At 52.7% G+C, this 460,208-nt stretch carries 445 protein-coding genes, 11 tRNA genes and 4 pseudogenes (2 of these 460 running past the window's edge); 281 read left to right on the top strand and 179 right to left on the bottom strand.

All coding sequences use genetic code 11. From position 1 onward, the window contains the following. Positions 1 to 910 carry the 3' portion of a PQQ-dependent sugar dehydrogenase gene (locus ACI2J2_RS09845; protein WP_404759977.1) on the top strand. 188 nt of this gene lie to the left of the window's left edge, so 910 of the gene's 1,098 nt are visible here — the last part of the coding sequence; its start codon lies beyond the left edge, outside the window; its stop codon occupies positions 908 to 910. Positions 911 to 950: 40 nt separating this feature from the next. On the opposite strand, the gene ACI2J2_RS09840 is transcribed toward ACI2J2_RS09845, so the two are convergent. After that, complete coding sequence (locus ACI2J2_RS09840; RefSeq protein WP_209632495.1) at positions 951 to 1,571, bottom strand: glutathione S-transferase family protein; 621 nt, start codon at positions 1,569 to 1,571, stop codon at positions 951 to 953. A gap of 106 nt (positions 1,572 to 1,677) precedes the next feature. Next, positions 1,678 to 2,334 (bottom strand): HAD family phosphatase, encoded by a 657-nt coding sequence (locus ACI2J2_RS09835; protein WP_209632496.1) that lies wholly within the window; start codon positions 2,332 to 2,334, stop codon positions 1,678 to 1,680. Positions 2,335 to 2,627: 293 nt separating this feature from the next. Between ACI2J2_RS09835 and ACI2J2_RS09830 the strand changes: the two genes are divergently transcribed. Next, the gene (locus tag ACI2J2_RS09830) at positions 2,628 to 3,650 is read left to right on the top strand and encodes an isopenicillin N synthase family dioxygenase (RefSeq protein ID WP_404759976.1); all 1,023 of its coding nucleotides are present in this window, start codon (positions 2,628 to 2,630) and stop codon (positions 3,648 to 3,650) included. A gap of 85 nt (positions 3,651 to 3,735) precedes the next feature. On the opposite strand, the gene ACI2J2_RS09825 is transcribed toward ACI2J2_RS09830, so the two are convergent. Continuing rightward, positions 3,736 to 4,881 (bottom strand): trans-sulfuration enzyme family protein, encoded by a 1,146-nt coding sequence (locus ACI2J2_RS09825; RefSeq protein ID WP_404759975.1) that lies wholly within the window; start codon positions 4,879 to 4,881, stop codon positions 3,736 to 3,738. Between the two features lie 13 nt (positions 4,882 to 4,894). Next, a complete protein-coding gene (locus ACI2J2_RS09820; protein ID WP_404759974.1) occupies positions 4,895 to 6,262 on the bottom strand; it encodes a pyridoxal-phosphate dependent enzyme in 1,368 nt (455 codons plus the stop codon). Between the two features lie 463 nt (positions 6,263 to 6,725). On the opposite strand from ACI2J2_RS09820, the gene ACI2J2_RS09815 reads away from it, so the two are divergent. Beyond that, on the top strand, positions 6,726 to 7,931 hold the full coding sequence (locus tag ACI2J2_RS09815) for a serine hydrolase (protein ID WP_209632500.1): 1,206 nt from the start codon (positions 6,726 to 6,728) through the stop codon (positions 7,929 to 7,931). A gap of 42 nt (positions 7,932 to 7,973) precedes the next feature. Here ACI2J2_RS09815 and ACI2J2_RS09810 read toward each other — a convergent pair whose 3' ends face one another. The 4 genes from ACI2J2_RS09810 to deoC all read right to left on the bottom strand — a co-directional run bounded on the left by ACI2J2_RS09810 (position 7,974) and on the right by deoC (position 13,436). After that, positions 7,974 to 9,341 (bottom strand): L-serine ammonia-lyase, encoded by a 1,368-nt coding sequence (locus tag ACI2J2_RS09810; protein ID WP_265555244.1) that lies wholly within the window; start codon positions 9,339 to 9,341, stop codon positions 7,974 to 7,976. A 90-nt stretch (positions 9,342 to 9,431) separates the two neighbouring features. Then, a complete protein-coding gene (locus ACI2J2_RS09805) occupies positions 9,432 to 10,733 on the bottom strand; it encodes an HAAAP family serine/threonine permease (RefSeq protein ID WP_404759973.1) in 1,302 nt (433 codons plus the stop codon). Positions 10,734 to 11,702: 969 nt separating this feature from the next. Next, the gene (gene deoR / locus ACI2J2_RS09800) at positions 11,703 to 12,467 is read right to left on the bottom strand and encodes a DNA-binding transcriptional repressor DeoR (RefSeq protein ID WP_209632503.1); all 765 of its coding nucleotides are present in this window, start codon (positions 12,465 to 12,467) and stop codon (positions 11,703 to 11,705) included. Positions 12,468 to 12,755: 288 nt separating this feature from the next. Further along, positions 12,756 to 13,436 carry a deoxyribose-phosphate aldolase gene (deoC, locus tag ACI2J2_RS09795; RefSeq protein ID WP_209632504.1) on the bottom strand — a complete coding sequence of 227 codons (681 nt, stop codon included), beginning with the start codon at positions 13,434 to 13,436 and terminating at the stop codon, positions 12,756 to 12,758. Positions 13,437 to 13,659: 223 nt separating this feature from the next. Between deoC and ACI2J2_RS09790 the strand changes: the two genes are divergently transcribed. After that, positions 13,660 to 14,493 carry a hypothetical protein gene (locus tag ACI2J2_RS09790; RefSeq protein ID WP_265555355.1) on the top strand — a complete coding sequence of 278 codons (834 nt, stop codon included), beginning with the start codon at positions 13,660 to 13,662 and terminating at the stop codon, positions 14,491 to 14,493. Positions 14,494 to 14,533: 40 nt separating this feature from the next. On the opposite strand, the gene ybjG is transcribed toward ACI2J2_RS09790, so the two are convergent. Next, complete coding sequence (ybjG, locus tag ACI2J2_RS09785; protein WP_209632505.1) at positions 14,534 to 15,139, bottom strand: undecaprenyl-diphosphate phosphatase; 606 nt, start codon at positions 15,137 to 15,139, stop codon at positions 14,534 to 14,536. Positions 15,140 to 15,144: 5 nt separating this feature from the next. Next, positions 15,145 to 15,897 (bottom strand): phosphatase PAP2 family protein, encoded by a 753-nt coding sequence (locus ACI2J2_RS09780; RefSeq protein ID WP_404759972.1) that lies wholly within the window; start codon positions 15,895 to 15,897, stop codon positions 15,145 to 15,147. 138 nt (positions 15,898 to 16,035) lie between these two features. Here ACI2J2_RS09780 and ACI2J2_RS09775 point away from each other — a divergent pair, with 138 nt between their 5' ends. The 3 genes from ACI2J2_RS09775 (at position 16,036) to ACI2J2_RS09765 (ending at position 18,767) form a co-directional block, all read left to right on the top strand. After that, positions 16,036 to 16,884: a 5'-methylthioadenosine/S-adenosylhomocysteine nucleosidase gene (locus ACI2J2_RS09775; protein WP_404759971.1), complete on the top strand. Its 849-nt coding sequence runs from the start codon at positions 16,036 to 16,038 to the stop codon at positions 16,882 to 16,884. A gap of 140 nt (positions 16,885 to 17,024) precedes the next feature. Next, positions 17,025 to 17,537 carry a serine protease inhibitor ecotin gene (gene eco / locus ACI2J2_RS09770; RefSeq protein ID WP_404759970.1) on the top strand — a complete coding sequence of 171 codons (513 nt, stop codon included), beginning with the start codon at positions 17,025 to 17,027 and terminating at the stop codon, positions 17,535 to 17,537. 261 nt (positions 17,538 to 17,798) lie between these two features. After that, positions 17,799 to 18,767, top strand: a complete 969-nt coding sequence (locus ACI2J2_RS09765) for a threonine/serine dehydratase (RefSeq protein ID WP_404759969.1) — start codon at positions 17,799 to 17,801, stop codon at positions 18,765 to 18,767. 228 nt (positions 18,768 to 18,995) lie between these two features. Here the strand turns inward: ACI2J2_RS09765 and ACI2J2_RS09760 are convergent, their stop codons facing one another. Continuing rightward, positions 18,996 to 20,684: an aspartate:alanine antiporter gene (locus ACI2J2_RS09760; protein WP_209632510.1), complete on the bottom strand. Its 1,689-nt coding sequence runs from the start codon at positions 20,682 to 20,684 to the stop codon at positions 18,996 to 18,998. Between the two features lie 314 nt (positions 20,685 to 20,998). Between ACI2J2_RS09760 and ACI2J2_RS09755 the strand changes: the two genes are divergently transcribed. After that, on the top strand, positions 20,999 to 21,388 hold the full coding sequence (locus ACI2J2_RS09755) for an inner membrane protein YbjM (protein WP_404759968.1): 390 nt from the start codon (positions 20,999 to 21,001) through the stop codon (positions 21,386 to 21,388). Positions 21,389 to 21,430: 42 nt separating this feature from the next. On the opposite strand, the gene ACI2J2_RS09750 is transcribed toward ACI2J2_RS09755, so the two are convergent. Continuing rightward, positions 21,431 to 21,694, bottom strand: coding sequence for a GrxA family glutaredoxin (locus tag ACI2J2_RS09750; protein WP_012006074.1), 264 nt, complete (start codon positions 21,692 to 21,694; stop codon positions 21,431 to 21,433). 241 nt (positions 21,695 to 21,935) lie between these two features. On the opposite strand from ACI2J2_RS09750, the gene ACI2J2_RS09745 reads away from it, so the two are divergent. The 9 genes from ACI2J2_RS09745 (at position 21,936) to rlmC (ending at position 30,354) form a co-directional block, all read left to right on the top strand. Further along, positions 21,936 to 22,250 (top strand): YbjC family protein, encoded by a 315-nt coding sequence (locus tag ACI2J2_RS09745; RefSeq protein ID WP_404759967.1) that lies wholly within the window; start codon positions 21,936 to 21,938, stop codon positions 22,248 to 22,250. 57 nt (positions 22,251 to 22,307) lie between these two features. Next, positions 22,308 to 23,210, top strand: a complete 903-nt coding sequence (gene rimK / locus ACI2J2_RS09740) for a 30S ribosomal protein S6--L-glutamate ligase (RefSeq protein WP_404759966.1) — start codon at positions 22,308 to 22,310, stop codon at positions 23,208 to 23,210. A gap of 160 nt (positions 23,211 to 23,370) precedes the next feature. After that, positions 23,371 to 23,850, top strand: a complete 480-nt coding sequence (locus ACI2J2_RS09735; protein ID WP_209632514.1) for a YbjN domain-containing protein — start codon at positions 23,371 to 23,373, stop codon at positions 23,848 to 23,850. A 407-nt stretch (positions 23,851 to 24,257) separates the two neighbouring features. After that, positions 24,258 to 25,367, top strand: a complete 1,110-nt coding sequence (gene potF / locus ACI2J2_RS09730; RefSeq protein WP_209632515.1) for a spermidine/putrescine ABC transporter substrate-binding protein PotF — start codon at positions 24,258 to 24,260, stop codon at positions 25,365 to 25,367. A gap of 138 nt (positions 25,368 to 25,505) precedes the next feature. Then, on the top strand, positions 25,506 to 26,639 hold the full coding sequence (gene potG / locus ACI2J2_RS09725; protein WP_209632516.1) for a putrescine ABC transporter ATP-binding subunit PotG: 1,134 nt from the start codon (positions 25,506 to 25,508) through the stop codon (positions 26,637 to 26,639). A 19-nt stretch (positions 26,640 to 26,658) separates the two neighbouring features. Next, the gene (potH, locus tag ACI2J2_RS09720) at positions 26,659 to 27,624 is read left to right on the top strand and encodes a putrescine ABC transporter permease PotH (RefSeq protein WP_209632517.1); all 966 of its coding nucleotides are present in this window, start codon (positions 26,659 to 26,661) and stop codon (positions 27,622 to 27,624) included. Further along, positions 27,621 to 28,466 carry a putrescine ABC transporter permease PotI gene (gene potI / locus ACI2J2_RS09715; RefSeq protein WP_209632518.1) on the top strand — a complete coding sequence of 282 codons (846 nt, stop codon included), beginning with the start codon at positions 27,621 to 27,623 and terminating at the stop codon, positions 28,464 to 28,466. The genes potH and potI overlap by 4 nt, the downstream gene beginning before the upstream one ends. Before the next feature lie 153 nt (positions 28,467 to 28,619). Further along, on the top strand, positions 28,620 to 29,099 hold the full coding sequence (locus tag ACI2J2_RS09710) for a YbjO family protein (RefSeq protein WP_209632519.1): 480 nt from the start codon (positions 28,620 to 28,622) through the stop codon (positions 29,097 to 29,099). Between the two features lie 127 nt (positions 29,100 to 29,226). Beyond that, positions 29,227 to 30,354 (top strand): 23S rRNA (uracil(747)-C(5))-methyltransferase RlmC, encoded by a 1,128-nt coding sequence (gene rlmC / locus ACI2J2_RS09705; protein ID WP_404759965.1) that lies wholly within the window; start codon positions 29,227 to 29,229, stop codon positions 30,352 to 30,354. Positions 30,355 to 30,401: 47 nt separating this feature from the next. Here rlmC and artJ (ACI2J2_RS09700) read toward each other — a convergent pair whose 3' ends face one another. The 6 genes from artJ (ACI2J2_RS09700) to ACI2J2_RS09675 all read right to left on the bottom strand — a co-directional run bounded on the left by artJ (ACI2J2_RS09700) (position 30,402) and on the right by ACI2J2_RS09675 (position 35,042). After that, positions 30,402 to 31,136, bottom strand: coding sequence for an arginine ABC transporter substrate-binding protein (artJ, locus tag ACI2J2_RS09700; protein WP_209632521.1), 735 nt, complete (start codon positions 31,134 to 31,136; stop codon positions 30,402 to 30,404). A gap of 209 nt (positions 31,137 to 31,345) precedes the next feature. Beyond that, complete coding sequence (gene artM / locus ACI2J2_RS09695; RefSeq protein ID WP_209632522.1) at positions 31,346 to 32,014, bottom strand: arginine ABC transporter permease ArtM; 669 nt, start codon at positions 32,012 to 32,014, stop codon at positions 31,346 to 31,348. Beyond that, positions 32,014 to 32,730: an arginine ABC transporter permease ArtQ gene (gene artQ / locus ACI2J2_RS09690; protein ID WP_209632523.1), complete on the bottom strand. Its 717-nt coding sequence runs from the start codon at positions 32,728 to 32,730 to the stop codon at positions 32,014 to 32,016. Before artQ ends, artM begins: the two co-directional genes overlap by 1 nt. 9 nt (positions 32,731 to 32,739) lie before the next feature. Continuing rightward, positions 32,740 to 33,471: an arginine ABC transporter substrate-binding protein gene (artJ, locus tag ACI2J2_RS09685; protein ID WP_209632524.1), complete on the bottom strand. Its 732-nt coding sequence runs from the start codon at positions 33,469 to 33,471 to the stop codon at positions 32,740 to 32,742. 33 nt (positions 33,472 to 33,504) lie between these two features. After that, positions 33,505 to 34,233 carry an arginine ABC transporter ATP-binding protein ArtP gene (artP, locus tag ACI2J2_RS09680; RefSeq protein WP_209632525.1) on the bottom strand — a complete coding sequence of 243 codons (729 nt, stop codon included), beginning with the start codon at positions 34,231 to 34,233 and terminating at the stop codon, positions 33,505 to 33,507. A 260-nt stretch (positions 34,234 to 34,493) separates the two neighbouring features. Beyond that, positions 34,494 to 35,042, bottom strand: a complete 549-nt coding sequence (locus ACI2J2_RS09675; RefSeq protein ID WP_404759964.1) for a lipoprotein — start codon at positions 35,040 to 35,042, stop codon at positions 34,494 to 34,496. A 161-nt stretch (positions 35,043 to 35,203) separates the two neighbouring features. On the opposite strand from ACI2J2_RS09675, the gene ACI2J2_RS09670 reads away from it, so the two are divergent. Further along, a complete protein-coding gene (locus tag ACI2J2_RS09670; RefSeq protein WP_209632527.1) occupies positions 35,204 to 35,527 on the top strand; it encodes a heavy metal-binding domain-containing protein in 324 nt (107 codons plus the stop codon). Between the two features lie 43 nt (positions 35,528 to 35,570). Here ACI2J2_RS09670 and ACI2J2_RS09665 read toward each other — a convergent pair whose 3' ends face one another. Beyond that, positions 35,571 to 37,106, bottom strand: a complete 1,536-nt coding sequence (locus tag ACI2J2_RS09665; protein WP_404759963.1) for a DUF3300 domain-containing protein — start codon at positions 37,104 to 37,106, stop codon at positions 35,571 to 35,573. Between the two features lie 180 nt (positions 37,107 to 37,286). Between ACI2J2_RS09665 and ACI2J2_RS09660 the strand changes: the two genes are divergently transcribed. After that, positions 37,287 to 38,123, top strand: a complete 837-nt coding sequence (locus ACI2J2_RS09660; protein WP_404759962.1) for an N-acetylmuramoyl-L-alanine amidase — start codon at positions 37,287 to 37,289, stop codon at positions 38,121 to 38,123. Here ACI2J2_RS09660 and ACI2J2_RS09655 read toward each other — a convergent pair whose 3' ends face one another. After that, complete coding sequence (locus ACI2J2_RS09655) at positions 38,124 to 39,134, bottom strand: NAD(P)-dependent oxidoreductase (protein WP_209632530.1); 1,011 nt, start codon at positions 39,132 to 39,134, stop codon at positions 38,124 to 38,126. It abuts the gene before it with no gap. Between the two features lie 153 nt (positions 39,135 to 39,287). Beyond that, positions 39,288 to 40,718, bottom strand: coding sequence for a DUF2867 domain-containing protein (locus ACI2J2_RS09650; protein WP_404759961.1), 1,431 nt, complete (start codon positions 40,716 to 40,718; stop codon positions 39,288 to 39,290). Positions 40,719 to 40,863: 145 nt separating this feature from the next. Between ACI2J2_RS09650 and ACI2J2_RS09645 the strand changes: the two genes are divergently transcribed. After that, the gene (locus ACI2J2_RS09645) at positions 40,864 to 41,211 is read left to right on the top strand and encodes a DUF1294 domain-containing protein (RefSeq protein ID WP_209634149.1); all 348 of its coding nucleotides are present in this window, start codon (positions 40,864 to 40,866) and stop codon (positions 41,209 to 41,211) included. Positions 41,212 to 41,245: 34 nt separating this feature from the next. Here the strand turns inward: ACI2J2_RS09645 and ltaE are convergent, their stop codons facing one another. The 5 genes from ltaE to ACI2J2_RS09620 all read right to left on the bottom strand — a co-directional run bounded on the left by ltaE (position 41,246) and on the right by ACI2J2_RS09620 (position 48,053). Beyond that, a complete protein-coding gene (gene ltaE, locus ACI2J2_RS09640) occupies positions 41,246 to 42,262 on the bottom strand; it encodes a low-specificity L-threonine aldolase (protein WP_404759960.1) in 1,017 nt (338 codons plus the stop codon). A gap of 117 nt (positions 42,263 to 42,379) precedes the next feature. Then, the gene (gene poxB / locus ACI2J2_RS09635) at positions 42,380 to 44,101 is read right to left on the bottom strand and encodes a ubiquinone-dependent pyruvate dehydrogenase (protein ID WP_404759959.1); all 1,722 of its coding nucleotides are present in this window, start codon (positions 44,099 to 44,101) and stop codon (positions 42,380 to 42,382) included. Between the two features lie 178 nt (positions 44,102 to 44,279). Continuing rightward, positions 44,280 to 45,284: an NADH oxidoreductase gene (gene hcr / locus ACI2J2_RS09630; protein WP_404759958.1), complete on the bottom strand. Its 1,005-nt coding sequence runs from the start codon at positions 45,282 to 45,284 to the stop codon at positions 44,280 to 44,282. Between the two features lie 50 nt (positions 45,285 to 45,334). Continuing rightward, the gene (gene hcp, locus ACI2J2_RS09625; protein ID WP_209632535.1) at positions 45,335 to 46,984 is read right to left on the bottom strand and encodes a hydroxylamine reductase; all 1,650 of its coding nucleotides are present in this window, start codon (positions 46,982 to 46,984) and stop codon (positions 45,335 to 45,337) included. A gap of 172 nt (positions 46,985 to 47,156) precedes the next feature. Next, positions 47,157 to 48,053 carry a lysine exporter LysO family protein gene (locus ACI2J2_RS09620; protein WP_209632536.1) on the bottom strand — a complete coding sequence of 299 codons (897 nt, stop codon included), beginning with the start codon at positions 48,051 to 48,053 and terminating at the stop codon, positions 47,157 to 47,159. Between the two features lie 191 nt (positions 48,054 to 48,244). Between ACI2J2_RS09620 and ACI2J2_RS09615 the strand changes: the two genes are divergently transcribed. Further along, complete coding sequence (locus ACI2J2_RS09615) at positions 48,245 to 49,909, top strand: ATP-dependent endonuclease (RefSeq protein WP_209632537.1); 1,665 nt, start codon at positions 48,245 to 48,247, stop codon at positions 49,907 to 49,909. On the opposite strand, the gene ACI2J2_RS09610 is transcribed toward ACI2J2_RS09615, so the two are convergent. Continuing rightward, positions 49,906 to 50,874 (bottom strand): VirK/YbjX family protein, encoded by a 969-nt coding sequence (locus ACI2J2_RS09610; protein ID WP_404759957.1) that lies wholly within the window; start codon positions 50,872 to 50,874, stop codon positions 49,906 to 49,908. The genes ACI2J2_RS09615 and ACI2J2_RS09610 overlap by 4 nt on opposite strands. A gap of 191 nt (positions 50,875 to 51,065) precedes the next feature. Here ACI2J2_RS09610 and macA point away from each other — a divergent pair, with 191 nt between their 5' ends. Both macA and macB read left to right on the top strand, forming a co-directional pair. Further along, complete coding sequence (gene macA / locus ACI2J2_RS09605) at positions 51,066 to 52,181, top strand: macrolide transporter subunit MacA (protein WP_404759956.1); 1,116 nt, start codon at positions 51,066 to 51,068, stop codon at positions 52,179 to 52,181. Further along, entirely contained in the window at positions 52,181 to 54,127 is a 1,947-nt protein-coding gene (gene macB / locus ACI2J2_RS09600) for a macrolide ABC transporter ATP-binding protein/permease MacB (RefSeq protein WP_404759955.1), read from the top strand. Before macA ends, macB begins: the two co-directional genes overlap by 1 nt. A 77-nt stretch (positions 54,128 to 54,204) precedes the next feature. On the opposite strand, the gene cspD is transcribed toward macB, so the two are convergent. Then, positions 54,205 to 54,426, bottom strand: a complete 222-nt coding sequence (cspD, locus tag ACI2J2_RS09595) for a cold shock-like protein CspD (RefSeq protein ID WP_004942590.1) — start codon at positions 54,424 to 54,426, stop codon at positions 54,205 to 54,207. Positions 54,427 to 54,785: 359 nt separating this feature from the next. On the opposite strand from cspD, the gene clpS reads away from it, so the two are divergent. Both clpS and clpA read left to right on the top strand, forming a co-directional pair. Beyond that, positions 54,786 to 55,106, top strand: coding sequence for an ATP-dependent Clp protease adapter ClpS (gene clpS, locus ACI2J2_RS09590; protein ID WP_004928347.1), 321 nt, complete (start codon positions 54,786 to 54,788; stop codon positions 55,104 to 55,106). 27 nt (positions 55,107 to 55,133) lie between these two features. Beyond that, positions 55,134 to 57,413, top strand: coding sequence for an ATP-dependent Clp protease ATP-binding subunit ClpA (gene clpA, locus ACI2J2_RS09585; protein ID WP_209632541.1), 2,280 nt, complete (start codon positions 55,134 to 55,136; stop codon positions 57,411 to 57,413). Between the two features lie 204 nt (positions 57,414 to 57,617). Here clpA and infA read toward each other — a convergent pair whose 3' ends face one another. From infA to trxB, 7 genes are all read right to left on the bottom strand, one after another. Next, on the bottom strand, positions 57,618 to 57,836 hold the full coding sequence (gene infA / locus ACI2J2_RS09580; RefSeq protein ID WP_002211347.1) for a translation initiation factor IF-1: 219 nt from the start codon (positions 57,834 to 57,836) through the stop codon (positions 57,618 to 57,620). A 106-nt stretch (positions 57,837 to 57,942) separates the two neighbouring features. Continuing rightward, on the bottom strand, positions 57,943 to 58,668 hold the full coding sequence (gene aat, locus ACI2J2_RS09575) for a leucyl/phenylalanyl-tRNA--protein transferase (RefSeq protein WP_404759954.1): 726 nt from the start codon (positions 58,666 to 58,668) through the stop codon (positions 57,943 to 57,945). 30 nt (positions 58,669 to 58,698) lie between these two features. Further along, on the bottom strand, positions 58,699 to 60,435 hold the full coding sequence (gene cydC / locus ACI2J2_RS09570) for a cysteine/glutathione ABC transporter ATP-binding protein/permease CydC (protein WP_404759953.1): 1,737 nt from the start codon (positions 60,433 to 60,435) through the stop codon (positions 58,699 to 58,701). Positions 60,436 to 60,437: 2 nt separating this feature from the next. Further along, on the bottom strand, positions 60,438 to 62,204 hold the full coding sequence (cydD, locus tag ACI2J2_RS09565) for a cysteine/glutathione ABC transporter permease/ATP-binding protein CydD (RefSeq protein ID WP_404759952.1): 1,767 nt from the start codon (positions 62,202 to 62,204) through the stop codon (positions 60,438 to 60,440). Positions 62,205 to 62,380: 176 nt separating this feature from the next. After that, the gene (gene gstA, locus ACI2J2_RS09560; RefSeq protein ID WP_404759951.1) at positions 62,381 to 62,998 is read right to left on the bottom strand and encodes a glutathione transferase GstA; all 618 of its coding nucleotides are present in this window, start codon (positions 62,996 to 62,998) and stop codon (positions 62,381 to 62,383) included. A 98-nt stretch (positions 62,999 to 63,096) separates the two neighbouring features. After that, positions 63,097 to 63,984 carry a LysR family transcriptional regulator gene (locus ACI2J2_RS09555; RefSeq protein ID WP_404759950.1) on the bottom strand — a complete coding sequence of 296 codons (888 nt, stop codon included), beginning with the start codon at positions 63,982 to 63,984 and terminating at the stop codon, positions 63,097 to 63,099. 78 nt (positions 63,985 to 64,062) lie between these two features. Then, a complete protein-coding gene (gene trxB, locus ACI2J2_RS09550) occupies positions 64,063 to 65,034 on the bottom strand; it encodes a thioredoxin-disulfide reductase (protein ID WP_209632547.1) in 972 nt (323 codons plus the stop codon). A gap of 672 nt (positions 65,035 to 65,706) precedes the next feature. On the opposite strand from trxB, the gene lrp reads away from it, so the two are divergent. The 9 genes from lrp to dmsD all read left to right on the top strand — a co-directional run bounded on the left by lrp (position 65,707) and on the right by dmsD (position 78,351). After that, positions 65,707 to 66,201 (top strand): leucine-responsive transcriptional regulator Lrp, encoded by a 495-nt coding sequence (gene lrp, locus ACI2J2_RS09545; RefSeq protein WP_004928318.1) that lies wholly within the window; start codon positions 65,707 to 65,709, stop codon positions 66,199 to 66,201. A 120-nt stretch (positions 66,202 to 66,321) separates the two neighbouring features. Then, on the top strand, positions 66,322 to 69,909 hold the full coding sequence (locus tag ACI2J2_RS09540) for a DNA translocase FtsK 4TM domain-containing protein (protein ID WP_404759949.1): 3,588 nt from the start codon (positions 66,322 to 66,324) through the stop codon (positions 69,907 to 69,909). Between the two features lie 197 nt (positions 69,910 to 70,106). Beyond that, on the top strand, positions 70,107 to 70,718 hold the full coding sequence (gene lolA / locus ACI2J2_RS09535) for an outer membrane lipoprotein chaperone LolA (protein WP_209632549.1): 612 nt from the start codon (positions 70,107 to 70,109) through the stop codon (positions 70,716 to 70,718). Between the two features lie 7 nt (positions 70,719 to 70,725). Beyond that, entirely contained in the window at positions 70,726 to 72,069 is a 1,344-nt protein-coding gene (locus tag ACI2J2_RS09530) for a replication-associated recombination protein A (protein ID WP_209632550.1), read from the top strand. Between the two features lie 109 nt (positions 72,070 to 72,178). Continuing rightward, entirely contained in the window at positions 72,179 to 73,471 is a 1,293-nt protein-coding gene (gene serS / locus ACI2J2_RS09525; RefSeq protein WP_209632551.1) for a serine--tRNA ligase, read from the top strand. A gap of 269 nt (positions 73,472 to 73,740) precedes the next feature. After that, positions 73,741 to 76,194 carry a selenate/tellurate reductase subunit YnfE gene (gene ynfE, locus ACI2J2_RS09520; RefSeq protein ID WP_404759948.1) on the top strand — a complete coding sequence of 818 codons (2,454 nt, stop codon included), beginning with the start codon at positions 73,741 to 73,743 and terminating at the stop codon, positions 76,192 to 76,194. A gap of 10 nt (positions 76,195 to 76,204) precedes the next feature. Beyond that, a complete protein-coding gene (locus ACI2J2_RS09515; RefSeq protein ID WP_404759947.1) occupies positions 76,205 to 76,822 on the top strand; it encodes a DMSO/selenate family reductase complex B subunit in 618 nt (205 codons plus the stop codon). Position 76,823: 1 nt separating this feature from the next. Then, positions 76,824 to 77,684: a DmsC/YnfH family molybdoenzyme membrane anchor subunit gene (locus ACI2J2_RS09510; RefSeq protein ID WP_404759946.1), complete on the top strand. Its 861-nt coding sequence runs from the start codon at positions 76,824 to 76,826 to the stop codon at positions 77,682 to 77,684. A gap of 49 nt (positions 77,685 to 77,733) precedes the next feature. Next, positions 77,734 to 78,351 (top strand): Tat proofreading chaperone DmsD, encoded by a 618-nt coding sequence (gene dmsD / locus ACI2J2_RS09505; RefSeq protein WP_209632556.1) that lies wholly within the window; start codon positions 77,734 to 77,736, stop codon positions 78,349 to 78,351. A gap of 72 nt (positions 78,352 to 78,423) precedes the next feature. Here dmsD and ACI2J2_RS09500 read toward each other — a convergent pair whose 3' ends face one another. After that, positions 78,424 to 78,792 (bottom strand): DUF1801 domain-containing protein, encoded by a 369-nt coding sequence (locus ACI2J2_RS09500; protein WP_209634151.1) that lies wholly within the window; start codon positions 78,790 to 78,792, stop codon positions 78,424 to 78,426. Between the two features lie 179 nt (positions 78,793 to 78,971). Here ACI2J2_RS09500 and ACI2J2_RS09495 point away from each other — a divergent pair, with 179 nt between their 5' ends. Next, entirely contained in the window at positions 78,972 to 80,123 is a 1,152-nt protein-coding gene (locus ACI2J2_RS09495; RefSeq protein WP_209632557.1) for an MFS transporter, read from the top strand. Positions 80,124 to 80,171: 48 nt separating this feature from the next. Here ACI2J2_RS09495 and pflA read toward each other — a convergent pair whose 3' ends face one another. From pflA to ycaO, 4 genes are all read right to left on the bottom strand, one after another. After that, positions 80,172 to 80,912 (bottom strand): pyruvate formate lyase 1-activating protein, encoded by a 741-nt coding sequence (pflA, locus tag ACI2J2_RS09490; RefSeq protein WP_209632558.1) that lies wholly within the window; start codon positions 80,910 to 80,912, stop codon positions 80,172 to 80,174. A 295-nt stretch (positions 80,913 to 81,207) separates the two neighbouring features. Next, a complete protein-coding gene (gene pflB, locus ACI2J2_RS09485; RefSeq protein ID WP_209632559.1) occupies positions 81,208 to 83,490 on the bottom strand; it encodes a formate C-acetyltransferase in 2,283 nt (760 codons plus the stop codon). A 54-nt stretch (positions 83,491 to 83,544) separates the two neighbouring features. Beyond that, complete coding sequence (gene focA / locus ACI2J2_RS09480; protein WP_209632560.1) at positions 83,545 to 84,405, bottom strand: formate transporter FocA; 861 nt, start codon at positions 84,403 to 84,405, stop codon at positions 83,545 to 83,547. Between the two features lie 483 nt (positions 84,406 to 84,888). Further along, positions 84,889 to 86,652 carry a 30S ribosomal protein S12 methylthiotransferase accessory factor YcaO gene (gene ycaO, locus ACI2J2_RS09475; protein WP_404759945.1) on the bottom strand — a complete coding sequence of 588 codons (1,764 nt, stop codon included), beginning with the start codon at positions 86,650 to 86,652 and terminating at the stop codon, positions 84,889 to 84,891. A 148-nt stretch (positions 86,653 to 86,800) separates the two neighbouring features. Between ycaO and ansB the strand changes: the two genes are divergently transcribed. The 9 genes from ansB (at position 86,801) to lpxK (ending at position 99,109) form a co-directional block, all read left to right on the top strand. Further along, positions 86,801 to 87,847 (top strand): L-asparaginase 2, encoded by a 1,047-nt coding sequence (ansB, locus tag ACI2J2_RS09470; RefSeq protein WP_404759944.1) that lies wholly within the window; start codon positions 86,801 to 86,803, stop codon positions 87,845 to 87,847. A 287-nt stretch (positions 87,848 to 88,134) separates the two neighbouring features. Then, positions 88,135 to 89,223 (top strand): 3-phosphoserine/phosphohydroxythreonine transaminase, encoded by a 1,089-nt coding sequence (serC, locus tag ACI2J2_RS09465; protein ID WP_209632563.1) that lies wholly within the window; start codon positions 88,135 to 88,137, stop codon positions 89,221 to 89,223. A gap of 115 nt (positions 89,224 to 89,338) precedes the next feature. Next, entirely contained in the window at positions 89,339 to 90,625 is a 1,287-nt protein-coding gene (gene aroA, locus ACI2J2_RS09460) for a 3-phosphoshikimate 1-carboxyvinyltransferase (protein ID WP_404759943.1), read from the top strand. 278 nt (positions 90,626 to 90,903) lie between these two features. After that, entirely contained in the window at positions 90,904 to 91,593 is a 690-nt protein-coding gene (cmk, locus tag ACI2J2_RS09455; RefSeq protein WP_209632565.1) for a (d)CMP kinase, read from the top strand. Between the two features lie 181 nt (positions 91,594 to 91,774). Beyond that, positions 91,775 to 93,448: a 30S ribosomal protein S1 gene (gene rpsA / locus ACI2J2_RS09450; RefSeq protein ID WP_020826130.1), complete on the top strand. Its 1,674-nt coding sequence runs from the start codon at positions 91,775 to 91,777 to the stop codon at positions 93,446 to 93,448. Between the two features lie 63 nt (positions 93,449 to 93,511). Continuing rightward, positions 93,512 to 93,796, top strand: coding sequence for an integration host factor subunit beta (gene ihfB / locus ACI2J2_RS09445; protein ID WP_004942652.1), 285 nt, complete (start codon positions 93,512 to 93,514; stop codon positions 93,794 to 93,796). A gap of 254 nt (positions 93,797 to 94,050) precedes the next feature. Then, positions 94,051 to 96,345, top strand: coding sequence for a ComEC family protein (locus ACI2J2_RS09440; RefSeq protein WP_404760287.1), 2,295 nt, complete (start codon positions 94,051 to 94,053; stop codon positions 96,343 to 96,345). Between the two features lie 35 nt (positions 96,346 to 96,380). Then, the gene (gene msbA / locus ACI2J2_RS09435) at positions 96,381 to 98,129 is read left to right on the top strand and encodes a lipid A ABC transporter ATP-binding protein/permease MsbA (protein WP_209632566.1); all 1,749 of its coding nucleotides are present in this window, start codon (positions 96,381 to 96,383) and stop codon (positions 98,127 to 98,129) included. Continuing rightward, positions 98,129 to 99,109, top strand: coding sequence for a tetraacyldisaccharide 4'-kinase (gene lpxK / locus ACI2J2_RS09430; RefSeq protein ID WP_404759942.1), 981 nt, complete (start codon positions 98,129 to 98,131; stop codon positions 99,107 to 99,109). Before msbA ends, lpxK begins: the two co-directional genes overlap by 1 nt. A gap of 1 nt (position 99,110) precedes the next feature. Here lpxK and ACI2J2_RS09425 read toward each other — a convergent pair whose 3' ends face one another. Then, positions 99,111 to 100,517, bottom strand: coding sequence for a VOC family protein (locus ACI2J2_RS09425; RefSeq protein ID WP_404759941.1), 1,407 nt, complete (start codon positions 100,515 to 100,517; stop codon positions 99,111 to 99,113). 526 nt (positions 100,518 to 101,043) lie between these two features. Here ACI2J2_RS09425 and ACI2J2_RS09420 point away from each other — a divergent pair. The 6 genes from ACI2J2_RS09420 to ACI2J2_RS09395 all read left to right on the top strand — a co-directional run bounded on the left by ACI2J2_RS09420 (position 101,044) and on the right by ACI2J2_RS09395 (position 105,294). Further along, the gene (locus ACI2J2_RS09420) at positions 101,044 to 101,253 is read left to right on the top strand and encodes a cold-shock protein (protein WP_404759940.1); all 210 of its coding nucleotides are present in this window, start codon (positions 101,044 to 101,046) and stop codon (positions 101,251 to 101,253) included. Between the two features lie 220 nt (positions 101,254 to 101,473). Continuing rightward, a complete protein-coding gene (locus ACI2J2_RS09415) occupies positions 101,474 to 101,695 on the top strand; it encodes a cold-shock protein (RefSeq protein ID WP_006320799.1) in 222 nt (73 codons plus the stop codon). Between the two features lie 110 nt (positions 101,696 to 101,805). Beyond that, complete coding sequence (locus ACI2J2_RS09410; RefSeq protein ID WP_404759939.1) at positions 101,806 to 103,032, top strand: winged helix-turn-helix domain-containing protein; 1,227 nt, start codon at positions 101,806 to 101,808, stop codon at positions 103,030 to 103,032. A gap of 289 nt (positions 103,033 to 103,321) precedes the next feature. Continuing rightward, positions 103,322 to 103,504 (top strand): Trm112 family protein, encoded by a 183-nt coding sequence (locus ACI2J2_RS09405; RefSeq protein WP_006320791.1) that lies wholly within the window; start codon positions 103,322 to 103,324, stop codon positions 103,502 to 103,504. Further along, positions 103,501 to 104,250: a 3-deoxy-manno-octulosonate cytidylyltransferase gene (gene kdsB, locus ACI2J2_RS09400; RefSeq protein WP_209632572.1), complete on the top strand. Its 750-nt coding sequence runs from the start codon at positions 103,501 to 103,503 to the stop codon at positions 104,248 to 104,250. The genes ACI2J2_RS09405 and kdsB overlap by 4 nt, the downstream gene beginning before the upstream one ends. Positions 104,251 to 104,397: 147 nt before the next feature. Beyond that, positions 104,398 to 105,294, top strand: coding sequence for a YcbJ family phosphotransferase (locus ACI2J2_RS09395; RefSeq protein WP_265555154.1), 897 nt, complete (start codon positions 104,398 to 104,400; stop codon positions 105,292 to 105,294). Positions 105,295 to 105,300: 6 nt separating this feature from the next. Here ACI2J2_RS09395 and elyC read toward each other — a convergent pair whose 3' ends face one another. After that, the gene (gene elyC / locus ACI2J2_RS09390) at positions 105,301 to 106,074 is read right to left on the bottom strand and encodes an envelope biogenesis factor ElyC (RefSeq protein WP_209634155.1); all 774 of its coding nucleotides are present in this window, start codon (positions 106,072 to 106,074) and stop codon (positions 105,301 to 105,303) included. A gap of 151 nt (positions 106,075 to 106,225) precedes the next feature. On the opposite strand from elyC, the gene cmoM reads away from it, so the two are divergent. The 7 genes from cmoM to ACI2J2_RS09355 all read left to right on the top strand — a co-directional run bounded on the left by cmoM (position 106,226) and on the right by ACI2J2_RS09355 (position 117,001). Beyond that, on the top strand, positions 106,226 to 107,011 hold the full coding sequence (gene cmoM / locus ACI2J2_RS09385) for a tRNA uridine 5-oxyacetic acid(34) methyltransferase CmoM (RefSeq protein WP_037421971.1): 786 nt from the start codon (positions 106,226 to 106,228) through the stop codon (positions 107,009 to 107,011). Continuing rightward, positions 107,008 to 108,330, top strand: a complete 1,323-nt coding sequence (gene mukF / locus ACI2J2_RS09380; protein ID WP_265555151.1) for a chromosome partition protein MukF — start codon at positions 107,008 to 107,010, stop codon at positions 108,328 to 108,330. Before cmoM ends, mukF begins: the two co-directional genes overlap by 4 nt. Beyond that, positions 108,311 to 109,039, top strand: a complete 729-nt coding sequence (mukE, locus tag ACI2J2_RS09375) for a chromosome partition protein MukE (protein WP_404759938.1) — start codon at positions 108,311 to 108,313, stop codon at positions 109,037 to 109,039. The genes mukF and mukE overlap by 20 nt, the downstream gene beginning before the upstream one ends. Continuing rightward, entirely contained in the window at positions 109,036 to 113,484 is a 4,449-nt protein-coding gene (mukB, locus tag ACI2J2_RS09370; protein WP_404759937.1) for a chromosome partition protein MukB, read from the top strand. Before mukE ends, mukB begins: the two co-directional genes overlap by 4 nt. Positions 113,485 to 113,707: 223 nt before the next feature. Continuing rightward, a complete protein-coding gene (gene ldtD, locus ACI2J2_RS09365) occupies positions 113,708 to 115,555 on the top strand; it encodes a L,D-transpeptidase (protein WP_404759936.1) in 1,848 nt (615 codons plus the stop codon). Positions 115,556 to 115,736: 181 nt separating this feature from the next. Continuing rightward, entirely contained in the window at positions 115,737 to 116,285 is a 549-nt protein-coding gene (locus ACI2J2_RS09360) for a YcbK family protein (protein WP_020826147.1), read from the top strand. 68 nt (positions 116,286 to 116,353) lie between these two features. After that, entirely contained in the window at positions 116,354 to 117,001 is a 648-nt protein-coding gene (locus ACI2J2_RS09355; protein WP_265555148.1) for an MBL fold metallo-hydrolase, read from the top strand. A gap of 70 nt (positions 117,002 to 117,071) precedes the next feature. On the opposite strand, the gene ACI2J2_RS09350 is transcribed toward ACI2J2_RS09355, so the two are convergent. From ACI2J2_RS09350 to ACI2J2_RS09330, 5 genes are all read right to left on the bottom strand, one after another. Continuing rightward, entirely contained in the window at positions 117,072 to 118,262 is a 1,191-nt protein-coding gene (locus tag ACI2J2_RS09350) for an amino acid aminotransferase (RefSeq protein ID WP_209632580.1), read from the bottom strand. A 247-nt stretch (positions 118,263 to 118,509) separates the two neighbouring features. Further along, a complete protein-coding gene (gene ompC / locus ACI2J2_RS09345) occupies positions 118,510 to 119,634 on the bottom strand; it encodes a porin OmpC (RefSeq protein ID WP_404759935.1) in 1,125 nt (374 codons plus the stop codon). A gap of 302 nt (positions 119,635 to 119,936) precedes the next feature. Continuing rightward, a complete protein-coding gene (gene asnS / locus ACI2J2_RS09340) occupies positions 119,937 to 121,337 on the bottom strand; it encodes an asparagine--tRNA ligase (RefSeq protein WP_209632581.1) in 1,401 nt (466 codons plus the stop codon). Positions 121,338 to 121,561: 224 nt separating this feature from the next. Beyond that, a complete protein-coding gene (gene pncB, locus ACI2J2_RS09335) occupies positions 121,562 to 122,767 on the bottom strand; it encodes a nicotinate phosphoribosyltransferase (protein ID WP_209632582.1) in 1,206 nt (401 codons plus the stop codon). A 255-nt stretch (positions 122,768 to 123,022) separates the two neighbouring features. After that, positions 123,023 to 124,723: a diguanylate cyclase domain-containing protein gene (locus ACI2J2_RS09330; protein ID WP_404759934.1), complete on the bottom strand. Its 1,701-nt coding sequence runs from the start codon at positions 124,721 to 124,723 to the stop codon at positions 123,023 to 123,025. Positions 124,724 to 125,168: 445 nt separating this feature from the next. On the opposite strand from ACI2J2_RS09330, the gene pepN reads away from it, so the two are divergent. After that, a complete protein-coding gene (gene pepN / locus ACI2J2_RS09325) occupies positions 125,169 to 127,784 on the top strand; it encodes an aminopeptidase N (protein ID WP_209632584.1) in 2,616 nt (871 codons plus the stop codon). 45 nt (positions 127,785 to 127,829) lie between these two features. Here pepN and ssuB read toward each other — a convergent pair whose 3' ends face one another. Genes ssuB through ssuE form a run of 5 tightly spaced genes read right to left on the bottom strand, consistent with a single transcriptional unit; the run spans position 127,830 to position 132,143 of the window. Beyond that, a complete protein-coding gene (gene ssuB, locus ACI2J2_RS09320; protein WP_404759933.1) occupies positions 127,830 to 128,606 on the bottom strand; it encodes an aliphatic sulfonates ABC transporter ATP-binding protein in 777 nt (258 codons plus the stop codon). Beyond that, on the bottom strand, positions 128,603 to 129,397 hold the full coding sequence (ssuC, locus tag ACI2J2_RS09315) for an aliphatic sulfonate ABC transporter permease SsuC (protein ID WP_404759932.1): 795 nt from the start codon (positions 129,395 to 129,397) through the stop codon (positions 128,603 to 128,605). The genes ssuB and ssuC overlap by 4 nt, the downstream gene beginning before the upstream one ends. Positions 129,398 to 129,408: 11 nt before the next feature. Further along, positions 129,409 to 130,557, bottom strand: a complete 1,149-nt coding sequence (ssuD, locus tag ACI2J2_RS09310; protein ID WP_404759931.1) for an FMNH2-dependent alkanesulfonate monooxygenase — start codon at positions 130,555 to 130,557, stop codon at positions 129,409 to 129,411. Positions 130,558 to 130,573: 16 nt separating this feature from the next. Continuing rightward, entirely contained in the window at positions 130,574 to 131,539 is a 966-nt protein-coding gene (locus ACI2J2_RS09305; protein WP_404759930.1) for a sulfonate ABC transporter substrate-binding protein, read from the bottom strand. Positions 131,540 to 131,564: 25 nt separating this feature from the next. Further along, on the bottom strand, positions 131,565 to 132,143 hold the full coding sequence (gene ssuE, locus ACI2J2_RS09300; RefSeq protein ID WP_404759929.1) for an NADPH-dependent FMN reductase: 579 nt from the start codon (positions 132,141 to 132,143) through the stop codon (positions 131,565 to 131,567). 259 nt (positions 132,144 to 132,402) lie between these two features. On the opposite strand from ssuE, the gene pyrD reads away from it, so the two are divergent. Both pyrD and ACI2J2_RS09290 read left to right on the top strand, forming a co-directional pair. Next, the gene (pyrD, locus tag ACI2J2_RS09295; RefSeq protein WP_404760286.1) at positions 132,403 to 133,413 is read left to right on the top strand and encodes a quinone-dependent dihydroorotate dehydrogenase; all 1,011 of its coding nucleotides are present in this window, start codon (positions 132,403 to 132,405) and stop codon (positions 133,411 to 133,413) included. Positions 133,414 to 133,586: 173 nt separating this feature from the next. Continuing rightward, complete coding sequence (locus ACI2J2_RS09290; RefSeq protein WP_044549587.1) at positions 133,587 to 134,135, top strand: cell division protein ZapC; 549 nt, start codon at positions 133,587 to 133,589, stop codon at positions 134,133 to 134,135. A 6-nt stretch (positions 134,136 to 134,141) separates the two neighbouring features. Here the strand turns inward: ACI2J2_RS09290 and ACI2J2_RS09285 are convergent, their stop codons facing one another. After that, positions 134,142 to 135,245 (bottom strand): YcbX family protein, encoded by a 1,104-nt coding sequence (locus tag ACI2J2_RS09285; protein ID WP_209632591.1) that lies wholly within the window; start codon positions 135,243 to 135,245, stop codon positions 134,142 to 134,144. A gap of 103 nt (positions 135,246 to 135,348) precedes the next feature. Here ACI2J2_RS09285 and rlmKL point away from each other — a divergent pair, with 103 nt between their 5' ends. The 6 genes from rlmKL (at position 135,349) to rmf (ending at position 143,399) form a co-directional block, all read left to right on the top strand. Continuing rightward, positions 135,349 to 137,469, top strand: a complete 2,121-nt coding sequence (rlmKL, locus tag ACI2J2_RS09280) for a bifunctional 23S rRNA (guanine(2069)-N(7))-methyltransferase RlmK/23S rRNA (guanine(2445)-N(2))-methyltransferase RlmL (protein WP_404760285.1) — start codon at positions 135,349 to 135,351, stop codon at positions 137,467 to 137,469. Positions 137,470 to 137,474: 5 nt separating this feature from the next. After that, positions 137,475 to 139,379, top strand: a complete 1,905-nt coding sequence (locus tag ACI2J2_RS09275; protein WP_209632592.1) for an ABC transporter ATP-binding protein — start codon at positions 137,475 to 137,477, stop codon at positions 139,377 to 139,379. A 74-nt stretch (positions 139,380 to 139,453) separates the two neighbouring features. Continuing rightward, positions 139,454 to 140,770 carry a membrane integrity-associated transporter subunit PqiA gene (gene pqiA / locus ACI2J2_RS09270; protein WP_404759928.1) on the top strand — a complete coding sequence of 439 codons (1,317 nt, stop codon included), beginning with the start codon at positions 139,454 to 139,456 and terminating at the stop codon, positions 140,768 to 140,770. Continuing rightward, positions 140,757 to 142,403, top strand: a complete 1,647-nt coding sequence (gene pqiB / locus ACI2J2_RS09265) for an intermembrane transport protein PqiB (RefSeq protein WP_209632594.1) — start codon at positions 140,757 to 140,759, stop codon at positions 142,401 to 142,403. Before pqiA ends, pqiB begins: the two co-directional genes overlap by 14 nt. Then, positions 142,400 to 142,957 carry a membrane integrity-associated transporter subunit PqiC gene (gene pqiC, locus ACI2J2_RS09260; protein ID WP_265555132.1) on the top strand — a complete coding sequence of 186 codons (558 nt, stop codon included), beginning with the start codon at positions 142,400 to 142,402 and terminating at the stop codon, positions 142,955 to 142,957. The genes pqiB and pqiC overlap by 4 nt, the downstream gene beginning before the upstream one ends. A gap of 271 nt (positions 142,958 to 143,228) precedes the next feature. Then, positions 143,229 to 143,399, top strand: a complete 171-nt coding sequence (gene rmf, locus ACI2J2_RS09255; RefSeq protein WP_071827009.1) for a ribosome modulation factor — start codon at positions 143,229 to 143,231, stop codon at positions 143,397 to 143,399. Between the two features lie 64 nt (positions 143,400 to 143,463). Here rmf and fabF (ACI2J2_RS09250) read toward each other — a convergent pair whose 3' ends face one another. From fabF (ACI2J2_RS09250) to ACI2J2_RS09235, 4 genes are all read right to left on the bottom strand, one after another. Next, entirely contained in the window at positions 143,464 to 144,738 is a 1,275-nt protein-coding gene (gene fabF / locus ACI2J2_RS09250) for a beta-ketoacyl-ACP synthase II (RefSeq protein WP_265555130.1), read from the bottom strand. After that, a complete protein-coding gene (locus tag ACI2J2_RS09245) occupies positions 144,735 to 145,262 on the bottom strand; it encodes a helix-turn-helix domain-containing protein (RefSeq protein ID WP_209632597.1) in 528 nt (175 codons plus the stop codon). Before ACI2J2_RS09245 ends, fabF (ACI2J2_RS09250) begins: the two co-directional genes overlap by 4 nt. A gap of 128 nt (positions 145,263 to 145,390) precedes the next feature. Next, positions 145,391 to 145,909, bottom strand: coding sequence for a bifunctional 3-hydroxydecanoyl-ACP dehydratase/trans-2-decenoyl-ACP isomerase (gene fabA / locus ACI2J2_RS09240; RefSeq protein WP_012006178.1), 519 nt, complete (start codon positions 145,907 to 145,909; stop codon positions 145,391 to 145,393). Between the two features lie 68 nt (positions 145,910 to 145,977). Continuing rightward, a complete protein-coding gene (locus ACI2J2_RS09235; RefSeq protein ID WP_404759927.1) occupies positions 145,978 to 147,729 on the bottom strand; it encodes an AAA family ATPase in 1,752 nt (583 codons plus the stop codon). A gap of 209 nt (positions 147,730 to 147,938) precedes the next feature. On the opposite strand from ACI2J2_RS09235, the gene matP reads away from it, so the two are divergent. Further along, complete coding sequence (matP, locus tag ACI2J2_RS09230) at positions 147,939 to 148,397, top strand: macrodomain Ter protein MatP (RefSeq protein WP_209632599.1); 459 nt, start codon at positions 147,939 to 147,941, stop codon at positions 148,395 to 148,397. 95 nt (positions 148,398 to 148,492) lie between these two features. Here the strand turns inward: matP and ompA are convergent, their stop codons facing one another. Both ompA and sulA read right to left on the bottom strand, forming a co-directional pair. Then, entirely contained in the window at positions 148,493 to 149,575 is a 1,083-nt protein-coding gene (ompA, locus tag ACI2J2_RS09225; protein ID WP_061807249.1) for a porin OmpA, read from the bottom strand. Between the two features lie 358 nt (positions 149,576 to 149,933). Continuing rightward, complete coding sequence (gene sulA, locus ACI2J2_RS09220; RefSeq protein ID WP_209632601.1) at positions 149,934 to 150,440, bottom strand: SOS-induced cell division inhibitor SulA; 507 nt, start codon at positions 150,438 to 150,440, stop codon at positions 149,934 to 149,936. A 232-nt stretch (positions 150,441 to 150,672) separates the two neighbouring features. Here sulA and ACI2J2_RS09215 point away from each other — a divergent pair, with 232 nt between their 5' ends. Then, positions 150,673 to 151,332 (top strand): TfoX/Sxy family DNA transformation protein, encoded by a 660-nt coding sequence (locus tag ACI2J2_RS09215; RefSeq protein WP_265555126.1) that lies wholly within the window; start codon positions 150,673 to 150,675, stop codon positions 151,330 to 151,332. On the opposite strand, the gene yccS is transcribed toward ACI2J2_RS09215, so the two are convergent. Then, complete coding sequence (gene yccS / locus ACI2J2_RS09210; RefSeq protein ID WP_209632603.1) at positions 151,333 to 153,468, bottom strand: YccS family putative transporter; 2,136 nt, start codon at positions 153,466 to 153,468, stop codon at positions 151,333 to 151,335. A gap of 26 nt (positions 153,469 to 153,494) precedes the next feature. Next, positions 153,495 to 153,947: a YccF domain-containing protein gene (locus tag ACI2J2_RS09205; RefSeq protein WP_404759926.1), complete on the bottom strand. Its 453-nt coding sequence runs from the start codon at positions 153,945 to 153,947 to the stop codon at positions 153,495 to 153,497. A gap of 166 nt (positions 153,948 to 154,113) precedes the next feature. Between ACI2J2_RS09205 and helD the strand changes: the two genes are divergently transcribed. Further along, positions 154,114 to 156,168, top strand: coding sequence for a DNA helicase IV (gene helD / locus ACI2J2_RS09200; protein ID WP_404759925.1), 2,055 nt, complete (start codon positions 154,114 to 154,116; stop codon positions 156,166 to 156,168). A 33-nt stretch (positions 156,169 to 156,201) separates the two neighbouring features. On the opposite strand, the gene ACI2J2_RS09195 is transcribed toward helD, so the two are convergent. Both ACI2J2_RS09195 and ACI2J2_RS09190 read right to left on the bottom strand, forming a co-directional pair. After that, positions 156,202 to 156,660, bottom strand: a complete 459-nt coding sequence (locus ACI2J2_RS09195; protein ID WP_209632606.1) for a methylglyoxal synthase — start codon at positions 156,658 to 156,660, stop codon at positions 156,202 to 156,204. Between the two features lie 120 nt (positions 156,661 to 156,780). After that, positions 156,781 to 157,452 carry a DUF2057 family protein gene (locus tag ACI2J2_RS09190; RefSeq protein ID WP_209632607.1) on the bottom strand — a complete coding sequence of 224 codons (672 nt, stop codon included), beginning with the start codon at positions 157,450 to 157,452 and terminating at the stop codon, positions 156,781 to 156,783. Between the two features lie 261 nt (positions 157,453 to 157,713). On the opposite strand from ACI2J2_RS09190, the gene ACI2J2_RS09185 reads away from it, so the two are divergent. Beyond that, positions 157,714 to 158,127, top strand: a complete 414-nt coding sequence (locus tag ACI2J2_RS09185) for a CoA-binding protein (RefSeq protein WP_209632608.1) — start codon at positions 157,714 to 157,716, stop codon at positions 158,125 to 158,127. A gap of 60 nt (positions 158,128 to 158,187) precedes the next feature. Here the strand turns inward: ACI2J2_RS09185 and hspQ are convergent, their stop codons facing one another. From hspQ to ACI2J2_RS09170, 3 genes are all read right to left on the bottom strand, one after another. After that, complete coding sequence (hspQ, locus tag ACI2J2_RS09180) at positions 158,188 to 158,505, bottom strand: heat shock protein HspQ (protein ID WP_020826181.1); 318 nt, start codon at positions 158,503 to 158,505, stop codon at positions 158,188 to 158,190. Between the two features lie 61 nt (positions 158,506 to 158,566). Then, positions 158,567 to 159,751, bottom strand: a complete 1,185-nt coding sequence (rlmI, locus tag ACI2J2_RS09175; protein WP_209632609.1) for a 23S rRNA (cytosine(1962)-C(5))-methyltransferase RlmI — start codon at positions 159,749 to 159,751, stop codon at positions 158,567 to 158,569. A gap of 386 nt (positions 159,752 to 160,137) precedes the next feature. Then, a complete protein-coding gene (locus ACI2J2_RS09170; RefSeq protein ID WP_404759924.1) occupies positions 160,138 to 161,148 on the bottom strand; it encodes an acyltransferase family protein in 1,011 nt (336 codons plus the stop codon). Between the two features lie 556 nt (positions 161,149 to 161,704). Between ACI2J2_RS09170 and yccX the strand changes: the two genes are divergently transcribed. Then, positions 161,705 to 161,983 (top strand): acylphosphatase, encoded by a 279-nt coding sequence (gene yccX, locus ACI2J2_RS09165; protein ID WP_209632621.1) that lies wholly within the window; start codon positions 161,705 to 161,707, stop codon positions 161,981 to 161,983. Positions 161,984 to 161,987: 4 nt separating this feature from the next. On the opposite strand, the gene tusE is transcribed toward yccX, so the two are convergent. Together tusE and yccA are read right to left on the bottom strand one after the other, a co-directional pair. After that, a complete protein-coding gene (tusE, locus tag ACI2J2_RS09160; protein ID WP_037419323.1) occupies positions 161,988 to 162,317 on the bottom strand; it encodes a sulfurtransferase TusE in 330 nt (109 codons plus the stop codon). A 110-nt stretch (positions 162,318 to 162,427) separates the two neighbouring features. Further along, the gene (gene yccA, locus ACI2J2_RS09155) at positions 162,428 to 163,087 is read right to left on the bottom strand and encodes an FtsH protease modulator YccA (protein WP_004942825.1); all 660 of its coding nucleotides are present in this window, start codon (positions 163,085 to 163,087) and stop codon (positions 162,428 to 162,430) included. Between the two features lie 228 nt (positions 163,088 to 163,315). Here yccA and ACI2J2_RS09150 point away from each other — a divergent pair. After that, positions 163,316 to 163,403, top strand: a tRNA-Ser gene (locus ACI2J2_RS09150). A gap of 140 nt (positions 163,404 to 163,543) precedes the next feature. Here the strand turns inward: ACI2J2_RS09150 and ACI2J2_RS09145 are convergent. Next, positions 163,544 to 164,006 (bottom strand): annotated as a pseudogene (locus ACI2J2_RS09145) (DUF4942 domain-containing protein); the annotation flags it as partial. Positions 164,007 to 164,883: 877 nt separating this feature from the next. Between ACI2J2_RS09145 and tssB the strand changes: the two are divergent. The 28 genes from tssB (at position 164,884) to ACI2J2_RS09005 (ending at position 199,166) form a co-directional block, all read left to right on the top strand. Continuing rightward, the gene (tssB, locus tag ACI2J2_RS09140) at positions 164,884 to 165,381 is read left to right on the top strand and encodes a type VI secretion system contractile sheath small subunit (protein ID WP_209632622.1); all 498 of its coding nucleotides are present in this window, start codon (positions 164,884 to 164,886) and stop codon (positions 165,379 to 165,381) included. A gap of 34 nt (positions 165,382 to 165,415) precedes the next feature. Then, a complete protein-coding gene (gene tssC, locus ACI2J2_RS09135) occupies positions 165,416 to 166,963 on the top strand; it encodes a type VI secretion system contractile sheath large subunit (protein ID WP_209632623.1) in 1,548 nt (515 codons plus the stop codon). 17 nt (positions 166,964 to 166,980) lie between these two features. Continuing rightward, positions 166,981 to 168,321, top strand: coding sequence for a type VI secretion system baseplate subunit TssK (gene tssK / locus ACI2J2_RS09130; RefSeq protein WP_404759923.1), 1,341 nt, complete (start codon positions 166,981 to 166,983; stop codon positions 168,319 to 168,321). Further along, a complete protein-coding gene (gene tssL / locus ACI2J2_RS09125; RefSeq protein WP_265555107.1) occupies positions 168,318 to 169,007 on the top strand; it encodes a type VI secretion system protein TssL, short form in 690 nt (229 codons plus the stop codon). The genes tssK and tssL overlap by 4 nt, the downstream gene beginning before the upstream one ends. Continuing rightward, a complete protein-coding gene (locus ACI2J2_RS09120) occupies positions 169,004 to 170,716 on the top strand; it encodes an OmpA family protein (RefSeq protein WP_404759922.1) in 1,713 nt (570 codons plus the stop codon). The genes tssL and ACI2J2_RS09120 overlap by 4 nt, the downstream gene beginning before the upstream one ends. Positions 170,717 to 170,720: 4 nt before the next feature. After that, positions 170,721 to 171,212 carry a type VI secretion system effector Hcp gene (gene hcp / locus ACI2J2_RS09115; RefSeq protein WP_404759921.1) on the top strand — a complete coding sequence of 164 codons (492 nt, stop codon included), beginning with the start codon at positions 170,721 to 170,723 and terminating at the stop codon, positions 171,210 to 171,212. Between the two features lie 300 nt (positions 171,213 to 171,512). Beyond that, positions 171,513 to 174,167 carry a type VI secretion system ATPase TssH gene (tssH, locus tag ACI2J2_RS09110; RefSeq protein WP_404759920.1) on the top strand — a complete coding sequence of 885 codons (2,655 nt, stop codon included), beginning with the start codon at positions 171,513 to 171,515 and terminating at the stop codon, positions 174,165 to 174,167. A 519-nt stretch (positions 174,168 to 174,686) separates the two neighbouring features. Next, a complete protein-coding gene (locus ACI2J2_RS09105) occupies positions 174,687 to 177,065 on the top strand; it encodes a type VI secretion system Vgr family protein (RefSeq protein ID WP_404759919.1) in 2,379 nt (792 codons plus the stop codon). A gap of 6 nt (positions 177,066 to 177,071) precedes the next feature. Continuing rightward, positions 177,072 to 177,851: a DUF4123 domain-containing protein gene (locus tag ACI2J2_RS09100; protein WP_404760284.1), complete on the top strand. Its 780-nt coding sequence runs from the start codon at positions 177,072 to 177,074 to the stop codon at positions 177,849 to 177,851. 111 nt (positions 177,852 to 177,962) lie between these two features. Continuing rightward, a complete protein-coding gene (locus ACI2J2_RS09095; RefSeq protein ID WP_404759918.1) occupies positions 177,963 to 178,475 on the top strand; it encodes a DUF3304 domain-containing protein in 513 nt (170 codons plus the stop codon). A gap of 109 nt (positions 178,476 to 178,584) precedes the next feature. Next, on the top strand, positions 178,585 to 179,124 hold the full coding sequence (locus ACI2J2_RS09090; protein WP_404759917.1) for a DUF3304 domain-containing protein: 540 nt from the start codon (positions 178,585 to 178,587) through the stop codon (positions 179,122 to 179,124). Between the two features lie 90 nt (positions 179,125 to 179,214). Continuing rightward, positions 179,215 to 179,748, top strand: coding sequence for a DUF3304 domain-containing protein (locus tag ACI2J2_RS09085; protein ID WP_404759916.1), 534 nt, complete (start codon positions 179,215 to 179,217; stop codon positions 179,746 to 179,748). A gap of 118 nt (positions 179,749 to 179,866) precedes the next feature. After that, a complete protein-coding gene (locus ACI2J2_RS09080; protein WP_404759915.1) occupies positions 179,867 to 180,379 on the top strand; it encodes a DUF3304 domain-containing protein in 513 nt (170 codons plus the stop codon). After that, entirely contained in the window at positions 180,367 to 182,814 is a 2,448-nt protein-coding gene (locus tag ACI2J2_RS09075; protein WP_404759914.1) for a T6SS phospholipase effector Tle1-like catalytic domain-containing protein, read from the top strand. The genes ACI2J2_RS09080 and ACI2J2_RS09075 overlap by 13 nt, the downstream gene beginning before the upstream one ends. An 18-nt stretch (positions 182,815 to 182,832) precedes the next feature. Then, positions 182,833 to 183,090: a PAAR domain-containing protein gene (locus ACI2J2_RS09070; RefSeq protein ID WP_212559276.1), complete on the top strand. Its 258-nt coding sequence runs from the start codon at positions 182,833 to 182,835 to the stop codon at positions 183,088 to 183,090. After that, entirely contained in the window at positions 183,087 to 184,226 is a 1,140-nt protein-coding gene (locus ACI2J2_RS09065) for a hypothetical protein (RefSeq protein WP_404759913.1), read from the top strand. Before ACI2J2_RS09070 ends, ACI2J2_RS09065 begins: the two co-directional genes overlap by 4 nt. Then, a complete protein-coding gene (locus tag ACI2J2_RS09060) occupies positions 184,210 to 187,644 on the top strand; it encodes an ImcF-related family protein (protein ID WP_404759912.1) in 3,435 nt (1,144 codons plus the stop codon). The genes ACI2J2_RS09065 and ACI2J2_RS09060 overlap by 17 nt, the downstream gene beginning before the upstream one ends. A 214-nt stretch (positions 187,645 to 187,858) precedes the next feature. Continuing rightward, on the top strand, positions 187,859 to 188,455 hold the full coding sequence (locus ACI2J2_RS09055; RefSeq protein ID WP_404759911.1) for a DUF3304 domain-containing protein: 597 nt from the start codon (positions 187,859 to 187,861) through the stop codon (positions 188,453 to 188,455). A gap of 57 nt (positions 188,456 to 188,512) precedes the next feature. Continuing rightward, entirely contained in the window at positions 188,513 to 189,046 is a 534-nt protein-coding gene (locus ACI2J2_RS09050; protein ID WP_404759910.1) for a DUF3304 domain-containing protein, read from the top strand. Positions 189,047 to 189,102: 56 nt separating this feature from the next. Beyond that, positions 189,103 to 189,630 carry a T6SS immunity phospholipase A1-binding lipoprotein Tli1-KP gene (tli1, locus tag ACI2J2_RS09045; RefSeq protein ID WP_404759909.1) on the top strand — a complete coding sequence of 176 codons (528 nt, stop codon included), beginning with the start codon at positions 189,103 to 189,105 and terminating at the stop codon, positions 189,628 to 189,630. Continuing rightward, the gene (locus ACI2J2_RS09040; RefSeq protein WP_404759908.1) at positions 189,618 to 192,053 is read left to right on the top strand and encodes a T6SS phospholipase effector Tle1-like catalytic domain-containing protein; all 2,436 of its coding nucleotides are present in this window, start codon (positions 189,618 to 189,620) and stop codon (positions 192,051 to 192,053) included. The genes tli1 and ACI2J2_RS09040 overlap by 13 nt, the downstream gene beginning before the upstream one ends. 19 nt (positions 192,054 to 192,072) lie before the next feature. Further along, positions 192,073 to 192,228 carry a hypothetical protein gene (locus ACI2J2_RS09035; protein WP_404759907.1) on the top strand — a complete coding sequence of 52 codons (156 nt, stop codon included), beginning with the start codon at positions 192,073 to 192,075 and terminating at the stop codon, positions 192,226 to 192,228. Continuing rightward, positions 192,228 to 193,832, top strand: a complete 1,605-nt coding sequence (gene tssA, locus ACI2J2_RS09030; RefSeq protein ID WP_404759906.1) for a type VI secretion system protein TssA — start codon at positions 192,228 to 192,230, stop codon at positions 193,830 to 193,832. The genes ACI2J2_RS09035 and tssA overlap by 1 nt, the downstream gene beginning before the upstream one ends. 38 nt (positions 193,833 to 193,870) lie before the next feature. Continuing rightward, a complete protein-coding gene (tssF, locus tag ACI2J2_RS09025; protein WP_404759905.1) occupies positions 193,871 to 195,625 on the top strand; it encodes a type VI secretion system baseplate subunit TssF in 1,755 nt (584 codons plus the stop codon). Then, complete coding sequence (gene tssG / locus ACI2J2_RS09020; protein WP_404759904.1) at positions 195,589 to 196,674, top strand: type VI secretion system baseplate subunit TssG; 1,086 nt, start codon at positions 195,589 to 195,591, stop codon at positions 196,672 to 196,674. The genes tssF and tssG overlap by 37 nt, the downstream gene beginning before the upstream one ends. Continuing rightward, a complete protein-coding gene (gene tssJ / locus ACI2J2_RS09015; protein WP_404759903.1) occupies positions 196,652 to 197,197 on the top strand; it encodes a type VI secretion system lipoprotein TssJ in 546 nt (181 codons plus the stop codon). The genes tssG and tssJ overlap by 23 nt, the downstream gene beginning before the upstream one ends. Continuing rightward, a complete protein-coding gene (gene tssE / locus ACI2J2_RS09010; protein WP_209632641.1) occupies positions 197,197 to 197,646 on the top strand; it encodes a type VI secretion system baseplate subunit TssE in 450 nt (149 codons plus the stop codon). The genes tssJ and tssE overlap by 1 nt, the downstream gene beginning before the upstream one ends. A gap of 128 nt (positions 197,647 to 197,774) precedes the next feature. Continuing rightward, positions 197,775 to 199,166 carry a VasL domain-containing protein gene (locus ACI2J2_RS09005; RefSeq protein ID WP_404759902.1) on the top strand — a complete coding sequence of 464 codons (1,392 nt, stop codon included), beginning with the start codon at positions 197,775 to 197,777 and terminating at the stop codon, positions 199,164 to 199,166. Between the two features lie 170 nt (positions 199,167 to 199,336). Here ACI2J2_RS09005 and ACI2J2_RS09000 read toward each other — a convergent pair whose 3' ends face one another. Beyond that, on the bottom strand, positions 199,337 to 201,331 hold the full coding sequence (locus ACI2J2_RS09000; RefSeq protein WP_404759901.1) for a BCCT family transporter: 1,995 nt from the start codon (positions 201,329 to 201,331) through the stop codon (positions 199,337 to 199,339). Between the two features lie 468 nt (positions 201,332 to 201,799). Between ACI2J2_RS09000 and ACI2J2_RS08995 the strand changes: the two genes are divergently transcribed. Further along, entirely contained in the window at positions 201,800 to 202,015 is a 216-nt protein-coding gene (locus ACI2J2_RS08995; protein WP_037419327.1) for a hypothetical protein, read from the top strand. A gap of 105 nt (positions 202,016 to 202,120) precedes the next feature. Here the strand turns inward: ACI2J2_RS08995 and ACI2J2_RS08990 are convergent, their stop codons facing one another. The 8 genes from ACI2J2_RS08990 to ACI2J2_RS08955 form a co-directional block, all read right to left on the bottom strand. Next, a complete protein-coding gene (locus tag ACI2J2_RS08990; RefSeq protein ID WP_404759900.1) occupies positions 202,121 to 203,530 on the bottom strand; it encodes a c-type cytochrome in 1,410 nt (469 codons plus the stop codon). Next, positions 203,527 to 205,182, bottom strand: a complete 1,656-nt coding sequence (locus ACI2J2_RS08985; RefSeq protein ID WP_265555073.1) for a GMC family oxidoreductase — start codon at positions 205,180 to 205,182, stop codon at positions 203,527 to 203,529. Before ACI2J2_RS08985 ends, ACI2J2_RS08990 begins: the two co-directional genes overlap by 4 nt. Positions 205,183 to 205,197: 15 nt before the next feature. Next, positions 205,198 to 205,758, bottom strand: coding sequence for a sorbitol dehydrogenase family protein (locus ACI2J2_RS08980; protein WP_404759899.1), 561 nt, complete (start codon positions 205,756 to 205,758; stop codon positions 205,198 to 205,200). 409 nt (positions 205,759 to 206,167) lie between these two features. Then, complete coding sequence (locus ACI2J2_RS08975) at positions 206,168 to 206,965, bottom strand: DNA/RNA non-specific endonuclease (protein ID WP_209632647.1); 798 nt, start codon at positions 206,963 to 206,965, stop codon at positions 206,168 to 206,170. A 170-nt stretch (positions 206,966 to 207,135) separates the two neighbouring features. Then, complete coding sequence (locus tag ACI2J2_RS08970; protein WP_265555069.1) at positions 207,136 to 208,596, bottom strand: TrkH family potassium uptake protein; 1,461 nt, start codon at positions 208,594 to 208,596, stop codon at positions 207,136 to 207,138. A gap of 137 nt (positions 208,597 to 208,733) precedes the next feature. Further along, positions 208,734 to 209,045: a hypothetical protein gene (locus ACI2J2_RS08965; protein WP_037419344.1), complete on the bottom strand. Its 312-nt coding sequence runs from the start codon at positions 209,043 to 209,045 to the stop codon at positions 208,734 to 208,736. A gap of 239 nt (positions 209,046 to 209,284) precedes the next feature. Further along, positions 209,285 to 209,884 carry an NAD(P)H:quinone oxidoreductase gene (gene wrbA, locus ACI2J2_RS08960; protein ID WP_209632649.1) on the bottom strand — a complete coding sequence of 200 codons (600 nt, stop codon included), beginning with the start codon at positions 209,882 to 209,884 and terminating at the stop codon, positions 209,285 to 209,287. Between the two features lie 78 nt (positions 209,885 to 209,962). Further along, the gene (locus ACI2J2_RS08955) at positions 209,963 to 210,580 is read right to left on the bottom strand and encodes a LysE family transporter (protein WP_209632650.1); all 618 of its coding nucleotides are present in this window, start codon (positions 210,578 to 210,580) and stop codon (positions 209,963 to 209,965) included. Positions 210,581 to 210,648: 68 nt separating this feature from the next. On the opposite strand from ACI2J2_RS08955, the gene ACI2J2_RS08950 reads away from it, so the two are divergent. Continuing rightward, positions 210,649 to 211,572: a LysR family transcriptional regulator gene (locus ACI2J2_RS08950; protein ID WP_404759898.1), complete on the top strand. Its 924-nt coding sequence runs from the start codon at positions 210,649 to 210,651 to the stop codon at positions 211,570 to 211,572. Here the strand turns inward: ACI2J2_RS08950 and ACI2J2_RS08945 are convergent. Then, the gene (locus ACI2J2_RS08945) at positions 211,556 to 212,026 is read right to left on the bottom strand and encodes a helix-turn-helix domain-containing protein (RefSeq protein ID WP_265555061.1); all 471 of its coding nucleotides are present in this window, start codon (positions 212,024 to 212,026) and stop codon (positions 211,556 to 211,558) included. The genes ACI2J2_RS08950 and ACI2J2_RS08945 overlap by 17 nt on opposite strands. Before the next feature lie 130 nt (positions 212,027 to 212,156). Further along, positions 212,157 to 212,732, bottom strand: a complete 576-nt coding sequence (locus ACI2J2_RS08940) for a helix-turn-helix domain-containing protein (RefSeq protein ID WP_265555059.1) — start codon at positions 212,730 to 212,732, stop codon at positions 212,157 to 212,159. A gap of 67 nt (positions 212,733 to 212,799) precedes the next feature. Between ACI2J2_RS08940 and ACI2J2_RS08935 the strand changes: the two genes are divergently transcribed. Further along, positions 212,800 to 213,717: a DMT family transporter gene (locus ACI2J2_RS08935; protein WP_265555057.1), complete on the top strand. Its 918-nt coding sequence runs from the start codon at positions 212,800 to 212,802 to the stop codon at positions 213,715 to 213,717. A gap of 28 nt (positions 213,718 to 213,745) precedes the next feature. Here the strand turns inward: ACI2J2_RS08935 and rutG are convergent, their stop codons facing one another. From rutG to rutA, 6 genes are all read right to left on the bottom strand, one after another. After that, positions 213,746 to 215,065 carry a pyrimidine utilization transport protein G gene (gene rutG, locus ACI2J2_RS08930; RefSeq protein WP_404759897.1) on the bottom strand — a complete coding sequence of 440 codons (1,320 nt, stop codon included), beginning with the start codon at positions 215,063 to 215,065 and terminating at the stop codon, positions 213,746 to 213,748. 70 nt (positions 215,066 to 215,135) lie between these two features. Continuing rightward, entirely contained in the window at positions 215,136 to 215,663 is a 528-nt protein-coding gene (rutF, locus tag ACI2J2_RS08925; protein ID WP_404759896.1) for an NADH-dependent FMN reductase RutF, read from the bottom strand. Positions 215,664 to 215,678: 15 nt separating this feature from the next. Continuing rightward, entirely contained in the window at positions 215,679 to 216,482 is an 804-nt protein-coding gene (gene rutD / locus ACI2J2_RS08920) for a pyrimidine utilization protein D (protein WP_265555052.1), read from the bottom strand. Between the two features lie 24 nt (positions 216,483 to 216,506). Beyond that, on the bottom strand, positions 216,507 to 216,893 hold the full coding sequence (gene rutC, locus ACI2J2_RS08915) for a pyrimidine utilization protein C (RefSeq protein WP_209632658.1): 387 nt from the start codon (positions 216,891 to 216,893) through the stop codon (positions 216,507 to 216,509). A gap of 48 nt (positions 216,894 to 216,941) precedes the next feature. Beyond that, complete coding sequence (gene rutB, locus ACI2J2_RS08910) at positions 216,942 to 217,688, bottom strand: pyrimidine utilization protein B (protein ID WP_209634163.1); 747 nt, start codon at positions 217,686 to 217,688, stop codon at positions 216,942 to 216,944. Next, positions 217,688 to 218,788 carry a pyrimidine utilization protein A gene (gene rutA, locus ACI2J2_RS08905; RefSeq protein ID WP_404759895.1) on the bottom strand — a complete coding sequence of 367 codons (1,101 nt, stop codon included), beginning with the start codon at positions 218,786 to 218,788 and terminating at the stop codon, positions 217,688 to 217,690. The genes rutB and rutA overlap by 1 nt, the downstream gene beginning before the upstream one ends. Positions 218,789 to 219,115: 327 nt before the next feature. On the opposite strand from rutA, the gene rutR reads away from it, so the two are divergent. Next, positions 219,116 to 219,754: an HTH-type transcriptional regulator RutR gene (gene rutR, locus ACI2J2_RS08900; RefSeq protein WP_404759894.1), complete on the top strand. Its 639-nt coding sequence runs from the start codon at positions 219,116 to 219,118 to the stop codon at positions 219,752 to 219,754. 51 nt (positions 219,755 to 219,805) lie between these two features. Here rutR and cycA read toward each other — a convergent pair whose 3' ends face one another. Continuing rightward, on the bottom strand, positions 219,806 to 221,206 hold the full coding sequence (gene cycA / locus ACI2J2_RS08895) for a D-serine/D-alanine/glycine transporter (protein ID WP_209632661.1): 1,401 nt from the start codon (positions 221,204 to 221,206) through the stop codon (positions 219,806 to 219,808). Positions 221,207 to 221,555: 349 nt separating this feature from the next. Between cycA and ACI2J2_RS08890 the strand changes: the two genes are divergently transcribed. After that, a tRNA-Lys gene (locus ACI2J2_RS08890) sits at positions 221,556 to 221,631 on the top strand. Positions 221,632 to 221,884: 253 nt separating this feature from the next. On the opposite strand, the gene ACI2J2_RS08885 is transcribed toward ACI2J2_RS08890, so the two are convergent. Continuing rightward, the gene (locus ACI2J2_RS08885; RefSeq protein ID WP_209632662.1) at positions 221,885 to 222,709 is read right to left on the bottom strand and encodes an endonuclease; all 825 of its coding nucleotides are present in this window, start codon (positions 222,707 to 222,709) and stop codon (positions 221,885 to 221,887) included. A gap of 329 nt (positions 222,710 to 223,038) precedes the next feature. Between ACI2J2_RS08885 and ACI2J2_RS08880 the strand changes: the two genes are divergently transcribed. After that, positions 223,039 to 223,239: a hypothetical protein gene (locus ACI2J2_RS08880; RefSeq protein ID WP_404759893.1), complete on the top strand. Its 201-nt coding sequence runs from the start codon at positions 223,039 to 223,041 to the stop codon at positions 223,237 to 223,239. Positions 223,240 to 223,259: 20 nt separating this feature from the next. After that, positions 223,260 to 223,817, top strand: coding sequence for a cell envelope integrity protein TolA (tolA, locus tag ACI2J2_RS08875; RefSeq protein WP_404759892.1), 558 nt, complete (start codon positions 223,260 to 223,262; stop codon positions 223,815 to 223,817). A gap of 136 nt (positions 223,818 to 223,953) precedes the next feature. On the opposite strand, the gene ACI2J2_RS08870 is transcribed toward tolA, so the two are convergent. Beyond that, positions 223,954 to 224,448 (bottom strand): DedA family protein, encoded by a 495-nt coding sequence (locus ACI2J2_RS08870; RefSeq protein WP_265555046.1) that lies wholly within the window; start codon positions 224,446 to 224,448, stop codon positions 223,954 to 223,956. A gap of 86 nt (positions 224,449 to 224,534) precedes the next feature. Beyond that, positions 224,535 to 225,773 carry an MFS transporter gene (locus tag ACI2J2_RS08865; protein WP_404760283.1) on the bottom strand — a complete coding sequence of 413 codons (1,239 nt, stop codon included), beginning with the start codon at positions 225,771 to 225,773 and terminating at the stop codon, positions 224,535 to 224,537. A gap of 465 nt (positions 225,774 to 226,238) precedes the next feature. Here ACI2J2_RS08865 and ACI2J2_RS08860 point away from each other — a divergent pair, with 465 nt between their 5' ends. Next, positions 226,239 to 226,538, top strand: a complete 300-nt coding sequence (locus tag ACI2J2_RS08860) for a putative quinol monooxygenase (protein WP_265555043.1) — start codon at positions 226,239 to 226,241, stop codon at positions 226,536 to 226,538. A 139-nt stretch (positions 226,539 to 226,677) separates the two neighbouring features. Here the strand turns inward: ACI2J2_RS08860 and ACI2J2_RS08855 are convergent, their stop codons facing one another. Next, positions 226,678 to 227,859: an MFS transporter gene (locus ACI2J2_RS08855; protein WP_404759891.1), complete on the bottom strand. Its 1,182-nt coding sequence runs from the start codon at positions 227,857 to 227,859 to the stop codon at positions 226,678 to 226,680. A gap of 450 nt (positions 227,860 to 228,309) precedes the next feature. On the opposite strand from ACI2J2_RS08855, the gene ACI2J2_RS08850 reads away from it, so the two are divergent. Next, positions 228,310 to 229,026, top strand: coding sequence for a LuxR family transcriptional regulator (locus ACI2J2_RS08850; protein WP_404759890.1), 717 nt, complete (start codon positions 228,310 to 228,312; stop codon positions 229,024 to 229,026). A 177-nt stretch (positions 229,027 to 229,203) separates the two neighbouring features. Then, on the top strand, positions 229,204 to 229,632 hold the full coding sequence (locus tag ACI2J2_RS08845) for a universal stress protein (protein ID WP_209632669.1): 429 nt from the start codon (positions 229,204 to 229,206) through the stop codon (positions 229,630 to 229,632). Between the two features lie 45 nt (positions 229,633 to 229,677). Here ACI2J2_RS08845 and ACI2J2_RS08840 read toward each other — a convergent pair whose 3' ends face one another. From ACI2J2_RS08840 to ACI2J2_RS08820, 5 genes are all read right to left on the bottom strand, one after another. Further along, positions 229,678 to 230,691 carry an Ldh family oxidoreductase gene (locus tag ACI2J2_RS08840; protein WP_404759889.1) on the bottom strand — a complete coding sequence of 338 codons (1,014 nt, stop codon included), beginning with the start codon at positions 230,689 to 230,691 and terminating at the stop codon, positions 229,678 to 229,680. An 18-nt stretch (positions 230,692 to 230,709) separates the two neighbouring features. Next, positions 230,710 to 232,275, bottom strand: a complete 1,566-nt coding sequence (locus tag ACI2J2_RS08835) for an APC family permease (protein WP_265555035.1) — start codon at positions 232,273 to 232,275, stop codon at positions 230,710 to 230,712. A gap of 44 nt (positions 232,276 to 232,319) precedes the next feature. Further along, positions 232,320 to 233,930, bottom strand: coding sequence for an aldehyde dehydrogenase (NADP(+)) (locus tag ACI2J2_RS08830; protein ID WP_404759888.1), 1,611 nt, complete (start codon positions 233,928 to 233,930; stop codon positions 232,320 to 232,322). A 62-nt stretch (positions 233,931 to 233,992) separates the two neighbouring features. Further along, complete coding sequence (locus ACI2J2_RS08825) at positions 233,993 to 234,913, bottom strand: dihydrodipicolinate synthase family protein (protein WP_404759887.1); 921 nt, start codon at positions 234,911 to 234,913, stop codon at positions 233,993 to 233,995. Between the two features lie 208 nt (positions 234,914 to 235,121). After that, a complete protein-coding gene (locus ACI2J2_RS08820) occupies positions 235,122 to 235,967 on the bottom strand; it encodes an AraC family transcriptional regulator (protein WP_265555028.1) in 846 nt (281 codons plus the stop codon). Positions 235,968 to 236,251: 284 nt separating this feature from the next. On the opposite strand from ACI2J2_RS08820, the gene ACI2J2_RS08815 reads away from it, so the two are divergent. Genes ACI2J2_RS08815 through ACI2J2_RS08795 form a run of 5 tightly spaced genes read left to right on the top strand, consistent with a single transcriptional unit; the run spans position 236,252 to position 240,039 of the window. Further along, entirely contained in the window at positions 236,252 to 237,199 is a 948-nt protein-coding gene (locus tag ACI2J2_RS08815; protein WP_404759886.1) for a 4-hydroxyproline epimerase, read from the top strand. After that, complete coding sequence (locus tag ACI2J2_RS08810; protein WP_404759885.1) at positions 237,199 to 238,323, top strand: NAD(P)/FAD-dependent oxidoreductase; 1,125 nt, start codon at positions 237,199 to 237,201, stop codon at positions 238,321 to 238,323. The genes ACI2J2_RS08815 and ACI2J2_RS08810 overlap by 1 nt, the downstream gene beginning before the upstream one ends. Further along, the gene (locus ACI2J2_RS08805; protein WP_404759884.1) at positions 238,320 to 238,580 is read left to right on the top strand and encodes a (2Fe-2S)-binding protein; all 261 of its coding nucleotides are present in this window, start codon (positions 238,320 to 238,322) and stop codon (positions 238,578 to 238,580) included. Before ACI2J2_RS08810 ends, ACI2J2_RS08805 begins: the two co-directional genes overlap by 4 nt. Continuing rightward, the gene (locus ACI2J2_RS08800; RefSeq protein WP_404759883.1) at positions 238,573 to 239,835 is read left to right on the top strand and encodes an FAD-dependent oxidoreductase; all 1,263 of its coding nucleotides are present in this window, start codon (positions 238,573 to 238,575) and stop codon (positions 239,833 to 239,835) included. The genes ACI2J2_RS08805 and ACI2J2_RS08800 overlap by 8 nt, the downstream gene beginning before the upstream one ends. Before the next feature lie 48 nt (positions 239,836 to 239,883). Further along, the gene (locus ACI2J2_RS08795) at positions 239,884 to 240,039 is read left to right on the top strand and encodes a hypothetical protein (RefSeq protein WP_209632679.1); all 156 of its coding nucleotides are present in this window, start codon (positions 239,884 to 239,886) and stop codon (positions 240,037 to 240,039) included. A gap of 57 nt (positions 240,040 to 240,096) precedes the next feature. On the opposite strand, the gene ACI2J2_RS08790 is transcribed toward ACI2J2_RS08795, so the two are convergent. Further along, positions 240,097 to 240,456, bottom strand: a complete 360-nt coding sequence (locus ACI2J2_RS08790; RefSeq protein WP_209632680.1) for a hypothetical protein — start codon at positions 240,454 to 240,456, stop codon at positions 240,097 to 240,099. Positions 240,457 to 240,920: 464 nt separating this feature from the next. On the opposite strand from ACI2J2_RS08790, the gene ACI2J2_RS08785 reads away from it, so the two are divergent. Both ACI2J2_RS08785 and ACI2J2_RS08780 read left to right on the top strand, forming a co-directional pair. Beyond that, positions 240,921 to 241,235: a hypothetical protein gene (locus ACI2J2_RS08785; protein ID WP_209634229.1), complete on the top strand. Its 315-nt coding sequence runs from the start codon at positions 240,921 to 240,923 to the stop codon at positions 241,233 to 241,235. A 224-nt stretch (positions 241,236 to 241,459) separates the two neighbouring features. Then, positions 241,460 to 241,891, top strand: a complete 432-nt coding sequence (locus ACI2J2_RS08780) for a hypothetical protein (RefSeq protein WP_209632682.1) — start codon at positions 241,460 to 241,462, stop codon at positions 241,889 to 241,891. Between the two features lie 15 nt (positions 241,892 to 241,906). Here ACI2J2_RS08780 and ACI2J2_RS08775 read toward each other — a convergent pair whose 3' ends face one another. Continuing rightward, on the bottom strand, positions 241,907 to 242,248 hold the full coding sequence (locus ACI2J2_RS08775; RefSeq protein ID WP_209632683.1) for a GlpM family protein: 342 nt from the start codon (positions 242,246 to 242,248) through the stop codon (positions 241,907 to 241,909). A 114-nt stretch (positions 242,249 to 242,362) separates the two neighbouring features. After that, positions 242,363 to 242,587: a DUF2594 family protein gene (locus tag ACI2J2_RS08770; protein ID WP_020826235.1), complete on the bottom strand. Its 225-nt coding sequence runs from the start codon at positions 242,585 to 242,587 to the stop codon at positions 242,363 to 242,365. A gap of 784 nt (positions 242,588 to 243,371) precedes the next feature. Here ACI2J2_RS08770 and uvrY point away from each other — a divergent pair. The 6 genes from uvrY to ACI2J2_RS08740 all read left to right on the top strand — a co-directional run bounded on the left by uvrY (position 243,372) and on the right by ACI2J2_RS08740 (position 246,908). Next, complete coding sequence (gene uvrY, locus ACI2J2_RS08765; protein WP_012006273.1) at positions 243,372 to 244,028, top strand: UvrY/SirA/GacA family response regulator transcription factor; 657 nt, start codon at positions 243,372 to 243,374, stop codon at positions 244,026 to 244,028. After that, positions 244,021 to 245,853, top strand: coding sequence for an excinuclease ABC subunit UvrC (uvrC, locus tag ACI2J2_RS08760; protein WP_209632684.1), 1,833 nt, complete (start codon positions 244,021 to 244,023; stop codon positions 245,851 to 245,853). Before uvrY ends, uvrC begins: the two co-directional genes overlap by 8 nt. Positions 245,854 to 245,911: 58 nt before the next feature. Further along, positions 245,912 to 246,460: a CDP-diacylglycerol--glycerol-3-phosphate 3-phosphatidyltransferase gene (pgsA, locus tag ACI2J2_RS08755; RefSeq protein ID WP_209632685.1), complete on the top strand. Its 549-nt coding sequence runs from the start codon at positions 245,912 to 245,914 to the stop codon at positions 246,458 to 246,460. A 145-nt stretch (positions 246,461 to 246,605) separates the two neighbouring features. Beyond that, positions 246,606 to 246,681 (top strand) — tRNA-Gly (locus ACI2J2_RS08750). Between the two features lie 57 nt (positions 246,682 to 246,738). After that, positions 246,739 to 246,812 (top strand) — tRNA-Cys (locus tag ACI2J2_RS08745). A gap of 10 nt (positions 246,813 to 246,822) precedes the next feature. Next, positions 246,823 to 246,908 (top strand) — tRNA-Leu (locus ACI2J2_RS08740). A gap of 143 nt (positions 246,909 to 247,051) precedes the next feature. Here ACI2J2_RS08740 and ACI2J2_RS08735 read toward each other — a convergent pair. The 6 genes from ACI2J2_RS08735 to ACI2J2_RS08710 all read right to left on the bottom strand — a co-directional run bounded on the left by ACI2J2_RS08735 (position 247,052) and on the right by ACI2J2_RS08710 (position 251,701). Further along, a complete protein-coding gene (locus ACI2J2_RS08735; RefSeq protein ID WP_404759882.1) occupies positions 247,052 to 248,068 on the bottom strand; it encodes a phage integrase central domain-containing protein in 1,017 nt (338 codons plus the stop codon). Beyond that, positions 248,069 to 248,293: a DUF4224 domain-containing protein gene (locus tag ACI2J2_RS08730; RefSeq protein WP_122078423.1), complete on the bottom strand. Its 225-nt coding sequence runs from the start codon at positions 248,291 to 248,293 to the stop codon at positions 248,069 to 248,071. A gap of 216 nt (positions 248,294 to 248,509) precedes the next feature. After that, a complete protein-coding gene (locus ACI2J2_RS08725; RefSeq protein ID WP_201895455.1) occupies positions 248,510 to 248,683 on the bottom strand; it encodes a hypothetical protein in 174 nt (57 codons plus the stop codon). Positions 248,684 to 248,687: 4 nt separating this feature from the next. Next, positions 248,688 to 249,188, bottom strand: a complete 501-nt coding sequence (locus tag ACI2J2_RS08720) for a siphovirus Gp157 family protein (RefSeq protein WP_122078427.1) — start codon at positions 249,186 to 249,188, stop codon at positions 248,688 to 248,690. After that, the gene (locus ACI2J2_RS08715; protein WP_404759881.1) at positions 249,185 to 251,344 is read right to left on the bottom strand and encodes a hypothetical protein; all 2,160 of its coding nucleotides are present in this window, start codon (positions 251,342 to 251,344) and stop codon (positions 249,185 to 249,187) included. Before ACI2J2_RS08715 ends, ACI2J2_RS08720 begins: the two co-directional genes overlap by 4 nt. A gap of 39 nt (positions 251,345 to 251,383) precedes the next feature. After that, positions 251,384 to 251,701, bottom strand: a complete 318-nt coding sequence (locus tag ACI2J2_RS08710) for a hypothetical protein (protein ID WP_404759880.1) — start codon at positions 251,699 to 251,701, stop codon at positions 251,384 to 251,386. A gap of 393 nt (positions 251,702 to 252,094) precedes the next feature. On the opposite strand from ACI2J2_RS08710, the gene ACI2J2_RS08705 reads away from it, so the two are divergent. After that, positions 252,095 to 252,331 (top strand): hypothetical protein, encoded by a 237-nt coding sequence (locus ACI2J2_RS08705; protein WP_404759879.1) that lies wholly within the window; start codon positions 252,095 to 252,097, stop codon positions 252,329 to 252,331. Here the strand turns inward: ACI2J2_RS08705 and ACI2J2_RS08700 are convergent. Both ACI2J2_RS08700 and ACI2J2_RS08695 read right to left on the bottom strand, forming a co-directional pair. Then, a complete protein-coding gene (locus tag ACI2J2_RS08700) occupies positions 252,294 to 252,506 on the bottom strand; it encodes a hypothetical protein (protein ID WP_404759878.1) in 213 nt (70 codons plus the stop codon). The genes ACI2J2_RS08705 and ACI2J2_RS08700 overlap by 38 nt on opposite strands. Before the next feature lie 181 nt (positions 252,507 to 252,687). After that, positions 252,688 to 253,095, bottom strand: coding sequence for a helix-turn-helix domain-containing protein (locus ACI2J2_RS08695; RefSeq protein ID WP_404759877.1), 408 nt, complete (start codon positions 253,093 to 253,095; stop codon positions 252,688 to 252,690). 82 nt (positions 253,096 to 253,177) lie between these two features. Here ACI2J2_RS08695 and ACI2J2_RS08690 point away from each other — a divergent pair, with 82 nt between their 5' ends. The 47 genes from ACI2J2_RS08690 to ACI2J2_RS08460 all read left to right on the top strand — a co-directional run bounded on the left by ACI2J2_RS08690 (position 253,178) and on the right by ACI2J2_RS08460 (position 288,756). Continuing rightward, positions 253,178 to 253,381, top strand: a complete 204-nt coding sequence (locus tag ACI2J2_RS08690; RefSeq protein ID WP_404759876.1) for a Cro/CI family transcriptional regulator — start codon at positions 253,178 to 253,180, stop codon at positions 253,379 to 253,381. A gap of 61 nt (positions 253,382 to 253,442) precedes the next feature. After that, positions 253,443 to 253,895, top strand: a complete 453-nt coding sequence (locus ACI2J2_RS08685) for a toxin YdaT family protein (protein WP_404760282.1) — start codon at positions 253,443 to 253,445, stop codon at positions 253,893 to 253,895. Positions 253,896 to 253,920: 25 nt separating this feature from the next. Continuing rightward, on the top strand, positions 253,921 to 254,139 hold the full coding sequence (locus ACI2J2_RS08680) for a hypothetical protein (RefSeq protein WP_201895448.1): 219 nt from the start codon (positions 253,921 to 253,923) through the stop codon (positions 254,137 to 254,139). Positions 254,140 to 254,186: 47 nt separating this feature from the next. Beyond that, complete coding sequence (locus tag ACI2J2_RS08675; protein ID WP_404759875.1) at positions 254,187 to 254,987, top strand: hypothetical protein; 801 nt, start codon at positions 254,187 to 254,189, stop codon at positions 254,985 to 254,987. After that, positions 254,984 to 255,589: an ATP-binding protein gene (locus ACI2J2_RS08670; protein ID WP_201895446.1), complete on the top strand. Its 606-nt coding sequence runs from the start codon at positions 254,984 to 254,986 to the stop codon at positions 255,587 to 255,589. Before ACI2J2_RS08675 ends, ACI2J2_RS08670 begins: the two co-directional genes overlap by 4 nt. Beyond that, positions 255,589 to 257,004, top strand: coding sequence for a DnaB-like helicase C-terminal domain-containing protein (locus ACI2J2_RS08665; RefSeq protein WP_404759874.1), 1,416 nt, complete (start codon positions 255,589 to 255,591; stop codon positions 257,002 to 257,004). Before ACI2J2_RS08670 ends, ACI2J2_RS08665 begins: the two co-directional genes overlap by 1 nt. A gap of 43 nt (positions 257,005 to 257,047) precedes the next feature. Continuing rightward, entirely contained in the window at positions 257,048 to 257,539 is a 492-nt protein-coding gene (locus ACI2J2_RS08660; RefSeq protein ID WP_404759873.1) for a hypothetical protein, read from the top strand. Between the two features lie 3 nt (positions 257,540 to 257,542). Next, positions 257,543 to 257,788 carry a hypothetical protein gene (locus tag ACI2J2_RS08655; protein WP_201895443.1) on the top strand — a complete coding sequence of 82 codons (246 nt, stop codon included), beginning with the start codon at positions 257,543 to 257,545 and terminating at the stop codon, positions 257,786 to 257,788. Beyond that, a complete protein-coding gene (locus ACI2J2_RS08650; RefSeq protein WP_404759872.1) occupies positions 257,785 to 260,079 on the top strand; it encodes a DNA cytosine methyltransferase in 2,295 nt (764 codons plus the stop codon). Before ACI2J2_RS08655 ends, ACI2J2_RS08650 begins: the two co-directional genes overlap by 4 nt. Positions 260,080 to 260,321: 242 nt before the next feature. Next, positions 260,322 to 260,513 (top strand): hypothetical protein, encoded by a 192-nt coding sequence (locus tag ACI2J2_RS08645; RefSeq protein WP_404759871.1) that lies wholly within the window; start codon positions 260,322 to 260,324, stop codon positions 260,511 to 260,513. 68 nt (positions 260,514 to 260,581) lie between these two features. Beyond that, on the top strand, positions 260,582 to 261,175 hold the full coding sequence (locus ACI2J2_RS08640) for a DUF1367 family protein (RefSeq protein WP_404759870.1): 594 nt from the start codon (positions 260,582 to 260,584) through the stop codon (positions 261,173 to 261,175). Further along, entirely contained in the window at positions 261,172 to 261,459 is a 288-nt protein-coding gene (locus tag ACI2J2_RS08635; protein WP_153857220.1) for a DUF1364 domain-containing protein, read from the top strand. Before ACI2J2_RS08640 ends, ACI2J2_RS08635 begins: the two co-directional genes overlap by 4 nt. Next, on the top strand, positions 261,456 to 262,022 hold the full coding sequence (locus ACI2J2_RS08630) for an antiterminator Q family protein (RefSeq protein WP_404759869.1): 567 nt from the start codon (positions 261,456 to 261,458) through the stop codon (positions 262,020 to 262,022). Before ACI2J2_RS08635 ends, ACI2J2_RS08630 begins: the two co-directional genes overlap by 4 nt. 95 nt (positions 262,023 to 262,117) lie before the next feature. Beyond that, a tRNA-Ile gene (locus ACI2J2_RS08625) sits at positions 262,118 to 262,194 on the top strand. Positions 262,195 to 262,196: 2 nt separating this feature from the next. Beyond that, positions 262,197 to 262,271 (top strand) — tRNA-OTHER (locus ACI2J2_RS08620). A gap of 2 nt (positions 262,272 to 262,273) precedes the next feature. Further along, a tRNA-Gly gene (locus tag ACI2J2_RS08615) sits at positions 262,274 to 262,348 on the top strand. 385 nt (positions 262,349 to 262,733) lie between these two features. Continuing rightward, complete coding sequence (locus ACI2J2_RS08610) at positions 262,734 to 263,345, top strand: hypothetical protein (RefSeq protein ID WP_404759868.1); 612 nt, start codon at positions 262,734 to 262,736, stop codon at positions 263,343 to 263,345. After that, positions 263,326 to 264,441 (top strand): ImmA/IrrE family metallo-endopeptidase, encoded by a 1,116-nt coding sequence (locus ACI2J2_RS08605; RefSeq protein ID WP_122078468.1) that lies wholly within the window; start codon positions 263,326 to 263,328, stop codon positions 264,439 to 264,441. Before ACI2J2_RS08610 ends, ACI2J2_RS08605 begins: the two co-directional genes overlap by 20 nt. 187 nt (positions 264,442 to 264,628) lie before the next feature. Next, on the top strand, positions 264,629 to 264,883 hold the full coding sequence (locus tag ACI2J2_RS08600) for a phage holin (protein ID WP_404759867.1): 255 nt from the start codon (positions 264,629 to 264,631) through the stop codon (positions 264,881 to 264,883). Next, positions 264,883 to 265,413: a lysozyme gene (locus ACI2J2_RS08595; protein ID WP_404759866.1), complete on the top strand. Its 531-nt coding sequence runs from the start codon at positions 264,883 to 264,885 to the stop codon at positions 265,411 to 265,413. Before ACI2J2_RS08600 ends, ACI2J2_RS08595 begins: the two co-directional genes overlap by 1 nt. Next, complete coding sequence (locus ACI2J2_RS08590; RefSeq protein ID WP_404760281.1) at positions 265,410 to 265,796, top strand: DUF2570 family protein; 387 nt, start codon at positions 265,410 to 265,412, stop codon at positions 265,794 to 265,796. Before ACI2J2_RS08595 ends, ACI2J2_RS08590 begins: the two co-directional genes overlap by 4 nt. Beyond that, entirely contained in the window at positions 265,684 to 265,965 is a 282-nt protein-coding gene (lysC, locus tag ACI2J2_RS08585) for an Rz1-like lysis system protein LysC (protein WP_404759865.1), read from the top strand. Before ACI2J2_RS08590 ends, lysC begins: the two co-directional genes overlap by 113 nt. 12 nt (positions 265,966 to 265,977) lie before the next feature. Then, the gene (locus ACI2J2_RS08580; RefSeq protein ID WP_404759864.1) at positions 265,978 to 266,217 is read left to right on the top strand and encodes a hypothetical protein; all 240 of its coding nucleotides are present in this window, start codon (positions 265,978 to 265,980) and stop codon (positions 266,215 to 266,217) included. 323 nt (positions 266,218 to 266,540) lie between these two features. Then, positions 266,541 to 267,551 carry a terminase small subunit gene (locus ACI2J2_RS08575; RefSeq protein ID WP_404759863.1) on the top strand — a complete coding sequence of 337 codons (1,011 nt, stop codon included), beginning with the start codon at positions 266,541 to 266,543 and terminating at the stop codon, positions 267,549 to 267,551. Continuing rightward, on the top strand, positions 267,541 to 268,812 hold the full coding sequence (locus ACI2J2_RS08570; protein ID WP_404759862.1) for a hypothetical protein: 1,272 nt from the start codon (positions 267,541 to 267,543) through the stop codon (positions 268,810 to 268,812). Before ACI2J2_RS08575 ends, ACI2J2_RS08570 begins: the two co-directional genes overlap by 11 nt. Before the next feature lie 11 nt (positions 268,813 to 268,823). After that, on the top strand, positions 268,824 to 270,245 hold the full coding sequence (locus ACI2J2_RS08565) for an anti-CBASS protein Acb1 family protein (protein ID WP_404759861.1): 1,422 nt from the start codon (positions 268,824 to 268,826) through the stop codon (positions 270,243 to 270,245). Then, positions 270,242 to 271,063, top strand: a complete 822-nt coding sequence (locus ACI2J2_RS08560; RefSeq protein ID WP_404759860.1) for a hypothetical protein — start codon at positions 270,242 to 270,244, stop codon at positions 271,061 to 271,063. Before ACI2J2_RS08565 ends, ACI2J2_RS08560 begins: the two co-directional genes overlap by 4 nt. A gap of 12 nt (positions 271,064 to 271,075) precedes the next feature. Further along, positions 271,076 to 272,695, top strand: a complete 1,620-nt coding sequence (locus ACI2J2_RS08555) for an NUDIX hydrolase (RefSeq protein ID WP_404759859.1) — start codon at positions 271,076 to 271,078, stop codon at positions 272,693 to 272,695. 15 nt (positions 272,696 to 272,710) lie between these two features. Then, complete coding sequence (locus ACI2J2_RS08550) at positions 272,711 to 273,571, top strand: hypothetical protein (RefSeq protein WP_404759858.1); 861 nt, start codon at positions 272,711 to 272,713, stop codon at positions 273,569 to 273,571. A gap of 16 nt (positions 273,572 to 273,587) precedes the next feature. Beyond that, positions 273,588 to 274,619, top strand: a complete 1,032-nt coding sequence (locus ACI2J2_RS08545) for a DUF2184 domain-containing protein (protein WP_404759857.1) — start codon at positions 273,588 to 273,590, stop codon at positions 274,617 to 274,619. Positions 274,620 to 274,685: 66 nt separating this feature from the next. Next, positions 274,686 to 275,168: a hypothetical protein gene (locus ACI2J2_RS08540; protein WP_209632907.1), complete on the top strand. Its 483-nt coding sequence runs from the start codon at positions 274,686 to 274,688 to the stop codon at positions 275,166 to 275,168. Continuing rightward, positions 275,165 to 275,593, top strand: a complete 429-nt coding sequence (locus ACI2J2_RS08535; RefSeq protein ID WP_201895424.1) for a hypothetical protein — start codon at positions 275,165 to 275,167, stop codon at positions 275,591 to 275,593. Before ACI2J2_RS08540 ends, ACI2J2_RS08535 begins: the two co-directional genes overlap by 4 nt. Next, entirely contained in the window at positions 275,590 to 276,024 is a 435-nt protein-coding gene (locus tag ACI2J2_RS08530) for a hypothetical protein (protein WP_201895423.1), read from the top strand. The genes ACI2J2_RS08535 and ACI2J2_RS08530 overlap by 4 nt, the downstream gene beginning before the upstream one ends. Continuing rightward, on the top strand, positions 276,008 to 276,949 hold the full coding sequence (locus ACI2J2_RS08525) for a hypothetical protein (RefSeq protein WP_404759856.1): 942 nt from the start codon (positions 276,008 to 276,010) through the stop codon (positions 276,947 to 276,949). Before ACI2J2_RS08530 ends, ACI2J2_RS08525 begins: the two co-directional genes overlap by 17 nt. A 4-nt stretch (positions 276,950 to 276,953) precedes the next feature. Next, positions 276,954 to 278,348 carry a hypothetical protein gene (locus ACI2J2_RS08520; RefSeq protein WP_404759855.1) on the top strand — a complete coding sequence of 465 codons (1,395 nt, stop codon included), beginning with the start codon at positions 276,954 to 276,956 and terminating at the stop codon, positions 278,346 to 278,348. 3 nt (positions 278,349 to 278,351) lie between these two features. Beyond that, entirely contained in the window at positions 278,352 to 278,789 is a 438-nt protein-coding gene (locus tag ACI2J2_RS08515; protein WP_201895420.1) for a hypothetical protein, read from the top strand. Beyond that, entirely contained in the window at positions 278,789 to 279,376 is a 588-nt protein-coding gene (locus ACI2J2_RS08510) for a hypothetical protein (protein WP_404759854.1), read from the top strand. Before ACI2J2_RS08515 ends, ACI2J2_RS08510 begins: the two co-directional genes overlap by 1 nt. 123 nt (positions 279,377 to 279,499) lie before the next feature. Further along, on the top strand, positions 279,500 to 281,521 hold the full coding sequence (locus tag ACI2J2_RS08505; RefSeq protein ID WP_201895418.1) for a lytic transglycosylase domain-containing protein: 2,022 nt from the start codon (positions 279,500 to 279,502) through the stop codon (positions 281,519 to 281,521). Further along, the gene (locus tag ACI2J2_RS08500) at positions 281,521 to 282,237 is read left to right on the top strand and encodes a hypothetical protein (RefSeq protein WP_201895417.1); all 717 of its coding nucleotides are present in this window, start codon (positions 281,521 to 281,523) and stop codon (positions 282,235 to 282,237) included. The genes ACI2J2_RS08505 and ACI2J2_RS08500 overlap by 1 nt, the downstream gene beginning before the upstream one ends. After that, positions 282,234 to 282,509 (top strand): hypothetical protein, encoded by a 276-nt coding sequence (locus ACI2J2_RS08495; RefSeq protein ID WP_209632911.1) that lies wholly within the window; start codon positions 282,234 to 282,236, stop codon positions 282,507 to 282,509. The genes ACI2J2_RS08500 and ACI2J2_RS08495 overlap by 4 nt, the downstream gene beginning before the upstream one ends. After that, on the top strand, positions 282,509 to 283,552 hold the full coding sequence (locus ACI2J2_RS08490; protein WP_209632912.1) for a hypothetical protein: 1,044 nt from the start codon (positions 282,509 to 282,511) through the stop codon (positions 283,550 to 283,552). Before ACI2J2_RS08495 ends, ACI2J2_RS08490 begins: the two co-directional genes overlap by 1 nt. Then, positions 283,549 to 284,265, top strand: coding sequence for a hypothetical protein (locus ACI2J2_RS08485; RefSeq protein WP_404759853.1), 717 nt, complete (start codon positions 283,549 to 283,551; stop codon positions 284,263 to 284,265). The genes ACI2J2_RS08490 and ACI2J2_RS08485 overlap by 4 nt, the downstream gene beginning before the upstream one ends. After that, positions 284,262 to 284,594 (top strand): hypothetical protein, encoded by a 333-nt coding sequence (locus tag ACI2J2_RS08480; RefSeq protein WP_404759852.1) that lies wholly within the window; start codon positions 284,262 to 284,264, stop codon positions 284,592 to 284,594. Before ACI2J2_RS08485 ends, ACI2J2_RS08480 begins: the two co-directional genes overlap by 4 nt. Beyond that, positions 284,591 to 285,817, top strand: a complete 1,227-nt coding sequence (locus tag ACI2J2_RS08475) for a baseplate J/gp47 family protein (protein ID WP_201895412.1) — start codon at positions 284,591 to 284,593, stop codon at positions 285,815 to 285,817. Before ACI2J2_RS08480 ends, ACI2J2_RS08475 begins: the two co-directional genes overlap by 4 nt. Then, a complete protein-coding gene (locus tag ACI2J2_RS08470; RefSeq protein WP_201895411.1) occupies positions 285,801 to 286,427 on the top strand; it encodes a hypothetical protein in 627 nt (208 codons plus the stop codon). The genes ACI2J2_RS08475 and ACI2J2_RS08470 overlap by 17 nt, the downstream gene beginning before the upstream one ends. Beyond that, the gene (locus ACI2J2_RS08465; RefSeq protein WP_245209697.1) at positions 286,424 to 288,202 is read left to right on the top strand and encodes a pyocin knob domain-containing protein; all 1,779 of its coding nucleotides are present in this window, start codon (positions 286,424 to 286,426) and stop codon (positions 288,200 to 288,202) included. Before ACI2J2_RS08470 ends, ACI2J2_RS08465 begins: the two co-directional genes overlap by 4 nt. 2 nt (positions 288,203 to 288,204) lie before the next feature. After that, positions 288,205 to 288,756 carry a tail fiber assembly protein gene (locus tag ACI2J2_RS08460; protein ID WP_209632915.1) on the top strand — a complete coding sequence of 184 codons (552 nt, stop codon included), beginning with the start codon at positions 288,205 to 288,207 and terminating at the stop codon, positions 288,754 to 288,756. Positions 288,757 to 288,785: 29 nt separating this feature from the next. Here the strand turns inward: ACI2J2_RS08460 and ACI2J2_RS08455 are convergent, their stop codons facing one another. Further along, positions 288,786 to 289,706, bottom strand: a complete 921-nt coding sequence (locus ACI2J2_RS08455; protein WP_404759851.1) for a GNAT family N-acetyltransferase — start codon at positions 289,704 to 289,706, stop codon at positions 288,786 to 288,788. 123 nt (positions 289,707 to 289,829) lie between these two features. Here ACI2J2_RS08455 and ACI2J2_RS08450 point away from each other — a divergent pair, with 123 nt between their 5' ends. After that, entirely contained in the window at positions 289,830 to 289,925 is a 96-nt protein-coding gene (locus ACI2J2_RS08450; protein WP_404759850.1) for a tail fiber assembly protein, read from the top strand. Positions 289,926 to 290,011: 86 nt separating this feature from the next. Further along, positions 290,012 to 290,707, top strand: coding sequence for a lysozyme inhibitor LprI family protein (locus tag ACI2J2_RS08445; protein ID WP_404759849.1), 696 nt, complete (start codon positions 290,012 to 290,014; stop codon positions 290,705 to 290,707). A gap of 103 nt (positions 290,708 to 290,810) precedes the next feature. Here ACI2J2_RS08445 and ACI2J2_RS08440 read toward each other — a convergent pair whose 3' ends face one another. The 3 genes from ACI2J2_RS08440 to ACI2J2_RS08430 all read right to left on the bottom strand — a co-directional run bounded on the left by ACI2J2_RS08440 (position 290,811) and on the right by ACI2J2_RS08430 (position 293,990). Beyond that, positions 290,811 to 291,254: a hypothetical protein gene (locus ACI2J2_RS08440; protein ID WP_404759848.1), complete on the bottom strand. Its 444-nt coding sequence runs from the start codon at positions 291,252 to 291,254 to the stop codon at positions 290,811 to 290,813. 1,120 nt (positions 291,255 to 292,374) lie between these two features. Continuing rightward, positions 292,375 to 292,605, bottom strand: a complete 231-nt coding sequence (locus tag ACI2J2_RS08435) for a hypothetical protein (RefSeq protein ID WP_209632686.1) — start codon at positions 292,603 to 292,605, stop codon at positions 292,375 to 292,377. Between the two features lie 242 nt (positions 292,606 to 292,847). Further along, on the bottom strand, positions 292,848 to 293,990 hold the full coding sequence (locus ACI2J2_RS08430; RefSeq protein WP_404759847.1) for an SIS domain-containing protein: 1,143 nt from the start codon (positions 293,988 to 293,990) through the stop codon (positions 292,848 to 292,850). A 407-nt stretch (positions 293,991 to 294,397) separates the two neighbouring features. On the opposite strand from ACI2J2_RS08430, the gene ACI2J2_RS08425 reads away from it, so the two are divergent. The 4 genes from ACI2J2_RS08425 (at position 294,398) to celB (ending at position 297,854) form a co-directional block, all read left to right on the top strand. After that, on the top strand, positions 294,398 to 294,703 hold the full coding sequence (locus ACI2J2_RS08425) for a PTS sugar transporter subunit IIB (RefSeq protein WP_209632688.1): 306 nt from the start codon (positions 294,398 to 294,400) through the stop codon (positions 294,701 to 294,703). Positions 294,704 to 294,814: 111 nt separating this feature from the next. Beyond that, positions 294,815 to 295,141 (top strand): PTS lactose/cellobiose transporter subunit IIA, encoded by a 327-nt coding sequence (locus ACI2J2_RS08420; protein WP_209632689.1) that lies wholly within the window; start codon positions 294,815 to 294,817, stop codon positions 295,139 to 295,141. Beyond that, entirely contained in the window at positions 295,134 to 296,435 is a 1,302-nt protein-coding gene (locus tag ACI2J2_RS08415) for a 6-phospho-beta-glucosidase (RefSeq protein ID WP_404759846.1), read from the top strand. The genes ACI2J2_RS08420 and ACI2J2_RS08415 overlap by 8 nt, the downstream gene beginning before the upstream one ends. Positions 296,436 to 296,492: 57 nt before the next feature. Beyond that, positions 296,493 to 297,854, top strand: a complete 1,362-nt coding sequence (gene celB, locus ACI2J2_RS08410; RefSeq protein ID WP_404759845.1) for a PTS cellobiose transporter subunit IIC — start codon at positions 296,493 to 296,495, stop codon at positions 297,852 to 297,854. A 121-nt stretch (positions 297,855 to 297,975) separates the two neighbouring features. Here celB and ACI2J2_RS08405 read toward each other — a convergent pair whose 3' ends face one another. After that, a complete protein-coding gene (locus ACI2J2_RS08405; protein WP_265555009.1) occupies positions 297,976 to 298,110 on the bottom strand; it encodes a hypothetical protein in 135 nt (44 codons plus the stop codon). Between the two features lie 163 nt (positions 298,111 to 298,273). Here ACI2J2_RS08405 and ACI2J2_RS08400 point away from each other — a divergent pair, with 163 nt between their 5' ends. Beyond that, on the top strand, positions 298,274 to 298,831 hold the full coding sequence (locus tag ACI2J2_RS08400) for a GNAT family N-acetyltransferase (protein ID WP_404759844.1): 558 nt from the start codon (positions 298,274 to 298,276) through the stop codon (positions 298,829 to 298,831). Positions 298,832 to 298,890: 59 nt separating this feature from the next. Here ACI2J2_RS08400 and proP read toward each other — a convergent pair whose 3' ends face one another. From proP to ACI2J2_RS08380, 4 genes are all read right to left on the bottom strand, one after another. Continuing rightward, positions 298,891 to 300,393 carry a glycine betaine/L-proline transporter ProP gene (gene proP, locus ACI2J2_RS08395; protein ID WP_209632692.1) on the bottom strand — a complete coding sequence of 501 codons (1,503 nt, stop codon included), beginning with the start codon at positions 300,391 to 300,393 and terminating at the stop codon, positions 298,891 to 298,893. Positions 300,394 to 300,796: 403 nt separating this feature from the next. Continuing rightward, on the bottom strand, positions 300,797 to 302,161 hold the full coding sequence (locus ACI2J2_RS08390) for a TolC family protein (RefSeq protein WP_404759843.1): 1,365 nt from the start codon (positions 302,159 to 302,161) through the stop codon (positions 300,797 to 300,799). Positions 302,162 to 302,164: 3 nt separating this feature from the next. After that, the gene (locus ACI2J2_RS08385) at positions 302,165 to 304,105 is read right to left on the bottom strand and encodes a MacB family efflux pump subunit (protein WP_404759842.1); all 1,941 of its coding nucleotides are present in this window, start codon (positions 304,103 to 304,105) and stop codon (positions 302,165 to 302,167) included. Further along, entirely contained in the window at positions 304,102 to 305,286 is a 1,185-nt protein-coding gene (locus tag ACI2J2_RS08380; RefSeq protein ID WP_404759841.1) for an efflux RND transporter periplasmic adaptor subunit, read from the bottom strand. The genes ACI2J2_RS08385 and ACI2J2_RS08380 overlap by 4 nt, the downstream gene beginning before the upstream one ends. Before the next feature lie 257 nt (positions 305,287 to 305,543). Here ACI2J2_RS08380 and ACI2J2_RS08375 point away from each other — a divergent pair. From ACI2J2_RS08375 to ACI2J2_RS08360, 4 genes are all read left to right on the top strand, one after another. After that, positions 305,544 to 305,638 (top strand) — tRNA-OTHER (locus ACI2J2_RS08375). A gap of 188 nt (positions 305,639 to 305,826) precedes the next feature. Next, positions 305,827 to 306,126 carry a sigma-S stabilization anti-adapter protein IraP gene (locus ACI2J2_RS08370; RefSeq protein WP_209632696.1) on the top strand — a complete coding sequence of 100 codons (300 nt, stop codon included), beginning with the start codon at positions 305,827 to 305,829 and terminating at the stop codon, positions 306,124 to 306,126. 127 nt (positions 306,127 to 306,253) lie between these two features. Continuing rightward, the gene (locus ACI2J2_RS08365; protein ID WP_037419616.1) at positions 306,254 to 306,757 is read left to right on the top strand and encodes a YlaC family protein; all 504 of its coding nucleotides are present in this window, start codon (positions 306,254 to 306,256) and stop codon (positions 306,755 to 306,757) included. 69 nt (positions 306,758 to 306,826) lie between these two features. Further along, positions 306,827 to 306,958: a hypothetical protein gene (locus ACI2J2_RS08360; protein ID WP_017892391.1), complete on the top strand. Its 132-nt coding sequence runs from the start codon at positions 306,827 to 306,829 to the stop codon at positions 306,956 to 306,958. 634 nt (positions 306,959 to 307,592) lie between these two features. On the opposite strand, the gene ACI2J2_RS08355 is transcribed toward ACI2J2_RS08360, so the two are convergent. The 3 genes from ACI2J2_RS08355 to mdoC all read right to left on the bottom strand — a co-directional run bounded on the left by ACI2J2_RS08355 (position 307,593) and on the right by mdoC (position 311,300). Then, positions 307,593 to 309,314, bottom strand: a complete 1,722-nt coding sequence (locus ACI2J2_RS08355) for a potassium/proton antiporter (RefSeq protein WP_404759840.1) — start codon at positions 309,312 to 309,314, stop codon at positions 307,593 to 307,595. A 302-nt stretch (positions 309,315 to 309,616) separates the two neighbouring features. Further along, positions 309,617 to 309,844 (bottom strand): hypothetical protein, encoded by a 228-nt coding sequence (locus ACI2J2_RS08350; RefSeq protein ID WP_209632698.1) that lies wholly within the window; start codon positions 309,842 to 309,844, stop codon positions 309,617 to 309,619. A 325-nt stretch (positions 309,845 to 310,169) separates the two neighbouring features. Beyond that, complete coding sequence (gene mdoC / locus ACI2J2_RS08345; protein WP_209632699.1) at positions 310,170 to 311,300, bottom strand: glucans biosynthesis protein MdoC; 1,131 nt, start codon at positions 311,298 to 311,300, stop codon at positions 310,170 to 310,172. A 259-nt stretch (positions 311,301 to 311,559) separates the two neighbouring features. Between mdoC and mdoG the strand changes: the two genes are divergently transcribed. From mdoG to ACI2J2_RS08330, 3 genes are all read left to right on the top strand, one after another. Next, positions 311,560 to 313,128: a glucans biosynthesis protein MdoG gene (mdoG, locus tag ACI2J2_RS08340; RefSeq protein WP_209632700.1), complete on the top strand. Its 1,569-nt coding sequence runs from the start codon at positions 311,560 to 311,562 to the stop codon at positions 313,126 to 313,128. Next, entirely contained in the window at positions 313,121 to 315,682 is a 2,562-nt protein-coding gene (gene mdoH / locus ACI2J2_RS08335) for a glucans biosynthesis glucosyltransferase MdoH (protein WP_209632701.1), read from the top strand. The genes mdoG and mdoH overlap by 8 nt, the downstream gene beginning before the upstream one ends. A gap of 162 nt (positions 315,683 to 315,844) precedes the next feature. Further along, on the top strand, positions 315,845 to 316,090 hold the full coding sequence (locus tag ACI2J2_RS08330; protein WP_265554997.1) for a YceK/YidQ family lipoprotein: 246 nt from the start codon (positions 315,845 to 315,847) through the stop codon (positions 316,088 to 316,090). A gap of 2 nt (positions 316,091 to 316,092) precedes the next feature. Here the strand turns inward: ACI2J2_RS08330 and ACI2J2_RS08325 are convergent, their stop codons facing one another. Further along, positions 316,093 to 316,641: a GNAT family N-acetyltransferase gene (locus tag ACI2J2_RS08325; protein ID WP_209632703.1), complete on the bottom strand. Its 549-nt coding sequence runs from the start codon at positions 316,639 to 316,641 to the stop codon at positions 316,093 to 316,095. 62 nt (positions 316,642 to 316,703) lie between these two features. Beyond that, positions 316,704 to 317,081 (bottom strand): MysB family protein, encoded by a 378-nt coding sequence (locus ACI2J2_RS08320; protein WP_209632704.1) that lies wholly within the window; start codon positions 317,079 to 317,081, stop codon positions 316,704 to 316,706. A 207-nt stretch (positions 317,082 to 317,288) separates the two neighbouring features. Between ACI2J2_RS08320 and leuA the strand changes: the two genes are divergently transcribed. Next, complete coding sequence (leuA, locus tag ACI2J2_RS08315) at positions 317,289 to 318,959, top strand: 2-isopropylmalate synthase (protein ID WP_209632705.1); 1,671 nt, start codon at positions 317,289 to 317,291, stop codon at positions 318,957 to 318,959. Here leuA and ACI2J2_RS08310 read toward each other — a convergent pair. After that, the gene (locus ACI2J2_RS08310) at positions 318,944 to 319,705 is read right to left on the bottom strand and encodes an AraC family transcriptional regulator (protein WP_404759839.1); all 762 of its coding nucleotides are present in this window, start codon (positions 319,703 to 319,705) and stop codon (positions 318,944 to 318,946) included. The genes leuA and ACI2J2_RS08310 overlap by 16 nt on opposite strands. 141 nt (positions 319,706 to 319,846) lie before the next feature. On the opposite strand from ACI2J2_RS08310, the gene ACI2J2_RS08305 reads away from it, so the two are divergent. From ACI2J2_RS08305 to ACI2J2_RS08290, 4 genes are read left to right on the top strand one after another with little or no spacing between them, the layout of a single operon-like run. Further along, positions 319,847 to 320,158 carry a helix-turn-helix transcriptional regulator gene (locus ACI2J2_RS08305; RefSeq protein ID WP_209632707.1) on the top strand — a complete coding sequence of 104 codons (312 nt, stop codon included), beginning with the start codon at positions 319,847 to 319,849 and terminating at the stop codon, positions 320,156 to 320,158. Continuing rightward, a complete protein-coding gene (locus tag ACI2J2_RS08300; protein ID WP_209632708.1) occupies positions 320,155 to 320,589 on the top strand; it encodes a YeeE/YedE family protein in 435 nt (144 codons plus the stop codon). Before ACI2J2_RS08305 ends, ACI2J2_RS08300 begins: the two co-directional genes overlap by 4 nt. Before the next feature lie 4 nt (positions 320,590 to 320,593). After that, a complete protein-coding gene (locus ACI2J2_RS08295) occupies positions 320,594 to 321,013 on the top strand; it encodes a YeeE/YedE family protein (protein ID WP_209632709.1) in 420 nt (139 codons plus the stop codon). After that, positions 321,013 to 321,411, top strand: a complete 399-nt coding sequence (locus tag ACI2J2_RS08290; RefSeq protein WP_265554987.1) for a VOC family protein — start codon at positions 321,013 to 321,015, stop codon at positions 321,409 to 321,411. The genes ACI2J2_RS08295 and ACI2J2_RS08290 overlap by 1 nt, the downstream gene beginning before the upstream one ends. Positions 321,412 to 321,460: 49 nt before the next feature. On the opposite strand, the gene ACI2J2_RS08285 is transcribed toward ACI2J2_RS08290, so the two are convergent. The 4 genes from ACI2J2_RS08285 to ACI2J2_RS08270 all read right to left on the bottom strand — a co-directional run bounded on the left by ACI2J2_RS08285 (position 321,461) and on the right by ACI2J2_RS08270 (position 326,226). Next, a complete protein-coding gene (locus ACI2J2_RS08285; RefSeq protein ID WP_265554985.1) occupies positions 321,461 to 323,014 on the bottom strand; it encodes a peptide MFS transporter in 1,554 nt (517 codons plus the stop codon). A gap of 473 nt (positions 323,015 to 323,487) precedes the next feature. Continuing rightward, positions 323,488 to 324,726 carry a multidrug efflux MFS transporter MdtG gene (gene mdtG, locus ACI2J2_RS08280; protein ID WP_209632712.1) on the bottom strand — a complete coding sequence of 413 codons (1,239 nt, stop codon included), beginning with the start codon at positions 324,724 to 324,726 and terminating at the stop codon, positions 323,488 to 323,490. 195 nt (positions 324,727 to 324,921) lie between these two features. Further along, positions 324,922 to 325,206 (bottom strand): YciI family protein, encoded by a 285-nt coding sequence (locus ACI2J2_RS08275; protein ID WP_209632713.1) that lies wholly within the window; start codon positions 325,204 to 325,206, stop codon positions 324,922 to 324,924. A 99-nt stretch (positions 325,207 to 325,305) separates the two neighbouring features. Further along, entirely contained in the window at positions 325,306 to 326,226 is a 921-nt protein-coding gene (locus ACI2J2_RS08270) for a Kdo(2)-lipid IV(A) acyltransferase (protein WP_037423910.1), read from the bottom strand. A gap of 275 nt (positions 326,227 to 326,501) precedes the next feature. On the opposite strand from ACI2J2_RS08270, the gene ACI2J2_RS08265 reads away from it, so the two are divergent. Then, complete coding sequence (locus tag ACI2J2_RS08265; RefSeq protein ID WP_209632714.1) at positions 326,502 to 326,663, top strand: histidine kinase; 162 nt, start codon at positions 326,502 to 326,504, stop codon at positions 326,661 to 326,663. A gap of 18 nt (positions 326,664 to 326,681) precedes the next feature. On the opposite strand, the gene ACI2J2_RS08260 is transcribed toward ACI2J2_RS08265, so the two are convergent. Then, positions 326,682 to 327,779: an NADH:flavin oxidoreductase/NADH oxidase gene (locus ACI2J2_RS08260; protein WP_265554980.1), complete on the bottom strand. Its 1,098-nt coding sequence runs from the start codon at positions 327,777 to 327,779 to the stop codon at positions 326,682 to 326,684. A 209-nt stretch (positions 327,780 to 327,988) separates the two neighbouring features. Between ACI2J2_RS08260 and ACI2J2_RS08255 the strand changes: the two genes are divergently transcribed. Continuing rightward, entirely contained in the window at positions 327,989 to 329,059 is a 1,071-nt protein-coding gene (locus ACI2J2_RS08255) for a rhodanese-related sulfurtransferase (protein WP_209632716.1), read from the top strand. 37 nt (positions 329,060 to 329,096) lie between these two features. Here the strand turns inward: ACI2J2_RS08255 and ACI2J2_RS08250 are convergent, their stop codons facing one another. Both ACI2J2_RS08250 and ACI2J2_RS08245 read right to left on the bottom strand, forming a co-directional pair. Then, positions 329,097 to 329,675 carry a YceI family protein gene (locus ACI2J2_RS08250; protein ID WP_265554978.1) on the bottom strand — a complete coding sequence of 193 codons (579 nt, stop codon included), beginning with the start codon at positions 329,673 to 329,675 and terminating at the stop codon, positions 329,097 to 329,099. Between the two features lie 23 nt (positions 329,676 to 329,698). Next, positions 329,699 to 330,253 carry a cytochrome b gene (locus ACI2J2_RS08245; RefSeq protein WP_404759838.1) on the bottom strand — a complete coding sequence of 185 codons (555 nt, stop codon included), beginning with the start codon at positions 330,251 to 330,253 and terminating at the stop codon, positions 329,699 to 329,701. Positions 330,254 to 330,678: 425 nt separating this feature from the next. Between ACI2J2_RS08245 and ACI2J2_RS08240 the strand changes: the two genes are divergently transcribed. Next, the gene (locus ACI2J2_RS08240) at positions 330,679 to 331,731 is read left to right on the top strand and encodes an AI-2E family transporter (RefSeq protein ID WP_209632719.1); all 1,053 of its coding nucleotides are present in this window, start codon (positions 330,679 to 330,681) and stop codon (positions 331,729 to 331,731) included. On the opposite strand, the gene ACI2J2_RS08235 is transcribed toward ACI2J2_RS08240, so the two are convergent. From ACI2J2_RS08235 to pyrC, 8 genes are all read right to left on the bottom strand, one after another. Further along, positions 331,718 to 332,695, bottom strand: a complete 978-nt coding sequence (locus tag ACI2J2_RS08235) for a zinc-dependent alcohol dehydrogenase family protein (protein ID WP_404759837.1) — start codon at positions 332,693 to 332,695, stop codon at positions 331,718 to 331,720. The genes ACI2J2_RS08240 and ACI2J2_RS08235 overlap by 14 nt on opposite strands. Positions 332,696 to 332,699: 4 nt before the next feature. Further along, positions 332,700 to 332,816: a DUF2770 family protein gene (locus ACI2J2_RS08230; protein WP_209632721.1), complete on the bottom strand. Its 117-nt coding sequence runs from the start codon at positions 332,814 to 332,816 to the stop codon at positions 332,700 to 332,702. Positions 332,817 to 332,948: 132 nt separating this feature from the next. Further along, entirely contained in the window at positions 332,949 to 333,575 is a 627-nt protein-coding gene (locus tag ACI2J2_RS08225; RefSeq protein WP_209632722.1) for a LuxR C-terminal-related transcriptional regulator, read from the bottom strand. 224 nt (positions 333,576 to 333,799) lie between these two features. Beyond that, positions 333,800 to 334,915, bottom strand: a complete 1,116-nt coding sequence (gene solA / locus ACI2J2_RS08220; RefSeq protein ID WP_404759836.1) for an N-methyl-L-tryptophan oxidase — start codon at positions 334,913 to 334,915, stop codon at positions 333,800 to 333,802. 143 nt (positions 334,916 to 335,058) lie between these two features. Continuing rightward, a complete protein-coding gene (gene bssS, locus ACI2J2_RS08215) occupies positions 335,059 to 335,313 on the bottom strand; it encodes a biofilm formation regulator BssS (protein ID WP_037423884.1) in 255 nt (84 codons plus the stop codon). 191 nt (positions 335,314 to 335,504) lie between these two features. Then, positions 335,505 to 335,783, bottom strand: coding sequence for a hypothetical protein (locus tag ACI2J2_RS08210; RefSeq protein ID WP_404759835.1), 279 nt, complete (start codon positions 335,781 to 335,783; stop codon positions 335,505 to 335,507). A 136-nt stretch (positions 335,784 to 335,919) separates the two neighbouring features. Further along, the gene (dinI, locus tag ACI2J2_RS08205; RefSeq protein WP_037423878.1) at positions 335,920 to 336,159 is read right to left on the bottom strand and encodes a DNA damage-inducible protein I; all 240 of its coding nucleotides are present in this window, start codon (positions 336,157 to 336,159) and stop codon (positions 335,920 to 335,922) included. A gap of 80 nt (positions 336,160 to 336,239) precedes the next feature. Next, positions 336,240 to 337,286: a dihydroorotase gene (gene pyrC, locus ACI2J2_RS08200; protein WP_209632725.1), complete on the bottom strand. Its 1,047-nt coding sequence runs from the start codon at positions 337,284 to 337,286 to the stop codon at positions 336,240 to 336,242. A 224-nt stretch (positions 337,287 to 337,510) separates the two neighbouring features. On the opposite strand from pyrC, the gene ACI2J2_RS08195 reads away from it, so the two are divergent. Beyond that, positions 337,511 to 337,798, top strand: coding sequence for a putative quinol monooxygenase (locus ACI2J2_RS08195; RefSeq protein WP_209634167.1), 288 nt, complete (start codon positions 337,511 to 337,513; stop codon positions 337,796 to 337,798). Positions 337,799 to 337,861: 63 nt separating this feature from the next. Here the strand turns inward: ACI2J2_RS08195 and rne are convergent, their stop codons facing one another. Then, on the bottom strand, positions 337,862 to 341,233 hold the full coding sequence (gene rne, locus ACI2J2_RS08190) for a ribonuclease E (protein ID WP_404759834.1): 3,372 nt from the start codon (positions 341,231 to 341,233) through the stop codon (positions 337,862 to 337,864). A gap of 552 nt (positions 341,234 to 341,785) precedes the next feature. Here rne and rluC point away from each other — a divergent pair. Further along, positions 341,786 to 342,748: a 23S rRNA pseudouridine(955/2504/2580) synthase RluC gene (gene rluC / locus ACI2J2_RS08185; RefSeq protein WP_209632727.1), complete on the top strand. Its 963-nt coding sequence runs from the start codon at positions 341,786 to 341,788 to the stop codon at positions 342,746 to 342,748. 8 nt (positions 342,749 to 342,756) lie between these two features. Here rluC and ACI2J2_RS08180 read toward each other — a convergent pair whose 3' ends face one another. After that, on the bottom strand, positions 342,757 to 343,338 hold the full coding sequence (locus ACI2J2_RS08180) for a Maf family protein (protein ID WP_404759833.1): 582 nt from the start codon (positions 343,336 to 343,338) through the stop codon (positions 342,757 to 342,759). A gap of 141 nt (positions 343,339 to 343,479) precedes the next feature. On the opposite strand from ACI2J2_RS08180, the gene yceD reads away from it, so the two are divergent. The 14 genes from yceD (at position 343,480) to ptsG (ending at position 355,809) form a co-directional block, all read left to right on the top strand. Continuing rightward, positions 343,480 to 344,001 carry a 23S rRNA accumulation protein YceD gene (gene yceD / locus ACI2J2_RS08175; protein WP_037423869.1) on the top strand — a complete coding sequence of 174 codons (522 nt, stop codon included), beginning with the start codon at positions 343,480 to 343,482 and terminating at the stop codon, positions 343,999 to 344,001. Positions 344,002 to 344,017: 16 nt separating this feature from the next. After that, positions 344,018 to 344,185, top strand: a complete 168-nt coding sequence (rpmF, locus tag ACI2J2_RS08170) for a 50S ribosomal protein L32 (protein WP_004943042.1) — start codon at positions 344,018 to 344,020, stop codon at positions 344,183 to 344,185. 11 nt (positions 344,186 to 344,196) lie between these two features. Then, positions 344,197 to 345,231: a phosphate acyltransferase PlsX gene (gene plsX / locus ACI2J2_RS08165; RefSeq protein ID WP_209632729.1), complete on the top strand. Its 1,035-nt coding sequence runs from the start codon at positions 344,197 to 344,199 to the stop codon at positions 345,229 to 345,231. Positions 345,232 to 345,237: 6 nt separating this feature from the next. After that, the gene (locus ACI2J2_RS08160) at positions 345,238 to 346,191 is read left to right on the top strand and encodes a beta-ketoacyl-ACP synthase III (RefSeq protein WP_037423865.1); all 954 of its coding nucleotides are present in this window, start codon (positions 345,238 to 345,240) and stop codon (positions 346,189 to 346,191) included. 16 nt (positions 346,192 to 346,207) lie between these two features. Continuing rightward, positions 346,208 to 347,137, top strand: coding sequence for an ACP S-malonyltransferase (fabD, locus tag ACI2J2_RS08155; RefSeq protein ID WP_404759832.1), 930 nt, complete (start codon positions 346,208 to 346,210; stop codon positions 347,135 to 347,137). Positions 347,138 to 347,148: 11 nt separating this feature from the next. Then, positions 347,149 to 347,883: a 3-oxoacyl-ACP reductase FabG gene (gene fabG, locus ACI2J2_RS08150; protein WP_020826338.1), complete on the top strand. Its 735-nt coding sequence runs from the start codon at positions 347,149 to 347,151 to the stop codon at positions 347,881 to 347,883. Between the two features lie 154 nt (positions 347,884 to 348,037). Then, positions 348,038 to 348,274 (top strand): acyl carrier protein, encoded by a 237-nt coding sequence (acpP, locus tag ACI2J2_RS08145; RefSeq protein WP_004719003.1) that lies wholly within the window; start codon positions 348,038 to 348,040, stop codon positions 348,272 to 348,274. An 81-nt stretch (positions 348,275 to 348,355) separates the two neighbouring features. After that, a complete protein-coding gene (gene fabF / locus ACI2J2_RS08140) occupies positions 348,356 to 349,597 on the top strand; it encodes a beta-ketoacyl-ACP synthase II (RefSeq protein WP_209632731.1) in 1,242 nt (413 codons plus the stop codon). Positions 349,598 to 349,774: 177 nt separating this feature from the next. Continuing rightward, positions 349,775 to 350,572: an aminodeoxychorismate lyase gene (gene pabC / locus ACI2J2_RS08135; RefSeq protein WP_265554952.1), complete on the top strand. Its 798-nt coding sequence runs from the start codon at positions 349,775 to 349,777 to the stop codon at positions 350,570 to 350,572. A gap of 13 nt (positions 350,573 to 350,585) precedes the next feature. Continuing rightward, positions 350,586 to 351,611: an endolytic transglycosylase MltG gene (gene mltG / locus ACI2J2_RS08130; RefSeq protein WP_265554950.1), complete on the top strand. Its 1,026-nt coding sequence runs from the start codon at positions 350,586 to 350,588 to the stop codon at positions 351,609 to 351,611. Beyond that, complete coding sequence (gene tmk / locus ACI2J2_RS08125) at positions 351,601 to 352,239, top strand: dTMP kinase (protein ID WP_209632734.1); 639 nt, start codon at positions 351,601 to 351,603, stop codon at positions 352,237 to 352,239. Before mltG ends, tmk begins: the two co-directional genes overlap by 11 nt. Then, on the top strand, positions 352,239 to 353,246 hold the full coding sequence (gene holB, locus ACI2J2_RS08120; protein ID WP_209632735.1) for a DNA polymerase III subunit delta': 1,008 nt from the start codon (positions 352,239 to 352,241) through the stop codon (positions 353,244 to 353,246). Before tmk ends, holB begins: the two co-directional genes overlap by 1 nt. Positions 353,247 to 353,261: 15 nt before the next feature. After that, positions 353,262 to 354,038 (top strand): metal-dependent hydrolase, encoded by a 777-nt coding sequence (locus ACI2J2_RS08115; protein WP_265554947.1) that lies wholly within the window; start codon positions 353,262 to 353,264, stop codon positions 354,036 to 354,038. A gap of 337 nt (positions 354,039 to 354,375) precedes the next feature. Next, positions 354,376 to 355,809 carry a PTS glucose transporter subunit IIBC gene (ptsG, locus tag ACI2J2_RS08110; RefSeq protein ID WP_209632737.1) on the top strand — a complete coding sequence of 478 codons (1,434 nt, stop codon included), beginning with the start codon at positions 354,376 to 354,378 and terminating at the stop codon, positions 355,807 to 355,809. A 56-nt stretch (positions 355,810 to 355,865) separates the two neighbouring features. Here the strand turns inward: ptsG and mntR are convergent, their stop codons facing one another. Further along, positions 355,866 to 356,336 (bottom strand): manganese-binding transcriptional regulator MntR, encoded by a 471-nt coding sequence (gene mntR, locus ACI2J2_RS08105; RefSeq protein WP_209632774.1) that lies wholly within the window; start codon positions 356,334 to 356,336, stop codon positions 355,866 to 355,868. A 229-nt stretch (positions 356,337 to 356,565) separates the two neighbouring features. On the opposite strand from mntR, the gene ACI2J2_RS08100 reads away from it, so the two are divergent. Beyond that, the gene (locus tag ACI2J2_RS08100) at positions 356,566 to 357,870 is read left to right on the top strand and encodes an Nramp family divalent metal transporter (RefSeq protein WP_404759831.1); all 1,305 of its coding nucleotides are present in this window, start codon (positions 356,566 to 356,568) and stop codon (positions 357,868 to 357,870) included. Between the two features lie 71 nt (positions 357,871 to 357,941). Here the strand turns inward: ACI2J2_RS08100 and ACI2J2_RS08095 are convergent, their stop codons facing one another. Continuing rightward, positions 357,942 to 358,208 carry a hypothetical protein gene (locus ACI2J2_RS08095; protein ID WP_209632776.1) on the bottom strand — a complete coding sequence of 89 codons (267 nt, stop codon included), beginning with the start codon at positions 358,206 to 358,208 and terminating at the stop codon, positions 357,942 to 357,944. Positions 358,209 to 358,504: 296 nt separating this feature from the next. Further along, positions 358,505 to 359,251 (bottom strand): SDR family oxidoreductase, encoded by a 747-nt coding sequence (locus ACI2J2_RS08090; protein ID WP_404759830.1) that lies wholly within the window; start codon positions 359,249 to 359,251, stop codon positions 358,505 to 358,507. Between the two features lie 99 nt (positions 359,252 to 359,350). Here ACI2J2_RS08090 and ACI2J2_RS08085 point away from each other — a divergent pair, with 99 nt between their 5' ends. Further along, positions 359,351 to 359,728, top strand: a complete 378-nt coding sequence (locus ACI2J2_RS08085; RefSeq protein WP_404759829.1) for a winged helix-turn-helix transcriptional regulator — start codon at positions 359,351 to 359,353, stop codon at positions 359,726 to 359,728. Here ACI2J2_RS08085 and ACI2J2_RS08080 read toward each other — a convergent pair. Then, entirely contained in the window at positions 359,725 to 360,630 is a 906-nt protein-coding gene (locus ACI2J2_RS08080) for an ABC transporter substrate-binding protein (RefSeq protein WP_404759828.1), read from the bottom strand. The genes ACI2J2_RS08085 and ACI2J2_RS08080 overlap by 4 nt on opposite strands. A 254-nt stretch (positions 360,631 to 360,884) precedes the next feature. Between ACI2J2_RS08080 and hinT the strand changes: the two genes are divergently transcribed. The 9 genes from hinT to ACI2J2_RS08035 all read left to right on the top strand — a co-directional run bounded on the left by hinT (position 360,885) and on the right by ACI2J2_RS08035 (position 368,198). Next, a complete protein-coding gene (hinT, locus tag ACI2J2_RS08075) occupies positions 360,885 to 361,235 on the top strand; it encodes a purine nucleoside phosphoramidase (RefSeq protein WP_037423826.1) in 351 nt (116 codons plus the stop codon). Positions 361,236 to 361,247: 12 nt separating this feature from the next. Beyond that, positions 361,248 to 361,634, top strand: a complete 387-nt coding sequence (locus ACI2J2_RS08070) for a YcfL family protein (RefSeq protein WP_130380234.1) — start codon at positions 361,248 to 361,250, stop codon at positions 361,632 to 361,634. Positions 361,635 to 361,659: 25 nt separating this feature from the next. Beyond that, entirely contained in the window at positions 361,660 to 362,244 is a 585-nt protein-coding gene (gene lpoB, locus ACI2J2_RS08065; RefSeq protein WP_037423820.1) for a penicillin-binding protein activator LpoB, read from the top strand. After that, a complete protein-coding gene (thiK, locus tag ACI2J2_RS08060) occupies positions 362,225 to 363,100 on the top strand; it encodes a thiamine kinase (RefSeq protein WP_404759827.1) in 876 nt (291 codons plus the stop codon). Before lpoB ends, thiK begins: the two co-directional genes overlap by 20 nt. A gap of 149 nt (positions 363,101 to 363,249) precedes the next feature. Beyond that, a complete protein-coding gene (gene nagZ, locus ACI2J2_RS08055; protein ID WP_404759826.1) occupies positions 363,250 to 364,269 on the top strand; it encodes a beta-N-acetylhexosaminidase in 1,020 nt (339 codons plus the stop codon). Positions 364,270 to 364,341: 72 nt separating this feature from the next. Further along, on the top strand, positions 364,342 to 364,884 hold the full coding sequence (gene ycfP / locus ACI2J2_RS08050; protein ID WP_265554929.1) for an alpha/beta hydrolase YcfP: 543 nt from the start codon (positions 364,342 to 364,344) through the stop codon (positions 364,882 to 364,884). A 332-nt stretch (positions 364,885 to 365,216) separates the two neighbouring features. Continuing rightward, positions 365,217 to 366,521, top strand: coding sequence for an NAD(P)/FAD-dependent oxidoreductase (locus ACI2J2_RS08045; RefSeq protein ID WP_265554928.1), 1,305 nt, complete (start codon positions 365,217 to 365,219; stop codon positions 366,519 to 366,521). Between the two features lie 363 nt (positions 366,522 to 366,884). Then, positions 366,885 to 367,421 carry a glycine zipper 2TM domain-containing protein gene (locus ACI2J2_RS08040; RefSeq protein ID WP_209632784.1) on the top strand — a complete coding sequence of 179 codons (537 nt, stop codon included), beginning with the start codon at positions 366,885 to 366,887 and terminating at the stop codon, positions 367,419 to 367,421. A 291-nt stretch (positions 367,422 to 367,712) separates the two neighbouring features. Continuing rightward, the gene (locus ACI2J2_RS08035; protein ID WP_265554925.1) at positions 367,713 to 368,198 is read left to right on the top strand and encodes an Rrf2 family transcriptional regulator; all 486 of its coding nucleotides are present in this window, start codon (positions 367,713 to 367,715) and stop codon (positions 368,196 to 368,198) included. 84 nt (positions 368,199 to 368,282) lie between these two features. Here the strand turns inward: ACI2J2_RS08035 and sdeB are convergent, their stop codons facing one another. Further along, positions 368,283 to 371,429, bottom strand: coding sequence for a multidrug efflux RND transporter permease subunit SdeB (sdeB, locus tag ACI2J2_RS08030; protein WP_404759825.1), 3,147 nt, complete (start codon positions 371,427 to 371,429; stop codon positions 368,283 to 368,285). Positions 371,430 to 371,453: 24 nt separating this feature from the next. Continuing rightward, the gene (locus tag ACI2J2_RS08025) at positions 371,454 to 372,635 is read right to left on the bottom strand and encodes an efflux RND transporter periplasmic adaptor subunit (protein ID WP_404759824.1); all 1,182 of its coding nucleotides are present in this window, start codon (positions 372,633 to 372,635) and stop codon (positions 371,454 to 371,456) included. Positions 372,636 to 372,930: 295 nt separating this feature from the next. Between ACI2J2_RS08025 and ACI2J2_RS08020 the strand changes: the two genes are divergently transcribed. Next, complete coding sequence (locus ACI2J2_RS08020; protein WP_037423795.1) at positions 372,931 to 373,287, top strand: helix-turn-helix domain-containing protein; 357 nt, start codon at positions 372,931 to 372,933, stop codon at positions 373,285 to 373,287. Positions 373,288 to 373,508: 221 nt separating this feature from the next. On the opposite strand, the gene ACI2J2_RS08015 is transcribed toward ACI2J2_RS08020, so the two are convergent. Both ACI2J2_RS08015 and ACI2J2_RS08010 read right to left on the bottom strand, forming a co-directional pair. Continuing rightward, positions 373,509 to 373,598, bottom strand: a tRNA-Ser gene (locus ACI2J2_RS08015). Positions 373,599 to 373,988: 390 nt separating this feature from the next. Next, positions 373,989 to 374,078 (bottom strand) — tRNA-Ser (locus tag ACI2J2_RS08010). A gap of 411 nt (positions 374,079 to 374,489) precedes the next feature. Between ACI2J2_RS08010 and ACI2J2_RS08005 the strand changes: the two genes are divergently transcribed. From ACI2J2_RS08005 to ACI2J2_RS07980, 6 genes are all read left to right on the top strand, one after another. Next, complete coding sequence (locus ACI2J2_RS08005; protein WP_404759823.1) at positions 374,490 to 375,992, top strand: peptide MFS transporter; 1,503 nt, start codon at positions 374,490 to 374,492, stop codon at positions 375,990 to 375,992. Between the two features lie 129 nt (positions 375,993 to 376,121). Then, positions 376,122 to 377,063, top strand: coding sequence for a glyoxylate/hydroxypyruvate reductase GhrA (gene ghrA, locus ACI2J2_RS08000; protein WP_404759822.1), 942 nt, complete (start codon positions 376,122 to 376,124; stop codon positions 377,061 to 377,063). A gap of 86 nt (positions 377,064 to 377,149) precedes the next feature. Continuing rightward, the gene (locus tag ACI2J2_RS07995) at positions 377,150 to 377,887 is read left to right on the top strand and encodes a phosphatase (RefSeq protein ID WP_020826369.1); all 738 of its coding nucleotides are present in this window, start codon (positions 377,150 to 377,152) and stop codon (positions 377,885 to 377,887) included. 42 nt (positions 377,888 to 377,929) lie between these two features. After that, on the top strand, positions 377,930 to 378,517 hold the full coding sequence (locus ACI2J2_RS07990) for a molecular chaperone (protein ID WP_404759821.1): 588 nt from the start codon (positions 377,930 to 377,932) through the stop codon (positions 378,515 to 378,517). A gap of 178 nt (positions 378,518 to 378,695) precedes the next feature. Then, positions 378,696 to 379,349 carry a tellurite resistance TerB family protein gene (locus ACI2J2_RS07985; protein WP_209632791.1) on the top strand — a complete coding sequence of 218 codons (654 nt, stop codon included), beginning with the start codon at positions 378,696 to 378,698 and terminating at the stop codon, positions 379,347 to 379,349. Between the two features lie 68 nt (positions 379,350 to 379,417). Continuing rightward, positions 379,418 to 381,451: a S9 family peptidase gene (locus ACI2J2_RS07980; protein WP_265554911.1), complete on the top strand. Its 2,034-nt coding sequence runs from the start codon at positions 379,418 to 379,420 to the stop codon at positions 381,449 to 381,451. A 33-nt stretch (positions 381,452 to 381,484) separates the two neighbouring features. Here ACI2J2_RS07980 and exoX read toward each other — a convergent pair whose 3' ends face one another. Next, entirely contained in the window at positions 381,485 to 382,153 is a 669-nt protein-coding gene (gene exoX / locus ACI2J2_RS07975; RefSeq protein WP_404759820.1) for an exodeoxyribonuclease X, read from the bottom strand. A 432-nt stretch (positions 382,154 to 382,585) separates the two neighbouring features. Here exoX and ACI2J2_RS07970 point away from each other — a divergent pair, with 432 nt between their 5' ends. After that, positions 382,586 to 383,011 (top strand): TraR/DksA C4-type zinc finger protein, encoded by a 426-nt coding sequence (locus ACI2J2_RS07970; RefSeq protein ID WP_404759819.1) that lies wholly within the window; start codon positions 382,586 to 382,588, stop codon positions 383,009 to 383,011. A 172-nt stretch (positions 383,012 to 383,183) separates the two neighbouring features. Next, on the top strand, positions 383,184 to 384,137 hold the full coding sequence (pip, locus tag ACI2J2_RS07965) for a prolyl aminopeptidase (RefSeq protein ID WP_209632795.1): 954 nt from the start codon (positions 383,184 to 383,186) through the stop codon (positions 384,135 to 384,137). A 29-nt stretch (positions 384,138 to 384,166) separates the two neighbouring features. On the opposite strand, the gene ACI2J2_RS07960 is transcribed toward pip, so the two are convergent. After that, the gene (locus ACI2J2_RS07960) at positions 384,167 to 384,397 is read right to left on the bottom strand and encodes a DNA polymerase III subunit theta (protein WP_037420309.1); all 231 of its coding nucleotides are present in this window, start codon (positions 384,395 to 384,397) and stop codon (positions 384,167 to 384,169) included. A gap of 373 nt (positions 384,398 to 384,770) precedes the next feature. On the opposite strand from ACI2J2_RS07960, the gene ftnA reads away from it, so the two are divergent. The 4 genes from ftnA (at position 384,771) to ACI2J2_RS07940 (ending at position 387,293) form a co-directional block, all read left to right on the top strand. After that, positions 384,771 to 385,289, top strand: a complete 519-nt coding sequence (gene ftnA, locus ACI2J2_RS07955) for a non-heme ferritin (RefSeq protein WP_209632796.1) — start codon at positions 384,771 to 384,773, stop codon at positions 385,287 to 385,289. A gap of 324 nt (positions 385,290 to 385,613) precedes the next feature. Next, a complete protein-coding gene (yobA, locus tag ACI2J2_RS07950) occupies positions 385,614 to 385,997 on the top strand; it encodes a CopC domain-containing protein YobA (protein ID WP_404759818.1) in 384 nt (127 codons plus the stop codon). 3 nt (positions 385,998 to 386,000) lie between these two features. Beyond that, positions 386,001 to 386,882 carry a copper homeostasis membrane protein CopD gene (gene copD / locus ACI2J2_RS07945; RefSeq protein WP_404759817.1) on the top strand — a complete coding sequence of 294 codons (882 nt, stop codon included), beginning with the start codon at positions 386,001 to 386,003 and terminating at the stop codon, positions 386,880 to 386,882. Positions 386,883 to 386,951: 69 nt separating this feature from the next. Further along, a complete protein-coding gene (locus ACI2J2_RS07940) occupies positions 386,952 to 387,293 on the top strand; it encodes a YebY family protein (protein WP_037420318.1) in 342 nt (113 codons plus the stop codon). Positions 387,294 to 387,609: 316 nt separating this feature from the next. Here ACI2J2_RS07940 and ACI2J2_RS07935 read toward each other — a convergent pair whose 3' ends face one another. Continuing rightward, positions 387,610 to 388,695: a tyrosine-type recombinase/integrase gene (locus ACI2J2_RS07935; protein WP_404759816.1), complete on the bottom strand. Its 1,086-nt coding sequence runs from the start codon at positions 388,693 to 388,695 to the stop codon at positions 387,610 to 387,612. After that, positions 388,664 to 388,939, bottom strand: a complete 276-nt coding sequence (locus ACI2J2_RS07930) for an excisionase (RefSeq protein ID WP_404759815.1) — start codon at positions 388,937 to 388,939, stop codon at positions 388,664 to 388,666. Before ACI2J2_RS07930 ends, ACI2J2_RS07935 begins: the two co-directional genes overlap by 32 nt. A 132-nt stretch (positions 388,940 to 389,071) precedes the next feature. Here ACI2J2_RS07930 and ACI2J2_RS07925 point away from each other — a divergent pair. Further along, positions 389,072 to 389,200: pseudogene (locus ACI2J2_RS07925) on the top strand (hypothetical protein); the annotation flags it as partial. 50 nt (positions 389,201 to 389,250) lie between these two features. Here the strand turns inward: ACI2J2_RS07925 and ACI2J2_RS07920 are convergent. Continuing rightward, positions 389,251 to 389,316 (bottom strand): annotated as a pseudogene (locus ACI2J2_RS07920) (DUF4113 domain-containing protein); the annotation flags it as partial. 157 nt (positions 389,317 to 389,473) lie between these two features. On the opposite strand from ACI2J2_RS07920, the gene ACI2J2_RS07915 reads away from it, so the two are divergent. Further along, positions 389,474 to 391,090 (top strand): AAA family ATPase, encoded by a 1,617-nt coding sequence (locus tag ACI2J2_RS07915; protein ID WP_404759814.1) that lies wholly within the window; start codon positions 389,474 to 389,476, stop codon positions 391,088 to 391,090. Between the two features lie 191 nt (positions 391,091 to 391,281). Here ACI2J2_RS07915 and umuD read toward each other — a convergent pair whose 3' ends face one another. The 5 genes from umuD to ACI2J2_RS07890 all read right to left on the bottom strand — a co-directional run bounded on the left by umuD (position 391,282) and on the right by ACI2J2_RS07890 (position 394,508). Continuing rightward, positions 391,282 to 391,704 (bottom strand): translesion error-prone DNA polymerase V autoproteolytic subunit, encoded by a 423-nt coding sequence (gene umuD, locus ACI2J2_RS07910; protein WP_404760280.1) that lies wholly within the window; start codon positions 391,702 to 391,704, stop codon positions 391,282 to 391,284. A 174-nt stretch (positions 391,705 to 391,878) separates the two neighbouring features. Next, positions 391,879 to 392,370 carry a hypothetical protein gene (locus ACI2J2_RS07905; RefSeq protein ID WP_404759813.1) on the bottom strand — a complete coding sequence of 164 codons (492 nt, stop codon included), beginning with the start codon at positions 392,368 to 392,370 and terminating at the stop codon, positions 391,879 to 391,881. A gap of 146 nt (positions 392,371 to 392,516) precedes the next feature. Next, positions 392,517 to 393,083, bottom strand: coding sequence for a hypothetical protein (locus ACI2J2_RS07900; RefSeq protein ID WP_404759812.1), 567 nt, complete (start codon positions 393,081 to 393,083; stop codon positions 392,517 to 392,519). A gap of 554 nt (positions 393,084 to 393,637) precedes the next feature. Then, entirely contained in the window at positions 393,638 to 394,060 is a 423-nt protein-coding gene (locus ACI2J2_RS07895) for a hypothetical protein (protein ID WP_404759811.1), read from the bottom strand. Between the two features lies 1 nt (position 394,061). Then, positions 394,062 to 394,508, bottom strand: coding sequence for a hypothetical protein (locus ACI2J2_RS07890; RefSeq protein WP_404759810.1), 447 nt, complete (start codon positions 394,506 to 394,508; stop codon positions 394,062 to 394,064). Between the two features lie 30 nt (positions 394,509 to 394,538). On the opposite strand from ACI2J2_RS07890, the pseudogene ACI2J2_RS07885 reads away from it, so the two are divergent. The 7 genes and pseudogenes from ACI2J2_RS07885 to ACI2J2_RS07855 form a co-directional block, all read left to right on the top strand. Beyond that, positions 394,539 to 394,691, top strand: a pseudogene (locus tag ACI2J2_RS07885) (hypothetical protein); the annotation flags it as partial. Between the two features lie 144 nt (positions 394,692 to 394,835). Further along, positions 394,836 to 395,765: an HNH endonuclease gene (locus ACI2J2_RS07880; protein WP_404759809.1), complete on the top strand. Its 930-nt coding sequence runs from the start codon at positions 394,836 to 394,838 to the stop codon at positions 395,763 to 395,765. A gap of 13 nt (positions 395,766 to 395,778) precedes the next feature. Further along, positions 395,779 to 396,417 (top strand): nucleotidyltransferase domain-containing protein, encoded by a 639-nt coding sequence (locus tag ACI2J2_RS07875; protein ID WP_404759808.1) that lies wholly within the window; start codon positions 395,779 to 395,781, stop codon positions 396,415 to 396,417. Continuing rightward, on the top strand, positions 396,410 to 396,838 hold the full coding sequence (locus ACI2J2_RS07870; protein ID WP_404759807.1) for a hypothetical protein: 429 nt from the start codon (positions 396,410 to 396,412) through the stop codon (positions 396,836 to 396,838). The genes ACI2J2_RS07875 and ACI2J2_RS07870 overlap by 8 nt, the downstream gene beginning before the upstream one ends. Beyond that, complete coding sequence (locus ACI2J2_RS07865) at positions 396,828 to 397,283, top strand: hypothetical protein (RefSeq protein WP_404759806.1); 456 nt, start codon at positions 396,828 to 396,830, stop codon at positions 397,281 to 397,283. Before ACI2J2_RS07870 ends, ACI2J2_RS07865 begins: the two co-directional genes overlap by 11 nt. Before the next feature lie 189 nt (positions 397,284 to 397,472). After that, a complete protein-coding gene (locus tag ACI2J2_RS07860; RefSeq protein ID WP_404759805.1) occupies positions 397,473 to 398,141 on the top strand; it encodes a hypothetical protein in 669 nt (222 codons plus the stop codon). Positions 398,142 to 398,456: 315 nt separating this feature from the next. Continuing rightward, on the top strand, positions 398,457 to 398,792 hold the full coding sequence (locus ACI2J2_RS07855) for a hypothetical protein (protein WP_404759804.1): 336 nt from the start codon (positions 398,457 to 398,459) through the stop codon (positions 398,790 to 398,792). 182 nt (positions 398,793 to 398,974) lie between these two features. On the opposite strand, the gene ACI2J2_RS07850 is transcribed toward ACI2J2_RS07855, so the two are convergent. Next, on the bottom strand, positions 398,975 to 399,109 hold the full coding sequence (locus tag ACI2J2_RS07850; protein WP_404759803.1) for a hypothetical protein: 135 nt from the start codon (positions 399,107 to 399,109) through the stop codon (positions 398,975 to 398,977). A gap of 238 nt (positions 399,110 to 399,347) precedes the next feature. Next, positions 399,348 to 399,992, bottom strand: a complete 645-nt coding sequence (locus tag ACI2J2_RS07845; protein WP_404759802.1) for a DUF6338 family protein — start codon at positions 399,990 to 399,992, stop codon at positions 399,348 to 399,350. A gap of 132 nt (positions 399,993 to 400,124) precedes the next feature. On the opposite strand from ACI2J2_RS07845, the gene ACI2J2_RS07840 reads away from it, so the two are divergent. Then, positions 400,125 to 400,349, top strand: a complete 225-nt coding sequence (locus ACI2J2_RS07840; RefSeq protein WP_404759801.1) for a hypothetical protein — start codon at positions 400,125 to 400,127, stop codon at positions 400,347 to 400,349. A gap of 285 nt (positions 400,350 to 400,634) precedes the next feature. After that, the gene (locus tag ACI2J2_RS07835; protein ID WP_404759800.1) at positions 400,635 to 401,963 is read left to right on the top strand and encodes an LPD38 domain-containing protein; all 1,329 of its coding nucleotides are present in this window, start codon (positions 400,635 to 400,637) and stop codon (positions 401,961 to 401,963) included. 539 nt (positions 401,964 to 402,502) lie between these two features. On the opposite strand, the gene ACI2J2_RS07830 is transcribed toward ACI2J2_RS07835, so the two are convergent. From ACI2J2_RS07830 to ACI2J2_RS07815, 4 genes are all read right to left on the bottom strand, one after another. After that, complete coding sequence (locus ACI2J2_RS07830; RefSeq protein WP_404759799.1) at positions 402,503 to 403,135, bottom strand: hypothetical protein; 633 nt, start codon at positions 403,133 to 403,135, stop codon at positions 402,503 to 402,505. Then, entirely contained in the window at positions 403,132 to 403,608 is a 477-nt protein-coding gene (locus tag ACI2J2_RS07825; protein WP_404759798.1) for an SLATT domain-containing protein, read from the bottom strand. Before ACI2J2_RS07825 ends, ACI2J2_RS07830 begins: the two co-directional genes overlap by 4 nt. A gap of 304 nt (positions 403,609 to 403,912) precedes the next feature. Beyond that, positions 403,913 to 404,119 carry a hypothetical protein gene (locus ACI2J2_RS07820; protein ID WP_404759797.1) on the bottom strand — a complete coding sequence of 69 codons (207 nt, stop codon included), beginning with the start codon at positions 404,117 to 404,119 and terminating at the stop codon, positions 403,913 to 403,915. Between the two features lie 500 nt (positions 404,120 to 404,619). Further along, positions 404,620 to 405,156 carry a DUF4136 domain-containing protein gene (locus ACI2J2_RS07815; protein WP_404759796.1) on the bottom strand — a complete coding sequence of 179 codons (537 nt, stop codon included), beginning with the start codon at positions 405,154 to 405,156 and terminating at the stop codon, positions 404,620 to 404,622. A 245-nt stretch (positions 405,157 to 405,401) separates the two neighbouring features. Between ACI2J2_RS07815 and ACI2J2_RS07810 the strand changes: the two genes are divergently transcribed. From ACI2J2_RS07810 to ACI2J2_RS07790, 5 genes are all read left to right on the top strand, one after another. Continuing rightward, positions 405,402 to 405,752: a DUF4377 domain-containing protein gene (locus tag ACI2J2_RS07810; protein ID WP_404759795.1), complete on the top strand. Its 351-nt coding sequence runs from the start codon at positions 405,402 to 405,404 to the stop codon at positions 405,750 to 405,752. A gap of 219 nt (positions 405,753 to 405,971) precedes the next feature. Then, positions 405,972 to 407,171 carry an enoyl-ACP reductase FabV gene (fabV, locus tag ACI2J2_RS07805; protein ID WP_209632817.1) on the top strand — a complete coding sequence of 400 codons (1,200 nt, stop codon included), beginning with the start codon at positions 405,972 to 405,974 and terminating at the stop codon, positions 407,169 to 407,171. 277 nt (positions 407,172 to 407,448) lie between these two features. Next, positions 407,449 to 407,667, top strand: a complete 219-nt coding sequence (locus ACI2J2_RS07800) for a hypothetical protein (protein ID WP_404759794.1) — start codon at positions 407,449 to 407,451, stop codon at positions 407,665 to 407,667. 174 nt (positions 407,668 to 407,841) lie between these two features. Further along, positions 407,842 to 408,159 carry a hypothetical protein gene (locus ACI2J2_RS07795; RefSeq protein WP_265557011.1) on the top strand — a complete coding sequence of 106 codons (318 nt, stop codon included), beginning with the start codon at positions 407,842 to 407,844 and terminating at the stop codon, positions 408,157 to 408,159. A gap of 17 nt (positions 408,160 to 408,176) precedes the next feature. After that, the gene (locus ACI2J2_RS07790) at positions 408,177 to 408,530 is read left to right on the top strand and encodes a hypothetical protein (RefSeq protein WP_209632820.1); all 354 of its coding nucleotides are present in this window, start codon (positions 408,177 to 408,179) and stop codon (positions 408,528 to 408,530) included. A 73-nt stretch (positions 408,531 to 408,603) separates the two neighbouring features. Here ACI2J2_RS07790 and dcuR read toward each other — a convergent pair whose 3' ends face one another. The 3 genes from dcuR to ACI2J2_RS07775 form a co-directional block, all read right to left on the bottom strand. Next, the gene (gene dcuR / locus ACI2J2_RS07785) at positions 408,604 to 409,317 is read right to left on the bottom strand and encodes a two-component system response regulator DcuR (protein ID WP_404759793.1); all 714 of its coding nucleotides are present in this window, start codon (positions 409,315 to 409,317) and stop codon (positions 408,604 to 408,606) included. Between the two features lie 3 nt (positions 409,318 to 409,320). After that, positions 409,321 to 410,922 carry a sensor histidine kinase gene (locus ACI2J2_RS07780; RefSeq protein ID WP_404759792.1) on the bottom strand — a complete coding sequence of 534 codons (1,602 nt, stop codon included), beginning with the start codon at positions 410,920 to 410,922 and terminating at the stop codon, positions 409,321 to 409,323. A 123-nt stretch (positions 410,923 to 411,045) separates the two neighbouring features. Then, positions 411,046 to 411,888, bottom strand: coding sequence for a class I fructose-bisphosphate aldolase (locus ACI2J2_RS07775; protein ID WP_209632823.1), 843 nt, complete (start codon positions 411,886 to 411,888; stop codon positions 411,046 to 411,048). A gap of 533 nt (positions 411,889 to 412,421) precedes the next feature. Here ACI2J2_RS07775 and ACI2J2_RS07770 point away from each other — a divergent pair. From ACI2J2_RS07770 to ACI2J2_RS07750, 5 genes are all read left to right on the top strand, one after another. After that, positions 412,422 to 413,351 carry a sugar ABC transporter substrate-binding protein gene (locus ACI2J2_RS07770; RefSeq protein ID WP_404759791.1) on the top strand — a complete coding sequence of 310 codons (930 nt, stop codon included), beginning with the start codon at positions 412,422 to 412,424 and terminating at the stop codon, positions 413,349 to 413,351. A gap of 174 nt (positions 413,352 to 413,525) precedes the next feature. Next, on the top strand, positions 413,526 to 415,010 hold the full coding sequence (locus ACI2J2_RS07765; protein WP_209632824.1) for a sugar ABC transporter ATP-binding protein: 1,485 nt from the start codon (positions 413,526 to 413,528) through the stop codon (positions 415,008 to 415,010). 17 nt (positions 415,011 to 415,027) lie between these two features. Further along, positions 415,028 to 416,056: an ABC transporter permease gene (locus ACI2J2_RS07760; RefSeq protein WP_209632825.1), complete on the top strand. Its 1,029-nt coding sequence runs from the start codon at positions 415,028 to 415,030 to the stop codon at positions 416,054 to 416,056. 63 nt (positions 416,057 to 416,119) lie between these two features. Beyond that, the gene (locus ACI2J2_RS07755) at positions 416,120 to 417,037 is read left to right on the top strand and encodes a sugar ABC transporter substrate-binding protein (protein WP_404759790.1); all 918 of its coding nucleotides are present in this window, start codon (positions 416,120 to 416,122) and stop codon (positions 417,035 to 417,037) included. Between the two features lie 131 nt (positions 417,038 to 417,168). Beyond that, the gene (locus ACI2J2_RS07750) at positions 417,169 to 417,942 is read left to right on the top strand and encodes an SDR family oxidoreductase (RefSeq protein ID WP_404759789.1); all 774 of its coding nucleotides are present in this window, start codon (positions 417,169 to 417,171) and stop codon (positions 417,940 to 417,942) included. A gap of 61 nt (positions 417,943 to 418,003) precedes the next feature. On the opposite strand, the gene metQ is transcribed toward ACI2J2_RS07750, so the two are convergent. Further along, complete coding sequence (gene metQ, locus ACI2J2_RS07745) at positions 418,004 to 418,819, bottom strand: methionine ABC transporter substrate-binding lipoprotein MetQ (protein ID WP_209632828.1); 816 nt, start codon at positions 418,817 to 418,819, stop codon at positions 418,004 to 418,006. 282 nt (positions 418,820 to 419,101) lie between these two features. On the opposite strand from metQ, the gene ACI2J2_RS07740 reads away from it, so the two are divergent. The 8 genes from ACI2J2_RS07740 to ACI2J2_RS07705 all read left to right on the top strand — a co-directional run bounded on the left by ACI2J2_RS07740 (position 419,102) and on the right by ACI2J2_RS07705 (position 425,587). Then, entirely contained in the window at positions 419,102 to 419,620 is a 519-nt protein-coding gene (locus tag ACI2J2_RS07740) for a hypothetical protein (protein WP_209632829.1), read from the top strand. Between the two features lie 145 nt (positions 419,621 to 419,765). Next, positions 419,766 to 420,191: a universal stress protein gene (locus ACI2J2_RS07735; protein ID WP_404759788.1), complete on the top strand. Its 426-nt coding sequence runs from the start codon at positions 419,766 to 419,768 to the stop codon at positions 420,189 to 420,191. Positions 420,192 to 420,752: 561 nt separating this feature from the next. Then, on the top strand, positions 420,753 to 421,871 hold the full coding sequence (locus ACI2J2_RS07730) for a PfkB family carbohydrate kinase (protein ID WP_209632831.1): 1,119 nt from the start codon (positions 420,753 to 420,755) through the stop codon (positions 421,869 to 421,871). Next, complete coding sequence (locus tag ACI2J2_RS07725) at positions 421,868 to 422,806, top strand: pseudouridine-5'-phosphate glycosidase (RefSeq protein WP_265557003.1); 939 nt, start codon at positions 421,868 to 421,870, stop codon at positions 422,804 to 422,806. Before ACI2J2_RS07730 ends, ACI2J2_RS07725 begins: the two co-directional genes overlap by 4 nt. A 142-nt stretch (positions 422,807 to 422,948) precedes the next feature. Continuing rightward, complete coding sequence (locus tag ACI2J2_RS07720) at positions 422,949 to 424,220, top strand: NupC/NupG family nucleoside CNT transporter (protein ID WP_404759787.1); 1,272 nt, start codon at positions 422,949 to 422,951, stop codon at positions 424,218 to 424,220. 79 nt (positions 424,221 to 424,299) lie between these two features. Then, positions 424,300 to 424,614, top strand: coding sequence for a helix-turn-helix transcriptional regulator (locus ACI2J2_RS07715; protein WP_209632834.1), 315 nt, complete (start codon positions 424,300 to 424,302; stop codon positions 424,612 to 424,614). Next, positions 424,611 to 424,949: an SRPBCC domain-containing protein gene (locus tag ACI2J2_RS07710; protein ID WP_404759786.1), complete on the top strand. Its 339-nt coding sequence runs from the start codon at positions 424,611 to 424,613 to the stop codon at positions 424,947 to 424,949. The genes ACI2J2_RS07715 and ACI2J2_RS07710 overlap by 4 nt, the downstream gene beginning before the upstream one ends. Before the next feature lie 41 nt (positions 424,950 to 424,990). Continuing rightward, positions 424,991 to 425,587: an ATP-dependent Clp protease proteolytic subunit gene (locus ACI2J2_RS07705; RefSeq protein WP_404759785.1), complete on the top strand. Its 597-nt coding sequence runs from the start codon at positions 424,991 to 424,993 to the stop codon at positions 425,585 to 425,587. On the opposite strand, the gene ACI2J2_RS07700 is transcribed toward ACI2J2_RS07705, so the two are convergent. Together ACI2J2_RS07700 and ACI2J2_RS07695 are read right to left on the bottom strand one after the other, a co-directional pair. Continuing rightward, positions 425,570 to 426,133 carry a TetR/AcrR family transcriptional regulator gene (locus ACI2J2_RS07700; protein ID WP_404759784.1) on the bottom strand — a complete coding sequence of 188 codons (564 nt, stop codon included), beginning with the start codon at positions 426,131 to 426,133 and terminating at the stop codon, positions 425,570 to 425,572. The two genes, ACI2J2_RS07705 and ACI2J2_RS07700, sit on opposite strands and share 18 nt — an antisense overlap. Further along, a complete protein-coding gene (locus ACI2J2_RS07695) occupies positions 426,130 to 426,669 on the bottom strand; it encodes a dihydrofolate reductase family protein (protein WP_404759783.1) in 540 nt (179 codons plus the stop codon). The genes ACI2J2_RS07700 and ACI2J2_RS07695 overlap by 4 nt, the downstream gene beginning before the upstream one ends. A 344-nt stretch (positions 426,670 to 427,013) precedes the next feature. Here ACI2J2_RS07695 and ACI2J2_RS07690 point away from each other — a divergent pair, with 344 nt between their 5' ends. Together ACI2J2_RS07690 and ACI2J2_RS07685 are read left to right on the top strand one after the other, a co-directional pair. Next, the gene (locus tag ACI2J2_RS07690) at positions 427,014 to 427,763 is read left to right on the top strand and encodes an SDR family NAD(P)-dependent oxidoreductase (RefSeq protein ID WP_404759782.1); all 750 of its coding nucleotides are present in this window, start codon (positions 427,014 to 427,016) and stop codon (positions 427,761 to 427,763) included. A gap of 17 nt (positions 427,764 to 427,780) precedes the next feature. Continuing rightward, entirely contained in the window at positions 427,781 to 429,250 is a 1,470-nt protein-coding gene (locus tag ACI2J2_RS07685; protein ID WP_404759781.1) for an aldehyde dehydrogenase family protein, read from the top strand. Between the two features lie 40 nt (positions 429,251 to 429,290). On the opposite strand, the gene ACI2J2_RS07680 is transcribed toward ACI2J2_RS07685, so the two are convergent. Continuing rightward, a complete protein-coding gene (locus tag ACI2J2_RS07680; protein ID WP_404759780.1) occupies positions 429,291 to 430,208 on the bottom strand; it encodes an AraC family transcriptional regulator in 918 nt (305 codons plus the stop codon). Positions 430,209 to 430,349: 141 nt separating this feature from the next. On the opposite strand from ACI2J2_RS07680, the gene ACI2J2_RS07675 reads away from it, so the two are divergent. Continuing rightward, positions 430,350 to 431,636: an MFS transporter gene (locus ACI2J2_RS07675; protein ID WP_404759779.1), complete on the top strand. Its 1,287-nt coding sequence runs from the start codon at positions 430,350 to 430,352 to the stop codon at positions 431,634 to 431,636. Between the two features lie 113 nt (positions 431,637 to 431,749). Here ACI2J2_RS07675 and ychF read toward each other — a convergent pair whose 3' ends face one another. Next, entirely contained in the window at positions 431,750 to 432,841 is a 1,092-nt protein-coding gene (gene ychF / locus ACI2J2_RS07670; protein ID WP_209632842.1) for a redox-regulated ATPase YchF, read from the bottom strand. Between the two features lie 988 nt (positions 432,842 to 433,829). Here ychF and ACI2J2_RS07665 point away from each other — a divergent pair. Further along, complete coding sequence (locus ACI2J2_RS07665) at positions 433,830 to 435,359, top strand: SulP family inorganic anion transporter (protein WP_404759778.1); 1,530 nt, start codon at positions 433,830 to 433,832, stop codon at positions 435,357 to 435,359. 43 nt (positions 435,360 to 435,402) lie between these two features. On the opposite strand, the gene pth is transcribed toward ACI2J2_RS07665, so the two are convergent. Then, positions 435,403 to 435,993 carry an aminoacyl-tRNA hydrolase gene (gene pth, locus ACI2J2_RS07660; protein ID WP_061807756.1) on the bottom strand — a complete coding sequence of 197 codons (591 nt, stop codon included), beginning with the start codon at positions 435,991 to 435,993 and terminating at the stop codon, positions 435,403 to 435,405. 312 nt (positions 435,994 to 436,305) lie between these two features. Between pth and ychH the strand changes: the two genes are divergently transcribed. Beyond that, positions 436,306 to 436,584 (top strand): stress-induced protein YchH, encoded by a 279-nt coding sequence (gene ychH / locus ACI2J2_RS07655; RefSeq protein ID WP_037420452.1) that lies wholly within the window; start codon positions 436,306 to 436,308, stop codon positions 436,582 to 436,584. Between the two features lie 184 nt (positions 436,585 to 436,768). Here ychH and prs read toward each other — a convergent pair whose 3' ends face one another. The 3 genes from prs to lolB form a co-directional block, all read right to left on the bottom strand. Beyond that, complete coding sequence (gene prs / locus ACI2J2_RS07650) at positions 436,769 to 437,716, bottom strand: ribose-phosphate diphosphokinase (RefSeq protein WP_041414469.1); 948 nt, start codon at positions 437,714 to 437,716, stop codon at positions 436,769 to 436,771. A 172-nt stretch (positions 437,717 to 437,888) separates the two neighbouring features. Further along, complete coding sequence (gene ispE / locus ACI2J2_RS07645; RefSeq protein ID WP_209632844.1) at positions 437,889 to 438,755, bottom strand: 4-(cytidine 5'-diphospho)-2-C-methyl-D-erythritol kinase; 867 nt, start codon at positions 438,753 to 438,755, stop codon at positions 437,889 to 437,891. Then, complete coding sequence (gene lolB / locus ACI2J2_RS07640; protein WP_209632845.1) at positions 438,752 to 439,375, bottom strand: lipoprotein insertase outer membrane protein LolB; 624 nt, start codon at positions 439,373 to 439,375, stop codon at positions 438,752 to 438,754. Before lolB ends, ispE begins: the two co-directional genes overlap by 4 nt. 713 nt (positions 439,376 to 440,088) lie before the next feature. On the opposite strand from lolB, the gene hemA reads away from it, so the two are divergent. The 6 genes from hemA to kdsA all read left to right on the top strand — a co-directional run bounded on the left by hemA (position 440,089) and on the right by kdsA (position 445,580). Then, a complete protein-coding gene (hemA, locus tag ACI2J2_RS07635; RefSeq protein ID WP_209632846.1) occupies positions 440,089 to 441,351 on the top strand; it encodes a glutamyl-tRNA reductase in 1,263 nt (420 codons plus the stop codon). A gap of 31 nt (positions 441,352 to 441,382) precedes the next feature. Then, on the top strand, positions 441,383 to 442,468 hold the full coding sequence (prfA, locus tag ACI2J2_RS07630) for a peptide chain release factor 1 (protein ID WP_037420465.1): 1,086 nt from the start codon (positions 441,383 to 441,385) through the stop codon (positions 442,466 to 442,468). Continuing rightward, positions 442,468 to 443,304 (top strand): peptide chain release factor N(5)-glutamine methyltransferase, encoded by an 837-nt coding sequence (prmC, locus tag ACI2J2_RS07625; protein WP_404759777.1) that lies wholly within the window; start codon positions 442,468 to 442,470, stop codon positions 443,302 to 443,304. The genes prfA and prmC overlap by 1 nt, the downstream gene beginning before the upstream one ends. A gap of 183 nt (positions 443,305 to 443,487) precedes the next feature. Then, complete coding sequence (locus tag ACI2J2_RS07620) at positions 443,488 to 443,886, top strand: SirB2 family protein (RefSeq protein ID WP_209632849.1); 399 nt, start codon at positions 443,488 to 443,490, stop codon at positions 443,884 to 443,886. Further along, on the top strand, positions 443,883 to 444,692 hold the full coding sequence (sirB1, locus tag ACI2J2_RS07615; protein WP_209632850.1) for an invasion regulator SirB1: 810 nt from the start codon (positions 443,883 to 443,885) through the stop codon (positions 444,690 to 444,692). The genes ACI2J2_RS07620 and sirB1 overlap by 4 nt, the downstream gene beginning before the upstream one ends. A gap of 33 nt (positions 444,693 to 444,725) precedes the next feature. Next, a complete protein-coding gene (gene kdsA / locus ACI2J2_RS07610) occupies positions 444,726 to 445,580 on the top strand; it encodes a 3-deoxy-8-phosphooctulonate synthase (protein ID WP_265556988.1) in 855 nt (284 codons plus the stop codon). 74 nt (positions 445,581 to 445,654) lie between these two features. Here kdsA and dauA read toward each other — a convergent pair whose 3' ends face one another. Both dauA and ACI2J2_RS07600 read right to left on the bottom strand, forming a co-directional pair. Beyond that, a complete protein-coding gene (dauA, locus tag ACI2J2_RS07605) occupies positions 445,655 to 447,343 on the bottom strand; it encodes a C4-dicarboxylic acid transporter DauA (RefSeq protein ID WP_404759776.1) in 1,689 nt (562 codons plus the stop codon). A 230-nt stretch (positions 447,344 to 447,573) separates the two neighbouring features. Next, on the bottom strand, positions 447,574 to 448,059 hold the full coding sequence (locus ACI2J2_RS07600; RefSeq protein ID WP_209632853.1) for a heme-degrading domain-containing protein: 486 nt from the start codon (positions 448,057 to 448,059) through the stop codon (positions 447,574 to 447,576). A 202-nt stretch (positions 448,060 to 448,261) separates the two neighbouring features. Here ACI2J2_RS07600 and ACI2J2_RS07595 point away from each other — a divergent pair, with 202 nt between their 5' ends. Continuing rightward, positions 448,262 to 449,362 carry a GGDEF domain-containing protein gene (locus ACI2J2_RS07595; RefSeq protein WP_265556985.1) on the top strand — a complete coding sequence of 367 codons (1,101 nt, stop codon included), beginning with the start codon at positions 448,262 to 448,264 and terminating at the stop codon, positions 449,360 to 449,362. 32 nt (positions 449,363 to 449,394) lie between these two features. On the opposite strand, the gene mfd is transcribed toward ACI2J2_RS07595, so the two are convergent. Both mfd and ACI2J2_RS07585 read right to left on the bottom strand, forming a co-directional pair. Next, positions 449,395 to 452,874 (bottom strand): transcription-repair coupling factor, encoded by a 3,480-nt coding sequence (gene mfd, locus ACI2J2_RS07590; RefSeq protein WP_209632855.1) that lies wholly within the window; start codon positions 452,872 to 452,874, stop codon positions 449,395 to 449,397. Positions 452,875 to 453,025: 151 nt separating this feature from the next. Continuing rightward, positions 453,026 to 454,009 carry a threo-3-hydroxy-L-aspartate ammonia-lyase gene (locus tag ACI2J2_RS07585; protein ID WP_404759775.1) on the bottom strand — a complete coding sequence of 328 codons (984 nt, stop codon included), beginning with the start codon at positions 454,007 to 454,009 and terminating at the stop codon, positions 453,026 to 453,028. Between the two features lie 86 nt (positions 454,010 to 454,095). Here ACI2J2_RS07585 and ACI2J2_RS07580 point away from each other — a divergent pair, with 86 nt between their 5' ends. The 7 genes from ACI2J2_RS07580 to pepT form a co-directional block, all read left to right on the top strand. Continuing rightward, positions 454,096 to 454,737 (top strand): transcriptional regulator, encoded by a 642-nt coding sequence (locus tag ACI2J2_RS07580; RefSeq protein WP_209632857.1) that lies wholly within the window; start codon positions 454,096 to 454,098, stop codon positions 454,735 to 454,737. Positions 454,738 to 454,854: 117 nt separating this feature from the next. Further along, on the top strand, positions 454,855 to 456,057 hold the full coding sequence (gene lolC / locus ACI2J2_RS07575) for a lipoprotein-releasing ABC transporter permease subunit LolC (RefSeq protein ID WP_265556979.1): 1,203 nt from the start codon (positions 454,855 to 454,857) through the stop codon (positions 456,055 to 456,057). Continuing rightward, positions 456,050 to 456,754 carry a lipoprotein-releasing ABC transporter ATP-binding protein LolD gene (gene lolD, locus ACI2J2_RS07570; protein WP_404759774.1) on the top strand — a complete coding sequence of 235 codons (705 nt, stop codon included), beginning with the start codon at positions 456,050 to 456,052 and terminating at the stop codon, positions 456,752 to 456,754. Before lolC ends, lolD begins: the two co-directional genes overlap by 8 nt. Further along, positions 456,754 to 458,001, top strand: coding sequence for a lipoprotein-releasing ABC transporter permease subunit LolE (gene lolE, locus ACI2J2_RS07565; protein WP_209632860.1), 1,248 nt, complete (start codon positions 456,754 to 456,756; stop codon positions 457,999 to 458,001). Before lolD ends, lolE begins: the two co-directional genes overlap by 1 nt. Before the next feature lie 55 nt (positions 458,002 to 458,056). Further along, on the top strand, positions 458,057 to 458,977 hold the full coding sequence (gene nagK, locus ACI2J2_RS07560; RefSeq protein WP_209632861.1) for an N-acetylglucosamine kinase: 921 nt from the start codon (positions 458,057 to 458,059) through the stop codon (positions 458,975 to 458,977). Positions 458,978 to 458,988: 11 nt separating this feature from the next. Then, on the top strand, positions 458,989 to 459,825 hold the full coding sequence (cobB, locus tag ACI2J2_RS07555; protein WP_209632862.1) for a Sir2 family NAD+-dependent deacetylase: 837 nt from the start codon (positions 458,989 to 458,991) through the stop codon (positions 459,823 to 459,825). 257 nt (positions 459,826 to 460,082) lie between these two features. Continuing rightward, positions 460,083 to 460,208, top strand: the start of a protein-coding gene (gene pepT, locus ACI2J2_RS07550) for a peptidase T (RefSeq protein ID WP_404759773.1). The gene runs 1,104 nt beyond the window's last position; the window shows 126 of its 1,230 coding nt (coding positions 1-126); its start codon is at positions 460,083 to 460,085; the stop codon falls past the right edge of the window.

Genomic DNA, 460,208 nt, shown 5'->3' with positions numbered 1-460,208 from the left:
GTCCGCGCCAATTACCGGTGTGCCTCAGGTGTATGCCGAAGGCCAGGGTGGGCTGCTGGAAGTGCTGTTAGCGCCTGATTTTGCCGATAGCAGACGAATCTACCTCAGCTTTGCCGAAGTGGGTGAAGACGGTAAGGCAGGGACCGCGGTGGGTTATGGGCAGTTAAGCATCGATCGCCAACGATTGGAGAACTTCACGGTGATTTTCCGCCAGCAACCTAAATTGTCGATCGGTAATCACTTTGGCGGCAAGTTGGCATTTGATCGCCAGGGCTATCTGTTTATTGCGTTGGGTGAGAATAATCAGCGGCCGACGGCACAGGATTTGGACAAGCTACAGGGCAAGGTGGTGCGGTTAACTGCCGACGGGGCTGTACCGCCAGATAATCCGTTTGTTGGTCAGGTGGGCAAACGGCCGGAAATCTGGTCCTATGGCCACCGTAATCCGCAGGGGCTGGCGTTGAATCCATGGAGCGGGGTGATGTGGGAGAGTGAACACGGCCCACGGGGTGGCGATGAGATCAATATTCCGCAGGCGGGGAAAAACTACGGCTGGCCGATAGCCACCTATGGCATCAATTACTCTGGGTTGGCTATCCCAGAGGCTAAAGGACAGAAGATCGCGGGTACTGAACAGCCCTTGCATTACTGGCGGGTGTCGCCGGGCGTCAGCGGCATGGCATTCTACGACTCACCTCGTTTCCCTGCCTGGCAGCATTCGCTGTTCATGGGTGCGCTGGCTCAGAATGCCCTGATCAGGCTGACGCTACAGGGGGACAACGTGATCGCTGAAGAAAGGTTGCTGGAGGATCGCGGCGAGCGCATTCGTGAGGTGCGGGTTGGGCCTGACGGCGACCTTTACCTGCTAACCGATTCGAGCGACGGCAAGTTGTTGCGGGTCGGGCTGTAGGCGTAATGATGGCGCCCTGCAGTTGCAGGGCGGGGGAAACTCAGGTTAACTCGCTCATGACACCGCGCTGATAGGCCGGGCGTTCTGTGAGTTGCTGATACCAGCGCTCCATGTTTGGACGAGATTGTCGCTTAATCGGCATGGAGAACCAGGCGTAAGCAAAGCTACCCAGCGGGATGTCGCCGATGCCGAAGGACTCACCGGAAAGGTAAGGCTGGCGACCAAGGGTTTCTTCCACAATGTCGAAATGCTTTTCCAATGTGGCGATTGCCGCTTCTATCTTCGCCATGTCACGCAGTTCCGCCTTGGTGCGAACCATTCCCCAGAACACAACGCTAAAGTGGCTGACAATGGTGGCTGTGGTCCAGTCCATCCATTTTTCTGCACTGGCGCGCGCTTGCAGATCCTGCGGGTAAAAAGGTTCATTGCCAAACTTCGCTGCCAGATAGCGAACGATGGTGTTGGATTCCCACAGCACGAAGTCATCGTCCTGCAGCAGCGGCACCAGGCCATTCGGGTTCAATGAACGGTAGAGTTCATCGTTTACCTTACCGAATGCGCCGCCGGCATTGATATGGCTGTAATTCAGCTCCAGCTCTGCGGCGCACCACAGCACTTTCCTGACGTTATTTGAATTTTCACGACCCCAAATGGTCAGCATAGAACGCCTCTTTTACGTGGGTTAATCAACCTAAGTAGCTATTCGTACGCCACAATTCAGCGTTTGTCACACCAGAAGGCATTTTTTGCCGGCGTGGTCGACACATTCAGCGCTCCCAGCGACAAACTTCCCAGCCATGCTCCAGCGCCAGTGCGTTGAGCTCACTGTCCGGGTTGATCACCGTAGCACTGTCGACATATTGCAACATGGCTTTGTCGTTAAGTGAGTCGCTGTAACCGTGGCTGTGCTCAAAGATCAATTCCGGGTGTTCTGCCAGCCACTGTTTCAAACGGGTCACTTTGCCCTGTTGGTAAGTCATGGTGCCGTAGGTGTTGCCGGTGAAGCGGTCGTCTTGCACTTCGACACCAATCGCCAGTGCGCCATCAGCACCGAGCTGTGCGGCAATCGGTGCCACCAGATGTTCACCGGTGGCGGAAATGACCAGAATGCAGTCACCGCGTTCACGGTGCCACAACATCCGTTCACGGGCTGCTGGATAGACGCGAGGCAGAATATCGCGACGGATATAACGCTGTACCCAACCGGCTACCGTTTGGGTACTCAGGCCGGTCAGTGGTGCCAGGGTGGCTTGCATGTAGTCCTCCATGGACAGTTTTCCCTGGTAATAGAGCTGCATGAGCTGCTGTTCCTGCTGTTCCAGTTCTGCCGGCGCAAACCCCTCGGCGACCAGCCAGCGGATCCACAGGCTGGCGCTGTCATCATCAATCAGGGTTTCGTCCAGGTCGAATAAGGCTAAATCCATCAGTATTTCTCCGGCAGGCAGGGAGGGAAAGAGGTGTATACAGAATAGCGGATACCGTTGGCCGCCAGCCAGTGGCGACAATGAAATTGCGCAGAGCATAAGAAACATTGATGACGGTTTTGCGACACTTTGTTGAACGTTTGCATAACTTAGAACGCAACAATATTGGCTCGCATCTTTGGCCGGGTGGTAACTATAGGGTAATGCACTGGCCATCCAGGAGTTAAAGATGCTGATAATTCGCCTTTATACCGGCCCGATCTTTGTCGGGAACGATGATGAGGAACAAGATAATGATACGACCACCACTGACGTTGAAGACGCTGCCGCTGCTGGATCTTTCGCAGCTTGACGGTGATGCGCGTCAGCGGCAGGCATTTCTTGACAATCTGCGTGTTGCGGCACGCGACGTAGGTTTTTTTTATCTGCGTGGGCATGGCATTGATAGCGCGCTAAATGCGCAGCTGCAACAGCGTGCCAGGCAGTTTTTTGCCTTGCCGGACGACGACAAATTGGCGGTTCAGATGGTGCGTTCGCCGCACTTTCGCGGCTATAACCGCGCTGCGGACGAACTGACGCGGGGGCAACCGGATTGGCGCGAACAGTTCGACATCGGTGCGGAGCGTCCTGCGCTGGAATTGGCGTATGAAACGCCGCGTTGGGCGCGTTTACAAGGGCCGAATCAATGGCCTGAAGCCTTGCCTGAACTGAAGCCGTTACTGTTGCAATGGCAGCAGGTGATGACGGTAATGTCGCTGCGATTATTGCGCGCCTTCGCGTTAGCCCTGTCGTTACCGGAGCACGCATTTGATTCGCTTTACGGCGACAAACCCAACGAACATATCAAATTGATACGGTATCCGGGGCGTGAGGCCACCACCAGCGGGCAGGGAGTCGGTGCCCATAAGGACTCTGGCTTTTTGAGTTTTTTACTGCAGGACCGGCAGAAAGGCCTGCAGGTTGAAATTGAAGAAGGGCGCTGGGTGGACGCGGAACCGCGTGAAGACACCTTTGTGGTCAACATCGGCGAACTGTTGGAGCTGGCGACCAATGGTTATCTACGCGCCACGGTACATCGCGTGGAAACGCCGCCGGCGGGGAGCGATCGTCTGTCGATCGCTTTCTTCCTGGGGGCGCGACTTGACGCTGTGGTGCCACTGTATCAACTGCCTGCGCATCTGGCCGCCGAGGCACGCGGCCCGGTCAGCGATCCGCATAATCCGCTATTGCGCGATGTGGGGTTTAACTACCTGAAGGGACGAATTCGCTCTCACCCCGATGTAGCGCAGCGCTATTATCAGGACGTTGTAACCTAGTAGTCGGTGGGCCACATGCTGCGCCCAACGGATTAAAGGGGGGCGAACAGGTGTTCGCCCCCCTATGACGTGTATGGAACGGAGATTACTCGGCCAGAGCCTGTTTCAGGTCGACAATCAGATCTTCCGCATCTTCAATCCCTACCGACAGGCGCAACAACTGCGGGGTGATGCCCGTTTTCAGCCGCTGTTCCAACGGAATCGACGCGTGGGTCATGCTGAATGGTTGACTGATCAGGCTTTCCACGCCGCCCAGGCTTTCTGCCAGCGTGAACAGATGTGAGCGTTTGATCACCCGGCGCGCATAGGCGTCGTCGCCTTTCAACCGTACTGAAATCATGCCGCCAAAGCTGTTCATCTGCTTTGTCGCCAGTGCGTGCTGCGGGTGGCTCGGCAGACCCGGATAGTAAACGTCTTCTACCTGGGGCTGGCTTTCCAGCCACTGGGCGATGCGTAAGGCGCTATTGCTGTGGCGCTCCATGCGCAGTGCCAGCGTACGGATGCCGCGCAACGTCAGGAAACTGCTGAACGGATCGAGAATACCGCCCACCGCGTTTTGCAGGAATCCGAGCTGTTCGGCCAGCTCAGGATTGTTCCCCACTGCAGCGACCCCGGCTACCACATCGGAGTGGCCGTTGAGGTATTTGGTGGCGGAATGCACGACGACATCAAAGCCAAGATCCAGCGGACGCTGAATGTAAGGTGAGGCAAAGGTGTTGTCCGCCACGCTGATCAAACCGTGTTTTTTAGCGATCGTGGCGATGGCGCTCAGATCGGCCAGCTTCAGCAGAGGGTTAGTCGGCGTTTCTACCCAGATCATTTTGGTATCCGGTTCGATTGCCTGCTCCAACGCGGAAAGATCCGCCGGGGAAACATAGGTGACGCGCAGGCCGGCTGTCCGGCTACGCACTTTCTCCAGTAAGCGGTAGGTACCGCCATATAAGTCGTCAACCGCCACCAAATGGCTACCCTGATCGAGCAATTCCAACACCGTCGAGCAGGCTGTCAGGCCAGAAGCAAAGGCATAACCGCGGCTGCCGCCTTCCAGTTCAGCAATGGCGTTCTCCAATGCGGTACGCGTTGGGTTGGCGCTGCGTGAATATTCATAACCTGTATGCTCGCCCGGTGCTGGCTGGGCATAGGTTGACGTGGCATAAATGGCAGGCATTACTGCACCGGTAGCGTCCGGCGTGTAGCCGGCATGAACGGTCAACGTATCAAACTTGGCCATACAATCATCCTTATTAACGTAATTTTTGGCGCCAGGCGTTAAGTACGTCTGTGCGGGTAATCAAACCGAGGAAGCGCTCACCATCAAGCACCACAGCCACGTGCCCGTGATTGAACGTGGCGAGTAAATCCTGATAACTGGCTTCTTTTTGCAACGTCTTGACGGAATGAGTCATGGCGCGGGTGGCGGGGAGGCTAAAGTGGTTAGCATCCGCCTGTACGGTATTAAGCAGGTCCCATTCGTCGATGAGACCCACAACGCGATCGCCTTCCAGCACGGGTAACTGTGAGATATCATACAGACGCATACGGGCATGAACGATCGCCAGAGTGTCTTCGGGGGCTACCGATACCGCAGCCCCTTCGTCATGACGATAGGCGATCAGATCGCGCAGATCGCCATGCTGTGGTTTGCTTAACAGACCTTGTTCCAGCATCCAATGGTCGTTATACATTTTAGACAGGTATTTATTACCGCTGTCGCAGACGAACGTGACCACGCGTTTGGGTTCGGTCTGCGCCTGGCAATAGCGCAATGCGGCTGCCAGCAGCGTGCCGGTGGAAGAACCTGCCAGTACACCCTCTTTGCGTAGCAGGTCGCGTGCTGTAGTAAATGCCTCGGCGTCTCCGATACGGTAGGCGTTACGTACTTGATTGAAGTCGCTGAGTGGCGGGACGAAATCTTCGCCGATGCCTTCAACCAGCCAACTGCCCGCCTCACCGATCTGGCCGTTATCGAGATAGTCCGCCAGGATTGAACCTGCCGGGTCCGCCAACACGAACTCGGTTTGCGGTGATACCTCGGCGAAATAGTGGCTCAGCCCACCCAGCGTGCCGCCGGAACCGACACCGACGACGATGGCATCGACCTGGTGGTCCATCTGCTGCCAAAGCTCCGGTGCGGTGGTATGGGTATGAGCCGCCGGATTGGCTGGGTTATTAAACTGATCGATATATAACGCCCCGGGGATCTCGCTCGCTAGGCGTTTTGCGTAATCCTGATAGTAAGCCGGATGGCCTTTACCTACATCGGAGCGGGTTAACACGACGTCCACACCCAGTGCACGCAGATGGAAAATCTTCTCCCGGCTCATTTTGTCCGGCACAACCAACACCAGCTTATACCCCTTCAGTGCTGCCACCAGGGCCAGCCCCAAACCTGTATTTCCCGCAGTGGCTTCAATGATGGTGCCGCCGGGTTGTAGGCTTCCATCACGTTCTGCCTGTTCGATCATCGATAAGGCAACGCGGTCTTTGATTGAGCCACCTGGGTTTTGGTTCTCCAGCTTGATGAAAAGCCGACAGGGGCCGGTATCGAACTGGGTCAGTTCCAACATTGGGGTGTTGCCGATCATGTCGATGACGGAGTGGGGTATTGCCATGGGATCTCCAGAATAATTCGGTTTAATGGCCGTTATTTGGATGATAGCGCTGCAAATAAGCGTATTAAAAAGAACAAATAACCACTCAATATGCTTTTTTGGAATATATTAATTCAATTTGGACGTGTGGAGGCATAGATGTGCAGCGGTGCAGATGTTCAGCCGTGTGGCCGTGAGTTGTTTAAAAAAACGGCGCACAGCAGGCTTTTCATCCAATTTACGCGTAACAGCGTACAGTTATGTAAAAATGCTGAAAATTCACGCTAAACCCTGCAAAAATAAGATGAATCTAATAAACTCACAGCAAGGGCATTTTTGGTGCGCCGTTCACCCGTCATGGGGCCGCAGGGAGTCTGCGGTTGGCAAACGCGTGCCGGGCTACTCTCGCTGGTTGGCTGAAAACGTGAATATGTTTGAAAGTTAACGCTATTTCAATGATTTGAATGGACACTCTGGCGACGTCATGATGAAAAGAAACTTATCCACCACCCTGAAGAAATTAACGTTTAGCGTCAGCATACTGTTGTTGGCGGCTCCTGTTGTACAGGCGGCCGACGCGCCGGCTGCCCCGCAGATTGATGCCAAGGCCTATGTGCTGATGGATTACAACAGCGGCAAAATCCTGACGGAGGGCAACGCCGATACCCGCTTGGATCCCGCCAGTCTGACCAAGATCATGTCCAGCTATGTGATCGGGCAGGCGATCAAGGCCGGCAAGATCAAGCCGGAAGATATGGTGACCGTAGGCAAAGACGCATGGGCAACCGGTAACCCGGCACTGCGTGGGTCTTCACTGATGTTTATCAAACCGGGCGATCAGGTACCGGTGATGGAGCTGAACAAGGGCATTGTCATTCAGTCGGGTAACGACGCCAGTATTGCGTTGGCCGATTATGTCGCAGGCAGTCAGGATTCGTTTGTTGGGTTAATGAACAACTACGCCAAATCTCTGGGCCTGCAGAATACCCATTTCCTGACGGTACATGGCCTGGATGCGGAAGGTCAGTACAGCACAGCACGCGATATGGCATTGCTGAGCCAGGCGCTGATCCGCGATGTGCCTGATGAGTACGCGCTGCATAAAGAAAAAGAATTCACCTTCAACAAGATCCGCCAGATTAACCGCAACCGCCTGCTGTGGAGCTCGAATCTGAACGTGGATGGCATCAAAACCGGTTATACCGGCGGTGCGGGTCATAACCTGGTCGCATCGGCCACTGACGGTCCTATGCGTCTGATCTCGGTAGTGCTGGGCGCGCCGAGCGATCGTATCCGCTTTAGCGAAAGTGAAAAATTGCTGACCTGGGGTTTCCGCTTCTACGAAACTGCCACACCGATCAAAACCGACAAACCCTTTGTTACTCAGAAAGTGTGGTTTGGTGACGTCAATGAAGTACCGTTGGGCGTAGCGAAAGATGCAGCCGTGACTATCCCGAAAGGGCAAATGAAAAACCTGAAGGCCAGTTACAAACTGAATCAGGCGACGCTGGAAGCGCCATTGGCGAAAAATCAGGTCGTCGGCACCATTGATTTCCAGCTCGACGGCAAAACCATTGAGCAATACCCGTTGGTGGCGATGCAGGAAGTGAAAGAAGGTAACTTCTTCAGCCGTATCTGGGACATGGTGATGATGAAGCTGACCCAGTGGTTCGGCAGCGTATTCGGTTAACCATAAAAGGGCGCAATGATAAATTGCGCCCTTATTTTTTTATCAGTTACAGGCGACCACTTTGATCGCCAATCCGCCCTGCGACGTCTCGCGGTATTTGGCGTTCATGTCTTTACCCGTTTCATACATGGTCTCTATGACCTTATCCAGGCACACCCGCGGCTCACTGGTGCGACGTAGCGCCATACGTGCGGCATTGACCGCTTTCACCGCGGAAATCGCGTTACGTTCGATACAAGGCACCTGAACCTGACCGGCCAGTGGGTCACACGTCAACCCCAGGTGGTGCTCCATGGCGATCTCCGCCGCGATGCAAACCTGTGCCGGGCTACCGCCCATCAATTCTGCCAATCCCGCAGCCGCCATTGAACAGGCAACGCCCACTTCCCCCTGGCAGCCCACTTCGGCCCCGGAAATAGACGCGTTCATTTTGTACAACGCGCCGATCACACCGGATGTCAGGAAGTAACGGCTGTAGGAATTTGGATTAACCGGGCGAATAAATTGGTCGTAATAGGCCAGCACCGCCGGGATGATGCCACAGGCACCGTTGGTCGGGGCCGTCACCACGCGGCCACCGGCGGCGTTTTCTTCGTTGACGGCAAAGGCGAACATATTGATCCAATCAACCACGTTCATCGGATCGATATTGTTTTTGTCGCCGGTGACCAGCATGCGGCGCAAAGCGGCGGCGCGGCGCTGGACCTTCATCGGGCCAGGCAATAGGCCTTCGGTGTTCATGCCACGTTCGATACCGTCGCGCATCACCTGCCAGACGTCGGCGAAATGCGCGTCAATCTCGGCCTTGCTGTGCAATGCCAATTCGTTTTGCATCACCAGGCCGGACAGCGACAGGCCGGCGTCTTTGCAGTGTTGTTGCAAGTCTCGTGCGGAGGCGAACGGGAAGGGCACCTGTATCGGGTTTGCCGCGGCCAGGCCGAAATGCTCTTCATCGACGATAAACCCCCCGCCGGTCGAGTAATAGGTTTTGCTGTGCAGCAACTGCTCATTGGCGAACGCGCGGATACGCATGCCGTTTTCATGCAGCGGCAAATTGTCTCCGTGGAAGTTCATGCTGGTTTGCAGCGGGAAATCCACTTCGTGATGGCCATTGGCCAGCAACAGGCGACCGCGTTGCCCAACGTCGTGGATAAAACCGGCAATACCGTCGATATCCACGTCGTGCGGCAAATTGCCCGCCAGTCCCATGATGATGGCAATATCGGTGTGATGACCTTTACCGGTCAGAGATAACGAACCATAGACGTCGACCACTACACGGGTGGTATCCATCAACTGCTGGCTGGCAATCAACTCATCGGTGAACAGCTTGCCGGCTTTCATCGGGCCGACGGTGTGGGAGCTGGATGGACCAATACCAATTTTGAAAATATCGAAAACGCTGACCATGGTTTCGCCTCCTTCTTCAGGTGTTAGGCGTTAGTACAGGAAAGGGGGCCGTGCAGAGAAGCCGGCGCAGGGAGCGCCGGCTGGGCGTGATTAGCCGATCAGGCTAAACGTGATGGCGGAGATGGCAATCAGGCCCATCACTACCACAAACACGTTGCTGATGTGGCCGCTGTACTTGCGCATGGCCGGTACTTTACGGATGGCATACATTGGCATCAGGAACAGCAGCATGGCGATGATTGGGCCACCCAGAGTTTCGATCATGCCCAGGATGCTTGGGTTCAGGGTCGCAACAATCCAGGTGGTTACCAGCATAAAGATAGCGGTGATACGGTTCAGCTTGTTGGTGCTGATGGTTTTACCGCGGCTCTTCATCGATTTGGCAATCAGGCCATTAAAGCCTTCACGTGCGCCCAGATAGTGCCCCAGGAACGACTTGGTGATGGCGATAAAGGCGATAACTGGCGCGATGTAAGCGATCATCGGGTTGTTAAAGTGGTTAGCCAGGTAAGACAGGATAGAGATGTTCTGTGCCTTGGCTTCTGCCAGGTTTTCCGGTGTCAGGCTCAGCACGCAGCTGAACACGAAGAACATCACGGTTAGTACCATCATGATGTGGGCATAACCCAGAATGCGGGAGCATTTCTTCTCTGCTTCTTCCTGACCGTATTCTTCACGCTTGGCTACGGCGAAAGCGGAGATAATAGGTGAATGGTTGAAGGAGAACACCATCACAGGAATGGCCAGCCACAGGGTCATGATCAGACCGTGGCTCATATCAGTACCGGCACCGGACAGTGACACATTGTCGAAAATGGCGGTAGTCCAGTTAGGGATCAGGTACAGAGCCAGCAACATCAGCACGCCAACAAACGGGAATACCAGGATACTCATGGTCTTCACGATAGCTTGCTCACCGAAACGCACAATGGTCATCAGGCCGACAATCAGGATCAGAGACAGGATGGCACGTGGCGGCGAGGCCATACCCAATTGGTGAGTAATGAAGCTGTCAACGGTGTTAGTGATGGCGACGCTATAAACCAACAGGATTGGATAAATTGCAAAGAAGTAAAGCAGGGTGATCAGCTTACCGGCGCTAATCCCGAAGTGTTCTTCAACCACTTCGGTGATGTCTTCACCGGCATTTTTGCCAGAGAGAACGAAACGGCACAGGCCACGGTGGGCGAAGAAGGTCATCGGGAAAGCGATGATGGCCATGATGATCAGGGGAATCAGCCCACCGATACCGGCGTTGATTGGCAGGAACAATACGCCCGCGCCGATCGCGGTGCCGTACAGGCCCAACATCCACATGGTGTCGGTTTTACGCCAGGTACTGGTAGAGCCAGAAGCCGCAGAGGCAATGGTGCCGGTCTGTGTAGTGTCCATAAATATCTCCGAAGTGAACACGATAATTTAAAATTAAAGGCAAAACTTAAGGTTAAGACCGAATGACGCAATATGAGATCGCGGCATCGGTAAGAATCAGGTGCTGCTTGCGGGGATAGCTGGCCTCCCCCTGGTTGTTTATTATGCTAATTACCGTGGGCACGTATGCCGGATAACTAATCAAAGGATATTTAGCCTGTTGAAGGCATCATATCGGTACCGCTGCCGGGAGGTCATTGCCTGCCGATTTTCGTTGGCGGCAAGATAACGATTTACAGTAGAAACAACCGTGATCATGCTCTCAAATGCGTAATGTGTGCGGCTAACTGCTTTTTTATTGGTTTTTCATGCATATGTTGCGCGCTTGTGTAAGGTTTCATGCTGAGAACGCTCTCATAAATCTTTCAGGGTTTATCGGGTATCGCTAATCTGTAACCAGATAAAACACTGCCGTTGTCAGCAAGCCGAGCAATATATTTTAAGCGTGGGTTTGGATCTAGCTAAAAACCCGGATTAAGCGGTTTTAGTGACGTAGATCACATTGCTATTCTAAGTGGAATTTCAATTAACGCGTTGTTATATAATGATTAATTTTCAATATCCAGCTAATAACGCAGGTAAACTAATTGATCGATTAACGGGACTAAATGCTTAACCATTCATCATATAAATAAAACAACTTGGTTATATTTAAAGCGACAAGGTTACGAAATTGTTGATATTTATCTTGTGGAAGTTATCGCTATTTATCATATAAAAGGGTTGTTAGACGTAGAGAGAAAGTATTATCACTTCAGATTCTTTCCTGTTAGAGGAATAAGTCTGACAAACTGTTGCAATTTATTAACCTGACATTGGGTGCGGATAAAGAAATTAGCGAATCAATTGCACGTTATTTGTTCGTCTTTGAAGGATGATAAAGAGCAGAATGAAGCCTACCGTCGGCAAATACCGACGGTGAAGTGCAGATTAAAAACGAATGGCTATCGCATTTTCGGTGAAAAATTCCGCAAACTGTGGGTCAGGCTGGCGATCGGTGATCACGCGGTCGAAATGGGTCAGTGGACCGATACAGGCAGGTTTGGTTTTGCCGAATTTGCTGTGATCTGCCACCAGGATCTTTTGTTGCGACATCTTAAGGGCCCGGTGCTTCATTTCTAACTCATCAAAGTTAAAACAGGTTGCGCCATGCTGCAGGCTCAGTCCGGCGGCGGAAATGAAGGCGATATTAGGGCAGATATGATCCAGCTCGTTGTGGCGGCCAACCGCCGTGAAAATGTAGTTGTTCGGTCGGAATTCACCACCGCACAAAATCACTTTACAGTTGGGTTTGTCCTGCAAGGCTAGGAAGGTGTTGAGCGAGTGGCACACTGCGGTAAAGACCAATTCATCAGCGATGGCATCTATGATCGCCGGGGTGGTGGTGCCGCAATCGAAGAATACCGTGTCATTTTCGCCGATCAGCGCTGCAGCGAGCAAACCGATACGGCGTTTTTCGGTGACTTGCTTGGCTTTTTGATCGGATACAAAGTAGTTGGTCACGCCGTTACTGCGTGGATCTGCCACAACATAACCACCCAGTAATACCACGGCAGCGGGTTCCGCGCTGAGATCGCGGCGGATGGTCATTTCAGAAACGCCCAGCAGCACGGCGGCTTCTTTTAAATGGATCTTGTCAGAGCGCTTTAACGCTTGCACTAACCGGTTGATACGTTCTTCGCGCCGTGTTTCCATCTGTCTGTCTTCCCGCAGGGTTAAGAGCCAATATAGTAGGCCGTGTCCCATCATTGCCCGCAACGCGAAGGCGTTGACCCTTTGAAGGCACGTTTACGTTTCGAGCGGCTTTATGTTTCACGCGTTACTCTACGATCAGTGCCCACATGCAGTGACGGGGTACAGCCTCGGTTTTCTCTAGGGCCAAACACACAAATGCGGGGTAATAAGTGGCCAGCTATTGGCTGGACATATTACCCCGCATCAGATTATCACGGCGCGCGCCCGATATTGGGGCGCCTCAGGTTATCAGTAGCTGCCTGCGGCAGCCTGATCACCGGAAACGATTGCTACGCCAGAGCTGGTGCCGATACGAGTAGCGCCTGCTTTAATCATCTTCTCGGCGGTTGCGCGATCGCGCACGGCGCCGGATGCTTTAACACCCATCTCACTGCCTACTGTGGCACGCATCAATTTGACATGCTCTTCACGAGCACCACCGGTGCTGAAGCCAGTAGAGGTTTTAACGAAAGCCACATCGAGTTCGCGACACATTTCACAAACCTGAACGATCTGTTCATCGCTGAGCAGGCAGGTTTCCAATATTACCTTCAACGGGATCGCCGCGCAAACCTCGCGCACTGCGGCGATGTCAGCTTTGACTTCTTCCAGCAGGCCGCTTTTCAACCAACCCACGTTGATCACCATGTCAATTTCTTGCGCGCCAGCGGCAATAGCCGCTTTGGCTTCGAAGGCTTTGGCTACGGTCAGGCCGGCACCCAGAGGGAAGCCAATGACAGAGCAAATTTTCACTTGGCTTTCTTGCAGCAGATGTGCAGCCAACGGCACATAGCCTGAGTTTACGCAGACGGCGTAGAAATTGTGCTGTTGTGCTTCTTCACACAATTTGGCGATTTGCGCTTCAGTGGCATCCATTGCCAGCAAGGTATGGTCGACATAACGGGCGTAATCGATGTTTTCGGTAGTCATCTTGATTCCTTATTGACGTTTAAACAAAGCATGATGTGAGTAATGTTAGAATAATAACATTGCAATGCCGTTAAACATAGTGGTGTTTTAAAAATGAAGCACAGATCATCGTTTTTAGGCTGTTTGGTGTGTAACATACGGGGTGTTTAATGTTACTTAAATAACATTTAATATTGAGTACAGGGTTACCCACGTGAAAAACCAGGGGGAAAGAATGAATATAATGATAAATCTGGCGCCAGAGCAGTTTAGGGCACAACCGGATGAGATTTTCCGCAATACGGATTTTGTTGTTACAGCGTTCAGCACCGAAGAAACAGGGGAAGTGCTGATGCTGGCAAACAGCCGTGGTGTGTTAAGCGTGCTTCCTTTCCGTGATCTGACGATTTGGGATGCCGATTTTGATGGCTACTCATTAAAGTCAGGTCGCCGTAGCACCAGATTTGTCAGGAGAAAACTGGAGGGCAGTTCTGCTTTTCATTCACCCTGGCCGTATCAGGAAGGTTCAGTAGTAAGTAAACAGAAGGTGTGGCTGCAGATAGACGGCCAGACTCTGTCGCTTTATGCGTCGGGAGAACCCGCAGATCAGCGATATCGGCTGCGCCCGGCCGTGCGGTTGGCGGCTGACAGCGCACAGTTCACCCTTGAAATGCATATCACCAACCTTGCGGATGAACCCTTGCCGATCCGTTACGTATGCCAGCTTAACTATGGCTGTATTCCTACTGCGATTTTTCGGCAGAATTTGCCTGTGCTGGCCCTGGCACCACCGGGCCATATTGCTGAACAAGGGGTCTTGTGTTCAGACGATCTGTCACTGTATGTCGATCAGGCCGAGTTCTTTATGTTGGCTTCAAAAGGCCGGCGTTATGTCACGCGCTTTTCCACAGCGCAGTTCAACTATGGTTTACGCCCTGTAACGCAACAGGGGGGCCTTCACGCATTCAGGTTTATTCAACCTGCGACGTGCCGCCCGCACGGAAAGAGTCAATTGCCGGGGATGATGTTAGCCGTGGGAAAAACGCGAGAGTTTTGTGTGACGACCGGGGTGGTGTGAGAGCAGGGGCTACGTTGCCCCTGCCGGAATGCGCAAGGGCTTATTCTTTCACCCAGCCCTTACGGATAGGGAAGGCAAACAGGAAACGGTACAGGCGTGCCAGTTTGGTGGCGATGATGTCACCAAACAGGTTCCATACCAGCTGGGCAAACAAGCAACCGACCAGGCCAAGCAGGAAGCCGCCTACCATGTCCAGCGGCCAGTGCACGCCAAGATAAACCCGGGACCATGCAATACCCCCTGCGACGATCAGCAACAAAATACCTGACCAGACCCGATGCCAGAACAAGAAGGCCAGGGCGAAGGTAAAGATAGCGGTTCCGTGATCGCTGGGGAATGAACTGTCCGGGGCATGCGCCAGGAAGGTGTAGCCGACACCTGCAACAAAGGGTCGTTCATGTGGCAGCAGCATGCCGATAGTGGCGGCGGCAAGCATGGCAAATAACAGAGCTATCGTCGTTTTTGCAACCACTTCACGCTGTGATACCAGCTGGCTCTGCGGCCCCCACAGCCATAACCCAATGATCAGCGCTGGCACGATAATGATCAGATCGCGCGCCAAAAAGGTGGCAACATCAATTAACCACTCGGGGGACGCCGGGGTCGCATTGATCCAGGCGAAAAGTAGATGATTCAACTGCTCCATAATATTTACCTCGTCTTGCGGCGGATAAAACCGCTTACCGTCCAATAAACAGCCAATTGGCTGAACCAAACCCACCAACCTGCCCATAGGTTATGGGTAAGAAAATGTGCACCGCGCATCACCTGACCAAAACCCATCAGCATGCCGAGCGTAATACCGCCAAACCAGCACCAGTAAGCCAGGCGCGGGCGTTGTGGATAAAACAGGAAAAACAGTGCCATTACGGCAAAGCCACTGGAGGCGTGACCACCGGGGAAGCAGCGTCCCGGTCCAGGTTCTGCAGGTACCGTGCCGAAGAGTGGGAAGGACATTGCTTTGCCACCGTACTCGATCAAATCCCACGGGCAGGAATGCGCGCTGGTGGCTTTCAGGATCCCAACGACCAATGGCCCTATACCGATCAACACCATAGTGACGATCATGCGCGGGTTACGGCGGTAGATTCCCCAAAATAGCGCCAATACTGCACCGGTAATGACACTGATTTTCAGCAAGCGGTGGTTAATCAAATCCAGCCAGTGATTGTTCTGCCAAGGGAAATGCCCACTGGCAGGATCGAACCAGTCATTGCTGATTGCCCAGTCAAGTTGCTCGTTGCGTGAAAGCCACAGGAACAACAAACCACTGACGATCAATCCCAAAACCTGCCAACGGTAAAAGGATGCTGGCAGTGAGTAAAGGGCGTTAGTCTTAATTTGGGATGTTGTTGAGGATTGATTTAATGAAGGTTTTGGGTTCACACGCTGACTCAGTGACATCAATAGATAGTCGTACTGTAATAATTCTGTCTTAAGAAAACCTTAAATGCAGCAGAGAGTTGGCGTCAGAAAGCGGTAGGCGAGAGCACCGCTTTCGGCTAAGGTAATCGTTTGCTTTTTTATTGGGATGATGTGGTGATGACTAGAAAATTAAATCTTGCGCTGTTGGTTGCGTGTAACACGTTTTTTTCACCGTTGGCTATGGCGCAGCAGAGCGTTGCTGCTGCGCCTATTGTCGTGCAGGGCGCAATGCCAGTGGAGGCGGAGCGTTTTGCCCAGCGTCTGGACAACCCGCGTGAAGAGCAGATTGGCGGCTGGCGTTTTTGGCAGGGTACGGTAGACGGCTATCCCGTGGTGGTGTCGGAAACCCTGAAAGGCATGTCTAATGCCGCGGCGGCTACAGCGATTGCAGCGACTCATTTTCATCCGGTGGCGATCATCAATCAGGGGACCGCGGGGGGGCACGACCCGGCACTGAAGGTGTATGACATTGTGTTGGGTAAGTATTCGGTCAGCCTGGGTGCGTTTAAGACCCCGAAGAAAGCGGCCGGCGAAGGCAGCGACTCACGACAGTGGCAGCCGATGGATCTGTTGGCGTCAAAAGGCAGTGCGGGTGAAGATAAAAATGCCCACACGATCCGTCAATTCCCGGCAGATGGCAAACTGTTGGCTGTCGCTGAGGGAGTTAAAGACAGCTACACCCAAGGCAAGGTGGTTGAAGGCGTGATTGGGTCCGCCGATGTCTGGAACAGCGAGCTGGACCGCATCAGTTTTTTCCACGCCAATTATCATACCTCGGTTGAAGAGATGGAAACGGCCTCAGCCGCACAGATTGCTGCCGCCTTTAACATTCCGTTTATTGGTATTCGCGTACTGTCGAACAATATCACTAATCAGGGTAAATACGACCCACAGACGGGCCTTGCGTGCCAGGATTATGTCTATCAGGTCGTTAAGGCTTATATAGCCAAAAACGCACCTCAATAATGATTTATCCCAGATAATGGTTATTGTCGGGTTTTTGTCACTGACCATTACACATTGTAAAGAAGATTAAACTACTGGCGGGCTTGTCGGTAGTGTATTAGTTTATGAGCGGTGAGCTTAATAAACTGTAGGGATAAAACATGAACAAGGTATCTGTCGTATTTTCCGGCCTGCTGATGGCCGTTTCTGCCAGCGCCATTGCTGCCACCTCTGCCGAAGACACCGATATCAGCAAACAGCCGCTCGAGAAGGTCGCGCCATATCCGAAGGCTGAGAAAGGCATGAACCGTCAGGTCATTTACCTGCCGAAGCAGGAACATGAAGAAAATTTCAAAGTGGAACTGCTGATCGGCAAAACGCTGGAAGTGGACTGTAACCACCACATGATCGGCGGCACGCTGGAAAGCAAAACGCTTTCTGGTTGGGGCTACGACTACCTGGTATTGGAAAAACTGTCTGAGCCAGCGTCAACCATGATGGCTTGCCCAGATAATACCAAGCAGCAGAAATTTATCGCCGCCAACCTTGGTGACGCTGCCATGCAACGCTACAACAGCCGCTTGCCAATCGTGGTCTACGTACCGAAAGATGTGGAAGTGAAATACCGCGTATGGAAAGCGGAAGACACCGTGAGCAAAGCAGAGCAGAAGTAATATCGATACGAGCTAATCATTAGCTCAGCTAAGTAATTTCCAGAAAAAGGCCCGTCTTGGGAGTGCATTGTGCCGTTGGCAATGGCCCCCTTGGCGGGCTTTTTTTTGCTTATCGCACCCTGGTGCGAAGCCATAGAAAACGGCAGTAAAAGCCTGTAGTTTGGTGTCGATAAAAAAGGCAGGAGTCTACCGTAAGGCACAGAAAAACACGGTTAGCTTTATGCCTACTTACAACAGTAACATCCACCTGACTGGGCAAACATGACAAAATTAATTGAATTTAACGCCATCGTTGAAGCAGCAGAACGTTTATCTGGGAAGATTATTCGGACGCCAGCCATACCCGGTTCGAAACTGGCCGAAAAAATTCAAAGGCCAGTTTTTCTGAAACTGGAAAACACCCAGCTTGGTGGCTCTTTTAAGGCGCGGGGGGTGCTAAATAAGTTTTTGAAGCTGGCAGACAATTTCGAAAATAACCGGTTTGTTGCCGTGAGTGGCGGTAATTTTGGTATCGCGATAGCCGAGGCAGCGAAAATTTTTGCCGCTGACGTTACTATCATTATGCCGCCAAGCGCCCCTGCAACGGCTATCGACAGGGTTCGTGAGCTGGGCAGCGTCGTCATTATAGAAACCGATGTTCAGGCTGCGTTTGAGCGGGCTAAAGCATTGGCCAATGAAGGATATGTCGTCATCGATGATTGTAACGATTCGTTGATAGCTGAAGGGCATGGAACGCTCGCGCTTGAATTTATTGCCGATTGTCCTGAGTTGACCGATGTTTTTATTGCCGTTGGTGGTGGTGGCATGCTGGCGGGAGCGGCCACGGTTTTGAAAGCGATTAAGCCCGATATCCGAATTTGGGGTGTTGAAACGTCCGGCGCCAGTTCAATGCATCAGGCACTTCGCGCGGGTAAGCCTGTTAACGTTGAGATTACGTCGATTATTTCTACTCTCGGTGTACCCGTCATTGACGAAATGATGCTTGCCCATGCTCACGCTTATGTTGAGGACATCATTGTGGTATCGGATAAGGCCGCCGTGGAAGGTATGGTTGCGTTTGGCGAAGAGGCGAAGTTATGGGTTGAACTGGCATCTGGAACGCTCATACCTGCCGCTATGTCAATTGCCCCCACGCTGCCCGATAATGCCGTGATTGGGCTTGTCGTATGCGGTGGAAATATATCCCATCAAGATATGAGTAAATGGGTGAGCTACTCGCAAAGTCTCTGATTGATCGCATAAGCGTTTGGGCGATTATTTCAGCCGGTGATTTTCTACAGGCAACAAAAAACCCGATAGTCTTGAACCTAAAAAGGCGGGACTAACGGGCTCCACAAAATGGGGACATCAAAGAAAAGCAGTGGCACTAATTCAGACTACCCCCGGAAAGGAAAGTTCTCACCGGGGATAAAAATTTCAAAATATTTTTGCCACTGATTCATCTTCGTTGCTTATCAGTTAGCCGAAGATCCCCGGCCACAACACCACGATCAGCGAGCCTGCAAGGGTTAACAATACGTTAGCGATAGCGTAGGTCCCTGCATAGCCCAGCGCCGGGATATTGCTGCGCGCGGTGTCGCTGATGATTTCCATTGCCGGTGCGCAGGTACGGGCACCCATAATCGCACCGAACAGCAGGGCGCGGTTCATGCGCAGTACATAGGCACCGAACAGGAAACAGATCACCACGGGCACCAAACTGACGATGAGCCCTGCGATCAGCATCTGGCCACCTACCGCGCCCAGGCTATGGCCGATACCCGCGCCGGCGCTCAGGCCTACGCCGGCCATAAACACCATCAGGCCAAACTCTTTCACCATGTTCAGCGCACCCTGTGGGATATAGCCAAAGGTTGGGTGGTTGGCTCGCAGGAACCCGAGCATGATGCCGGACATCAGCAGGCCGGCAGCATTGCCGATGCCGAATGAGAAGTTGCTGAACTGAATGGTAATCTGGCCAATCAAGAGACCAATGATAAAGAACGCGCAGAATGCCAAAAGGTCGGTCACCTGGCTGTGGATGGAGATAAAGCCAATCTTCTCCGCCACGCTTTTCACCCGGCGTGCGTCGCCGCTGACTTGCAGCACGTCACCTTTATTGAGCACGATGCTGTCATCAATAGGCATTTCAATCTGGCTGCGGATCACTCGGTTAAGGAAGCAGCCGTGATCGGTCAGTTTCAACTGGCTCAGGCGCTTATTTACCGCATTGCTGTTCTTGACCACGATCTCTTCGGTGACGATACGCATGTCCAGCAAATCCCGGTCGAAGACCTCTTTGCCGTTGCGGAAGCTAGGATCCAGCCGTGCATGTGCGTCAGGATAGCCGACCAGCGAAATCTCATCGCCGACTTGAAGCACTGCGTCGCCATCGGGGTTAGCCAAAATGCCGTTACGGCGAATACGTTCGATATAGCAACCGGTCTGGCGATAGATACCCAGCTCGCGCAGGTTTTTGCCATCGGCCCAGGCGACTAATTCCGGCCCAACGCGGTAAGCGCGGATGACCGGCAGGTACACCTTACGTTGGCTGTCCGTGTCCAGGCCGCGTTCACGGGCAATCTGCTGAGCGGAGGTGGAGAGGTCTTGATGTTGTAGCTTGGGCAGGTAACGCGCGCCGAAAATCAGGCTGACCAGACCAATCAGGTAGGTCAGGGCGTAACCGAGGCTCAGATGATCTTGCGCCGCCAGAAGTGCCGGGCCGTTGGTAATGGTATTGCGTAGCGTATCGCCCGCACCCACCAGTACCGGGGTTGAGGTCATAGAACCGGCTAACATACCGGCGGTCAGGCCAATATCCCAATGGAACAGTTTGCCAAGACCAATGGCGATCACCATTGCCGAACCGACCATCACCAGTGCCAACATCAGGTAATTTTTGCCGTCACGGAAAAAAATTGAGAAAAAGTTCGGCCCGGCTTCCACGCCAACACAGAAAATAAACAGCATAAAGCCGAGGTTGAGTGCTTCTGTGTTAATGGCGAAGTGTTGTTGCCCAAGCAGTAACGAAACCACTAAAACGCCAATGGAATTACCGAGTTGAACGGAGCCCAAACGGACTTTACCGAGGCACAGCCCCAGTGCGAGTACCACGAACAGTAACAGGATGTAGTTACCGTTTAACAAACTAGCGACGTTTATGTTCACGTAGGATAACTTATTGTTTACCAGTAAGTGCTTGATATAAATAACTATAAGATATAAATTCAGTCAAAAAGCGACGTCATAAATAACTAACCAGCGGAAGGCGATTCGAACCATCGATCGGCGGCGTTTATTCTAGTCGCAATGGCGCGTGACAGCCAGCATAAAGCTGACTTCCTGCGCCGCCGTACGCATTTAACCCTCTTTAAGCCAAGGAAAAAGTTCAGTTCAGCGTTGCCGGTTTACGGCAAGGCGTCACGGGTTTTGTGGCACTGTTGATTTTTACGGCGTGGTAACGAGGTTAAACGGGAGGCGATGTGGCGAGTGAACGGTATTGGTGGGGGATTTTAAGCTGTTTTCTGCTGTTCAGCCTGGTGTATCTCGGCCAGCAGAGCGGGGCATTCGGCAGTACGGATCATGAACACCAGGGCGAAACGGGCCTGCTGCTGTTCGTGATACCCGGCGTTATCGCCAGCTATTTGTCGAGTAAAAAACGTATTCTCTGCCCGCTGCTGGGAGCGCTATATGCGTTGCCGCTGTGTCTCATCATCCGTCATCTTTGGCTAACGCCGTCCTCTTCGTTCTGGCAGGAACTGGCTTATGCCACCAGCGCGGTATTCTGGTGCGTATTCGGTGCGCTGCTGGCTTTGTTTGTACGCAGTTTGTTGCAAGCCTATCGGCACTGTCATTCCCGTGAACGGCAATAAAAAAAGGCGCTATCCGCGCCTTTTTATCGTTCTGTCTGAAGCTTACTGGAACAGATTCAGGTTTTCTTTAGCGTAGGCCTCGAAATCGGTGCAGCCGCCGATGTGTTTCTCATCGAGGAAGATCTGCGGTACGGTTTCTACTGGCTTGCCAACGGTTTTTTCCAGATCGGCCTTGGTGATGCCTTCAGCGTGGATATCAACATAACGGAAGTTGAAATCGTCACGTTCTTCAGTCAGTTTTTCCGCCAACTCTTTCGCACGGACACAATAAGGACAGCCTGGGCGCCCGAAGATAACTGCAAACATGCAACACTCCTTAGATTGATATTTAAATATGTAATCGCAACTGCAATGACATTCTGTCAGTCCAAAAAGACCAAAGCCAAGCATTACCCGCGTTAATGACGGTTACTATGCCCGTTGAGACGGCGAAAAAAAAGCAGGAATTACCTGTTAATCCAATTCATGTAACCGATTAAGCTGTCGGGGCTGTCGCCGCTGGTTGGAATTCACTACACTGGAGGCAGAGCTTTGGGAGAAGAAAAATATGCGTTCATTCGGTGACTTACCGCGTCCCGTGCTGGTGTTGGAAGGCCTGGGGATGCTGTTGTTGGTGCTGGCTTATCTGAGCATTCACAATCATGTCCAACTTCCGGGGTGGTTGGCGTCGCCACAGGCGGCGGTAGGCATGATCTTTCTCGGTATAGCGCTGATGGTACCTGCCGCCGCATTTCTGGTTTGGCGCGTGGTGCAAGGCTTTGGCCCATTGATGCGCGGTGGCGAACCACCGCAAAACGATCGCCGCAAACCCGAAGTGAAACCTATGCCAGATGATAAAAACGATCGTGAGCCGCGTGTCTGAGTGACCGCCGTCGGTGATATGCCTGTCTGACAGGTGATTGTCTTTTTGGGGTGACGAGTGAAAATTGCCATTCTTTCGCGCGATGGAACGCTGTATTCGTGCAAGCGCTTGGTGGAGGCGGCTGAACAGCGCGGCCACTGCATTGATATTATCGATCCGCTCTCCTGTTACATGAACATTAATCCGGCTGCGCCCACTATCCATTATCGTGGTCGTCAGTTAGAGCGTTATGACGCCGTCATCCCCCGCATCGGATCCGCCATGACCTTTTACGGCACTGCGGTACTACGTCAGTTTGAACTGTTGGGCAGCTACCCGCTGAATGAGTCGGTGGCCATTACCCGTGCGCGCGACAAGCTGCGTTCTTTGCAATTGCTGGCACGCCAAGGCATAGACCTGCCGATCACCGGTTTTGCGCATTCGCCGGACGATACCGGTGATTTGATTGAACTGGTCGGCGGCGGCCCGTTAGTGGTCAAACTGGTAGAAGGTACGCAGGGTATCGGTGTGGTGCTGGCGGAAACACGCCAAGCCGCGGAAAGCGTTATTGATGCATTCCGCGGCCTTAACGCTCATATCCTGGTGCAAGAATATATCCGCGAAGCGCAGGGCTGCGACGTGCGCTGTTTGGTCGTCGGCGGCAAGGTGGTAGCCGCCATCGAACGGCAGGCAAAGCCCGGCGAGTTCCGTTCTAATCTGCATCGCGGCGGCACGGCCCGCAAAGTGGTTATCACCGCCAAAGAGAGGGCGATGGCGGTGAAGGCGGCCACCACGCTGGGATTGGATGTTGCCGGGGTTGATATCTTGCGCGCGGACCGTGGCCCATTGGTAATGGAGGTCAACGCTTCACCGGGTCTGGAAGGGGTTGAAAGCACGACGGGGTTGGATATTGCAGGCATGATGATCGAGTATATCGAACAGCGTGGCAGACCGGGTTTCCGCCTGAAGTCGGGGGGGTAGGACACCGAACAGAATAGGCTTCTCTGCACGCGGTAACACGCCTTTTTCTCTGCCATATTTGCCCTAATAGCGAATTAAGCCGCATTGATCGTGGCATAGCGGGGCAATATTCCGTAAGCTATGCGCCTTTTCGTGTTTTGAATATTGTGAGGCTGGTATTATGGATTCACTCATTGTCCCTGATTTGGCGTTGTTGCGACGCTGGCTGGATCAATCGGGCATTTCATTCTTTGAGTGCGATTCTTGCCAGGCGCTGCACCTGCCGCACATGCAAAACTTCGACGGCGTTTTCGACGCCAAACTCGATCTGGTTGATAACGTGCTCCTGTTCTCCGCGCTGGCCGAAGTAAAGCCGACGGCGCTGATCCCGTTGGTGGCGGATCTGAGCCAAATCAACGCCAGTTCGCTGACCATCAAAGCTTTTGTTGATATCCAGGATGATAACCTGCCGAAGCTGATCGTTTGTCAGGCGCTGAGCATCGCCGTTGGCGTCACGCTGGAACAGTTCACCCACTTTATGCAGCAGGGTGAAGAACAAATCTCAATGGTCATCCTCGAAGCGCGGGCGAACGATCTGCTGTTTATGGGTGACGAAGAAGAGAACCCGGCTGCGGCTGACCGCCACCCAATGCTGCACTGATCTCCACTGTACATTATGTGTGCCGCCTCTCTGGCGGCATGCTGCCGTTATTCCCTCCTGCAATAATATATTCTGCGTTTCACCCTCTGTTGCCAGATATTCCTCGCCGTTTATGCCATTAATGGCGTATCACATAGAGAGAAACTGCATAAAAAATCGATAAAAACCGGTTTTAACCCCGGAGGCTGGTGCGTTTTGGCAACAGGGGTTATGCTGCTGATTCTGCTAAGGGCTTGCGATTCTCCAGGTGACCATGCGGGCGGGGCAGTTGAAAAAGGTACATGCAATCAACTGCATAGCCATTCAATCCGCGGTTGCAACTATTGCGCTCGATCAGGAAAGGTTTTGTATCGATTCCGATACAAGTTCAATTCTATGATTCACCCCTGTTTTGGAGGTAGTTACGGATGGTCACCCAACGTAAAAAGTGGTTATCGGGTGTTGTTGCTGGCCTGCTGATGGCCGCGTCCGTCACAGCGTCAGCCGAGGAAAAAACGCTGCACGTCTATAACTGGTCCGACTATATTGCGCCGGACACCTTAGCTAAATTCCAAAAAGAAACCGGTATTAAGGTCGTGTATGACGTCTTTGACTCCAACGAAGTGTTGGAAGGCAAGCTGATGGCAGGCAGCACCGGTTATGATTTGGTCGTACCTTCATCCAATTTCCTCGAACGTCAGTCGCAAGCAGGCATTTTTGAGCCGCTCGACAAGAGCAAAATACCGAACTACAAAAACCTTGATCCAGAGATGCTGAAGCTGGTGGCTCATAACGACAAGGATAACAAGTACGGCATCCCTTACATGATGGTGACCACCGGTATCGGCTATAACGTTGATAAGGTCAAAGCGGTGTTGGGCAAAGATGCACCGGTCAACAGTTGGGATCTGATCCTTAAACCGGAAAATCTCGAGAAGCTAAAAAGTTGTGGGGTTTCCTTCCTGGATGCGCCAAGCGAAGTTTACGCTACCGTACTGCATTATCTGGGCAAAGATCCTAACAGCACCAACGCTGCGGATTACACCGGTGCGGCAAACGATCTGCTGCTCAAGCTGCGCCCGAACATCCGCTATTTCCATTCTTCCCAGTACATCAACGATCTGGCGAACGGGGATATCTGTGTCGCGATCGGCTGGTCCGGTGACGTCATGCAAGCCGCCAACCGTGCCAAAGAGGCGAAGAACGGCGTGAACATTGCTTACGCCATTCCGAAAGAAGGCGCGCTGACTTACTTTGATATGTTTGCCATGCCGGCAGATGCCAAAAGTAAAGATGCTGCTTATCAGTTCCTGAATTTCTTGCTGAAACCGGACATCATGGCGGATATCAGCAACCACGTTTACTACGCCAATGCGGTCAAGGACTCTACGCCGCTGGTGAACGCCGAGGTGCGTGATAACCCGAACGTGTATCCGCCAGCGGATATTCGCGCCAAGCTGTTCACGTTGAACGTACAGTCGCCGAAACTGGACCGCGTCATTACCCGTGCCTGGACTAAAGTTAAAAGCGGGAAGTAATACTCAGGGCCCAGTATATCGGGCCCGGTTTTCCCTGTTGTTTTGACCAGCAGGCGGGTGTTTCCCGCTTCGTTGCCATTTTGGGCCATGGCAATCGCCGTGGTTTTTTGTCCTGTTTTGCACCGGAGAGCACCCCGATTGAACGACGTCATCCCTCGTCCTCAAGCCAAGTCGCAGAAGGTTTTCACCCCTCTGCTGGAAATCCGTAACCTCACCAAAACCTTTGATGGCCAAAACGCGGTCGAAGACGTCAGCCTGACCATCTATAAAGGCGAAATATTTGCATTATTGGGCCCTTCGGGCTGCGGCAAGTCGACGCTGCTACGTATGCTGGCCGGCTTTGAACAGCCGACGGAAGGGCAAATAGTGCTCGATGGGCAGGATATGTCGCACGTGCCACCTTACCAGCGGCCGATCAACATGATGTTCCAGTCCTACGCGCTGTTCCCGCACATGACGGTAGAGCAAAACATCGCCTTTGGCCTGAAGCAGGACAAAATGCCTCGTGCGGAAATTGCCGGCCGGGTCGCCGAAATGTTGTCGTTGGTGCATATGCAGGAGTTCGCCAAACGTAAGCCTCACCAACTCTCCGGTGGTCAACGTCAACGCGTGGCCCTGGCACGTAGCCTGGCGAAACGACCAAAGCTGCTGCTACTCGACGAACCTATGGGGGCGCTGGATAAAAAGCTGCGCGATCGGATGCAGCTGGAAGTGACGGACATTCTTGAGCGTGTCGGAGTGACCTGCGTAATGGTGACGCACGATCAAGAAGAAGCCATGACCATGGCAGGCCGTATAGCCATTATGAACCGCGGTAAATTTGTGCAGATTGGCGAGCCGGAAGAGATCTACGAGCACCCGAACAGCCGCTTTAGCGCGGAGTTCATCGGCTCGGTCAACGTATTTGACTGTGTGCTGCAAGAGCGCCATGACGATGCCTTGATCCTGCAAAGCCCCGGCTTGCGTCACGCGATCAAGGTTGACTCTGATGCCTCGGTGGTAGACGGCGTACCGATCCAGGTCGCGCTGAGACCAGAAAAAATTATGCTGTGCGAAGACGTACCGCAAGATGGCTGCAACTTTGCCGTAGGTGAGGTTGTGCACATCGCCTATCTCGGTGATTTGTCTATCTATCACGTGAAATTACTCAGCGGCCAGATGATCAGCGCCCAGTTGCAGAACGGCCATCGTTTCCGCAAAGGGATGCCGACCTGGGGTGATGAAGTGCGTCTGTGCTGGGAAGCCGACAGCTGTGTCGTGTTGACGGTGTAGAAGGTGGGGAATAATCATTATGACAATGCTTGCTGAACGCACGCCGCCGGAACCGCCGGCGAAAACGCCCGGTCCATTGAAAGCGCTGTTCCAGCGCCTGCAGATGGCCCACGGCCGCAAGCTGGTAATTGCGGTGCCGCTGCTGTGGCTGACGTTATTATTCCTGCTGCCGTTCCTGATTGTGTTCAAGATAAGCCTGGCAGAACTGGCGCTTGCCGTTCCACCCTATACTGACTTGATGAGTTGGGCAGAGGGTAAGCTGGATATTGCACTCAACTTTGCCAATTACCTGCAACTGACCGACGACCCGCTGTATGTGGATGCTTATTTGCAATCGTTGCAGGTAGCGGCGGTGTCGACCCTGTGCTGCTTAATCATCGGCTATCCGTTGGCGTGGGCAGTGGCACACAGCAAATCGTCAACCCGCAATATATTGCTGCTGCTGGTGATCTTGCCGTCGTGGACCTCGTTTTTAATCCGGGTTTATGCCTGGATGGGCATCTTGAAAAACAACGGTATTCTTAACAACTTCCTGTTGTGGTTGGGTGTCATTGATCATCCACTGGTGATTTTGCACACCAATTTGGCGGTGTATATCGGCGTTGTGTATTCGTATCTGCCGTTTATGGTGTTGCCGATTTATACCGCGCTGACAAGGTTGGATTACTCGTTGGTGGAGGCTTCCCTCGATCTGGGGGCCAAACCGTTGAAAACCTTTTTCAGCGTGATTATGCCGTTGACGCGTGGCGGCATTATTGCCGGTTCGATGCTGGTGTTTATCCCTGCGGTCGGCGAATTTGTCATTCCTGAACTGCTGGGCGGACCCGACAGTATTATGATTGGCCGGGTACTGTGGCAGGAGTTCTTTAATAACCGCGACTGGCCGGTGGCCTCGGCGGTTGCTACCGTTATGCTGCTGCTGTTGATCGTGCCAATTCTCTGGTTCCACAAGCACCAGAACAAGGAAATGGGGGGGCAGGGATGAACAATTTGCCGGTAGTTCGTTCACCATGGCGCATTGCTATTTTGGTCATTGGTTTTACATTTTTGTATGCACCGATGCTGATGCTGGTGGTTTACTCGTTCAACAGTTCCAAGCTGGTGACGGTGTGGGCAGGCTGGTCGACGCGGTGGTATGTTGAGCTGTTCCATGATTCAGCGATGATCAGTGCCGTCGGGCTAAGCTTGACGATTGCTGCTGCCTCGGCGACCGCCGCCGTGGTGCTTGGCGCTCTGGCGGCCGTGGTTATGGTGCGTTTTGGCCGTTTCCGCGGTTCAACCGGTTTTGCCTTTATGCTGACAGCCCCTTTGGTTATGCCGGACGTGATCACCGGCCTGTCGTTACTGCTGCTGTTTGTGGCGATGGGGCATGCGTTTGGCTGGCCGTCGGAGCGGGGCATGTTTACCATTTGGCTGGCCCATGTCACTTTCTGTACTGCTTATGTATCCGTGGTGATCAGTTCGCGCCTGCGTGAGTTGGATCGCTCTATCGAAGAAGCCGCCATGGATTTGGGCGCGACGCCGCTGAAAGTGTTCTTTGTGATCACCTTGCCGATGATTGCCCCTGCACTGATCGCCGGTTGGATGTTGGCTTTCACCCTGTCATTGGACGATCTGGTTATCGCCAGCTTTGTCGCCGGGCCGGGTGCCACCACCTTGCCGATGTTGGTGTTCTCCAGCGTACGCATGGGCGTTAACCCAGAAATTAACGCGTTGGCAAGTTTGATTCTGCTGGTGGTTGGGGTTATTGGCTTGATTGCATGGTGGTTTATGGCGCGCTCGGAAAAACAGCGATCGCGCGAATTACAAAAGGCTGCCCGTAGCTGAGTCTGAGCAAACCTGCTATTTTTGCAATAATTGGTATTGCAATTGATTACCTGACTTTATATACGCCGTTTGAATAGCCCCAATCAAGGTTAATTGCCGCGTTATGAGCGGCAGTTTGAAAGGGGCAGTGGCGTTTCGTTACGGAACATGGACATGTCAGACATGCTGAACAGCAGGCAGGGAATGGGAACGACTTCAGATGCGCCAGTACCGGTGATGGTTGCAGGTACCGCGATGGTCGCTATCAAATGCGTCAGCGTGCTGTTGCTGTTAGGTGAGCTCGGCGTCGACGGCGCGCAGGAGTTTGTCAGCACCAGTGCGCAGGCCTGGGATTCCACCTTGATCTTTCTGGCGGGTTTGTTGCTGCTGTGTCTGCAAATCAGTTGTGGTTTCGCAGTGATGCGTGGCCGCAATTGGGGACGTTGGATCTATGTCATCTGTCAGTGTGTTGTGGTTGGCTATTTGCTGCTCGCCACCATTGGCAGCTTTCTGCCGGAAGTATTTACCGTTGAGGGTGAAAGCAGTGGGCAGATCCTGCACGAACTGATCCTGCAAAAAATCCCTGATGTTGTCATTCTGGCATTGCTGTTTATCCCTGCGGCCAGCCGCCGGTTTTTCGCTGCACGTCATTGAGGTTTCATACCCGGCGCTTTCCAAACCGTCACGTTGCTGGCGGCAACTTGAAAGCTATAGGGTATAGCGGCGCAGAGTGCTAAACTCTGCGCCCTTAATTCTTGATCCTGAACCTAGAGTACTTTTCATGCATTGCGCTTTGTATACGGCGGGCACTTGCCGTTCCTGTCAGTGGCTGGAAAAGCCTTACCCGCAGCAACTGACAGACAAACAGCACCATCTGCAATCACTGCTGACTGGCCGTGATGTCGCACAGTGGCTGGAGCCGATTGCCGGCAAGCAGAGCGCATTTCGCAACAAAGCCAAAATGGTGGTCAGTGGCAGCGTAGAACGCCCGTTGCTCGGCATGTTGCATCGTGATGGCACTCCGGTTGATCTCAGCGCTTGTCCGCTTTACCCCGCCAGTTTTGCCCCGATGTTTGACGTGCTGAAAAGCTTTATCGCTCGGGCCGGTCTGACGCCTTACAACGTGGCGCTTAAGCGCGGCGAGCTAAAATATCTGTTGTTAACTGAAAGCACCCATAGCGGAGGCGTGATGCTGCGTTTTGTGCTGCGTTCAGAGACGAAACTGGCGCAGTTACGTGCTGCCCTGCCGTGGTTAAGGCAACAGCTGCCGCAGCTCAGGGTGATCTCTGCCAATATTCAGCCGGTGCATATGGCGATTATGGAGGGGGAGCGTGAAATCCCGCTGACAGAGTTGCAGGCGTTGGAAGAGCAGTTTAATCAGGTGCCGTTGTATATTCGCCCGCAAAGTTTCTTCCAGACCAATCCGCAGGTGGCTGCCGACCTGTATGCCACAGCCCGCGACTGGGTGCGCGCATTAGGCATCAACAGCATGTGGGATCTGTTCTGCGGTGTGGGGGGCTTTGGTCTGCACTGCGCGCAGCCGGAAACACGTTTGACGGGGATCGAGATCAGCGCAGAAGCGATTGCCTGTGCGCGCCAGTCGGCGAACGCCCTGGGTTTGCAACATGTTGATTTTCAGGCACTGGATTCAACGCAGTTCGCCACCGCTGAAGGCCGTGTACCGCAACTGGTGTTGGTCAATCCGCCGCGACGTGGCATTGGCAAGGCATTGTGTGACTATTTAAACCTGATGGCGCCGGGCTATATTTTGTATTCGAGCTGCAACGCCGAGACGATGGCGAAAGACATTGAGATGTTGCCGGATTACCGCATTGAACGCGTGCAACTGTTCGATATGTTCCCCCATACCGCCCATTACGAAGTGCTGACGCTGCTGGTACGCCATTAAAGAACGTTGTGGGGACAGGGCGTGGTATGCCACGCCCTGGAAAGATTTTACTGCGGGAACCACTTGTCGTTGATGGCTTTGTAAGTGCCGTCGGCCTTGATGGCGTCCAGTGCGGCATTCAGCTTGGCCAACAACGCCTGGTTGTCCGGGCGTACGGCAATGCCCAGACCGGTACCGAAGTATTGTGCATCGGTAACGTGCTCACCGACCGGTGCCAATTGCGGGCTGTTCTTCAACCATTCATTCACTACCGCAGTATCACCAAATACGCCGTCGATACGGCCGTTTTTGAGTTCGAGAATGGCATTCTGGTAGCTGTCGTAAGAGACGGTGTTAATCTCTGGGTGCTTATCCTGCATGTATTTCTGATGGGTAGTGCCGTTCTCCATGCCGATCTTTTTGCCTTTCAAATCTGCCAGCGAGCTGAATTTGCCTTTTTGGGCAATCACAATTGCTGAGTTGGCATAATAGGGTTGAGTGAAGGCAACTTGCTTGCTGCGTTCTGGCGTGATGTCCATACCGGAGATCACCGCATCGTATTTTTTGAATTTCAGCGCAGCGATCAGGCTATCGAACGCCTGGTTGGTGAAGGTGCATTCAGCCTTCATTTGTTTGCATAATGCGTTAGCCAGGTCGATATCAAAACCCACAATTTTGTTGCTGGCATCCAGCGATTCGAACGGGGGATAGGTGGCTGAAGAGGCAAAGCGAATGGTCTCTGCGGCACTGGCGTTAAAGGCAATACCAGCGAGTACTGTGGCGGCCAGTAATAGTTTTTTCATGCGTAAAGCTCCTGTCTGTAAGCCTGCGTTTTTTTATGTCGTCGCCGCTTGATTTTACTGACAATAACCCAAAGGTTTTGGCGGCTGTTGGTTGGCATTTACCCTGCCATTTTATGAATTAATATGCAATATAAATGATTAAAAAATTATCGAGAGGCATAAAAAAGCCCTGCGCAATGGCAGGGCGTTGAGACGGCCTTTCAGCATGCTCAGTTGCGGCGCTCAAAGGCCAGCGCCCGGCGCTCGACCAAACGCATCAGTAACGTCAACAGACCATTAACGCACAGATACACCAGCCCGGCAGCACCAAACACCATCACATCGTAGGTACGGCCATACATCAGTTGGCTGTAGCCCATCACTTCCATCAGGGTGATGGTATAGGCCAGTGAGGTACTCTTGAATACCAGCACGACTTCGTTGGAATAAGAGGACAACGCACGTTTAAAGGCAAATGGCAGCAGGATACGCAGCGACTGCGTACGCGACATGCCAAGCGCTTCACAGGATTGCCATTGACCGGCAGGGATTGCGCGTACTGCCCCGTAAAACAGCTGCGTGGTGTAAGCCGCGCTGTTCAACGCCAGCGCGACCATCGCACAGAGCCACGGTTGTGACAGTAAGTCCCACAACCAGGGATATTCGCGGATAGCCGGGAACTGCCCTGGGCCGTAGTAGATCAGAAATATCTGCACCAGCAATGGTGTGCCAGTAAACAGCGTGATGTAGATCTTTACCAATGGCGTCAGGATCGGTGTTTTCAGCGTCAGGATCACCGTCAGTAACAGTGACAAAATAAGCGCCACGATCAGTGCAGTGATAGTCAATGTCAGACTGGTGTGCAGCCCTTTGATTATTTCTGGTAAGAACTCAAACATCAGGCTGGCCCCCGCTCAAAACGCGTGGTGCGCAGTTCGATGCGTTTGATGATGTACTGGCTTAACAGGGTAACCACCAAATAGATTGCCGCTGCAATGACGTACCAGGTGAAAGGTTCCTGTGTGCGCGTGGCGATGCTTTTAGTTTGCAGCATTAGATCGTTAACGCTGATCAACGATACCAATGCCGTATCTTTCAGCAACACCAGCCATTGGTTGCCCAAGCCCGGCAACGCGTGGCGCCACATCTGCGGCATGATCAAGCGAAAGAAAATCGCTGTGGTGCTCATCCCCAATGCCTGACCGGATTCCCATTGCCCTTGTGGTACGGCTTTCAGCGCTCCACGCAACGTTTGCGATGCATAGGCGGAATAGAGCAGGGCGAGTGCAATCACACCACACAGGAACGGGCTGACTTCGAAGTTATCAATCGCCAGTTGGACGGGCAGTTGGAACAGGCCAAAATTCAGGGTGAAGCCATCGGACAGCATCAAGAGCAGCTGCGATGAACCGAAATAGATGAACAGCACCACCAGAATTTCCGGCAGGCCGCGCAGCAGGGTGACCCAGGCAGTGCCGAGCCAGCTAACCACTTTCCAGCGTGATGACTCCCAGACGGCAAACAGCATCGCCAGGATCAGCCCAAGGATAAGGGCACAAACGGCAAGGCCGACGGTCATACCGGCGGCGCTTGCTAAAGGTTGAATTTCATTCATCGGGGTTGATTACTGCTGGAACCATTTTTTGTAGATGGTTTCGTAAGTCCCATCCTGTTTGATCTTGTCCAGAGCAGCGTTGAATTTGCCCTGAAGATCGGTGTTTTTCTGGCGAACGGCAATGCCCAGACCGGTGCCGAAGTAATCTTTGTCGGTCACTTTATCGCCCACTGCGCCCAGCGCCGCATTTTGCTTCAGCCATTCATTGACGACGGCAGTATCACCGAATACCGCATCAACGCGGCCGTTTTTCAGATCCAGAATGGCGTTCTGATAGCTGTCATAAGGCACGGTGGTGATTTCCGGGTGTTTGTCGGTCAGGTATTTCTGGTGAGTGGTGCCATTCTGCACGCCCACTTTTTTACCTTTCAGTGCAGCCACGTCGGCAACTTTGCCTTTCTGGGCGACAAACAGCGCAGAGTTATCGTAATAGGGTTTGGTAAACAGGACCTGTTTTTCACGTTCTGGCGTGATGTCCATACCGGCCATGACTGCGTCAAAACGCTTGAATTTCAGGCTTGGGATCAGGCTGTCAAAGGCTTGATTCGTGAAGGTACACTCAGCCTGGATCTCTTTACACAATGCATTGGCCAGGTCGACGTCAAAACCCTGGATTTTGTTGCCGGCGTCAATAAATTCAAATGGAGGATAAGACGCTTCGGTAGCGAAACGGATCGTTTCGGCTGCAGAGGCGGAAACGCTGATGCCAGCCAATACGGCGGCGATTATTAGTTTTTTCATCGCAAACTCCCCAAATTACAGCAAGTAAAATTGTTAGTGTGATAAGTAATTAGCAAACTCGGTGGTCTGTGGCTGCGTGAAGTGACTGGCATCGCCTTGTTCCACCACGTGGCCGTTTTCCATGTAAACCACGCGGCTGGCGGTTTTACGCGCCACTTCGACTTCATGGGTAACGATCACCTGGGTGATACCGGTGCCGGCCAATTCACGAATGATGCTGACGATCTGGGCGGTAATTTCAGGATCCAGCGCGGCAGTCGGTTCATCAAACAGCAGCACCTGTGGTTCCATCATCAGCGCACGGGCGATCGCTACACGCTGCTGTTGGCCACCGGAAAGGTGCAGTGGGAAACGATCGGCAAAGTCGGTCAGGCGCAAGCGTTTCAGCAGTTTTTCGGCACGTTCCATCGCCTGAGCTTTGGTCAGACCCAGCACGCGGCACGGCGCTTCGATCAAGTTTTGCACTACGGTTAGGTGAGGCCAGAGATTATATTGCTGGAAAACCATACCGACGTTCTGACGTAGCTCGCGAATGGCTTTTTCACCAGGAGCCTGTTTGAAGTCGAATTGATTACCGGCGATCTGCAATTGGCCTGAGCGTGGCATTTCCAACAGGTTCAACACCCGTAATAACGAGCTTTTCCCTGCGCCGCTTGGACCAAGCAGCACTAAGGTTTCCCCTGCTGGGCAATCCAGCGTGATGTCAAACAGCGCCTGATGTGCGCCGTAATAGCAGTTGATACCGTTAAGTTGAATGCTCATGCGCCAGAATTGAATAGATATTGATGCCGCAAATGTTAACTTCCACAGAATACTTATGCAATCTTTGTGCGTTAAAATTTATTACTGCGCGGCAGGATAGTGAAAGAATAGCACAAGATACCGCGTGTCAGGTTCGAAGGGGGGATTTGTCGTGCATGCTGTGAGGTAGGTAGCGAAATTTCTCAAACTGAGCAAATATTGAGCGCAATCAAGGCATTTTTCTGACGACCGGCCCGGAGAGGGCCGGTAAGCGAGTGAGGTTACTGGTTTTCCAGCACTTGGCGCAGCGTACCGCTGGTGGCATGCGGTGGCACATTCAGATAGCGGATGTCATCCACGACCCAACAAGTGCCTTCACGCACCATCAACACTTCATCCTGCCAGTTGATCGTATTGCTGCCCTCTTTTTGGCGGCTGAGCTGAACGCGTAGCGGGATATTCTTGGCATCCGTATTTGGAATGGTCGAGGCGCTGGCGACGGTTGCACTGGTCGGCCCCTGAGCATTGCCGGTAAACAGATCGCCTGTGATCTGATATTTACCCGGGTTCTGGTTGGCGCTTACCAGGTCCTGATACAGCACCTTACTCAGGTAAGGCTGCAACTGCGCCAGACGGTTGCTGTCCGGCAATGTGTTGCTGGTGCCCTGTTGCAGGCGCAGATCGTAAAATTTCTGTGCGACCGTATCCGGGCCGCCTTCCACACAACCGCCAGTACGGGTACCGATATCCTTGAATGCCGGTTCGACGGTGGTACAGGCACTCAGTAACAGCGCTAAGGGAAAAACAGCCGCAATCGTTTTTGTTTTCATCTCATTACCTTATGTGAAAGTCTCTACCATGAAGACCATTAGCCTACAGTATAAATGCGATTTCAGGCCTTGCATTCGTACTGCGTGCCATTTCATAACAGAACATAATTCCAAATTGATGGTCAGATAAATGCGATGAATCAATCAAGCTAGGAGTTTTGATGCAGCTTTCCACTACCCCGACCCTGGAAGGGTTTACCATTACCGAATATTGCGGTGTTGTCACCGGCGAGGCCATTTTGGGGGCCAATATTTTCCGCGATTTCTTCGCTGGCGTGCGTGACATCGTAGGCGGGCGTTCCGGTGCCTATGAGAAAGAGCTGCGCAAAGCGCGGTTGATTGCCTTCAAGGAGCTGGAAGAACAAGCGCAAGAGTTGGGCGCAAATGCGGTTGTCGGTATCGATATTGATTACGAGACTGTGGGTAAAGACAGCAGCATGCTGATGGTCACCGTCAGCGGCACAGCAGTGAAAATCAGTCGTTAATCCTTTTCTCTGACGCCCCGGCCTTCGCCGGGGCGTCCTCGTATTATCCGGCTTTACGTTCTTCAATTTTGACTGGACGGTGTTCCTGCGGTTTGGCTTCCGCGGCAGGGCGATGTTGCACCTGTTGAACTTGCTGTGGGTGGAACGGCTGCGGCGCGTTATGCGGCGTCGGGATATTTGGCCGTTGTTGAACCTGCTGTGGGCGGAAAACGTTGGCCTCAGGTGCCGTATGGACGACCGGTTTAGCCGCCGGTATATGGACGGCCTGCTGTACGGCCGGCGGTGCCACTGTACGCTGTTCCGGCTGGCGCATTGGCCGACTATCAGTCTGATGAACGGGAACGGGCGCTGCTTGTACTCTTGGCGGTTGTTTCACTGCTGCAGGCGCCGTATGGTTGAAATTCGGCATGGTCATCGGTTGCTGACCCTGTGCTGAACGTACCGTTACATGCGGTGCAGTGACAGTCCCTGTATGAGTAAAGTTCGGGGCTGCCATGGGCTGACGACCGGCTGCTGCCACCGGTGCCTGTGGGGCAAAGTGAGGTTGTTGCACAGGAGCAACGTTAATTGCCGGATGAGCCGTTGGTGCGGCAAAACGCGGCGCCGGATTCACCGGTGTATTGTTGAAGTTGTTTACAGTGCTGCTGCGGTTCACATTATTGTATTGGTTAATATTGGTTACACGGTTAATCACCGTAGTGGAATGCGAAATATAGGGAGCATTGTTGTAGACCACCGGTTGCCGCCGATTATTCCAGTGAACATCCCAGCTATGCCAGCCGTCATGATGATTCTGATTAATCAATGCCCCGACCACGATACCTACGCCAAAACTGATCACACCGGTTGCCAGCATATCGCCGCTGCTATAGCTGGAGGCGTTTTGATAACTGTAATTGGGGTAGGCGGGGATGGGCTGGCCATAGGCTACCCAAGGGTCGTATCGCGGCACATAAACCACATCCGGCTGGCTGGGTTCAATAACAATGGTCTGGGCAGGGGCAGCCACTATGCTTTGTGCATAAGGTTGTTGCTCAACATACTGCGTAGTCGGTGCCACAATCACTCTTTGCTGGGGGGATGTTTTGAGCGTACCTTTAGCCGACGCACGTTGACGGAGCACCTGAATGGCATTCATCACATCAGTGGGATCGTTGAGATAAGCACTGCCCAACGCAGTAGTCCAGGGGATATTTTTCGCCATCTGGTCTAACACATCAGGAAATTGAACCAAACTACGTACGCTAGGATCCCAAGGCTGGCTGTCTGCGGCCGTCGTGAGTGCAGCCGGTAGCAGGCCGCGGTTTTGCCCCAGCCAGTTATCGGCTGCGCTGATTTGATCAGGATAACCCGCACCGGCGAGGACCTGAGCCAGCAGCTTGTCAGGGAAAAGTGCCACCGGACTCACTAATTGATACAGTTGGTCGGCACTCAAGGGCGTATAGGCCGGCGCGGGGGCCGGGGAGGCTGCGGTTGGAGAACCGCCCCCCATGGTATTGGCTATTGTTTTTTGATCGCATCCACTGAGCGGCAGCATGGCGATACACATCAGCCATGTTAAATAGCTTGGCTTGAACATGAGCGACTCACTTTTATCAGCGCAGGTAATAGTATGAGCTTAACAGCTGCACTGCACTCTGTTAGCCAGGTGTAACACTCGCTTGCACATCTGGCTGCTCTGTCATCATTACGTGATTATTGGATACAGGTTAATCAATCTGAGTTACAAATTCGGGCATCGAAAACGCAGGAGGGAGTCTTGAAAATTTGGCCTGGGATATGCGTTGCGGTCCTGCTCGCAGGTTGCCAAAGTGAACAGCAGCGTACGACTGTTGATCGCGGCGATTACCAGCTTGAAACTCGGCATCAGGCGCAGGGCGCGGACCAACGTATTCGTTTTTTGGTGATGCATTACACTGCGGAGGATTTCCATTCCTCGTTAAAAACCCTGACGGACGAACACGTCAGTGCGCATTATCTGTTGCCCGCGCATCCGCCGTTGGTGGAGGGCAAGCCGGTTGCTTTCCAACTGGTGCCGGAAGCTCTGCGTGCCTGGCATGCGGGGGCCAGCAGTTGGCGTGGCAGAACCAACCTGAATGACACCTCGATCGGCATCGAAATAGTCAATCGCGGGTTCAACCGCACGCTGCTGTTTACTCATTGGCAGCCCTATACGCCGCAGCAAATTGCGCTGTTAGTCTCACTGAGCCGCGATATTATACAGCGTTACGGTATTCAACCGATGGACGTGGTAGGGCACAGCGATATCGCGCCGCAGCGCAAGCAGGATCCTGGTCCGTTATTCCCCTGGCAACAACTTGCACAGGCGGGGATTGGCGCCTGGCCGGATCCGGCGAAGGTGCAGGCGTTGTTGGCGGGGCGTGATAAACATGCCGCTGTGCCGTTGGCGCCGTTAATGGAAAAGCTGGCGCGCTACGGTTATGGCATTGATGCGAAGTGGGACGTCAGGCAGCAAAAAAATGTGTTGGCAGCGTTTCAAATGCATTTCCGGCCCAGCGATTATCGCGGTGAGCCGGATGTCGAGAGTGAGGCCATCATCGACGCGCTGCTGTTGAAGTACGGCGCAGCGCGTTAATTACAGACCGTGCAGTTTGCCGTGCTCTTTTAGCCAGCGGGCGGTGCGGTAAATGCCTTCATCCAACGAAACAACGGGGTGATAGTCTAGCTCTTGCTGGGCGCGTGTGATGTCCAGCGTCAGATCGAAATTCAGTTTGGCGACGCCATAATGGGTTAGCACTGGCTCTTTTTCGCTTTTGCTGCCGAGTTTTTCCATTCCGCGGGCCATCATATCGAGCATCGGATAGGGCACAGAACGGATCCGGCATTTCATGCCCAGTTCGTCGATCAACTGTTGCACTACGCTACGTAGCTGGCGTGGTTGTTCGTTGGTGATGTTATAAGCGCGCCCGGAGGGGGTATTCTCTTTCTGGGTTGCCAGCCACATGGCATGGACCGCATTCTCCAGGTAAGTCATGTCCACCAGCGCCGCGCCGCCGCGCGGCAACAGCAAATTGCCATAGCGTTTGATCATCTGCAGCAGACGCGGCAGCATCACTTTATCGTGTGGCCCAAATAACCCCTGAGGGCGCAGGATAGTAAAGTGCGTTTGCGGGTTGGACAACGCCAACTGCTGGATCACGTGCTCACCGGCAGCCTTGCTGCGAGCGAACTCGTTAGCATAACGTACGGGGCGGAAGTCTTCAGTGATGTTGCGGTGGTGGTGGTAATCGAAGTAAACCGCCGGCGAGGAGATATGGATAAACTGCGACACCCCGTAGGCCGCCGCCCATTCGCCTAAGCGACGGGTCGCACGCACATTGGCCAGTTCAAAGGCTTCTTCAGTGCCCCAAGGGGACGTAAAGCTTGAGCAGTGCCACAGAACGTCCACGTCGGCCAGCATAGCTTTGGCCTGCGATGAGATCAGGTTGGTGAGATCGGCATGAATGAATTCTGCGCCCATTTTTTCCAGCAAACTGCCCATGGCCTGGTTGCGGCCGGTGGCGCGCACTTTTATGCCCTGACGACGGAGATATTCAACGGCGTTACGGCCTAATCCACTGGTTGCACCGGTGACCAATACCTTCATAACGAACTCTATTCTCACCAAAAATCAGAATGCTGACGGCCTTCAGCGGCGCTACAGCAAATAAGATGCCATTCTTCCGTTATTTCGTGCTCTATGCAATCGGAAAGGGCCTAACCGCAGCAGCAAACTGTGCGGTTGATCGACAATTAAGCATTAACGCTTATCCTCTTCGGCCAGTCTGGCAATTCGGCGCGCCATGCCGCGAAAAATAAACAGATGAGCAGGCATCATGGCGAACCAATACAGCAATCCACTGAACCCTGCCGGGTGCCACCAGGCGCGCACATCCAGAGTACGATGGTCACCGTGGTCTTTGATCGTGAAGGCCAGGCGGCCCAACCCTGGGGCTTTCATGCCGAACAATAACGCCAGTAATCGCTGTGGCTTGATGGTGATGACTTTCCAGCCGTCGACCAGATCGCCAACGGCCAGCGTGTCACGCTCCGGTCGGCCATAAACCACGCGGTTGCCGATCATATCGTCCATGCGGGCGCGGATCTGCCAAAGGATGTTGGCATAGAAATAGCCTTCTTTACCGCCCAGCTGTTGCACCGTATGCCACAGTGCCTGGCTAGATGCCGAGGTTTTCAGCGAATAACCCGCTTGCTTCGGGTAGAAACCATAGCCCGGTCGCCAACGTGCTCGCGCTTCGGGATCGTAGCCCCAATCGGCGGAATCAACCACCTCTTCCTCTCGCTTCAGCGTCGCGGTCACAGCCTGATCAAAGGTTTGCAGCGTTTGCGGTATCAGCGCCTGCAAGGGTTTACCGTCGGCGGGCAGATCGTGGTTCAATCCCTGAATGAGTGCGCGGGCAATAGAGGTCGGCACCGAGGTAATCATGCTGATGAACCACACCGAGATAAAGCGCGTCGGCAGCGGGATAGGGATCAGCCAGCGTTTTTTGCCGCTGATGGTGATGAAGCGCTCAAACAGGGTTTGATAGCTGATGTACTCCGGGCCGGCGACGTCAAAAATACGGTTTTCTTCTGCCGGATGCTCCAGCAGATCGGCCAGATATACCAGCAGGTTTTCTAACGCGACCGGCGACGATTTGGACCGCACCCAGCGCGGTGGCGTCAGTATTGGCAGGTTGTAGACCATGTCACGCATGATTTCGAAGGCGGCGGAGCCGGGGCCGACGATGATACTGGCGCGCAGTTCGGTAATAGGGATGCCACTTTGGCGCAAGATCTCGCCGGTCAGCTTGCGCGCGACCAAGTGCGGTGAGCTGTCACCGTCCGGTTGCAGCGCGCCAAGAAAAATAACCTGTTTAACGCTGGAGCTGCGCAACGCATCACGCAGGTTTTCCGCTGCCTGACGCTCTTTTTCAATAAAGTCATCGCCGTCACCCATACCGTGGATCAGGTAATAAACGGCATCGATGTCCCACAGTGCGGCGGCCAGCGTTTCTGGCTGGTAGACGTCGACATACTGGCAGTTAACCTGCGGCCAGTTTTGTTCTTGCAGCCATTCGATACGGCGCGCGGCGGCGGTAATGTTATGCCCCTGTTCAATCAGGTGGGGAATCAGGTTTTGGCCGATGTAGCCGCTGGCTCCAAGAACCAGAATGCGTTGAGGTGTCATTAGCGCCGCCTTATGCGGTGAAGTTCATTGTCACAGGATGCCAAATCCACCGTTTAAATGCACTTTTTGTGTGGTTATGAGGGCGTTGCATCCGTCGTCGAGCGGCGTCACACTACGCACCGTTTGTCTGAGCTAAGCCGGAATGATGAAACTTAATGCCGTTTGTTATGCCCTGTTGGGACTGGCGCTGATCGCCAGTGTGTTTTTCCTGCATCCTGTCTGGATGTGGTGGTTGTTGGTTAACCTGCTGACGTTAGTGGTATACGGTGCGGATAAGCTTGCTGCGCGCAAAGGGTGGCAACGGGTGCCGGAAAGCACGCTGCTGGTATTCGGTTTGGTGGGGGGCTGGATTGGGGCAATCGTGGCCCAGCAGTGGTTTCGCCACAAAACCCAGAAGCAGCCTTTCAAGAGCGGGTTTATCGTCAGTGTGATTCTGAATGTGGTAGCGACCCTGGCGATTTGGTATTGGGTTTATGGCCGCTGGATATTATGAAGACGGGGCGTTGTCGCCCCGTCCAGGTAAAGGCTTAGGCATGCTGTTTGAGGAATTGTTGCCACAAGTCGACTACGCGCTGCAAATCCTGACGGTTGACGTCGAGGTGCGTCAGAATACGCGTTAGCGGCCCGCTGCTGATCAATACGCCATGCTCGCGCATCCAGGGGCCCAGCTTGGCGGCCAGCTCTGGCGATTGACGTAGGTACAGCACGTTGGTTTGTGCCCCCGGCTCTGCTATCTCCACGCCAATCTCTTGCAGCTGTTGTTCCAGCCATTTGGCGTTGTCATGATCTTCACGCAGCCGTTCAACATTGTGCTCCAGTGCATATAACCCGGCCGCGGCCAAAATACCGGCCTGGCGCAGGCCACCGCCGGTCATTTTACGCCAGCGCAAGGCGTGTTGGATAAACGCCTTGCTGCCGCACAGCAGCGAACCCACCGGAGCACCCAGCCCTTTCGACAGGCAAATGGTAAAGGTATCGCAGTACTGCACAATGTCTTTCAATGACACATTCAGTGCGACGGCGGCGTTAAAGATACGTGCGCCGTCAATGTGCAATGCCAGTTGATGTTCACGGCTGAACTGCCAGGCTTGTTGCAGGTATGCTAGCGGTAATACACGGCCGCTGATGGTGTTTTCCAGGCTCAGCAAACGCGTTTTGGCGAAATGAATGTCATCGGGTTTGATCGCTGCGGCGACCTTATCGAGCGGCAAAGTACCGTCTGGGTTTGCTTCGATAGGCTGTGGCTGGATGCTACCGAGGACTGCCGCGCCGCCGGCTTCATATTTATAGTTATGCGCCTGCTGGCCGACAATGTACTCGTCACCGCGCTGGCAATGGCTGAGTAGCGCCACCAGATTGGCCTGAGTGCCGCTTGGCAAGAATAGCGCCGCTTCTTTACCGGACAGGCGGACCGCTTCCGCCTCAAGTGCGTTAACCGTGGGGTCATCGCCGTAAACGTCATCACCAACTTCGGCACGGGCCATGGCCTCGCGCATGGCGGCACTTGGACGGGTCACGGTGTCACTGCGTAAATCAATAAGCATAGTTAACCTTGGGGATGGCTGATGGGAAAGGAAATATGACCTCCATCATAGCGGGATTCTTTTATGACAAAAGAGAAAAATACCGGGAACAGCAACCGCTGAACCCGGGAGGTATTCTTAACGTAACCAGTTGGTTTTTGCCAGCTCGACCACTTCGTCACCGCGGCCGTTGATAATGGCGCGCAGCATGTACAGGCTAAAGCCCTTGGCCTGTTCGAATTTGATCTGCGGCGGCATCGCCAACTCTTGTTTTGCGGTGACAACGTCCAACAACGCCGGGCCGGGATGCGCCAACATTTCCTGCAGTGCGGCGTCCAGTTCCGACGCTTTTTCCACGCGAATGCCTTTCACACCCGCGGCGTTGGCAATCGCTGCGAAATCGGGGTTGTGCAGATCGGTCCCATCGGTCAGATAGCCGCCGGCTTTCATTTCCATCGCCACAAATCCCAGTACGCTGTTGTTGAATATCACAATCTTGACCGGCAGTTTCAACTGGGCCAATGAAAGGAAATCCCCCATCAGCATGGTGAAGCCGCCGTCGCCGCACATGGCGATCACCTGTTTGTTCGGTTCGGTGGCCTGTGCGCCAATCGCCTGTGGCATGGCGTTAGCCATCGAGCCATGGTTGAACGAACCGAGCAGGCGACGTTTGCCGTTCATCTTCACATAGCGTGCAGCCCACACTGTGGGCGTACCAACGTCACAGGTGAAAATGGCATCGTCGCTGGCGTATTGGCTGAGCTGTTGCGCCAGATACTGCGGGTGAATCGGCTGATCGTCGTTGGCCGTCGCCAGCCCGTCGAGATCCTTGCGTGCAGTGCGATAGTGCTCCAGCGCCTTGTCGAGAAATGCGTGGTCACTCTTGGGCTCCAACTGCGGCAGCAGGGCAGTGAGGGTGGTATGAATATCACCCACCAATGCCATATTGACCGGGCAGTGTGCGCCGATACTGCCGGGGTTGATATCGATCTGAATGATATTGGCATTGGTTGGGTAGAAGGCGCGGTACGGGAACTGGGTGCCAAGCAACACCAGCGTATCGGCGTTCATCATCGCGTGGTAGCCGGAGGAAAAACCGATCAAACCGGTCATGCCGACGCTGTAAGGGTTATCCCACTCGATATGTTCTTTGCCACGCAGTGCATGTACAACCGGGGCTTGCAGCAATTCTGCCAGTTTAACCACTTCGTCATGCGAACCGGCGCAGCCGCTGCCGCACATTAACGTAATGTTTTTCGCCTTGTTCAGGGTCTCCGCCAGCTTGTTCAATTCGCTCATTGGCGGTTGTACCAGTGGCAGTGCCGGGGTATGCCACACCATGCTGGCATCTTCGGGGGCCATACGCAGCGCCACGTCGCCCGGGAGTACGATCACTGACACACCGCGATTGAGGATCGCCTTGCGCATGGCGATTTCCAGTACCCGCGGTAGCTGTTCCGGGTTGGAAACGAGTTCACAGTAATGGCTGCATTCGCGGAACAGTTCTTGTGGATGAGTTTCTTGAAAATAACCACTGCCGATTTCGCTGGAGGGAATGTGCGCGGCAATCGCCAATACGGGAACGTGGTTACGGTGGCAATCGAACAGACCATTAATCAGATGCAGGTTACCGGGGCCGCAGGAGCCGGCGCAGACCGCCAATTCACCGGTAAGTTGGGCTTCCGCACCGGCAGCGAAGGCGGCGACCTCTTCGTGGCGCGTGCCCAGCCAGTCGATGGTACCCATGCGATGCAGGCTGTCGCTCAGACCGTTGAGCGAATCGCCGGTAACGCCCCAAATACGTTTCACACCTGCCTGTTCCAGTGTTTTGGCGATCAGTGTGGCTACGGTTTGCTTCATAGTTCCCCCAAATATGATAAAAACACCAAAATTTCAATGTATTGAAATTTCCAAGTGTGACTTATTGGATATTGAGCAGATGAACCTGATAAAAGCGCAGAACGGAGAAAGTGTAGAAGGGGAAGGTAAAGCATGCTTGCCGATAAATGCCCCATCGTGCTCGACGGGGCAGCAAGCGTCATGCCAGGACAACGTCACCTTGTAGTTGGCAACTGCAGGCCAGCACGTAACCCTGGGCGATTTCCTCAGGGGTCAGCGTCATATTACTGCTGGTGGTGTAGTTGCCTTCGAGGATACGGGTTTTGCACGAACCGCACACGCCAGCCCGGCAGGCGGCATTGACCGGTAATGCGTTGGCTTCCATCGCGGCCAGCAGCGTACTGCCGACCGGGACGCGGAATTCGCGCAGTGGTCTGGCGGCGCGCAGCGTTAATCCTTCACCTTGCCCAGTATCGGCTTCTGTCGGCGTATGGAACTGCTCTTTATGGAAACGGGCTGCTGAAACGCCAAGTTGCAGACACAGTTGTTCCACTTGGGTCATATAAGGGGCGGGACCGCAGGTCATCACCGTGCGATCGATGAGGTCAGGCACGGTTTGGCGCAGTACTTCAGCATTAATTCGTCCGCTCAGATAACCGGGTTGAACATCCTGTTCAGCCATCAGCGTTAACCGCAACTGCGGATGCTTGGCGCACAACGCGTGCCATTGTTTGGCGAAAAGGGTGTCGGCCGGAGTACGCACGTTAAAGATCACTGCGATATCACAGGTTGGGCGGTTTGCCACCAGCCAACGGCACATGGAGATGATTGGCGTGACGCCGCAGCCAGCCGCCAACATCAGATAACGATCGGACGGGTGTTGTTCACAACTGAATTCACCCTGGGCATCGGACAGCCACAGCGTATTGCCGGGTTTGACCTCGCGCGTTAACCAGCGGGAACCGATGCCGTCCGGCAGACAGCGCACGCTGATGCTGAGAAAACGGCTCTGACCGGGCGAAGAAGATAACGTATAGGCACGCAGCGTATCTTCACTATTGCGTATGCTGACCAGCGCAAACTGGCCGGGTTGATAAGGGTAAAAAACGTCGCAGATCAGGTTTAACGTCCAGACGTCGGCGGTTTCTTGCTGGATCGAATGTACCTGCATACGGTTGGGGCAAAGCGGGCTGGGTTGGGTCATAGGGCACCTCAAAAGCAAAGGGGCCAGCATGTGTGGCCCCAAAAAGGGTATTAACCAAGCAAGGCGTTCAGATCCTGCTCAACGGTGGTGATCGGGCGCATGCCGAACTTATCGTTGAGGATCGCCATCAGGTTGTCAGTCAAGAAGCCGGGTGCGGTTGGCCCAGTGACAATGTTTTTGACACCCAGTGACAGCAGCGTCAGCAGGATAACGATCGCCTTTTGCTCAAACCACGACAGTACCAGGCTGAGTGGCAACGCGTTGACCGAGCAGCCGAGGGTATCAGCCAGTTTGACTGCCAGCATAATGGCCGAATAGGCATCGTTACATTGACCGACATCCAGCAGACGTGGCAGCCCTTCAAGGGTGCCGAAATCCAGCTTGTTGAAGCGATATTTGCCACAGGCTAACGTCATAATCAGGCAGTCTTGCGGAACGCTGCGCGCAAAGTCGGTGAAGTAGCTGCGTTCGTCGCGGCTACCGTCACAGCCGCCAACCAGAAATACGTGGCGCAATTTCTTTTGTGCGACTAAATCAATCACCGTATCAGCGGCGTTGAGCAGCGTCTGACGGCCAAAACCGACGGTGATCATATGTTCGATTTCGGTATACGGGAAACCATTCATCCCCTGTGCCTGCGCGATCACTTGGGTGAAGTCGTCCCCTTCCAAATGATTAACGCCCGGCCAGCCGACGATGCTACGCGTCCAAATACGATCGCCGTAGTGACCAACGTTGGGATCGATAATACAGTTAGAGGTCATCACTATCGGACCCGGGAATTTGGCGAACTCGATCTGCTGGTTTTGCCAACCGCTGCCGTAATTGCCCACCAGATGTTTGAATTTTTTCAGTTCCGGGTAACCGTGTGCCGGCAGCATTTCGCCGTGGGTATAGACGTTCACGCCCTGGCCTTCGGTTTGTTCCAGCAGCATGCGCAGATCTTTCAGATCGTGGCCGGAGATCAGAATGGCTTTCCCGGCCACCGGACGAACGTTTACCGCGCTAGGCAGAGGATCGCCGTAGGCTTGCGTTTCGCCGTGATCGAGGATCGCCATCACATTGAAATTCATTTTGCCAATGCCCATGGCGTTGTTCAGCAGGGTATCGACGTCGCGCGGCTGGGTGCCGAGCCAGGCCATAAAAGCGTGGTAATCGGCGTAGATCTGCTCGTCGAACTGACCCAGTACGTGAGCGTGTTCCATATAGGCTGCAGCACCTTTCAGGCCATACAGGCACAGCATTCGCAGGCCGTGCACGTCGTCACCGACCTCAGCCTTGTCGGTATTCAAGGCAAACTGAGCGGCTTGTTGCAACAGTGTCGCGATGTCGTCACCGGCCAATTGCAGCGTAGCCAGCGGATGGTCGACACGGACGTCAGCGTCCAGTAACCGGCAACGAGTGGCCAGCGATTCGCGCAGGGCAATGGTTTCCCGTGCGTAACCGATGATGCGCTCTGAATCGAAGTTGACATTGGTCAGGGTAGAGAAGAAGGCGCGTGGGGCAAAACTGTCGATATCGTGATCGACGATACCAAGTGCTCTGGCCTGCAACGCCCAGGCGGATAGGCCTTGTAATGCCGCGACCAACAGGTCTTGCAGATCGGAGGTTTCTGCCGTTTTGCCGCACATACCTTGGGCATAGGAGCAGCCGTTGCCCGCAGGGGTACGGATGGTTTGTTCACATTGCACACAGAACATAATCGCTTCCTTTTTAAAGTTGCATTTTTAATGCTTGTTTAAAAGCATAGATCGGCAACCGGGGCTTAAAAAGGCTTTTGTTATGCAACCACGGACAACTTTGATTTAGCGCAATTTTGCTGTGAGGATGGGAATTATTCCGATTTCCGGGGGCGGTGCCCCCGGAGAGATCTCAAGAGAACAGGGCGATAAGTACCGGTGCCAGCAGGCTCAACAGGAAGCCATGCACGATGGCCGGCGGCACTATCTCCAGTCCGCCGCTGCGTTGCAGCACCGGTAGGGTGAAGTCCATCGAGGTTGCGCCACACAGGCCCAGGGCGGAGGAGCGGCTGCGGCGTACCAGCGTTGGGATCAGCATGATGGCTATCAGCTCGCGAGCCAGATCGTTAAAGAAGGCCGCGCTGCCCAGTACTGGACCGTAAGCGTCAGTGATCAAGATACCGGAGAGCGAATACCAGCCAAAACCGGATGCCATGGCTAACCCCGCTTTGATCGGCAGCCCCAGCAGTTGTGCGGCCAATGCGCCGCCCGCCAGTGCGCTAACCACGACAACGACTGCGACTATCATGCCGCGTCGGTTAAGCACGATTTGGCGTAACGTCATGCCGCTGTTACGCAGTTGGATGCCGACCAGCAGCAGCAAGAAAATCAATGCGTATTCGCTGCCTTTATTGGCGAACTGCAACCACTGCCACTGCGTCAGACCAAGCAGGAAACCGCCGAGCACTACGCCACACAGCTTGAGTGATTCCAGCGCCATGTGCAGACGTGAGGGCAGTTTTTCCTGTTTATGGGTGTTGCGCCACGGCATTTTGCGTTCCAACAACGCCAGCATCAGCAAGCTGATGGCGAGAATGCACAGGAAAAAGACGGCAGCATACTGGAATATCAGCACCAAATTGCTGCTCAGATCCTCCAGGAAGGCCAGGCTGATGCCCATGAAAAACAGGATCACGTACACCATCCAGCTCAGCAGACGGTTGATGGTTTGCAGTAGCGTTCGACTGCGCAACGGAACGAGGTAACCGGCAATCAGCGGTAACAGAATAATCAGCAGTCCTGAATACATGGTGAAGCTTGCGTCCTTTGTTCGGAGGGGGCGCCTGGATGAACGGCGAGGCACCACACGCTAACCAAAACAGCGGCTAGAGTAAAGCGGCAGATTTGACGTTGTCCGCTTGACCTGAAAGGGGTTTTTTGACCATGCTCTGAAGAGGTCACCCCATTAAGGACGGTGGCAGTGCGCACGGGAGGCGACAGATGTTCTTAGAGCGTATCGAGATTGTAGGTTTCCGCGGCATTAACCGGCTGTCATTGATGCTGGACGACAACACGCTGCTGATCGGCGAAAATGCCTGGGGCAAATCCAGTCTGCTGGACGCACTGACGCTGCTGCTGGCACCGGAGCCAAAGTTGTACCGTTTTGAAGCGCATGATTTTCACTTTCCGCCTGGAGAAGAAGATGCCAAAGATCGGCATTTACAGGTGGTATTTACCTTCTGTGAAAAAGACATCGGCCATGCGCATTTGCCCCGTTACCGCCATCTGTCACCGCTATGGGTCAAGGGTGACGATAACCTCAACCGCATTTATTACCGTTGCGAAGGCGAACTGGCCGACGACGACACGGTGTGTACCTGGCGTTGTTTTCTGGATGCCGACGGCAACGCGATGCCGTTACATCATATTGAGCAATTGGCTCATGCCATTATTCGTATCCATCCCGTGTTACGCCTGCGGGATGCGCGGTTTATCCGCCGCCTGCGGCCCAGCACGCTCAATGATGAGCATCCGGCCGACAACCAGGCGCTGGCTCAGCAATTGGATCAACTGACGCGTGAGCTGGTGCGTAACCCACAAAAATTAACGAATGCCGAACTGCGTCAAGGGCTGGCTGCAATGCAACAGCTGTTGGAACACTACTTTGCCGAACAGGGCTCGCAGGTGACGCGACCGCGCAGACAGCGACCAGGGCAAGATCAGGATCAACAGGCATGGCGCTCGCTGGACAGCATCAACCGCATGGTCGCTGAGCCAAACAGCCGCAGTATGCGGCTTATTCTTCTGGGGATGTTTTCTACGTTGCTGCAGGCCAAAGGCAGCATCAAGCTGGATCCGCACGCTCGACCGCTATTGTTGGTTGAGGATCCGGAAACCCGCTTGCATCCGATCATGTTGTCGGTCGCCTGGGGTTTGCTTAACCAACTGCCGCTGCAACGCATCACCACCACCAATTCCAGCGAATTGGTGTCGTTGGTCCCGGTAGAGCACGTTTGCCGGTTGGTGCGTGAATCTGGGAGAGTTGCCACTTACCGCCTTGGGCCGCGCGGGCTGGGCCCGGAGGACGGGCGACGTATTTCTTTCCATATTCGTTTTAACCGGCCCTCATCACTGTTTGCCCGCTGCTGGTTGTTGGTGGAGGGGGAAACGGAAGTGTGGTTGCTGAACGAATTGGCGCGTCAGTGCGGTTACCATTTCGAGGCGGAAGGGGTGCGCGTGATTGAGTTCGCCCAGTGCGGTCTGAAGCCACTGTTGAGGTTTGCCCGACGTATGGGCATTGAGTGGCATGCATTGGTGGACGGTGATGAAGCGGGGCGAAAATACGCCGCCACCGTACGCGGCATGCTGGATAACCATGAAGACAACGAGCGTGATCGGCTCACCGCGTTGCCTGCGCCGGATATGGAACATTTCATGTTCCGCGAGGGCTTCAGTGCAGTTTATTATCGAGTGGCGTCGGTGCCGAGCAATGCCCAAATGCCAATACGCAAGGTGATTCTGAAGGCAGTACATCATTCATCAAAACCGGATTTGGCGATCGAGGTTGCGATGCAAGCCGGTGAGCGCGGCACCGATTCGGTGCCGCCATTGCTCAAGAAAATGTTCTCACGCGTGATTTGGCTGGCGCGCGGCCGGGCCGATTAGACCCCAGCAAAGCGGGATGGGGGGCTGAAGTGTTCCGCCATTCCCTGTTCCAGTTCGTCTAAAAGTTGATAGCGTCGGCGGTATTCGGCGCGCTTTTTGCTGACCACTTCATCGATCGGTTTACGGGCGATGTGTTCCGGCAGCAGGAAATAGCCGCTTTCAAGCATTTTACCGCCCATTGATGTCCAGAATTGATCGTAATCGGCATGGAGCTTATCTTTCTTTTTACTGCGATAGCGCCAGTTTTGGTAGATATGCGTAGCATTGCCAACCGCGACAATTTGCTGAATACCCAGATGGCGTGCCAAAGTACAAAGGCCTTCCAGTACCAGCCGTTTTGGGAACAATCCGTGACACTCTTTGGTGGTCAACTGGATTTCAGCGTGTGGTACCTGATGATTGGCCCCCTGCAACCCACCGATAAAGAGCGTGGGCTGTTGCTGGTAGTGCATCAGTGCAAAGGTGATCTCCGCCAGCATAATGCCGCTGGCATTACGCAGCAGCAGGGTCGTTTCCCCTTCCTTATTCAGATTATCGATGGCAGCCAACTCCAATGAAACGGCTGTACCGCTCTTGCCGGTGGCACTGGCCAGTACAAAAGGCTTGTTCAGATGACCGAGCAGCATTTTCCGTGGCATGCGTTGCAGGCTGAGATCGTAGTGATCGCGCAGGGCGAACAGGCATTCGATTTTGCTCATGTTCGCCGCCAGATACGGTCGATGCAATTTGCACGGTAGATTGGGCTGCGCGTTCAGAATCTCATTGAGCAGCGGGTTTGATGCCAGCGTGCTGAGCAAACCGCTGGTGGTTCGCCAGCAAAATAAAGAACGGGCGATAAACTTCAGGCGGAATGATGTTTTTTTCCACGCTTTGCTCGGCGCCTTGTCGCCATTGGCCAGCGCCGTCATCAATTGCAAGCCATTAAGCGGGCGTGCAGATGCGAGTGGATAGCTGAGCTGAGACATGATGAAATCCTTGGCTGTATTGAATAACGCTATTTCACCAAGCCTTCACTAAACGGGAGTTCAATGCTGAATGTAACAAAGGATGTCTCCACATTGTGTTGAGCTAAGGTTTAGTTATTCATTACTGTGCGTGATAATTTAGCCTCGCTGCCGCTATTGGCAGTCTGAATTTCAACAGGCAGGAACCTATTTTGACGTGGTTTAAAGGACATAAGCGACGGTTGGTCATGGTGCTGATTGTGGTGGTAGCGATCGCCGCAATGCTGGCCTGGCACTTTGGTCATCCGGCGCCAACGCCGTTTAAAACGGTTAAGGTCGTCAAGGGCGACCTGCAACAAAACGTGCTCGCGACCGGGCAACTTGATGCGGTGCGTAAGGTTGACGTTGGTGCGCAGGTTAGCGGGCAATTAGAAAGCCTCTTTGTCGAAATTGGCGACCGGGTGAAAAAAGGCCAGTTACTGGGCGTGATTGATCCGCAACAAGCGCAGAACAGCATCCGCGAGGGTGAGGCGACCCTGCGAGATTTGCATGCCCAGTTACAGCAGGCACAGGCGGAGCAAAAGTTGGCTGCGGTCACGCTGCAGCGCAATCAGGCGTTGGCGAAGTTGCAAGCGGTTTCACGCCAGGACTTGGATCAGGCCGCCACGCAGTTGGCGGTGAAGAAAGCGCAGGTAGGTACTATCCATGCGCAAATCGCCAAGAATCAGGCAAGCCTGGACACCGCAAAAATTAATCTGGCATTTACCCGTATTGAAGCACCGATGGACGGTGATGTGGTACAGATCACCACGCTACAGGGCCAGACGGTGATTGCCGCTCAGCAGGCACCGAACATTCTGACCCTGGCGGATCTCAGCACTATGCTGGTAAAGGCGCAGGTGTCGGAGGCGGATATAATCAGCCTCAAGCCAGGCCAAAAAGCCTGGTTTACCGTACTGGGCGATCCTAACCGGCGCTTTGACGGCGTGCTGAAAGACATTCAGCCCACTCCAGAGAAGGTCAATAACGCCATTTTCTATTATGCGCGTTTTGAAGTGCCGAACCCTGAGGGGCTGTTGCGGCTGCAAATGACTGCCCAGGTACATATTCAACTGGCGGGCGTTAGCCAGGCTCTGGTGATCCCGTTGGCGGCGTTGGGCGATCAAATTGCCGATAATCGCTACCACGTTTCGATCATGAAGCAGGGCAAGGAAGAAAAGCGCGAGGTTGCCATTGGCCTGCGTAATAACATTGACGTACAAATTCTTAGTGGGCTGGATATCGGCGATGAAGTGATTGTCAGCCGTGGCGGCGTGGAGGCCATCTGATGGCGGCGCTGTTGGAGCTGAGCGGCATTTGCCGCAGCTATCAGTCGGGCGATCAGACGGTAGCCGTACTGAAGAACGTGAGCCTTAGCATTGACGCCGGTGAAATGGTGGCCATCATGGGCGCTTCCGGCTCCGGTAAATCAACCCTGATGAATATTCTCGGTTGCCTGGATAAACCCAGTGCTGGCGTGTATCGCGTGGCTGGACAAGACGTGGCGACGCTCAATGGTGATGCGCTGGCTCGACTCAGGCGTGAGCATTTTGGCTTTATCTTTCAACGTTATCATCTATTACCCCATTTGAGCGCAGCGCACAACGTCGAGGTGCCGGCGGTGTACGCAGGGTTGGGTAAGGCCGCGCGGCGTGAGAGAGCCGTGGCATTACTGCAACGTCTTGGGCTGAGTGAACGTGTGGGTTATCGACCAAGCCAGCTTTCAGGCGGTCAGCAACAGCGTGTCAGTATCGCTCGAGCGTTGATGAACGGTGGTCAGGTGATCTTGGCGGATGAACCGACCGGTGCCCTTGATAGCCATTCCGGTGAAGAGGTGATGACGATCCTCAAGCAACTGCGCGAGCAGGGGCACACGGTGATTATCGTCACCCACGATCCGGCGGTGGCTCAGCAGGCAGAACGGGTCATTGAAATCCGGGACGGGGAGATCATTGCTGATTCACGTCCGGATCAGCGAGGCAATCCGAACGCCAAGGCATTGGAAATGGTGGCGTCTGAGCCGTCCTGGCGGCAAACGGCGGGTCGTTTCCGTGAGGCATTGGTGATGGCCTGGCGAGCGATGGCGGCGAGTAAAATGCGTACGGCGTTGACCATGCTGGGCATTATTATCGGTATTGCTTCTGTAGTATCGATTTTGGTGATCGGCGACGCCGCCAAACAGATGGTACTGGCGGATATCAAATCGATCGGCACCAATACGATCGATATCTATCCCGGCAAGGATTTTGGGGATGACGACCCGACCTTCCGCCAGGCACTTAAGTACGATGACCTTGCTGCACTGCGTGAGCAACCCTACATCAGTGCGCTATCGCCCACCATTGCCAGCAGTATGCGGCTGCGGTTAGGCAACGTCGACGTGGCAGCCAATGTCACCGGGGTCAGTGAACAGTTTTTCCGCGTGTATGGCATGACCTTTACCCAAGGTTCCGGTATTGATCAACTGCAGGTGCAATCGCAGTCTCAGACGGTAGTGATTGATGCCAATACCCAGCGCCGGTTGTTCCCGCACCAGAAGGATGTCGTAGGGAAGGTGATTTTGGTCGGTAATATGCCGGCGACGGTAGTCGGGGTGGCGAAAGAAAAGCAGTCAATGTTTGGTAGCAGCAAGACGCTCAATGTCTGGGTACCTTATAGCACCATGGCAAACCGGTTAATGGGCAATGCCTATTTTGATTCGATCACGGTGCGTATCCGCGAAGGCTACAACAGTCAGGAGGCGGAGCAGCAGCTTACCCGTTTGTTAACGCTGCGCCACGGCAAGAAAGACATCTTCACCTATAACATGGACAGTTTGGTGCAGACGGCAGAGAAAACCACACGTACGTTACAGTTGTTCCTGACGTTAGTGGCGGTAATTTCACTGGTGGTCGGTGGGATCGGCGTGATGAATATCATGCTGGTGTCAGTGACGGAGCGCACGCGTGAAATCGGGATTCGTATGGCCGTGGGGGCGCGTTCCGGCGATGTGTTACAGCAATTCTTGATTGAGGCTGTGCTGGTGTGTTTGGTTGGCGGTGCGCTGGGGATCACGCTGTCCTTCGCCATCGGTTTGCTGGTTCAGGTGGTACTGCCGGGGTGGCAAATCAGTTTCCCACCGGCGGCGTTGCTCAGTGCGTTTGTGTGTTCCACCGCAATTGGCGTGGTATTCGGTTATCTGCCTGCACGCAGCGCTGCGCGGCTTAACCCGATTGACGCGCTGGCCCGCGAATAGCATGATAATAAAAAATGCCAGTCATACGGCGGCTGGCATTTTTAGCGGAGTATTTCGGTCTGACTCTGGGGGCGCGTTTAGGCCAGCGCCTCGCTTTCCAATGGCACAATGAGACTCGCATGGTTCCCTTTTGGCCCTTGGTGCACGTCAAAGCTGACCTGCTGGCCAGCCTTCAGCGTCCGGTACCCATCCATTTTAATCGTAGAATAATGGGCGAAAATGTCTTCGCCGCCGCCTTCAGGACAGATAAACCCAAACCCTTTGGCGTTGTTGAACCATTTAACAGTACCCGTCTCCATGCTTTTACATCCCTCGCAACGCTATTTTTAGGTGAGATGAATAACTGAATTCGTACCCGCCAGCAGCAGGTAGCAGATGAGCCTGAAAGTGGTTAAAACACCACCAGGTCACGAATTTACACTCTAGAGCAAATGATCATCACGTCAAGGGATCGGCTTTTGTCGGCAAGGGGCAGTTCATCAAAGTTTGAAGCAGGTAACGATATTGACATTGTTTGGTAACAATTTGTCAGAGATTTTTGCGCACGTTCCAGTGCGGCGGGATGATAACGAAGATGGTAAAATAGTCACGATACCCCACTTTGAATAACCGGAACCTGTCCCCATATTAAAGGACAGAGCAGAGAAGATGAGCAGCGATGGGCAATAACAATGATTGGCTAAATTTTGAACACTTGGCCGAAGAAAAACAAATCGATGCGGTAAAACCGCCGTCTATGTATAAAGTTATACTTAACAACGACGATTACACACCGATGGAATTTGTGATTGACGTTCTGCAAAAGTTCTTTTCTTATGATATTGAACGCGCAACGCAACTGATGCTCACGGTCCACTATCAAGGCAAGGCGATTTGTGGTGTTTTTACCGCCGAGGTGGCGGAAACCAAAGTCGTACATGTGAACCGTTATGCAAGGGAGAACGAGCATCCGTTGCTTTGTACGCTGGAAAAAGCCTGATTAAGGCAATCTATTGGGGAGGTGCTTATGCTCAATCAAGAACTGGAACTCAGTCTCAACATGGCTTTCGCCAGAGCGCGTGAGCACAGACACGAGTTTATGACCGTGGAGCACCTGTTGCTGGCGTTACTCAGCAACCCTGCCGCGCGGGAAGCGCTTGAGGCATGCACAGTGGACCTGGCAGCACTACGCCAGGAACTGGAAGCCTTTATCGAACAAACCACGCCGACGTTACCTGCCAGTGAAGAAGAGCGCGACACACAGCCGACGCTCAGCTTCCAGCGCGTGTTACAGCGTGCGGTATTCCATGTGCAATCTTCCGGCCGCAGCGAAGTCAGCGGCGCCAACGTGCTGGTGGCAATTTTCAGCGAGCAGGAGTCGCAGGCGGCTTACCTGCTGCGCAAACACGACGTCAGTCGTCTTGACGTAGTGAATTTCATTTCACATGGCACACGTAAAGACGAGCCGGGCCAAGCGCCGAATGCGGAAAACCCGGTGAATGAAGAGCAGTCCGGAGGGGAAGACCGTATGGAAAACTTCACCACCAACCTCAATCAACTGGCCCGGGTGGGCGGCATTGATCCATTGATTGGCCGTGATCCTGAGCTGGAGCGTGCTATTCAGGTGCTGTGCCGTCGTCGCAAGAACAACCCGCTGTTGGTAGGGGAGTCTGGCGTTGGCAAAACCGCGATCGCTGAAGGGCTGGCTTGGCGCATTGTGCAGGGCGACGTCCCGGAAGTGATGGCGGACTGCACGTTGTATTCGCTGGACATCGGTTCGCTGCTGGCGGGTACGAAATACCGCGGCGACTTTGAGAAACGTTTTAAAGCGTTACTGAAGCAATTGGAGCAGGACAAGAACAGCATCCTGTTTATCGATGAGATCCACACCATCATCGGTGCCGGCGCGGCGTCCGGTGGGCAAGTCGATGCCGCCAACCTGATCAAACCGCTGTTGTCCAGCGGCAAGATCCGTGTTATCGGTTCGACCACTTACCAGGAATTCAGCAATATCTTTGAAAAAGATCGTGCCTTGGCCCGTCGCTTCCAGAAAATCGACATTACTGAACCGACGCCGGAAGAAACCATTCAGATCATCAATGGCCTGAAGACCAAGTACGAAGCGCACCACGATGTGCGTTATACCGCCAAAGCGGTGCGTGCTGCGGTTGAGCTGTCGGTAAAATACATCAACGACCGCCATTTGCCGGATAAGGCCATTGACGTGATCGACGAGGCGGGGGCTCGCAGCCGCTTATTGCCGATCAGCAAGCGTAAGAAAACCGTCAACGTTGCTGATATTGAATCGGTGGTAGCACGTATTGCGCGCATCCCGGAAAAAACCGTATCGGCGAGCGATCGTGATGTATTGAGAAGCCTGGGTGATCGTCTGAAAATGCTGGTGTTCGGGCAGGATCAGGCCATTGAAGCCCTGACCGAAGCGATCAAAATGAGTCGTGCAGGGCTGGGCCACGATCGCAAGCCTGTCGGTTCATTCCTGTTTGCCGGGCCAACCGGCGTCGGGAAAACCGAGGTAACGGTGCAGTTGGCGAAGGCGATGGATATCAAGCTGTTGCGTTTTGATATGTCCGAGTATATGGAACGCCATACGGTGAGCCGCCTGATTGGTGCGCCTCCGGGCTATGTCGGTTACGATCAGGGTGGTTTGCTGACTGATGCGGTGCTCAAGCATCCTCACTCAGTGGTGCTGCTGGATGAAATCGAGAAGGCCCATCCGGATGTCTTCAACCTGCTGTTGCAGGTGATGGACAACGGGACGCTGACCGACAATAACGGCCGTAAGGCGGATTTCCGCAACGTGATCCTGGTGATGACCACCAATGCCGGGGTGCGTGAAACAGAGCGTAAATCGATTGGTCTGGTTCAGCAGGACAACAGCACCGACGCGATGGAAGAGATCAAAAAAGTGTTCACGCCGGAATTCCGTAACCGTCTGGACAACATTCTTTGGTTTAACCATCTGTCGACCGAGGTGATTCAGCAGGTTGTCGACAAGTTTATCGTCGAACTGCAAGCGCAACTGGATGCGAAGGGTGTGTCGCTGGAAGTGAGCGACGAAGCGCGTGACTGGTTGTCAGTGAAAGGCTACGACCGTGCGATGGGCGCGCGTCCGATGGCGCGTGTCATGCAGGAAAACCTGAAGAAACCGCTGGCTAACGAACTGCTGTTCGGTTCGCTGGTGGACGGTGGTTCGGTCAAGGTTGAGCTGGACAAGGATAACCAGAAACTGACTTACCACTTCCTCAGCGCATCAATGCGTAAAGCGGATGAAGGTGCAGTGCACTAAGCCTGAGTCAAATAACGAAAAAGCGATGCTTCGGCATCGCTTTTTTTATGGGTGCAATCATCACCACAACAGAAATGATTGAGCCCTCTCAGTTTACCTGCGCTCCTGCAACTCGATGTTGAACGTTGCTACGGGGGTAAACGGAAAGGGCTCCGGAGGCATTACATCCTCGGTGCCGCCATCGGCTGGCGACGAGTGAGCCGATTAACGGCTACGGAAGACAATGCGGCCTTTGCTCAGGTCGTACGGGGTCAGCTCTACAGTGACTTTGTCGCCCGTCAGGATGCGGATGTAGTTCTTACGCATTTTACCGGAGATATGTGCGGTTACCACGTGCCCGTTTTCTAATTCAACGCGGAACATGGTGTTCGGCAGCGTATCAAGAACGGTGCCCTGCATTTCAATATTGTCTTCTTTGGCCATCGAATCCTCTAGGTCTAACTACCTTAGTTTTTAACCGGCAAGATAATGCCGAAAAACCCACATTATGTAAAGAAGTGTCGGTGAACATTGCACCGTTTCCGCAAAATTAGTTTGTTGGGGAGGGTGGTTCAACCTGCTGTGGGGGTAATACTTGCGGTGCCCAGCACTCTGGCGCTAACGGCTTGCGCTGAAGTTGACTGAGCTGCTGCAAAAATTGTCGTCGGGGGATCTCTCTCGCTCCCAGCGTGGCAGTGTGAGCGTTAAGCACCTGACAGTCAATCAATTCTCCGCCATAAGCGGCAAAATGCTGACAAAAAGCCATCAGTGCACACTTGGACGCGTTGGTTGTACGGCTGAACATCGATTCACCGCAAAACAGTGCGCCCTGAGCCACGCCGTACATGCCGCCTACCAGTGCGTCATCCTGCCACACTTCGATCGAATGAGCTAAACCGAGGCGATGCAGGTGCAGATAAGCGCGCTGAACCTCAGGGCCAATCCAGGTGCCTTCCTGCGGACGATCGGCGCAGGCGGCGATGACCGCCGCGAAGTCGTGATTCAGCGTAACGAGGAAAGGATTGCTGCGCAGAAAGCGTTTCAAACTCCGGCTGATATGGCGTTCGGCAGGGAACAACACGGCTCGCGGGTCAGGTGACCACCACAAAATGGCTTCCCCCGGCGAAAACCAGGGGAAGATGCCGCGTTCATAGGCGGCCAGCAAACGCGGTGCGGTCAGATCGCCGCCAATGGCCAGCAGGCCATTAGGATCGCGCAGAGCGCCCTCAGGAGAGGGAAATGCCAGTGACTGCGGTGACAGCTTAACAATGCGCATATAAGTTCTCAGCGTGCTCTACAGGCCATTTTACAGAGGTATATCACTGATACGTTGGCGAAAGCGAGCATAACGCCCCTGCAAGCCCATCAACATGGCATGATCGCCTTGCTCGACAATTCTGCCGCCGTCCATCACGCAGATGCGGTCAAGGTGTTCTAAGCCGTAGAGACGGTGAGTAACCAGAATCAGCGTTTTACCCTGACAGTGTTGGCGCAGCAACGCCAGGATCTGCTGTTCGGTCTCTGCGTCCAGGCCTTCGGTAGGTTCATCGAGCAACAGGAGAGGAGCTTGGTGTAACAATGCACGGGCAATGCCCAGGCGGCGCTGTTCACCGCCAGAAAGTTGGCGACCGCCATCCCCAAGCCAGGCATTCAGCCCCTCGTTCTCCAGCAACTTATCCAGACCCACCTGCTGTAGCACTTCGCGCAACTGTTCATCAGCTGCTGCGGGCGCAGCAATGCGCAGGTTTTCACGCAGCGTATCGCTGAAGATATGAACGCGCTGGCTGACGACGGTTGTCATCTGGCGTAGCGTCGCCTCATCGTAAGAGCCCAATGGGTGTCCATTGAGCAGCACCTGACCGCTATTGGCATTCCAGGCGCGTGTCAGCAATTGCAGCAAGGTCGATTTACCGCATCCGGTACGCCCAAGTAGCGCAATGTGCTCACCGGCGGCAATCTCCAGCGTGACGTCCTGCAACACCGGTAACGGTTGGTCGGGGTAGGTAAACGTAAGCTGCTGTAAGTTCAAGGTCGCGCCGCTTTCGGCCGCCGGGCCGTGGGCTGGGAATGTGACTTCGGGTTTTCGGTCGATCACTTGCTTTACGCGTGTGGCGGAAGCGATCACCTGCCCCAGATGCTGGAAGGCCCCCGCGACCGGCATCAGTGCTTCAAACGAGGCCAGTGCGGCAAAAACAAACAGCGCAATCAAGGCTCCGGGTTGGCTGTCACCACCGACGCCTGCGGCTGTAAGCCACAGCAACAGCGTGACTGTTAAACCGCTGGCCAGGATCATCAACGCCTGTGCCATACCGCCGAGCGAAGCCTGTTGCCATTGGCGACGCTGCCAGTGTTGTTCTGTGGTATCCAGGGCTGTACGGAAGCTATCAACTGCGCCGAACACCACCAGTTCAGCCTGGCCTTGCAGCCACGCGGTCAGATCGGTGCGGTATTGACCACGCAAAGCGGTTAACTGACCGCCAATGGGTTTACCAGCACGGTAAAATACCGGGGGCACCAGTAACAGCAGCAGCAGCAGAATACCGCCCAGCGTCAGCGCCAGGGACGTATCTAACCAGCTCAGGCCGTATGTAACGACGGCAATCACCACGGCGGCACTGACCAGCGGCGAGATGACCCGCAGATATAAATGGTCCAGCGTATCGACATCGGCGACCAACCGGTTAAGCAGATCGGCCTGACGGAAGCGGGCAATGCCGCCCGGTGACAGCGGCAGGATCTTTTCAAAGGTAAACACCCGCAGATGGGACAACACGCGGAAGGTCGCGTCATGGCTGACAACACGTTCGGCATAGCGCCCGGCCGTGCGGAAAATTGCGGCACCACGTACGCCGGCAGCCGGCAGCATGTAGTTGAAGGTGAATAGACCCGCCAACCCAGCCAAGGCTGACGCCGCGAGGAACCAGCCCGATAGCGCCAATAGACCGATGCTGGCCAATAGGGTGACGATGGCTAAAACAATGCCCAGGCAGATCAATAGGCTGTGACGACGGTACAGTGCCAGGAACGGCAGCAAAACACGCATGATTAGAGATCCCCGCGGCGGTGTGCGATCAGGTTGGCAAACAGGCCCGGCTGTGCGCTCAGCGTGGCGTAATCGCCTTGCTGGACAATTTGCCCGCCTTCCATGACCCAAATCTGGTCGTAATCTTCGGTATCTTCCAACTGGTGCGTAACCAGCAGGGTGGTTTGCTGATGCGAAGCGGCATTCAGAGCCTGCATGACTCGACGCTCGCTGTGAGCATCAAGGCTGGCAGCCGGTTCATCCAGCAGCAGCAAACGACGAGGGCTGATGAGCGCCCGGGCCACCGCGACGCGTTGAGCCTGGCCGACGGAAAGACGTGCCGCGTTATCGCCGACTTCGGTATCTAATCCCTGTGGCAGATGCGGCAGAATTTCGCCGACGTAGGCTTGCTCTACCGCTTGCTGCAATTGCGCCTCGCTAGCCTGCGGATTCCCTAGCAGGATATTGGCCCGCAGTGTCAGTGCCGGAAGGTGTGGGTTCTGTCCTACCCAGCCAAGCTGCTGGCGCCAGCTTTCGGCGGCCAGGTCGCGCAATTCAATACCGTTGACTGTCAGCGAGCCGCGATAGGGCAGGAAGCCGAGCAGCAGATTCAACAACGAACTTTTACCGGCACCGCTCAACCCTACCAACGCAATGCGCTGGTGTGGAGCAAGCGTAAAGCTCAGTGGGCCAGCCAGCAGGACGCCATTCGGCGACAGGATCTCCAGACTCTGGGCGTGCAGTTCCAGTGGCGCATCGGCGTTTAGCGTTTGCGTACCCTTGCCCATTTGTTCGCCTTCTGCACTGAGGAAGGTTTCAAGGGCTTCAGCAGCGCCCACGGCTTGCGCCTTGGCATGGTAAAAGGCGCCGAGGTCACGCAGCGGTTGGAAAAACTCCGGCGCAAGGATCAGCACCAGGAAGCCTGCAAACAAGGTGACACCGGTGCCGTAACTGCCGAAGTTAAGTTCACCAAGGAACGAAAAACCAAAATACACTGCGACCACCGCGATGGAGATGGAGGCAAAGAACTCCAGCACGGCTGAAGACAGGAACGCCAACCGCAGCACTTCCATGGTGCGGCTACGGAAATCTTCGGACGATTTGGCGATGTGTGCAGTTTCCGCTTCAGCGCGGTTAAATAAACGTAGCGTGTCCAAACCCCGCAGGCGATCAAGGAAATTGCCGCTCAGCCGTGCCAGCGCGACAAAATTGCGGCGATTGGCGTCAGCGGCGCCCATACCGACCAGCGCCATAAACATGGGGATCAGCGGGGCGGTGGTCAGTAGGATCAGGCCCGCGGCCCAGTTAATCGGGAATACGGTAATCAGAATCAGCAATGGGATAAACACCGCCAGATACATCTGCGGCAGATAGCGAGAGTAATAATCCTGCATGTCCTCAATCTGTTCGACGATGATGCTGGCCCAGCTACCTGCAGGTTTGCCCTGGACCCAGGCAGGGCCGAGTTGTTGCAGTTTATCCAGTACCTGAAGACGCATCCGCTGGCGGATCACTTGTCCGCAGATAAAACCAACGCGCTCTCGCAGCCAGCTTAATATCGCCCGCAACGCGAAGGTGGCGGCAAGCCAAATAAACGAAGGGATCAACTGTTCACGCGGGGTGTGTTCGATAATCAGTGCGTGGAGCAGGGCGGCTAAGAGCCATGCTTGCGCGACAATCAGCATGCCGCTTATCAGCCCTAATACCATGGAAAGGCGCAGCCAACGCTGCGCCAGGGTGCTCTGCGTTTTGAGCCAACGGGTTAACTGTTGCTGTCTGGTTTTTTTCATCAGATAAGAGTCTGCGTCGCCGGCGCCTGTTGTTACAGACAAGGTTAACGTACTGTTAAAAAAAGTGTTTGCCCCAACCTGAAGCGAACAAGTGAGGGGCAATGTTACCTCTTCACCCGGCAGACTGAAAATAATAAAGCGGTCAAATATCGGTATAACAGACGACAACAGCAGGATTATGCCACCGCTTGACTGGCCGCCTCCGCCGCCAGGGCGGTTTGCACGGATCTGCGCTGGCTAATCAGCGACATATAACGGGTTATCGATGGCCAGTATTTGAGGTCGATGGAAAACTGATCCATCCAGCGCAGCACGGTGAACAGATAGGCATCCGCAACGCTGAAAGCTTCTCCCAGTAGAAAAGCCTGTTCGTCCAGCGTCTGAGCAACAAAATCGAGGCGGCGTCGCAGCGTGTCGCGAAACCGTGTTTTAACCTCTTCCGGCAGGGTTGAGTTGAACAGCGGACTTGATCCTGCGTGGATCTCGCTGGTAATGAAGTTCAGCCACTCCTGCAAACGTACCCGTTCGAAGGTCGCGTTTGGCGGGGCCAGCGCGGCCTCAGGGCGCAAATCCGCCAGGTACTGCACGATGGCAGCGCCTTCGGTGATCACCTTTCCGTCGTCCAGCATCAATGCAGCGACGTAACCTTTGGGATTAACCCGATAAAAATCTCCGCCGTCGGCGCTGCGTTTGGTGCGGTTATTAACGCGGATGAGCTCGAACGGCAAATCTAATTCCCGCAGAACGATATGGGGCGAGAGGGAACAGGCATCGGGCGCAAAATAGAGTTTCATGGGGATATTCCTGAGGCAAAAAGCGACATCGTTTGTCCGTCAGAATGCCGTCGGCGCTGTCGACAGAAAAATTAGAATCTCAGAAACCCGATATCAGCTCAGCTACTGACGGGCAGTGGCAGATGATCTTGTAGATAGTGCAACAAGGTTTGCACTGGCGCAGAGCTTGCGCCGGTGAATGAGCAAACCAGGCCAAAATGGCGATAAAGTGGCGCGCTAAGCGGCAGGGCGCAAATGCCTGGCGTATCGGCAGGTATTACCGATGCCGGCACCAGCGATATGCCAATTCCTTCACGCACCAGCGTCAGTGCCGTGTTCCAGTCACTGACGGTGACGCGAACATCCGTCAGGGCCAAACCTGCCTGCTGCGCCAGCAACTGGGCATTGAGCTGGCAACCGCCGGTGGCTAATACAAACGGCTGTTTGACCAGTTCGCTGAAATCTACTGGCTGGCGGCTTCTGGCCAGCGGATGAGCCGTGGCCGTCACGGCAAGCCATAGGTCTTTTCCCAGCGGAAAGCTTAGCCGTTCCGTTTTCGGATTCAACACGACGCCAATATCGGCAGCTTCCAACGCCAGCCAATTTTCGACTTCCAGATCTGTGCCTTCCAACTGAATCAGTTCAATGGCGGGAAAGCGGCGGTTAAATTTGCGCAGCAGCGGGGGTAACAACAGAGCAAATGCTGAAGGGAAACTGGCCAGGCGTATTTTGCCGGCGTACGCACTTTGCGCCTGCAGTGCGTAGTGCTGGATAGCAGTGAGTTCGGCCAGCATGGCGCGGGCATGGCTGACGATTTGCTCACCGCTTTGCGTTAGCGTAACGCTATGCGGTAGTCGGACCAACAACGGAGTATTCAACGCCTCTTCCAACTGAGCGATGGCCTGGCTGGCACCGGACTGAGTCATGCCACATTGATTTGCCGCCAAGGTGATTTTGCCGCTATCGGCCACGGCGACCAACAGACGCCAGTGGAGAAGATTTTGCATCGAACACCCGCCTGATTTTGTTTTAAATACAAAAAAAGCGGCTAAGGTAGCCGCTTTTCAAGCTGACACGCTGTGCCGTTACAGCACTTCTGCGTTGGCGATGCCGTCCAGATAACGCTCAGCATCCAATGCCGCCATACAACCGGTACCGGCGGAAGTGATCGCCTGGCGGTAGATGTGGTCCATCACGTCGCCAGCGGCGAATACGCCAGGAATGGTTGTCTGGGTAGCATTGCCGTGAATACCGGACTGCACTTTGATATACCCGTTCTCCAATTCCAGCTGACCACCGAAAATGCTGGTGTTCGGGCTGTGACCGATGGCGATAAACACGCCGGCCAACGCCAGTTCCCGTGTTTCGTTCTCTTCTTTGGTGCTGCGGATACGTACACCGGTAACGCCCATTTCATCGCCCAGCACTTCGTCCAGAGTATGGTCGGTATGCAGTACGATATTGCCGCTTTTCACCTTTTCCATCAGTCGGTTGATCAGGATCTTCTCTGAACGGAAGCTGTCACGACGGTGAATCAGGTGAACTTCGGCTGCAATGTTGGACAGATACAGCGCTTCTTCAACGGCGGTGTTACCGCCGCCGACGACCGCGACTTTTTGATTGCGGTAGAAGAAACCGTCGCAGGTTGCGCAGGCGGAAACGCCTTTGCCTTTAAAGGCCTCTTCAGTCGGCAGGCCAAGGTAACGGGCCGATGCGCCAGTGGCGATGATCAGTGCATCACAGGTGTATTCAGCACTGTCACCAAACAGACGGAACGGACGGTTTTGTAGATCAACGCTGTTGATGTGGTCAAACACAATCTCGGTCTGGAATTTTTCTGCATGCTCGCGCATACGCTCCATGAGCGCAGGGCCAGTCAGACCTTCGGCATCACCTGGCCAGTTTTCCACTTCAGTAGTGGTGGTCAGTTGACCGCCTTGTTCCATACCGGTAATCAGTACCGGGCTCAGGTTGGCGCGCGCTGCATAAACTGCGGCGGTGTAGCCAGCCGGGCCGGAGCCCAGAATCAATAATTTGCTGTGTTTAGCCGTGCCCATGAATAACCTCTTTTCCCACAATGGCGGACAATGGATCCGATTGTAGGGAAAATGCCGCATTAAAAAAAGCGTCAGGGGATGTTGTTAACGATTTGTTTGATAGTCATTGCCTATTAATTATTGTTTTGCTGCTAAATCGAGCGTAAAACGCAGCAATTTAACTTATGGAAAGGGCTTACTGCGATATTGGGTGCACATAACGGGAAACAGCACGTTAAGCGGGTTTAGGTGCCTTCTCTGTGGGGTTTTTAAGCCAGCGATTCATAACTAAAAACGGGGTGCTAACTTTTCATGACGGTACGTTCTTCTGATTTTGCTTCTTTTACTTTGACAATCCGCTGCGCATTTGCGAAAACATCATAGGAAGAAGAAATTATCCCCACACCTGCAGTAAATCGTACGTATTTACGGCGTTGGCGCAGAGTTTTGCGCCGTAGCTGAAACCTTGTACAGCAGGTGAGAGGATATCGCGCAGGCGAATTGCAAATTTCTTCTTGCGATTAACGTCATTTAAACACCCTGTGCAGGGTTTGACAGACAGACTGCACAACGGTGGATGATGGTAGTGAAGCATATGACAGGCATCGGGTCTTCGCTTGGAACGAACCCTTACACATTGACGTTGGCTAGGGTGTGGCAAGTGCAGGGAAGAAAATAAGAGAGACAATAATAATGGCAGACAATAAGAAACGCCCGGGTAAAGATCTCGACCGTATCGACCGCAATATCCTGAACGAGCTGCAGAAGGATGGGCGTATTTCGAACGTTGAGCTTTCGAAGCGCGTGGGGTTATCTCCAACACCATGTTTAGAACGCGTGCGCCGCCTCGAGCGCCAGGGTTTTATTCATGGCTATACCGCTTTGCTCAACCCGCATTATCTGGATGCGTCACTGTTGGTCTTCGTGGAAATCACGTTGAACCGCGGCGCGCCAGATGTGTTTGAGCAATTCAACTCAGCAGTGCAGAAGCTTGAAGAAATTCAGGAGTGTCATCTGGTGTCTGGTGATTTCGACTATCTGTTGAAAACCCGTGTACCGGATATGTCTGCTTACCGTAAATTGCTCGGTGAAACCTTGCTGCGTTTGCCGGGGGTTAACGACACCCGTACCTACGTAGTCATGGAAGAAGTGAAACAGAGTAACCGTCTGGTTATCAAAACACGGTAGGGTGCAGGTGCAAAACCTGATTAAATTGGTTACACTCCTGTTTATTCATACAGTTTCGGCGCCGGGGAAGCTTCTCGGCGCTGTTGCTATGTCAGCTAACAGGAACCTGGAGAGCCTTTCTTGAGCCAGGAATATACAGAAGATAAAGAAGTTACCTTGAGAAAACTCAGCAGCGGTCGCCGTTTGCTCGAAGCTGTGTTGATCGTGGTGGCCATTTTTGCCATTTACCTCATGGCTGCCTTGGTCAGTTTTAATCCATCTGACCCAAGCTGGTCGCAGACCGCGTGGCATGAGCCGATTCATAACCTGGGCGGTGGCGTCGGGGCCTGGATGGCCGACACGCTGTTCTTCACCTTCGGGGTACTCGCCTATGCGATACCACCGATCATGCTCATGTTGTGCTGGGCGGCTTACCGTCAGCGCGGCAACGGCGAATACATCGACTATTTTGCGCTTTCATTGCGCCTGATCGGCACGTTGGCGCTGGTGCTCACCTCGTGTGGCCTGGCGGCATTGAATGTCGACGATCTCTATTACTTCGCTTCCGGCGGCGTTATCGGCAGTTTGCTGAGCAATGCCATGCTGCCGTGGTTCAACGGCATCGGTGCAACCTTAGGGCTGCTGTGCGTCTGGGCTGCGGGGCTTACGTTGTTTACCGGTTGGTCTTGGCTGGTGATCGCCGAAAGAATCGGCGGCGCGGTGCTGGGTACGGCGACCTTTATGACTAACCGATCACGCCGTGAAGACCGTTATCACGACGACGATGATCGTTATGTCGAAGAACATGCCGAACCTGCACAGAAAGAAGCCGCGCTTGCTGTGGGCGCGACTGCGGCGGCGGCCAATGCGGCGGAAGACGACGTGTTGTTCTCTGCGCCTTCCGTAGCGGAAACCGCCAAGTTGGCGGCAGAAGCAGAAGATGCACAGGATCCCTTACTCAGCGGCTTGCGGGCTAATGATGACGATCCTGCTGATGCCGTACCCGTTGCACCAGCGGTAGCCAGTACGCCGGTTACTGCGGCTCCTGTCGTAGCACAGGCACCGTCGGTTACCGTGGCACCGGCTGCACCCGCATCGGTGAATCAACACCCAATGAGCAGGGTAGAGGAAAACGCGCCACCGCCATTGTATTCGTTCGAGATCCCTGAAGAGACACCGGCGCCGACGTTGACGCGTTCGGCGGATCCTTACCAGGACGAGGATAATGAACCGCGCTTGGGCAACTGGGATGTTCCGGCTGCATCACCGGCGCACGAACGTTCCCCGTTCGATTTTTCTGCCGCCCAGCGTGATAGCGCAGACATCAGTGCTCCGGCTGGTTTCAGTGCCGTTGAACCTGCCGTTACGCCGTTTGGTAGCGTGAAACCTCAGGCTCCTGTCGCTGCAACTGCGGTAGCGGGTGCTGTCGCCGCCAATACGTTTATGCCGGCATTTACCGCTACCAGTGAGGCTAACTCGCAGGTGAAACAAGGCCTTGGCCCTGAATTGCCACGCCCGAACCCTGTACGCATTCCTACCCGGCGTGAACTGGCCTCTTACGGTATCAAGCTGCCTTCACAGCGCATTGCCGAACAGGAACAGCGTAGCCGAGGGGATGACGAGCCATTGCCGAACGCCGAGAGTCTTGCGCCAGAGCAGGATGATGAAGCCTTGCAGGAAGCCGCGTTGCGCCAGGCGTTTGCCGAACAGCAAAATCAGCGTTATGGCGAGGAATACGCGCAAGATAACCAGGACGATGAGGCGGCTCTGCAGGAGGCCGCACTGCGTCAGGCCTTTGCTGAACAGCAAAGCCAGCGCTATGGGCAACAAGAAGCTACACCGTCAGCACAGGCAACCACGCCGGTAGACACGCGCAATGCGTTTGGTTTCTCGCCGATGGATGATTTGGTTGATGATGGCCCCGTTGAACCCTTGTTCACCTTGTCGCCACAGCTTGAAGACCGTATTGAGCAGCAAAGCGAACGTGAAGATGATGTGCCGTTCGGCCAGTTTGAGCCTGCAGCGCCGGTTTATCAGCCGCAAGCTCAGCCGCAGACACCGCCGGTACAACCGTACCAACAGGCTTACCAACAACCGCAGCAGCAATCGGCCACTCAGCAACAGCAACCGGCTTATCAGCAACCTGTCGCGCAACCGGCACCAGCCGCACCGCAGCAGCCAGCGATGGATAGCCTGATCCACCCGTTCCTGATGCGTAATGATATGCCGCTGCAAAAACCAACCACGCCGTTGCCGACGTTGGATCTGCTGACGGAAGCCCCGAAAGAGGTTGAGCCGGTAGATACCTTTGCGTTGGAACAAAAAGCGCGCTTGGTCGAAGCCAGCCTCGCCGATTACCGTGTGAAGGCCGACGTGGTTGATATCCTGCCAGGGCCGGTCATTACACGCTTTGAGTTGGATCTGGCTCCGGGTGTCAAGGCTGCACGTATTTCAAATCTGTCTCGCGATTTGGCGCGTTCATTGTCGACCTCAGCGGTGCGTGTGGTTGAGGTGATCCCCGGTAAACCTTACGTTGGGTTGGAACTGCCTAACGTCAAACGCCAAACCGTCTATCTGCGTGAAGTGCTGGATTGCCCCGCGTTCCGTGATAATCCATCGCCGTTGGCCATCGTATTGGGTAAAGACATTTCCGGTGAACCTGTGGTGGCAGATCTTGCGAAAATGCCACACTTACTGGTCGCAGGGACGACGGGTTCCGGTAAATCGGTAGGGGTCAATGCCATGATCCTGAGCATCTTGTATAAAGCCACGCCGAAAGAAGTGCGCTTTATCATGATCGACCCGAAAATGCTGGAACTGTCAGTCTATGAAGGTATTCCACACCTGCTGACAGACGTGGTAACCGACATGAAAGACGCTGCCAACGCATTGCGTTGGTGCGTCGCGGAGATGGAACGCCGTTACAAGCTGATGTCTGCGCTCGGCGTGCGTAATTTGGCCGGTTATAACGAACGTGTCGACCAGGCAGAGGCGATGGGACGCCCAATCCCAGATCCGTTCTGGAAACCAACAGACAGCATGGACATCACCCCACCGGTATTGGAAAAAGAGCCTTATATCGTAGTGATGGTGGACGAGTTTGCTGACTTGATCATGACGGTCGGTAAAAAGGTTGAGGAGTTGATTGCTCGTCTGGCGCAAAAAGCGCGAGCTGCGGGGATCCACTTGGTGCTGGCAACTCAGCGTCCGTCGGTGGATGTGATCACTGGTCTGATCAAGGCCAACATCCCAACCCGTATCGCCTTTACCGTGTCCAGCAAGATTGACTCGCGTACCATCCTCGATCAGGGCGGTGCTGAATCATTGCTGGGTATGGGTGACATGCTCTATCTGGCGCCTAACTCGTCTATTCCTGTCCGTGTACACGGTGCATTTGTGCGCGATCAGGAAGTTCATGCCGTGGTTAAGGATTGGAAAGCGCGTGAGCGACCTCAATATAAAGAGGGTATTCTTAGCAGCAGTGACGACGGTGAGGGCGGTGCTGGTGGCGGTCTGGACGGTGATGAGGAGTTGGATCCGTTGTTTGATCAGGCGGTAGAGTTTGTGGTGGATAAACGCCGCGCTTCTATTTCCGGTGTACAGCGCCAGTTCCGTATCGGCTATAACCGCGCCGCGCGCATTATCGAACAGATGGAAGCGCAGGGCATCGTCAGTGAGCAAGGGCACAATGGCAACCGCGAGGTGCTGGCACCGCCACGGCATGACTGATGACGCTTTAATCGTTGTTATTAAATAATAAAGGGCCGCTTAGCGGCCCTTGTGCAAAGAAGCGTAAACCCCTGGCTTCTCGGAACATTGGCCTATCTGCCTGCCGATAGCTTCGGGTAGAGTAAAGGGGTTAAGGGTTAATTTGACCCGCACGGCAACGCCTTGCGGTTAACGCATTTCATAAGGTATCTGGAATAATGAAAAAACTGTTAGTTGCCTGTTGTCTGCTTTCGGGATTCGCTTCCACCTCTGTGTTGGCCGACGCCGCGCAGGATCTGCAAAGTCGCCTGGCGAAAGTGAACAGTTTCCACGCTAGCTTCTCCCAAACTGTGACCAGCAGCGATGGCGCTGCCGTACAGCAGGGAGAAGGTGAACTTTGGGTGAAGCGCCCAAATCTGTTTAATTGGCACATGACCTCGCCAGACGAGAGCGTGTTGGTATCAGACGGGCAAACCCTGTGGTTCTACAACCCCTTTGTTGAACAAGTGACGGCAACCTGGTTGAAAAACGCCACGGGTAATACGCCGTTTATGCTGATCACCCGCAACAACGCCAATGACTGGAAACAGTACAACGTTAAGCAGAAAGGTGATGATTTTGAACTTACGCCAAAAACCAGCAATGGCAACCTGAAACAGTTCGCTATTACCGTCACGAACAGCGGTACTATTCGCAGTTTTGCTGCGGTTGAGCAGGACGGCCAGCGTAGTTCTTATGCACTGAAAAGCCAGCAGAATGTTGCTGCTGATGCCAGCAAATTTAAATTTACCCCGCCGAAGGGGGTGACGCTGGACGACCAGCGCCAGTGAGGTCAGCGTGAGTAATATGTCGCTCGATTTTTCCCAGAACGAGTTCCAGCCGTTGGCCGCCCGCATGCGGCCGACCACGCTGGCACAGTATATCGGCCAACAGCACCTGTTGGCTGCCGGCAAGCCTTTGCCACGCGCTATCGAGGCAGGGCAACTGCATTCGATGATTCTGTGGGGGCCGCCGGGCACCGGGAAAACGACGCTGGCGGAATTGATTGGTCGTTACGGCCAAGCGGACGTCGAGCGGATTTCGGCCGTGACGTCCGGCATTAAAGAGATCCGTGAGGCGATCGAGCGTGCGCGCCAGAACCGTGACGCCGGTCGTCGCACTATCTTGTTTGTAGATGAAGTGCATCGTTTCAATAAAAGCCAGCAGGATGCCTTCCTGCCGCATATTGAAGACGGCACCATAACCTTTATCGGCGCAACCACCGAAAACCCGTCCTTTGAGCTGAACTCGGCGCTGTTGTCACGTGCTCGTGTGTATCTGTTGAAAGCACTAACTGCCGACGATATCAGCCAGGTGCTGGATCAGGCGATGCAAGACAACGGCCGGGGTTTTGGCGGCCAGAATATCGAACTGCCTGAAGAGACCCGCCGTATGCTGTCCGAGCTGGTGGGGGGGGACGCACGCCGGGCGTTGAACAGCCTGGAAATGATGGCTGATATGGCGGAAATTAACGCCAAAGGCATACGCGTGCTGACGCCGGAATTACTGAAAGAAGTCTCCGGCGAACGCAGTGCGCGTTTCGATAATAAAGGTGACCGTTATTACGATTTGATCTCGGCGCTGCATAAATCGGTACGCGGCTCGGCACCAGATGCTGCGCTGTATTGGTATGCGCGTATTATTACAGCCGGGGGCGATCCGCTGTATGTGGCGCGCCGGCTTCTGGCGATTGCCTCAGAAGATGTCGGCAATGCCGATCCGCGGGGTATGCAGGTGGCGATCGCCGCCTGGGACTGTTTCACCCGCGTCGGGCCGGCAGAAGGCGAGCGCGCTATTGCTCAGGCTATCGTCTATCTGGCTTGTGCACCAAAAAGCAACGCAGTTTATACCGCTTTTAAAGCGGCCATGCGTGACGCCAAAGAGATGGCCGACTACGACGTGCCGGAACATCTGCGCAATGCACCAACCAAATTGATGAAAGAAATGGGGTTGGGCGCGGAGTACCGCTACGCTCACGATGAGCCCAATGCTTATGCGGCGGGTGAAGACTATTTCCCACCCGAAATGGCCAAGACGCGTTACTATCATCCAACCTCACGGGGCCTGGAAGGTAAAATCGGCGAAAAGCTGGCATGGCTGGCTGAGCAGGATCAAAATAGCCAGACAAAACGCTACCGCTAGCGTTGCCGTTGCGGTAAGGTTAGCGGGTATCACTCTCCTTTATACGGCTTCAAATTCAGCCGAATAAAACAACAAATTTTCTTTCAATAACAATAAGCACAGGATTAGCATGCTCGATCCCAATCTGCTGCGTAATGAGCTAGACGCAGTCGCCGTCAAACTGGCTCGCCGAGGCTTTAAACTCGATCTGGATCTGCTGCGTTCTCAAGAAGAGCGCCGCAAAGTTCTGCAGGTAGAAACTGAAACACTGCAGGCCGAACGTAACTCCCGATCGAAATCCATCGGCGCGGCTAAAGCGCGCGGGGAAGACATTGAGCCGCTGCGTCGCGAAGTGAACGAACTGGGTGACAAGCTGGATTCTGCCAAGGCCGCACTGGATCAGCTGCAGGCTGAAATCCGTGACTATGCGTTGGCGATCCCGAACTTGCCGGACGATGCTGTGCCAGTGGGTAAAGACGACAGCGATAACCAGGAAGTCAGCCGCTGGGGCGAACCGCGTCAGTACGATTTCCCGGTGCGCGATCATGTCGATCTTGGCGAAATGGCCGGTGGCCTGGACTTTGCCGCCGCAGTTAAATTGACGGGTTCCCGTTTTGTGGTGATGAAAGGGCAAATCGCCCGCATGCACCGTGCGTTATCCCAATTCATGCTGGATCTGCACACTGAACAGCACGGCTACCTGGAAACTTACGTACCTTACTTGGTGAACCACGCAACCTTGTACGGTACCGGCCAGTTGCCGAAGTTTGGTGAAGACCTGTTCCACACCAAACCCCTGGAAGAAGAATCGGACAGCAGCAACTATGCGTTGATCCCAACAGCAGAAGTGCCGTTGACCAACCTGGTACGTGACGAGATCCTGGAAGAGGAATCTCTGCCGCTGAAGATGACCGCGCATACGCCATGTTTCCGTGCTGAAGCCGGTTCTTATGGCCGTGACACGCGTGGTTTGATCCGTATGCACCAGTTCGATAAGGTCGAGATGGTGCAGATCGTACGTCCAGAAGATTCAATGGCTACGCTGGAAGAACTGACCGGCCATGCAGAGAAAGTGCTGCAGTTGTTGAACCTGCCTTACCGTAAAATGTTGCTGTGTACCGGTGACATGGGCGCAGGTTCATGCAAAACCTACGATCTGGAAGTATGGCTGCCGGCGCAAAATACGTACCGTGAGATCTCCTCCTGCTCCAACATGTGGGATTATCAGGCGCGCCGTATGCAAGCGCGCTGCCGCAGCAAAACCGAGAAAAAGCCGCGTCTGGTGCACACGCTGAACGGTTCTGGTTTGGCTGTGGGTCGCACGCTGGTGGCGGTGCTGGAGAACTACCAGCAAGCTGATGGCCGCATTCAGGTGCCAGAAGTATTACGCCCATACATGGGTGGCCTGGAATATATCGGTTAATTAATTAGCCGCTGCATAAAAAGCGCCTACGGGCGCTTTTTTTATAAGAAAATTATTATCCCTTTGTTCGAAAGTCCTTTTTCTTTCATCTACTTCCCCCGCTTTATTGATAGCAGACAAAGTTCACTAACCACTTCTGAGTAATATCCACTCCTGGAGAAGGGTTTTTATACAAGCCTATTAACAGACATCGGATCTGTCTCCCTGCCCGTTGCCTTGAGTCAAAGGCATGACGTTTATCAATACCTGGGTAAAACGTGGAGTGAGTTATGTTGGAAAACAAAGTAAACGACCCAATGTCCGAAGGTGTCAGCCGTCGTACCTTGGTGAAGTCTGGCGGTATCCTTGGCTTGGCAATGGCAGTCGGGGGCATAGTATTACCTTTTAGCCGCCGTGCAATCGCCGACTCAATCAGTGAAAGCGTGCAAGAAGCCGCGCGCGACAAAGTGGTATGGGGGGCTTGTTCCGTTAACTGTGGCAGCCGCTGTGCCTTACGTTTGCATGTCCGCGATGATGAGGTGTACTGGGTCGAGACGGATAATACCGGCCTGGATGACTATGGAGACCATCAGGTTCGAGCCTGCTTGCGCGGACGATCTATTCGCCGTCGCATGAACCACCCGGATCGTTTGAATTATCCGATGAAACGCGTCGGAAAGCGTGGTGAAGGCAAGTTCAAACGCATTAGCTGGGACGAGGCGTATGATGCCATCGCTAACAACCTGAAGCGGATCGTCGAGCAATACGGTAACGAAGCGGTATACATCAATTACACCTCAGGCATTGTCGGCGGCAATATTACCCGTTCGTCACCCAATGCTTCGCTGGTTGCCCGCCTGATGAATTGTTATGGCGGTTACCTTGAGCAGTATGGGACTTACAGCACCGCGCAAATCGCCTGTGCGATGCCTTATACCTACGGCAGTAATGAAGGTAACAGCACTTCTGATATCGAAAACAGCAAGCTGGTGGTGATGTTCGGTAATAACCCGGCTGAAACGCGGATGAGCGGCGGCGGCATTACCTATTATCTGGAGCAGGCGCGTGAACGTTCTAATGAGCGAATGATCGTTATCGATCCACGTTATACCGATACGGCCGCCGGGCGTGAGGATGAGTGGATCCCCATCCGGCCAGGTACGGATGCGGCATTGGTGGCTGGGCTGGCGCATGTCTTGATCGGCGAAGACTTGGTCGATCAACCCTTTCTTGATCGGTATTGCATTGGTTACGATGAGAAAACCTTACCCGCTGGCGCGCCAGTGAATGGGCACTATAAAGCCTATATTCTTGGTCAAGGCGAGGATGGCGTTGAAAAAACGCCGCAGTGGGCGGCAAAAATCACCGGTATTCCGGCAGATCGCATTATCAAACTGGCGCGGGAAATAGGCACCGCGAAACCGGCCTATATCTGTCAGGGATGGGGGCCGCAACGTCAGGCCAACGGTGAACTGAGTGCGCGGGCTATCGCGATGCTGCCAATATTGACCGGCAATGTCGGTATTAATGGCGGTAACAGTGGTGCACGTGAGTCGACCTATACCATCACCATTGAACGTATGCCGGTGTTGGCAAACCCGGTCAAAGCAAAAATTTCCTGCTTTAGCTGGACCGATGCCATAGTGCGTGGCCCTGAGATGACCGCCAAACGCGATGGGGTGCGTGGCCAGGACAAGTTGAACGTGCCGATCAAGTTTATCTGGAACTATGCCGGTAATACCATCACCAACCAGCATTCTGACATTAATAAAACCCACGATATTTTGCAGGACGACACCCAATGCGAAATGATTGTGGTGCTGGAAAACTTTATGACCTCGTCGGCCAAATATGCCGACATTCTGCTGCCCGATCTGATGACCGTCGAACAGGAAGACATTATTCCCAACGACTATGCCGGTAACATGGGGTATCTGATCTTTATTCAGCCTGCAACCACCGCCAAATTTGAGCGAAAGGGTATTTATGAGGTGCTGAGTGAGGTGGCACGCCGCTTGGGGCCAGAGGTACATCAGAGGTTCACTGAAGGGCGAACTCAGGCGCAATGGCTCCAACATTTGTACGCTAAAATGCAGGACCGGGATCCGCTGCTGCCGGGCTATGAAGCGTTGCGTGGTATGGGGATCTATAAGCGCAAAGATCCTAACGGCCATTTCGTGGCGTATAAAGAGTTCCGCCAGGACCCCGAAGCTAACCCATTAAAAACGCCGTCCGGCAAAATTGAAATCTACTCCGCCAGGCTAGCTGATATCGCCAGTAGCTGGCAGTTGGAAGAAGACGAAACCATCAGCCCATTGCCAATTTACGCTTCTACCTTTGAAGGTTGGGATGACCCTTTGCGTAAAACCTACCCCTTGCAAATGTTTGGCTTCCATTACAAGGCCCGCACCCACTCTTCCTACGGCAATATCGATGTTTTGCAGGCGGCCTGTCGTCAGGAGGTGTGGATCAATCCCCTAGATGCCCGATCTCGCGGGATAGTCGGCGGCGATAAGGTCCGGGTATTCAACGGGCGTGGCGAAGTGCGTGTTGAAGCCAAAGTCACGCCACGGATCATGCCTGGTGTGGTGGCTATGGGGCAGGGAGCTTGGCATCAGGCCGATATGCTGGGCGATCGTATCGATCATGGCGCCTGCATGAACACGTTGACCACCCACCGGCCTTCACCTTTGGCCAAGGGTAATCCGCAGCATACCAATCTGATTGACATCGAAAAAGTGTAAGGGGTAGCCAATGACTCAGCAATATGGATTCTTTATCGATTCAAGTCGTTGTACTGGCTGCAAAACCTGCGAACTGGCCTGCAAGGACTTTAAAAATCTGACGCCGGACGTCAGTTTCCGCCGCATCTATGAGTACGCCGGAGGGGAATGGCAGCAGGAGGGGGATGGCTGGCACCAGAACGTGTTTGCCTATTATCTGTCGATTGCCTGCAACCATTGTGAAGATCCCGCTTGTACCAAAGTGTGCCCGACGGGGGCAATGCACAAGCGGGAGGACGGTTTTGTGGTAGTGAATGAAGAGGTATGCATTGGTTGTCGTTATTGCCATATGGCCTGTCCGTACGGTGCGCCGCAGTACAATGCCACCAAGGGCCATATGACCAAGTGCGATGGCTGTTATGAACGGGTGGCCGAAGGCCATAAACCTGTCTGCGTAGAGTCTTGTCCGTTGCGGGCCCTGGATTTTGGCCCGATTGAACAACTCAGGCAACAGCATGGCACCCTGGCCCAGGTGGCACCACTGCCGGCGGCGCATTTTACCCGCCCCTGCCTGGTGTTAAAACCTAATGCCAACAGTCGCCCAAGCGGTGACACCACGGGCTATTTGGCCAATCCAAAGGAGGTTTGATATGGGTATGGGATGGCATGAATGGCCGCTGATGTTGTTTACCGTATTGGGGCAATGTGTGGTGGGGGCGATTATCGTTATGGGGCTTACCGTGATTGGCGGCAATCTGAATGAACAGCAGAGCAGGGCGGTTCATCGTTCCCTGTTTTTCTTGTGGTTGCTGATGGGTATCGCTTTTGCCGCTTCCACACTGCATCTTGGTTCGCCGTTACGGGCATTTAACGCATTGAACCGCGTCGGTGCATCGGCGTTGAGTAACGAAATAGCCGCTGGCGCAGTGTTCTTCGCTGTTGGTGGTTGCTATTGGCTGTTGGCGATATTAGGTAAAATGCCGCCGGCATTGGGCAAACTGTGGTTGTGGGTGACCATGGCGCTGGGGGTTGTCTTTGTTTACGCTATGACAAAGGTGTATCAAATCGATACTGTGCCAACCTGGCATAACGGTTACACTACGCTGAACTTTTTCCTGACGTTGCTGATCGGGGGGCCGCTGCTGGGGGTCTTGTTACTGCGTGCGGCTGGGTTAGCGGTATCGGCCCGCTATTCATTGGCTATCCTTAGCGTGGTTGCGCTGCTGGTCAGCCTGAGTGCGGCGATGATGCAAGGCTATGAGCTGGCCAGCATCAATAGCTCGGTGCAGCAAGCATCAGCGCTGATCCCCCAATACGGTCAATTAATGGTTGGGCGTTTGGTCTTGGTGGTGCTGGGTTTAGGCTGCTGGATTTGCCCACTGTTACGCCGTGGCAACGCGAGCGTGATGGGAATGGCTATAGGTTTGATTTTGGTTATCGCCGGTGAGCTTCTTGGGCGGGGCGTGTTCTACGGCCTGCATATGACCGTTGGCATGGCGGTAGCCGGTTAATAGTGTAGTGAGGCGCAGTTCGCTGCGCCCTTAAAAGGATCCTTGATTTATGACGCTAGAAAATATCGCTTTAACGGGTCGGGTGCTGGGTGTGTTGTTGTATGCGCCGCCAGAAAGTGAAGACGGCCAGCAGTTGTTGGCAACCCTGTCTGAATCTGAGTGGGTCAAAGAATGGCCGTATGGCGACGCTGAGCAGTTACAGAGCGCGGCTGCTCTGATAGCTACCGGGATTGAAGATCAGCAGGACGAGTCTTTGGCAGAGGCTTACCAACGCCTGTTTGTTGGCCCAGACACCTTACCCGCACCTTTATGGGGCTCGGTCTATCTGGACAAAGAAAACGTACTGTTTGGGAATTCAACTTTGCGTCTGCGTCGCTGGTTGCGGTCGAATGGTATTGAAGCACAGCATGATCGTAATGAACCCGAAGATCATATTGGCACCTTGTTGATGATGGTGGCCTGGTTGGCTGAAGAACGGCAGGGTGGTTTGGTCGAGCAGTTGCTGACAAAGCATGTGCTGCCTTGGGCGCCACGCTACCTGGAATTGCTGCAAGCCAATGCAGGACATCCATTCTACTTAGGGTTGGCGCAGTTGGCGCAAATTACCTTGAGTGGCTGGGGTAAAGAATGTTCAGCCGAAGTTGAGCCATTAGAGCTGCATTTCTGATAGAAAATGAGCAGCCGGCAGGTGCGCGATGTCGGCTGTTCATCGCAGGATATAGGGTGAGTTCCTGTCAGTTTAGTGTGATAGTGCTAGCTCATAGGCCTGCCTGACATACTCTGCCAGCGGTTTCTCATCGATATCGGCAACCGAGTAAAGCTTGATATGACGGCGATACTTGCCATTGCCTTCGAGCATGCGGTGGGGATCCTCGAGCAGATAGCCATTGCCGAACTCTACCGAGACATGGCTACTATAGGTAAATACGCCGCAGAAAAACGCCGTATTAGAAAACATAATGCCACCGTATTTGACGGATTCGCAGACGTTGTCGCCCATAGCCGTGACAACCTGGCGAACGCGTTCAACAATGGCCAAAAGCTCGCCGTGAGTGCTGCCAATATCGCTCAGCAATGCGGTAACGGCCGCTTCTGTTTTACCTTCCATCATAAACCTTCCTTGCAGCGAATTTTATCCGTAACCAGCATAGCGTTTTTTGCACTGTGTTGCGCCTGTCTGTCCGACAAACACAAATTGTGCGGTGGATACATAAGTGCCGATTGACTTTTTTATCGCCAGTGTCATGATGCGCGCACTCTCATTGCGCGTTCGGTTTCAATCTCACTATGTCCGCATATTCTCGCCCAGTGCTCCTGCTGCTCTGTGGTCTGTTGTTGCTTACGGTTTCTATTGCCGTTTTGAATACGTTAGTTCCTCTTTGGTTAACTCATGCTCAATTGTCAACCTGGCAGGTGGGAATGGTGAGTTCCTCTTATTTTACCGGCAACCTGGTTGGCACATTGATTGCGGGTAAACTGATCCAGCGCATTGGTTTTACTCGCAGTTATCATCTTGCCTGTGTGGTGTTCGCTGTGGCGACTGCCGGTATGGCATTATCTCTCGATTTCTGGAGCTGGATGGGCTGGCGTTTCTTCGCGGGTGTCGGCTGCGCCTGGATTTGGGTGATTGTGGAAAGTGCACTGTTGCGCAGCGGTAATCTGTCCAACCGTGGCCAACTGCTGGCGGCCTATATGATGGTTTATTACCTGGGTACGGTGGTAGGCCAATTGCTCTTGAGTATGGTGTCGACGGAATTGCTGAACGTGGTACCGTGGGTGGTTGCGATTGTGATCAGCGCCATGTTGCCGATGTTGTTTGCCAGAGTGAACAGCCAACATGACGAACCGCAGCAGGCAGCGGTATGGCCGATGTTGAAACGCCGTAGTGCGCGGCTGGGCATCAATGGGTGCATTATTTCCGGTATTGTACTTGGTTCGTTGTACGGTTTGATGCCGTTGTATTTATCTCATCAGGGCATGAGCGACGCGAATGTCGGCTATTGGATGGCATTGCTGGTCAGTTCCGGCATCGTCGGTCAATGGCCGGTCGGTCGGTTGGCCGATCGCTATGGCCGTCTGCTGGTCCTGCGTATCCAGGTGTTTGTTGTGATCCTCGCGAGTATGGCGATGTTGGGTAACTATGCCATGGCACCGGCATTGTTCATCCTCGGCTGTGCTGGGTTCACTCTGTATCCGGTGGCCATGTCCTGGGCATGTGAGAAAGCGATGCCGCATGAGTTGGTCGCGATGAATCAGGCCTTGTTGATGAGCTACACCATCGGCAGCCTGTTGGGGCCCTCCATGACGGCACTGCTAATGCAGAACTATTCTGATCGGGTGTTGTTCGTGATGATTGCCGCCGTGGCGTTGGTGTACCTGGTGATGCTGTTGAGAAAGCAAAAGCCGGATCGTCATCACACGCCGTTCGCCGCTGCCTGAGGACAAAAAAACCGGCGAGTACGCCGGTTTTTTTCGAGTGAAAGCGGATCAGTAAATGACTTTATGGCCGTAGCTTTCAAGAATGCCTTTCACGCGCTCCATGGTTTCCGCTTTTGGCGGATGGACGCCATCCAGCTTGTACTCTTCACCCATTGCAACCCACTTGTGCTTGCCCAGTTCGTGGTAAGGCAGAAGCTCAATTTTCTCAATATTCGTCATGTCTTTGGTGAATTCACCCAGCAGATGTGAAGACTTATCATCATCTGACCAGCCCGGCACGACCACATAGCGGATCCAGGTGCGTTGATTACGCTTCGCCAGATAGCGGGCGAATTCCAGCGTGCGGTGGTTGGAAACGCCTACCAGATTTTGGTGAATGTCGTCGTTCATTTGTTTGAGATCCAACATCACCAGATCGGTAGCATCCAGCAGTTCGTCAATCACCGGATCATAACGACGTACAAAACCGTTGGTGTCCAGACAGGTATTGATCCCTTCTTTATGGCAGGCACGGAACCAGTCGCGGACGAACTCGGCTTGTAGAATGGCCTCACCGCCGGAAGCCGTGACGCCGCCGCCGGAGGCGTTCATAAAGTGGCGGTAAGAGACGGCATCTTTCATCAGCTCTTCCACTGTCACTTCTTTTCCGCCGTGGGTATCCCAGGTGTCGCGGTTATGGCAATACAGGCAGCGCATCAGGCAGCCCTGGAAGAAAACGATAAAGCGGATCCCTGGACCGTCTACGGTGCCACAGGATTCGAAGGAGTGGATGCGACCTGTCACTGACATTGCGGGGTTTTCTCCAATATTGACTGTCAAACGCAGTCTAAAAATAGGCTCATAACCGCCAGCCAGGGATCAGCGATGCAGCAAGCGGGCAGGGCCCGACGACTGGGGTGGAACGATTCCTGTTGGCCGGTTCTTATGCCGGATAACTGTTTTGCCGGATATCCATTGAGTATAGCTATCTGGCAAAACAGACTCATGCTGAGTCAGGGAAAGGTATTTGCTAAAAAGGCCGGAAAGATCCGGCCCCGGGTTTCAGCTTAACCACCGAGCGGGAAACCCCGCCCGGATGGGGCAATTACATCGACTGTGTGAAAGTACGGGTAATTACGTCTTGCTGTTGTTCTTTGGTCAGCGAGTTGAAGCGAACGGCATAACCGGATACGCGAATGGTCAGCTGAGGATACTTCTCAGGGTTTTCCATTGCATCCAGCAGCATTTCACGGTTCATCACGTTAACGTTCAGGTGCTGGCCGCCTTCAATAGACGCTTCGTGATGGAAGTAACCGTCCATCAGACCTGCCAGGTTAGCTTTACGTACATCGTCGTCTTTGCCCAGCGCGTTTGGCACGATGGAGAAGGTGTAGGAGATCCCGTCCTTCGCATAGGCAAACGGCAGTTTGGCTACGGAGGTCAAGGAGGCTACGGCACCTTTTTGGTCACGGCCGTGCATTGGGTTAGCACCTGGACCGAATGGAGCGCCAGCGCGGCGACCATCTGGGGTGTTACCGGTTTTCTTGCCGTAAACCACGTTAGACGTGATGGTCAGTACTGACTGAGTCGCTACTGCATTACGGTAGGTGCGCAGTTTCTGAATTTTCTTCATGAAACGTTCCACCAGGTCACAAGCGATGTCATCAACGCGGGCATCGTTGTTACCGAACTGCGGGTATTCACCTTCAATTTTGAAGTCTACGGCCAGGCCGTCTTCGTCACGGATGGTAGAGACTTTAGCGTACTTGATAGCAGACAGGGAGTCAGCTGCAACCGACAGACCGGCGATGCCACAGGCCATGGTGCGATAAACGTCACGGTCATGCAGCGCCATCAGTGCAGCTTCATAGCTGTACTTGTCGTGCATGTAGTGAATGATGTTCAGCGCGGTCACGTACTGCTTGGCCAGCCAATCCATAAAGTGGTCCATGCGTTCCATGACTTTGTCATAGTCCAGCACGGTATCCATCATTGGTGCTTCTTTCGGGCCTACCTGCATTTTCAGTTTTTCATCAACGCCGCCGTTGATCGCGTACAACATGGTTTTCGCCAGGTTGGCACGTGCGCCGAAGAACTGCATTTGTTTGCCGACGATCATCGGGCTAACGCAACAGGCGATGGCATAGTCATCGTTGTTGAAGTCAGGACGCATCAGGTCGTCATTTTCATACTGTACGGAAGAGGTGTCGATAGACACTTTCGCCGCGTATTTTTTGAAGTTCAGTGGCAGCTTTTCAGACCACAGGATGGTCATGTTCGGTTCCGGAGACGGCCCCATGGTGTACAGGGTGTTCAGGAAGCGGAAGCTGTTCTTGGTTACCAGAGTACGGCCGTCAACGCCCATACCTGCCAAGGATTCGGTCGCCCAGATTGGGTCGCCAGAGAACAGTTCATCATATTCAGGGGTACGCAGGAAACGCACCATACGCAGTTTCATCACCAGATGGTCAATCAGCTCTTGCGCTTGTTCTTCGTTCAGTTTGCCCGCGTCGATGTCGCGTTGGATGAACACGTCAAGGAAGGTCGACACACGGCCGAAGGACATTGCGGCACCGTTCTGGGATTTTACTGCGGCCAGGTAGCCGAAGTAGGTCCACTGTACGGCTTCTTGTGCGTTGGTCGCAGGGCCTGAGATATCGTAGCCATATTTAGCAGCCATTTCTTTAATCTGGCCCAGAGCGCGGTGCTGTTCAGCAATTTCTTCACGCAACTGGATGGTCATTTCCAGATCTTCGCCGTTTTCCAGTTTAGCCTGCAGTGACTTGAACTGGTTCAGCTTGTCGGCCATCAGGAAATCGATGCCGTACAGCGCTACGCGGCGATAGTCACCGATGATACGGCCACGGCCGTAAGCATCTGGCAGACCGGTCAGAACGCCAGATTTACGGCAGTTCAGAATGTCTTTGGTGTAAACGTCGAACACACCCTGATTATGGGTTTTACGGTATTCGGTAAAGACTTTTTTCAGCTGTGGGTCCAGTTCGCGGCCATAAACCTTACAAGAACCTTCCACCATTTTGATGCCGCCAAATGGGATCAGCGCGCGTTTCAGAGGGGCGTCAGTCTGCAAACCTACGATGGTTTCCAGTTCTTTCGCGATGTAGCCAGCGTCGTGGGAAGTGATTGTCGCTGCAACATTGGTGTCGAAATCAACTGGCGCATGGGTGCGGTTTTCCAGTTTGATCCCTTCCATAACCTTTTCCCACAAGGTGGAGGTGGCCTGAGTTGCGCCAGCCAGGAAGGATTCATCACCCTCGTAAGGAGTGTAGTTTTTCTGGATGAAGTCACGCACGTTGACTTCATTCTGCCAGTCACCTTTGCTGAAACCTTCCCAAGCTTTGGCTAACTTCTCGTTAAGTTCGGTCATTATACACCTACCTTTAATTGTGGATTTCTAACTCGGCGCGCGGTAACTAACAGCTTAGTGCTGTTGTTCACCACCGCGCAGATAAATTACCCAGTAAGTCAACCCAACCAGTAAGCCGCCGCCAATGATGTTGCCTATGGTGACAGGGATCAGATTGTCGATGATAAAGTTGCTTACGGTCAGATGAGCGAATTGCTCGGGTGTTGCCCCTACGGCTTGCCAGAACTCTGGCGTGGCGAAGTTTTTAACCACGATACCCATAGGGATCATAAACATGTTTGCGATGCTGTGTTCGAAGCCGCTGGCGACAAACATACCCACCGGCAGGATCATGGCGAACATTTTGTCCATCAGGCTGCGGCCGGAGTAGCTCATCCACACCGCCAGGCAGACCATCAGGTTAGCCAGTATGCCCAGGCAAACGGCTTCAACAAAGGTGTGATGCAGCTTGTGATCGGCGGTTTGCAGGACGTTCAGGCCCCATTGACCATTGGCGACCATGTGTTCGCCAGAGAACCAGATGAGTGCGACAAAGAACAGTGCGCCAATCAGGTTACCGATATAGACGTTCAGCCAATTTGCACCCAGTTGGTACCAGTTGATGCGGCCGCTGGCCTTGGCGATAACAATCAGCACGGTGGACGTGAACAGGTCTGCGCCTGAAACCACCACCAGCATTAACCCCAGAGAGAAACAGATGCCGCCGACCAGTTTTGCCAAGCCGAAAGGCACACCGGCAGTGCCGGTAGTCGCAGTGATATAAAATACGAATGCGATAGAAATAAAGACACCGGCAGTGATCGCCAAATAAAATGTTTTCAGCGGATGTTTGGTGGCTTTATACACACCTGCATCCTCAGCGATTTTCGCTGTTGCTGCAGGTAATATCAGATCGAAGGGGTTGTCAGCTTTCACACTAACTCTCGCTTTTAAGGGTTAAAACAACGCAATGAGATACTAGCAAAGCAGTATAGGGTAAAAATTGATTTGGATCATAAGGCGAGAAACTAAAGCGGTCAAAAACCGGATAATTCGCAGGGTTTATTTGGTTATATAATTGATTTTAAACAAAAAACATTTTTTTAATGTTTATAAAAAATTTTGAATTCTAGGCTGGAACAGCACCGTTGAGGTTAAATTTTCATGCGTTTTGTCACTTTATGACGGCGAAGGTTTAATTATCGGTTAATTATTATTTCACCGACGCGTAACAATTGCCGTTTTATTTATCTTGTTTGCCGATAAGTGCGTAATGGGTTGAAAAAAATAAAAGGAAAAGCCGGCTATTTAACCGTCAAAATAAGGTTTTACTCTTTTTTGAAAGGGCATCGATAGAGTGGGAAAGAACGCGGTTTTGTGTCGCGCCGGCAAGGGAGTGCCGGCGCGCAGAAACTGAGATTATGCCTGAGCCCAATAACGGCGTTTGGCGTTCTGCAGTTTTTCGTAGGCCGCCAACAGCGCCTGATGAGCAGGTAAGGCTTTCAAATCGCTGTCGACAGCGAACAGACCGTTAAAGCGCTCTTCGCCGCTGATAGCTGCTGAGGCAGCATCTACCGCCTCCTGACCATACATCTTCACGAAGGCCGTGTAATACTGTGCAGGATCGCGGTCAGGTTCTTGCGTCAGTAGCAGCAAGGTTTGCAGGCAACGGTAGTAGTTGCTGCGTTCCGGGCTCAATACAGAAGCGTTGAAATCCTGCGTCCACTCGGCCCAAATCAGTGCCTGGTCCATGTCGCCGCCCGCCAGAGCCAGCATTGACTTCAGCTCGCCAACGCGCAGGGTATACCAGGCGTTATCTTTACCAGAGGCAATCCCAAGCAACTCACGCACGCGCGTGAAGTCGTCCAAACCTTCATCGTCCAGGCGTTCAATCAGCGCCAGGTATTCCTGTGGCTCCCACTCACTGCCTGGCAGTGCCAGTAGGGTATCGCGCAGGTGTGCACCCATGCTGTTGTTGGCCAGCAGAAGGTCTTCCGCAGGATAGATGTCGGACATGCCTGGCACGATGATACGGCAGGCGTAAACATCCAGGTGCTCGTAGTCCGCGATGTACACTTCAGCACCTTCTTTGTCGAAGATACTCATCAGGGTTGAGAACTCTTCCTGCGTGCTGCCGCTGAAGCTCCAGTCGACAAACGGATAATCTGCATCCTGTTTGAACATGTCCCAAGAGATTAAACCGCTGGAATCGATAAAGTGGGTTTCCAGATTGGTGTGTTCTGCCACTTCTTCGTCGTCGAAGGTTGGCGCGGTGAACACGTCCAGATCTTTCAGGCTGCGGCCTTGCAGCAGTTCCGTGACGGTACGTTCAAGTGCCACGCCAAAATCAGGGTGGGCACCGAATGACGCAAAACAGGTACCGTTAGCTGGGTTGAACAGCACGACGCAAATTACCGGGTAGTTACCGCCCAGAGAGGCATCATAAGACAGGATCGGGAATCCTTCTTCTTCCAGCTTGGCAATGGCTTCCACCACGCCCGGATAGCGGTTCAGGACCTCGGCCGGGATCTCCGGCAGGCTGATGGATTCGGCAATAATGCGGTTTTTCACATAGCGTTCGAACACTTCAGACAAGCCCTGTACCCGGGCTTCGTTAGCGGTGTTGCCGGCTGACATGCCATTGGACACGTACAGGTTACCGATGATGTTCATCGGGATATAAACGGTTTGCTGATCTGATTGACGTGCGAAAGGCAGCGCACAGATGCCGCGATCGCCGTTGCCAGATTGCAGATCGATCAGATCGCTGGCGTTAACATCTTGATCCGGGTTATAGAACGCATGCAGGCGCTCGTCGAGAATGCCGGCTGGCAGCGAGTCATCGGCTGGGATCGGGAACCATTTCTCGTTCGGGTAATGCACGAAATCGCCTTCGGCAATCTGTTTGCCCAGGTAGAAGTCGGCGAAGAAGTAATTGGTAGAGAGGCGTTCAAAGTATTCGCCCAAAGCCGAAGCCAACGCCGCTTTTTTGCTGGCGCCTTTACCGTTGGTGAAGCACAACGGGCAATCACGATCGCGGATGTGAACGGACCATACGTGTGGAACCGGGTTCAGCCATGAGGCTTCTTCGATGTTAAAACCCAGATCGCTTAATTTTTGTTGGAAACGGGCGATAGAGTCTTCCAGCGCAGCGTCTTTGCCAGGGATAAAAGTTTGCGTCATTGTCTTCACTTTTTGAGCGTACTAAAAACGCGCAATGATACGGGGTTTTGCGCTCAAGCTCCATGTATTCCTAAAGCGATGGCAAAGTCACAGTTTTTTTGTGGATAAAGACCATAATTCAGCGGGTTATCTATCATGGAGAAACCCAATGAAATCAGTGAAACTCAGTGTTGTGGCGCTACTGTTGGCAGGCGCAAGCGGTTCTGCGCTGGCATTGCCAAATATCACCCTGCTGGCGACCGGCGGTACCATTGCCGGCGGTGGCGACTCTGCCACCAAATCGAATTACACGGCGGGTAAGCTGGGTGTGGATGCTTTGGTGAATGCCGTACCGGAGCTGAAAAACCTCGCCAATGTACAGGGGGAGCAGGTAGTGAACATCGGTTCACAGGACATGAATGATGAGGTGTGGTTGACGCTGGCGAAGAAAATCAACGCCGACTGTGCCAAGACCGATGGTTTTGTCATTACTCATGGCACAGACACGCTGGAAGAAACCGCCTATTTTCTGGATCTGACCGTCAAATGCGATAAGCCCGTCGTGATTGTTGGCGCAATGCGCCCTGCAACGGCAATGAGTGCCGACGGCCCGTTCAATTTGTATAACGCAGTAGTCACAGCGGCAGATCCGCAATCTGCTAAACGTGGGGTTCTGGTAGCGATGAACGACAGCGTGCTGGATGCCCGCGATGTGACCAAAACCAATACCACTTCGGTACAGACTTTCCAGTCACCTAACTATGGTCCGCTTGGCTATATCCATAACGGCAAGGTCGACTACCAGCGTTCACCGCAGCGTAAGCACACGACAGAAACCCCGTTTGACGTGTCCAGCCTGACCACTCTGCCTAAAGTCGGCATTATCTATAATTACGCCAATGCTTCTGATGCACCCGCCAAGGCGTTGATTGCTGAAGGCTATCAGGGGATCGTCAGCGCGGGGGTGGGTAACGGTAACCTGTACAAGACGGTGTTCGACACGTTGGCAACGGCTGCACATAACGGTGTTGCGGTGGTACGTTCTTCGAGAGTGCCTACGGGCTCCACGACGGAAGACGCCGAAGTGGATGACACCAAGCTTGGCTTTGTCGCCGCTGGCACGTTGAACCCGCAGAAGGCGCGGATCCTGCTGCAATTGGCACTGACGCAGACGAAAGACCCAAAACAGATCCAGCAGATGTTCAATCAATATTGAGTTGAATGCATTTTCTTCATTCGGGGGCCTGTGTGCCCCCTAGCTATGTCGGCTGAATACAGCATAAAAAACCGCGTTAACCCACTGAATTAGCCACTGTCGCAGCGTTTTATTGCAGAAAACGCCGGTCATTTGGCAGAGCCTGTTATTGCCGAGGGGGAGGGTTTCCCCGCGTCGGGCGAATAACCATTGCAGGCGGGGGGCGCGAGTGATAAAACCGATGGGATAGTTCGGGCGTATTTCGGTAGGCCAGTATCATTGGCGAATAGTGAATGTGGTGAGGGGAAATGACTCAGGTTTATAATTTTAGCTCTGGTCCGGCCATGCTGCCGGTTGAAGTATTGCGTCGTGCGGAACAGGAATTGTGCAACTGGCATGGTCTTGGCACCTCCGTGATGGAAATCAGCCATCGCAGCAAAGAGTTTATCGAAGTTGCCCAGCAGTCCGAGCAGGACCTGCGCGATCTGCTGAAAATCCCCTCCAACTATAAAGTGCTGTTCTGCCACGGCGGTGCCCGTGCGCAATTTGCCGCGCTGCCGATGAACCTGTTGGGTGATAAAACCACTGCCGATTATATTGACGGTGGCTACTGGGCTCACAGTGCCATTACCGAAGCGCAAAAATACTGCACACCAAACACCATTGACGTAAAAACGTCTGTTGACGGCCTGCTCGGCATCAAACCGATGAAAGAGTGGCAGTTAAGCGACGATGCGGCCTACGTGCACTATTGCCCGAATGAAACCATCGACGGCGTGGCGATCGATGAGGTTCCTGACTTCGGTGCTGATAAAGTGGTGATCGGTGATTACTCATCCACCATTTTATCTGGTCCACTGGACGTTAGCCGTTTTGGCGTGATTTACGCCGGCGCGCAAAAAAATATCGGCCCAGCAGGCCTGACGCTGGTGATCGTGCGTGAAGATCTACTGGGTAAGGCGCGCCGTGAAGTACCATCGATTCTCGACTACACCGTGCTGGCCGAGAACGACTCCATGTTTAATACTCCGCCGACCTTTGCCTGGTACCTGTCTGGCTTGGTGTTCAAATGGCTAAAAGAGCAGGGCGGTTTGGTGGAAATGCACAAACGCAACCAGGCCAAAGCCGAGTTGCTGTATGCAACCATTGATAACTCCGATTTCTACCGCAGTCGCGTGGCTCTCGCCAACCGTTCCTGGATGAACGTGCCGTTCCAGTTGGCTGACTCTGCGTTGGATAAAGTGTTCCTCAGTGAAGCTGAGGCCATTGGTCTGCAGGCGCTGAAAGGGCACCGAGTGGTTGGCGGTATGCGTGCTTCCATTTACAATGCAATGCCGCTGGCCGGCGTGCAGACATTAACCGACTTTATGGCTGACTTCGAACGTCGTCACGGTTAAGCTCGGTTGCCTGCTATGAGCGGGTAGCCTTCGCTGTTGTCCTTTTGCGTTAAAGCGGCTCCGGCATTATTCCCGGGGCCGTTTCGTTTATCAGATTTTGGAGATTTTTGTTCACATGGTGGATTCCCTGACGTTACAACCGGTCGCCCTGGTCAATGGCACCGTCAACTTACCCGGCTCCAAGAGCGTATCCAATCGTGCTCTGCTGCTGGCTGCACTGGCTGAGGGGACGACGACGTTGACCAACTTGCTGGACAGCGACGACGTGCGCCATATGTTGAATGCGCTACAGGCGCTGGGCGTGAGCTATCAGCTGTCTGACAATCGCACCACCTGTAAAGTTGAGGGTGTTGCCGGCCCGCTGGTGGCCAGCCAGCCGCTTGAACTCTTCCTTGGCAATGCGGGTACGGCAATGCGCCCATTGGCGGCGGCACTGTGCCTGGGCAACAATGATGTGGTGCTGACCGGCGAACCACGCATGAAAGAACGCCCAATCGGTCATCTGGTTGATGCCCTGCGCCAGGGCGGCGCACAGATTGATTATTTAGAGCAAACGGATTATCCCCCATTGCGTCTGCGCGGCGGTTTCCACGGTGGCGATGTGACCGTGGACGGCAGCGTATCCAGCCAGTTCTTGACCGCATTGCTGATGACAGCGCCACTGGCTGAACAAGATACCCACATCCATATCAAAGGTGAGTTGGTTTCCAAGCCTTACATTGATATCACGCTGCACCTGATGCGTACTTTCGGTGTTGAGGTCAGCCACGACAACTATCGCGTATTCCACATTACTGGCCGCCAAAACTACCGTTCACCCGGCGACTATCTGGTGGAAGGTGATGCCTCTTCTGCTTCCTACTTCCTGGCGGCGGCGGCAATTAAGGGCGGAACCGTGCGCGTAACGGGCATTGGCAAAAAAAGCGTGCAAGGGGACACCAAGTTTGCCGACGTGCTGGAGAAAATGGGCGCGCGTATTACCTGGGGGGATGACTATATTGAATGTACCCGCGGTGAACTGCAGGGTATCGACATGGATATGAATCATATCCCGGATGCAGCGATGACCATCGCAACTGCGGCTTTATTTGCCAAAGGCCCGACGACTATCCGTAATATCTATAACTGGCGAGTGAAAGAGACCGACCGTTTGGCAGCAATGGCGACAGAGCTGCGTAAAGTGGGTGCCGAAGTGGATGAAGGGGAAGATTACATTCACGTGGTACCGCCAGCTAAGCTGACGTTTGCCGATATCGGTACCTACAATGATCACCGTATGGCTATGTGTTTCTCATTGGTGGCCCTATCGGATACGCCAGTCACCATTCTGGATCCGAAATGCACCGCGAAAACGTTCCCGGATTATTTCGAACAGCTGGCGCGCATCAGTCAATTAGCCTAACCGCAGTCAGATGCTTTCTTTTAAGGCCCTTCATTGGGCCTTTGTCGTTTTTTAATCCTCGTTGCCTGGTGCGTCCGCTATACTTTTGCGCGGTCATACGCTTATTTTCAACAACCAGACAGTTCCAGGGTAACAGTTCGCCGCTTGGCAGCGTATAATGCGCCACCGTGACTGACTGCCCGACTGGGCGGACGGCAGGGACGCGTTTAATTATGCTTTCGCATTGTGCTGATGGCAGGTTATGTCCCTGCGAGGTTTTCTACCTGAAGGAGAGAGAAATGACGGCTACAGCTCCGGTGATAACCGTTGATGGACCAAGTGGCGCAGGCAAAGGCACGTTGTGTAAAGCGTTGGCCGAGTCCCTTGGTTGGCGTTTGCTTGATTCCGGCGCGATTTATCGCGTGCTGGCGTTAGCGGCGCTGCATCATCAGGTCGATATCACGTCTGAGGAGGCGCTGGTTCCACTGGCCGCACATCTCGATGTTCGTTTTATTGCCCAGGACGGCAAACTGCAGGTTATTTTGGAAGGTGAGGATGTCAGCAATGAAATTCGCACTGAAACTGTCGGTAATACCGCTTCGCAGGCCGCTGCTTTCCCGCGTGTACGTGAAGCGTTATTACGTCGTCAGCGGGCTTTCCGTGAGTTCCCGGGCCTGATTGCCGATGGTCGTGACATGGGCACCGTGGTGTTCCCTGATGCGCCAGTCAAGATTTTCCTGGACGCCAGCTCTGAGGAGCGTGCGCACCGCCGCATGCTACAGTTGCAGGAAAAGGGCTTTAATGTTAACTTTGAACGTCTTTTAGCCGAGATAAAGGAACGGGATGACCGCGACCGTAATCGGCCTATCGCGCCTCTGGTGCCGGCTTCTGACGCCCTCGTGCTGGATTCAACCAGTATGTCGATCGACGAAGTCATCCAGCGTGCGCTGACTTATGCACATGAAGTTTTAGCGTTGCCGCAGCAGTAAGCGCGGCGGCGTTATTGGCTTTTTGTCATATTTGTCATGGTAGTATCGAACTATATCGGGTAAAATTTTACCCCTGTAACCTAAACCCTGTCGGCATGGAGCCAATGGCGGGGTATGTGAAACAACCCCATTCGGCGGGATGCTAAATGGACGTTAAACTATAGAACCCTGAAGATTAAACATGACTGAATCTTTCGCTCAACTCTTTGAAGAATCCCTGAAAACAATCGAAACCCGTCCGGGTTCCATCGTTCGTGGCGTTGTAGTTGCTATCGACAAAGACGTAGTACTGGTTGACGCCGGTCTGAAATCTGAGTCTGCCATCCCGGCTGAGCAATTCAAAAACGCACAGGGCGAGCTGGAAATCCAGGTAGGCGACGAAGTTGATGTTGCGCTGGACGCTGTTGAAGATGGCTTCGGTGAAACTCTGCTGTCCCGTGAGAAAGCTAAGCGTCACGAAGCTTGGATCACGCTGGAAAAAGCTTACGAAGAAGCTGAAACTGTCGTCGGTGTTATCAACGGCAAAGTTAAGGGTGGCTTCACTGTAGAGCTGAACGGTATTCGTGCGTTCCTGCCAGGCTCCCTGGTAGACGTGCGTCCAGTACGTGACACTCTGCACCTGGAAGGCAAAGAGCTTGAGTTCAAAGTCATCAAGCTGGACCAGAAACGCAACAACGTTGTAGTTTCTCGCCGTGCGGTTATCGAATCAGAGAACAGCGCAGAACGTGATCAACTGCTGGAAAACCTGCAGGAAGGCATGGAAGTTAAAGGTATCGTTAAGAACCTGACTGACTACGGTGCATTCGTTGATCTGGGCGGCGTTGATGGCCTGCTGCACATCACTGATATGGCTTGGAAACGCGTTAAGCATCCGAGCGAAATCGTCAATGTTGGCGACGAAATCACTGTTAAAGTGCTGAAGTTCGACCGCGAGCGTACTCGTGTATCCCTGGGCCTGAAGCAACTGGGCGAAGATCCATGGGTTGCTATCGCGAAACGTTACCCAGAAGGCACCAAGCTGACTGGTCGTGTAACCAACCTGACTGATTACGGCTGCTTCGTAGAAATCGAAGAAGGCGTTGAAGGTCTGGTACACGTTTCTGAAATGGATTGGACCAACAAAAACATCCATCCGTCCAAAGTTGTTAACGTGGGCGATGTAGTGGAAGTTATGGTTCTGGACATCGATGAAGAACGTCGTCGTATCTCCCTGGGTCTGAAGCAGTGCAAAAACAACCCATGGCAGCAGTTTGCAGAAACCCACAACAAGGGCGACCGCGTTGAAGGTAAAATCAAGTCTATCACTGACTTCGGTATCTTCATCGGCCTGGACGGCGGCATCGACGGCCTGGTTCACCTGTCTGACATCTCCTGGAACGTTGCAGGCGAAGAAGCAGTACGTGAATACAAGAAAGGCGACGAAATCGCAGCGGTTGTTCTGCAAGTTGACGCAGAGCGCGAGCGTATCTCCCTGGGCGTGAAGCAACTGGCTGAAGACCCGTTCAATAACTACCTGTCTATGAACAAGAAAGGTACTATTGTTACTGGTAAAGTCACTGCAGTTGACGCCAAAGGTGCTACAGTTGAATTAGCAGGCGGCGTAGAAGGTTACCTGCGTGCTTCTGAAGCCTCTCGCGACCGCATTGAAGATGCAACTCTGGTTCTGAATGTGGGTGACGACGTTGAAGCTAAATTCACCGGCGTTGACCGTAAGAACCGCGTAGTAAGCCTGTCCGTACGTGCTAAGGACGAAGCTGACGAGAAAGATGCAATCGCTACTGTTAACAACAAACAGGAAGAAAGCAACTTCTCTAACGCTATGGCTGAAGCTTTCAAAGCGGCTAAAGGCGAGTAATGACGGGGGGCGGTTTGTTAACCGCCCCGATACGGTAGTTTAGCTGCAAAGCTTGGAGGAACTATGACCAAGTCTGAACTTATTGAAAGACTTGCTGGCCAGCAATCTCATGTACCGGCGAAAGCCGTTGAGGATGCAGTGAAAGAGATGCTAGAACATATGGCTGCTACGCTAGCCGATGGTGAGCGCATCGAGATCCGCGGATTCGGCAGTTTTTCTCTTCACTACCGTGCTCCGCGTGTGGGTCGCAACCCGAAAACTGGTGATAAGGTTGAGCTGGACGGCAAGTACGTTCCTCACTTTAAGCCAGGTAAAGAGCTGCGTGACCGTGCCAATATCTATGGTTAGTCGCTGACTACCATAGAGTTGTTGCTTGTGAAAAAATATAAAACGGTGCCTTTGGGCGCCGTTTTTTTTTGACTATCAGTTGGCGAACTCGCTGCTTTTTGTATTTTCTTGCGTGTGATGCCGCAAGTTTCAGGCTGGAGCAGCAACAGCGACGGTTATTGTGCGGCATCAGCCGTGAATCCTTTGATTACAACTGTTACACATTGATCTATATGTGAACAATCCCGTGATACCGGCGGCTGGATTGCCGCCTTATTCCGGGAGAAAGGCCTATCAAGACTTCGCTGGATCTGGCAGCTATCGCTGTTGTCTGTGGCATTCTGCCGTTATTGGTATTGCCACAATTGCCCGATGGGTTAACAACTCTGGGGGCTGTTTTACCTGCCAGCCTGATGCTGCGTTTCCGCTGGGCGATATGTCAATTTATTGGCTGGTGGGCCCTGAGCTTTCTGTGGGCGGTCTTCTGCGCCGGGCAGTTGGTGGCGCAAGTGGAATGGCTGAGTCGTGGGTCGGAAGTGACGGCGGTGGTACAGGTCGGCAGTGTAACTTTGGTGCCTGCAGCAAGTAAACAAACGGTGATGAACATCGAACAGGTTAATGGACGCTGGCTAATGCCATCTATTGCCTTTACTACCCTCTGGCAGCCTGAAGAGCCAAGACTGTGCGCCGGACAACGTTGGGAACTTCAGCTGCGTCTGAGGCCTATGCACGGCACGCTCAATGAGGGGGGATTCGACAGTCAACGCTGGGCGATGGCGCAACGTCAACCGCTGACAGCGAAGGTAAGACGCGCGAGACTGCTTGAGGGAAGTTGCAACTGGCGGCAGCGTATTATCAGCCATGCCGAGAGCAACATCGGTGACCTGCGCTATAAATCGGTGTTGCTGGCTCTGGCTTTTGGCGAAAGAACCTCGCTGGACCCGGCATTACGCACTCTGATGCTGAAAACCGGCATTGCACACCTCATGGCCATTTCAGGTCTTCATGTGGCCATGGCGGCGATATTGATCTGGGCGACGCTACGAGCGGTTCAACGGCTATTACCTGCGCATCTCATCGGCTACCGTTTCCCACTGTTAGCAGGTTGGCTAGGCACCTTGATGTATGTTTGGTTGGCTGGTGCACAACCTCCGGCGGTGCGAACTGCCCTGGCGCTGACGTTATGGATGCTGCTGCGTTTACGCGGTGTCCACTGTAGTTCCTGGCAGGTGTGGCTGTGGTGCGTGGCCCTTATTCTGATTTGCGATCCGCTATCGGTGTTGTCAGACAGTTTCTGGCTCTCGGTGCTGGCGGTTGCCTGCCTTATTTTCTGGTTCGAATGGGTGCCGTTAAGTGCCCGTTTTCGTTCCGCCTGGTACTGGGCGCCTGTGCGCTGGCTGCATATCCAGTTCGGTATCACCTTATTACTGGTGCCTATGCAGGCCGCTTTGTTTCTCGGCCTGACGTTAACTTCTATGCCCGCTAACCTGTGGGCGGTACCCGTGGTTTCACTGGTGACGGTTCCTGTTATTTTGGTCGCGGTTCTTTGCGGTACCTGGCCGATATTGAGCGGTGGGTTATGGTGGTTAGCGGATTTGACGCTGCTTGCGGTATTTATGCCGTTGCATTATTTGCAGCGGGGTTGGGTCGATCTCGGTTCGGCATCCTTGGCTGTCAGTATCGCCGGTTGGTTACTGGTGGTTTTTTGGCGTTTTCACTGGTGGTTGCGTTATGCATCGGGGCTGGCAACGTTGGCGGTGTGTTGCCTGCTGTGGCGTGAAAGAGAACCGCCATACCGCTGGCGTGTCGATATGCTTGATGTTGGACATGGATTAGCGACAGTGATTGAAAAAAACGGGCAGGCAATCGTGTATGATACCGGACCCCGTTGGGGGGCAGGCAGTGCCGCAGGACGGAATATTTTGCCATTTCTTAACTGGCGAGGACTGTCTGTGGAGCAAATCATTCTTAGTCATGATCATCTGGATCACACAGGTGGTCTTGACGAGATACAACGTGCATTTCCACAAGCGACGGTAAGGAGCCCAGGGTTTGGTGTGGGGCATTTACCTTGCGTAGCGGGGGAGCGCTGGGAGTGGCAAGCGCTTCAGTTTCACGTATTGTGGCCGCCGAAGGCGGTAAAAATGGCGGGAAATGACGATTCATGTGTTATCCGCATCGATGATGGGAAATACAGCCTTTTGTTGACGGGAGATGCAGAAAAAAGGGCGGAGACACAGTTGGTTCGAGAGCAACGCCATTCGTTGCCCGCTACGGTGCTGCAGGTGCCGCACCATGGCAGCAAAACGTCATCCACAGCGCCGTTTTTACGTGCGGTGGCACCGGTGGCGGCAATCGCGTCGGCATCTCGCTACAATAAATGGCGATTACCTGCTGCTAAGGTCGTCACCCGATACCGGGAAAATGGCATCGCATGGCACGATACTTCACGCTCAGGTCAGTTATCCGTACTTTTTTTCGACAACAATTGGCAAATTAAAGGCTTTCGTGAACAATTAATGCCCCGTTGGTACCATCAGCGGTTTGGCGTAGAGGGTGATAATGAGTAAAATAGGCCGCTATTTCTTCCGATGCTGGTATTTGCATGATGAATGATAAAGATCTCTCCACCTGGCAGACTTTCCGTCGCCTTTGGCCGATGATCACACCTTTTAAGACCGGGCTGATTGTGGCCGCCATTGCGTTAGTACTGAACGCGGCTAGCGACGCCTTTATGTTGTCTTTGCTTAAACCTTTATTGGATGACGGTTTTGGGAAAACAGAAAGCAGCATCCTGCTGTGGATGCCGCTGGCTGTTATTGGTTTGATGGTTTTGCGCGGGGCAACGGGCTTTGTTTCCAGCTACTGTATTTCGTGGGTTTCCGGCATGGTGGTGATGCACATGCGTCGCCGGTTGTTCGGTCACATGATGCGGATGCCGGTTTCCTTCTTTGATCAGCAGTCTACGGGGACCTTGTTGTCGCGAATCACCTATGATTCCGAGCAGGTGGCATCATCATCTTCCAGTGCGTTGGTGACCGTGGTGCGTGAAGGGGCGTCGATCATCGCGCTGTTCACCATGATGTTCTACTACAGCTGGCAACTGTCGGTGATCCTGATCGTACTGGCGCCGATTGTTTCTATTGCAATCCGCATCGTTTCCAAACGCTTCCGTAATATCAGCAAAAACATGCAGAATACGATGGGGCAGGTAACGACCAGTGCCGAGCAGATGCTTAAGGGGCATAAAGAAGTCCTGATCTTTGGCGGCCAGCAGGTTGAAACCGACCGCTTTAACTCCGTCAGTAACCGCATGCGCCAACAGGGCATGAAGTTAGTTTCCGCTTCCTCGATTTCTGACCCAATTATTCAGCTTATCGCCTCCTTGGCATTGGCGTTCGTGCTGTATGCCGCCAGCTTCCCAAGCGTGATGGAAACCCTGACGGCCGGTACTATCACTGTGGTGTTTTCTTCAATGATCGCCCTGATGCGCCCGTTGAAATCACTGACTAACGTCAATGCCCAGTTCCAGCGTGGGATGGCAGCCTGCCAAACGCTCTTCTCTATTCTGGATATGGAGCAGGAAAAAGATACCGGTACCCGAGAAGTTGCGCGGGCGAAAGGCGATATCGAATTCCGTAACGTGACTTTCTTCTACCCAGGTAAAGAAACACCGGCCCTGCGTGATATCAATCTGAGCATTTCAGAAGGTAAAACAGTGGCGTTGGTCGGCCGTTCTGGTTCGGGTAAATCGACCATTGCCAATCTGTTGACGCGTTTTTATGACGTGCAGGAAGGCGAGATCCTGATGGATGGCCACGATCTGCGTGAGTATACATTGGCATCGCTGCGCGACCAGGTTGCACTGGTTTCGCAAAACGTACATTTGTTCAATGACACTATCGCCAACAACATCGCTTACGCGCGTGAAGATCGCTATAGCCGCGAAGAGATTGAAAAGGCCGCCCGCATGGCCTACGCCATGGATTTCATTGAGAAAATGGAAAATGGTCTGGATACGGTTATCGGCGAGAATGGCGTGATGCTGTCTGGCGGCCAACGCCAGCGTATTGCTATCGCCCGTGCTTTGCTGCGTGACTGCCCGATCCTGATTCTTGATGAAGCCACCTCGGCACTGGATACCGAATCGGAACGTGCTATTCAGGCTGCGTTGGATGAATTACAGAAGAACCGCACTTCGTTGGTCATTGCCCACCGCCTGTCAACCATTGAGAAGGCCGATGAAATTCTGGTCGTAGAGGATGGTCGTATCGTGGAGCGTGGTGAGCATGCCGCATTGCTCGAAAAGCAGGGTGCTTATGCCCAGCTTCATCGCATGCAGTTTGGTCAATAATGATTGAGCGCATCTGGTCAGGAAGTTCACTGATCTATCTGCTGCTGTTGCCGCTGTCTTGGTTGTATGGCTTGGTCAGTAGCCTGATTCGACTCTGTTACCGGTGTGGCCTGCGTAAAAGTTGGCGCGCACCGGTGCCGGTCGTGGTGGTGGGGAATCTCACCGCCGGTGGCAATGGCAAAACGCCGATGGTGATCTGGCTGGTGGAGCAATTGCAGCAGCGTGGATACCGGGCGGGTGTGGTTTCGCGCGGCTACGGCGGTAAAGCAGAGGCTTATCCGCTGTTACTTAATGCAGATACCACCACTCAACAGGCAGGTGATGAACCGGTGTTGATTTATCAACGTACCGGTGCGCCAGTCGCTATCTCACCTAAGCGTGCTGAAGCGGTGCAGGCACTCCTTGAGCAGCAACCGCTTGATGTGATCATTACCGATGACGGTTTACAGCATTATGCGTTGCAGCGTGACTTTGAATTGGTTGTCATTGACGGTGTGCGTCGTTTTGGCAACGGTTGGTGGTTGCCTGCGGGCCCGATGCGAGAACGTGCTTCACGCTTGAACAGCGTGGATGCGTTGATTGCCAACGGCGGTGTAGCGCAGAAGGGCGAAATTGCTATGCAGTTGCAGGCGCGTGATGCGGTGAACATCGCCAGCGGTGAGCGCAGGCCAGCCGTTGAACTACCGCATGTGGTGGCAATGGCAGGTATTGGTCATCCACCGCGCTTCTTTGCCACGTTGGAAAAGCTGGGCGTAGATGTCGAAAAAGAAGTGGCGTTTGCCGATCATCAGGAATATCAGCACGCGCCATTGGCGGCACTGGTCTCCTCTGGGCAAACATTATTGATGACTGAAAAAGACGCGGTCAAATGCCGTGCTTTTGCCCAGCCCAACTGGTGGTATTTACCGGTCGACGCGGTACTTCCCCCCGAGCAGGCTGAGCAACTGCTGCACAGCGTTGAAAAACTGCTGAAAAAGTAAATCAAACGGCCAGCGCGTGAAGCCCCAGAGCTTGCGCGCAGGTTTCTATCGAGCGCTGCTGCGTTTGTTCATACAACGATAACTCATCGATCACCGCTGCACCCAACGCCGACTCAAACGCCGTTCGGCTTGAGCTCGCGTTGTATTGCGCGTGCCGACTGTCGCCCAGGTTCGACTGGAAAATACCCGCCGCACTGACAGGCAGAAAATCCTCATAGACCAAGGGTTGGAAACGAATGTATTCCTGTGCGATCAGCTGTTCTAACGTGCTGTGGGGATCCAGCGCGTCTTTTGCCGCCAGCCCGCACTCTGTCGGAAAGTAGCGGAACCAAGCCAGCTGTTGTTCACGCAAGGTTGCATAGTCATCGGGAAATGCCTTGAAGTGTTCCGCCAGTAACTGATTGTAGCGGTCCGCATTTTTTTCACTGGGGGGTGCCTGTAAAGCATCATTGGTTGCTTGTAACAGGCGATCGTACAGCGCACGGCCTTTCGTTGTCAGTGCTACACCGCGCTGTTCAATTTCACCGAACCGTGCAGTGTGGTGTCCTGAAACGGCGCGACCGTCATGTTCAACAAAGTCGACGTTTTCCTCCAGCGCTTTAAAACTGGTCTGACGCAGAAGAATGGGGCGACGGCGCGGTGGTGGGCCTTCAATGACGGCTTTAGGGGTAATGCCCCGGCTTGGCATAGACTGTTGAACAAGGTCTATATCGAGTGTGCGTGGCGTCAAATGGTTAATGTGCGGGCCTTTGAACGCCACTACATCAGCAATCAGGCGGTGCTGGTCGTGCAACTGCTGATATTCGGCTGCGCTGACCGTTGCGCGGCTGTGCCAGCGGAAGGTTTCCAGTGCCTGCTCGACAAATTCATCTGCCTGACCGTTGTCCAATCCGCCCTGAGCTTCTTGTAATACGATCAGTTCCAGTGCCCGTTCAGTAAAGATGCGGCGACGTGCCAACAGCTGTTGCGCCAGTTCGCGCAGCTCTGGGTTTTCAATCAGCTCAAGGCGTAATAATGAGGTGAAAACACGAAAGGGGCTTATCTGCAACGCGTCTTCATGTACCGCACGAAACGCGGTGGAGTGAACCGGGACACCGGCCACGGCCAGATCGTAGTAACCGACCGGTGACATACCCATAACGTTGAACAGCCGCCGCAAGGTGGCTAATTCCTCTGCGGTGCCCACTCGAATAGCACCATGGCGTTCCATAGCCAACCGTTCGATTTCGCCGGTAATTTGTAATTGGTGTGCCAGTGCGGCATCTTCGCGCAGAACCTGTCGGTTAGTTTCCGCCACCAGTTCGAGCAAATCACCATACAGAGGCACCTCTTTCTGGTACATATCTGACATGGCATGGGAGAATCTGGCGCGGATTTCATTCGGTGAGACGAACTGCTGGGCGGTCATGCGCATAGCTCCTTCATTCAGTATAATCTGAAAAATATTATTTTTGACGGTAAAAGTACTGGCTAAACGGCCATCCGCCTTGTTTTCACCTCAAGTTTAGCTATGTGAATTAGCTTTTGTTATAGCTTGGGCAAGCATATTAGATTTTTATGCGTTAGCTCTCATTTGAACAAAGAATAGCGGGCGAAATAGACATCCAGAAGGCAATGAGGCCAAGAGTTTTACGTAAAAAAAGATAAATTAATCCATGCACAATCATAGACATAAAAAATTAACCGCAGGAATGATTAAAATAGGGCAATAAACCTCTTGTGCAAATGACGGATTTGTGAGTAAATGCAAGTCGGCCTGTGATGCAGACCTATTTATGTTCGAGTATAGAGTTAAGTAGTTCCTCCCAAAACGTTATCATCTGATTCCGCTTCAAAGACGAACCTTCTAAGTACCTCCCATAAGTAATGTTTCTAAAAACGGCCTAAATTGCCTTATGGCAGGTTTTGTATATATATTTAAAAGGTAAATGTTAATGTCTAAGAAGACTGGTCAGGTTAAGTGGTTCAACGAAAGCAAAGGTTTTGGTTTTATTGAACAGAACGACGGTGGTAAAGATGTATTCGTACACTTCTCCGCAATCGAGACCGACGGTTTCAAAACTCTGGCTGAAGGCCAGCGTGTTGAGTACACCATCCAGGACAGCCCGCGCGGGCCGGCTGCCGCTAACGTTGTTGCTCTGTAAGTAAACAGGGAATAACGTAAAGAGATCTTAATACAACCATGATGAGGCGTTTAGCTGATTCATTGCGGAAGATATTAAGTCCAACAAGCCCGCCATTGTGCGGGTTTTTTAATTTTTGCTCACGAGAGGTTTCTTACGAAAAACTTTAGGATGGGCTGGTAGCGTCCAACAATAATAAAAATGACGTTGTTAAGGATGCTCAAGTAAAAGGATATAAGTTATGTTTAAAAATACTGTGTTACAAATGGGCCGTGTGAAATGGTTTGATCAGGCTGCAGGCTATGGCTTTATTTCACCGGTAGATGGCAGCGACGAAATTTATGTAAGCCGTCGTTCTATCGCCAATACTAAAAATAAATCACTAAACGAAGGTCAGAACGTCGAGTTCTCGATCTATCGCAGCTCTCATGGGCTGTCTGCGGCAGACGTTATCGCGTTCTGACCCATCCCCTTCCTCGCCAGTGCCGGTGCCGCCACCCCAAGCACTGGCGAAGATAAATTTCCCGATATCCACTATTATCAAACGATTGTTTAATCGTTTCGGATTTCAGGATGATTACCCCGGTTATTTCTCTGACTGCCGCCCGTGCACTCCATCTTGCTGCGCAAGGGCTGTTATCCCCAATGAAACGCAAAGCCAAACCCGACGATGTGGTTGCCGCTATTGAGCGTATGGGACTCCTGCAAATCGATACCATCAGTGTGGTCGCGCGTAGCCCTTACCTAGTACTCTTCAGTCGCCTGGGCGACTATCAGCCAGAATGGTTGGAGCAGGCCCTGGCGGGCCGCCGCTTGTTTGAGTATTGGGCGCATGAAGCCTGTTTCTTACCCATTGAAGATTTTGGCCTGTTGCGCCACCGCATGTTGCAGCCGCAGGAGATGGGGTGGAAGTATTCCGAAGAATGGATGCAGGAACACCAGTCGGCAATTGCGTCGCTCTTACGGCATATTGAAACCGGTGGCCCGGTTCGTTCGGCGGATTTCAGTGCAGAGAAAAAAGGAAATAGCGGCTGGTGGGACTGGAAACCGGAAAAGCGCCACCTCGAAATTTTATTCACTGCGGGTAAGTTGATGGTTGCTGAACGGCGCAACTTCCACCGTGTTTACGATTTGACGGAAAGGCTATTGCCGCATTGGGATGATAGCCGACACACGTTATCCACCGAGCATGCGCGGCATGAGATGCTCAGCCGCACCTGTCGCTTCCTGGGGCTCTTCAAGGCCGAATGGTTGGCAGATTACTACCGTTTGAAACGTGTTGCCCCGAAAGCACTGCTGGCGTCGTTACTACAAAAGGGCGATGTGTTACCCGTGTTGATCGACGGCTTGGACGGCGAGTTTTACGTGCACCATTCACTGGCGAAGGAGCTACAACAGGCGGAGCAGGGAACCTTAAAATCCAGCGTGACCACATTACTTTCCCCTTTTGATCCGGTGGTCTGGGACCGTCGCCGTGCGCTGGAACTGTTCAATTTTGACTATCGGCTGGAATGTTATACACCCAAAGAAAAGCGGCAATATGGTTACTTCACGCTGCCTGTATTGCAGCGGGGTGAGTTGATAGGTCGTATTGATGCAAAAATGCATCGTCGGCAAGGTATCTTTGAAATTATCAGTTTCCATCCGCAGGCCAAGGTTCGTTTTGGTAAACAGCGTGTGCAGGATATCCGACAGGCGATAACGCGCAGTGCAAAATGGCACGGGGCGAAACAGGTTCTGGTGGGTAATATTCCGGCACAACTGGCCGTTGAGTGGGGTGAAGGCTGGGAGGTGGTATAACGAACGGCACTTTGGGCGTGGGTAAAACGAATTCCAGCACCGCTCGTTACAATGGGTTGCCTCAGTTGCTGAAGTTGGCAAACAGGGCGATGATCTTATGAATACGTTTGATCATGATAAATTTATTTTTGTGATTCAAGTCACAAAATTCTACGCCTGCGTTGAAGGCAATTCAATCCCCTTTGCAGATTAAAAGTGCCCTGGTAAACAGCCGATGATTAACCTGGCGCATAGCGTTATGCTATCCTCACCCACTTTCCGTACGTTAGATCTCCACCCTGGAGGAAGCATGGACCACCGTTTACTCGAAATCGTTGCCTGCCCGGTCTGCAACGGTAAGCTCTATTTCAATAAAGAAAACCAGGAATTGGTGTGTAAAGTGGATGGCCTGGCCTATCCGCTGCGCGATGGCATTCCCGTCCTGCTGGAAAATGAAGCGCGGGCGCTGTCATTGGATGAGAAACACGCATGAGTTTTATCGCTATTATTCCAGCCCGTTATGCATCAACCCGTTTGCCGGGGAAACCTTTGGCCGACATTCACGGTAAGCCAATGGTGGTGCACGTAATGGAACGTGCACGTGAGTCAGGGGCTAGCCGCGTGATTGTTGCGACCGATCACCCAGCGGTAGCTGATGCGGTTAAAGCGGCAGGTGGTGAAGTTTGCATGACCCGGCCCGACCATAATTCCGGTACCGAGCGTCTTGCGGAAGTGATTGAGCACTATGGTTTTAGCGATGACGAAATCATTGTTAATGTCCAGGGTGACGAGCCGCTGATTCCACCTGTCATTGTACGTCAGGTCGCTGAAAACCTGGCGGGTAGCCAAGCGGGTATGGCGACCCTTGCGGTGCCAATCGACAGCGCAGAAGAAGCGTTTAACCCCAATGCAGTCAAAGTGGTTATGGATGCGCAGGGTTATGCACTCTATTTTTCACGTGCCACTATTCCTTGGGATCGTGAGCGTTTTGCGCAATCCAAAGAAAGCATTGGTGACAGCCTGTTACGCCATATCGGCATTTACGCTTATCGTGCCGGTTTTGTGCGCCGTTATGTCACCTGGGCACCAAGCCAACTTGAGCAGATAGAGTTGCTGGAACAGTTGCGGGTGCTTTGGTATGGTGAAAAAATCCACGTAGCGGTTGCCAAAGCAGTGCCGACAGTGGGTGTTGATACGCCGGAAGATCTGCAGCGGGTGCGCGACAGTATCAAAGGCTGAGCATTGAACGTCGGCGCGTCACACAGCGCGTCGGCGGTATAATTTCCCTTCTTATATCCCCATTTTGTTGATCTGCGTTGAAGAATTTTTCTGCTCACCGTTCGATGATATCAGCGTCTCTTCTTTTCCTCTTGAGGCCATTTTCATATGGAGCAGTTACGCGCCGAACTGAGTATTGTGCTGGGTGAACCGATCAGCCGACTGGAACGCGTTAGCGAACAGCCTTATGCACACATGTATTCGCTGTATGACCAACAAGGCCATGCGATCCCGCTAATGGCAAAAAGCTTTGTCTGTCAGGGTATCGCCCAACAAGAGTCTTACAAGTTATCGATGCTGTCCCGGGAAGGGGATATTCGCCTGCCGACGGTGTATGGCGTGGTCTATACCCATCAAGCGCCCTATAAAGAAATCTTGTTGATCGAACGGTTACGTGGCGTATCTGCAGAAGCACCAACGCGTACGCCGAACCGGTGGAATACGCTAATGGAACAGATTGTCGATGGTGTGTTGGCCTGGCACCGTATCGACAGCCATGGCTGCGTCGGTACGGTTGACAGCACCCAGGAAAATGATTGGTTTTGTTGGTATCAACAGCGGATAGAGGTGTTGTGGTCGACAGTCTGCAATCTTAACTCGCCACAGTTGACCATGGCCGATCGCCGTTTGTTGTACCGTACGCGCGAAGCACTGACCCATTTTTTTGTCGGATTCGACGATCCCTGCGTGCTGGTGCACGGTAACCTGTCGTTGCGCAGCATGCTGAAAGATCCGAAAAGTGACCAGCTGTTGGCAATGCTGAACCCGGGAATGATGCTGTGGGCTCCACGTGAATATGAGTTATTCCGGCTGTGTGAGGCGGGGATGCCAAGTCAGCTCTTGTTCTATTATTTGCAACGGGCACCGGTTGCGGAGTCCTTCCTGGCACGGCGTTGGTTGTATGTCGTGTGGGAAGCGATTGGGCGGTTAGTCCATACCGGCAAGCTTGAGCGACAACCCTTCGATTATGCCTCAAAACAGCTGTTGCCCTGGCTTGCCGGTTAAGGCCCGTTAGTCGACAGAAACCTCATCGGCTCCTTTCAGCCACTGCCACAGGCTGCCCAGCGTTTCATACCAGGCACGCTCGCTGTGGCCGAGGAACATCGCCGACGGCACGACGCGATCCCAAATGTTCAAACGCGAGCTGATGGCCAACTGATTGGCCGGTGCCGGGATCGGGTGAAGCCCCTTGGCTTCAAAGAAACGCATGGCCCTTGGCAAATGGTTAGCCGATGTCACTAAAATAAACGGCTGCTGACCCACCAGTTTAGATACCTGTGATGCCTCCTGCTCTGTATCCATCGGACGATCCAACAACACAATGTCGCTGTTCGGCACACCCAGACTTTCCGCGACGCGCGCTGCCGTCGCCGCGTTGCTCAAGGTATGCGGGCCACCGGCCCCGGTGAACACCATTTTCGCTCCAGGGTGCGCGAGGTATAAACGCACACCTTCTGTTACCCTCGGCAGGCTATTGCCGATCAGATTGGAGCTTGGTGCCCAGTCCGGGTTAAAGGTATAGCCACCCCCCAGTACCACGATATAGTTTACCGGGTCAGTGCCGCGATAGGTGACATACTCTGACTCTATGGGCCGTAACAGCCTATCGGCCACGGGCTGCAGGCTGAAAAGCAATAAAAACAGCCAGCTCAGCGTCAAAATGACCCTGCCGCTTTTTTGCCAACGAGTGAACCAGAGCAGTAACAGCGCCAGTCCCATGAGCAGCAGCAGCGCAGGTAACGGCATTAAAATGGCGCCAATGAACTTTTTCAGGTTAAAGAGCATCAAAAATCAGGTCCTTTTGGGCGAAAAAACGACATCTGGGCACAATCAGGCCGCAAGAAGATTCATTCTAAGCCAGTCTGTGCCAAAATAGCAGGTTTGAATGGGCTGGCACTTTGCCCCCAGAAGAATAAGATCAGCGGAGCCGTAGTCCATGCAGGATCGCAATTTTGACGATATTGCTGAAAAGTTTGCGCGTAATATTTACGGCACCACTAAAGGTAAAATCCGCCAGGCCGTGGTCTGGCAGGATCTGACCACGCTGCTGGCCCAGTTGCCGCAGCGGCCGCTGCGCATTCTGGATGCAGGCGGTGGCGAAGGCCATATGGCCTGCCAACTGGCAGAATTAGGACATCAGGTGTTGTTGTGCGATCTTTCTGGTGAGATGATCCAACGCGCCGCGTCGCTGGCTGAGCAGAAAGGTGTGAGCCAGAACATGCAATTCATACAAAGTTCTGCGCAGGACATTGGCCAACACTTGGAACAGCCGGTTGATCTGATATTGTTTCATGCGGTGCTTGAATGGATCGCTGAACCTGAGGCAGCTTTACAGGCATTGTCTGACTGCTTGTTACCAGGCGGTGCGCTGTCATTGATGTTCTTTAATGCTAATGGCCTCTTGATGCGTAACGTGGTGTTGGGTAATTTCCAACTGGTGAACCCAGAGGTCAGAAGGCGCAGAAAGCGTTCGTTGTCACCACAGTATCCGCATAGCCCGCCACAGGTGTATGGCTGGCTGGAACAGTTGGGCATGCGCATCAGCGGCAAAACCGGGGTGCGGGTTTTCCACGATTATCTGCAGAGTAGGCAGCTTCAGACACAAAAATTTGAAGAGCTATTGGCGCTTGAACAGCACTATTGCCGGCAGGAGCCGTACGTGAGTTTGGGGCGCTATATTCACGTCATGGCGCATAAACCAAACCTGAAGGACGAACTATGAGTGAATTTTCCCAGACAGTACCCGAACTGGTCGCCTGGGCACGGAAAAATGATTTCTCTATTTCGCTCCCTACGGAGCGTCTCGCATTTTTGCTCGCTATTGCCACATTAAATGGCGAGCGGCTGGACGGCGAGATGAGCGAAGGTGAGCTGGTTGATGCATTTCGCCATGTCAGCAAAGGTTTCGAACAGACGCATGAAACGGTGGCAGTCCGTGCCAACAATGCGATTAACGACATGGTGCGCCAGCGCCTGTTAAACCGCTTTACCAGCGAACTGGCAGACGGCAATGCGATTTACCGTCTGACGCCGCTGGGCATAGGTATTACTGATTACTATATCCGTCAGCGCGAATTCTCTACGCTGCGTTTGTCGATGCAGTTATCGATCGTCGCGCAGGAACTGAAACGTGCTGCCGATGCCGCCGAAGAGGGTGGCGATGATTTCCACTGGCACCGCAACGTGTTTGCACCGTTAAAATATTCAGTGGCAGAAATATTCGACAGCATCGACATGACCCAGCGGGTGATGGATGAGCAACAGCAAGGCGTGAAAGAGGATATCGCAGCCTTGCTGAATCAGGATTGGCGTGCAGCGATCTCCAGCTGTGAAATGCTACTGTCCGAGACCTCGGGCACCTTACGTGAACTGCAAGATACGCTGGAAGCGGCGGGCGACAAGCTGCAAGCCAACCTGCTGCGCATTCAGGATGCAACGCTCGGTGGGGTTGAGCTAGGTTTTGTCGACAAACTGGTGTTTGATCTGCAAAGCAAACTCGACCGCATTATCAGCTGGGGGCAACAGGCAATTGACCTGTGGATCGGCTACGACCGCCACGTGCATAAATTTATCCGTACCGCTATCGATATGGATAAAAACCGTGTGTTCGCACAGCGCCTGCGTCAGTCGGTACAAAATTATTTCGATAATCCATGGACGCTGACCCATGCCAACGCCGATCGCCTGCTGGATATGCGAGACGAAGAACTGGCGTTGCGCAGTGAGGAAGTGACCGGGGAATTGCCGCCGGATCTGGAATTTGAGGAATTCAGCGAAATCCGCGAACAGCTGGCGGCGATGATCGAACAAGCGTTGAAAATTTATCAGGAACAACAGATGCCGCTCAATTTAGGGGCGGTAATGCGCGATTATCTGGCACAATATCCGCGAGCTCGTCACTTTGACGTGGCTCGTTTAGTGGTCGACCAGGCAGTGCGCCTTGGTGTGGCTGAAGCAGATTTTTCAGGGTTGCCGGCGCAATGGCAGGCAATCAATGATTACGGAGCCAAGGTCCAGGCCCATGTCATCGACAAATATTGAACAAGTAATGCCAGTTAAGCTGGCCAAGGCATTGTCTAACTCGCTGTTTCCGGCGCTGGACAGCCAACTGCGTGCGGGTCGTCACATCGGTATCGATGAACTGGACAACCACGCTTTCTTAATGGATTTCCAGGATGAACTGGAAGAGTTTTATGCCCGCTACAGCGTGGAGTTGATCCGGGCACCGGAAGGGTTCTTCTACCTACGCCCACGTTCCACGACGTTGATCCCGCGTTCGGTGTTGTCTGAGCTGGATATGATGGTGGGTAAAATCCTGTGCTATCTCTACCTCAGCCCGGAACGTTTGGCGCATGAAGGGATATTCAGCCATCAGGAACTGTACGACGAGTTATTGAGCCTGGCCGACGAAACCAAATTGCTGAAATTCGTTAACCAACGTTCCACGGGGTCGGATCTCGATCGTCAGAAACTGCACGAGAAAGTGCGAACGTCACTGAACCGCCTGCGTCGCCTGGGCATGATCTATTTTATGGGCAGCGACAGCAACAAGTTCCGCATCACGGAGGCGGTATTCCGCTTTGGTGCAGACGTGCGTAGTGGTGACGATCCGCGTGAAGCGCAGTTGCGTATGATTCGTGACGGCGAAGCTATGCCGGTTGAGAACAGCCTGTCGCTGAATGATGAAAGCGATGCTGAAGACTCGCAGCTTGATAACTCTCCGGACAGTGCAGAGGATGAACAGGAATGATTGAACGCGGTAAATTTCGCTCGCTGACGCTGGTCAACTGGAACGGTTTTTTCGCCCGCACCTTTGATCTCGATGAGTTGGTGACCACGCTGTCTGGCGGTAACGGGGCAGGGAAATCCACCACCATGGCGGCTTTCGTCACTGCGTTGATTCCTGATTTGACGCTGTTGCACTTCCGTAATACCACCGAAGCCGGTGCTACCAGCGGCTCACGCGATAAAGGCTTGCACGGTAAGCTACGCGCCGGGGTGTGTTATTCCACCCTCGATGTGATCAACTCGCGTCATCAGCGCGTTGTGGTTGGTGTGCGTCTGCAGCAGGTAGCAGGGCGCGATCGCAAGGTGGATATCAAGCCGTTCACCATCCAGGGGCTGCCAACGGCGGTACAGCCTACGGAGCTGCTGACCCAAACGGTTGGCGAACGCCAGGCTCGTGTGTTGACGCTGCAGGAACTGAAAGAGCGCGTTGAAGAGATGGAAGGCGTGCAGTTCAAGCAGTTCAACTCCATTACCGACTATCACTCATTAATGTTCGATTTGGGCGTGATCCCCAAACGTCTGCGTTCATCGTCAGATCGCAGTAAGTTTTATCGCCTGATCGAGGCCTCGCTGTATGGCGGTATTTCCAGCGCCATCACCCGCTCGTTACGTGACTATTTGTTGCCGGAAAACAGCGGCGTGCGCAAGGCATTCCAGGACATGGAAGCGGCGTTGCGTGAAAACCGCATGACGCTGGAAGCAATCCGCGTTACCCAGACTGACCGTGATCTGTTCAAACACCTGATTTCCGAAGCCACATCCTATGTGGCGGCTGACTATATGCGTCATGCCAATGAACGCCGCATCCATTTGGACGGCGCGTTGGCGTTGCGCAGCGATCTGCTGGGCAGCCGCAAACAGCTGGCAGCCGAGCAATATCGCCATGTGGAAATGGCGCGTGAACTGGCGGAGCAGAGCGGTGCGGAATCCGATCTGGAAACCGATTACCAGGCCGCCAGCGATCACTTGAATCTGGTGCAGACGGCGATGCGTCAGCAGGAAAAGATCGAGCGCTATGAAGGCGATCTGGAAGAGCTGACCTACCGACTGGAAGAACAGAACGAAGTGGTGGCAGAGGCCAGTGAACAGCAGGCCGAAAACGAAGCGCGTGCCGAGGCCGCCGAACTGGAGGTGGATGAGCTGAAAAGCCAGCTCGCTGACTACCAGCAGGCGTTGGACGTGCAGCAGACCCGCGCCATTCAATACCAGCAGGCGTTGCAGGCGCTGGAACGTGCTCGTGCCCTGTGCCAACTGCCGGAACTGAGTGCCGAGAATGCGGAAGAGTGGCTCGATACTTTCCAGGCTCGTGAGCAGGAAGCGACGGAAGCGTTGCTGATGCTGGAGCAGAAACTGAGCGTAGCCGACGCCGCACACGGCCAGTTTGAACAAGCCTATCAGCTGGTAGGCAAAATTGCCGGTCAGGTCAGCCGTAGCGAAGCCTGGCAGTGTGCGCGTGAGTTACTGCGCGACTGGCCTTCACAGCAACACCTTGCCGAGCGCGTGCAGCCGTTGCGCATGCGTTTGAGTGAGCTGGAACAGCGTTTGCGTTCTCAGCAGGACGCCGAGCGTCTGTTGCAAGAATTCTGCAAGCGTCATGGCCAGCAGTATCAACCGGACGATCTTGAGGCACTGCAGCAAGAACTGGAAGAGCGTCTGGAATCCTTGTCGCAAAGCGTCAGTGATGCTGGCGAACGCCGGATGGAAATGCGCCAGGAACTGGAGCAAATCCAACAGCGTATCCGCGAACTCACTGCCCGTGCCCCAATCTGGTTGGCAGCGCAGGATTCACTGAGTCAACTCAGTGAGCAAAGTGGCGAAGCGCTTGAAAGCAGCCAGCAAGTCACCGAGTACATGCAGCAATTGCTGGAGCGCGAGCGTGAAACCACGGTCGAGCGTGACGAGGTCGCGGCAGGCAAACGTGCCGTTGAAGCGCAGATCGAACGTCTCAGCCAGCCAGGCGGCGCCGAAGATCAGCGTCTGGTTACGTTGGCCGAACGTTTTGGCGGCGTATTGCTCTCTGAAATCTATGACGATGTCACCATCGATGATGCACCTTACTTCTCTGCACTGTATGGCCCGTCACGCCATGCGATTGTGGTGCCGGACTTGTCGCTGGTGCGTGAGATGTTGGAAGGTTTGGAAGACTGCCCGGAAGATCTCTACTTGATCGAAGGGGATCCACAGTCATTTGATGACAGCGTCTTTGCGGTCGAAGAGCAAGACAGGGCGGTGTTGGTGAAAACCGCTGAGCGCCAGTGGCGCTACTCGCGTTATCCGGACGTGCCGTTGTTTGGCCGCGCCGCACGTGAGAACCGCCTGGAAGTGCTGCATGGTGAACGGGAAAAACTGGCAGAGCGTTACGCGACGTTGTCTTTCGACGTGCAGAAGACCCAGCGTTCGCATCAGGCCTTCAGCCGTTTCATTGGTTCCCATCTGGCAGTGGCATTTGACGCCGATCCAGAGGCGGAAATCCGTGGCCTCACGACACGCCGTGGGGAAATCGAACGCGCTCTGAATAACCATGAGGCACAGAATCAACAACAACGTCAGCAATATGATCAGGCGAAAGAGGGCATCTCTGCGCTGAATCGCCTGATGCCGCTGGTTTCATTGTTAAACGATGAAACCTTGCAGGATCGCGTTGAGGAAATCCGTGAAGAATTGGAAGAGGCGCAGGATGCTGCACGCCATATCCAGCAGCACGGTGTTTCACTGACCAAGCTGGAACCGCTGTTGTCGGTGTTGCAGAGCGATCCGCAACAGCACGAACAGTTGCAGCAGGATTACACTCAGGCACAGAGCGTACAGCGTCAGGCCAAGCAGCAGGCGTTTGCCCTGACTGAAGTGGTACAGCGTCGTGCACACTTCAGCTATACCGATTCTGCCGGTATGCAAAATGCCAACAACGATTTGAATGACAAGCTGCGCCAACGTTTGGAACACGCGGAAGCGGAACGTACCCGCGCCCGTGAACAGCTGCGTCAGTATCAGACTCAATTTACCCAGTACAGCCAGGTGTTGGCGTCGCTTAAAAGCTCGTATGACGCTAAGCGCGATATGCTCAAAGAATTGAGCCAGGAGCTGGTGGACATTGGCGTGCAGGCGGATGCCAATGCCGAAGCGCGCGCACGTGCGCGTCGTGATGAATTACATGCCGGTCTGAGCAACAACCGTGCGCGGCGTAATCAGTTGGAAAAGCAACTGACCTTCTGCGAAGCGGAAATGGACAGCCTGCAGAAGAAACTGCGCAAGCTTGAGCGGGATTATTATCAGCTGCGTGAGCAGGTCGTCACTGCCAAAGCCGGCTGGTGCGCGGTCATGCGCATGGTGAAAGACAACGGGGTTGAACGTCGTCTGCATCGTCGTGAACTGGCCTATATGGACGGTGACGAGCTGCGTTCAATGTCGGATAAGGCTCTTGGTGCATTGCGTCTGGCGGTGTCGGATAACGAACACCTGCGTGATGTACTGCGTCTTTCTGAAGATCCTAAGCGCCCAGAACGCAAGATTCAGTTCTATATCGCGGTATACCAACATCTGCGTGAGCGTATTCGTCAGGACATCATCCGTACCGACGACCCGGTTGAAGCCATCGAACAGATGGAGATTGAACTGGGCCGCCTGACGGAAGAATTGACGGCACGTGAGCAGAAGCTGGCGATCAGTTCCAAGAGCGTGGCGAACATCATTCGCAAAACGATCCAGCGTGAACAAAACCGTATCCGCATGCTCAACCAGGGTTTGCAGGCGGTTTCCTTCGGGCAGGTGAAAAGCGTACGACTGAACGTCAACGTGCGTGAAGCACATGCGACTCTTTTGGATGTGCTTTCCGAACAGCAGGAACAACATCAGGATCTGTTCAACAGCAACCGCCTGACCTTCTCCGAAGCGCTGGCCAAGCTGTATCAACGCCTGAATCCACAGATTGATATGGGGCAACGCACGCCGCAAACTATTGGCGAAGAGTTGCTGGATTACCGTAACTACCTGGAACTGGAAGTGGAAGTCTTCCGCGGCTCCGATGGTTGGTTGCGTGCTGAGAGTGGTGCGCTGTCAACCGGGGAAGCGATCGGTACCGGGATGTCGATTTTGGTGATGGTCGTGCAGAGCTGGGAAGAAGAGTCCCGTCGCCTGCGCGGTAAAGATATTTCCCCATGTCGCCTGCTGTTCCTCGACGAAGCTGCGCGACTGGATGCCAAATCCATCGCGACGTTGTTTGAGTTGTGCGATCGTCTGGAAATGCAGCTGATCATCGCGGCACCGGAAAACATCAGCCCGGAAAAAGGCACGACGTATAAGTTGGTGCGTAAGGTGTTCCAGAACCATGAACACGTACATGTCGTGGGGTTGCGCGGTTTCGCTAACGAGCCGCCTGCGTCAGGCGTCACTGCGGCAGAAACGCCGTAAACGGAGAAAAGCCCACTAATAATCTGAAAATAGCCGCCTTGGGGTGGCTATTTTTTTGTGCGCATGGATGATGGTCCTGCTTTTTTATCCGTTTAAAACCGGGTAGCTTAATGAAATAACAGTTATTCATAAGCGCCCAAGGGCAAAATGGCTTTTCTGTTCGTATACTGAAACTAATAAGCTGTCTTGGTTGTATTTTTTGTGAGCATACAGGGGGCAATGGATGTTGCTTAGAAATGGAAACACGGTACGGCGTCTGGCGTTGAGTTGCGCAATTGCATGTGGTCTGGCGTCGTCATTACCCGTATGGGCAACCGTTCCTGCCTTTCCGGTAGCGTCATCTGGCATGTCAGTCGCGCAAAGTCGTTCGGAATTGCTTGCTGCTTTGCCAAAAGGTATTACACCACATTATCTCTCAACGCTTGCTCCTCTGTACGCGGCGAACCGGATGCAATTGATGTGGCAGGATCGCGAAGCGGTTCAGCAGTTCCAGCAACAGCTTGCCGAATTGGCGATGTCCGGTGTGCAGCCGCAGTTTACCCAATGGGTAAAACAGTTGACCGATCCAGCCATTACCGATGTGGCGCGCGACGTCGTACTGTCTGACGCGATGTTGGGTTATTTGCAGTTTGTTTCGTCGATCGGTGCCAATGGCAATAGCTGGTTGTACAGCAATATTCCTTACAAACTCGGTCTGCCGCCTAATACGGTGATAAACCAATGGCAACTGGCGGTGCGCCAGGGCAAGACCCTGGCGTATGTGACTTCGCTCGCACCTCAGCACCCGCAATACGCCAAGATGCATCAGGCATTACGCGATATGCTGGCCGACAATCGTCCCTGGCCGCAAATGGCGAATGGGCCGAGCTTACGCCCAGATCAACTGAGCAATGATATTCCCGCCCTGCGTGAGATATTGGCGCGCAACGGCATGTTAACCACGACGGCCACTGCTGCGCCGGATGAAACACAGGATCCGCCTGCGGTATTAACGGGTTCGCGTAATGAACCCGATGACGGTGGTCTCTCTGTCGATGAAGAGAAAAATCGCGAGGCCAGGATTGCTGTCGTAAGTCCAGCGGCTGCACCGGTAAAAGATATCGTACCTACACCACAATCGCCGTTTTCACAGCAGTCTGAAAGCCCGGTGACGGTCACGGATAATCGCTATACCAATGATCTGGTTGAGGGCGTTAAACGCTTCCAGAAATGGCAAGGGTTGAGTGCGGATGGCGTGATAGGCCCACGTACGCGTGAATGGCTTAATGTGACGCCACAAATGCGTGCCTCACTGTTGGCGCTGAATATCCAACGTTTACGCATTCTTCCCGGCCATGTGGGCACCGGGATCATGGTGAATATTCCAAACTACTCATTGACGTATTATCAGAACGGCAATGAAGTGCTTTCTTCGCGAGTGATCGTCGGCAGACCAAGCCGCAAGACGCCGTTGATGAACAGTGCGCTGAATAATGTGGTGGTTAACCCACCTTGGAACGTGCCGACTACGCTGGTGCGCGAGGATATCGTGCCGAAGGCGATGCGTGACGGCAGCTATTTCCAGAAACACGGTTATACCGTGCTTTCCGGCTGGAGCAACGATGCAGAGGTGATTAACCCCGCAATGATCGACTGGAACATGGTTTCTGCCCGCAACTTCCCGTACCGGATTCGTCAGGCGCCAGGTGCCACCAACTCGTTGGGTCGCTTTAAATTCAACATGCCAAGCTCGGATGCCATCTACCTGCACGATACGCCTAACCATAACCTGTTCCAGAAAGACATTCGCGCTTTGAGCTCAGGCTGTGTGCGGGTCAATAAGGCATCGGATTTGGCAAACATGTTGTTGCAGGATGCGGGTTGGAATAACACACGTGTGTCGTCCACCTTGAAAGAGGGGAATACCACCTACGTGAATATCCGTCAGCATATCCCGGTTAAATTGTATTATTTAACCGCCTGGGTTTCTGATGATGGAAAACCACAATTCCGCACAGATATTTACAATTATGATGATACGGTGAGATCGGGTGCACAAATTTTGGCTCAGGCCGAAAAATTAATGCAATAAATGCAGTAATTATAAATAAATAACGGTCAGAATATCGGGCCATGATGCAGGCACTCATCACGTGAGTGCCTGCAAGCCGCGGGACATCACGGGTTGACTCAGCCAGTGTGGGCGGTTATGGTTCAGGCAGTGCGCTGTTTTGTGCATATATTTTGATATTCTTGCCGGGTTTAACAGAAACATGGACAAAATTGATCATCATCGCCGTAAATGGCTGGCGCTAGGTAGCGCTGCCGTGGGCATAGCGCTGCTCCCTGGGCAAGCCTTTGCCAGTCTTTCTACTTCGCGCCCGCGTATTCTGGTTGTAAATAACATGCATACGGGCGAATCTCTGAAAGCCGAATTCTTTGACGGCAAGGGATATAATAAAGATGAATTAGTTCGTCTTAATCATCTTTTCCGTGACTATCGCGCGAATAAGGTTAAATCGATCGATCCCCGTTTGTTTGATCATCTCTATCGTCTGCAAGGTCTGTTGGGCACCAACAAACCGGTACAGTTGGTTTCAGGTTATCGTTCGTTGGACACCAACAATGAGCTGCGCGAGCGCAGCCGCGGTGTGGCCAAACACAGCTACCACACCAAGGGACAGGCGATGGACTTCCATATCGAAGGCATCCAGTTGAGTAATATCCGCAAAGCGGCGTTAAAAATGAGCGCCGGTGGTGTAGGATATTACCCACGTAGCAACTTTGTACACATCGATACCGGCCCGGTGCGGACCTGGTAATCGCTGTGCACCATAAGTATAAATAGCGCCAGCCCGTCAGGGTATGGCGTTGTTGTGGTTGGAGCCTTATGAAATACCAAATTATCCCGGTAACTGCTTTTAGTCAGAACTGCAGCCTGATCTGGTGTGAGAGCACCCAGCAGGCGGCGCTGGTCGATCCAGGCGGCGAGCCGGAAAAGTTAAAGGCCGAAATTGCCAAACAGGGCGTGACCATCACGCAGATTCTGCTGACGCATGGTCATCTTGATCACGTAGGCGCAGCGGCGGAGCTGGCTGAACACTATCAGGTGCCGATCTACGGCCCGGATAAGGAAGACGCATTCTGGTTAGACGGCCTGCCTGCACAGAGCCAAATGTTTGGACTGGAAGAATGTGCGCCGCTGACGCCAACCCAATGGCTGGAAGAAGGGGACAGCGTGCAGGTGGGCGAAATGACGCTTAATGTGCTGCATTGCCCGGGGCATACTCCAGGCCATATCGTTTTTATTAACGAGCAGGCGCGGTTGGCGCTGGTGGGGGATGTACTGTTTAACGGCGGTGTCGGCCGCAGCGACTTCCCACGTGGCGATCATCAGGCATTGATCAACTCCATCCGCACCAAGCTATTGCCCCAGGGCGATGACATGGCGTTTATTCCAGGGCATGGTCCTATGTCTACTTTCGGCCAGGAGCGTGAAACCAATCCGTTCCTGCGAGAGGAACCGGCCATCTGGTAAGATTATTTCCCGGCAGAAATAACAAAGGGGCGCTTTTAGCGCCCCTTTTGCTTATGGGATTTCGCAATCTTTAGAGTACGGCAACGATGGCTTCGCACAGCGGTGCCATATTGTCCGGCGTCATGCCGGCAACGTTAACACGGCCGGAGTTAACGGCGTAAACGCCAAACTCGTCACGCAGGCGCAGAACCTGTTCTTTCGTCAATCCACTGAACGAGAACATGCCGTTCTGATTGATGATAAAGCTGAAGTCCTGCTCCGCCCCTTTCTCCTGCAGGGTATTGACGAACAGCTGACGCATGCGGTGAATGCGTTGACGCATATCGGTCAGCTCCTGTTCCCACAGCGCACGCAGCGCATCATCACCCAAAATGGTCGCAACAATAGCAGCGCCGTGTGACGGTGGGTTGGAGTAGTTGGCGCGAATGGCGGCTTTCACCTGGCTGAAGGCACGATCGGCGGTATCCGTGTCAGCGGCAACGACGGTGCAAGCACCAACGCGTTCGTTGTAAAGGCCGAAATTCTTGGAATAAGAACTGGCGACGATCAGTTCCTGATGCTTGGCAGCAAAAATACGCAGGCCCTGGGCATCTTCTTCCAGACCTTTGGCAAAGCCCTGATAGGCGAAGTCGAACAGCGGCAGCCAGCCGTTAGCGGCGGACAGTTCTGCCAACTGGGACCACTGTTCTGGGGTTGGATCTATGCCGGTCGGGTTATGGCAGCAGCCATGGAACAGGACGACATCACCGGCCTGAGCCTGTTTCAGGCTATTGAGCAGGCCATCAAAGTCCAGCGCATGATTAGCGGCATCGTAGTAGGCGTATTCCAATACTTCCAGACCGACGGCACCAAACACGTTTTTATGGTTTGGCCAACTTGGGTTACTGATCCAGATACGCTTCGCGCTGGTTTGGTTGGCGATGAAGTCAGCTGCCACACGCAGGCCGCCGGTGCCACCTGGCGTTTGCGCAGTGCGTGCACGCTTGTCGGCAATGATTGGGCTTTGCTTGCCGAACAGCAGTTCTTGCGTGCAGTTGGCGAACGCAGGGATGCCTTCAATACCGAGATAGTTTTTGGTGGTTTCATTTTCCAGCAGATACTGCTCAGCTTTTTTAACGCTGGTCAGCACCGGGGTTTTACCGGTTTCATCTTTGTATACACCAATCCCCAGGTTGATTTTGTTAGGGCGGGCATCAGCGCGGAAAATGTCGGTCAGACCCAGGATAGGATCGGCAGGTGCAGCAGTGATTTTTTCAAACATGTCAGGTGCTTCCATGGCTCGGAGTTAAGCAGACAGAAGCATCAGGGTAACGCCAGTTATACGCTTTGCCAACCGTTTGCGAGAAAAACACCGCGATCTTGTGAAGGAGGCAAATTCGGCATAAAAAATGAGGGGGAAAGGGGCGTTGGCAGGATAAAAAATTAGCTGCGATACACAAAACAAAAACAGGGCCGAAGCCCTGTTTTTTTAACTTATTCGACGGTGAACCGCCGCTAAGTGAGACAACTTAGAACTGGTAAACCAGACCAACAGCTACGATATCGTCGGTAGCAGTGCCAGTGGCTTTAGTGAACTCGTTGTCGTCCAGCAGGTTGATTTTGTAATCAACGTAGGTGGACATGTTTTTGTTGAAGTAGTAAGTGGTACCAACAGAAACATATTTAACCAGATCTTGGTCAGTACCTGCGCCTGGGACGTTCAGGTTTTTACCTTTAGATTGCAGGTAAGAAACTTCTGGACGCAGACCGAAGTCGAACTGGTACTGTGCAGTCACTTCGAAGTTCTGAGTTTTGCTAGCGAAACCGCCACAGCTTTCAGAAGCAGCACAGGTTGTGCTGAAGCTGCTGCCACCGAACGGAGTCATGTTGCGGGTTTCGGAGTACATGGTTGCCAGGTAAACGTTGTTCGCGTCGTATTTAGCACCAACAGTCCATGCATCAGCCTTGTCGCCACGTTCGTTAGAACGCAGTTTCTGATCATCGGTACGGTTAGAAGAAGCATATGCAGCACCTACGCTGATGCCTTCGCCGATGTCATAAGTAGATGACAGGCCCCAACCGTCGCCGTTTTGTTTCTTAACGTCACGACCGTCGTTCTGGTTTTTACCTTGGTACTGAACAGCGAAGTTCAGGCCGTCAACCAGACCGAAGAAGTTGTTGTTACGGTAAGTAGCAACGCCGTTGGTACGGCCGGTCATGAAGTTGTCGGTAACGGTGTAAGTATCGCCACCGAACTCTGGCAGCATATCTGTCCAGCCTTCTACGTCGTACAGTACGCCGTAGTTACGGCCGTAGTCGAATGAACCGTAGTCAGCAAATTTCAGACCTGCGAAGCCCAGACGAGTCTTGGTGCCTTCGGTGCCTTGAGATTCAGAGTGGTTAGCTTGAACGTTGTATTCCCACTGGCCGTAACCGGTCAGTTGGTCAGTAATCTGGGTTTCACCTTTGAAGCCAAAACGAACATAGGTCTGATCGCCATCATTACCTTTGTCTTTGGAGAAGTAGTGCAGACCGTCAACTTTGCCGTACAGATCCAGCTTGTTGCCGTCTTTGTTGTAGATTTCCGCTGCGTTTGCTGCACCAGCAGCCAACAGAGCCGGGATAACCACTGCAAGAATGTTGCGCTTCATCATTATATTACCCTCATTGGTGTTATTCGGACACCTTTGCCACTGCCGCCAATAATTCTTTTGAACTATTGTTGATAGATTGGTGTCGTCCTGTGTCTGCACGCAGTGTTCCATTCACAGCCGGGTTAATCTAGAACGAAAATGCTACCAATGTCCCAATGAGGTTTCAAAAAGAAAGTATTTGTAACTAAATGTAATATTCAGGGAACTTTGTGACGTGGGTCAATATTAAAAAATGCGAAAGGCCAGCAAAGCTGGCCTTGGTTTTGTAACTAAATTAATTAAAAAATGGATTATCTGATTAATTAAAAGCTTGCATTACGTGGCGTACGTGGGAATGGAATAACATCACGCACGTTTTGTACACCGGTCACATAGGCGATTAAACGTTCAAAGCCCAAACCGAAGCCAGCATGCGGTACGGTGCCGTAACGACGCAGGTCACGATACCACCAGTAATCTTCTTTATTCAGGCCCATAGCTTCCAGACGTTGATCCAGCACGTCCAAACGTTCTTCACGCTGTGCGCCGCCAATGATTTCACCAATGCCTGGGGCCAGCACGTCCATTGCTGCAACGGTTTTGCCATCTTCGTTCATGCGCATGTAGAACGCTTTGATGTCTTTCGGGTAGTTTTTCACCACAACCGGTGCTTTGAAGTGTTTCTCTGCCAGGTAACGTTCATGCTCGGAAGACAGGTCGATACCCCAGGAAACCGGGTTTTCGAACGTCTGGCCTGATGCGATCAGGATTTCCACGGCTTCGGTGTAATCTACCTGAGCGAAATCGGAAGAAACAAAACGCTGCAGGCGATCAATTGCATCTTTGTCTACGCGCTCGGCGAAGAACTGCATGTCATCCATGCGTTCGTTTAACACCGCCTGGAACACATACTTCAGCATTTTTTCTGCCAGCTCGGCGATGTCTTCCAAGTCTGCAAACGCCACTTCTGGTTCGATCATCCAAAACTCTGCCAGATGGCGGCTGGTGTTGGAGTTCTCAGCGCGGAAGGTTGGGCCGAACGTGTAAATCTTGGACAGCGCACAGGCGTAGGTTTCGCCGTTCAACTGGCCGGACACGGTCAGGAACGCTTCTTTACCGAAAAAGTCCTGGCTGAAATCGACAGCCCCTTTGTCAGTACGCGGCAGGTTTTCCAGATCCAGCGTTGAAACGCGGAACATTTCGCCGGCGCCTTCGGTATCGGACGCGGTGATCAGCGGTGTGGAAACCCAGAAAAAGCCATTCTCATGATAGAAACGGTGAATGGCCTGTGCCAGTGTATGGCGCACGCGGGCAACGGCACCAATCAGGTTGGTACGTGGACGAAGGTGAGCGACCTCGCGCAGGTATTCGATGCTGTGGCGTTTAGCCGCCATCGGATAGGTGTCCGGATCGTCAACCCAGCCAACGACGTTAATCGCGGTGGCCTGCAGCTCGAAACTCTGGCCTTCACCCGGAGAGGCCACCACTTTACCTGTGACTTCAATCGAACAGCCCGTGGTCAGATGCAGCACTTCATCCTGATAATTCGGCAGAGAATTATTAACGACGGCCTGTAACGGATCAAAGCAGGAACCGTCATAGACGGCCAGGAAGGAGATACCAGCTTTAGAATCTCTCCGGGTACGCACCCAACCGCGCACGGTGACTTCACTGTCAACCGCAGCACGGCCTTGCAGTACGTCGACTACAGGCACTACGCTCATAGATTTCTCTCTTTAATTATTTGGTTTAGAAATAGCTTACAACCCAAGAATATGGGGATGTTGCTATGTTACTTGCCGCGGTGCAGAGCACAAGCAGAAATCGCCGGATTGGTGCAACATTTCTTGGGGAAGCGCGAAAAGGGAGCAAGGAAAAGTGTCTTATAAAGAAGAAAAAGCCGGCGAAGGAAATTCAGCCGGCTTTTTAGCGTTCGCAGGAGGGGCGCTTAGCTCGCTTTTTTCACCAGCGGCAGGTCGAACGCCTTACGTAAGGCTTTCACAAAGGCTTGATCCTGGCAGATGGTTTTGCCTGGGCTATCGGAAAGTTTCGCCACCGGCTTGCCTTTACATTCTACGAGCTTAATCACGATGTTCAGCGGTTTTACGCCGGGAATATCGCAGGTCAGGCGCGTGCCGATGCCGAACACCAGGTTGACGCGTTGGTAAAAGTGCCGGTAGAGCGCCAATGCTTTGTCCAAATCCAGGTTATCAGAGAACACCAGCGTTTTGCTCATCGGGTCAATACCCAGTGTCTGGTAATGCGCGATGGCTTTCTCACCCCATTCGAACGGGTCACCTGAGTCGTGACGCAGTCCCTGATAGCGTTGGGCGAATTGCAGACCGAAATCACGCAGGAAGGCATCCATAGTAATACAGTCGGTCAGTGCGATGCCGAGCTGGTCCGGATATTCATCCAACCAGGCTTGCAATGCTGCTCGCTGGCTGTTCGCCAACACCGGGCTGATCTGCTGGTGCGCCTGGAACCACTCATGGGCTTGAGTACCCACAGGTGCCAGATCAAGCTGGTGTGCAAGATCGTAATTGCTGGTGCCGACCAGATACGGGAATTCGTCTTTGAGTGTACTGACGATGGATTGCTGCACGGCCTGCGAGAAGCGGCGGCGGGTACCGAAGTCCATCAGTTTGAAGCGTGAAATATCCACGTCAGCACTCATGGCTTTAAACTGCGCCAGTTTGCTGCGCAAATGGGCGACCGCCATGTCCGGTGTGACATCTGGCGAGCGATGACGGTGCACCACTTCGCTGATGACGGCCAGTAACGGAACTTCCCACATGATCACTTCGCGCCAAGGACCGGCAATGCGAATATGCAGCTTTCCGGCGCGATTCTCGATCTGAACCTGTTGCGGATCGTAACGGAACTCGCGCAACCAGCTCAGGTAATCCTCACGGAAGAATGGGAGCCCTGATAGATAGGTGAATTCAGCGTCTGTCAGTGCCAACTGGCTCATCAGTGCGACCTGCGCACGGATTTCGTCGGCATATTCGCCAAGCAGCTCATCACCACGGCAGCGGAATTCCGCCGCCACGCTGATAGCGGGATAGCGGTGAAACACTGCTTGCTGCATATGAAGCTTGTAGGCATCAGTATCAAGCAGTGATGTCAAAATCGGGGAGGCGTATTGAGTCATAGCGCGTTACTGCATCCTCGTCAGGCGCGTGTCCAAATCCGGATAATCATAAAAAAGTGGGGGGAGTATACCCGGATTATCCTGTTATTGAAGCTGCATCACACCACAATTCATTGGAGCGGGTCGAGGATTAAACGTGCCTTTATGCTGGCTTGCCGTCAGGACACAGGCAGAAAAGCCAGATTCACCTGTAAGGTGAATGACTTAGCCTAATTAGTCATAAAAATTATAATGTTAATTATTTTAAACAACAATTCAGATAAAACCGGTTGGTGTATGAATGCCAACCCGGTCTTTGCCGTTATTCTTGCAGAAATAGAGGGCTTCATCTGCCTGTTTGATCGCCGTCGGCAACAGCCGAATGTCACACACCTGCGCAATGCCGCAACTGGTGGTGAAACGGACTTCTTGCCCATTGGCTAATGTCAGGGTGAGTTGGTGAGTCAGCTCGCGTAGCGTTGACATGACTTCACGCGCATTTTCCAGCGTACAATTACTCAAGATTACGGCGAATTCTTCACCGCCATAACGGCAGAAAATGTCGCTGGAGCGGAAAGTCTTTTGTAATAACTTGCCGAACGCCACCAGTACAAGGTCGCCAACGTGATGACCAAAATTGTCGTTGAGGTTTTTGAAGTTATCAATATCAATCAGACAGAAGGCCAGTGGGTAACTATTGGCCGCCAGAGATTCACACTCGAGAAAAAACTTACGGCGATTATAAATATTGGTTAACGGATCAAGATATGAGGAAGCTTCCAGCTCCTTGATCAGCAGGTGCTTTTCATTTTCCAGTGTCACCTTTTCCATCTGATACTGTTTAAGCTGTTTAATGGCATCGCTGATGGCCATCAGCTCTTGACCGTAAAACACTTCATTGCGATCGATATTCATATTACCGCGTGATAAGCGCAAAATATTGTTATGTGTTTTCGTCAGCCAGCGGCTGATATTTGAACAATAAACCAGCGTCGGTAGGAAAATAAACAGGGTGATCAGCCCACCTAAGGAAATCATGCCGTAAATCGCCGTCTGGCTGTCATAGATCTTATGCTGTGATGCGGCGATTTCCATTTCGAAACTACGCTGATAAAGCTGTTGTGAGAGATCGCTCAGGTTATTAACGTACTGGTAGATATCATCGGCGGGGTAGTTCGTGTTCGTATCCACGGCGGTATACAGCCCTTCGGTGATACGGCTGATTCGTTTTACTGACAATTGTTCAAGGATCGCATTCACTAAAAATGTGGTTTGCAGGTCGTTATAGGTCAGCTTGACAAAAATTAGCCGGGTACTTAACGCATTCAATACCCCGGTGAGCTGAATGGCTTTCAGATAAGCGTCTTTACGTGCGAGTTGGTTGGTATTGACGTCAATAACCTGGTCGATCAATTCAGTCACGGACATATTTAGCCGATTATTCAGGCGTACGGCTTCCAGAAAGAGGAAGGCGTCGGCATCAACCATGCGGGTGTCGTAGGTGTAGCGGTAATAGCTCTTACTGGCTTGGGAAATATAGTAGGCGCTATTGATGTTGAACAGATTGGCGTTGGCATCGGTAACCTGCGAAAGCTGCAGGTTGTCATTATTCAACAATTGCTCCATCAGATTGAGCATGGAAAGTGCCGCGATTTTCTGTCGTATACCAAGCTGCTGTGATATCTCGCTGTTCAGGTGTGGTTGAAAACGGGCGATTTTTTCACGCGCCACGCGATCGGCGTTCATCCACTGCGCTGGGGTAATGTGCGGGTTTATCAGACTTAAACGCTTTAAACGGTGCGCTAACAGCGTGGCCTGAAAAGCCTCTGAAATCTCTTTGGTGCGGGTAATCTTGTACAGGTTCAGTTGGTTGTCGTGATAACCGGTCTCAGCCTCAACCAGTTCATCGGAAATAAACAGGGCGAATGAGGACATCAGGGCAAAGGTAAAAAAATAGATCAGATATTTTACTTTCATGTGCGCCGCGCGTCCTTGAGCCAGTTGGGGCAATTATACCATTGTGGCTCGCAGGCTGTCTTATCTATACCCGGCAGGAATGGCTGTCGAGTAGGGGCCACAGGGGAGTGGCTGGTTGCCCTACTCGCTGAGACAAATGAACTTTTTAATCAAAGAACAGAACCTGAGCACGTGATGAACACCACACGGGTTTTTAGCATTAAATGCTGATTTTGATGTTCCATTAGGTGCAGGAGCCTGACTGGCAGGGGGATTCGTCGATAATACCAGGATCCACCTCCGATTTCTCTGCTCTGGTGCCTTGGCATGTCTGGGTTTTTTTTGTAGCTGTGATACAGTTTATTTACAATCAGGCTCATCGAAATTTCTGTTTTTTCCCCATGGCGAAATAAACGCATGATGAAAGCCTGGCACCTGTAACTCACTGAGACGTCAAAGGGTTTTTATGACACAACAGCCACAGGCGAAGTATCGCCACGATTATCGCGCGCCAGATTATACCATCACTGATATTGACCTGGATTTTGAGCTGGATGCAGAGACAACTCGCGTAACCGCAGTCAGCAAGATTAAGCGCCAAGGTGCTGCTGACGCGCCATTGGCACTCAACGGTGAAGATCTGACGCTGGTGAGTATTGAGATCGACGGTCAGCCGTGGACTGCCTATCAGTTACAGGATAACAAACTGGTTATCGAGAATCTGCCAGCACAATTTACCATGACCATCGTCAACGATATCCACCCGGCGAAAAACACCGCGCTGGAAGGGCTGTATCTGTCTGGTGACGCGCTGTGTACGCAATGCGAGGCAGAAGGTTTCCGCCACATTACGTATTACCTCGATCGCCCAGACGTGCTTGCCCGCTTTACCACGCGTATCGTGGCCGACAAGGCGCGTTATCCGTTCCTGTTGTCAAACGGTAACCGCGTTGGGCAGGGTGAACTGGAAGATGGCCGTCACTGGGTGCAGTGGCAAGATCCGTTCCCAAAACCTTGTTATCTGTTTGCATTGGTTGCCGGTGATTTTGACGTACTGCGGGACAGCTTCACGACCCGTTCGGGACGTGAAGTTGCGTTGGAGCTGTTTGTTGATCGTGGCAACCTGGATCGCGCCGATTGGGCGATGACCTCTTTGAAGAACTCGATGAAATGGGATGAAACCCGTTTTGGGCTGGAATACGATCTCGACATTTATATGATCGTTGCCGTCGACTTCTTCAACATGGGGGCGATGGAGAACAAAGGGTTAAATATTTTTAACTCCAAATATGTGCTGGCGAAAGCGGAAACCGCGACCGACAAAGATTACTTGAATATCGAAGCGGTGATTGGCCACGAATACTTCCATAACTGGACTGGCAACCGCGTGACCTGCCGCGATTGGTTCCAGCTCAGCTTGAAAGAAGGGCTGACGGTATTCCGCGATCAGGAGTTCAGTTCAGATTTGGGGTCACGTCCGGTAAACCGTATCGATAACGTGCGTGTTATGCGCGGCGCGCAATTTGCGGAAGACGCCAGTCCGATGGCGCACGCCATTCGCCCGGACAAAGTTATCGAAATGAACAACTTCTACACCTTAACCGTGTATGAGAAAGGATCTGAAGTGATCCGCATGATGCATACGCTGTTGGGTGAAGAGCAATTCCAGAAAGGCATCCAGCTGTATTTCGAACGTCATGATGGCAGTGCGGCTACCTGTGATGATTTTGTTCAGGCAATGGAAGACGCGTCCAACGTTGATCTGTCGTTGTTCCGACGTTGGTACAGCCAGTCCGGTACGCCGCAGCTGACCGTGCGCGACGAATACGATGCCGAACATCAACAGTACCGCCTGCATGTCAGCCAAAAAACGGAACCGACTGCGGATCAACCAGAGAAGTTGCCGCTGCATATTCCACTGGATATCGAATTGTACGATGCAGAAGGCAATGTCATTGCTCTGCAGAAAGACGGTTCGGCGATCAATAACGTATTGAACATCACCGAAGCCGAACAAACCTTTGTGTTTGACGGTGTCGCACACCAACCTGTGCCGTCTTTATTGCGTGAGTTCTCGGCGCCGGTGAAGCTGGATTACCCGTACAGCGATCAGCAACTGACCTTCCTGATGCAGCACGCCCGTAATGACTTTGCGCGTTGGGATGCGGCACAGAGCTTGCTGGCTACCTACATCAAGCTGAATGTGGCGAGACACCAGCAGAAACAGCCGTTGTCGCTGCCGCTGCACGTTGCTGATGCTTTCCGCGCGGTGTTGCTGGATGAGGCTCTGGATCCTGCGCTGGCCGCGCAGATCCTGACATTGCCTTCTGAAAGCGAAATGGCCGAACTGTTCGCTACCATCGATCCTGAAGCCATTGCCGCGGTACATGAAGCGATCGTCCGTTGCCTGGCGAAGGAAATGGCCGATGAGTGGCTGGCGGTGTATAACGCCAACAAAACCGACGGTTATCGGGTGGAACACGCGGATATTGCCAAACGCTCCCTGCGCAATGTGTGCCTGGGGTATCTGGCCTTTGGCGACGAAGTGCTAGCCGATCGTTTGGTGTCGGAGCAATACCGTCAGGCGGACAACATGACCGATTCTCTGGCGGCGTTGGCTGCCGCGGTGGCCGCGCAGTTGCCATGCCGTGACGCGTTGTTAACGGCATTTGATGAGCGTTGGCACCAGGATGGTCTGGTGATGGACAAATGGTTTGTTCTGCAGGCAACCAGCCCTGCGGCAGACGTGCTGTCCAACGTGCGCAGCTTGCTGAAACACCGCTCATTCAGCCTGAGCAACCCAAACCGCACTCGCTCGTTGATCGGCGGATTTGCTTCAGCGAATCCGGCGGCATTCCATGCCGCAGACGGCAGCGGTTATCAGTTCCTGGCCGAGATCCTCAGTGATTTGAACCAGCGGAACCCACAAATTGCTGCCCGTTTGATCGAGCCGCTGATCCGTCTGAAGCGCTATGATGCTTCGCGTCAGGCGCTGATGCGTAAAGCGCTTGAACAGTTGAAAGGGCTTGAGAACCTGTCCGGCGACCTGTTCGAGAAGATCAGTAAAGCACTCGACGCGTAACGGTAAAAGGACAAAGGGACGGCATGGTCTAATGCCGTCTCTTGTCTAATTCGCGATACGTCGTGAAGTTTCAGCCAACGTTGAGGGCGGAGACAGCACTCTGTCCAACACTTCGGCCTCCAGTTCTGCCAATTTACGCGATCCTTTTCGGCGTGGTCGCGGCAGATCAATGGTCAAATCCAACCCGATGCGTCCTTCCTCAATTAAAATCACCCGATCTGCCAGCGCAATGGCCTCACTGACATCATGCGTCACCAATAGCACGGTGAAACCATGCTGTTGCCATAGCCCTTCGATCAGCCCCTGCATTTCAATCCGCGTTAACGCATCCAAGGCCCCCAAAGGTTCATCCAACAGCAACAGGCGTGGACGGTGGATCAGCGCACGTGCTAAAGCCACCCGCTGTTTTTGGCCGCCGGACAGTGCCGCGGGCCACTCATTGGCGCGATCGGCTAATCCCACTGCGTTCAATGCGTGTAACGCGTCTTCTCGCCACTGGCCCCGTAACCCGAGTCCGACGTTGTCGATCACCTTTTTCCAAGGCAGCAGGCGCGCATCCTGAAACATCAGACGTGTATCCTCTCTGGCGCTGGCGAGCGGTGCATTACCGCTCAGCAATGTGCCGCTGGTGGCTTTCTCCAGCCCGGCCATCAGACGTAACAGCGTGCTTTTTCCGCAGCCACTGCGACCGACGACGGCGACAAACTGGCCAGCGCTGATGCGCAACTGAATATTTTCTAGCACCGTGCGGTTGCCGTAGCGCTTGGCAATGGACTCCAGCGTGACCGGGGTACCTTGGGGAATACGGGCGGGAGCCGTCATAGCGCTTCTCCTTGTTTCAGTTGGTAGGCCGGATGCCAGCGTAACCAGACGCGTTCCAGCAGTTGTGCACTGACGTCAGCCAACTTGCCGAGTAAGGCATACAGCACAATGGCGACCACCACGACATCTGTCTGTAAGAATTCACGGGCATTCATCGCCAGATAGCCGATCCCCGAGTTGGCTGAAATGGTTTCCGCCACGATCAGCGTGAGCCACATAAAACCTAAGGCGAAACGAACGCCGACCATGATCGAAGGCAGAGCACCCGGTAAAACCACCTGGGTAAATAACTGGAAACCGCTCAGGCCATAGCTGCGCGCCATTTCAAGCAGGCCGCGATCGATATTCTTGATGCCGTGATAAGTGTTGAGATAGATAGGGAAGAGGGTGCCCAACGCGACCAGAAAGATCTTGGCGGACTCATCGATGCCAAACCACAAAATCACCAGCGGGATCAGCGCCAAATGCGGCACGTTGCGGATCATCTGCACGGAACTGTCCAGCAGGCGTTCGCCCCAGCGTGACAGGCCGGTAATAAAACCCAGCACAAGCCCAATGCTGCCGCCGATGCTAAAGCCGATCAGTGCACGCCAGCTGCTGATTGTCAGGTGTTGCCACAGCTCACCGCTTTTGGTCAGCGTCCAAAAGGCGGTAACGACGGCGCTTGGTGCCGGCAGAATGCGGTTCGACAGCCAGCCCGCCTCAACGGAGATTTGCCAGATAACCACCAGCGCTATCGGCAATGCCCAAGGGGCGAGACGATGCAAGATACGTTGTGTGCCGTTTGCCATAGTGCGGCTCCTCAGCTTTGCGACGCTTTTTGCGGAATATAGATATTGGCCACCACTTCTCCCTGCGCTTTGACCGGTCGGCGTTGAGTGGGCGCTTCGTTTTCAACCAGGTCAAGATGGGGGAACAGCAGTTCACCTACGCGGTAGGCTTCTTCCAAATGGGGATAACCGGACAAGATAAAGGTATCGATACCCAGGTCAGCATATTCCTGCATACGTGCCGCCACCGTCGGACCATCACCAACCAGTGCGGTACCGGCTCCGCCGCGCACCAGGCCAACGCCGGCCCACAGATTGGGACTGATCTCCAGATGGTCTTTCTTGCCGCCGTGCAATGCCGCCATGCGTTGTTGTCCAACGGAGTCAAATCGGGCAAAAGCCTTCTGTGCGTCGGCAATCGTCTTCTCATCGAGATTGGCGATTAACCGATCGGCGGCCCGCCAGGCTTCTTCTGTGGTTTCACGTACGATCACGTGCAGGCGTATACCAAAACGGACCTTGCGGCCTTTGGCTGCCGCTTTGGCACGCACCTCGGCGATCTTTTCTTTAACCTGCGCCGGAGGCTCACCCCAGGTGAGGTACATTTCAACCTGCTCGGCTGCCAGATCCTGCGCGGCGGCGGAAGAACCGCCAAAATAGAGCGGTGGGCGTGGCTGTTGTACCGGTGGGTACAGCAGTTTTGCGCCCTTCACCTGAATATGTTTACCGTTGAAATCGACGGTTTCGCCTTCCAGCACCTTGCGCCAGACGTGGGTGAACTCTGCGGAGGCCTCATAACGCTCTTCGTGATTTAAATGCAGGCCCTCCGCCGCCAATTCCTCAGGATCGCCGCCGGTAACCAGGTTAAAGAGTGCACGGCCATTGGAGAGGCGATCCAGCGTCGCAGCCTGACGCGCTGCCAGCGTGGGTGAAATGATGCCGGGTCGTAACGCCACCAGGAACTTCAACCGTTGAGTGACCGGGATCAGTGACGCTGCCACCAGCCAAGAGTCCTCGCATGAACGGCCGGTCGGGATCAATACACCACCGAAACCCAGTCGGTCAGCTGCTTGGGCGATTTGCTGTAAATAGCCGTAATCGACACTGCGGGCACCTTCAGTACTGCCCAGATAGTGGCCGTCACCATGAGTGGGTAAAAACCAGAATACGTTCAGGCTCATTGTAGGTTCTCCTAAATTATTGTGCGCTTGGGTGCCAGATGCGCTGAGAAATGTCGACTTTCACGGGCACCAAATGATTGGCATAAAACAGATCGGCAGTTTGCTGCTGAGCGGCAATGGTGTGTGCGTCCAAATGCTTAATCGACGTTGGCGGGCGGTGATCCAGATAGGCGGAGATCACTTTCTCCGGCAGGCCCATCGCGTTTGCCAACAGTGTGACGCTTTGCGCCCGATCGCTGCGGGTCAGTGCATCGGCCTGTGTCAGTACATCGAGCACGTGTTGAATGAACGGCCCGTTAGCTTCGGCATAAGGGCGCACGGCAAGGTAGAACGATCCGGTTTGATTAAGGTCGGTACCGTCACCCAGTACTCGCACGCCACCCTGCAACAAGGCAGCGGAATAGTACGGATCCCAAATGGTCCAGGCATCGACGTTACCTTGTTGGAAGGCGGCGCGGGCATCAGCAGGGGTCAGATAGATAGGCTGAATATCGGTGAATTTCAGCCCTGCTTTTTGTAGTGAGCGCAACAGCAAATTGTGGGAGCTGGAACCCTTCTGAAAAGCGACTTTGCGGCCCTTCAGATCCGCGACGGTTTTGATTGGGCTGTTTTCCGGCACCAGGATCACCTCCGCCTTGGGCTTTGGTGGTTCCACACCGACATACAGCAGGTCTGCACCGGCGGCCTGGGCGAATATCGGTGGAATATCCCCCGTACTGCCTAAATCGATGCTGCCCACGTTCAGCGCTTCGAGCATTTGCGGACCGGCGGGGAATTCGATCCAACTGATTTTGGTATGGGGAAACCGTTGTTCCAACAGGTTGTGGGACTTAGCCAATACCAGGCTAATCGATCCTTTTTGGTAGCCGATGCGGAATTGTGCCGGATCCTGAGCGTTGGCCGTATTGATCCACGCCAGTGAGATAATGCCTGCCAATGCGCTGGTACCCAGCCAACGTCCCAGAGAAGAAAGTCGTTTCATGCGTATTTCCTTATATGCTGTGCTGTCAGGCGGTTTGGCGTGCAAGCAGGGTCGGGGAGATCTTTACCCTTGGGGGTTTACGGCGACCGAGGGCCAGATAAAAGCTTTCCAAGGCCTCCTCCAATCGGGCTGCCAGGTTCTCGGACAGGGTGACCTTTTCACCGTCCAGCACGATCTGGCTGTCATCGGCAAACACCCCGTGCAACACCTCCTGAGCTTTCAATGCCGCCAGCACGGGTTTTAAGGCGTAATCCACTGCCAACATATGGCCAATGGAACCGCCGGTGGCTAGGGGCAATACCACCTTATGGTCCAGCGCGCGTTCGGGCAGCAGGTCCAGCAGTGTTTTCAGCGCCCCGGAAAATGATGCTTTATACACTGGCGTAGAGACCAGCAGGCCATCAGCCTGCGCCAGTTGCTCAGTGAAGGCTTTGATTGCGGGGCTGTTAAAGTTGGCATACAGCAAATCTTCGGCGTCAAAGTCGTGCAGGGTGTAGGCGATCACTTCCACGCCTTGCTGTTGTAACCAACTTTTACTCAGGGAAAGCAGTGCCGCTGATCGTGATGGGATACGAGGACTGCCGGCCAGTGATATAACGCGCATTGCCACTCCTTATAACTAAAAGTTAGGTTTAATGAGTAAATTATCGAGAAGTGTTTTAAAGCTATCAGCAAAAGGGCGGGTTACTTAAATCTCATTTTTTGATTTTGATATGCGCAAATACGGATTGGCGGTGATTTGAACCTTGGCGAGGGAAAACGGTTGCGTAAAAAACGCTTTTTTTGCTTTTAATCAATTCCAATTGGGCAGGGGATACCGGATAATACGCCCCCGGTTTGCAACCGGGAAATCAGGAGAGTACATGTACTACCCCCTCATCAGAAAAGCGCTGTTCCAGCTCGATCCCGAGCATGCGCATGAATTGACTTTTCAACAGCTTCGCCGTGTTACCGGCACCCCGTTAGAATTCCTTATTCGTCAGGCAGTGCCGACCAAGCCGGTAAGCTGCATGGGGCTCTCTTTTAAAAACCCATTGGGTTTGGCCGCCGGTCTGGATAAAGACGGTGAATGTATCGATGCCTTCGGTGCTATGGGTTTTGGCTTTGTCGAAGTCGGGACTGTGACGCCGCGCCCGCAGTCGGGGAATGATAAACCGCGTCTGTTCCGCGTTGTGGAAGCTGAAGGGTTGATCAACCGCATGGGCTTTAATAACCAGGGTGTTGATAATCTGGTTGAAAACGTTAAGAAATCTCATTTCGGCGGTATTCTGGGGATTAATATTGGCAAGAATAAAGATACCCCGGTTGAGCAAGGAAAAGACGATTATCTGATCTGTATGGATAAAGTGTATCCGTATGCCGGTTATATCGCGATCAACATTTCGTCACCCAATACTCCGGGATTACGTTCTTTACAGTACGGAGACGCGTTGGACGATCTTCTGGCCGCGATTAAAAATAAGCAGCAGGAATTGCATGCGCGCCATCACAAATATGTGCCAGTCGCTGTTAAGATCGCACCGGATCTTTCTGAAGAAGAATTGATCCAAATAGCCGACAGTTTGGTTCGCCATAATATCGATGGTGTGATCGCGACCAATACCACCTTGGATCGAAAATTGATCCAGGGGCTGAATTATTGCGAGCAAATGGGGGGACTAAGTGGTCGTCCATTACAAGCGAGCAGCACCGACGTGATCCGCCGTTTGTCACACGAATTGCAAGGGCGTTTGCCGATCATTGGTGTTGGCGGAATTGATTCCCTGATGGCGGCACGTGAAAAAATGGCAGCTGGGGCTTCCTTGGTGCAAATTTATTCCGGATTTATCTTCAAAGGTCCGCGCCTGATTAAAGATATCGTTAACTACATCTAATATTTTTCCTTTCATTTTCGGCCGGGGGTTTATTTCTTCTCCCGGCTCGTCTATATTTTGTCCACTAGCATAAATATCGTTCGCGGAATTATCCGATGTTTAAGCGATTTTAGCGGTGATAAAATCACCTTTTAGGTAAATACAGCGTGGCATGGGCAGCAGAAGGATAAGAGATGAAGATAAAACCTGACGATAATTGGCGTTGGTATTTTGACGCCGAGCACGATCGGCTAATGCTGGATTTAGCTAATGGTATGATCTTTCGTTCGCGTTTCCCTGCCAAAATGTTAACGCCTGATGCTTTCGATGAATGCTCTTTTTGCGTGGATGATGCGGCGCTTTATTTTAATTATGAAGAGCAGTGTAAACAGATAAAACTCAGCCACGAGCAACGTGCAGAACTGGTATTAAATGCCCTGGTGGCTTATCGGTTCTTGAAACCCTTGATGCCGAAAAGCTGGCATTTTTCTCAGCAACATTATCCGTTGCAACCCAAGAATGGTGAGCTTGCGGCGGTGAAGGTGATGGAAAGCGGCGTTGAAGCCCGCCTGCTGGTGGTAGAAGCCGGCGATAACGCCAGCCTGTGCTTGCTGGCACAAAACCAACTTTCAGTTGCAGGTCGTACCATGGTCCTGGGCGATGCCATCAAAGTCATGCACGATAGACTTAAACCCTGTGCGCAGGATGAGGCCTCAGCCCCGGCTTACGACAGGGCGGTATAAGGCCGATTACGCCAGCGTCAGATCGCTTTTTGGAATACAGCTGCAGCAGAGAATGGTGCCATTGTTGGCTACTGCGCTTTTCTTCAGCGGTGCCACTTCGCCACTTACCAAGGTGATGCGACAGCTCCCGCAAATGCCCGCACGGCATGAATAAGGCACGCGGAGCCCTTGCTGTTCCAACTGCTCCAACAAAATCTGCTGATTATTGCCGGTAAACACCTTTCCTTCGTATTCAATGGTAACGCTGTGCGCACTGTCCTGCGGTGCCTGAAGGCTTTCAACGACTTTACCCGCGCCATAAGGGCGTGCAGGTTTAGTGGACAAGACTTCCACCGTATCGCCAACGCGGATAATACCGCTGTTGCGCGCCACCATATTTTGGCCAAAATCGACATCGCCGTTGTCAGCAGTGCGGAATTTCTGCAGGGTGCTGAGTGGTTCACCGCTCGGATGCTTACGGCCGCGTTCGGTGCTAACGGTAGTCAGTACACAGCGGCTGCAGGGTTTTACCAGATCAAACATGACGTCACCGACGCGGATCACCTGCCAACCATCTTCTGCCCACGCACTGGCACCCGTCACCACGAGATTGGGGCGGAATTGCTCCAGTTTGATACTACCTGGGCAGCGCTGTTGCAAATCGTTGAATGAGGCTTCGTTAATCAGCAGATAAGGGTAACCGTCGGCGAAGGAAAGGGGGATTTCCGGGTGCTTTTTAACGCGACGGGTGAGTTCTGGGCCGAGCCAGCGCAGCTGCACGTCGCGCTGAAAGTAACCGCTTAGCCAATCGTTAATGGGCTGCGGTGCAATCAAGGCGGTGAAATGGTTGCCCCAGACCTCTGTCGGCTGTGCCTCGGGGGCGAAATCACTGAAGCGGATGGCGGCGCTTTCGCCGTCCGGCGCGGTCAGGAACAGCCCATCGGGGAGCAGTGCTGGAGTGAACATCACCATCTGCGGATATTGGCGCGCCGTAATAAAGGTGCCATCCGGTTCGGTGATCATAAAAGTGCGATCAAAAGCCAGACCGCTACTGGAAACTTGCGCGTGAGAAAGCTGCAAACCACGAAGCGATTTCACCGGATGAACGTAGAGTTTCGAAAGCGTAATCACCCTTATCCCCGTGCGATTATTAAATAGAAGGGAGCAACTTTATGACAAGCGGTCTGGATTAGCTATAATGCGCAACAATTTTCTTTTTGGTGATAAGTACGATATGAACTCTCTGTTTGCCAGCACGGCGCGTGGACTGGAAGAACTGTTAAAAAGCGAACTGGAAGCGCTGGGCGCTCACGCCTGTAAAGTAGTGCAGGGTGGGGTACATTTTCAGGGTGACGATCGTCTTCTGTACCAAAGCTTGCTGTGGAGCCGTCTGGCCTCACGTATTTTGCTGCCGCTGAATGAATTCCGTGTGCACAGCGATCTGGATCTGTATCTGGGCGTACAGGCGATTGACTGGACGAACATTTTTGGCGTGGATAAAACCTTTGCCGTTCACTTCAGTGGCGTTAACGAAGAGATCCGCAACAGTCAGTACGGCGCGTTGAAAGTTAAAGACGCCATTGTCGACAGCTTTACCCGCAAGATGGATCAGCGTCCAACGGTTGCCAAGCAACAGCCGGACATTCGCGTCAACGTGTTCCTGCAGCGCGATATGGCCAGCGTAGCGCTCGATCTGAGTGGTGAGGGCCTGCATCAGCGTGGTTACCGCGACCTTACCGGCCAGGCACCGCTAAAAGAAAGCCTGGCGGCGGCGATTGTCCAGCGTTCCGGCTGGCAGCCAGGTACCCCGATGCTGGATCCCATGTGCGGTTCAGGCACGTTGTTGATCGAAGCGGCCATGATAGCTTCGGATCGTGCACCAGGCCTACACCGCCAGCACTGGGGCTTTACCGCCTGGAATGGCCACAACGCCGATCTGTGGCGCGAAGTGATCACCGAAGCGCAGGTGCGTGCACGTCGCGGTTTGCAGGAAACCACTTCGCGTTTCTTTGGTTCTGACATTGATCGCCGGGTGATAGAAATGGCCCGCGGAAATGCCCGTCGTGCCGGCGTTGCTGAACTGATCACCTTTAACGTCAACGACGTTGCCAAACTGACCAACCCGTTGCCGGAAGGCCCGACGGGCACCGTGATTTGCAACCCGCCTTACGGTGAGCGCCTGGAAAGCGAACCGGCACTGATCGCCTTGCATAATATGCTGGGTCGGATCATGAAGAGCGCGTTCGGTGGCTGGCAGTTATCCCTGTTCAGCGCTTCGCCAGAGCTGCTGAGCTGTTTGCAGTTGCGTGCTGAGCGCCAGTTCAAGGCTAAAAACGGCCCGTTGGACTGCGTACAGAAAAATTACCAACTGGCGGAAAATCCACAGGGTACTGGTGGTGTGCAGGTAGCGGAAGATTTTGCTAACCGTCTGCGCAAGAACTTGAAGAAGCTCGATAAGTGGGCCAAACAGCAGGGTATTGAGTGTTATCGCTTGTATGATGCTGACTTGCCGGACTATAACGTGGCCGTGGATCGCTACGGCAGCAAGGTCGTGGTGCAGGAGTACGCACCGCCAAAAACGATCGATGCGCAGAAAGCTCGTCAGCGTCTGTTCGATGTGATCAACGCCACGCTGGCAGTGCTGGAGCTGCCTTCCAATCAGTTGATCCTCAAAACTCGCGAACGTCAGAAGGGCAAGAATCAGTACGAAAAACTGGCGCAGAAGGGCGAGTTCCTGCTGGTGGAAGAGTTTAACGCCAAACTGTGGGTTAATTTGACTGACTATCTCGATACCGGGTTGTTCCTTGACCACCGTATCGCCCGCCGCATGCTGGGTGAAATGAGCAAAGGCAAAGACTTCCTCAACCTGTTTGCTTATACCGGCACTGCCAGTGTGCATGCCGGTCTGGGCGGTGCGCGCAGCACCACCACGGTGGATATGTCGCGTACCTATCTGGAATGGGCCGAGAAAAACCTGCGGGTTAACGGTCTGACTGGCAAACAGCACAGATTGATCCATGCAGACTGCCTGTCATGGCTACAAAATGCCGACGAACAATTCGACGTGATCTTTATCGATCCGCCGACCTTCTCCAACTCCAAGCGGATGGAGAATACCTTTGACGTTCAGCGCGACCACCTGGTGCTGATGCAAGATTTGAAACGGTTACTGCGTCGTAACGGGACCATTATGTTCTCGAATAACAAACGCGGTTTCCAGATGGATATGGCCGGCCTGAGCGCATTGGGTCTGGAGGCGAAAGAAATTACCGCCCAGACTCAGTCACAGGATTTTGCCCGTAACCGTCAAATTCATAACTGCTGGCTGGTTACCCATGCCGGCGAAGGAAAATAATTACTATGTCGTTAATTAGCATGTCCGGTGCCTGGTTGTCCTTCAGCGATGCACCGCTTTTAGATAACACCGAAATTCATATTGAAGACAACGAACGCGTTTGTCTGGTTGGGCGCAATGGCGCCGGTAAGTCCACGCTGCTGAAGATCCTCGGTAAAGAAATTCCGTTGGATGACGGCCGGGTGATTTATGAGCAAGATCTGATTGTGGCGCGTCTGCAGCAGGATCCACCGCGCAATATCGGTGGCACAGTCTTCGACTTTGTGGCGGAAGGCGTGGCCGAACAGGCGGAACACCTGAAAGCGTATCATGCGATCTCGCATTTGGTGGAAACCGATCCAAGCGAAAAGAACCTGACGCGCATGGCGCAGATTATGGAGATCCTCGATCACCAGGGTCTGTGGCAGCTCGACAGCCGTATCAGCGAAGTGCTGTTGCAGTTGGGTCTGAACGGCGATGCAGAGCTTTCTTCTCTCTCCGGCGGTTGGTTGCGTAAAGCGGCGCTGGGCCGCGCACTGGTGAGCTCCCCGCGCGTGCTGTTGCTTGATGAACCGACCAACCACCTGGATATTACAACGATTGACTGGCTGGAAGGGTTCTTGAAGGAATTCCAGGGCAGCATCGTGTTCATTTCCCACGACCGTTCCTTTATCCGTAATATGGCAACGCGCATTGTCGATCTCGATCGCGGCAAGCTGGTGTCCTGGCCGGGTAACTACGATTTATACCTGCTGAGCAAAGAAGAAGCGCTGCGAGTGGAAGAGCTGCAAAACGCAGAATTCGACCGTAAGCTGGCGCAGGAAGAGGTGTGGATTCGTCAAGGCATCAAAGCGCGCCGCACCCGTAACGAAGGCCGTGTACGTGCACTGAAGGCATTGCGTAACGAGCGTTCGGAACGCCGTGAAGTCATGGGCACCGCCAAGATGCAGGTGGAAGAGGCTGTACGCTCTGGCAAGATCGTGTTTGAGATGGAAAACGTTAACTATCAGGTCGGCGGTAAAGTGCTGGTGCGTGATTTCTCTGCGCAGGTACAGCGTGGTGACAAAATTGCGTTAGTCGGCCCAAATGGCTGCGGTAAAACGACGCTGCTGAAACTGATGCTGGGCCAGTTGAAAGCCGACAGTGGTCGCGTGCATTGCGGCACCAAGCTGGAAGTCGCTTACTTCGACCAACACCGTGCCGAACTGGATCCGGAACGTACGGTGATGGACAACCTGGCAGAAGGCAAGCAGGAAGTGATGGTCAACGGCCGTTCCCGTCACGTGCTGGGCTATTTACAGGACTTCTTGTTCCACCCGAAACGCGCGATGACACCGGTGAAAGCCTTGTCAGGTGGGGAGCGTAATCGCCTGTTGCTGGCCAAGTTGTTCCTGAAACCAAGTAACTTATTGATTCTCGATGAACCAACCAACGATCTTGACGTCGAAACGCTGGAGTTGCTGGAAGAGCTGATCGACGGTTATCAAGGCACCGTGCTGTTGGTGAGCCACGATCGTCAATTCGTTGATAACTCCGTGACCGAGTGCTGGATCTTTGAAGGTAACGGTGTGATCAGCACCTTTGTCGGCGGTTACTACGACGCACACCACCAACGTGCGACGGCAAAACCGATCCGTCAGGTAGCGGCCGAGCAGAACAAGCCGGCGGCGGAAAAAAAGGCTGAACAGTCGAAGAAACCTGCCGTTAAACTGAGCTATAACTTGTTACGTGAGCTGGAACAGTTACCGCAGCGTCTTGAACAGTTGGAAACGGAAATTACAGCGTTGCAAGCGCAAATGAGCGATGCGGACTTCTTCACGCGTCCCCACAGTGAAACACAGCAGGTACTGACGGCACTGGCCGCAGCCGAAGGGGCGCTGGAAGAGGCGTTTGCCCGCTGGGAAGAGCTGGAAGCGATGAAAAACGGCTAACCGCTGAGAATACCGCCCGCGCGCTGCTGCGGGCGGTATTGCCGTACCGGTGAGCTACGTTGTTAAGGAGGATTATGGTGTGTTCCCACGAGAATCACGAGCAGCACAGCCACGCAACGCACGTACAACAGCAACAGGACAACCTGATGCTGTGTCCGCAGTGCGACATGCTGGTGGCATTGCCGCCGCTGGCCTATGGTTCAAAAGCGGTATGCCCGCGTTGTAAAACGACGCTCAGCTCCCGCTGGGATGAACCGCGTAAGCGGCCGATCGGCTACGCCCTCAGTGCATTGTTCATGCTGTTGCTGGCGAATATTTTCCCTTTTATTAATATGCGTGTTGCCGGTCTCGGTAACGAAATCAAACTGATCCAGATCCCGCAGGTGATGGTGGCGGAAGACTACGCCAGCATGGCAACGCTGTTTATGGTGTTCGTTCAACTAATCCCGGCATTTTGCATGGTGGCGATCATTCTTTTGTGTGCCAGGGTACCTATTCCTATCGGCCTGAAAGAGTGGATGGCCAAACTGCTGTTCCAGTTTAAAACCTGGTGCATGGTGGAGATTTTTCTGGCCGGGGTGCTGATCAGCTTCGTTAAGCTGATGGCCTACGGTGATATTGGCGTAGGCAGCAGCTTTGTGCCTTATTGCCTGTTTTGCCTGTTGCAGGTGCGAGCTTTCCAGTGCGTCGACCGCCGCTGGTTATGGAATGATATTGAACCGGCGCCGCGACACGATCGTCCCATGACGGTAGGCCGTATCGGATTGCGCCAGGGCTTGCGTTCGTGCCAATGCTGCACGGCGATCTTGCCGGCGGAACTGACCCGCTGCCCACGGTGCCATACCAAGGGCTACGTTCGCCGTCGTCACAGCCTGCAATGGACGTTGGCACTGCTTGTCACCTCGATCATGCTGTATCTTCCGGCGAATTTGCTGCCTATCATGGTCACTGAGGCGCTGGGTAATAAAATTACCTCAACCATTATGGCTGGGGTGATCCTGCTGTGGGGAGAAGGCTCTTATCCGGTGGCGATGGTGATCTTCATTGCCAGCATCATGGTACCCTCATTGAAAATGTTGGCGATTGGCTGGCTGTGTTGGGATGCCAACGGCAGGCATAAGCCCCGGGCCGATAGCGAACGGATGCACCTGATTTATGAAGTGGTTGAATTCGTTGGCCGCTGGTCAATGATCGACGTGTTTGTGATTGCCGTACTCTCGGCATTGGTACGGATGGGACAATTGATGAGTATTTACCCGGCTACTGGCGCGCTGTTGTTCGCCATGGTGGTGATCCTCACTATGTTTGCTGCCATGACGTTTGATCCCCGCCTGACGTGGGATCGCGTAAATGAAACGATAAAAAAGGAGCCGCAAGGTGACGGAAAATAATCATAACGTCGCGGACGTTGAAAAGATCAAGCGCTGGTCGCCGGTGTGGATTATCCCCATCGTCACTGCGCTGATCGGCGCCTGGATCCTGTTCTACCATTTTAGCCACCAAGGCCCGGTCGTGACATTGGTCACCACCACCGCAGAAGGGCTGGAGGCAGGGAAAACGAAAATAAAAAGCCGCAGTGTCGACGTCGGTATTGTGGAGACGGTCACGCTGAGCGAAGACTTGAGCAAGGTTGTGGTCGAGGCGCGCCTTAATTCCGGTATGGAAAAACTGTTGCGCCAGGACTCGGCTTTCTGGGTCGTGAAGCCACAGATTGGCCGCGGGGGGGTTTCCGGTCTGGGCACGTTGCTTTCCGGTGCCTATATCGAGCTGCAACCGGGCAATAAAGGCAAAGCAGGCAAGAGTGACTATCAACTGTTGGATGCACCGCCATTGGCGTCTCCAGATGCCAAAGGGCTGCGCATCATACTGGACAGTGAAAAATCGGGTCAGTTGAATGCCGGTGACCCCGTGCTGTTCCGCGGTTACCGTGTCGGCTCGGTAGAGACCAGCTATTTTGATCCGAAAATGCGTGCCATGCGTTATCAGCTGTTTGTCTCCGCACCTTATGATCAACTTGTGACCAGCAATGTTCGCTTCTGGAAAGACAGCGGCGTGGCCTTTGACATGTCCGCGCAGGGCATGCGAGTAGAAATGGGCTCATTGGCGACCTTGTTCAGCGGCGGCGTCAGCTTTGACGTGCCGGACGGCTGGGATCGCGGTGAGCAGGCGAAAGAGAAGACGGAATATCAGCTGTTCGATAACCAACGCAGCATCCAGGATTCGCTGTACACCGTACACAAAGATTACCTGATGTTCTTCTCCGATTCGATTCGCGGCCTGCAGCCGGGTGCGCCGGTCGAGTTCCGCGGCATCCGTTTGGGTACCGTGGCGCAGGTGCCATTCTATAAAGAAGGCATGATGCAACGACTGGATAACGATTACCGTATTCCGGTGCTGATCAGGATCGAACCGGATCGCTTCCAGAAACAGCTGGGTGGCAATTTCGATATTGAAGGGCATCTGAAAGATGCTGAAGCTCGTGGGATGCGCGCCGCGTTGAAGTCAGCCAACCTGCTGACCGGTTCACTGTATATCGATCTTGATTTCTACCCGCAAGAAAAAGCCTGGAAAGGGCCGCGCGAGCTGTTCGGTTACCCACTGATGCCGACCACCAGCGGCGGTCTGGCGCAGATCCAACAGAAACTGATGCAGACGTTGGATAAGATCAACGCGATGCCGTTAAATCCGATGATCAATGAGGCGACCAAAACGCTGGCGGAAAGCCAGAAGACCATGAAGTCGACACAGCAGACCATGCAATCGCTGAACGACATCATTGCCAGCAAAGAAATGAAGGCGCTGCCGCAGGATATGCAGAAAACGCTGCAGGAACTGAATCGCAGCATGAAAGGCTTCCAGCCAGGTTCACCGGCCTACAACAAGATGGTCGGCGATATGCAGCGTCTCGATCAGGTGTTGCGCGAACTGCAACCCGTGCTGCGTACCCTGAACGAAAAGAGCAACGCGCTGGTATTTGAAGCCGCGGGCAGTAATGATCCTCAGCCGAAGAAGGCCAATAAATGATGAAATGGATTCCGGTAGCCCTGGCGCTGTTGCTCAGCGCCTGTAGCAGTACGCCACAGAAAACCTACTATCAACTGCCGGCATTGGGTACGCCGGCGCAGGTCAGCGGGGGAGCGACGTCGCGCCAACTGTGGCTGGAGCATGTAAGCGTAGCGGACTATTTGGCACAAAGTGGTGTGGTTTACCAAACCAATGATGTGCAGTACGTGATCGCCCAGAACAACCTCTGGGCCAGTCCGCTTGACCAACAGTTGCAGCAGACATTGGTGACTAACTTGAGCAGCGCGATGCCAGGCTGGGTCGTATCTTCTCAGCCGATGAGCAGCGATCAGGACGTACTTAACGTCAACGTTAGCGGTTTCCATGGGCGTTTTGATGGCAAGGCGATTATTCGCGGCGAGTGGGTGCTGAACCATCAAGGTCAACTGACCAAACGACCGTTCAACCTGGAACTGAAGCAGGGTGAAGACGGCTACGATGCACTTGTGCGAACGCTGGCACAAGGGTGGCAGCAAGAAGCACAGGACATTGCTGCCCAGGCCGGTCGTTTTTAGTCATAATTTGTACTAAAAGAGTCTAATCCCTCCCAACGTGAAATTTTACATTTACAAGTTGGGAGGGATTTTTGTTTTATTTCAATGCATTAACTTATTTTTGGCATATCAGCCACTTAGCAAATTCTACGTGTGTAGTTCACAAATATGACATTGGCGTGAATTTTGCGCATTGATCTTCCCGTCATTTAGCGCTATTGGTTAAACGTGGCTGCGCAAAAAGCAGCCATTGTTTTCTTTCCACCAGACCAAAAAATGAGGGAAACGAGGCATGAAGAGACAGAAACGCGATCGTCTGGAAAGGGCGCATTCGAGAGGTTATCAAGCAGGTATTTTAGGGCGTTCCAGGGAATATTGTCCCTACCAATCATCGGTGGACGCCCGGTCTCAGTGGCTGGGAGGTTGGCGAGAAGCCATGGAAGACAGGGCTGTGACCGCTTAAGCGGCTCCCTGTCAAAAAAAGGAACAACCTCCGCCAAGCGCGGAGGTTTTTGTTTCAGGTACTATTACCCTTGCCAACGTTTCAGCAAAATACTGGCATTCACACCGCCAAAACCAAAGCCGTTCGACAGCGCGTAGGTCATGGCCATTGGTTCCGCTTTCTTCGCTACCAGATGTAACCCCGCAGCAGCCGGGTCTGGGTTGTCCAAATTCAGCGTGGCTGGTGCAATCTGATCGCGGAGTGCCAGCGCGGTAAAAATAGTCTCTAATCCACCAGCAGCACCCAATAAATGACCCGTTGCAGATTTGGTCGAGGTGACGGCTATACCGCCATCTGTACCGAACAGATGTTTAATGGCGTTAATTTCCCCTAAGTCCCCCACTGGCGTGGATGTTGCGTGCGCGTTCAGGTGTTGTACCTGTTCTGGCGTTACGCCTGCTTGCTTGAGGGCAATCTTCATTGCGCGGTAGGCACCGTCGCCATCTTCGGCTCCAGAGGTCATGTGATAGGCGTCTGCACTGGTGCCGTAGCCAACAATTTCCGCCAACGGGGTCGCTCCCCGAGCCAGCGCATGTTCCAGTGTTTCAATCACCAGCATGCCGGCACCTTCCCCCATAACAAAACCGTTACGTTCGCTATCAAAAGGTCGTGAAGCCGTCACTGCAGTATCTGCCGGCGCTGTAGACATGGCACGCGCTGCCGCAAAGCCACCCAGACTTACCGTGTCGATTGCGGCTTCTGTACCGCCACACAGCGCGATATCGGCTTCATCGTTACGAATCATACGGACAGCATCGCCAATGGCTTGTACGCCCGCTGCACAGGCTGTCACAGGGGCGCCGATCGGGCCTTTGAACTGGTGTTTAATTGAAACGTGACCCGCTGCCAGGTTCACCAGGAAAGAAGGAATGGTGAAAGGCGACAAGCGTTTGGCACCTCGGCTGTCGGTGGTGCGTACCGCCTGGGCGATGGCTGGGAAACCACCAATGCCGGAGGCGATCACCGTTGCAGTGCGTTCCTGCTTATCTTCGGTGTCTGCTACCCAGCTTGCTTGTTGAATAGCCTCATCTGCGGCTGCCATGGCGAGGAGAATGAAGCGATCCATTTTCTTTTGATCTTTTGGCGCAACAGAACGATCGGGATCGAAGCCAGCCTCGGCATCTTGTTCTAACGAAGGTACCTGGCCACCGACTTTCACTTGCAGGTCAGCAACGATTTCTTCCGGTAATGGGCGAATGCCAGACTGACCCTTCAGCAGACGCTGCCAGATAGCCTCTACGCCGCATCCCAATGGCGAAACGGCACCCATGCCGGTAATGACTATACGACGAGTGTTCATAGTGACTCCTTGGATGATTCTGGGGGGAATGCAGAAAGGTTCTGCTGCATCAGGGCTGCGCGTTGGCGCATACCTTCTGTCGCCGCAGGCCCTGGTGCCAAAGTAATATTATGCAGCGCAACAGGCTGCTGGGTGATGCTGTCGATCAGTTGTACACGTATCGGTTGTCCTGTACGGCGATCGACCAATTCTGCGCTAATACCGTCTTCGGCCAAGTGGGTGTTACCCCAGTGAAACAGCGCAGCAAGCACGGGAAAAAAATCGTTGCCACGCTCGGTGAGCAGATACTCATAGCGAACGGGCCGTGTTTGATAGCGCTGTTTATACAAAATACCGCTTTCCACCAGGCCCTTTAGACGGCGAGTCAATATCGTGGGCGAAAGCCCAAGGCTTTGTTGGAATTCATCAAAGCGGGATAAGCCATGAAACGCATCGCGAAGTATCAGGATACTCCACCATTCGCCGACACGATCCAGAGAGCGGGCTACCGGGCATGGCATGTTATCAAAACGGGTCTTTTGCATGGCACACCTCTCAGTAACTACAATAATTGTAGTCACTATTTGGCCGTTATAAATGTGCGTATATGAAGGCACAACATAATCACGGCGGGAAAATAAACGGCGACCGGGAAGGGCCGCCGTGACTGCGGTTAGAACGCAGCAGTGTCCTTGAACAGGCCCACTTTCAGATCGCTTGCGGTGTAAATGACCTGGCCGTCGACCAGAACTTCACCATCAGCGACACCCATAATCAGTTTACGGATGATCACGCGTTTGAAGTTAATGCGGTAGGTCACTTTCTTCGCGGTTGGCAGCACCTGGCCGGTGAATTTAACTTCACCCACGCCCAGTGCACGGCCTTTACCTTCACCACCCAACCAGCCGAGGTAGAAGCCGACCAATTGCCACATGGCATCCAGACCCAGGCAGCCCGGCATCACCGGATCGCCGATAAAGTGGCAACCAAAGAACCATAGGTCCGGATTGATATCCAGTTCCGCTTCCACATAACCCTTGTTGTGCGTACCACCGTCTTCGGTCATTTTGACCACGCGGTCCATCATCAACATGTTACCTGCCGGCAACGGTGGGCCACCAGCGCCAAACAGCTCGCCACGGCCGGATGCTTCGAGGTCTTCTTTCGTATAGGAGTCGCGTTTTTCTACCATGTTCTCAGTAAACCTTATTTTATTGAAGGGCGCAGATTAGCTTACACGTGTACGCTGAACAAGTCCGATCAGCCGTGGTTGAACCAGTTAAGCCAGCGAAGCGGCCATGGCCAGCGCCGACGCTCCTGCGGATTCACCTGTGCAATCCGTTCCTGAATGGCAGCTAATAGATTCGGCTGCTGTTCATCAGAGTAGGGGTAACCGGTGAGTAATGGCAAGGCCTCCGCGGCGCTATCGACAGCCCACAGATGGAATTGGCCTTCGCGTACCGCATCGACCACATCCTGGCGTAGACACAGATGGCGCACGTTGGTTGCGGGCAGGATTATGCCCTGTTTACCCGTCAAACCACGACGTTGGCAAACTTCAAAAAAGCCTTCGATCTTCTCGTTGACGCCGCCGATGGGCTGTACATTACCGAATTGGTCTACAGAACCGGTAACCGCAATTTGCTGTGTGATCGGCTGCAGTGACAGTGCGCTGATCAGTGCACTCAATTCAGCGAGTGATGCGCTGTCGCCATCGACTTCACCGTAAGATTGCTCAAAGACGATTGACGCGGAGAAGGGCAGAGGTTGGTCTAGTTCAAGTTCTGAAATCAGAAACGCCTGCATAATCATCATGCCTTTGGCATGAAGATTACCGCCAAGCTCAGCCTTACGCTCGACGTCGGTGAATTCGCCATCGCCAAGGTGGACGACACAGCTGATGCGAGAGGGCTCACCGAAACTGCGTGGATGACCTGGATACTCTAATACCGACAGGCCATTGATCTGACCGATGACTTCGCCTTCCGTCTCAATCAGGATTTGGCCCAGCTCAATTTCATCCTGCATGCGTTCGGCAAGGTAGCTTTCACGCCACTCACGCGCATTTAACGCGGCCTCAAACGCTTTGGCGGTGATGCTTTCTTCTTCGGCATACAGTGCCGCTTCAGAAAGCTGCTGGACGAGCCACAGCGGGGATAGTGGCAAGTTACCCTGATCGCCACTGTAACGTACCGCCTGTATCATCAGAGGGTACCAGGCATCGGCTGCCAAAGGCGGTAGTTGCTTTTCATCAATCAGTGCATTGACGTAGCCACACCATTGAACCATGTCATCAACTTCGGTGAGTTGCAGATCTTCTTCGTATTCACCGTAGACTGCCTGTTCGCTCAGTTCCGGCTCAATATCATGGAAATCGGCAAGACCGTGACGATCTCCGACCACGATCAACCGCAACTCCAGCGGCATCACTGGAATAGTGATTGGTAAAGGACGCGTTTCATCTGGGGAAACCCAGTGGAACTGACGTTGGGTGATCATCTGCTTCAAACGCAACCACAGCAGCGGCTGGGCTAGCAGGGCACGTGCCGACAGGATCAGCACACCGCCATTGGCCTGATGCACCAGACCGGGTTGCAGGCTGATTTCGCCATTGTGGATCCTGACGCAGCCAAACAACTGTTCTGGTTCAACCCACTCCTGAAATACGCAGGCGCCCCCGGCGGAAAATGGCTCATCACCGCGGCTGGCAGGTTCTACACTTACCTTGCCACCTTGGATCACATAGTGACTGCCCTTGAACGCCATATTGTTAGGTTGCAGTTGCTCAACCGCATGGGCGATCAGCGCCAAATACTCACGCGTCTCCTGCGCTTTCAACAGCATGAAACGCGGTGGCGATTGTGGATGGCAAAACAGCGTCAGTGCATTTTCCAGACGTGGCTGAATAGAGGCAAAGGACACGGGAGCCAACTGCGCGGCGGTATCAAATATCGCTTGATAAGGCGTAACGTCCGGCAACAGTGATTGCCATTCAAGTCGGTTATTGGTCAAAGTGTTAGATGCAATCGTCAAAAAGGGAAAGGGCGATTATACAAGAATAACGGCAGCTTGATACATGCAGAGTAGAAGTTGGTGTCAGGGAGTTTGACATCACGAGGCGACTGTGCAAAAAACAGTCTAAAAGAGGGCGCAATTGCCAGGGAAATTCGGCGCAAAGCTGTTATGCTTAATAAAGTTACGCGGTCACTGAAGAGTTCACGATGAAATATCAGCAACTGGAAAATCTGGAGAGCGGTTGGAAATGGAAGTACCTGGTGAAAAAGCACCGGGAAGGGGAAGCTATTACCCGTCACATTGAAAACAGCGTTGCTCAGGAAGCCATTGACGAGCTGCTTAAACTGGAAAATGAGCCGGTAAAAGTGCTTACGTGGATTAGCCGCCACATGAATCCGGAATTGGATAACCGGATGAAGCAAACAATCCGCGCACGACGTAAACGTCATTTTAACGCAGAACATCAACACACGCGTAAAAAATCCATCGATCTGGAATTTTTAGTTTGGCAACGTCTTGCCGCACTTGCCCGTCGCAGAGGGGTAACATTGTCAGAGACAGTGGTACAGCTGATTGAAGATGCGGAACGTAAAGAGAAATATGCGAGCCAGATGTCGCTTTTGAAGCAGGATCTAAAAGCTATTCTTGGTAAAGACGACGAATAACTTGATAACCCGCGAGAGCATTGTTATTGCTAATCTCACGTGTTCTGGACGAAAAAAAACCCCGCAATGCGGGGTTTTTTACTAAGAGCGGTAGCTTAGCCTTGTGGCTGAGTTACAACGTCTTTGATACCTTTAACTTCGATCTCTACGCGACGATCTGGTGCCAGGCAATCGATCTGTGCTTTGGTAGCACGGCCAGCTTTGTAGCCACAGGTGTTACCAGTGACGGAATCAGCTTTGCCCATACCACGTGCAGAGATTTTGTCTGAAGGAATACCTTTAGATACCAGGTAATCAACAACGCTTTGTGCACGTTTTTCAGACAGTTTCTGGTTGTATTGCTCTGAACCAACTGCGTCGGTGTAACCCAGAACTACAACAGAGCCATCTTTAGGATCCATAGAGCTCAGCTGAGTGTACAGCTGGTCCAGAGCCTGTTGGCCTTGTGCTTTCAGAGTAGATTTGTTGAAGTTGAACAGCACGTCAGACTTCAGAGTGAAACGCTTGGTTTCAACAACTGGAGCTGGAGCTGGTGCTGGAGCAACTGGAGCAACAACATCATCCTGACCGAAACGGTAAGAAACACCCAGGCTCAGCATGGTGTTGTCTGGACGAGCGCCGACAGTACCTGCATCACCGATGTTGCTAACGAATTGGTAGTCCAGGCGGGTAGCCCAGTTTTTGGTCAGTGCGTATTCAACACCAACAGCTGCCAATGGAGAAACGCCAGTGTCGTGATCGCTCAGACGTTGGCCAGTTGCACCGTAGTTAGCTTTGGAGTCTGCACGCCATACCATGCCGCCCAGACGAGTGTAGATGTCCAGATCGTCCATGATTGGGTAGCTCAGTTTAGCGGCCAGTTGAACGCCCTGCGCTTTGAAAGCACCGTTGTTCACGCTGCCTTTGTAAGGCATACGGCCAAGCCAGTCATAGCCCAGCTCGAAGCCCAGGTATTGGTTCGCCTGGTAACCCAGGAACGCGCCAGCACCCAGTTGATCTTTATGGGTCGGACCATTGCCGATACCATTCTGGTAACCGTTGCCGTAGAAACCAGTGTCATGGTACTGGGACCAGCCCAGTTTAGCACCAGTGTACCAGGTATTATCTTTTGGGGCGGCTTGCGCTACGGTAGCGAAACCAGCCAGTGCCACTGCTAATGCGATAGCTGTCTTTTTCATTTTGCGCCTCGTTATCATCCAAATAGGCAATGAGCTTTAAAGCTGTTTTAAGCCCTTGGTTAAATTCCTTCGCCAAGGTTTGAGCCCTCGTTTGTTACTCGGCCAGTTTATCTGGCGTTATAGAGCAACCTTGGCGATGTAAAGTCTACAACGTGGCGCGAAAGTTACAAGTGTGATGTGATAAAGCTCTAAAAAAAAACGCAGAATTGTACATATTTGCTAACATTAACCGACCAAAAAACGAGCAAATCTACGCTCGTTTTTTGGTGCGGAACCGCAGCCGCACTCGCTTTGTCCCTGATCCCTGAAAGGTTCCCTTAGAGGGTGATGAAAATGATGGGAAAAATCCTAAATTTACTTAATGATACAAAGAAGAGTGAATTTTTAGGGTGGAACAGTGTCCGTGAACCGGGTTTATGTCACGTTGAGGACGCATAATGAACCCATAAGCGTTACCTAATTCTGCCGCACGCCTTAATTTTAGACGATCTTCTTCTGTAAGATCGGGTAGCCATCCAAGTACGACACTATAGTTACCTGTCAGCAACGCCTTTTCCATTGCTTCAACCGTATCTAGCGAACTGATTTGGCTAAGCTGCACCACTTTTTCGACCGGCAGCCCAGACTGCTGTAACCATAATCTGCTCAGCTTTTGTTGCGGAGTCAGCCATAACAGCCAGCGAGATTGCAGACCTAGTTGCTGTAACAGGGGCAATAACAATTGTGCCACAGCGGGCTGATGCTCGTTGTAAACAAGTTCACTGATAAGGCCATTCTTTTTGCCGGCATCTGTGTTTTCTGCAGCATTGTTCACCGCAAAAGAGGTGTGGCTGAAATGGGGTTTGTAGAGTGATTGAGTACGCATAAAGTATCCCGCCCGTAGTGTCACTGTATGTTTATACAGTACATCCTGTTGTGAATAAGATCAACCCAAATATTCGTAGTAGGTCTCATAATTGCGATTGTTTTTTAGACGATGAACTTTAGTGATTGGCATCGCTGCGGATAGTGCGTATTTTTCTAATTACTTGTTCACGTTACCTTTATTTCATTGATGAGGGGAATGATAGGACGGTAACTCACACCAGGAGAACATTATGAAAGGGACATCATCGGGAATGGTCGCACAGGCCAAAGCCTGTTTTTACGCATTAGGGGTTATCACTACACGCTCGCAATTCGGTGGTTACGGGCTACTGGCCGACGGCGTCATGTTCGCCTTGATCGCTGAAGGAGAACTGTACCTTCGGGCGACGGATTCCTTGGAACCCGCCTTTCGTGCACGCGGGATGGTCAATATGGTTTACTCCAAGCGAGGGGTGCCAATTACCATGCGTTATTACTGGGTGGATGAGGTTTTGTGGCGGGATCGCGATGAACTCGTCGGGCTCGCCTGGCAGGCTATTCGCGAAGCTCGCAGAGAGCTCCAAGTCAAAACAGATAACCAGAGTCGGCTTAAAACCTTGCCAAACATCGATATCAATATGGAGCGTTTACTCTGGCGAGCGGGTATTCGTAATGTCTATGACTTGCGGTTGAACGGTGCTAAACGTAGTTATCTTCGCTTATTGCAGCAGCAACATAACCTGGGTCTACGGGTGCTGCTTTCCTTGGGTGGGGCTATTGCCGGTTATCACCATGCGGCTTTACCTTCTGAATTGCGTAGCGAGTTGACCTGTTGGTTTGAGCGAACCGTGTCGTTGCTTCGTCATGGGCATCATCCAGACGTTAGGGGCCTCATAAAAGACCCCGAATAATCATGCCGATTTGCCTATTTGTGCATTAAGCATCGTGAGTTCTGGCAACAGTTCAATTACCAGCCCAATTTGCTGCAATACCAATTGATCTTTGCTTTCCGGTTCTGGTGCCGCGTGTTGGATACGTTCAGCCAGGCTTTCCAAAGCCTGGGTAATGCGCAGATTGTCTTGTTCTTCCAGATGCAGCGCACCATCGACATAACATACTGCGTCGTTCAGCAGATCCAGCGTTGCGGAATTATTCAGTCGTTCACGGTGTGCACCCAGCGCAGAGATATAGCTCAGTAATGTGTGGTTCAAACACAGCAGCCGGAAGGCTGCATCCTGAACCTCTTTATTGGCTTTGGGATCGGCAGACATATTCGAAATCACCGAGGCCAACTCTGCGTCACTGTTGTGCGCATCCCGGCGGGCGATCCGGTATGGAAGGCCGTTATCTTTACCCTGATGGTACTGCACCAAAATTGCGTCCAGATAACGGCAGTTTGCGTTCATTGTTTTACTGACGATTGCCGGTAATTGGCGGAATTTCCAGTCTGGCCAAATGAAACTGACCGCTGCCCAAGCGATAGCACACCCCAAAATGGTGTCGTAAACGCGGGGGGCGGCCACTTCAAAGCCTTCACCCAGCAGGTTAAAGCACAGCAACACCAGTAAGGTAATAAACATGGTGGCATGCGCATACTGCACGGTTCGAAAAGCGAAAAACAGGACGCCGCTAATAACAATCAGCACCATTTGTCCTTCAATCGAAGGCACGAAATAGAGAATTGGCAGGCCGATAAGAATACCGGCTAGCGTGCCGATAATACGCAGAGCAAGCCTGCGACGCGTGGCATTGTAATTGGGTTGGCAGACAAACAGGCTGGTGAGCAGGATCCAATAACCGTGCTGCATACCGGTAAACTGAATAAAGGCGTAACCGATGCACAGCACCACTGACATGCGAATGGCGTGGCGGAACAGGGCCGACTGAGGTGTCAAATGGCGACTAATACGTAAGCGGATATCGCTCCAGCCGGTGAGACGATCATCTGACAAGCTGTTTTCTTCCGCCTGGCCGTTGGCCAGTGCTTGTTCAGACTCGATATTCGCCAACTGCGCGTCAATCGCACGTAAATTTTTCAACAGGTGCGTCAATGCTTTCGTTAACTCACGGTTCTCTGGGGTAACGGTAATCTGCGCTAACGCTTCATCGATACGCCCGAATGCCGGTTCAAAACGTGGGTTATGTTGGTACTTTTGCCGCAGCAAAATCGATTGAGCCAACTGTTGGCATGCGCGTGCCTGCATACTGAGCAAACGCTGAAAACGAAACAGGATATCGCTATGACGGAATTGTCGACTGAGCTCCCGGTACTGAACGTGGGCGGAACTGGCACGCTCATGTATGTCTTGTGCAACAAAATAGTAGTGCAATGTGCGGCGGGTCCCACGCTGGCCGCGGTCGCCTTTTAATCGGGTCAGTAATGAAACCTTGGCCTGGTTAAGCGTCGTCATCAGCGCACTGTTGGCCATGGCAACGTCCATCCACGGCAAGTCTGCATCGTGCTCGACGTCGGGATCAAACAGGTTGGCCTTGGCATCCAGATAATTCGCCAACTGATTATAACAACGCGCCAAATTCTCCTGCAAAGGGCGGATGGGGAATATCAGGTGACCAATCAATGTCAGCAGGTTGTACCAAAGAGCGCCAAGGATCAGCAACGTCGGTTGTTGATACCACGCGTCATACATCGAGGCGCCGAGCATGGTATACACTGCGATCAGTAAAGCTCCAAACGCAATGGTGGCGTAACGTTGCCCCAACGCGCCCAGCAATATAAAGCCGCAGGTTGACGTGGTCAGGCCAAGAGCAAACAACCAGGGATAAGGGAACAGCAGTTCAATGGAGGCGGACGCAACAAAGAAGCAGACCAGCGTGATCACCAGATTACGCAGTCTGCCAGTCAAACGGTCATCCAGATCGGTCAATGCCGCTGCCACGACACCCAGCGTCAGCGGAATGGTGAGCTTGGGGATGGCGAGCCACCAAGGTACGGCGGCTGCGCCGGCCAGCGCGATAAAAATGCGCAGGTCATAAAGCAGGTTGCTGTTGTAGGCATAACGGCGTATTGCTGGTGCAAAAGAAAGCACGAAAAACTCCTCAGACGGAGAAAAAATTAACGCTGTTGATACTGACGCCGTGCATTTTCAGTTCTGGCTTGTTGTGCCATTTCAACTGATACCACGCGACGACCCACTGGCCACAGGGCAATAGCGGCAATTTTGAAATTGGCAATTCCCACCGGAATACCAATAATTGTCACGCACTGCACAATACCTGCGGCGATATGTGACAGGCACAACCACCAGCCGAACAGGATCAGCCAGATAATATTAAGTAGCGAACCGCTGGCGGAAAGTAGCACGTTGCTTTTTTCCGGATACAGTTCATTTACGTGAATGGCTTCGTTGCCGAAAGGCACGAAAGACAGTTTGGTGATTTCCCAGCAGGAACGGGTCAGTGGCAGGGTGATGATCAGCACAACGCTAAATACCGTTGCGACCAGCCAGCCAAGGGTGGTGAAAAAACCGCCCAACACAAAATTAAGAATATTCAGTACAGTACGCATAGTCGTCATTCTGCTCTAATGATGGCCAAACCGCGATGCGGTTGCGCTTGGTATCAAAACGCAAATTCTATTCTACCCTTTTTTTAGCGCTAGAGTGCCACTGCTTATCACAGGTAAACTGGCAGGTATCCGTTATTTAAACTCAACATGGTTATGGCGCGACGATATGGAACTTAAAGCGACATCGCTGGGGAAACACCTGGCTCAGCATCCTTACAATCGTGTGCGGTTGTTGCACGCCGGTGTTGAGGTGAGCGGTGAAAAGCATGAATACCTTATTCCTTTCAATCAATTAATTCAGGTCAGATGCAAACGCGGTATCGTCTGGGGCGAGCTGGAATTTGAGCTGCCAGATGAGAAAGTCGTGCGCTTGCATGGTACTGAATGGCAGGAAACTCAGCGCTTCTATCATTACTTGCAACAGGCCTGGCAGCAGTGGAGCGCGGAGATGAGCGAGGTCAGCGCGGGGGTGTTGCAAGAACAGGTTGAGCATATCCAACGTATCGAGCAACAGGATAAGTGGTTTAAAAAATCCGAACTGGGCAAATTACAGCAACAAATCCGCCAGTCATTTGGCGCCCTGCCAATGCCGGTGGCACGTCTTGAGGCGTTCGACAACTGTCGGGATGATTATCAGCTTTGCCAACAATGGTTGCAGCACGGCTTACGCAGCGTTGCACATCGCAATCAACAGTGGACAGAACGCATGTTGGAGACGCATCACGATTTCTTCCAAAACATCGAAAGTTCACCGCTGAATGATTCGCAGAGCCGCGCCGTGGTCAATGGAGAAGACTCCGTATTGGTACTGGCGGGGGCCGGGAGCGGCAAAACCTCGGTGCTGGTGGCTCGCGCAGGTTGGTTACTGCGCCGTCAGGAGGCTGAGCCCGGGCAGATATTGCTGCTGGCGTTTGGTCGTCAGGCGGCAGAAGAGATGAACGAACGTATTCAGGCGCGTTTGGGTAAGGTGGCTATTCAGGCCAAAACGTTCCATGCCCTGGCGCTGCAGATCATCCAACAGGGTAATCGCAAAGTGCCGGCGATCAGTAAGCTGGAAACCGACAGCAAGGCTCGGCGCGCTTTGCTGATGACGCATTGGCAACAGCAGTGTGCAGAGAAAAAAGCGCAGGCCAAAGGGTGGCGTCAATGGTTAACGGAAGAACTTGAGTGGGAGGTGCCTGAAGGCGACTTTTGGCATGACAAACGCCTGGCTGAACGCCTGGCGGGGCGGCTCGAGCGCTGGTTGGGGCTGATGCGCATGCACGGGGGTAGCCAGGCAGAGATGATAGAGCAGGCAGGTGAAGAGGTCCGTGACCTGTTTTCAAAACGCATCCGGTTGATGGCACCCTTGCTGAAAACCTGGAAGGGGGCGCTAAAAGAGGAAGGTGCGGTCGACTTCTCTGGCCTGATCCATCAGGCGGTCAATGTTTTGGAAAAAGGGCGCTTTGTCAGCCCGTGGAAGCATATCCTGGTGGATGAATTCCAGGATATCTCACCACAACGTGCGCAATTACTGGCTGCACTGCGTAAACAGAATAAACAAACTTGTCTGTTTGCCGTGGGAGATGACTGGCAGGCGATTTACCGCTTCAGCGGTGCCGAACTGACGCTCACCACCGCATTTGCCGAGAACTTTGGCGAAGGTGCCCAGTGCGCACTTGATACCACTTATCGTTTTAATGAACGTATCGGTGAGGTGGCGAATCGCTTTGTGCAGCAGAACCCTCATCAGCTGAAAAAACCGTTGAACAGCCTGAGTAAAGGCAATAAGAAATCGGTGGCCCTTTTACCGCATGAACAGCTTGAGAACTTATTGGATAAGCTGAGTGGTTACGCTAAGCCTGAAGAGCGCATTTTGCTATTAGCCCGTTACCATCATTTGAAACCGCAAGTGTTGTCCAAAGCCGCAACCCGTTGGCCCAAACTGACTATTGAGTTTATGACTATCCATGCCAGTAAAGGACAGCAGGCTGAATATGTAATTATTGCCGGTTTGCACGAGGGCAACGATGGCTTCCCTGCTGTCGCACGTGAGTCCGTTCTGGAAGATGTGTTGTTACCTCAACCGGAAGACTTCCCAGATGCGGAAGAGCGGCGGTTGCTGTATGTGGCGTTGACTCGCGCCAAACACCAAGTGTGGCTGTTGCAGGATCCTGAGCGTCCGTCAGTGTTTGTTGAACAACTGCAAGATCTCGGTGTGCCGTCGCAGAAGAAACCTTAAACCTGAGGCCTGGCGGTGGCCAGGCCTTCATCGTTACTTCAGACGATCCTGCAAATAGCGTTGATAGTCAGGGATCGCGACTTCAACTTCACTTTTGAACAGCGATGAGTCGATGAGGAAGTCGGCTGTAGAGCGGTTGGTCGCGACGGGGATGTTCCAGACGGTGGCCAGGCGCAGCAGCGCTTTCACATCGGGATCATGTGGAACCGCATTCAACGGGTCCCAGAAGAAAATCAGCATATCAATTTTGCCTTCGGCAATCAGCGCACCGACCTGTTGATCACCGCCCATTGGCCCACTCAGCATGCTTTGTACAGGAATACCGCTGGCACGTTGGATCAGGTTGCCCGTGGTGCCGGTGGCATACAGTTGATGCTGTTCCAGCACGGACTTATTGTCTTCAACCCATGCAAGCAGGGCTTGTTTACGGTGATCGTGTGCCACCAGCGCAATATGTTTGCGCGCGGCGATAGTGCGGGTAGTAAATTCCATCTTGGTGTCCTTCGCGAGTCAGGTGATGTGCGACAGATTACTGAAACTGCTTTTCACTGCCTAGCGTTTACACCTGAAAATGCGAAGAAAGCGCGCCTTTAGATAAAAGGCGCCAGAAGCTTAATGCACAGGCTGCTTGTTTGCCCAATGGAGAAAACGCTTCTGCGTCTCTTTGTCTGCTTGTAAGAACCAGTATTGCAGCATCTGCTCAGAAACGTTTTCACCTTTCAGCGTCACCGTCGGGGCGTTTAACGCTGCACTGGCCAGAGGGGAGGTTGGCGCGGTGGCGCGAACCTGTGAAAAGGCCGGCACTGAGGCTGGGCGATTCTGGCTATTGTAATCGGCCATCACTTTTTCCAGGTCGGCACTGAGCGTAGCGCCATCAGGGTGCAGTACGTCGTGCCTCATGGCCAGCGCGTTGCCATTTTTATCAATAACCTGATAGTTAAGTGTTTTATCGAATCTCTGGCCATCCCGAACATTTTCAATACGTGGCAGCTCAATGGCAACGGAACTCACATTCTGCGTATTGAAGGTCGCAATCAGCGGCAGAGAGGTGTAAGCCGTGCGATCGCTCTGCCCTGTACGTACTGACTTAGCCACTTTAAACAGCAACTGATGCTGCCCACCATCCAGTTCTAAACTGTCGGCACCTTTTAACAACGATCCTGTCATTTTCTTGCCGTCGACCACCAACAGGTCGATGTCGGGGGAGAGTTTCAGGGTCGTAGCTACGGCAGGCATGCTAATACTGATGCTGAGCAGCCCCGCAACCATCAGACCAAATTTCATCGTTATCTCCTTATAAGTGGCATCGCTATTAGTGTTGAACAGGCTACAGACTGTGTCAAAGTTTTTCAGCATTACCATTTAATTTACAAATGTACACATTTATATTTATTTTGACATTTATTGGGCGCAGCACATGCTGGCAGTGACAGCATCAGACCGCAAAAATGGCTGAGAGTTTCCATGCGTGTGCGTTTAGCCGATCCCAGATCAATGGGTTACACTCGAGGTAGGAAAATACCCGTGAATAATTGGGAGCGGAGAATGCAAGATCATGACATTGCCGGCCTGCTACAGCAGGTGAAAACCATTGCACTGGTTGGCGCCAGTGATAAACCCAACCGGCCTAGCTTTGGTGTGATGGCCTATCTACTTTCGCAGGGATATCAGGTTATACCGGTCAGCCCAAAGTTGGCGGGGCAAACACTGCTCGGTCAACAGGTCTATGCCACGCTAAATGATGTCCCACAGCCGGTAGATATGGTCGATGTATTCCGAAATTCAGAAGCGGCCTATGAGGTGGCGCAAGACGCCATTGCGATCGGTGCCAAGGCATTGTGGTTGCAAATAGGCGTCATTAATGAGCAGGCTGCTGCATTGGCGGCCGAGGCGGGGCTGAAAGTGGTGATGGATCGTTGCCCTAAAATCGAGATCCCGCGTTTGGGGCTAGAGCGCTAAATAAAATAAAAGGCCTGGCATCGTGCCAGGCCCTTATGGGTGTTTCTCAGGCCTGGCACATCAATTGCGCAGGCGGGGGGCTTGTAACTGGTGACGGATAGATTCCGCCAATTCATCCAGCGATGGCTGTTCAGGATGAGCGTCCTGCGCTTCCCCATCTAACTGTGCTTCCGCCAGATAGGTATGCACGGGTTGGCCTTCTTCGTCTTCCATCACCACGTGGTACCAAGGGGCAAAACGCAGGTCAGTATTCGCTGCTATTTCATCAGCTTTAGGCTGCTCCATAGAGTATTCAGGATCGATATCAATCACGACCCCCAAATACCCCAGCAGCTTATGCCGAACTTGTTGTCCGATACCGAATTTGCTGGCAATCATGATGACCTCCTGAGAAACAGTGCCTTACTCTCTATATGAGGGCAAAACAGCGTATTTCAAGTTACATCACCCGACACGCAAACCCTTTCAAATACAGCCCTTCAGGATAAGTCGCGATAACCGGGTGATCGGCAGCCTGACGATACTGCTCTATAAATTGTACATCACGCCCGGCGTCTACAGCGGCATCGGCCAAAATTTTCTGGAATAGTTCGGTTGGCATCAGACCGGAACACGAGAAGCTGAGCAAAATGCCGCCCGGATTCAGCAACTGCAGTGCCAACATGTTGATATCTTTGTACCCGCGGCATGCACTGGCCAATTGATTCTTGTTTTCGACGAACTTCGGCGGATCCATAATGATCAGATCGAATTTCTCACCCTGGGTACGGTAGGCGCGCAACAGCTGGAAGACGTCATCACGCACAAATTCGGCTTTGCTCAGATCAAGCTGGTTCAGTTCGACGTTCTGTTTGGCAATATCCAGTGCCGCTTGCGATGTGTCGACACTGATCACCTGAGTACAACCGCCCATCAGTGCCGATACGGCGAAGGCGCCGGTATAGGAGAAGCAGTTAAGTACACGTCGGCCGGCAGAATAATTGCGGGCAGCCAGGCGACTGTCACGTTGGTCAAGGTAAAACCCGGTTTTATGGCCTTGCTGGATATCGACCAGCAGTTTCATGCCATGTTCGGTGATTGGCAGCAAATCAGGGGGCAGATCGCCCACAACCAAGCCTTGCGCCAACGGCAAACCTTCTTTTTTACGCACCGCGACATCTGAACGATCGTAGATGGCACACTCCGGGTAGCAGTGTTGCAAAGCGGTAATCAGCGGAGCACGCTGATATTCGGCCCCTGCGGACAGCAATTGCAGTACCAGGAAGTTCTGGAAGCGATCGATAGTGATACCCGGCATGCCGTCGGACTCACCGGCGATCAGGCGATAGCCATCTAGCCCGTCACGTTCTGCAACCCAGTCGCGCCAGCTTTGCGCCTGTTGTAAGCGGCGGATGAAGAATTCAATGTTAATCTCTTCATCATGCTGGAAAGTCCAGACACGGGCGCGGATTTGCGATTCTGGCGAGTAGGCGCCGCGCGCTAACCATTTTCCCTGGGCGTCATGAATATCAATGGTTTCACCGGAAAGGGCTTTACCTTCAATACGTTGAACAGCGCCAGAGAATACCCATGGGTGGCGACGGAGTAAGGACTTTTCACGTCCTTTGGCGAGAAATAGGCGCATTTTTAAGCTTCTTCATAATCAGTGTGTTAAATGTCATGGGCTATTGTCGGTCAAGTTAAGTTAACCATCATATCTGAATATCATCCCATTCACTACTGGGGCTAGTATTTATGATATAAATATGGGGTTGCACTGGCTGGGTAATGGGTCTGATGATATGAAAAACTGGGGGTGATATGGAAAAGTTGAACACATGTAGGACTAGTATATAAACTCATTGGTTGGGCGGGGTGTATGGCTTTAGTTTACCACCGCAACCAGCGGTCTTGAAAGTTCGCTGTTCGAATATATGTATATTTATTGAGAGATTTAACTTGAGGGATGTGATTGTATCGAAATTAAAAAAATGGAGCCACTATTTAAATTATTAAATAGTGGCTTAGATATCACTGATGTATTCTCTTTTCAACCAATCTGTACAATACCAGTCCGAAAGGTACGCATAACAATATTGTAGCCACCCCAACAGTTGCGCAAACAAAAGCGTTTGGTACTTTTTTGACAAAAATACCATAGGTCATGACCACGAAGTTATGTGTAAGATATATTGTATATGAGGCGTCGCCGATTTTTAACAATGAGTCATGCTTGTTTCTTACAGGTAGGATTAACAGCATTATAAAGGTGCTAATTATACAATCTAAATAAACTGGTTTTTCTATGTATATAGCTATTAACACGAAAGTACTTGCCATGAGCCAACAAGAGGCATCACTCATCCCTCCTGTTAAATTTTGAAAGTAACTTTCATTCCTCTCGATTGCAACACCAGCAATAAATAAGAAAATTAGCCATTTAGAGAAGAATAAGTTGGCCTCTATGCTGGGTAGAAGGTTATAGGATGCGGCGATAAATAATGTGGAAAATATCAATGTCAAGTAAATTGATATCTTTTCTTTTTTGACATTAAAAAATATCAAAAAGCAGAAGGTAATATAGAAGAACATTTCATATGATAATGTCCAGCTTTGTGACATCACAGGTGTGTCTATCTTATTTCCTGTGACTCCATAGGGGATTAATAAATATGAAAATATTATTTTTCCAACATCTATATCTTGGGATTTTAGCGCTATACCTATAGCCCACAAAAAAACTAATAAGGTTAAAAATATCCAATACAGAGGGTAAATTCGAACTATTCGTTTTTTTATGAAGACCGATGAATACTTAAGTCCAAAATCTTTGTTTTTAGTAGTGTAAGACATTATATATCCACTAATAACAAAGAAAATGTAAACTCCGATATCACCTAGATGTGTAGTTCTGCGTATAACTTCATCAAAGAAAATGTTTCCAGTTGTACTATATAGGTGGAACTGATTTACGGTATGTGCGACCACAACAAACATGGCCGCTAGCGCTCTCGCATATTGTAAAGAATCCAGCTTTTTCATTCATAACCCTGCTAAAAGTTCTCTGCCTGCGTTAAATTCTATTAAAAGCGTTAACTAACTCTTATGCCTGTGTTTTTACTTACAAATCCCCTGCGTCAGTATATAGCACAAAGGTGTTAAATGAAATGCGGCTATTTAAAAAATTCTTATGTTTGTCAGCTACTATGTCATAGCTCTTAGCTCTTGCTTGTTTAACTCATCGTGATGACTAAACGTACTTAGGTATGCGATATGGTAAATCGCAAGCGTTATGCTAGGTGATAGATGACATCCGATCTTACCATCGGTGAAATAAGGTTTCATCTTAGAGACTAATGTTGAGAGGTAGTGCTCGAGCATTTTAAATCAAGGAAAATGATAGGTTGATAGAAGTCTAGCATGGAAGTTGATTTGGAGTTATATAGCGTAATGATTATCATTAATTTTTTTGCACGTCCTTTGGCGAGAAACAGGCGTACGGTCATAATTAAGAATGCTGCCAGCTAGGTAAAAAGAGTGATATCGCCGTACGGAAACACAGGCAATACCATAAACGATAGTGATAAGGGGGTCGATTATGACACAAGTTTGCATTGCTGCGTATGTCTATGGCGTGGTGCAGGGCGTAGGGTTTCGCTATAACACTCAGCATCAGGCGACTGCGTTGGGATTAAGCGGTTATGCGCGTAATCTTGATGACGGCAGCGTTGAAGTGGTGGCCTGCGGTGCACAACCGCAGGTAGACAAGCTGGTGGAATGGCTGAAAAATGGCGGTCCGCGTAGCGCACGTGTCGATCGCGTACTGGTAGAGCCACGCGGCACGGCCGATTATCAAGGTTTCAGCATTCGCTATTAATGCATTAGATGCATTTTACCGGTTTTGGCAGACCCGCTATTTTTGTTGCCTGCTTGGCTGGCCCTTTAGGGAATAAACGGTAGAGATAGCGGCTGTTGCCTTTCTCTTCACCGTACTTCTGCGCCATGGCTTTGACCAACATGCGGATTGCCGGTGAGGTATTAAACTCCAGGTAAAAGCCGCGTACGAAACGCACGACTTCCCAATGTGCCTCGGTAAGCGTTATTTCTTCCTGGGCGGCCAGCAAAGGCGCGAGGGCCTCATGCCAGTCGGCGCTGTTTTTCAGGTAACCCTGTGCGTCGGTTTCAATAACCTGACCTTCATACTCCAACATACTGCCTCGGTAACGGGTAATTCAGAACGGTCGCCAGTTTAGCAAACTTTGCCGCTGCAAAAAATAAAGCCCCGCCGGAGCGGGGCTTTAGGTCTTTATCACGTGCGATATCAGTTGCTGCGTGCGAAGCCTAAAATGCTCAACAGGCTGATGAACATGTTGTACAGCGACACATACAGGCTGACGGTGGCGCGGATATAGTTAGTCTCGCCGCCGTGAATAATGTTGCTGGTCTCCCACAGGATTGCGCCTGCGGAGAACAAGATAAACAGCGCGCTGATAGCCAGATGCAGGGCAGGGATCTGCAGGAACAGGTTAGCGATGACGGCAACCAGCAGTACCACAAACCCAGCCATCATCATCCCAGACAGGAATGACATATCCTTGCGCGTGGTCAGCACGTAGGCTGAACAGCAGAAGAACACGACTGCAGTGCCACCCAATGCAAGCATAATCAGGTCGCCAGCACCGGTATTAATAAATGAACTGAGGATTGGCCCCAGGGCATAACCCATAAAACCGGTCAGTGCGAATGCGGCCAGAATGCCCGCAGGGCTGTTTGCCAGCTTGTGGGTCAGGAACATCAACCCATAAAAACCGACCAACATCAGCAACAGACCCGGTGCCGGCAGCCCCAACATGGTGCTGGCAGTGGCGGTAAGCGCCGAAAACGCCAGCGTCAAAGAAAGTAGAAAATACGTGTTACGCAAAACCTTATGTGTACTCAGCAACGAGTCACGTGAGGAGGATGAGACGACAATACGGTCCATAATGATCTCTCTTATCAGGTCATCACAAAATTAGTGACGATGATAGGCAGCGCAGGCGTTTGATTAAAGTTTGTTTACCAATCTTTACCCTTAGTTATCATTGTTGCAACCTTAAGCGGGAGTTGATGGTTTCTTCAACGCTTGCGTGTCAAATGCTGGTTTTTCGTTCGGTTGAACAGTAATGGGCTTTACAAGCGGATCAGCTCTGTTTATAGTTCGGCTCGTTGCGGAGGGGTGGCCGAGTGGCTGAAGGCAACGGTCTTGAAAACCGTCGACGGGAAACCGTTCCAGAGTTCGAATCTCTGCTCCTCCGCCATTATTTAGCTCATGTTATTTATTAACATGGGCTTTTTTGTTTTATGCTTTCCTCGATATGCCATCCAGTATGCCAATTCCGCCTGCCTTGCGCTGGTAGCCATGAGAATACATTGGACAGGTTATCATTCACCTCCGGTTTCATCTTGTTGCCAGCGCTCCCGGATAATGTCTGGCGATAATGTCATTCAACTTATCAACCCGTTCCAGTCACTTAAATGTGATACGCGCCATTCCCTTCTGAAATTCTTAATAGAAAACGACTCATCCTTATAGCGGGTGCTGTGGCGCTCCTCATGGATATGTTCGCCCAGATGATGGGTAACATCGGGGCGGTTGCCGTGAATAGGTTGGCCATCGAGTATCATCGCATGCGCTCAAGATCGGCTAACTTGCCACCTTGCCAGCCCCAGTTGAGTCCAAATCCCCATTCGTCGTGTTTTACGACACCTTCCACAATAATCTTTTTCCCGAATATGCAGGGACTATTCGATTTGTAGTCCCCACTAAGATTTTTGAACATGTTGATAACGCTCCGCTCAAACACCTCTCCCTTGCTCTGATGAAGTTGTTCAAAAGAACTGGGGATGTTGGCTTCGCTGACGGTTCGGTCTGCATGTTTTGTCTCCATAAATAAAAATACCCGCCGGTTTAAGGGCGGGCGCTATGCGATGTTGTTAAGAGTGTTACTCGGGGAAATGGCGGTGTTAGCGTCAGGGATTACCAATCGAATAGGGCAAAGCCCGGCAGGGGGACAGACTGACAGGGTTCGAACTACTGAGGCGGCGGAGGATGCATCGATGCGCATAGTACCTTTTCAGTCGAAAGCACCGCATGCCGTTATCCTGGGAGCGCAGAGAGTGTGAATAGGAGAGTAGAATCGATATTCTTAGCCGGGTTGCACAACCCATGATTTCCTCACCCCGTATGTTACGAAATAAATTTATCTTAAGTAAAAGATAGCGGCCTTACCGCTAAGTATGATCGTTGCATTTTTGCTTGCCCAGTTATGCGTGGCCTCTCATTTTTTTAAACAAAGCCTTAAATGAGACTTTTCTTACAACGTTGTCGTAAGTTATCCCATCTTGAACTTAAGTCAAACCGATCACTTTCTGAATACCCTTTCCCCATGCGGTTTATAAAGCATCTCCTAAGAAATCTCTTATTAATCAATTTGATGATCTATTTTTGTTAAATTAACTTTCTGTAATATCATGTTACATTTATTTATTTCCAATGACCCAGCTAACGTTTCTACACTCCGGCAATAGGTATTTATCCGAAATCTTCCGGCTTCAGAAAAATGCTTAAAAACATTGTGTCATGCTCGCTGGTGAATGGAATGTGCCTGCTTTTGACCCTGGCTTTATTGGCGTCGCTGGGTGACGTAAGGGAAGAATTGCTCTGGTATTATTAATATTTCTTATTAATTTCACGGTGGCATTGACCATTTCTATATATTTCATAGAACAGGGACAGCCATGTCTAACTCCTATCAGTCCGAGATCCCCAAAGCGCGCGTCAATATCAAACTCGACCTGCATGTCGGTGGGGCGCAGAAAAAAGTCGAATTGCCTCTCAAATTAATGGTGGTAGGGGATTACAGCAACGGTGCCGAGCAACGTCCGTTATCGGAGCGTGAAAAGGTCAACGTTAATAAAAACAACTTCGACAGCGTGATGGCCGAGTTTTCCCCTTCTGTAAACCTTTCCGTTGTAAACACGCGGGCCGGCGATGGCAGTGAGGAAAACGTCAGCCTTTCCTTCAATGAAATGAAAGACTTCGAGCCTGAACAGGTTGCCCGCCAGATACCCCAGTTAAAGGCGATGCTCGCTATGCGCAACTTGCTCCGTGACCTCAAAGCCAATCTTTTAGACAACCAAACCTTCCGTAAAGAGCTGGAAAAAATTCTGCTCGACCCAGCGCTGAGCGCTGAATTGCGCAGCGAACTGTCTGCTCTGGCACCGAAGCAAGCCTAGCGGTCGTGATGTTTAACGGATTAACGAAGAGAAAATGCTGATGTCTGTAAAAAATGAGAACGCCACGGGTGGCGAAAGCACCGTGCTGGAGCGTCAGGACGCGGGTAGTGTGTATGCCTCCCTGTTTGAAAAAATCAACCTGAACCCGGTGTCAGAGCTGAGTGCGCTGGATATCTGGCAGGACAACCAGGCGATGTCGGATGCGACCGCCGATGAGCGTCTGACTGCCGGGATGCAGGTCTTTCTGGAGTGTCTGACGAAAGCGGGTTCAAAAATTGAGAAGCTGGACAAAACGCTGATTGACCACCATATCGCGGAATTGGACTTTCAGATTAGCCGCCAGTTGGACGCAGTCATGCACCATGAGGCATTTCAGCAAACAGAAAGCACCTGGCGTGGGCTGAAATCCCTGGTCGACAAAACCGATTTCCGCCAGAACGTCAAAATCGAGCTGCTGGACCTGTCGAAAGACGATTTGCGTCAGGATTTTGAAGATGCGCCGGAGATTATTCAGAGCGGATTATACCAGCACACCTACACCGCAGAATACGACAGCCCGGGTGGGGAACCGATTGCCGCACTGATTTCTGCGTATGAGTTTGATGCCTCTGCGCAGGACGTCGCGCTGTTGCGCAATATCTCTAAAGTCTCAGCTGCCGCGCATATGCCATTTATTGGTTCTGCGGGCCCGAAATTCTTCCTCAAGGACTCGATGGAAGAAGTCGCGGCGATTAAAGATATCGGCAACTACTTTGACCGCGCCGAGTACATTAAGTGGAAATCCTTCCGCGAGACGGACGACTCTCGTTATATCGGTCTGGTGATGCCTCGCGTGCTGGGTCGCCTGCCGTATGGCCCGGACACCGTGCCGGTGCGCAGCTTCAATTATGTCGAGGAAGTGAAAGGCCCGGATCACGACAAATACCTGTGGACCAACGCCTCCTTTGCGTTTGCCGCCAACATGGTGAAAAGCTTCATCAACAACGGCTGGTGTGTACAAATCCGTGGCCCGCAGGCCGGTGGCGCAGTGAAAGACCTGCCGATCCATCTGTATGACCTGGGTACAGGTAATCAGGTGAAAATCCCGTCAGAGGTGATGATCCCGGAAACCCGCGAGTTTGAATTTGCGAATCTGGGCTTTATCCCGCTGTCCTATTACAAGAATCGCGACTACAGCTGCTTTTTCTCGGCGAACTCGACCCAGAAACCGGCGCTGTATGACACCGCGGATGCGACGGCTAACAGCCGCATCAATTCGCGTCTGCCATATATCTTCCTGCTGTCGCGCATCGCGCACTACCTGAAGCTTATCCAGCGCGAAAATATCGGTACCACCAAAGACCGCCGTCTGCTGGAGCTTGAGCTCAACACCTGGGTGCGTGGTTTGGTCACCGAAATGACCGATCCGGGCGACGAGTTGCAAGCCTCTCACCCGCTGCGTGACGCGAAAGTGGTGGTGGAAGACATCGAGGACAACCCGGGCTTCTTCCGCGTGAAACTCTATGCCGTGCCGCACTTCCAGGTAGAAGGCATGGACGTCAACCTGTCACTGGTTTCCCAGATGCCGAAGGCAAAAGCGTAACGTAAGGCAGGAAGCCGATGAAAACGGAACAACCGTTATGGGGCAGGGGCATTATGGTCTCTCCCCAGCACTTCCAGCAACAGGCTGCGTATGCGGCCTGGTCTGCGGAAGGCATTGTCCGACTGGGATTATCACAGCCCTGGGGAGTGATTGATGCCACTTTTGAACCGGATGCACTGAAACTGGGCCGCCTGCAGGCCCGCCATCTGCACATCCGTTTCCCTGATGGCACGCTTATCGACACGGATAATGCTGACGACTTGCCACCGGTGCTGGCGCTTGAGGCGGAATCACAGGATGTGGTGGTGGTTCTGGTACTTCCGCTGCTGCGGGCAAATGGCGACAACTGCCTTAAACCCGATGAGGTGGCCGGGCGTCCTGTTCGCTATCGCCAGCGCTGGCGGGATGTCCGTAACATGTTCGGAGATGATACCCGCCAGATTGCGGTGATGCAGCCAGAGCTGATGCTGCGTTTCACCCATCAGAACAACAGCGATTACCTGACCTGTCCAGTCGCCCGTTTGCAGCAGGATTCACAGGGGGCGTGGCAACTCGATGAGACGTTTCTCCCCCCGCTCCTGACCATCCAGGGCAGCCGCTGGCTAGTGACCCAGTTGGAACAGCTGATGACGCAACTGCGTGCCCGTCTAAGTCGCCTGATGGCAATGCGCCGGGAAAGTAACGAGCGCATGGCAGATTTTGCCGTAGCCGACGTGTCCCTGTTTTGGCTGCTCAATGCCCTGAACAGTGCCGAACCCGTGCTTGGGCAGTTTCACCGTAATCTACAAACTCCGCCAGAGCGTCTGTATCCGGAACTAGCGCGCCTTGCCGGCAGCCTGCTGACGCTCTCATTGGAACATCAGGTGAACGCCATTCCTGCGTACCAGCATGAACAGTTGAATGCCGCTTTCCCACCGCTGTTTGATTTATTGGGCGACCTGCTGGAGGCCAGCCTGCCGTCGCGGGTGGTGGCGATTGAGCTTGAGCATGATACACGGCTTCACTTCTGGCAGGCCCGTCTGCATGACCCGCGGCTACGCGAGGGGGCAGATTACTACCTCTCCGTGCGTTCAGCGATGCCGGTGGCACAGCTACAGGAACAGTTCCCGCGCCAGTGCAAGGTGGGCAGTCCGGATCATGTCAGGGGGATTGTTAACTCATCTAGAGTGGGGGTTCCGATGACACCGCTTCGCCATGTACCAGCCGCCATTCCGCTGCGTCTGGAAAACCAGTATTTCAGCCTTGATGTGTCCCATCCGCTGGCCACCGACATGCTCCAGAGCGGCACCTGTATGTTTTATGTCCCGGGTATGCTCGGTGAGCCTGAACTTGAACTCTTTGCGGTACTGAGAACATGAGTGAGCGTAAGCGCGGCGCGGCCGCGTCCATTGATATTGATGCCCTGCTGCAGGACACCTGGCTGCAGGTGATCAGCCTGCGCCACGGCCCGCAGTTCCAGGAGGGTGAAGGGCGCGCGTTGTGGGAGCGCTGCATTGCTGATGTCGAACATGTGCAGCGTGAGCTGAAAGCGAGCGGACTCGATGAAGCCGGCTGCCAGCATATCCTCACCGCACAGTGCGCGCTGCTCGATGAGGCGGTTAAAGGCCGCGGCGTGGAGGATGACGCCTGCGTACAGTGGTATGGCATTCCGTTGCAGGGACATTTCCTCGGCACCATGGACGCCGGTGACACCCTGTGTGACCGGATGCGTGATGTGCTGCGGGAACCGGCACTGGACAATGCCGTGCTGACCTGCTTCCAGCGGGTCATGATGCTCGGATTCCTAGGGAACTTCCGCTCCCTGAAAGATCCGGATCGCCAGAAGCTCGTCAACGCGCTCAGTGAACATGTCACGCCGTTCAGCTATCCACAAACCCATCCGGTACTGGCGGAAAGCCGTACCGGACGAGGAATGGTCGGCTGGCTAGCGTCATGGCCCGTACGTATTGGCCTGAGCGTGATTGTGATTGCCGCACTCTGGTGGGGCCTGGATCACTGGCTGACGCAGATGCTGCTGACCCTGCTGCCAGGAGCCGTGAAATGAGTCCTGCACAACAGCGCGGGCTTGCGCTGTGGGCAGGCCTGCTGAGTGTCGTGGTCTGCTTGGGTTTCCTGCAGGTCACCCGGCTGGATTCTGTGCTCGTTCTGCTGGCGATACTGGGGCTTATCCTGGCGCTCTGGACTGTCGCCAGTCGTCGTGCGGAGCATCACGTCACCCTGTGTCTGGATGACCTCCCGGAAGCCACTTACCGCCAGCCTGTGGTGCTGGTCTGTGGCGATCTGCCGCTGGCCTGGCCGCAGCAGTCACCGGTGCTCACGGTCACACAGGGATGCTGGATCCGCGTGGTGGATCATCAGGATCTGGAGCTGGCAGCCCGCCAGGTACTGTGGCTGCGACCTGACTGGGGGCGCCAGCTGTCGGTGATGGCCAGCGTCTGTCCGCAGAAACACGCCGACAGCGAAGCGCTTACCCGTCGCCTGCTGGCCTTGCGCTGGCAAATCAGCCAGTTGCGTAAAGAAACCGGTCATTCTGTGCCGCTGGTTCTGAATGGTCAGGTTGGCTGCGCAATGATGAATGACATGCTCTGGCAGGCAGCTATACAGGGAGAAGGGGTGAGGGGCTGGCGTGAGTCTTCAGCGCCGAGCTCAATCGCTGCATGGGTCACTACCGGTGGGTCGCCTGCGATGCAGCAACAGGTGCTGATGAATAGCCTGATGAGCTGGTTCCATCAGCACGTCAAAGCTGTCTTTATGGATGAGAACCCCGATGTTCCTGTTATTGCACCTACCGCGGTTCTGTGGGGAATGGGACCGATCCTTGCCGGAAGTCTGGCCACATCGGCCTGGACGGCGTGGCTTTCCCGCCACACTGCGATGCAGCAGGTGGCAGGCTGGCAGCCGTTGGGAACGGACAGTACCGTTATATCCCGCTTCCCGGATTTTATCCTGCCGCTGCTGCCCGAAGGACGGGGCCTGACGCCGTGTGGGCGTACCTGGCGTTGTGCGTTCGGGATTTTCACGCTGGCGGCCATTGCTGCGCTGGTCAGTACTGGCTGGAACAATCACCAGCTGCTGCAGCGTGTGAGCTTCGATATTGCCCGCTATGACCGTATCCCGATGCATGATTTCGGACCCAAAGCCGACGCCGTTGCCATCCTGCGTGACGATGCGGAGCAGTTGGATGGCTGGGCACGCAATGGCATACCGGTCCGGATGAGCCTCGGTTTATATCAGGGTGAGCGTCTGCGCATGCCAGTGCTGGATGCCATCCGCTCGTATGTTCCACCACCGCTACCACCTAAACCGCAGCCGAAGCCAGAACCGGTACCGAAAATTGTCCGCCTCGACAGCCTGTCGCTGTTCGACTCAGGCAAATCCGTGCTGAAAGCAGGCTCCACCAAAATGCTGGTGAACTCACTTGTTGGCATTAAGGCCAAAGCGGGTTGGCTGATTGTGGTGGCGGGTCACACCGACAACACCGGTAATCCGGCGCTCAATCAGGCGCTGTCCCTGAAGCGTGCCGTATCGGTGCGTAACTGGATGCGCGATACCGGCGATGTACCGGAAAGCTGTTTTGCGGTGCAGGGTTATGGCGAAAGCCGCCCTATCGCAACCAACGACACCACGGAGGGCCGTGCGCTCAACCGCCGTGTCGAAATCAGTCTGGTACCGCAGGCCAATGCCTGCCAGATACCCGGCAAACACCCGGCGCCATCTCAGGATGATGGCGCATTACAACACAATGGAGAGTAACCCCATGGCAATTCCTGTTTATCTTTGGCTGAAAGACGACGGCGGCGCGGACATTAAAGGGTCGGTGGACGTTCAGGATCGTGAAGGCAGCATCGAAGTGGTGGCGCAGGAGCATAACCTGTACATCCCGACCGACAACAACACCGGCAAGCTGACCGGTACACGTATCCATACGCCATTCCTGTTTACCAAGGAAATCGACTCGTCCAGCCCGTATCTGTACAAGGCGGTGACCACCGGCCAGACCCTCACGTCTGCGGAATTCAAGTGGTACAAAATCAACGACGCGGGCCAGGAAGTGGAGTACTTCAACACCAAACTGGAAAACGTGAAAGTGGTGAAAGTGAATCCTGAAATGTATGACATCAAGGATCCTTCTAAAGAGAAGCACAACCACCTAGAGCGCATTGAATTGCGTTACGAAAAAATCACCTGGACCTACAAAGACGGCAACATCATTCATTCCGATTCGTGGAACGAACGCGCTACTGCCTAAGTTACTCGTCATATTGCGCGCGGTAACGGCGTTGGCTGCGTTCGCTCACCCCGGTCACTTACCGCTGTAAGCTCCCGGGGATTCGCGAACTTGCCGCCTTGTTACCGCACAAACTTTTTAGAGTAACCACTCAGACGGGCAGTTCGCTCTGCCCGCCTTTTTCTTTGCTGAACGGCTGCGTGACGGACGTTGAGCAAAGAAACCCACAAACTGCCAGCCTGACCGTATGCGCTTTGGCCCCCTTCACGGGAAACAGCGATGGGCGGTAGCGTGTCCAGGAACCGACAAAGAGAGAAATTCATGGAAAATCCAGCCATCCTGTTGCGACGTCTGAACCCTTACTGTGCCCGTGCGATGGAAGGTGCGGCGTCGCTCTGCCAGACCCGCGCCCATGCGGAAATTTTGCCAGAGCACTGGCTGCTGAAGCTGTTAGAACAGGGGGAAGGTGACCTGACGGTGCTGGCACGCCGCTACGAATGGGATATGGATGCGCTGTGGCAGGATTTGCTGGGCTGGCTGGATTCACTTCCCCGCTCTGTTCGCAGTCGCCCGCAGCTTTCAGACAGTATTCAGACGCTGATGCAGGAAGCCTGGCTGATTGCCTCCCTTAACGACGAAGAGCACATCCGCAGTGTGCATCTGCTGATGGCGCTGGTCGATAAGCCTAAACTGGCGCGATGCGACGGGCTGTGGCCGCTGATGACGCTCGGGCAGAGCCAGCTTGAGCGTCTTCGCCCGCTGCTGGACGCGCAGTCAGATGAACGCCTGGATGTGCAACAGGAAGCTGAACTGGCACAAAACCACGGTGGTGAAGTGGAATTTATCGGACGTCCGGTTGGCGCTGAGATAATAGAGGGCGAACTAAGCCCGGCGCTGCAGAACGCGCTGGATAAATTCACCCTTGACGTTACCACCAAAGCGAAAGAGGGCAAGATCGACCCGGTCTTTGGTCGTGATACCGAAATTCGCCAGATGGTCGATATTCTCTCCCGCCGTCGTAAAAACAATCCGATCCTGGTCGGTGAGCCGGGTGTCGGCAAAACGGCACTGGTCGAAGGCCTGGCGCTGCGTATTGCCGAGGGCAACGTACCGGAATCCCTCAAACCGGTCAGCCTGCGCACCCTCGACCTCGGCCTGTTGCAGGCAGGTGCAGGCGTGAAAGGTGAATTTGAGCAGCGCCTGAAAAACGTCATCGATGCAGTGCAGCAGTCGCCAGTGCCGATTCTGCTGTTTGTCGACGAAGCCCACACCATTATCGGTGCCGGTAACCAGGCGGGTGGCGCGGATGCCGCGAACCTGCTGAAACCGGCTCTCGCCCGTGGTGAACTGCGCACTATTGCCGCGACAACCTGGAGCGAATACAAACAGTATTTCGAGCGCGATGCCGCGCTGGAGCGTCGCTTCCAGATGGTGAAGGTGGATGAGCCGGATGACGACACGGCGTGTCTGATGCTCAGAGGCCTGAAATCCCGCTATGCGGAACACCACGGTGTACACATTAATGATGATGCCGTAAAAGCTGCTATCACGCTGTCCCGTCGCTATCTCACCGGTCGCCAGTTACCGGATAAAGCCGTTGACCTGCTGGACACTGCCGCTGCACGTGTGCGTATGAGCCTCGATACGGTGCCTGAACACATTGTGCGCCTGAAAGCACAGCTGGCTGCACTGGCGCTGGAAGAGCAGGCACTGCTGGAGGATATTGCCGCCGGCAGTCACCGCCATGGTGACCGCCTGAGCGTCATTGAGCAACTGCGGACTGAATTGGATGCGCGAATTCAGGAGCAGGAAGGCCGTTTCACCAACGAAAAGGCGCTGGCGCAGCAACTGATGGCCAGCCGGCAGGACATCAGCCAGCAGGCTGAGATTACCGACCTGCAACAGCAGCTGGAGCAAGCGCAGCAGGGCGATGTGCTGGTTCAGGTGGATGTGGACACCCGTACCGTGGCCAACGTGATTGCCGACTGGACTGGCGTACCGCTCTCTTCATTAATGAAGGACGAGCAGACCGAACTGCTGGCTCTGGAAGATGAAATCGGCAAACGCGTGGTCGGGCAAGACGTGGCGCTCAACGCCATTGCGCAGCGCCTGCGCGCCGCCAAAACCGGCCTTACTTCGGAGAATGGCCCGCAGGGGGTGTTCCTGCTGGTCGGCCCGAGTGGCACGGGTAAAACCGAAACCGCACTCACGCTGTCCGATGTACTGTACGGTGGCGAGAAGTCGCTTATCACCATCAACCTATCGGAATATCAAGAACCACATACCGTTAGTCAGCTCAAAGGCTCACCGCCGGGCTACGTCGGTTACGGTCAGGGCGGCATTCTGACCGAAGCGGTGCGCAAGCGCCCGTACAGCGTGGTACTGCTCGATGAGGTGGAAAAAGCCCACCGCGACGTGATGAACCTGTTCTATCAGGTCTTCGATCGCGGCTTTATGCGCGACGGCGAAGGCCGCGAAATTGACTTCCGTAACACGGTCATCCTGATGACCTCCAACCTCGGCAGTGATCACATCATGCAACGGTTGGACGAACGGCCGGACGCCAGTGAAGGGGATTTGCACGAACTGCTGCGCCCGATATTGCGTGACCACTTCCAGCCTGCACTGCTGGCCCGCTTCCAGACGGTGATTTACCGTCCGCTGAATGAGCCCGCGATGCGCATCATTGTTGAAATGAAACTCGGACAGGTCAGCAAACGCCTGCACCGTCACTACGGCCTGACTACGCATATCGAAGAGAACTTGTACGACACCTTCACCGCCGCTTGCCTGCTTCCGGATATCGGTGCGCGTAACGTTGACAGTCTGCTAAATCAGCAAATCCTGCCGGTACTCAGCCAGCAGTTGCTGACTCACATGGCTGCAAAACAGAAACCGCAGTCCCTTACCTTGAGCTGGGATGAGGAGGAGGGCATAGGGCTGGTGTTTGACGCTCTGCAACCGGACGCTGTGTGACCTCACATCAGACAGTTACAGCGCAACTGCAGTTTATCTCCACTCAGGAAAATTAAAATAATGAAAATGTTCAAAGCTATATTTCTTGCCATGTTGATTACCGTCCCAACGTTGACGTTAAGCGGGTGTGGAACGCTGGACAGGGGAATGAGTTATCAATCGACATATCGAGGATTTGACAGAGATAAGACGGTGGGAAGCCATGCTTTCTTATGGATGTCCACGTTGGGGGTTATGCCTATTTTTTACATTGTGTCCATGCCCGTTGATCTCGTCGTTGATACGGTTCTGCTTCCTTGGGATCTTTATGCCAGCAGAGACAGAGATCGTTAAGCGCCTGCCTCAATAGTGACTCCCTTTCGGGCGTAGCAGGGAAGCAACGGTGCACCACAAATGATGCTGAACAACGCTGAGGTATTGGACGCGTTACAGGAACAGCCTACGGTCTGATGGGCCCCGACTCAGCCGCAGGGAGTGGAAACGCCGGTGTACCGGCTGCAGAATAATAAGGACATCATCATGAGCGCAAACCCGATTTCTTTTTTCAACCACAACCACCACCTGCTGGCGATAAGAGGAGGTGAGTCAGAACTTGACGTGCTGGCATTTGAAGGCAACGAGGCCCTGAGCCGTCCGTTCAGCTACCGCATTGAGTTCACCAGTAGCGATCATGCCATCAGCAAAGAGATGATGCTGATGAAAGCCGGTTCCCTGACGTTACAGGCACCGGTAGACCAGGGCTACGGCATTAAAATTCAGCAACCGGTACGGGTTCTCCAGGGGGTGGTGAGTGGCTTTGAACGCCTCAGTACCTCGAAGGATGAAACCCATTACGCCCTGACGCTACAGCCACGTCTGGCACTGCTTGACCGTTCGCACCAGAGCGCCATTTATCAGGACATGTCGGTCCCGCAAATCGTGGAAAAAATCCTGCGCGAGCGTCACAACATGCGCGGCCAGGATTTTCTGTTCTCGCTTTCAAAAGAGTACCCGCGCCGTGAGCAGGTGATGCAGTATGGTGAGGACGACCTGCACTTTATCACCCGCCTGCTGGGCGAAGTCGGTATCTGGTTCCGTTTTACCACCGACACGCGCCTGAACATCGACGTCGTGGAGTTTTACGACAGCCAGCAGGGTTACGAGCAAGGCCTGACTCTGCCGTCAGTACCGCCCTCGGGCCAGCACTCGCAAGGCATGGATTCGGTATGGGGGATGGAGAGCCATCACAACGTGGTGCAAAAGCAGGTCAGCACCCGCGATTACAACTACCGGCAGGCCACCGACGATATGAACATCCAGGTGGATGCGACCCGCGGTGACAGCACCACCTACGGCGAGGCTTACCACTATGCCGACAACTACCTGACGCAGGGCAGCACTTATGACCGTAACCCGGCTCCGGAGTCCGGCGCGTTTTATGCCCGCGTGCGTCACGAACGCTACCTGAACAGCCAGACGCAGACTCGCGCCAACACCAGTTGCCCGACACTGGCGCCCGGACAGGTACTGAACGTCACCGGCGGCTATGAAGTGGCGGAGGCGTTCAGCCAGGGTGTGCTCATCACGGCGATGCGTAGTCATGCGCGGCGGGATGAAGGTTTTGGTGTCAGCTTCCACAGTATCCCGGACAGCACGGACTTTTGTTTCCGCCCAGAACCTGGCCCACGCCCGGTGATGACCGGCACATTACCGGCGCGTGTGACCAGTACCACCGAAAATGACACCTACGGGCATATCGATAAAGACGGCCGTTATCGCGTCAACATGCTTTTTGACCGAGATAACTGGGAGACCGGTTTCGAGAGCCTGTGGGTCCGTCAGTCACGCCCCTATGCCGGGGATACCTACGGTCTGCACCTGCCGCTGCTGGCGGGCACTGAGGTGGCGATTGGTTTTGAGGACGGTAACCCGGACCGGCCGTACATCTCCGGCGTGCTGCACGATTCGGCCCACGGCGACCACGTCACCATCCGCAACTACAAACGTAACGTCCTGCGCACCCCGAGCAACAACAAAATTCGCCTCGATGATGAGCGCGGCAAAGAACATATCAAAGTGTCCACCGAGTATGGCGGCAAAAGCCAGCTGAATCTTGGTCACCTTGTCGACAGTGAAAAGCAGAAGCGCGGTGAGGGTTTTGAGCTCAGAACCGACAGCTGGGGGGCGATTCGGGCGCAGAAGGGAATATTCATCAGTGCGGACGGCCAGGCGAAGGCGCAGGGGCAGGTACTGGCGATGGAGCAGGCTATCAGTCTGCTGAAAGGGGCCGTGAATCAGGTTACGGGATGGGGAACCATTACGCAGACTCACCACAACGTTGCTCCAGACGCTGAGCCGTTGAGAAAGTTTGTTTCAGAAGCCGGCGAGCTTAAAGGGCCGGCTTTGCTCATGTCGGCACCGCAAGGCATCGCCGCAGTGACACCAGAAACCACGCTGCTACACAGCGGGAAAGGGTTGTACCTGCAAAGCCTGGGTGAGGTGAATATCAGCGCAGCGCAGCGTTATTCAGTCAATGCCAGCCAGGCCATCTCCATACTGGCTCACCAGGAGGGCATGCGTCTGGTATCCGCCAAAGGCCCTCTGGCGGTGGAATCCCATGCTGATACGCTGTCGCTGACGTCCCTTAAAGATGTCACGGTGCAGTCCACTCAGGGGCACCTGCAACTGACGGCAAAGAATGGGATCACGCTTGCCTGTGGCGGTGCTTACATCCAACTGACGCCGCAGGGAGAAATCAATGTGCATGGCCCTGGTCTGCTAAGCCTCAAAGGGCAGCACAAATTACAGGGCCCGGCGAGCGAGAATTATCCGCTGCCTGAATTGCCTTCGTCAGTGTGCAAAGAGTGCCTGAAAAAGGCGCAGCAACTCGCACAAGGCTTTGTGCCAAGGGAGGCATAAGTGAACATGACACGCATCGCTGACTGGGTGAGTCTGCTTGAGCAAACCTGCGCGGATATTGAAATGACCCACCTTGATTTTATTATCGACCAGTGCGGTATCGATTTTTCCGTCATTCCCGTACTTCGGGGTTTTTCACCGCCTTTGGCATGGCAGTCTCTCTACCAGGGGCTGCCGGAAGATGCTTTACCCGAAGAATCGCCGCTGTTGATCAGGATCTCGCTGAACGATCCTCAGCAGAAACAGTGGGTTATTGAGCTGGCTCAGAAAGTGCAAAAGACAGCCCCGCTATTGGTGATCTGTTCTCATTGGCCTTTTACTACGCTGGCTGAATGGTTAACGACCTGTGCCGACGCGACGCATGAGGGGCGTGCAGGGCTGTTCAGGTACTTTGATGCCCGTATTTTCCCTTACCTGTTTTCTCATATTTTGGCACCCGGGCAGCAGGCTCAGTTGCAGCGTCCTGCACTGTTCTGGAGTTGGCTGGATCTTGACGAGAAACCGGCATTATTGATGGGGCAGGGGGATCAACCCGCAATCAATGAGAAGTGCCAGAACATCGCTTTAAGCGATAGCCAGTTTGAAGCCCTGATGTGCATCTGCGACGTAAAGTTGATGCTTCGCCATCGAGACGTTCCCGATACTGGATTTACCTCTCAGGATGAACGGTTTACTGCCTGTTTCAACGGCATGCTTTCAGCCACTGCCAAAGGAATGTTATGGGATAAAGAACGCCAAGATTGGGTGATAAATACCCTGACCGGGCGGCCTGCTGAACGGGCCTGAACGCAGGTTTATGATGCTGCTCATCTTCTGGAGGGGCAGCATGATGCCATTGCGAAAAGCCATGGCCAAGCAAGACGCACATAACCGGTTAATTCATCAAAGGAATGCAAAATGAAAACACGACATTACCTCGTGGTGCTGGGGGCTCTGCTGCTGGCGGGTTGTAGCCAGCCGACGGCGAAGGCGGGAACCATAGAAGCCATCAACCACACCCAATGGGCGATCAACCATTTCAGCGTCGACGGTCAGTCGGGGATAGACATTATCGGGCCCTATCAGGGCGGAGGTGGCGGCTGTTGCTATGGTGTGCCGGCGAAATGGCGGCCGGGTATGACGGTGAGGGTGGACTGGCAAAGCGGGGAAGCGTCTACAGATGATTTCCCTGGATACCAAGACAGAGCTAAGTATCTGGCTTGGGAAAAGAAAATTGACGAAAGTAATCGAAATCACAGCAAAATTGTGCCGGTGCCGGACTATTCGGGGCAAAAAACCTGCGGGATCACGGTGCATTTTATGCCCTGTGACGAGGTGAAAGTGACCACCAGCTGTGCCAACTACGGCCATCCGGAACACCCGATCAAAGAACCCCTTAAGATGCCGGAGCCGAAAGACTGTCCGAAATAATCACCGATCTGACCTTATTCCCCCTCAGTAATGCTTAGCCATGCCATTAGCGAAAAGTCATGGCCAAGCAAGACGCACATAACCTGTTAATTCATCAAAGGAATGCAAAATGAAAACACGACATTACCTCGTGGTACTGGGGGTTCTGCTGCTGGCGGGTTGTAGCCAGCCGACGGCGAAAGCTAAAACCCGGAGCGGTGGCGGTGGGATTATTGTCGCTATCAACCACACCCAATGGGCGATCAACCATTTCAGCGTCGACGGTCAGTCGGGCATTGATGCTATTGGGCCCTATCAGGGCGGCGGCGGTGGCTGCTGCTATGGTGTGTCGTCGAAATGGCGACCGGGTATGACGGTAAAAGTCGACTGGGAAAGTGGTGAAGCATCTACAAAAGGGTTTCCGGGATTTGCAGATACGGAAAAGTATTTGGCTTGGGAAAAGAAAATGAGTGCTAATAACCGGCAGCACAGCACGGTGGTGCCGGTGCCGGTGCCGGACTATACGGGGCAAAAAACCTGCGGGATCACGGTGCATTTTATGCCCTGTGATGAGGTGAAAGTGACCACCAGCTGTGTAAGCCCCGGCCGACCGGGCTATCCGGTCAACGAGCCGCTGCAGATGCCGGAGCCGAAAGACTGTCCGAAATAATCACCGATCTGGCGTGGCTCCTCTCTTGTGATGCTTAGCGATAGCTAAGCAAGGCGCACATAACTGGTTAATTCATCAAAGGAATGCAAAATGAAAACACGACATTACCTCGTGGTGCTGGGGGCTCTGCTGCTGGCGGGTTGTAGCCAGCAGACAGCGAAAGCTAAAACCCGGAGCGGTGGCGGTGGGATTATTGTCGCCATCAACCACACCAAATGGGCGATCAACCATTTCAGCGTCGACGGTCAGTCGGGGATAGATATTATCGGGCCCTATCAGGGCGGAGGTGGCGGCTGTTGCTATGGTGTGCCGGCGAAATGGCGGCCGGGTATGACGGTGAGGGTAGATTGGGAAACAGGTGTTGGGGATATGGATGGGTTTCCAGGGTTTGACAGATGGGATGAGTATCTAGCATGGGAAAAAAAAATGAAGGCCCAGAATAAGCAGCACAGCGCGGTGGTATCGATGCCGGACTATACGGGGCAAAAAACCTGCGGGATCACGGTGCATTTTATGCCCTGCGATGAGGTGAAAGTGACCACCAGCTGTGTAAGCCCCGGCCGGCCGGGCTACCCAATCAACGAACCGCTGCAGATGCCGGTGCCGAAAGACTGTCCGAAATAATCACCGATCTGGCGTGGTTCCTCTTCTGCAATGCTTAGCCATGGCATGCCATCCCATCCCGAAAAGTCATGGCTAAGCAAGACGCACGTAACCGGTTAATTCATCAAAGGAATGCAAAATGAAAATACGACATTACCTCGTGGTACTGGGGGCTCTGCTGCTGGCGGGTTGTAGCCAGCAGACGGCGAAGGCGGGAACCATAGAAGCCATCAACCACACCCAATGGGCGATCAACCATTTCAGCGTCGACGGTCAGTCCGGTATTGACATCATCGGGCCCTATCAGGGCGGCGGTGGCGGCTGTTGCTATGGCGTGCCGGCGAAATGGCGGCCGGGTATGGCGGTGAGGGTAGATTGGGAAAGTGGTGAAGCATCTACAAAAGGGTTTCCAGGGTTCGCGGATTCAAAAAAATATAGGGAATGGCGAGATAAAATAAAGGCCCAAAATAAGCAGCACAGCACGGTGGTGCCGGTACCGGACTATACGGGGCAAAAAACCTGCGGGATCACGGTGCATTTTATGCCCTGCGATGAGGTGAAAGTGACCACCAGCTGCGCCAACTACGGCCATCCGGAACACCCGATCAAAGAACCCCTTAAGATGCTGGAGCCGAAAGTATGTCCGAAATAATCACCGATCTGGCGTGGTTCCCGCCGGCATTTCCGGTTCAGGGACGTTTACCCGCCCAGGCAGCGCTTGTTGGGGCCAACTGCGCCCAGCAGGACAGCCATGAGCTGGCCTACCGGCAGGCGTTGTGCCTGGCGGTCGGGCGGCGCGTGGAGCCCACCTGCTGCAAAACTCTGCATATCAGTCTGTTTTTCGACGGCACAGGCAATAACCTCAACCACGACTTATATATTGCTGACCCGAAGCACCCTACGAATATTGCCCGACTGTTCCGCGTTACCATTGGGCAGGGAGCTGCCGGGGGAGTATCTAAAGGAGAGGAATTGCTGGATGCGGACGGCAGCGGCGAGGATAAATATTACAAATATTATATCCCCGGCGTCGGTACGCCTTTCCCCGAAGTTAACGATCTGGATTTCAGCATGATGGGGCTGGCGGCGGCGACCCACGGGGAGGAGCGCATCAACTGGGGCCTGTTGCGGCTTATTGATGCGTTGAAGCGGACGATGACCAGGAACAGTCTGTCGGACGACGAGAGTTGGAAGGCGGTGGACAAAATGGCGACCTCGATGGCGTCGTTTGGGCTGACCGGCAGCGCCAACCGTTTTGAGACCTTCCAGCACCTGCTGAAAGATATGTTGCCCGAGCTGCAAAAGGCGCTGATGCCCACCGAGCCCGGAAAGCCGAAGCTGTTAGGGATCAAGCTGTACGTGTACGGCTTTTCGCGCGGGGCGGCGGCGGCGCGGGCTTTTGTCCGCTGGCTCAGCGAGCTGCTGCCAAAGCCTGCAGAGGGGCAGGACAAGCCCGAGCAATGCCTGGCGGTGGGGGGGCTGAAAATCCCGCTCAGCGTCGAGTTTCTTGGCCTGCTGGATACGGTGGCCTCGGTGGGGGTGGCGCATATCGCCCCGGTGGCGGAAGGGCACATGGGCTGGGCTGACGGAACCCAGGAACTGCCGGCAGAGAAAACCTACGGCGGGTTAATCAAAAAATGTGTCCACTTGGTCTCCTCCCACGAGCAGCGGCTGTGCTTCCCGCTGGATTCTATCCGCCGCCCGGATGGTAAATATCCGGCTAACAGCGAGGAAGTAGTCTATCCGGGCATGCATTCGGACCTTGGGGGAGGTTACCCGCCGGGGGATCAGGGGAAAGCAAATGGGTCTGATGATGGCCTTTTATTATCTCAGATAGCTCTTAATGATCTATTCAGTGCAGCCTTTTCTAGTGGTGCTCCATTCAAGCTCCCTGAAGAATGTTTACCTCCAGATTTAAAAAAAGATATTTGGAGAAGAATGTCTCCAGATCTTTTAGATGAATTTTTCACAGACTCAATACTCATAAACCGTTTCAACGCCTGGCGCGAGCTTACCCTCGGTCTGAGTTCGCCCACTGACCCGCTTTCCCCCGAACAAGCAGCAAAATACGATCCGCCGCGCGCGCCCGTCAGCCTGGAGAAAGCCATTGAAAATCAGCTGGGCTGGATCACGGCGTGGCGTATCAACCGCTATGCCGGGGGAAGCTACAAGACCCAGCGTTTTTATGTCGATTCGGCGGCGAATGGGCTGGATAAAGACAGCGATCCGCTGGTCAGAAAGCAGTCTGAGGCGGCCAGAAAGGCTTTACAGAAGGAAATTGACGATGTTCGCCGGGACATGAAGGCGCAACATAATCCGGAGGAGGGTTTCCTGAAGCTCCCGCCGGGGCCGAAGGATTTCGACGCGGCGCTGGGGCAGACACAACTGCGTCAGGCGGCGGAGGAGTTCAGAGAGGACTATCACGGCCTCTCCCGGACCAGCACCGGGAACTGGTTTTTTACTGCTGCTGATTCACTCAGTAACGCTATTTTCCTGATGAATAATGATGATGAGTACGGCGAGTGGTTGAGAATAAAAACTGCCGGAGACGATCGCGTAAAAGTGCTTTTCCCGATTAGCGGGGAAGCGAGTAACGCCACGCAGCCTGCCGGGCTGGTACGGGCGCTGTTTGACGATCAGGTCCACGATTCCCGCGCCTGGTTTATGCACAATGCCTTCGACTCCCGCGAACCCTGGGGCAGCTATTTCCTCTACCGGATGATCTATTTCGGCAGCCGCAGCAGTAAACCGATGACGCCGTTGATGATTGCCGGGGCGGTGGTGGGGGTTGCGACTCTTGCCGCAGGCGCGGCCGTTATCATCAAACAGAAAAGCGCGAAGGGCAAACTGGCGGGCCTTGCCGGTACCGTAGGGGCTATCTATCTGGAAACTCAGGCGATCGATCTGCTTTCAGGCAAGCCGTTGTCTATGCTGCCCAATGCCGCACAGCTGCAGGCGCCGACAATGGAGCCCGGCGTGGTTGTCGCGCAGCAAACTCAGGCGATCGGTGAACAACGGTTGGCGCTGGCAAAATCGCTGATTGAGTCCGGCTGGGCGGAAAAGCTTAAGTCGACCGTGACGGCATAATTCAGGGAGGGATGACGGATGAAAGCGATCATACGTGAGGGCGATACCCTGCGGGAGTACGGCGGGAAAGTGCTGGGCGGGCATTATCTGTGCTTCGGCAAAGGGATTGCCTGCAAGGGCGATGCGGTGAAATGCAATAAACATGGCATGACGGCCATCAGCGAAGGCAGTGCGTTATCGGAGGTAGACGGGCAGCCGGTGGCGCTGCACGGTCACCGCTGCGCCTGCGGTTGCACGCTGGTGAGCTCTTTCCCTGATTGCGGCATTGAGCTGTGAGGCCGTTACCGGAGTATCTATCCTACCGAATCGCGCGCCCGCCTGATGTTAAACGCTGGCTGTCAGTGGGCGCACTGTTGGTGCTGCTGTGCGGAGGCGGCGGTGCGCTGCTGCATTCTGCCGGGAGTGGCGTTGGGCTGATTGTCAAAGGGATGACGGGTGCGGCGGTTCTGATGGGCGCGCTCTGGTTAGTACGTCTGCTGTATTACCGGGTTTCGGTCCATAACGCCCGGTATTATGCGCAGCTGATTGAGCGGCAACAGCAGGCCTGGTGGGAGCAGCATCAACGCCGTTTCGCGCTCAGTGAAATGGTGCTGCTGGGCCCGGCCGGAACCGATACGCCACACTGGCTGCGTCTGTTAAAGCGGGAGCATCGGGCTCCGGAAATAAAAAATGAGTCGAGCGGAAAAGCGCTGCGCATCGGCCGAACGTTGGTCGAGCCGGTGGCTGAACGGGAGGCGCTGTTAGCAAAAATGCTGGTGCTGCAGTGGCAGATGCAGAACGCAAATTCCCCCCTCCCACACATACGGCGCTGCTACTGGCTGGGCTCCCTGGTTGCCTGGCGCGCATTTTGCGCGCAAATGCAGCTTTCGTTTGCTAACTTTGCGTTACCCGAAAAACCAGAGAAATGGCAAGGCGAAGAGACGCTGTCGGTACTTGCCGCGGCAGCTCAAACGCTCCCGGAAAACGAGGCCATTCTGGTCGCCGGGTGTCATTCGATGACGGCCTCGTTTGACTCAGCACAACCTGCCGGTGAGTCTGCGGCTTTGTTTCTGGTGGCTCAGAAGGGACTGGTCAGCCTTACGCGAGGGGAGGTCTACGATACCACCGGGAAAGAGGTTTTAACCGCAGTCAGCGAGCGAGCTGAGCAGCAAAGTGAACTCGAAAAGGCACCTGACGCCTGCATGTTGTTCTCACAGCCCACGTTACCCGCGCTGGCGCAAAGTGGCTGGAATGTGACTCATCACGTCCAGGATCTCAACTGGGGCAGCCCCGGTGAGATGGAAATGCTCATCGTGCTGGTCCTGGCGGCCCTGTACACCAAACAGTATCAAGAACCCTGCGGCTGGATAGCCAAAGATCCTCTACACACTCTCGCACTTGGAATTATTAAACCTTATGGAGAAGGAAAATAAACCCGCTGAATTTTCTGTGGTTTCCACAGCGGTGCTGTTTGTTGCTACTGTCACGCTGCTCGTGTTGGCCGGTGGGTTGCTGTGGTGGTACTGGGAGGAAGGTCTCTCCACGGAGTGGAATGTGTTACGTCAGATCATGACGGCCTGTTTTGTTGTCTGGGTAGCGTCGCTCTGTGTGCTGGTACTGGGTTTTATCGCGCTTCATTTAGTGATTCGGGATAGCGTGGCGCGAGATGCTTCTTCCAGCCCCGTGAAAAAGAAAAGCCCCTCCCGGTTGCCGCTCAAGGCGGACATTGCCAGTCATCTCCGCCAACGTTATACCTTCTTCTGGCGCCGTAAAGTCCGTTTGCTGCTGGTGACCGGTGATGATGCCGCGATTGAACAGCTGGTTCCAGGCCTGAAGCAACAACAATGGCTGGAAGGCAACCGCACAGTGCTGATCTACGGCGGCAGCCTGGCAACGGAACCCGACAGCGAAAAGTATACCGCGCTGCGCAAGCTGCGTCGGGGCCGCCCGCTGGACGGCATTATCCGCGTCATGCCGCCGGCGTTGAACCTGACGCCGCAGGTAAGTGACAGCGATCTGCGCGGGCTGGAGAGCATCGCCAGGCTGCTGCGTTACGCCGCGCCGGTCTGGCTGTGGCAACTGTGCGAGAGCGGCTGGTTGCAGGCTAAGCGCGCTGAGCAGGCGGTAGGGGCTCACTTCCCGCTATGCGCAAATGAAGAGGATGTTACCCGCCAGCTTGAACGGATGTTGCCGGCCCTGCGGACGCCGGGCATGAGTCAGATCGCTGAGAACAACAGTTACGACTTCCTGCTGCGCCTTGGCCAGCACCTGAAAGACGGCGGTATTATCCGCTGGGCTCAGCAGCTGGTGCCATGGCTGTCCGTTTCTCAGCAACGCGTTCCGCTGCGTGGCCTGATGTTCAGCCCGCCAGTAAGTAAAGCTGCCGAAACGTCAGAGGGGACAGCCTATGCTGAGCAGTATGTTCCGGAATCACTGTGTCATGCCCTGACCCTGCCGGTAACCTGGCAGGGCATCGTCGATGACTGCACCCGCGTGCGTGGCCGTCACGTGGGAATGGCGTGGGAGCGGACGCTCGCCTGGACACTGATGGGCATTACCGGTGTCTGGGGGATGGGGCTGTTGCTCTCGTTTGTGCTGAACTACGGACAAATTTCTTCAGTGGCGGCAAAAGCGCGTCACCTGGTCGAACATCCTGCCGTTTCGGATCGGCAGCTGACGGCGTTGCACGATTTGCGCAACGATGCCGGTCGCCTGCTACACCATGTTCAGGAAGAGACACCGTGGTACCAGCGTTTTGGTCTTGACCATAGCCGGCAACTGCTCGATGCGATGCTGCCCTGGTACGGCGTGGCGAACAACCATCTGATACGCGACCCGGCGAATGTCGCCCTGACGCAAAAGCTCAGCGCCCTGGCCAATTCAGCGCCAAACAGCGAACTGCGCATAACGCTGGCGAAACCGGGCTATGACCAGCTTAAAGCCTGGCTGATGATGTCCCGCCCGGATAAAACTGACGGTGCGTTCTACGCACAGACCATGAAGGATGTACAACCAATCAGGCAGGGAATTTCCACCGGTCTGTGGCAGAGTCTTTCCCCGGATCTATGGGCATTCTACATAAATGAGCTGCCGGAACAGCCTCAATGGAAAATCACCCCGGATGTGGCACTGGTTAGCCAAAGCCGTCAGGTGTTGTTGCAGCAGATTGGCCGCCGCAATGCGGAGGGAACTCTCTACGAAAATATGCTCAAGTCGGTGCGGCGTAACTTTGCCGATGTGTCACTGGACGATATGACCAGTGGGACCGATGCCCGCCGTCTGTTCACCACCGATGAAGTAGTGCTGGGGATGTTCACCCGTCAGGCCTGGGAAGGGGGGATTCAGCAGGCCATCGAGAAAGCGGCCAACTCGCGCCGGGATGAGATTGACTGGGTACTGAGCGACAGCCGCAAGACCGTTTCTGCCGACCTCTCCCCGGAAGCGCTTAAAGCGCGTCTGACGCAGCGTTATTTCACTGATTTTGCCGGCAGTTGGCTGAGTTTCCTTAACAGTCTGCGGCTTAACCCGGCGCGCAACATCGCCGACGTGACTGACCAACTGACGCTGATGAGTGATGTGCGCCAGTCACCGATGATCGCGTTAATGAACACGTTGGCCTGGCAGGGGCAAGCCGGCGAACTGCGCGAAGGGCTGTCGGATTCCATCATCAAGTCGGCAAAAGATCTTATCGGCAATAACGATAGGCCGGTTATCGACCAAAAAGCGGCGGGCCCACAGGGACCACTGGATGAAACCTTTGGGCCGCTGCTGACACTGATGGGGAAAAACAAAGGCAATAACGTGATGTCAGCGGACAACACGCTGAGCCTGCAGACCTATCTGACCCGTATCACCCGCGTTCGTCTGCGCCTGCAACAGGTGGCGAGTGCATCCGATCCGCAGGAGATGATGCAGACCCTGGCGCAGACCGTGTTCCAGGGCAAAAGTGTAGACCTGACCGACACCCAGCAGTATGGCAGCCTGGTCGCGGCAAGCCTCGGTGAGGAGTGGAGCGGCTTTGGCAACACCCTGTTTGTGCAGCCGCTGACCCAGGCCTGGGAAACGGTGTTGCAGCCGTCTGCGGCCAGTCTGAACGATCGCTGGCGTCGCTCGGTGGTGGCGAACTGGCACACTGCTTTTGAGGGGCGCTATCCGTTTGCGACCAGCAAAAGCGACGCTTCTTTGCCGATGCTGGCTGAATTTGTGCGTAAAGACAGCGGACGTATCGAGCGATTCCTGACGACCGAACTCAACGGGGTGCTGCACAAAGAGGGCAGCCAGTGGGTGCCGGATAAAGTGAACAGCCAGGGGCTGACATTTAACCCGGCGTTCTTGCGCGCCATTAATCAACTGAGCCTGCTGTCGGACATTTTGTTTACCAATGGCAGCCAAGGCATCAGTTTCGAACTGCAGGCACGTCCGGCACCGCAGGTGGTAGAAACGCAGTTGACCATTGACGGGCAAAAGCTGCATTACTTCAACCAGATGACTGATTGGCAGACCTTCCGCTGGCCAGGGGATACCTTCAGGCCGGGCACGATGCTGACCTGGACGTCAACGAGCGCAGGTGCGCGCCTGTTCGGGGATTACAGTGGAAGCTGGGGCTTTATCCGCTGGCTGGAGCAGGGCAAGCGGCAGAAGCTTGACCGCAGCCAGTGGATGATGAGCTTTACCGCTCCTGACGGAAGAACGCTTCAGTGGGTTCTGCGCTCGCAGTTTGGCAAAGGGCCGCTGGCGTTGCTGGATTTACGCGGCTTTAGTCTGCCGGAAAACATATTCAGCGTGGATGCTTCAGCGGCAGAGCAAGCGCGGACCCGTACAAATGACTCAGCCGGGGATGAGATGGAATGATGATCGCATTGCAGAATTACTTCACACCTGTGGCGTGGATGAAGACATCTTGGTGAGGTAGGCTCAGGCGCGTTGTGCTGACTGGGCGATCTGGATCAGCGGGTTCGAGAGCCTGTGGGTGAAGGAGCCGAAAGACTGCCCGAGATAAGGAAGCCGATTTAGCCAGGCCTCTCCGCCGTTTCCTCTTTAGTCCCACATCTACAAGGAAAGTCAGATGAAACATGCATTACTCAGCCCGCTGCTGGCGGGTTTGTTGCTGTTAACCGGCTGCTCACAGCCTGCTGCGCAGGCAGGGGGCAGTGGAGGCGGTGGCACCATTAAGGCCATCAACCACACCCAATGGGCGATTAACCACTTCAGCGTGGATAACCAGTCGGGCATCGACATTATTGGGCCGTTCCAGGGCGGCGGTGGCGGTTGCTGCTACAGCGTGCCCGCCCGCTGGCAACCGGGCATGACGGTGCGTATTGATTGGGAAACCGGTGTGGCATATGCCAGTGATCTCCCGGAGCTACCTGCGCCAACTCGTCCAGCCTATAAAGGTCAAAATAATAAAACGTGGACTGAAGAAATATCAAAATACAATCAACAAAGGAGTGCTTGGTACAAAAAAGTTAATGCCTTGAAACGCCAGCACAGCAAAATAGTCCCGGTTCCTGATTATAACGGCCAGGATACCTGCGGTATTACGGTGCACTTTTTGCCCTGTGATGAGGTGAAGGTGACCACCAGTTGCTGGTCACCGAGAAATGCTAACTACCCGATTAAAGAGCCCATCAGGATGAAGGAGCCAAAAGACTGCCGGAGATAGCCTGTCTCCGGTTGTTGTTTCCCTCTTAGTGAATTCCACATCTACAAGGAAAGTCAGATGAAACATGCATTACTCAGCCCGCTGCTGGCGGGGTTGTTGCTGTTAACCGGCTGCGCCCAGCCTGCTGCGCAGGCCGGGGGCAGTGGCGGCAGCGGTACGATTGACGCCATCAACCACACCCAATGGGCGATTAACCACTTCAGCGTGGATAACCAGTCGGGTATAGATTCTGTAGGTCCATTTCAGGGCGGCGGCGGCGGTTGCTGCTACAGCGTGCCCGCCCGCTGGCAACCGGGCATGACGGTGCGTATTGATTGGGAGAGTGGTGTTGGGTATTCAATGGATTTCCCTGGTTATCAGGACAGGAAAAAATATCTTGCCTGGAAAAAAGGGATAGATGCGCAAAAACGCCAGCACAGCAAAACCGTCCCGGTTCCTGATTATAACGGCCAGGATACCTGCGGTATTACGGTGCACTTTTTACCCTGCGATGAGGTGAAGGTGACGACCAGTTGCTACACCTACGATAGCCCGGCCTATCCAATTAAAGAGCCCATCAGGATGAAGGAGCCAAAAGACTGCCGGAGATAGCCTGTCTCCGGTTGTTGTTTCCCTCTTAGTGAATCCACATCTACAAGGAAAGTCAGATGAAACATGCATTACTCAGCCCGCTGCTGGCGGGTTTGCTGCTGTTAACCGGCTGCGCCCAACCTGCTGCTCAGGCCGGGGGCGGTGGTGGCACCATTAAGGCCATCAACCACACCCAATGGGCGATTAACCACTTCAGCGTGGATAACCAGTCGGGCATCGACATTATTGGGCCGTTCCAGGGCGGCGGTGGCGGTTGCTGCTACAGCGTGCCTGCACGCTGGCAGCCGGGCATGACGGTGCGTATTGACTGGGAGAATGGGGTTGGTGGTTCTAAAGGTTTTCCTGGATTTGCTGACAGGGCTAAATACAAAGCGTGGAAGAAAGAAATTGATGCTCAAAAACGGCAGCACAGCAAAACCGTCCCGGTCCCCGATTATAACGGCCAGGATACCTGCGGTATTACGGTGCACTTTTTGCCCTGTGATGAGGTGAAGGTGACCACCAGTTGCTGGTCACCGAGAAATGCTAACTACCCGATTAAAGAGCCCATCAGGATGAAGGAGCCAAAAGTATGTCCGAGATAAAGGAAACCGATTTAGCCTGGGCACCACCGCTGTTCCCGGCGCAGGGCCGCCTGCCGACCCATGCATTGCAGATTGGGCAGAGCCTCCATCAGCAGGACAGCGCCGAGCTGCGCTACCGCCAGGAGCTGTGCCTGGCCGCCGGGCGACGCGTGGTGCCGCCGTGCTGTAAAACGCTGCATATCAGCCTGTTTTTCGATGGCACCGGCAATAACCTGAACAATGACCTGCTTCTGTCAAACCCAAAACACCCGACCAATATTGCCCGTCTGTTTCGCGCCACTATCGGTGATGGTACCGCTGGCGGTGTTTCTGATAAACGCAAGGTGCCGCTGGATACGGCAAGTGAGAGTGGCGGAAAATACTTTAAATTTTATATTCCCGGTGTGGGTACCCCGTTCCCGGAAGTGAATGATCTGGACTATTCGATGATGGGGCTGATGGGCGCCACTAAGGGCGAGGAGCGAATTAACTGGGCGCTGCTGCGTATTATTGATGTACTGAAGTTTAGCGCCACGGAAAAGTGGCTGACTACTGCGGAGAGTCGCCGGTCTATCAGCAACATGGGTACCAGCTGGAACCGCCTGTGGTTTGGTGGCAGCCACAACCGCTATGAAGAGTTCAGCCGCTTACTGAATGATTTAGCCCCGAAGCTGAGGCCATTGATTACCCAGCCGGAGCCGGGAAAACCCAAGCTGTTAGGCATCAAGTTGTATGTTTACGGTTTTTCCCGCGGTGCGGCGGCGCGCGCCTTTGTGCGCTGGCTGAGTGAGCTGTTACCCCCACCGGCTGCGGAAGGTGAGAAGCCCCCGCAATGCCTGCAAATTGGTGAGTTGCGGCTGCCCATCAGCGTGGAGTTTCTCGGGTTGTTGGATACCGTGGCCTCGGTTGGGGTGGCGCATGTGGCACCGCTTGCCGAGGGGCATATGGGCTGGGCAGACGATACGATGGAGCTGCCGAGTGATGAAACCTATGGCGGGTTGATAAAAAAATGCGTGCATTTGGTTTCCAGCCACGAGCAGCGGCTCTGCTTTCCGCTGGACTCAGTGCGCCGGGGTAACGGCAAATACCCGTCTTATGCCACCGAGGTGGTGTATCCGGGGATGCATTCGGATATTGGTGGTGGTTACCCGCCGGGCGATCAGGGGAAGGCTAATGATGAGGATGACAGCTTATTGTTATCACAAATCTCTCTGAACGATATGTATGCTGCTGCTTTTAGTGCTGGCGCACCGATGAAAGTCCCAGAGGGTATATTACCTGATGAGCTAAGTGCCCAGCGTTGGAGAATTATGGATGCTGATAACCTTTCTGAGTTCGATATAGATACACAATTAGTAAACCGCTTCAACGCCTGGCGCGAACTCACCCTCAATCTGACCACGCCCGAAAAAATCAGCCCTGATGAGGTGGCCAGCTACAACCCGCCGCGCGCCAGCGGCAGTCTGGAAAGTATCATCGAGAATCAGATTGCCTGGATCACCGCCTGGCGTATTGACCGCTATGCCAAAGGGACGCTGGTGGAACAACGGTTCTATAAAGATGCCTCGGATAAAGAAGCACTGCCCGCCGCGCGTAAAGCGGCAAAAGAACTACGGAATGAAAATCAGGAAAAGGTTCTCAAAGCGCGCCAGGACCAGATAGCAACACAGCCCGCCGACAAGATGGACGATCTGGTGCTGCACCCAGGGGTCAAGGATTTTGATCCGAAGATGGATAAACCCCAGCTGTTTGAAGCGGCGAAGGAATTTGGCAAGGATTACCACGACGGCTACCGTATCCCAGATAACCTGGCGCAGGCGGTACTGGATACGGTGTTGCAGCCGATGATTTTCGTGCTCAATACCGATGATGAACCGCAGGAGTACCGGCGAATCAAGGCTGACGGTGACGCCCGCGTGGCTGTCCTGTTTCCCGCTGTCGGTGAGGCCAGCAATGCGGGCCAGCCCGCCGGGCTGGTCAGGGCACTGTTCGACGACCAGGTACACGACTCGCGCGCCTGGTTTATGCACGCCGCGCTGGGTACGCGCGAGATGTGGGCCGGCTACTTCCGTTACCGCATGATGTACTTCAGCGAGCAATGCAATAAGTCGCTGTCGCCGTTGGTGATCGCCGGCAACCTGGTAGGTTTTGCCACCCTCGCCACGGGGGTGGTGCTGAGTTTCAAACAGAAAAGCCTAAGCGGAAAGTTGGCCGGTCTGGCCGCCACCGGCGCAGTGCGTTCGCTGCAGGTCGAGGTGCTGGACAGGCTTACCGGCCTGCCGTTACCGGAGCTGCCGGGGGGCGAACAGCTCAGGGCTTTTACCACCGAACCGGGCGTGGTTGTCGCCTTACAGAAAGCTGCGGTGGCTGAACAGCAACTGGCACGGACGCAAGCCGCGATCCCGGCCAGATGGCTGGAGCAAGCCCTGACGGTAATCACCTGAGAACACGGAGGAAAGCCCGATGAGTAACGTCATCCAGTTGGGCAAAGGGCCATTGGTATTGCTGGACCTGCGTGCCTTTAGGCTGCCGGGCAATATATTTAGCGTGGATGCGGCAGCGACCGCGCAGGTGCTGGCAGGCAGAACGGACAGTGACGGCATGGACGGAATGGAATAATGAGCACACTGCACAATCTTGTTACTGCCTGTCAGGGGGATGCAACTCTTTTGCGACAGCAGGCACAGGCGCGCACCGAAAACTGGCGCCAGTGGTTTTCCCCGATAAGCGAGTCCAGCCCGACCGGCGAAGACCCGGGATATGACGATGATTTTCAGCGTATCCGCGAAGAGGTCAACAAGCTCTCCGGCATTGATACCGGCCTGATTTGCACGCTTGCCGAAAAACTGCTTACCACCACAGCCAAAGATATCCGGATTGCCACCTATTACTGCTGGGCCCGTCTGCATCAGGACGGGGAGGCCGGCTTTGCCGAGGGGCTTGTACTGCTGGCGGGAATGCTGACGTGTTATGGATCTCAGCTCCATCCACAGCGCGACCGCAGCCGTAAAGCGGCCCTTGAGTGGCTTGCAGGCTCCCGGGTGCTCGACAGTCTGTCGCTTTATCCGGAAGTCGTACGTGATGATGCACTGCGTAATACCGGGGCGCTGCTGCTCATCCAGGACTGCCTGGATACAGCGCCGGAAGCATCAGGGGCAGAACTGAACGCCTTATACAGCGCGCTCGAATCGCGCCTGATGAAAGCCGGGGGCGTGGATGCTGTGGTGCCGCAGAATGCCAGCAGCACCGTGCAGGAAACGCACACACCAGACACGGCAGGCAGTAGTACCGCGCCCGTCCTGACCCGTATCACCTCCGGTCAGGATTTGCTGGCGCAGGCCCGTACCCTGACAGACTATTTACGCGAGCAGCCCAATGGCTGGCTGGCGGCACACCGGCTGATGAAGAGCCTGCGCCATGACACCCTGAGTGCCATTCCGGCCCCGGATGCTGAAGGGAAGACACGTATTGAACCTCCTCGTGCGGACCAGCGGGCCATGCTCAAACGTCTGTACCTGCAAAAGAGCTGGTCCGAAATTCTGGAGCAGGCAGACAGCGCTTTTTCCCGTGGTGCCAATCACCTCTGGCTTGACCTGCAGTGGTATACCCATCAGGCGCTATTGAAATCGGGGCAGGAAGTTATTGCGGCGATTATCGTGGCTGACCTGAAAGGCCTGCTGTGCCGGCTCACCGGACTTGAAACGCTGGCGTTTAATGATGGCACACCGTTTGCTGATGAGGTTACGTTCAACTGGATTACCCAGAGTGTTCTGGACGAGATGCCGGGCTGGTGTGATGAACCAGTCAGCGCCATCAGTGCGACTGACAATGACATTCTGGCCCTTGAACCGGAAGCCCTGGAGAAAGCCGACAACGACGGGTTGGATGCAGCACTTCACTGGCTCCAGACGCGACCGGGCACGTATTGTGCGAAGGATAAATGGCTGCTGCGCCTTCTGATGGCCCGTGTGGCAGAGCAGAAGGGTAAGAATGAACTGGCGTTGCATCTGTTGGGCGAACTCGACGTTGCCGCGCTGTCCATCACCCTGACGGAATGGACACCGGCACTTCTGTTCGAAGTTAAATCACGGCGCCTTAGGCTGCTGCGCATGAAAGCTACCCGCAGTGAAACCGACAAATCCCGGTTCCAGCCAGAAATGGATCAGCTTCTGGCCGGTCTGATAGCACTCGACCCGGCCAGCAGCGCGGTGCTGTGTGGTTAACGGCCGATGAATGCACCCATTACTATAATCAGGTAACTATGGACGACTTAACCCTGCGTTATTACGACGCCGAAATGCGCTACCTGCTGGAGGCCGGCGACGAGTTTGCCCGCGCTCATCCCGAGCAGGCGGCGATGCTTAATCTTGATAAAGCGGGCGCGCGCGACCCGTACGTGGAGCGCCTGTTTGAGGGCTTTGCCTTCCTGATGGGCCGGCTGCGTGAGAAGCTCGACGATGACCTGCCGGAGCTGACCGAAGGGCTGGTCAGTCTGCTGTGGCCGCACTATCTGCGCACCATTCCGTCGATGTCGGTGGTGGAGTTCACCCCCGACTGGCGCGAAATGAAAGAACAGATGCGCATCGCCAAAGGCTTCGAGGTGAACTCGCGGCCGATCGGTGAGAAGGGTACGCGCTGCCGGTACACTACCACCCAAGAGGTTACCCTTCAGCCGCTGTCACTTGAAAGTGCGCGTCTGGCAACCGATGTGGATGGTCGCTCGGTTGTCACGCTTCGCTTTAGCTGCGGCGAACTGGCGGACTGGAGCCGTGTCGATCTCAGCCATATTCCGTTCTACTTTAATGCCGATGCGCCGCTGGCCTGCGCTATGCACGAAGCCTTCACTCTGAATGTGGCCCGGATATGGCTGCGGATGCCCGGCGATGCGGAAAGAAGACTGCTGGAGGGGCATTTCACTGCGCTTGGGTTTGCCGATGACGATACCCTCTGGCCGAAGAGCAACAGCAGTTTCAGCGGCTACCAGCTGTTGTTGGAGTACTTTACTTTCCGCGAGAAGTTCATGTTCATCGGCCTGCGTGGGCTGGAGACCGTGGCTTTTCCGGCTGAGCTTCCCTGGTTTGAAATTGACGTGGTGCTGGCGGAACGCTGGGCGCATGACTTCAGCTTTACCGAAAAACATCTGCGCCTGAACTGCGTGCCGGTGATTAACCTGTTCCCGCTGGAGTCCGACCCGCTGACGCTCAACTCCCTGCAGACCGAATACATGCTGCGCCCGATGCGCGTGCAGGATGGTCATACCGAGATATATGCGGTCGATTCGGTGATGTCATCAAGCCGGCATACCTACGTGCCGTTCTCGAGCTTTCGCCACAAGGGCGGAATGATGCGCCACGCAGCGCCGGAGTATTACTACCACACCCGAGTGCGTCGGGGGCCATCCGGGCTGCATAACACCTGGTTGATCCTCGGTGGTGAAGCCTTTGATAATCACACAATACCGGAAGATGAAAGTCTGTCGCTGACGCTCACCGGCACCAACGGTCAATTGCCGCGCCGGGCGCTGCAAAGCACGGTGCTTGATACGGTAATGAAAACCACCTCGGCCAGCATCGCCGTGCGCAACCTGTGTGCGCCGACGCTGCCCTGTTATCCCCCAGCGCAGGACCGTTTCCACTGGCGGGTGCTGAGCCATCTTGGCAGCGGGTTTCTGTCGATGATGGATAATGCCGACGTGCTGCGCGGTACCCTGGCGCTGTACGAGTGGACAGACAGTGAGATGAACCGCCGTCGCCTTGAGGCCATCCTCGACGTGAAACACAGTGAAACGGAGCGTTTTGAGCAGGGCTACCTGGTACGCGGCGTGCAGATTGAAGTGACGCTCGACAGCCACGGCTTTGCGGGAAGAGGGGATATCTCCCTGTTCGGGGAGATGCTGAGCCGTTTCTTCGCCTTGTACACCGATATCTATCTGTTTAACCGCCTGATTATCATCCTGCAACCGACCGGAGAGCGCCTGGAATGGGAAGAGAAGCACAACCGCCGTATTCCCGGCTGAGCCCGCGACTGGAAGCCGACCTTCACCGCATTAACTTTTACCGTTTCTGTCAACTGCTGGAGAAGCGTAATCCGGGCAAACCGCTGATGGGCTCAACCAGCCATCCTGGTGACGACCCGGTACGCTTTGCGCCCCATCCAGGGATGGGCTTTCCTGCCAGTGAGTTGAAGGCAGTTGAGTACGACGAAGATGATGACAGTAAACCACCGGTCATCCGCACCACATTTATGGGAATGTACGGCGTGGATTCGCCACTGCCGACAGCCTATCTTGATGACATTACCCAGCGCCGGGAAGGGCATGAGGCACTGCAGGGTTTTCTGGATATCTTCAGCCACCGTATCCTGACCCAGTTTTACCGCATCTGGCGTAAATATTCCTACCCGGCAACGTTCGAGCCCGGAGGCACAGACAGCATCTCTCAGTCTCTGCTGGGTCTGGTGGGGCTGGGTATTCCCGGCACCGCAAACCATATTGCCACACCCGTGTCCCGCTTTCTGGCGCTGCTGGGTGTGCTGCAGCAACCGGGCAAAACCCAGGAAGGAGTGCAGGCGTTGGTGACCCTGCTGGCCCCGAATACCACTGTGCAGGTGAGTCCGTACTGCCTGCGTCCGGTGGCGTTAAGTCAGCCGCTGGGTTTTTACGGCGATGATGATTTTCTTTTGGACGGCAACACGCCGCTCGGCGATGAAGCGATGGATGCCGCTAGCCAACTGCGGATTGCGCTCACGACAGATAGCGAACTGGAAGCGCAGGGCTGGAAGCCGGATGGTCTGCTCTATCAGGATTTTCTGGTGATGCTGCGGGTGTATCTCGGCTGGCGCTTTAAGGCAAAAATCACCCTGACGACCCATACCCGACTGCTGGTGGCTCCGCCGCTGGGCGAGGGGCCTTTCTGGCTCGGCATGAACGGCGTGCTGGGCGCTGAAGAGGGGGAACTCTCAGAGGATATTCCTCAGAACTTCACGACGGAGCTGGGCTATTACAGCGGTATGAAACCTGCCACACCACAACAAGGAAACCGACGTGTTACGTATACGTTTAACTAGAACCGCACGCTGGCTGTTGCCGCTGATAGCATTCAGCCTGGCGGGATGCGGGGTGACGCAGAGTGTCACCGATGGCACCAAGTCGGCCTTCAGCGCCCTCTTTTACAAGAAGATTAAGGTCCTGCACCTGGATTTCACGGCACGTGAGGCGTTGAATACCGACGCCCGCGAGAGCAACGCGTTGTCCGAGCCGGTAGTGGTTCGCGTTTACCAGCTGAAAGACCGCAAGACCTTCGATAAAACGGTCTATCAGCAACTGCTCAAGGATGACGGCATCATTCTGAAAGACGACCTGCTTGCCAACCGTGATGTGGTGCTGAAACCGGGCGGGGATGTGAACCTTGACATGCCGATGGAAGAAGAGGCGCAGTTTGTGGCGGTGGTGGGGTTATTCCGCCATCCGGATATGGACAATAACACCTGGAGGCTGACGATGGGCCGTGAAGAGCTCGATCCGGACAAGGCCCGGGTGATCGAGGCCGGAAACAATCATCTGACGCTGCTCCACGTAAAGGATAAGTGATGCCTCATACTCACCAATCACCTTCGCTGTATGAAATGCTCACCGGTCATTTTACCGGGGGCTTTGGTCTCAATCAGGTCAGCGAAGAAAATCAGGTCATATTGTCCGTGCTGGACAATATGCAGCGCATTCTCAACTGCCGCGCCGGCACGCTGGCTCATTTACCCGATTATGGCCTGCCTGATATGGCGAAAATCCTGCAGGGAATGCCGGGGACCGCCCATCAATTGATGGGGATGCTCTCAGAGGTACTGCTGAAATATGAACCACGCCTTAAAAACGTTGATGTAGTGATACAGGAGCAGACTCAGCCCGGTAAGCTGCGTTACGCCATCGATGCAGAGCTGAAGAGCATAGGTCTGGTGCGTTACGGCACCGAGTTTATGCCTGAGGGGAGGGTGTTGCTGCGCCACCTGAAACAACAGCAGTATCTTGATAATTCGCTGTAAGCCTGAGCAAACTGGATGGCACCAGGGCTTTGGTATCCCCTTCTTATATGGACATTCTGAATGAAATTGCAAACCGGCATAAACAATAACCCTCCGGCGTGGTAAACGAGTTAAATGGATATCTGGTCATGAAAGACTTTCCTTCCAGTAAAATCAAAACCGGTAGCGACCCGCGCACACTATCGGATTATGTCACCCTGCGCGATGAACTGAGTAAGCTGATGCATCCTGCGCGCCCGGATGTGAACTGGCGTTATGCTGAAAAACTTTGCCTTTCGCTGTTTGAGCAAAATGGTGTGGAGCTGCAAACGGCAGCCTGGTACACGCTGGCCCGCGCGCAGCTGGCCGGAGTGTTCGGTCTGAATGAAGGATTATCCATCCTGGAGACCCTGATAAGCCATCAATGGGGCGTGCTCTGGCCGCAGCCGGTACATGCCCGCATGGAAATTCTAAGCAGTCTGAGTCAGCGGCTACAGCAACTGATGCGTATGCTCCCCCTGAATTACAGCGATCTTAGCCAACTTTATCGGGCGGAACAGCACCTTGCTCGCTTGGGGGCAGTATTACAGCGCCTGGAGCTTAAACATCTCAGTCAGCTCGATACCCTACGTACCGTTATGCACAACAATGCCGTCAGACTGGAAAACAGCGATGACGCAACCCGCACCGCTCCGACTATTCAATCAGGTATCACGTTGCCTGCTACGGTGATGAATGATGCAGTGGCATCCACCGGGGCTCTTTCCGGTAGTCCGGCAGAGGAGAATAGTGCAGCGGACAGCGCAGAGAAATGGGTATATGTTGCGCAGCCGGAACAACAGCCGAACGTAGAAGTTTTGAGGGCGACACAAGCACCGGAAAAAAAGTGGAAATTCTTTACTGCTGGAATGATCACCATGCTGGTGATAAGTGCGGTAACGGTGTGGGGTTGGCATGTCTTACACCGAGCTGACCCGTTACAGGCTCAGTTTGCTGCATCCCTGGCGCCGTTACCCGCAATACTCACGCCTGAACAATTGGATATGTTGCGTCAGCAATCTCCGTTACCACACACTGTAATCGCACAAACAGAGCAGCAGCTTGCCCGGCTGGACAACCTTCCCCCTGGCTGGAGTATTGCCTACAGCCGGCAGCTTCTGGAACAGGCTCAGTCGTTGTGGCCGGAACAGGCTAAGCCTCTGGTACGACAGTGGCAGCGGCAGTTGAACGCTGCCAGCATACCGACAGAAAACCTGAATGGCTGGTATCAGGGAATGGCAACGCTACAAAAGCTGAGTGACAGGCTGAACGGGCTTGATGAACAGAAAGGTAAATACATGACCGTCAGTGAGCTGAAATCAGTGGTATTTTCCACCATGCAGTCCTTTAATCAATCGATACCGGCTGAAGAGCAACTGCGAGCATTGTCAGAAAAACCGGCTCAAGAACCTTTACCTGCCGCGGCTATGGCTCAACTGGAGATGCATCTGAAGCAACTGACTGTCCGTTATGCTGAAATAAAACTGAAAGCATCAAAATAAACAAATGTTAAGAACTATGAGCGTTGCTACTCTTTACCCGAATAGCCGTGTCCGGACAGGACCAAAGAAACGGTGGGAAAAGCGCGTTTTGTTGTGTCCAGAAAAGCGCGTTGTACCGCGGGCATAAAAAAGCCGCCCTGGATGGGGCGGCCGTGTCGTCGCTGAGGGGATTAGCGTACCAAGTGCAGGAAGTGCAGATGCTTCTCGTACTGGTCAAGAATATCGTGAATGATCTGCTCTTGTGTCCAACCCATCACATCGTAATCCTGCCCACCTTCTTTCAGATGCACCTCACCGCGATAGTATTTATGTTCTTCGTCGCGTTCCTCATCGTTCAATCCGGCCAAGGCAAAGGCCGGTTGAATGTAAGCTCGCAGGCGAACCTCATAGACAAAGTTCAGATCTTCACCCAAATCAACTTCAAAACGGATACGGTCGTCCTGCGAATCATCAATCGAGGACGTGGTGTTTTGTTTAGCTAATTCGGCCTCCACCAACATCATGGCTGGCTGAACCACTTCACTGACAAAACGTTTTACCTGAGAACGTTTCGGGAAGTAGGCAATATTACGTAAGCGTCGCTGCCACGAGATTGGGTTACGTGCCGCAGTCGGTGCAATCGTGGTCATCACTTGGCTATCGCGTTTGTACGCATCGATACGCAAGGCTTTTAATAACCCGTAGATCGACACCAGCAAGATCATCGAGAACGGCAGGGCACTGGCAATGGTTACGGTTTGCAATGCGCTCAGCCCGCCGGCAATCAGTAATGCAATCGCGACGACTCCCATCATTGAGGCCCAGAAGATCCGCTGCCAGACCGGCGTTTTATCTGTGCCGCCGGAAGCTAATGTATCAACGACCATCGCTCCAGAATCCGCAGAAGTGACAAAGAACACCACGACCATTGCCATCGCGATAAACGACAGAATATTAGAGAACGGGAAGTGCTCCAGGAAGTTGAACAGCGCCAGAGCTACGTCGTTTTGTACCGTGTTGGCCAGATCGCGCGCGCCTTCGTTCATGATCAGATTGATGGCGCTGTTGCCGAAAACGGTCATCCAAAGCAGCGTAAAGCCCGCCGGAACGAACAGCACACCGGTGACAAACTCACGAATAGTACGTCCACGAGAAACGCGGGCTATGAACATACCCACGAATGGCGACCATGATAACCACCAGCCCCAATACAGCAGTGTCCAACCGCCCAACCAGTTGCTGGATTTTGGCTCGTAAGCATAGAGGTTAAAGGTTTTACTGACGATATCGGAAAGGTAGCCACCGGTATTTTCAACAAAGGATTTTAAAAGCAGTACGGTTGGCCCAAGCGCCGCGACCAAAACCAATAGCAATACGGCCAGACCGAGGTTCAGTTCGGACAGAATGCGGATCCCTTTGTCCAGACCAGACACTACCGACAGCGTTGCCAGCCCGGTAATCACCACGATCAGAATTACCTGTACCGTGGCGTTGATCGGCAAACCAAACAGGTGGTTGAGGCCGGCATTAACCTGTAATACGCCATAACCCAATGAGGTTGCGACGCCAAACACGGTACCGATCACCGCAAAAATATCTACCGCATGGCCAATCGGCCCATAAATGCGGTCGCCAATGATCGGATACAGTGCCGAACGTAGCGTCAGCGGCAAACCATGCCGATAGCTAAAGAACGCCAAAATCAACGCCACGATGGCATAAATCGCCCAGGCATGCAGGCCCCAGTGGAAGAAGGTTAGGCGCATTGCCTGTTTAGCCGCTTCCACTGTTTCCGGCGTCCCGGTTGGGGGCGAAAGGTAGTGCATCACCGGCTCGGCGACGCCAAAGAACATCAGGCCAATACCCATCCCGGCAGAAAATAGCATGGCGAACCATGAAACATAGCTAAAGTCTGGCTGGGCGTGATCCGGTCCAAGCTTGATATTGCCGTAACGCGATAAACCCAGATAAGTCACGCTTAACAGGATCAGTGCAACCGCCAGAATGTAAAACCAACTGGCGTTCGTGAATATACCCTGTTGTAGCGTTTTGAATTTACGATCGGCTAATTCAGGATAGAGGGCGGCAAATGCCACCAGGATGATGATTAATGCTGCAGAGATAAAAAATACCGGAGGATTGATATGGCTACGACGTGCCACAATTTCAGTGTCGTTTTGGCTCATAGAATACCTTCTAGCTAGTCCGTTAGGGAAATGGGGTTAATCCTTTAAAACAACGCCATAAAAAATGAGCAAACAACGTGCCCGTGAAATTTAACGCGATAAGTATATCGAAAAAACGACGAAATTGACATTTTTTGGTTTAAACGGCTATTTTGAACGCCTTTATTAGACGTTTTAGCTATATAAAAATAAAGTAATCAGGGCAGGTAATTCCCTCTTTTCGAAGGAAAAAATGCGTTAGCTGTATCAGTAATACCCGTATGCACATAAATACAGCATCAGGTTGGCAAATAGGGGGCATATTGGTAACACAACGGTGTTGTTAGCGCGTGGTAGAGCAGATCGTGATAGAAACGCCTATAACAGTGGTCAGAACCCAGGAGGATGTGCCGTTAACTATTGATCAGGGCAATGCAAAGGTTAGAATAGGGTTACGCGATTGTGTTTCGCGCTGTCATGGAGATCAAGATGAGTGGGTATCAAATAGCATTGTGGACGATGATCTTTCTGAAGTCGGGTGCATTTCTGGTGTTTGTTTGGTGGTGGATGTTCAAGCGTGCAACCAAGCCTTATGTCCGTCCGCAAGATGTTGTTATTGACGAGACACCGGATGATGACAATCTGACAATGGAAGAAGTGATGAAGAAACACGGAATTACGCGTGTGGAAAATCAAACCCACTAAGTATTCCTCGCCGTGTCCTGTCCACATCAGACAGAGCCTATCTCTACATGACTTGCAGCCACACCTGCAAGCCAGGAATCACTTCCCGGCTTGCACGTCTTTGGGTTAACGCCGTTTCCTTCCGATCAACCACACCATGATTAATAACGCCAATACCGCAATGCCGATAGCCGGAGCCATATAAGGCTGTAACCGGGCCAGCAAGGGTATTGGTCCGCCCTGTCGCAATACGGCAACGTCTACAGCGCTGACTTTAACCGCCGGGTTGCCATACTGTTGCAGGACATAATTGCTGATAGCGGCGATCTGCCGATCGTTTAGCGGATTAACATATGACTGCGGGCCAAAGTTCGGCATCAGCACGTGCTGGTCGCCGACCTTACGTTCTACGCCGAACAGTATGGCCGAGATCAGGTTGGCTGGGTTGCTGGCGCCAGTGGCAGTATTGTTGAACAGTGAAGGATAAGCCTGGTTTTTACTGCCGCTACCGTCCGCCTGATGGCAACTGGCGCAGTTGCCGCTGAACAATGCCGCGCCGTCGGTCAGGGTGTTATTTGCATTGGCTGGATGTAACCCGCGCAGTTGCGCTTCTACATTAAACGGCTTGCCGTAGCTATCAGCAGCCTGATGGTCGTTGGCGTCTCTGATTGGCGTCGTGCTTTTCAGGTAAACGGCAATGGCCGATAAATCCTCATCGGAGAAATATTGCAGGCTGTTTTCGATAGCCTCGGCCATACCGCCAGCCGCCTGGTTCTTGCCGGCGACCTGACCCGTTTTCAAATACTGAACCAATTGCTGCTCGTTCCAGCCGCCAATGCCGCTGATGGGATCAGACGTAATGTTCGGAGCATACCAACTGCCGACCATGCCGCCTGCCAGTGCCTGGCCACTGTCCTCCGCCATCAGCACGTTGCGTGGCGTATGGCAGGTATCGCAATGCCCTGGCCCATTGACCAGATAAGCCCCTCGATTCCATTGTTCACTCTTGCTGGCATCCGGTGCGAAACGGCCCTCTTTCAGGAACAACAGATTCCAAGCCGCCATGCTAAAACGCAGGTTGAATGGGAATGGCAGATCGGTCAGCGTATTTTTCTGATCGACAGGTTTCACGCCGTGCATAAAGTAAGCGTACAGCGCCTTGATGTCCGCATCGCTCAGTTTTGTATAAGAGGTGTAGGGCATTGCGGGATAGAGATGGGTGCCATCGGCACGAATCCCGTCCCTGACCGCATGCGCAAACTGCTCTTCGCTATAACTGCCGATGCCTTCAGCGTTTGAAGGGGTGATGTTGGTCGCGTAAATCACCCCCATAGGGGAACTGATGCCATAGCCGCCGGCATAAGGCGTACCTCCTCCCGGTTGAGTATGGCACGCCTGACAGTCCGAGGCGATGGCAAGGTGCTCACCTTTTTTGATTAGCGCAGCGCCGCTCAACGCGTTGTCATCCGCGGCTTGTGCGACGCCACCGCCAATAAGCAGCAGAGATAACAGTGTTAGTTTCAGCTGTTTTTTCATGCTTTCACCGCCAGCTTACGCGCAATGTCATCTGCGGCCTTGATGCCCAATGCCGCCATGGTCAGGGTACTGTTCACCACGCTGGCCGACGGAATGGCGCCACCGCCCGGCAACCAAAGGTTGGCATGGTCGTGAGCCCGGCAGTTGCCGTCTACTACCGAGTCTTTGGGGTTATTGCCCATAATGGTGCCACCCATAATATGGTTATTGGCATTCAAGCTGGTGGTGATGTTGAACTCTTCGGCGTCAAACAGCTGGCCTATATGCTCAAGCTGTTTATGTGCAGCCTCAGCGCCTTTGCGAACATAATCACCGACGTCGTAATGGATGTCTGGGCAAGGCAGACCATGAGCATCTGTACGGGTTTTACTCAATGTCAGGCGATTATTTGGATCTGGTAACGGTTCCAGACTAATGGAGAGATCGACGCCATAGGCGGCACGTCGGCGGATCTCAGCATCTAACTCTTTACCGACTAACCCTTTCGCCAAAGCCTGCTGTGTGGCAGGAACCACCCGGTTGATATTGTTGAGGATCATTTTATTGGCTGAGTAATCCTTGCGGAACTCGCCGTCACGTGGGCCAACCAAGCAGCTGCTTTGGGCGGGGCCACGCCCCAGCCAGAGCGGTTCTTTCGCCAGGAAAGTACAGTGGAAACCAGAGTGGTCCATCATATTGCGGCCAACCTGATCGGACGTGTTGGCAATGCCGTTCGGGTTGCGTTCGTTTGCCGCCATCAGCAGCAGGCGCGGTGTTTCTATACCGTTGCAGGCGAGTGCGAAAGCGTTGGCCGTGGCCTTGTGGGATTGTTTTTTGTTGTCCAGCCAATGGACGGCGGTAACCTGGTTCTGTTCATCAGTATCGATCTTGTATACCACGGCTTCTGCCAGTACCACGGCGCCTTTCATTTCAGCACGCTCAACGTGATGGATGCCGTTGTACATAGCACCTATCGGGCAAATAGGTTGGCAGTTGTTATTACCACAGCACGTCGGGCGGCCTTTCCACGGGTGGATGCTTCGCCCCTGTGGAATAGGAACTGAACGGTAACCGTGCGGGTTAACCACTTCAGCAAAACGGATATCGCCGTGAGCCCAGGGCACCATATCCATCGGATAAGGCTTACTGCGCTCAACCGGAGACTGTTGTTGCGGATCGTTGGGACCGGCGACGCCGATCTCTTCCTCAGCCCGGCAATAATAGGGTTCCAGCTCGTCATAAGAGATGGGCCAGTCGCGGCCAACGCCGTATAACGTTTTCATTTGAAAATCACTGGGCACGTGGCGCCAGCAAGAGGCGGCCCAATGCCAGGTGGTACCGCCGACGGTACGCAGATAACCCTGTTTGAAACTGCCGGCACTGGGGCCGCTCAGGGCTACATAGTTATTTTCCGGGAAATAAAGCGGTGCGGTGGCAAACTCTGATTGCGGGTATAACCCCTGGTAATCGGAGCCAGCGCGGTTATCAAAAGGCATATTGCGCCAGTTCTCAACAGCCTGGGCACGTTCTATACGCAGGCCAGCTTCCAGTACCAGCACGGAAAAGCCTTGGCTGACCAATTGATCGGCCATCATGCCGCCGACAATACCGGAGCCTACGATCACGATATCAGCCGATGCATCGCCATCGGCGGTAAATACAGGTTTTTTCATTAAAAAGCTCTCAGATCACAGGGGAACATTGACGGCAGGCGGAGTAGCGGTCCACCACAGCGGCCCATTGCCACAATAGGTAGGAACGATCAGGGCATCGCTGGCGGGGCGATACATCAACGCGTCTTTATAGGCGATCAGTTCTGCCGTTTGCCCGTGGCCGACGGTACCGGTGTACCATGCGGTGATGATTACCGTGAGCACGTCTTGCAGGCCAGCCTGTGTCGCTTGCTGTTGCAACTGTTTTGCACTTTGGCCTGTGTGCAGCAAGCCGCTGATCTGCTCAATCTGCGAGCTAAACTGGGCATCCCGGTTATGCAGCGCGGTAAAAATACGCGCCGACATTCCCTGATCGATATCCTCATGTTCAGTTAATGTCTGAGAAATTTTGAAGAAGCGAGCAAACTGCAACGGATTGGCCGCGGCGGTATGTTGTTCCGCTTGACTGAGGAAAGGATAGCTAAGCAGGGACGTTGCCAGCAGGGTTGAGGCCAGTCCCAACAGGACTTCTCGTCGACTGAAACCGGTTCCATTTTTGGCCGGTAATCCACCATCGTCCGATAACAAGTTTTCCATGTGTTTTTCTCACAGCAGGTGTTAGTGCCGAATAAGGCAAAGGGAAGCGGGTAAAGAGTGATAAAAAATAATCAACAATGGAATAACTCCATTATTTATAGTTTTGCGTCTAATAGTTTTGGAGAATATTAACTTGGCGATAACCTTTCGGCAATAAACTTGCTCAGGTGTCATGACAAAACAGCACGTAAAGAACAAAAAAAGCAGGGGCAACGCCACGTTAGGTTGGGAGAGGGCAATATAACTACGGTTATTGAGGGGTAAACAATCAGCGCATTGAGCGACATTGGCCGCGCGATCTCAGAGCAAAATAGAAAACTAATAAAGCTTATTTATATTTTCTCTGCCGTTATTATTTTTTAATCCAAACAAATAAAAAACCCGCCGCAGCGGGTTTCCGGTGAATAGGTTAACTTTTGCAGCCCATCAGTTCCGGCAGAACACCCGGTTTGGCCTTGAGTGAAGCCTGCACATCATCCGGCAGACCCGCCCAGATAATTAACCCAGTGCGCTTTTCGATTTCATTCACTGTCACGCGGTACTGGCAGAAGTCGGCATTCTTCGGGGTGTTTTGATCAAACAGAAACGCGGCATAGTGGTTCACTTCCGGGCTGTTGTTGATGAAGATCACCTTCCAATAAGCACTCGGAATCGTATGTGCTTTTTGAGTACCCGGCAATTTGCCCATATCACGCTCGTACAGTGGGCCAGTTACGGTATACACCGAGCTGATGTCTGCTCGATCAATCAGTTTTCGTTCCTGATCTTCCAATCGCGCCCAAGACCCTTGGTTCAGATCGGCCATTTGTGGCGTGATGTTGGAAAGGTAGTTCAAGGATTCCCAGTCTGACACACCCGCCAATGACGCCAGCGGTGCCTGATGCCCACGATCCACCTTCAGCGCTGCATTGGCGCCGGTATAGTCTGCCGGCACCAGCGTATCAGCCGGATTCAGCGCCGGATCGGCCTTCCAGTTGCGTGTCTTGCCACTGGCAGGCGTGTCCTTGGTAATGTGATAAGCCACCCAGTTGGCGAATTTGGTGGTGCTATTGTTATTCAACGTATAAGCATGACGAACGATTGACAGGTTACTGCTGCCGCCCGTTGGGCAACCGACCGCACAGTTGTCGATAGACTCCAGCGTGTCTGCGGAGGCCTGGGCGGTAAATAGCAGTGCGGCGATAGCGAACATCTTGTTAAAGCGCATATTCATATCCTCAATAAGTAAAATAATACTGTATGCATATACAGTAAAGTTAACTTATCTCAATGAAACGAATACAACAATGAAACACATTCACATTACGAATGTGTCATCGTTGGTACAGCACAGTGGGTAATTAATCAAGAGACTGGGCTGACAGCGCCGTAAAAGTATTAAAAACGCCAAAAGGCGCGCGAGCAGAGGATCAGCATAGGGTAGATCTCAAGACGCCCAAGCAGCATCGCCGCGCACATCAACCATTTTGCAGCGTTGCTGAGCGTGCCAAAACCGGCGGCTGTTTCCCCGAATCCCAGGCCCATATTATTGATACAGGCGGCGACGGTCGCAAAAGAGGTGACCAGGTCATAACCCATCAGGTTCAGCAACCAGACGAAGAAACAGCTGAAAAACACGTAGAGAAAAAAGAAGCTCCAGACAGAACGCAACACGCGATCCTGAATGGGGGCGTTGCCGACCTTGATCGTGAAAACGGCGTTAGGGTGCACCAGTTGGTTAATCTCATGCCGGCTCTGTTTGTACATAATCAGAAAACGCAGCGCTTTGATGCCACCGCAGGTTGAACCGACGCAGCCACCGAAAAAGCTCGCTGCCAGAAGGAGCATGATCGTGTGGGAGGGCATTTTGGCATAGTCGGCGGTGGCCAAACCATTATCGGTCATCATCGAACTGGTGAGGAAAAAACCGTGAACGAAAGCATCCTTGCCACCGTACATCCCCGAACGGTAAAGCTCGAAACAGACAATCGCCACGATGATCGACAGTACCAACAGGAAAAAACGCAGTTCCGGGTTTTTATACAGCGGTTTCAGGCTGCGGCGGCCCACGGCGACGAAATACAGCGTGAAATTTACTGCCGCCAAAATAGAAAAAATACCGCCGACCATTTCGACAGCCGAACTGTCGTAATAGCCCAGGCTCTCATTACGGGTGGAGAATCCCCCGAGTGAAACGGTGGAAATCCCATGGCAAAGGGCATCGAACCACGGCATACCGGCAAGACGAAATGCGACCGTACAGGCCAGCCCCAAGCCGAGATAGATAAGCCACAGATTTTTAGAGGTGTCGGCCAGGCGCGGGGTCAGACGTTCTTCTTTAAAAGGCCCAGGCATTTCCGATTGATAAAGCTTGGCACCCCCAATGCCCAACAACGGCAACACTGCGACGGCCAAGACAATGACGCCGAGACCACCGATAAAATTGAGTTGAGAGCGGTAGTAGAGGACGGATTTAGGTAAGCCAGAGACGTCATTAAGTACCGAGGCACCCGTGGTGGTAATACCGGAGACGCCTTCAAACATGGCATCTGTCAGGCTGATGTTTAACGTGTTATCCATCCACAATGGCAGGGCACTGACGACAGAGAACAGAAGCCAAAACATCACAATGATCAGAAAACCGTCTTGAGTGCGCAATTGTACCCTGGACTGTCGGGTACTGAACCAGCCCAGGCCGCCAAGTGAGCCGGCAATGACCAACGTATAGAAGAAGGAAAAGACGCTTTTTTCTTTATATAAAAGTGCCACCAGTAGAGGTGGGATCATCGACAGGCTGTAAAGAAAAACTAAAAAACTGCAAAGGTGAATAACGACCAGAATCTGCTTGTTCTTGACCATACTTGCGCCCGAGTTGCCTGTCGGCAATGCGTCAATTTATTCTTTAAGAATACAAAGAATAAGGCAGACGATATAAAAAAAACGTAAAAATTCATATCGCCTGAGAAGGTTGGCACGTTTTTTAACCGTGCTGGTGATTATTCCAACAGGTTATTTACAGTGCGACGCACGTATTGCGTCATTTGCGCCAGATCCTCGGGTGACACCGGGCCGCCGCCGGCACGTACCACTTGTTGTTCTATTTGAGCGATCTCTTGCTCGACTTTATTGGCAATCTGCACCTTGACGATTTTATCCACCGACGAGAGCAGGACTTTAAGTACCACTTTCAGTGCCACATTCTCGCAGAACGAATCGTAGTGATGGATCGCAGGCGGCGCCGCAGGGGGTTCGGGTGCGCGCGGGGCCATAGCCTTAAAACTGTCTACATTTTCAATAATAAGATCCATGTCTCTTATTAGTTCATCAAAATCTTTAGACACTGACTTATTTCCCTTCGCTATGCGCAAAAACAGAACGCCCGTCATCAGGGCAAATGCCGATGCTTGACGGGCAGAACGAATTTCGACCGTGACGTTCAGGTAGTGAATGGCAGGCTGAGCGGCATTTTAACCTTGCTGCGGGTTGGCAACAAGATGGGGCCGAACGAATCAACGGCCCCGTCAGGCAGGTAACGGCAGGTTATCGCTTAACTTTTCAGCTTGGTGGTGATTTTCGTCACGTGTTCACCCTGGTAGCGGGCGATAGTCAGCTCTTCTTGGCTAGGTTGGCGTGATCCGTCGGCACCGGCAATGGTTGTTGCACCGTAAGGCGTGCCGCCGCGCGTATGGGAAACGTCAAACAGTTCTGGGGTGGCGTAGCCGATGGGTACAATAATAAAACCGTGGTGCGCCAACGTGGTCCAGGTGGAGGTGATCGTGTGCTCCTGGCCGCCGCCTGTTCCGGTAGAGGAAAAGACGCTACCTACCTTGCCATATAGCGCGCCAGAAGCCCACAGCCCGCCCGTCTGATCGAGGAAGGTGCGCATCTGCCCAGCCATGTTGCCAAAGCGCGTCGGCGTGCCGAAGATAATACCATCGTAATCGGCCAGTTCCTGTGGCGTAGCGATAGGGGCTTTTTGATTTTGCTTACCGCCCGCTTTGGCAAAGGCGTCTGCCGGGATGGTTTCCGGAACGCGTTTGAGTGTGACTTCAGCACCACTGACTCTGCGGGCGCCTTCTGCAACCGCCTCTGCCAGGGTTTCAATATGTCCGTACATTGAGTAATACAGAACCAAAATTTTCGCCATGTTCCTTGCTCCGTTCGGGGGGATTGAAAGATATGCCCCCTAAGCATAGGAGTGAATGCGGAACTTATCCTTACGGCGTTATTTTATCCCTGCCACTGCCAGCAGTGCACCAAAGGTGATCAGCAAACCACCAAACACCCTGTCGATGCCTTTACGCAGCCGCAGGAGGCGCGCATTGATACCGGGCGCGGAAAACAGCAGGGCGACGGCACCGAACCAGAGGATATGAGCAAGTGCAATGAATAATCCGTAACCTATTTGCACACTCAATGGCGTCTGTGGGTTAACCACTTGCATAAACAGGCTGACGATAAAAATGGTGGTTTTGGGGTTTAGCACGTTAGTTAAAAAGCCGGTTTTCAGCGCGGCGAAGTCGCTAACGGCGGTCGGCGTGGCCGAAGAGTCTACCGTATTGGTGCCGGCGTGGCGCAGCATACTGACGCCAAGGTAGATCAGGTAGGCGGCACCCACCGCTTTCAACAGCGTGAACAGCCACAATGATTGTTGGATCAATACACCCACCCCAATCAGGGTATAGCTGACGTGGATAAGCACACCAGCGCCAATGCCGCAGGCAGTCAGCACGCCGGCACGGCGGGAAAGCAGCAGGCTATTGCGTGACACCATAGCGAAATCGGGCCCCGGGCTGATGACGGCGAGTAAAGTGATGGTGACGACAGCGATGAGTTCGGTCATAGTTATCCTGTAGGAAAATCAGAAGAGAGTGGCTGATTTATAAAAGGAATGGCCGACGGTGACAAACGATGAAAACTGACGATATCGGTGAGAAAAACTCACGCAAGATTAACCGACCGCTGTCGCTGGGGGGCTTGCGTTGTTTTGAGGCGGCAGCAAGGTTGGAAAGTTTCACTCAGGCGGCAAACAGCCTGAGCCTGACGCACGGCGCGGTCAGCCGTGCGGTCAGGGCGCTGGAAGATGAGCTCGGCGTTGCGCTGTTCGAACGCCGCCATCGGCGGGTACATCTCACTGATGGCGGAAGAATGCTGTTGCAAGCATCACAACAGGCGTTCGGCATTCTGGAACATACGGCACAAACACTGCGACAGCAGGCGCAGGATGCCCCGCTGGTCTTGTCGTGTGAGCCGACGCTGTTGATGCGTTGGCTGATACCGCGTTTGCCTGCTTTTCAGTTAGCACACCCTGATATCAACCTGCAGCTGGTTGCGGGGGGCGGGCCGTTTTCGTTTCAAGACGGTATTAGCGCCGCTATCCGTCGTAACGATTTTGACTGGGGCGATAAACTGCACAGCGTGGCGCTGTTCGATGAACGGGTCGGGCCGGTGTGCAAGCCTGAAATGGTGCAACGTTTTATTGCTGTTAATGCTGGCCAGTCCACCCTGAGTCATGATGCCGTATTGCTGCATTCCGCTACGCGTCCCGATGCCTGGCAACAGTGGGCGCAGTTCCAGGGTATGGCACTTGATGGGCGAGCCGACCAGCGCTTTGATCACTTTTACTTCAGTTTGCAGGCGGCGGTGGCGGGGATAGGTGTTGCTATCGGCCCATGGCAGCAGGTGCGGGATGACGTTGCTTCCGGGTTGTTGAGTGCGCCTTTTGGCTTCATGCCGGATGGTAGCGGCTACTGCTTGCTGACGCCGCAGGAAATCCAGCCGGACAGTGCTCTGGCCCGGCTGGCCGAGTGGCTGCAGTTTACGGCATACGTCTGAGTTTTTGTGCCAGGCGTTGCTGCTGCCAGCGGCTGATGACGTCACGTAGCAGTAAGGTCCGCATAGCCCGCATGAGGATCGCGAAGCTCATACCGCCGATGGCCCACAGCGACCAAAGATATTGCGGATGAGTAAACCAGTTGATGGCAAACAGCATCAGGCCGATAAGGGCAAAACGTACCGCCATGCTCAGCAACTTGGCTTCCGCTTCAACCTGTCGACGAAGCGTTTGTTCGGCCTCACCCGTGTTTTCATCTTGTGCGGGTATCGGCTGATAGAGGTCGCTGACCTGTACTCCCAATACGGCGGCAATTGCGGTCAGGGTTTCCAGGCTGGCTTGCTCGCCATTTTCAATACGTTGTACGGTGCGGGTACTGAGGCCGGCGATAGTGGCCAATTGTTCCTGTGACCAGCCTTTGTCCAGCCGTAGTTGCCTGATGCGGTAGGTTTGCATTGCGTTCTCCAACGTGAGTCATCACTAAGGCAAAGTGTAGGGGCAGACATTGCCGATCGCCACGACAGCAACATGACATATGCACGACAGACAGGTGACAGCGCAGGGAAAACGCGGGCTGCCGTGGTGATCAGAAGGTGACGTTGCGAATAAAACGTAACGGGTGATTTGTCCGGTTAGCGTAAGCATAGTGCTGATCGCTGTTGAATACCTGGGTTTGTCCGGCATCCAGAATCAATGTTTGCTGTTCCAAGACCAACGTCAGGCTGCCGGCGATCACGTAGATAATTTCGCTCCAGCCTTCAGCATCGGGCACGGAGTCATAGTGTTCGCCCGGCATCAATGTCCATTCCCACAGTTCAACCCGTTGGCGCGCAGGCACGCTGGCGGAGAACAGCGCCTGGCTTTCTGGTTGCTGCCCTTGCCAGGCCAACTCACCCACCAGGTGGCTACCGCGTGCTTCGGGCGCTTGGATCAGATCGGTGAAGGCGATATTCAGTGCGTCGGCGAGCTTGTCCAGTACCGCCAGACTAACGTTGCGGTCACCGGCTTCAATACCCGCCAGCATGCGGCGGCTGACACAGGATCTTTCTGCCAACGCGACTTGGCTTAGTCCCGCCTGTTGGCGATAGCTGCGCAGATTGCTGCTCAGATATTGCAGCACCTTGGGCGCTTCATGTTTACCGCTGTTCTCTGCATTGCTCATCCGCGGGCTTTACCTCATACTGGCAGGATCTGTGCATTATATTGCACCCAGCAGGAAGGGCAAGCCGGTGTCTGCAGTAAAAAAATCCTTTATTTCCACCTTTATACCCACGATAAAGCGGCAGGAAGCGGTGTTGATTTTTATCACCATGATCTGGGGCGGAACCTTCCTGGCGGTACATTACGCGATGAAGTTCAGCGGCCCGTTCTTTTTCGTGGGCTTGCGATTTGCCGCTGCCACCTTGGTGCTGATGCTGTTCTCCTTTCGCACGTTGCGTGGGCTGACCTGGTATGAATTAAAAGCGGGCGTGTTTATCGGTATTGCCATTATGTTCGGTTACGGCCTGCAAACCGTGGGGTTGCAAACCATATCCAGCAGTCAGTCGGCGTTTATTACCGCTATGTATGTGCCGATGGTACCGCTGTTGCAGTGGCTCGTGCTGGGGCGTTTCCCCGGCGTGATGGCGTGGGTCGGCGTGTTGTTGGCATTCACCGGCTTGATGCTGCTGGCGGCACCGAGCAGTACCGACATGACGCTCAGTGTGGGTGAGCTACTGACCTTGATAGGTACGTTGGGCATGGCTGCCGAGATCATTTTGATTGGTGCCTATGCCGGCAAGGTGAATGTTAAACGGGTAACGGTGGTGCAATTGGCGACAGCCTCGGTGGCGGCGTTTTTGATGATGGTGCCGACCGGCGAGTCCGTGCCGCCGTACTCCCATTATTTGCTCTACAGCGCGATAGGACTGGGGCTTGCCAGCGCCATCATTCAGCTAACGATGAACTGGGCGCAGCGCAGTGTTTCACCGACACGTGCCACGGTTATCTATGCGGGCGAGCCGGTGTGGGCCGGGCTGGTTGGGCGCCTTGCCGGTGAGCGCCTGCCCGGGATCGCGTTGTTAGGTTGTGCGTTAATCGTATTAGGGGTGTTGGTCAGCGAACTGCGCATACGCCGCAAAGGAAAAGCGGCGGCGCTTGCTGAATAAGGCCCGGTTGCCGGGCCATTGCGAGGCATTAACGCAGGGGGCTGTCCGCCAGTGGCAATGTTTTCCGCTTGCGCAACAGCGCGTTGAGGATAATGGCACCGAATGTGGCGGTGCCGATACCCCCCATAGTGAAGTTGCCAATGGTCAAGGCAAAATCCCCGGCGCCCAGCACCAACGTAACCGCCACCATAATCAGGTTGCCGTTATCACCAAGATCTACATGGTTCTGCACCCAGATACGTGCGCCGGCGACGGCAATTAAACCGAACACCACGACGGATGCGCCACCCAGCACGGGACCGGGAATCGTGTGAATCAGCGCCCCGAACTTCGGTGAAAAGCCCAACAGGATAGCTACGATAGCCGCCGCAACGAATATCAGCGTAGAGTAAACTTTGGTCACGGCCATTACGCCGATATTTTCAGCATAGGTGGTCACCCCGGTACCGCCCACCGAGCCAGATAGCAGTGTGGCCAGCCCGTCACCGACGAAGGCGCGGCCGATGTAAGGATCGAGATCCCGGCCGGTCATTCCCGCCACGGCTTTCACATGCCCGAGATTTTCTGCCACTAAAATAATCGCTACCGGGGCGATCAGCAGCATAGCGTGCAGGTTAAATACTGGCGTGGTGAACTGTGGCAACCCAAACCAAGCGGCGTGGTTCAGTGCGCTGTAATCCACCGGTTTGCCAAGACCAAAACCGTTGGTTGCCACCACGTAGATCAGATAGGCGACGATTAACCCCACCAGAAGCAATAGCCTCTGCATCAACCCGCGGGTAAATACGGCTACCGAGCCAATACAGAGAATGGTGACCACCGCCATCCAACTGTCAAAATGGGAGGCCGAAACGCTGCGTACGGCGATAGGTGCCAGGTTAAGCCCAATCGCCATGACCACGGCACCTGTCACCACCGGCGGCATCAGACGCTCTATCCAGCGTGTTCCAACGCTCATCACCACAAAGCCGATGAACAGATACACCAGGCCGCAAGCGATGATACCGCCGAGTGCCAGCGCAATATTGGGGTTGGCCCCTTGGCCGCTGTAACCTGTCAGGGTGATGACCAACCCGACAAAAGCCGCACTGGAGCCGAGGTAGCTCGGTACCCGTCCACCTACCACCAGAAAAAACAGCAGCGTGCCGATACCGGACATTAAAATCGCCAGATTTGCATCAAAGCCCATCAGGAGTGGCATCAGAACGGTGGCACCAAACATCGCCACCGCATGCTGTAAACCCATCACCAGCGTCTGCGCAAGCGGTAACCGTTCATCGGGTGCGACGATTGCACCGTCCAGACTGCCTTGTTTCACGCGCCATAGAGGAAACCAGGTATTCGCCATCGTTATCTCCAAAATTGTGTGGGGCAGATTTGCAGTGTGGGTGAGCCTGCTTCAGGCTGTTATTCGCCAGTCACTGTTTCAGTAAAGCGTGATAACGCCGATCGAAGTAGGCCAGGCCGTGGCCGTCGTCATTACGGGTTAGCGCCACGACCTGGCAGAACAGAATGTCGTGGGTGCCGACACTGACCAGTTGGCTAATCTGGCAGTCGAAAGATACGATGGCACCGTGCAGAATCGGGGCGCCGGTTACCCGCGTAGACCAGCGTGCCGCAGAGAATCGCAGGTCCATCGGTGTTTTACCGCCGAACAAATTTGACAGCGACTCGTGTTCTGCTGCCAGTGTATTGACGCACAGCGTTTGGTTCTGTTTGAACACCGAATAGACCGATGCCGATCGGTTCAAGCACACCAACAGCGTGGGCGGTGTGTCGGTGACACTGCATACCGCGGAGGCGGTAAAACCGGCACGGCCTCCGGGGCCGTCAGTAGTAATAATATTCACCGCCGATCCCAGGCGTGCCATGGCATCGCGGAAGTCTTGTTTTTCTACGCACCGCGGTTGTAACGGTGCATCGGCAAGCAGCATGTGGCTTTGCATGAGGTTCCTCCAGGTCTAGAGTACGAAGCTGGTTTTGGCGTTCGGCGCTTTCAGCAACCAGTCCAGCAGGATGCGATTAAAGTTCTCGGTGTCGGTCACGCTCATGGCATGGCCGCCGTATCCCATTTCTACGAGTTCGCCATTCGGCAGGCTTTGAGCCAACTGATGCGAGCAGCGATAGGGCACCAGCAGGTCGTCACGGGAACACAACGCAAGAGTCGGCGTGGTGATGTCCGCCAGGTACGGCCGTAAATCCGTGTTCATCAATGCCTTCAGGCGGCGCAACAGGTTCTCCGTGCCCTGAAAATGTGCGGTCTGATGCCGCAGTTCTTCATCCAGCAGGGCCTCATGCTGTGACAGCCAGTCGGCGGGAAACAGGAAGAGAGGTTGGGCACGCACGTAGGCCTCTACACCGCTGTTGAGTAACAGGTCCTGACGGACGTTAAAGCAGCGCCGGGTCTGGCTGTCCAGCGTCGACCAGCCGTTGACCACCACCAGTTTTTCGACCAACTGCGGGTGGGTAAGTGCTAATTGCAGGCCAATCATGCCGCCAAGCGCATGGCCGACGAAACAACAGCGTTCGATGCTGAGGGTGCGCAGCAACTGCGCGACTTCATCGGCCATGTCGGCCATGCTGTAACCTTCCGGTACCTTTCCTCGACTGCTGGCGGTGCCGAAGTGGTCGTAAACCATCACCTGGAAATGCTGGCTCAGCATGTCAATCTGTGGATGCCAGAAGCTGCCTGCACCGCCCAGCCCGGCGGAAAGGACCAGCGTTGGGGCCAGTGGCGTGCCTTTGCCTAAAATTTCAAAGTACATGCTCGCTCCTCTGCGGGTAATGGTTCAACGGCCGATATGGGCGACGGTGGCGATCTCAATCAGTGCGTCCGGCTTCACGAGTCCGCACTGAATGCAGTAGCGAGCCGGTTTGTCACCGGGGAAGTACTCGGCATACACCTGATTGATGGCGGCATAGTTTTGCCAGTCGGTGAGGAATATCGAGTTAAAGGTCACATCGTCCATAGTGCCACCGGCGGTTTCGATCACGGTCTTAATGGTCTCCAGCACGTGCCGGGTTTGCCCCGCGGCATCACCGACATGCACCACGTTATTTTCTTTATCGAACGCCAGCGTCCCTGAGACGTAAACCACGCCGTCAGCCAGTGTACCGGGGACAAACGGCGCGAGTGGCTTGCCGGTGCCCGGCGGTGTAATGATTGTTTTTGGCATTGTCGTGCTCCTGGTGAATGATGTTGTTCGCCTTGAGGCAGGCAAAACTCATGCCGTTTGGCTGAGCGGGGTGGAAAGTGCATCACAGAAGCTGTCGACGTCCGATACCCAACCGAAGAAGGTCTCGATGTTGTACAACGCGGCTTGCTGAGCAAATAGTGGCCCGGCTTGGTGAGTGGCGTCGGCGAGCACAATGCCGAAGTACTCGAGGAAAAAGCCGTCGCGCAGCGTAGATTCCACACAGACGTTGGTAGCGATGCCGGTAAACACCAAATGATGAATGCCATATGAGCGCAGCAGGCTGTCGAGCTGCGTATTGAAGAAGCCGCTGTAACGGGGTTTCGGGATCACAATATCGCCTGGCTGGGGTTGCAGTTCATCCACCAGATCGTAATCCCAGTCGCCCTTCGCCAACAGCTTACCCATCAGTTCTGGGCGTTTGCGCATGGTCTTCAGTGCGTTGGATTTATGCCAGTTTGGCGACCCCTGACCGCCAGCTTCGACATACTGGTTGTCCCAGCCGTTTTGGAAGAAGATCACTTTGACGCCTGCGGCGCGTGCGCTGCTGATCGCACGTTTGATGTTGGCGATCACCGGGGCGGTGGCAGAGACATCAAAACCGGCGAGGTCCAGATAACCGCCTGGCGAGGCGTAGGCATTTTGCATATCAACCACGATCAACGCCGTTTCCTGCGGCGCAAAGGCGATGGCCTCCGGGCGGGCGGGCAGGGTTACTGTGTCCCCAGCCTGTGGTATCTGACGGCGTACTACGGGTTGGCTCTCGACAATTTTCATCATGCCACCTCACGGTTTGTGGCGGTTTGTGGGCAAACGTCGGCGCGGCTTTTCATCAGCGGCTGGATCCGCTCGCCGAAGTCTTCCACCCCTTTGATGAAGTCATCGAAGGTCAGCAGCACGCCTTCGGTACCGGGTACGGTAGCGATGTCATCCATCATGCGTGCTACGTTGGCGTAGGAACCGACCAGCGTACCCATATTGATGTTAACGGCAGAGGTCGGGTCCGCCATTTGGCGCACGTTAGTGTCGGCCCCGGAGGTGGTGTCTTTGCCGCTTTGCTCGGTCAGCCAGGCCAGGGCCTCGGTATCGGCTCCTGCTTTATAGCTTTCCCATTTGGCTCGGGCGGCCTCGTCGGTTTCATCGGCAATAATCATAAACAGCACGTAGCAGGCCACGTTGCGACCTTCGCTGTCGGCGGCGATTTTCAAGCGTGCCGCGGTCGGCGCAAAGGAGGTGGGCGTGTTGACGCCCTTGCCAAAGCAGAAGTTGTAATCGGCATATTTGGCTGAGAAGGCCATGCCTGCATCGCTTTGTCCGGCGCAGATCACCTTGATGTCCGCCTGCGGCTGCGGGCTGACGCGGCAGTCGTCCATTTGGAAGAACTCACCTTTGAAGTCGGATTTACCGGTCCCCCACAGGTCGCGCAGCACATTGACGTACTCCGCCAGATAATCGTAGCGACGGCCAAAGTAATCGTCGCCCGGCCACATGCCCATTTGCTCGTATTCCGGTTTTTGCCACCCGGTCACCACATTAATTCCAAAGCGCCCGTTTGAGATGGAATCAATGGTGGAGGCCATACGGGCGACGATCGCGGGTGGCATGGTCAGGGTAGCGGCTGTCGCGTAGATCTTGATGCGAGAGGTGACGGCGGCCAACCCGGCCATCAGTGTGAAAGACTCCAGATTGTGATCCCAAAACTCGGTTTTGCCGCCGAAGCCGCGCAGTTTTATCATCGACAAGGCGAAATCGAAGTTGTAGTGCTCGGCCTTCTGCACGATGGTTTTATTGAGTTCAAACGTGGGTTTGTACTGTGGTGCATTGCTGGAAATCAGCCAGCCGTTGTTGCCGATCGGAATAAATACGCCAATTTTCATTTGAACACCTCGGGTCTGCGAATAGGGCGGTACGCACGTTGCCTGAATAGGTTCCTTCGGGCTGCGTGGGATACGACGGTTATTGCAAACGCAGTGCCAGTTTTAAAAATGTCTTGTTTATCAATGTTTTGTTTTTAAAACGAAGTTGCCTGGTTGAGCAAATGGTCTAAAACAGACCATTTGGTAAAAATGGAGTGCACAAAAAATAGGCGCAGCTGCCCGTTAAAGGTGCAAAAAATCACTCGGAAGGGGTAGTCGGCAAAGGCGTAGGTTTCATTGGGTGGCTTTGTTATGCTGGCTTGAATCAGCTTGCTTTAAGGAGCCGTAGTGAAGCCACAAGCCGCTAAATCGCCCACGCGCCGCTCACGTGCGGTGGCCGCAAAGCGCAGCACCATTATGGATGCTGCGCTGGAGTTTTTCTCACTGTACGGCATTCACGGTACTAGCCTGGACCAGGTGGCGGAGCGTGCCGATGTATCTAAAACCAACTTGTTGTATTACTTCCCTTCTAAAGAAGAGCTGTATGTGGCGGTGTTGAAAGGCATTCTTGAGGTATGGCTGGCGCCGTTGAAGGCGTTACGGGCCGATCAGGAACCGCTGCAGGCTATTGGCGAATATATCCGATTGAAACTTGAAGTGTCCCGCCATCATCCGCAGGCGTCACGGCTTTTTTGCCTGGAGATGATCCAAGGGGCGCCGCTGCTAAAACAGGAACTGCAAGGGGGGCTGAAGGCGCTGGTGGACGAGAAGTCTGCCATGATTGAGCGCTGGATTGCCGAGGGTCATATCGCGACGGTAGATCCACACCACCTGATCTTCATGCTGTGGGCAACCACCCAACACTATGCCGATTTTTGGGTACAGGTAGAAGCCGTGACCGGCAAGACCTTAGAGGATGAGGCATTTTTTCTACAGACGGTGGAAAACGTGCAGAGAGTGATTATCGATGGGATCCGGCCGCGCTAAGCGCCAGCGGAGGGGTGTCAGGGGGACAGTGAACCGTCCCCCTGGAGAGGGTTAAGCCACTTTTTTCTTGCGCAAGAACACGTAGGACAGACCGAGCACCACGAACCACAGTGGCGTGACGATCAGCGCCTGACGGGTGTCATCACGCAGCGTCAGCAGTACCAGTACAAAGGCGAAGAACGCCATACACACCCAGCACATCAGTTTGCCGGCCGGCATCTTGTAGATCGATTTCTGGTGCAGCGCTGGGCGTTGCTTACGATAAACCAGATACGAACACAGAATAATGGTCCATACAAACATAAACAGGATCGCCGAAACCGTGGTAACCAGCGTGAATACCGTCATCACGTTCGGGATCAGGTAAATCAGCACCACGCCACCCAGCAGGCAGATACACGAGAAGGTCAGGCCGTTAGCCGGTACCGCTCTTTTGGACAAATTAGCAAACGACTTAGGTGCATCGCCTTCCTGCGCCAGACCGAACAACATGCGGCTGGTAGAGAACACCCCGCTGTTGGCGGAAGAGGCCGCGGAGGTCAAGACCACAAAGTTGATTACGCTGGCGGCCGCAGGCAGGCCAATCAGTACGAACAGCTCAACGAACGGGCTCTTGTCGGCAACCACTGAGCTCCATGGTGTGACCGACATAATCACGATCAGCGCGAACACGTAGAACATGATGATACGGATTGGAATTGAGTTGATGGCGCGTGGCAGCACTTTTTCAGGATCTTTGGTTTCAGCCGCAGTCGTCCCCACCAGTTCGATGCCGACAAAGGCGAATACCGCGATCTGGAACCCAGCGAAGAAGCCACTGATGCCTTTCGGGAACATGCCACCGTCATTCCACAGGTGCGAGAACGATGCGACGGTACCGGTAGGCGACTGGAATTGCATGGCGATCATGACAAGTCCGGCAACGATCAGCCCAACAATGGCGACGATTTTGATCATCGCAAACCAGAACTCCATCTCACCAAACATCTTCACCGTTGCCAGATTCAGGCCCAGCAACAGCAAGATGCACAGCAAAGAAGCGATCCACTGTGACAGTTCGGGGAACCAGAATTGCGCATAGGCGGTTATTGCCACGACGTCTGCAATACCGGTGACGACCCAGCAGAACCAGTAGGTCCAACCGGTGAAGAAACCAGCCCAAGGGCCGAGCAAATCGGCGGCGAAATCGCTGAAGGACTTGTATTCCAGATTGGAGAGCAGCAGCTCGCCCATGGCTCGCATCACGAAGAACAGCATAAAGCCGATAATCATGTACACGAAGATGATAGAAGGCCCGGCCAGACTGATGGTTTTGCCGGACCCCATAAACAGGCCTGTACCGATAGCGCCACCAATGGCAATCAGTTGAATATGTCGGTTAGTTAGGTTTCGCCGTAGATGATCTTCTGATTCTGGCGGTGCCTCAGCGGCTATTTTAGATTGATCTACCATCTTATGATGTCCTGTTTTACCTGTCATGAGTGAAATTGCGAGCTCTGAAGTGGCTCTTTTTTATACGATTATCCGGTTTTCCCGGCTTTAGTAAGGTAGTGCAATAACGCCACCTTTGTGCAACATGTTTACAACATTTATGCGAGGGATAAAAGTCGATTGTTCTTTACACTGCGGAGGCAAATCGGACGTCTTGGGGGCGGAAGATTACTCTGGCTAGTAGCAGATTAATAGCCCTAATGTGGCTTATCTCATTGATAAAACAAGAGGTTAAAAATATCGCATGAAAAAAACTAATGAGTGTAAGCGTTTGACATTCGGGGTGTGGAGGCGAATAATTTAACCCGTTGGGTCGTTAGCTCAGGTGGTAGAGCAGTTGACTCTTAATCAATTGGTCACAGGTTCGAACCCTGTACGACCCACCAACAAATCATGCAGTTAGCGTGTTTTCTTCCTTTCTGATTTTTCTTTGTGTGTCCTAATTGGGATACGCTTCGCAAAAATTGCATAAATCTAGCGTGAATATTCAGTTAAGTGATCTGGCGCAAGCCGGGTCTGTCTTCGCCCATTTCTATCGACTTCCTACCGCCGATTTCCTACAAAATTGATAATGAAACTTCTGATGGGATGAACCTGCCGGTTCGGCGTTCCGAGGGGCGCGAATTGGTTTGGTACGGGTTATACCCTGTCAATCAAGTGAATGTGTTCGCGGCTTTCATGGAATAGCCGTCGACAAAGAATACGGTAACAGTCTCGGTCGAATTCATCGGCCGGGAAACTGAGCTTTTCAGCTTCATGCAACGATGCCGCGGTACCGAGGTAGAACCAGTTACTGATTATATGGAAGGCCTTGAGTTGGCCTTGCCGTTCCTCGATGGCGATTCTCCCAGGGTATGGCCAGTGTCGTACCTGGGCTTGCTCCAGGGCACCGATCAGCCTGGTCTGATGGGCTTGTGGGGTTTCCTTCCCGCAGCATACGCCTGCGCACTTGCCTAATTGGTGGCGAAAACAGGGTTGACCGGGGCGGCCTTTTTCAATATCCAGATGTGTCAGGCAAAGTCGTTCCTGATCGGCAATATCGAGCAGAAAGTCGATGGCCGCCGTGCGCCGCAGAAACAGGCCGTATAAGTTTGGCGTTCGGGAAAAGTCCAGCGCATCGCTGTAAACGATACGCGTTTGGGAGTCTTGCACTTGTAACGCACAAAGCCGGCGAATTTTGCGCAGCCGCTTGTTGTAAAGTGGACTTTGTTGTTTAACCAAAGATGATTCAAGCAGTAGCGCACCAATCTCACCGACTGTCTCGATGCAGGTTATGCGACGGGTGGTGGCAAGTAATCGCGCTTCCCGCGGATTACGCAGGTGAGACTGAACACGGCGGCGAATATTGACGCTTTTGCCTATGTATAGCGGATGCGCGCAGTTGTCTCCGTGAAAGAAATAGACCCCACAGGTTTGCGGCAGATTGGCGACTTGTTCAGTCAGATGTTCAGGGTATTGATACATGGGCTATCAGGGACTCACCGTTTATGCAGACGTGGCGTATCACGCCAACGTTAATATTGTCTCATTATAAGCGTATCACCTGCTCAGGTTGTGCTAAGAATCATCCCGAAGCGTATGTGCTTAACTACGTGACCATCATCAATCATGCCGTTGACCTGTTCTGTAGTGACGACCACAAGAGGCAATAGCTTGCCGTCAGGCGTAAAGGGACGGTATCTGTCGCTGCGCTCATCACACTGAGATGCCTATTTTTGCTTTCAGACCCGTGCTTTATCTCGAAGTTGAGATTTGTTATCATTTGCACGAATTTTACCTATAGGGATATAGATATGCGTAAATCGCTACTCGTTGCTCTGGGCGTGATTGTGCTGTCAGGATGCGCGAACCAGAAAGATGATTATGAGTCGTTTAACAAGGTGTCTGCAGACCCGTCGAGCGGTAAAGAGTGGAAAGAGTTTGTCGCCCCTCTCTCAGTGAAAACGCAATCGCCGGGTGAGCGGGAAATGAAGCGCGCTATCCGCCAGAACTGAATGAGAATAAGCCCACCTGAGTGGGCTTTTGCTTTTTAGCCAGGCAATCATACGTCATAGCCAGTGAATTGGCGTCGTCTGCTATACCTTGGCCCATAAATCGGGCTGCCACAGGCTGTTTTAAAAGGAAGGGAATCGTGAGGAAAACACATTTAGGGTTTGACGTTAGCGTACCGGCATTAGTTTTCTTGATTGCCTCGCTGCTGTTGACGGGGTGCTCTAAGACCAGCGCGATTAAACCGGGGCCATCTGGAGACGAGGTCGATGCGCTTTTTGCTGGCTTGGAAGGTAAAGCAACGCCTGTACCTGGTGACGAGATCAATGCGTATCTCACGCAGATACGCGCGGCTATTCAAAGCCATTTCCACTTTGCCGATGCTTACGCCGGTAAGAAATGTTCTTTAAGAATTAAACTGGCTCCGGATGGAATGCTCATAGATGTTCAAGCCGAAGGCGGTGATCCCGCTCTTTGCCGCGCAGCGATAGTGGCAATCACAAATGCCAGCTTTCCCAAACCCCCTTCACCCGCTGTTTATCGTGTCGTTAAAAATGCCGCGTTGGAGTTTCGTCCCCAATAACCGGAATGGCGACAGGATTGTGGCAGCAAGGCGCTTTCCATCTCTTTGCCGTTCGACCATGTTTCCTTTAGCCGCAGCCGGTTTCTCTGATAGGGCATTAGTCCTGGGCGATGAGAGCCGCCGGGTATTACGGCACTTAAAATAGCTGCCCTACAGACATCAAGGCGACGGACCAAACCCCGGCAGACAGCGCACTGGCGCAATAGACCTGCTTGCGTGGCAAAGAGATCATACCGGCGACCAAAGGCACGGTGTAGCGCATCACAGCTAAAAAACGCGATACAAACAAGAGCGGGATCCCATTCTTTTGTAGCGCGGATTTCGCTTTGTGCACTGCACCGTGGTAACGGGCCGGCAGCCAGTTTCCGCTTCTACGATGTTGAAGCCATGCGCCGCAGTGGAAGGATAAAATGGAGCCGAGTAGGGCACCGAGGGTAATTGCCGCCCAGACGTGAGTGTCGGCCAGTACCGGTTTACCGGCGACAATACCCAGCATCAGCGTCACTGAGGCGGGCGGCAGTACCGAAGAAATAAAAATGACCGACTTACCCAAGGCAAACAGGAAAATGAGCAGCAACAGGAAGCCGGGTTCTGGGCCATATTTGGCGAGAGTGGCGCTTAATGCCTCCATGGAAGACCTTCATAAAATGTGCCTGAGGGTCAGTGTCCCATTAACCGCTTCAATATAAGCTAAATCGAATGGCTTCAACGCCCAGATTATCTACTGATCTGAGCATGGCTTCTGGTGTTGTTCGCGGCCCATCCTTTTAAGGCGAAGATCAACGCGGCGCACAGCAAAGAGAACATTGCCAACACGATCAAGCCTGCATGCGGGCTATTGAAACGCAGTTCCGCCTCAGTCCGTATTAACGGTGCCAGGAAGCTGAACAGTGCGCCCAACGTGGTGCAAAAACCGATGCCGGCCGCCAACGCCGGGCCTGAAAGTATTTGTGCAGGTAGGGTCCAGAATATCGGTTGCACCGCCAGAAAGCTGACGGCGCAAAAACACAGCGCAATAATGGCAAGAATCGGACCGGCATAGGAAGAGGCAACCAATCCCAGCGCGGCAATGAGCATGCAGCCGATGGCGATGGGTAAACGGCGAGCGGTTTTGCGATCGGCATACCGCGGGATGTAATAGACCCCAAATGCTGACACGGCCCAGGGGATTGCCGCTACCAGCGATGCTTTAAACCCAATATTGGTGCCCATCAGCGAGGCCACTTGCGAGGGCAGGAAAAACAACAGGCCGTACACGCCGACCTGAATGGTGCCGTAAATAAAAGCCAGGTGCCAAACCTTGGTATTCCTCAACGCATCCTTCACACTGCTGGTCTCGGTATTTTTTTGTTCCAGGGCTAACTGCGTCACCAACGCCTGCTTTTCTTCCGGAGTCAGATAGCGTGCTGTGGCTGGGCTATCGTCAAGATAGAAATAGGCGAAGATCCCTAGGCCAACGGCCGGCAAACCTTCCAAGACAAACATCCAGAACCAGCCTGGCTGCCCGAGTACGCCATGCATTTCAAGCAACGCGCCAGAAATCGGTGAGCCCAGGGTCAAGGCGGCGGGAACCCCGAGCACAAAGATACCTATCACTGAGGCTCGGATCTTGTTGGGGAAATAAATGGAAGCGAGCAAAAGGATCCCGGGGTAGAAGCCCGCCTCGGCCAGCCCCAGCAGGAAGCGTAGGGCGATAAATTGGTATTCGTTGCTGACGAAACCCGTGCAGGCTGACAGGCCCCCCCATACCGCCGTGGTGGCGCTGAGCCAAACTTTCGCTCCCAGCCTATTCATCAGCAGGTTGGCTGGAATACCGAAGATGGCGTAAGCCGCGAAGAATATCCCTGCACCCAGTGCGAAGGCGGATTGTGACAAGGCGATATCAACCGACATCGCGTCTTTGGCAAAGCCCACGTTCACGCGATCGATAAAGGCGACAAAATACAAAGAGAACATCAGGGGGATCAATCTGCGCCAGGTCTTCTTGATGGCTGAGTTGAGCGCGGGGCTGGTGTAGGTCGTATTGTTCACTGGGTTAAACCTCTCAAACAGGTTGAACGACGGAGAGCGACGCAAGACCGGCAGCTTTCTTGCCTCTATTGCCACTGCGGGAGCATTCACTGTCGGTATTCAGTTTTTGCCCAAAGGCCTAAAGGACTAATGGTCAGGCCTTTGTGGGCAAAAAAAATCGGCGATAAACGCGATCCTGGCCATGCGACTAGGTAAGAACTCTTTCGGACACTAAAAATTGACAATTGGTTAACCTGAAATTCACATATGGGCGGGAGTGATTCAAGCTTGGTGATGAAGATCTGTGCGCGCAATCACTGAATGCCAAACTTTGCATTTAATAAAGGCAAACTCTGTTCTGCGCAGGTAGAGTGACCCCACATGATAGATATGCTGAAGGGAAAGGGCGACATGCTAAAGGTAATAGCAGAAGATTTTATCAAGCTCGATTGTGTAGACACGGTGATGCCGCTGTATCAGGAATTGGTCGAGAAAACCCGGCAGGAACCACGTTGCCTTTCCTATGAACTGTTTATTGATCATCAGGATCCGGGACATTTTATTTTCGTTGAGGAGTGGCCCGATCAAGCCGCGCTGGATACTCATTGCCAAACTGAACATTTCAAACGATTAGTGCCGTTGATCAATCAGCACCAAAGCAAACCTTGTACCTTTCTATTTATGCAGCCTTTCCCTTCAGCGGAGCGTTGAAAGACCAAAAAATCCCCGCAGAGCGGGGTTAATGGCTTCTCAAATGCGGTCTTGTAGTGATTAAAAATTAGACGATCAATGGCGGGCCTACTCTAGGAATGCTCTCAAAAGAAAAGCTATCCAGCCAGTTTGACGGTATTCATTTTTCTGACAGAGGCGTCACGATTTTTTCTTTCTGGAAGCAAAACTGTATTAACAACAGGGCGAAGATCCCCAACGGCAACGACAATAGCGGCAGGCAGTAGATCGGTAAGGTATACAGCGTCAGGCCACCCAACATACTGCCTGCCGCAATACCGGCATACAAAACCGAACTGTTTAGTGAAACGGTCAACGCACCAACAGGTTTTGACAGTGATAATAAGTGATGTTGAATGGGGACCAGATACATCCAGCCGCAAATGCCCCACACCAGGAAAATCGTGAGTACCCACCAAGGGGACGTGGCGTAAAACGTCAGCAGGAATAGCGAACCGGTTTGAACAGACACCGAAAGCAGCAGCACACACTTACTGCCGAAGGTATCGGTCAACAGGCCGGAAACGATGTTGCCGATGACTGCGCCAATCCCGAATACCAGCAGCGCGAGGGACAAAACTGCCTCCTGGCCCAACTGCGTGTCTTTTAGCAATACGCTCACATAGCTGTAAACAATGTGCTCGGAACAAACGGCGAAGAAAGTGATCAGTAAGGTTGTCAGTACTGCTTTTTGCCGCAGTGGGGCAAGCCGTTCTTTCAGCGTATGTTTACCCGGCGCCGTGATGGTATTGAGTGTCAGTGAAAGGCCCAGCAGCGAGAAAGCACCGAGCAGTGCGATCAGCAAAAAGATCTCTCGCCAGCCGATCAGCGTGGCCAAGAAGGTTCCAAAAGGAATGCCCAGGGCGATAGCCAGCGTCATGCCGCCATAAACGATCGCTATCGCCAGCCCACGGCGCTTTTCCGAGACGAGTCCAGCCGCAGCGGCGGCGGCCTGTGGCATATAGCAAGCTGCCCCTAGCGCTGCCAGTACGCGCCCGGCACACATTTGAAGAAAGCTGTCGGCATCAGTGCAGACCAGATTTCCGGCGATAAATAGCCCCAGAGCCAACTGTAAAACAGGCTTACGGTTGACGTTGCCCAGCAGCCAGGCAGTCAGTGGAGCAAACATCATGTAAGCCAGGGAAAAGACCGTGATTAATTGACCTGTCTGTGCGGGGCTCATTGCAAAGGTGTCAGATACCTCATTAAGTATGCCGGCGACGATAAACGCATCGGTACCTATGGCAAAGGTACCGGTCGCCATCAGGCACAGCGTCAGGAAATGGCCATTATAATCTGTCATGGTAGCGGGCCCGATTCAGATGATTGCTGTTGTGATTGAAAAATCGTGTTTGTACGTCATTCAGTTCCCACGAATAAGTGATATCTCTGCTTATGGTGCGGGTCATTGCGAATAATCCTTTGCCATAAAAATCGCTGTGAGTTTTTTATGTTTGCAAAGGCTGAGCCTTTTATTCGGGTTTAAATTTTTCCGGGTGTTACTGGCAAAAGTAATGGGGGAGGACATTGGTGTCCACTGGTAGAAATGACAGGTTAACAACACGGATTTTTTTGTTCTCTGGGTAAAACCAGCAAGCAGCGGGTTTAACGTGGTTATATATTCACCCATGTATGGCATCGTTACTTTTAGTTATAGCCAGGGTGTTTATATTATATGAAACGGCCGTTCTCGCCCTGATATAGTGAACCTCACTTACTGATTGGCCTGCACTGTGCGCTGGAGAACCGCTTTATGGACACTCACATTCAGCCTTTGATGGATGATCTGCTCAGCAGCCTGTCTGACCGCGAGGTGTTTTTAAGTCGGTTGGCACCTTGCGCTCAGGCGCTGGGTTTTGAGTACTTTTCTTATACGATCTTTTCCTGCTATCCGGCCAGCCGGCCAAAAATGTTGATAGAAAGCAATTACCCCGAGCCATACCTGGAGGACTACCGCAAACTGCGGGTGTACCTGCAAGACCCGATGGTTGAACGGGCTCACCACTCTACGCTGCAGTTTTATTGGGACGAGCAGTTCTATCAGAATAAGCCGGAGCTGTGGTGGCGTATGGCGCAATTCGGTCTTCGCGAAGGTTGGTCGCAGTCGATCAAGGATTGCTATGGTCGGCTGGGTATTCTCACCTTTGCCGGTAAAAAGATCCCTGACCAGTCACCGCAGGCCGGCGCACGCCACGAAACCTTTTTTCTGTGGCTGGCGCAGATTGCCCATAAAACGCTGCGTGAAGCATTAATATCGGTGAACGACGAGGCGATAAAAGACGTACTGACGCTGCGCGAGAAGGATATTTTACGCTGGTGCAGTGAAGGAAAAACCTCGGAAGAAACGGCGTTGTTAATGGGGTTGAGCGAGCGGACGGTGAATTTTCATATCGGCAATTCTATTAAAAAACTGTCGGTGGCCAATAAAACCGCCGCCACGGCGAAAGCGGTGTATTTACAGCTGATTTAGCCGACGCTGAAATAATTATTTGGCTAGCCGTTAGGGATGTTATGTTTATATTCTGTTAAACAGAGAGTCATTCCCTTTCGTTTATACTGCCGATCACAAAAGCGCGAGAAAGCGGTTCACCCTTATCCCTCTCGGCAGTACCCTGTAGGCACTGCGGTTACATAGAAGGGATGTGATATGTACAAGACAATATTAGTGCCGATAGATATTGAAGAAGACCTGCTGACCGAGCATGCGCTGAAGCATGTTGAGTATCTGGCGAAGCTTTCTGGTGCCAAAGTGCATTTCCTTCATACGTTGCCGGATGCTTCGGCGTTCGTCACTGCGTATTCGTTTGGCATTAAAGAGTTTGAAAACCAGGCGGAAGTGAAGGCCATCGATAAGCTGAAAAAAATCATGTCGGAAGTCGACATTCCGCTGGAGCGTCTGGATTATACCGTCAGTTTCGGTTCTCCACGCGATCAGGTACTGGAATTGGCGGAGGAAATTGACGCTGACCTGATCATCATCGGTTCGCGTCGCCCAAGTGTGAAAACCTATCTGCTGGGTTCCAATGCCGCGGCCATTGTGCGCCATGCCAACATCTCCGTGATGGTGGTCAGATAATCTTTTTATTCAGGCCCGCAATTCACGGTTGCGGGCCTGCATCATTCAGCGGCAGAGAGCCACAATGTCGTCATACAGCGTCTGCGGTAAGGTAATGCCATGCTGCTCACTGTATTGTCTTTGTTGAAAACGCCGTTCTCCTGGAATACGTGCCCCTTGCTCGTTCATATCAGCGAACAACGCCTCCGCCCGGGCTAAATGGGCTGTTTTGTCTGCACCCAAAAAACGATCGGGATCCATCGCGATAATAAGCTCACCCCCATAGGGCGACGAACCGGTCTGCTTATCATAGGCCAGCGACTCTTTACTGGTCATATCACCAATCAGTGGCCCCGCAAGCAGTTCTACCATCGCCGCCAACGCCGATCCTTTATGGCCGCCAAAGGTCAGCATCGCGCCTTGCAACACGCTGGCGGCATCGGTAGAAGGTTCCCCTTGTTGGTCTATGCCCCAACCTGGCGGTAGCGGCGTACCCGCACGCCGATGCAGTTCAATTTCCCCGCGTGCAGCCGCACTGGTGGCCATATCAAAAATAAACGGCGGCCGCTGTGGCCGAGGCCAACCGAAGGCAATAGGGTTGGTGCCAAACAGCGGCCGGGTTCCACCAGCAGGCGTGACCCAGGCATGGCTAGGGGTACAGGCCAATGCCACCAGCCCCTGATCGGTTAATGGCTCGATATCCGCCCACAGCGCGGAGTAATGCACACAGTGGTTAATCGCCAAGGCGGCGATGCCGTTGGTGCGTACCTTGTCGATAAAGGTTGGCAGTGCCGTACGATAGGCCAGCAACGAGAAAGCGTCGTGGGCATCCACGCGCAAAATTCCCGGGGCCTGATCGATCAGCGTGGGGGTGGCGTCGGCAGAGACTTTACCTGCCAACAGCGAACGCACGCAGCCGAGCACTCGGTACAGGCCGTGTGAGGCGCAGCCGTCACGTTCACCGGCAGTTACGTTCTGCGCGACGGCATCGGCATGTTCGGCGCTGAAGCCGTTGCTGTGCAATGCACGCAGTGCAAGATGATAAGCATCGTTTAGCGACAGGTGTTGGGTTTGCGTCATCAGATATTCCCTCCGCAGTTACTCTTCTTCATCGCCGGTAAAATTCGCCTGAGGTAAACAGGTATAGGCTCCCCAGTAATAGATGGCTAACGCAATGACCGCCACCGTGAGGGTGTCCCACGGGTGGCCGATCGCGTTGATACCGCCAAAACTGCCGAGGTAGGACGCGATAATAATCAGCGCATAGAAGGCGATCAGCCACAGTGAGGACCAAACTTGCTGCTTCAGGCTGACGGCGTGGGTTGGCACCTTGTTTTTGAACAGGATATAGACCACAAACATCAGGATTTGCAGGCCGAGTAGCCAGGAAACGGTATTCCAGCCGGACCAGTAAACGATCAGCGCCGAGATAATAAAAGAAACCGGGCCAAGCACGCAGAACCCACGCACGAAGAAGGGGCGCGGCAGATCAGGCGCGTTGCGGCGTAGGCCTGCGGCGGTAACCGGTGCAATGGCGTAACTCAGCACCAATGCGGCGGACACTACGCCGATCAGCCTCTCCCAAGAGGGGAAAGGCAGCGTCCAGAAGATCGACAGCGCAAAAGTCAACCACAGTGCGGGACGTGGGATGCCGGACTCTCCGTCGACGCGGGTAAAGATCTTAAAGAAGGTCCCGGCGCGCGCCCAGCCGTACACCACGCGCGGCGTGGCGTTCATATAAATGTTGCCGGTGCCGCTCGGCGAGATAATCGCGTCACTTACCACCAGAAATGCCAACCAACCCATGCCCAACGTGATAGCGATATCCCGGTAGGGCAGTGAAAATTGCTGACTGATGCCGGCCCAGCCACCGCTCAGCATTTCGCTGGGGATACTGCCGAGGAAGGCCACTTGCAGCAGTACGTAGATAATCGTGGATAACACCACCGACAGGATCAGCGCGATAGGGATGGTGCGCTGCGGGTTTTGCACTTCGCTGGCGACCGAGATAATGGGCGTCAGGCCTAAATAGGCAAAGATAATCCCACCGGCTGAGATAGCTGCTTCCACCCCGGCAGAGCCGAAGGGAGCAAACCCCTGACTGTGCAGGTTTTCAGGCTTGAAGAAGCTGAACAGCACCACAATCACCAACAGCGGCACCACGAATTTAATCACGCTGATCAAATTGTTGGATTTCGCAAAGGTTTTGACACTGTAGTAGTTCAGGGCGAAGAAAAAACACAGCAACAGCAGCTGGACCAGCCAGCCGATCAATGTCGGGTTGCCCGAGCCGGGTTGGCTTAGAAAAGGAAACCAGGCGGCGGCATACTGGCGGGCAGCAACAATTTCTATCGATATCAGGCTGGAGAAGGCAATTAGGGTAATAAACCCCAGTAAATAGCCCATCAGTTCCCCGTGGGAGAACACCGGGTAACGAATAATGCCGCCGGCGCGTGGAAGTGCGGCGCCGAGTTCACAATAAACAATCCCGAGCAGTAAGACGGCCAGGCCACCTATCAGCCAGGAGTAAATACCGGCTGGGCCGGCGATGGAGGACACGTGGCTGGCGGCGAACAGCCAGCCTGAACCAAATATTGCGCCCAGGCCGATAAACGTTAAGTCGGTGAGCGTAAGCTGCTTCTTGAATTTGCCTTGGGTTGTCATGGTTTTACCCTTTTGTTATTAGATGGCATGCAGATGTGGTCTGGCTAATGGTTGGCGGATGAGTGGACTGGGTCACGGGTGTAAATACCGTTAACCAGCCGCAGCAGGCCAAGCGGATTACTGTCTTGTAACGGCGGTGGCAGCAGTGCCGCAGGATAATTCTGTAAGCAAACCGGGCGCAGGAAGCGTTCAATAGCCAGCGTGCCCACAGAGGTGCCGCGTGCATCGCTGGTGGCAGGATAAGGGCCGCCGTGCACCATGGCATCACACACTTCTACTCCAGTCGGATAGCCGTTGAACAGCACACGTCCCGCTTTGCGCGTCAACTGTTGCGCCAGCGGTGCGGCATCATGTAAATCGCCCTCGTCGGCCAGCAAGGTGGCGGTTAATTGCCCTTGCAGGCTATCGAGCGCGGCAGTCAGTTGTTGGTTATTTTCCACCGTTACCACAATGGCCACAGGGCCAAACACTTCCTCCTGCAACAGCGGGTTGCCGCTCAGCAGCAAGTCGATATCAGCCTGGTACAGCTGTGGTGCCGCCAGATAAGGTCGTTCCTCACGGTTACCGGCAAGGTGGCGAATGCCTGGTTGTTTTTCGAGTGCAGCCAACCCGCTGTGGAAATGTGTCAGCGTGCCGGCGTTCAGCATGGTCTGCGGCGCGGCAACGTTTACCTTCGAGGCGAGTTCCTGAATAAATTGATCAAATGCTTCTCCACGTGGGGCGATGATCAACCCCGGTTTGGTGCAGAACTGCCCACACCCCAAGGTGAAGGAGGCAACCAGTTCGTGCGCAATTTGCTCACCACGGCGGGCCAACGCCTGCGGCATCACGATCAGCGGGTTGATGCTCGACATCTCGGCAAATACCGGGATAGGGTGCGGGCGGCGCATGGCGAGATCGAACAGGGCCCTGCCACCCCGTAACGAGCCGGTAAAGCCCACTGCCTGGATGGCTGGGTGCTGGACCAGATCGGCACCGATGCGGTCGCCGTAAATCATGTTGAAGACGCCGGCCGGGATGTTTTGCTGTTCTCTTGCCCGTTCAATTGCCTGCGCGGTCAATTCGGCAGTGATCATATGGCTGCTGTGCGCTTTGAACACCACCGGGCAACCCGCCGCGAGTGCAGCGGCGGTATCACCACCGGCAGTGGAGAACGCCAGAGGGAAATTGCTGGCACCAAATACGGCCACCGGGCCGATGGCGGTTCGATACTGCCGGAGATCGGGGCGTGGCAACGGAGTCCGCTGCGGCAACGCGCTGTCTATGCGCACGCCATGCATATCCCCACGGCGTAGCAAGGTGGCAAATAGCCGCATCTGGCCGCTGGTTCTGGCCCGTTCGCCACTGAGGCGAGCTAATGGCAGCGCGGTTTCCTGCATGGCGAAGGTAAAGAAATCCTCACTCAGTGCATCCAATTGGTCGGCAATCGCCTCAAGAAAATCGGCGCGGCGTTCGGCGCTGAATTGTGAATAAGCCGTGAAGGCTTGTGCGGCTGCGTCGGCAGCCGCAGCGGCTTCTGTGGCGCTGGCTGAGAAAAAAACATGACCGGTCGGCAGACCGTTATCGGCACGCAGGCTGATAAGGTCGGCCTCACCGCTGGCGTAGCGTTGGCCGCCGATAAACTGTCTGCCGCTGAGGGTATAGGCGTTGGGCATGGGTTCCCCCTGTTTAGCAAGTGGCTAGGCCCGGCAGTGAACCGGGCGAGTGAGAGCGGCGATTAAAGACCGACATTCGGCAATGCTGGGCGGTTTGCCAGCGCTTTTTTGACCACCGCAGTGATGTCGGCAAGCGTCTCGCCTTGCAGCGCTAAACGTGGCGGACGGGTGATAGCGCTGCCACGGCCGACTAACTCTTCACACAGCTTGATGCACTGCACCAAATCCGGTCGCGCATCCAGGTGCAGCAACGGCATAAACCAGCTGTAGAGCGCCAGCGCTTCCTCAAAGCGTTTTTGCTTCGCCAGGCGGAATAGCGTTTCGCCTTCGCGTGGGAAGGCGTTAGACATTCCTGAGATCCACCCTTCGGCGCCGACGGCGATGCTTTCCAGTACGACGTCGTCCAAGCCTGCGAACAGCACAAAGCGGTCACCGACCTCATTACGCAAATCGATAAAGCGACGGGTATCACCGGAAGAGTCTTTGAAGCACACGATATTTTCGCAGTCGACCAGGGTCGTCAGGATGTCGGGCGTCACGTCGTTTTTATAAATGGGAGGATTGTTGTAGACCATGATCGGCAGATCGGTGGCGGTGGCAACGCTGCGAAAGTGTGTGGCGGTTTCATGGGGTTTGGCAGAGTAAACCAATGCCGGCATGACCATAATGCCGTCGACACCGACCTTCTGAGCTTCACGCGCCATATTCTTCGCGAAGGCGGTAGTGAATTCGGCGATGCCGGCAATGACGGGCACTTTGCCCTGTGCAGCATCACGTGCGACTTCAATGACTGACAGTTTTTCCTGCATTGTCAGCGAGGTATTTTCACCCACGGTGCCGCAGACCACCAGACCCGAAACGCCGTCCTTGACCAGGTTTTTGATCACCGTATGGGTGGCGTCGAGATCCAAAGAAAAGTCGCTGCGAAACTGAGTGCTGACCGCCGGGAATACGCCGCTCCAGCTAATGGCTTTATGGCTCATAGTGTTTGTCCTGTCGTCCAAGTTTGTTAATCAATGGTGAATTATTGGTAAAATCCAATCACAGATTGACCTGTATTGTTCGCAGGGGCTTGACGGTTTTCGCCGAATGCCATGACGAAATTGGCACAATTGGACAGAACATCAGATAGCCAAAACCCTGACGTTTACCACGCCTAAAAGGAAGAGGTTATTGATATGAGTCAATGCGTTATGGTGCGAGCGTGATGCGGAAATCGCGAGGTGTGGAGCCGGTCATCGCCTTAAACTGGCGGCTGAATGCGCTGTGATCAGTGTAGCCGCACTGCAAGGCTATGTCGGTAATGGGCAGATCGCTGGCCAGCAGTTCGGTGGCTTTTTCCAGGCGTACTTTGTGGATCATCTGGCGTGGCGTGAGATGAAAAATGCGTTTGCAGTAACGTTCGATCTGCGCCACGGAAAGCGCAGTGAGCGTCGTCAGTTCTTCGAGAGCAATTGGGCGGGCGTAATGCTGACGAATATAGACGTCTATGGCGGCTAAACGTTGATAGGCGGGGTGATTCGCTTTGGCCTCTTGCAGGTCATGCGATATGCCCGCCATGCCGATGATTTTGCCCTGAGTATCATACAGCGCCAGCTTTTGCGTCAGGCACCAGCCGGTTTCACGGCCACTGTACAGGTGCATTTCCAGCTGATCCTGGATCATAACGCCATGGTGCAGTACACGCCGATCTTGCTCGGTATACCCCGAACCGAGCTGCGCTGGGAATACGTCCGCCGAGGTTTTACCCAGAAGCGGAGTGACGGTTTTAAATCCACAACGTTTAGCCAGTGTCAGGTTGGCCAACAGATAACGTGCCTGCACGTCTTTGATAAAGAACACGACGTTGGGAATGGCGTTGAGCAGCGGCACGATCAACGCCAGTGAATTCAGCAGATCATGCAGGGTATTCGGGCGCTGTTGTGCCAGGCCATCGCACCAGCGAGACAGTTGTTCAATGGCAAAGACGTCCTCTTCCTGTTCGTCAACAAGGGGCCGGGGAGCAGTGATAACCGGATGGTCTTGGGCTAATCGCATAGCAATACCTTTTCCCGTCGAGTGACTCAAATCTGAGGCGGCCGGGCAGGCCATTTTTGAAGCGCTTAATCAATATTAACTTTCTTATAACTTTTCAAGCGTAGCTGCCAATTATGCGGAACACCGCATACTTTTGCATGCCACTGAGCGGGCATCCGGTAAAACGCCAAGCCGAAAATTGTGCTGATTTCTGCATTCCCCGCGCCGAAATGCATCAAGCCGTCATCAGCATATTCGGTCAGGCTAACGCTATCGGTAACATTTCATTAACCCAGGAGACTCCGATGGCTCTTACTTCGCAATTCACCCGGCTGCGCGCGATCGATTCCCATACTGGCGGTGAGCCAACACGGCTGATCGTCGATGGATTCCCCACATTGGGCACCGGCAGTATGGCGGAGCGCAAGGCACTGTTTGCCCAACAGTATGACGACTGGCGCAGCGCTATTATTCTGGAGCCTCGCGGCAATGACGTGCTGGTGGGGGCTTTGCTGTGTGAACCCTGTTCACCACAGGCAACGGCAGGGGTGATTTTCTTTAATAACGCCGGTTATCTGGGGATGTGCGGCCACGGCACTATCGGACTGGTGGCCTCGCTGGCCTATCTGGGGCGGATTGGCGTAGGGGAGCACCTGATAGAAACCCCGGTGGGTACGGTGAATGCCACGTTGCACGCGGATGGCAGTGTAACAGTGGAAAACGTGCCCGCTTACCGATATCGCCGACAGGTTGCGGTTGAGGTGGCGGGGTACGGAACGGTGGTTGGCGATATTGCCTGGGGCGGGAACTGGTTTTTTCTGATCGGCGAGCATCATCTGGCTATCAATACGCAAAACCTGGAGGCCCTAACGGCCTTTTGTTGGGCTGTGCGTCAGGCTTTGGAGCTGGCGGGGATTTATGGGGAAGAGGGGGGCGATATTGATCACATCGAACTCTTTGCCGCCGATACGCAGGCTGACAGCCGCAACTTTGTACTGTGCCCGGGCAAGGCTTATGACCGTTCCCCCTGCGGTACTGGCACCAGTGCAAAGCTGGCCTGTCTGGCCGCTGACGGAAAATTACAGCCAGGAGAAATTTGGCGTCAGGCAAGTGTGATTGGTAGCCAATTCAGCGGCTATTACCAGCATAACGGCGATCGCGTGACGCCGTTTATTCGTGGGCAAGCCTATGTGTGTGCTGACAGCCAACTGTTGTTAGATGAGCGTGATCCCTTTATTTGGGGGATCCGTTAATGGTTGCCTGCAGGTGTGCCGAGGCGATTGTGGTGGGGGCTGGCATCATTGGTGCTGCCTGCGCCTGGCAACTGGCAAGGCAGGGGGTTCAAGTCCTGCTGGTAGACAATCAGCGTGCGGGTGCGACGGCAGCAGGCATGGGGCATCTGGTTTGCATGGATGATAACCCGGCGGAACTGGCCTTAAGCGCCTACTCGCTGCAACTGTGGCGCAGCGTGGTGGACCGGATGCCGGAAAGCTGCGCCTGGCGCGGTTGTGGTACGTTGTGGCTGGCAGAGCGGGACGATGAAATGGCCATTGCCGCAAGCAAGCGGCAACGTATGGCGGAATATGAAGTTGCCAGTGAAACATTGAGCTCCACTCAGGTTGCGGGGCTGGAACCTATGCTGCGTGCCGGGTTGGCGGGGGGATTACGCGTGCCGGGTGACGGCATCGTGTATGCCCCTAACGTTGCCCGGTGGTTAGTCGCTGACGCTGGGTCTGCGGTCAGAGTGATCACGGGTGAGGCGATCGCGCTGGAAGCGCAGGCCGTCGTGTTGGCCGGCGGTGAACGGCTAACGGCGCCGGTTGTCGTACTGGCCAGTGGCCTGCAGGCCGATAGGCTGTTGGAACGCCCCTTATTACGTGCGAAGAAAGGGCATCTTGCGATCACCGATCGTTACCCCAGACGGGTGCGTCATCAATTGGTTGAACTGGGTTATGGCGCCAGTGCCCATGCCAGTGATGGCACTTCGGTAGCATTTAACGTTCAGGCTCGCCCAACAGGCCAGTTGTTGATCGGCTCGTCGCGCCAGTTTGATGTCCCTGACAGCACTATCGATATGGTATTGCTGGCCGCCATGTTGGCACGTGCCAACACCTTCCTGCCTGAACTGGCTCAGATGAACATTATCCGCTGCTGGACCGGTCAACGCGCCGCGACTGCCGACGGCTTGCCGCTGTTGGGCCCGCATCCTCAACATCGCTGGTTATGGTTAGCGTTAGGTCACGAAGGGCTGGGTGTCACCACAGCGTTGGGCAGCGCAGCACTGATCGCGGCGCAGATCCATAATCATCGACTGGCCATTGATGACACACCTTATCTGGCATCGCGCATGTTTCGGAAAGAGGCGTTGTCGGTATGAACAAGAAACAGACTCTACTTACGTTAACCCTTAACGGTGAAACTCTCTGCGTGCCGGAGGGCATTACCGTGGCAGCTGCGCTCAGCCTGAGTGGACAGGATGGGTGCCGTTTTTCTGTCAGCGGCCAATTACGTGCGCCGTTTTGTGGCATGGGTATCTGCCAAGAGTGTCGTGTCACGGTGGATGGGTTGCGGAGGCTGGCATGTCAGACGCTGTGTCAACCTGGAATGCATATTGAAAGGACAGAGAATGAGTGAGCTCACGTGTGATGTACTGATTGTTGGTGCTGGTCCTGCAGGGTTAGCGGCGGCTTGCGCTGCGGCAGAAAGTGGCCGGTCAGTGCTGGTGCTTGACGACAACCTCCGTCCAGGGGGGCAAATCTGGCGCGATGGGCCGAATGTAGCGTTACCTACGCTAGCGCAGCAATACCGTCGGGCCGTTGAGGCAAAGAGTAATATAACATTGCTTAATGGTGTCAAAATCGTAGCCCAGTGTGGGCCGCAAAGCATTCTCTACGAAGATGCGGCGGACAGTGGCACCGTGGAGTATCAAAAACTGATTTTGTGCTGCGGCGCTCGGGAACTGTTGCTCCCGTTTCCCGGTTGGACGTTGCCGGGCGTGACCGGCGCGGGCGGCCTGCAGGCGCAAATTAAGCAAGGGCTACCTATTAAAGGAGAGCGGGTGGTTATTGCGGGTAGCGGCCCATTGCTGCTGGCCGTTGCCAACAGTGTTGCCAGCGCAGGGGGGGAAGTGATAATGCTGGCGGAGCAAGCGCCCGTCTCGCAAATAGCGGCTTTTGCCGGCGGGTTATGGCGTTGGCCTGTGAAGTTACGCCAGTCTTTTGCTCTCGCCAATAGCCATTATCGTCCAGGCTGCCATGTGCTGGAGGCGTTAGGTGAACAGCGGCTAAAAGCGGTTAGGATTAAAAAAGGCGGGCGCGTGGTGACACTGGACTGCGAACGTTTGGCCTGTGGTTTTGGGCTGGTGGCGAATATCGAGCTGGCGATGCTATTGGGATGCCGTATCGACAATGACGTTATTGCGGTGGGCGATGACCAGCAGACCAGCCAAGCGAATATTTATGCAGCCGGTGAATGTACCGGTATTGGCGGCAGTGAACTGGCGCTGGCTGAAGGCGCCATTGCTGGATATGCCGCAACCGGCAATCTGGAGAATATGCAGGCATTAACGGCACAACGTGCCAAGTGGCAGCAATTTTCTGATGCGGTGGCGCGAGCCTTTATGCTTAATCCAGCATTGAAAGCGCTGGCAACACCCGAAACATTGTTGTGCCGTTGTGAAGATGTGTCGCTGGGGGAGGTTAGTGGCTTGCCTGACTGGACGTCGGCCAAGTTGAGGAGCCGCTGTGGCATGGGGGCCTGCCAGGGCAAGATCTGTGCGACAGCGGCACGCCACGTGTTCGGCTGGCAGTTTTCAACGCCGCGCATTCCATTAACACCGGTAAGGGGGGCAACATTGGCGCGCTTGGGAAGGATAAAAACCGACGGATAAGCCTGCTACACTCAGACAGAGTGAGCGGAAAAATCGGGCGGAGAACGGATGACAAATGCACTGATTACACTGGGGCTGTGCCTGCTGCTAATGCCGCTGTTGTTGTGGCTGATTGGCCGGGCATTATCAGCGGCAAAAGATAAAAAGCCGGAAGGGGACAAGCGTAAACCCAGGTCCGGCATGCCGCACGGTGATGATGAATAATCTCCGGCGGCACGCGCTATCGGTGAAGGCGCCATGCCAACCCCGTCATTGGCATTCCTAATACTGTGGCCAATAATACGTTTTCTCATGCCAGCCTTTGCCGTACATGCAGGCTTCGATGGTTGCCGAACGGGCCCCCTCATTACGATCATTTTGCACCGTTTTAAACGAGGGTTGTTTTTCGTAGCGATAACCTGCCGGGCAGTTCTTCTTATCTTTCTCGCAAGTCTGATAGGTGTTTTCGTAGCTAAATTCAAAATCTCTCACCACGTCGGGTGGAAAACGCTCGAAGCCGCGCCCTTTGCATTCGGCATATTCAGCATCGCGAGTGGCAGCGCCAGCACCCGCTCTTTCCCACTGTGTACAGGCATTCAATGCCATTAATGGTAATATAATCAAAAATCTATACGTCTTCATGGTGTCCCTGACTCTTCCTTTCGTCCTATACGCACTCCCTAGGAATTTTCCTAGCAGAGGAAGGGGGGAGTGTAATAAATTGGTGCCAAAAAAGGAAATGATAATAGTTATTGTTTAGATGAGGTTGATGTAGCCTTGCCGGCCTGGATAGAGGCTGAGAAATTCACTGATGATTGAAATAATAATTAATTGTGATAATACACGCGCTAAGTTTTTTTCGGGTTTTATATTTCTGCATTTTTAAGATATTTACCCAAGGATTTTTCTTTATTCTTGGTTAAGAAAGGATATTTAAAGTATGCAAAATTGGGTGCAGGGTATTTATATTGCTTTTTATGGGTTTTCACAGTTAAAACTATTATTGAATTTTCAGGTAATGCGATTGCAATCCATGTGTAAATTTTCTAGATTCAGGATCGATAGATGATTGTCATGATAATGAAGACATTAAAGGGAGTTTTATTTTGGCGAATAAACCTGAAGTACCTAAAGACAGTGCTGGTTTACCTTCATTATCAGATAATTATGATGGGTTGAGAAATCTTTCAGATGTGGGTGATTCATTGGGCTATGGCCGTACGCGTTTTTATCAGTGGTGTCGAGGACGGGGCTTTATCACCCTGATGAATGCACCCTCTCCGGAGATGATCAGTTCCGGTTATATGGTGACTGAATTATCGGAAAATGGGTATTCGCGAGTTTACGTGACAGATGAAGGCTTTAACTATGTGAGTGGCGTTTTTCAAGATGACATTAAGAAACGCATGGTTAAGCTTTAGGTTATCCATAAAAATCCTATCTATTTCAATATAATAACACCAGAATATTCTTATGTCTCCGGTTGTTATACATAGAAAAATGTGGGTAAGCGGAGATGGCCCTCTTTTCTATCCTCCCCAGAGCATTGGAAGTTATCTTATTTTTCTACCAACAGCGCTTCAGTGCTACGGTCGGCGGTTATTCTCTTGCTACTATGAGGATCGTTTTTTTTCAGGAGCTCAGGATGAAGCATTACGCCGCTTTACTCGTTACGGCCATGTTGTTGTCTGGCTGCGCCACCCAAAGTGTTCCATTACAACAGGCGGAGTTACCACCACCTAGCCGTTTGTTGCTTTATCAGAACGTGCCGCAAACGCCATTTGCAACGGTAGTCGTTGTTCGTGACAGCGGAATGCTGGCAGGGAGTTGCCGTACCGGGGTGTATATCAACGGAGAGTTTGCTGCATCACTGGCGGCCAAAGAGAAGGCCGAGTTTCGGATACCCGTAGGTAATAATGAAATTAGCATTGGGCAGGATATGATCGAAAATAGCCTGTGCATTTGGCGTGATACCAACGGCCGCTTACCGATGACGTTACGTGCCGGTGAGAGCCGTTATTTCCGAATCGCCGGCGATATGCAACGCGGATTTGTCCTGCAGGCCAGCAAGCCATAAACCTGGCGGGGGCCGTCAGCGCCCCTGCCACCATCCCCATAGGCTAACCAATAGCCACGCTGCGGCGATCCAACACAATACGGCAGCCAGCAGTGCCCAAGACAGCTTCATGCTGTTGATAAAGCAATACAGTGAGATCAGGTAGACCAGATAGGGTAACACGGCCCACATGCCGAAAATCAGCGTGGTTCTCAGGGCTTCTATCGAACGTTCGCTGCCGACAATGTAATGAGCAATCAGTGCAAAAGTGGGGAACAATGGCACAAGACCGGCAATATAGTAACTGCGACTTTTGGCAAGCAGCGCAATGAATACCACCACCAACGCGCCGATCAGCGCTTTAACCACGATGCCCATATGTCTCTCTGGCGTAAATAAAAAACACATTGCCTGAAATAACCAAGGGAATCAATTCGTCGGAAACCGCAGAGGAAGCGGGCCCGCCCTGACGGCAGGCCTGAAGGGGACAGATTATTGACGGTAGGCGTGCTTAATCTGCTGAATGCTGTTTTTAAAGATTTCGGCCTGGGTCGGATCTTCGATTTGTGCGATAAAGCGTTCCATGTTGATAATGACTTTCCCGGCATCAGCCTGGCCGATCGACTTCAGGATCAGCGTCAGCGTGGCTTTAAGACAGGCGACTTCTGTTGCCAGCGTTTCCGGGTTTGCAGACGTAGTGAAATCAACGTTGCTCATTTTCTCTCCTGATTTTTGAGGCCGAAGCCTGAAACAATATGCATTTTTGATGCGCACCCACACCGGCTTCATTCACTCTGGCGTGCAGATGCGTCTTTAACTGGGCGCGGAGTATAGCATAGCATGCAGAAATGCATCTGCACTGATGGGGCTGTGCCAGCACGGGGAGGAGGCTGCGGGATCGGGCGAAGGTGTCACTGTCGCCATATTAGGGCACGTACTCATTATTGATTAATGAATCGGCAGCTTGCTGCCAGACATCAGGTTTGTTGGAGAATAATAGGTTAGTTATTTTTCCAAGCTTAATAAGTATTTGATCGCTAACTCGCAGTTAACGTGCACAAGTAATTTAAAATATCAATGCTATCTACCTGCCATGTGTTGCCCGTAAGATAAGGAAATAATGTCTTCCATCGTGGTTACCCAAGGGGCAGATAAATGAATGGTTGCTATTTTGTTCATTTTCAATGAATTACAATGGTATTGTATTCGTGGTAATATTATCAATGTTGCGATTGCTTACACTGATTTTACCTGTAGTTAACCTTGGGTTCTGTATCATGGGGCAAAGGTATGCACCGTAATATTTACATCGCCTATTTTCATCGGCAGGCTGGCTTTTATCGGGCTGCGTTAGGGACTAAAATTCAAAAGTCAGGCCCACTGCGCAAAGTTAATCGGGAGTAAGTATTAATCTGTGTTCATTCTTGTCTGAAAAACAAGTAATATCTCAGGCTATAACAGAGGCTGATTGCGTTACTCCCTTCTTTTTGGAGATTTTTCCTTGATTAGCGTTCTTCTTGTTGATGACCACGAACTGGTGCGCGCAGGGATACGACGCATTCTGGAAGATATCAAAGGTATAAAAGTTGTCGGTGAGGCCCAGTGCGGTGAGGATGCCGTTAAATGGTGCCGTGGCAATGCTGTAGATATCGTTCTTATGGATATGAATATGCCGGGTATTGGCGGGTTGGAAGCCACGCGTAAAATTGTACGTTATGCGCCCGACGTTAAAGTCATCATGCTGACTATTCATACGGAAAATCCATTGCCTGCCAAAGTAATGCAGGCGGGCGCTGCGGGTTACCTGAGCAAGGGGGCGGCCCCACAGGATGTCGTCAATGCTATTCGTGCCGTGCAGGCCGGGCAGCGATATATCGCGTCCGACATCGCCCAGCAGATGGCTCTGAGCCAGCTGGAACCGCAGACTGAGACGCCGTTCAGCTGCCTGTCTGAACGCGAACTGCAAATTATGCTGATGATCACCAAAGGCAAAAAGGTGAATGAAATCTCAGAGCAACTGAGCCTCAGCCCTAAAACAGTGAACAGTTACCGTTACCGTATGTTCAGTAAGCTGAATATCAGCGGCGATGTCGAATTGACACACCTGGCTATCCGACACGGATTGTTCAATGCGGAGACGTTGTTAAGCAGTGAGTGACCGTTTTGATGCCAAAGCATTTCTAAGCACCGTAACCAGCCAACCTGGCGTCTACCGTATGTATGACGCTAGTGGCACGGTTATCTATGTCGGCAAAGCCAAAGACCTGAAAAAACGCCTCTCCAGTTACTTTCGCCAGCAGGTTGGTAGCCGCAAAACGGAGACGTTGGTTAAAAATATCGCGCAAATAGACGTAACTGTTACGCATACCGAAACAGAAGCGCTGTTGCTGGAACATAACTACATAAAGTTATACCAGCCGCGATATAATGTTCTTTTGCGAGACGATAAATCTTATCCGCTGATCTTCCTCAGTGCGGACAGCCACCCGCGGCTGGCTGTGCATCGTGGTGCCAAACACGCCAAGGGCGAATACTTTGGCCCATTCCCCAATTCCTATGCCGTACGCGAGACGCTGGCGCTGTTGCAGAAACTGTTCCCGATACGCCAATGTGAGAACAGCGTGTACCGCAATCGCTCACGGCCTTGTCTGCAGTACCAGATCGGTCGATGCCTGGGGCCTTGTGTCGCCGGGCTAGTCAGCGAGGATGAATACCAACAGCAGGTGGACTATGTGCGTCTGTTCCTGTCGGGTAAAGATCAGCAGGTATTGCATCAGTTGATTGAACGGATGGAAAACGCCAGTAAAGCATTGAACTTTGAAGACGCCGCGCGCATACGCGATCAGATCCAGGCGGTTCGGCGGGTAACTGAACGTCAGTTTGTTTCTGGCAATAGTGACGATCTGGACGTGATCGGCGTGGCGTTCGAGGCAGGTATGGCTTGCCTGCACGTGCTGTTTATTCGCCAGGGCAAAGTGTTGGGCAGCCGCAGTTATTTCCCGAAAGTACCGGGCGGCACCGAAATGAGCGAAGTCGTACAAACATTTGTCGGCCAGTTCTATTTACAGGGTAGCCAGATGCGCACCTTGCCGGCGGAGATTCTGTTGGATTTCACCTTGCCGGAAAAAGACCTGCTGGCTGAGTCGCTCTCTGAACTGGCGGGTCGTAAGATTCAGATCCAGAGTAAACCGCGAGGGGATCGTGCGCGTTACCTTAAACTGGCGCGTACAAACGCGGCGACCGCGCTGACGACCAAACTTTCCCAGCAGTCGACGATTCACCAGCGGCTTGCAGAATTGGCTAAAGTGTTGAACCTGACCGAGATTAACCGCATGGAATGCTTCGACATCAGCCATACCATGGGAGAACAAACGGTCGCGTCCTGCGTGGTATTTGATGGTAATGGGCCGCTGCGTTCTGAATATCGGCGCTATAATATCACCGGTATTACGCCGGGTGATGACTATGCCGCAATGGCGCAAGTGCTGAAACGCCGTTACGGTAAGGCGCTGGAAGAGAAAAAAATCCCTGACGTTATCTTTATTGATGGTGGTAAAGGGCAACTGGGCATGGCGATTGATGTGTTTAACTCGCTGAATGTGACCTGGGATAAGAACAAACCTTTACTGATTGGCATTGCTAAAGGCGCCGATCGTAAAGCCGGGTTAGAGACGTTGTTCTTTGTACCGGAAGGCGAGGGCATTGCTCTGCCGTCGGATTCGCCGGCGCTGCATGTGATCCAGCATATCCGCGATGATTCGCATAACCACGCGATCACCGGACATCGCCAGAAAAGGGCAAAAGTAAGAAATACCAGCGCGTTGGAACTGATCGACGGTGTTGGGCCAAAAAGGCGACAGGTGTTGTTGAAGTATATGGGCGGACTTCAACCATTATTGAACGCCAGCGTGGAGGAAATTGCAAAAGTGCCGGGTATTTCACAAGCATTGGCAGAAAAGATCTACAATGCATTGAAACACTGAGGGCAATGTAGCAACATACTCTTAATTTCCACTCCAGCCAGATAGTTACCCTAGCATTATGCAATTGAATATACCGACTTGGCTTACTCTGTTCCGCGTAGTTCTGATCCCATTCTTTGTACTGGCATTTTATCTGCCATTCACTTGGGCTCCGATGCTATGCGCCGTTATCTTTGTGTTTGCTGCCATAACCGACTGGTTTGATGGTTTCCTCGCCCGTCGCTGGAAGCAAACTACCCGTTTCGGGGCGTTCCTTGACCCGGTGGCAGATAAGGTGATGGTGGCTGTGGCACTGGTGCTGGTGGCGGAACATTACCACACCTGGTGGATCACTCTGCCTGCGGCGACCATGATTGCCCGTGAAATTATTATCTCGTCACTGCGTGAGTGGATGGCGGAGATTGGTAAACGTAGCAGCGTGGCCGTATCCTGGATTGGTAAAGTAAAAACCATGGCGCAAATGATGTCGCTGGTTGGATTGTTGTGGCGTCCAGATCGCTCCGTTGAGTATGTCTCTTTTGGTTTGTTGTACATCGCAGCGGTGCTGACTTTCTGGTCAATGTTCCAATATTTGAACGCTGCCAGGAAAGATTTGCTGGAACCCTGATCAAAGCGGTGCAAAAATCGTCAAACAAACGTAATGAGACAACAATTTTATTGACTCATTACGTCAGGTAAGTAGAATGCATCGCATCAGACGGCAGCAGTGATTTGCCGAAAGATAGCAAAAAAATCAGTAAGTTCTGATTGATGCGGGAATAGCTCAGTTGGTAGAGCACGACCTTGCCAAGGTCGGGGTCGCGAGTTCGAGTCTCGTTTCCCGCTCCAAATTTGATAAAGCTGGTGTTTCACGAGCTTTAGCCTGAACAAGGCAAATAGAATTTAGGCGCGTTAACAAAGCGGTTATGTAGCGGATTGCAAATCCGTCTAGTCCGGTTCGACTCCGGAACGCGCCTCCAATTTTCCCGAGCCCGGGTGGTGAAATCGGTAGACACAAGGGATTTAAAATCCCTCGGCTTATGGCTGTGCGGGTTCAAGTCCCGCCCCGGGTACCAGGAAAATAAATTTCAGAATAATCAAAGCAATAAGTAGTAATGTCGTGACCGCCGGAAGGCGGTTTTTTTGTGCCCTAAATCACCTTTCAGAACATCTTCAGAAGATGCTTTCAGAAGATAAAATCTGAAAGCAGCATAAATATTCATCCTTTCTGATTACCCACCACCGGCACTATTTTCACTTTGCGATCGTAAATTGCCGTTTGGCTTGCATTTTTGTGGCCAGATATCGCCTGCTTATCTGTCAGCGAACCGTCCAGATCGGAAATGCCTTTCGCTTTGAGGTCGTGATAGGTGAAGTCGAAATCAAGATCGGGATTTGCAGCGATAGCCGCCAGCTTTGCATTGCGCCACTGGGTGTTGAATCCATCGCGGGTATATCGGTTGCCGTTGCGCTGGTGGATCACGTATACGCTGGAAATGCCGTCTTTGATTGGCAACGTGTCGGCTAATGCCACGGCCGCACGAAGTCGGTCTGACCAGGCTTTGATTTGCTTGGCGCCAGTCTTCCCTTGACGGATAAAGATCCCCGGCTCTAAAATCTGTGCACGGTTTAGCATAAGAACATCAGCCTGCCGCGCGCAGCAAAGATATGCTAGCTCCATTGCGACCTTCACCGTATCCGGTGCAACGGCATAAACAGCGCCATACTCGGCGTCTGTGATATAGCGTTCGCGAGACTTCTCCTTGAACTGCCTCACACCTTTGCAGGGATTTCCTTTCACATACCCGCGCTCGTAGCTCCAGCCAAATACCCGAGACATGAACGTTTTTTCTCGGTTTGCCTGCGTCTTACTTTTCAGGCCGCGCTTATCCATGTATTTCCTGATGTGTTCAGGCTTAATATTATTCGGATCCATTTTCCCAAAAACAGGCATCACCTTTTTGGCATATTTCTGGTAATCCTTCTGCGAATCGAAGGCTAAATCAGTAAATTCTGCAGAGTTGAGGAATCGATCGGCCAAGGTCTTAAATGTCGCTTTGTCTTCTTTCTGGCTGATAAATTTCTCATACGCCACCCAGACCGCAGATTGTGCAGCATCGAGAGGGCAGAGCTTTATAGTCCTGCCGTCAGGATGCTTGAACTCGTAGGCGGACCGGCCGCGGGATACGCGCGATGGCATCCAGTTATCTGCGGGGTCTTTTCGTTTACCAGCCACTTACATCGCCTCGAAGTCTGGTTCTTCCGCCACCGGTTTCGGCGGCGAATTTCGGTATTTCACAGGGTTCAGGAAATGCCCCCATGTTGTTTTTGGGTGACCGTCCGGACGCTCAATAAAAAATATTCCAGCCCGTCGGAGTGCGTCACACTGTTTCGTCTTATAGTGGTGACCGGTCAACTCAATCATCTCTTCTTTCGTGATTATGTCGTGATCGTTTCGCATGGTCTTTCCTCGGTTCAATCATCCTGGCGATTGCGTCGTCGGTTACACGACACGCCTCGATGACGTCTTGCTCGCTGAGTTGCGTTTTCCGTACGCTGGCCGACAGCCGGCCGATTTTGAGATCGAAGTCAGAAAGTAGGCGGGCGCCTGGTTGCCATCGCTGCATTGTGGTTGCCTTGTTGTGAGGTGTCCCACAATGCTAGCGATGGCGGCGGACTATTTCTGATTAGGCTTAATCAACTTTGCTGGCGGCGGTGAACTGCTGATCTTCACATCCAGCGGTAGGTTGTAGGTAACTTCACAACGGCGATCCGTCATGATGGTTCCTATGCGCCCATCGGGCAGAGTGATATAAGCGGGTACGCCGCGTCGTTGAGAACGATTAAGCATCTGATTACCTCACCTGCAGCGAGCGTTCGCCGATCTCAATGTGCGCGCCTTTGACCTCGACACCGTTCTCGATCGCTTCCTTGATGGCTTTTTTGTCCGGAGTCACCAGCGTTTGCACAGTCACCAGTTCATCAGGTAGCAGGTCTGCGTTCTCGATCACCACACTGGCCCGGCCTTTGGCCGCAGTAAAGGTATTGGTCGTGGTTTTGAGTTTGTCCTGGCCGGATGCTAGCAGGCATGCCAGCACATACTGACGGATGGATTTGGCGCGATTCTCGAACGACTTTTTACGGTCAGCCAGGCGCTTAACTTCTTCATCAACCGTCTTGGCCAACCCTTCAAGATTACGGACGTGGATAAAGGCGGCGTCGAGCTTGTCGCCCAGCGCACCCTCGATACCTTCAAGAGTATCGGCAATCATTTCTGGCGTCAGGTCGTCGGAGGTTTCGATCAGTTGCTGCAGCTTGGCGTAGTCAGATGCTAATGCGATTGCGGTGATGCTCATGATGTTTTCTCCTCGTTGGACAGGGCGGTGATGCGTTCATCTTTCAGCGTGGTTAGGCGGCGTAGGCGAGCGGCAAGATATTTGGCGTAATCAGTGTCACCGACTGATTCCGCAGCCTTGCGGCTGGACTCAATTTCGCGGGCTATCGAGCCATGGACCTTGTTTGCTTCGTTGATAGTTACCGCGCCCTTGAGGGTTTCCGCGACTCTCGTAAGCTTATCGTCAAGCTCTTCGCGCAGACGGGTAACACCTTCGGCTTTATCGCTGGCATTCTTGAGCGCGAACTCCGCATCGTTCTCTTGGCGATAGGCTAGATCGTCGTACAGGCCGAGGAACACGTCAGCGGAGAAGCCGAGCTGTGACAGGGCTTTTTTGGTGGCATCCGTGAGGGATTTTTTCGGCGCTTCGCCATCGCTCATGATCCCGCCTTTCTGCGTTGCAAAGATGTATGGTGTGCAACCGTAGGCAATCACTTCGCCAGTTTTATCGCGGAGTTTGTATCGCAGACGAATTGTTACTACGTGGTTCACTTCACATAGATATCCACCTGCACCATTTGGGATGATCTCTTTAGCAAAATTACCGTCGTCTTGCTTGGCTGTTCGCATAATCGGTGCACCGTCAATGAAACGTTCCTCGATGACCTCCACACGCCAGTTGATGCCCTGTGGCCCAAACACTTTGGTCGCCTGCATAACCATGTAGGTGCCGTTGATCGATGTGCCTCCGCCGTTGTTGCTGAAAGCTTTTGTGAATTTGGCATCGGTTTTATAAACGCGATTCCAGATGTCGAGGTTGTCGCGATCCTCCACTGGCTGCTCGGAGAGTGCTTGCTCAACCTGTGCGGCGCGTTGCTGGAAATCATCGGTTTTAAGCTGCTTTACGAGCGTTTCGGCGCGGTCGGCGTTCTCTTCTGCCTGCTGCAGCTGGGGGGATTTTTCAACTGGGGCATTGGCATAAACGCCATAACCCATTTGATCCAACTGCTCTTTGGCCTGCTGCGCTGTCGCGTCGGTAACTTGGGTTTGTTGCTGTACGACTTCCGTTTTTCCGCCTTGATTTGAGGCGTTATCTGCTGCCGCCGCTGGTTTTTCATGCTGCTCGGCACTACCGGTCAGACCGTCAATCGAGAAGCGGCCGCCGCCGAGGTTTTCCACCTCGACATTTTTCTCGGCCTGCTGGCCATAGTTTGCCAGCTCAGTGCATGCCGGATGTCCAGCAAGGCGAGTTTTCACAAAGTGCAGGCGCTCTTCATCGTTATTTACTAACTTGAGGTTTTTCAGCCCTTCGGAAATGATCGCATGGCGGGTGTCTGTATCAACGTTAAGGATACCGATTATCACCCGTAGAGTTTTGTCCCACGCACGCCATACGGAATCGCGTGCTGCGATAATTTCTTTCGCGTTTTTTACGTCGGCGGCTTTCGCGTTGTCAGGGTGAACTGACATGACTGAAAGTGCGACGTGCATATCCAGCATGTTGTAATCAGGTATGCCTTCGGTGTTACTCACTTTGGCGTTGGCGTTGGCGTTCAGCTTGATGCTCTCGCGATCCCGAGGATTATCAACCCATGCTTGAGCAAAGGCGTTCACGTCCTCCCTGGACGGCATGCGATCGCCAGCGTTATCAAAAATGGCGGTGATAAGGTTATAAATACCGGCTTGATGCATAGCGCCTACTGCTTCCACGGCAACCAACCCATCGATCACCGCGCGCATGCCGGTGTCGTCTGGTGTCTCGTCGTCATTCAGTAAGTCAACCACAAGCGATAGCTGGCTATTATCGATCTCGGTGTCGCCATACATGACAACGGCTGCGATCTTGACGTTGGCTGGTTGCGCCAGCAGGTCAACGGGTCCGGTTGGTAGTTCCGTTTCTGGCTCCTTTTGAATCCAGACACTACCGTCAAAAACGTTATCCTGCGCGAATTGCTCGTCAAATTCTCCGACCGGTGGGCGAGGGTAACCGGGCTGATCTTCCACAGTTTTTGGGTTGAAAAAATTATCAACGCTTTCAGGGTATTTTTCGTAAAGCTTGCCGATCGCAATACCTTCGGCCGCTTTCTTGTTTGGTGCTTCAAGGGCAATAACAAGTGGTACAGCCCCGTTGGCCTGGGCCTTTTTCTTTGGTTCAAATAAAACGATATGAATAGCCATTATTGGTCTTTCCTATGGTTGTGCGCTGGTCAGGCGCGTTTAGTACGGCAGTTCGTGAACGTCGATTTCTGAATGTTCGATGCACAGCAACTGCTGAATCTGATCATCGATGAGGATTTGCTGCTGATGCGAGCTTGCGGCGATGCGCTCTTTCTGTGTGCGCAGTGCTTCAACCTGTTTGCCGATCAGATCAATCGGTTCAGGCTGGTCGACATCGATGATGATTTGGCGGGTTTCCAGCAGCACATACTCCGGGAACTCGGACATGTCAGCTGTTAAAACAGTGATTTTCTGTTCGGCGAATTGGGATACATTCGCGTGGATATAGAGCGTGACTGGTATCTGTAGTGCTTTCATAGCAACTCCTGATATAATGCTTGCAGATCAGTGGTGCAAGCCATTGGTCTTTCCTAGAAAGGTCGGTTGGTAGCCGGCACCCTCTTGGTGGGGTGGTTCCCATCAGGGTAATTAAGCTCGCTTCGGCGAGCTTTTTTACGTCTGTAGGTTGCCGGTTACGTTATCCGGCGCCGCATCACCTGGTCGGGGTTTAGCGGCCGTATCATTGGTCTTTCCTCGGTAAGCACTGGTCAGGTGCCGCGGTCTGTTCCCGCCGTCATATCGTGACTGATTAGGCCATTGGTCTTTCCTATCCACACTTTCCCGCTGTGGCCGCGTAATTGGTGCCGGGATACATCACCACGCCCGGCCGTGTTATCCTTGCTATTCCACAACAGCAAGAAGGATTTTTGTATGCCAGAGATTGAAACGCTCAAAGCCGAGTTGGTTAAAGTGAGAAGCGAGCTTGAGTTTCACAAGGCGCTGTTTCTAACCATCCTCCGCGAACTTCCACCCTCCGAAAATTCTGCTGGACTCATGTTGAAGTACGGTAAAGCTGTCAGTGATTTGGATTTAGTCGATGCTGACTTAAGTAAAAAAACGCCAACAACCATCACCCAAGTTTTACAGTTGAGAGGTACGCGTAAATAGCGTCACTTTCAATCTTGGTGCCGTTATGCTTACTGACGGTATCAAGTGCTAAATCAAGAATTGCTTTTGCATTTGAAACACTAACTTCGCCGGTGGTTTCGTTAAGGCTGCTACGAAGAGCCTCGATAACCTCGCAAAATCCCACCACTACACAATCTGAAACTGTTGTTTCCATCACTTCCTCCAATGCCCGTCTTCCCGAGCCGCCAGAACTTTTTTCTGAACAACCGCTGCAGGGTTAGTGCGCTGTTGATGGGAGTAAATTTAATGTAGGTTAACAATCAAGTCAAAGGATTTTTGTTTATATAAGTTAACAAAATGAGTGTGGGGAATCTAAAGATATGAAAATAAGGAGATTATTTTTTCTTGCTGGACTTCCTTGCTTGCAGTAACTCGTAGAAAAGGCGGTTGAAATCATCCACTTTTGCCTGCAAATCCGCGACGTGACGGCCTTTTTCGGATTCAGGTAATGAGCGGAATAGATCTAACAGCTGAGTCTCCAGCTCGCTCAGGTTCATTTGCTCCGGTAATTCTTCCGGAGCTGGTGGCTCAAGGGTTTCGTCACCATAAAGCACCCAGGTGGGGGAGCATCGTAGTGCCTTGCTGAGCTGGAATAAATGTCGTCCTGCCGGTTCGTTATCATCACTTTCCCACTTTGAAATGGTTACGTGAGAAACATGAGCCAGTTTACCCAATTCGCGTTGAGTATATTTCAGTTCTGTTCGGCGGCTCTTGATGCGCTCGCCAGGTGTCGTTTTTATCATACGGTTAATATAAATTTACTTGACTTAATTTACCTTAACTCTTAATTTTGTTTCCACAAGTTAACAAAATGGAGTCACCAATATGCGAAAAACCGAAGCAGTTGAATACTTTGGTAGCCCGACAAAACTTGCTAAGGCAGCTGGTGTTTCGCTACCTGCTGTTTCTCGATGGGGAGACATCATCCCAGAGCGTCGAGCGGCCCGTTTATCAGAGATAACCAATGGTGCATTGAAGTACGACATGACGTTGTACGACGTAGAGAAACAGCCACCGGAAATAGCTTAACCATTAACCCCACCAAAATCTGATTATGCGTAATCAAGTTTTGAGCGACAGGAGACGCGAAGTGGAAAACATCGAAAAACTGAAAGACGAAATATCAAATTGGGCAGCCGAGCGAGGACAGGAGCATGTGGCGATCGAGATCAGCCGGATGTGGTTTCTGTTCGGCGGAGAATCGGCAACCGTGCGTCTCCACCCGATCGAGGATGATTTCGGCCGGGCGGATTGGCGTGCCATCAACAACAACCGGCAGCAGATATTCCGCTGGCTACGTGGCGAGTCCAAAGCCGCCCGGGCGAAGGTGAGAGAGCTTGCCGACGCCATGGCCGCAGCATTGCCAGCTGAACGGCGCGCAAGGTTGGGCGGTGTATCCGTGCAGTATCTGCTGTCAGTGGCCATCCGTGAGTTTGCCGCGGCAGTGATCGCCATTTTGCTTGGCGCTTGTGATACGCCTCAACGAATAGCGGGGGCGCTAAACGCTCTACAAGATACCCAGCGCCTGACCAGCGTGCAGTAACCACCGGAATCTAGGAAAGACCAATATGCAAACTGACCACATCACATATCGGAACGGCTGGCGCCTGAATGGCATGCCTGCTGACGCCGCAGATATCAGACCGATTTTCGAAGATCGCCAGGCTGCCGCACATGCAATCTGGGAACAATACGAGCAGAGCAAGGCTGCGCTGCGTGTTCTAGACATGAGCCCCGAGCAGTACCAGGACGCCTGCCGGCAGATTGCTGACACTCTGGGGATTTGATCATGGCTATCAGAAGGGCGCCACGCCCAGACACTCGATTTTACACCTTGAACAAAGACATCAGCGAAGACATGCGCCTGTCATGGGGCGCACGTGGCCTGCTGATTTATCTTCTTGGCAAGCCGGATAACTGGGAAGTGTCCGTTGCCAGCCTGATCAATCAGACCGCTGACTCAGGTAAACCTGCAGGGCGTGACGCTGTGCGGGGGCTGCTAAAAGAGCTTTCATCAGCTGGATATTTACAGGCTGAGAAGAAGCGCGCAGATGGTGGAAGTTTCGACGGAATGTCGTATGTGGTCTGCGAATCGAGTGGTTTTTCACCGGAGACGGATTATCCGGCCCCGGCTAAACCGGCGACGGGTGAACCGGCCCCGGCAAATCCCCTACAAGTAAGTAATGAATATAAACAAGTACTGAATACAAACAAAAACACTCTTGTGCCATCTGACGACGGCACCCCTGAACAGGCCAAAAAAGCTGATTACCCTGCTGAGTTCGAAAAGCTGTGGGCAGAGTATCCGAAACGGGAGGGCAGCAACCCCAAGAACAAGGCTTATCAGGCGTGGAATGCTCGCCGCAAGGCTGGGGTGACATCGGAAGCTATGGCGGCAGGCTTACAGCGCTATGTGGCATTTTGTGGCGCCAAGGGACAGGTGGGCACCAGCTATGTGATGCAGGCATCGCGGTTCTTTGGGCCGGGGTTGGAGTTTAACAACGCGTGGACGGTGAGCAGCCAACCTGCACAATCCAGCGTGAAGCGGCATAGCGATACCGCAGCAGACCTTGAAGGGCGCAGCTATGAAACCCGTATCGGTTGGAAAAATAACACGCAGGAGGACAGGCAATGACTGGCGAGCAAGCGAAAAACACGACTGAAACTCTGCTTGAGCACTGTGGGGTGAATAAGCGTTTTCAGGACGCATCGATCGGTAGCTTTGCTCCGGTGAATCCACAGGCGCAGGAATGCTTGACGATTTGCCAGCAATTCACCACTGAGTGGCCTCAGATGCAGACTGCTGGATCCAACCTCTTGATGTCTGGCCGCCCGGGGACAGGGAAGACGCATTTGGCTGTTGGGATTATGCGTGAGCTGGTCGAGCATTATGACGCGGATGTGTATCTGACTTCGGCGCAGCGAATGATCCGGGCAATGCGCGATACCTGGCGACAGGATGCAACCAGGACGGAATACGAAGTATTGGGTTTTTACTGTGGGCTGGATCTGCTCATTATCGACGAAGTGGGCATGCAGAACGGTACTGACTCCGAACGCCTGATCGTGTCGGAAATTATCAACACCCGATATGAGCAGATGAAACCGACGGTTTTGATCAGCAATTTCACGGTAAAACAGCTCGAGGATTTCATGGGGTACCGCGCCATGGATCGCATTTTGGAAAGCGCAGCAGTGTTGGCGTTTGACTGGGAAAGTCAGCGGGGGCGTCTGTAATGGATTTTGGCAACCTACCGCAACCGCCTTACAGCATCGATCTGGAACAGGCGATTCTGGGCTCCCTGATGCTCAACACGGACGAGGACATGTCCTCCGCAGTGTTCGGCATACTAAAACCCGAAGCGTTTTACCTGGTGGCGCACAGAGAGATTTTCAAAGAATTGCGTGCACTGAAAAATGCTTGCCGACCGACAGACCTGATCAGCTTGCACGATGCGCTGGAAAGCAAAGGGGTACTCGAGCAGGTTGGCGGCTTTGCCTATTTGGCGGAAACCAACCGAAACAGCAGCCCTGCAGCGATGGTGAGTTATGCGCATGCCGTTCGTGACAAAGCTATTTTGCGATTCACGTTGGAAAAGCTGCAGGAATGTACCTCGCTGGTGCTGGCAAACAACGGTATGGGTACTCCCGAAAAACTGGAAACCGTGCAGCAGATGGTCACCGCCGTGGCCGATCATGCACGTACCGGCACTCGCGGCGGTTTGCGTCCGGCGCTGGATGTGGTGGAGGACTGGATCGAGAAGATGAATCGCCGTTTTGAAGACCCCGATGCCGCGGGTGGTTTAACGCTGGGGATCGAGAGTCTAGACCGACTGATGCACCCGAAACAGGTGCTTCGCGGCGCGCTTGTCGTGATCGGGGCTCGCCCAAAAATGGGTAAAACGGCGGTGTACAACAAAATCGCCACGCACTTTGCTTTGAATCACCGTCTGCCGACCCTTGTATTCAGTCTGGAAATGACAGACGACGGCATCATCGAAAGGATGGTGGCTCAGGAGGCGTGTGTTAATTCCGAGATGTTTTACATCGGACCGGATGATGACATTGCCATGTCTCGGGCGATGGCCAAGGCTGCGGAACTGGCAGAGTCCAATCTGATGATCGACAGCACCCCCGGCGTGACGCTGGCGCACATCCGCAATGAATGTCGAAAGGTAAAGCGTCAGCGCGGCGTACTGGGGCTGGTGGCCATCGATTATTTGACCCTGATGAAAGCCGAGGCTGCCGAACGCCGTGACATTGCCTATGGGGACATCACCACCGGCCTGAAAAACTTGGCGAAGGAATTGGATTGCCCCGTATTGCTGCTGACCCAGCTCAACCGAAAACTGGAGGAGCGCGCCGACAAACGACCATGGCCAGCGGACAGTAAAGATACCGGACAGATAGAACAGGACTGTGATGTGTGGATCGGTTTGTATCGTGATGCCGTCTACAACAAAAATGCGGACCCTAACCTGATGGAGCTGTTGTTGAGGCTGAACAGGGAAGGGGTAAGCGGCACCGCGCATGCGTTGATGGTTGACGGTTATATCAAAGACATCAGCGATGAAGAGGCTGCACGCCTGGGGCAGAAAGGCCAGACATCAGAAAAGCGTTACAGCAAAAACTCCAAGATCGAAGCGTTTTAACTCGCGCCTGACCAGCGTGTGAATCAACCAAAAGGAAAGACCTATGAGCACTACAGAATTAATTTTTGCGAAAGACCCCGGCGCCGAAGTCATTGACGACGGCTGTGATCACACTGCGCTGATTATCTGGCATATGAACGCCAACGCCCGAGTACGCTCTGGCTCGACGCTTTCCCGGCCACCAGTGCCGGAACAGGTAGTCCCTCCGAAATTTGCCCGTACGCCTGCGAAGGCTTCGAAAAGGGCCTCCAGTAAGAAAAAAGCTTTCACAGTTGATTTCCCTACTCGCAACCTGGCGGCAGTGATGATGGGCAAAACGTTGTCCTATCATGGCATTCTCACTGCGCTGAATAAACATTACCCCGATCATGGACTGACACATCGGCACCTGCAGACCCGCATCTTGACGATGATCAACTCCCCTCACGTCGAAATAACCCGCCATGAAAAACCGGTACCGGAATTCACCCTCACTCACGTTGACGGGCAGTTCTATGTCAACTCAGAGAAACAGCAGCATTTAGCAAGAGGGTGACCTATGGCCGGGCAATCGGATTATCTCCCGCCCGGCTTACCGCACAACCGCGGGCTCTGGCCGCAGGAATATCGAGATCTGGAAAACCTCGACCTGCGCGCCAGCGGCCTTATCAAGAATCTGTATGCGCGAAAAATCCAGCGCACTGCAGTGACTGACGCGATTAACGCGGTACCGGAAAACTATCGGGAACATTTCAGGGCACGCCTGAACTATTGGCGTGAACGCAGAGAGGGGAAGGGGCAATGATTTGGCCAACAGAAGTACAGCAGTGCGCATCGTCGGTGCTGCCGGTTCACGCGCTGAGCGGAGAAGAGCAGCAGGAAGTTCTGCAGCAGATTAACCAGATGTTCCTTAACCGTGTCAGTCCGCAGGAAATCCAGAAAACAGCGCATGCTTGGGCGCGCCAGAAACAGATCGTGGATTTCCGCCCTGATGCCGTTGATAACGGCCTGGTAGTTGTTGGGTTCGCTGGTGGCGGTGGAAGCTGCGAGGGCATCAAGCAGGCGCTGGGTTTTGAGCCGCATATTGCGATGAACCACAACCCGGTGGCCATGGCCATGCACGCCGTAAATCATCCACGCACGCTGCACTACCCGGAAGATATTTTCAGCGTAGATCCGAAAATTTCCACCGGCGGATTACCAGTGTTATTGGGATGGTTTTCTCCTGACTGCCGTCACTTCTCAAAGGCCAAAGGCGGGACGCCGGTCAAGAAAGAGATCCGTGGGTTAGCGTGGGTGGTGCTGCGCTGGGCGCTAGCGGTGCGCCCGCGTTATCTGATGCTGGAAAACGTCGAAGAATTCCGCTCATGGGGGCCGTTGAAGGCTGACAAAAAAGGAAACTTGTATCCTGATCCGGCGTACACCGGGGCAACTTTCCGTGCGTTTATTGGCATGTTGAGCCATGGTGTGGCGCCAGACTGTCCTGCTTTGGCAGAGGTCTGCGAATTCCTACAGATCGATATCGACAGCGACGACGCGCGCCGCCTGGTTAGCGGTTTGGGTTACAACGTCGATCACAAAGAAATGCGGGCCTGTGACTATGGCGCCCCAACTATCCGCAAGCGCCTATTTGTTGTCAGCCGCTGCGATGGCGAGGCTGTTGTCTGGCCTGACCCATCCCACGGCGCGCCGGACAGTGCCGATGTGTTGGCGGGCCAGCTGCAGCCATGGCGAACTGCCGCCGAGTGCATTGACTGGTCAATCCCGACACGTAGCATTATGGGCCGAAAGAAGTCGCTGGCCGACAATACGCTGCGCCGTATCGTGAAAGGGTTGAAGCGTTACGTTATTGACTGCCCGGATCCATACATCGTACAGATCGGACAGACAGGTTTCGGCGGCGATGGCCGGCAGTATGCCACCGGCACGCCGTTGACAACGGTCACAAGTAAAGCCGAGCACCTGCTGATCGAGCCATTCGCGGTGAAATGCAATCACACGTCAAACCGTACCAAATACGACTGCTTCCGGGGCCAGTCTGGCCGCTTGCCGCTGCAGACGGTTACGCAAACGCACGGTTTCGCGGTGGCGGCGCCGGTGGTAGTGCGTCAGTTTGGGAATAGCACAGGAAACCGCGCTGATGCGTCGGTAGGCACAATCATGCCTGGCGGTGGTGGCAAAACTCAGCTGGCCAGTGCGGTGCTGGTGGGCGCTGGCGGCCCGACGTACTCAGGCAAGCCGCGCAGCATCGCCGCGCCGATGGCAACCATTCCCACTGAGTCGCACTCCGCTTTAGCCGCAGTGCATTTAATCCGGTTCCGACAGGGCAGTAAGGGGCAGGGAGTGCTACGCCCGTTTAACACCCTGACGACAGGGGCATCAACTGGCCGCCCGGCTACAGGTGTGCAGCATGCTGTTGTTGCCGCCAACCTGATCAAGCACTACGGCGGAAACTACACCGGTGCAGGGCTGGGAATGGACGAGCCAGCGCACACGGTGACGCAGGTCGATCACCACTCGCTTTGCACTTCGCACCTGGTACAACTGCGCGGCACATGCAAAGACGGGCGGCCGACGAATTCACCAGCACCAACGCTCACAGCTGGCGGCAATCACATCGGCCACGTGACTGCGTACCTGCAGAAATATTACGGCAACGAGAAAGACGGGATAGACGTAGACGCACCGATGCACACGGTGCCGACGCATGACCGCTTCGGGTTAACCGAGGTGATGTGTGAACCGACGTTACTCACAGACGACCAGCGTTATAACGCCTGGTGCTGCGCGCGGTTGATGGACGTATTCAGCGACGAGCCGGATGATAGCCACATGTTCCCAGCACCGCGCCCGCAGTTTATCCCGGTTGGCGAATACATGGTGGTCGATATCTGCATGCGGATGCTTGAGCCGCGTGAGCTTTACAACGCCAACGGCTTCCCGCGCAGCTACATCATAGACAGGGATATCGACGGCACTCGTTGGCCGAAGTCTGAACAGGTGGCGCGTTGTGGTAACTCGGTACCGCCGCCGTTTGCTGAAGCGTTGGTTCGGGCAAATATGCCGCAGTATTGCGTATGGAGGATGGCCGCATAGCAAAAGTCGACCCCGCCTTAGTGCGGGGGTTTGTGTGGGGAATGGGTAAATAGTGCTGGTTGGATATACAGTATTATTAATGGCAGTATATTCACAGGCTGAATTGTCGATCGTTAAAACCGATCGATATAGCACTCAACGATCTGTGTTACCTATTTGACCTGACAAAAACCAAGGACTTAGCTCTAAAGGCATGCAGGGAGATGGAGGGATAACAAGCAATCTCAAAGATTGAGGTGTTTATGATTGATTTGAAAGAACTTAACGACCTTCTCCCTGTTGATGGCCTTGTTGTTATTCGTCGAGAAAAGGGCAACACCGTAGGTTTGCGCCTGGTCAAAGAAGATGAGCATATTTCTACACTTAACGCGATGTTGGAAGTAGCAAAATTGGCGGGCTATTCGATTGTCGCCCCTAATGGAAACAAGCTATAATCAATGAGCTGGACTGAACACCCAGCCCATTCAATTCTGAACAACTGCTGCGCTACTGGAGACTCCCAATGGCGCAGTATTCGTACACAAAGACAGCAGGAAATCTACTGGTGCCGACCACTCGGGAAACCAGGGACTTTTTGCAAACCAAAAAGATAGGTTCGGTTCTTTACGCCGATTTCAAACAGGCGCGAAATCCAGCTTTTCACCGTAAGTTATTTTCACTCCTGAACCTTGGTTTTGACTACTGGCAACCGACTGGCGGTGCAATATCCCCAAGTGATAAAGCGTTGGTGAATGGCTACGTCAAATTCTTGGCTTATTATGCTGGTGGTGAAGATGCGCTGCAGGCGGCAGCTGATGAGTATTTGGCTGACGTGGCAGAGAAAAGGGCCGGGAATATCAGTGTAGCCAAATCCTTCGAAGCGTTTCGTGCCTGGGTGACCATTCAGGCTGGATTTTACGTTGAATATACTATGCCCGACGGCAGCGCCCGAAAAGAACCTAAATCGATCTCATTCGCTAAAATGGACGATATCGAGTTCGGCGAGTTTTATAAAGCCGTGCTCGATGTGCTCTGGAACTACATCCTTTTCCGCACCTTCCCCGATCAACAGTCCGCAGAGAATGCAGCAGCCCAGCTTATGGGGTATAGCTCATGAGCAAATTAACCAAAGAAGCCCGCGGCCGCGACTGTCAAATCCGGATCCCTGGGTTCTGTAATTTCAACCCAGAAACCACCGTATTGACACATTACCGCATGGCGGGAACCTGCGGCACAGGGATTAAGCCCGACGATGCGCAGGCAGCATGGGGATGTAGCGGGTGCCATGATGCCTGCGACGGTCGAACAAAAACAGAATACAGCCGTGAGGAACTTCGACTTTTCCACGCTGAAGGAGTTTTTCGCACTCAGGCTATTTTGCGCAGGGAGGGCAAGCTATGAACGCTGACGGCCTGAAACTGACTGAAGAGCAAGAGGCTTGGCTGCATCCTTGGCTGGAGCGGTGGGGTGCTTGGGTTTATACCGGGCGATTGGAGCGCCGGCAGAGTAGTATCATTGCCGAATACATGGCAACGGTTGAGCCGAGTAATTACCCAGAGCGCCCAATCTGCAACGATGACGACGGTATGCTGATCACTCGCGTTGTGGACAAACTACACGCAATCGATCGCCGAGCGTTTGGCTTACTGCTGAGCCGTTACGTTCATGGTTCATCGGATCGGGCGATCGCCAACTACTACCATGCAGCAGCAAAACCCCGGCAGATGGCCCGTCGGTGTGGTGCACCAGCCTACCGTAAACCGTCACATAGAACCTGCCGGCGGGAAGTCGTTGAAATACTATCTGCAGCTGAATACTTGTTGTATCAACCCTTGCAAGATGCGTTTATTGAACGCGAACAGGAACGAAAAAAGAAAAAAAATGATGCGAACGTGTTGACATCTATGGACCAATGGTCCAGTATTTCGACATACGCTGCCGTTTGTGTATGCGTAACAAGATAAGAGCCCGCCACGTGCGGGTTTTTTTATGTGCGTTTGTAAAGATAAGCATTGGTTATTGTGTGGTTTAATGTGGCTGCTTTAGAATTCAGCACCCTGGCCCTTTAGCTCAGTTGGTTAGAGCGCGCGACTCATAATCGCTCGGTCGCTGGTTCAAGTCCAGCAAGGGCCACCAAACCGCCATTAGCTCAGCAGGAAGAGCAACGACCATTAAGTTGTAGGTACGGGGTTCGAGGCCTCGATGGCGGACCAATGCGGGCATCGTATAATGGCTATTACCTCAGCCTTCCAAGCTGATGATGTGGGTTCGATTCCCACTGCCCGCTCCAGAAAAAGCTTTTCAGCCTGCGAAGATGGGATGACCCGAAGTGGCTGGAAAGCGCATCAGAAGGGCGCATTTAGTTTTGATACGCACTATCGAACCCTTTGGTGGGGAGTTTCTAAGTGCGTCCCTCGATGTGAAGTGACTGCCGGGAAAGACCGGCAACCATTCAAGCCCTGGCCTAACCCGCCGGGGCTTTTGTATTCAATTGGGTTACACATGCGGCGATGCTTGCATAGGTGAATTGAAAAAAACATAAGTTTGGTTGACAAAATCAAGAAAACGCGAAAATATTAGGTTTACGAATCCTGAAAAAAGCGAAACTTGATATGACCGAAAGACAGTTGGCACCTTGTTGGGAGTTTCAGTCCTACTTGGATGAGGCGAGTGTGATGAACTTGCTGGCAGAGGTTGCTGGGGTTCTTGAGCAGCTTTACTACCACGGACACACTCTCGACAGTAACTGGTCAAAGGGGGTTAGGGCTTATGACTGGGTCCGTAGCCATTTGATAAAAAATGAAAAGAATATTTCTGGCCTGAGTATGATAACCAAAGGGCTCGATTTTGTTCTTGCCTTGAATAAGGTACCTCTTCAGTTTTCCAAGGACTGTATTGCTGCTCCGAAGAAAAAGCATCGTTTGGTACGCAACAAAGCTGAGTTTGAGCAGTTAAGCCTTTTTGGGGGTAGTGAGCCAGAAGCTGAACAGGATATAACATGGCGAATTCTGGCTGAACCTTACCTCTCTGTTTTGTCTGATGATGACATTGACGACGATGATGAAGAAATAACTTTGCCTCGCTGGATTGTAGCGTTGGTTGGCTTCAACTCCTATGGCGCAGCGGTTAGTGAGGTTCGATATGAGCCAGTCGCGTCTATTCCGCCTATGTCCGTGGACTCTTCAGATCTACCTTCTGAAACTGATATTGAAGACCCCGATTTGCGGAAACGTAAGAAAGGCGAAGATGATCAGGATGTAAAAGACAATGGCACATCAAGTGATTAACTTTGATGATGATTATCGTGGGGATAAGCTCAAACTGGCTAGGATGGCCAGGGGCTTTTCTTGCGAAGAATTAGCAGAGAAAATAGGAAAAACAAAGCAATTCGTTAGTAAGTTAGAAAAAGGTGCGAAACCGACAGAACTGCTACTTGATGAGTTAGCGAAAGTTCTGGATATTCGCCCGGAATTTTTGTTTACAGAGCGCAAGTATGCTTTGGAAAGCGATGTCTGTCACTTTAGAAGCAAAAAATCGCGGACGCAGACTTTAACCAATAGCGTGCTCGCTAGGGCTGAAATCTTAAACTTACTGATTTCTGCTTTAGAGGATGAAATTCAATTACCGGAACTTAATATTCCTGACGCATCTGGTGCTGAAATATTTAGTATGAATGATGTGGAAAGGGTTGCTGAAGAATGCCGCAGATGCTGGGGGCTAGGTATTGGGCCGATATCGTCAATGGTGAAACTCGCAGAAAAACTGGGGGTCATTGTAACTCATGTTACAGGAGTTGATGATAGAGTGGATGCATTTACTGTCCACAATAGGCGTCCAGTAATTATTCGGAATGATGCAAAAAAAAGCATGTGTCGTTTCCGCTCGGATATCGGCCATGAGTTGGGGCACTTGGCTATGCATGAGGGAATTGTCACGGGTGATAAAAAAACAGAGTCACAAGCTGATCAGTTTTCGAGTGCTTTACTTGTACCTAGAGTATCTTTCATAAAAGAGTTCCCTCGTATCCGTGGTAAACAGTTTGATTGGAATGCCATGTTGGCATTTAAGCTTCGTTGGAAGATTAGCCTTCGGATGGCAATCTATCGAGCGACGGCTTTAGGTTTGCTTTCACAAGAACAAGCGCGACGGGGATATATTCATTTGAACTCAAAGGGATATACAAAGAGTGAGCCTGGTGATGAAAATATACCATTAGAAGAGCCAACTCTTCTATCCAAAGCTATAGATATGTTGGACGATTCCGCTTGGGTAGATATTCTTGAACGTACAGGATTAACGGTTGAACTTGTTCGAGAGTTGTTTGGGGTAAATCGACCATTAAGGGATGTTAAAACCTTGTTTAGGGTGGTTGTAAGTAATTGACTTACCCATTTTTAATTAATGCTTACAAGGTAGCTGTAACTGAAATGTTAGTTGTCGCGATATCAGATACTTAATACGTTACCAATGACTCCTGTCATACGTATAAGGCTGCACTTCGGTGCGGCCTTTTTCGTTTTTATCACCCGATGATCGGGCCAAACCCCGGCGAGGGGGAAGGATGAAATCCATGCCGGAAAAAATCGCAGATAGCGCCACGCATGGCGGCTGGTTAGTTGGCCTGCTGCTCGGGGCAATAAATTATTTCTCGCCCAGTGAGTGGATGGTGATCGGTATTTTCGTCGGCATCCTCAGCTCAGTTATCGGGTGTGTAGTCGGCGTCTGGTTTAGATGCCGCCGAGAAAAACTGCTAAAAATGTATCTGATTGATCGGTCAAACAAGAACATCAGCGCGCGGGACGTTGACCTGATAGGGGGCGAATAGTGGCTTCGATAAAAACCAAACTCAGCGCCGCTATGCTGGCGTTGATTGCTGCTGGTGTCTCAGCCCCGGTGATGATGTCGCAGTTTCAGGATGAAAAAGAAGGCCAACGCCTGACTGCATACCAGGACGGTGTCGGCATATGGACAATTTGCGGCGGTGTGACGATGGTCAACGGACAAAAGGTCGTTAAGGCCCAGCGCCTGACCGCAGATCAGTGCAAGCAGATTGACGCAGTCGAGCAGAAAAAGGCGCTCGATTGGGTGGATCGCAACGTCAAGGTAACGCTGACCGAACCGCAAAAAGTCGGTATCGCCTCGTTCTGTCCGTGGAACATCGGCCCCGGAAAATGCTTCACCTCCACATTCTACAGAAAACTGAATGCCGGTGACCGCATCGGCGCTTGTCGAGAAATTCGCCGCTGGATATACGACGGTGGCCGTGATTGCCGTATCCGCGCCAACAACTGCTACGGGCAGATACTGCGGCGCGACCAGGAAGCCGAGCTGGCATGCTGGGGATTAGACAAATGAGCGGCTGGCTTTCAAAACTGGCCCGCGGGGGAATGTTGCTCCTGCTGGTGGTATCGATCTGCCTGGGTGGATATAGCTCGTTGTTGTCATATCGACTGGAGCTGGTACGGCAGCAGGTAGCAGAACAGAAAAAAACGCTGGCGCAGCAGGCCGGACTGATCGCCACCATGCAGGAACAGGACGCCCGTAACCGCAAGCTGATGGCCGAACAGCAACAGAGAGAGCAGCAACTGCGCCAGCGGGGCGAAATTTACCAGAGGAAATACCAGGATGCCATCAAAAACGATGGGTGCAGCCGCCGTGATGCTCCTGGCGGTGTGCTTGACCTCCTGCGCGGAACGGATGCCAACGCCGCCAGTACCAATCGTTCTGTTGCCCCCTGAATCGGTATTCAAGCCCTGCGAGGTGCCAACGTTACAAGGCGACACCTGGGGCGACATTGGCAGCCATGCGCTGGCGCTCCAGACAGCTCTATCAATCTGTGCTAGCCAAGTATCCACACTAATTCAGTGGAGGCAGCGTTTGCATCATGATAAAAATAAGACTCAATAAGGAGCGTTAATCATGGCAACTATTGGAACTCTTAAATTATTAGAGACCTATGTTTTTACAAGCAATAAGCCTTCACGAGTGAAATATGAAACATATACTGATGGCAGCACGCTTACAGCAGAGCTGACAATTTATCGAATAAACCCAATAGGTGTACAGTCACGTGATGTTATTGCTTTGATTGCTTCACCAAACCACCCGGAATTCGCTCGTGATGAGGCGAGAGAGCACTTCCGGCAGAACTACGCTTAACCTCGCACTTGTCCACCTATTGGTGGTTTTTTAATTGTCCACCGTAGAGCATCTATCCAGGTGCTGCGTAATAGACGAAAAAAAGCCCCTTCAGAGGAGGGGCAAGACACAACAACACCAGGGAAATCGATACGTTAATAACGTTTAGTTATTGTACGGGTTTTGATGGGTGAATATTGATGCGATTATGCATTGGTGTGATGAACTAATCTGCATTGCAGAGCAGCCTTTCGAGACTGCTGCGTAATGCGCAAAGCAAAGTCACCGAATCTACCTGGCTCACTGTGGGGTAGATATGGGTGGCTTTTTTTATGGAGCACGCTATGTCAAAACCGGAAGAAAGCGGCCTTGAGCGCGATTACTGTGCCGGTCAACTTTCTCTCCGCGACTTGGCAGAGATATACGGCATCAGTGAAGGGGCCATTAGAAAGCGCGCCAAGAAATACGGCTGGGTTCGCAGTGGAAAAACTGGTACGCAAAAAGGTACGCAGGTACGCAAAAGCGGTACGCAGAAATCGAAAGTGCGTACCACGGAAAAGCCAACAGCCAGCGCCGAAGAGTTGGTATCTGAATCAGGATTAACACCACAGCAAAGCCTTTTCGTAGCGGAATATCTCATTGACCAGAACGCCACTGCTGCGGCTGAGCGCGCCGGCTACAGTGATCCGAATTATGGGCGGCAGCTTCTAACGAATCCTAACGTTAAGCGAGCCATTGAGAGCCAGCTGGTTGCATCCGTATCACGGACTCTGGCCAGTGCCGATGAAGTGTTGGAAAAGATGTGGCAACTAGCCACCTTTGACGCCAACGAGATTTCTCAGTATCGCCACGGCGCCTGCCGTCACTGCTGGGGCTTTGGTCACCACTATCAATGGCGTGACGCTATTGAGCATGAAGAAAAATGCGCAGAGGCGAAAGCCAGGAAGAATCCGGACCCGCCAGACAATGGAGGGTATGGATACGACCACAATAGGGACCCTAATCCAGAGTGCCCACGTTGCAATGGGGATGGAATTGGCCGCGCCTATTTCCCTGACACTCGAAAATTATCGGGCATTGCCCGGTTGGCATATTCCGGCACGAAGATAGGCAAGGGCGGGATAGAGATCACCGCCATCAGTCGCGAAAAAATGTTTGAAGCCATCATGCGAAGAATGGGGCTGAACGAAACCGAACTTGCGCAGCGGTTGGTTGAGCTTGAGATACAGAAGCGGCAGACAGAGGCCGAACGTCTACAGCTCGAACTTGCTCGCCAGAAAAAAACCAACGGGGATGACAAGCCGGGCGGGCCTCAAATAATCATTAACCTGGTGAATTCTCCCGATGGCGACTGAACACACGATCACGTTCCTGCCGTTCCATGACGGGCAGAAGAAAATATATCGCTCGCCGGCGAAGCGGAAAGTGGTCCGTGCTGGTCGCCGCTTTGGTAAAACCACCATGTTAGAGCAGGCTGGCGGCAACTGGGCGGCAAAACAGATGCGCGTGGGCTGGTTTGCGCCGTCCTATAAAATCCTGCTGCCCTCGTTTAAGGCCATTCGGGATCTGCTCAAGCCGATCACCACTAGTTCCAGCAAGACGGATTCGATAATCGAAACGATTGGCGGCGGTCAGGTGGAATTCTGGACGCTGGATAACCCGGATGCCGGTCGTTCGCGTAAATATCACAAAGTCATCATCGATGAAGGCAGCCTGGTCAAAAAGGGCATGCGGGATATTTGGGAGCAGGCGATAGAGCCGACGCTGCTCGACTATGACGGCGATGCTGTTATGGCTGGCACACCCAAGGGCGTGGACGATGAAAACTTTTTCTATCAGGCCTGCAACGATAAATCGATGGGTTGGGAAGAGCACCACGCGCCCACGTCGGCGAACCCGACAATTAACCCCGAGGCGCTGGCGCGCATAATGGCAGGCCGTCCGCCGATGGTGGTTCAGCAGGAATACAACGCTGATTTCGTCGATTGGCGTGGGCAGAACTTCTTCAAGATGGACTGGCTTTTGGAGAATGGCGTCCCGGTCGATTACCCGGCGAGTTGCGATACCGTCTATGGCGTTGTCGATTGCGCCCAGAAAGGCCAGCTACAGAACGATGGTTCAGCCTGCATCTGGTTCGCACTTAGTAACTTCCCAACGCCCTGCCTGGTCATTCTTGACTGGGACATTATCCAGATTGACGGGTATTTCCTGAAAGACATAGTGCCGCAGTGGGTTGGAAAAGCTAAACACCTCAGCGAAATATGTCTGGCACGTATGGGCACGGCTGGGCTGTTTATCGAGGACAAGGCCACCGGTATCACGCTATTGCAGCAAGGGGCCAACGAGGGCTGGAACGTTCACCCAATCGACAGCGAGCTCACATCGCTGCCCAAAGAGTCCCGCGCCATCAATATCTCGGGGTATGTGGCATCGGGGAAAGTACGCATTTCGAAATACGCCTATGACAAGCTGGTGGAATACAAGCAGTCGAAGAAAAATCACCTTTTGACGCAAGTGCTCCAGTTCATCATTGGCGAAGAGAATCAGGACGATGACCTGTTTGACTGTTTCAACTATGGCGTCGCGCTTGGGCTTGGTAATGGCGACGGCTTCTGACGAGAAAACCAATGAACGAAGATGATTTCGAAATCGGCAGCTGCTCTCATTCAGAGTTGATGGCATTGCTGGACAGCGATGATATCCAGCCAGGATCGACGGCGGGCTATCAGACCTGCAAAACGGTCTACCTCTACCACCCGCTGGGCGGCAAGATGGTGGATCGCCCAATTAAGATGGCGATGAACGAACCGCGCACCGTGCATGTTGCTCAGTCTTATGGCCTTGAGCAGCGCCTGCGTGATGCGTTCGAGCGCGAATGGAAGGCTATGGGAGCTAACCAGCAGATTGCCAACGCTGCCCGCATTGCCCGAATTTACGGTGTATCTGCGGTTGCGATGCTGGTGGATAACCAGGTGCCCAGTGAGTCACTGGACTACCGCACTCTGTACAAACACAACGTCAGTTTTAACATTCTTGACCCGCTGAACACCGCGGGCAGCATCGTGCTGAATCAGGACCCGAATGCCCAGGACTTCCAGAAAGTCGATGGCATTCGAGTTGCCGGAAAGCCATACCACAAATCGCGCTGCGTCGTCGTGCAGAACGAAGACCCGATTTATCTGGCGTACAACCCGGCGGCGTTCGGATTTACCGGGCGAAGCGTCTACCAGCGCGCGCTATATCCGCTGAAATCCTTCATCCAGACCATGCGTACCGACGATATGGTTGCGGTGAAAGGCGGTTTACTGGTGACGAAAATCAAAGGGCCAAGCTCTGTCGTCAATAACATGATGCAGAAGCTCAGCGGCATTAAGCGGATGATGTTGAAGCGCGGGAAGACGGGGGAAGTTCTCCAGATCGGTGACGGTGACACTGTTGAGTCTATCGATCTGAGTAATCTTAAGGATCCTCTCGACTCTGCCCGTAAGCACATTCTGGAGAACGTGGCCGCCGCCGCTGACATGCCGGCGATCATTCTCAACTCTGAGACGTTCGCCCAGGGCTTTGGGGAGGGCACTGAAGATGCCCGCTCCGTAGCGGTCTATATCGATAACATTCGTGAATGGCTGGACCAGCTTTATGCATTCTTCATTCGTGTTTGCCAGTACCGGGCGTGGAGCATTGAATTTTTCCAGTCTCTGCGCGCCGACTTCCCAGAACTGAAAAACACCTACAGCCTGTATTTCTCGATGTGGATAAATAACTTCGAATACCGCTGGCCGTCGTCTCTTAAGGAGCCGGAGAGCGAAAAGGTGAAGGTAGACGAAACGCGCTTTAAGGCTATCGTCAGCATGCTGGAGTCGATACTGCCGCAACTCACGGCGGACCCAGAGAACCGCGCGACGCTGATCGAGTGGGCGTGTGAAAACGCCAATGCCAACGAGAATCTGTTCCCTCAGCGGCTTAACCTCGATTACATCTCGCTAAAAGAAAATCCGCCGCCAGAGCCTCCGAAGCATGAGGTGCCGGGCGGTGGGATGATGCTATGAACACGTTCACGCGAACTGTGAGAGACGCGGTGAGGTTCTTTCTTCGCAATGGCTACACGTCTCGCGAGGAGCTGGAACGCTGGCAGAGTATCATCCGGCAGGCTGCCGAGAGTGAAACGGCGGACGACTACATGGCGATGGTCACGCGGAACCTGACTAAATCGTACGATCTGCAGGTTGGTCGCGCTGGCGCGCTGAAACGGCACCAGGGCATATCCCGCTTTACGCTCAACTACCTTGAGCCAAAACTGAGGACTGAACTCGACAGGCGGATCCTGTCCAGCGCCGACCTTATCCAGCTCAACCGCAAAAAAGCTATCGACACAACGTTGTCGCGTTTTAGCGGTTGGGCCAGCAGCATTCCTTCTGCCGACAGCATCGCGCTGTCTGGCATTCAGGGGACGATGCGGGCAACAGCGGATCATATTCAGAAGGCTGCCGAGAAGGTGGACTATGAAGCGCGCCGCGTGATGATCGACCAGAACCGCAAGCTGATAGCCAACATTGATAACGTGATCGCAACGAGTAATAACGCGATTGCGGCGATTTGGCACAGCCATTGGCGCAGGCCCGGTTATGACTTCCGCGAAGACCACAAGGAGCGCGATCAGTTGTACTACCTGATTCGCGGGAACTGGGCACAAAAAAACGGGTATGTGAAAGCCGGTCCTGCCGGGTATCTCGATGAAATCACTCAGCCTGGCGAAGAGGTTTTCTGCCAGTGCTATGTGACCTACATCTACAACATCCGCAGTATTCCTGAATACATGCTGACCCAGAAGGGTCACAAGTTCATGGAGTCAATGAAAGCAGCATAGGGGCATTAAAACGTGGCTATTTTTGGCAGCGGGATAATGTTCCGTCAGGGTAAGTTCGTCTTTCTGATCCAGCGCTCTGATGATGGAACGTGGTGTCAACCTGGCGGCACGGTCGAACCGGGCGAGCTCGCTATTGATGCTGCGCGCCGCGAAGTGCTGGAGGAAGTGGGGTATCAGTACGATGGCCCACTGAATCCGCACAGCGTCTACGGTGATTACCTGACGTTTCGCGCTGAGGTGCCGGAGCAGTTCGAAGCGAAGCTGAACGACGAATCGCTGGCCGCCGGTTGGTTCCGTATTGACGATCTGCCTAAACCGCTTCATCAGCCTTTTGCTGAGATGCTGGCGCAGCAGGCGCTCAATGAAACCGAAGTGGCCACGCTCATCGCTGATGGGACATTAAGCAGCCCGCAATACTTTATCAACATGTGGATGTTTGCCATCCGGGTGACCGGAACGGGAGTTACCTGGCGTTCTGCAGATCAACAGATGGCCTTCCGTAACCCGGATGACTATCTCACCCCTGAGTTTCTCCAACGCGTTGCCGGTGTACCGCTCATCTGGCTGCACCCGGAGAAAAACAAGCTCGATAGCGATGAATTTGCGAAGCGTGTTATTGGCACCCTGACGAACAGTTGGGTTGCTGATAATGGCGAGGTCTGGGCTATCGCCCGGGTGTATGACGTCGAAGCCGCCGGAATTATGGCGACCAGGCAGTTAAGCACCTCGCCAACCGTCACGTATAGCGAAATGCAGGACTCAATCATCAAAATCGACGGTCAGCCTCTATTGGTGGAAGGTTCCCCGGTATTGCTCGACCACGTTGCAATTTGTGAACAGGGGGTATGGGACAAGCTCCTATCCCCTACTGGTGTTAAATCTGATTCCATTCCAAATGAGGCTGAAAAGATGGACGAGGAAAAAATCGTAGCGCTTATCAACAAAGCGATCGATGCCCGCATGGCAAAAGCTGATTCTGAGGCAAAAGAGGCCAAGGAAAAAGCGGATGCCGAAGAGGCAGCCAAGAAAGAAAAGGCTGATGCAGAGGAGAAAACGGCAGAAGAGGCGAAAGCCAAAGCCGACGCGGAAGAAGCGGCCGCCAAGGAAAAAGCCGACGCTGAGGCCAAAGAAAAGGCAGATGCTGAAGAGGCCGAACGCATGGCAAAAGAAAAGGCAGATTCTCAACTGCGTCAGGAAATTGCTGATCTGCGCTCCCGCATTCCAACCGAACTTAGCGACGAAGAGCGTAACGAAGTCGCCGATGCCCAGGTAAAAGCCGATAGCGTTTTCTCCAGTTTCGGCAAACGCGCCCCGGCCCCGCTGTCTGGCGAAAAGCCACTGGCATACCGTCGCCGTCTGATGATCCAATTGCAGGAACATTCGCCGGACTTTAAGACCGTCGACCTGTCATCAATCGCTGATTCCGCGCTGCTTGGGTTTGCTGAAAAGCAGATTTATGCCGACGCGCAAAAATCGGCAAGCTTGTCTGTAGGCCCTGGCATGTTGCGTGAAATCAAACGCGCAGATGCAACAGGCCGCCAGATCAGCACATTCGAAGGCGATCCTGCTGCTACCTGGGCTCCGTTCCAGTCAGGTAAACGTCAGGTCACTAGTTTCAACAACCAGGCTTAACGGGAGCTCTAAAGCATGGCTAATTTATCTCTTAATCCGATGGCAACCACGAATGCGCTGGGTTCCTTCGGTGTGCAGTCCGACGGTTATGTTCAGGGCATTGCTCTGGATGACCCGGCTAACCGCTTTAATCTGGCCGCGGGTACCGTGGCGGCAACTGAAACTAAACCGCTCTGGGGCGGCCTGCCGGTGGCTGAACTTCTGTCAGGCACGCAGTCTAGTCCGCGTGGTTCATACATCCGCCGTGCAGCGTCTGTCGCTGAGTTGGAAGGTTTCACCGTATTCAACCAGGCGCACAACGGCCTGACCACTCCGCAGTCACCGGTGCCACTGTACGCATCCGGTATGAGCGTTTCGTACTATCGCCTCGGCTCAAACATGCACGTTCCGCTGAAAGCGTCTGCGCAGGTTGTTGCGCTGGGCACCAGTGGCGCATCCGTTAAAACGGCATTGGCCTGGGACTTCGTCAACAACCAGATTACCACCGCGGCTGCGGCCGGTTTTGCTGGTGCTGATATTGCGACTACCGCTGTGACCTATGCCGCGGGTGTGGCAACGGCAACCACCGCATCAGCTCACGGCCTGAGCGCTGGTCAGTACGTGAAAATCAACGACGTTGTGCCGGCAGCGTACAACGGTACCGTTGTTGTGCTTTCCGTTACGAACTCAACCACCTTCACCTATGCCACAGTAACAGCACCGGGAGGCCCGGCTACTACGCAAGGCACTATAGGCGCAGTAACACCTTCCGACATCACGCTGCCGGTAAAAGTGATCGCCATCGAATCAGGAAATTCAAAGACTGTCAGCTATGACAGCGCGACGGGTTTCCTGACCTGGAATAACACCGACAGCTGCGCGCTGGTCTTACTTTAATCGGGAGCTGAATTAAATGGCTGCAATTACCCCCAGCTACACCATCGTTAATCCGTCGTATATTGCGCCGGAGATGATCCTCGGTTACCAGCAGGCATCAGGTGCGTTTGAAACCATCGCCAGCGGTAACCCGCAAGTTCGCCTCGGCGTTGGCGACCAGTACGTCTACATGCGCCGACTGGATATCCGTACCCAATCCACCTCCAGCCAGTCTGGAAACGGTAACCAGCTGCCAAGTGTGGCGCTGGATGCGAAGATGATTTCCACCCCAACTTATCTGTTCCGCTGCCGTGGTATTTACGATCACCACGACATGGCAGCGGCTGGTAACTGGAACTTTGCTCTGCCGGAGGCCCAGCGCCTCGGTATGCGCCAAGGTATCTTCCAGCAGCTCCGCTCTGCTTTGTTGTACGGTATGAACCCCGCCGGTGGTGAGGGGCTACTGAATACCGCGGGTGCGACCACCGAGTCTCTGCCGCCGGACAGCAACAACAACGCCACCGTGCTGACTTATGATCACGGTCAGATGGCTGTGTATCTGCTGGGCCATGTTCAGGCTGCGATGACCCGTACCATGCAGTTAGGTCGCCAGCAGCGTGTCGTTATCCTTGGTCCTCAGCGTATTTTGGGCGCAATGGAGATTCAGCAAATCGTTCAGCTGACTTCTTACCAGCGTCCTGGCGGCGGTACTGATACCGTTGGCGGCACGGTGAAAGAGGTTCTGAAGGGCGCAAACATCCAGGTTGACTGGGTGTATGACGACACCCTGATCGGTGCAGGCGCAGGTGGTACTGATGCTGTGGTTATCACCATCCCGGAAGTCGAGGTGCCAATGGTTAACTCGACTGTTAATACCAACGAATTCGCCAAGTTGACCCCGTCTCTTGCTGCGAACGCCCTGATGTTCTGCGACATGGCCGCGCCTCGTGAAATCCCGACGCCGATTGCTGGTGGCGCGATTGATGTTCTGTCCGAAATGCGTTCTACCGCAGGCTGGGCAGTGCGTCCGGAAGCCATCACCATCTTGTCGATGGCGTACAGCGCCTGATCCACTCTTGTAGTGATTAAGCCTCTGCCGGGGAAACTCTGCAGGGGCTTTTTTATGAGGTAACCAATGAAACTCTTTATCGCTAACACCACCAAACAACGCCAGATTTTTGCTTACCGCAAACTTGAGACCGGTCGGCTTGTCCAGATCCCGATTAACCACGGAGACCAGATGATGGTGCTCGACGGTTCCACTGACGAGGTGGAATCAGTTATTCAGCATCACCAGATGTATGGACTGATCGACTCGACGAAAATCGACCAAAGCCAGGCATTTGTCGGGCTTTGCTACAGCATCAATAAGCCAGTTTCAGCGTCGGTTATCGAAAAGACCATCCGCGATAACGATATCCATCTGACACGTGGTGCGCACAACCGTCGCCAGGCATCCGTGGCTGCGCTCGACAGCTCGTTGCGCGATAGCGGCACCGGCTATTCCGGTGAGATGGAAGTCAGCGCAGAGCAGGCGAAAGGCCGCGATGACAACGAAGACGCAGATGTGGTTAACGAAACCATCGTGACTGAAAAATCCGGGAGCAAGAAAAAATGACGACGAGCCTGTCGGGATTTATTGAATTCATTCGTACTGACATGAAGGTAACTGCTGAGCAGGTTCCCGACGACTCTCCATCATTTTCCCTGGCTTATGGCGGCGCGGTCGAATGGGTTAACTCGGATATCGCGTGCGTTATGCCGAACCTGTACACCGTTGCTGTGTATAACCTCGGCGCGTCGTTCCTGGTCAACTACGGCAATGAACCCGTGTTTGCTGAATTCAGGAAGGTATATGGCCTCAATGATTTCACTGCAGGGGTTATTACCGGGGCCAGTGATAACGCAACAAGTTCTCAACGTTTGGTACCCGACTTCTTCAAAAACTTGTCTCTGGCAGATCTCCAGATGCTTAAAGACCCGTATGGCCGGCGCTATCTGATGATTGCTGAGCAGTTTGGCAGCCTGTGGGGGTTGTCATGATCACCTTTCATCTGGGTGTTATCGATATTCCTTACGGGGATGAGAACACCACAACCGGCGACGTTGCTGAATATCTGGAAGAAAAATACCAGATTATGCAGACCTTCTTCGATAGGTATGGCAATGACATTGCCGAGCTGATGAGTAAAGACCTCGCCGCAAATCTTGAAAATATGTTGGCTGGCGCACCGCCATCAAGAGATCCGCTTGCAGAATCCATGTCGCGGATCCACGACTTGTTTGTGGCCTTTCTGGATAACGACGAGATGAACGGTATGCAGGGCGTCCCAACCCGACGCGCGCTGCTTGGCATCTCGAAGCGCTTCAAAAACAAGAAAGGCGATCCGCGAGCATCATTTATCGATACAGGAAATTATCAGGCAGCCATGCGCGCCTGGGTAAGCGGGGTGTTAAATGCCTTCCCTGAGTGAACTGCAGCAGAATGCGAAAACCGAGCTTAACGCCACACTGACGCAGGGGCTTGACGACCTGAGCCGCTTTCAGGTGGTCACCTTCACGAAGTACATCAGGAAAGTACTTCCGCTGGATGGCTTCGTGTTTTGGGTAAAGGCGTCGATTATTACCGATGATCCGGACAGTGAACCGGATACCAAGGACGTGAAAGGTTATCTGCACCTGACGACAGAGAGCATTCAGGATGAGGAGCAGCTCTACGACAAAAACGTGGTGACGTTTACCGCGCAGGCCGATATCGATCCCTTCAATGATATTGGCTCTGAGGTGCTCTACATCGGTGAGTTTTACGGTATCCGGTTTGCGTTTTCCCGCCGTTCCGGATTGAACGAACCCGCCAATATTTACCACTACACCGGGCACGCCATTTACCCGCACATGATGTCGCAGATCATCAATTCGCCGGACGATATCGATCTGGCGGATGTGGTGGTCTCCAGTTCGCTGCCGATCTGGCTGTCATTGAACCAGTACATGCCGATGTTTCCGGCCATGCTGTCATTGCAGAACCTGGCCCCGCCGTATGCCACGGTGAAATGCAGCGACCCGGTACCGGTCGCCGGCGCTTTTTACCTGGATGAAAAATCCAACCAGTACCAGCTGGTTTCCGAGGATGTGACGATCTCGGTAACCGGCCTGCGCAATGCATCCGTAGAGGATTTTCTCCGCTACGTCCAGCAATACACGCTCAGCGATGATGCCGAGATGGGCGTGATGAATATTCCCGTGGTGCAGGATGAGCGCGTGACGCAAAACGAGCTCAACATCATCGCCATGCGGAAGAAGATTAAATTTCGCGTCAATTACTATCAGCAGCGGATGAGGAATGTCGCCCGCCAGTTGATCACGTCTGCCATCCCGTCCATTTATGTGGAGAAATAATTAAATGGCCATTGTGAATATTAATGTATCGGTCACCAACCCACCGAAGCCGACCCAGCTGCTGAAATCTGGCGCGCTGGTCTCTGTCGGGGGGACGACGTTGGCACCAGGCAGTTATGAGTTGTTGACGTCAAAAGATGACCTGAAAACGATTGTCGCGTCGGCGAAAACGATGACGGCAATCGCCTGGGCGGCAAATATCGTTACGGTGACGCTATCCGAAGCGCATGGCTGGGCCAACGGGGATAAGGTGCCTGTGGTGATTTCCGGTGCGGCACCTGAGGGGTACAACGGCGCGCATACCGCCACGGTGACTGGTGACAAGGCGTTTACCTATGCGCTGAGCACAGATCCGGGTACCGCAACAACGATGGGGACCGTGCTTTCGGTGGCGGCCGGTGAAATCCAGCAGATGAATACTACCTACTGGGCGCAGGGAACCAGCCGAGCGGTTTATGTGTTGGAACTGGGCGAACTGAGTGCATCGGCGGCTATCGCGGCATTAAGCAAGTTTATCGACGAAGATATTTCGCTGGGTAACACCTATCAAAAATTCTTCTCTTACCTTGTTCCCCGCGAATGGGACGAAGAGGCCTCGTTCAAGACGCTGGCGAACAGCTACACCTCGCCCGGTGCGCTGGTGAAGTTTTTTGTCACCACCACCATTGCCACCTATGAAGCGTGGGCGTCGGGGAAATACCCGAATGTTTTCGCTGGCGTTGAAGCTCCAGGCATTGGCGCCACCGAGTTCTCTATGGCGGCACCGTTCCAGTCTTCGCTGGCCAACGATCCCAGCTCGTCGAATATGGTGCCGCCGATGGCGTTCCGCTTCATGTATGGCGTGACGGATTATCCGCCTTCAGGGAACGGCAAGTTGCTGAAAGCCCTGCAGGACAGCAACATCAACTACATCGGCACGGCTGCCGAGGGTGGTTTAAGCAACAAGATGCTGGTCGCCGGCCATATGCTGGATGGCATGCCGTTCAACTACTGGTATGCAGTGGCCTGGTGCGCTATCAATCTGGAGATGGATCTGGCCAATGAGATCATTAACGGCTCTAACACCACCGTCAATCCGCTCTACTACGAGCAGAACGGCATCGACCGCTTGCAGCGCCGCGGATTAAAAACGCTGCGTTCTGGCATCAGCTACGGGCTGATCCTCGGTCAGGTGATCGACACGAAACTCAACCAGGATGCCTTTAACGAACAATACGAAAAAGGTGCCTATGCCGGCAGCGCGGTGATCAACGCCGTACCGTTTGCCAACTACACCAGCCTGAATCAATCCGATTACGCCGATGGGAAATACAGCGGCCTGAGTGCGGTTGTCACGCCGAAACGCGGCTTTGAGTCCATTACCTTCAACCTCAACGTAACCAATTTTGTGGGGGCGTAATAAATGCCAAATCCATTAGTTCCGCAGGGATTCCTTAACCGCGTTCGGGGCGCGGTCAGTATTACCGACAATCCGGCGCTAAACGTCACGGCGTCATTCCTGGGCAAAGAGGGGATCAGCATGCGGCCGGATACCGTCGCCACTGACATTATCCCCACGATGACCGGTACCGTGGGCAGCCAGGCACCTTACCAGCAGGTGACCTTGACGGTACATTTGCTGAAAACGCAGGGGCTTGCTGCCAGTTATCAGCGGCAATTTGCCTCCGATACCGCATTGGGGGAGGTGGTGGTTACACCGGATGCGACCACCTTCGGCAACTACACCATCCTGAACTGCTACCTGGTGAATTTTAACGAAATCACCCTCAACGGTACGGATGCCGGCTTTGTTGCGACAATTTCCGGCTACCTCACCACCAACGACAAGATGTGGGATTGATGGGTATGAAAATTGATAAAAAACTGAATTTCGTCAGCACGATCACGCGCGACGACGGATCGCTGGTCTACCTGCACGTTGTGCCGTTCCCGTATGAAGTGGTGCAGGAGAACTGCGTGATGCTGGGGAATATGTTCCATAACTTCTTCACCTCTGTGGGGGCGACGGGCGCGCCGCGTGTGGCCGCGATGATGCTGCGTAATATTCTCAAGGCACGGCAGGATACTGGGGGCGTCCCGGCGGGTGAACCGACCCTCGTTGACGACATTCAACGACTGACGACAGTAATTTTCAATGATAACGGCGTATGGCGTCCTGTGCCGCTTGAAACGGCATTTAGGCAGGCGGTTATTTCTCCGGACGAATACCGTGAAGTTGAGGGCGAAGTGGTGTTTTTTATGGTCGCCTCTGCCATTCAGAAAGCCAACTTGATAGCGGGGACTGTGGGGAAAGCGCTCGATATGTACAGTGGGCAACTCGTCTCATTGAGTGCTACGGCGTTTCGCGATTCTTTACCGACGTCGAAAACGGATACCGATACCCCGACCCCGCCAGCCCCGCAGGAACTGTCGTACATTCCCTCCTGACCTGGGCCTCCTGTGAGGGGTTCAGCGAACTCTGTCGGGAATTGGATTGCGGCAACTACAAAAGCCCGCTCCATTTCCGGCAGCGGTTCATTCTGGAAGAAATAAGACAGAAGGGCTATTTCAATGGCAGCTAAATCCGTTGTTGAAATTGATGTTCAGGACGAGAAGTTTCAGGCGTTCCTCGAAAAATTCAATGAGTACCAGAAAGCGCTTGAAGGTCTGCCTGAGCAATGGCGCGGCGCGGCGCAGGGCATCGGGGATTCTGCCAAACAGACTGAGAAGGTGCTGGGAAGCACGGAGGCGATCACCCAGTCGTTCAATGAAGGGGTGGCAGCCATCGCCTCTGTCAATGATGGCCTTGACCGTTTGAATGGAAACCTTGAGAAAGCCAATAAAACGCAGTCTGAATTTAACAAAAAAAATCGTGGTGCCAGTAAATTCCTGAGTAAAGCCAGCAAGGATGCCAAAGAGCTGGCCGGCCACATTAAAAACGCCACAACGAGTTTGCTCTCGTGGGGGACTGTGCTGGGGCTGTTTTCTGGGTTGGCCGGGGCCGGTGGCTTGTGGGGGATGAATCGCCTGGCTGGTTCGGCTTCTGCGCAGCGGTTCACTGCAATGGGGTTAGGTACTACCGCCGGAGGCCTTAACTCCAGCGCGGTGAACTACCAGAAGGTGCTCGGCAACCCTGTCGGCACCTTGGGTGCCATTCGTGACAGCCAACTGGACCTGAGCAAGCGCTGGCAGTTTAAGGCGATGGGGATTGATAACCCCGATCAGGATCCGGCGAAACTGTTGCCGCAGATGATCAAAAGCGCACGCGATATTTTTGTGCGCAATGGTAGCTCGCAGCAGGGAGCCGAGGCCTACGGCCTAACCAACTACTTCACACTTGACGATCTCAACCGCTTTAAAAAAATGAGCGATGCTGAAATCGACGCGATGACGAAGCAGGCCCAGAAAGACACACAACGCCTGCAGGTGACCGACCAGCAACTGAAACAATGGCAGGATTTTAATATTCAGTTGGATCGCAGCAAGGTCAGTATTGAAAACACCTTTATTCGTGGGCTTGCGCCATTGGCTCCCGAGTTAGGAAAGCTGTCAGATGCATTTTCAGAGGCAGTGGATACCGTCCTTAAATCACCTGAGCTGGGTAAATGGCTTGATGGACTGGCAGATGGTATCCGACGGTTCGGTAACTACCTGGTATCCCCGGATTTCAAAAGTGACGTTGAGTCGTTTATGACCGGTGTTGAAAGGTTGGCGCGGGTTATTGGCAAGGTGATCGATTGGGTTACCGGAAAAACCGACATTACATTGGATGATGTTAAGTCCAACTCGACAATTCTCAGTGATGAGAAGCAGATCAATCCGCAGACAGGGGAGAGTTATACGCCGGGCAGCGATGATGATCCTCGCGTGTGGGGATGGTTGAAAGGGGCAAAGGGATTTTTCTCCAGTGATGGCAGTTCCTCCGGTAGTGATGGAAATCAGCCTTGGTGGAAATTACGCGCCGGCAATGATGGCATTTTAAACAACAAATGGAATCAACCTGAGCAACATGCTCAATCAGGTAATAGGCGATCATCAGCCGCGGTACCGTCTGATTACGATGGGTATTTTGAAGAGGCAGCCAAAAAATACGGATTAGATCCCAAGTTGCTTAAAGCTGTAACGGGTGCAGAGTCATCATGGAATACACATGCTGTCAGCAAAGCGGGCGCGCAAGGCTTGATGCAGGTGATGCCCTTCAACTTTAAACCCGGTGAGGATCCTTACAACCCCCGCGACAATATTATGGCCGGTGCCAGGGTAATGAAGTGGGCGAAAAATCAGGCTGGCGGTGATGTTGAAGAAATGCTGCGCTGGTATAACGGCGGCAAGAATCGCGGCAGCAAGGAGAATCGTGAATACCCAGGACGGGTTCGAGAGCAGTTCATAAAGCTCTACGGATCAGGCGCGCCGGGATCTACACAAAGCAATCCGCAGCAGCAACTCACTCAGCAGTCTTCTAGCAAAACCGACCAGATATTACAGCAAATCTTGGATAACCAGCGCAGGGGCGGCAGCTCGGGTGTGGTGGTGTACAACAACACCGGCGGCAGCGCGATTGTCTCGAGCACGCAACTCGGAGGATTTGGTTAATGGCATTTACCCGCGAACTTTACAAATTGGGGTTTGAAATCTCACCGGTGATCCTTTGCGACGGTATCGCGCAGAGTATCCCCGGAGGGATGCTGCCGATCGTTGCGCTGACACAGAGCGCCAGTTTTGTCAGCAACCTGATGGGCGGCGCGGTAAATCTGACTGACCTGGATAAATATTTCTGCCACTGGCGCGCCGCACAGGGTTCCAGCATGGTGGATTACGATATCGGTCGCTACCCCTTTGCTAATCAGGCTGTCGCCGCTAACGCACTGCTGGCGCAACCGTTGCGTATTCCCATGCTGATGGATGCACCGGTGAATGAAAACACCGGCGCGTTGACAAAGCTGGTCACGCTCAGCGCATTGCAGGCCGTCCTGCAGGCGCACGCCAACCTTGGCGGCACGTTTGTTGTAGCCACGCCGTCGCTGATTTATAGCGGCTGCATCCTGCGCACCGTTCGAGACGTCACGGGGTCGAATGATCCTCTGCCGCAGCGTCAATGGTTGTGGGACTTTGAACAGCCGCTGATTACCGAAACCGGCGCGGAGCAGGCGATTAATAGCTATTTGAGCAAGATTGATAATGGCGATAAAACTACGGAAAGCGCCTGGACCAATACGGTTTCCGCGCTCGGGAATACGTCGTTGGGCAGCAGCGTATCGGATGCGGTAACCGGGCTTATCGGTAAATTAAGCGGGGCGTTTAATTTATGAGCACAACACTTTATCCGTTTTCCGGGAATGAGCAGAAAAGCATGATTTTTACGCCGATGCTTGACGGTGAGGTATACAACTGCCAGACCAAATGGAATATTGCCGCGCAACGCTGGTATCTCAATATTACGGACAACTCAGGGAATCGCCTATTAACCATGCCGATGATCGATTCGCCGATGGGGTACGACATTAACTTGCTTATCGGGGCATTCACCGCCACGACAATGGTGTGGCGATACTCCTCGGGGCAAATAGAGGTAATCAACTGATGCGGTATTACGATATTCAGATATTTACCCCACCTGATAAAGACGGTAATCCCGGAAAACTCTTCAAGCAATATTCCAGTCTGAAAAATGGTGTCTTTAATCCCGGTAATTTAATGATTGAATTTGATATTCAACGCTTTGGGGAATCTACGCCGAAGGGGCAAAGTCAGATTACTATTTGGGGGATCGGACCGAAGGACATGCAGCAAGCCAGGCAAAACATGTTTGGCATGACGATAAAAATGTGGGTGGGCATGTCCAAGGGATTGCCGTTGGCGAAACCTGCTCAGCAAGGACTGGTATTGGAGGGGACGGTGTGGCAGGTGCTGGGGAACTGGCAAGGTACCGAATTACGGACGGATCTCATTGTCACTGCGGGAGCCGTATCGGCGGTGAACCCAGCCCCTTTAGCGCCGATCAATTTAACGCTTCCGTGGAATAAGGGAATAAAGCTTTCTGTTGCGTTGACGCAATGCTTTCAGAACATGGGCGGAGATTACCGTTTCTCGATAAGCATCAGTGACCGCCTGGTGAATAACTACGACAGCAGCATGTTTTGCGGCAGCCTCTCAGAACTGGCGACGAAATTAAAATCGCTGAGCAGAAATATTATCAGGGACGATAAATATTCAGGTGTCGAAATAACGGTAGTGAATGGTAAGGAGATCCGCGTTTTCGATAATGATTTTGAAAGCCATATCGACAAGGACGCGAAAAAAAGCGCCAGTTACCGCAACAAAAATCCGGTCCAGATAGCGTTTACCGACTTGATCGGTCAACCAACGTGGGTGCAATTCGGCACGGTCAGTATTCCTTGCGTCATGCGCAGCGACATTCAGGTGGGGGATTATATCCGAATGCCTAAGGATTCTCGGCCGATGCTACAGGCTTCATCCTATTCCCAATTCCGAGATGACGCCGCCTTTACCGGTGACTTTCTGGTTTCTTCTGTGCGGCTCCTTGGCAACAGTCGACAGCCGGACGCTAACAGTTGGGTGACGGTGCTTGAGGCCCATCCGACAGGGGGAATGGCTGCAACATGAGTATTGAAAAAAAACAGAGTTTCGCCGGCAACATGCATCGGTTCGCCGACCAAAAAATCGCGGACGCCATGCAGATGGCCGGCAAGGTGCTGCCGGCCTCGGTGGTCAGCAGAGCGGGGAATATGGTTACGGTGTCCTTCCTGCTGCGCGATATTCCTTTCATGTTGCCGCAGGTAACCCTCCCTTTATTTGGGCCGCAGTATATCCGCTATCCCATGCAGCCTGGGGACCGGGGGATCGTCATCCCAGCAGATACCTATCTGGGCGGTGCCAGCGGACAGGGGGGCGGCACCGCCGACCTCACGCCGCCGGCTAATCTCAGCGCGCTGGTGTTTTTGCCGATCAGTCACACGGAATGGGAGAACGTCGACGGGCAAGTGCTCACGTTGTATGGCCCGGAAGGCGTCACGATACGCGATGCCGGCAGCAAGACGACGTTCCTGCTAACGCCGGAGAGCATCACGATTGCCACACCTGATCAGTTCAAGGTCACGGTGGGCAGTACCATGCTGACGCTGACAAATGGCTCATGGTCGCTGACCGGGCAGAGCGGAACCCTTGCGGATGGGCAGGCCAGTACCAGTCCGGCCATTATGCATGAAGGTTGGCTGCAGCTGCTTACCTGGGTGAATTCCCATCAGCACAGTAACGGCAATGATGGGCAAGACACCGGAGGGCCGACAACAAGTTTCGATGGGAGTATCACCGAATGAGATCTTACGGGCAGGATGAATCCGGCAAATGGGTCACGATCACCACCGATGCCAATGGTTTCAACGACGCGATTTATCTCACTACGCTGGTGCAAAATCTCAGGCTTGCACCGCAAGAATCGCCATTCTTTGCCAACCACGGCATTCCGGCTAACGGCTCGGTGATCCAGCAGATTATCCCCACATTTTACGTGAACAGGCTACAGCAGCAGTTCAGTGGCTATTTTTCCTCTCTCCAGATTGCACTTACCGAGGTTGATCCTCCGGTTTACGACATTTCGGTTATCACCAACTCGGGTTCGAAAATAGTGGCGAAGGTGTATGTATGAGTGATTTACCCGTTATTTATGATATTACCGGCCCCGTCGCAAAAACGGCGGAAGAGCTGCGGCAGCAGGTTATAGAAACGGCGACGCGGCTTTCACCAGGGATCACGACCGATTTACCGGGATCATTGATTGAAGACATGGTCAGCACCAGCGTTGGTGCGCTGCTGGTTTGCGACCAGGCGCGGGTTGATTTGATTAACTCATGCAGTCCTTACGGTGCGAACGTTCACCTGCTGAAGCAACAGGGGGCCATCTACGGCGTGCCGCAAGGTGAAGGCACGAACACGTCGGTGTATGTCGTATTTTCAGGGCCGCCCGGTTTTGGCATACCGAAGGGGTTTACCGTAGGGGATGGTACCTATTTGTACACCGTCAGACGGGACACGGTGATCCCCGCCAGCGGTCAGACCGAGCCTGTATACTGTCTGGCTACGACTGGAGGGGTATGGGCGGTGCCGGCAGGGACGGTTAACCAGGTGAAAACCTCCGTGCCGGAACCTTACCAGGTGACATGTACCAACCTGACCGCCGGCTTACCGGGAACAGACGAGCAAAGCCTGGCATCGTATCGCGGGCAGGTGATGCGCTCCGGTATGTTTGGGGTGCAAGGCACGCCGGATTGCTACCGATCATCCCTGCAAAAAGTAGCTGGCGTACAGGAAAACCTGATTTCGTTCCGCCAGGCGACGCTCGGAAAATGGGTTGCCGTCGTCGGTGGCGGGGATCCTTACGAAGTTGCCTATGCGATTTATAAAGCTGTACCGGATATTTCCATTTTAACCAACGATGTATCGAATCCATCGGGTGCAGAAGTGGAAAAGAAAACCATACCGGTAACGGTCTACCCCGACGTCTACCAACTGCCTTTCGTGGTGCCATCGTCGCAAAATGTGGTGGTGCTGATCACCTGGAACTCAGCGTCGACGACCTACATCGATCCGGCCGGTGTTGCGAAAGCGGTGCAGCAGAATATCGCCGATTACGTTAACGCTATCGCCGTTGGCCAGCCGATAAACATTTTCCAGATACAGGACATTTTTCTGAAATCGGTTGAGGGACTCGTTGCCGCGTCGCTGCTGTCCATGATCCAGGTGCAAATCGGGATCAACGGCGCAATTAAACCACCGGCACCGGAGTCAAGCCTGGTTTATGGCGACACCTACGCCTATTTCTCCACCTCGGCGGCGCAAATACAGGTGAAGCAATATGCAAGCTCTAATTGAGAAAATCATTCCTGCTTATCCGTATACGCAATATAACGCCGACCCCAACATTGTCGCGTTCTTCACCGCCTATAACGCGTTGGCGCAGGGGTATCTTGACTATCTCAATGCGCTTAATTTGCCGTGCTGGACTTCTCCCTCCATCACGGGGGATCTGCTGGACTGGATAGCGCTCGGCATTTACGGGGAAGGGCGGCCATTACTGCAAATATCTGAGGATGCGATCGCTCGTGGTGCCTACAACACCATCGAGTACAACGCCATTCCGTATGCCGGCCTGAAAAATTACGTACCGGGCTCGGCGTCATACGTGCCCGATGATTATTTTAAACGGATCCTGACCTGGAATTTTTATAAAGGTGACGGCTCGCACTTTTGTATCGACTGGCTCAAGCGCCGCCTGGCGCGATTTATTCATGGCACGAATGGCATCGATCCGCCGTTGCAAAGCACCTTCGATATCAGCGTAACGGTCAATAACGGCGTGTTCACTATCACGATCCCCGATTATGGCGATGGCGTTGGCTATTTCCTGAAAGATGCGATCAGCCAGTCTCTGGTCAAGCTCCCCTTTGTTTATACCTACTCTGTAACGGTGGTTGAACCATGATTATTGGATTTGGAAACAACGTCGTGTCGTCGTTGGCAGCAGATATTACGGCGACCCAGACCACGATACAGGTGATGCCTGGCGCAGGCGCGTTGTTCGCCGGTCTGCTCACTTACGATTATGCCAACGACTCAAACCTCCTCAAGACCTACGCGAAAATCACATTGACGGATGCGAAAGAAACCGTGTTCGAAGTTTGCCACCTTACTGCCGTCAACAACGATATGCTGACAGTTGTGCGTGGCCAGGAGGGTACCGCGGCTAAAGGCTGGTCCCTGAACGATGTGATCGCCAACTTTGCGACAAGGGGTTCAGAAAATCAGTTCGTGCAGATAGAGCAACTGCAAAGTGGCCATTACACGTCGGCGGTGGCCGGCGGTACGGCGAACGGGTTAACGCTGGCGCTGCCGGCGACATTTTTCCTGAATGGATCGACGGACTGGGCATTAAAAACGCCGCTCCTCATTTACCCTATCCTGAACAATACCGGTGCCAGCACACTGCAGTTGACTATGGGCGGCCGTGTAATGGGGACTTATCCGCTGGTGAAGGGCAGCAACACGGCATTACGTGTGGGGGATATCGTTGCAAAAAATCCTTTCCTGGTGGTGTTCAATGCTGATCAGGGGCGATTCGTTGTGCTAAACCCAACAACAAATGTTGGGGCGGTTTTGACTGTTAATTCACATACCCCAGATGCAGCAGGAAACGTAAAACTGGGCACGGCTGCTGATGCCGATATTGGGACTTCTACGGGCAATGTGATAGGGGTGGGCGGCTTTGGCTTGGCTCCCTCCCTGACTTCGCTGTCTGGTGTTGACCTAAATACGCTGAGTACATTCGGTTTCTATGTTGTTCGAGACTCTACTAATACCCCATTAAATGATTCAAGTGTTTGGTTTTTATCAGTTCGAACATGGGACTCAAAATCGGCGGGCGATCCGTTTCGAATTGTTCAAATTGCAGAGGGTTATGGTACTTCCGGAACGCTGAAAAACAGAACATTTCACCGCACATACTCTGGTAACGCGGCTGGGTGGTCTACATGGGTAGAGTTCTACTCAGAGGCCCATAAACCCACTGCCGCTGATATAAATTCCTATACAAAACAAGAGGCAGATGGTCGTTTTATTTATAAGACTGGCGACACGATAAATTGGCTAACAGTCACGGATGGGTTAGACACAGGAAATGATGTAACTGTTGGTAGAACGCTCTACATTAAAGGCCTGGATTTTATTGTGAAGCAGGGGTTACAGGACCCCGTGAATAACTATCGGCAAACTAACGGCATGCGGATTCAAGGCGCAGGAAATTTGTTTGTTGATATATATCAGGCTGAGCGCATTGGCCAGCACCACTTCTTAGGTATTCACGTCGCAAATGGTGGTGCGGATGGCTGGTATGAATTTAGTAATGATGGCTCATTCAGTGCCGGGGCTACTGTATGCGCTGGGGGAGGCAGTGGAGGTAAACTTTATCAAGATGGGAATCTTTCTGGCTCCATTTGGGGAGGGTATCTCAGTAACTGGCTGAATCAAAATATTTCTAACGCACAAAACAACGCGCAAAACTGGGCCTATCAGAACCTTGTGCAAAACGTCAGGCTTACCGGACGAATCAACCAGCCTGATACCGGCGGCCAGGTCAGGGCTCCTGATGGTTGTGTGTTTACCGGTATGTCAGGTGCTAACTATGATCCGTCTATTTGGGGCTCATATTCATATGTTCAAGTTTTAATTAATGGCTCTTGGCGGAATATAGGAACTTCTTAATTATGGTTAATTACAGAAACTTCACGACATACAAACCGGAATTTAAAGCCAGCGAAGAAGAGGACGCGGAATACAGGCCGGACATTCTTTATGCCCGCGATGAAACCGGGCGCGATTGGTACGATTGCCAGGCCGATTTTAGCGACGAAACGTTGAAGGTTATGTATGACGACAAGGGTGTTATCGTCTGCATGTCTATAGACGTTACAGCAATTTTCCCTCCGGGGTTCTCAGTGGCCGAGGTGGCGATAAGCGAGGTACCGCCGGAAGCGTGTAACGATATGACATGGGCATACCGCGATGGAAAGGTTGTTAAGCGCGTATACAGCCAGACTGAGAAACGCAAGATGGTTCAGGGCGAGAAAGAGCGCCTAATTACGCGCGTTAACCAGGTGACGCAAACCCTTAGCAGCAAGTTGTTATTGGGTATGGCTACCGATGAGGAAAAAGCTAAATTGCGCGTCTGGATGGACTACGTTAACGAAGTTGAAGAGATCAGCGACGATGAGGATCCTGAAAAAATCGTGTGGCCGACTCCACCAGACGCGAAATGATAAAAGCCGGGAAAGGCCGGCTTATCTGTTTAAATCGACAGCGTGCGCCCCAGCGGCGCGCGTTGACACCACCTATCTTTATACGCCTCCGTCGGCTTACCGAAGGAGTAGCGCATCTCCTTTCCCTCCCGTTCGCATAACTCGTATGCAGCCCGAACGTTTAACCATGTGACGATTGTCCCAGGACAAAATCCGTTATGTTCGCGGTCATATCCTCCATTCACATAATCAAAGCAAATCCACTCTGGACTGTCTGCGCGAGTAATTAGCTGGAAAGCGCACGGCTGGCCGTTATAGAACAGAACATAGCCGAAAATCATCTCACGCAGTGACGTTATCATTTCTATCATTTGGTGTTTGTTGCCGGGTTCTTCCCCCCAGCGCTTTGCGTACAATTCAAAGTAAATATCGACGAGTTGAATCGGGGTTAGTAACGTCTGATCTACTACTTCACCGCCTGAGTTCAGGAATTTTTTTAATTCACGGTTGCGGCTGTTTTTTGTCGATGACGAATACCCACCTTTGCCACAGGTTTTAGCCAGGCATATTTCACGCTGACTGTTCAGTGAGAACGTGGAGTTTAACGTAGAGCGCCCGTTAATGGCCGATAGGATTTTTGAGCGATAAGGGATCACTGTTTTAACACGGTTGCTAATTGGTAAAATCATTTCGTCCTTGTTGAACGGGAACATATCAATCCCGATGCTCTTCGACTGGTGACCGACGATAGCGATCTCTTTCTTGCCATTGGTGCACATGCCGCCAAGTAACGAGCCATTGTTACCGCGTTTGATGTGGTATTTATGGCGCAAGTTTAGTTGACGTTGCATGAAGGATAAAACGTCAGGGTGAGTCACAAAACTACCGCCATAAAGGCTATAACATTTTCTATATTCTTCTGCTGTGCCTTCGCGCCAACCGGACGCGTAAGAAATCAATTTCCGTATCATAATTTATTTGTTTATCCTATGTGTCAAGGTTCGATTATATGATAGGTACCCTCTGTTTATGAAGGGTTATTTACATGATTTGTAAGACGACGTCTACGTTGAGACCGCTACGGGCGAGGAGCGTTGGCACTAGATGTCTGGAAAACTTACCGCGCGTTGTTGAGTAGGATAAACCTTGAGGATGCGCCAGATATTGGGTGGCCAGATGTACCGGCTTAAGTAACTCATAGCATCGAACGTAGGGCGTTTTAAGCGCAGTGCTAATTGTGTACACTGTGCTTAACTCTCAATGTTAGGTATAAAAAATGAAAATTACTGGAGCTTCAATTTTTTCGTTAATAATTCTTGGTATTTCATATCAGACAAATGCAGCATCTTTTGATTGCACTAAGGCTAAGAGCTTCGCTGAAAAAACAATATGTAGTGATGCAAAATTATCAAAGGATGATGATGAATTAAAATATGCGTATGGAAAAGCTAAAGCATCGGTTCAGGATCATCGGGCATTTTCTGAAATAACAAAAACATTATGGAACTCTAGAGAAAGATGCAGTGACTATGCGTGTGTTAACTCATGGTATGATACGGCTTTTGGAATTTACTCATCCATTGCAAAAACAGGGATTCCTGAAACTAATGGCCAGAATGATATCGTAGCAGGTGATGAAAAACTTGATGAAAAGCCCTCTAAGGGTAATGCGGTTGCCAGTGAAAATAAATCCAATGATGAAAAAAGTAAAGACTTTCGTTTATATGACTCTCAGGAAAGAGCAGCCCCCATTGAACATGATGCTATCTTGTTTAGTGAAACGCCAGAAGCATTATCATTTATAGATAGACTTGTTTTGTTTACCAGGAATAACTCATATAAGTGCGACTCGGTAAGCGCATTCAGGCCTTTAATGATGTCAAATGGATATTCTTTAATTTGTAACAGATTTAGTTATAAATACGAAATCAAAGATAATGGAGGTAATATTTCCGTCAGTGTTGATAATTGATGGTGAAATAATTATCAATGAAAATCCTGGCGAATGTCAGCATATCTATGGAGTGAAAGCCCGATTGCTCGGGCTTCTTATTTTTGGGTTTGTGATTATTGGATTACCATTCGTAGTAATGCGCCCCATTTTTTATTACTGGTTCCTTAATGTAACCATTACCTTCAACTTGAAATCTCCCCATCCTGCTTCTTGCACCGCCGAATGCTCCGCGGATGATTACTACCCCATCATTTTGTAAGGTCCCGGCTAATTTACCGCCTTCTTCTATGATTAGATTTGAGTTGGGTTCCAGAACGGTGGTTCCATGAATGCTACCGGTCACAACAATGTTTGATCCGGAGCCTAAAGCAACAGTGCCATGTTGCTTCCCTGAAATCAAAACAGAAGCCCCGCGCGATACGGACAGAGTTCCTTGCAATGTCCCTGAAAGTATTAGCTCTCCAGCTAGAACTTTTACTGTTCCTCGGTGAACACCGACAAGATGGGTATCGCTAGTAATTTCTGTTGGTGGAACTTTTTGACCATCAATAAAATCATATTCCATATAATAACTCCTTGTTTATTATAGATGAAAAAACCTTGCATAAGTTAACAAAGCTTAAAACAATTTGGCAACGAAATCGACCAGCTAGCCACAGCATCATAGCTCCATGACAGCCATAGGTTCCTTTTATTCACCAAAAAACTCAGAAGATAGCTCTCAATCATATGCTAAATATATGAGTTTTAAGTGTACAATTATTAATCCATGTTCTGATTTTTCATGTAACCTGTTGTTTTTAAATCTGTAAGCGATGAATTTAAAATCCCTCGGCTTATGGCTGTGCGGGTTCAAGTCCCGCCCCGGGTACCAGGAAAATAAATTCAAGAATAACAAGCAATAAGTAGTAATGTCGTGACCGCCGGAAGGCGGTTTTTTTGTGTCTGAAATTCCTCTTCATCATATCTCTTCATTTTCTCCTGTATGATTCCCCGCTGACAAAGCGCCAGATAGAGTTTGATGCATAAACTATCGTGGTGGCTATCGGCCATTTCATCAGCATTTCTGTCGTCGGCTTACAATGCCGATCGATAAGCTTGTGCAATCTGCAAAAAGTCATCATGTTAATTGCCCTGATACGCAGATTTTTACATGAAAGTAGGCCATTTTTTAAAGACGGCCGGCGATAAGTGATCTATAACCAAATAGCGCAAATGAGAAGGAGGATGGGATGAGAGGGGGATTATTTTTGTTGGCTATTTTAATGCTATCCGGCTGCTCAGGGCCTTTGGGGTCAATCTTGGGCGTTATTCCCCAGCATTCTGACATTTGCCCACAGGGCAGAAACTCGATTACGGGTGAATGCCGTTAGTTATCAGGGTTTAAGATGCCGTATCTAAAAGGGTTTACCCGCTTCTGGCCTGCATGGTTTGGTCAACGCGTACATCTGCCCAACTCACAGCGCTGCCAGGATGCGGTTAACGTGACATAACGCCTGCCACACTCCGTTATGAAGACCCTATCCGGTTATGTAAACCGGATATTGCCTTTCAAAGCGTCAGATCTTAACTCCCGGCACCCAGTAGTGAAATATCACCCGCGCTACAGTTCGCCACTAACATCATGACTACGACGACGAGAATAGAGATGATGGTGCATAGATCCGACTTGCGCATGCTTCTCCTTAGCGGCCTGTTACCCCGATAACTTCGATTGCTGCTCTGTGCAGCTTTTGGCTGTAGTCATCGGGTTGTTTCTCGATCTCTTTGATCAGATAGGCGAGAATACTTTGCTTGGTGATGGGTGTGTTAGCGGAAAGCACATGAATGACACTTTTACCGACCAGATGATATATGTGCTCACGGTACGTCTCGATATCTTTATCGCAGAGACCGTAAAGGGAATAATCGATCATAGAATTTTACCGCTGGTGAAATTTAAAATGCCAGCCGAAGCTGGCAGAGAAGCCATATAAAAAATAAAGTCCTGCAAATTCCACTTAGGTTGATATCTATGTGGAAGGTTTACGATAACGTAGTAAGAATATTCCCATCAATAGGCAACGGCAATCCAGATGGTTAATTAGGAAAATCCTCAGGTTATGGGCATAGTGCGGGCTGTGCTGAAGGAGGAACTGAATGGTAAAGGGAGGCAGATTTAATCTTCCGTCTGCGAACTCAGGCTCTCAGGCAGTAGCTGCGCTAGCAGCAGATCGAGCGTTAACATTAGTCCATAACGTGCAGCGCTACCGCCACTGAGTGGCAATACTTTGTCGGCGAATCCAGCCAGCGTGCTGCCAACCGGGGCCAAGGCGATACGGTAAGCACCAGTAGCGCCGGCCAACTTCGCGGCGTTAAGCAAATCAGCGTTTTCCCCACTCATTGACAGCAGTACAACGCATTGTTGCGTACTGAGCGTGGAGGCCGTCATACGCATCAGTGCGGCGTCCTGGCAGGCAAAGGCGGGATAGCCGAGTCCGACCAAGCGTTGCTGCAATTCATTGACGTAGAGTGCCATGCTATTTACACCAAAAATATGCACGCTTTTGGACTGGCTTAAGTGTTGGCTGGCTTCGATCAACGCCGCATGCTCTACCTGCTGCAGCTGTTGATGGAGCGTGGTTTCTATGTCATTAACGCGTTGCAACCACAGGCGTGGTGGTCCATTAGGCGCCGTTTGTGCGGTTAAATAGCGTGAGCCGCTTACGCTGGCCTGCGCCAATTTCATTCGCAAATCGCGAATATCATCGCAACCAATGGTTTTGGCAAAGCGCGTGATCGTTGCCGGACTGACCCCCGCCTGGCTGGCAAGTAGCTCGATGGTGGCGGAAGACGCGAAGGCGACATCGTCCAAAATGGTTTGCGCGACCTTTGCTTCCTGCTGGCTGAATTGATTTTGGCGTGCGCGGATCTGATAGACAATGTCACCAATATCTTCGCAACCAATGGATTTGGCAAAACGACTGAGCGTTGTGGAACTGACGCCAGGTAGCTTACCGATGCCGGCGGCTGATGCGAAAGCGATATCCATGCTGCCCAATACAGGTTGAGCCACCGCGGTAGCGGCGCTTGCTGGTACGGGTTGGGTGCGCATCAAAGAGACAAAGTCGTTAAGATCCTGGCAGCCAAGGGACTGAGCAAAATGCGCGACGATCTCGGTACTGACACCGGCACGTTCGGCCAGCTGCTCAATGGTTGCCGTTGACGTGAATCCGGGATTATCCAGGATGGTTCGGGCAATTTTCGCCTCCTGGCGATTGAACGGGCTTTGGCGAAACTGAATGTGGTAAACGAGATCCATGACTGCAGTGTCCCTTCTGTTATGCCAATCGGCGATCTGTGTTCCAAACTAGCCTGTTTTTCGCGCGGCATAAAGCCATAACCAGAAGAATAAATTACTGAAAATAATTTTCAATTCATCCTGTGTAAAAACGAGATGCTCCTCTCATCGTTTAGTTGTTAATAATTTATCTTGCTGTTTTTAAAGGTTAAATAGGATTTATGGATTCTGTCTGTGAATAAAACTCTATCGTCGATCACAGTGTTGAAAAAAATTTTCATGATAATTTTTAGCTAACAATTTGTTTTTTAACGATTAAGTTAAAACCATAATCAAATCGTATGGATCTAAGGTATTTACAAGCGTGTTACAGCACTGTTTTATATTTGCACAGCCAAGGTGGCTAGTCACAATCGAGGCACCCAAAAATGCAAACAATCGTCTTATGCTGCGCTGCAGGAATGTCTACCAGCATGCTGGTACAAAAAATGAAAACCGAGGCACAAAAGCGTGCTTTGGATATTGAAATTGAAGCCGTACCCGTAGCGGATTTTGAACGCATCGTTGAAAGGGCGGACATTGTACTGTTAGGGCCACAGGTGAAATATGAACACGCGCGCCTTTCGGAACTGGCTGCCCCATTAGGCAAAACCGTTGCGGTTATTGATATGTTGGATTACGGCACCCTGCGTGGGGATAAGGTGCTGGACAAGGCACTGGGCCTGCTGGGCTGATAACACCCTGTGGGGCATTGCCCCTCAAACCCTATTTTTGATTATTTTACAGCGGATTATTTTATTAATCCGTCGGGGCTTGCTGTGCCTGGAATCAGGCCAGGGGAGGTAATGATGGATTTGGAAACGAGTGTTATGGAACTGCTGGTTCATGCCGGGAGTGCACGCAGTTCTCTGCTGTCGGCATTGCAACTGGCACGCCACGGTGAGTTTGACGCCGCGGATGTCAAGCTGGAAGAGGCGAAGTCCGGCATCGGCCGGGCGCATAGCATGCAGACGGAACTGATAGGCATGGACGAAGGCTGTGGAAAAATACCGGTCAGTTTAATTCTGGTGCATGCGCAGGACCATTTGATGAACGCGATGCTGATCCAGGATCTGGCCACTGACATGATCGAGCTTTATCGTCGTTTACCTCAAGGGGCAGGCAATGACTAAAATAACCGTAATTGGTGGTGGCAGTAGCTATACGCCAGAGTTGGTCGAAGGGTTGATCGCGCATTATCAGGATGTGCCATTGACCGAACTGGCGCTGGTGGATGTTGAATCCGGTCGGGAGAAAGTGGGCATCATTGCTGAACTGACCAAAAGAATGTTCAAACGTAACGGGTTGGAACAGGTGGTCGTTTCGGTGCATTTTTCGCTGGAGCCGGCTATTCGTGGTGCCCGCTTTGTGTTAACTCAACTGCGGGTGGGGCAATTGGCTGCCCGCGCAGCTGACGAACGTCTGGGGTTGAAATATCAACGTCTTGGACAGGAGACAACGGGCGTCGGTGGTTTTGCCAAAGCGCTACGGACCATTCCGGTGATGTTGGAGGTGGCCCGCACGGTGGAAGCCGTTGCACCGGATGCCTGGATCATCAACTTCACCAATCCTGCCGGGATCGTCACCGAAGCGGTATCACGCTACAGCAAGGCGAAGGTCATCGGCGTGTGTAATGTGCCGATCACGATGCACCACATGATTGCCGACATGCTGAAAGCGCCGCACGATCAGGTGGATCTGCGTTTCGCCGGGTTGAACCATATGGTGTGGGTGCACCAGGTGACGCAAAGCGGCAAGGATGTCACCGCCGACGTATTGAACATGCTAAGCAATGGCGAAACGCTGTCGATGAATAACATTAAAGAGCTGCCATGGCCGCCTGCGTTTTTACAGGCTCTGGGGGCGATTCCCTGCCCATATCACCGCTATTTTTATCAAACGGCTGGAATGCTGGAGGAAGAGATAGCCGCAGCTGCTGCACAAGGGACCCGGGCTGAGCAAGTGATGAAAGTTGAAGCGGAGTTATTTGCTTTGTATGCCGACCCCGCATTGGATAAGAAACCCGAACAACTGCGCTTCCGTGGCGGTGCGTTCTATTCTGAAGTGGCGGTCGAGTTGATCCGTGCCATTCATAACAACAGCGGTAAGGTGCTGGTGGTGAACACCCGCAATAACGGCGCTATTCAGGGCTTGCCGGACGATGCGGTGATTGAAACCAACTGTGTGATCGATGCACAGGGCGCACACCCACTGAGTTTTGGCCCGATGCCGCTGGCAATGAACGGGCTGACTCAACAGGTAAAAGATTTTGAACGGCTGACTATTGAGGCCGCCGTGCATGGCGATCGTCAAAGTGCGCTGTTGGCGTTGGTCGTGAATCCGTTGATTGGTGGTGTCGGCATTGCACAACCCTTGTTAGATGAGGTGCTGAGCCTGAATCAAGCCTATTTACCGCAGTTTAATTAAGTCGAAATTCCATAATAACAATCACGACAGAGCCGGCTTTGCCGGGCAGGGGGGATGATGGCGGGTTTAAATAGCATTCTTGAACGTTACGTATTGCCTACGGCGTTAAAAATCGCGGGGCAAAAACACATTTTGTCGGTGCGGGACGGCATAATTCTCAATATGCCCTTTATGTTGATTGGGTCATTCTTTCTGATCTTCGCCTATTTGCCGATCCCCAGCTATGCCAATCTGATGGGGGAGATATTCGGCGCGGCCTGGCGCGATAAATTGCTGTACCCGGTTAAGGCAACCTACGACATCATGGCGATTATCTCCAGCTTTGGCATCGCCTACCGGCTGGCGGAAAAATACCGCGGCATGGACCCGCTCAGTACCGGTGCTGTTTCGCTGGTGGCGTTCATCATGACCATTCCCCAGCACACGTTGTTTGCGCCAGTGAAAGGCGCGGCCGAGCAGATCGTCAAAGGCGTGTTGCCGATGAATTTTATCGGCAGTCAGGGGTTGTTTGTCGCGATTGTCGTCGCGTTGCTATCGACGGAAATCTACCGTTTTGTGCATAACCGTAACCTGGTGATCAACATGCCTGAAGGGGTTCCGCCCGCGGTGGCCAAATCCTTCTTGGCACTGATCCCAGGTTTTTGCGTATTGGCGGTGATATTGCTGTTGCGCCTTATCGTTGAAGCCACGCCGTTTGGCGATATCAACACCATGATCGCTACGCTGATCGGGATCCCGATGCACCACGTGGGCGGAACACTGCCGGGGATGATTTTCTCGGTAATCCTGATTGGTCTGCTATGGACATTGGGGTTGCATGGCGACGCCATTGTATTGGTCTTTATTCAGCCGGTGTGGCTGGCAAATATGTCGGAAAATCTGGTCGCATTTCAGAACAATCAACCGATCCCACACATCATTACTCAGCAATTTTACGATCTGTGGATTGCCCCCGGTGGGACAGGAGCCTTATTGGGATTGGTGATCTTTATGCTGGTGCGCAGCCGTAGTGCGCAGATGAAACAGTTGGGAAAAATTGCTGCGCCAGGTTGCCTGTTCAACATCAGCGAACCCATGGTGTTCGGTATTCCGTTGGTGATGAACCCGTATTTCTTCCTGCCCTTTATTTTGACGCCGGTAGTCTTGGTGATCGTGACTTACAGTGCGATGGCAACCGGGCTGGTAACGCCCCCAGTCGGTATCGCGTTGCCCTTCACCACGCCAATTTTCATTAGCGGTTATTTAGCAACCGGCGGCCATATATCGGGAACGGTGATCCAAGTCGTGAACCTTCTTATTTCAATGGCGATTTACTACCCGTTCTTCCGTGCCTGGGATAAGCAAAAATACCGTGAAGAAAATCATGCGGCTGCGTCGGTGCAAAGTGCCGTGGCGGGTGAACAAACCTCGACACCGTAATTATGCATACCCGTCAGGGAGGCCATCGCCGCTTTTGTAGAGAGTGACAAAAGTGGCGTGCCATAACACCAAAACCGCCGCCAGGCGGTTTTTTACTTGGCAGAGCGGGCGATGAAGCGTATTAGCGGAGGCTTTCGAGCCAGTGGAAAATGCGTGCAAGGTTGAGGGTAATATCGCCGATGTTAAATATCGCACCTACCCATACTGCAATCATGACAGCCACACCAATGACAACCGGCAGATCCATTTTATTCATTGGCTATCGTCTTCAATGGGTTAACAAGTTTTCAAGCCTAGCATTAATCGCTTCGGGGATAAAACCTCAGTCTAGGCTTGCCGGTGTTTGTCAGACTAAAATGGCACCTGCATTGGGCTACGTTGCGCTATTCTATCGGCTGAGTGCATGAAGGAGGATGGTGATGAATGAGCTAATACGGGTTGGGAATGACCTACGAATGAAGATTTTGACGGCTGAAGATACGGATATCGTCCATCGTTACTTCCATGAAAATCAGCATCATCTCTCACAATGGGAGCCGATTCGGCCACAGGGTTTTTATTGTTCGGAGATGATTAGCCAGCGGTTGTATCAGGCGCAAAGAGATGCTGAAAAAGGACTGGCTTATCAATTCGGGATTGTGAACGGTGCTGGCACAGAAATGCTGGGCGCCTGCAATTTTTCCAACATTGCTCGAGGCCCTTTTCAGGCCTGCCATTTGGGGTATTCGATTGCTGCATGCCATGAAGGTAAGGGCATCATGACTCAGGCATTGGCTGCTACCCTCGAGTACATGCTCGGGGAATTGGATCTACACCGGGTTATGGCCGCTTATATTCCGACAAATACCCGGAGTGAAAAGTTGTTGCTGCGTTTGGGATTCGAAAAGGAAGGCTATGCCAAATCCTATCTGAAGATTGCCGGCCGCTGGCAGGATCACGTGTTAACCTCGTTGATTAACTTACGGCATACAGCGTAACCCTCTGTGCTGAAAGCCAAAAAAAGCCACCCGAAGGTGGCTTATCCAAAGAACGTTGTTTAGTCCAGTTTAGGGTGCTGGTCGATCAACGTTTGTCTTTTCTTTTCCAGTTCAGCGATCTGCTCATTGATGTCATCGACTTTCTGTTCGATGTTGTCGTAGTTCTCTTGCAGCAGCTCTTTGGCTTCCGACCGGTCCGATGCAGCCGGTGTGGCGCCGCGAAGCGGTTTATTGGCTGTTTCCTTCATGTATAACCCGGTGATCAGACCGATCACCGCAACGACCATCAGGTAGTAGGCCGGCATATAGAGGTTGCCGGTTGATTCGACTAACCATGCGGCAGCCGTTGGCGTTGCACCGGCAACCAGTACCGAGATGTTGAACGAGATCGCCAGGGCGCTGTAGCGAATATGTGTCGGGAACATCGCAGGCAAGATAGAAGCCATCACGCCAGTGAAGCAGTTAAGCAACACGGCCAACACTAATAGGCCAACGAAGATCAAGCCAATTACACTGCTGTTGATCAGAATAAAGCACGGTATCGCCAGCGCCAACAGGCCGATGCTGCCGCCGATGATAAACGGCTTACGGCCGATGCGATCGCTGGTCAGGCCGATGACCGGCTGTACAAACAGCATACCGATCATGACGGCGATGATGATCAGGACGCCGTGGTCTTCCGAATAATGCAGATTATGCGACAGGTAGCTCGGCATGTAGGTCAACAACATGTAATAAGTCACGTTGGTTGAAATTACGATACCGACACAGACCAGCAAGCTTTTCCAGTGCTTGGCGGCAATCTCCTTGAATGAGGTCTTCGGTGGATTTTCGATGGCGTTGCGATCTTCCTTCTCCATCTTATCCACATGCTGCTGGAACGCGGGGGTTTCTTCCAACGCATGACGCAGGTAGAGGCCAATTAAGCCCAAAGGCGCAGCGATAAAGAACGGAATGCGCCAACCCCAATCGAGGAAATTAGTTTCACCCACGATGCTGGAAATCAGCACTACAACGCCTGCACCCATGACAAAGCCGGCAATGGAGCCGAAATCAAGCCAGCTTCCCATAAAGCCGCGCTTTCTGTCCGGTGAGTATTCGGCAACGAAGATGGCTGCACCAGAGTATTCGCCGCCCACTGAAAAGCCCTGCGCCAGCTTGGCCAGCAGCAGTAAGATCGGGGCCCAGATGCCGATCGACGCATACGAGGGGATCAGACCGATACAGAAAGTACTCACCGCCATAATAATAATGGTGATGGAAAGGACTTTTTGACGCCCGAACTTATCACCCATGGCGCCAAAGAAGATGCCACCCAGCGGACGAACCAGGAAGGGGACAGAGAAGGTGGCCAGTGCGGCGATCATCTGTACGCCGGGAGTGGCGCCAGGGAAAAAGACTTGCCCAAGCGCGTAGGCCACAAAGCCATAGACGCCAAAGTCGAACCACTCCATTGCGTTGCCTAATGCAGCCGCGGTAATGGCCTTCTTGAGTTTGCTGTCGTCAATAATGGTGATGTCATTAATATGCATCGGTTTATGTCGTTTTTTTCTTAACTTCATATAATCATCCCTTAATCAATTTTAGTCGTACGTAAATTCGCAATCCTTCTGCCCAGTTATCAATTTGGCTAATCTAAGTGCTTTGCACAGAGATCGGCTATTGCCATTTTTTGTGTGACGCGAATCACGTAATATCTCAATTTCCACCGAGAATATGTCATTTAGGTGACTAATTATTTTGCATGTATAGCTTAACGTTATATCTTGCAGCGATCAAATTTAGCAGTTTATCTTATGTTTTTGCACCGAATTAGTGCATGAATCGATTAACTAATGTGCTGATTGGCGTTTTTTTGTCTGATTGTGGATGCGTAAAGTATAGGAAGAATTGCCACAAAAACCGGCAATGTTTATGTATTTGACGGGCGTGGAAAAAGGCCTGGCGGAATGCCAGGCCGATGTGTTATTGCGGGGAACCCCCAAATTCCAGATAAAGTTGCGCCAGGTTTTGGTACTGGTCAAAGCGGTTTTCATCCAGAGCTAGCTCCGCCAGCCGGCGGCGGTTTTGCGCATCTAGCCAGAAATTGATAGGGACTGCCCCTTGCCGGTAACGGCTTTCATTGAGTTGTTCAGATTTACGTGCCAATGCCAGCGCAGCGCGAAGATGCTTCTCTTGCGCGAGTAATTGCGTTCGTAACGAGAGGGCGTTATCGACGTCAGCCATGGCTTTATAGAGAGCCTGTTTGAACTCAAGGACTTGCAGTTCATAGTCGCTGCGCGCAATGTTGATGTCGACGTTCATTTGCCGCCATTCAAGGAAAGGCAGCGACAGACCAGCCCCCACGCTGGCAAGCGGATTGCGCAAAAATTCCAGCAGGGCGCTGCTACTGGCGCCTAAAGAACCTGTCAGGCTAAACGCCGGATAGTACTGCGTGCGTTTTATGTCGACGTTGGCCAGCGATTCACGCAAGCGAAGTTCTTTGGCGCTGATGTCCGGGCGATGCTGCAGGACGCTGGCTGGAATACCTGCATTGATTTGGGGCAGCGGGCCGGTTGGCAGACGCGTGGGTTCAACCAATGCGCTACCCGGCGGTGCGCCTAACAGAAGCGTCTGTTCGTTCAACGCTTGCTGACGTTCACGCAACAGGGCCAAATGGGTGCTTTCTTGATTGATTAGGCTCTGCTCTGCATCCACGACGTCCAACGAAGAGACGCTGCCCGCATGGTAGCGTGCGTTCGCCAATTGCAGCGTTTGTCGGGAGTACGCGATGCTTTGTTGGCTGACGCCGATCCGTTGATTGATAAAGCCGATACGCCAATAATTTTTACTGGCGCTGGCGAGCAATGCCAAGCGTGCGCTTTGTAAATCCTGTTGGGTTGCTTGGCTTGCCCATTCTGCGGCATCCCGTTGCCGTGCCAATTTACCCCACAGGTCCACTTCATAGCTGACACCAAGGTTAGCGCTGCTGCTTTTGTTCCAGGCAGATGAATCGGAAAGAGCCGTATTTGCGCCGGTATTGAGTGACGCGTTCACGCTCGGAGCCGTGCTGATATTGACACGCTGCGCTGCCAACTGGGCACGGTAAACACGTAACGCAGCCGCAGCCACATCGTTGTTGCTTACCATCACCTGTTGTAGCAGGCGGTCTAGCTGGGGATCGTGAAAATCCTGCCAGTCAAAGGGAACCGGTGTGGCTGCATCGGTTCCTGACTGCCAGTGAGCGGGGTAGTCCACCTTTGGTGGCTGATATTCACTTTTAAGCGTGTTGCCGCAGCCAGCACTGACGAGTGCTGCGACACATAATGCCAGGGGGGATAAAATTTTCATAAGTTACTCGCTGGCCAGTGAAATGACCGGATCCATCCGCGCCGCTTTTCGGGCAGGGAGATAACCAAAGATCATGCCGATCAAGGTGGAGCAGAAAAAGGCAATGGCGGCAGCCTGCCAGGAATAGATGGCGGTCAACATGCCACCTGCCAGCAGGGTAAACAGCGAGCCGGCGGCGAACGACAGTAAAATACCCAATACGCCGCCGATCAGGCAGACCAGCACAGCTTCGATCATAAATTGCTGCATTATGTCGCTACGCCTCGCCCCTACCGCCATACGCACGCCGATCTCATGTGTCCGTTCGGTTACTGAAACCAGCATGATATTCATCACGCCGAGGCTGCCGATGATCAATGAGACGGAAGCAACCATCAGAATCAGCAGATTCAAGGTCATTGACGTGTGTTCGATCGATTTACGGTATTTATCGAGGTTGAACAGCATAAAGTCTTTGGCACCGTGGCGCTGGGTAAGTAACTGTTCAATGGCACTGACGGCGGCTTTATTGGAGACATCATCTTTCAACCTAATGCTGATACTGCTTAGCGTCGGTTTACCCACCATGCGGTACATCACAGTGGTGTAAGGCATCCAGACTCTGATGCGGTTTGGCGCGTAATCCTGGTTGCTTTGGACTACGCCAACGACCCGTGCGGGCACTGAGCCGAGAAACACGATTTGCCCCAGTGGCTCTACGCCGAACTCACCAAACAGCGAAAGGCGTGCGTTATCGTCAATGATCACTTCCTGTAACGCGTTGCGATCGTCCCGGAAAGTGCTGCCTTGTATTATCGTCAAGCCGTTAACGCGGAAGTAATCGAGCCCTACGCCGTTGATCGAGGCCGTGGCCGATTTGCTGCGAAAACGAATGCTGTCAGAAGCCGTAACCTCAGGGCTGACGCTGTCGACAAAGCTCTGGTGGGCCAGTGCGTCGGCGTCGGCGGGCACCAAGGTACGGATGCTGTCGATGGCGCCATCAAAAAAATCGCGCCCTGGATAGATGCTGACGACGTTAGTGCCCAACCCTTTGATATTCTCCAGCGTGCGTTGTTTAGCGCCTTCGCCCAGGGCAACCACCGTGACGACTGCGGCGATCCCGAAAATGATCCCAGTCATGGTCAGCGCAGTGCGCAGGCGATGGGCGTTCATTGCTTTGAGTGCCATGTGCAAGGATTCGCGGGTGCGATCGAGCAAGCTCTGCCAGTAACCTTGCGCCACTGGCTGGCTTTTTTGCAGGGAGGGCAGAGACCCTGGTGATTTACGGCCGCTGTCGGCGACGATCTCGCCGTCCTGCAGTTCGATGATACGTTGCGCATGCTGAGCCACTTTCATATCGTGGGTTACAATGACAACCGTATGGCCGCGCTGATTAAGTTCGCTAAGGATTTCCAGCACTTCCAGCCCGGATTTTGAGTCCAATGCGCCCGTGGGCTCATCTGCCAGGATGATTTCCGCACCGTTGATTAATGAGCGGGCGATGCTCACACGCTGTTGCTGGCCGCCGGAAAGCTGGCCAGGTTTGTGGTGTTCACGGCCTTCTAACCCGAGTCGAGCCAGCAGTTGTGCTGCGCGTTGGCGACGTTGGTCGCGTTTGCTGTTGGCGTAAATCGCAGGGATTTCAACATTCCCCAACGCGCTGATATCCGGCATCAAATGATAACGCTGGAAAATAAATCCGATATGTTCACGGCGCAGTTTGGCCAGTTCGTCTGGTGACAGGTGAGCGGCATTATGGCCATTGATGTAATAGTCGCCCTGGTCCGGCACATCCAGACAGCCAATGATATTCATTAGCGTTGACTTGCCTGAACCCGAGGCACCAATGATGGCGACCAACTCCCCGGCAGCGATCTTCAGGTTGATGTTTTTCAGTACGGTGAGTGGCTGACTGCTATTGGTATAGGTGCGGCCAATACCTTTCAACTCAATGATGGTATTCACAGTGATAGACCATCCTCGTCAGCTTTGGCACTTTCCTGTGCCAGCACGACGTTTTCACCGGCCGTCAGCCCGGACAAGATCTGAATATCAACGTTATTGGTAATACCGGTTTTTACGTCACGCATTTCTAACCGGTTATCACGGGTCAGTACCTGTACTTGCTGTTTTTTGTCGGCGGTTTTATGTACTGCCTGAGCGGGTATCAGTAATGTGTTTTTTGCTTCGCCCAGCAGTAACGAAACCTGAGCTGTCATGGCAATCCGTAGACGGTTGTCTGCGTTGGGCACGTCCAAAAGCGCGTTGTAATACACCGATGCATTGGATGCACCTGAGCCTGATGCGGAACTGCTGCCGGAGAGCGAGTCGTCTTTCATTACCGACTCAGGGGCCAACTCGACAGTTCGCAACGTGGCGTCATAACGCTTGTCTGGTTCGGAAAAAATCGTGAAGTAGGCTTTCTGTCCCTGAGATACACGCGTAATGTCGGCCTCGGAAATCTGCGCCTTGATGGTCATCACATCCAATTGGGCCAGTTTAACGATGGTCGGGGCGCTCTGGTTGGCATTCACCGTTTGCCCCTGCTGTGTAATTACCGCAATCACGATACCGTCCATCGGCGCCAGAATCCGGGTGTAGCTCAACTCCACCTTTTTCTTGTCCACCTCAATCTGTGCTTGCACGATGCGAGCATTCAGCGCGACCAGTTCGGCGCGGGTGGCGGCGAGGGTCGCCTCTGCCGTTTCAAAATCTTCACGTGAACCCGCTTCATCATCCAACATGCGCTTTTGGCGTTTAAAACGAGACTCGGCTTGTTTTAACAGTGCCTGTTTGGCCAGCAAATCAGCCTTGGCAACGTTGAGTGCGGCTTCGGCGTTGCGCAGATTATTGCGTTGCGGCAAGTCATCAATGTCGGCGATGGGTTGGCCTTTGGTGACTCGCTCGCCCAGTTTAACCTTCAGGGATTTGACCTGACCGGACACCTGCGCACCCACGTTAACCCGCTCGAAAGCATCCAGCTTACCTGTGGCCAGTACGGCATTTTCAATATTGCCCTCACGTACGGGAGCGGTGACATAGGCAGCCTGAGAAGGGTTTTGCAGCGAGAACAGCGCAACCAGGATAATGACGACCAGCAGAATACCGGCGAGGATAAACGCCAAATGGCGTGGTGTGACTTTCATTGTGTTATCCATAACAGAGGAAACGATGGCTCCAGAAAACCTAATAGTCGCATCCAGCGCTTTAACTAACAATAAACACGCGGCAGTCGATACTGCAAAAGTTTCACTTATTAACTATCGCGGGATGAAAGCAATAGGCAGGTGTGAATATAAAGTGAGCGAAATTTTAAGAATTCTCTGTAAAATCAGTCGGTCATGCCTGGATAACTTGAATCCACAGCATTAATATGGATAATGACGCTCCGAAGCGAAGGAATGCGCTATTAACTCAGTTGGCAGAGTGATTGGTTTTATCATGCTTATTTGGCTACAAAATTGATAGACGCGGGTTCGAGTCCTGCATAGCGCGCCAGCTTCCTTCTAAGGAATTGCTATCGTAAAGCGCACCCGGGTTGATTTGCACTATCGGCTCCTTGTTGGGATTTTCGGGTGCGCTTTCCCGTAACCGTTTCTCTTCCTTTCTTTTATCTTCTTCTCTTGTGATCGATCTTTGCTAGACTGAGATCAGGCAGGTATGCTGCCCGGTAACAGGAGATCGCTATGTCTGAGTCCGATCAACTGCAGGAATTATTGCAACGTGTAGCGGCACTTGAAGCCAGAGAAAAGTCGCTAACGGCAGCTTCCAACGCTTATCAAGCGATCATCACCACCATGCTCGGAAACCTGGAACCCCAGGAGCGGGACAAAATTATTGCGATGATCGATCAGGCCCATGAGCTTGCTTATGCTCGTGCGATTCAACGGTGCAACGAGCCGCAAAAACAAAAAATCAAACAAGCAGATGATATCGCCCAGCGGATGTTTATGTTCGCCCAAGGCAAAAACTCTCTGCAGCGCTAATTGCCATAGGTATAACAGTTGCCGATTTTAAATTGCATAACTGATCTACCTGGGCAAACTGTACTTGTGTTAGTTTGTGGGAAGATTATTGCTATCAATAATGCCCCCCAGGCATAAGGTTGTAACGATGGACGCGATTAAAAGCATCTTGGTAAAAGAAATCGAGCGGATCAATCGACAGGAAGGGCGCGACGGTAAGCTGCGGTTTAACAGCGAATTTGCCCGCGATCACCGTTATCTGTGTCTCGCCATGTTTGCCGGTTATTTCGCTGTGATCGCCGTGATGTACCAAGTCCCTTATATGGGCTTCATTTCGTTTTTAGCATTCACTGCATTTGTTTTGTTCATGTTCGCGATGCTGCTGATTGAAATCAAACCGGTCTATCGTTTTGAAGATATCGGGGTGTTGGATCTGCGCGTATGCTATAACGGCGAATGGTATTTCACTCGTGCGCTCTCTCCGCAGTCGGTGAAGGCCCTGTTGGATGAGCCGATGATCGGTGCGGCGATGAAAACGCGCATGCAGGAAATCATCGCCAATAAAGGCGAGATCGATTTTTATGACGTTTACGATCTGGCGTACTCAAAGAAGCCGCAGGATGAACAACCGCAGGTGGCCGTGCTTAACTGAAGGGTTTCAGACTGCGTAGTTGTCGATTATACTCACGCTTTGAAGCCTGGTTAGCCTGTGGAGTTTACGATGAGTGATGATATTTTCGATTTTGATATCGATGCAGAATTAGCGCAAGCAGAAGAAAAAGCGGCGCAGAAGGCGAAAGAGCTCCCCGAGATCCTTGAGGATGAAGCGGACTGCGAAGGTTGTAAGATCTGAGCGCCATCGCCAATAAAAAAACCGCTGCGGCGGTTTTTTTTATGTCTAAATCGAGATGTTGCAGACAAAAAAAAGCCCGTTTCAGGCGGGCCAACACTTAAGAAGTATGAGGGCTTATTGTTATTACTGTCTGCACTGAGCATACGCGCAATGGTCTGCAAGAGATGTCGATATATTGTAACAAAATGGTTGTTGCTATGTGTCGCTGTTACTTGCGCCAGGCTAATGGTTTAATCCAGCAAAAATCCCCAAACCAGCAGCACTGCCACGATGATCAGGCAGAGCGCAGAGACGGTAACCAGTATTTTTCCTAGAATATCTTTTTCTTGTTGCTGCTGTGCCACGTTACAGTTATCCAATTAAGAGTCTATGGATCAAATCGGCGATACCCAGGTCCAGCACGATGATCGTCAGTGCAATACCCAGCATAGCCGATAGAAATTGAGTTTTACTGTTCAAATCAATTACCCATCACCGCGATGCGGCGTTCCCAGAGTAAAAGGTTAAAACGTCGGGCTGAACGCCCAGTTTTGATAATCACAGAGTTTAAGAACCTTTCTCAACCTATAAGTTCCGTCTGTTTTGAGGTGGCCGCTGCGGGTAGTGAGACGCAACGGCCTATGTTGCTCAAGGATCAGTCAGTAACAATTCTTACGCCAATCTTACTGATGGCATTGCCATCCATTTCAGCAATGGTCCAGGTCAGGCCATCCCATTCAACCTGATCGCCCACCACGGGCTCACCGCCAATCAGTTGAATCACGAATTGGCCAAGCGTTTGTTGCTCATCCACACCTTCATGCAGGTTAAGCCCATACACTTGCGAAATGTCGCTTAGGCGTGCGTCCGATTGCAAGATAAAGTCGCCGAAGAACCGCTCATCCAGCGTCACTACTGGCGCCTGGCTGAACAGTTTCCCCAGGACGGGCAAATCATGTTCGTGGCCGATAACGCACAGAATGTCATCCTCACGCAGCCGTGTACTGCCGCTAGGGTGCAACAATTCCTTCCCGCGGAAGAGTGCGGCAATACGCGTGCCGGGGGGCATTTTAAGTTCACGCAGCGCTGCGCCGACGCACCAATTTTCTGACGAGAGTTGATAAACAAACTGCTCCCACTGGTTTTCTGGGTGTACGTCTAACCCAACCCGGGAAATCGGTGCCAGTGCGGGTGGGACGATCACCTTGGCTTTTCTCGCAGCGAACGACAGCGTTGTGCCTTGCAGCAGCAATGAAACCAATACGACAAAGAAAGCCACATTGAAGAACAGCTGCGCATTGGGCAACCCAGCCATCATTGGGAAGACGGCAAGAATAACCGGTACGGCGCCGCGTAGACCGACCCAGGAGATAAAGCTGCGCTCGCGCAGGGTAAAGCTGCGGAACGGCAGCAACCCGATAAACACCGAAAGCGGCCTGGCGAACAAAATCATCCATAGCGACAGCAGCAGGGCAGGGATGGTGATAGGCAACAACTCGTGCGGGTTGAGCAGCAGGCCCAATACCAGAAACATGCCGATTTGGCTCAACCAAGCCAAGCCGTCAAAGGTTTGGACAATGCCATGCCGGTTGCGGATAGGACGATTGCCTAACATCAGGCCGCACAGATACACCGCCAGAATGCCGCTGCCGTCCAGTGCCGTTGTCAGCGCAAAGATTAAGATGCCGCCGCTCACGGCGAGCAATGGATATAAGCCTTCTGCCAGTTTGATATGGTTGATTAACGTCAGTAACAGCCAACCGCCGCCAAGACCAAATACGATCCCCATACCAAACTGTTGCAGTAGGTGGAGAGGGAACATCCAGCTCAGGGTGGTTTCGCCAGCGGCGATCATCGCAATCAGGGTGATGGTAAGAAACACCGCCATTGGGTCGTTGCTGCCAGATTCAATCTCCAGCGTGGCACTGACACGTTCGTTAAGCCCTTTACCGCCCAGCAATGAAAATACCGCAGCGGCGTCGGTAGAGCCGATAATGGCGCCAATCAGCATGCCCTGCAGCAGATCGAGGTTGAACAGCCAGGCGGCAGCGAGGCCGGTCAAACCCGCGGTGATCACCACCCCGATGGTCGCAAGAGAGAGCGCGGGCCAGAGTGCAACACGGAATGAACTGACGCGGGTACGCATCCCCCCGTCCAGCAGAATCACGGCGAGTGCCAGGTTGCTGACGAGATAGGCCACAGGATAATTACTGAATACGATGCCGCCCGGCCCATCGACACCTGCCAACATGCCTATGGCCAGGAAGATGACCAGGATGGGAATACCCAGACGCGAAGAAAATGAACTGAGAAGAATACTTGCTCCCACCAACACGGCACCGATGATGAACAAACTGTTAATGGTGCTGGCATCCAAAATAACGTTCTCCTGCAGGCTGGGGAAAAGGCGTTGCGCGCGGGCGCAGATACCCCATGATGATAGCCTGTTTTTTGGGTAAAACGCCAAGGCTGATTAGGAAAAGATTTTGCATTTATTGTCATTTAAGAGGGGAAGCATGAGGAAGGGCAGAGAAATGGGTGAACTTCTTACTTTTACCTATATTTATCAGAACACTGTAGTTCTGTGCGTTCAATAATCCTGCTTTCTGTAGCGGTAGTGAGCAGGAAAAACCATTAAACCCCCGCGAGGAGGCTTAATGGTTTGCAGGCAGGGTGTCGTTAATGATCGAGTGATTGCAGGGCTCGCTTGATCAGCTCAGCCGCCAGTTTTCGTTCTGACTCTGAAATGCCATCAAGGTTGAGGCTGGAGAGTTCAGTGACCAGAATACTGCGATCCTTGCCGCTGATTGACGAATCCAGTGCGGAAAGTAACCGACCAAGGATTTTCAATAGGGTGGCATTTTCCGGTACGGCTTCCTGCGCCGAAGTGTCTTTATCATCAGTCATTAAAAAATCCTCTCTGTCGTGACGGAAGGGCGATACTGCAAGCTTTGCCGCGATAACGGCAATGCCGTCCCTCAGGGTTCATTGAGCCCAATCGCTACCGTAAGGCAGGGATGTGGATTTCCACTTATGCGTTGCAGTTATAACAACTAGCAACAATATGCTCCAGCATAACTTTGCCTTAACTTTCGCCATGGGTGTGAGCAATGTGTGCTCAGTATCGGAAATGGAGGGCCGCTCTGGCGTGGGAGAAATGATAGCGGTTCTGATGTACAGCGATATGACAGTGAAGGGCCCGGTAAGCCGAAACGATTACCGGGCGGTTGGCTTATTGCGGCTTACCGGAGAACAGGAAACGAATCAGCGGAATGCGCTTGTGCAACTCATATAAGGCGAAGGCGCAGGAGAAGACAAACACCAATCCTGCCAGAAAACCCAGTAGGTTATTGTTGATATGCGGCGTCACAAAAGCGCCATATATCAGAGTCAGCGGATGGTGCACCAGATATATAAACAGCGATGCATTGACCAGATAAGTGATTCGTGGCGAATGATAGTTCAACAGGTTATGCCCGAATGAGAAAATCACGTTGGCCATCAGGATCCCCAACAGGGTTTTGATCAGCACTTCCAGCTCGAACATATAGCTACTGTGGGCCAGATACTTCTGATTCAGCATGTAGGCTATGAACAACAGCAGGGAGCCCAGCAGCGACCAGGCCGAAGGTTTGAGGAAAATCTCTTTAAGCCACACGTACTTAAATGCGTAAGCGCCAAGGATAAAGAACGGCAGGTAGAACATCGTCTCCATCACCACGAAATTGAACATGCCGTTGGACAGTAAATGAGGGGCGACAATTAAAATAATACGGTGCGCGGCCGAATAGCATAACGCATAAATAAGAAAGAACAGTGAGATGTTTCCTAATCCAGTCATTTTATTTATGGGATAGGGAATGACCTGCGTTTTTTGCGCCTTGATCTTTTTGAAAAGATAAAAACAGGCGGTGGTCAGTAATGACAGCGTTAATAAAAACCACAGGTGAGAAATCAGTTCCCAAACCGTTACATTTATTTTCTGGTAGAGCGAAAAGTTGTCCCAGCCGTTTAATTTATCGGTGAAATATTTCAGCATGAAAAATTGGGGAACAGTTATTAACGGGATCGAGCTCAGTAATGGGATTGCGACGCGTTCCAGTCTGACCTTCAACCACTTATGGCGCTCATAGCGTTCATATAGCATGTAGGAGAAGTAGCCTGAAATCACGAAGAACACCTGCATGCGGAAGGCATGAATGAAGTCGTTCAGCACTGTCAGCGAGAATGAGGGCGTAGCGCTGTTTACTGCCCAGGCATGGCTTGAATAGATCAAGGAGAGATGAAAAGGGATGCCGAGCAACATCAAATAAGCCCGGATTGAATCGAGGAAAAACTCGCGTTGGTTGCTGCCGTTTGTCATAGGTTACCGCTGGTGATTTTATCGAGAGGTCATTAACACGCTTAATAAGTCGGCAATGGTTAAATCGCAATCCCAAACCCTACTATACCGTTTCACATTTTTCCATAGCGTCTTGTTGCGTGGCTTGCTACGCTGGTGTTTAGTCAGCTGCTTAAACAATGAGCCATAAACATGAACCATCCATTTATCATGTTGTCGGAAAGCTGAATAATCCATTAATATGGATTTAAATGATTTGAGCACACGAATAGGGGGGGATGTGCTAGTTAATATATTATCCAAAAAGCCACGCGCCGCGAGCGTACGTTGGTTAGGTGCGACCGTTTTGTTCACGCTGTTTACTTCGCAAGCATGGGCTTTTTCTATCGATGATGTTGCCAAGCAGGCGCAGGATCTGGCAGGGAAAGGCTTTGAGGCTCCGAAGAGCAACCTTCCTTCTCAATTCCGTGAGATGAAATTCGCGGATTACCAGCAGATTCAGTTCAATCACGATAAAGCCTATTGGAACAAACTGAAAACCCCTTTCAAGCTTGAGTTTTATCATCAGGGGATGTACTTCGACACGCCGGTGAAAATCAACGAAGTCACCGCAACAAGTGTAAAAGAGATCAAGTACAGCCCTGACTACTTCAACTTTGGTTCGGTGAAGCACGATCCGGATTCTGTGAAAAACCTTGGCTTTGCTGGTTTCAAGGTGATTTACCCGATCAACAGTGCAGACAAGAACGACGAAATTATGAGCCTGCTGGGCGCGAGTTACTTCCGCGTGGTGGGTAAAGGGCAGGTGTACGGGCTGTCAGCGCGTGGCTTGGCGATTGATACCGCGCTTCCTTCAGGCGAAGAGTTCCCGCGTTTCCGCGAATTCTGGGTCGAACGTCCTAAGCAAGGCGACAAGCATCTGGTGATTTACGCGCTGTTGGATTCGCCGCGTGCCACCGGGGCTTACCGTTTTGTGGTCTATCCGGGCCGCGATACCACTGTGGACGTCGAGTCTAAAGTGTTCCTGCGCGACAAGGTCGGCAAGCTGGGCATGGCACCGCTAACCAGTATGTACCTGTTCGGGCCAAGTCAGCCGTCGCCAACCCTGAACTACCGTCCGGCATTGCATGACTCCAATGGTTTGTCGATCCATGCGGGTAATGGCGAATGGATCTGGCGTCCGCTGAATAATCCGAAGCACCTGTCAGTCAGCACTTATCAGGTCGAAAATCCTAAAGGTTTCGGTCTGCTGCAGCGTGGTCGCAATTTCAAGGATTACGAAGATCTGGACGATCGTTACGATCTGCGTCCAAGTGCCTGGATTGAGCCGCGCGGTGACTGGGGCAAGGGTAAAGTTGAGCTGGTGGAAATCCCAACGGCGGACGAAACCAATGACAACATTGTTGCCTTCTGGACGCCGGACGTCTTACCGGACGCTAAAACAGCGTTGACCCTGAGCTATCGTCTGCATTTCACGCGTGATGAAGACAAACTGCATTCGCAGGACATTGCGTATGTTAGCCAAACCATGCGTTCTACCGGTGACGTGAAACAGTCCAACCTGATTCGTGAACCCGATGGTAGCGTGGCCTTCCTGGTTGACTTCGTTGGCCCAGTGCTGAAAGGCCTGGACGGCGCTACACCGGTTGCCGCTCAAGTGAGTATCGGCGATAACGGGGAAATGGTAGAAAACAATGTCCGCTATAACCCAGTGACCAAAGGCTGGCGTTTGACGCTGCGTCTGAAAGTTAAAGACGACAAAAAGCCGGTAGAAATGCGCGCAGCGCTGGTCAATGGTGATAAGACCCTGTCTGAAACCTGGAGCTATCAGCTACCTGCCAATGAATAAGCCTACTCAACGTGCCCAGGATTATCTTGCGGCAATGCCTCTGACCGCTGAGCGGTCAGAGGCGCTTAAACCACAACCGGGTGCGGATGACGCTCAGGCACTGGAGGCGCTCCATCGTAAGATGGGCGCTACCGATGCCAACGTTGATACGCTGTCGGCGGATGACGTGGCGTTGGCCTCGGTCAAGGCGCGTATTGAAAGCGCTTGGCCGGATGCGGTCCGCGACGACGATTTTGATACCGATGTGGAAGGGCGCAGCATTCTTAAGGCCACGCCGCCGATTAAACGTACCAGTATGTTCCCCGAAGCGTGGCGCACGAATCCAGTGGCGCGTTTTTGGGATTCTCTGTTAGGTCGTACTCCGCACAATCGTCACGCGACCAAGGAAGAGGCCGACGCAGAAAACCGCTGGCGTGTGGTGGGTTCTATGCGCCGTTATGTGCTGTTGGTACTGATGCTGGTGCAGACCGGTATCGCCACGTGGTACATGAAAACCATCTTGCCGTATCAGGGCTGGGCGTTGATCGATCCAATGGCCATGTGGGATCAGGACCTGATGCAGTCAGTATTGCAACTGCTGCCTTATGTGCTGCAAACCGGCATTTTGATCCTGTTCGCTATTTTGTTCTGCTGGGTTTCTGCGGGGTTCTGGACTGCGCTGATGGGCTTCTTGCAGTTGCTGATCGGCAAAGACAAATACAGTATCTCCTCCACCATCAAGGGCGATGAGCCAATCAACCCGGCGCACCGTACCGCCTTGATTATGCCGATCTGTAACGAGGACGTCGAACGTGTGTTCGCCGGCCTGCGTGCGACCTATGAGTCCGTTGCCGCCACCGGTCAGCTCGAACATTTTGATATCTACGTGCTGAGCGACAGCTACGACCCGGATATCTGCATGGCGGAACAGAAAGCCTGGATGGAACTGTGCCGTGACGTAGACGGCCACGGTCGTATCTTCTACCGCCGCCGCCGCCGCCGTGTGAAACGCAAAAGCGGTAACATCGACGATTTCTGTCGTCGCTGGGGCGGTGAGTACAGCTACATGGTGATTCTGGACGCTGACAGCGTGATGAGCGGTGAGTGTTTGACCGGTCTGGTACGCTTGATGGAAGCTAACCCGAACGCCGGTATTATCCAGTCTGCGCCGAAAGCGTCGGGCATGGATACGCTGTACGCTCGGGTGCAACAGTTTGCTACCCGGGTTTACGGACCGCTGTTTACGGCAGGCCTGCATTTTTGGCAGTTGGGTGAATCTCACTACTGGGGTCATAACGCGATTATCCGCGTGAAGCCGTTTATTGAGCACTGTGCGTTGGCACCGTTGCCGGGTGAAGGCTCTTTCGCCGGTTCTATCTTGTCGCATGACTTTGTAGAAGCTGCGCTGATGCGCCGTGCCGGTTGGGGAGTGTGGATAGCTTATGATCTGCCGGGCAGCTATGAAGAATTGCCGCCAAACCTGCTGGATGAACTGAAACGTGACCGCCGCTGGTGCCACGGCAACCTGATGAATTTCCGCCTGTTCCTGGTCAAGGGCATGCACCCGGTACACCGTGCAGTGTTCTTGACTGGCGTGATGTCCTATTTGTCGGCACCGCTATGGTTTATGTTCCTGGCCTTATCTACCGCGTTGCAGGTGGTGCATACCCTGATGGAGCCGCAGTACTTCCTGCAGCCACGTCAGCTGTTCCCGGTATGGCCGCAGTGGCGTCCTGAACTGGCGATCGCCCTGTTCTCTACCACGCTGGTGCTGTTATTCTTGCCTAAGTTGCTCAGTATCGTGCTGATTTGGGCTAAAGGGGCCAAGGAATACGGCGGTGGTGTACGTCTGTTCCTGTCAATGCTGTTGGAAATGCTGTTCTCGGTATTGCTGGCGCCCGTACGTATGCTGTTCCATACCGTGTTTGTGGTCAGTGCTTTCCTCGGTTGGGAAGTGGTGTGGAACTCGCCGCAACGTGACGATGATGACACGCCATGGAGCGAAGCCTTTAAACGTCATGGTTCACAGATGCTGCTCGGTCTGGTCTGGGCTGGCGGTATGGCTTGGCTTGATCTGCGTTTCCTGTGGTGGCTGTCGCCGATTGTCTTCTCCCTGATCTTGTCACCGATCGTTTCGGCTTTGTCGAGCCGAGCAACCTTGGGTATCAAGAGTAAGCGTGCCAAGCTGTTCCTGATCCCAGAAGAGTACTCGCCGCCGCGCGAACTGCTGGCGACGGAAGCGTATCTGCAGCTTAACCGTGAACGTGCGCTGGCGAATGGCTTTATGCATGCCGTGGTTAACCCGTCATTTAACGCGTTGGCGGCTGCGCTGGCGACCGCGCGTCACCACTTGCGCGGTGCTATCGAGCGCAATCGTGAAGAACGGGTGAATGAGGCACTGCAACTGGGGCCAGAGAAGTTGGTGAAGGGCAAACGCCTGGAGCTGCTAAGCGACCCTGTTGCTCTGTCGCGCTTGCATCAACGTGTTTGGTTGTTGCCGGAGGGTGTCGCCTGGCGTGAACACTACCAGCAATTACCACACAACGAAAAGGCTCATCCGGTTGGCCAGCGTTAAACGCTGAATCGGCCGTCTCAACGGGGAATACGCATAGCGTGTTCCCCGTTTTTTTTGGCTTGTCGCTGACGTAATGCTGACAATCTGAAAGGCAAAAACTATGTTAAAATTTGCTCCGGGCGTTGTTTACTTTCGGAACAACCAGGTCTAAGAGTCAATGTGGTGAATCTCTCTTCTTTTCTTCGGCTGGCATTATTGGCAACGGGTGTGACGCTGTTAAGCGGCTGCGGCAGTATTATCAGCCGCACAGTACCGGGCGCCGGGCACGGCCATCAATACTACCCGGGTGTGCAATGGGATCTGCGCGATACGCCCTGGCGCTATGTCACGGTGATCGATGTGCCGCTGTCGATGGTGGTGGACACCTTTATGCTGCCGTTTGATGCACAGCACGGGCCTTACGAATAAGGTTAGCTTTGAGTGGCAAACACCAACAGTTGATACCCTTGCCGGCCGCACTGGAATGGGGCCAGCACCGTCATTTTTAATCCCTGCTGATGAGCCGCCAACGAGTGCGGGTTGTTGTCGTCAATAAACAGGGCGCCCACATCAAATCTCTCACGGGTGTGCGTTTTGACGGCGGCGAACAACTGCTTCAGTACACCTTTGCCACGCCAGGCGGTATTCAGGCACACCGGGCCGTACATAAATACCCGCTGTTCACTCAACGGTCGTCCGTTGAAGGACTCGCCGGCAAGTTTTTCCAGCATTGCATCCACTACCGGCGGTCGCGGCTGTGCGTCCGTGGTCATCAGACAGACAAAACCGGCCAACGCCCGATCTTCAACCGCGACCAGAATACCGAGCCCCTGGTTAATGCGCGCCAATTGCGCTTCGTTCATGTTAGAAACAATAAAACCCTGACGCTTTTGGCTGTCGCTTAAATTGGCCGGGATATTTTGTGTTTGCAGCTGCAGAATGGCGGGGTAATCTTCGGGGCGTGCCTGACGGATAATCATAATGCCTCTTTGAAATTATGGGGATTATGGGCGGGATTTTGCTTGCTCCCGCCCGTTATTATTCAACGTTCGTCCCACTCATCGGCCGCGGTCTGGCCCTCTTCGGTATCCAAGGGTGGGTCGAGTTGGAAATCACCTTCTTCCCACTCGTGCAGCGTATTTTCGTCTATCCATTCGGCGCTAATCTCGACTTCGTCATAATCACCGTCAAAAATGGCTTGGGCAGCGGCACCACTGCGTAATGTCAGACATTCAACCGATTCGCCTTCTTGCTCGAAAAACTCGGCCTGCCACATGGTCTCACCATCCAACATCACGTATTTTTGCAGATTGAACTGCTGCGGTACCGGGGGTTCATCATCGTCTCCCCCTTCTGCTGATTCAATAAATTCCTCGCGTGCTGCTTCAATCGCGTCTTCCAGGGTTGCATACAGGCTCATATTCTTCTCCCGTCCCATGAGGTTAATAAAGGATCTTTAAGGGCGCAACGCGCCATGGCTAACATCAGAATTAATTGTTGCCGCACTGGCGCAGGATGCAAATTTTTTATTGTCCGTTTTGCGACGAAGGTTGTCCGCTGAGCTGGAGCAGGGGATCACCCGGCGGGAAATAATACGCTATTGCTTATGACAGCCCAGGAGATCGCCATGTTAACCAATCCATCAATCAAATATCGCCCATTCCCTCCGGTGACGTTACCTGACCGCCAATGGCCAGGGCGTACCTTGCAGCAGGCTCCCCGCTGGTGCTCCAGCGATCTGCGTGACGGCAATCAGGCGCTGGCGGAACCCATGGATAATGTTCGCAAACGCCAGTTCTACCAGTTGTTGTTGGCGTGTGGGTTCAAAGAGATTGAGGTGGCATTTCCTTCTGCGTCGCAAACAGATTTTGATTTTGTCCGCTCGTTGATTGATGAACGACTGATCCCGGATGACGTCAATATTCAGGTACTGACTCAGTCACGAGATGATCTGATTGATCGAACTTTTGAGGCACTGCGTGGCATCCCGCGCGCCATCGTTCATTTATATAACGCTACTGCGCCGATGTTCCGCGACATTGTGTTCAAGCAGGACAAGGCGGCGACGGTTGCGCTGGCGGTGAACGGTGCACTGCGCATCCGCCAGCAGTGCGAGCTGCAGCCGGAAACGGCCTGGTCTTTTGAGTATTCGCCGGAAACGTTTTGTTTTACCGAGCTGGAGTTTGCGCTGGAGATTTGTGAAGCGGTTGCTGATGTGTGGCAGCCTGGCCCAGGGCGGCCCATGATTATCAACCTGCCGGCCACGGTCGAAGTGAGTACGCCGAATGTTTACGCCGATCAGATTGAGTGGTTTTGTCGTCGCTTCAGTCAGCGTAACAGCGTGACCATCAGCGTGCATCCGCATAACGATCGGGGGACGGGGGTGGCCTGCGCCGAACTGGCGATGCTGGCCGGTGCCGATCGGGTGGAAGGTTGCCTGTTCGGCAACGGTGAACGCACCGGCAATGTCGATCTGGTTACGCTGGCACTCAATCTGTATACCCAGGGCATTGCGCCGGGGCTGGATTTCAGCCAGTTGAAGCACGTTGTTGAGGTAGTCGAACAGTGTAATCAGTTACCGGTACATCCGCGGCATCCTTATGCTGGCGAGCTGGTTTTCACCGCCTTTTCCGGTTCACATCAAGATGCGATAAAAAAAGGGTTTGCTGCCCAACAGCATCGACAGGACGGTCTGTGGCAAGTGCCTTATCTGCCGCTTGATCCGGCGGACGTCGGTTGCAGTTATGAAGCGGTGATTCGGGTTAACAGCCAATCAGGCAAAAGCGGGGCGGCTTGGTTACTGGAACAAAACCATGGGCTGTCGTTGCCGCGTGGGTTACAGATTGATTTCAGCAAGGTGGTGCAGCAAGCGACGGATGGCAGCGGCAAAGAGATGACCACTGCCGAGCTGTGGCGCTTGTTTCGTATCAACTATGGTCTGGTGGAGCAACCGCGTTTGCAATTGCTGAGCTATCAGACGGAAAGCCACGGCGTCGAGGCCTACAGCTTTAGTGCTCGGGTGTTGTTTGACGGGCATCAACAACGGTTACTGGGGGTTGGCAACGGCCTGCTGTCCAGTGCGGTGGATGCGTTGCGCCAACGGTTTGGCTTGAGTATGGCAATAGAAGACTACCATGAGCACACGTTAGGGCATCAGAGCCACAGCCGTGCGGTTGCCTATATTCGCTGTACTCTGGCGCATGGCGAGGCCGCTTACGGTGTGGGAATCGACGTCGATTCCGCCAGCGCCTCGCTGCAAGCGTTATTCAATGTTGCGGCGCGCTACCTGGTGAAGTAAGCGCTGGGTGCAACGCCCAATACGCGGCGAAACATGGCGCTGAAAGCACTCGGGCTGTCGTAGCCTAAATCCAGCGCCACTTCCAATACTGAATGCCCGGCAGCCAGGGCGTTCAGTGCGGCCAGTAAACGTGCACGGCGTACCCAATCGCCAAAGCGCAACCCTGTCTCTCGTTGGAATCGGCGCGACAGTGTGCGGCCGCTGACGTTGATGTAACCGGCGGCGTGCTCTAATTCCCAGGGGTGTGCCAAGGATTGCTGAATATGTCTGCACAACGACAGTAAAGCTTCACTGCGGGGTTCTGGCAAATTCAACGGCAGAATCGGCAGGACGCGCAACTCATCCAGAATCAGCTCCATGATCCGCTCCTCACGACCGCCTATGGGATAATCCACCGCAATATCCATCGCGCAGATAATCAGCTCGCGCAGCAGCGGTGAGATTTGTACCACCTCGCAGCGTGCAGGGAGATCGGCGCGTGCCAGCGGATCGACCAATAGGGCTCTTGCCGCCACTCTGCCGGTGATGCGTAGGCTGTGTTCAACCCGTGCAGGCAACCAGACACCCCGCCCAGGTGGCACCACCCAGCTTCCCTGACGGGTATTCACCTGTACCACGCCGCTAAGACTGTGAATTAATTGCGCACAGTCATGGTAGTGAGGCGGTTCGAAGTCGCCGTGTTGATAATCTTTGGAGACCGGCACAATTGAGCGATTGGCGGGCACAGCGCCATGGAAAAGCAGCATTATTGGGGCATCCCGATACGCGGAGAAATGATAATGGCAGCATGCCATGCTGAAACATTTCGTACCAGCCTATGGCAGAGTGATAAATTATAGTATATAAACATATAATATATAATTTAGTATATTGTTTGGGGTGAAGCAATGGATATCGGCAGTATGCGACAGGCGGCGGCACAGGCAGGAACGCTGCTGCGGGCGCTGGGTAATGAGGACCGTTTGCTACTTCTTTGCCAGCTTAGCCAGGGTGAAATGTCGGTAGGGGAATTGGCGCTGGCGCTGGATATTCGCCAGCCAACCCTTTCGCAGCAGCTTGGTGTATTGCGGCAGGAAGGGCTGGTGTCAACGCGTCGGGAGGGTAAGCAAATCTACTACGTCGTGAGTGATGAAAAAGCCTTGGCGGTGATCCATACGTTGTATCAGCTCTATTGTCCGCAACCGGGAGAGTCACGATGAGCATCGATTGGCAGCACTTTACGCCAGCGTCATCCCTGATTGGGGGGGGCATTATCGGTATTGCGGTGGCACTGCTGTTGCTGTTTAACGGCCGTATTGCGGGTATCAGTGGGATTACCGGTGGCCTGTTGACACCTCAAGGCAAAGAGAAGCGTTGGCGGGCCGCATTTCTTATCGGGTTACTGATTTCTCCCTGGCTGTACCGTATGGCGGTACCCTTACCGGTAATGCCGATCAGTGGCAGCAGTTTATGGCTGATTTCTGCGGGATTGCTGGTTGGTTTGGGAACGCGGTTGGGCGGTGGCTGCACCAGCGGTCACGGTGTTTGCGGCACGGCAAGATTAGCGCCGCGTTCGCTGGCGGCTACGGCGGTATTTATGCTGCTGGGCTTTATTACGGTATGGGCCGTCCGTCATTGGGTGGGGGCTTAACCGCATGTTCAAACTCCTGTTTGCTTTACTGAGTGGCGCTATTTTCGGTCTCGGTTTGATGATTGCCGGGATGGCTAATCCGGCCAAAGTAGTGGCTTTTCTCGATATTACCGGTCAGTGGGATCCGTCATTGGCTTTGGTCATGGTGGGGGCGATAGCCGTGGCGGCACCCGCATTCCTTTGGGCGCGTCGTCGGCAGCATGCTTTACTGGGTGAGGAGATGCAGATTCCCACCAACAGACGCCTGGATCGTCGTTTACTGATCGGCAGTGCGTTATTCGGGATTGGTTGGGGAATGGCGGGCATTTGCCCAGGGCCGGCCTGGGTACTTGCCGGAGCGGGATCCTTGGCTGGGGTGCAGTTTGTTGTGGCGATGTTGGTGGGAATGGCCCTGTATGAAACGATGATACTACGGAGAAAATAATGGCAACAGCTAACGCGGTGCTGCGTATTGCACGTCCGACCGACAGGTTACAGGAGATAGCGGCCCTGTACTGCCAAGGGCTGGGTTTCGAAAGGCTGGGTGAGTTCGAGGATCATCAGGGATTTGACGGCGTGATGGTTGGGCATCCGGAGCATGGTTACCACCTGGAATTCACTCACCATCGCGGTGTCAACGTGGGGCAGGCGCCGACGCAGGACCATCTGCTGGTGTTTTATTTACCGGATGAAAAGGCGTGGCTGGCAGGATGCCAACGTATGTCGGCCGCCGGTTTTAGGCGCGTTGCGGCATATAACCCCTATTGGGATGTCAACGGACGGACATTCGAAGATCTGGACGGTTATCGGGTAGTGTTACAACAACGGGCGTGGGAAGCATAAAAAAAGCCAGCGCACCGGGCGCTGGCTGAAGGGTTAAGCGAAACCGTTATCAGGCATTGGTTGCCGGTTTCTGTGCGCTTTTACCCTGGGTATTTTCCAGCATGCGGCGGATCGGTACGATCAGCAGCGTCAATACTGCGGCGCAGATCAACAGCGCAATAGAGCAGCGGGCAAACAGGTCAGGCAGCATCTCCAGTTGGTCGGCTTTTACATGGCCACCAATCAGGCCTGCGGCCAGGTTGCCCAACGCACTGGCACAGAACCACAGGCCCATCATCTGGCCGCGCATTCTTTCTGGCGCCAACAGCGTCATGGTTGCCAGACCGATTGGGCTAAGGCACAGCTCACCCAGCGTCAGCATCAAAATACTGCCAACCAGCCACAGCGGGGATACGCCTGCGCCAGCATTGCCCAGCACGTTCTGTGCTGCCAGCATCATCAGACCAAAACCTGCAGCGGCAAACAGAATACCGATAACAAACTTGGTGATGCTGCTCAGGCGCACTTTATTGCGTGCCAGAGCAGGCCATGCCCAGCTAAACACTGGGGCAAGCAGAATAATGAACAGCGCGTTGATTGACTGGAACCACACCGCAGGGATCTCGAAGTCGCCAATCATACGGTTGGTGTAGTCGTTGGCGAACAAGTTGAACGATGTTGGTTTCTGTTCGAAAGCGGACCAGAAGAACGCCGCAGATACCAGCAGAATAAAGCACACCAGCAGGCGCGCGCGTTCTTTGCGACTAAGGCCGGCAAACACGAACAGGTAAATAAAGTACAGGGTTACCGAGGCCGCAATGACGTATACCAGCATGCTGGCTACGGCGACAGGGTTAATCACGATGATGCCTTGGGCAATCAGGGTAACAACCACGGCGACGCCGATGGCCAATGCAATCAACCAGGCACCAACGCCATTTTTCTTGGTTACAGGGCTATTCCAGGTTGAGTCCAGGCCAACTTCGCTGTCATAGCGTTTCATCGCCGGTACCGCAAAGACGCGGAAGATCACCAGTGCCACCAGCATACCGATGCCCCCGATGCCGAAGCCCCAATGCCAGCCGTGAGAACGGATCAACCAGCCAGAGATCAACGGGGCGATGAACGAACCCATGTTGATGCCCATATAGAACAGCGAGAAGCCACCGTCACGGCGATTGTCGCCTTTTTTATACAGGGTGCCCACCATCACCGAGATACAGGTTTTAAATAAACCGGAACCCAGCACGATAAACATCAGACCAATGAAGAACAGGTTATTGCCCATGATGGCGGACAGGGCGATCGACAGATGACCAAGGGCGATCATAATCGAGCCGTACCAGACGGCTTTTTGCTGGCCAAGCCAGTTATCTGCTAACCAACCGCCCGGCAGGGCGGCAAGGTACATACTGCCGGCGAAAATACCCACAATTGCCGAGGCATTTTCACGTGCGAGACCCATACCCCCGTCATAGACCGTCGCGGCCATAAACAGGATCAGTAATGGGCGAATACCGTAAAACGAGAACCGCTCCCACATTTCTGTAAAGAATAGGGATCCCAGCGGATAGGGATGGCCGAAGAATGTCCGACTTTCTTGTTTATTAACAGAGGATTGCATAACGTCTTCCCAATAAAATGCGCTGCATTGATGCAGCTTATACTGTGGTATGTATGTGTATTTAAGGAAGGTGACCCACCCAGTGCGGATTACCCGACAAAACCGCGGCCGCAGCGCCCGTTAACCGTGGAAAGCGCGTTGGTCTTTTTTCACTTGGCCAATGGTTTACATTGGGCGTGATATTATTTAACCATTTGATAACTGGATGATGGTTTTGTCTAGTCCCTGTATCCCATTTTTTAGATGAAAAGTCGACAAACATCTACTTTTCTGGTTTTTATGTTGGTTGGGAAAGGAATGTTATTGACAGGCGGTTTATTGCGCTAAAAGTTTATTATTTGTTTAAAAACAAATAATTAAAACGTGATTGTGTTTGTTGTCGTTGCAGAAGAGACTGCATGGGGTATCAATACTAAAAGTAGGGTAAACGGGCCATCGACCCATTTAGGTGAGGGAGTTGGTGATAAATACAGCTATTGCTCTTCCTGCAGGGTATCTTCTCTCATTCGTGCCGGACGCCGTTGTAAACACCACCAGGAATAAATGGCGTTGAATAGCACCACCAAAGCAGTGACGCAAAATACCGTACGGAAGCCATAACTGGCAGATACTGCTGCCCCTAACAGCGGACCGCTGACGTTGCCGATGTCGCGGAAAGACTGGTTATAGCTAAATATCCGTCCGGCGACCTGGTTGGTACAGTTGTAGATCAGCAGTGTTTGCACAGCCGGTAATAGCGCGCCGTCGGCAGCGCCAAGCAGGAAGCGTAATACACCCAACTGCCATGGCGTTTGCACAAAGGCCATGGGGATCAGCAACAACACCGAGACGATCAGCATAACGACCAGAATGCGTTCTGGGCCGATCCTGTCACCGAGTTTGCCCAGCCGGGGGGCACTCATCAGCGCGGCGACGCCCGGTACCGAGGCGATCAAACCGCTGACAAAGGCCAGGTTATGGATATTGCCAGCTAAATCGCGGACATACAGCGTCAGAATAGGTGCAATGGACCCGGTGGCAATTTGAATAATCATGGTTGTGACAAACAGACTGAGGATCAGCTTGGGGCTTTTCAGCGCAGCGAACACCTGCCGGGCGTGCAGCATGTCCTTTTTCTGCACTGGGGTGAATTGTTCTTTTACGCACAGCAGCGTCAGGATAAAGCAGACCAACAGCACGGCAGCAGTGATATAGAACACAGGCCGCAATCCGTACTGATCGGCTAACAGACCGCCGATCAGTGGCCCAATCAATGCACCGCTGACGCCGCCTGTCGATAGCGTGCCCAAGGCCCACCCGCTGCGATTTCTTGGTACCTGCGTGGCAATTAGCGCGTTAGCATTGGGAATAAAGCCGCCGAGGAGACCCAGAACTGCTCGTAGCGCCAAAAACTGCCATATATTCTGCGCCATTCCCATCAACAGCATCACAATCGACATCCCCAACGCCGAACGTAGCAGCATGAGTTTACGCCCACGGCGGTCAGCCAATCCCCCCCAGAATGGGGAGGCAATTGCAGAAAACAGGAAGGTAATACTGAATACCAATCCAGACCACATATTCAGCGCTTCGTGACCGGTTACACCAAGGGTTTCCACATAAAGCGGAAGGAAAGGCATGATCAGGCTGAATGCGGCGCCGGTGAGGAAACACCCTAGCCAGGTGACAAAAAGATTGCGTTTCCAGTTGATGGGGTCTGGTGCCGAAGCCATAAGTGCCTGCTGCTGAGGAGGACGCTTTGCTTTTGCGTGGAGGCAAGGAGCAAAGCAAAAAAGTTAGCCTGGTAAGTATGCGCTTAATTCTAGACGGCATCAATTGATGTGGTGGGGGATGCGAGGAAAATGAAATAAAGTTTTAAAAATAGCGTATTGGCAATATTCCGCGCTGTGCGCGCGGAAAAAGCCTATTTAAAGCCCAGCGAGCTGTTCGAAACCCTTGGACGTGGTCGAGAGGGCGACATCGGTAATCTCATAGTGGGCAACGGCATTGAAGGGATCTTGCGCCACAATGGCATCCAATTGCGAACGTTCGATGCCTTTCACCAGGATTACACCGCCGGTACGTGGGTTCTTGCGGCCGGAGGCGATAAAGGTGCCGTCCTCGAAATATTTCTTCAGCCAGGCGACATGTCCTTCAAGGTGACTGTCCACTTCTGCTATCGGGCGGTGGTAGGTGAGGTTAACGATGTACATAACAACTCCAGGATGAGCGACAAAGGCTTACCATCCCACCGTTGCCGACGTTTCTCAAGATCTGCGGTATAAAAAACCCGCCAAACGGCGGGTTAGGGGTCAATAGAGAGAAGGCTCGCCTTCCGGCCGGGTTTTGAAGCGGCGGTGTAGCCACATGTATTGATCCGGCGCCATCAGGATTTCCTTCTCTACCACTTTATTCATAAAAGCGGCAGCTTCGAGCTCATTATCCAGCGGGAAGTTTTCCACCGCCGGCTGCATAATCAACTCATACCCTTTTGCATCGGGTAAGCGGCGTGGAGTAAAGGGAATAATGGCAGGTTTACCCATCCGTACCAACACGTAGCTACCCGTGGTGGTGGCGGCTTTTTCCACGGCGAACAGGGGAGCAAACACGCTGCTGCGTGGGCCGTAGTCGTGATCTGGGGCGTACCAGATGATGTCACCTTGTTTCAGCGCCCGGATCATACCTTTGACGTCTTTACGGTCCAACATGGACTTGTTGGAACGCATACGCCCCCAGGTCTGTAGCCAGTCCATCAGTTTGTTGTCATGCGGCCGGTAAACCCCGATGCCCGGATTGTGAATACCAAATATACGGGCACCCAGTTCCAGCGTCAGAAAATGCAGACCGATCAGCAAAACCCCCTGATGGTTATCTTTCGCCTTCTGAATATGTTCCAGTCCACTGACCTGGAACCAGCGCTCGATTCGCCAGTTTGGCCAAAACCACGCCATACCGGTTTCAAATAGCCCCATACCGACAGATTCAAAATTCTGCACAACCAATGCATCGCGCTCTGCCTGCGGCATGTCTGGGAAGCACAGCACCAGGTTACGCTGAGCAATCGCTACTCGGCGCTTAAGAAAGCGCATGGAGAAACGACCCAGCGAGGTGCCAAGGCGATAGATGACGGGGTAAGGCAGCAGGACCAGCAAATAGAGCAAACCGATGCCGAACCAGGTAAGCCAGTAGCGTGGGTGCAATAAAGAGCGATTAAAAGAAGGAACTTGAGTCATGTGTTCTCAGCTTAGAAGCAGTCATTTGACAATAATAACAGAGTAATACCAGGGGCCATCACCCAAAGGCAATTTTGCCAGGCATTCTTTTTCTGCCGTTTATAACCAACTATTGTGACATTTTTCTCACGCAACGTGAAAAGGCACCGCATTAAAACATCATTTTCGGTGATGAATCGATATCAATTGATGAATAATCCGACGATACCGCTCGAAAGGACAAAGCCTGTCAGCGACAGATGCGTATCATCCCGCGCAATTATTTAGGGGGTATTATGTTGGCATCATGGATAAGTGTAGGGCTGCTGGTCACGGGAACGCTGTTGGGCAGCCTTGGCGCACACCTCCAGTTTAACCCTTTGCTGGTCACGGCAGGAATCGTCCTGTTGGCGGGAATAGTGACTTCCGGGTTTACTGAATGCCGGGGTGGCCACTGAGCATCCACCCCGGATTTATCAGGCGTTTTTAAACAGACCTTTCAACACATGTGGTTCTGAACGCCAGTATTGCGGTGGTGCACTGACTTTCTCACCCAGTTTCGCCGCGGCATGCCATGGCCAGCGTGGGTTGTAAAGGATGCCACGCGCCAGTGCGATCATATCTGCCTGCCCGGTAGCGACAATCGCTTCCGCCTGTTCTGGCTCGGTGATTAGCCCTACCGCAATCGTCGGCAACCCGGTTTCCCGCTTGATGGTTTCGGCGAAAGGGACTTGATAATTAGGTCCAACCGGGATTTTTTGCAGCGGTGACGTCCCCCCGCTGGACACATGAATGTAGTCACAGCCCAGCTCTTTTAGCGCTTTTGCCAGCAGCACCGACTGCTGCTCATCCCACCCCCCGTCAACCCAGTCACTGGCAGAAATACGTACACCGAGCGCCTTGTGCGCCGGAAAGACTGCACGCACGTCGTTGAAAATCTCCAGCAACAGGCGCATGCGATTTTGCAATGAGCCACCATACTGATCGTTGCGCTGATTGGACAGCGGTGAAAGAAACTGATGCAGCAGATAGCCGTGCGCGCCATGCAGCTCAATCAGTTCAAAACCGAGTCGGTCCGCACGTTTTGCCGACGCAACGAACTGCGCTTTGAGTTGCTCAATCTCTTCCAGACTCATTGCCACCGGTTTTTCATCCTGCGGGGCAAAGGGCAGGGTCGAGGCAGACAATGTTTGCCAGCCTCCGTTTGCGGCGCTGAGTTGTCCACCGCCAGCCCAAGGTACGGCACAGGAGGCTTTGCGCCCTGCATGGGCAAGTTGAATGCCTAACGGCATGGTGGCGTGTTTTTTTACCGCGTTCACCACCTCAGCCAGTGCGAGTTCGGTGGCGTCATCCCATAAACCGAGATCGCTGGGCGTGATACGGCCTTCGGGAGCTATCGATGTGGCTTCCACAATCAGCAGGCCGGCGCCGGATAATGACAGGCTACCCAGATGCATTGTATGCCATTGTGTTGCTTTGCCGTTGTCGGCTGAATATTGGCACATTGGCGCGATAATAATACGGTTGGGCAAATTCAGTTTCCCCAGCGCAATCGGGGTAAATAACTGACTCATAATGTCCTCCAGGTCCGTGGTAAATAGGGTGGGTAAGATCTCCTTAGGCTTATCGGGATTCGTGAACAACGTCAAGTTTTCGCACTCAACAGCGCCAGCGGGTTAATGCTGTGTTGAGCCGATTTTTCGGGTATTATGTGCGCCGCGCGTGGGCCAGCGGCCTGCGCGCGTTCAAATCAGTCACCTCCCGAAAGACAGGAAAGTACACCATGCCAGTGTTACATAACCGAATTTCTAATGAGGAACTGAAGGCGCGCATGCTGGCGGAAACCGAGCCGCGCACTACAGTTTCTTTTTATAAATATTTCACCATCGACGATCCTAAGGCGTTTCGTGACAGCCTGTATGTCCAATTCGACAAGCTAAAGGTCTTCGGCCGCATTTATGTGGCTAAAGAAGGCATCAATGCGCAGATCAGCGTGCCGCAAAATAAGTTTGAGGCGTTTAAGGCCGCGTTGTTTGCTTCGCATCCGGCACTGGACCAGGTTCGGCTGAATATTGCCCTGGAAGACGACGGTAAATCCTTCTGGGTATTGCGCCTGAAGGTGCGTGATCGCATTGTCGCTGATGGTATTGATGACGAAAGCTTTAACCCGGCTAACGTCGGTGAGTATTTGCAGGCCGATCGCGTTAACCAAATGATTGACGACCCGGATACGCTGTTTGTGGATATGCGTAACCACTACGAATACGAAGTCGGCCACTTTGAGAATGCCATCGAAGTGCCTTCAGACACTTTCCGTGATCAATTGCCAATGGCCGTTGAAATGCTGCAGGACAATAAAGACAAAAATATTGTCATGTACTGCACCGGCGGTATCCGTTGTGAAAAAGCCAGTGCCTATATGTTGCATAACGGCTTTAAAAACGTCTATCACGTAGAAGGCGGTATTATCGAGTACGCACGCAAAGCAAAAGAGCAGGGGCTGCCGCTGAAGTTTGTCGGCAAGAACTTTGTGTTTGACGAGCGTATGGGCGAGCGGATTTCTGATGATGTGATTGCCAACTGCCACCAGTGCGGTGCTGCCTGTGATACTCACACCAACTGCAAGAATGATGGCTGCCATTTACTGTTTATTCAGTGCCCGAGTTGTGCCGCTAAATTTGAAGGTTGTTGCAGCGAGATCTGCCGCGAAGAGCTGAAGTTGCCGCGTGAAGAGCAGCGTGCACGCCGTGCCGGCCGTGAGAACGGCATCAAGATTTTCAATAAGTCGAAAGGGTTATTGCAGACCACGATGCATATTCCTGCACCGGAAGAAGATAAAGGCTCAGCCAGCTGAGCCCTAACAAGCGCGGCAGTCTTGCCGCGCTTTTGCATTACTTCGCGCGAACGCCTTCCACGGAAATAATCAGCTCTACGTCCTGAGACGCCGGGCCAAGATCGGTAGTGATGCCAAAGTCTTTCAGTTTGATCTTACCGTTGGCTTCGAAGCCTGCGCGGTATCCACCCCATGGGTCGTTACCCTGACCGATCAGCTTGGCGTCCAACGTAACCGGTTTGGTCACGCCGTTCAGTGTCAAGTTGCCGACAATCGCATAGCCTTCGCCGTTCTTTTTCACTTCAGTGGATTCAAATTTGGCCTGTTTGTTCTTTTCCACATTCAGGAATTCTGCACTGCGCAGGTGTTTGTCACGCTCAGCGTGGTTGGTATCGACGCTGGCAGTGTTGATAGTGACGTTCACCTTGTCTTTGGACGGATCTTTATCGTCGAAAGTGAAACCACCGTCAAAATCCTTGAAAGAGCCGTACAACCAGCTGTAACCCAGGTGCTGGATGCGGAATTCGATAAAGGCGTGCTGACCTTGTTTGTCAATTTTGTAGTCAGCAGCCAGTGCGGAACCGGCGCTCAGCAGCAGTGCGCCTGTCGCCAGGCCCAGTACGGTTTTCTTTAACATAGCAATCTCCATAAATCCAAAGGTTAATCGGCGCTGCTACCCAGCATCCGTTTCAAAGTAACATCACGATCAACGAAGTGATGTTTAAGCGCAGCCAAACCGTGCAGCACTGAAAGCACTACCACGGCCCAGGCCAGGTAAAGATGAACAGTGCCGGCGGTATCGGCCTGTTCCGCCATGCCAGTGACGGTGGCAGGGACGTCGAACCAACCGAAAACGCTGATAGGCTGGCCATCGGCGGTAGAAATCAGGTAGCCGCTAATCAGGATGCTGAACAGCACCACGTAGAGTGCCAAATGCGCCAAGATTGCACTAACACGCGTGAAGCGACTGTAACTGGCCAACGGTTTAGGGGGCGGTGAAACAAAGCGCCAAATCACTCTGATCACCATGATGACAAACAGCAGCGTGCCGATGCTTTTATGGATTTCCGGTGCCTGGTGATACCAGACATCATAATAGCCAAGCGTGACCATCCATAGACCAAGGGCAAACATGCCGTACACCGCCAGCGCAACCAACCAGTGGATCAGCACTGAAATATGGCCAAACCGGTTCGCGGTATTTTTCCAGAGCATCGCGTTTCCTTACATTCCTCATTTTCTGGCTGCAATAATTAAACTTTAAGAAACATAAAATCAATAATAAATTTAACTATGTTACTTCTTATTAATATCAATCAGTGGATTTGGTTAAGATAGCGATAAGTCAATCAGTGAAATAGTTGGAGTTAATAGATGCTGTGGTAAATTAATTTTTTGTTATGGTTTGAAAAATAACGAATTTATTTATTATTGTCAGCTTTTGTCATTTTGCGTAAATATGCTGAGAGGTTTTGACAAATAAACCCTAGTCAAGATTGCCAACTATTTCCAGGTGATGTTTTGAAAAAGGGTATTTTCTATCCAACCTGCAATACCCGTGCTGCGCTGAGGCAGAGTTTGCTAACATAACGGGTATCTGGTGGTCCGTCGGGCCAGCGCTATTAACGCAAGGAAATGTCATGGGCCGAACAGAGTCGACCGATCGCAGCCTGCGCCTGGCCATTATGCTGGCGATGGTGGTGATTATTCTCGCGGGTGTCAAAGCCGCAGCGGATGTCGTGGTGCCATTCTTACTGGCGGTATTCCTCGCTATGGTACTGAATCCGCTCGTGACGCAGCTTGAACGTTGGCGGATACCGCGTGTGTTGGGCGTGACCTTGTTGGTGGTCGCCGTTGTCATCATATTGATGTTGTTCATCGGAATATTGGGTGCCTCGCTAAACGAATTTGCCCGCTCGTTACCGCAGTACCGCGGCATGATGATGGAAAAGCTGGGAGAGCTGCAGCATTACGCAGACCGCGCCAATATCACTATTTCTACCGAGGCAATGTTGCAGTATGTCGATCCCAGTGCGGCCATGAATATGGTTACCCGCCTGTTGAGCCGTTTTTCAGGGGCAATGACCAATATATTTCTGCTGTTGATGACAGTGGTATTTATGCTGTTTGAAGTACAACTCTTGCCTTACAAATTACAGCAAGCGCTCGACAAGCCGAGTGAAGGTATTGCCAATATTCAGCGTGCACTGGATGGCGTTACCCGTTATTTGGTGATCAAAACGGTAATCAGTTTGGCAACGGGCGTTATTGTCTGGGGGTTCCTGGCTGCGGTCGACGTGCGTTTTGCGTTTATCTGGGGACTGCTGGCGTTCCTGCTAAATTATATTCCCAATATCGGCTCGGTGATTGCCGCTGTTCCTCCTTTGGTCCAGGCTTTGCTGTTTAATGGTTTTGGCGATGCGCTGGTGGTGGCTGCGGGTTTTATCGCCATCAACCTGGTGATTGGCAATATGTTGGAACCGCGCGTTATGGGGCGGGGGTTGGGGCTGTCGACGCTGGTGGTCTTCTTGTCTCTGATTTTCTGGGGGTGGCTGATGGGGCCAGTGGGGATGTTGCTGTCGGTGCCACTGACCATTATTACGCGTATCGCACTGGAGACCACCGAAGGCGGGCACAAATTGGCTGTAATTCTCGGTGATGGGCAGCCAGTAAAACAGGTTACTCCGGAGTAAAGAAGATTTTCCCCTGCGTTTTGCTGTCGGCGGCATGCTGCAGCGCCAGTTTATAGTGCCGTAGGGGATAGACTGCTGCTGGGGGCTGCAGGGTCAGTTGGCCGCTACGGACCAAATGAAAAAGCTGCTGGAATGCAGCTTGCCACTGAGTCAGTGTGGCTTGTGCATTCCACTTACGCAGATGAAACAGTGAGGTACGCAGCCGCAATTGCTGAGCAATGCGTTGCCAGTCAACCTGTTGGCCACTGAGTAACCCCAAGGCGACAAAATCACCGGAAGGGCCCACCGAACGTGCCAGCTGTAAACCCTCCTCACCACCAACACAGTCGATCGCTGCCTTCGCGGTATGGCCGGTCAGTAGCTGTAACTCATATTGCTGCAACAAACTCTTTTCGTAGACTCGCCATGCACCGGCATTCAGTAACGCCTGTTGATGTGCCGTATTGCGTACGACCACAATCAATTTGATACCGCGCAGCGCGGCCAATTGGCAAAACAGAAAGCTTATTGCCGATCCCCCAGCGTTTAGCAACAGGATGTCGCCAGCATTCAGTGACAGCCACTGTGTCAGCAATACCCAACAGGTGAGTGGGTTGATATAGATTTGTGCTGCACTGGCATCATCAATATCATCCGGCACCCAGACGACCCTGGCTTGTTCAATCGTGACACAGGTTTGCCAACTGCCATCACCCATGATCGCCAGCGCCCGCCTATCGGTAGAGTGACCTTGAGAATCGATAGCAACGCCCATGCCTTCGTAGCCGGGTACCTGAGGCAAGGCGGTACGGTGTGCATACTGGCCGTGGATTGGGATCAAATCAGAGGGGTTGATCGGTGCATAATGCATCCGTAAACGCAGGCGGTTGGGCTGGTGCGCAGGAAGACGAGTGTGTTCCAAATCAATGACTTGCTCAGGGTTGCCAAAACGGCGAAAGCACAGGCGCGGAAGGGGAGATGGCATGCGTTTAAGCGATAAAGAAGAAATAGACGTCCAGCACCAATAACACCAGCCATAGACAGAGATACAGCACCAGATGTTCGCGCACGTTGTTGACGATCGCCGACAGTATTTTGTTTAACATTCTTAGAGGCCACAAGGTAAGGACGGGCAGATTATAGTATTTTTGTGGCCGGCGTTCATACTGTCGAGAGAACAAAACGTGGGACAGAGGCATACCTCAAGATTAACAGCAGCCTGCTATCGCAGGCTTTGGTTACACCGCCATCAAAGACAGTGGCATAGCGCTCGAAGGCACGCTTGGCGGATAGAAGTAGCGCAGCACGTTATACAGTGAATAAAATTCCAGCCGGTTGCGGGCGTTGATTTTCTCTGTGATATGACGTTTGTGAACGTAGACCGTATGCGAACTGATTTGCAGTTTTTTCGCGATGCGGTAATTGGGCATTTCAGCCATCCAATGCTTCATTACCGTCAGCTCCTGTGGGCTGAACAGCGAATGTTCAACGCTGCAGTCCATCAGTGACACCGGCTTTTCGCGCATCATGCGCAAGGTCACCGGCAGAGTGGCTTTATTGAACAGGAATGCGTGGTCGGCGATACGCATTGGCGTTTCGCTATAGGGGTAGGGGGTATCCAGATAAATAAACAACAGTGCCGATGATGTAGCATCAATAAAGGCCTGAAGTTGGGCGTCATCTTCGCTATGGCGGCACTGTTTGGTCAGGTTCACCAGAATGTGGCTTGGCCGGTAGTGATCCAGCAGGGGGGTCGCCTGTTCAAGGCTGTGGCAACATTTTACCTGGGCGAAAACATTGTCAGTAAAATAGTTATCTATTCCGACCCGAGTGAAGCAGCATTCGTCCACGACAAGCAGTTTCATGGTGACGTCCTTGTTGATCGAAGAATTACTATGGCATATCAGCTGTAAAATAGAACTTACACCACAGCGGATCAATTCGGAAATCCGGATACTTACGACAGAAATTTCCGTTGAAATATTTTTTACATTAAATTTCAGATTGTTATGATAATTCTTGGTTGTAACTTAGGCACTCAACCGCCGCCCGCAGCGGGTGGCGGGCGCGATTGAGTGAAGCGAAGGGCTTAATCAAAGCGTTTTAATGAGAAGGGCAGGATGTCCACCGGGGGCGTTTTATCTTCGGCAAACAGTGCAGCAATTTCACCCAACACGCTGGCAAACTTGAAACCATGGCCGCTCAGGCCAGTGATAACCATTAAGCGATCGCAGCCTGGCAGCGTATCGATAATAAAGTCCTCATCTGGGCTCATGTCATAACTGCATGCTTCACCGTGTAAACATACCCCTACACCTGGCAAGAATTGGCGCAGGAAATGGAAAACTTCGGTGCCGTCACTGGCAAAACTGCCAAAAGGTTTACGCTCTTCAGGCTTATCTATAGGTTGGCCACCATCGTGTTTACCCACCTTCAACCCGTCGTTATCGGCAGGGAAACCATAGTAATGGTTGCCGTCTTGCGCTTCGACAGTAAAGGCTGGGAACCGGTTATTGATGCTGTAACGGCCATCGGCCTGATGCCAGGAAAACACTTTACGCAGCGGGGTAACTGGGAGCCGGGGTAGTAGCGCGTTTACCCAGGTACCGGCAGTGACTACGGCCTTGCGCCCCTGAAAGTGGCCTTCAGCGGTAATGACTTCAACCCCACCGTCGATAGGCTGCACTGCACTGACTGGGCAATTGAACAACTGACTGCAACCGGCGTCTTTCGCGAGCTTGATCAGGCTGGTGATGGCTTTTTCCGAGCGCAGGAACCCTGCATCCGGCTCAAATACGCCGACGTAGCCCTCAGGTGCATTGAATTCCGGCCAGCGCTGGTTTATCTCTTCCGCACTCAGATTTTGCGTATTGAGTCGGAATTTTTGCGCGCTGTGCTGGGCATTACGAATAAATTCTGATTGCTCCGGGCCCATGTTCAGCACACCGCAATCCTGGAACAACTCTTCACCCGTTTGTTTAATCAGTGCGTTCCATAAGGCTTGGGCACGCAGAATCAACGGAACATATTTTTCGCCTTCGCCGTAGGCATGACGGATGATGCGCGTATCGCCGTGGTGGCTGCCGTTACGGTGTGGGGGCATCGCACTGTCTATCATTAATACTTTAAGGCCGGCCCGTGTCGCATAGTAACCCGCCGCTGCACCTACCGAACCGCTGCCCACAACAATTAAGTCATATTCCACGTGCCATAACCTCTCTGTGACATCTCTCTTATGCCGTCATGATAAAAGGTTGGGCGTCGCAATGCACTTGTTGCACGAGTTCTAGGCAAAGAAAAAGGCGCCAGGGATAAATACTGGCGCCTTAGGTTTTTGGGTAGAGTGAACTAGTGTTTTTTACGATCAAGGTCCTGGTAATCCGTTGCTTCAATCTTGGCGATGCCAGCTTCTAAGATATTGATTAATTGACGTGCGACATCTGTAGTTAGCCAAAGCGTTCTGTCTACTTGGGCGTCTTCGGGTGTCTGGTCTAGTGAAGACAGGTAATGAAGGCGTATCATCATGGCGTCATAAACGTCGACAGTACTGATATCCCAACCAACAAGCGGGTGTGTCTGAATTACTTCATCATTTCTGTCCATAAAGACCCCTTATTGAGTAGTGACTACCGTGAGTGACTAACGAGGATCAATGCGGCCCATCATCATGTGAGCAATTACAGTATACGCATCTGGTTTCGGTGGTGGAGCTTTTCCCACCTTCTTTTGCAAAATAAATATTTATTTGAGTGATTATTCTACAGGTTCGCTCGCGAAAGAGGGAAGACCGGGTGCTATGTAAGATCAGGTGGGGGGGCGTTTCCGTGTAGCCGTTTTTCTAACTCGGAGGCCAGATGGGCAAAGTGCTGCTGTGTTTCGGCATCGCGATTTTGATTTTGCGATTCCAGCTTTAGGCTGTGGATTAACAATTGGTTGGCTTTGTCATCAAGACCAAAGGCCAGATAGGAGAATGCCACTTCCAACACGCTTAAACGTCGTTTTTGATCGGCGATCAGTGCCAGCAACTCGCCAAACGTCATCGCTTCTTCGTTTCTCACTTTGTCTGGGGACATGTCAAATACCTCCTGTTAAAGCATTCAGTACAGACCAGATAAAGGGTTTCTTCCAGCAAAAAATTAAACCCCCTTCGCCAGGCTTCAAATACAAAAAAGCCGGAGAGCGACCCCCGGCAAAAACTACATTGCAGTATTATTCTGCGCTAAACCAATCGTCAGCACTTTCCCAGGTTTCCTGGAGGATGTCTGCGATCAGGTCTTTATCTGTTTTGAGACCGCCAAGTACCGAGAGCCCGTTTGAGCCGGCATAACGTACCTGAACCACGGTGTCTGGAAATTGGCGATTGACTCGCTTGCTCAGTTCGCCGGTCAGAGCCTCTATGGCCCCTGACGGTAGTGGTTTGGTTTTATCTATAGTGACTTCAACACGCATAATTGCCCCCGAAGCGATTTACTGGATATTTATACAGTTAACCGCAGCCGGGGGCAAGAGGCTACGTTAAAAAAAGATGCTTACGCCTTCACTGACCAGTTCAGGCTCTCTCCTGCCAGGAAGGGCACTACCGTTTCGTCACCCATGAGGATCTCTTCCGGCTGGGTGGTCGGGACGCGTTGCAGCTCGATAAAATCGGTATTGACCGGCAAACCATAAAAACGCGGGCCATTCAGTGAGCAGAATGCTTCCAGATGCTCTAGTGCGCCCAGTTGTTCAAATACGCTGGCGTAGGCCGGGATGGCGTTAGGGGCATTGAATACACCTGCACAGCCACAGCTTGATTCCTTACGGTGTTTGGCATGCGGGGCAGAGTCGGTGCCGAGGAAGAAGCGATCTGAGCCGCTGGCAACCGCTTTGCGCAATGCATCCTGATGAATATTGCGCTTAAGGATAGGCAGGCAGAACAGGTGCGGGCGGATGCCACCAACCAGCATGTGGTTACGGTTAAACATGAGGTGCTGTGGAGTGATAGTGGCGCCAAGGAATCGATTGCCTTCCTGCACATATTGGGCCGCTTCTTTGGTGGTGATGTGCTCGAAGACGATTTTCAGTTCTGGGAACTGTTGACGAATTGGCTCCATAACCTGCTCAATAAAACGAGCCTCGCGATCGAAAATATCAACGGCGGCATCGGTCACTTCACCATGAATCAACAGCGGCATGCCGATTTTCTGCATTTGTTCGAACAGCGGGTAGATAGCTTTCACATCGCTGACACCGTGGCTGGAGTTGGTGGTGGCATTAGCCGGATACAGCTTGGCGGCAGTGAAAACACCTTGTTCGAACCCCGTGACCAGTTCGGTGGCGGCCAGCGAATTCGTCAGGTAGCAGGTCATCAGCGGGGTGAAGCTATGCCCCTGAGGGACTGCTGCCAGAATGCGGTCGCGATAAGCGCGGGCGGCATCGACGGTCGTAATTGGTGGAGCCAGGTTCGGCATCACAATCGCCCGGCCAAAGACCTGACTGGTATAGGGCAAAACCGTTTTCAGCATGTCATCATCACGCAGATGGATGTGCCAGTCGTCAGGGCGGCGGATTTTCAGGGCTTGAGGTTGTGCGGTCATGTTGCAAGGCTCCGGCGGTTAGAAACGGGTCTACATAAAAGCGAATAATGGGGGTTATTCACGCCGGGGTGTAAGGATAAGCTGAAAGCGCTTGCGATGCATCTGTTTGTTCACAGCAAGTTGAAATCAATTGGCTATCAGGCGCATAGTGAGAAGGATTTTAATGGTTCCCGGGTGCAAACTGCCGGGTAATCAAGGTTATTCATGTGGAATGGGAGGAAAAAATGGAAGTGCGAGTAATTGCGACCCTACAGGCGAAACCTGAATTTGTATCTGCAGTGAGCGATACGGTACATGAGATTATCGAACCAAGCCGTCGGGAGTTGGGTAACCTGCAATATGATTTGCACCGCGAATTGGAACAGCCAGGCACCTTCGTATTTTTTGAACGCTGGGCAAGCGAAGAGGCATTGGAAAAGCACAATGCCACCGAGCATTTTAAGCAATTTGTCAGCCAGCTTGATGGCAAACTTGATTCGCTGGATATCAAACGCCTGAAGAAAATTGCCTGAGCCGATGTTGTTGCAATAAAAAACCCGCCTTATGGCGGGTTTTTTTGATCGGAGCAGATTACGTTAATCGTTAACCGGCTGCGGTTTGGTTGCCGGTGCGGTGGCTTGGTTCGCCGCCGCATGGCCACCGGCGGAACCTTTACCTTCGAAGTTGAAGGTAGGGCGCTGCCAATCACTGTGTTGCTGCTGTTCCGGCACATAATCCGGTGCAGGAGCCTTGGTCATTGGTGCCGTTGCGATATGCTTGTACAGCGGTGCGGGTTGCTGCTGTACAACAGACACTTTTTCTTCAACAACGGTTGGAGCAACAACGGCCTGCACAGGCTCGACAGCGGCTTCCGGTTCTGCGACCACGGATGCCTGCTCGGCAACAAACGTGTCTTCAGTAACGGTAGTCACTGCGGTGTCCACAACGGGCGTTTCTTCCACCTCTGGGGCAGTTTCAACTGTTGGCGCTTCTTCAACCACTGGAGCGGCCTCAACCACTGGCGCGACTTCAGCTGCAGCCGTTTCTTCTACGGCCGGTGCCTCAACCACAGGTGCTGCGGTGATTTCCTCAGCCTGAGCCGTGATAATCGGCTTAACGGTTTCAACAACCGGTTGGGTTTCTGCTTCAAGTGCTTCAACTGCAACGTCTGGCGCACTAACGGCTTGTACGGCGGTTTCAACGACCGCTGGTGCGGTTACGCTGACGGCTTCCGGTGCCATGACATTGTCAGTAGCGATCTCGATAGCTTCCGCCTGAACTTCAGCTTCTTCAATCACTTGCGCAGTCTGTGTGACAGGGTAACTTACCCAGACCTTGCCTGAGGCCATTTCCGGAGAGGCGAAAGCCCCAGCCAATGGCATTGGCGACTGAGTAGGGTAACGCTCATCACGGTAACGGCGACGACGTTGACCACTGACGCGCAGGTGGCGCGGAGAACGGCGTGAGCGGCGTGGCATGCCGTTTTCGCCGTTAGCGCGGTTATCACCTTGTGCATCATCTTCGGCCTGCGCCTCGAGGGTTTCAGGCAGCAGTTTAACGCTGTCTTCAACCTGGGCAGGCTTCACGTCCTGAGCTTTTGCTACTGGCGCTTTGGGTGCCAATAATTCTTCCGCTGCGCGATGCAGTTCTTCTTCCGCAGACAATACACGAACTTTCTGTGGCAGATTACGACGCTGACGGCGCTGCATGTTCTGCATCTGACGTTCTTCGAGATCTTCGTCATTGCTGGTGCTGGCCGTGGTGGTCTCTACGCTTTCAAGCGCGGCCACTTCCTGCTGAGCCTGACGTTTTTCTTCCTGACGACGACGCTGACGCTCGGCACGTTGATCACGGCGTTGTTGCTGCTCTTCACGCTGTGCTTTTGCGGCCTCTTCAGACTGTGGCTCATCGACCGATGCAGTGGCTTGTGGCGCATTGCGGCGGTTGCGGCGCTGTTCATCACGTACTTCACGTGTTTCGCGGCCTTCGCGGTTGTCACGTGGTTCGCGATTTTCACGCGGTTCACGGTTATCGCGATCACGGTTGTCACCACGTTCTTTACGCTCGCCACGTTCTGGACGATCGCCACGCTCACCGCGTTCTTTACGACCAGTACCTTGACGGCGTTGACCGCGACGATCCTGGCGGCGGTTTTCACCGTTACCTTCTTGCTTCGGCGCTTCAACAACGGGTTTGGCTTCGACAACAGGCTGTTCTTCACCAGCAAACAGCGCTTTCAGGCCACCGAACAGACGGCCTAACAGGCCCGGTTTTGCAGCAACTGGCGCGGCTTGTTTGGTTGCAGTAACGGTGGCGGTAGACTTCGCCACTGCCGGTTCTTCAGCCGGTGGTGGTGCGTCAGCAGCCAGAGAGAACGAAGCCAGCGCTGGCTGCTCTGGGCGTTTACGCTCCATCGGAGCATCTTCCAGCGGCTGAGCCATTTCTTCTTCGTGCAGTTTCGGCAACAGGTAGCTCAGGGTTGGTGTCTCTTCACCCTTACGCACGCGCAGCACAGAGTAATGCGGGGTTTGCATTTGATCGTTCGGCACGATGATCGCTTTCACGCCACCCTGACGTTTCTCGATCGCGCTCACCGATTCACGCTTTTCGTTCAGCAGGTAAGAAGCAACCTGAACTGGCACGATAGCGTGAACTTCTTTGGTGTTTTCTTTCAGCGCTTCTTCTTCGATCAGACGAAGAATGGACAGAGCCAGTGATTCGTTATCACGGATGGTGCCGGTGCCGTTACAGCGTGGGCAGACGTGATGGCTGGATTCGCCTAACGACGGGCTGAGGCGCTGACGCGACATCTCAAGCAGGCCGAAACGGGAAATGCGACCGATTTGGATACGCGCGCGGTCTTGACGAACGGCATCACGCAGGCGGTTTTCCACTTCACGTTGATGACGAACCGGGGTCATATCGATAAAGTCGATAACGATCAGGCCGCCGAGGTCACGCAAGCGTAACTGGCGAGCGATCTCGTCCGCGGCTTCCAGGTTAGTGTTGAACGCCGTTTCTTCGATATCGCCGCCACGAGTTGCACGCGCGGAGTTAATATCGATAGCGGTCAGTGCTTCGGTGGAGTCGATAACAATCGAGCCGCCGGAAGGCAGGCGCACTTCACGCTGGAAAGCGGATTCGATTTGAGATTCGATTTGGTAGTGGCTGAACAGAGGGATCTCACCGCTGTACAGTTTGATTTTACTGCTGAAATCCGGGCGACCCAAGGCAGCAATGTGCTCTTTGGCCAGATCGAGAATTTTGGGATTGTCGATCAGGATTTCGCCGATGTCTGGGCGCAGATAGTCGCGGAATGCACGTACGATGACGTTGCTTTCCTGATGGATCAGGAAGGGGGCAGAGCGGCCTTCAGCGGCTTTTTTGATGGCTTCCCAGTGCTTCAGGCGGAAAGACAGATCCCACTGCAGCGCATCGGCAGATTTACCAACGCCTGCGGTACGAACAATCAGACCCATGCCATCAGGCAGTTGCAGGGACGAAAGCGCTTCTTTCAACTCGGTACGGTCGTCACCTTCGATGCGGCGTGAAATACCACCGGCACGAGGGTTGTTCGGCATCAGTACCAAATAACTGCCCGCCAGGCTGATGAAGGTGGTTAAGGCTGCGCCTTTGTTGCCACGTTCTTCTTTATCAACCTGAACGATCACTTCCTGGCCTTCGCGCAGCACATCTTTGATGTTAGGGCGACCATGAGAAGAGTAGTTACTTGGGAAGTATTCGCGGGCGATTTCTTTAAGAGGGAGGAAACCATGTCGTTCGGCGCCGTAATCAACGAACGCTGCTTCAAGACTTGGTTCTATACGAGTGATTTTACCTTTGTAAATATTCGCTTTTTTCTGTTCATGACCCGGACTTTCAATATCCAAATCATACAGCCGCTGTCCATCTACGAGGGCAACACGCAACTCTTCCTGCTGAGTTGCGTTAATCAACATTCTTTTCATCTTAACTTACTCGTTATTTTTACATTATCGACAAAGCTGCGGGCAAAATAACCTCATGGCCGGATTAAAACCGAAAACCCCGTGTCTTCTCGCAAAGTCGTCAACCTCACGGTTGTCGCCTGCATAGGGGCGCATTATCTCGGTAAGCCTGTATTTCTTTGTGAAAAACAGCACTTTTACTAGGGGAATAGCCTCTGATTTACGTCGACAGATCTGATTCCGTTTGCCGGCCAAGCTGCAACCCGCAGCCCGCTAATTGTTTGATTTCACATTACGTCTTACGCCATTGCTGCGTTTTTGTGCCATCAGACAAATTTTATAATTCCACAGTTTTCCCTGTTTAACGAGAATCAACGTGGAAAGTAAACACATTATTCCACTGCTGATACGGTTATAGCAAGGTGACTTTTCCTTAACTGCGGAAGAAATCGCAAACGTTCAAACCGGCTTGCTGCCTTATTGTCCGCCAAGGTTTCCCCCACAGTCAGAGAGACAGTTAAGCACATAAAAAGAAGTGGCGCTATTTACGCGCTCTATTTAGAATCCTGCTCCATGAAAACGAACATTCCTGCAGTACAATTAATCACGATTTCCGATGACGAAGCTGGTCAACGAATCGACAACTTTCTGCTTGCTCGCCTCAAAGGCGTGCCGAAGAGCATGATTTACCGCATCGTGCGCAAAGGCGAAGTACGGGTCAATAAGGGGCGCATTAAGGTTGAATATAAACTGGCGCCTGGCGACATCGTACGTATACCGCCAGTGCGGGTAGCCGAGCGTGAAGATACCCCCGTTTCCGCCAAGCTGGACAAAGTCGCCGCATTGGCAGATTGCATCCTGTATGAAGATGATCATCTGTTGTTGCTGAACAAACCCTCAGGTACTGCCGTACACGGTGGTAGCGGCCTGAGTTTTGGCGTGATCGAAGCGTTGCGCGCGTTGCGTCCTGAAGCGCGCTTCCTGGAACTGGTGCACCGATTGGACCGTGACACCTCGGGTGTATTGCTGGTGGCGAAAAAACGTTCTGCATTACGTTCACTGCACGAACAGTTGCGGCTGAAAGGGATGCAGAAAGATTATCTGGCCTTGGTACGCGGTCAATGGCAGTCGCATTGCAAAGCTGTTCAGGCACCCCTGTTGAAAAACATTTTGCAAAGTGGCGAGCGCATTGTGCGTGTCAACAGCGAAGGCAAACCGTCGGAAACGCGCTTCAAGGTGGAGGAACGTTTTGAGCATGCAACGCTGGTCAAGGCTAGCCCAATCACTGGGCGTACCCATCAGATTCGTGTTCATGCCCTGCATGCCGGGCATCCGATAGCCTTTGACGATCGCTATGGCGATCGTGAGTTCGATCGCCAATTGGCAGGTACCGGGCTTAAGCGTCTGTTCCTGCACGCGGCTGCGCTACGTTTCGAACACCCGGGCACCGGCGAGACGATGCGTATCGAAGCGCCAATGGACCAAGAGTTACGCCACTGCCTGCAGGTATTGCGCAAGCAGTCAAAAGCCCAGTAAACCGTGTTTTATGCCAGCGGGTTGATACCTTCAGCCCGCAGCATCTCTAACAGTGAGATCAGTGGCAGACCAATCAACGCATTCGGATCCCGTCCTTCCAGTTTGTCGAACAATGCAATCCCCAAACCTTCGCTTTTAAAACTGCCTGCACAGTTGAGTGGTTGTTCAAGGCGCACATAGGTGGCGATTTCAAGGTCGCTCAATGTACGAAAATGCACATGGAAAGGTTCGCATATTGCTTGCAGGTGGTTATTGCGGCTGTTGTATAACGCCAGGCCGGTATAAAAGGTGACCGTTTTGCCACTGGCCTGACGCAACTGTGTGCGGGCGTTGTCCTCGGTGTGTGGTTTTCCGGTGATTTTTCCATCGAGCACGCAGACCTGATCGGAACCGATAATCAGAGTGTCAGGGTAGGTGAGGGCCAATGCTTGAGCCTTCGCGGCCGCCAATCGTAGCACCAGCGCCTCTGCGGTTTCTCCGGCCTGCGGGGCTTCATCGACGTGCGGTGCGGCACAGATAAAAGGAAGATGCAGCTTTTCCAGCAGCATCTTGCGGTAGCTCGAGGTGGAGGCAAGGAGTAGTCTCTGCATAATTTTTTTCGTAAACCGTAGCGTAAATAGAGTGGGCATTTTAAACTGTCCGCCGCTGAGGAAGCGAATATTGGTGAAAGGTGCCGTTTTAAGGCCTTTTTCTTTGACTCTATGTCGTTACAAAGTTAATATGCGCGCCCTATGCAAAAGGTAAAATTACCCTTGACCATTGATGCGGTACGTACCGCTCAGAAACGATTGGACTATGTTGGTTCCTATTCGCCTGAGCAGGTTACACGTGTCGCCGCCTCTGTGGTCAGTGTGGACAGTGATGTTGAGGTCTCGTTATCTTTTAATATCGATAACCAGCGCCTCGCGGTGATAACAGGGCATGCGGACGTCCAGGTAATGCTGATGTGCCAACGCTGTGGAGTTCCGTTCGAGCATCATGTACACACAACATATTGTTTTAGCCCGGTCGTCAATGATGAGCAGGCTGAGGCATTACCGGGAGCGTACGAGCCGATCGAAGTCGATGAGTTTGGCGAAGTCGATCTGTTGGCAATGATTGAAGATGAAATTATTCTTTCACTGCCTGTCGTCCCGGTACATGAATCTGAACACTGTGAAGTGTCCGAAGCGGACATGGTCTTTGGCAAACTGCCTGCAGAGGCGGAGAAACCAAACCCATTTGCCGTATTAGCCAGTTTAAAGCGTAAGTAATTAAGGAGTAAGGTCCATGGCCGTACAACAAAATAAACCAACCCGTTCCAAGCGTGGCATGCGTCGTTCACACGATGCCCTGACCACCACCACTTTGTCTGTTGATGCGACTTCCGGTGAAACTCATCGTCGTCACCACATCACTGCCGACGGTTTCTACCGCGGTCGCAAGGTTATCGGCTAAGTAGCGGTACCTTGACTCGTCTAACCCTGGCGTTAGATGCAATGGGCGGGGACTTCGGTCCCTGCGTCACAGTGCCTGCTTCATTGCAGGCACTGGCCTCTAATTTACAGCTTCATCTTCTGCTGGTCGGCAATCCCGACACCCTCTCTCCTTTACTTGCCAAAGCCGATCCAGTTCTTCTGGAACGTTTGCAAGTCGTGCCCGCTGAATCAGTGATTGCCGGCGACGCCAAACCCTCACAAGCGATACGCGCCAGCCGTGGTACTTCTATGCGCGTTGCGCTTGAATTGACCAAAAATGGTGATGCGCAAGGCTGTGTCAGCGCGGGTAATACAGGCGCGTTGATGGGGTTGGCGAAAATGCTGATTAAGCCGCTGGACGGTATTGAGCGCCCTGCACTGATGACGGTGATCCCGAATCAGTTAGGCGGTAAAACCGTCGTGTTGGATCTCGGTGCCAATGTCGAATGCGACAGCACCATGTTAGTCCAGTTTGCGGTGATGGGCGCGGTGATGGCCGAAGAGGTCGTGGGGATTGCGCAACCACGCGTGGCGCTGCTGAATATTGGTGAAGAAGAAACCAAAGGCCTGGATAATATCCGCGAAGCGGCCGCCGTGCTAAAAAATACGCCGGCAATCAACTATATTGGTTACCTGGAAGGCAACGATCTTCTCACCGGTAAAACCGATGTGATGGTTTGCGACGGCTTTGTGGGTAACGTCACCCTGAAAACCATGGAAGGGGTGGTAAGAGTCTTTTTATCGCTACTGAAGTCATCCGGAGACGGTGGCAAACAGGCGTGGTGGTTAAAATTGTTAGGCCGTTGGTTGCAAAAGCGGGTGGTAAAGCGGTTCGGCCACCTGAACCCCGACCAGTATAATGGCGCATGTCTGTTAGGATTGCGCAGCACCGTAATCAAGAGCCACGGCGCTGCGAACCCACACGCGTTTGCAGTTGCAATCGAACAGGCTGTGCAGGCGGTGCAGCGGCAAGTCCCTGACAGGATTGCTGCGCGCCTTGAAGCTGTATTACCTAAGAGTGACTGATCGTACATGTATACAAAGATTCTCGGTACGGGGAGTTATTTACCCGTACAAGTGCGCACCAACGCTGACCTAGAAAAAATGGTGGATACCTCTGACGAGTGGATCGTCTCACGTACGGGTATCCGTGAACGCCGTATCGCCGCTGCTGACGAAACCGTTGCGACGATGGGCTTCCATGCGGCTGAAAAAGCGCTGGAAATGGCTGGTGTGGCTAAAGAAGATATCGGGTTGATCGTAGTGGCTACCACTACCTCGAGCCACGCATTCCCAAGTTCTGCCTGCCAGGTGCAGCAGATGCTTGGCATTAAAGACTGTGCCGCCTTCGATCTGGCTGCAGCCTGTGCCGGTTTTACCTATGCGTTGAGTGTCGCCGATCAGTACGTTAAGAATGGCGCGGTTAAACATGCATTGGTGATCGGCGCGGATGTGCTGTCGCGCACCCTGGATCCGCAAGATCGCGGCACTATCATCCTGTTTGGTGATGGTGCAGGTGCAGTTTTGCTGGGGGCCTCAGAAGAGCCTGGCATTCTTTCGACCCACCTGCATGCCGACGGCAGCTACGGTGGCCTGTTGACGTTACCGTTCAAGGATCGTCAGGAGCAGGACAAACCGGCTTACGTCACTATGGCCGGTAATGAAGTATTCAAAGTTGCGGTTACCGAGTTGGCGCACATCGTTGATGAAACGTTGCAGGCTAATAATCTGGATCGCAGCGCGCTGGATTGGTTGGTACCACACCAGGCCAATTTGCGCATTATCAGCGCAACGGCGAAAAAACTGGGTATGGGGCTGGATAAAGTGGTAGTGACGCTCGATCGTCACGGTAACACTTCTGCCGCCTCTGTCCCTGCAGCGCTCGACGAAGCGGTGCGTGATGGGCGGATCCAGCGCGGCCAACTGGTGCTGTTGGAAGCCTTTGGCGGCGGCTTTACCTGGGGCTCGGCGCTGGTTCGTTTCTGATTAACAGGAAGAAAAAATGACGCAATTTGCTTTTGTTTTTCCAGGTCAGGGGTCACAGACTCTTGGCATGCTGGCCGATTTGGCCGCTGAATATCCGATTGTTGAAGCGACCTTCAACGAAGCCTCTTCCGTCCTGGGTTATGACCTGTGGCAACTGGTGCAGCAAGGGCCAGCGGAAGAGCTGAACAAAACCTGGCAGACGCAGCCGGCACTGCTGGCCGCCTCCGTGGCGATTTTCCGCGTCTGGCAGCAACAGGGCGGTAAAATGCCTGCAATCATGGCCGGCCACAGCCTGGGTGAGTACTCGGCGCTGGTGTGTGCGGGCGTGTTGGATTTCCAGGCGGCAATCCGTCTGGTTGAGCTGCGCGGCAAACTGATGCAGGAAGCGGTACCGGAAGGCACGGGGGCGATGTCCGCCATTATCGGTCTGGACAACGCCGCGATCGCCAAAGCCTGTGAAGAGTCTGCCCAAGGGCAGGTTGTGTCCCCGGTGAACTTTAACTCTCCGGGCCAGGTCGTTATTGCCGGCAATAAAGAGGCGGTTGAGCGTGCAGGGGCTGCTTGTAAAGCCGCTGGCGCCAAACGTGCATTGCCGTTGCCGGTGAGCGTACCTTCGCACTGTGCACTGATGAAACCGGCTGCGGACAAACTGGCCGTTGCGTTGCAAGAAATCACGTTCAGCGCGCCGCAGGTTGCAGTGGTGAATAACGTCGATGTGCGCACCGAAACCGATCCTGAAGCGATCCGCAGTGCGCTGGTACGCCAGTTGTACAGCCCGGTACGTTGGACCGAGAGCGTAGAGTTTATGGCAGCAGAGGGCGTTACGTTGCTGCTAGAGGTTGGCCCGGGTAAGGTTCTGACCGGCCTGACTAAACGTATTGTTGACACCCTGACAGCAGCGGCCGTTAATGACACCGCCAGCCTGTCAGCGGCGCTTGAGCAATAAAGAGGAAAACAATGAGCTTCGAAGGTAAAGTTGTTCTGGTCACCGGCGCTAGCCGGGGTATTGGCCGGGCTATTGCAGAAACGTTTGTGGCACGCGGCGCTAAAGTGATCGGCACCGCCACCAGTGAAAGCGGCGCTGAGGCTATCAGCAGCTACCTGGGTGCAAACGGCAAAGGGTTTGCGTTGAACGTGGTTGATGCTCAATCTATCGACAGCGTTCTGGCATCTATTCGTGCTGAATTTGGCGAAATCGACATTTTAGTGAATAATGCCGGCATTACGCGTGATAACCTGCTGATGCGTATGAAGGACGATGAGTGGCAGGATATCCTGAACACCAATTTGACTTCCGTATTCCGTCTGTCAAAAGCGGTAATGCGAGCTATGATGAAAAAGCGGTTTGGCCGGATCATCACCATCGGTTCCGTAGTTGGTACCATGGGGAACGCAGGGCAGGCTAATTACGCGGCGGCTAAAGCCGGTTTGATTGGCTTTAGTAAGTCTTTGGCACGTGAAGTTGCTTCACGTGGCATTACAGTCAACGTCGTGGCACCTGGCTTTATTGAGACGGACATGACACGGGCGTTGACAGATGATCAACGTGCAGGCATTTTGTCATCAGTTCCAGCCAATCGGCTGGGGGATGCTAAAGAAATCGCCAGCGCTGTTGCATTTTTAGCCTCTGACGAGGCTGGCTACATCACCGGTGAAACGTTACATGTCAATGGCGGCATGTACATGATTTAAAAAATGCGAAAACTATTTGCGTTATTTGGGGTAAAAACCGCAGAATAGCGTAAAATCGTGGTTTGACCAGCCGGGATTTAGTTGCATCTTTTTCAACATTTTATACACTACGAAAACCATCGCGAAAGCGAGTTTTGATAGGAAATTTAAGAGTATGAGCACTATCGAAGAACGCGTTAAGAAAATCATTGTTGAGCAATTGGGTGTTAAACAGGAAGAAGTTTTAAATAACGCTTCTTTCGTTGAAGATCTGGGTGCTGATTCTCTTGACACTGTTGAGCTGGTAATGGCACTGGAAGAAGAATTCGACACTGAGATTCCAGACGAAGAAGCTGAGAAAATCACTACTGTTCAGGCAGCTATTGATTTCATCAACGCTAGCCAGCAGTAAGAGAACATATCTAGGCGGTCACTCGACCGCCTAAGTTTTTTCTATCCCTAGTGTTATATTTTCCCTCCTTGGAGGACAAACGTGTCTAAGCGTCGAGTAGTTGTGACCGGACTGGGCATGTTGTCTCCTGTCGGCAATACGGTAGAGTCCACATGGAACGCTCTTCTTGCCGGTCAGAGTGGCATCAGCCTGATCGACCATTTCGATACTACTGCCTATGCAACGCGTTTTGCTGGCTTGGTAAAGAATTTTAACGTTGAAGATTTCATCTCCCGCAAAGATGCGCGCAAGATGGACGCCTTCATCCAGTACGGTATCGCTGCTGGCATGCAAGCTATGCAGGATGCTGGGCTAGATATCACCGAGGCTAACGCCACCCGCATTGGTGCCGCTATCGGCTCCGGTATCGGCGGCCTGGGTTTGATTGAAGAGAACCACAGTTCACTGGTTAACGGTGGCCCACGGAAAATCAGTCCGTTCTTTGTGCCGTCAACCATCGTTAACATGATTGCAGGCCATCTGACTATCATGTACGGCATGCGTGGCCCGAGCATTTCGATCGCCACCGCCTGTACTTCAGGTGTGCACAACATTGGCCACGCTGCGCGTATCATTGCTTACAATGATGCCGACGTGATGCTGGCCGGTGGGGCAGAGAAAGCCAGTACCCCATTAGGTGTCGGCGGCTTTGGCGCAGCACGCGCGCTGTCGACTCGTAACGAAGATCCTCAAGCCGCTAGCCGCCCTTGGGACAAAGACCGTGACGGCTTTGTTCTGGGTGATGGCGCTGGCATGATGGTGCTGGAAGAGTACGAGCATGCTAAAAAACGCGGCGCCAAGATTTATGCTGAAGTTGTTGGCTTTGGGATGAGCAGCGATGCTTATCACATGACGTCACCACCTGAGAACGGTGCGGGCGCAGCGCTGGCAATGGAAAATGCGTTGCTTGATGCCGGTGTGACCACGTCACAAATCGGTTATATCAATGCGCACGGTACTTCAACGCCGGCTGGCGATAAAGCCGAAACGCAAGCAGTGAAATCGGTATTTGGCAGTGATGCACAGCGCGTGTTGGTCAGCTCGACCAAATCGATGACCGGCCACCTGTTGGGTGCTGCGGGTGCGATTGAGTCAATCTTCACCGTACTGGCATTGCGTGATCAGGCCGTACCACCAACCATCAACCTGGATAATCCAGATGAGGGTTGCGATCTGGACTTCGTTGCACATGAAGCGCGTCAGGTGAGCGATATGCAGTATACGCTGTGTAACTCCTTTGGCTTCGGCGGCACCAACGGTTCATTGATCTTCCGCAAGGTGTAATACCTTTGCTGGCAGTCGACAAAAAGCCCGGTTTTTTTAAACCGGGCTTTTTTTATGGCGCAGAAACGCGACTCGGAAAACTCTGCTTGCCGGTACCTTTGCTCAATAGCAAGCTGCTGCTAACGACATCGGTGCCTGTTATTCTGTACAGAAAGCTACAGTGGCCAGGGGGAGACTATGTACTGGATTAATGGACATCAGCACGATGCGCTCGCGCCAAGCGATCGCGGTTTGCAGTTTGGTGATGGCTGTTTCACTACCGCTCGGGTGACGGACGGCAAAATCGACTTATTGCCTTGGCATATCGAACGCCTACAGCTGGCGGCGCAACGGCTAATGTTGCCTGTTTGCGACTGGGATGCATTAGAACGTGAAATGGTGCATGCCGCAGAATCTATTTCTCTGGGTGTGGTCAAAGCGATACTGACGCGAGGCAGCGGTGGGCGAGGTTACAGTCCACAAGGGTGTGAAAATCCCACGCGTATCGTCTCCCGCAGCACTTTCCCTTTGCACTATCTGCAATGGCGTGAACAGGGTATCAGCCTGGCGCTGAGTCCGGTCGCACTGGCGCGCAACCCGCTGCTGGCAGGGCTGAAACACCTAAATCGTTTGGAGCAAGTGTTGATCCGCACGCATCTTGACCAGACGGCTGCCGACGAGGCGCTGGTGCTTGACACTGCGGGTATGCTGGTGGAATGCTGTGCGGCTAATTTGTTCTGGCGTAAGGGAAAAGCGGTGTTTACGCCAGATTTGAGTCAGGCCGGCGTGGCCGGGCTGATGCGTCGCCGGGTCATTGAGTTGTTGGCGGACAGTGGCTACAGGTTGCATTGCGTCAGCGAGCCGCTCGAAACGCTGGCCAACGCGGATGAAGTGCTGGTGAGCAATGCATTGATGCCATTGTTGCCGGTAAATATCGCGCAATCATGGCGTTATCCGTCACGCGAACTCTATGATTTTTTGCGCCCACATTGTTAACGATGGCTGATTGATGAAGAAAAGAAAGCTGAAGTTCGTTTCTATTACGCTTGTTCTGGTGTTAGGCCTGCTGTTTTGGGGGTATCAGAAGGTTGAACGTTTTGCTGATACCCCGTTGGCCATCCAGCAGGAAGCCATTTTTAAATTGCCGGCGGGCACCGGACGGGTTGCATTGGAAGGGCTGCTGGTGCGCGATAAGCTGATCCACAATGGTACGTGGTTCCCGTGGTTGCTACGTCTGGAGCCACAGTTGGCGGAGTTTAAAGCCGGAACCTACCGTTTTACGCCGGGGATGACCGTGCGCCAGATGCTTAAATTGCTGGCCAGCGGTAAAGAAGCCCAGTTTAGTGCTCGCTTTATTGAAGGTTCTCGCCTGCGTGACTGGCTGACGGTGCTGCAACAGTCCAAATACCTCAAACATACGCTGGCAGGGAAAAGTGAGGCGGAGATCGCCGTGGCTTTGGGGATGCCGGAAGGCAGCAACCCAGAAGGGCGCCTGTACCCCGATACCTACTCGTACACCGCCGGCATGAGTGATTTGGCCTTGTTGAAACGTGCCCACCTGCGAATGACCAAGGCATTGGACGAAGCTTGGCAGGGGCGCGATACCACTCTGCCGTACAAAACGCCTGAAGACCTGCTAACCATGGCCTCAATCATTGAGAAAGAGACGGCTGTGCCGGAAGAGCGCACCAAGGTGGCCTCGGTGTTTATCAACCGCCTGCGCATTGGCATGCGTTTGCAGACAGATCCAACGGTGATCTACGGCATGGGCGATGGTTATAATGGCAACATTACTCGCAAAGATTTAGAAACGGCGACACCCTATAACACTTACGTGATCAACGGATTGCCGCCAACGCCGATTGCCATGCCGGGCCAAGCCTCGCTGGAGGCCGCGGCCAACCCGGCGAAGACACCGTATCTGTACTTTGTTGCCGACGGCAAGGGCGGCCATCAATTTACCACTAACCTGGCCAGTCATAATCAGGCAGTGAAAGCCTATCGCCAGGCGTTAAAGGAAAAGAATGAAAAGTAAATTCGTGGTTATCGAAGGCCTTGAGGGCGCGGGTAAAACGACCGCGCGCGACACAGTCGTTAGCGTATTGCGCGAACATGGTGTCAACGAGATTGTCTTTACCCGTGAACCTGGCGGCACACCGTTGGCAGAGAAGCTCCGCGACCTGTTTAAACGTGGTGTGGACGGTGAGCTGCCAACGATCAAGGCCGAAGTGCTGATGCTGTATGCGGCCCGCGTACAGTTGGTGGAAACGGTAATCAAACCGGCGATGGCGCGTGGCGCGTGGGTCGTTGGCGATCGACACGATTTGTCTTCGCAAGCCTACCAGGGCGGCGGACGCGGGGTTGACCAACAATTGATGGCCTCGCTGCGCGAGACGGTGTTGGGGGATTTCCGCCCAGACTTGACGCTTTACCTGGATTTACCGCCATTAGTGGGCTTGCAACGCGCGCGCGCGCGCGGTGAGCTGGATCGTATCGAGCAAGAAGCACTGCCGTTCTTTGAGCGTACCCGCGCACGTTACCTGGCGTTGGCTGCGCAGGACGAGTCCATTGTCACTGTTGATGCTTCTCAATCGTTAGAGCAGGTAACCGCGGCGATTCGGGGTTGTGTCAGCCAATGGCTACAGCAGCAGGAAGGCGCGTAATGAACTGGTACCCGTGGCTGAATACGCCTTACCGGCAGTTGGTCGGGCAATATGCTGCCGGGCGCGGTCATCACGCATTGCTGTTACATGCTGCGGTAGGTAACGGTGAAGACGCATTGGCCTATGGCCTGAGCCGCTGGTTGATCTGTCAGCGCCGTAACGGTGAGAAAAGCTGCGGTGAATGCCATAGCTGCCGGCTAATGCTTGCAGGGAATCACCCGGACTATCACGTGTTGACGCCAGAAAAAGGCAAAAGCAGCCTGGGGGTGGAACCCATCCGTCAGGTGATTGAGATTCTTTATTCCCATGCGCAGCAGGGTGGAGCCAAGGTTATCTGGTTACCGCAGGCGGAGTTACTGACGGAAGCTGCCGCTAATGCCTTGTTGAAAACGCTGGAAGAACCGCCTGAAAAAACCTATTTCCTGTTGAGTTGCCGTGAGCCATCACGTTTGCTCGCGACGTTGCGCAGCCGTTGTTTGTACTGGCACCTGGCTAGCCCAGATGAGCAACTCAGCCTGCAATGGCTCAACCGCCAAACACCGGGTAATCAGGTTGATCTCCTGACTGCCTTACGTTTGCACGATGGTGCGCCGCTGGCTGCTGAACAATTGTTGCAGCCGGAACGTTGGCAGCAACGTGGAGCATTGTGTGCCGCGCTGCGTACAGCACTGCCACAGCGTGACATGTTGTCGTTGTTGCCGGTGTTGAACCACGAAGACGTCGCAGAGCGGCTACACTGGTTATGCGCGTTGCTCGTGGATGCCATGAAATGGCAGCAAGGTGCGGCAAGTTTCGCACTTAACCAGGATCAACAACCGCTGGTGCACCAACTGGCCAGTTGCTTGAGCAGCACCTCGCTGCAGCAAGTGGTGCAACAGTGGCTGAATTGCCGTCATCAGTTGCTCAGCGTGGTTGGCGTTAACCGCGAGCTGCTGCTGACCGAACAGTTACTCAGCTGGGAGCAAATGCTCGACGTGACCGGCTATTCTCATCCTCATTCGCTGTAAAGAGCTAAAAATATTATGTTGTTAGTAGATTCTCATTGTCACCTTGACGGCCTGGATTACCAAACACTGCACCAAAACGTAGATGACGCGCTGGCAAAGGCCAAGGCGCGCGACGTTGGCTATGTGCTGGCTGTCGCGACTACGCTGCCCGGCTATCAAGCGATGACGCAGTTGATCGGCGCACGCGACGACGTGGCGTTCTCCTGCGGTGTACACCCGCTTAATCTTGAAGGCGGTTATGATTACGCTGAACTGCGTCGTCTGGCGGCGGCAGAGCAGGTCGTAGCACTGGGTGAGACTGGGCTGGATTACTTCTATCAGAAGGACAATCTAGAACTGCAGCAAGCGTCGTTCCGCGAACATATCCGTATCGGTTGCGATCTGAATAAACCGGTCATTGTGCATACCCGTGATGCGCGTGAAGACACGCTGGCGATCCTGCGGGAAGAGAATGCCCAGAACTGTGGTGGGGTGCTGCATTGTTTCACCGAAGATTGCGCTACCGCAGAAGCCTTGTTGGATCTGGGGTTCTACATTTCATTTTCTGGCATCCTGACCTTCCGCAACGCCGAACAGTTGCGTGATGTGGCGCGTTACGTACCGCTGGACCGTATTCTGGTGGAAACCGACTCCCCGTATCTGGCTCCTGTGCCGCATCGTGGCAAAGAGAACCAACCTGCCTATGTGCGCGATGTGGCTGAATACATGGCGGTATTAAAGGGCGTGAGCCTGGAGACGCTGGCCGAAGCTACCACCGCCAATTTTTCACGCTTATTTCACATCGACCTCTGATCTTTGGCCTAGGCTATAGCTGTAGTCATCGAATCCGGAATTTTTTTTAAGCTCGTAATTAATCATCGAAACGGGTAATGTTCCCACCCGTTTTAGGACGAGGTGCGGGCGTTTTTCCTCTTTTTTGCCAAAAAATAGGCAATTTAAGAAAAACACCCGGTTTTGTTCATCGAAACGTGACTGTCATCAAACATTGCGCAGCCTATTTATTTTACTCTGCGTAAAAATTCAAGGGGTGCTCAGACACCCTGAATTGCAGGGGTTTTTTCTCCCCCCCTTGCAACGCGAAGAATCGCGGAAAGTAGCAAAGCACTATTACTCAGGAGCACACTCAACTATGTTCAAGAACGCATTTGCAAACCTGCAAAAAGTAGGTAAGTCGCTAATGCTGCCGGTGTCCGTATTGCCTATCGCAGGTATCCTGCTGGGCGTCGGTTCCGCCAACTTTAGCTGGCTACCTGCGGTAGTCTCCCACGTGATGGCGGAAGCCGGCGGTTCCGTTTTCGCCAACATGCCGTTAATTTTCGCCATCGGTGTTGCCCTTGGCTTCACCAATAACGATGGTGTATCCGCACTGGCTGCAGTGGTGGCTTACGGCATCATGGTGAAAACCATGGCGGTGGTTGCACCTTTGGTGCTGCACTTGCCGGCTGAAGAAATCGCGGCCAAACACCTGGCAGATACCGGTGTACTCGGGGGGATTATCTCCGGCTCCATCGCGGCCTATATGTTTAACCGCTTCTTCCGCATTCAATTACCGGAATATCTGGGCTTCTTTGCCGGTAAGCGCTTTGTGCCGATTATCTCCGGCCTCGCGGCAATCGTTCTGGGCGTAGTATTGTCCTTCATCTGGCCTCCAATCGGTACGGCTATCCAGACCTTCTCCCAATGGGCGGCGTATCAGAACCCGGTAGTGGCGTTTGGTATCTACGGCGTGGTTGAACGTGCGCTGGTGCCATTCGGTCTGCACCACATCTGGAACGTACCGTTCCAAATGCAGATCGGTGAATACACCAACGCAGCAGGTCAGGTGTTCCACGGCGATATCCCACGTTATATGGCGGGTGACCCGACGGCGGGTAAACTGTCTGGTGGCTTCCTGTTCAAAATGTACGGTCTGCCTGCTGCCGCGATTGCCATCTGGCACTCAGCCAAGCCGGAAAACCGCGCTAAAGTCGGCGGTATCATGATCTCCGCTGCGTTGACCTCGTTCCTGACCGGTATCACCGAACCGATCGAGTTCTCCTTCATGTTCGTTGCGCCGATTCTGTACGTAATCCACGCCATTCTGGCGGGTCTTGCGTTCCCGATCTGTATCCTGTTGGGTATGCGTGACGGTACCAGCTTCTCGCACGGTCTGATCGACTTTATCGTACTGAGCGGCAACAGCAGCAAAATCTGGCTGTTCCCTATTGTGGGTATCATCTACGGTCTGGTGTACTACACCATCTTCCGCGTGTTGATTGCCAAGCTAGATCTGAAAACCCCAGGTCGTGAAGACACGGCTTCTGAGCAGGTTACTCAGGGCGGTTCTGAAATGTCTGCGGCGCTGGTTCAGGCCTTCGGCGGTAAAGAAAACATCACCAACCTGGATGCCTGTATCACTCGTCTGCGCGTTAGCGTGGCGGATGTGAGCAAGGTTGACCAGGCTGGCCTGAAAAAACTGGGGGCTGCCGGCGTTGTTGTCGCAGGCTCTGGCGTTCAGGCTATCTTTGGTACCAAATCTGATAACCTGAAAACGGATATGGACGAATACATCCGTAACCATTAATTCAGGCAGGGGAGTTTTAAGGGAGGCGAAAGCCTCCCTTTTTTATGGGTGCGGATTTACTTTGCTGCGTGCTTTTGCAAAAACTGTTCAAACACCGCCAGGGTGTCGCTAGAAATGTGATGCTCAATCCCTTCGCTGTCCAGCTCGGCGGTTTCATTCGGTACACCAAGACATACCAGCAGGTCGACGACAATCCGGTGGCGACGGCGTACCTTCTGTGCCAGCTGCTCGCCTTCTTCCGTCAGAAAAACCCCCCGATAAGGGCGTGACTCGACTAATCCAGCGCTTTTGAGCCGGGCGATGTTCTTGATCGCCGTCGGGTGCGAAACGCCGAAGCGTTTGGCGATGTCGGTGGTTCTGGCTTCGCGGGTGGTCATCAACAAGTCGGCAATCAGCTCGACATAATCCTCTATCAGCGCATTGGATTGCGCCTCACGAGCGCGGGTGAAGCGCAGGGCATGTTCAGCCTCGTCCGGCATTTCAGCCACCACGGGGCGTTCGGCGTCATCTGGTGCGCTTGTAGCCATATTCTGAGACGTCCTTTAAACGTTAAACCAGTAAGTTGCAGGTTACTGCAGTTCCGCCATACGTTAGTCCAAAGGCGACGCATTATCAATTCGGCGGGCGTATTCGCTGATAATAAGAAATATTTGTACACAAAGGCAGTGAATCTTCCATTTTGCATAAAGTGTAGCCGATGCTACATTGCAGGGAGTGTTGGGTGAAAAATAACCAGAAAAAGATTGAGGGTAAACCATGCGTGATGCGGCAACCACCACATCGTTAACCGAACGAACCAATACGGCGATTGGTAACGCACTTGCCGGGCGCAAGCGTGGAGCATTCACGCCGCTACTGTTCGCTGGGCCTGCTGTGATTGCCTCTATTGCCTATATGGATCCCGGTAATTTTGCCACCAATATTCAGGCGGGTTCGAAATACGGCTATAGCCTGTTATGGGTGGTGGTGATGGCTAACCTGATTGCCATGCTGTTTCAGGCGCTCTCGGCCAAGCTGGGTATTGTCACCAACCGTAATCTGGCAGAGATGTGCCGCGATCAATTCTCACGTCCGGTGGTGATCGGTATGTGGCTGCTCAGTGAAGTGGCCGCGATGGCCACCGATCTGGCGGAGTTCCTCGGCGGGGCTATCGCGCTTGCCTTGCTGTTTCATATGCCGTTGTTGCCGGGAATGGCGGTGACAGCGGTTATCACCTATGCATTGCTGATGGTCGAGAAAAAAGGTTTTCGCCCGGTAGAACTGATGATTGGCGGCCTGGTCGCGGTGATTGCACTGTGTTACTTGGTTGAAATGTTTATTGTGCCGGTGGACTGGGCGGCTGCCGGTATTGGTATGGTAACGCCGCAGTTGCCGGATGCGCAGGCATTGACTATTGCCGTCGGTATTATCGGTGCCACGGTGATGCCGCACGCTATTTTTCTGCACTCGGGCTTAACCCAGCACCGTGCGCCGGCCAGCGACAGTGGCGAACGGCGCAAATTGCTGCGCTTTTCGAATATTGAAGTGGTGATTGCACTGTCGGTCGCGGGGCTGGTGAATATCGCTATGGTCATTATGGCCTCCAGCGCTTTCCATGCCGGTAATAGCGACGTGGCAGAGATAGGAACGGCTTACCATACATTGACCCCATTGTTTGGCGCTGCCGCGGCTGGCATCTTCCTGATGTCGTTGATAGCCTCCGGCATTTCCAGCTCGGTGGTGGGTACCATGGCGGGTCAAATGATCATGCAGGGTTTTGTGGGCTTTAGGATCCCTGTCTGGGTACGCCGTATGGTAACCATGATCCCGGCCTTCATTGTGGTGGCATTAGGCGTGAATGCGACAGACGCGCTGGTTTACAGCCAGGTGGTGCTGAGCCTGGCGTTGCCGGCACCGATGATTGCGTTGGTGATGTTTACCCGTCGCCGCGACATTATGGGCGAGTTTGTTAATAGCCGCCTGACCAGCCTGGTGTCGGTCATAGGTACAGTGATTATTCTCCTGCTCAACCTGGTTCTGCTGTTGCAGACGTTTGGTGTCGCCATCCCCGGTCTGGGGTGATCGATAAGCCGTGCAGCTTATGCTGTCACGGCTTGCCGCCTTTCTTTATCATGCTATCTCCCAGTGTGGCGTTATTTGGACGTTGGGTTTTGGCCATTGGTCAGTGCTTTCTCGTCGTTAGAAATACTGCCGCTATTTGCGGCCCATACGCCTTCCTGGGTTTTGGTGACCTTCTGATGTGCTGCATTCAGGTTCTGACCTACGGCGGCAATGTGATTGGATTCAACACCGCCGGTGTTTTCCCCCCAGGGAATGGTCTGATCATTGGCTTGAGCGATGCCGCCCAGCGCCAGGGGCATCAGCAGTAGCATGGCATTAATCAGGTATTTTACTCTCATCGTCTCAGTCTCCACTTTGTGCTCTGCACCTGACTGGCGGATGCATGGCACTATCAGGAACAAAAGTAAGAGGGTGAGGGATAGCTAGGGTCAGTCGGTTTTTGGCTGGCGAAAGGGATCCACAATACGCCCTGTTTAATCAGTGTAGGCAGCGCCGCCAGCCAGGGTGACAGCGCGAGTGTAAGCAGGATCCGTAATTGCTTTCGGGGTATGTTTGGTTGTTTCAAGTGAAATAATTAGCAAGAAAGCATTTGTGTTAATGGGCGATCACCCCCCCGAATGCTCGCATGACGTAATTACAAATTTCCCACGCCACCGTCGATCAACAATTCACTGCCGACCATAAAGGCGGACTCATCGGATGCGAGGAACACTGCCGCCTTTGCCAATTCCAGCGACGTGCCCATACGACCGATGGGTACCAATTGGCGGATCTCGTCACGTAATGCCTGTTCATCGGCATCCTTCAGGCCGAGTTTACCCAGTGCCGGCGTTTCTGTTGGGCCGGGGCTGAGGCCATTGACCCGAATGCCGCGTGGGTGCAGTTCACCGGAGAGGGTTCTGGCCAGCGACAGCAGACCAGCCTTGCTGGCGGCATAGACGTTACTTAACGGCAGGCCGATATGCGCACTGACCGAGCCGCACAGAATAATTGACGCGGGGTTAGCCAACTGCGGCAACAACGACTGGATCAGAAAGAAGGGCCCTTTAAGGTTAATGTCCATCACCCGTTGATAACTCTGTTCATCCCATTCTTGCAGAGGATGGTGGGTGACGTCGCCTGCATTGATGTACAGCACATCGAGGCGTGGCCAGTGGTTGGCCAATTGCTGCGCTAAAACCCGCTGCTGCTCAATATCTCCTGCATCACTATGCAACAGCAGTACCTTGCCCAGCGCTTTTCCTGCTGCCTCTAGGCTGTTCTGGTTGCGTCCGGTAATCGCTACGGTGGCGCCTTCAGCGATAAACTGACGCGCAGTTTCCAAACCAATGCCGCTGGTACCCCCGGTGATCAATGCGTACTTGCCTTTAAGTCGTGACATAACGTACTCCTGTTTATTGTCGGCACAGGCATTATTTGCGTTATAGTATCTTTTGCATAGTAGGCACCTTTTGGATACTAAAGGACAAGGTGGGATGAAATGGCCAACGCAGAGTTGTCGACGGCGGAAAAAAATATAGCGGCATTGCCTACAGCGGGTGAACCTTGCCCAATGGTCGGCTTCGTGAATCTGGTCGCGGGGAAATGGGCTATTCCGATCCTCTACCGGCTGATACTGATTGATACCCCAATACGTTTTAGCGAACTGCAGCGCGCAGTCGCACCTATCGCCCAGAAAGAGTTGACGCGTCAACTGCGGCAGTTTGAGCAACGTGGTTTGGTCACCCGGCAGGTGTTCCCGGAGGTTCCGCCACGGGTTGAATATCAAATTACGCCACTGGGTAAAACGTTGCGTCCGACACTCGACTCTCTGGCCAACTGGATGCGCACCCACGCACCACAGCTGATTGACGGCTAGTCACCAATCCCCGGCGGATTGATGGCAGAGCGTGGAACTTTCTCATCATGCTCACCCCAGCGATCCAAAACCTGGGCATATTCACCGCTGACGATCACACCATTGATGGCTGCGTTGATTGCGGTAACCAGGCCATTATCTTTTTTAGTGGTCACTGCCACATAGGCGACGTTCGGGCCGATGCCCACCATTTTCGTCCTGCCAGTCAGTGCTGCTTTGTAGGCTCCTGTGGAGTGGGGGCCAAAGAACGCGTCGGCGCGCCCGGACTGAATGCTCAGATTGGCGGCGGCGTCATCGGTGACATAAATGGGCTGTACCGGTGCCAGGCCATTAGCCTGATTCTGCTTATCCCAACCCAGTAAGATATTTTCCTGATTGGTCCCAGAACCGACAATAATCCGTAGCCCGGCAACGTCCGCAGGTTGGTTAATGGCGCTGATTTTGCTGGTGGACTTCACGTAAAAGCCCAGCGTATCTACGCGATAGGTGGCGAAATCAAACTTGGTTTTCCGTTGCTTGGTCACGGCAATATTAAAAATTGCAGCGTCATATTTACCTGAGCTGATGCCGAGCGGCCAATCTTCCCAGGAGGTCGGTACCAGGTTCAACTCTAGCCCCAGGCTGTCTGCTACCAGTTGCGCGATGTCCGGATCGCTGCCAATCAACGTTTTATTGTCTTCAGCAAACAGCGCCAGTGGGGGGGAATTTTCAGACGCCACTGCTATGGTTAGTTTGCCCGGTACGGCAAAATGATAATTGGCAGGGATCAGCGCGACGGCGGCCGGGTTTTTCTCTGCACGCAAATGTTGCTGGTTGGCTTGTAGATCAATAATGCTTTTGGTCTCAGCCGCAGAATGACCGCATATCAGCAATGCGCTCAGTGCCAGGGTTTTGAATCGCATGTTGTCCTCTATCCTTTTTTAATCATAGAGTTACTATTCGCGCCGATGGCAGGCAAGTAAAGCAACAATAGTTAATATCGAAAGTGAAAAAAATCAAATGATTGCCGCCGGACGGTAGCGAGAGAGGGAGGATTATCCCGAAAGGTTGTCTGATTCTGCATCACTCAACGCGGAAAGTGCGCAATCAGGTTGAAAGCAGTAGAATTTGTCACTCATACTGCGTACAGCTTATTTTCCTCTACAAGGAACGCCAGATGGCCGAAGAAACGATTTTCAGTAAAATTATCCGCCGCGAAATCCCCGCTGATGTGGTCTACCAGGACGAACTGGTCACCGCTTTCCGCGATATTTCACCTCAGGCTCCGACGCATATTCTGATTGTACCCAATGTATTGATCCCCACCATCAACGATGTCACCGTTGAACATGAGGCTGCGCTGGGTCGTATGATTACCGCCGCGGCGAAAATTGCAGAACAAGAGGGCATTGCCGATGACGGCTACCGCCTGATTGTTAACTGCAATCGCCATGCAGGCCAAGAGGTCTATCATATTCATATGCATTTGGTCGGTGGCCGCTCGTTAGGGCCTTTGTTGTCTCGCTAATCGAGGAAAGTCATGCGCTATAGCAAATCCCTGCGTCTGATGGCGCTGGCGTTGCCCGCTGTCATTTTGATGGGTTGTAGCAGCCCACGCGGCATCGCGGTTAACGATCGGCAGACGGTAGTCATGGATTCGCCGGTGCTTACCGCAGGCATTCTGGCCGACAACCCGTCGATTTCGAATGCCTCCGGGCGCGTGATGGCCACGTCGGAGCTCAGCAACAGCCAACCTACGCCAGTGACGGTGCATTATCGCTTCTACTGGTATGACGATCAGGGGCTGGATATCCGGCCTTTTGAAGCGCAGCGCACCATCACTATTGCACCAAATTCAGACGCCACCATTTACTCACTCAACGGCAATCTCGATGCTAAACGCGTGCGTCTGTACCTATTTTTATAAACTCTTGGTTCACGTGGAGAGATAAATGAAAAAGTATCTATTTGTGGCACTGGCCGCGTTGATGTTAACCGGCTGTCTGTCGCGCCCGCCGGAACCCGAACAACCTCAACCGCCGGTAACGGTTGAGCCGGTGACGCCGCCCGTTGTTGAGCCGCAACCCCCCGTCACAGAACCTGTGCCTCAACCGCCGAAAATTCAGCAGCTCGATTGGCTGAGCAGTGTGCAGCCGCTGGTAAATCAGATGCTGAAAGCCGACGGTGTCAACCCAGGTAGCGTGTTGCTGCTGGACAGCGTAAAGAACAATACCAACGGTGCATTACAGACCGCGAAAGCCACATCTGCTTTGCATAAAGCGTTGGCGTCGAATCAAACGTTCTCCATCGTGCCAGAAGCGCAGTTGGCGACCGCCAAACAGACGCTGGGCTTGTCGGCGGATGATAGCCTGGGTTCACGCAGCAAGGCCATTGGCCTGGCGCGTATCGTCAGTGCGCAATATGTCCTGTATAGCGACGTCAGCGGTGATGTGAAGTCTCCGACTCTGGACATGCAACTGATGTTGGTACAAACCGGTGAAATCGTCTGGTCAGGTAATGGCGCAGTCACACACTGAAGCCGCACTGCGGAAACTGATTGAAAGCGAGCTGCCGGCGGTGAAAACCGCCGGTTGTCGTTTTAGCCCAGTGCAGGGGCTGACGGGCGAAAGTTGGCGCATTGAAGGTGAAGGCGTACAGCTTCTGGCGCGTCAACAAAGCGCAGAGAAAAGTGCGCTTGGCGTGAGTCGCCGGCGTGAGGCACGTATGCTTCGCCGTAGTGGAAGAGGGATCGGTCCGCAGGTTTTAGTGCAAAACAATCAGTGGATTATCCTGCAATGGCTTGATGGTGACGTTGTCACAAGTGCCGCTTTCAGTCAGTTAAATGAGCGTGGAAACCTGGCGGAATTGATGGCAGATTTGCATCGCCAGCCGCTCAGTGGCTACCCGCTGAATCTGCAGCGACAGTTTGCCCGTTATTGGCAACAGTTGGATCGCCGACGCTTAACGCCCGCTTGGTTGCGGCTGCATCAGCGCTTTCTGCATCGCTGTCCGCCGACCCCCTTGAAATTGGCACCGTTGCATATGGATATTCATCCGGGCAATCTGATAACACAGGCCGCAGGCCTGCGGTTGATTGACTGGGAATATGCCGCTGACGGAGACATCGCGCTGGATATCGCTGCGCTGTTCCGCGGTAACGCCTGGTCGTCAGCCAGCCAACAGCGTTTTTTACAGCGTTATGCGCAAATCGGTTATCTCAATTTACAGGTGCTGAGCGCGCAGGTGCAACGCTGGCTGCCGTGGGTAGATTATCTGATGCTGTTATGGTTTGAAGTGCGCTGGCAACAGACCGGCGATCCTGAATTTTTGCGCTGGGGTACCGTGCTGCACCGGCGTTTTTGTTTAACATCCCATGTTCTATACCTAGAATAATTGGCGTTGCGGTGAGGCGGCCGGTCTGTAACACCCCAGGAGCACAGATAACTCGGCGACGGGGGCGCACAGGCGCAGCCAACAAAGGTGCAGGTTCAAGTATGATAGGTATAAATGAATAATGAAGTGAGGTGGCCGTGGGCCCAGTAATGTTAGATGTCGCCAGCTATGAGCTGGATGCAGAAGAACGTGAGATCCTAAAACATCCGCTGGTGGGCGGTCTGATCTTGTTCACCCGTAATTTCCATGATGCCGAACAGTTGCGTGAATTGGTACGCCAAATCCGTGACGCTTCCCACGATCGACTGGTGGTGGCAGTGGATCAGGAAGGTGGGCGCGTTCAGCGTTTCCGCGAAGGTTTCACCCGGTTACCGGCGGCGCAGTCGCTCGCGGCACTGAACTCAGCCCATGAAGGTGGTCGGTTGGCGCAGGAGGCCGGCTGGCTGATGGCGGCGGAAATGATCGCGCAGGATATCGACATCAGCTTTGCGCCGGTGCTTGATATTGGCCATGTCAGTGCAGCGATTGGCGAACGTTCGTTCCACAGCGATCCGCAGCAGGCGCTGGTGATGGCCGAACGTTTCATTTTGGGCATGCACAGCGCCGGAATGAAAACCACCGGTAAGCATTTCCCAGGTCATGGTGCGGTGAGTGCGGATTCGCACAAGGAAACCCCCCGCGATCCGCGCCCGTTGGCACAGATCCGTGAACATGATATGTCGATCTTCCGTGAGTTGATTAACCGTCAACTGTTGGACGCCGTGATGCCGGCGCACGTCATCTATACTGAAGCAGACCCGCGCCCAGCCAGCGGATCGCCTTACTGGCTAAAACAGATTTTGCGCCAGGAATTGGGCTTCGACGGTGTTATCTTCTCGGATGATTTGTCGATGGAAGGCGCGGCGATTATGGGCAGCTATGCCGAACGTGGTCAGGCAGCATTAGATGCTGGCTGCGACATGATCCTGGTATGCAATAACCGCGCAGGGGCGGTTAGCGTGCTGGATAACCTGTCCCCGGTCAAAGCAGAGAGAGTGAAGCGGTTATATCATCGCGGTCAGTTCACCCGTCAGGAGCTGCGCGATTCTGCGCGCTGGCAGCTGGCGCATAAAGAGCTGAATGCGCTCAGCGAACGCTGGGAGGAGTACAAACAGCGTAATGCGGGGTGAACCCAGGGCGTCGTAATACGGCGTAAATGATGAGGGCTGCGGCGCGGCCCTCAGCTTGTTGCGAGGATCCACATGATTATCTATTTGCATGGTTTCGATTCCACCAGTCCCGGCAATCATGAAAAGGTGTTACAGCTGCAGTTTATCGATCCGGACGTACGCTTTATTAGCTACAGCACCTTGCATCCACGCCATGACATGCAGCATCTATTGAAAGAAGTGGACAAGGCAGTTCAACAGGAAGGCGACAAGCATCCGCTGATCTGCGGTGTCGGTTTGGGCGGATTTTGGGCCGAGCGCATTGGCTTTCTGTGTGGTATCCGCCAGGTGATCTTCAACCCCAATTTGTACCCTGAAGAGCATATGCAAGGCAAAATCGACCGGCCGGAAGAGTATCGCGATATTGCCACCAAGTGCGTGGACGATTTCCGGGAGAAAAACCGCGATCGCTGCCTGGCAGTGCTGTCTCGCCACGACGAAGTGCTCGACAGCCAGCGTAGTGCTCAATTGCTGCACAAGTATTATGAAATTGTCTGGGATGAACAGCAGACCCACAAGTTCAAAAATATCTCGCCACATTTGCAACGAATCAAAGCATTCAAGACGCTGGCGTAACAGTTTCATAACGCCCGAAGATGCCGCAATGATTGCTTTTTACCGGCAAAAATTGCGGCATCTCTTTGCCAAAATGTCGGTTTTTGCCCCATAGGCGACAAAATTTAAAACTGTGACTCAGCGCTAACTATTTGAATCACAATCCTCAAAATTCCCCTTCGTCCAGCCTTTAACCAAAAAAGTTTGATGTACATCAATTTTGGTATGACCAAATAACCTCACATGCTATTCTGGCTTCAGATAGCAGGTTTATTTTAAGCGAACCCTATGTATTCTAAGGATATTATTTATTTACCCTTGGATAACAATTGGTTCACATTTAGGGGGTTATTTTGACAACGCCAAAGAAAAAAATCGTCATTGTGGGCGGTGGTGCCGGTGGTCTGGAACTGGCGACCAGCCTGGGCCATAAACTCGGTCGTAAGCACAAAGCAGAAATCACGCTGGTGGATCGTAACCACAGCCATCTGTGGAAGCCTTTACTGCATGAAGTCGCCACCGGTTCCCTTGATGACGGCGTCGATGCGCTGAGCTACCTGGCGCACGCACGTAATCATGCTTTCAGCTTCCAACTGGGTTCGCTGACCAATATTAACCGTGAGACGAAAACGATCCACCTGGCGCAAATCTGCGATGAACAGGGCGGTGAACTGGTGCCGGAACGCGAGTTGTCTTACGACATCCTGGTCATGGCGCTGGGCAGTACCTCGAACGATTTCGGCACGGCTGGCGTAAAAGATCACTGTATCTTCCTGGATAACCCTCACCAGGCGCGACGCTTCCACAACGAGATGCTTAACCTGTTCCTTAAGTTCTCGGCGCAGCCGGGGCAAAAAGAGCGGGTAAACATCGCTATCGTCGGTGGCGGTGCCACCGGTGTTGAGCTGTCAGCCGAACTGCATAATGCGGTGAAGCAATTGCACAGCTATGGTTTTGAAGGCCTGGACAACAGCGCGCTTAACGTGACCTTGGTCGAGGCGGGGGAACGTATTCTGCCTGCATTGCCGCCACGTATTTCTGCTGCGGCGCATCAGGAATTGAACAAGCTGGGTGTACGCGTACTGACCAACACCATGGTCACCAGCGCGGACGCCAAGGGTCTGAACACCAAAGGTGGCGAATTCATCGACGCCGATCTGATGGTGTGGGCTGCCGGTATCAAGGCGCCAGACTTTATGAAAGACATCGCCGGGTTGGAAACCAACCGTATTAACCAGCTGGTGGTAGAGCCAACGCTGCAGACCACGCGTGATCCGAACATTTTCGCCATCGGTGACTGTGCTTCCTGTCCGAAAGAGGGCGGCGGTTTCGTCCCGCCACGTGCGCAATCGGCACATCAGATGGCATCACGTTGCTTTACCAACATTCTGGCGCTGATGAATGGCCAGACGCTGAAGCCGTACGTGTACAAAGACCACGGATCCTTAGTGTCTCTGTCCCGCTTCAGTACCGTTGGCAGCCTGATGGGCAACCTGATGCGTGGTTCAATGATGGTGGAAGGCCGCATCGCGCGTTTCGTCTACATCTCACTGTACCGTATGCACCAGGTCGCTTTGCACGGCTACATCAAAACCGGTCTGATGATGCTGGTCGGTGGTATTAACCGGGTGATCCGCCCGCGTTTGAAAATGCACTAACAGCTTTCGTTATCGACTCTCGCCCACGCCGGTTCGCCCGCGTGGGCTTTTTTATGGTCTCTTTCCGCGAAATAGGGCCGTTATGGACTGATTGTTCAGAACAATGTCCTGCATCAATAGGTAAAATTCTTAAGAATCCTCCTAAACACCGGGGGTAACCGTGATTTCCGGCATTTTTGGTCATATTGTCTTATTGCGAGGGTCTGGAACATTGTGCAGACTTTATCTCGTTTACAGACGGCGCGTCGCGCACGCCGTAAACCGGAATACCACGTGCCGCCAATGCGCAAAATAATAAGCGCGGTGCAATGTCGGTAAAGTCCCCGGTACAAATGCGTGGTAACACTTTCAGGAGGATTTCCTGTGAACAAGTCAATGTTAGCTGGTGTGGGTATTGGTATCGCTGCGGCTCTGGGTATTGCTGCGGTAGCCAGTCTTGATGTTTTCTCTTCCGGTCCGCAATACGCGCAAGTCATTGCAGCAACGCCGATCAAAGAAACCATCAAAACTCCGCGTCAGGAATGCCGTAATGTGACCGTGACTCACCGTGCGCCAGTGCAGGATGAAAACCGCCTTGCCGGTTCCGTGTTGGGTGCGGTAGCGGGTGGCGTAATTGGTCATCAGTTCGGTGGTGGTCGTGGACGTGATGTTGCGACGGTCGTCGGCGCGCTGGGCGGCGGCTACGCCGGTAATCAGGTACAGGGGGCGATGCAAAATAACGACACCACCACCAGTACGCAACAGCGTTGCAAAACGGTCTACGACAAATCACAGAAAATGCTGGGTTACGATGTGACCTACAAGATCGGTACTCAGCAGGGCAAGATCCGTATGGATCACGATCCGGGCACCCAGATTCCGCTGGATAAAAGCGGCCAGCTGGTGCTGAATAAAGCCTGATCACAGTTTACGAATTAAGCCCGCGTGCAGTGTTAGTTCTGATCGTTTAACGCAGTTAAGCGAGCGGCATTAATATTGACGCGGGTTTCTGCTATTTATTGCCCGCCGTTTTGCCATCAGGCCAATGCCGACGCTATTCTCAGCACTAATGTATCCGTGCGATTTATCCGGGCATACCTTCAATAGTGCAACAGTGTTTGTTATATTATTGTGCAGTTGAGTGGGTGTGGTGGCGTCATCTCACACTGACTCAGTCCAAGCATTTAGTCTCCCGGAGACAGAGATAAAAACATGTTAGATTTTCGCTTTCCGACTGCAATGCAAATGGTACTTAGCGTGGCCGTGGCTGAGAAGCTGGGCGTGCGTGCGACCAGCGCGGTGCTTGCCGCCAGTCTGGAAGCCAACCCCAGCTTTATCCGCAAGCTGATGGTGCCCTTGACCAAAAATGGCATCATTGTTTCGACTCTGGGGCGTAACGGCTCGATTCACTTGGGCCGCCCGGCGGAGCAGATCACCCTGCGGGATATCTATCTGTCAGTTATCGATGATAAACGCATCTGGGCCGCCCGACCGGAAGGGCCGGCGCGTTGCCTGGTCAGTGCCAACGCCTGCTGGTATTTCAAGTCGGTGGTGAACGAGGCGGAAGAGGCATCGCTGGACGTACTGGCGCGCCACACGGTGGCAGATGCCTTGGCCGAGCTGGAGCGGGGCGATAAGCGAGCCTGCGCGGCCTATGCAATAGAAGACCTGAAAGACGCAGAGACAGCGGAAAAATAGTCTGCGGTATACGCGGTATAAAAAATAAGACAAAAAAAGCCCGTTTTTTTAAACCGGGCTTTTTTTATGGTAGCGGCTGGAGAATTAGCCTGCCGCTTGTTGCCGTGTCTTACGCGTCACCATACGGCGCAACGTAACGTAGAACACCGGGGTCAGGAACAGCCCGAACAACGTGACGCCCAGCATGCCGGAAAATACCGTGATACCGGTGACGCCACGGACTTCAGCACCGGCTCCGTGTCCCATGATCAGCGGGATAGTCCCGGCGATAAAGGCGATGGAGGTCATGACGATCGGCCGCAGTCGCAGGCGGCAGGCTTCCAGCGCCGCCTCCATAATGCTTTTGCCTTGCAGCTCCAGCTCGCGGGCGAACTCGACGATCAAAATGGCGTTTTTACAGGCCAGCCCCATCAATACGACTAACCCCACCTGGACGAAAACGTTATTGTCGCCACCGGTAAGCCAGACGCCGAACAGCGCCGACAGCATGGTCATGGGGACGATCAGGATCACCGCCAATGGCAACGTCCAGCTTTCATACAGCGCCGCCAGCGCCAGGAAAGCCAACAGCACGGCCACCGGGAAGACAATGATCGCCGAATTACCCTGAGTAGACTGCTGATAGCTCAGATCGGTCCACTGAATATTCATGCCGTTCGGCAGGAGTTTGTTAGCCATCACGGTTAATTCACTCATCGCCTGTGAAGAAGACAGCACGCGCGGATCGGCGTCACCAATCAGATCTGCCGCCGGGAAGCCGTTGTAACGGATCACCGGATCAGGGCCGTAAGTGGTGCTGATGCTGACCATACTGCCGATGGGCACCATTTCGCCCTTGTCGTTACGGGTGCGGAGGTTGGCAATGTCTTCCACGCTGTCGCGGAACTGACCGTCAGCCTGCGCCATAACTTTCCAGGTACGGCCGTAACGGTTGAAGTCATTGATATAAGACGAGCCGAGATAGGTTTGCAGTGTGCTGAACAAGGCGTTGAGTGGAACCCCTTGGGCTTTGGCTTTATCACGGTCAATTTTCGCATCCAGCTGTGGAACGTTGGCCTGATAAGACGAGATCGGGAACCCCATGCCCGGTGTTTGCATGATCGCGCCTGACATCGTATTAACCGCGGTTTGCAAAGCCCCATACCCCAGACCGGCACGGTCCTGAATATACAGCGAGTAACCCGAACCCTGACCAATACCGAGGATCGGCGGCGGCATAATGGAGAACGCAAACCCTTCCTGGATCTGCGAGATCTTGGCGTTAATCTCGGCATTAATCTGCGCAGCACTCCGCGTTCGGGTGCTTAATGACTCCAGTGCAAAGAATACGGTGCCGGTGTTAGGCGTATTGGTAAACTGCAACGCATTGAGCCCTGGGAATGACACCGCGTCCGTTACTCCGTCAACACTCAGGCCAATGGCGCTCATTTTGCGAATCACGGCATCAGTACGTTCCAGTGACGCTCCCTCCGGCATTTTCACCCCGCCAATCAGATAAAGCTTATCCTGAGTCGGAATAAAGCCGCCGGGCACAGTTTTAAACATGACCCCAGCAGCACACAACAACAGCACATACACCACAAATACCGCGCCACGTTTGCCCAGCGCACGTGAAACGCCACGTTGATACCGCTGTGAACTATTGGCAAAGAAGCGGTTAAAAGGACGGAACAGCCAACCAAACAGCCGATCGATCAGGCGCGACGGCATGTCTTTCGGCGCACCGTGCGGCTTCAGCAGCAGCGCTGCCAAAGCTGGCGACAGGGTCAGCGAGTTGATCGCCGAGATCACGGTTGAAATGGCGATAGTGACAGCGAACTGTTTATAGAACTGCCCGGTGACGCCAGACAGGAATGCCATCGGCACGAATACGGCGCACAGAACGACGGCAATCGCAATAATCGGGCCGGATACTTCACGCATTGCCTGATGCGCTGCTGCAAGCGGCGATAAGCCTTCTTCGATATTACGCTCGACGTTTTCCACGACCACGATGGCGTCATCGACCACGATGCCGATAGCCAGGACCAGCCCGAACAGGCTCAGGGTGTTGAGCGAGAAGCCCAACAGATAAAGCGCGGCGAAGGTACCGACGATAGAAATGGGTACCGCCAGCAGTGGAATAATGGATGCTCGCCAGGTTTGCAGGAAGAGAATCACCACCAGCACCACCAGCAACACCGCTTCGAGCAGGGTATCTATCACTGAGCTTATTGAATCACGCACGAACACGGTGGGGTCATACGGTGATTGCCAGCTCATCCCTTCAGGGAAACGGGTCGACAGTTCGGCCATTTTGGCTCGCACCGCATTGGACAATTCGATGGCATTAGCTCCCGGAGCCTGGAAGATGCCGATCCCGACAGCGTCTTTATTATTCAACTGAGCACGTAGCGCGTAGCTGCCTGAACCCATCTCAATGCGCGCCACGTCGCGCAGACGAACCACTTCGCCGTTATCGCCGTTCTTGAGGATAATATTGCCGAACTCTTCTTCGGTCTGCAGGCGGCCTTGCGCATTAATCGAGAGCAAATAGTCGCTGCGAGTCGGCATAGGTTCTGCACCCAGTTGACCCGCGGAAACCTGCACGTTTTGCTCTTGCATGGCGGTGACCACGTCAGACGCTGTCAGCCCGCGCGAAGCGACTTTGTTTGGATCCAACCAGATGCGCATGGCGTATTCACCCGCGCCGAAAATCTGCACCTGCCCGATCCCCGGTAAACGGGCCAGTTCATCCTTGACCTTCAACGTGGCGTAGTTGCGCAGGTAGAGCGAATCGTATTTGCCGGAAGGGGAGACCAGATGCACCACGAGCGTCAGAGCCGGTGACTGTTTCTGGGTGGTTACCCCTTGGCGACGCACGTCTTCCGGCAAGCGCGCTTCGGCCTGCGCCACACGGTTTTGTACCTGTACCTGTGCCTGGTCCGGATCGGTTCCTGGGCGGAAAGTCACTGTGGTGACCAGAACGCCGTCTGACCCTGCCACTGACTTCATGTACATCATGTTTTCGACGCCGTTGATCGCCTCTTCCAGTGGGGTGGCGACGGTTTCGGCGATCTCTTTCGGGTTGGCGCCGGGGTATTGGGCACGTACCTGCACGCTTGGGGGCACGACATCCGGGTATTCACTGATCGGCAGCAGAGGGATAGCGATAACGCCGCCGACAAAAATCAGGATCGACAGCACCGCCGCAAAAATCGGTCTATCAATGAAAAAACGGGAAAAGTCCATGGCTCAGGATCCTCTGCTGGGGGCTTAGTTAAGCGCGGAGGCGTTGATCGCCACAGTTTTTGCATCGACCGGCATACCCGGCATAAACACTTTTTGCATGCCGTCGACAATGACCCGGTCACCTGCAGACAGGCCCTTTTGTACAATGCGCAGTCCGTCAGCGACCCGACCGATTTCAATATCGCGACGCTGTGCTTTACCGTCTTTATCGACGATATAAACAAACTTGCGGTCTTGGTCGGTCATCACCGATTTGTCGTTAATCAGCATGGCGTTGAACTCGGCACTGCCGGGCATCTGTACGCGTGCAAACAGCCCAGGGGTAAAGCGGCGTTCGGCGTTTTCCAGCAGGGCGCGCATACGGATGGTGCCGGTACCGGCATTAAGCTGGTTGTCGGTGAAATCAACGGTTCCTTGATGCGGATAGCCGTCCTCGCCCACCAACCCGACCTTCACCGGCAGTTTTTCCGCGCGTCGGCCATCATTCTGGTAACGCAGAAACGTCGCTTCATCCACGTCGAAATAGACATAGACCTTATCGAGTGACACCAATGTCGTGAGTACGCTGGCACTGTCGCCTGCGGTGACCAGATTACCTGCGGTGATCATCGCGCGACTGGCACGGCCGTCGATGGGCGCTATCACTCGGGTAAAGTCGAGGTTCAGCTGTGCCATATCGAACTGCGCCTGTGCCGCTAATACGTTGCTTTGTGCTTGAGCGGCGGAGGCTTTGCGTTGTTCCCACACTTCAGTCGAAATCGCTTGGCTGCCAATCAGTTTTTCGGTGCGGCCGGATTCGCTGCGTGCCAGCGCGGCTTGGTTACGTGCTCGCACAAGCTCGGCCTGGGCTTGTTCACGTGCAGCGCGGTAGGTGCGATCGTCAATGGTGAATAGCACCTGGCCTTTTTTCACTTCATCGCCTTCGGTGTAATTAACCTTGTCGATGTAGCCAGAGACACGTGGTCGCAGCTGTACACTTTGCACCGCCTCGATCCGGCCGTTAAAAGCATCCCACTGGCTGATGGGCTTTATTACCACGTCGGCAGTGCTGACGGCCGGTGGTGGGGGAGCCGCATTGTGAGCGACGCTGTTATCACATCCGGCCAGCAGTGCAGCCATCAGCGCAACGGCTGATAGATGTGCGCTGAAACCGAAACCGCGCTGAGGGCTGCGGGGATGGAGCGATGAAGCAGGCTGGCTTGGCATTATTTTTATTTCCAGTAGTAAGTGCGATCAGGCCACACACCCGGCCCTGTTATCCGGGTAACGTCCTGGCCTGAGACCGGCGGCAGAGCAGTTGCACCCGTCCTCGGTACAACGGTTAGGTTTTGAAACACATTGTTGTCACATTAATGTATTAATATCGGGTACATTAATTGGCTGGATTATAGAAGTGCCCCTTCGTTAAATGCAATAATAAAAATTGCATTTAGTGCGAAACTGCTGCAACGTATCCATATCGGGCAGCGGATCTACCTGCCAATGTCATGGGAGCGTCAGCATGAACAGCACGGGTTTTATTACGGATTTGATTGAGTGGATTGATAACAATCTGGAAGAGAAGCTGGATATCAATACTGTGGCGGGCCGCGCCGGGTATTCCAAATGGCATTTGCAGCGAATGTTCAAACGCCAAACCGGCTATGCGCTGGGGGAATATATCCGTATGCAGAAGCTGAGGGTCTCGGCAGAGCGTCTGGCTAACAGCGGGGAGCCGATCGTCAGCGTGGCGATTTCACTCGGCTTCGACTCGCAACAATCTTTCAATCGCAGTTTTAAACGCCACTACGGGCAAACACCGGGTGACTGGCGCCGTGCCGTGATGCAGCCATCTATGGCGGCTAGCCGCACGCACTGAGGCGGATTGCAGACAAAATGAGCCTGAACTTGCGTCCAGGCTCTTTCTTTAAGAGATGGCGGTGAGGGAGGGCTTGATTCGCTGCGCTCACCCTGCGGGCCGCCTTTGGCGGTCCAAAACGCATGCGTTTTGTCGAACCCGGTCGAGGGTTCTCGCCCCTCCTGCCCGTATAACATGCAAAAAAAAGCCTGGACGTTAATCCAGGCTCTTTCTTTAAAATATGGCGGTGAGGGAGGGGTTCGAACCCTCGATACACTTACGCGTATACACACTTTCCAGGCGTGCTCCTTCAGCCACTCAGACACCTCACCGTATTTTGTCGTTGCGTACTCACTGCTGCAACGGGGCGGTACTATAGGGAGAGCGAGCGATCCGGTCAAGAAGAATTTCTGCGATTCGGCGCGTCTGCTTAACCTGTGTTCGCTTTGCTGAAAACTGCGGCAAACCGCATGGGCGGAGGATCCTCCGTCAGAATTCCATGTAATGCAGACAACAAAAAAGCCTGAACTTTCGTTCAGGCTTTCTCTTTAGATTAGCACGGTGAGAGAGGGCTTGATTCGCTACGCTCACCCTGCGGGCCGCCTTTGGCGGTCCAAAACGCATGTGTTTTGTCGGACCCGGTCGAGGGTTCTCGCCCCTCTCGGTCTGTATAACATGCAAAAAAAAGCCTGAACTTTCGTTCAGGCTTTCTCTTTAAAATATGGCGGTGAGAGAGGGGTTCGAACCCTCGATACACTTTCGCGTATACACACTTTCCAGGCGTGCTCCTTCAGCCACTCAGACACCTCACCGTTTTACTTCATCGCTAACGCATTGCGTTGTCGACGGGCGCTAATGTAGGAGAATCTGATCCCAGCGTCAACCCTCTTGTGACATAACCATGACTGTTTAGCTAAACTTGCAGCAATTTGCTGATTTCCCGAGCGATAGACAGCCGGATGGCGCAGATTTTCAAGATGATTCCGGGGCTAAATTATCTTTAAGACTATTATTTGTACATTTCACTGTGGGTTAGCTCAATATACCAGCAATGGCATTGGCTCTGGTGCTGATATATGCATTAATACTGGATTATTAGTCATATGTGTCGCTAAATGGAAGGGTGCTGACGTGGGGTTTTGGCAAGGAATATCACACCCCGCGCAGGTTGCCGGGCATTGCACTGGCGATAACACAGACAGGGACTGATCTATCAAATAATAATGCAGCAGAGGTTCACTTTGACTTCATCGGACTCCACAACGGCGGCGCCGCAGCGTCATGCCATCCCCCCGGGTGCCGGGGCACTGTTTTTTATCCAAATCTTCGCCACGCTGGGTTTTGCCGTGTTGTACTCCACGCTGGTGCTTTATGCCACCAAGCGTCTGGGTTTCAGCGAAGGCAACGCCAACGCCATGATGGGCGTATTTGGTGCGTTCAACTATGGGTTGCATATGTTTGGGGGCTACCTGGGCGGGCGTTTCCTCAGTAACCGCAACTTATTCGTGTTGGGTATGGTGCTACAGGTGATCGGCTGCGCGTTGATCGCAGTGGCAGGCGTCTGGGGCCTTTACTGGGGATTGGCGATGTTCCTGACCGGCAGCGGGCTGAACGTCACTTGCATTAATATGATGTTGACCCAGCGCTTTAAGCCGGACGACGATCGACGTGAAGCGGCCTTTTTGTGGAACTACGCCGGGATGAACCTGGGGTTCTTTGTCGGCTTTACCGTAGCCGGCTATTTCCAACTGACCGAAAATTATCGCGCGCTGTTCCTGTTTGCTACCCTGGGTAATGCGGCGGCGATTATCGTTGCCGTCAGCCGCTGGCGCATCCTGGCCGATCTCAACACGCCACTGCACGATGCCACTCGTTCACAGTACCGCTGGCGCATGTTGGTCGGGTTAGCCGTGTTGGTGCTGCTGGTGCCGATCATCCGCGTAATGCTGACCCATGCGGAGTTCAGTGGTCATTTTGTTATTGGCCTCGGTGCGTTGATTTTCCTGATGCTGTGTGTGGTTACGTTACGTCATCATCCGCGTGATGAACGTCGTCGGATGACTGCGTATCTCATTTTGGCGCTGGGTTCTCTGGTCTTTTGGGCGCTGTATCAGTTGGCCCCGATGGGGTTAATGCTGTTCTCCGAACACAATATCAACCTGAACGTTTATGGTATTCAGGTGGCACCTCAGTGGATTCAGAACATCAATACGCTGGTGATCGTGGTGGGCGGACCCTTGATGGCCTGGTGGTTTAATCGCCTGCGAGCACGTGGTTGCAAGATTGATATCCCAATGCAGTTCTCCGGTTCGCTGTTCTGCATCGGGCTGGGCATGCTGGTGCTGCCGCTAGGCATCAGCCTGGCCGGTGGTGATGGGTTGGTGGCGTTTAAATGGATTGTCATCAGCTATGTGTTGCAGAGCATTGGCGAACTGATGATTTCACCGATCGGCTACGCGATGATCGGCAAACTGGCGCCACCGCGTTATCAGGGCGTAATGATGGGATGCTGGATGATGGTTACCGGCGTTGCCTCGGTATTGGCTGGTTACGTCTCCGGACTAATGCCTGAGAACAGTGGCAGCACCCCTGCGCTGACCAACCCCGGTTACAGCGAGGTGTTCAGCGCGTTGGGTTGGGGAGCCTCAGGCGTTGGGGTGGTGATGTTAATCTTGATCCCACTGTTACGGCGGTTAATACGGCACGACGCTCCTGTTGCAGCCTGAGATCCCGCAGTCTAAAAAAACAGCCCCACTGGTCGGGGCTGTTTTCATTTTGGGCTTTAACACTTGCATCTGGCAGCGAATCGCGGAAGTCTGGTTGCAAATACATAAAAACAGACAGGAGCTGTGCAGATGGACATCCTTTTTTATCACCCTTTCTTTAATGCCCAGGAATGGATAGCAGGTATATCGCAACGTTTGCCGCAGGCGAGGGTGCGCGCCTGGCAACCGGGCGACGATCGCCCGGCGGATTACGCATTGGTGTGGCGACCGCCGCACGAGATGTTGGCTCACCGTGGAGCCCTAAAAGGGGTCTTTGCACTGGGAGCGGGCGTCGACGCTATCTTGGATCAAGAGCGCCAGCATCCCGGTACTCTGCCGGCAGGTGTGCCGCTGGTGCGTCTTGAGGATACCGGCATGGCACAACAGATGCAGGAATATGCACTGAGTTACGTGTTGCGTTATTTCCGCCGTTTTGACGAGTATCAATTGCTGCAGCAGCAGCAGGAGTGGCGGCCGCTCGATCCTCATCAACAGGATCACTTCACTATTGGCATCCTCGGTGCCGGGGTGTTGGGGAAAAGCGTGGCGCAGAAGCTGACGGCGTTTGGTTTTAACGTGCGTAGCTGGAGCCGCAGCCCAAAACAGATCGACGGCGTGCAGAGCTTTGCTGGAGCAGAGCAGCGCGCCGCGTTTTTAGAGGGTGTGCAATTGCTGATCAATCTCTTGCCCAATACGCCGGAGACCGCCGGGATCCTCAATCAACAACTGTTCGCGCACTTGGCTCCAGGGGCTTATTTGATTAACCTGGCTCGCGGTGCGCATCTGGTTGAAGATGATTTGTTGCAGGCGCTGGAGCAAGGTCAACTGGCCGCCGCTACGCTGGATGTGTTCGTCAACGAGCCACTGCCACAGACGCATCCGTTCTGGCGTCATCCGCGTGTCACCATTACCCCGCATATTGCTGCCATCACGTTGCCGGAAGTGGCAATGGATCAGATAGCGGCAAACATCCTCGCGCTTGAGGCCGGGCAAGTGCCTGCCGGGTTGGTGGATGTGGAACGTGGCTACTGATCTTTCGGTGATGCACCTGCTAAGCTAAATATAAGAAACCGCTGCCTGCTGTTGTACTCCAGGCAGGCCGCCCAGAAGGAGAAGCAATGTACCCCGTTGATTTACATATGCACACCGTCGCCAGCACCCACGCCTACAGCACGCTGCATGATTACATCGTCGAAGCCCAGCAAAAGGGCATCAAACTTTTCGCCATCACCGATCACGGCCCGGATATGGCCGATGCGCCGCATTATTGGCACTTTATGAACATGCACGTGTGGCCGCGTCTGGTGGATGGCGTGGGCATACTGCGCGGTATCGAGGCCAACATCAAAAACCTGCAGGGCGATATCGACTGTACCGGTCCGATGCTGGATAAAATCGACGTGATTATCGCCGGTTTTCACGAGCCGGTGTTCGCACCGCAGGATAAAGCGGCCAATACCGAAGCGATGATTGCTGCGATGGCACAGGGAGATGTGCATATTATCAGCCACCCCGGTAACCCAAGATACCCGATTGATATTGCGGCGGTGGCGGCGGCGGCGGCGAAGTACGACGTGGCGCTTGAGCTGAATAACTCGTCGTTCACCCATTCGCGCAAGGGCAGCGAAGACAACTGCCGTGCGATTGCAGCCGCGGTGCGTGATGCCGGAGGCTGGCTGGCGTTAGGCTCGGATTCACACATTGCTTTCTCGCTCGGCGGTTTTGAACACTGCGAGCGCATTATTGCTGAGGTGGAATTCCCGCAGGAACGTATCCTTAACGTCAGCCCACGGCGTCTGTTGGACTTTCTCGAGCGGCGTGGCAAGCCGGCGATTGCGGAACTGGCCGATTTGTGACATCGTCCCGGCAAATTTTTCCGTATTGTATAAGGCATTATCATGAATGAGTTTTCCGTTGTTTGCCGCGTGCTGGGTACGCTGTTTTACCGTCAGCCGCAGGATCCGCTGTTGGTGCCGCTGTTCACGCTGATCAAAGAAGGCAAACTGAAACAACACTGGCCGTTGGAGCAGGATGAATTGCTGGTACGTCTGCAACAAGGTTGCGATGTCAATCAACTGTCCACTGATTTCAACGCGATGTTTGTCGGCAGTGAATGCAGTGTCTCGCCTTACCGCTCTGCCTATGTTGAAGGGGCGTCTGAAGCAGAAGTGCGTACATTCTTGCAGCAACGCGGTATGCCGCTGAGCGAAGCACCCGCTGATCATTTTGGTTCTTTGCTGTTGGTGGCTTCCTGGTTGGAAGATCAGTCACAGGAAGACGAAGTGCAGGCGCAAATCACGTTGTTTGACGAGTACCTGTTGCCGTGGTGCGGTCGTTTCCTCGGCAAAGTAGAAGCTCATGCCACCACCGGTTTTTACCGGACGTTGTCGCTGTTGGCTCGCGAGTCTATCCAGGCAATGCGTGACGAACTGGCAGAATACGAACAGGAAGACGAGCAGCCGGGTGAAGAGGACGAACAGCCTTAACACCCGCTGGCCGGCTTGCACTTAAGGGTGAAGCCGGCTTTTCCTCCCTCGCCAATGTCTTGCTACACAGGTTTTCATCCCCCATACGTAAATTGACAAAAAATCCCCTAATCTGACGGTTTACCGGCGGTCTGGGCTTCGTATGCCTGTGCCTCGTTTCCTATGCAAAGGGGTGATCATGAAAAATAACTGGATGCAACAGATCCAATCGATGATTGGGCAAAAGGCCGGTTCAATTGGCGGGTCAGAAGGTATCGGCAAACTGCTGGCCCCAACCGCGTTGGGGGGCCTTGTCGGTGTCTTATTGGCGAATAAGTCTTCACGCAAGCTGGTGGGGAAATTCGGCAAGAACGCGTTGATTATTGGCGGCAGCGCAGCGGTGGGGGCGGTGCTGTGGAATAAATACAAACAGCGGGTGAAAGAAACGCATCAGAGTGAACCGCAGTTTGGTTTGCAGACCACGCCGGTGGACTTGCGCGCCAAGCGTTTGGTGCAAGCCTTAGTATTTGCCGCCAAGAGTGATGGCCATATTGATGCGGAAGAAAAACTCGCCATCGATCACAGCCTGGAACAATTGCAGGTAGGCGAAGAAGCGCAAAAATGGGTGCAAGAAGCTATCGATCAACCGCTGAACCCGGACCTGATCGCCCAAAGCGTGAAAAATGAAGACGAAGCACTAGAAGTGTATTACCTGAGCTGCATGGTGATCGACGTCGATCACTTTATGGAGCGCGGTTATCTTGACGCTTTGGCGCAGTCGTTGAAGATCCCGGCGGATGTTAAGCAGGGCATTGAAAACGACGTGAATGAGAAAAAACGCGAGCTGGCATAGCGCCGCTTGGCAAGCCGGGGGGAATCGTGTCACTCTTGCCGTAATCAAGGTAAGCGGATGATTTAGCAATGATGACACCCCCTAAGGCAGAGAAACGTCCTTATCCTATCACTACGCACGGCGACACGCGTGTTGATGACTATTATTGGCTGCGCGACGATGAGCGCGCAGACCCGCAGGTGCTGGATTATCTGCAGGCGGAAAATGCCTTTACTGATGCGGCATTGAAACCGCAACAGGCGTTACGCGAAACGTTGTATGAAGAGATGGTGGCACGTATTCCTCAGCAGGAACATTCGGTGCCTTACGTCAGACACGGCTACCGCTATCAGACGCGTTTCGAACCCGGCAATGAATATGCCATTTACGTCCGTCAGCCCGAGGCAGAAAACACACATTGGGATACGCTGATTGACGGTAATCAGCGTGCCGAGCAGCGCGAGTTTTATACCTTAGGTGGGCTGGAAGTCAGCCCTGACAACCAACAGCTGGCGGTTGCAGAAGATTTTCTCTCTCGTCGACAGTACGACATTCGTTTCAAAAACCTCAGCAACGATACTTGGGCTGACGAAGTGTTGGAAAACACGTCCGGTAGCTTTGAATGGGCCAACGACTCGTCCACCCTGTATTACGTGCGTAAACATGCCAAAACGCTGTTGCCTTACCAGGTCTATCGTCATGTGGTTGGTACGGATCCACAGCATGACACGCTGATCTACGAAGAGCTGGATGACACCTTCTACGTCGGGCTGGAAAAAACCACCTCCGAACGTTTTATTTTAATCCACCTCAGCAGTACCACCACTTCGGAAATCCTGTTGTTGGACGCCGATCGCGCCGACAGCACACCGCAGGTGTTTGTGCCGCGCCGTAAGGATCATGAATACGGTATCGATCACTATCACCAGCATTTCTATATCCGTTCTAACAAGGACGGCAAAAACTTCGGTCTGTATCAAAGCGAACAGGCAGACGAAGCGCAGTGGCAGACGCTGATTGCCCCACGCATTGAAGTGATGTTGGAAGGCTTTAGCCTGTTCCGTGACTGGCTGGTGGTGGAGGAGCGTAGCGAGGGCCTGACCCAACTGCGCCAAATTCACTGGCAGAGCGGTGAAGAGAAACGTATTGCCTTCGACGACCCGACCTACACAACCTGGTTGGCGTACAACCCTGAGCCAGAAACCGAGCTGTTGCGTTATGGCTACTCTTCGATGACCACACCGACCACGTTGTATGAGCTCAATCTCGACAACGGTGAGCGCGTGATGCTCAAACAGCAGGAAGTGAAAAACTTCACCCCGGAAAATTACCGCAGTGAGCGGCTATGGGTGAAGGCGCGTGATGGTGTTGACGTGCCGGTTTCACTGGTTTATCGCCACGATAGCTTTGTACATGGTAGCAACCCACTGATGGTGTATGGCTACGGCTCATACGGCAGCAGCATGGATCCCGCCTTCAGCGCCAGCCGGTTAAGCCTGTTGGACCGCGGTTTTGTCTTTGTTCTGGCACATATTCGCGGTGGTGGGGAACTGGGGCAATTGTGGTATGAAGACGGCAAACTGTTCAAAAAGCAGAATACCTTTAACGATTTTATCGACGTGACAGAAACGTTGATCGCCCAAGGTTACGGTGACGCTAAACGGGTGTTCGCCATGGGCGGCAGTGCGGGTGGATTGTTGATGGGTGCAGTGATCAATCAGGCGCCCCAGTTGTTTAATGGCATTGTGGCGCAGGTGCCGTTTGTCGACGTGGTTACCACGATGCTGGACGAATCTATTCCGCTGACGACCGGGGAATACGACGAATGGGGCAACCCAAATGAACCCGCGTATTACGACTATATCAAGCAATACAGCCCGTACGATCAAGTGAAGGCGCAGGATTATCCGCATATGCTGGTCACCACTGGGCTACATGATTCCCAGGTACAGTATTGGGAGCCGGCCAAGTGGGTTGCCAAGCTGCGCGATCTAAAGACCGACGATCGCCAGTTGTTGCTGTATACCGATATGGATTCAGGGCACGGCGGCAAGTCTGGGCGTTTCAAGGCCTATGAAGACATTGCGCTGGAATACGCCTTTATTCTGGCGTTGGCGGAGTAACCTTCAGGCGGGCAGCGAGTGCTGCCCGTTTTTTCAGCCGATCAGATAGTATTTCAGCGTGTGCTTCATGTCTGGGCTGAGATCTTCGATGGATTTCAGCATCCAGCGCAAATAGCCTGGATCTTCCTGCGCGATCCTGTCTATTTCCTGCCCACGATACTTACCGAACTTAAATTTCTTTAGCAGCACCGGCTGTTCAGTGATTTGCGCCATTTGCTCCGGCGTCCAACCTGAATCCTTGATAATGCATTGCAGCAATGCGGCGGTCACATAACAATCATACAGTGCCCGATGTGGGTACAATGTGGTGTCTTGCGGCAGTTGCACGTCCAGGTTCAGCGCATAGCGCAGATATTGGTTGCCGTATTTGATGTCTGGGTACAGAGTCCGCGCCAGCTTCATGGTGCATATCCAGGCACCGTTCATTTCCGGCAGTACGCCGCGATCAAAAGCCGCATTGTGCGCAACATAGTAGGAACTGCCCAAATAGCGCCCGATTGCCACTGCGATACGCGGTTTCCCTTCAACCATTTGCTCGGTGATATGGTGAATGGCCATTGCATCAATGCTAATGGGGCGGTCGGGGCTGACCAGGTCACTCATTGGGTTGGCGATTTGTCCGTCGATCAGATCAACAGAGGCCACCTCTACCACGCCGCCTTCCAGCCCGCAGGTTTCAGTGTCTATTACACGTAAATTCATGGTTTCCTCAGGGTGACTGCACAGGTTTAGCTTAACTGCCAGACGCGGCTATGCCAACCGTTGAAAGGGGGCAGTTTCAGGCAATAAAAAACCCGCCATGGCGGGTTTAACTACGGTTAGAAGTTCGCTTACTCGCCGGAAGTCTGGCCTTTCTTAGCGCGTTTGTCTGCGCGTTTCTCTGCGGGGGTTTTCAACGGCTTCTTCTTCGCATTTTTTTTGCTATCCATTCCCTTACTCATGATGGCCTCTCAGTTACCTATGGTTGGGTGGGTTGCTCAACCATTAACCTCCTTATGCCTAATGGATGCAAGCATGAAAGCAGCTGATTTAACTAATTGGTTGTTTATCTGCGTAATTTTGTTTCTGATGAAGGGCTGCTTTAAAATTATGATATGTTATAATATAACAATTAAGTAATGACCGGAGAGCGCAATGAACGTTGTGACCTTGTTAAACCCGCAGCAGCTTTTGGCTATGCCGGAGTCTGATTACATGAATCCGGAGCAGCGGGCATTTTTCCGCCAGCGCTTGCTGGACGATCAACAAAAACTGTTGCAGCACATTGATGCGCTGAAGCGGGATATCGACAGCGGTGAAGTGTCCGGTGACGAAGCAGACAAAGCTGCCCGCGAAGAGGATTTGCGGCTGTTATTCCGCCAGTTGGATCGTGAAAGCCGTCTGCTGCCGAAAATTAGCGCAGCGCTAACGCGTTTGTATAACGGCGAATACGGCTATTGCCGTGAAAGCGGAGAGCCTATTGGTTTGGCACGTTTGTTGTTGCGGCCAACAGCGGAACTAAGCATTGAAGCAAAAACTGCGCAGGAAATGCGCGAACCGCATTTGCGTAAAAGAGGTTAAGTTTACGTCTGGTTCTCTACGACCTGCCGTTATTTTGCCGGCAGGTCGTATTCATTTTAAGCAAACGAACCATAACTTGTTGGGTAGGGTAGGAGTTTTCGGGTTTTACCGTTGACCAAATGGGCGGCTTCAGCTTTTATGAGGGGATGACCCACTGAGAGACGGAAGCGCCATGGAACAATTACGAGGTTTGTACCCGCCGTTAGCAGCATATGACAGCGGTTGGCTGGACACTGGAGATGGCCACCGGATCTACTGGGAGCTGAGCGGAAACCCGAACGGCAAGCCAGCGGTCTTTATCCATGGTGGCCCGGGCGGCGGCATTTCGCCTTATCACCGCCAGCTGTTCGATCCCCAGCGCTACAAGGTGTTACTGTTCGATCAGCGCGGCTGTGGCCGTTCCAAGCCGCATGCCAGTCTGGATAACAACACCACCTGGCATCTGGTGCAGGACATTGAACGGCTGCGCGAAATGGCCGGTGTGGATCAATGGTTGGTCTTTGGTGGTTCATGGGGTTCTACGCTGGCTTTGGCCTATGCGCAAAGCCATCCACAGCGTGTCAGCGAAATGGTGCTGCGCGGTATCTTCACCCTGCGTAAGCAAGAGCTGCATTGGTATTATCAGGACGGCGCTTCGCGCTTCTTCCCGGAAAAATGGGAACGCGTGCTGTCGATTCTTTCAGCGGAAGAGCGCAAGGACGTGATTGCGTCTTATCGCCAGCGCCTGACGTCAACGGACCCTCAGATCCAACTTGAGGCGGCCAAGCTGTGGAGCGTGTGGGAAGGGGAGACCGTCACCTTGTTGCCAAGCAGTGAGTCGGCTTCCTTTGGTGAGGATGACTTTGCGCTGGCCTTTGCCCGCATTGAAAACCACTATTTCACTCATCTGGGTTTCCTGGACAGCGACGATCAGCTGCTGCGTAACGTCCCGTTGATCCGCCATATTCCAGCAGTGATTATTCACGGCCGCTACGATATGGCCTGTCAGGTGCAAAACGCCTGGGATCTGGCGAAAGCGTGGCCAGAAGCCGAGTTGCATATCGTCGAGGGTGCGGGGCACTCCTTTGATGAGCCGGGCATCCTGCATCAGCTGATGTTGGCGACCGATAAGTTTGCCGGCAAATGACCAAAAGCCCGCCATAAAGGCGGGCTTTATTATTTGGATTTCGGTTCGTACGGCAGACGTGAATACTTGTGTGATTCAACACGGTAGTGCGCCACGCGTTCGCGGAAATAGTCACGCAGATGCGCTGGCTGCTCGCGTTCGACCATTTCCGGGATTACCGGCATGTTATAGCGTTCTTTGAACGCCACGCCAGACGCCGCGAGATCAACGTTCACCTTGTCCATCTCTTCTTTGGAAAGCTCTGCCAGATTGTAACCCACCGTATTCTCCTTACTTGTTACCGCATTGGATCAGCGCAGAAGGTAATGCACCGAGAGGCACTTGGCAAGCCCGAAGCGCAGAGGGGGATATCCGCAGATAATAACGTAGGATACGGAAGGTTATTTATTGCACCAATGGCAATGCAATCTATTTATTTTTTCAAATAAGAATGATTCGTTTTTTGATTAAATGTACGGATGTAAATAGTTATCATAATAATTTAAACATATAACAGGAAATAAATTAAAGCGTTGATTTTTAATCAATTTAAAATTAAATCCTTGATGATGTAAATCAAGTGTTTTTATTTTGTTTTTACCAAGGCATAATGCGGAAAAATTAAGTTGATACCTGCAAAATAAAGGAATGATTATGCTGACGCCTGAAATGACCAAGAAGCTGAACGAGCAACTGAACCTGGAGTTTTACTCCGCGAACTTGTACCTGCAAATGAGCGCATGGTGCAGCGATAAAGGCTTTGAAGGCGCCGCCGCATTCCTTAAAGAACACTCTCAGGAAGAGATGCAGCACATGCAACGTCTGTTCGAATACCTGAGCGACACAGGCGCTTTGCCACTGCTGGGTACCATTGCTGCCCCGCCCGTTGAATTTGCATCCCTGGCTGATGTATTCCAGCAAACTTACGAGCATGAGCAACTGATTACCCGCCAGATCAACGAGCTGGCGCACGCGGCAATGTCTGCGCATGATTACTCTACCTTTAACTTCCTGCAGTGGTATGTTGCTGAACAGCACGAAGAAGAGAAGCTGTTCAAATCCGTGCTGGATAAACTGGCGCTGGTGGGCAATAGCGGCAACGCACTGTTCTTCATCGATAAAGATTTGAAGAAAATGGGTGCAGCTGGCGAGAACGGTAACGGCCAGGTCTAATTATTGTTGTTAAAAACCGCGTCCCGGTCTGCCCGGTGCGCGGTTTTTTTATGCCCTGTAGTTGTCGTGGCTTTACAGCGATATGTGCTACTGGATCGCAAAATGCCAGTGTTCTGCTCGACTTGCTGAATGGCACTCGTTATCATTTGACGTGATACGCTACAGGGATGGTAGAGAGTTAAAACAGTGGGTTATCATAATCCTATTCTTCTTCTGTTTACCCGTGGCGCAATCATCTGCGGTGGGTTGGGGCTGCTGATACATCGCCCATGCGGTTAGCCTTAACCCTTATTACCCTCGATTATTGCTTTAAGGGATATCACTGTGATCGGTAAAATTCGTTCTTCTTATCGCCTGCTTTCCACCATTTTTGTGCTGTTTGTTGGTTTGTCTTCACAGCAGGCTTTAGCACATGCTCATTTGAAAGTTGAAACACCGGCAGCAGATGCCAGCGTGAGTCCGGCACCGAAAGTGCTGACGCTGAACTTCTCTGAAGGTATTGAGCCTAGTTTTAGCGGCATTAAAATCACCGGTCCGAACAACACTGAAGTGAAAACCGGTAAATTGCAGCTCGACGCGAACAACAATACCCAGGTTAACCTGCCTATCGAAGGTGAGCTGGCTGCCGGTAAATACAACGTTAATTGGCACGTAGTCTCGGTCGACGGTCATAAAACCAAAGGCCAGTACAGCTTCACCGTAAACTGATCCATGAGTCTGGCGACCCTGTTTGTCCTGTGTCGCTTTGTGCACTTTGCGGCGGTGATGCTGATGTTTGGCACCAGCCTATTCACCGCCTTATTGTCGCCGCAGCGCCTTTCCCCGTATCTCACCCGTGATGTGCGTCCTTTGTTGGTCTCTTGCACCTGGCTTGCCGGGCTTTCCGCCGTGGCATTATTGGCTATTCAAGCCGGGCAGATGGGGGACGGTTGGGCCGATACCTGGCGCCTGGAGGTTTGGTGGGCGGTGCTGGGTACGACCTTCGGCGAAGTCTGGCGTTGGCACCTGGGCATTTCATTACTGGCACTGCTGAGCCTGTGGCTGGCAGAACCACGTCGTACACAACTCTTGGCACTGCTTTCTACATTATTACTGGTTAGCATGGCGTTTATCGGCCATGCGGCAATGCATGAGGGAATACTCGGTGTCCTGCACCGTTTTAACCACGCATTGCACCTGTTGGCCGCCGGTTACTGGTTTGGCAGCCTGCTGCCGTTGTTGGTCTGCCTGCGTTATCTGGCCCAACCGCAGAGCCGCAGCGATGCTATCACCACGCTAATTCGTTTTTCACGCTGGGGCCACCTGGCGGTAGCGCTAGTGGTGTTAACCGGTGTGATTAACAGTTTGATTATTCTCGGCAGTTGGCCGTTGAACGTGGACTCCCCATACCAACGCCTGCTGTTGTTCAAAACCGCATTAGTGGCGCTGATGGTGATGGTCGCACTGGCTAACCGCTATGCCATCGTCCCAGCGATGAGCAGCATGCCACGGCTGGCACAGCGTGGGCTGGTACTCGCCTGTTGGACTGAGGTGGGTTTGGGGGCGGGCGTACTGCTGCTGGTGAGTTTATTTGCAACTTATGCGCCGGTGTAACATTCCGGCTTGCCGGATGCCCCCCAACTGCGGGAAAATTGAATCAAATAGCAACCTTAAGGCCATAACATGAAATCGGTATTACTTGGCATGACGCTGCTGGCAACCGCGACCGGTGCGCTGGCGGCAGACCAACTGGTTAACATCACCAAACTGGAATACGGTAAGCAGTGGGCGTTCACCAAAGAAGAAGTGACGCTTCAATGCCGCAGTGGCGGCGCACTGTTCGTACTCAACAACAGCACACTGATGCAGTATCCGCTCAATGCTGCCGCAGAGGCGCAGGTGAAAGCAGGGCAGCAGCGTGCCCAGCCGCTGGATGTCATCCTGCTGGATGACGCCGCCAACCCTGGTAAGAAAATGAGTGTTGAGCCGTACCGTGAACGTGCCGAGAAGCTCTGCGCTAACTAATCGCTTATCCCACAATGGCTTAGTTTGAGACAACTCTGTGGTGAAAAATTGTGCGGAATTAATTTCTTCATGAAACTATCACCGAGCCTGTGCTGGCTGGCAAAAATAGCGCGGTAAGCTACTCTTAAAGTGCACGGCTGAACAAGCTTTGCACAAAATGCCAACTTTTAGCGCACGGCTCTCTCCCAAGAGCCATTTCCCTAGACCGAATATAGGAATCGTATTCGGTCTTTTTTTGTGTGCTTGATTTATAAGGTAAAATTACACCCACCCACGAAAATACACGAAATTTCCACGAAATCCTATATCCGGTCTTTTAGACAAGTACGTATTCCTTTCCCCTGGGATCGAGATATTTCTTCGTCATGAGAGCTGATTTGTGGCCCAATAGGCGCTGCGCAAACTCTTCTCCTTTTTCCATGCTATATAGCCATGACGCGAGACTGCGAATCTCGTGAAATGTTGGTGGATTGTCACCAAGATCCAGCGTTGAGGCATTCCTGGCTTTCACAAACGCTTTGGTTAAAGCGTCAGGGTGTAACGATGTATCACCGTTCTTAGAACGCCGCGTGGTATTGATGATGTAGTTTGAAGAATGCGAGGCTCGGCTGCGTTCTATTACATTCCCCAAGCGAAGATTTGCCGCTTCAAGACGAAGGCTTAAAGGGATGGCAATGCGCATACCTGTTTTACCCTGCTCGACATGCAGTCGATCGTCGATGATGTCAGTAAAACGCATGAGAACAACATCCTCTCGCCTTTGGCCGGTGATAAGGGCTATATCCATAGCAAATCCCACCCATTGAGGGTGCTCGCTCGCTGCTAAATATATTTTTGTGTATTCATCATAATTTAGGCGTTCTCGTTTAACTTTAATACGAGGGGCTCGAGTTGCTTCCACTGGGTTCGTTTTTATTCTACCCTCCACGATTGCCTCCCTGAATATATCCGACAAAACTGAACGCATTGCTGTTGACATTGAATTTTTCCCTTGTGCGTTAAATGACTCCAAATACTCAGCTATCTGGCGAGTGTCTATTTCTGGCAACAAAAAGTTTCCCATTAGTGACCTGATCATTTTTAACTGGTTAGTTCGAGTTTTTATAGTGTTTGGTTTTAACTCTCTCCGGATAAGTATTACCTCGTACCTATCTAGCCACGCATTAAGTGTTAAAACGTCTTTACGGCTTTTAAGGCGATCTATGAGTGCATTGGGCAGATAGTTTTGCTCAAGGTAGTTGTTCGCTTCGATTGCTTGCGCAATGGCGTCCTTTCTTGCGATCTGCCCCAAGGGAAGCTCTCGCTGCGTGATAGGGTGGCGCCAGTAGAACGATTTATACTTCTTACGATAAGTGAGATTCTTAGGTAAGTTAGCGTCGTACTTTTCTGGTCTTTTCGCCATTGATTATTATCTCTATCAGCGGTGGAACTTCTATTGCTCCGGTTTTCTGCAATGCTCTGGCAAGATTAAATGACTTTGGTTGTATATAAATCGCGTTCGGTTTCACCCTGTATTCTCGCCCATGCTTTTCCGGTGCTGGGTAAATGTTCCCACTACGAGCCCAGCGGCGTAATGTTTTTATTGATGGTTGTTTACTCTCATAGGTTTTTTCACTCCATTCTTCTAGGGTGAGTAACGTTGTCATTATATTCTCCTCAAAAGAGAAGGGCGTAACACTGTTACGCCCTTATTATGGTTTATTTAATGTGATTAGGAAGGGGCTATGGTCGAACGTGTGTGGGCTACACTTTGCCTACTATCGCAGTGAGGTTTTTGTATGTGTGGTCGATTTGCCCAAGCACAAACGAGGGCTGACTATCTCGATTATTTGGCTTCAGAGCTCGAGTATGCAGATGCTCTGGATACTGTGTCTATTGGCCGCTATAACGTAGCACCCGGCACCCGGTTTCAAAGTCTATGGGCAACATTAGGAACGACAGCGCAGATCTCTTGAAGTCAATCGATTACTCGCGTTGTGTATGTAGGGGATAGCAATTCACGCTTCATCGACCATGCTTGTTGATTATACTATTTATTAGCAGTTCGCTTGTGGTACGGCGGTTCTTGGTGTCATGCTATGAGCCTACAGCATGCACTTAGAGCGATCCGTAGGGTAAGTAAGTGGAGGCAAGTTAATGCTCTGCTGCATTTGACTAGCGTTATCAAAAAGGAGTTTCATTTGACGTTCAGTTTTCAAATTCCTGGTTCAGATATGCAGATGCCCATAGCAATTGATCCAGGCTCGTCTATTGTCTTCGTAGGGGCGAATGGTTCCGGAAAAACGCGCTTGGCTGTCTTTATCGAAGATGCAGCAGGCCTGGACGCTCACCGTATTTCGGCTCACCGGGCCCTCAATCTAAATCCGGATGTACCGAAAATCCGTGGTGCCGTGGCACTCAGAAAACTCAGAATCGGATGGGATCATGAGGGTGCAACAATTCAACACCGAGCGAGTAGTCGATGGCCTAACTCAAAACCAGCGGTGGGCATGCTGAACGACTTCGACAGTTTGATCCAGGTACTTTTCGCAGATCAGTCTGTCAAAACACTAGATACGCACAATACGTGCAGGTCAGGCACACTCACGGAAGTGATCCCGACGAAGCTTGAAATTCTTGCGGACATTTGGCAGCGCTTACTTCCTCACAGGCAATTAGTTATTACAGGTGATGATATTAAGGTATCTGCTATCGAAAGTTCTGGAACCTATCCCGCTTCAGACATGAGTGATGGTGAGCGTGCAATCTTTTATCTCATCGCACAAGCCTTAGTTGCTGCTGATAATTCTCTTCTTATCATCGATGAGCCGGAACTGCACGTTCACCCATCTATAATTTCTAGTTTGTGGGATGAAATCGAGGCATCGCGAAAGGATTGCGCATTTATATTCATCACTCATGACTTGCACTTCGCCACAGCCCGGTCAGCCCAAAAATACGTAATTAAGTCGTATGCCCCGACGCCATCATGGATAATAGAAGGCGTGCCAGAGGACACAGGCTTCAGCGAAGAAGTCACAACACTAATCCTCGGCAGCCGCCGCCCAATTTTATTCGTGGAGGGGACTGGAACAAGTCTAGATTTAGCGATTTATCGGTGCTGCTATCCAGACTGGACTGTAATTCCAAGGGGGTCATGTGAGCACGTCTTACACGCAGTAGTTACTATGCGTGCGAACGCACAACTCACTCGTGTAACCTGTGCGGGAATTGTTGACGCCGATGACTACACGATGAACGAGATCCAGCATCTGAATAGTTTAGGTGTCTTTCCATTGCCGGTATCTGAGATTGAAAATCTTATTCTCCTGCCAGAAGTCAGCCGTGCTATTGCTCAGACTGAAGGCTACGCAGGTGCTGAGCTCGAACATAAATTGTCGAATCTACAGAGCGCAATATTTAACAGTTTGAGTTCTCAAACGGCCCTTGATGATGTGGTTGCTAGGTATTGTCGCCGACGAATAGATAGGGTGTTGAAAAAGGTCGATCTTTCCGATTCCAAAACCATAAACGAAATAATTTCAGAGTACGAGACCCAAACCTCTGCTTTGGACATCAACGGTATTGCAGCAGTCGCGAATCAAAAGATCCTAGATGCTTTGGAGAATAGGGATTTGCCTACCTTATTAACCATTTATGACAACAAAGGGTTACTTGCCCTTGCAGCTCAGCACTTGAAGCAGACAAGATTGGCTGCCTTTGAGGCATGGCTTACTCGGATGCTTCGAGATGAGGCAAGTGCTCGCGACTTGTGTGCAACACTCAGAAGATTTCTACCGCCCGTACAGGCTAGTTAATTAAACACTCACGTCATCACACCTTTTTAAATGCGGTCGCAGTCTACTGCTGCCGCCCCCTCATCTCCAACTTACAGTGCCGATCACTCAGATCGTTATTTGACAGAGCAACCACGGGCGGTCTCGTAGGCCAGGGGGCAACAGTGTTTCACAACTCGCATAGAAGCTGTTTACATCGGCCAGGGCATACATTATTTCAGCCTCGTGAACGTTGAAATGACTACCCCAACGATATCCAGATCTTCGCCGCCGTCAGGAAGGGGAATAGGGCTGAATTTCGGGTTCATGGGCTCAAGCTGAGCGACCGGATGCAGGCATAAGCGCTTAACGGTGAATTCACCCGCGATGCTGGCGATCACGATGTCACCGTGACATGCGCTAACGCTCCGAACGACAACAAGCATAGAGCCGTCAGTGATCCCGGCTTCGATCATGCTTTCTCCTGACGCGATCAAAAAGTAGGTCGCCGATGGGTGACTTATGCAGTACTCGTTGAGGTCGATCCGCGCGTGCACGCAGTCTTGAGCAGGGCTGGGGAAGCCTGCTGGGACTTTGTCGGAGTAGAACGGAGTGAGTTGTTTCTCGGGTGTTGGTGTTGGAACAAAGTGTTTTATGGTGCATTTCTCTATGCTGTTTTTATATACAGTATAATCACGTTTTAGACGTTGCAACCATAAAGAAAGGGAGGGATAGAACGATCTAAAGCTATCCCTTTGTTGAGCAAGATAATCCTCTCGGAAAAGATTTAGTATGCAAAGGAGGTCATCGATATGATGCTTCCAATAATTTCATCGATTAATATTTTTGAGTATTCTATGGAGCAAGTAACAAGCCGATAACAAATTTTCCTCCTGACCCTGAATGTTGTATGTCCATTTTCTCCCGTGAAAAAGGTTATGCCTGAGCCTAATTATTATTCTGAAGACACATTCTGCTACTTCATGCTCATTAGGATTCTGTTTTTGTATTGTTTGCTCAATGAAAACACGTGATTTCTTATCGTGATGACAAAGATCATCTAGGTTGTATTTGTGGGAGGCGCCTACGGTATACCTATTCGTAAAATAATTGTATACTTTTCGTATTTCTTGCTCAAGATTTGCCCCCCTTACAAAACGTTTAGCATAAATACCAGCTAACCCAGTTCTAGCATTTTCACGCATTAAGCGATGTTCTGCCATAGAAAAAAGCAGAGTAAAATTAAAAATTGCATCTAACAACTCCTCACTAAGAGGAGCTCCACCTCTTGCGATTGAGTTTATATATTCGTATCTTTTCATGTTAAGTTGTTTATCCCTTCCTAATAGATATAACATATCTGTTTTATTAATGATGCTGGAATTGTTACTTTTTATTGGATAGATAATATCTAATGCTATATCTATGCCGGTTATATATTATGATGAGATTCACTATTGGTATGGAATTATGTTTTATCATCAAGGGTGGCTTTGAATTCATTCATTGTCATAGGTTTTGATTGTGATACGTTAATAATATTACTTACCTTTGAAAGTGGTCCGTTTTTTTTGTTGTCTTCCGTTAGTATGAACTGCTTCCCATTGGCTCTTGATGCTATGAATAAATCTGCCTCGTTGCCATAGTAAACTCCTCTTTTACTGTTTTTTATCAATTTTTTGTTTTCCTCTAGGAATTCACTTTCATGAATGGATGAAAATCCGCCCTCACCAAAACCCGCAACTCTTTGTTCATCATCGGGGATATCAGGATCATGGAAGCCAAAATATGCAATTGGTTTTTCCAAAAATCCTATTTGATGTATGTAATAGGAATATAATGACTCCTTTTCGTTTTTTTTAGATAATTCAAGCATTTCCCTATGTATTTCTAATGTCACTATAAATTTAAATTCGGAAAGGTATTCCGAGTTTAAATCTATTTGGCTTGAAAATAAAAAATTCCATGCATTTGAGTCGATTATAATTACAGCGCGATAATCATGGTCGTTAGGATGAGGGCTTGTATTATACATGTGTTATCCTTTAGATGACGTATGTATCACATAGACTATATCAACATATACGACAGTTTCCATAATTAAATCCATACAAAAGTAGCATTAAATTGCCAATCAAACTAACTATTCAGATCTTCATCATTCTTGAACAGTGAAAATGTGGCTGCTTGTTATTTAATGCCGGCCGAAACAAATGATCTGATTGCTCTCTAGGACTTCAACATAAGAACCATAGGATCGACAGGCTGACAGGTATAATCCGCCGCGGGAAGCTTCTGGTCTTCGATATCAAGATGACAGTTCACCTCGTCTGGGTACACCACACCTTCAAAGCGGTAGCACTCAGGCTGCCCGTTCAGGCAGAGCAGGAAAAAAAGTCCGTACATAGGGATCCTTAGGCGCGCTGATATGCGGCGAGAGGGTAGTTAGTAAAGGAAATACGGGTTTATTCTTGAGATAAGTTCGTTTGCCAGGAGTGAAAATGGCAGTGATTTTATTGCGCCCGGCATATTGGCTTCGGCCACATGCTGCCAAACTTCCCGGCAAGCCCTGCTTGACCTCCATAAGAGTTAAACTTCGCGGGAAAGGCGGCTCAGGATCTCTTGCTTCGACGGGATCCGGATCTGGTGGGCAAGCATCCACGCTTTGCGCTGTGTCTGCGTTTTGTGCTCCAGCATTTTGCGGATGTCAGGTACAGGGATACCGGTATCGCCGGATATCGTGTGCACGTTGTGTCCTGCGCGGTGGAACTGGTAAACGGCCAGCATTACCGTTGATGAGTAGCGTTGGCGCACACCGATGTTCACCGAATCGAGTTTGCGTTTGGCCGGCGGCAGACCGTTACCCTGATATATGGGCTTGGGCTCATGTTGGTATGGCATGCCGCTGCGGATCGCGGAGCGGGCGCGCATTCGCCAGATGATCACCGCGATATAGCAGCACTTATCGTCTTCGGGCTTGTAAATTTTGCCGTAGTTCAGCTCTTCATCCATCTCAGGCCGCCTTCTGCTTTTCTTCGGATTCCCACTCTTTCACCGTTTTCATGCAGGCGGCGTGCACCTGGCGCGCGGTAGCAATACCGAAGCCTTTAACGGTTTCCGATAGTTCTTCCGGGGTGAGGCTGACGACGGCATAAAGTGAATTGAGGCCGGAGGCATTCAGCAGATCCAGCCATTGGGGTTTTAGCTGCGGTAGAGAACTGAGCGGGATACCTTCAGCCCAGTCGGTACGCAGGACAAGGTGAGGGTGGCTGCGCTCGAGTCGCTCGCTGATACGGTTGCAAATCGCTGAGCCAAGTTCTTCCGGCCAAGCCTGCTTGAAAACGTCCAATGTTGGGTAACGCGGCCGGCACCATTCAGTTACTGAGGCGATGACGCAGATCCCGGTGTTGGTTCTGACCTCAATGTGCCAATCGATGTCCTGCAGGATCTGCAACTGCACATCGCGGTCATCTGATATAAGAGCGATGATTATTGGGCTGTTTTCGGGTGTTCCAGTTGTCACGATGCCATCGACGGACGTATACCTTACGACTGGCGTCCAGGTGAACTAAATGAGTTTTTATTCTATGGGTTGCATCGGACAATAGGCATATGGCTAGGCCGGAATTTATTTATAATATAATAATTAATGTTGTTCATTATTATCAATGCAATCAATTGAGGGGGTTTATACACGGAATGATAAGTAGTACCTGGATTCTCAATTGAAACTGAAGTCACTAAAAGGTAATTTATCCTAAAAACACGCAAAGGATAGAGTGTTGGTATGGATAGTGAGCAGCAGTTTTTCTGGGTTAATCACAAAAAAACTGAAAAGGTAGAAATTAGTGAAGGATTCATTTGGGCCCCGAAAACGAAGGTTAATGGTCATAAAAACCAAACTTACTTAAACCTCACTGAGGTTAAACCTGGTGATCTTATATTCTCGTATGCGAACCTTAAATTAGGGGCCGTGGGTAAAGCATTGTCTTCTGCATATGACTTTGAGAAATCTGATGAGTTCAGAGATTCAGATGGCGTTTGGCTAAGAGACGGCTGGCGGATTGATATTCAATTTGAAAGACTGCAAGTACCGATCAGGCCAAAGCAATTTATTGAACAAATTCAACCTCTTTTACCGCATAAGCATTCTCCATTGCAAAAAGATGGTAATGGTAACGAAAGTTGCTATTTGGCTAAGTTAGATAATGAACTAGGTGAATTATTACTGGGGCTCTGTGACAGGAAAGATTTGATTTCAATTGACGACTTTACTGAGTTTGAGGAGATTGAGAAAGATATCCTTGAAATACTGAGTACAAAAGAATTACCAGAAACAATGAAAGAAGCACTTGTGAAAGCGCGTATAGGGCAAGGTTTTTTTAGGCAGGAAGTCTTAAAGCTTTATCCGGCATGCCCTGTTACCGGTGTTTCAATGCCACAATTGCTAATAGCAAGTCATATAAAACCCTGGAGAGAATGTAATAACAAAGAAAGGTTGGATCCCAATAATGGAATTATGTTGGCTCCTCATGTTGATGCTTTATTTGATAAGGGATATATAAGCTTCACAAATGATGGGATTTTAATGGTAAAGGCTGACCGAGAAGTGGTTAATGCTATGTCAATACTTGGGCTTACTGGTGTGGATAAAGTAACGGTTTCAAAATGTTCGCATGATTATTTAGATTGGCATAGAGCACACTATAAATTTTGAGGTCTATATGGGAATGGATAAGTTTGCAATTTTATTCGGTTCTGTCTCTAGAGAGACTCATAACTCTAACAGTGATATCGACATATTACTTTTGAATATAGATGAAAACCAAGCTTCACAATATATTGATTTTTCAGCACTTCCGGATCTGGTTGTAAATTATGTTTGCTATAATACAATCACGTTCAATAAATATTATTTAAATGGGAGTCTTTTCCTATTCCATGTATTTAACGAAGGAAAGCTAATGTATGGGGATGAAAATGAATGGGCGAGGGTGAGTAAAGGGTTTAAGGTTAAAAGAGAATTTGATTCAGAGATAGGCAGAGTTAGGCTTGATGCTTCTGTATATAGCGATATCAATTTGTTCTCCAATTATTACATGTCGGCAATGGCGAATTTTTACCCGATAATTAAAAATTTCTGTATATTTAAATTGGCCAGTGATTCTATTTATGAGTTTGATAAAAATACATCACTTAAGATGGTGTGTAGGAATGCTAAGGAATACAAAAGATTAAGTGTGTTGAGAGGGTGTTATGACGTTTTTTATAGAGGCCTTTCCATAGATAATATCAGAGTGGATCCGGCTTCGAGTATTGCCGGGGATATATTAACCGAGGCGTTTGAGTTTGTGAGGGACTATGATTAATAATTCTATGTGCAGTGCTTTATCCGTGTTATATCATGAGCTGGATGAAAGTGATGAACCATTGAAGCACGCAAACGAAATGAAAAAAAGGTTTAAATGTATACTGGATGTATTAATTGAAAGTATTGCTAAGGAGTTTTTAAATGATCGGTTTACCAACTTTGATGAACTACGTATTAGAATGAGTGAGGTAAAAACATTTGATGGTAATCATGATATTTTTAAAGGATTAAGAAAGGTTCTGAGGAGTTATCATATTATTTCGAGGTTGGGATATACTGTTGATGATGATGAGTTATTGCATTTTTATAATAAAGAAGTTTCCAGTCTTGTAATTTCGATTCTTTCTTTGCAGTGTAATCAAGAAAAACATAAAGTCCTTAAGAACTATCTGCTCTCAAGGAGTGATCATGACAAATGAAAATAAAGAAAGAAAAGATGTACTATTGAAGGCATGGGAGTTAACACAAAGTATTGCAAAAAATAACTCAGAGTCAGCCTGGAAAGTAAGGATGTGGGGTATTGCAATCTGGTCCGCTCTAGTATCTTATGCATACCAAAAAAACGAACCAGTGATTGTTTTAATTGCTATATTTGTTCTTGCCCCTACTTTAATAATAGAATTACTTATAAGGGTGATTGAGTACAAAATGATAAGAAGGTCTCATGAAATTGAGAATTCAATTAATTGCATTCTATTAGAGGACGATTTTGTCCCTCCTGAAAATGGAATTAGAATTGACATTTCGGAAACTAAATTAAGTGATTTGGTTAAATTGATTTCTATTAATAGATTGTTGATTTGGAGTCCTTACTTGGTGCTGTTTTCATTTGGATTACTGATCTTGGTTAGTATGTTGTTTTAATTTAAATTTTAGTGTTGAGATATTATTGCCTTTTATAAAAAAATGGGTAGATGGGTAGATGGGTAGATGGGTAGATGGGTAGATGGGTAGATGGGATAATGAAAGGAGTGATTTGTCGGAATCTTGTTTCCAAAGTTGAATCATTAAAATAAAAGAGGAGTAAGTGATAAGATGGGATGTTAATTATGGGTGTCTGATGTGACAGGGAAGCGAAGAAATGGTACTGATTTCGAGTCATTGAAAAGTATCTTTATAGACTCAGTTACAGCAAAGGCGATTTGTGAACCTCTACATGCTTGCAGGTTAACAGATCATGCAGATGATGTCAGAAGAGCTCTTATTGAATTGGACTTTGATAGTGCCGGCGTGATAGATGTTAATGAAAGGAGCATTGGGTACATAAATAGAGATGAGCTAAAAGATGGGTTAATATCTGAAAAAACCAAAGAAATAAATGTTGGTTTATTAATTTCTGACTCAACTCCAATAGCTGACATAGTTCACGAACTTAAGGAAAGAAAAACACTGTTCGTAAATTACGGAAGTAACATATCATATATTATAACTAGAGCGGATCTAAACAAACCACCTGTTAGGATATTCATTTTTGGGATGATATCTCTGCTTGAGATGCATTTGAACTTTTGGGTTGCGCATTTCTGTCCCGAAGAGCGTTGGGTTAATTCTATACCACAAAAACGTATTGATTCTGCACGTCAGAACCTACAATATGCCCAGGGGAAAAGTGAAAACACCGAGTTAACACTTGTTAATTACTTACAGTTCTGCGATAAAAAATCTCTGCTCAAAGATTCTCCTGAATTTCTTAGCAAACTTGATGTTAATAAAAACAATTAGAAGGTTATTTACACTGGGCTGAGGGTATCAGAAATGATATAGCGCATAGCCAAAACTCTATATTTACAAATGTTGGGATAGAGAGGCTAAGTGATGTGATTGTTTTTATAGAGAAATTTTTGAATCGTTCGGAAAGATATTTATCTTATTTGAAAAATATTAATGCGACTTAGTAATACATGTGATTAGAGTATTTATAAAAATATATAGTAAAAAGGCCCAGTACGAACTGGGCTTTACGTTTATTTTCTATTGCCTGCAGGTGGTGGCGGTGGCGGAACTGGTTTTGAATAGTTTGTTGGTGGTGGCGGATTTTTGCCATCATATGCCAATCCACTATTAATTGGTTTTGCTTTGTCGGACATATTTACCTCCAAGCTAAAGTATCATCATTTTTTGTCTTTTGATGGGGGCGGCGGTGGCGGAGTTGGTTTCTTTACCTTAATAGGTGGGGGAGGATTTCTGCCTTCAGCACCAATAATTTGTTTTAAAAACGGATCTGTCTTATTAGACATAATTGACCTCATAAATTATAAAAATATCCAGACTCAGATTTTCTTCGGTGAAGATGGAGGAGGTGGTGGTGGGGCTGGACGTGTTTGGTTGGATGTAGGAGGTGGATTCACTCCATCGTTTAATGGCACCGTCTGACTTGGGTTGTGGCTTGATATTGATTTATTGGACATAACGACCTCTTTATTTTTTATCTTTCGGCGACGGAGGCGGTGGGACCGGTTTTGACTGATTTAATGGTGGCGGTGGATTTCGACCGTTAGTTTGCCAGTCTGGTCTTGATTTGTTATCAGACATATTATCTCCTCGGTAAACAGTGTTTAGTTACCTTGTTTTTTTGGCGGCGGTGGCGGTGGTGCAGGCCGTGCTTGGTTAGATGGAGGCGGCGGGTTTATTCCAAAATTGTCGCTTTTGACGTTATTTGGAACAACAAAAGTACGTTTTTCATCAGTCATTGTGTCACCTTTATTATTTTTTAGCCGGAGGGGGTGGTGGTGGTGCCGGCCTAACTTTTGATGGGGGCGGTGACGGGTTTCGACCACCATTTGGTAATCCATCCCTTGAGGGGGTAATGAGTATTGGTTTTGAAGTGATATTCGGCATTTCTACTCCTCAATAGGTTTTTTGGGTGGTGGTGGTGCAGGTGGAGGCGGTGGCCGACGCTGCTGTGGAGGTAACGGATTTTTACCCTTATCAATTTGTTGATACGGTGGTGGTGTCGGTGCTTTCCTCGACATAATCTACTCCTGGAGTGTCTTGTAGGAACTCAACCCATTTAATATCAGAAACATTAAATATCATCAATTTGACTGTTGGCATATCCTGATAGCCATCAGGCAGCACCCAGCTTGGATTCATTAAAACGAGGTGCCCCTTGGTTGGATCAGATGGCCATTCGGTCGGCCAGCCAAAGATTCTTCTCTCATCGTTCAAGTGTATAATTACAAAAGACTCATTACAGTTGAATGTGCCAAACCACTCGCAATGATAGGAAGTCTCTTTTGTGATTTTCAGCGTCCTAAGTATGCTGTGAAGTCGATCATTGTTTGCAAATGTGCTAAATGTGAAACCGAAAATTACAGCAACAGCGTATGACCAAACGAGATGGACGTTATTACTCCAAGCGCCAAACGAATAGTATTTACCTAAGTAAATTAAAGTGAATTTTAATGCAGCCACTCCACCTTGAATAAATACAGTGAATATTAGAGCTTGGATAATTCGTTCAAATTGGGCTTGTTTCGGATACGAAGTAAAAGCATGGAAGATCCAAGCCGTAACAAACCCCGGAAGTAAATATTTTAGGATGTTGAATATTTCACTGCTAATTGATTCCATTTGACAATCCTTGAGTCATAGCGGTCGCAGGAAGTCTTTTGTTTCATTTATGGCAATGCATGCAGTACGTGTTGTGTTTGATGCAATGAACTATACAATCGACTATGCACCATAATATCAGGACTGACCAATATGACCAACGCAATAGAACAACTCATAAAAATGCACGATCCGCGCTGTGTAAGCTCAGAGTCAATGAATGTAGGCCGTGGACGCGCTTCCCTGACCAGGGAGCAGATCCTCGGGGCATTCGCCGCCGCACAGCATCAGCATTCAGTTGGTCTTGACCTGCTGATGTCGAAGTACCGTAACGACATTAAGGCCGAGCAGCGGCTGCGCTCAGCGATAAATGAATAGGTGCATCAGCGCCCGCATCCTGAGCGCGCGGTGGCAGCATGTCAGTTAGCACTTAGTATTGTGCTTGAGCGAAACCTGCCGGCGCAGGTGGCGCACCTCGCATCATTATTCCGCAGATATGGCCCGCGAACGGCGCAAACTCGGAAGAATATTGGGGCGCTGCAATCTGAGATTAAGGTTTTGGAGAAGCAGCGTAGCCAGGCGCAAATTGGTGATATCGAATACCACGAGGCAGGTTTCGAAATTACCGACATAACCAAACGGATTGAGCATGAGTGAGCCACGTTGCGGGCAACTGCGCGCTCAATCCGTAGCGTGCTGCGTCGTAAAGGGTATACCGACAGCCAGATCAAAGAGTTCGAGTCGTCCATTGTGAAAAGTGGCAAGGATGTCATGGATAAATTGGGGGCCGGGCTTGAGAAGTATCGGCACCTCAGTGAGGCGGCGGAGAACGCCAACCGTCTGGCTACGTATGAGGCGGCAATTAAATCAGGTAAGGGTAAGGCGCAGGCAGCGTTTGAATCCCGTGATCTGATGGACTTCAGCATGATGGGTGCCAGCAAGATCATGATTAACCTCAGTGACATGTTGCCGTTCTTTAACGCCCGTATGCAGGGGTGGAGTAAGTTGGGTAGGGCGATTAAAGAGGATCCGAAATCGGTTCTAAAACGCGGTGGCATGATTACCGCCGCGTCTCTGGCACTGCTGGCGCTTAATTGGGACGACAAACGCTATGAGGAATTGCCAGACTGGGATAAAGACACCTATTGGCATGCCTGGCTGCCCGGCGGTATTCACATCCGTCTGCCGAAACCGTTCGAGATTGGCCTAATGTTTGGCACACTGCCTGAGCGTTTTGTTCGCACCATGGGGGGCCAAGATTCAGCTGGTAAATTCGGCAAGCTGGTGGCCCACAACTTCATGGAGACAATTGCCTTCAACCCAATCCAGCAGGTAGCAATGCCGATCGCCGAGGCGTATGTGAATTACGACTTCTTCAAAGGTGGGCCGATTGAGAATATGGCTGACAGCAACCTCATCGCGGGTGCCAGATATAACGACCAAACCAGCCTGCTGATGCGTGAAATCGGTGAAGCCACAAACCTATCCCCGAAGATGTTGGATCACATCATTCAGGGATATACCGGTAGCCTCGGTGCGTATGTCATGGGGGCGACCAATATCATGATGCGTGGGATGCAGGATAATGATGAAACCGCGTCTATGCGACTGGACGAAATGCCGGTGATTAAATCACTGTTGCGTGGCTATGGTGACGACCCGGCGAAGTCTACTCAGTTCAGTGAGGACTTCTACCGGATGATGACGCAGGTAAATCAGATCAACAGCACCATTAATTCTTACCGGAAGCAGGGGCGAATTGAAGATGCTCAAGAGCTGCAGGCGGAAAACAGGGATAAGTTGTCACAACGGAAGGGGTTAACGGCGACGCAGACAGAGCTCCGCCAGTTGAATAACCGGATAGAGCTGGTACGTATTGATCGCATTTTGACGGCAGGGCAGAAGAGGGAAAGAATTGACCGCTTTATGGCCCAGCGTAATAAGCTGGTGCAGCAGGCGGTCGAGAGGGTGAATCCGTATTTTAATAAGTGATTTTTAGTTACATTAACTCATACTTTATCTAACATGATTGTTGAGCTGAGCAAGACAAATTTAGACAGTCGGTAATGAAAATAAAAATAGTTTAGCTGTGTTTGGGCGTCTTAATTTTCTGGTTCAGGTCACTATAACAAGTAAGATCTAACTCAAGCAGTTCTTGATTGATAGGAGTGATCGGTGCAGGAAATTGATATTTTTGATATTTTTCATTGCTTCTATAGATATTTTTATACATAAAGTGGTTTTGCTACTATCAACTAATAATTTGTCTTTTGATATTGCAACTACTTGTGAGTTAACCTTTAATGGAATTGGCGATACAAGGCTGTAAGTCATGTATGGAAACATTTCCCAGGGTGATCTATAAAATATTCCTACAGCATGAGTAGGGGTGATTTTATATGGCATTTCAATTCTGTATGCCCATCTCCGATACTGACCCATATTAAATTCAGCGATAATGGGGGATATGTGCGAAGGGAAAATGTTGAGTTTAAAATCTTCGTAGGCTCCAACTATAAAAAAATTCGACATTAATACTCCCTTCCCTCTATTCCATACTTTGGATTATATTGAACAACTCTATCCTTCAGTAAGCTATTTAGTTCTTTTAACACAGGATTTGATAAATATGTATTGGGTATGAACATTTTATTTATATGTTTTTCTGTAAATAAATAACCATTATTTAGACAAAATTCAAAAAGCCAGGCATGGGGGTTTTTTTCGTGATACATGAAATCTACTACTGTAGTGGAAAAATATTTTTCAAGGACAGGTTTTAAAGTGATGCAAGCTTTATGGCAATTTAGTTTTTCTAGAGAAGTAAAAGGTAACTTAAAAAGGTCCAGAGTCAGCGCGAGGAACTTATCGTAATCGCAATTTAGCATTTGCAGGAAAAGATCATTATCAGTATTTGGCTTTAGAAAACCAAATTTAATACTCCCTGTATCAACTGGGCTGCCCATTTTAAAATAATCACTATTATCAGTCAAGAACAACATATTAATATCTATAACTATTGACCCTCTGAGAAGAGGTGGGTTCTCAATTGGTGAGCCAATATTGAAATAGTCAACTTGTGAGCTGCCACCATTGACAGCACCAATGATATTTTCAACAATATGTAATTTATTCAATGTAATAACTTTGGAAAAAAATTTCATTTTTCTGAACTTTTTGTTTTTTGTATGTATAGTTGCCACTGTCCATTTGCTGAGTTCAGAATCTGTTGATATTTCTCTTGATATAAATCAACAGTCTCCAGTGTTATTTTTTTTGCCTTATCATCTTCCTCCTTCTTTTGATCCATGGTAATTATATGGCGTAGTTCGTAAAGAGCACAAACAGTTGAAATATTCATAGCCAATCTTTCTCGATACATACACTTGCTAAGTAACTGTCCGGCAATACTTGCCAAAGAGCTCGCTATAAGCGTGATTACAGTGATCCAGAAAATAGACATTTCAGCATTAATTGCTATTAGTAGAGTAGTTAGGGCGCTAAGAAGTATCTGTGCTACAGAGTAGAATTGATTTCTTCTTTGGTTTTTTCCACGTTTTTGGTTGAATTCTTTAATGCGAGCTCCGATCTGTGATTCTAGCTCGGTTAAGCTCTTTAACTTGTACTCAGTACGCACAAAACACCATTTGAAAGTTGGGGGGGGGCTGATAAAGATACATATAATGTTATAATCATGTCAATGAAAATGACCTGCCTGCCGATTGTACCTCGCTCTTTACAGAAAGTCTGATTTAATCGTTTTTTGCTTATACATACCGATAGTTCAAGTCACGACAATATATAAAGCTATATTTAAATAAGCTATTTAATAGCATGATTAATAATGTCGATGATGAACTATGTTAAGATTTCCAGGGCTGTATTTTGACTAGTTAACATAAGCTTCATAATTTCCAATAGACACGTAAGGTAACCTCATTTTAGCGTTTGATGGGTAGCTGCGAAGATGAATAGAACAGTAAAAAACCAACGATCCCAAGGATGATGCTGGTATTACTGTCCAGATCCATGCGTCCCTTGCCTGCAAGCAAGTAGGCAGCGATGAGGAAGGGGATACAGAACGCCGGGTGCATCATCACCATGACGTCGGCAAGGATAAGGCATATAGTGAAGGCTGTTGAAGTCATTTTTGCTTCCGAATTATCCACGAATATAAACGAAACATCAGGTAAACGTATGATCTCTAAGGGCCAGCATGGGGCGTGTTAAGCTGTTTTTTTGAGGTGAAAATCATATATTTAATTGATTTTAAAGGGAATATTATATAATTTACGACTTTAGGAATCGTATTCGGTCTTTTTTTGTTTATCATTTTAAAACAGTAACTTACAAGTAAAACAACCACTTATCACGCCTCCTGTTCTACTGTATTACACCCTTTTTCTTCCTCTGTAGTCACTTTGTGGTCACTCCCTTGGCCGAATTTGGCTAGCGGGTTTAATGCCATGGTGTCTTACCAACGGTCCGTCGCGAAATGGGCGTAGCGCATCGTTACCCTGATACCCGAGAGGCAAGCAGTGCGTGAGGTAGGCAAGGGGAGTGAGGCCGCGCGTTGGATGCATTAAGCCCTACTGACCGAAATAGGGCTTGCCGTTCTGGCAGAAACTTTCTGTATTATTGAGGACTATCAGCGGGCAGACGCTCCGGCCTTAAAAGGATAGACGGCAAACAAGGCGGTCACCGCCTGCTGAATCTGGGCCTGGGTGGCAGGTTGTCCGTCGGAACTAAGCGTATTGCTGGCTGAACCGCGCCAAACCAGTTGTTTTTTCTTGCTGTCCACCAGATCAACCGTCAGCGTACCTTCGGTATAACTCCAGATGCTTTGATTATAACCCCCCCAGCCTGCATAACCTCTGCGGCCAACCGGCACGGGAGTATCGTTCACCTGCACTTTGTTTTCTTTCATTGTGCTGCTGTAGACCCATAAATCAGGGGTTGCGCTGGGTTGATAACCGCGCAGCTCCATCTGTTGTTTAAGCGCGCTTTGAATGTATTTGCCGGTCAAGGTTTGGTATTGCCCCGCGTTTTCGGTGGCAAAACCGTAGGTATGATATTGGGTGAAGTTAGCGCTGTGGTCGTAGTCACTGGTCACTTTAGGTTGGCTGGCACAGCCAGACAAGAAAGCCATCGAGCTCGCGATGAAAACATAAGAAAGTAAACGCATAGAAAACCCCTTTGGGATTATTGATTTCATAACGTTAGACGCAGAAGCTGCGGTTGGCAAATGGCGAACTGACGTCATTTTTGCTTCGGCACAAGGCAAAAAGAGAGCAGGTTCACTATTGCTAATTTGTTCCACTACAGTCAGTGGACATACACAACCTATTCGCAATTCGGAACACGCTGATGGCGTTGGTAGCAGTCGTTTTGTTATTATCGCCGCACCTAAAGACTTAATGGTGTAGTACATTGAAAATAAAAGCGTTGTTATTGGTTTCCCTGGCCGGTTTGGCTGGCTGCAGCCAGGAGGGAGCGACAGTGAACCAACCCGTGAAGAAAGACGGAGACCATACGGAAGTGTTGCTGGTTAACAGCGCGCTGGTCAATTGTACGGGCGTTGCCCCAATGAAGTGCATGCAAGTGCGTCATTCCGCACAAGAGCCGTGGGGCTTGTTCTATACCGGGATTGACGGTTTTACTTTTGAACCTGGCTACAACTATCGCCTAAAAGTGCAGGTGACGGAGGTGGAAAACCCGCCTGCTGATGCCTCTTCACTGCGTTATACACTGCTCGAACAGTTGGAAAAGAACAAAGCCTGATTGGTTTTGAACGGGCCAGGCGCGCAATTGCCTGGCCTTGAGGCCAACCCTTAATTCCTCGCGCTTATCCCCATTTTTCTGTCACAGGGGTAAGATTTTCACCGCTGCAACTGGTCTGTTCACTGTACTTGTTGCGATTCTGTCATGCGCCCAGCTTAAGTATATTGAGAAAATCAGGTATATTGTCCTTCGGTTTTTAGCTACCAAGAAAAAATTACTATGATTATCAAACCTAAAATTCGTGGTTTTATCTGCACTACCGCTCATCCGGCAGGTTGTGAAGCCAATGTCCGTGAGCAAATCGCCTACGTTAAATCACGTGGCGAACTGAAAAACGGGCCGAAAAAAGTGCTGGTGATCGGTGCTTCCACCGGTTACGGCTTGGCGTCACGTATCAATGCCGCATTCGGCAGCGGTGCGGCCACCATCGGCGTATTTTTTGAAAAGCCAGGCAGTGAAGGTAAAACCGGTTCTGCCGGTTGGTACAACTCTGCTGGTTTTGACAAGGCAGCTAAAGAAGAAGGCCTGTACGCGAAGAGCGTTAACGGCGATGCGTTCTCCAATGAATGCCGCCAAACGGTTATCGATCTGATCAAACAGGACCTGGGCCAGATTGATATGGTGGTTTACTCGCTGGCTTCGCCGGTGCGTAAAATGCCAGAAACCGGTGAAGTGGTGCGCTCTGCGCTGAAACCTATCGGCGAACCGTACAAATCTGTAGCACTGGATACCAACAAAGACGTGCTGGTTGAAGCCGTGGTTGAACCGGCCAACGAGCAAGAAATTGCTGATACCGTCAAAGTGATGGGCGGTCAGGACTGGCAGCTGTGGATGGACGCACTGGAAGACGCCGGCGTGCTGGCAGACAACGTGCAGGCAGTGGCTTACTCCTACATTGGTACTGACCTGACCTGGCCAATCTACTGGCACGGTACCTTGGGTAAAGCAAAAGAAGATCTGGATCGCGCAGCTCAGGCTATCGATCAGAAACTGAAAGCCAAAGGCGGCGCGGCTTATGTTGCCGTATTGAAGTCAGTGGTGACTCAGGCTTCTTCCGCTATCCCGGTAATGCCGCTGTATATCTCTATTGTGTTCAAAATCATGAAGGCACAAGGGATCCACGAAGGTTGCATCGAGCAGATCCAGCGCCTGTTCGCCACCAAGCTGTACAGTGGCACGGCACCGGATACCGATGAGCAGCACCGTCTACGTCTGGACGACTGGGAACTGCGCGACGACGTGCAGAACACCTGCCGTGAAATCTGGGCACAGATCAACGACAGCAACATCAATGAACTGACCGATTACCTGGGTTATAAGGCTGAGTTCCTGCGCCTGTTCGGTTTTGGTCTGCAAGGCGTTGATTACGACGCTGATCTGAGCGGTGAAGTTAAGTTTGATGTGGTTGAGTTAGTCTAAGCCTGTCGAGCATTGAGAAAAGGCCGGGAGATTTCCCGGCTTTTTTATTTGTAAACCTTGAGGGGTATTTGGCGGTGGATGAGTGTGATCTGTGGCGTTCGTGCGGCAGATTTCATCGGTTGTTCTGTTTATTTTCAGTTTTAACGCTTTCCCACAGTATTTATAATCAATGCGGATCGGCCTCGTTCCAGCACGGCTGAATTAGCGTTAATAAACTAAAAAAAGTGATTTTCTATTTACTGTCACTGACGGTTGCGTCTATTTTAAAGGAGAACATATGATATTACGCCAATGGATCCTTGGGCTATTAATCACCTTGAGCGGTTGCAGTGCTATTGAGCCTGGTATATCTCATACCGGTTGGGAGCAGCCTTCACCGGCGACACGGGAACAAAAGCAGCGCATCAGCGCCGGTGAGCCAGCCGGCACGGTATTAAACCAAGGGCAGCCGAGTATTGGTGGAACGATAGACTGGTCAGCATTATGGGATCGTTAAGCAGCTAAATATATTGTATCTACCGATTATGCTCCTCAGTATCTTCTATTTCATTAAGGTTTAGTGTTTATCGCGTAATCTGTTTTTTGACAGTGGGTTATTTAGTTATCAAGGGAATTCTCATGGATGAAATGAGAATACGCCTCCCCATAGGCATACATGGAGTTTAATATTTTGAAATTGCCTTCTGTGATGACGGCGGCATTAACGCTGCTGGCGTCTTCCTGTTGTTATTCGTTTGTCGACAGGCGCCCACCAGCTTTACCCTCAGGAGAAAGTGGCGTTACCGTTGATTATCGGCAGCGGCTAAATCGAGTGATGCGACATGTGTGGCATGTAGAGCAAATACGCATGGAACAGGCGCAGCTTGCCATTTTGCGCGCTCAGCGAAAAGCGTTGGAGGCTACCCGTCAGCAACGGGAGTGCGTAACGGCCTCGCTCGCAGAGCATCACGCGCTGGCAGATGTGTCGTCACCTGCACAACCCGATTAAATCTTAGGAATGCATCAATGAAACGGATTTTTCTTGCCTGCGTAGTGCAATGCTGTTCTTTCTCCGCACTGGCGTTGGTTGATTTGCAGTATCACGGCGAACAACCGTCGGATAATAAAATCTCTGAGAGTTATCAGCAAAAGCGCAGTGTGCTTAAGCACAAAATATGGAGTGCCGAGGCTGTGGCGCAGGCCAATGACGAGGCGATTGCGAAGGAACAAGCGCGAGCAATTGCGGAACATGCGAGCCGGCAGCAGCATAACACCCACTATGGTGAATACCGTTGTGGCAAAAACAAACAGCAGCATAGCAAACGTTGCTACCTGCCGGGCGGTGGGATGAGTTTCCCCGGTTTTAAAGGGTATCGCTAAAGCCTGCTGCGGGGGCTGTGCCAGTTGGTGCGGCCAACGGCCCATTACTCCCCGGCTTTTGCCGGGGATATTGCTAGCGGCAATACTCTTTCAACATGGCAATCGCGTCTGGCTTTAACTGGTAAAGATAAACCGGCCTGCCGGTGGTGCCATAGAGGATCCGGGTGCCCAGAATGCCGCTCTCCGCCAAATAAATCAGGTATTTTCGACAGGACACCCGCGAGATGCCGATGGCGTTAGCCAGGTTATCGGTAGAAAACTCCCCGTCGTGCTGCTGTTCAATCCATTCGCATACCGTACTCAGCGTGATGCTGGTTAATCCCTTCGGCAGTTTTTTGCTTTCGCCGCTGTTAGGCTGACGGCGCAACAAACTGTCGACATCCCCTTGTGAGAATTCGCGCTGTGCCAGGATCTGCGACTGCTGTTGGTAGTTGCTCAGCGCCTCTTTGAAACGACCAAACTGGAAGGGCTTAATCAGATAATCCACCACGCCGTAGTGCAAGGCGCGTTGTACGGTGTCCACGTCGCTGGCGGAGGAAATGATGATGACGTCGGTTTTCTCACCCAGTTCGCGCAGGCCGGGCAACAGGTCCAGTCCATTCTCTTGCTGCATATAAATATCTAACAGCACCAGATCGATACTGACATCGGGGGAGGCCAATAGCGCACGCGCTTGCGCTAGCGTAGCGACCGTCGCCTGGCAGTGAAAGCCGCTGACCTGGCTCAGGTAGTATTTGTTCAGCTCCGCCACCATCGGGTCGTCGTCAATAATTAATACGTTAATCATGGTTCAGCCCTTGGCTTGATAGGGAATATGTACAAAAAATTGGGTCAATTCACCCGGTTCAGATTCGAAATCAATGCTGCCGCCCAGTTTCTCCAGGCTGCTGCGAATCAGCGCCAGACCGATGCCGCGCCCCGGTCCTTTGGTGGATACGCCTTGTTCAAAAATGCGTTCGCCGAGTGCAGGATCGATACCGGGGCCGTCGTCACTGACGATACAGTGTAAGTGATTATCATTGTGATGAAAGCTTAGGTTGATCTCATGCCCTTCAACGCCATCGATAGCGTCAATGGCATTTTCAATCAGGTTACCCAGTACGCTGATCAGCACGTGGGTCGTTTCCGCATCGTCGGTTTCGGGCAGCAGGCTGGCTTCATCAATGGTCAACTCAATACCGGCTTCATGGGCACGGCTGATCTTGCCAATAAAGAAGCCTGCCACTTCCGGCGACTGGATTTTCCGCAACAACGCGCCGATCTCTTCCTGATAATTACTGGCGGTGTTGATGATGTAGTTTTCCAGTTGCTGATAGGCCTTCATATGCAACATACCGAGGATCACATGCAGTTTGTTCATAAATTCATGAGATTGCACGCGCAACGCATCGGCGTAGTGCGCCATGCCACTCAGGCGTTGCACCAATTGGCTGATCTCGGTTTTATCGCGGAAGGTGGCGATGGCGCCAATCACCTGGCCTTTAACGATCACCGGCACGGTGTTGGTTAACAGTTCACTGCCGTTAAAGTTGATCTGTTGGTCACGCAGCGGTTTGCCACTGGCCAAAACTTCCGCCAGATGCAGTTGAGCAGGCCAATACCGGCTGGCGGATTCCAGCAACAGGTTCTCGAATGGCCCGCTTTGGCGCAGAAGGCGCTTGGCTTCGTCATTAACAATGGTGATGCGTGACTGGTTATCGACCGCGATGACGCCTTCTTTAATCGATTGCAGCATGGCGTTGCGTTGCTCGAACAGGTTAGAGATTTCGTAAGGTTCAAAACCGAGCATGATGCGCTTCAGCGCCTTCACCAAAAAGAAGGTGCCGAGCGTACCGACCAGCGCGGCGAAGGCGATGGTCCAGTAGATTATCCAGCGGCTTTCGCCCACCACTCGGTGTACGGTGTCGAGCGCAATGCCGAGCGCCACCACGCCAATCTGCCGCCGTTCGCTGTCATAGACGGGGGCGAACACGCGCAGTGAGGGGGCTAATGCTCCGCGGCTGATAGCGCTGTTGGTTTTGCCTTGCAATGCAGGTTCCAAATCGGTCCCGATAAAATGTTGACCGATCAGCCAAGGTTTGGGGTGCGAATAGCGGATGCCTTTCATATCGACCACCACCACAAACAGCAATTCGTTTTGCTGGCGCACTTGCTCGGCAAAACGCTGGATTGCGCCGCTGTGGTCCTCGTGTAACAGGCCATCAATGACGTTGCTGGACAGCGCCAGGGTTTCGGCGATTGCCATTGCCTTCTGGCGTTGCTGATCCTGCCCCTCGTGATTCATCTGCACAAAAAAAAGCGCATACACCACCAGCAATACCGAAGCGATGATGGCAGACACCATCAACGTGAGAGTAGTACTGAGCTTCAACGGTACCCGTTGTTTTGGCATAGCGGTTCTCCGAATGGGTATATCAGGATAATAGCGAGGAATGACGTGCAGGGCAGCGACCGGCAGCAGGTTATAACATGCTGCCGCCGGGTGAGGGATTATTTTAATTACAAAAGCCGGGTATCAGGGCTGATGATAGATTTCCAGTGCCTGTTGGCCGCTGGCACCCTGATGGATGATTGCCATAAGTGCGCTCACCACGTTGGACGGGTTGCTGTGCTGATACACATTGCGGCCGTAAACCATACCGGATGCGCCCTGTGCCATTAACGCGGCGGATTTCTCCAGCACCGCGCCCAGTTCGCCTTTACCGCCGCCGCGCACTAATGTCGGGCAGCGTGCCGCCTCAACGATACGATGGAAATCCTCCACCTGGTCAGTGGGATCGGCCTTGATGATGTCGGCGCCCAGTTCGCGTGCCAGGCGCACCAGCGGAACCATTTTTTCTACGTCGCCCAACGAGCCATAAGCCGAACCCTGACCAGCGGGGGCCATCACCAGGGGTTCGATCATCAATGGCATAGCATAGCGTTCACAGGCATGACGCAGGCGACCAATATTGTCTACGCACTGGCGGAAAATGCCGGGTTCATCGGGGATGAGGTACAGGTTAACCACCACGGCAGCGGCATCCATTTGCAATGCCGCAAGGATGGGCGCCTCGGGGTTATGCAATACCGCCCACATTTCACGGTGGCGTGCGGCGTTATAAGCGTTACCCACGTCGGTGCGCATCACCAGCGCCGGTTTATCACGTTGCGCAGACCGTTGCAGCAAATCCGCTTGGCCATAGTTGACCTGAATGGCGTCTGGCCGGGCAACAATCAGGCTGTCCATCACGCGTTCGATATCTTCCAGACCGATTAAAAAATCGGGCTCATTGGCGATGCCATGGTCAATCGCCACGTCCAGGCACTTGCCGTTATTAAACAGCCGGTTCATGCGTACCTTACTGCTGAGCTGCATGTCAGATCCTCCTGAAAATACTGTCCATTCAGTATTGTCGAGTAACGCGGGGGATGAAACAGCGGATCCACAAACTGCGCGCTTGCTCGCATATTTTCGAAGAAATCGCGCCGCCATTTTTCATCGCTGTGGGGCTTCTGCGTAGCCTAACGCACTAAAGGAACGGTCGCACTGATGGCTTTTACGTCATTTGTTAGATCCGTGTCATGTTTTTGTTACTTGGTTATTCCAAAACGCATGTTTCGCTTGTTTAGGTTAAAAAGTTTCAATAATCTCAATTATGAAATAAACATTTGATTGCGAGGTGGGAAGATAAACTCCCCTTAAGAGTGTTTGTTTTAACGTATTGTTTCTAATCTATTTTGAGACGTAGATCAAAATTTTACGCACCGCTTGGATACGGCGAAAATGCGATAAATCTGCCGTATCAAAGGGATAACATCGACCGGATTGTTGTTTGAATGTAAAAAATATTTTTCATTAGCTGTCAAATCAACAGGCCTCTTCACTCTAACAATTAAAGGGTACAGAACATGAAGCTGAAGAAACTGATCGTCACCTCGGTATTGATGTGCATGTTGCCGGCCACCGTATTGGCTAAAGACATCAAAATCGGCGTTTCAATGGCTTATTTCGATGACAATTTCCTCACCATCCTACGCCAGTCAATGCAGAACAAAATGAAACAGGACGGCAATGTCAGCGGTCAGTTTGAAGATGCTAAAGGGGACATTGCCCAGCAGATCCAACAGATCGAGAACTTTGTCAGCCAAGGCGTCGACGCCATCATTCTCAACCCGGTCGATACCCAGGGCGTGAAGCCGATGATCAAACTGGCGGAAAAAGCCAAGATCCCGTTGGTGTTTGTTAACCGCCGTCCGGAAGTCACGCTGCCGGCAGGCATGGCCTACGTCGGTTCAGACTCCAAACTGGCCGGCAAGCTGCAGATGGAAGAGTTGGCCAAGCTGATGAACGGCAAGGGCAATGTGATGATCCTGATGGGTGAACTTTCCAATGAGGCGACCCGTGACCGCACCCGTGGCGTGGAAGAAGTGGCGGCCAAGTACCCCGGCATCAAAATCCTCGACAAGCAAACGGCTAAGTGGGGCCGTAAAGAAGCCGTCGACATCACCACCGACTGGGCGCTGACCGGTCAGAAAATTGACGCTATTGCCTCCAACAATGACGAAATGGCGATTGGTGCGATCCTCGCGCTGAAGCAGGCGAAGAAGAGCGGCGTGCTGGTGGCCGGCGTTGACGGTACACCGGACGCGCTGGAATTCATCAAGAAGGGCGATCTGGCGCTGAGCGTATTCCAGGACGCCAAAGGGCAGGGTGAAGGTGCGGTGCAAACGGCCATTCAGCTGGTGAAAGGCGAGAAAGTGGAAAGCAACGTACTGATCCCGTATCAGCTGATTACCAAGGCCAATTATCAAGAATTTGCCGACAAGAACAGAAAGTAAGCGTTAAGACAGCGCGGTTATACCTGATGAATTTCAAGCTGCAACTGGGGTAAGGAAAAGCAGGCAACAACACTGCAGCTTGAAGGCGACGGGTATATATCCTTTGCCGTATTTACCCGGCAAACGGCGGTAAATACGGCAGGGATGCATTGACGAACGGCGGAGGTTATTTGTATGTATCCTTATGTTCTTGAGGCTGAAGGCATCAGTAAGCAGTTTCCCGGCGTGAAGGCGCTGGATAAAGTCTCAATTAAAATCAAACCAGGCAGCGTACACGCGTTAATGGGCGAAAACGGCGCGGGTAAGTCCACGCTGATGAAATGCTTAATCGGCATTTATCACCCTGATGAAGGCACGATAAAAATAAAAGGCCAGCCTGTGACTTTCAGCGATACGCTGCAGGCACTGCATTCGGGTATTTCCATGATTCACCAGGAACTCAACCTGGTGCCTTATATGACGGTGGCAGAAAACATCTGGTTGGGGCGCGAACCGGCAAAGCTTGGGTTTGTGAATCATGACCAACTGAACAAGAAAACCCGCGAGTTGTTGGCCCGACTGAACATCAAGCTCAAGCCGGAAATGCTGGTGGGTGAATTGAGCATTGCTAACCAGCAAATGGTCGAGATCGCCAAGGCCGTTTCCTACAACGCGGATGTGCTGATCATGGACGAACCTACGTCGGCGCTGACCGAGGGCGAGGTTGTACACCTGTTTGCCATCATTCGCGAACTGCGCGAGCAGGGCAAAGGCATCATTTATATCAGCCACAAGATGGACGAGATTTTTGCCATCACCGATGAGGTGAGCATTTTCCGCGACGGTACGTTTATCGCCTGCGATAAAACCGAAAACCTGACTAAACAGTCGCTGATCACCATGATGGTTGGGCGCGAACTGACCCAGATGTTCCCCAAATTTAACAACAATATCGGCGAGGAAGTGCTGCGGGTCGAAGGGCTGCGTCGTGCCAACTGGTTCCATGATATTTCGTTCAGCGTTAAACGCGGCGAGATCCTCGGTGTTGCCGGGTTGGTGGGGGCCGGTCGTAGTGAGGTCATGGAAAGCCTGTTCGGTATGCACCCGGCGGACGGCGGCAGCATCTTTATTGAAGGCAAGGCCACCAAGGTGGATTCCCCGTCCCGCGCCATTGAGCTCGGGTTAGCGTTTCTCACCGAAGACCGCAAGAAATCAGGGCTGTTTCTGGTGCTGTCGGTGGTCGAGAACATGAGTATCGTCAACCTGTCGGAATACATTGGCAAAAATGGGTTTGTCAGCCATGTGCAGATGGCCAAAGACTGTATGGAGCAGATCAAAAAGCTCAATATCAAAACCCCGACCATGGACCAAATCATCAATAACCTGAGCGGCGGCAATCAGCAGAAAGTGTTAATTGCCCGTTGGCTGCTGGCACAACCGAAAATCTTGATCCTCGATGAACCTACGCGCGGCATTGATGTGGGCGCGAAGGCAGAAATCTATCGTTTGATCAGTGAGCTGGCGAACCGTGGCGTCGCCATTATTTTGGTGTCATCTGAATTACCGGAAATTCTCGGCATGAGCGATCGGGTGATGGTAATGCACGGTGGCCGTATTACCGGCATTTTGGATAAAGACGACGCGGATCAGGAAAAAATCCTGGCGCTGGCCTCTGAATAACGCAAAGGTGAACCACCATGAGTAATGTAAAAGTCGAGAAACCGCTTGCGGGTAAAGCGCCGCTGTTCTCTGGCCTGAGTGGCAAAATGCCGAAAGACACCGGTATCTTTATCGTGATGATCGGTATTGCGTTGGTGTTTGAAATTCTCGGTTGGTACATCCGTGACCAATCATTTCTGATGAACCCTAACCGCCTGCTGCTGATTGTGTTACAGGTGGCAATTATCGGTATTATCGCCGTGGGGGTGACTCAGGTCATTATCACTACCGGTATCGATCTCTCTTCCGGTTCGTTGATTGCCTTGACCGCCGTGGTCGCGGCCAGCCTGGCGCAAACGTCCGACAGTATCTCACCGATGTATCCGGCACTGCTTGATCTGCCCGCTGCAATCCCGATTGGTGCGGGGATCGGCGTGGGTATTCTTTGTGGCTTTATCAACGGATTCCTGATTACCCGCACCGGTATCCCGCCGTTTATTGCCACCTTGGGCATGATGGTGTCGGCACGTGGTCTGGCGCAGTACTACACCCAGGGTAACCCGGTCAGCTTCCTGTCAGACGGGTTTACGTCCATCGGCCAAGGTGCGATGCCGGTGATTATCTTCCTGGTGATAGCCGTGATCTTCCATATCGCCTTGAAACACACCCGTTACGGTAAATACATTTACGCCATTGGCGGCAACATGACATCCGCCAGAGTGTCCGGTATTAACGTCAATAAATACCTGGTGATGGTCTATACCATTGCCGGGGGGCTAGCGGGCCTGGCGGGCGTGGTCTTGGCGGCACGCGTCAGCAGCGGCCAGTCGAGCATGGGCATGTCTTACGAGCTGGACGCTATCGCCGCAGCGGTGATTGGCGGCAGTAGCCTGATGGGGGGCGTCGGGCGTATTACCGGCACACTGATCGGCGCGGTCATTCTTGGGCTGATTAAAAGTGGTTTCACCTTTGTCGGCGTGGACTCCTATATTCAGGACATTATCAAAGGCGTGATTATCGTCGCTGCAGTTTCTATCGACATGCGGCGCAACCGCAAAAAACACTGATTGCCGTAAATCCCCGCCGGAGCAATTTGCCCGGCGGTTTTTTTTTACCTCAGGGGAATCGCCATGAAATACGTAAAAAGAATCGTGTTGGTCGCTGCGCTCAGTTGTTCCACGTCGGTGTTGGCGGAAACCATTGGTGTATCGATGGCCTATTTTGACCAAAACTTTCTGACCATCATTCGCCATTCGATCGACAAAGAAGCCAAGGTACGCGGTATCAACGTGCAATTTGAAGATGCACGTGGCGACGTCGGCCGCCAAACCGATCAGGTGCAGAACTTTATTAGCGCCGGGGTGGACGCGATTATTGTCGATCCCGTTAACTCAGCAGGCACGCCTGCTATCACCAAAATGGTGACTAAAGCCGGTATACCGCTGGTGTATGTGAACCGCACGCCGGGTGACGATAAACTGCCGTCTGGCGTGATGTTTGTTGGCTCCGACGAGAAGCAGTCCGGTACATTGCAGATGGAGGAGCTGGCGCGGTTGGCAAACTATCAGGGTAACGTCGCCGTGATGATCGGCAACCTGACCGACGCCGGTGCGCTGCAACGTACCAAGGATGTGGAGGAGGTGGTGGCGAAGTACCCGAAAATGAAAGTCGTGCAAAAGCAGAGCGCCAACTACTCGCGCAGTGAGGGTATGGATCTGATGCTCAATTGGATCACCAACGGTGAGCCTATCGATATTATCGCGGCCAATAACGACGAGATGGCGATTGGCGCGATCATGGCGTTACAACAGGCGGGCAAAAAGGACAGTAAGGTGTTGATTGGCGGCATAGATGCGACGCCAGACGGCTTGAAAGCGTTGTCTTCCGGCAAGATGCAGGTAACGGTATTTCAGGATGCTGTCGGCCAAGGCAAGGCCTCGGTTGACGTGGCACAGCGCATGATTAAAGGTGAAAAGCTCGATCCTTACTATTGGATCCCGTTCGAGCTGGTGACCCCAGCCAATATGCAGAAATACGTGGCGAAGTAACCGCGGTTTTACAACGCTAAAAGGGCGCTGCATGCAGCGCTTTTTTCGCGTCAATTGTATGTCCGCTTACAGCGAGCATCACATAACCTATTCCCCCACAATGTGGTCTCCTGACTTGATGAGGATGATAAATGAACACATTGGGCGGTAAGGTAGCGATTATCAGTGGTGCCAGTTCGGGCATCGGTAGGGCCGCAGCGTTGCTTTTTGCCCGGATGGGCGCCTCGGTGGTATTGGGGGCTCGGCGCGAGCAGCAGCTTGAACAGCTGGCGATGGACATTCGGTACGAGGGTGGCCTGGCCGAGTGGGTGGCAGGGGATGTCAGGGATGAAGCCTTTGCTAAAGCCTTGGTCGATACAGCGGTCGGCACGTTTGGTGGTTTGGACATTGCCTTTAACAACGCCGGTACGCTGGGGCCATTGCGCCCATCATTGGCGTTAAATGCGGATGAGTGGCACGAGGTGATCGAAACCAATTTGTCCAGCGCCTACTATGGCGCCCAATATCAAATCCCCGCCATGCTGGCCCGCGGGGCAGGGTCGGTGATCTTCACTTCCACCTTTGTCGGCCATACTGCGGCCTTCCCTGGTACTGCTGCTTATGCCGCCAGCAAGTCGGGCCTGATTGGTTTGACGCAGGCTCTGGCGGTGGAGTTTGGTGGCCTGGGGATCCGGGTTAATGCATTGCTGCCCGGCGGCACAGATACCGACATGGGGAGACAAATGAGCAATACCCCCGAGGCATTGAGGCAAGTGGCTAACCTACATGCGCTTAAACGGTTGGCCACTCCCGAAGAGATCGCCAGGTCGGCGCTTTATCTGGCCTCTGACGCGTCGTCATTCGTCACCGGTACCGCCATGCTGGTCGATGGCGGCGTATCTATACATCGCGGGCTTGGTGGGTGAAAAGCGAACAAAAATAGGGGGAAAAATCCCCCATGATGGTCACCATGGGGGGAGGTGCAGATTACCAGCCTTTAACCGCGTCGCCTTTGTAGATGTCGACAGCGCTGGCGGCAACTTCATCGGTCTGGTAGGCCTTGACCAGATTTTTCACGTTTTCATTGTTCTGATTATCCACCCGGCTGGCGAAGATATTGACGTAAGGCGAGTTCTTATCTTCGACAAACAACCCGTCTTTGGCCGGTGACAGGCCGATCTGGCTGGAGTAGTTGGTGTTGATAATCGCCAGCGCAATCTGTTTGTCATCCAATGCCCGCGGCAATTGCGGCGCTTCGATCTCGACGATGTTCAGTTTCTTCGGGTTGCTGACGATATCCAGCGCGGTTGGCAGTAGCCCAACTCCGTCTTTCAGCACGATCAGCCCCTGTTTTTGTAACAGGAGGAGCGATCGCCCAAGGTTAGTCGGGTCATTCGGCACGGCGACTTGAGCGCCGTCTGGCAGTTGGCTGATAGCGGTGATTTTTTTCGAGTAACCGGCAATGGGGAAAACAAAGGTATTCCCCACTGCGACCAGTTTGTAGCCGCGCTCCTGGCTCTGCTTTTCCAGATAAGGTTTATGTTGGAAGGCGTTGATATCAAGATCGCCATTATTCAGCGCTTCGTTGGGCAGCACGTAATCATTGAATGTCACCACTTCTACATCCAGATCGTACTTCTGCTTGGCAACTTTTTGCACCACCGCCCACAGTGACTGATCGATACCTGCACTGATGCCGACTTTGATATGGTGATCGTCTTGTGCCGTCGGCCCACAAGCAGTCAGCAGGAGGGTGCTGGCTATTGCCAGCGCCGCGGTGAGTTTTTTCAGAGTCAATGTCATTTCCCAGAGTCCTTGTCAAAATAGCCTGCTGGTTATCGCAGGCTCAATAGTGGCTGTGACTCTAGATAATCACCTGGCTAAAATAAAATACTGATTCACTATGATTAATAGCGATTTGCTATGAGCGCATCAGGCTGTGTCAAACTTGCGCAACCCGCCTGGGTTCTGTGTCGATATCCTGTTTGTGCCCTTGGTAGTCAGTTTATTTTGACGCAGGTTCCACCGGCTCATTATGATGATGGAAAGCCCTCCTGGGGCGCAAATAGCCAAAGGAAAATAAAAATGCAATTTAACATGTGGCGCAAGGCGCTGCTGCCATTGGTGGTTTTGACTTGCGTATCAGCGATTCAGGTTCAGGCGGCGGAAACCGTGGCAGAACCGATCCCTAAAACGTTGTTGGGCAACTGGCACGTCAGCAAGATCTTGCCGACGCAAACGGTGGGGTGTTGGGACGAACAACAGGCGAAAAGCCTGATTGGCGGCAAAATCAGCTATAAGACCGATGGCTTCAATTGGAATGGCACCACGCTGAAAAGTGATGGTGCTACCGTCAGCACGGTAGAGGCGCAGGAGTTTGTCGAGGACAACTCCGGCAGCAGTTCTTATATCGACTTCCCAATGCTGGGGATCAGTACACCTGCGGTTGAGCGGGTCGTTATCCAGCATGCGGATACTGCGATCAAAGGCATCACCGATCAGGGCACTGACGGTGTCCCGGGGGACAATGTGCTGGTGAAAGACGCCAACACGTTGATCTTGTCGGTATGCAATGTGTGGTTTGAGGCACAACGCGTACGCTGAGCCTGCCTGGCCCCGGTAAAGGGGCCATTCCACCGCAATATCCTCGCTCATCCCACAGGGTTCTGAACTAAAATTATCCATAACGGGGCAACATAAGTGTTGCCGCGCAAGTTGGGGTCTCTATGAATCAATGACAGGAGGCGCTATGTATTACCAACATATTGTGATTGCCACCGACCTGAGTGATGACGGCAAACGGCTGGTGGAAAAAGGCGCGAGGCTGGCCGACGCGTTGCAGGCAAAACTTTCTCTGATCTACGTCGATGTTCACTATGATACCTACCACGCGGCGATTGGCTTTTCAGAGAGAAATTACGATGGGGTGTCTTTTGAAGACAAGATCAAAAAAGAGATGGAGCCACTGACCCAAAACGTGAACTACCCCATCAACGAGGTGATTATTGGGCGCGGCGATTTCATTGAAGAATTGAAGAATGCCATCGTGGATAAAAACATCGATCTGGTGATCTTCGGCCATCATCACGACCTGTGGAACAAGCTCTTTTCCTCCACCCAGCATGCCATCAACCAGTTGAACCTTGACGTACTGGTGATCCCGATTAAGTCATAGTCTTCATACCCTGCCAGTCGCCTGTTCTGGCAGGGAAACGGTGGGTTTACTGAGTGAAAAAGTCGTTATGCCGCATTGAGAGCCGTGCCGAGTGGGGCGTAGGTGTTGAACGCACCGGGATTTTTCATCAGCTTCACTGCGACACGCGCCGCGATCATCGTTGTTCAGAGCAGCCAGCGTTTCTTCATGTTGTCCGCGCATTTTGGTCTGCTGTCCTGTTGTCAGGACAACTGTGAAAGCCATCTCTTTTCTGCGGGATGGCTTTTTTTCAGACTGCACCACAAATCGATTAAACTCTACCAACCAAACAAAAGTTAGTCTCTTAAGACAAAAACGCTATCCATTTGTTTTACTAGAATTATTGTCAGAATAAAATACTGTGTTATGGCTAATGATTATTTTAGGCTACTTCCTCCCCCCAAAACCGCATTTATAATTTGATGACTATCACAGAATTACTGCTGAAACTTCATTCATCCGCATTACGATCGCCTTCCCAAATCCTCGTTAAAGATATGAATCTCACTTTACTGAATTTCATGGTCGTTATAAAACAAACTCATGTTTAAAAACAAACAAGTGTCCAATATGACCAGCAGAGAAAAACAGATATTGCATATTCTGAGACGTGATCCTTTGATCCCACAGCAGGAAATTGCCGATGTTTTAGGTATTAGCCGCTCTGGTGTCGCCGGACACATAATGAACTTAATTAATAAAGGATATATAAAAGGCAAGGGCTATATATTGTCGGAGCACAGTTATGTGGTCACCGTCGGTTCGACAAATATGGACGTCTGTGGTTATGCCGCATCTAAATTGGTTTATGAGGATTCTAATCCAGGAAAAATAAAATGTACGCCAGGCGGTGTAGGCAGAAACATTGCACAAAATATCGCGTTGCTAGGCCGAGAATGCCACCTTATTTCCGTTGTCGGTAATGATTTTTATGGTGAAACATTGTTGGAGCAGGCAAAGCTGGCGGGAGTGCATATCGATAACTTCCATAAATTGCATGGCGAAAATACCTCAACCTACGTTTCTTTGCTCGATAACAGCGGAGAAATGCTGGTAGCCATTAATGACATGCGGATCCTTGAAAAACTCACGCCGGCATTATTGGCCACCTCTAAAGATCTGATCCAGCATGCGGGAGTGTTGGTAGTGGATTGTAATCTCACGGAGGATGCGCTGGCTTGGTTATTCGGCCATTCCGGCAGCGTACCGGTATTCGTTGATACCGTATCGGCATTTAAAGCGCCCAAAATCCGCCGTTGGCTCTCCCATATTCATACGCTCAAACCGAACCGCCTCGAAGCCGAAATCCTCAGCGGCATGCCCATTCACGGGCCACAGGACGCGCACCCGATTGCCCAATGGTTCCACCAACAAGGGGTGCAACGATTGGCGCTCAGCATGGGGCCCGAGGGCGTTTATTACAGCGAAATCGACGGGCAAAACGGTTGGTCACGGCCATTGGCCGTCAACATTGTCAACGTGACCGGTGCCGGAGACGCCATGATGGCGGGCCTGGCTCACTGTTGGCTGGAAGATATGACGCTGGCAGACAGCATTCGTTTTGCCCAAGGCTGTTCGGCATTAACGCTTTCTTGCGAGTTCACCAATAACCCTAACCTGTCGAATGGCAGCGTTCAAAAACTGTTGGAGCTACAATCATGAAAAACACCCTTATTTCCCATGACTATCTGGATATTTCGCCGGAAGTTGCCGAGGCCTTGGCCAATAAGCGCCCGGTTGTGGCTCTGGAATCCACCATCATCTCTCACGGCATGCCATACCCGCAAAACGTACAGACTGCGCTGGACGTTGAGCAAAAGATCCGTGACAACGGCGCGGTGCCCGCCACGATTGCCATTATCAAGGGCCGCATGAAAGCGGGGTTAACCCGCGAGGAAATCGAACTGCTTGGCAAAGAAGGCCATAAGGTGGCGAAAGTCAGTCGTCGTGACCTGCCATTTATCGTTGCTGCCGGTAAACAGGGTGCGACAACGGTGGCCTCCACCATGATTATCGCCGAGATGGCGGGCATCCACGTTTTTGCTACCGGTGGCATTGGCGGAGTACATCGTGGTGCTGAGCACACTTTTGATATTTCAGCGGATCTACAGGAACTGGCGCGCACTAACGTTGCGGTGATCTGCGCCGGCGCCAAGTCCATTTTAGATTTAGGGCTGACCACAGAATATCTTGAAACGCACGGTGTGCCGCTGATTGGTTATCAGACCCCAACGCTGCCTGCGTTCTTTTGCCGCACCAGCCCTTTCAGCGTGAGCATTCAGTTGGATGCTCCGGCGGAAATTGCCCGGGCGATGGCAACCAAATGGCAGGCGGGCCTGGAGGGCGGCATGGTGATTGCCAATCCGATCCCTGCGGAGTATGCGGTGCCGGAAGATAAAATTAACGCCGCCATTGAGCGGGCAGTGCGTGAATCGGTTGAACAGGGCGTTCAGGGGAAGGACAGCACGCCATTTTTACTGGCCCGGGTGGCTGAACTGACCGGTGGCGACAGCCTGACCGCCAATATTCAATTGGTGTTCAACAACGCCAAATTGGCTGCGCAGATTGCGTGCTGTTATCAGGAGGAAGCGGCCTAAGACATTGTGCGGGGATAGGATTGGGGCGCTTCACCCCGCTTGAGTGAATCGGGGCGAATTTATTCGCCCCTTACAGATGCGGCATGTATTGCCGTTAGCAACGCTGCGGCTTGAAATACACCGGATACAAAAGGATGGATTTATGGACTTGCTGCGCAGTCTGTTTGGTATCTGTATTCTTCTCCTTATTGCGTTTATTTTTTCCAACAACCGAAAAAGAATCAGCCTAAGAACCGTAAGCAGTGCATTAATACTGCAAGTGCTTCTCGGCGCGATAATGTTGTATGTGCCCGCCGGTAAGTGGGTGATTAATGCGATTGCCGGTGGCGTCAATAAAGTTATTTCGTACAGCGATGCGGGCAGTGCATTTATTTTCGGTGGCTTGGTTGGGCCGAAAATGAATGTGTTGTTTGACGGCGCGGGTTTCGTTTTCGCTTTTCATGTTCTGCCGGCAATCATTTTTATTACTGCGCTGATCTCCATTCTTTATTACCTGGGCGTGATGGGCTGGGCGATTAACCTATTGGGTTATGTTTTCCAGAAAATGCTGCGGATCAGCAAGGTCGAGGCTTTTGCCGCGGTAACCACCATTTTTTTGGGGCAGAACGAGCTGCCGGCTGTCCTGAAGCCTTTTATTAGCAAGATGAACCGCAATGAGCTGTTTACCGTGATTTGTAGCGGAATGGCGTCGATCGCCGGATCGATGCTGGTGGGCTACGCCGGCCTTGGCGTACCTATTGAATATTTACTGGCGGCTTCGCTGATGGCGATCCCCGGAGGGATACTGTTTGCACGGATGCTGAGCCCGGCAACCGAGGTGTCGCAGGTCGAGTTCAGCCAAATGTCATTTAGCGAAAAACGTCCTGCCAGCATTATCGAAGCGGCGGCCGGCGGCGCAATGCTCGGGCTGAAAATTGCGGTAGGTGTCGCTACCGTGGTGATGGCATTTGTGGCGTTAATTGCGTTGATTAATGGCCTGATTGGGGGCGTGGGCGGCCTGTTGGGCTGGGAACACCTGAGCCTGGAAAGGCTGTTCGGCTATCTGTTTTCTCCGTTGGCATACATCATGGGGGTTAATTGGGACAACGCAGGCTTGGTTGGCGGCCTGATTGGGCAAAAGCTGGCCATCAACGAATTTGTCGCTTACGTAAATTTTTCTGCCTACCTTAAAGACACCGTTGCCGTGCTGGATCCAAAAACTGTCGCTGTGATTTCCTTCGCGCTGTGCGGGTTCGCCAACTTTGGCTCGATCGCCGTGGTGGTTGGGGCATTCAGTGCGGTAGCCCCTGAGCGGGCTTCAGATATTGCCAGCCTGGGGCTGCGCGCGTTGCTGGCCGCCACATTATCTAATCTGATGAGCGCCACTATCGCCGGGTTGTTTATCGGTTTGGGGGCGCTGACCCTTGCAGGATGATTTCTGCCTGGTTTAACCGTCAGCCGTTATCTTGCGCTGTAAACTTGCGCATTAGATAAGTGAGTACTAATGTTTAGTCATGAATGAAAATGACATCTTCAAAGCGCTGGCGGATCCCACCCGGCGCACCATCTTCGAGAAACTGGCCGCTGGCAGCATGAATGCCAGCGCGCTGCGTGAAGGTATGCCTATCAGCCAATCGGCGATGTCACAGCACTTGGCGGTGTTGCGGCAGGCTGGTCTGGTGTGCGAAGCGCGCCAGGGCCGTTTCGTCAATTATCAGGTGGATCCACTCGGACTGGCACTGATAGCCCAGTGGCTGGATAAATACCGTGCCTTCTGGCCGGCACGTATCGACAGGCTTAACGTGTTGTTAAAGGAGATGGACCAATGAACCCGACCGATGCCAACCCGCAGCCACTGGTGCTGGAATACCGTCTCGATGCACCGGCAGAGAAGGTCTGGCGGGCGATTGGCATCCCGGCATTGCGCGAACAATGGTTACCGAATACTACATTGGCCGATGCTGAACCTGTCGCGGTGACACCAGGCAAAGAAATCAGTTACCGGATGCGTGATGATCAACCTCCGTTCCTTGAAAGCACCGTGACGTTGCAAATTCAGCCCACCGCGGCGGGTGGCAGCCTGCTGCGTGTTATTCACCGGCTGGACGACGACCGGTTAACGGCAGCGAACGACAGCGGATGCCACCTGATGCGCGCTGCCTGACGTTCAATTTATCTTTTCAATCTGAAAACAGGAGTTCACCCATGCGTGAATCGATGCTGCTCGTCCCTATGGTGGTGGAACAGACCAGCCAGGGAGAACGTTCGTTCGACATTTATTCGCGCTTACTGCGTGACCGTATCGTTTTCCTGAACGGCGAGGTAAACGATCAGGTGGCTGAAATGCTCTGTGCTCAGCTGCTGTTTCTTGAGGCTGAAAATCCAGAGAAACCGATCAATCTTTACATCAATTCGCCGGGCGGCGTGATCACCAGTGGTTTTGCCATTTACGACACCATGCAATACATCAATGCGCCAGTGCATACGCTATGTATGGGCACCGCGCGTTCGATGGGATCATTGTTGCTGATGGCGGGGGAAGCGGGGCATCGCATGGCGCTGCCCAATGCTAGCTTGCATGTGCACCAACCACTGGGAGGTTTTCAGGGACAGGCGTCAGATATTCTGATCCACGCTGAAGAGATGAAGCGCACCAAGCACACCGTGATCCGGCTGTACGCCGAACACTGTGGCCGTAGCTATGAAGAGGTCGAGCGTGTTCTCGATCGCGACCGCTTTATGAGTGCTGATGAGGCGGCGGAGTGGGGGTTGATTGATAAGGTGCTACGCGCTCGCGGATAACGTGTTCAGCAGACGATCAAGAGCCTGTTGATATTGCTTTTGTAGTGCCTGGACTTGTAGGGGCTCGCCGCGAACCGAAACAAGGGCCAAGCCACTGCCATGCGCATGATCAATCAAAATATCGCGCCAAAGAAGGGGATCTGTCGTGATCTTGGCCAGCAAGGCCATGAGGCGATCGGTGATCTGACGGGTTACCCCGGCAAAGGCTTCGGGTGTAGCAAAAATCGCCAGCGTTAATTGGGGATGGTGACCCACAGCACGGTGGTAGCGAGTGAGCAAAGTGCGAATTTCTGCCTGATGATCTGGCAACCCGTCCAATCCTGCCAGCGTTTCCGCATAAACGCGATCCGACAAGGCGCGTAGCAGCCCGGCAAGGTCACCAATGTGGTGATACAGGCTCATTGGTGTGACGCCAAGCCGGGCGGCGAGGGCACGCATCGTCAGCCCTTGTCCGCCACTTTCACCCATCAGGCCAAGAGCGGCATTCAGAATGTCATCTCGCGCCACCCCTTTGCCGTTGGTCGGCCGTCCGCGTGGGCGCGTCACTGGGGCAGCACCCTATAGTGGGACTGCACCAGGCCCGAAGGGAAGCTTCGGCTTGATACCAGTGCTAAACCGATGTCTTGTGCCATATCGCCGAACAACGGCCGGCCCGAACCCAGTAGCACGGGAACGGTGGTGATCACCATATCGGCGATCAGCCTCTCGCGCAGGAAGGACTGTATTAATTGCCCGCCATCAACATACACCCGATGCACTCCCTGCTCGGCCAAGGACTCCAGCGCGTGCTTTGGCGTGAGAGTGGAGAACCGGACTTTGCCCTCCAGAGCCAGAGGAACCGGTTCTTTGGCCAACTGTTCGGACAGCACGAGTACCGGGAGGTTATAAGGCCAGCGATCGAAGGTGAGCACTTTTTCATAAGTGCCTCTTCCCATCAGGATCATGTCTTTGTCAGCGATAAAGTCGTCGAAACCATGATCTTCGGCCGAGGTGTCGCGTTGCAATAGCCAGTCGATGTCGCCATTTTGCCGTGCGATAAAACCATCCAGACTGCATGCGATGAAAACGTGTGCGGTAACCATTGAGCGCTCCATATTTATACGCTGTATATTATTGCGCTGACGTGGCTCAAAATCAATATCATCGGTTAAAACAAAAAATCCACGTTGGGGCGTGGATTGAGATAACTGACGAACTCTCAATTTCCGTACTCGCAGAACTATGCAGCAAAAATCGTAAAGCAGAGCAGGGGATGGTTGCCGCCTGTGGTTGTCATTCTGATTGCGCGTTTATTGTCGGGCGCTCAATTTACATGCTGACAATGCTGTTCGTTCGATAAGATTTTATGTTCGTCCAGCTATGCCGCATTGCGCGTGATCCACGTAATCTCCTCCCTGAATTTTACTGACACCGAGGAGAATGACTAATGAAACGCTTTGAAAATAAAGTAGCCCTGGTTACAGGCAGTTCAAAGGGAATTGGCGCAGCGATTGCTAAACGCCTGGCGGCAGAAGGCGCCGTTGTTTTCATTAACTATTCCCGTGGGCAAGACGATGCCAATAGATTGGTTAAAGCGATCAATGAGCAAGGCGGCGTCGCTTTCCCGTTGCAGGCTAACGTCGGTATCGAAGCCGAAGTTAACGGGTTGATTCAAGAAATTGTCGAGCAATATGGCCGGTTAGACGTATTGGTCAATAATGCCGGGGTTTATGCGACGAACAGTCTGGAAGCGTTCAGCGATAGCGAATATGAGAGACATTTTAATCTGAATGTGAAAGGGCTGATTTATTGCTGTAGGGCGGCGGTTGCCGCTATGCCGGAATCTGGTGGCAGCATCGTCAATATTAGCTCTAGCGTAACTTCGTTTACGCCAGCCAATTCGCTGGTGTATACCGCGTCAAAAGCTGCGGTGGATTCAATCACCAAGACATTGGCTAATGAACTCGGTGGGCGAAATATTCGAGTCAATGCGGTCAATCCGGGGCTGGTTATAACCGAAGGTGTGCATGACAGCGGCTTCTTTGACACCGGGTTTAAAACGCACATTGAGTCAATTACGCCGCTGGGCCGGATTGGCACGCCTGAGGACATTGCGCCGGCCGTGGCTTATCTCGCGTCGGATGAGGCGGGTTGGGTGACGGGTGAGAACTTGATCGTCGGCGGCGGCTTACATTAATGCTTGTTGGAATGAATATGAAATTGAATAAAGCCTACGGGCCCCTGATTAACAACGTATTTGAGCTGGGTGGCGCAGACATCCATCCTGTCATTTCGCCCTCGACTGGAGAACGTCTGGCGGATTTGCACTACTGCAGCGAACAGGATGTTGAACGCGCCGTCCTGGCGGCACAAGCCGCTTTCCCGGCATGGAAAGCGTTAGGGCAACAGGCCCGCGCACGCCTGGTGCTGCAACTGGCGGATATGCTGGAAAGCGACATGGAAAGAATGGCACACATCGACGCGCAGGATGTGGGCCGTTGTATCAGTGAAGTCCGCCGTGATTACCAAACGGCGGTCAGGCACTATCGTTATTTTGCTGCGGTGATCATGGGGCATGAGGACACCGGAAGGGGGATTGCAGACGGTTACAGCCTGGCGAAGCGCGAGCCGCTTGGCGTGTGTGGACAGATTATTCCCTGGAATGCACCGGCCATTATGGCGGCATTCAAATTGGCACCGGCGTTGGTGACCGGTAATACGGTGGTGCTGAAGGCCGATGAAAACGCTTCGCTTTCGACCCTGGAACTGGGAAAGATGATTGCCAAGATTTTCCCCGCTGGCGTCGTTAACATCATTACCGGGTTGGGGAGCGTGGCGGGGGCGGCGCTCACCGGCAATAAAAAGGTGCGCAAGCTATCTTTCACCGGCAGCACGGAAGTAGGCAAGCTGGTCGCCAAGGCGGCGGCTGAACGGCTGGTGCCTGTCACGCTGGAACTGGGCGGCAAGAGCCCCAATATTGTGTTCCCTGATATCAGCGATATTGATGCGGTGGTGGATAACGTGACGTTCGCCGCCATCCACAATAATGGGCAGTCTTGCCTGGCGGGAACACGGCTGTTCGTTCATGCAGATATTTACGACAGTTTCTGTGCCAAGCTGGTGGCGTCTTTTGAACGCGTTCGCATAGGTTCGCCTTTAGAGGAGCACTCTCGCGTCAGCTGCCTGGTTTCTGAAAAACAGGGCAAGCGGGTGCTCGCTTATATACAAACGGGCCTTGATGAGGGCGCAACGTTGCTAACCGGTGGGAAACGCCGCATCGTAGCCGGTTGCGAGCAAGGGTACTTCATCGAACCTACGATTTTTTCTGCGCAAAATACGATGCGTATTTGCCAAGAGGAAATTTTTGGGCCGGTACTGACGTTGATCAAATGGTCTGATTACGAAGAGATGATCGCGCAGGCTAACGATAGCGAATATGGCCTGGCATCAGGGATCTACACTACCAGTCTGAAAAACGCCATGGATACCGCCGACAGGCTGGAAGCGGGCTCCGTTTGGATTAACCGTTATTCAAATATTACCGATGGCACCGCCTTCGGCGGCTACAAGAACAGCGGGATTGGTCGAGAGTTTTGCAAAGAAACGCTCAATGCCTACACGCAAATTAAAACAATAACGTTGCAGACGGATCTCCCCGCTGTCTGGTTTGCAGAAAAAGCATAACAGCATAAGAAATGCACAGGGATGTGCCGCCGTTGGTTCGTCAGGGAGCATGGTTACTGATGTAACTTCTTGGCGATTCCCCCATGCTTTTTTTGAACGCGGTGCTAAACGCGCTTTCCGATTCGTATCCCAGATCAAATGCGATTTGGGATATTTTTTCTTTATTGGTCACCATTCGCTCGATGGCCAGGCTAAACCGCCAGACGCGGATATACTCGTTGACGCTATAGCCGGCCAGCCTTCTGAACTTTGTGGTAAAGGCGGTGCGTGACATGCCGGCAACTTTGGCGAGATCATCCAGACGCCATTTCTTTCCCGGCTGATCGTGTATGCAGGTCAGTGCCAGTCCGATATTTTTGTCAGCCATCGCATAAAACCAACCCTCGCCATGGCCAAGCGCGCCTGAGGACAACAGCACTCTCAACGCCTGCGTAAAAATGATTTGTAAAAGATGTTCTGTGATTAACTCTGCACCGGGGCCCGGCTTTTCTATCTCCGATGACAGTCGGGTCAAGAAATCCTTAATGCCCTCGTTTTCTTCTCTTTGCGTTTTGATCACTATGGGTTCAGGAAGACTGGTGATAAAGCGGAAGGTGTCGTTGATTTGGAATACGAATCGACAACCCACAAATGAGAAAGCGTTCCCTCCATTGGTAAAGTAAGAGGATCTGTCCTTCATCACGTGGATTTTTCTTATATCAATAGACGGGGCATTGGCGTTATCGAAAATACTGAATTCTCGTCCGCTTGATAAAATCAGCACATCGCCTTGGTCAATTTGATAAGTGGCTGTATCCCCATCCATTTTGATGAAAAACGAGCCGCTCTTGGCAATGTAGATCTTCATGCCGGAATATTCTGGAAACAGCGCTTTGGTATTGATAGCCATGTCAAAAGTGACAATTTTCTGACTGCTTATTTTTAGCCTGGAAACAATATCGGATAACGGATCCATCATTACCTGCTCTGATAAAATTTATTATTGGAATAATAGCTATTTTGGACATGTCTGTACATACCGCCCTGCGGCTGTCGTGGGTGAATACATGGTGTGTGTTGGCGGCCGTCTTTCAATAGGCTATTTGGCTTTAATGTCCGAATGATAAGAAAAAAAGTACGGGGGCGAAAGTTCACGATCTTGCAGGGTGCTACCCTTTGGGTTTTCAATGACGGTGGTATTATGACTTACTCTCAGATAACCCGAGGCCATAAGGGCATATTGGCGGCGCTAACGGCCGCTTTGTTTTTTATCTTATTGAACAGTGGCTCTCCTACGCCGTTATATCCATTATATAAAGAAACCTTTGAACTGCGTAATATCGACCTGACATTCATTTTTTCTTCATACGGGTTTGGCGTGCTGCTGGCACTGTTTCTATCACGGAAGCTCAACATAACCGGTAAAAATGCCAAATTGATACTGGTTGCCTCGCTGATGGTTGTGGTGGTGCCAACGCTGTGCTTTTCATTTGCCGGTTCGTTACACGCGCTCTGCGCTTTCAGGTTTATTTCCGGTTTGGGCGCTGGAATGGTGACGGCGATAATTAACACGCTGTTGATTAAGTTCAGCCAGGGTGACAGTGCAAAACGCGCCGCACAACTGGGCAGTTTGGCGTTGGTGACCGGCCTGGCGTTGGGGCCGATGATCAGCAGCGTTTATTCTCAGCTGGCGTTTTATCCCCTTGCATCGCCGTCGGTGACCATCGCCACGCTTGTTTCTTTATCCGCTCTCGCCATCGTTATTTTTTGGCCGAAGCATACGCCACCGAGCGCCAGTGCAGAGGGGGCGAAAGCGACAGAAAATAATGACGCTGACTTTAGTAAAACCCGCTTTTACCTGCTTGCGTTGTGTGTATTCATCTCTTGGTCCTATGCCGCATTAATCCTTTCTCTGGGGCCGACGACGGCAATTGATGTGTTCGGGCTTCAGTCATCCGCTTACTTTGGCTATATCGCCACGAGTTATTTGTTGGTTGCCGGCGTGGTGCAGTTGACGCTCCCGCGTTTTTTGAAGCCTGAATTCTCTTTGATACTGGGGCTGATTGCGCAAGTTTTCTCGATGGTGATTATGACGATGGCTTTGGAGGACGGCTCTGTTTTGAGTGCCGCAATCAGCCTGGCGTTGTCCGGCTTTTCGTATGGCGCGGTTTTTGTGGGGGGTGCCATTTTGGTGAATAAAATGTCTTTGGCAGCGCCGGATTGGCATGCGGTATCAAAGTTTTACTTTATCGTTTATTTGTTCAATGCCACGCCTTTGGCCGCAGGTTGGCTGGCGGATAAAATGGGTGTTTTTAGCGCGTTATTAGCCTCTATTTTCCTTTTTATGGCGATATATGCCGTGTTTTCCGTACTCGCATTGTGGCTGCTTTTATTGAGAAAGGCATGACATGTTCAAGAGCTGATACCCGGTGTTCGCGGATACTGTCATAAGATCCTGCCAGGCAATATGAAAAGAAAAAACCACGCCGGAGCGTGGTTTTTTGAGTTTGATGCTGGGGCTTAGACGTTGAACAAGAAGTTCATCACGTCGCCATCTTTAACGATGTAGTCTTTACCTTCTGAACGCATTTTGCCGGCTTCTTTGGCACCTTGCTCACCCTTGTAGGTGATGAAGTCTTCAAAAGCGATGGTCTGTGCGCGGATAAAGCCTTTCTCGAAGTCGGTGTGGATCTTGCCGGCTGCCTGCGGTGCGGTGGCGCCAACAGGGATGGTCCAGGCACGAACTTCTTTTACACCGGCGGTAAAGTAGGTTTGCAGGTTCAGTAGCTCGTAGCCGGCACGGATCACGCGGTTCAGGCCCGGCTCTTCCAGGCCCAGTTCGGCCATGAATTCTGCGCGGTCTTCGTCTTCCAGTTCGGCGATGTCTGACTCTACCGCGGCGCATACGGCAACCACTACCGAGCCTTCGCCCGCCGCGATTTCACGCACTTTATCCAGGTATGGGTTGTTCTCGAAGCCGTCTTCGTTGACGTTGGCGATGTACATGGTTGGTTTCAGCGTCAGGAAGCTCAGGTAGCGGATAGCTGCCTTATCTTCTTCGGACAGATCCAGCGCACGCAGCATACCGGCGTTTTCCAACTGTGGCAGGCATTTCTCCAGTGCGGCCAGTTCGGCTTTCGCGTCTTTGTCGCCGCCTTTCGCCTTTTTCTGCACACGGTGAATAGCACGTTCGCACGTGTCGAGATCCGACAGTGCCAGTTCGGTGTTGATGACGTCGATGTCATCAGCCGGGTCAACTTTGTTGTTTACGTGAATGATGTTGTCATTTTCAAAGCAACGAACCACATGGCCGATCGCTTCGGTTTCACGGATGTTGGTCAGGAACTGGTTGCCCAGACCTTCACCTTTGGACGCACCTTTAACCAGGCCCGCGATGTCAACGAATTCCATGGTGGTTGGCAGAATGCGCTGAGGCTTAACGATCTCGGCCAGCTGGTCCAGACGCGGATCGGGCATCGGTACCACACCGGTGTTAGGTTCAATGGTACAGAACGGGAAGTTGGCTGCTTCGATACCCGCTTTGGTCAACGCGTTGAACAGGGTGGATTTGCCTACGTTAGGCAGGCCGACGATACCGCATTTGAATCCCATGTTGTTCTCACCTTAAATATCTTAACTATCAGCCGGTTAGGTTTAACCCACTGCATAAAGGACGAAATAATGGCGCCATTATACACGTAATGACCGTTTTTCTCGATCTGGCTGTGTATCACAGGAAAATGGGGTGATGCAGCCGGTGAGTGATTGACGTTCGACTACGCCTGGCCTGTTTTTTAACCGGCAATCAGCCTTAACAGGGGCCTGTCATCGGTTGTGTTGGCGGTGTCAAGCGGGTTCCGCCTTGTAGATGGCCTTGATTTGCCAAAATTGGAATTGCGGAATGCGGTGTTTCCTGAGCATTGGCCTATTAGCGTGCTTTGTTGCATTTATCGTTGGCCCGTGGTTTTGCAATCACCGAATACAGCTTACACATAACATTTATGAGAGTCGTTGGACGTTTTTCGTTATCTAATCAAGTTGTTTTTTAATTATTAAATATCGCCTGCGGTGTTATTTTAAATTGAATTTTTTAATTTTTCTTGATCAGTTATCTTGATTTTCATATCACGAATGAGTTCTGTATTTTTATATTTCCGCTGTTGCCATTATTACTGTCGTCATTTTCTTATTCATTTCCGTTGAAAGTTAGAGGGTGGGTGATGAATGTGAATCTATTGGCTGCCTCAGAGGGTCCTTTCTGCACGCCTGAACCCCAGGATGAAGGTAAGAGTGCGATTTGGCTTGAGAATTCAGTTGGCCGTTTTCATCAGCACACGCAATTCAATGGGCCGCAAAACGGACGATGCCATGGCGTTTTTTTCGCGAACGGGCGGTGAAGTGCGGCAACCCAGTCGGTTTTTTATTGAGATTTAGATCACATTTACACATACTGACACTTCTGATTAACCTACAGGAAACGTGTCGGATGTACTTCTTGCCCAGTCCACCCTGAGTTACTCCCTCCTGAGGTTAGCCGCGCCATGCGGTTCTGCTTCCCGTGCTGCGGGAATGTGTTTTATCTGTCAGAAGTGATTATTCCATGTTTAACCTGAACAATTTCAGGCTGTCAGCCGTCAAGAACGAGGTTCTGGCGGGCTTTGTCGTGGCAGTTTCAATGATACCTGAGGCGGTCGGCTTTTCACTGGTCGCCGGGCTTTCCCCCATCGTCGGATTGCACACCGCGTTTATTATCGGTCTGGTGACCGCACTATTTGGTGGCAAGCCGGGCATGGTTTCGGGCGCAGCGGGTTCGATAGTGGTTGTATTGATGAGCCTGGCTGCACAACAGGGTATGGCCTATGTGTTGTGGGCGACGATTTTCGCCGGGGTTATCCAGATTCTGATCGGCGTGTTCCGTCTTGGTAAGTTTATACGGCTGGTGCCACTGCCTGCTATCCACGGCTTTGTGAATGGCCTGGCGATCGTCATCATGTTGGCACAATTGCATATGATTGCAGGGCAGGGGCTGCTGATGTACGGACTGGTGGCTCTGGCGATCCTGGTGGTGATGTTATTCCCGCGGTTAACGCGGGTTATTCCAGCCTCGTTAGCGGCGCTGATTGTGGTTTCGGCTCTGGCAATTGGGTTTAACCTGCATACCCTGCGGGTGGGCGATCTGGCAGATATCTCCGGGGCGTTGCCGCATTTCAGCTTGCCGATGGCACCGTTCAACCTGGAAATGCTGAAAGTGGTATTGCCGTACGCGGTGGTTATCGCACTGGTGGGATTGATAGAATCGCTGCTAACCATGACAGTGCTTGATGAAATGGGCGGGAAGAAAGGCAATGGCAACCGTGAGAGTATCGCCCAAGGCGCAGGCAACGCGGTATGTGGCCTGTTTGGCTGTTTTGCCGGTTGCGCGATGATTGGTCAATCGATCATCAATTTCACCTCTGGCGGTCGCGGGCGTATTTCTGGTGCCGTCGGTGCGGTGCTGTTAATCCTTTTTGTCGTTAGCCTGTCGGGCTATATCGGCCTGTTGCCGGTAGCGGCACTTGCCGGAGTGATGCTGGTGGTGTGCTACAACACCTTTGAATGGAGCTCGCTGCGCCGCTTACGCCGAATGCCGAAAGCGGATGCGTTGGTGATGTTATTGGTCACCCTGATTACTATCTTTACCGATCTGGCGATGGCGGTGATCAGTGGGGTGATTATCTCGGCGTTAGTGTTTGCCTGGCAGCAGGCGCGTATTCGTGTGCGTCAGCATCAGGTGGAAGGCGAGGTTGCGGTATATCAGTTGGACGGTCCGCTGTTCTTTGGTTCCACAGCGGCCTTTGCCGAACTGTTCGAACCCAAAAACGACCCGCAAAATGTGGTGTTGGATTTTGCCGGTACCCGAGTGATGGATTCCAGCGGGGTTGAGGCGATTGATAAGCTGACGGCACGCTATTTGGCAGCGGGGAAATCGATTCGGCTACGTCATTTGAGCAGCGACTGCGTACGCCTGTTGAAACAAGCTGGCCCGTTTTGCAGCCACGAACTGGACGATCCCCAATATTACGTGGCTGAGGAAGGTTACCAAACCGATGACGCGAAAGTTGGCGAAGAAACCTTCAAATTGAGAACCTAACGCAGCCAGCAGCGGGCGCGATGCCCGCTGCAATTGTTCACTATCAGGCCTGCGCCTTGAAGCTGTGCAAGCGGCGAACGGTTTTTTCCAATCCGTCCGTCAGCAAGAGCTCGGTGCAACGCGCCGCTTCATCGATCGCTTCATCAATCATTTTTTGCTCGCTGGCCGGTGGCTTGCCAAGCACGAAACCCACCACTTTGTTTTTATCGCCCGGGTGACCAATACCGATGCGCAGGCGGTAGAAATTCGGGTTATTGCCAAACTTGTTCTGAATATCCTTCAGTCCGTTATGGCCGCCGTTGCCGCCACCCAGTTTGATTTTTGCGACACCGGGTGGAATATCCAATTCATCATGTGCCACCAGGATTTCGTCTGGCTCAATGCGGTAGAAATTGGCCATGGCCAGCACAGCTTTGCCGCTGAGGTTCATAAAGGTGGTGGGCACCAGCAGTCGTACGTCATTGCCCGCCAGATTCAGACGGGCGGTGTAGCCGAAGAATTTGCTCTCTTCCTTCAACTGCTGATTATGGCGCTGGGCCAGTAAATCGACGTACCAGGCACCGGCATTGTGGCGCGTCTGGGCATATTCAGCGCCTGGATTCGCCAGGCCGACTATCAATTTAATACTGCTCACTGGGGGATTCGCTTTGATCGACTTATTGGAAAGGGCATTAGTCTACCTGTCCACACACCGAATGACAAAATCCTGATGCATACTCAGCACCGATGTACGGTTATCGCGAGAAGAAAGATTAATTCATTAGCGGAACCATTCAATTTGTTAGCTAATGACTCGTATAGGGTAAAGATTTGTCATGTTTTCTTTACCATTTGTGATCACTTCCTCAATCATCTTGCCGGGGCAGAGGCTATACTCAACTTATCAAAGTGGGTTAACCAGTTAATGAGTTATCCCAGTTGGCAAATGGCACTATGGAGGTGGCATATGAAACGCAGAAACGCGGACAGAATGGGCAACTTTTTTATGGGGCTGGGGCTGATCGTGATGGTCGGCGGCGTCGGATACACCATTGTTGCTGAAGTATCTCAGTTCAATTTACCGCAATTTTTCGCCCATGGCGCAATCATGAGTATTTTCGTGGGGGCGTTGCTATGGCTGGTCGGTGCCCGTATTGGCGGTCGTGAGCAGGTGGCTGATCGCTACTGGTGGGTAAAACACTTTGATAAACGTTGCCGTAACGATAATCATCGTCCGTCACATTGATTAAAAAGATAAAAGGGAGCTAGCATTAGGCAAAGGACACCTGCCACGCATTAAGGTCTAAGGTCATGTTCGACTACCCGTAGAAAACCCGTTGCTGCATATGCACCAACGGGTTTTTCTTTTTCTGCTGTCGGGCAACTCATCAAGACGATGCGGCAGGGTACCGCACCGAAAAGAGAAGTGATTAATGCTCGAACATTGCAGAAATTGACTCTTCATTGCTGATACGGCGGATGGCTTCAGCCAGCATGCCAGACAGCGTCAGAGTACGTACGTTTTTCAGTGCTTTGATTTCTGGTGACAACGGAATGGTGTCGCAGACAATCACTTCATCGATCACCGAGTTGCGAATGTTTTCCACAGCGTTACCGGAGAAGATCGGGTGTGTCGCGTAGGCAAATACGCGCTTGGCACCGCGTTCTTTCAACGCTTCAGCTGCTTTACACAAGGTACCACCGGTGTCGATCATGTCGTCGACCAGCACGCAGTCACGGCCTGCCACGTCACCAATGATGTGCATCACCTGGGAAACGTTCGCACGTGGGCGGCGTTTATCGATGATAGCCATATCGGTATCGTTAAGCAGTTTGGCGATAGCGCGGGCGCGCACTACGCCACCGATGTCTGGGGAAACCACGATTGGGTTTTCCAGATTCTGTTGCAGCATGTCTTCCAGCAGGATCGGGCTACCGAACACGTTATCTACCGGAACATCGAAGAAGCCTTGGATCTGTTCAGCGTGCAGATCCACCGTCAAAACGCGGTCAACCCCTACACTGGAGAGGAAATCGGCGACAACTTTGGCCGTGATTGGCACACGAGCAGAACGCACGCGGCGATCCTGGCGGGCATAACCGAAGTAAGGAATAACAGCAGTAATACGACCTGCGGAGGCGCGACGCAGGGCATCTACCATAACAACCAGTTCCATCAGGTTGTCGTTGGTAGGGGCACAGGTGGACTGGATGATGAAAATATCACCGCCGCGTACATTTTCGTTGATTTGCACGCTCACTTCGCCGTCGCTAAAACGACCTACAGCGGCGTCACCAAGGCTGGTGTACAAACGGTTGGCAATACGTTGTGCTAGTTCCGGGGTGGCGTTACCAGCAAAAAGCTTCATATCAGGCACGAGAAGAACCTCAGGCATGCGTCCAGAGAAGATATTGTCATTCGGCCTCCGCTAAGGGGCAGTTAGCGACGCCGGCGCAATATCATACGGGTGTGTAAAAAAACAATTTGAACCGCAGCGGCGCAGGGATTACAGGGCCAGGTGTGAACGACTCTGCGCAGCGAAACGAGAACTACGGCTCAATCTGCCCGGAACGAATGCGATGTAGTGGAGAGACGTTAACGCCACGCGCTACAAAACCACGTATCCACTCCGGGGCTTGATTTAACACCTGACGGGCGGCGGTTTCTGTGTCGAATTCAGCAAACACACAAGCACCTGTGCCAGTCAGGCGTGACGGCGCGTATTCTAACAGCCAAGAAACAAGCTGTTCAACCTCGCGAAAACGTTTTCTTGCTATTGGTTCGCAATCATTTGCGTAAGTTGCCTGTAACAGCACATTTAACGGGCGAACCGGGGTGTCTCTTTTTAAATCGGCATCACCAAAAATGACGGGGGTAGGGATGCTGACGCCCGGATGGGCAACCAAATACCACTTTTCTTGCGGGTTCGCCGGTTGTAATTGTTCACCAATACCTTCGGCAAACGCGGCATGACCCCGAACGAAAACCGGCACATCGGCACCGAGGGTCAGCCCCAGTTCCGCTAATTGGTCATCGCTCAAGCCGCAGTGCCACAGTGCGTTCAACGCCACCAATACCGTGGCTGCATTGGAGGAGCCGCCGCCGAGCCCGCCCCCCATCGGCAGGCGTTTCTCGATGCTGATGTCGGCACCGCGCGGGGCGGTGTTCAGTTCGTGGCGATCGCAATACTGCTGCAATAACCGTGCAGCACGGACGATCAGGTTTTGTTCGTCCGGCACGCCTTCGACAGGCGTCAGCAGGCGGATATGTTCATCCTGCCGCACGTCGATGGTCAGCGTGTCGCCGTAATCTAAAAATTGGAACAGCGTCTGCAGCAGGTGGTAACCGTCGGCGCGTTGCCCAGTGATGTATAAAAACAAATTGAGTTTAGCGGGTGCTGGCCACTGACGGATCATTTGAGTGTCCAATTATCCATTTTCAGCTTGATGCGTTGGTCACCCTGTTTCAGCTCGAGGCGGCTTGGTAACTGTGGTGTGAGGCTGTTGTTGTAATCCTGGTAGTCCACGGTCCAGGTCTGGCTGCCTTGCTGGTAACTCAGCGAGTTCAAACGGTATTGGTCATCCAGCTTGAAGTCGTTGGCTTCACCTGGCAGACCGAGCATCCATTGGCGCAGGTTGTCCAGCGGAATGGCCATGCCGGTCAGTTTGCGGATCATCTCTTCGGCATTGTCACTGACATAGCGTTTGCCTTGGTTATCCGTCAACTGCACCACGTTTTTCTGTACGTTGAGATCAAGCTCAGTGCTGCCAAGCGGGTTGGTCAGCAGCAGGCGATAACGTTCAGGTGAATACTGTTGCCAGAAGAAACGAGCGTAGACTTTTTTCTGGTCTGACAGATAGGCAAAAGAACCACGGGTCTGATACTGATCAAGCTGTTGCACCGCTTGTTCATGAGCTCGCCACTGCGGCGACGTTGGGCTGGTTGCCGGGCCGGACGGTTTGGTGGTGGTACAGGCAGCCAGCACCAGGCTGGCCAGCGGGATCAGGCGTAGCAAACTAACTTTGCGGATTGGCATAACTTTCTCTTGTCCTTTTGTCCTTACGGGCACGCACAGCGAAACCGTGGTATCACCGTTTACGCTAGCGGGGCTGCGCAGGCGAGTCAATTTTTTGCTGCATCGCGTTGAATCTTCCCGGCTTTGTCAGGGCGATGTGGCTCGGGGTTATGCGCAGCGTTTGCTATTAAGATTAACACAATCACTCAACCCTGCCGCTGCGAACACAAGAATATCTCTGGGCAGCCGATCGCTTGTCGTTGGCGTTTAGTTGATGTCGTGAAGGGTATGATGTGAGTGTTTATCGCCGGGAGGACACACGAGTATGAAGCTTTCAGTACGGATTATTTTTTCGTTGTTATGCTTTGCGGGCTCTGCATTTTTCTACCTTCAGGCTAAACATGTTTTTTGCCAACAGGTCTCATTCCTTTTAGATCCTAGCTTCCGTTGCGGCACTTTGGGCTGGTAATCACCGGATGTTTGATCGCTACCGGTATACTCAGGGTGTATGTTTTACCGAATACTGTGCGCAATATCGCATGCTGCACTAAAATTCAGTATGATATGTCGTCAAATTGTTATTTATCCTGCTGTATTTATTATAGATTAATCAATTGGTGCTGACTATTTCAGCGATTGAACGGAAGATGCGGTTGTGACTTTTATTGATCCCGCGCATCAAGTAGAATGCCGTTCAACGAGAACCCGTACCAAAAGAAGTATTACTCGAAGCAATGACCCTGCTGGCGTTAGGTATAAATCACAAAACCGCTCCGGTTTCTCTGCGTGAAAGGGTGACCTTCTCTCCAGAGTCAATCGAACAGGCGCTGACCAGCTTGCTCCAACAACCGTTGGTGCAGGGCGGTGTCGTGTTGTCTACCTGCAACCGTACCGAGCTTTACCTTAGCGTGGAACAACAGGAACATATTCACGAACAGCTGGTTGCCTGGCTGTGTGAGTACCACCATCTGCGCCCGGAAGAAGTGAGTAAAAGCCTGTATTGGCACCACGGTAATGACGCAGTTAGCCATTTGATGCGTGTGGCCAGTGGGCTGGATTCGTTGGTACTGGGTGAGCCACAGATCCTCGGGCAGGTAAAAAAAGCCTTTGCTGAATCACAACGCGGTCAGTCACTGTCCGGTGAGCTTGAACGTCTGTTCCAAAAATCCTTCTCTGTTGCCAAACGCGTGCGCACCGAAACTGAAATTGGTGCCAGTGCCGTATCCGTGGCTTTCGCCGCCTGTACTTTGGCACGACAAATCTTCGAATCGCTTGCTGAACTGAATGTGCTGCTTGTCGGCGCAGGCGAGACGATAGAGCTGGTGGCGCGTCATCTGCGCGAGCACAAAGTACGGCACATGATTATCGCTAACCGTACCCGCGAACGTGCCCAACTCTTGGCGGATGAAGTCGGCGCAGAAGTCATTACGCTGCCGGAGATCGACGAACGTTTGGCGGACGCCGACATTATTATCAGTTCTACCGCCAGCCCGCTGCCGATCATCGGTAAAGGGATGGTGGAGCGGGCGCTAAAAGCGCGCCGTAACCAACCGATGCTGTTGGTGGATATTGCCGTACCTCGCGATATAGAACCCGAAGTGGGCAAACTGGCTAACGCCTATTTGTACAGCGTGGACGATCTGCACGCCATCATTCAAAGCAATCTGGCGCAGCGCAAGGCCGCGGCAGTGCAGGCGGAGTCGATCGTTCAGCAGGAAAGCACCAATTTTATGGCCTGGCTGCGCTCACAGGGCGCGGTGGAAACCATCCGCGATTACCGTTCGCAGGCCGATCAGATCCGTGCAGAAATGGAAACCAAAGCCTTGGCTGCCATTGCGCAAGGCGCCGACGTGGAACAGGTTATTCACGAACTGGCCCACCGGCTGACCAACCGCCTTATTCATGCCCCTACCAAATCCCTCCAACAGGCCGCCGGCGATGGCGACGTGGAGCGGTTGCAATTATTACGCGACAGCCTCGGGCTGGATCAGCATTAGTTTTCTCTTTTAACAGGGTTTAATACCACGCATGAAGCCTTCTATTGTTGCCAAACTGGAAGCGTTACAAGAGCGCCATGAAGAAGTGCAGGCGTTGCTCGGCGATGCCGGCGTTATTGCCGACCAAGATCGGTTCCGCGCGTTATCGCGCGAATATGCACAGCTGACCGACGTTAGCCGCTGTTTCCTGGAATGGCGTCAGGTGCAGGACGACCTGGCAACGGCGGAAATGATGCTGGACGATCCTGAAATGCGCGAAATGGCGCAGGAAGAGCTGAAGCAGGCCAAGGCGGCGACGGAAGAGCTGGAGCAGCAGTTGCAACTGCTGCTCTTACCGAAAGATCCCGATGACGAGCGCGATTGCTTCCTGGAGGTCCGTGCCGGTACCGGCGGTGACGAAGCGGCGATCTTTGCCGGCGATCTGTTCCGTATGTACAGCCGTTATGCCGAAACGCGTCGCTGGCGCGTCGAGATCATGAGCGCCAACGAAGGTGAGCATGGCGGGTATAAAGAAGTGATTGCCAAGGTTTCTGGTGACGGCGTTTTCGGCCAATTGAAATTTGAATCAGGTGGCCACCGCGTGCAGCGTGTACCGGAAACCGAGTCGCAGGGGCGAATTCATACCTCTGCCTGTACCGTGGCTGTCATGCCGGCCGTGCCGGAAGCGGAACTGCCAGAGATCAACGCGGGCGATCTGAAAATCGACACCTTCCGTTCTTCTGGTGCCGGCGGCCAGCACGTTAACACCACCGACTCGGCAATCCGTATTACTCACTTGCCGACCGGCATTGTGGTGGAATGCCAAGATGAGCGTTCACAGCACAAAAACAAAGCCAAGGCGATGTCGGTGTTGGGCGCACGTATCCGTGCTGCCGAGATGGCCAAGCGTCAGCAGGCGGAAGCATCAACGCGCCGTAACCTGTTGGGTAGCGGCGACCGTTCCGATCGCAACCGGACCTACAACTTCCCTCAGGGGCGAGTGACCGACCACCGTATCAACCTGACGCTGTACCGTCTGGATGAGGTCATGGAAGGCAAGCTGGACATGTTGATCCAGCCGATTGTGCAGGAATACCAGGCCGACCAGCTTGCTGCGCTGTCCGCAGAGCCCGAGTAATGGATTATCAATCTTGGCTGAGGGCGGCGGTTGCCCGTCTGACGCAAAGTGAAAGCGCCCGGCGTGATGCCGAAATTCTATTGGGTTTTGTGACGGGCCGGGCCAGAACCTTCCTGATGGCGTTTGGTGAAACGCTGCTGACGCAGCAACAGCAGGAACAGTTGGAAAGGCTGCTGGTGCGCCGTGAACGCGGCGAGCCGGTGGCGTATCTGATCGGCGAGCGGGAGTTTTGGTCTCTGCCGCTGTCGGTATCCCCCGCGACCCTGATCCCTCGTCCAGACACCGAATGCTTGGTAGAACTGGCGTTGGAGCGTCTACCACCGTCCCCTTGCACCATCCTCGATCTCGGTACCGGCACTGGCGCCATTGCGCTGGCGTTGGCCAGCGAACGCCCGGACTGTAGCGTGACGGGCGTTGATTTGCAGCCTGAGGCGGTGGCGCTGGCACAGCATAATGCGCAGAAGCTGGCGATCGGCAATGTGCAATTTCTTCAAGGCAGTTGGTTTGCGCCCCTGGTCGGCCAAACGTTCGCTTTGATTGCCAGCAACCCTCCGTACATTGACGCAGCCGATCCACACCTGGCACAGGGCGACGTGCGTTTTGAGCCTAGCAGTGCGCTGGTCGCACAGCAGCAGGGATTGGCAGATTTGTCCGCTATTGTGCAACAGGCGCCACTGCATTTGCAGCCACAGGGCTGGCTTTTGCTGGAACATGGCTGGCAGCAAGGTGAGAGCGTACGAGCGCTGCTGCAGGCCGCCGGTTTTATTTCGATCGCCACGCGCCGTGATTACGGTGACAACGATCGTGTGACGTTTGGTCAATGGCCGCAGCAGTAACTGAAAACCAACAAAACGCTGGCCTCTGGCCTCTGGCTTTCACGGTATTACCCGGCAGCAAGTTTCGATCGTTTCCTGATGTTGGCTCAGGCAAGTCACCGGGATGCGTGAATGTAGATAACAACGCCGCAGCGTGAAAGACGGCGGGTATAAGCACACAGCGAATAAATAAAAGGAAGCAATATGGCAGTCTACTCGGCGTTAAAACATCTGCATTTGTTGACGGTAACCATCAGTATTGTCTTGTTTGTATTGCGTTTCTTCTGGAAGTGGCGCAATTCGGCTATGATGAACAAGCGCTGGGTGAAGATAACACCGCACATAAATGATACGGTGTTGTTCGTCAGTGGCATTGCGTTGGTTGTGATGTTCAAGTTTTATCCGCTGTTGGGTATGGACTCATGGCTGACCGAAAAGGTGTTTGGCGTTATTATCTATATCCTGCTTGGCTACGTCGCATTGGGCAAAAAGACCAAAAGCCAGAACCTGCGCACGCTGGCGTTTGTGTTGGCGTTGGGTTGTTTGTACCTGATAATTAAACTTGCCACGACGAAAATACCGTTTCTGATGGGATACTTATGAGTAGCATTGCTGATTTTGAATTTAACACCTCGCTGCTGAGCGAGGGCGTGATCCTGGTATCGCAGTCCGTACGGCGTGATTTCCCCGCCGTCGAGGTCGAACGTAAGCTGCAACAGCTGGTCGACGACGCGCGAGCGGCGGTGCCGCAGGATCTCAGCCAGGAACAGCAACTGGACGCGCTCATTGAATTGTTCTTCAAAACCTGGGGTTTTGGTGGTGCCAGCGGCGTGTACCGTCTGTCTGACGCTATCTGGCTGGATAAAGTGCTGGAAGGACGGCAGGGGACGCCAGTTTCACTTGGCACCATTTTCCTGCATATTGCCGCGCACTTGGGTTTACCGCTGTTGCCGGTAATTTTCCCCACTCAGTTGATCCTGCGAGCAGACTGGCTGGATGATGAAATGTGGCTGATTAATCCGCTGAACGGCGAGACGCTGAACGAACACCAACTGGAAGTGTGGATCAAGGGCAACCTGGGTCTGGCCGCCGAGTTGGAAGACGACGATCTCGATGAGTCAGAAAACGTCATGGTGGTGCGTAAGATGCTCGATACGCTGAAAGCTGCCCTGATGGAAGAAAAACAGATGGAAATGGCGCTGCGCGCCAGCGAAACGGTGCTGTGCTTCGATCCTGATGATCCTTACGAAATTCGCGATCGCGGGCTGATTTACGCCCAATTGGAATGCAACCATATTGCCATTTCCGATCTTAACTATTTTGTCGAACAGTGTCCTGAAGATCCGGTCAGCGAAGTGATCAAAATACAGATCCACTCGATTGAACCGAAACAGGTTACGCTGCATTAATTCATTTGATTTAACATCAACAAAGGCGAAAGCATGAAACAGAAAGTGGTTAGCATTGGTGACATCAACGTAGCGAACGATCTGCCGTTTGTGCTGTTTGGCGGTATGAATGTGTTGGAATCGCGCGATCTGGCGATGCGCATCTGCGAACACTACGTCACCGTGACGCAAAAACTGGGTATCCCTTACGTTTTCAAAGCCTCTTTTGATAAAGCCAACCGTTCTTCTATCCATTCGTACCGCGGTCCGGGTCTGGAAGAAGGGATGAAAATCTTCGAAGAAATCAAAAAAACCTTCGGCGTGAAAACCATCACTGACGTGCACGAAGCGTCACAAGCGCAGCCCGTGTCCGAAGTCGTTGACGTTATCCAGTTGCCCGCTTTCCTGGCTCGCCAGACCGACCTGGTGGAAGCAATGGCCAAGACCGGCGCAGTGATCAACGTCAAGAAGCCACAGTTCGTTAGCCCTGGGCAAATGGGTAATATCGTCGACAAGTTCAAGGAAGGCGGTAACGATCGGGTGATCTTGTGTGATCGCGGCAGTAACTTTGGCTACGATAACCTGGTTGTCGACATGCTGGGCATCAACGTGATGAAAAACGTGACCGGTGGTCATCCGGTGATCTTTGACGTGACCCATGCGCTGCAAACGCGTGATCCGTTTGGCGCAGCTTCCGGCGGCCGTCGTGCGCAGGTTGCCGAGTTGGCGCGTGCGGGTATGGCGGTTGGCTTGGCGGGGCTGTTCATTGAAGCGCACCCAGAGCCAAACAGTGCCAAGTGTGATGGCCCGTCGGCATTGCCGCTGGACAAGCTGGAGCCGTTCCTGGTGCAGATGAAAGCCATCGACGAGCTGGTGAAGAGCTTCCCAGAGCTGGATACCAGCAACTAAACGTGCTCTTTGCAGGGGCGTAGCTGCTGCGCCCGCTATGGTTTAAAGCCCGACTTGTCGGGCTTTTTGTTTTGTTAGGCTACGTGTGACGCCAATGCTTCAGGTAGCGTTGCGTAGAAATGCAGTCTCCCCTCAATGGGTTGTACCCGCGCCCGCGCCAGCGTTTTCAATGGTTGGAAAGGCATGTCGGTGATCGCCAACTGCTTGCCTGGCGGCAGGGCCTCGATAAAGCGCTGTAGGGCATCCAGGCCACCGGCGTCCAGCACCGGTACGGCATCCCACTGCAACACAATCACGTCATAGCTTTCGCTGCGCACCAGGAGTTCATTAAAAATGCGCTCGGCGGCGGCGAAGAACAACGGGCCATTTACGCGCAGCACCAGGCGGCCTTTTTCGGCGCTCAGTTCGCTCAGGCGGGTCATGCGTGCAATACGTCGCATAAACAGCAGGGAAGCCAGCACTATGCCTACGGTGATGGCAATCACCATGTCAAACAGTACGGTCAGTGACATGCACAGCAGCATCACCAGAATGTCATCTTTCGGTGCCCGTCGAAGCAGATAAACGACCTTATGCGCCTCGCTCATGTTCCAGGCGACCATCAGCAGCAGTGATGCCATGGCGGCCAGTGGCAGCCAGGAAAGCCAGGGTGCCAGCACCAGCAGTGCCAGCAACACCAGCAGCGCATGGATAATGGCAGATACCGGCGAGGTGGCACCTGCGCGCACGTTGGCCGCAGACCGCGCGATGGCGGCGGTTGCGGTAATGCCACCAAAGAAGGGGGCGATGATATTGCCGGCACCCTGACCAATCAATTCGGTATTAGAGTTGTGTTTCTTACCGGTCATACCGTCCAGCACGACGGCGCACAATAAGGACTCAATGGCGCCCAACATGGCCATAGAAAATGCCGCTGGCAGCAGAGCGGAGATGGTTTGCCAGCTTAGGGCCATGGGGTTGCCGTCGCCCGCAGGCAGATCCCAGGGGAGCATCAACTGCGGCAGGATAGGTGGGATGCCCTGGCCCTGAGTACCGTCGGCCAACAGGTAGCTGAAACGTGAGCCGATAGTGGCTACGGGGTGGTCAAACATAGCCAAAACACCCATGACTGCCGTACCTGCCAGCAGGGCCGGCAGATGGCCGGGTACCCGCAGACCGAGTTTCGGCCAGAAGATCAGGATAAGCAGGGTCACTGCACCGATCAGCGTATCGCCAAGGTCCAACGTAGGCAACGCCTGCAACAGGGCGTAAACCTTACTCACATAGTGTTCAGGTACCACGGCCAAGTGCAGACCGAAGAAATCCTTCACCTGCATCGTCGCAATGGTAATGGCGATACCGGAGGTAAAGCCCAGCGTCACGGACAGCGGTATATATTCAATTAACCGGCCGAAACGGGCTAATCCCATCAGCACCAAAAACAGGCCGGAAAGCAGCGTGGCGATTAACAACCCAGAGAGCCCGAACTGCTGGGATACGGGGTACAGGATCACCACAAAAGCGGCGGTAGGGCCGGACACGCTGTAGCGTGAACCGCCACTGATGGCGATCACAATCCCGGCGACGGCCGATGTGTAAAGCCCGTATTGAGGGGGGACGCCGCTGGCAATGGCCAGCGCCATCGCCAACGGGATGGCGATAATGCCGACAGTAACGCCGGCAATGGCGTCTTTAAGCAGGCGTTGCAGAGAGTAAGGTTCCCGCCAGCAGGCATCTACCAGCGCGCTGAACGGCCGGATGCCGTTAATTTCATGCGTTTTCATCTAAGGTGCAAACCAAGTCTATAAAAGAGAACGGAATGGCGGGCCGGAAAAGGTCCGTCTCGAATAGCTGATAGACACCATACGCCTGTTATGGCAATGATTCATAGATGTACATCAATGCCGTGCTAAAAATCGGAGTTATACTCTTTTAGAATGCCGATTAACACCCGATAGTAGACTGGCCGTGGCTTAAACGGCCAGTCTAAATTGAATAATGCTATTTTTACCCCTTAATGCACGGCGGGCAAGGATAACCCAAGAAAGCGGGCTAAGGTGCCAACCAGCAGATTATGGTCTTCCAGCTGTGGTGCGCCAGAAATGCTGATGGTACCGATGCAGCCGAGACCCGTTAAATTGACGGGGAAGGCACCGCCATGAACCGAATAGTCGCGAACACTCAGCCCGTATCGTTCTTCCAGTGTTGATTGCCGCTGCTGCAAACGCAGGCCAATAGCATAAGAGCTCTTGTGAAAATGGTTTACCACGTTGCGTTTACGCCGCACCCAGTCTGCAATATCAGGGGTAGTGCCAGGCATGGCATAGTAAAAGAGAGTCTGCCCCGCCAACTGGATTTCTATGGCGATCGACAGGCTGCGTTGTTCTGCGGCGGATTTCAGTGCGGAGCCCAATTCCCAGGCAGTATTATGATCAAAATGGTTAAAGGCTAACGCCGTTTCCTGTTCAGTAAGAGCGTGCAATTCATCATCAGTATTCATGGTTTTCACCCCCCTCATTTGGTCGCTAACAGACTATCCTGAACCGGACGCAGGGGATAGATACCTTGGAAATAACATAGAACTGCTACTCTATTATTAATCTGTGTAATATCTCCGATGCTGAGCTGGATGAGACAGGGATTGGTTCTCAACATTTATTGTTTAATCGCCCTGTTATTCTCGTGGAGCATAGCGAATATTTATGACTTACGTTGTGTCAATTCCCGCCTTGTATAGTGACGCCTGCATTACTTATGCCACACTGTCCATCAGCTATTTTGCTCTCAGCAAGAACGCCCCCTTTTCCTACCATTCCGAGCTGTGGAAACGCCTGCTTTTTGGCGTGCTGGCTGGCCTGGCGGTTTTTTTTCTCAATCAGGACAAGCTGGAGTTGGTCGGTGACGTGCATTACAGCTTCGCCATGATCCCGATGATATTAGTGACGTTTTATGGTGGTGCCGTCAGTGGGCTGGCCTGCTATCTGATGTCGCTGGTGTTGAGTGGGGGGTTTACCGTTGATAACCTGTTTATCGGCTCGATCATTCTTCCATTAATGCTGTCGCGCGTTTGGTTGAGAAAGACGAATCGGGTGTTCTATCTCACCATTTGCATCATTGCACTGTATCGCATCGCGGTAGTCTGGTTTTTTGTGGATATGTGGGAACGGTGGCCAGACGTATTGCTGTACCAGGCTATTTCTGCCCTGTGTTTGGCCATTTGCTACCATGCGATCAACTTCAAGGAACGGCACATTCATGCGTATTTCTCTATGCGCGATAAAGCCACCATCGACAGTCTTACCCATCTTAGTAACCGCGCCAGTGTGGACTACCGATTGATGTTACAACACGTGGAGCGTCGTCCCTGTGGGTTGATGATCCTCGATTTGGATGATTTCAAACACATCAACGATACCTATGGCCATTTGGTTGGGGACATACTGTTGGCACGAGTGGGGGCGTTGTTAAAAAACAGCGTACGCAGCGACGATTTCGTCGGTCGTTATGGCGGTGAGGAGTTTATTGTTATTACGGCCAGCTACGATCCGGCGACGATTGGTGGGGTAGCGGAGCGTATCCGACGTAGCGTTGAGGCCACCGCGTTTGTACTGGACGACGGTGATGAGGCACACATCACGGTGTCTATCGGTGCGTCGTTGTATCTGCCCGGTATGGTGGTTGATAAAGCGATTGAGGTCACGGATGAAGCGCTGTATGACGCCAAACGCAGGGGGAAAAATCAGGTGGTGTGCAGCCGGCTGATGCAACTCTCACCGCTTGGTGCGGGTTTCCGCCACGAATGATCCCCTCCTGATATTCACAGGAGGGGAGTGATTCAGGCTGCCAAGGTATGCTCGCGGAACGCGGTCAGTAACTCTTCGGTAAACTTCAGGCGTTTCTGACGGTCGGCCAGGTCCAACATAAACTTCAGCTTGGTTGGTCCATCCAGACGATAGATTTGCGGATGACTCTGTAGCAGACCAATCAAATAACCCGGGTCAACCAGGTTCTTCTCACCAAACTCAATAAAGCCGCCGCGTTCATTACCTTCTATGCGTTTGATACCCAGTTTTTGGGCGTGTTGACGCAGAGCCGCACATTGCAGCAGGTTACGTGCCGGATCGGGGAGCAGACCGAAGCGGTCAATCAGCTCCACTTTCAGCTCTTCCAGTTCACCGTCGTTTTTCGCGCTGGCAATACGTTTATAGAACGACAGGCGGGTGTTAACGTCGGGGATGAAATCATCCGGCAGGAGGGCAGGCATACGCAGCTCCACTTCGGTTTGGTTGCTGGTGAGATCTTCCAGCGAAGGCTCACGCCCATGCTTAAGCGCATCAACCGCACTTTCCAACAGTTCCATGTACAGTGAAAAACCGACGGTGGTCATCTGGCCGCTTTGATCTTCACCCAACAGTTCACCTGCGCCACGGATCTCAAGATCGTGAGTGGCTAGCGCAAAGCCGGCACCCAGATCTTCCAGTGACGCGATGGCCTCCAGGCGTTTATGGGCGTCGGTGCTCATGGCTTTTGGATTTGGCGTCAGCAAATACGCGTAAGCTTGATGGTGCGAACGCCCGACGCGGCCGCGTAGCTGGTGTAACTGCGCAAGCCCAAAGCGATCCGCACGCTCAATGATAATGGTATTGGCGCTGGGGATATCGATGCCGGTTTCAATAATGGTGGTACAGACCAACACATTGAAACGCTGGTGGTGGAAGTCGTTCATCACGCGTTCCAGGTCGCGTTCGCGCATCTGGCCGTGACCGATGGCAATGCGCGCCTCTGGCACCAACTCTGCCAGTTTTTCTGCTGCCTTTTCGATGTTTTCTACATCGTTGTACAGGTAGTAAACCTGGCCTCCGCGCAGCACTTCTCGCAGGATGGCTTCGCGGACGACCAAACTGTCGTACTCGCGGACAAAGGTTTTTACTGCCAGGCGGCGGGCAGGTGGGGTGGCAATAATGGACAGGTCACGCATGCCGCTCATGGCCATATTCAGCGTGCGCGGGATCGGCGTGGCGGTCAGCGTCAGGATATCCACATCGGCACGCATCGCCTTGATGCGTTCTTTATGGCGAACACCGAAACGGTGCTCTTCGTCAACGATAAGCAGCCCCAGATCTTTCCAGCGCAGTTCACTTTGCAGCAATTTGTGGGTACCAATGATGATGTCAACTTTGCCATCAACGGCGTCGTCCATCACTTGCTGCTGTTCTTTAGCGCTGCGGAAGCGTGACATCATCTCGATACGGATTGGCCAGGTGGCGAAGCGATCGCGGAAGTTGTCAAAATGCTGCTGCGCCAACAGCGTTGTCGGCACCAATACCGCAACTTGTTTGCCGTTTTCAACGGCCAGAAACGCGGCGCGCATTGCCACTTCGGTTTTGCCGAAGCCGACATCGCCACATACCAGGCGGTCCATGGCCAGGGGTTGGCACATGTCGCTCAGTACGGCGTTGATCGCCTGCTCCTGATCGGGTGTGGTTTCAAACGGGAAGCTCTGACAGAACAGCTGATATTGCTCACGGTTATGTTTAAACGCGAAACCGGTTTTAGCCGCGCGTTGGGCGTAGATATCCAACAGCTCTGCTGCCACGTCCCGTACCCGCTCGGCCGCTTTCTGTCGTGCGCGCGACCAGGCATCACCGCCCAGTTTATGCAGCGGGGCATTTTCGTCTGCGCCACCCGCATAGCGGCTGATCAGATGCAATGAAGAAACCGGTACGTACAGTTTGTCTTCACCGGCATAGGACAAGATCAGGTATTCGGCCTTGATGCCACCGGCCTCCAGCGTGGTTAACCCCACGTAGCGACCAACGCCATGCTCCAGATGTACCACCGGTTGACCCGGGTGCAGTTCTGCCAGGTTGCGGATCAGAACGTCGGTATTAATGGTCCGTCGGTTGTCCTGCCGACGGCGGCTGACGCGTTCGCCGAGCAGATCGCTTTCACAGATCAGGGCCCGGTTACGCATACCGTCGAGGAAGCCGCGTTCGGAAGCCCCGACCATCATGTAACGGCCGGCCGGCTCGGCCTGATCGAGATGCTGGATCAACGAGGTGCCGAGCTTGATGCGACCTAGCAGGTCTTGCAGCGTTTCCCGGCGGCCTTCACTTTCCACTGAGAAGATAACGCTGCCGTCAAAGCTTTCAATAAAGCGGCGCAGATTGTCCAAGGGGGCTTTCTGCTGGGCCTGCACCGCCAGATCCGGCAGGGCGCGGTAATCCAGATTGGTGTTACCGGCCTTGGCAGGCAATTCCTCGGTTTTTAGCGCCATGCGCGGCCAGGCTTTTAACTCGCTAAACAATGCATCAACCCGCAGCCACAGGCTGTCCGGCGCCAGCAGTGGGCGCATCGGATCGACACGGCGGCTCTCGAAACGTTGGTTAACGTCCTGCCAGAAGCGTTCGGCGGCGCTTTCCAGATTGCCGGTATTGACAATCAGCGTATTGCCTGGCAGGTAGCTGAACAGCGACGGCAGCGGTTGGTTGAAGAACAGCGGCTGCCAGTATTCGATACCGGCAGGCCAGGTGCCTTTACTCACCTGTTGATAAATATGTTCGGCGTCGCGACGCACTTCAAACTGCTCGCGCCACTGGCTGCGGAACAGCTCGATGGCATTTTTATCGGTTGGGAACTCATGGGCCGGTAGCAGGTTGATCGCGTCGACTTCGCTCAGTGTGCGTTGGTTGTCGACATCAAAGGTACGCAGGCTGTCGATTTCATCGTCGAAGAAATCGATGCGATAGGGCTCTTCGCTCCCCATCGGGAACAGATCAAGTAACGCGCCGCGTGTGGCGAACTCACCGTGCTCCATCACCTGATCGACACTGCGGTAGCCCGCTTGCTCGAGTTGGGCACGCAGTTTGTCGCGTGACAGGCGCTGGCCTTTTTTCATGACCAGCGCGTGGCCGTGCAGGAATTCGTGCGGGCAAACACGCTGCATCAGCGTATTGACCGGCAGGATAATGACGCCGCGCACCATGGTCGGCAAGTGGTACAGGCTCGACAGGCGTGCGGAGATGATTTCCTGATGCGGTGAGAAGCTGTCGTAGGGGAGGGTTTCCCAGTCCGACAGAGTGGTCACCATTTGATCGGTAAACTGCTGAATTTCGTCGCGCAGCCGCAGGGCATTTTGCATGTCCGGGGCGATCAACATCACCGGCCCGTTATGTCGTTCGATGATCTCGGCGCACTCTACGGCGCAGGCCGAGCCGGTCAGTTGCCCCAACTGGCGCAAGTCGCCAGCACGCTCAGGCAAAGAATAACGGGAGGATGAGGATGCAGCACGCTTAGGGTTATCGGAGATGCTCATTAAGGTATCTTTAATCAATGTATTAAATTTCGCCCCGGCAGAAATAACACCGCGCCTTTAGCCGGTAATACTAGCCCACTGGGCAATAAACTGACATAGATAAAAGCGCGGCGCGGCGGTCTAATGGCGAATGTTTAACCACTCAATGGCATTACTCTTGTGTAGCCAGGGCGAGATAGTCGTGGATTTTATCGACGTCAATGTTCCCGCCGCTGACGATCACCCCCACTTTTTTGCCGCGCAGATCCAGTAGCGAATTCATGGCTGCCGCTGCGGCCAGGCAACCGGTCGGTTCGACCACCATTTTCATCCGTTCCATAAAGAAACGCATCTGCCGGCAGAGTTGCGGGTCACTGACCGTCAAAATATCGTCAACGTACTCTTGAATGATAGGGAATGTCAGCGCACCCACCTGCTGGGTCTGAGCGCCATCGGCAATCGTTTTCGGTACGGGGATGTGTACCGGTTGGCCACTGCGAAACGCCTGTTGCACGTCGTTGCCTGCCTGCGGTTCAACGCCGAACACCCGACAGTGCGGTGACCAGTGTTTGGCTGCAACCGCGCTACCGGCCAGTAGACCACCACCACCGGTGCACACCAACAGCACATCCAGTGGCCCGATGTCCTCAATCAGTTCTTTGGTGGCGGTGCCCTGGCCTGCAATCACCTGCGGGTAATCGTAGGGGGGCACTATCGTCAGGCGGTGTTCAGCAGCCAGCCGTTGGGTAATGGCTTCACGGTCTTCGCTGTGGCGCTGGTAAATCACCACGTTGGCACCGTAACCGCGGGTTGCCGCCAGCTTGGTTGCCGGTGCGTCGTGCGGCATCACAATGGTCACATTGACCCCAAGTTCGCGTGCCGCCAGTGCCATTGCCTGGGCATGGTTACCTGAGGAAAAGGCAATCACGCCCGCTTTGCGTTGCGCAGCACTCAATTGGGCAATGGCGTTATAGGCACCGCGAAACTTGAAGGCGCCTACGCGTTGGAAATTTTCACACTTGAAGAACAGCTGCGCACCGGTGAGGTTATCGGCCTGCCGAGATGTCATCACCGGTGTACGGATGGCATGTCCAGCCAGAATTTCTGCGGCGGTAGAGATATCGGCGGCGGTGATGCAGTGGGGAGTTGAACTCATGACGACCTCGCGCTGGTGAAAGGTTGATTGATTACCCGGAGATTTTAATTTACTCTTTGTAAAGTTATTGTCAAATGGTTAAGTTGATGAGTGATATCAAGCAGGAAAACGCACTGTTGCTGCGTGAAGCGGAAAAAATAGTTCAGGCGCTGGGGGCCATGTTTGCACCGAGCTGCGAAGTGGTGCTGCATGATCTCACGCAACCAGGGCGAGCCATTGTCGCCATCGCCAATAATCTGTCTAACCGCAGTATTGGCGATGCTGCCAGCGAAATGGGGTTGGAACGTATTGCCTCGCCGGATTTCCCTGATGTGGTACAGAACTATGCCAATGCTTTCCCCGACGGCCGGCCGGCCAAGAGCACGTCAATCGGCTTGCGTAACAGCCAGGGGGTTTATGTAGCAGCCATCTGCCTCAACCTGGATGTTTCAATCTTCAACAGCGTCAACGCCATTCTGCAACAGCTGACTGCGGTGGTGCAGAGCGCGCCGCAGGTTGCGGACGAGGGCGCGCGTTCATTGTCGGACATCGCCTCAGTGATCAACACTTTTGCGGCTTCTTGTGCCACTGCGCCGCGCGCGCTCTCTTCCGAACAGCGTTTTCAGGTGATCCAATTGCTTAAGCAGCAGGGCTATCTGCAACTGCGTGGTGCGGCCACTATGGCCGCGGAAGCATTGGGTATTTCGCGGGTCTCGGTTTACAACCTGTTAAAGCGAGATGCCGGGTGACCTGCTGCGGTTAGCCCGAACGGCGGAATAAAAGGCGTCAGGGTGGTTCCCTAAACGAGGTATAGCCTTTATTATCCTTGATCACTTTGCTTAAGCTACGGCCACAAAACGGATTTCATGTATCAACCTGTCGCGTTATTCATTGGCCTGCGCTATATGCGCGGGCGGGCCTCAGATCGCTTCGGGCGGTTTGTTTCCTGGCTTTCCACCATCGGCATTACGCTGGGGGTGATGGCGTTGGTCACCGTATTGTCGGTGATGAACGGTTTTGAAAAGGATCTGGAGAACAACATTCTCGGCCTGATGCCGCAGGCGTTGATCACTAGCCCTCAGGGGTCGATCAATCCGCAACAAATTCCTGCCTCGGTGGCGCAGGGGCTGCAGGGCGTTAGCCGCGTTGCACCGTTAACCACCGGTGACGTGGTGCTGCAAAGCGCTCGCAGCGTGGCGGTGGGGGTTATGTTAGGGGTAAACCCGGACGAAGCTGATCCCTTGACGCCGTTTCTGGTGAACGTCAAACAGCAGCTGTTACAGCCGGGCCAGTACAATATCATCCTTGGCGAACAGCTTGCCGGGCAGCTTGGCGTCAAACGCGGCGATCCGCTGCGGGTGATGGTGCCGAGCGCCAGCCAATTTACGCCAATGGGCCGCATTCCCATTCAACGTCTGTTTACTGTGGTCGGCACTTTCCATGCGAACAGTGAAGTTGATGGTACCCAGATGCTGGTCAATCAGCAGGACGCTTCACGCCTGCTGCGCTATCCGGCAGGTAATATCACGGGGTGGCGTTTGTTCCTGCAACAGCCGCTGACGGTTGACACGCTGAGCCAACAAAAATTGCCTCAGGGCACCGAATGGAAAGATTGGCGCGAACGTAAAGGCGAGTTGTTCCAGGCGGTGCGCATGGAGAAAAACATGATGGGGCTGCTGCTCAGCCTGATCGTGGCCGTGGCGGCGTTCAACATTATTACGTCACTCGGTCTGCTGGTTATGGAAAAGCAGGGTGAAGTCGCCATTTTGCAAACACAGGGCCTGACCCGTCGACAAATCATGGCGGTGTTTATGGTGCAGGGCGCGAGTGCGGGCATTATCGGCTCGTTGCTCGGCACGCTGTTAGGCGTGCTACTGGCCACCAACCTGAATAATCTGATGCCGATTCTCGGCGCATTGATTGACGGCGCATCGTTGCCGGTGGCGGTTGACCCGTTGCAGGTGACGATCATTGCCGTGGCGGCGATGGCGGTTTCCCTGTTGTCCACGCTTTACCCTTCATGGCGCGCTGCCGCCGTACAACCCGCTGAGGCTTTACGTTATGAGTAACCATCTTTTGTTGCAGTGCGACAACCTGTGTAAGACCTATCAGGAAGGCAACCTGCATACCGACGTACTGCGCAATGTCAGTTTTTCTATGCAGCCGGGCGAGATGATGGCGATTGTCGGTAGTTCAGGCTCCGGCAAAAGTACCTTATTGCACCTGTTGGGGGGGCTGGACTCCCCAACCTCCGGCGAGGTGATCTACAAAGGTCAGTCAATGAATACCTTGTCTTCGGCGGCCAAAGCCGAGCTGCGCAACCGCCAGCTTGGTTTCATCTATCAGTTCCACCATCTGTTGCCGGACTTTACTGCACTGGAAAATGCCGCTATGCCGCTGTTGATCGGCGGTATAAAGCCGGCACAGGCGCAAGAAAAAGCGCTGGAGATGCTGGCGGCGGTCGGGTTGGCAAAACGCAGCAAGCACCGGCCTTCAGAATTGTCCGGCGGTGAGCGCCAGCGCGTGGCCATTGCGCGTGCGTTGGTGAATAACCCGTCGTTGGTATTAGCGGATGAGCCGACCGGTAATTTGGATAAACGTACGGCCGACAGCATCTTTGATCTGCTCGGTGAGTTGAACGTGCGCCAGGGTACGGCGTTCCTGGTGGTGACTCATGACCTGCAACTGGCGAAGCGTCTTAGCCGCCAATTGGAAATGGCCGACGGCCATCTGCAGGCCCAGTTGACCCTGTTGGGGGCTGAGTAATGGCGGGTGCGTCACTTTCCTTTCTGACGGCTCTGCGTTTCAGCCGTGGGCGCAAGCGCGGTGGCATGGTGTCGTTGATCTCGGTGATCTCCACCATCGGTATCGCCTTGGGCGTTGCCGTGCTGATTGTTGGCCTGAGCGCGATGAATGGTTTTGAGCGCGAACTGAAAAACCGTATTTTGGCCGTGGTACCCCATGGCGAAATCGAACCGGTGAAACAGCCATTTAAAGATTGGCCGTCGATTCTGCAACGGGTAGAAAAAGTGCCAGGCATAGCGGCTGCCGCGCCTTATATTAACTTTACCGGCCTGATGGAAAATGGCGCGCAACTGCGTGCGGTCGGGGTTAAAGGGGTTGATCCGCAGCAGGAAAACCAACTCAGTGCGCTGCCGAAATACGTTCAAGGCGATGCCTGGGCTAATTTTAAAAGCGGTGAGCAGCAGGTGATCCTGGGTAAGGGCGTTGCTGATGCATTGGGCGTCAAGCAGGGCAGCTATGTGACGGTGATGATCCCTAACAGCGATCCGCAAATGAAGCTGTTGCAACCGAAGCGTATCCGTTTGCACGTAACGGGTATTTTGCAGCTCAGTGGCCAGCTTGATCACAGCCTGGCGATGGTGCCCCTGGCCGACGCTCAGCAATATCTGGATATGGGCGACAGCGTGACGGGGATTGCCATCAAGGTTAACGATGTGTTTGCCGCCAACAAGCTGGTGCGCGATGCGGGCGAAGTCACCAACGCTTATGTTTATATCAAGAGCTGGATTGGTACCTATGGCTACATGTACCGTGATATTCAGATGATTCGCGCCATCATGTATCTGGCAATGGTGCTGGTGATCGGCGTCGCCTGTTTCAATATCGTCTCCACGTTGGTGATGGCGGTGAAAGACAAGAGCGGTGATATTGCGGTGCTGCGTACTCTGGGTGCCAAAGACGGCTTTATTCGCGCCATCTTTATCTGGTACGGCCTGCTGGCCGGGCTGGTGGGCAGCGTCAGCGGGGTCGTGGTGGGGGTTATCGCGTCGTTGCAACTGACCAACATTATTAAAGGAGTGGAAAAACTGATGGGGCATTCATTCCTGTCGGGCGATATCTACTTCATCGACTTCCTGCCTTCTGAGTTGCACTGGCTGGACGTGTTGATTGTACTGGTGACGGCGTTGGTGCTCAGCCTGTTGGCAAGTTGGTATCCAGCCAGGCGTGCCAGCCGTATTGATCCGGCACGCGTATTGAGCGGTCAATAATCAAAATCAGGGGAGGCAGCGATGCCGCCCCATTTTTTTAGCCTAAGGGTGGGTTATGTACTACGGTTTCGATATGGGCGGCACCAAGATTGAGCTGGGCGTGTTTGATGCAGACCTGCAACGCATTTGGCAAAAAAGGGTGCCGACACCGCGTGACGATTATCAGCAGCTGCTGGCAACGTTGCGCGATCTGACCTTTGAGGCGGATGCGTTCTGTGGCCAACAGGGCATGGTGGGTATCGGCATTCCGGGGCTGCCCAACGACGATGATGGTACGGTATTCACGGCTAACGTCCCGGCGGCGATGGGGCAACGCTTACCACTGGATCTGGCTGAGCTGATTGGTCGTGACGTGCGTATTGATAACGACGCCAACTGTTTTGCGCTGTCGGAGGCCTGGGACGACGAGTTCCGTCACTATCCAACGGTGTTGGGCATTATCCTTGGCACCGGGGTGGGCGGCGGGTTGATCGTCGACGGCAAAGTGGTCTCCGGGCGTAACTATATCGCTGGCGAATTTGGCCATTTCCGCCTGCCGGTGGATGCGCTTGACGTGCTGGGGCATGATATACCTCGCGTTCCTTGTGGCTGCGGCCATCAAGGTTGCATCGAAAATTACATTTCTGGTCGCGGTTTTGAGTGGATGTACGCCCACTTTTATCAGCAGCACTTGCCTGCACAGCAGATTATTGCGCATTATCAGTCGGGTGAGCCGCAGGCGGTGGCTCATGTCGAACGTTTTATGGATGTTCTGGCGATATGCCTGGGCAATTTACTGACCATTATTGATCCACATCTGGTGGTGATTGGTGGCGGGTTATCGAATTTTGAAGCCATCTACCAGGCGTTACCCGAGCGTTTACCCGCGCATCTGTTGCGTGTGGCCAAGTTGCCACGAATTGAAAAAGCGCGCTATGGGGACGCGGGTGGCGTACGTGGGGCTGCGTTCCTCAATTTGGTTCACAGGGAAAAGTAAGGAGAGAGTTAATGCACACTCGCCATCGGCTGTGTCAGTTTCGCAAGAGTAAGCATGTGCTGCATCAGCGCTTTCGTTCGCGGATTTTTCATCGCGATACCATGGCGGCGGCCGAGCTGAAGAAGCCGTTTGTCGTGGTGTTGACCGGGGCCGGGATCTCGGCCGAGTCAGGTATCCGTACTTTCCGCGCCGCAGACGGTTTGTGGGAAGAGCACCGTGTGGAAGATGTCGCTACGCCGGAAGGCTATCAGCGCGATCCGCAACTTGTGCAGGCGTTTTACAATGAACGCCGCCGGCAGCTACAGTCCCCGGAGATTGCCCCTAATGCGGCACACCGCGCATTGGCGGATCTGGAAGCCTGGTTGGGGGATAACTTCCTGCTGGTGACGCAGAATATCGATAATCTGCATGAGCGTGCCGGCAGTTCGCGCGTGTTGCATATGCACGGTGAACTGTTGAAAGTCCGCTGCACCAGCTCCGGGCAGGTATTCGACTGGCCGGAGGATCTCAGCGTGGACGATCGCTGCCATTGCTGCCAATTCCCGGCGCCTTTGCGGCCACACGTGGTGTGGTTCGGCGAAATGCCGCTGGGCATGGATGAAATCTATCAGGCGCTGGCCAAGGCCGATTTCTTTGTGGCTATTGGCACTTCGGGCCACGTTTATCCGGCTGCGGGTTTTGTACACGAGGCACGCTTGGGCGGCGCGCACACCATGGAACTGAATCTGGAGCCCAGCCAGGTAGAAAGTCAGTTTGATGAAAAACACTATGGTCCTGCCAGTGCGGTAGTACCACGGTTCGTGCACAAATTCCTGGTTGGGAAAGTCGAAAGAGCCGATCAACCTTAACGCTGGTTTCAGGGCGCAGCCTGTGGCGTCCTGAACTTTCTCCTTCACACCTTGATGTTTGCCCGCCTGCTTAGCCGCTTTGCGCCACCGGCCTACCCATGTTGTTCAACGTTCCACCATCGATGAACGAACCCGCACCGCTGTAATTATCACTGCAATTAATGATTTCCGTTAAATCTGGGTAAAAATGACCTGTCTCAATATTTGATCCGAACCGGTTCCGCATAATGAAACGCGATATTCTGAGGGCGGATACCATGGATAAACTACTAGATCGCTTTTTTAACTACGTCTCATTCGACACGCAATCTAAAGCGAACGTCAAACATGTGCCGAGCACCGACGGGCAATTGAAGCTGGCGCGCGCGTTGCAGCAGGAAATG

The organism is Serratia sp. NPDC087055, assembly GCF_044900985.1.
Lineage (GTDB): Bacteria > Pseudomonadota > Gammaproteobacteria > Enterobacterales > Enterobacteriaceae > Serratia.
This window is presented reverse-complemented; position numbering and strand designations above follow the sequence as displayed.

Coding starts and splice junctions, on each gene's coding strand:
- ACI2J2_RS09840 (WP_209632495.1), bottom strand. CDS start 1,571: ATGCTGACCATTTGGGGTCGTGAAAATTCAAATAACGTCAGGAAAGTG.
- ACI2J2_RS09835 (WP_209632496.1), bottom strand. CDS start 2,334: ATGGATTTAGCCTTATTCGACCTGGACGAAACCCTGATTGATGATGAC.
- ACI2J2_RS09830 (WP_404759976.1), top strand. CDS start 2,628: ATGATACGACCACCACTGACGTTGAAGACGCTGCCGCTGCTGGATCTT.
- ACI2J2_RS09825 (WP_404759975.1), bottom strand. CDS start 4,881: ATGGCCAAGTTTGATACGTTGACCGTTCATGCCGGCTACACGCCGGAC.
- ACI2J2_RS09820 (WP_404759974.1), bottom strand. CDS start 6,262: ATGGCAATACCCCACTCCGTCATCGACATGATCGGCAACACCCCAATG.
- ACI2J2_RS09815 (WP_209632500.1), top strand. CDS start 6,726: ATGATGAAAAGAAACTTATCCACCACCCTGAAGAAATTAACGTTTAGC.
- ACI2J2_RS09810 (WP_265555244.1), bottom strand. CDS start 9,341: ATGGTCAGCGTTTTCGATATTTTCAAAATTGGTATTGGTCCATCCAGC.
- ACI2J2_RS09805 (WP_404759973.1), bottom strand. CDS start 10,733: ATGGACACTACACAGACCGGCACCATTGCCTCTGCGGCTTCTGGCTCT.
- deoR (WP_209632503.1), bottom strand. CDS start 12,467: ATGGAAACACGGCGCGAAGAACGTATCAACCGGTTAGTGCAAGCGTTA.
- deoC (WP_209632504.1), bottom strand. CDS start 13,436: ATGACTACCGAAAACATCGATTACGCCCGTTATGTCGACCATACCTTG.
- ACI2J2_RS09790 (WP_265555355.1), top strand. CDS start 13,660: ATGATAAATCTGGCGCCAGAGCAGTTTAGGGCACAACCGGATGAGATT.
- ybjG (WP_209632505.1), bottom strand. CDS start 15,139: ATGGAGCAGTTGAATCATCTACTTTTCGCCTGGATCAATGCGACCCCG.
- ACI2J2_RS09780 (WP_404759972.1), bottom strand. CDS start 15,897: ATGTCACTGAGTCAGCGTGTGAACCCAAAACCTTCATTAAATCAATCC.
- ACI2J2_RS09775 (WP_404759971.1), top strand. CDS start 16,036: ATGACTAGAAAATTAAATCTTGCGCTGTTGGTTGCGTGTAACACGTTT.
- eco (WP_404759970.1), top strand. CDS start 17,025: ATGAACAAGGTATCTGTCGTATTTTCCGGCCTGCTGATGGCCGTTTCT.
- ACI2J2_RS09765 (WP_404759969.1), top strand. CDS start 17,799: ATGACAAAATTAATTGAATTTAACGCCATCGTTGAAGCAGCAGAACGT.
- ACI2J2_RS09750 (WP_012006074.1), bottom strand. CDS start 21,694: ATGTTTGCAGTTATCTTCGGGCGCCCAGGCTGTCCTTATTGTGTCCGT.
- ACI2J2_RS09745 (WP_404759967.1), top strand. CDS start 21,936: ATGCGTTCATTCGGTGACTTACCGCGTCCCGTGCTGGTGTTGGAAGGC.
- ACI2J2_RS09735 (WP_209632514.1), top strand. CDS start 23,371: ATGGATTCACTCATTGTCCCTGATTTGGCGTTGTTGCGACGCTGGCTG.
- potF (WP_209632515.1), top strand. CDS start 24,258: ATGGTCACCCAACGTAAAAAGTGGTTATCGGGTGTTGTTGCTGGCCTG.
- potH (WP_209632517.1), top strand. CDS start 26,659: ATGACAATGCTTGCTGAACGCACGCCGCCGGAACCGCCGGCGAAAACG.
- potI (WP_209632518.1), top strand. CDS start 27,621: ATGAACAATTTGCCGGTAGTTCGTTCACCATGGCGCATTGCTATTTTG.
- ACI2J2_RS09710 (WP_209632519.1), top strand. CDS start 28,620: ATGTCAGACATGCTGAACAGCAGGCAGGGAATGGGAACGACTTCAGAT.
- rlmC (WP_404759965.1), top strand. CDS start 29,227: ATGCATTGCGCTTTGTATACGGCGGGCACTTGCCGTTCCTGTCAGTGG.
- artJ (WP_209632521.1), bottom strand. CDS start 31,136: ATGAAAAAACTATTACTGGCCGCCACAGTACTCGCTGGTATTGCCTTT.
- artM (WP_209632522.1), bottom strand. CDS start 32,014: ATGTTTGAGTTCTTACCAGAAATAATCAAAGGGCTGCACACCAGTCTG.
- artQ (WP_209632523.1), bottom strand. CDS start 32,730: ATGAATGAAATTCAACCTTTAGCAAGCGCCGCCGGTATGACCGTCGGC.
- artJ (WP_209632524.1), bottom strand. CDS start 33,471: ATGAAAAAACTAATAATCGCCGCCGTATTGGCTGGCATCAGCGTTTCC.
- artP (WP_209632525.1), bottom strand. CDS start 34,233: ATGAGCATTCAACTTAACGGTATCAACTGCTATTACGGCGCACATCAG.
- ACI2J2_RS09675 (WP_404759964.1), bottom strand. CDS start 35,042: ATGAAAACAAAAACGATTGCGGCTGTTTTTCCCTTAGCGCTGTTACTG.
- ACI2J2_RS09670 (WP_209632527.1), top strand. CDS start 35,204: ATGCAGCTTTCCACTACCCCGACCCTGGAAGGGTTTACCATTACCGAA.
- ACI2J2_RS09665 (WP_404759963.1), bottom strand. CDS start 37,106: ATGTTCAAGCCAAGCTATTTAACATGGCTGATGTGTATCGCCATGCTG.
- ACI2J2_RS09655 (WP_209632530.1), bottom strand. CDS start 39,134: ATGAAGGTATTGGTCACCGGTGCAACCAGTGGATTAGGCCGTAACGCC.
- ACI2J2_RS09650 (WP_404759961.1), bottom strand. CDS start 40,718: ATGACACCTCAACGCATTCTGGTTCTTGGAGCCAGCGGCTACATCGGC.
- ACI2J2_RS09645 (WP_209634149.1), top strand. CDS start 40,864: ATGAAACTTAATGCCGTTTGTTATGCCCTGTTGGGACTGGCGCTGATC.
- ltaE (WP_404759960.1), bottom strand. CDS start 42,262: ATGCTTATTGATTTACGCAGTGACACCGTGACCCGTCCAAGTGCCGCC.
- poxB (WP_404759959.1), bottom strand. CDS start 44,101: ATGAAGCAAACCGTAGCCACACTGATCGCCAAAACACTGGAACAGGCA.
- hcr (WP_404759958.1), bottom strand. CDS start 45,284: ATGACCCAACCCAGCCCGCTTTGCCCCAACCGTATGCAGGTACATTCG.
- hcp (WP_209632535.1), bottom strand. CDS start 46,984: ATGTTCTGTGTGCAATGTGAACAAACCATCCGTACCCCTGCGGGCAAC.
- ACI2J2_RS09620 (WP_209632536.1), bottom strand. CDS start 48,053: ATGTATTCAGGACTGCTGATTATTCTGTTACCGCTGATTGCCGGTTAC.
- ACI2J2_RS09615 (WP_209632537.1), top strand. CDS start 48,245: ATGTTCTTAGAGCGTATCGAGATTGTAGGTTTCCGCGGCATTAACCGG.
- ACI2J2_RS09610 (WP_404759957.1), bottom strand. CDS start 50,874: ATGTCTCAGCTCAGCTATCCACTCGCATCTGCACGCCCGCTTAATGGC.
- macB (WP_404759955.1), top strand. CDS start 52,181: ATGGCGGCGCTGTTGGAGCTGAGCGGCATTTGCCGCAGCTATCAGTCG.
- cspD (WP_004942590.1), bottom strand. CDS start 54,426: ATGGAGACGGGTACTGTTAAATGGTTCAACAACGCCAAAGGGTTTGGG.
- clpS (WP_004928347.1), top strand. CDS start 54,786: ATGGGCAATAACAATGATTGGCTAAATTTTGAACACTTGGCCGAAGAA.
- clpA (WP_209632541.1), top strand. CDS start 55,134: ATGCTCAATCAAGAACTGGAACTCAGTCTCAACATGGCTTTCGCCAGA.
- infA (WP_002211347.1), bottom strand. CDS start 57,836: ATGGCCAAAGAAGACAATATTGAAATGCAGGGCACCGTTCTTGATACG.
- aat (WP_404759954.1), bottom strand. CDS start 58,668: ATGCGCATTGTTAAGCTGTCACCGCAGTCACTGGCATTTCCCTCTCCT.
- cydC (WP_404759953.1), bottom strand. CDS start 60,435: ATGCGTGTTTTGCTGCCGTTCCTGGCACTGTACCGTCGTCACAGCCTA.
- cydD (WP_404759952.1), bottom strand. CDS start 62,204: ATGAAAAAAACCAGACAGCAACAGTTAACCCGTTGGCTCAAAACGCAG.
- gstA (WP_404759951.1), bottom strand. CDS start 62,998: ATGAAACTCTATTTTGCGCCCGATGCCTGTTCCCTCTCGCCCCATATC.
- ACI2J2_RS09555 (WP_404759950.1), bottom strand. CDS start 63,984: ATGCAAAATCTTCTCCACTGGCGTCTGTTGGTCGCCGTGGCCGATAGC.
- trxB (WP_209632547.1), bottom strand. CDS start 65,034: ATGGGCACGGCTAAACACAGCAAATTATTGATTCTGGGCTCCGGCCCG.
- lrp (WP_004928318.1), top strand. CDS start 65,707: ATGGCAGACAATAAGAAACGCCCGGGTAAAGATCTCGACCGTATCGAC.
- lolA (WP_209632549.1), top strand. CDS start 70,107: ATGAAAAAACTGTTAGTTGCCTGTTGTCTGCTTTCGGGATTCGCTTCC.
- serS (WP_209632551.1), top strand. CDS start 72,179: ATGCTCGATCCCAATCTGCTGCGTAATGAGCTAGACGCAGTCGCCGTC.
- ynfE (WP_404759948.1), top strand. CDS start 73,741: ATGTTGGAAAACAAAGTAAACGACCCAATGTCCGAAGGTGTCAGCCGT.
- ACI2J2_RS09515 (WP_404759947.1), top strand. CDS start 76,205: ATGACTCAGCAATATGGATTCTTTATCGATTCAAGTCGTTGTACTGGC.
- ACI2J2_RS09510 (WP_404759946.1), top strand. CDS start 76,824: ATGGGTATGGGATGGCATGAATGGCCGCTGATGTTGTTTACCGTATTG.
- dmsD (WP_209632556.1), top strand. CDS start 77,734: ATGACGCTAGAAAATATCGCTTTAACGGGTCGGGTGCTGGGTGTGTTG.
- ACI2J2_RS09500 (WP_209634151.1), bottom strand. CDS start 78,792: ATGGAAGGTAAAACAGAAGCGGCCGTTACCGCATTGCTGAGCGATATT.
- ACI2J2_RS09495 (WP_209632557.1), top strand. CDS start 78,972: ATGTCCGCATATTCTCGCCCAGTGCTCCTGCTGCTCTGTGGTCTGTTG.
- pflA (WP_209632558.1), bottom strand. CDS start 80,912: ATGTCAGTGACAGGTCGCATCCACTCCTTCGAATCCTGTGGCACCGTA.
- pflB (WP_209632559.1), bottom strand. CDS start 83,490: ATGACCGAACTTAACGAGAAGTTAGCCAAAGCTTGGGAAGGTTTCAGC.
- ycaO (WP_404759945.1), bottom strand. CDS start 86,652: ATGACGCAAACTTTTATCCCTGGCAAAGACGCTGCGCTGGAAGACTCT.
- ansB (WP_404759944.1), top strand. CDS start 86,801: ATGAAATCAGTGAAACTCAGTGTTGTGGCGCTACTGTTGGCAGGCGCA.
- serC (WP_209632563.1), top strand. CDS start 88,135: ATGACTCAGGTTTATAATTTTAGCTCTGGTCCGGCCATGCTGCCGGTT.
- aroA (WP_404759943.1), top strand. CDS start 89,339: ATGGTGGATTCCCTGACGTTACAACCGGTCGCCCTGGTCAATGGCACC.
- cmk (WP_209632565.1), top strand. CDS start 90,904: ATGACGGCTACAGCTCCGGTGATAACCGTTGATGGACCAAGTGGCGCA.
- rpsA (WP_020826130.1), top strand. CDS start 91,775: ATGACTGAATCTTTCGCTCAACTCTTTGAAGAATCCCTGAAAACAATC.
- ihfB (WP_004942652.1), top strand. CDS start 93,512: ATGACCAAGTCTGAACTTATTGAAAGACTTGCTGGCCAGCAATCTCAT.
- msbA (WP_209632566.1), top strand. CDS start 96,381: ATGATGAATGATAAAGATCTCTCCACCTGGCAGACTTTCCGTCGCCTT.
- lpxK (WP_404759942.1), top strand. CDS start 98,129: ATGATTGAGCGCATCTGGTCAGGAAGTTCACTGATCTATCTGCTGCTG.
- ACI2J2_RS09425 (WP_404759941.1), bottom strand. CDS start 100,517: ATGACCGCCCAGCAGTTCGTCTCACCGAATGAAATCCGCGCCAGATTC.
- ACI2J2_RS09420 (WP_404759940.1), top strand. CDS start 101,044: ATGTCTAAGAAGACTGGTCAGGTTAAGTGGTTCAACGAAAGCAAAGGT.
- ACI2J2_RS09415 (WP_006320799.1), top strand. CDS start 101,474: ATGTTTAAAAATACTGTGTTACAAATGGGCCGTGTGAAATGGTTTGAT.
- ACI2J2_RS09410 (WP_404759939.1), top strand. CDS start 101,806: ATGATTACCCCGGTTATTTCTCTGACTGCCGCCCGTGCACTCCATCTT.
- ACI2J2_RS09405 (WP_006320791.1), top strand. CDS start 103,322: ATGGACCACCGTTTACTCGAAATCGTTGCCTGCCCGGTCTGCAACGGT.
- kdsB (WP_209632572.1), top strand. CDS start 103,501: ATGAGTTTTATCGCTATTATTCCAGCCCGTTATGCATCAACCCGTTTG.
- ACI2J2_RS09395 (WP_265555154.1), top strand. CDS start 104,398: ATGGAGCAGTTACGCGCCGAACTGAGTATTGTGCTGGGTGAACCGATC.
- elyC (WP_209634155.1), bottom strand. CDS start 106,074: ATGCTCTTTAACCTGAAAAAGTTCATTGGCGCCATTTTAATGCCGTTA.
- cmoM (WP_037421971.1), top strand. CDS start 106,226: ATGCAGGATCGCAATTTTGACGATATTGCTGAAAAGTTTGCGCGTAAT.
- mukF (WP_265555151.1), top strand. CDS start 107,008: ATGAGTGAATTTTCCCAGACAGTACCCGAACTGGTCGCCTGGGCACGG.
- mukE (WP_404759938.1), top strand. CDS start 108,311: ATGTCATCGACAAATATTGAACAAGTAATGCCAGTTAAGCTGGCCAAG.
- mukB (WP_404759937.1), top strand. CDS start 109,036: ATGATTGAACGCGGTAAATTTCGCTCGCTGACGCTGGTCAACTGGAAC.
- ldtD (WP_404759936.1), top strand. CDS start 113,708: ATGTTGCTTAGAAATGGAAACACGGTACGGCGTCTGGCGTTGAGTTGC.
- ACI2J2_RS09360 (WP_020826147.1), top strand. CDS start 115,737: ATGGACAAAATTGATCATCATCGCCGTAAATGGCTGGCGCTAGGTAGC.
- ACI2J2_RS09355 (WP_265555148.1), top strand. CDS start 116,354: ATGAAATACCAAATTATCCCGGTAACTGCTTTTAGTCAGAACTGCAGC.
- ACI2J2_RS09350 (WP_209632580.1), bottom strand. CDS start 118,262: ATGTTTGAAAAAATCACTGCTGCACCTGCCGATCCTATCCTGGGTCTG.
- ompC (WP_404759935.1), bottom strand. CDS start 119,634: ATGATGAAGCGCAACATTCTTGCAGTGGTTATCCCGGCTCTGTTGGCT.
- asnS (WP_209632581.1), bottom strand. CDS start 121,337: ATGAGCGTAGTGCCTGTAGTCGACGTACTGCAAGGCCGTGCTGCGGTT.
- pncB (WP_209632582.1), bottom strand. CDS start 122,767: ATGACTCAATACGCCTCCCCGATTTTGACATCACTGCTTGATACTGAT.
- ACI2J2_RS09330 (WP_404759934.1), bottom strand. CDS start 124,723: ATGAAAGTAAAATATCTGATCTATTTTTTTACCTTTGCCCTGATGTCC.
- pepN (WP_209632584.1), top strand. CDS start 125,169: ATGACACAACAGCCACAGGCGAAGTATCGCCACGATTATCGCGCGCCA.
- ssuB (WP_404759933.1), bottom strand. CDS start 128,606: ATGACGGCTCCCGCCCGTATTCCCCAAGGTACCCCGGTCACGCTGGAG.
- ssuC (WP_404759932.1), bottom strand. CDS start 129,397: ATGGCAAACGGCACACAACGTATCTTGCATCGTCTCGCCCCTTGGGCA.
- ssuD (WP_404759931.1), bottom strand. CDS start 130,557: ATGAGCCTGAACGTATTCTGGTTTTTACCCACTCATGGTGACGGCCAC.
- ACI2J2_RS09305 (WP_404759930.1), bottom strand. CDS start 131,539: ATGAAACGACTTTCTTCTCTGGGACGTTGGCTGGGTACCAGCGCATTG.
- ssuE (WP_404759929.1), bottom strand. CDS start 132,143: ATGCGCGTTATATCACTGGCCGGCAGTCCTCGTATCCCATCACGATCA.
- pyrD (WP_404760286.1), top strand. CDS start 132,403: ATGTACTACCCCCTCATCAGAAAAGCGCTGTTCCAGCTCGATCCCGAG.
- ACI2J2_RS09290 (WP_044549587.1), top strand. CDS start 133,587: ATGAAGATAAAACCTGACGATAATTGGCGTTGGTATTTTGACGCCGAG.
- rlmKL (WP_404760285.1), top strand. CDS start 135,349: ATGAACTCTCTGTTTGCCAGCACGGCGCGTGGACTGGAAGAACTGTTA.
- ACI2J2_RS09275 (WP_209632592.1), top strand. CDS start 137,475: ATGTCGTTAATTAGCATGTCCGGTGCCTGGTTGTCCTTCAGCGATGCA.
- pqiA (WP_404759928.1), top strand. CDS start 139,454: ATGGTGTGTTCCCACGAGAATCACGAGCAGCACAGCCACGCAACGCAC.
- pqiC (WP_265555132.1), top strand. CDS start 142,400: ATGATGAAATGGATTCCGGTAGCCCTGGCGCTGTTGCTCAGCGCCTGT.
- rmf (WP_071827009.1), top strand. CDS start 143,229: ATGAAGAGACAGAAACGCGATCGTCTGGAAAGGGCGCATTCGAGAGGT.
- fabF (WP_265555130.1), bottom strand. CDS start 144,738: ATGAACACTCGTCGTATAGTCATTACCGGCATGGGTGCCGTTTCGCCA.
- ACI2J2_RS09245 (WP_209632597.1), bottom strand. CDS start 145,262: ATGCAAAAGACCCGTTTTGATAACATGCCATGCCCGGTAGCCCGCTCT.
- fabA (WP_012006178.1), bottom strand. CDS start 145,909: ATGGTAGAAAAACGCGACTCCTATACGAAAGAAGACCTCGAAGCATCC.
- matP (WP_209632599.1), top strand. CDS start 147,939: ATGAAATATCAGCAACTGGAAAATCTGGAGAGCGGTTGGAAATGGAAG.
- ompA (WP_061807249.1), bottom strand. CDS start 149,575: ATGAAAAAGACAGCTATCGCATTAGCAGTGGCACTGGCTGGTTTCGCT.
- sulA (WP_209632601.1), bottom strand. CDS start 150,440: ATGCGTACTCAATCACTCTACAAACCCCATTTCAGCCACACCTCTTTT.
- ACI2J2_RS09215 (WP_265555126.1), top strand. CDS start 150,673: ATGAAAGGGACATCATCGGGAATGGTCGCACAGGCCAAAGCCTGTTTT.
- ACI2J2_RS09205 (WP_404759926.1), bottom strand. CDS start 153,947: ATGCGTACTGTACTGAATATTCTTAATTTTGTGTTGGGCGGTTTTTTC.
- helD (WP_404759925.1), top strand. CDS start 154,114: ATGGAACTTAAAGCGACATCGCTGGGGAAACACCTGGCTCAGCATCCT.
- ACI2J2_RS09195 (WP_209632606.1), bottom strand. CDS start 156,660: ATGGAATTTACTACCCGCACTATCGCCGCGCGCAAACATATTGCGCTG.
- ACI2J2_RS09190 (WP_209632607.1), bottom strand. CDS start 157,452: ATGAAATTTGGTCTGATGGTTGCGGGGCTGCTCAGCATCAGTATTAGC.
- ACI2J2_RS09185 (WP_209632608.1), top strand. CDS start 157,714: ATGCAAGATCATGACATTGCCGGCCTGCTACAGCAGGTGAAAACCATT.
- hspQ (WP_020826181.1), bottom strand. CDS start 158,505: ATGATTGCCAGCAAATTCGGTATCGGACAACAAGTTCGGCATAAGCTG.
- rlmI (WP_209632609.1), bottom strand. CDS start 159,751: ATGCGCCTATTTCTCGCCAAAGGACGTGAAAAGTCCTTACTCCGTCGC.
- ACI2J2_RS09170 (WP_404759924.1), bottom strand. CDS start 161,148: ATGAAAAAGCTGGATTCTTTACAATATGCGAGAGCGCTAGCGGCCATG.
- yccX (WP_209632621.1), top strand. CDS start 161,705: ATGACACAAGTTTGCATTGCTGCGTATGTCTATGGCGTGGTGCAGGGC.
- tusE (WP_037419323.1), bottom strand. CDS start 162,317: ATGTTGGAGTATGAAGGTCAGGTTATTGAAACCGACGCACAGGGTTAC.
- yccA (WP_004942825.1), bottom strand. CDS start 163,087: ATGGACCGTATTGTCGTCTCATCCTCCTCACGTGACTCGTTGCTGAGT.
- tssB (WP_209632622.1), top strand. CDS start 164,884: ATGTCTAACTCCTATCAGTCCGAGATCCCCAAAGCGCGCGTCAATATC.
- tssC (WP_209632623.1), top strand. CDS start 165,416: ATGCTGATGTCTGTAAAAAATGAGAACGCCACGGGTGGCGAAAGCACC.
- tssK (WP_404759923.1), top strand. CDS start 166,981: ATGAAAACGGAACAACCGTTATGGGGCAGGGGCATTATGGTCTCTCCC.
- tssL (WP_265555107.1), top strand. CDS start 168,318: ATGAGTGAGCGTAAGCGCGGCGCGGCCGCGTCCATTGATATTGATGCC.
- ACI2J2_RS09120 (WP_404759922.1), top strand. CDS start 169,004: ATGAGTCCTGCACAACAGCGCGGGCTTGCGCTGTGGGCAGGCCTGCTG.
- hcp (WP_404759921.1), top strand. CDS start 170,721: ATGGCAATTCCTGTTTATCTTTGGCTGAAAGACGACGGCGGCGCGGAC.
- tssH (WP_404759920.1), top strand. CDS start 171,513: ATGGAAAATCCAGCCATCCTGTTGCGACGTCTGAACCCTTACTGTGCC.
- ACI2J2_RS09105 (WP_404759919.1), top strand. CDS start 174,687: ATGAGCGCAAACCCGATTTCTTTTTTCAACCACAACCACCACCTGCTG.
- ACI2J2_RS09100 (WP_404760284.1), top strand. CDS start 177,072: ATGACACGCATCGCTGACTGGGTGAGTCTGCTTGAGCAAACCTGCGCG.
- ACI2J2_RS09095 (WP_404759918.1), top strand. CDS start 177,963: ATGAAAACACGACATTACCTCGTGGTGCTGGGGGCTCTGCTGCTGGCG.
- ACI2J2_RS09090 (WP_404759917.1), top strand. CDS start 178,585: ATGAAAACACGACATTACCTCGTGGTACTGGGGGTTCTGCTGCTGGCG.
- ACI2J2_RS09085 (WP_404759916.1), top strand. CDS start 179,215: ATGAAAACACGACATTACCTCGTGGTGCTGGGGGCTCTGCTGCTGGCG.
- ACI2J2_RS09080 (WP_404759915.1), top strand. CDS start 179,867: ATGAAAATACGACATTACCTCGTGGTACTGGGGGCTCTGCTGCTGGCG.
- ACI2J2_RS09075 (WP_404759914.1), top strand. CDS start 180,367: ATGTCCGAAATAATCACCGATCTGGCGTGGTTCCCGCCGGCATTTCCG.
- ACI2J2_RS09070 (WP_212559276.1), top strand. CDS start 182,833: ATGAAAGCGATCATACGTGAGGGCGATACCCTGCGGGAGTACGGCGGG.
- ACI2J2_RS09060 (WP_404759912.1), top strand. CDS start 184,210: ATGGAGAAGGAAAATAAACCCGCTGAATTTTCTGTGGTTTCCACAGCG.
- ACI2J2_RS09055 (WP_404759911.1), top strand. CDS start 187,859: ATGAAACATGCATTACTCAGCCCGCTGCTGGCGGGTTTGTTGCTGTTA.
- ACI2J2_RS09050 (WP_404759910.1), top strand. CDS start 188,513: ATGAAACATGCATTACTCAGCCCGCTGCTGGCGGGGTTGTTGCTGTTA.
- tli1 (WP_404759909.1), top strand. CDS start 189,103: ATGAAACATGCATTACTCAGCCCGCTGCTGGCGGGTTTGCTGCTGTTA.
- ACI2J2_RS09040 (WP_404759908.1), top strand. CDS start 189,618: ATGTCCGAGATAAAGGAAACCGATTTAGCCTGGGCACCACCGCTGTTC.
- ACI2J2_RS09035 (WP_404759907.1), top strand. CDS start 192,073: ATGAGTAACGTCATCCAGTTGGGCAAAGGGCCATTGGTATTGCTGGAC.
- tssA (WP_404759906.1), top strand. CDS start 192,228: ATGAGCACACTGCACAATCTTGTTACTGCCTGTCAGGGGGATGCAACT.
- tssF (WP_404759905.1), top strand. CDS start 193,871: ATGGACGACTTAACCCTGCGTTATTACGACGCCGAAATGCGCTACCTG.
- tssG (WP_404759904.1), top strand. CDS start 195,589: ATGGGAAGAGAAGCACAACCGCCGTATTCCCGGCTGAGCCCGCGACTG.
- tssE (WP_209632641.1), top strand. CDS start 197,197: ATGCCTCATACTCACCAATCACCTTCGCTGTATGAAATGCTCACCGGT.
- ACI2J2_RS09005 (WP_404759902.1), top strand. CDS start 197,775: ATGAAAGACTTTCCTTCCAGTAAAATCAAAACCGGTAGCGACCCGCGC.
- ACI2J2_RS09000 (WP_404759901.1), bottom strand. CDS start 201,331: ATGAGCCAAAACGACACTGAAATTGTGGCACGTCGTAGCCATATCAAT.
- ACI2J2_RS08995 (WP_037419327.1), top strand. CDS start 201,800: ATGAGTGGGTATCAAATAGCATTGTGGACGATGATCTTTCTGAAGTCG.
- ACI2J2_RS08990 (WP_404759900.1), bottom strand. CDS start 203,530: ATGAAAAAACAGCTGAAACTAACACTGTTATCTCTGCTGCTTATTGGC.
- ACI2J2_RS08985 (WP_265555073.1), bottom strand. CDS start 205,182: ATGAAAAAACCTGTATTTACCGCCGATGGCGATGCATCGGCTGATATC.
- ACI2J2_RS08980 (WP_404759899.1), bottom strand. CDS start 205,758: ATGGAAAACTTGTTATCGGACGATGGTGGATTACCGGCCAAAAATGGA.
- ACI2J2_RS08975 (WP_209632647.1), bottom strand. CDS start 206,965: ATGCGCTTTAACAAGATGTTCGCTATCGCCGCACTGCTATTTACCGCC.
- ACI2J2_RS08970 (WP_265555069.1), bottom strand. CDS start 208,596: ATGGTCAAGAACAAGCAGATTCTGGTCGTTATTCACCTTTGCAGTTTT.
- ACI2J2_RS08965 (WP_037419344.1), bottom strand. CDS start 209,045: ATGGATCTTATTATTGAAAATGTAGACAGTTTTAAGGCTATGGCCCCG.
- wrbA (WP_209632649.1), bottom strand. CDS start 209,884: ATGGCGAAAATTTTGGTTCTGTATTACTCAATGTACGGACATATTGAA.
- ACI2J2_RS08955 (WP_209632650.1), bottom strand. CDS start 210,580: ATGACCGAACTCATCGCTGTCGTCACCATCACTTTACTCGCCGTCATC.
- ACI2J2_RS08950 (WP_404759898.1), top strand. CDS start 210,649: ATGAAAACTGACGATATCGGTGAGAAAAACTCACGCAAGATTAACCGA.
- ACI2J2_RS08945 (WP_265555061.1), bottom strand. CDS start 212,026: ATGCAAACCTACCGCATCAGGCAACTACGGCTGGACAAAGGCTGGTCA.
- ACI2J2_RS08940 (WP_265555059.1), bottom strand. CDS start 212,732: ATGAGCAATGCAGAGAACAGCGGTAAACATGAAGCGCCCAAGGTGCTG.
- rutG (WP_404759897.1), bottom strand. CDS start 215,065: ATGGCGAATACCTGGTTTCCTCTATGGCGCGTGAAACAAGGCAGTCTG.
- rutF (WP_404759896.1), bottom strand. CDS start 215,663: ATGCAAAGCCACATGCTGCTTGCCGATGCACCGTTACAACCGCGGTGC.
- rutD (WP_265555052.1), bottom strand. CDS start 216,482: ATGTACTTTGAAATTTTAGGCAAAGGCACGCCACTGGCCCCAACGCTG.
- rutC (WP_209632658.1), bottom strand. CDS start 216,893: ATGCCAAAAACAATCATTACACCGCCGGGCACCGGCAAGCCACTCGCG.
- rutB (WP_209634163.1), bottom strand. CDS start 217,688: ATGAAAATTGTCGAGAGCCAACCCGTAGTACGCCGTCAGATACCACAG.
- rutA (WP_404759895.1), bottom strand. CDS start 218,788: ATGAAAATTGGCGTATTTATTCCGATCGGCAACAACGGCTGGCTGATT.
- cycA (WP_209632661.1), bottom strand. CDS start 221,206: ATGGTAGATCAATCTAAAATAGCCGCTGAGGCACCGCCAGAATCAGAA.
- ACI2J2_RS08885 (WP_209632662.1), bottom strand. CDS start 222,709: ATGTATCAATACCCTGAACATCTGACTGAACAAGTCGCCAATCTGCCG.
- ACI2J2_RS08880 (WP_404759893.1), top strand. CDS start 223,039: ATGCGTAAATCGCTACTCGTTGCTCTGGGCGTGATTGTGCTGTCAGGA.
- ACI2J2_RS08870 (WP_265555046.1), bottom strand. CDS start 224,448: ATGGAGGCATTAAGCGCCACTCTCGCCAAATATGGCCCAGAACCCGGC.
- ACI2J2_RS08865 (WP_404760283.1), bottom strand. CDS start 225,773: ATGTTCTCTTTGTATTTTGTCGCCTTTATCGATCGCGTGAACGTGGGC.
- ACI2J2_RS08860 (WP_265555043.1), top strand. CDS start 226,239: ATGCTAAAGGTAATAGCAGAAGATTTTATCAAGCTCGATTGTGTAGAC.
- ACI2J2_RS08855 (WP_404759891.1), bottom strand. CDS start 227,859: ATGACAGATTATAATGGCCATTTCCTGACGCTGTGCCTGATGGCGACC.
- ACI2J2_RS08850 (WP_404759890.1), top strand. CDS start 228,310: ATGGACACTCACATTCAGCCTTTGATGGATGATCTGCTCAGCAGCCTG.
- ACI2J2_RS08845 (WP_209632669.1), top strand. CDS start 229,204: ATGTACAAGACAATATTAGTGCCGATAGATATTGAAGAAGACCTGCTG.
- ACI2J2_RS08840 (WP_404759889.1), bottom strand. CDS start 230,691: ATGACGCAAACCCAACACCTGTCGCTAAACGATGCTTATCATCTTGCA.
- ACI2J2_RS08835 (WP_265555035.1), bottom strand. CDS start 232,275: ATGACAACCCAAGGCAAATTCAAGAAGCAGCTTACGCTCACCGACTTA.
- ACI2J2_RS08830 (WP_404759888.1), bottom strand. CDS start 233,930: ATGCCCAACGCCTATACCCTCAGCGGCAGACAGTTTATCGGCGGCCAA.
- ACI2J2_RS08825 (WP_404759887.1), bottom strand. CDS start 234,913: ATGAGCCATAAAGCCATTAGCTGGAGCGGCGTATTCCCGGCGGTCAGC.
- ACI2J2_RS08820 (WP_265555028.1), bottom strand. CDS start 235,967: ATGCGATTAGCCCAAGACCATCCGGTTATCACTGCTCCCCGGCCCCTT.
- ACI2J2_RS08815 (WP_404759886.1), top strand. CDS start 236,252: ATGGCTCTTACTTCGCAATTCACCCGGCTGCGCGCGATCGATTCCCAT.
- ACI2J2_RS08810 (WP_404759885.1), top strand. CDS start 237,199: ATGGTTGCCTGCAGGTGTGCCGAGGCGATTGTGGTGGGGGCTGGCATC.
- ACI2J2_RS08805 (WP_404759884.1), top strand. CDS start 238,320: ATGAACAAGAAACAGACTCTACTTACGTTAACCCTTAACGGTGAAACT.
- ACI2J2_RS08800 (WP_404759883.1), top strand. CDS start 238,573: ATGAGTGAGCTCACGTGTGATGTACTGATTGTTGGTGCTGGTCCTGCA.
- ACI2J2_RS08795 (WP_209632679.1), top strand. CDS start 239,884: ATGACAAATGCACTGATTACACTGGGGCTGTGCCTGCTGCTAATGCCG.
- ACI2J2_RS08790 (WP_209632680.1), bottom strand. CDS start 240,456: ATGAAGACGTATAGATTTTTGATTATATTACCATTAATGGCATTGAAT.
- ACI2J2_RS08780 (WP_209632682.1), top strand. CDS start 241,460: ATGAAGCATTACGCCGCTTTACTCGTTACGGCCATGTTGTTGTCTGGC.
- ACI2J2_RS08775 (WP_209632683.1), bottom strand. CDS start 242,248: ATGGGCATCGTGGTTAAAGCGCTGATCGGCGCGTTGGTGGTGGTATTC.
- ACI2J2_RS08770 (WP_020826235.1), bottom strand. CDS start 242,587: ATGAGCAACGTTGATTTCACTACGTCTGCAAACCCGGAAACGCTGGCA.
- pgsA (WP_209632685.1), top strand. CDS start 245,912: ATGCAATTGAATATACCGACTTGGCTTACTCTGTTCCGCGTAGTTCTG.
- ACI2J2_RS08730 (WP_122078423.1), bottom strand. CDS start 248,293: ATGCGAAACGATCACGACATAATCACGAAAGAAGAGATGATTGAGTTG.
- ACI2J2_RS08725 (WP_201895455.1), bottom strand. CDS start 248,683: ATGCTTAATCGTTCTCAACGACGCGGCGTACCCGCTTATATCACTCTG.
- ACI2J2_RS08720 (WP_122078427.1), bottom strand. CDS start 249,188: ATGAGCATCACCGCAATCGCATTAGCATCTGACTACGCCAAGCTGCAG.
- ACI2J2_RS08715 (WP_404759881.1), bottom strand. CDS start 251,344: ATGGCTATTCATATCGTTTTATTTGAACCAAAGAAAAAGGCCCAGGCC.
- ACI2J2_RS08710 (WP_404759880.1), bottom strand. CDS start 251,701: ATGAAAGCACTACAGATACCAGTCACGCTCTATATCCACGCGAATGTA.
- ACI2J2_RS08705 (WP_404759879.1), top strand. CDS start 252,095: ATGCCAGAGATTGAAACGCTCAAAGCCGAGTTGGTTAAAGTGAGAAGC.
- ACI2J2_RS08700 (WP_404759878.1), bottom strand. CDS start 252,506: ATGGAAACAACAGTTTCAGATTGTGTAGTGGTGGGATTTTGCGAGGTT.
- ACI2J2_RS08695 (WP_404759877.1), bottom strand. CDS start 253,095: ATGATAAAAACGACACCTGGCGAGCGCATCAAGAGCCGCCGAACAGAA.
- ACI2J2_RS08690 (WP_404759876.1), top strand. CDS start 253,178: ATGCGAAAAACCGAAGCAGTTGAATACTTTGGTAGCCCGACAAAACTT.
- ACI2J2_RS08680 (WP_201895448.1), top strand. CDS start 253,921: ATGCAAACTGACCACATCACATATCGGAACGGCTGGCGCCTGAATGGC.
- ACI2J2_RS08670 (WP_201895446.1), top strand. CDS start 254,984: ATGACTGGCGAGCAAGCGAAAAACACGACTGAAACTCTGCTTGAGCAC.
- ACI2J2_RS08665 (WP_404759874.1), top strand. CDS start 255,589: ATGGATTTTGGCAACCTACCGCAACCGCCTTACAGCATCGATCTGGAA.
- ACI2J2_RS08660 (WP_404759873.1), top strand. CDS start 257,048: ATGAGCACTACAGAATTAATTTTTGCGAAAGACCCCGGCGCCGAAGTC.
- ACI2J2_RS08655 (WP_201895443.1), top strand. CDS start 257,543: ATGGCCGGGCAATCGGATTATCTCCCGCCCGGCTTACCGCACAACCGC.
- ACI2J2_RS08650 (WP_404759872.1), top strand. CDS start 257,785: ATGATTTGGCCAACAGAAGTACAGCAGTGCGCATCGTCGGTGCTGCCG.
- ACI2J2_RS08645 (WP_404759871.1), top strand. CDS start 260,322: ATGATTGATTTGAAAGAACTTAACGACCTTCTCCCTGTTGATGGCCTT.
- ACI2J2_RS08640 (WP_404759870.1), top strand. CDS start 260,582: ATGGCGCAGTATTCGTACACAAAGACAGCAGGAAATCTACTGGTGCCG.
- ACI2J2_RS08635 (WP_153857220.1), top strand. CDS start 261,172: ATGAGCAAATTAACCAAAGAAGCCCGCGGCCGCGACTGTCAAATCCGG.
- ACI2J2_RS08630 (WP_404759869.1), top strand. CDS start 261,456: ATGAACGCTGACGGCCTGAAACTGACTGAAGAGCAAGAGGCTTGGCTG.
- ACI2J2_RS08610 (WP_404759868.1), top strand. CDS start 262,734: ATGAACTTGCTGGCAGAGGTTGCTGGGGTTCTTGAGCAGCTTTACTAC.
- ACI2J2_RS08605 (WP_122078468.1), top strand. CDS start 263,326: ATGGCACATCAAGTGATTAACTTTGATGATGATTATCGTGGGGATAAG.
- ACI2J2_RS08600 (WP_404759867.1), top strand. CDS start 264,629: ATGCCGGAAAAAATCGCAGATAGCGCCACGCATGGCGGCTGGTTAGTT.
- ACI2J2_RS08590 (WP_404760281.1), top strand. CDS start 265,410: ATGAGCGGCTGGCTTTCAAAACTGGCCCGCGGGGGAATGTTGCTCCTG.
- lysC (WP_404759865.1), top strand. CDS start 265,684: ATGCCATCAAAAACGATGGGTGCAGCCGCCGTGATGCTCCTGGCGGTG.
- ACI2J2_RS08580 (WP_404759864.1), top strand. CDS start 265,978: ATGGCAACTATTGGAACTCTTAAATTATTAGAGACCTATGTTTTTACA.
- ACI2J2_RS08575 (WP_404759863.1), top strand. CDS start 266,541: ATGTCAAAACCGGAAGAAAGCGGCCTTGAGCGCGATTACTGTGCCGGT.
- ACI2J2_RS08570 (WP_404759862.1), top strand. CDS start 267,541: ATGGCGACTGAACACACGATCACGTTCCTGCCGTTCCATGACGGGCAG.
- ACI2J2_RS08565 (WP_404759861.1), top strand. CDS start 268,824: ATGAACGAAGATGATTTCGAAATCGGCAGCTGCTCTCATTCAGAGTTG.
- ACI2J2_RS08560 (WP_404759860.1), top strand. CDS start 270,242: ATGAACACGTTCACGCGAACTGTGAGAGACGCGGTGAGGTTCTTTCTT.
- ACI2J2_RS08550 (WP_404759858.1), top strand. CDS start 272,711: ATGGCTAATTTATCTCTTAATCCGATGGCAACCACGAATGCGCTGGGT.
- ACI2J2_RS08545 (WP_404759857.1), top strand. CDS start 273,588: ATGGCTGCAATTACCCCCAGCTACACCATCGTTAATCCGTCGTATATT.
- ACI2J2_RS08540 (WP_209632907.1), top strand. CDS start 274,686: ATGAAACTCTTTATCGCTAACACCACCAAACAACGCCAGATTTTTGCT.
- ACI2J2_RS08535 (WP_201895424.1), top strand. CDS start 275,165: ATGACGACGAGCCTGTCGGGATTTATTGAATTCATTCGTACTGACATG.
- ACI2J2_RS08530 (WP_201895423.1), top strand. CDS start 275,590: ATGATCACCTTTCATCTGGGTGTTATCGATATTCCTTACGGGGATGAG.
- ACI2J2_RS08525 (WP_404759856.1), top strand. CDS start 276,008: ATGCCTTCCCTGAGTGAACTGCAGCAGAATGCGAAAACCGAGCTTAAC.
- ACI2J2_RS08520 (WP_404759855.1), top strand. CDS start 276,954: ATGGCCATTGTGAATATTAATGTATCGGTCACCAACCCACCGAAGCCG.
- ACI2J2_RS08515 (WP_201895420.1), top strand. CDS start 278,352: ATGCCAAATCCATTAGTTCCGCAGGGATTCCTTAACCGCGTTCGGGGC.
- ACI2J2_RS08510 (WP_404759854.1), top strand. CDS start 278,789: ATGGGTATGAAAATTGATAAAAAACTGAATTTCGTCAGCACGATCACG.
- ACI2J2_RS08505 (WP_201895418.1), top strand. CDS start 279,500: ATGGCAGCTAAATCCGTTGTTGAAATTGATGTTCAGGACGAGAAGTTT.
- ACI2J2_RS08500 (WP_201895417.1), top strand. CDS start 281,521: ATGGCATTTACCCGCGAACTTTACAAATTGGGGTTTGAAATCTCACCG.
- ACI2J2_RS08495 (WP_209632911.1), top strand. CDS start 282,234: ATGAGCACAACACTTTATCCGTTTTCCGGGAATGAGCAGAAAAGCATG.
- ACI2J2_RS08490 (WP_209632912.1), top strand. CDS start 282,509: ATGCGGTATTACGATATTCAGATATTTACCCCACCTGATAAAGACGGT.
- ACI2J2_RS08485 (WP_404759853.1), top strand. CDS start 283,549: ATGAGTATTGAAAAAAAACAGAGTTTCGCCGGCAACATGCATCGGTTC.
- ACI2J2_RS08480 (WP_404759852.1), top strand. CDS start 284,262: ATGAGATCTTACGGGCAGGATGAATCCGGCAAATGGGTCACGATCACC.
- ACI2J2_RS08475 (WP_201895412.1), top strand. CDS start 284,591: ATGAGTGATTTACCCGTTATTTATGATATTACCGGCCCCGTCGCAAAA.
- ACI2J2_RS08470 (WP_201895411.1), top strand. CDS start 285,801: ATGCAAGCTCTAATTGAGAAAATCATTCCTGCTTATCCGTATACGCAA.
- ACI2J2_RS08465 (WP_245209697.1), top strand. CDS start 286,424: ATGATTATTGGATTTGGAAACAACGTCGTGTCGTCGTTGGCAGCAGAT.
- ACI2J2_RS08460 (WP_209632915.1), top strand. CDS start 288,205: ATGGTTAATTACAGAAACTTCACGACATACAAACCGGAATTTAAAGCC.
- ACI2J2_RS08455 (WP_404759851.1), bottom strand. CDS start 289,706: ATGATACGGAAATTGATTTCTTACGCGTCCGGTTGGCGCGAAGGCACA.
- ACI2J2_RS08445 (WP_404759849.1), top strand. CDS start 290,012: ATGAAAATTACTGGAGCTTCAATTTTTTCGTTAATAATTCTTGGTATT.
- ACI2J2_RS08440 (WP_404759848.1), bottom strand. CDS start 291,254: ATGGAATATGATTTTATTGATGGTCAAAAAGTTCCACCAACAGAAATT.
- ACI2J2_RS08435 (WP_209632686.1), bottom strand. CDS start 292,605: ATGATCGATTATTCCCTTTACGGTCTCTGCGATAAAGATATCGAGACG.
- ACI2J2_RS08430 (WP_404759847.1), bottom strand. CDS start 293,990: ATGGATCTCGTTTACCACATTCAGTTTCGCCAAAGCCCGTTCAATCGC.
- ACI2J2_RS08425 (WP_209632688.1), top strand. CDS start 294,398: ATGCAAACAATCGTCTTATGCTGCGCTGCAGGAATGTCTACCAGCATG.
- ACI2J2_RS08420 (WP_209632689.1), top strand. CDS start 294,815: ATGATGGATTTGGAAACGAGTGTTATGGAACTGCTGGTTCATGCCGGG.
- ACI2J2_RS08415 (WP_404759846.1), top strand. CDS start 295,134: ATGACTAAAATAACCGTAATTGGTGGTGGCAGTAGCTATACGCCAGAG.
- celB (WP_404759845.1), top strand. CDS start 296,493: ATGGCGGGTTTAAATAGCATTCTTGAACGTTACGTATTGCCTACGGCG.
- ACI2J2_RS08405 (WP_265555009.1), bottom strand. CDS start 298,110: ATGAATAAAATGGATCTGCCGGTTGTCATTGGTGTGGCTGTCATGATT.
- ACI2J2_RS08400 (WP_404759844.1), top strand. CDS start 298,274: ATGAATGAGCTAATACGGGTTGGGAATGACCTACGAATGAAGATTTTG.
- proP (WP_209632692.1), bottom strand. CDS start 300,393: ATGAAGTTAAGAAAAAAACGACATAAACCGATGCATATTAATGACATC.
- ACI2J2_RS08390 (WP_404759843.1), bottom strand. CDS start 302,161: ATGAAAATTTTATCCCCCCTGGCATTATGTGTCGCAGCACTCGTCAGT.
- ACI2J2_RS08380 (WP_404759841.1), bottom strand. CDS start 305,286: ATGAAAGTCACACCACGCCATTTGGCGTTTATCCTCGCCGGTATTCTG.
- ACI2J2_RS08370 (WP_209632696.1), top strand. CDS start 305,827: ATGTCTGAGTCCGATCAACTGCAGGAATTATTGCAACGTGTAGCGGCA.
- ACI2J2_RS08365 (WP_037419616.1), top strand. CDS start 306,254: ATGGACGCGATTAAAAGCATCTTGGTAAAAGAAATCGAGCGGATCAAT.
- ACI2J2_RS08360 (WP_017892391.1), top strand. CDS start 306,827: ATGAGTGATGATATTTTCGATTTTGATATCGATGCAGAATTAGCGCAA.
- ACI2J2_RS08350 (WP_209632698.1), bottom strand. CDS start 309,844: ATGACTGATGATAAAGACACTTCGGCGCAGGAAGCCGTACCGGAAAAT.
- mdoC (WP_209632699.1), bottom strand. CDS start 311,300: ATGACAAACGGCAGCAACCAACGCGAGTTTTTCCTCGATTCAATCCGG.
- mdoH (WP_209632701.1), top strand. CDS start 313,121: ATGAATAAGCCTACTCAACGTGCCCAGGATTATCTTGCGGCAATGCCT.
- ACI2J2_RS08325 (WP_209632703.1), bottom strand. CDS start 316,641: ATGATTATCCGTCAGGCACGCCCCGAAGATTACCCCGCCATTCTGCAG.
- ACI2J2_RS08320 (WP_209632704.1), bottom strand. CDS start 317,081: ATGAGCCTGTATGCAACCCTGGAAGACGCGATTGAAGCAGCACGCGAG.
- leuA (WP_209632705.1), top strand. CDS start 317,289: ATGTTAACCAATCCATCAATCAAATATCGCCCATTCCCTCCGGTGACG.
- ACI2J2_RS08310 (WP_404759839.1), bottom strand. CDS start 319,705: ATGCTGCTTTTCCATGGCGCTGTGCCCGCCAATCGCTCAATTGTGCCG.
- ACI2J2_RS08305 (WP_209632707.1), top strand. CDS start 319,847: ATGGATATCGGCAGTATGCGACAGGCGGCGGCACAGGCAGGAACGCTG.
- ACI2J2_RS08300 (WP_209632708.1), top strand. CDS start 320,155: ATGAGCATCGATTGGCAGCACTTTACGCCAGCGTCATCCCTGATTGGG.
- ACI2J2_RS08295 (WP_209632709.1), top strand. CDS start 320,594: ATGTTCAAACTCCTGTTTGCTTTACTGAGTGGCGCTATTTTCGGTCTC.
- ACI2J2_RS08290 (WP_265554987.1), top strand. CDS start 321,013: ATGGCAACAGCTAACGCGGTGCTGCGTATTGCACGTCCGACCGACAGG.
- ACI2J2_RS08285 (WP_265554985.1), bottom strand. CDS start 323,014: ATGCAATCCTCTGTTAATAAACAAGAAAGTCGGACATTCTTCGGCCAT.
- mdtG (WP_209632712.1), bottom strand. CDS start 324,726: ATGGCTTCGGCACCAGACCCCATCAACTGGAAACGCAATCTTTTTGTC.
- ACI2J2_RS08275 (WP_209632713.1), bottom strand. CDS start 325,206: ATGTACATCGTTAACCTCACCTACCACCGCCCGATAGCAGAAGTGGAC.
- ACI2J2_RS08270 (WP_037423910.1), bottom strand. CDS start 326,226: ATGACTCAAGTTCCTTCTTTTAATCGCTCTTTATTGCACCCACGCTAC.
- ACI2J2_RS08265 (WP_209632714.1), top strand. CDS start 326,502: ATGTTGGCATCATGGATAAGTGTAGGGCTGCTGGTCACGGGAACGCTG.
- ACI2J2_RS08260 (WP_265554980.1), bottom strand. CDS start 327,779: ATGAGTCAGTTATTTACCCCGATTGCGCTGGGGAAACTGAATTTGCCC.
- ACI2J2_RS08255 (WP_209632716.1), top strand. CDS start 327,989: ATGCCAGTGTTACATAACCGAATTTCTAATGAGGAACTGAAGGCGCGC.
- ACI2J2_RS08250 (WP_265554978.1), bottom strand. CDS start 329,675: ATGTTAAAGAAAACCGTACTGGGCCTGGCGACAGGCGCACTGCTGCTG.
- ACI2J2_RS08245 (WP_404759838.1), bottom strand. CDS start 330,253: ATGCTCTGGAAAAATACCGCGAACCGGTTTGGCCATATTTCAGTGCTG.
- ACI2J2_RS08240 (WP_209632719.1), top strand. CDS start 330,679: ATGGGCCGAACAGAGTCGACCGATCGCAGCCTGCGCCTGGCCATTATG.
- ACI2J2_RS08235 (WP_404759837.1), bottom strand. CDS start 332,695: ATGCCATCTCCCCTTCCGCGCCTGTGCTTTCGCCGTTTTGGCAACCCT.
- ACI2J2_RS08230 (WP_209632721.1), bottom strand. CDS start 332,816: ATGTTAAACAAAATACTGTCGGCGATCGTCAACAACGTGCGCGAACAT.
- ACI2J2_RS08225 (WP_209632722.1), bottom strand. CDS start 333,575: ATGAAACTGCTTGTCGTGGACGAATGCTGCTTCACTCGGGTCGGAATA.
- bssS (WP_037423884.1), bottom strand. CDS start 335,313: ATGGACAGAAATGATGAAGTAATTCAGACACACCCGCTTGTTGGTTGG.
- ACI2J2_RS08210 (WP_404759835.1), bottom strand. CDS start 335,783: ATGTCCCCAGACAAAGTGAGAAACGAAGAAGCGATGACGTTTGGCGAG.
- dinI (WP_037423878.1), bottom strand. CDS start 336,159: ATGCGTGTTGAAGTCACTATAGATAAAACCAAACCACTACCGTCAGGG.
- pyrC (WP_209632725.1), bottom strand. CDS start 337,286: ATGACCGCACAACCTCAAGCCCTGAAAATCCGCCGCCCTGACGACTGG.
- ACI2J2_RS08195 (WP_209634167.1), top strand. CDS start 337,511: ATGGAAGTGCGAGTAATTGCGACCCTACAGGCGAAACCTGAATTTGTA.
- rne (WP_404759834.1), bottom strand. CDS start 341,233: ATGAAAAGAATGTTGATTAACGCAACTCAGCAGGAAGAGTTGCGTGTT.
- rluC (WP_209632727.1), top strand. CDS start 341,786: ATGAAAACGAACATTCCTGCAGTACAATTAATCACGATTTCCGATGAC.
- ACI2J2_RS08180 (WP_404759833.1), bottom strand. CDS start 343,338: ATGCAGAGACTACTCCTTGCCTCCACCTCGAGCTACCGCAAGATGCTG.
- yceD (WP_037423869.1), top strand. CDS start 343,480: ATGCAAAAGGTAAAATTACCCTTGACCATTGATGCGGTACGTACCGCT.
- rpmF (WP_004943042.1), top strand. CDS start 344,018: ATGGCCGTACAACAAAATAAACCAACCCGTTCCAAGCGTGGCATGCGT.
- ACI2J2_RS08160 (WP_037423865.1), top strand. CDS start 345,238: ATGTATACAAAGATTCTCGGTACGGGGAGTTATTTACCCGTACAAGTG.
- fabD (WP_404759832.1), top strand. CDS start 346,208: ATGACGCAATTTGCTTTTGTTTTTCCAGGTCAGGGGTCACAGACTCTT.
- fabG (WP_020826338.1), top strand. CDS start 347,149: ATGAGCTTCGAAGGTAAAGTTGTTCTGGTCACCGGCGCTAGCCGGGGT.
- acpP (WP_004719003.1), top strand. CDS start 348,038: ATGAGCACTATCGAAGAACGCGTTAAGAAAATCATTGTTGAGCAATTG.
- pabC (WP_265554952.1), top strand. CDS start 349,775: ATGTACTGGATTAATGGACATCAGCACGATGCGCTCGCGCCAAGCGAT.
- mltG (WP_265554950.1), top strand. CDS start 350,586: ATGAAGAAAAGAAAGCTGAAGTTCGTTTCTATTACGCTTGTTCTGGTG.
- tmk (WP_209632734.1), top strand. CDS start 351,601: ATGAAAAGTAAATTCGTGGTTATCGAAGGCCTTGAGGGCGCGGGTAAA.
- holB (WP_209632735.1), top strand. CDS start 352,239: ATGAACTGGTACCCGTGGCTGAATACGCCTTACCGGCAGTTGGTCGGG.
- ACI2J2_RS08115 (WP_265554947.1), top strand. CDS start 353,262: ATGTTGTTAGTAGATTCTCATTGTCACCTTGACGGCCTGGATTACCAA.
- ptsG (WP_209632737.1), top strand. CDS start 354,376: ATGTTCAAGAACGCATTTGCAAACCTGCAAAAAGTAGGTAAGTCGCTA.
- mntR (WP_209632774.1), bottom strand. CDS start 356,336: ATGGCTACAAGCGCACCAGATGACGCCGAACGCCCCGTGGTGGCTGAA.
- ACI2J2_RS08100 (WP_404759831.1), top strand. CDS start 356,566: ATGCGTGATGCGGCAACCACCACATCGTTAACCGAACGAACCAATACG.
- ACI2J2_RS08095 (WP_209632776.1), bottom strand. CDS start 358,208: ATGAGAGTAAAATACCTGATTAATGCCATGCTACTGCTGATGCCCCTG.
- ACI2J2_RS08090 (WP_404759830.1), bottom strand. CDS start 359,251: ATGTCACGACTTAAAGGCAAGTACGCATTGATCACCGGGGGTACCAGC.
- ACI2J2_RS08085 (WP_404759829.1), top strand. CDS start 359,351: ATGGCCAACGCAGAGTTGTCGACGGCGGAAAAAAATATAGCGGCATTG.
- ACI2J2_RS08080 (WP_404759828.1), bottom strand. CDS start 360,630: ATGCGATTCAAAACCCTGGCACTGAGCGCATTGCTGATATGCGGTCAT.
- hinT (WP_037423826.1), top strand. CDS start 360,885: ATGGCCGAAGAAACGATTTTCAGTAAAATTATCCGCCGCGAAATCCCC.
- ACI2J2_RS08070 (WP_130380234.1), top strand. CDS start 361,248: ATGCGCTATAGCAAATCCCTGCGTCTGATGGCGCTGGCGTTGCCCGCT.
- lpoB (WP_037423820.1), top strand. CDS start 361,660: ATGAAAAAGTATCTATTTGTGGCACTGGCCGCGTTGATGTTAACCGGC.
- thiK (WP_404759827.1), top strand. CDS start 362,225: ATGGCGCAGTCACACACTGAAGCCGCACTGCGGAAACTGATTGAAAGC.
- nagZ (WP_404759826.1), top strand. CDS start 363,250: ATGTTAGATGTCGCCAGCTATGAGCTGGATGCAGAAGAACGTGAGATC.
- ycfP (WP_265554929.1), top strand. CDS start 364,342: ATGATTATCTATTTGCATGGTTTCGATTCCACCAGTCCCGGCAATCAT.
- ACI2J2_RS08035 (WP_265554925.1), top strand. CDS start 367,713: ATGTTAGATTTTCGCTTTCCGACTGCAATGCAAATGGTACTTAGCGTG.
- sdeB (WP_404759825.1), bottom strand. CDS start 371,429: ATGGACTTTTCCCGTTTTTTCATTGATAGACCGATTTTTGCGGCGGTG.
- ACI2J2_RS08025 (WP_404759824.1), bottom strand. CDS start 372,635: ATGCCAAGCCAGCCTGCTTCATCGCTCCATCCCCGCAGCCCTCAGCGC.
- ACI2J2_RS08020 (WP_037423795.1), top strand. CDS start 372,931: ATGAACAGCACGGGTTTTATTACGGATTTGATTGAGTGGATTGATAAC.
- ACI2J2_RS08005 (WP_404759823.1), top strand. CDS start 374,490: ATGCAGCAGAGGTTCACTTTGACTTCATCGGACTCCACAACGGCGGCG.
- ghrA (WP_404759822.1), top strand. CDS start 376,122: ATGGACATCCTTTTTTATCACCCTTTCTTTAATGCCCAGGAATGGATA.
- ACI2J2_RS07995 (WP_020826369.1), top strand. CDS start 377,150: ATGTACCCCGTTGATTTACATATGCACACCGTCGCCAGCACCCACGCC.
- ACI2J2_RS07990 (WP_404759821.1), top strand. CDS start 377,930: ATGAATGAGTTTTCCGTTGTTTGCCGCGTGCTGGGTACGCTGTTTTAC.
- ACI2J2_RS07985 (WP_209632791.1), top strand. CDS start 378,696: ATGAAAAATAACTGGATGCAACAGATCCAATCGATGATTGGGCAAAAG.
- ACI2J2_RS07980 (WP_265554911.1), top strand. CDS start 379,418: ATGATGACACCCCCTAAGGCAGAGAAACGTCCTTATCCTATCACTACG.
- exoX (WP_404759820.1), bottom strand. CDS start 382,153: ATGAATTTACGTGTAATAGACACTGAAACCTGCGGGCTGGAAGGCGGC.
- ACI2J2_RS07970 (WP_404759819.1), top strand. CDS start 382,586: ATGAACGTTGTGACCTTGTTAAACCCGCAGCAGCTTTTGGCTATGCCG.
- pip (WP_209632795.1), top strand. CDS start 383,184: ATGGAACAATTACGAGGTTTGTACCCGCCGTTAGCAGCATATGACAGC.
- ftnA (WP_209632796.1), top strand. CDS start 384,771: ATGCTGACGCCTGAAATGACCAAGAAGCTGAACGAGCAACTGAACCTG.
- copD (WP_404759817.1), top strand. CDS start 386,001: ATGAGTCTGGCGACCCTGTTTGTCCTGTGTCGCTTTGTGCACTTTGCG.
- ACI2J2_RS07940 (WP_037420318.1), top strand. CDS start 386,952: ATGAAATCGGTATTACTTGGCATGACGCTGCTGGCAACCGCGACCGGT.
- ACI2J2_RS07935 (WP_404759816.1), bottom strand. CDS start 388,695: ATGGCGAAAAGACCAGAAAAGTACGACGCTAACTTACCTAAGAATCTC.
- ACI2J2_RS07930 (WP_404759815.1), bottom strand. CDS start 388,939: ATGACAACGTTACTCACCCTAGAAGAATGGAGTGAAAAAACCTATGAG.
- ACI2J2_RS07905 (WP_404759813.1), bottom strand. CDS start 392,370: ATGAAAAGATACGAATATATAAACTCAATCGCAAGAGGTGGAGCTCCT.
- ACI2J2_RS07900 (WP_404759812.1), bottom strand. CDS start 393,083: ATGTATAATACAAGCCCTCATCCTAACGACCATGATTATCGCGCTGTA.
- ACI2J2_RS07895 (WP_404759811.1), bottom strand. CDS start 394,060: ATGGATGAAGAGCTGAACTACGGCAAAATTTACAAGCCCGAAGACGAT.
- ACI2J2_RS07880 (WP_404759809.1), top strand. CDS start 394,836: ATGGATAGTGAGCAGCAGTTTTTCTGGGTTAATCACAAAAAAACTGAA.
- ACI2J2_RS07875 (WP_404759808.1), top strand. CDS start 395,779: ATGGATAAGTTTGCAATTTTATTCGGTTCTGTCTCTAGAGAGACTCAT.
- ACI2J2_RS07870 (WP_404759807.1), top strand. CDS start 396,410: ATGATTAATAATTCTATGTGCAGTGCTTTATCCGTGTTATATCATGAG.
- ACI2J2_RS07865 (WP_404759806.1), top strand. CDS start 396,828: ATGACAAATGAAAATAAAGAAAGAAAAGATGTACTATTGAAGGCATGG.
- ACI2J2_RS07850 (WP_404759803.1), bottom strand. CDS start 399,109: ATGACTGATGAAAAACGTACTTTTGTTGTTCCAAATAACGTCAAAAGC.
- ACI2J2_RS07845 (WP_404759802.1), bottom strand. CDS start 399,992: ATGGAATCAATTAGCAGTGAAATATTCAACATCCTAAAATATTTACTT.
- ACI2J2_RS07840 (WP_404759801.1), top strand. CDS start 400,125: ATGACCAACGCAATAGAACAACTCATAAAAATGCACGATCCGCGCTGT.
- ACI2J2_RS07830 (WP_404759799.1), bottom strand. CDS start 403,135: ATGAAATTTTTTTCCAAAGTTATTACATTGAATAAATTACATATTGTT.
- ACI2J2_RS07820 (WP_404759797.1), bottom strand. CDS start 404,119: ATGACTTCAACAGCCTTCACTATATGCCTTATCCTTGCCGACGTCATG.
- ACI2J2_RS07815 (WP_404759796.1), bottom strand. CDS start 405,156: ATGCGTTTACTTTCTTATGTTTTCATCGCGAGCTCGATGGCTTTCTTG.
- fabV (WP_209632817.1), top strand. CDS start 405,972: ATGATTATCAAACCTAAAATTCGTGGTTTTATCTGCACTACCGCTCAT.
- ACI2J2_RS07800 (WP_404759794.1), top strand. CDS start 407,449: ATGATATTACGCCAATGGATCCTTGGGCTATTAATCACCTTGAGCGGT.
- ACI2J2_RS07790 (WP_209632820.1), top strand. CDS start 408,177: ATGAAACGGATTTTTCTTGCCTGCGTAGTGCAATGCTGTTCTTTCTCC.
- dcuR (WP_404759793.1), bottom strand. CDS start 409,317: ATGATTAACGTATTAATTATTGACGACGACCCGATGGTGGCGGAGCTG.
- ACI2J2_RS07780 (WP_404759792.1), bottom strand. CDS start 410,922: ATGCCAAAACAACGGGTACCGTTGAAGCTCAGTACTACTCTCACGTTG.
- ACI2J2_RS07775 (WP_209632823.1), bottom strand. CDS start 411,888: ATGCAGCTCAGCAGTAAGGTACGCATGAACCGGCTGTTTAATAACGGC.
- ACI2J2_RS07770 (WP_404759791.1), top strand. CDS start 412,422: ATGAAGCTGAAGAAACTGATCGTCACCTCGGTATTGATGTGCATGTTG.
- ACI2J2_RS07765 (WP_209632824.1), top strand. CDS start 413,526: ATGTATCCTTATGTTCTTGAGGCTGAAGGCATCAGTAAGCAGTTTCCC.
- ACI2J2_RS07760 (WP_209632825.1), top strand. CDS start 415,028: ATGAGTAATGTAAAAGTCGAGAAACCGCTTGCGGGTAAAGCGCCGCTG.
- ACI2J2_RS07755 (WP_404759790.1), top strand. CDS start 416,120: ATGAAATACGTAAAAAGAATCGTGTTGGTCGCTGCGCTCAGTTGTTCC.
- ACI2J2_RS07750 (WP_404759789.1), top strand. CDS start 417,169: ATGAACACATTGGGCGGTAAGGTAGCGATTATCAGTGGTGCCAGTTCG.
- metQ (WP_209632828.1), bottom strand. CDS start 418,819: ATGACATTGACTCTGAAAAAACTCACCGCGGCGCTGGCAATAGCCAGC.
- ACI2J2_RS07740 (WP_209632829.1), top strand. CDS start 419,102: ATGCAATTTAACATGTGGCGCAAGGCGCTGCTGCCATTGGTGGTTTTG.
- ACI2J2_RS07735 (WP_404759788.1), top strand. CDS start 419,766: ATGTATTACCAACATATTGTGATTGCCACCGACCTGAGTGATGACGGC.
- ACI2J2_RS07730 (WP_209632831.1), top strand. CDS start 420,753: ATGTTTAAAAACAAACAAGTGTCCAATATGACCAGCAGAGAAAAACAG.
- ACI2J2_RS07725 (WP_265557003.1), top strand. CDS start 421,868: ATGAAAAACACCCTTATTTCCCATGACTATCTGGATATTTCGCCGGAA.
- ACI2J2_RS07720 (WP_404759787.1), top strand. CDS start 422,949: ATGGACTTGCTGCGCAGTCTGTTTGGTATCTGTATTCTTCTCCTTATT.
- ACI2J2_RS07715 (WP_209632834.1), top strand. CDS start 424,300: ATGAATGAAAATGACATCTTCAAAGCGCTGGCGGATCCCACCCGGCGC.
- ACI2J2_RS07710 (WP_404759786.1), top strand. CDS start 424,611: ATGAACCCGACCGATGCCAACCCGCAGCCACTGGTGCTGGAATACCGT.
- ACI2J2_RS07705 (WP_404759785.1), top strand. CDS start 424,991: ATGCGTGAATCGATGCTGCTCGTCCCTATGGTGGTGGAACAGACCAGC.
- ACI2J2_RS07695 (WP_404759783.1), bottom strand. CDS start 426,669: ATGGTTACCGCACACGTTTTCATCGCATGCAGTCTGGATGGTTTTATC.
- ACI2J2_RS07690 (WP_404759782.1), top strand. CDS start 427,014: ATGAAACGCTTTGAAAATAAAGTAGCCCTGGTTACAGGCAGTTCAAAG.
- ACI2J2_RS07685 (WP_404759781.1), top strand. CDS start 427,781: ATGAAATTGAATAAAGCCTACGGGCCCCTGATTAACAACGTATTTGAG.
- ACI2J2_RS07680 (WP_404759780.1), bottom strand. CDS start 430,208: ATGATGGATCCGTTATCCGATATTGTTTCCAGGCTAAAAATAAGCAGT.
- ACI2J2_RS07675 (WP_404759779.1), top strand. CDS start 430,350: ATGATAAGAAAAAAAGTACGGGGGCGAAAGTTCACGATCTTGCAGGGT.
- ychF (WP_209632842.1), bottom strand. CDS start 432,841: ATGGGATTCAAATGCGGTATCGTCGGCCTGCCTAACGTAGGCAAATCC.
- ACI2J2_RS07665 (WP_404759778.1), top strand. CDS start 433,830: ATGTTTAACCTGAACAATTTCAGGCTGTCAGCCGTCAAGAACGAGGTT.
- ychH (WP_037420452.1), top strand. CDS start 436,306: ATGAAACGCAGAAACGCGGACAGAATGGGCAACTTTTTTATGGGGCTG.
- ispE (WP_209632844.1), bottom strand. CDS start 438,755: ATGATCCGTCAGTGGCCAGCACCCGCTAAACTCAATTTGTTTTTATAC.
- lolB (WP_209632845.1), bottom strand. CDS start 439,375: ATGCCAATCCGCAAAGTTAGTTTGCTACGCCTGATCCCGCTGGCCAGC.
- hemA (WP_209632846.1), top strand. CDS start 440,089: ATGACCCTGCTGGCGTTAGGTATAAATCACAAAACCGCTCCGGTTTCT.
- prfA (WP_037420465.1), top strand. CDS start 441,383: ATGAAGCCTTCTATTGTTGCCAAACTGGAAGCGTTACAAGAGCGCCAT.
- prmC (WP_404759777.1), top strand. CDS start 442,468: ATGGATTATCAATCTTGGCTGAGGGCGGCGGTTGCCCGTCTGACGCAA.
- ACI2J2_RS07620 (WP_209632849.1), top strand. CDS start 443,488: ATGGCAGTCTACTCGGCGTTAAAACATCTGCATTTGTTGACGGTAACC.
- sirB1 (WP_209632850.1), top strand. CDS start 443,883: ATGAGTAGCATTGCTGATTTTGAATTTAACACCTCGCTGCTGAGCGAG.
- kdsA (WP_265556988.1), top strand. CDS start 444,726: ATGAAACAGAAAGTGGTTAGCATTGGTGACATCAACGTAGCGAACGAT.
- dauA (WP_404759776.1), bottom strand. CDS start 447,343: ATGAAAACGCATGAAATTAACGGCATCCGGCCGTTCAGCGCGCTGGTA.
- ACI2J2_RS07600 (WP_209632853.1), bottom strand. CDS start 448,059: ATGAATACTGATGATGAATTGCACGCTCTTACTGAACAGGAAACGGCG.
- ACI2J2_RS07595 (WP_265556985.1), top strand. CDS start 448,262: ATGACTTACGTTGTGTCAATTCCCGCCTTGTATAGTGACGCCTGCATT.
- mfd (WP_209632855.1), bottom strand. CDS start 452,874: ATGAGCATCTCCGATAACCCTAAGCGTGCTGCATCCTCATCCTCCCGT.
- ACI2J2_RS07585 (WP_404759775.1), bottom strand. CDS start 454,009: ATGAGTTCAACTCCCCACTGCATCACCGCCGCCGATATCTCTACCGCC.
- ACI2J2_RS07580 (WP_209632857.1), top strand. CDS start 454,096: ATGAGTGATATCAAGCAGGAAAACGCACTGTTGCTGCGTGAAGCGGAA.
- lolC (WP_265556979.1), top strand. CDS start 454,855: ATGTATCAACCTGTCGCGTTATTCATTGGCCTGCGCTATATGCGCGGG.
- lolD (WP_404759774.1), top strand. CDS start 456,050: ATGAGTAACCATCTTTTGTTGCAGTGCGACAACCTGTGTAAGACCTAT.
- lolE (WP_209632860.1), top strand. CDS start 456,754: ATGGCGGGTGCGTCACTTTCCTTTCTGACGGCTCTGCGTTTCAGCCGT.
- nagK (WP_209632861.1), top strand. CDS start 458,057: ATGTACTACGGTTTCGATATGGGCGGCACCAAGATTGAGCTGGGCGTG.
- cobB (WP_209632862.1), top strand. CDS start 458,989: ATGCACACTCGCCATCGGCTGTGTCAGTTTCGCAAGAGTAAGCATGTG.